General features: G+C 64.4%; 368 protein-coding genes and 46 pseudogenes (2 of these 414 cut by a window edge). 188 read left to right on the top strand and 226 right to left on the bottom strand.

What is annotated here, in order from left to right; genetic code table 11:
- On the top strand, positions 1–244 hold the end of the coding sequence (locus ACQ86E_RS25375) for a GNAT family N-acetyltransferase (protein WP_431202312.1). It extends 335 nt beyond the left edge of the window; 244 of the gene's 579 nt are visible here — the last part of the coding sequence; its start codon lies beyond the left edge, outside the window; it ends in the stop codon at positions 242–244.
- 3 nt (positions 245–247) lie between these two features.
- On the opposite strand, the gene ACQ86E_RS25370 is transcribed toward ACQ86E_RS25375, so the two are convergent.
- Entirely contained in the window at positions 248–460 is a 213-nt protein-coding gene (locus ACQ86E_RS25370) for a hypothetical protein (protein ID WP_431202311.1), read from the bottom strand.
- A 163-nt stretch (positions 461–623) separates the two neighbouring features.
- Between ACQ86E_RS25370 and ACQ86E_RS25365 the strand changes: the two genes are divergently transcribed.
- Positions 624–1,565 carry an ornithine cyclodeaminase family protein gene (locus tag ACQ86E_RS25365; RefSeq protein ID WP_431202310.1) on the top strand — a complete coding sequence of 314 codons (942 nt, stop codon included), beginning with the start codon at positions 624–626 and terminating at the stop codon, positions 1,563–1,565.
- A gap of 19 nt (positions 1,566–1,584) precedes the next feature.
- Here the strand turns inward: ACQ86E_RS25365 and ACQ86E_RS25360 are convergent, their stop codons facing one another.
- The gene (locus ACQ86E_RS25360) at positions 1,585–2,034 is read right to left on the bottom strand and encodes a flagellar basal body rod protein FlgC (RefSeq protein WP_431202309.1); all 450 of its coding nucleotides are present in this window, start codon (positions 2,032–2,034) and stop codon (positions 1,585–1,587) included.
- 118 nt (positions 2,035–2,152) lie between these two features.
- A complete protein-coding gene (locus ACQ86E_RS25355) occupies positions 2,153–3,202 on the bottom strand; it encodes a hydroxyacid dehydrogenase (protein ID WP_431202308.1) in 1,050 nt (349 codons plus the stop codon).
- Positions 3,203–3,446: 244 nt separating this feature from the next.
- On the opposite strand from ACQ86E_RS25355, the gene ACQ86E_RS25350 reads away from it, so the two are divergent.
- From ACQ86E_RS25350 to ACQ86E_RS25340, 3 genes are all read left to right on the top strand, one after another.
- On the top strand, positions 3,447–4,013 hold the full coding sequence (locus ACQ86E_RS25350; RefSeq protein ID WP_431202307.1) for a thiamine pyrophosphate-binding protein: 567 nt from the start codon (positions 3,447–3,449) through the stop codon (positions 4,011–4,013).
- A gap of 22 nt (positions 4,014–4,035) precedes the next feature.
- Complete coding sequence (locus ACQ86E_RS25345; protein ID WP_431202306.1) at positions 4,036–4,632, top strand: thiamine pyrophosphate-dependent enzyme; 597 nt, start codon at positions 4,036–4,038, stop codon at positions 4,630–4,632.
- A 77-nt stretch (positions 4,633–4,709) separates the two neighbouring features.
- Positions 4,710–5,087, top strand: a complete 378-nt coding sequence (locus ACQ86E_RS25340; RefSeq protein ID WP_431202305.1) for a VanZ family protein — start codon at positions 4,710–4,712, stop codon at positions 5,085–5,087.
- A 45-nt stretch (positions 5,088–5,132) separates the two neighbouring features.
- On the opposite strand, the gene ACQ86E_RS25335 is transcribed toward ACQ86E_RS25340, so the two are convergent.
- From ACQ86E_RS25335 to ACQ86E_RS25305, 7 genes are all read right to left on the bottom strand, one after another.
- Positions 5,133–5,516 carry a DUF1236 domain-containing protein gene (locus ACQ86E_RS25335; RefSeq protein WP_431202304.1) on the bottom strand — a complete coding sequence of 128 codons (384 nt, stop codon included), beginning with the start codon at positions 5,514–5,516 and terminating at the stop codon, positions 5,133–5,135.
- Positions 5,517–5,647: 131 nt separating this feature from the next.
- On the bottom strand, positions 5,648–7,450 hold the full coding sequence (locus ACQ86E_RS25330; protein WP_431202303.1) for an adenine deaminase C-terminal domain-containing protein: 1,803 nt from the start codon (positions 7,448–7,450) through the stop codon (positions 5,648–5,650).
- A gap of 85 nt (positions 7,451–7,535) precedes the next feature.
- A complete protein-coding gene (locus ACQ86E_RS25325) occupies positions 7,536–8,336 on the bottom strand; it encodes an NYN domain-containing protein (protein ID WP_431202302.1) in 801 nt (266 codons plus the stop codon).
- A 53-nt stretch (positions 8,337–8,389) separates the two neighbouring features.
- Positions 8,390–9,889 (bottom strand): tripartite tricarboxylate transporter permease, encoded by a 1,500-nt coding sequence (locus tag ACQ86E_RS25320; RefSeq protein WP_431202301.1) that lies wholly within the window; start codon positions 9,887–9,889, stop codon positions 8,390–8,392.
- Entirely contained in the window at positions 9,889–10,374 is a 486-nt protein-coding gene (locus tag ACQ86E_RS25315; RefSeq protein WP_431202300.1) for a tripartite tricarboxylate transporter TctB family protein, read from the bottom strand. Before ACQ86E_RS25315 ends, ACQ86E_RS25320 begins: the two co-directional genes overlap by 1 nt.
- On the bottom strand, positions 10,371–11,339 hold the full coding sequence (locus ACQ86E_RS25310; RefSeq protein WP_431202299.1) for a Bug family tripartite tricarboxylate transporter substrate binding protein: 969 nt from the start codon (positions 11,337–11,339) through the stop codon (positions 10,371–10,373). The genes ACQ86E_RS25315 and ACQ86E_RS25310 overlap by 4 nt, the downstream gene beginning before the upstream one ends.
- A gap of 210 nt (positions 11,340–11,549) precedes the next feature.
- Positions 11,550–13,679 carry an acetate--CoA ligase family protein gene (locus ACQ86E_RS25305; protein ID WP_431202298.1) on the bottom strand — a complete coding sequence of 710 codons (2,130 nt, stop codon included), beginning with the start codon at positions 13,677–13,679 and terminating at the stop codon, positions 11,550–11,552.
- A gap of 349 nt (positions 13,680–14,028) precedes the next feature.
- Here ACQ86E_RS25305 and ACQ86E_RS25300 point away from each other — a divergent pair, with 349 nt between their 5' ends.
- The 4 genes from ACQ86E_RS25300 to ACQ86E_RS25285 all read left to right on the top strand — a co-directional run bounded on the left by ACQ86E_RS25300 (position 14,029) and on the right by ACQ86E_RS25285 (position 18,338).
- Positions 14,029–14,721 carry a GntR family transcriptional regulator gene (locus ACQ86E_RS25300; protein ID WP_431206558.1) on the top strand — a complete coding sequence of 231 codons (693 nt, stop codon included), beginning with the start codon at positions 14,029–14,031 and terminating at the stop codon, positions 14,719–14,721.
- Positions 14,722–14,796: 75 nt separating this feature from the next.
- On the top strand, positions 14,797–16,530 hold the full coding sequence (gene oxc / locus ACQ86E_RS25295) for an oxalyl-CoA decarboxylase (RefSeq protein ID WP_431202297.1): 1,734 nt from the start codon (positions 14,797–14,799) through the stop codon (positions 16,528–16,530).
- A 63-nt stretch (positions 16,531–16,593) separates the two neighbouring features.
- The gene (gene frc / locus ACQ86E_RS25290; RefSeq protein ID WP_431202296.1) at positions 16,594–17,871 is read left to right on the top strand and encodes a formyl-CoA transferase; all 1,278 of its coding nucleotides are present in this window, start codon (positions 16,594–16,596) and stop codon (positions 17,869–17,871) included.
- 284 nt (positions 17,872–18,155) lie between these two features.
- On the top strand, positions 18,156–18,338 hold the full coding sequence (locus ACQ86E_RS25285) for a hypothetical protein (protein WP_431202295.1): 183 nt from the start codon (positions 18,156–18,158) through the stop codon (positions 18,336–18,338).
- A 34-nt stretch (positions 18,339–18,372) separates the two neighbouring features.
- On the opposite strand, the pseudogene ACQ86E_RS25280 reads toward ACQ86E_RS25285, so the two are convergent.
- The 3 genes and pseudogenes from ACQ86E_RS25280 to ACQ86E_RS25270 all read right to left on the bottom strand — a co-directional run bounded on the left by ACQ86E_RS25280 (position 18,373) and on the right by ACQ86E_RS25270 (position 19,204).
- A pseudogene (locus ACQ86E_RS25280) lies at positions 18,373–18,598 on the bottom strand (hypothetical protein).
- A 54-nt stretch (positions 18,599–18,652) separates the two neighbouring features.
- Positions 18,653–18,895 carry a transcriptional regulator gene (locus tag ACQ86E_RS25275; protein ID WP_431206557.1) on the bottom strand — a complete coding sequence of 81 codons (243 nt, stop codon included), beginning with the start codon at positions 18,893–18,895 and terminating at the stop codon, positions 18,653–18,655.
- 99 nt (positions 18,896–18,994) lie between these two features.
- Positions 18,995–19,204, bottom strand: a complete 210-nt coding sequence (locus tag ACQ86E_RS25270) for a cold-shock protein (RefSeq protein WP_008134109.1) — start codon at positions 19,202–19,204, stop codon at positions 18,995–18,997.
- A gap of 380 nt (positions 19,205–19,584) precedes the next feature.
- On the opposite strand from ACQ86E_RS25270, the gene ACQ86E_RS25265 reads away from it, so the two are divergent.
- On the top strand, positions 19,585–19,782 hold the full coding sequence (locus ACQ86E_RS25265) for a hypothetical protein (RefSeq protein ID WP_431202294.1): 198 nt from the start codon (positions 19,585–19,587) through the stop codon (positions 19,780–19,782).
- 119 nt (positions 19,783–19,901) lie between these two features.
- Entirely contained in the window at positions 19,902–20,345 is a 444-nt protein-coding gene (locus ACQ86E_RS25260; protein ID WP_431202293.1) for an SRPBCC family protein, read from the top strand.
- 33 nt (positions 20,346–20,378) lie between these two features.
- Here the strand turns inward: ACQ86E_RS25260 and ACQ86E_RS25255 are convergent, their stop codons facing one another.
- Entirely contained in the window at positions 20,379–21,710 is a 1,332-nt protein-coding gene (locus tag ACQ86E_RS25255) for an Hsp70 family protein (RefSeq protein ID WP_431202292.1), read from the bottom strand.
- Positions 21,711–21,989: 279 nt separating this feature from the next.
- On the opposite strand from ACQ86E_RS25255, the gene ACQ86E_RS25250 reads away from it, so the two are divergent.
- The 11 genes from ACQ86E_RS25250 (at position 21,990) to ACQ86E_RS25200 (ending at position 35,041) form a co-directional block, all read left to right on the top strand.
- Positions 21,990–22,127, top strand: a complete 138-nt coding sequence (locus tag ACQ86E_RS25250; RefSeq protein WP_431202291.1) for a hypothetical protein — start codon at positions 21,990–21,992, stop codon at positions 22,125–22,127.
- A gap of 242 nt (positions 22,128–22,369) precedes the next feature.
- Complete coding sequence (gene oxlT / locus ACQ86E_RS25245) at positions 22,370–23,656, top strand: oxalate/formate MFS antiporter (protein WP_431202290.1); 1,287 nt, start codon at positions 22,370–22,372, stop codon at positions 23,654–23,656.
- Positions 23,657–23,922: 266 nt separating this feature from the next.
- Positions 23,923–25,239, top strand: a complete 1,317-nt coding sequence (gene oxlT / locus ACQ86E_RS25240; protein ID WP_431202289.1) for an oxalate/formate MFS antiporter — start codon at positions 23,923–23,925, stop codon at positions 25,237–25,239.
- Positions 25,240–25,418: 179 nt separating this feature from the next.
- Positions 25,419–25,847 carry a CBS domain-containing protein gene (locus ACQ86E_RS25235; RefSeq protein ID WP_431206556.1) on the top strand — a complete coding sequence of 143 codons (429 nt, stop codon included), beginning with the start codon at positions 25,419–25,421 and terminating at the stop codon, positions 25,845–25,847.
- Positions 25,848–26,167: 320 nt separating this feature from the next.
- On the top strand, positions 26,168–27,574 hold the full coding sequence (locus tag ACQ86E_RS25230) for a hypothetical protein (RefSeq protein WP_431202288.1): 1,407 nt from the start codon (positions 26,168–26,170) through the stop codon (positions 27,572–27,574).
- A gap of 183 nt (positions 27,575–27,757) precedes the next feature.
- A complete protein-coding gene (locus ACQ86E_RS25225) occupies positions 27,758–27,958 on the top strand; it encodes a hypothetical protein (RefSeq protein WP_431202287.1) in 201 nt (66 codons plus the stop codon).
- Positions 27,959–28,009: 51 nt separating this feature from the next.
- Positions 28,010–28,660 carry a hypothetical protein gene (locus ACQ86E_RS25220; RefSeq protein ID WP_431202286.1) on the top strand — a complete coding sequence of 217 codons (651 nt, stop codon included), beginning with the start codon at positions 28,010–28,012 and terminating at the stop codon, positions 28,658–28,660.
- 313 nt (positions 28,661–28,973) lie between these two features.
- Positions 28,974–29,969, top strand: a complete 996-nt coding sequence (locus ACQ86E_RS25215; RefSeq protein WP_431202285.1) for an NAD(P)H-dependent flavin oxidoreductase — start codon at positions 28,974–28,976, stop codon at positions 29,967–29,969.
- 25 nt (positions 29,970–29,994) lie between these two features.
- Positions 29,995–30,963, top strand: coding sequence for a quinone oxidoreductase family protein (locus ACQ86E_RS25210; RefSeq protein ID WP_431202284.1), 969 nt, complete (start codon positions 29,995–29,997; stop codon positions 30,961–30,963).
- A gap of 150 nt (positions 30,964–31,113) precedes the next feature.
- On the top strand, positions 31,114–32,487 hold the full coding sequence (locus ACQ86E_RS25205) for a cation-efflux pump (RefSeq protein ID WP_431202283.1): 1,374 nt from the start codon (positions 31,114–31,116) through the stop codon (positions 32,485–32,487).
- 223 nt (positions 32,488–32,710) lie between these two features.
- A complete protein-coding gene (locus ACQ86E_RS25200) occupies positions 32,711–35,041 on the top strand; it encodes a PAS domain-containing sensor histidine kinase (protein ID WP_431202282.1) in 2,331 nt (776 codons plus the stop codon).
- Positions 35,042–35,044: 3 nt separating this feature from the next.
- On the opposite strand, the gene ACQ86E_RS25195 is transcribed toward ACQ86E_RS25200, so the two are convergent.
- Positions 35,045–35,938, bottom strand: a complete 894-nt coding sequence (locus ACQ86E_RS25195) for a LysR family transcriptional regulator (protein WP_431202281.1) — start codon at positions 35,936–35,938, stop codon at positions 35,045–35,047.
- Between the two features lie 224 nt (positions 35,939–36,162).
- On the opposite strand from ACQ86E_RS25195, the gene ACQ86E_RS25190 reads away from it, so the two are divergent.
- The 5 genes and pseudogenes from ACQ86E_RS25190 (at position 36,163) to ACQ86E_RS25170 (ending at position 42,159) form a co-directional block, all read left to right on the top strand.
- Positions 36,163–36,663, top strand: a complete 501-nt coding sequence (locus tag ACQ86E_RS25190; protein WP_431202280.1) for a formate dehydrogenase subunit gamma — start codon at positions 36,163–36,165, stop codon at positions 36,661–36,663.
- The gene (locus ACQ86E_RS25185; protein ID WP_431202279.1) at positions 36,660–38,216 is read left to right on the top strand and encodes a formate dehydrogenase beta subunit; all 1,557 of its coding nucleotides are present in this window, start codon (positions 36,660–36,662) and stop codon (positions 38,214–38,216) included. Before ACQ86E_RS25190 ends, ACQ86E_RS25185 begins: the two co-directional genes overlap by 4 nt.
- Positions 38,217–38,226: 10 nt before the next feature.
- A complete protein-coding gene (gene fdhF, locus ACQ86E_RS25180; RefSeq protein ID WP_431202278.1) occupies positions 38,227–41,100 on the top strand; it encodes a formate dehydrogenase subunit alpha in 2,874 nt (957 codons plus the stop codon).
- Positions 41,101–41,104: 4 nt separating this feature from the next.
- Positions 41,105–41,936 (top strand): annotated as a pseudogene (gene fdhD / locus ACQ86E_RS25175) (formate dehydrogenase accessory sulfurtransferase FdhD).
- Positions 41,923–42,159, top strand: coding sequence for a formate dehydrogenase subunit delta (locus ACQ86E_RS25170; protein WP_431202277.1), 237 nt, complete (start codon positions 41,923–41,925; stop codon positions 42,157–42,159). Before fdhD ends, ACQ86E_RS25170 begins: the two are co-directional and overlap by 14 nt.
- On the opposite strand, the gene ACQ86E_RS25165 is transcribed toward ACQ86E_RS25170, so the two are convergent.
- The 14 genes and pseudogenes from ACQ86E_RS25165 to ACQ86E_RS25100 form a co-directional block, all read right to left on the bottom strand.
- On the bottom strand, positions 42,125–45,103 hold the full coding sequence (locus ACQ86E_RS25165; protein WP_431202276.1) for a bifunctional [glutamine synthetase] adenylyltransferase/[glutamine synthetase]-adenylyl-L-tyrosine phosphorylase: 2,979 nt from the start codon (positions 45,101–45,103) through the stop codon (positions 42,125–42,127). The two genes, ACQ86E_RS25170 and ACQ86E_RS25165, sit on opposite strands and share 35 nt — an antisense overlap.
- Positions 45,100–46,560, bottom strand: a complete 1,461-nt coding sequence (locus ACQ86E_RS25160) for a sensor histidine kinase (protein WP_431202275.1) — start codon at positions 46,558–46,560, stop codon at positions 45,100–45,102. The genes ACQ86E_RS25165 and ACQ86E_RS25160 overlap by 4 nt, the downstream gene beginning before the upstream one ends.
- The gene (locus ACQ86E_RS25155; RefSeq protein ID WP_431202274.1) at positions 46,544–47,224 is read right to left on the bottom strand and encodes a winged helix-turn-helix domain-containing protein; all 681 of its coding nucleotides are present in this window, start codon (positions 47,222–47,224) and stop codon (positions 46,544–46,546) included. Before ACQ86E_RS25155 ends, ACQ86E_RS25160 begins: the two co-directional genes overlap by 17 nt.
- 295 nt (positions 47,225–47,519) lie before the next feature.
- Positions 47,520–49,103, bottom strand: a complete 1,584-nt coding sequence (locus ACQ86E_RS25150) for a Do family serine endopeptidase (protein WP_431202273.1) — start codon at positions 49,101–49,103, stop codon at positions 47,520–47,522.
- A 221-nt stretch (positions 49,104–49,324) separates the two neighbouring features.
- Positions 49,325–50,668, bottom strand: coding sequence for a methyl-accepting chemotaxis protein (locus tag ACQ86E_RS25145; RefSeq protein WP_431202272.1), 1,344 nt, complete (start codon positions 50,666–50,668; stop codon positions 49,325–49,327).
- A 125-nt stretch (positions 50,669–50,793) separates the two neighbouring features.
- Complete coding sequence (locus ACQ86E_RS25140; protein WP_431202271.1) at positions 50,794–51,276, bottom strand: cytochrome c-type biogenesis protein; 483 nt, start codon at positions 51,274–51,276, stop codon at positions 50,794–50,796.
- Between the two features lie 4 nt (positions 51,277–51,280).
- Entirely contained in the window at positions 51,281–53,263 is a 1,983-nt protein-coding gene (locus ACQ86E_RS25135) for a heme lyase CcmF/NrfE family subunit (RefSeq protein WP_431202270.1), read from the bottom strand.
- Entirely contained in the window at positions 53,260–53,769 is a 510-nt protein-coding gene (ccmE, locus tag ACQ86E_RS25130; RefSeq protein WP_431202269.1) for a cytochrome c maturation protein CcmE, read from the bottom strand. Before ccmE ends, ACQ86E_RS25135 begins: the two co-directional genes overlap by 4 nt.
- A 37-nt stretch (positions 53,770–53,806) precedes the next feature.
- Positions 53,807–54,916 carry a c-type cytochrome biogenesis protein CcmI gene (gene ccmI / locus ACQ86E_RS25125; RefSeq protein WP_431202268.1) on the bottom strand — a complete coding sequence of 370 codons (1,110 nt, stop codon included), beginning with the start codon at positions 54,914–54,916 and terminating at the stop codon, positions 53,807–53,809.
- Positions 54,917–55,047: 131 nt separating this feature from the next.
- Positions 55,048–55,317: a hypothetical protein gene (locus ACQ86E_RS25120; protein ID WP_431202267.1), complete on the bottom strand. Its 270-nt coding sequence runs from the start codon at positions 55,315–55,317 to the stop codon at positions 55,048–55,050.
- A 99-nt stretch (positions 55,318–55,416) separates the two neighbouring features.
- Positions 55,417–56,820: a hypothetical protein gene (locus ACQ86E_RS25115; protein WP_431202266.1), complete on the bottom strand. Its 1,404-nt coding sequence runs from the start codon at positions 56,818–56,820 to the stop codon at positions 55,417–55,419.
- A 159-nt stretch (positions 56,821–56,979) separates the two neighbouring features.
- Positions 56,980–58,357: pseudogene (locus ACQ86E_RS25110) on the bottom strand (ATP-binding protein).
- 91 nt (positions 58,358–58,448) lie between these two features.
- Positions 58,449–59,123 (bottom strand): response regulator transcription factor, encoded by a 675-nt coding sequence (locus ACQ86E_RS25105; protein ID WP_431202265.1) that lies wholly within the window; start codon positions 59,121–59,123, stop codon positions 58,449–58,451.
- A 222-nt stretch (positions 59,124–59,345) separates the two neighbouring features.
- Entirely contained in the window at positions 59,346–59,501 is a 156-nt protein-coding gene (locus tag ACQ86E_RS25100; RefSeq protein WP_015687353.1) for a hypothetical protein, read from the bottom strand.
- Positions 59,502–59,700: 199 nt separating this feature from the next.
- Between ACQ86E_RS25100 and ACQ86E_RS25095 the strand changes: the two genes are divergently transcribed.
- The 10 genes and pseudogenes from ACQ86E_RS25095 to ACQ86E_RS25050 form a co-directional block, all read left to right on the top strand.
- Complete coding sequence (locus ACQ86E_RS25095; RefSeq protein WP_431202264.1) at positions 59,701–60,687, top strand: Ku protein; 987 nt, start codon at positions 59,701–59,703, stop codon at positions 60,685–60,687.
- Positions 60,688–60,745: 58 nt separating this feature from the next.
- Positions 60,746–60,988 carry a hypothetical protein gene (locus ACQ86E_RS25090; RefSeq protein WP_431202263.1) on the top strand — a complete coding sequence of 81 codons (243 nt, stop codon included), beginning with the start codon at positions 60,746–60,748 and terminating at the stop codon, positions 60,986–60,988.
- A gap of 119 nt (positions 60,989–61,107) precedes the next feature.
- Positions 61,108–61,287 carry a hypothetical protein gene (locus tag ACQ86E_RS25085; protein ID WP_431202262.1) on the top strand — a complete coding sequence of 60 codons (180 nt, stop codon included), beginning with the start codon at positions 61,108–61,110 and terminating at the stop codon, positions 61,285–61,287.
- A 224-nt stretch (positions 61,288–61,511) separates the two neighbouring features.
- Positions 61,512–61,676, top strand: coding sequence for a Flp family type IVb pilin (locus ACQ86E_RS25080; protein WP_431206555.1), 165 nt, complete (start codon positions 61,512–61,514; stop codon positions 61,674–61,676).
- A 135-nt stretch (positions 61,677–61,811) separates the two neighbouring features.
- On the top strand, positions 61,812–63,350 hold the full coding sequence (locus ACQ86E_RS25075) for a thymidine phosphorylase family protein (protein ID WP_431202261.1): 1,539 nt from the start codon (positions 61,812–61,814) through the stop codon (positions 63,348–63,350).
- Positions 63,347–64,267, top strand: coding sequence for a ribose-phosphate diphosphokinase (locus tag ACQ86E_RS25070; RefSeq protein WP_431202260.1), 921 nt, complete (start codon positions 63,347–63,349; stop codon positions 64,265–64,267). The genes ACQ86E_RS25075 and ACQ86E_RS25070 overlap by 4 nt, the downstream gene beginning before the upstream one ends.
- A complete protein-coding gene (locus ACQ86E_RS25065; protein WP_431202259.1) occupies positions 64,264–65,859 on the top strand; it encodes an MBL fold metallo-hydrolase in 1,596 nt (531 codons plus the stop codon). Before ACQ86E_RS25070 ends, ACQ86E_RS25065 begins: the two co-directional genes overlap by 4 nt.
- A gap of 1,104 nt (positions 65,860–66,963) precedes the next feature.
- A complete protein-coding gene (locus tag ACQ86E_RS25060; RefSeq protein WP_431202258.1) occupies positions 66,964–68,913 on the top strand; it encodes a site-specific DNA-methyltransferase in 1,950 nt (649 codons plus the stop codon).
- Between the two features lie 2 nt (positions 68,914–68,915).
- On the top strand, positions 68,916–71,621 hold the full coding sequence (locus ACQ86E_RS25055; RefSeq protein WP_431202257.1) for a DEAD/DEAH box helicase family protein: 2,706 nt from the start codon (positions 68,916–68,918) through the stop codon (positions 71,619–71,621).
- A 588-nt stretch (positions 71,622–72,209) separates the two neighbouring features.
- A pseudogene (locus tag ACQ86E_RS25050) lies at positions 72,210–73,856 on the top strand (thiamine pyrophosphate-requiring protein); the annotation flags it as partial.
- A 13-nt stretch (positions 73,857–73,869) separates the two neighbouring features.
- Here ACQ86E_RS25050 and ACQ86E_RS25045 read toward each other — a convergent pair.
- Together ACQ86E_RS25045 and ACQ86E_RS25040 are read right to left on the bottom strand one after the other, a co-directional pair.
- Positions 73,870–75,455 (bottom strand): annotated as a pseudogene (locus tag ACQ86E_RS25045) (MDR family MFS transporter).
- Between the two features lie 156 nt (positions 75,456–75,611).
- Positions 75,612–76,127 carry a YcgN family cysteine cluster protein gene (locus tag ACQ86E_RS25040; protein ID WP_431202256.1) on the bottom strand — a complete coding sequence of 172 codons (516 nt, stop codon included), beginning with the start codon at positions 76,125–76,127 and terminating at the stop codon, positions 75,612–75,614.
- A 293-nt stretch (positions 76,128–76,420) separates the two neighbouring features.
- Between ACQ86E_RS25040 and ACQ86E_RS25035 the strand changes: the two genes are divergently transcribed.
- From ACQ86E_RS25035 to ACQ86E_RS25025, 3 genes are read left to right on the top strand one after another with little or no spacing between them, the layout of a single operon-like run.
- Entirely contained in the window at positions 76,421–78,709 is a 2,289-nt protein-coding gene (locus tag ACQ86E_RS25035; RefSeq protein WP_431202255.1) for a transglycosylase domain-containing protein, read from the top strand.
- Positions 78,710–78,718: 9 nt separating this feature from the next.
- Entirely contained in the window at positions 78,719–79,297 is a 579-nt protein-coding gene (locus ACQ86E_RS25030) for a DUF1214 domain-containing protein (RefSeq protein ID WP_143844217.1), read from the top strand.
- Positions 79,294–79,878, top strand: a complete 585-nt coding sequence (locus ACQ86E_RS25025) for a DUF1254 domain-containing protein (protein ID WP_431202254.1) — start codon at positions 79,294–79,296, stop codon at positions 79,876–79,878. Before ACQ86E_RS25030 ends, ACQ86E_RS25025 begins: the two co-directional genes overlap by 4 nt.
- A gap of 388 nt (positions 79,879–80,266) precedes the next feature.
- Here the strand turns inward: ACQ86E_RS25025 and ACQ86E_RS25020 are convergent, their stop codons facing one another.
- Complete coding sequence (locus tag ACQ86E_RS25020) at positions 80,267–80,848, bottom strand: TetR/AcrR family transcriptional regulator (protein WP_431202253.1); 582 nt, start codon at positions 80,846–80,848, stop codon at positions 80,267–80,269.
- Between the two features lie 418 nt (positions 80,849–81,266).
- Here ACQ86E_RS25020 and ACQ86E_RS25015 point away from each other — a divergent pair, with 418 nt between their 5' ends.
- From ACQ86E_RS25015 to ACQ86E_RS24995, 5 genes and pseudogenes are all read left to right on the top strand, one after another.
- Positions 81,267–81,842: an alpha/beta fold hydrolase gene (locus ACQ86E_RS25015; protein ID WP_431202252.1), complete on the top strand. Its 576-nt coding sequence runs from the start codon at positions 81,267–81,269 to the stop codon at positions 81,840–81,842.
- On the top strand, positions 81,839–82,066 hold the full coding sequence (locus tag ACQ86E_RS25010; protein WP_431202251.1) for an alpha/beta fold hydrolase: 228 nt from the start codon (positions 81,839–81,841) through the stop codon (positions 82,064–82,066). Before ACQ86E_RS25015 ends, ACQ86E_RS25010 begins: the two co-directional genes overlap by 4 nt.
- A 119-nt stretch (positions 82,067–82,185) precedes the next feature.
- A complete protein-coding gene (locus tag ACQ86E_RS25005; RefSeq protein ID WP_431202250.1) occupies positions 82,186–82,569 on the top strand; it encodes a DUF2946 family protein in 384 nt (127 codons plus the stop codon).
- A 180-nt stretch (positions 82,570–82,749) separates the two neighbouring features.
- Positions 82,750–85,040, top strand: a pseudogene (locus ACQ86E_RS25000) (TonB-dependent receptor).
- 222 nt (positions 85,041–85,262) lie between these two features.
- Positions 85,263–86,513 (top strand): helix-turn-helix transcriptional regulator, encoded by a 1,251-nt coding sequence (locus tag ACQ86E_RS24995; protein WP_431202249.1) that lies wholly within the window; start codon positions 85,263–85,265, stop codon positions 86,511–86,513.
- A gap of 14 nt (positions 86,514–86,527) precedes the next feature.
- Here the strand turns inward: ACQ86E_RS24995 and ACQ86E_RS24990 are convergent, their stop codons facing one another.
- Positions 86,528–87,013, bottom strand: coding sequence for a hypothetical protein (locus ACQ86E_RS24990; protein WP_431202248.1), 486 nt, complete (start codon positions 87,011–87,013; stop codon positions 86,528–86,530).
- Between the two features lie 360 nt (positions 87,014–87,373).
- On the opposite strand from ACQ86E_RS24990, the gene ACQ86E_RS24985 reads away from it, so the two are divergent.
- Positions 87,374–90,436, top strand: coding sequence for a hypothetical protein (locus ACQ86E_RS24985; protein WP_431202247.1), 3,063 nt, complete (start codon positions 87,374–87,376; stop codon positions 90,434–90,436).
- Positions 90,433–91,098: a hypothetical protein gene (locus tag ACQ86E_RS24980; protein WP_431202246.1), complete on the top strand. Its 666-nt coding sequence runs from the start codon at positions 90,433–90,435 to the stop codon at positions 91,096–91,098. Before ACQ86E_RS24985 ends, ACQ86E_RS24980 begins: the two co-directional genes overlap by 4 nt.
- 134 nt (positions 91,099–91,232) lie before the next feature.
- Here the strand turns inward: ACQ86E_RS24980 and ACQ86E_RS24975 are convergent, their stop codons facing one another.
- The 4 genes from ACQ86E_RS24975 to ACQ86E_RS24960 are packed head-to-tail and all read right to left on the bottom strand — an operon-like array spanning position 91,233 to position 95,409.
- Positions 91,233–92,423: an MFS transporter gene (locus tag ACQ86E_RS24975; RefSeq protein ID WP_431202245.1), complete on the bottom strand. Its 1,191-nt coding sequence runs from the start codon at positions 92,421–92,423 to the stop codon at positions 91,233–91,235.
- Between the two features lie 28 nt (positions 92,424–92,451).
- Positions 92,452–93,630 carry an MFS transporter gene (locus tag ACQ86E_RS24970; protein ID WP_431206554.1) on the bottom strand — a complete coding sequence of 393 codons (1,179 nt, stop codon included), beginning with the start codon at positions 93,628–93,630 and terminating at the stop codon, positions 92,452–92,454.
- Between the two features lie 40 nt (positions 93,631–93,670).
- Positions 93,671–95,041, bottom strand: coding sequence for an NAD(P)-binding domain-containing protein (locus ACQ86E_RS24965; protein WP_431202244.1), 1,371 nt, complete (start codon positions 95,039–95,041; stop codon positions 93,671–93,673).
- A gap of 50 nt (positions 95,042–95,091) precedes the next feature.
- The gene (locus ACQ86E_RS24960; protein WP_431202243.1) at positions 95,092–95,409 is read right to left on the bottom strand and encodes an ArsR/SmtB family transcription factor; all 318 of its coding nucleotides are present in this window, start codon (positions 95,407–95,409) and stop codon (positions 95,092–95,094) included.
- A 124-nt stretch (positions 95,410–95,533) separates the two neighbouring features.
- Between ACQ86E_RS24960 and ACQ86E_RS24955 the strand changes: the two genes are divergently transcribed.
- From ACQ86E_RS24955 to ACQ86E_RS24935, 5 genes and pseudogenes are all read left to right on the top strand, one after another.
- On the top strand, positions 95,534–95,896 hold the full coding sequence (locus tag ACQ86E_RS24955) for an ArsR/SmtB family transcription factor (RefSeq protein WP_431202242.1): 363 nt from the start codon (positions 95,534–95,536) through the stop codon (positions 95,894–95,896).
- Complete coding sequence (locus ACQ86E_RS24950; protein WP_431202241.1) at positions 95,889–96,416, top strand: arsenate reductase ArsC; 528 nt, start codon at positions 95,889–95,891, stop codon at positions 96,414–96,416. The genes ACQ86E_RS24955 and ACQ86E_RS24950 overlap by 8 nt, the downstream gene beginning before the upstream one ends.
- 3 nt (positions 96,417–96,419) lie before the next feature.
- Positions 96,420–97,473: pseudogene (gene arsB, locus ACQ86E_RS24945) on the top strand (ACR3 family arsenite efflux transporter).
- A gap of 51 nt (positions 97,474–97,524) precedes the next feature.
- Positions 97,525–97,926 carry an arsenate reductase (glutaredoxin) gene (gene arsC / locus ACQ86E_RS24940; RefSeq protein ID WP_431202240.1) on the top strand — a complete coding sequence of 134 codons (402 nt, stop codon included), beginning with the start codon at positions 97,525–97,527 and terminating at the stop codon, positions 97,924–97,926.
- Between the two features lie 28 nt (positions 97,927–97,954).
- Positions 97,955–98,413: a GFA family protein gene (locus ACQ86E_RS24935; RefSeq protein WP_431202239.1), complete on the top strand. Its 459-nt coding sequence runs from the start codon at positions 97,955–97,957 to the stop codon at positions 98,411–98,413.
- Here the strand turns inward: ACQ86E_RS24935 and ACQ86E_RS24930 are convergent.
- From ACQ86E_RS24930 to ACQ86E_RS24920, 3 genes are all read right to left on the bottom strand, one after another.
- The gene (locus ACQ86E_RS24930) at positions 98,410–100,386 is read right to left on the bottom strand and encodes a TonB-dependent siderophore receptor (RefSeq protein ID WP_431202238.1); all 1,977 of its coding nucleotides are present in this window, start codon (positions 100,384–100,386) and stop codon (positions 98,410–98,412) included. The genes ACQ86E_RS24935 and ACQ86E_RS24930 overlap by 4 nt on opposite strands.
- Before the next feature lie 569 nt (positions 100,387–100,955).
- Entirely contained in the window at positions 100,956–101,717 is a 762-nt protein-coding gene (locus tag ACQ86E_RS24925) for a hypothetical protein (RefSeq protein ID WP_431202237.1), read from the bottom strand.
- A gap of 15 nt (positions 101,718–101,732) precedes the next feature.
- Entirely contained in the window at positions 101,733–101,921 is a 189-nt protein-coding gene (locus tag ACQ86E_RS24920; protein ID WP_015687392.1) for a hypothetical protein, read from the bottom strand.
- A gap of 255 nt (positions 101,922–102,176) precedes the next feature.
- On the opposite strand from ACQ86E_RS24920, the gene ACQ86E_RS24915 reads away from it, so the two are divergent.
- On the top strand, positions 102,177–103,154 hold the full coding sequence (locus ACQ86E_RS24915; RefSeq protein WP_431202236.1) for a DUF2336 domain-containing protein: 978 nt from the start codon (positions 102,177–102,179) through the stop codon (positions 103,152–103,154).
- Here ACQ86E_RS24915 and ACQ86E_RS24910 read toward each other — a convergent pair.
- The 4 genes from ACQ86E_RS24910 to ACQ86E_RS24895 form a co-directional block, all read right to left on the bottom strand.
- The gene (locus tag ACQ86E_RS24910) at positions 103,151–103,495 is read right to left on the bottom strand and encodes a DUF1491 family protein (protein WP_143844198.1); all 345 of its coding nucleotides are present in this window, start codon (positions 103,493–103,495) and stop codon (positions 103,151–103,153) included. The genes ACQ86E_RS24915 and ACQ86E_RS24910 overlap by 4 nt on opposite strands.
- A 52-nt stretch (positions 103,496–103,547) precedes the next feature.
- Complete coding sequence (locus ACQ86E_RS24905) at positions 103,548–103,760, bottom strand: hypothetical protein (protein WP_431202235.1); 213 nt, start codon at positions 103,758–103,760, stop codon at positions 103,548–103,550.
- A 155-nt stretch (positions 103,761–103,915) separates the two neighbouring features.
- A complete protein-coding gene (locus ACQ86E_RS24900; protein ID WP_431202234.1) occupies positions 103,916–104,608 on the bottom strand; it encodes a peptidoglycan-binding protein in 693 nt (230 codons plus the stop codon).
- Positions 104,601–106,478 (bottom strand): PAS domain-containing sensor histidine kinase, encoded by a 1,878-nt coding sequence (locus ACQ86E_RS24895; protein WP_431202233.1) that lies wholly within the window; start codon positions 106,476–106,478, stop codon positions 104,601–104,603. The genes ACQ86E_RS24900 and ACQ86E_RS24895 overlap by 8 nt, the downstream gene beginning before the upstream one ends.
- Positions 106,479–106,866: 388 nt before the next feature.
- Here ACQ86E_RS24895 and ACQ86E_RS24890 point away from each other — a divergent pair.
- Positions 106,867–107,287, top strand: a pseudogene (locus ACQ86E_RS24890) (DUF5330 domain-containing protein).
- Between the two features lie 69 nt (positions 107,288–107,356).
- Complete coding sequence (locus ACQ86E_RS24885; RefSeq protein ID WP_431202232.1) at positions 107,357–107,785, top strand: SufE family protein; 429 nt, start codon at positions 107,357–107,359, stop codon at positions 107,783–107,785.
- A 4-nt stretch (positions 107,786–107,789) separates the two neighbouring features.
- Here the strand turns inward: ACQ86E_RS24885 and ACQ86E_RS24880 are convergent, their stop codons facing one another.
- Both ACQ86E_RS24880 and ACQ86E_RS24875 read right to left on the bottom strand, forming a co-directional pair.
- Positions 107,790–108,206: a MucR family transcriptional regulator gene (locus tag ACQ86E_RS24880; RefSeq protein WP_015687400.1), complete on the bottom strand. Its 417-nt coding sequence runs from the start codon at positions 108,204–108,206 to the stop codon at positions 107,790–107,792.
- Positions 108,207–108,376: 170 nt separating this feature from the next.
- On the bottom strand, positions 108,377–109,243 hold the full coding sequence (locus ACQ86E_RS24875; RefSeq protein ID WP_431202231.1) for a DUF308 domain-containing protein: 867 nt from the start codon (positions 109,241–109,243) through the stop codon (positions 108,377–108,379).
- Positions 109,244–109,555: 312 nt separating this feature from the next.
- Here ACQ86E_RS24875 and ACQ86E_RS24870 point away from each other — a divergent pair, with 312 nt between their 5' ends.
- Both ACQ86E_RS24870 and ACQ86E_RS24865 read left to right on the top strand, forming a co-directional pair.
- Positions 109,556–111,205 carry a glycosyltransferase family 39 protein gene (locus ACQ86E_RS24870; RefSeq protein WP_431202230.1) on the top strand — a complete coding sequence of 550 codons (1,650 nt, stop codon included), beginning with the start codon at positions 109,556–109,558 and terminating at the stop codon, positions 111,203–111,205.
- A gap of 185 nt (positions 111,206–111,390) precedes the next feature.
- Positions 111,391–112,170 (top strand): class II aldolase/adducin family protein, encoded by a 780-nt coding sequence (locus ACQ86E_RS24865; protein ID WP_015687403.1) that lies wholly within the window; start codon positions 111,391–111,393, stop codon positions 112,168–112,170.
- 240 nt (positions 112,171–112,410) lie between these two features.
- Here ACQ86E_RS24865 and ACQ86E_RS24860 read toward each other — a convergent pair whose 3' ends face one another.
- The 3 genes from ACQ86E_RS24860 to ACQ86E_RS24850 all read right to left on the bottom strand — a co-directional run bounded on the left by ACQ86E_RS24860 (position 112,411) and on the right by ACQ86E_RS24850 (position 116,929).
- Positions 112,411–113,805 (bottom strand): M20/M25/M40 family metallo-hydrolase, encoded by a 1,395-nt coding sequence (locus ACQ86E_RS24860; RefSeq protein ID WP_431202229.1) that lies wholly within the window; start codon positions 113,803–113,805, stop codon positions 112,411–112,413.
- Positions 113,806–113,829: 24 nt separating this feature from the next.
- Entirely contained in the window at positions 113,830–115,158 is a 1,329-nt protein-coding gene (locus ACQ86E_RS24855) for a glycosyltransferase family 87 protein (RefSeq protein ID WP_431202228.1), read from the bottom strand.
- Positions 115,159–115,306: 148 nt separating this feature from the next.
- The gene (locus ACQ86E_RS24850) at positions 115,307–116,929 is read right to left on the bottom strand and encodes a helicase HerA-like domain-containing protein (RefSeq protein WP_431202227.1); all 1,623 of its coding nucleotides are present in this window, start codon (positions 116,927–116,929) and stop codon (positions 115,307–115,309) included.
- 347 nt (positions 116,930–117,276) lie between these two features.
- Between ACQ86E_RS24850 and ACQ86E_RS24845 the strand changes: the two genes are divergently transcribed.
- From ACQ86E_RS24845 to ACQ86E_RS24775, 15 genes and pseudogenes are all read left to right on the top strand, one after another.
- Positions 117,277–117,642, top strand: a complete 366-nt coding sequence (locus tag ACQ86E_RS24845; RefSeq protein ID WP_431202226.1) for a DUF2267 domain-containing protein — start codon at positions 117,277–117,279, stop codon at positions 117,640–117,642.
- Positions 117,643–117,666: 24 nt separating this feature from the next.
- A complete protein-coding gene (locus ACQ86E_RS24840; protein WP_431202225.1) occupies positions 117,667–118,074 on the top strand; it encodes a DUF4332 domain-containing protein in 408 nt (135 codons plus the stop codon).
- Between the two features lie 189 nt (positions 118,075–118,263).
- Positions 118,264–119,136: a dihydropteroate synthase gene (gene folP / locus ACQ86E_RS24835; RefSeq protein ID WP_431202224.1), complete on the top strand. Its 873-nt coding sequence runs from the start codon at positions 118,264–118,266 to the stop codon at positions 119,134–119,136.
- Positions 119,133–119,501, top strand: a complete 369-nt coding sequence (gene folB, locus ACQ86E_RS24830; RefSeq protein WP_431202223.1) for a dihydroneopterin aldolase — start codon at positions 119,133–119,135, stop codon at positions 119,499–119,501. The genes folP and folB overlap by 4 nt, the downstream gene beginning before the upstream one ends.
- 1 nt (position 119,502) lies before the next feature.
- Positions 119,503–119,994, top strand: a complete 492-nt coding sequence (folK, locus tag ACQ86E_RS24825) for a 2-amino-4-hydroxy-6-hydroxymethyldihydropteridine diphosphokinase (RefSeq protein WP_431202222.1) — start codon at positions 119,503–119,505, stop codon at positions 119,992–119,994.
- Between the two features lie 82 nt (positions 119,995–120,076).
- A pseudogene (locus tag ACQ86E_RS24820) lies at positions 120,077–121,949 on the top strand (methylmalonyl-CoA mutase family protein).
- Positions 121,946–122,409: pseudogene (locus ACQ86E_RS24815) on the top strand (GFA family protein). Before ACQ86E_RS24820 ends, ACQ86E_RS24815 begins: the two co-directional pseudogenes overlap by 4 nt.
- A gap of 36 nt (positions 122,410–122,445) precedes the next feature.
- Positions 122,446–124,601: pseudogene (gene scpA, locus ACQ86E_RS24810) on the top strand (methylmalonyl-CoA mutase).
- A gap of 50 nt (positions 124,602–124,651) precedes the next feature.
- Positions 124,652–125,428, top strand: a complete 777-nt coding sequence (locus tag ACQ86E_RS24805) for an RsiV family protein (RefSeq protein WP_431206553.1) — start codon at positions 124,652–124,654, stop codon at positions 125,426–125,428.
- Between the two features lie 128 nt (positions 125,429–125,556).
- Positions 125,557–126,549: a tripartite tricarboxylate transporter substrate binding protein gene (locus ACQ86E_RS24800; RefSeq protein ID WP_431202221.1), complete on the top strand. Its 993-nt coding sequence runs from the start codon at positions 125,557–125,559 to the stop codon at positions 126,547–126,549.
- 179 nt (positions 126,550–126,728) lie between these two features.
- Positions 126,729–127,223 (top strand): tripartite tricarboxylate transporter TctB family protein, encoded by a 495-nt coding sequence (locus ACQ86E_RS24795; RefSeq protein WP_431202220.1) that lies wholly within the window; start codon positions 126,729–126,731, stop codon positions 127,221–127,223.
- 4 nt (positions 127,224–127,227) lie between these two features.
- Positions 127,228–128,739 (top strand): tripartite tricarboxylate transporter permease, encoded by a 1,512-nt coding sequence (locus ACQ86E_RS24790; protein WP_431202219.1) that lies wholly within the window; start codon positions 127,228–127,230, stop codon positions 128,737–128,739.
- 51 nt (positions 128,740–128,790) lie between these two features.
- Positions 128,791–129,780, top strand: a complete 990-nt coding sequence (gene meaB / locus ACQ86E_RS24785; RefSeq protein WP_431202218.1) for a methylmalonyl Co-A mutase-associated GTPase MeaB — start codon at positions 128,791–128,793, stop codon at positions 129,778–129,780.
- Positions 129,777–130,433 (top strand): pyroglutamyl-peptidase I, encoded by a 657-nt coding sequence (locus tag ACQ86E_RS24780; RefSeq protein ID WP_431202217.1) that lies wholly within the window; start codon positions 129,777–129,779, stop codon positions 130,431–130,433. Before meaB ends, ACQ86E_RS24780 begins: the two co-directional genes overlap by 4 nt.
- A gap of 215 nt (positions 130,434–130,648) precedes the next feature.
- A complete protein-coding gene (locus ACQ86E_RS24775; RefSeq protein WP_431202216.1) occupies positions 130,649–132,019 on the top strand; it encodes a TIGR03808 family TAT-translocated repetitive protein in 1,371 nt (456 codons plus the stop codon).
- On the opposite strand, the gene ACQ86E_RS24770 is transcribed toward ACQ86E_RS24775, so the two are convergent.
- From ACQ86E_RS24770 to ACQ86E_RS24755, 4 genes and pseudogenes are all read right to left on the bottom strand, one after another.
- Positions 132,016–132,738, bottom strand: a complete 723-nt coding sequence (locus ACQ86E_RS24770) for a TIGR03809 family protein (protein WP_431202215.1) — start codon at positions 132,736–132,738, stop codon at positions 132,016–132,018. The two genes, ACQ86E_RS24775 and ACQ86E_RS24770, sit on opposite strands and share 4 nt — an antisense overlap.
- Positions 132,739–133,218: 480 nt before the next feature.
- A pseudogene (locus ACQ86E_RS24765) lies at positions 133,219–134,932 on the bottom strand (S8 family serine peptidase).
- Positions 134,933–134,947: 15 nt separating this feature from the next.
- Entirely contained in the window at positions 134,948–135,643 is a 696-nt protein-coding gene (locus ACQ86E_RS24760; protein WP_431202214.1) for a hypothetical protein, read from the bottom strand.
- Complete coding sequence (locus tag ACQ86E_RS24755; RefSeq protein WP_015687426.1) at positions 135,640–136,209, bottom strand: sigma-70 family RNA polymerase sigma factor; 570 nt, start codon at positions 136,207–136,209, stop codon at positions 135,640–135,642. Before ACQ86E_RS24755 ends, ACQ86E_RS24760 begins: the two co-directional genes overlap by 4 nt.
- A gap of 440 nt (positions 136,210–136,649) precedes the next feature.
- Here ACQ86E_RS24755 and ACQ86E_RS24750 point away from each other — a divergent pair, with 440 nt between their 5' ends.
- Both ACQ86E_RS24750 and ACQ86E_RS24745 read left to right on the top strand, forming a co-directional pair.
- Positions 136,650–137,807: a GGDEF domain-containing protein gene (locus tag ACQ86E_RS24750; RefSeq protein ID WP_431202213.1), complete on the top strand. Its 1,158-nt coding sequence runs from the start codon at positions 136,650–136,652 to the stop codon at positions 137,805–137,807.
- Positions 137,808–137,870: 63 nt separating this feature from the next.
- Positions 137,871–138,971: a DUF2336 domain-containing protein gene (locus tag ACQ86E_RS24745; protein WP_431202212.1), complete on the top strand. Its 1,101-nt coding sequence runs from the start codon at positions 137,871–137,873 to the stop codon at positions 138,969–138,971.
- A gap of 22 nt (positions 138,972–138,993) precedes the next feature.
- On the opposite strand, the gene paoC is transcribed toward ACQ86E_RS24745, so the two are convergent.
- From paoC to ACQ86E_RS24720, 5 genes are all read right to left on the bottom strand, one after another.
- Entirely contained in the window at positions 138,994–141,198 is a 2,205-nt protein-coding gene (gene paoC / locus ACQ86E_RS24740; RefSeq protein ID WP_431202211.1) for an aldehyde oxidoreductase molybdenum-binding subunit PaoC, read from the bottom strand.
- A 3-nt stretch (positions 141,199–141,201) separates the two neighbouring features.
- Entirely contained in the window at positions 141,202–142,152 is a 951-nt protein-coding gene (locus ACQ86E_RS24735) for an FAD binding domain-containing protein (RefSeq protein WP_431202210.1), read from the bottom strand.
- Positions 142,149–142,811: an aldehyde dehydrogenase iron-sulfur subunit PaoA gene (gene paoA / locus ACQ86E_RS24730; RefSeq protein WP_431202209.1), complete on the bottom strand. Its 663-nt coding sequence runs from the start codon at positions 142,809–142,811 to the stop codon at positions 142,149–142,151. Before paoA ends, ACQ86E_RS24735 begins: the two co-directional genes overlap by 4 nt.
- A 209-nt stretch (positions 142,812–143,020) precedes the next feature.
- Complete coding sequence (locus ACQ86E_RS24725; RefSeq protein ID WP_431202208.1) at positions 143,021–143,659, bottom strand: NrsF family protein; 639 nt, start codon at positions 143,657–143,659, stop codon at positions 143,021–143,023.
- 1 nt (position 143,660) lies between these two features.
- A complete protein-coding gene (locus tag ACQ86E_RS24720; protein WP_431202207.1) occupies positions 143,661–144,206 on the bottom strand; it encodes a sigma-70 family RNA polymerase sigma factor in 546 nt (181 codons plus the stop codon).
- Between the two features lie 291 nt (positions 144,207–144,497).
- Between ACQ86E_RS24720 and ACQ86E_RS24715 the strand changes: the two genes are divergently transcribed.
- The 5 genes and pseudogenes from ACQ86E_RS24715 to ACQ86E_RS24695 form a co-directional block, all read left to right on the top strand.
- Positions 144,498–145,175, top strand: coding sequence for a hypothetical protein (locus tag ACQ86E_RS24715; RefSeq protein WP_431202206.1), 678 nt, complete (start codon positions 144,498–144,500; stop codon positions 145,173–145,175).
- 152 nt (positions 145,176–145,327) lie between these two features.
- Entirely contained in the window at positions 145,328–146,107 is a 780-nt protein-coding gene (locus tag ACQ86E_RS24710; RefSeq protein WP_431202205.1) for an enoyl-CoA hydratase, read from the top strand.
- Positions 146,108–146,293: 186 nt separating this feature from the next.
- Complete coding sequence (locus tag ACQ86E_RS24705) at positions 146,294–147,724, top strand: TolC family outer membrane protein (RefSeq protein ID WP_431202204.1); 1,431 nt, start codon at positions 146,294–146,296, stop codon at positions 147,722–147,724.
- 59 nt (positions 147,725–147,783) lie between these two features.
- Positions 147,784–148,695: an amidohydrolase family protein gene (locus tag ACQ86E_RS24700; RefSeq protein ID WP_431202203.1), complete on the top strand. Its 912-nt coding sequence runs from the start codon at positions 147,784–147,786 to the stop codon at positions 148,693–148,695.
- A gap of 199 nt (positions 148,696–148,894) precedes the next feature.
- Positions 148,895–149,440, top strand: a pseudogene (locus ACQ86E_RS24695) (LysE family translocator); the annotation flags it as partial.
- 92 nt (positions 149,441–149,532) lie between these two features.
- Here the strand turns inward: ACQ86E_RS24695 and ACQ86E_RS24690 are convergent.
- The 3 genes from ACQ86E_RS24690 to ACQ86E_RS24680 form a co-directional block, all read right to left on the bottom strand.
- Entirely contained in the window at positions 149,533–152,649 is a 3,117-nt protein-coding gene (locus ACQ86E_RS24690; RefSeq protein ID WP_431202202.1) for an efflux RND transporter permease subunit, read from the bottom strand.
- 37 nt (positions 152,650–152,686) lie between these two features.
- On the bottom strand, positions 152,687–153,931 hold the full coding sequence (locus ACQ86E_RS24685; RefSeq protein WP_431202201.1) for an efflux RND transporter periplasmic adaptor subunit: 1,245 nt from the start codon (positions 153,929–153,931) through the stop codon (positions 152,687–152,689).
- A gap of 145 nt (positions 153,932–154,076) precedes the next feature.
- Entirely contained in the window at positions 154,077–155,477 is a 1,401-nt protein-coding gene (locus ACQ86E_RS24680; RefSeq protein WP_431202200.1) for a CoA transferase, read from the bottom strand.
- 56 nt (positions 155,478–155,533) lie between these two features.
- Here ACQ86E_RS24680 and ACQ86E_RS24675 point away from each other — a divergent pair, with 56 nt between their 5' ends.
- A complete protein-coding gene (locus ACQ86E_RS24675) occupies positions 155,534–155,821 on the top strand; it encodes a hypothetical protein (RefSeq protein WP_008136644.1) in 288 nt (95 codons plus the stop codon).
- A 67-nt stretch (positions 155,822–155,888) separates the two neighbouring features.
- The gene (locus ACQ86E_RS24670) at positions 155,889–156,659 is read left to right on the top strand and encodes an SDR family NAD(P)-dependent oxidoreductase (protein WP_431202199.1); all 771 of its coding nucleotides are present in this window, start codon (positions 155,889–155,891) and stop codon (positions 156,657–156,659) included.
- A gap of 165 nt (positions 156,660–156,824) precedes the next feature.
- On the opposite strand, the pseudogene ACQ86E_RS24665 reads toward ACQ86E_RS24670, so the two are convergent.
- The 3 genes and pseudogenes from ACQ86E_RS24665 to ACQ86E_RS24655 form a co-directional block, all read right to left on the bottom strand.
- A pseudogene (locus tag ACQ86E_RS24665) lies at positions 156,825–160,361 on the bottom strand (error-prone DNA polymerase).
- Positions 160,358–161,949: pseudogene (locus tag ACQ86E_RS24660) on the bottom strand (Y-family DNA polymerase). Before ACQ86E_RS24660 ends, ACQ86E_RS24665 begins: the two co-directional pseudogenes overlap by 4 nt.
- Positions 161,846–162,634 carry an ImuA family protein gene (locus ACQ86E_RS24655; protein ID WP_431206552.1) on the bottom strand — a complete coding sequence of 263 codons (789 nt, stop codon included), beginning with the start codon at positions 162,632–162,634 and terminating at the stop codon, positions 161,846–161,848. The pseudogene ACQ86E_RS24660 and the gene ACQ86E_RS24655 overlap by 104 nt, the downstream one beginning before the upstream one ends.
- A gap of 162 nt (positions 162,635–162,796) precedes the next feature.
- On the opposite strand from ACQ86E_RS24655, the gene ACQ86E_RS24650 reads away from it, so the two are divergent.
- From ACQ86E_RS24650 to ACQ86E_RS24640, 3 genes are all read left to right on the top strand, one after another.
- Positions 162,797–164,032, top strand: a complete 1,236-nt coding sequence (locus ACQ86E_RS24650; RefSeq protein ID WP_431202198.1) for a putative DNA modification/repair radical SAM protein — start codon at positions 162,797–162,799, stop codon at positions 164,030–164,032.
- A complete protein-coding gene (locus tag ACQ86E_RS24645) occupies positions 164,032–165,474 on the top strand; it encodes a UdgX family uracil-DNA binding protein (protein WP_431202197.1) in 1,443 nt (480 codons plus the stop codon). Before ACQ86E_RS24650 ends, ACQ86E_RS24645 begins: the two co-directional genes overlap by 1 nt.
- 98 nt (positions 165,475–165,572) lie before the next feature.
- Positions 165,573–167,201 (top strand): inorganic phosphate transporter, encoded by a 1,629-nt coding sequence (locus ACQ86E_RS24640; RefSeq protein WP_431202196.1) that lies wholly within the window; start codon positions 165,573–165,575, stop codon positions 167,199–167,201.
- Positions 167,202–167,358: 157 nt separating this feature from the next.
- Here the strand turns inward: ACQ86E_RS24640 and ACQ86E_RS24635 are convergent, their stop codons facing one another.
- Positions 167,359–168,531 carry a M20 aminoacylase family protein gene (locus ACQ86E_RS24635; protein ID WP_431202195.1) on the bottom strand — a complete coding sequence of 391 codons (1,173 nt, stop codon included), beginning with the start codon at positions 168,529–168,531 and terminating at the stop codon, positions 167,359–167,361.
- 174 nt (positions 168,532–168,705) lie between these two features.
- Here ACQ86E_RS24635 and ACQ86E_RS24630 point away from each other — a divergent pair, with 174 nt between their 5' ends.
- From ACQ86E_RS24630 to ACQ86E_RS24605, 6 genes are all read left to right on the top strand, one after another.
- Positions 168,706–170,325: a GMC family oxidoreductase gene (locus ACQ86E_RS24630; protein WP_431202194.1), complete on the top strand. Its 1,620-nt coding sequence runs from the start codon at positions 168,706–168,708 to the stop codon at positions 170,323–170,325.
- Between the two features lie 12 nt (positions 170,326–170,337).
- Positions 170,338–171,219 carry an alpha/beta fold hydrolase gene (locus ACQ86E_RS24625; protein ID WP_431202193.1) on the top strand — a complete coding sequence of 294 codons (882 nt, stop codon included), beginning with the start codon at positions 170,338–170,340 and terminating at the stop codon, positions 171,217–171,219.
- Between the two features lie 168 nt (positions 171,220–171,387).
- Positions 171,388–172,332, top strand: a complete 945-nt coding sequence (locus ACQ86E_RS24620; RefSeq protein WP_431202192.1) for a metallophosphoesterase family protein — start codon at positions 171,388–171,390, stop codon at positions 172,330–172,332.
- A gap of 28 nt (positions 172,333–172,360) precedes the next feature.
- A complete protein-coding gene (locus ACQ86E_RS24615) occupies positions 172,361–172,684 on the top strand; it encodes a cupredoxin domain-containing protein (protein ID WP_431202191.1) in 324 nt (107 codons plus the stop codon).
- A gap of 142 nt (positions 172,685–172,826) precedes the next feature.
- Positions 172,827–173,375 (top strand): sigma-70 family RNA polymerase sigma factor, encoded by a 549-nt coding sequence (locus ACQ86E_RS24610; protein ID WP_431202190.1) that lies wholly within the window; start codon positions 172,827–172,829, stop codon positions 173,373–173,375.
- Positions 173,372–174,139 (top strand): anti-sigma factor family protein, encoded by a 768-nt coding sequence (locus tag ACQ86E_RS24605; protein ID WP_431202189.1) that lies wholly within the window; start codon positions 173,372–173,374, stop codon positions 174,137–174,139. The genes ACQ86E_RS24610 and ACQ86E_RS24605 overlap by 4 nt, the downstream gene beginning before the upstream one ends.
- 33 nt (positions 174,140–174,172) lie before the next feature.
- Here ACQ86E_RS24605 and hpnO read toward each other — a convergent pair whose 3' ends face one another.
- Complete coding sequence (gene hpnO, locus ACQ86E_RS24600; protein ID WP_431202188.1) at positions 174,173–175,564, bottom strand: aminobacteriohopanetriol synthase HpnO; 1,392 nt, start codon at positions 175,562–175,564, stop codon at positions 174,173–174,175.
- 141 nt (positions 175,565–175,705) lie between these two features.
- On the opposite strand from hpnO, the gene ACQ86E_RS24595 reads away from it, so the two are divergent.
- Complete coding sequence (locus tag ACQ86E_RS24595) at positions 175,706–176,332, top strand: DUF2147 domain-containing protein (RefSeq protein ID WP_431202187.1); 627 nt, start codon at positions 175,706–175,708, stop codon at positions 176,330–176,332.
- Here ACQ86E_RS24595 and ACQ86E_RS24590 read toward each other — a convergent pair.
- Complete coding sequence (locus ACQ86E_RS24590) at positions 176,300–178,888, bottom strand: MMPL family transporter (protein ID WP_431202186.1); 2,589 nt, start codon at positions 178,886–178,888, stop codon at positions 176,300–176,302. The two genes, ACQ86E_RS24595 and ACQ86E_RS24590, sit on opposite strands and share 33 nt — an antisense overlap.
- 464 nt (positions 178,889–179,352) lie before the next feature.
- On the opposite strand from ACQ86E_RS24590, the gene ispH reads away from it, so the two are divergent.
- The 3 genes from ispH to ACQ86E_RS24575 all read left to right on the top strand — a co-directional run bounded on the left by ispH (position 179,353) and on the right by ACQ86E_RS24575 (position 182,986).
- Positions 179,353–180,279 carry a 4-hydroxy-3-methylbut-2-enyl diphosphate reductase gene (ispH, locus tag ACQ86E_RS24585; RefSeq protein ID WP_015687459.1) on the top strand — a complete coding sequence of 309 codons (927 nt, stop codon included), beginning with the start codon at positions 179,353–179,355 and terminating at the stop codon, positions 180,277–180,279.
- 36 nt (positions 180,280–180,315) lie between these two features.
- Positions 180,316–181,476, top strand: coding sequence for an adenosyl-hopene transferase HpnH (gene hpnH / locus ACQ86E_RS24580; protein WP_431202185.1), 1,161 nt, complete (start codon positions 180,316–180,318; stop codon positions 181,474–181,476).
- Between the two features lie 679 nt (positions 181,477–182,155).
- On the top strand, positions 182,156–182,986 hold the full coding sequence (locus tag ACQ86E_RS24575; RefSeq protein WP_431202184.1) for an outer membrane protein: 831 nt from the start codon (positions 182,156–182,158) through the stop codon (positions 182,984–182,986).
- A 143-nt stretch (positions 182,987–183,129) separates the two neighbouring features.
- Here ACQ86E_RS24575 and ACQ86E_RS24570 read toward each other — a convergent pair whose 3' ends face one another.
- The 3 genes from ACQ86E_RS24570 to ACQ86E_RS24560 all read right to left on the bottom strand — a co-directional run bounded on the left by ACQ86E_RS24570 (position 183,130) and on the right by ACQ86E_RS24560 (position 185,950).
- The gene (locus ACQ86E_RS24570) at positions 183,130–183,684 is read right to left on the bottom strand and encodes a hypothetical protein (protein ID WP_431202183.1); all 555 of its coding nucleotides are present in this window, start codon (positions 183,682–183,684) and stop codon (positions 183,130–183,132) included.
- A gap of 197 nt (positions 183,685–183,881) precedes the next feature.
- Positions 183,882–185,201: a sensor histidine kinase gene (locus tag ACQ86E_RS24565; RefSeq protein ID WP_431202182.1), complete on the bottom strand. Its 1,320-nt coding sequence runs from the start codon at positions 185,199–185,201 to the stop codon at positions 183,882–183,884.
- Positions 185,202–185,233: 32 nt separating this feature from the next.
- Complete coding sequence (locus tag ACQ86E_RS24560) at positions 185,234–185,950, bottom strand: response regulator (RefSeq protein ID WP_431202181.1); 717 nt, start codon at positions 185,948–185,950, stop codon at positions 185,234–185,236.
- A 278-nt stretch (positions 185,951–186,228) separates the two neighbouring features.
- Here ACQ86E_RS24560 and ACQ86E_RS24555 point away from each other — a divergent pair, with 278 nt between their 5' ends.
- The 8 genes and pseudogenes from ACQ86E_RS24555 (at position 186,229) to ACQ86E_RS24520 (ending at position 190,902) form a co-directional block, all read left to right on the top strand.
- The gene (locus ACQ86E_RS24555) at positions 186,229–186,546 is read left to right on the top strand and encodes a cysteine rich repeat-containing protein (RefSeq protein WP_431202180.1); all 318 of its coding nucleotides are present in this window, start codon (positions 186,229–186,231) and stop codon (positions 186,544–186,546) included.
- Between the two features lie 19 nt (positions 186,547–186,565).
- Positions 186,566–186,838 carry a hypothetical protein gene (locus ACQ86E_RS24550; protein ID WP_431202179.1) on the top strand — a complete coding sequence of 91 codons (273 nt, stop codon included), beginning with the start codon at positions 186,566–186,568 and terminating at the stop codon, positions 186,836–186,838.
- Between the two features lie 83 nt (positions 186,839–186,921).
- A complete protein-coding gene (locus ACQ86E_RS24545; RefSeq protein ID WP_431202178.1) occupies positions 186,922–188,040 on the top strand; it encodes an efflux RND transporter periplasmic adaptor subunit in 1,119 nt (372 codons plus the stop codon).
- Positions 188,037–189,200, top strand: coding sequence for an ABC transporter permease (locus tag ACQ86E_RS24540; RefSeq protein WP_431202177.1), 1,164 nt, complete (start codon positions 188,037–188,039; stop codon positions 189,198–189,200). The genes ACQ86E_RS24545 and ACQ86E_RS24540 overlap by 4 nt, the downstream gene beginning before the upstream one ends.
- A pseudogene (locus ACQ86E_RS24535) lies at positions 189,197–189,663 on the top strand (ABC transporter ATP-binding protein); the annotation flags it as partial. The gene ACQ86E_RS24540 and the pseudogene ACQ86E_RS24535, both read left to right, overlap by 4 nt.
- Positions 189,664–189,924 carry a hypothetical protein gene (locus ACQ86E_RS24530; protein WP_431206652.1) on the top strand — a complete coding sequence of 87 codons (261 nt, stop codon included), beginning with the start codon at positions 189,664–189,666 and terminating at the stop codon, positions 189,922–189,924. It begins immediately after the preceding pseudogene.
- Positions 189,925–190,135: 211 nt separating this feature from the next.
- Positions 190,136–190,528, top strand: a complete 393-nt coding sequence (locus ACQ86E_RS24525; RefSeq protein ID WP_431202176.1) for a hypothetical protein — start codon at positions 190,136–190,138, stop codon at positions 190,526–190,528.
- Positions 190,525–190,902: an outer membrane protein gene (locus tag ACQ86E_RS24520; RefSeq protein WP_431202175.1), complete on the top strand. Its 378-nt coding sequence runs from the start codon at positions 190,525–190,527 to the stop codon at positions 190,900–190,902. Before ACQ86E_RS24525 ends, ACQ86E_RS24520 begins: the two co-directional genes overlap by 4 nt.
- 353 nt (positions 190,903–191,255) lie before the next feature.
- Here the strand turns inward: ACQ86E_RS24520 and ACQ86E_RS24515 are convergent, their stop codons facing one another.
- From ACQ86E_RS24515 to ACQ86E_RS24480, 8 genes and pseudogenes are all read right to left on the bottom strand, one after another.
- Positions 191,256–192,659: a tetratricopeptide repeat protein gene (locus tag ACQ86E_RS24515; RefSeq protein WP_431202174.1), complete on the bottom strand. Its 1,404-nt coding sequence runs from the start codon at positions 192,657–192,659 to the stop codon at positions 191,256–191,258.
- Complete coding sequence (locus ACQ86E_RS24510; protein WP_431202173.1) at positions 192,656–194,026, bottom strand: tetratricopeptide repeat protein; 1,371 nt, start codon at positions 194,024–194,026, stop codon at positions 192,656–192,658. The genes ACQ86E_RS24515 and ACQ86E_RS24510 overlap by 4 nt, the downstream gene beginning before the upstream one ends.
- Positions 194,027–194,453: 427 nt before the next feature.
- A complete protein-coding gene (locus ACQ86E_RS24505) occupies positions 194,454–195,203 on the bottom strand; it encodes a phosphorylase (protein WP_431202172.1) in 750 nt (249 codons plus the stop codon).
- Positions 195,200–197,182 carry a squalene--hopene cyclase gene (gene shc, locus ACQ86E_RS24500; RefSeq protein WP_431202171.1) on the bottom strand — a complete coding sequence of 661 codons (1,983 nt, stop codon included), beginning with the start codon at positions 197,180–197,182 and terminating at the stop codon, positions 195,200–195,202. The genes ACQ86E_RS24505 and shc overlap by 4 nt, the downstream gene beginning before the upstream one ends.
- 65 nt (positions 197,183–197,247) lie before the next feature.
- A pseudogene (hpnE, locus tag ACQ86E_RS24495) lies at positions 197,248–198,515 on the bottom strand (hydroxysqualene dehydroxylase HpnE).
- On the bottom strand, positions 198,515–199,354 hold the full coding sequence (gene hpnD / locus ACQ86E_RS24490) for a presqualene diphosphate synthase HpnD (RefSeq protein WP_431202170.1): 840 nt from the start codon (positions 199,352–199,354) through the stop codon (positions 198,515–198,517). The pseudogene hpnE and the gene hpnD overlap by 1 nt, the downstream one beginning before the upstream one ends.
- On the bottom strand, positions 199,344–200,228 hold the full coding sequence (gene hpnC, locus ACQ86E_RS24485; protein WP_431202169.1) for a squalene synthase HpnC: 885 nt from the start codon (positions 200,226–200,228) through the stop codon (positions 199,344–199,346). The genes hpnD and hpnC overlap by 11 nt, the downstream gene beginning before the upstream one ends.
- A gap of 192 nt (positions 200,229–200,420) precedes the next feature.
- The gene (locus ACQ86E_RS24480; RefSeq protein ID WP_015687467.1) at positions 200,421–200,654 is read right to left on the bottom strand and encodes a hypothetical protein; all 234 of its coding nucleotides are present in this window, start codon (positions 200,652–200,654) and stop codon (positions 200,421–200,423) included.
- 462 nt (positions 200,655–201,116) lie between these two features.
- On the opposite strand from ACQ86E_RS24480, the gene ACQ86E_RS24475 reads away from it, so the two are divergent.
- Positions 201,117–201,614, top strand: a complete 498-nt coding sequence (locus ACQ86E_RS24475; RefSeq protein ID WP_431202168.1) for a hypothetical protein — start codon at positions 201,117–201,119, stop codon at positions 201,612–201,614.
- Between the two features lie 97 nt (positions 201,615–201,711).
- Here ACQ86E_RS24475 and ACQ86E_RS24470 read toward each other — a convergent pair whose 3' ends face one another.
- The 4 genes from ACQ86E_RS24470 to ACQ86E_RS24455 form a co-directional block, all read right to left on the bottom strand.
- Positions 201,712–204,078: an efflux RND transporter permease subunit gene (locus ACQ86E_RS24470; protein ID WP_431202167.1), complete on the bottom strand. Its 2,367-nt coding sequence runs from the start codon at positions 204,076–204,078 to the stop codon at positions 201,712–201,714.
- A 205-nt stretch (positions 204,079–204,283) separates the two neighbouring features.
- Positions 204,284–205,069 carry an ethanolamine ammonia-lyase subunit EutC gene (gene eutC, locus ACQ86E_RS24465; protein ID WP_431202166.1) on the bottom strand — a complete coding sequence of 262 codons (786 nt, stop codon included), beginning with the start codon at positions 205,067–205,069 and terminating at the stop codon, positions 204,284–204,286.
- 6 nt (positions 205,070–205,075) lie between these two features.
- Positions 205,076–206,662, bottom strand: coding sequence for a B12-binding domain-containing radical SAM protein (locus tag ACQ86E_RS24460; protein ID WP_431202165.1), 1,587 nt, complete (start codon positions 206,660–206,662; stop codon positions 205,076–205,078).
- Between the two features lie 150 nt (positions 206,663–206,812).
- A complete protein-coding gene (locus tag ACQ86E_RS24455; protein WP_431202164.1) occupies positions 206,813–208,195 on the bottom strand; it encodes an ethanolamine ammonia-lyase subunit EutB in 1,383 nt (460 codons plus the stop codon).
- 288 nt (positions 208,196–208,483) lie between these two features.
- Here ACQ86E_RS24455 and ACQ86E_RS24450 point away from each other — a divergent pair, with 288 nt between their 5' ends.
- The 3 genes from ACQ86E_RS24450 to ACQ86E_RS24440 all read left to right on the top strand — a co-directional run bounded on the left by ACQ86E_RS24450 (position 208,484) and on the right by ACQ86E_RS24440 (position 212,302).
- Positions 208,484–210,223 (top strand): methyl-accepting chemotaxis protein, encoded by a 1,740-nt coding sequence (locus tag ACQ86E_RS24450; RefSeq protein WP_431202163.1) that lies wholly within the window; start codon positions 208,484–208,486, stop codon positions 210,221–210,223.
- Positions 210,224–210,443: 220 nt separating this feature from the next.
- Complete coding sequence (locus ACQ86E_RS24445) at positions 210,444–211,961, top strand: M81 family metallopeptidase (protein WP_431202162.1); 1,518 nt, start codon at positions 210,444–210,446, stop codon at positions 211,959–211,961.
- Positions 211,962–212,122: 161 nt separating this feature from the next.
- Positions 212,123–212,302, top strand: a complete 180-nt coding sequence (locus ACQ86E_RS24440) for a hypothetical protein (RefSeq protein WP_431202161.1) — start codon at positions 212,123–212,125, stop codon at positions 212,300–212,302.
- A 3-nt stretch (positions 212,303–212,305) separates the two neighbouring features.
- On the opposite strand, the gene ACQ86E_RS24435 is transcribed toward ACQ86E_RS24440, so the two are convergent.
- The 8 genes and pseudogenes from ACQ86E_RS24435 to ACQ86E_RS24400 form a co-directional block, all read right to left on the bottom strand.
- Positions 212,306–212,746, bottom strand: coding sequence for a septal ring lytic transglycosylase RlpA family protein (locus ACQ86E_RS24435; RefSeq protein ID WP_431202160.1), 441 nt, complete (start codon positions 212,744–212,746; stop codon positions 212,306–212,308).
- Between the two features lie 227 nt (positions 212,747–212,973).
- Positions 212,974–213,258 (bottom strand): hypothetical protein, encoded by a 285-nt coding sequence (locus ACQ86E_RS24430; protein ID WP_431202159.1) that lies wholly within the window; start codon positions 213,256–213,258, stop codon positions 212,974–212,976.
- A gap of 46 nt (positions 213,259–213,304) precedes the next feature.
- Positions 213,305–214,267 (bottom strand): alpha/beta fold hydrolase, encoded by a 963-nt coding sequence (locus ACQ86E_RS24425; RefSeq protein ID WP_431202158.1) that lies wholly within the window; start codon positions 214,265–214,267, stop codon positions 213,305–213,307.
- A gap of 141 nt (positions 214,268–214,408) precedes the next feature.
- Positions 214,409–215,623: an acyl-CoA dehydrogenase family protein gene (locus ACQ86E_RS24420; protein WP_431202157.1), complete on the bottom strand. Its 1,215-nt coding sequence runs from the start codon at positions 215,621–215,623 to the stop codon at positions 214,409–214,411.
- Between the two features lie 200 nt (positions 215,624–215,823).
- The gene (locus ACQ86E_RS24415) at positions 215,824–217,035 is read right to left on the bottom strand and encodes an ABC transporter substrate-binding protein (RefSeq protein ID WP_431202156.1); all 1,212 of its coding nucleotides are present in this window, start codon (positions 217,033–217,035) and stop codon (positions 215,824–215,826) included.
- A gap of 114 nt (positions 217,036–217,149) precedes the next feature.
- Entirely contained in the window at positions 217,150–217,725 is a 576-nt protein-coding gene (locus tag ACQ86E_RS24410; protein ID WP_431202155.1) for an HdeD family acid-resistance protein, read from the bottom strand.
- 153 nt (positions 217,726–217,878) lie between these two features.
- A pseudogene (locus ACQ86E_RS24405) lies at positions 217,879–218,776 on the bottom strand (alpha/beta fold hydrolase).
- A 75-nt stretch (positions 218,777–218,851) separates the two neighbouring features.
- Positions 218,852–220,935: pseudogene (locus ACQ86E_RS24400) on the bottom strand (putative bifunctional diguanylate cyclase/phosphodiesterase).
- A gap of 457 nt (positions 220,936–221,392) precedes the next feature.
- Here ACQ86E_RS24400 and ACQ86E_RS24395 point away from each other — a divergent pair.
- The 4 genes and pseudogenes from ACQ86E_RS24395 to ACQ86E_RS24380 all read left to right on the top strand — a co-directional run bounded on the left by ACQ86E_RS24395 (position 221,393) and on the right by ACQ86E_RS24380 (position 223,284).
- Positions 221,393–221,938 carry a sigma-70 family RNA polymerase sigma factor gene (locus tag ACQ86E_RS24395; protein ID WP_431206551.1) on the top strand — a complete coding sequence of 182 codons (546 nt, stop codon included), beginning with the start codon at positions 221,393–221,395 and terminating at the stop codon, positions 221,936–221,938.
- Positions 221,935–222,009, top strand: a pseudogene (locus ACQ86E_RS24390) (ChrR family anti-sigma-E factor); the annotation flags it as partial. The gene ACQ86E_RS24395 and the pseudogene ACQ86E_RS24390, both read left to right, overlap by 4 nt.
- Positions 221,975–222,583: a ChrR family anti-sigma-E factor gene (locus tag ACQ86E_RS24385; RefSeq protein WP_431206550.1), complete on the top strand. Its 609-nt coding sequence runs from the start codon at positions 221,975–221,977 to the stop codon at positions 222,581–222,583. The pseudogene ACQ86E_RS24390 and the gene ACQ86E_RS24385, both read left to right, overlap by 35 nt.
- A 77-nt stretch (positions 222,584–222,660) precedes the next feature.
- Positions 222,661–223,284, top strand: a complete 624-nt coding sequence (locus tag ACQ86E_RS24380; RefSeq protein ID WP_431202154.1) for an RNA polymerase sigma factor — start codon at positions 222,661–222,663, stop codon at positions 223,282–223,284.
- A 13-nt stretch (positions 223,285–223,297) separates the two neighbouring features.
- Here the strand turns inward: ACQ86E_RS24380 and ACQ86E_RS24375 are convergent, their stop codons facing one another.
- The 4 genes from ACQ86E_RS24375 to ACQ86E_RS24360 form a co-directional block, all read right to left on the bottom strand.
- Entirely contained in the window at positions 223,298–223,750 is a 453-nt protein-coding gene (locus ACQ86E_RS24375; RefSeq protein WP_431202153.1) for a TspO/MBR family protein, read from the bottom strand.
- A 104-nt stretch (positions 223,751–223,854) separates the two neighbouring features.
- Entirely contained in the window at positions 223,855–224,682 is an 828-nt protein-coding gene (locus ACQ86E_RS24370; RefSeq protein WP_431202152.1) for a metal-dependent phosphohydrolase, read from the bottom strand.
- 221 nt (positions 224,683–224,903) lie between these two features.
- The gene (locus tag ACQ86E_RS24365; protein ID WP_431202151.1) at positions 224,904–225,497 is read right to left on the bottom strand and encodes a LysR family transcriptional regulator substrate-binding protein; all 594 of its coding nucleotides are present in this window, start codon (positions 225,495–225,497) and stop codon (positions 224,904–224,906) included.
- Positions 225,479–225,802, bottom strand: coding sequence for a LysR family transcriptional regulator (locus ACQ86E_RS24360; protein WP_431202150.1), 324 nt, complete (start codon positions 225,800–225,802; stop codon positions 225,479–225,481). Before ACQ86E_RS24360 ends, ACQ86E_RS24365 begins: the two co-directional genes overlap by 19 nt.
- A gap of 152 nt (positions 225,803–225,954) precedes the next feature.
- Between ACQ86E_RS24360 and ACQ86E_RS24355 the strand changes: the two genes are divergently transcribed.
- The 5 genes from ACQ86E_RS24355 (at position 225,955) to ACQ86E_RS24335 (ending at position 231,079) form a co-directional block, all read left to right on the top strand.
- Positions 225,955–227,106 (top strand): ABC transporter ATP-binding protein, encoded by a 1,152-nt coding sequence (locus ACQ86E_RS24355; protein WP_431202149.1) that lies wholly within the window; start codon positions 225,955–225,957, stop codon positions 227,104–227,106.
- Positions 227,099–228,046 (top strand): carbohydrate ABC transporter permease, encoded by a 948-nt coding sequence (locus tag ACQ86E_RS24350; RefSeq protein ID WP_431202148.1) that lies wholly within the window; start codon positions 227,099–227,101, stop codon positions 228,044–228,046. The genes ACQ86E_RS24355 and ACQ86E_RS24350 overlap by 8 nt, the downstream gene beginning before the upstream one ends.
- On the top strand, positions 228,043–228,879 hold the full coding sequence (locus ACQ86E_RS24345) for a carbohydrate ABC transporter permease (protein ID WP_431202147.1): 837 nt from the start codon (positions 228,043–228,045) through the stop codon (positions 228,877–228,879). The genes ACQ86E_RS24350 and ACQ86E_RS24345 overlap by 4 nt, the downstream gene beginning before the upstream one ends.
- A gap of 29 nt (positions 228,880–228,908) precedes the next feature.
- Positions 228,909–230,189 carry an ABC transporter substrate-binding protein gene (locus ACQ86E_RS24340; RefSeq protein WP_431202146.1) on the top strand — a complete coding sequence of 427 codons (1,281 nt, stop codon included), beginning with the start codon at positions 228,909–228,911 and terminating at the stop codon, positions 230,187–230,189.
- Positions 230,190–230,254: 65 nt separating this feature from the next.
- Positions 230,255–231,079, top strand: a complete 825-nt coding sequence (locus ACQ86E_RS24335) for a phosphodiesterase (RefSeq protein WP_431202145.1) — start codon at positions 230,255–230,257, stop codon at positions 231,077–231,079.
- A gap of 21 nt (positions 231,080–231,100) precedes the next feature.
- On the opposite strand, the gene ACQ86E_RS24330 is transcribed toward ACQ86E_RS24335, so the two are convergent.
- The 12 genes from ACQ86E_RS24330 to hpaR form a co-directional block, all read right to left on the bottom strand.
- Positions 231,101–231,979 (bottom strand): transglutaminase family protein, encoded by an 879-nt coding sequence (locus tag ACQ86E_RS24330; RefSeq protein WP_431202144.1) that lies wholly within the window; start codon positions 231,977–231,979, stop codon positions 231,101–231,103.
- Positions 231,976–234,513: a circularly permuted type 2 ATP-grasp protein gene (locus ACQ86E_RS24325; RefSeq protein WP_431202143.1), complete on the bottom strand. Its 2,538-nt coding sequence runs from the start codon at positions 234,511–234,513 to the stop codon at positions 231,976–231,978. Before ACQ86E_RS24325 ends, ACQ86E_RS24330 begins: the two co-directional genes overlap by 4 nt.
- Before the next feature lie 27 nt (positions 234,514–234,540).
- Positions 234,541–237,810, bottom strand: a complete 3,270-nt coding sequence (locus ACQ86E_RS24320) for a DUF2126 domain-containing protein (RefSeq protein ID WP_431202142.1) — start codon at positions 237,808–237,810, stop codon at positions 234,541–234,543.
- 136 nt (positions 237,811–237,946) lie between these two features.
- Positions 237,947–239,251 carry a methyl-accepting chemotaxis protein gene (locus ACQ86E_RS24315; protein WP_431202141.1) on the bottom strand — a complete coding sequence of 435 codons (1,305 nt, stop codon included), beginning with the start codon at positions 239,249–239,251 and terminating at the stop codon, positions 237,947–237,949.
- On the bottom strand, positions 239,229–239,750 hold the full coding sequence (locus ACQ86E_RS24310; protein ID WP_431202140.1) for a PAS domain-containing protein: 522 nt from the start codon (positions 239,748–239,750) through the stop codon (positions 239,229–239,231). Before ACQ86E_RS24310 ends, ACQ86E_RS24315 begins: the two co-directional genes overlap by 23 nt.
- A gap of 188 nt (positions 239,751–239,938) precedes the next feature.
- Positions 239,939–241,462 (bottom strand): UxaA family hydrolase, encoded by a 1,524-nt coding sequence (locus ACQ86E_RS24305; protein ID WP_431202139.1) that lies wholly within the window; start codon positions 241,460–241,462, stop codon positions 239,939–239,941.
- Positions 241,463–241,559: 97 nt separating this feature from the next.
- The gene (locus ACQ86E_RS24300; protein ID WP_015687505.1) at positions 241,560–242,336 is read right to left on the bottom strand and encodes an HpcH/HpaI aldolase family protein; all 777 of its coding nucleotides are present in this window, start codon (positions 242,334–242,336) and stop codon (positions 241,560–241,562) included.
- A 228-nt stretch (positions 242,337–242,564) separates the two neighbouring features.
- Positions 242,565–243,293 (bottom strand): ABC transporter ATP-binding protein, encoded by a 729-nt coding sequence (locus ACQ86E_RS24295; RefSeq protein ID WP_431206549.1) that lies wholly within the window; start codon positions 243,291–243,293, stop codon positions 242,565–242,567.
- Entirely contained in the window at positions 243,293–245,071 is a 1,779-nt protein-coding gene (locus ACQ86E_RS24290; RefSeq protein ID WP_431202138.1) for an ABC transporter permease subunit, read from the bottom strand. Before ACQ86E_RS24290 ends, ACQ86E_RS24295 begins: the two co-directional genes overlap by 1 nt.
- Complete coding sequence (locus ACQ86E_RS24285; RefSeq protein WP_431202137.1) at positions 245,068–245,940, bottom strand: branched-chain amino acid ABC transporter permease; 873 nt, start codon at positions 245,938–245,940, stop codon at positions 245,068–245,070. Before ACQ86E_RS24285 ends, ACQ86E_RS24290 begins: the two co-directional genes overlap by 4 nt.
- Positions 245,941–246,169: 229 nt before the next feature.
- Positions 246,170–247,315 carry an ABC transporter substrate-binding protein gene (locus ACQ86E_RS24280; RefSeq protein WP_431202136.1) on the bottom strand — a complete coding sequence of 382 codons (1,146 nt, stop codon included), beginning with the start codon at positions 247,313–247,315 and terminating at the stop codon, positions 246,170–246,172.
- Positions 247,316–247,588: 273 nt separating this feature from the next.
- Entirely contained in the window at positions 247,589–248,107 is a 519-nt protein-coding gene (gene hpaR, locus ACQ86E_RS24275; RefSeq protein WP_431202135.1) for a homoprotocatechuate degradation operon regulator HpaR, read from the bottom strand.
- Positions 248,108–248,218: 111 nt separating this feature from the next.
- On the opposite strand from hpaR, the gene hpaH reads away from it, so the two are divergent.
- The 6 genes and pseudogenes from hpaH to ACQ86E_RS24245 all read left to right on the top strand — a co-directional run bounded on the left by hpaH (position 248,219) and on the right by ACQ86E_RS24245 (position 254,521).
- The gene (gene hpaH / locus ACQ86E_RS24270) at positions 248,219–249,025 is read left to right on the top strand and encodes a 2-oxo-hept-4-ene-1,7-dioate hydratase (protein ID WP_431202134.1); all 807 of its coding nucleotides are present in this window, start codon (positions 248,219–248,221) and stop codon (positions 249,023–249,025) included.
- A 31-nt stretch (positions 249,026–249,056) separates the two neighbouring features.
- Complete coding sequence (locus ACQ86E_RS24265) at positions 249,057–249,455, top strand: 5-carboxymethyl-2-hydroxymuconate Delta-isomerase (RefSeq protein WP_431202133.1); 399 nt, start codon at positions 249,057–249,059, stop codon at positions 249,453–249,455.
- Positions 249,448–250,986, top strand: a pseudogene (gene hpaE, locus ACQ86E_RS24260) (5-carboxymethyl-2-hydroxymuconate semialdehyde dehydrogenase). Before ACQ86E_RS24265 ends, hpaE begins: the two are co-directional and overlap by 8 nt.
- Before the next feature lie 25 nt (positions 250,987–251,011).
- Positions 251,012–251,995: a 3,4-dihydroxyphenylacetate 2,3-dioxygenase gene (hpaD, locus tag ACQ86E_RS24255; RefSeq protein WP_431202132.1), complete on the top strand. Its 984-nt coding sequence runs from the start codon at positions 251,012–251,014 to the stop codon at positions 251,993–251,995.
- 2 nt (positions 251,996–251,997) lie between these two features.
- Positions 251,998–252,867, top strand: a complete 870-nt coding sequence (locus ACQ86E_RS24250; protein ID WP_431202131.1) for a fumarylacetoacetate hydrolase family protein — start codon at positions 251,998–252,000, stop codon at positions 252,865–252,867.
- Positions 252,868–252,892: 25 nt separating this feature from the next.
- Positions 252,893–254,521 carry a thiamine pyrophosphate-dependent enzyme gene (locus ACQ86E_RS24245; RefSeq protein WP_431202130.1) on the top strand — a complete coding sequence of 543 codons (1,629 nt, stop codon included), beginning with the start codon at positions 252,893–252,895 and terminating at the stop codon, positions 254,519–254,521.
- On the opposite strand, the gene ACQ86E_RS24240 is transcribed toward ACQ86E_RS24245, so the two are convergent.
- The 5 genes from ACQ86E_RS24240 to ACQ86E_RS24220 form a co-directional block, all read right to left on the bottom strand.
- The gene (locus tag ACQ86E_RS24240; protein WP_431202129.1) at positions 254,499–255,740 is read right to left on the bottom strand and encodes an MFS transporter; all 1,242 of its coding nucleotides are present in this window, start codon (positions 255,738–255,740) and stop codon (positions 254,499–254,501) included. The genes ACQ86E_RS24245 and ACQ86E_RS24240 overlap by 23 nt on opposite strands.
- A 54-nt stretch (positions 255,741–255,794) precedes the next feature.
- The gene (gene alkB, locus ACQ86E_RS24235; RefSeq protein WP_431202128.1) at positions 255,795–256,448 is read right to left on the bottom strand and encodes a DNA oxidative demethylase AlkB; all 654 of its coding nucleotides are present in this window, start codon (positions 256,446–256,448) and stop codon (positions 255,795–255,797) included.
- A 9-nt stretch (positions 256,449–256,457) separates the two neighbouring features.
- The gene (locus tag ACQ86E_RS24230) at positions 256,458–257,204 is read right to left on the bottom strand and encodes a 2OG-Fe(II) oxygenase (protein WP_431202127.1); all 747 of its coding nucleotides are present in this window, start codon (positions 257,202–257,204) and stop codon (positions 256,458–256,460) included.
- A gap of 161 nt (positions 257,205–257,365) precedes the next feature.
- On the bottom strand, positions 257,366–258,052 hold the full coding sequence (locus ACQ86E_RS24225) for a DUF2848 domain-containing protein (RefSeq protein WP_431202126.1): 687 nt from the start codon (positions 258,050–258,052) through the stop codon (positions 257,366–257,368).
- On the bottom strand, positions 258,045–259,394 hold the full coding sequence (locus ACQ86E_RS24220; RefSeq protein ID WP_431202125.1) for an amidase: 1,350 nt from the start codon (positions 259,392–259,394) through the stop codon (positions 258,045–258,047). Before ACQ86E_RS24220 ends, ACQ86E_RS24225 begins: the two co-directional genes overlap by 8 nt.
- 180 nt (positions 259,395–259,574) lie before the next feature.
- Here ACQ86E_RS24220 and ACQ86E_RS24215 point away from each other — a divergent pair, with 180 nt between their 5' ends.
- From ACQ86E_RS24215 to ACQ86E_RS24205, 3 genes and pseudogenes are all read left to right on the top strand, one after another.
- Entirely contained in the window at positions 259,575–259,988 is a 414-nt protein-coding gene (locus tag ACQ86E_RS24215; RefSeq protein ID WP_431202124.1) for a Zn-ribbon domain-containing OB-fold protein, read from the top strand.
- 3 nt (positions 259,989–259,991) lie between these two features.
- Positions 259,992–261,131, top strand: a complete 1,140-nt coding sequence (locus ACQ86E_RS24210; protein WP_431202123.1) for a thiolase C-terminal domain-containing protein — start codon at positions 259,992–259,994, stop codon at positions 261,129–261,131.
- Positions 261,132–261,135: 4 nt separating this feature from the next.
- Positions 261,136–262,049: pseudogene (locus ACQ86E_RS24205) on the top strand (SDR family oxidoreductase).
- Between the two features lie 134 nt (positions 262,050–262,183).
- Here the strand turns inward: ACQ86E_RS24205 and ppc are convergent.
- Both ppc and ACQ86E_RS24195 read right to left on the bottom strand, forming a co-directional pair.
- On the bottom strand, positions 262,184–264,976 hold the full coding sequence (gene ppc, locus ACQ86E_RS24200; RefSeq protein WP_431202122.1) for a phosphoenolpyruvate carboxylase: 2,793 nt from the start codon (positions 264,974–264,976) through the stop codon (positions 262,184–262,186).
- 1,146 nt (positions 264,977–266,122) lie between these two features.
- The gene (locus ACQ86E_RS24195) at positions 266,123–266,527 is read right to left on the bottom strand and encodes a YccF domain-containing protein (RefSeq protein ID WP_431202121.1); all 405 of its coding nucleotides are present in this window, start codon (positions 266,525–266,527) and stop codon (positions 266,123–266,125) included.
- A 195-nt stretch (positions 266,528–266,722) separates the two neighbouring features.
- On the opposite strand from ACQ86E_RS24195, the gene glgX reads away from it, so the two are divergent.
- A complete protein-coding gene (glgX, locus tag ACQ86E_RS24190) occupies positions 266,723–268,840 on the top strand; it encodes a glycogen debranching protein GlgX (RefSeq protein ID WP_431202120.1) in 2,118 nt (705 codons plus the stop codon).
- An 8-nt stretch (positions 268,841–268,848) separates the two neighbouring features.
- Here glgX and ACQ86E_RS24185 read toward each other — a convergent pair whose 3' ends face one another.
- The 5 genes and pseudogenes from ACQ86E_RS24185 to ACQ86E_RS24165 form a co-directional block, all read right to left on the bottom strand.
- Positions 268,849–270,156: a caspase family protein gene (locus ACQ86E_RS24185; protein WP_431202119.1), complete on the bottom strand. Its 1,308-nt coding sequence runs from the start codon at positions 270,154–270,156 to the stop codon at positions 268,849–268,851.
- 16 nt (positions 270,157–270,172) lie between these two features.
- Positions 270,173–270,649 (bottom strand): annotated as a pseudogene (locus ACQ86E_RS24180) (tetratricopeptide repeat protein); the annotation flags it as partial.
- 332 nt (positions 270,650–270,981) lie between these two features.
- The gene (locus tag ACQ86E_RS24175; RefSeq protein WP_431202118.1) at positions 270,982–271,776 is read right to left on the bottom strand and encodes an enoyl-CoA hydratase/isomerase family protein; all 795 of its coding nucleotides are present in this window, start codon (positions 271,774–271,776) and stop codon (positions 270,982–270,984) included.
- 113 nt (positions 271,777–271,889) lie between these two features.
- Entirely contained in the window at positions 271,890–273,434 is a 1,545-nt protein-coding gene (locus tag ACQ86E_RS24170) for an acyl-CoA synthetase (protein WP_431202117.1), read from the bottom strand.
- Positions 273,435–273,570: 136 nt separating this feature from the next.
- On the bottom strand, positions 273,571–274,380 hold the full coding sequence (locus ACQ86E_RS24165; protein ID WP_431202116.1) for a crotonase/enoyl-CoA hydratase family protein: 810 nt from the start codon (positions 274,378–274,380) through the stop codon (positions 273,571–273,573).
- Between the two features lie 115 nt (positions 274,381–274,495).
- Between ACQ86E_RS24165 and ACQ86E_RS24160 the strand changes: the two genes are divergently transcribed.
- The gene (locus ACQ86E_RS24160) at positions 274,496–275,368 is read left to right on the top strand and encodes an SDR family oxidoreductase (protein ID WP_431202115.1); all 873 of its coding nucleotides are present in this window, start codon (positions 274,496–274,498) and stop codon (positions 275,366–275,368) included.
- A 78-nt stretch (positions 275,369–275,446) separates the two neighbouring features.
- Positions 275,447–277,027, top strand: a complete 1,581-nt coding sequence (locus ACQ86E_RS24155; RefSeq protein ID WP_431202114.1) for a fatty acid--CoA ligase — start codon at positions 275,447–275,449, stop codon at positions 277,025–277,027.
- A gap of 185 nt (positions 277,028–277,212) precedes the next feature.
- On the opposite strand, the pseudogene ACQ86E_RS24150 reads toward ACQ86E_RS24155, so the two are convergent.
- Positions 277,213–278,486: pseudogene (locus ACQ86E_RS24150) on the bottom strand (acyl-CoA dehydrogenase family protein).
- A 210-nt stretch (positions 278,487–278,696) separates the two neighbouring features.
- On the opposite strand from ACQ86E_RS24150, the gene ACQ86E_RS24145 reads away from it, so the two are divergent.
- Entirely contained in the window at positions 278,697–279,476 is a 780-nt protein-coding gene (locus tag ACQ86E_RS24145; RefSeq protein WP_431202113.1) for an enoyl-CoA hydratase-related protein, read from the top strand.
- 227 nt (positions 279,477–279,703) lie between these two features.
- Here ACQ86E_RS24145 and ACQ86E_RS24140 read toward each other — a convergent pair whose 3' ends face one another.
- Genes ACQ86E_RS24140 through ACQ86E_RS24125 form a run of 4 tightly spaced genes read right to left on the bottom strand, consistent with a single transcriptional unit; the run spans position 279,704 to position 282,062 of the window.
- Positions 279,704–280,081, bottom strand: a complete 378-nt coding sequence (locus ACQ86E_RS24140; RefSeq protein ID WP_431202112.1) for a DUF6285 domain-containing protein — start codon at positions 280,079–280,081, stop codon at positions 279,704–279,706.
- 2 nt (positions 280,082–280,083) lie between these two features.
- Positions 280,084–281,070, bottom strand: a complete 987-nt coding sequence (locus tag ACQ86E_RS24135; protein WP_431202111.1) for a phosphotransferase family protein — start codon at positions 281,068–281,070, stop codon at positions 280,084–280,086.
- A gap of 10 nt (positions 281,071–281,080) precedes the next feature.
- Entirely contained in the window at positions 281,081–281,869 is a 789-nt protein-coding gene (locus ACQ86E_RS24130) for an enoyl-CoA hydratase/isomerase (RefSeq protein WP_431202110.1), read from the bottom strand.
- 10 nt (positions 281,870–281,879) lie between these two features.
- The gene (locus tag ACQ86E_RS24125) at positions 281,880–282,062 is read right to left on the bottom strand and encodes a hypothetical protein (RefSeq protein WP_431202109.1); all 183 of its coding nucleotides are present in this window, start codon (positions 282,060–282,062) and stop codon (positions 281,880–281,882) included.
- Between ACQ86E_RS24125 and ACQ86E_RS24120 the strand changes: the two genes are divergently transcribed.
- The 4 genes and pseudogenes from ACQ86E_RS24120 to ACQ86E_RS24105 all read left to right on the top strand — a co-directional run bounded on the left by ACQ86E_RS24120 (position 282,061) and on the right by ACQ86E_RS24105 (position 285,696).
- Positions 282,061–282,840 (top strand): SDR family NAD(P)-dependent oxidoreductase, encoded by a 780-nt coding sequence (locus tag ACQ86E_RS24120; protein WP_431202108.1) that lies wholly within the window; start codon positions 282,061–282,063, stop codon positions 282,838–282,840. The genes ACQ86E_RS24125 and ACQ86E_RS24120 overlap by 2 nt on opposite strands.
- Before the next feature lie 121 nt (positions 282,841–282,961).
- Positions 282,962–283,342: a VOC family protein gene (locus ACQ86E_RS24115; protein ID WP_431202107.1), complete on the top strand. Its 381-nt coding sequence runs from the start codon at positions 282,962–282,964 to the stop codon at positions 283,340–283,342.
- A 298-nt stretch (positions 283,343–283,640) separates the two neighbouring features.
- Positions 283,641–284,918: an acyl-CoA dehydrogenase family protein gene (locus ACQ86E_RS24110; protein ID WP_431202106.1), complete on the top strand. Its 1,278-nt coding sequence runs from the start codon at positions 283,641–283,643 to the stop codon at positions 284,916–284,918.
- Positions 284,919–285,079: 161 nt separating this feature from the next.
- Positions 285,080–285,696 (top strand): annotated as a pseudogene (locus tag ACQ86E_RS24105) (flavin reductase family protein).
- 79 nt (positions 285,697–285,775) lie between these two features.
- Here the strand turns inward: ACQ86E_RS24105 and yghU are convergent.
- Positions 285,776–286,651 carry a glutathione-dependent disulfide-bond oxidoreductase gene (gene yghU, locus ACQ86E_RS24100; RefSeq protein ID WP_431202105.1) on the bottom strand — a complete coding sequence of 292 codons (876 nt, stop codon included), beginning with the start codon at positions 286,649–286,651 and terminating at the stop codon, positions 285,776–285,778.
- 266 nt (positions 286,652–286,917) lie between these two features.
- On the opposite strand from yghU, the gene ACQ86E_RS24095 reads away from it, so the two are divergent.
- Together ACQ86E_RS24095 and ACQ86E_RS24090 are read left to right on the top strand one after the other, a co-directional pair.
- Positions 286,918–288,051 (top strand): nitronate monooxygenase, encoded by a 1,134-nt coding sequence (locus ACQ86E_RS24095; protein WP_431202104.1) that lies wholly within the window; start codon positions 286,918–286,920, stop codon positions 288,049–288,051.
- Between the two features lie 118 nt (positions 288,052–288,169).
- Positions 288,170–289,687, top strand: a complete 1,518-nt coding sequence (locus ACQ86E_RS24090; RefSeq protein WP_431202103.1) for an acetyl-CoA acetyltransferase — start codon at positions 288,170–288,172, stop codon at positions 289,685–289,687.
- 143 nt (positions 289,688–289,830) lie between these two features.
- Here ACQ86E_RS24090 and ACQ86E_RS24085 read toward each other — a convergent pair whose 3' ends face one another.
- From ACQ86E_RS24085 to ltnD, 8 genes and pseudogenes are all read right to left on the bottom strand, one after another.
- Positions 289,831–291,027 carry an efflux RND transporter periplasmic adaptor subunit gene (locus tag ACQ86E_RS24085; protein ID WP_431202102.1) on the bottom strand — a complete coding sequence of 399 codons (1,197 nt, stop codon included), beginning with the start codon at positions 291,025–291,027 and terminating at the stop codon, positions 289,831–289,833.
- The gene (locus ACQ86E_RS24080; protein ID WP_431202101.1) at positions 291,014–294,193 is read right to left on the bottom strand and encodes an efflux RND transporter permease subunit; all 3,180 of its coding nucleotides are present in this window, start codon (positions 294,191–294,193) and stop codon (positions 291,014–291,016) included. Before ACQ86E_RS24080 ends, ACQ86E_RS24085 begins: the two co-directional genes overlap by 14 nt.
- Before the next feature lie 235 nt (positions 294,194–294,428).
- Positions 294,429–296,124: pseudogene (locus tag ACQ86E_RS24075) on the bottom strand (methyl-accepting chemotaxis protein).
- Between the two features lie 258 nt (positions 296,125–296,382).
- On the bottom strand, positions 296,383–298,071 hold the full coding sequence (locus ACQ86E_RS24070; RefSeq protein WP_431202100.1) for a methyl-accepting chemotaxis protein: 1,689 nt from the start codon (positions 298,069–298,071) through the stop codon (positions 296,383–296,385).
- A gap of 286 nt (positions 298,072–298,357) precedes the next feature.
- Entirely contained in the window at positions 298,358–300,049 is a 1,692-nt protein-coding gene (locus ACQ86E_RS24065) for a methyl-accepting chemotaxis protein (RefSeq protein WP_431202099.1), read from the bottom strand.
- A 166-nt stretch (positions 300,050–300,215) separates the two neighbouring features.
- A complete protein-coding gene (otnK, locus tag ACQ86E_RS24060; RefSeq protein ID WP_431202098.1) occupies positions 300,216–301,493 on the bottom strand; it encodes a 3-oxo-tetronate kinase in 1,278 nt (425 codons plus the stop codon).
- A pseudogene (otnI, locus tag ACQ86E_RS24055) lies at positions 301,490–302,274 on the bottom strand (2-oxo-tetronate isomerase). The gene otnK and the pseudogene otnI overlap by 4 nt, the downstream one beginning before the upstream one ends.
- A gap of 14 nt (positions 302,275–302,288) precedes the next feature.
- Entirely contained in the window at positions 302,289–303,206 is a 918-nt protein-coding gene (gene ltnD, locus ACQ86E_RS24050; protein ID WP_431202097.1) for an L-threonate dehydrogenase, read from the bottom strand.
- Between the two features lie 104 nt (positions 303,207–303,310).
- On the opposite strand from ltnD, the gene ACQ86E_RS24045 reads away from it, so the two are divergent.
- The gene (locus tag ACQ86E_RS24045; protein WP_431202096.1) at positions 303,311–303,982 is read left to right on the top strand and encodes an aldolase; all 672 of its coding nucleotides are present in this window, start codon (positions 303,311–303,313) and stop codon (positions 303,980–303,982) included.
- Between the two features lie 152 nt (positions 303,983–304,134).
- On the opposite strand, the gene ACQ86E_RS24040 is transcribed toward ACQ86E_RS24045, so the two are convergent.
- From ACQ86E_RS24040 to ACQ86E_RS24015, 6 genes are all read right to left on the bottom strand, one after another.
- Positions 304,135–304,839, bottom strand: a complete 705-nt coding sequence (locus ACQ86E_RS24040; protein WP_143844069.1) for an ABC transporter ATP-binding protein — start codon at positions 304,837–304,839, stop codon at positions 304,135–304,137.
- Positions 304,823–305,554 (bottom strand): ABC transporter ATP-binding protein, encoded by a 732-nt coding sequence (locus tag ACQ86E_RS24035; RefSeq protein WP_431202095.1) that lies wholly within the window; start codon positions 305,552–305,554, stop codon positions 304,823–304,825. Before ACQ86E_RS24035 ends, ACQ86E_RS24040 begins: the two co-directional genes overlap by 17 nt.
- Positions 305,551–306,534 carry a branched-chain amino acid ABC transporter permease gene (locus ACQ86E_RS24030; RefSeq protein WP_431202094.1) on the bottom strand — a complete coding sequence of 328 codons (984 nt, stop codon included), beginning with the start codon at positions 306,532–306,534 and terminating at the stop codon, positions 305,551–305,553. Before ACQ86E_RS24030 ends, ACQ86E_RS24035 begins: the two co-directional genes overlap by 4 nt.
- Complete coding sequence (locus ACQ86E_RS24025) at positions 306,534–307,412, bottom strand: branched-chain amino acid ABC transporter permease (RefSeq protein WP_431202093.1); 879 nt, start codon at positions 307,410–307,412, stop codon at positions 306,534–306,536. The genes ACQ86E_RS24030 and ACQ86E_RS24025 overlap by 1 nt, the downstream gene beginning before the upstream one ends.
- Positions 307,413–307,577: 165 nt before the next feature.
- On the bottom strand, positions 307,578–308,822 hold the full coding sequence (locus ACQ86E_RS24020; protein WP_431202092.1) for an ABC transporter substrate-binding protein: 1,245 nt from the start codon (positions 308,820–308,822) through the stop codon (positions 307,578–307,580).
- An 89-nt stretch (positions 308,823–308,911) separates the two neighbouring features.
- Positions 308,912–309,727 carry a putative hydro-lyase gene (locus ACQ86E_RS24015; RefSeq protein WP_431202091.1) on the bottom strand — a complete coding sequence of 272 codons (816 nt, stop codon included), beginning with the start codon at positions 309,725–309,727 and terminating at the stop codon, positions 308,912–308,914.
- Positions 309,728–309,847: 120 nt separating this feature from the next.
- Here ACQ86E_RS24015 and ACQ86E_RS24010 point away from each other — a divergent pair, with 120 nt between their 5' ends.
- From ACQ86E_RS24010 to ACQ86E_RS23995, 4 genes are read left to right on the top strand one after another with little or no spacing between them, the layout of a single operon-like run.
- On the top strand, positions 309,848–310,765 hold the full coding sequence (locus tag ACQ86E_RS24010) for a LysR family transcriptional regulator (protein ID WP_431202090.1): 918 nt from the start codon (positions 309,848–309,850) through the stop codon (positions 310,763–310,765).
- Positions 310,766–310,797: 32 nt separating this feature from the next.
- Positions 310,798–312,048 (top strand): Zn-dependent hydrolase, encoded by a 1,251-nt coding sequence (locus ACQ86E_RS24005; RefSeq protein ID WP_431202089.1) that lies wholly within the window; start codon positions 310,798–310,800, stop codon positions 312,046–312,048.
- 12 nt (positions 312,049–312,060) lie between these two features.
- Positions 312,061–312,972 carry an NAD(P)-dependent oxidoreductase gene (locus ACQ86E_RS24000; RefSeq protein WP_431202088.1) on the top strand — a complete coding sequence of 304 codons (912 nt, stop codon included), beginning with the start codon at positions 312,061–312,063 and terminating at the stop codon, positions 312,970–312,972.
- 10 nt (positions 312,973–312,982) lie between these two features.
- Positions 312,983–314,056: a malate/lactate/ureidoglycolate dehydrogenase gene (locus ACQ86E_RS23995; RefSeq protein WP_431202087.1), complete on the top strand. Its 1,074-nt coding sequence runs from the start codon at positions 312,983–312,985 to the stop codon at positions 314,054–314,056.
- A gap of 61 nt (positions 314,057–314,117) precedes the next feature.
- Here ACQ86E_RS23995 and ACQ86E_RS23990 read toward each other — a convergent pair whose 3' ends face one another.
- A complete protein-coding gene (locus ACQ86E_RS23990; protein ID WP_431202086.1) occupies positions 314,118–315,191 on the bottom strand; it encodes a tartrate dehydrogenase in 1,074 nt (357 codons plus the stop codon).
- 155 nt (positions 315,192–315,346) lie between these two features.
- Here ACQ86E_RS23990 and ACQ86E_RS23985 point away from each other — a divergent pair, with 155 nt between their 5' ends.
- On the top strand, positions 315,347–316,123 hold the full coding sequence (locus tag ACQ86E_RS23985) for an SDR family oxidoreductase (RefSeq protein ID WP_431202085.1): 777 nt from the start codon (positions 315,347–315,349) through the stop codon (positions 316,121–316,123).
- A gap of 70 nt (positions 316,124–316,193) precedes the next feature.
- Positions 316,194–317,612 carry an amidase gene (locus ACQ86E_RS23980; RefSeq protein ID WP_431202084.1) on the top strand — a complete coding sequence of 473 codons (1,419 nt, stop codon included), beginning with the start codon at positions 316,194–316,196 and terminating at the stop codon, positions 317,610–317,612.
- A 65-nt stretch (positions 317,613–317,677) separates the two neighbouring features.
- On the opposite strand, the gene ACQ86E_RS23975 is transcribed toward ACQ86E_RS23980, so the two are convergent.
- Together ACQ86E_RS23975 and ACQ86E_RS23970 are read right to left on the bottom strand one after the other, a co-directional pair.
- Positions 317,678–318,784 (bottom strand): amino acid ABC transporter permease, encoded by a 1,107-nt coding sequence (locus ACQ86E_RS23975; RefSeq protein WP_431202083.1) that lies wholly within the window; start codon positions 318,782–318,784, stop codon positions 317,678–317,680.
- 2 nt (positions 318,785–318,786) lie between these two features.
- Positions 318,787–319,974, bottom strand: coding sequence for an amino acid ABC transporter permease (locus tag ACQ86E_RS23970; protein ID WP_431202082.1), 1,188 nt, complete (start codon positions 319,972–319,974; stop codon positions 318,787–318,789).
- Between the two features lie 87 nt (positions 319,975–320,061).
- Between ACQ86E_RS23970 and ACQ86E_RS23965 the strand changes: the two are divergent.
- The 4 genes and pseudogenes from ACQ86E_RS23965 (at position 320,062) to ACQ86E_RS23950 (ending at position 324,104) form a co-directional block, all read left to right on the top strand.
- A pseudogene (locus ACQ86E_RS23965) lies at positions 320,062–320,933 on the top strand (MurR/RpiR family transcriptional regulator).
- Positions 320,934–320,936: 3 nt separating this feature from the next.
- Positions 320,937–322,286 (top strand): aspartate aminotransferase family protein, encoded by a 1,350-nt coding sequence (locus ACQ86E_RS23960; RefSeq protein WP_431202081.1) that lies wholly within the window; start codon positions 320,937–320,939, stop codon positions 322,284–322,286.
- 13 nt (positions 322,287–322,299) lie between these two features.
- Positions 322,300–323,310, top strand: coding sequence for an amino acid ABC transporter substrate-binding protein (locus ACQ86E_RS23955; protein WP_431202080.1), 1,011 nt, complete (start codon positions 322,300–322,302; stop codon positions 323,308–323,310).
- 155 nt (positions 323,311–323,465) lie between these two features.
- Positions 323,466–324,104 (top strand): aspartate/glutamate racemase family protein, encoded by a 639-nt coding sequence (locus tag ACQ86E_RS23950; protein ID WP_431202079.1) that lies wholly within the window; start codon positions 323,466–323,468, stop codon positions 324,102–324,104.
- Here ACQ86E_RS23950 and ACQ86E_RS23945 read toward each other — a convergent pair.
- Entirely contained in the window at positions 324,101–324,748 is a 648-nt protein-coding gene (locus ACQ86E_RS23945; RefSeq protein WP_431202078.1) for a TetR/AcrR family transcriptional regulator, read from the bottom strand. The genes ACQ86E_RS23950 and ACQ86E_RS23945 overlap by 4 nt on opposite strands.
- Positions 324,749–324,882: 134 nt before the next feature.
- Here ACQ86E_RS23945 and ACQ86E_RS23940 point away from each other — a divergent pair, with 134 nt between their 5' ends.
- From ACQ86E_RS23940 to ACQ86E_RS23920, 5 genes are read left to right on the top strand one after another with little or no spacing between them, the layout of a single operon-like run.
- Positions 324,883–325,092: a ferredoxin gene (locus ACQ86E_RS23940; protein WP_015687579.1), complete on the top strand. Its 210-nt coding sequence runs from the start codon at positions 324,883–324,885 to the stop codon at positions 325,090–325,092.
- Between the two features lie 60 nt (positions 325,093–325,152).
- On the top strand, positions 325,153–326,373 hold the full coding sequence (locus tag ACQ86E_RS23935; protein WP_431202077.1) for a cytochrome P450: 1,221 nt from the start codon (positions 325,153–325,155) through the stop codon (positions 326,371–326,373).
- 33 nt (positions 326,374–326,406) lie between these two features.
- Positions 326,407–327,729, top strand: coding sequence for an MFS transporter (locus tag ACQ86E_RS23930; RefSeq protein ID WP_431202076.1), 1,323 nt, complete (start codon positions 326,407–326,409; stop codon positions 327,727–327,729).
- A gap of 18 nt (positions 327,730–327,747) precedes the next feature.
- On the top strand, positions 327,748–328,410 hold the full coding sequence (locus ACQ86E_RS23925; protein ID WP_431202075.1) for a sulfite oxidase-like oxidoreductase: 663 nt from the start codon (positions 327,748–327,750) through the stop codon (positions 328,408–328,410).
- A 25-nt stretch (positions 328,411–328,435) separates the two neighbouring features.
- A complete protein-coding gene (locus tag ACQ86E_RS23920) occupies positions 328,436–329,656 on the top strand; it encodes a bifunctional alpha/beta hydrolase/OsmC family protein (protein WP_431202074.1) in 1,221 nt (406 codons plus the stop codon).
- A gap of 9 nt (positions 329,657–329,665) precedes the next feature.
- Here the strand turns inward: ACQ86E_RS23920 and ACQ86E_RS23915 are convergent, their stop codons facing one another.
- The gene (locus ACQ86E_RS23915; RefSeq protein WP_431202073.1) at positions 329,666–331,114 is read right to left on the bottom strand and encodes a PLP-dependent aminotransferase family protein; all 1,449 of its coding nucleotides are present in this window, start codon (positions 331,112–331,114) and stop codon (positions 329,666–329,668) included.
- Positions 331,115–331,196: 82 nt separating this feature from the next.
- On the opposite strand from ACQ86E_RS23915, the gene ACQ86E_RS23910 reads away from it, so the two are divergent.
- Positions 331,197–332,111: a DMT family transporter gene (locus tag ACQ86E_RS23910; protein WP_431202072.1), complete on the top strand. Its 915-nt coding sequence runs from the start codon at positions 331,197–331,199 to the stop codon at positions 332,109–332,111.
- Here ACQ86E_RS23910 and ACQ86E_RS23905 read toward each other — a convergent pair.
- From ACQ86E_RS23905 to ACQ86E_RS23830, 16 genes and pseudogenes are all read right to left on the bottom strand, one after another.
- Entirely contained in the window at positions 332,090–333,145 is a 1,056-nt protein-coding gene (locus ACQ86E_RS23905; protein WP_431202071.1) for a YeeE/YedE family protein, read from the bottom strand. The genes ACQ86E_RS23910 and ACQ86E_RS23905 overlap by 22 nt on opposite strands.
- A 115-nt stretch (positions 333,146–333,260) precedes the next feature.
- On the bottom strand, positions 333,261–334,265 hold the full coding sequence (locus ACQ86E_RS23900) for a quinone oxidoreductase family protein (RefSeq protein WP_431202070.1): 1,005 nt from the start codon (positions 334,263–334,265) through the stop codon (positions 333,261–333,263).
- Positions 334,266–334,329: 64 nt separating this feature from the next.
- Complete coding sequence (gene paaK / locus ACQ86E_RS23895) at positions 334,330–335,661, bottom strand: phenylacetate--CoA ligase PaaK (protein ID WP_431202069.1); 1,332 nt, start codon at positions 335,659–335,661, stop codon at positions 334,330–334,332.
- A 46-nt stretch (positions 335,662–335,707) separates the two neighbouring features.
- Complete coding sequence (paaI, locus tag ACQ86E_RS23890; RefSeq protein ID WP_431202068.1) at positions 335,708–336,157, bottom strand: hydroxyphenylacetyl-CoA thioesterase PaaI; 450 nt, start codon at positions 336,155–336,157, stop codon at positions 335,708–335,710.
- 101 nt (positions 336,158–336,258) lie between these two features.
- Positions 336,259–337,339: pseudogene (gene paaE, locus ACQ86E_RS23885) on the bottom strand (1,2-phenylacetyl-CoA epoxidase subunit PaaE).
- Between the two features lie 126 nt (positions 337,340–337,465).
- Positions 337,466–337,951 (bottom strand): annotated as a pseudogene (gene paaD / locus ACQ86E_RS23880) (1,2-phenylacetyl-CoA epoxidase subunit PaaD); the annotation flags it as partial.
- 12 nt (positions 337,952–337,963) lie between these two features.
- Complete coding sequence (gene paaC, locus ACQ86E_RS23875; RefSeq protein ID WP_431202067.1) at positions 337,964–338,740, bottom strand: 1,2-phenylacetyl-CoA epoxidase subunit PaaC; 777 nt, start codon at positions 338,738–338,740, stop codon at positions 337,964–337,966.
- On the bottom strand, positions 338,740–339,027 hold the full coding sequence (gene paaB, locus ACQ86E_RS23870; protein WP_015687593.1) for a 1,2-phenylacetyl-CoA epoxidase subunit PaaB: 288 nt from the start codon (positions 339,025–339,027) through the stop codon (positions 338,740–338,742). Before paaB ends, paaC begins: the two co-directional genes overlap by 1 nt.
- 10 nt (positions 339,028–339,037) lie before the next feature.
- Positions 339,038–340,030, bottom strand: a complete 993-nt coding sequence (gene paaA, locus ACQ86E_RS23865; protein WP_431202066.1) for a 1,2-phenylacetyl-CoA epoxidase subunit PaaA — start codon at positions 340,028–340,030, stop codon at positions 339,038–339,040.
- Between the two features lie 76 nt (positions 340,031–340,106).
- Positions 340,107–340,973, bottom strand: a complete 867-nt coding sequence (gene paaX, locus ACQ86E_RS23860) for a phenylacetic acid degradation operon negative regulatory protein PaaX (protein ID WP_431202065.1) — start codon at positions 340,971–340,973, stop codon at positions 340,107–340,109.
- Positions 340,974–341,186: 213 nt separating this feature from the next.
- Positions 341,187–341,957, bottom strand: a complete 771-nt coding sequence (locus ACQ86E_RS23855) for a lipase family alpha/beta hydrolase (RefSeq protein ID WP_431202064.1) — start codon at positions 341,955–341,957, stop codon at positions 341,187–341,189.
- Positions 341,958–342,144: 187 nt separating this feature from the next.
- Complete coding sequence (locus ACQ86E_RS23850; protein ID WP_431202063.1) at positions 342,145–343,431, bottom strand: DUF445 domain-containing protein; 1,287 nt, start codon at positions 343,429–343,431, stop codon at positions 342,145–342,147.
- A 172-nt stretch (positions 343,432–343,603) separates the two neighbouring features.
- Positions 343,604–344,059, bottom strand: coding sequence for a phasin (locus tag ACQ86E_RS23845; protein WP_375310213.1), 456 nt, complete (start codon positions 344,057–344,059; stop codon positions 343,604–343,606).
- Between the two features lie 188 nt (positions 344,060–344,247).
- A complete protein-coding gene (locus tag ACQ86E_RS23840) occupies positions 344,248–344,841 on the bottom strand; it encodes a GNAT family N-acetyltransferase (protein WP_431202062.1) in 594 nt (197 codons plus the stop codon).
- Positions 344,838–345,920 carry a PHA/PHB synthase family protein gene (locus ACQ86E_RS23835; RefSeq protein ID WP_431202061.1) on the bottom strand — a complete coding sequence of 361 codons (1,083 nt, stop codon included), beginning with the start codon at positions 345,918–345,920 and terminating at the stop codon, positions 344,838–344,840. Before ACQ86E_RS23835 ends, ACQ86E_RS23840 begins: the two co-directional genes overlap by 4 nt.
- Entirely contained in the window at positions 345,917–346,300 is a 384-nt protein-coding gene (locus ACQ86E_RS23830; RefSeq protein ID WP_431202060.1) for a hypothetical protein, read from the bottom strand. Before ACQ86E_RS23830 ends, ACQ86E_RS23835 begins: the two co-directional genes overlap by 4 nt.
- Before the next feature lie 158 nt (positions 346,301–346,458).
- On the opposite strand from ACQ86E_RS23830, the gene ACQ86E_RS23825 reads away from it, so the two are divergent.
- The gene (locus tag ACQ86E_RS23825) at positions 346,459–347,373 is read left to right on the top strand and encodes an alpha/beta fold hydrolase (RefSeq protein ID WP_431202059.1); all 915 of its coding nucleotides are present in this window, start codon (positions 346,459–346,461) and stop codon (positions 347,371–347,373) included.
- Here ACQ86E_RS23825 and ACQ86E_RS23820 read toward each other — a convergent pair.
- The 6 genes and pseudogenes from ACQ86E_RS23820 to ACQ86E_RS23795 form a co-directional block, all read right to left on the bottom strand.
- Positions 347,370–348,044, bottom strand: coding sequence for a spermidine synthase (locus tag ACQ86E_RS23820; RefSeq protein ID WP_431202058.1), 675 nt, complete (start codon positions 348,042–348,044; stop codon positions 347,370–347,372). The genes ACQ86E_RS23825 and ACQ86E_RS23820 overlap by 4 nt on opposite strands.
- 122 nt (positions 348,045–348,166) lie before the next feature.
- Positions 348,167–351,401, bottom strand: a pseudogene (locus ACQ86E_RS23815) (bifunctional cytochrome P450/NADPH--P450 reductase).
- Positions 351,402–351,517: 116 nt separating this feature from the next.
- Positions 351,518–352,513, bottom strand: a complete 996-nt coding sequence (locus ACQ86E_RS23810) for an alpha/beta fold hydrolase (RefSeq protein ID WP_431206548.1) — start codon at positions 352,511–352,513, stop codon at positions 351,518–351,520.
- 21 nt (positions 352,514–352,534) lie between these two features.
- A complete protein-coding gene (locus tag ACQ86E_RS23805; protein ID WP_431202057.1) occupies positions 352,535–354,085 on the bottom strand; it encodes a WS/DGAT/MGAT family O-acyltransferase in 1,551 nt (516 codons plus the stop codon).
- A gap of 45 nt (positions 354,086–354,130) precedes the next feature.
- Positions 354,131–354,931 (bottom strand): esterase/lipase family protein, encoded by an 801-nt coding sequence (locus ACQ86E_RS23800; RefSeq protein ID WP_431202056.1) that lies wholly within the window; start codon positions 354,929–354,931, stop codon positions 354,131–354,133.
- Positions 354,931–355,187: pseudogene (locus ACQ86E_RS23795) on the bottom strand (DUF6489 family protein). The gene ACQ86E_RS23800 and the pseudogene ACQ86E_RS23795 overlap by 1 nt, the downstream one beginning before the upstream one ends.
- Before the next feature lie 344 nt (positions 355,188–355,531).
- Between ACQ86E_RS23795 and ACQ86E_RS23790 the strand changes: the two are divergent.
- The 11 genes and pseudogenes from ACQ86E_RS23790 to ACQ86E_RS23740 all read left to right on the top strand — a co-directional run bounded on the left by ACQ86E_RS23790 (position 355,532) and on the right by ACQ86E_RS23740 (position 368,577).
- Positions 355,532–357,130, top strand: coding sequence for an ABC transporter substrate-binding protein (locus tag ACQ86E_RS23790; RefSeq protein WP_431202055.1), 1,599 nt, complete (start codon positions 355,532–355,534; stop codon positions 357,128–357,130).
- A gap of 117 nt (positions 357,131–357,247) precedes the next feature.
- A complete protein-coding gene (locus ACQ86E_RS23785) occupies positions 357,248–358,228 on the top strand; it encodes an ABC transporter permease (RefSeq protein ID WP_431202054.1) in 981 nt (326 codons plus the stop codon).
- 1 nt (position 358,229) lies between these two features.
- Positions 358,230–359,192 carry an ABC transporter permease gene (locus tag ACQ86E_RS23780; RefSeq protein WP_431202053.1) on the top strand — a complete coding sequence of 321 codons (963 nt, stop codon included), beginning with the start codon at positions 358,230–358,232 and terminating at the stop codon, positions 359,190–359,192.
- 13 nt (positions 359,193–359,205) lie between these two features.
- Positions 359,206–360,192, top strand: a complete 987-nt coding sequence (locus ACQ86E_RS23775) for an ABC transporter ATP-binding protein (protein WP_431202052.1) — start codon at positions 359,206–359,208, stop codon at positions 360,190–360,192.
- Positions 360,189–361,177: pseudogene (locus ACQ86E_RS23770) on the top strand (ABC transporter ATP-binding protein). Before ACQ86E_RS23775 ends, ACQ86E_RS23770 begins: the two are co-directional and overlap by 4 nt.
- An 87-nt stretch (positions 361,178–361,264) precedes the next feature.
- A complete protein-coding gene (locus ACQ86E_RS23765; protein ID WP_431202051.1) occupies positions 361,265–363,067 on the top strand; it encodes a gamma-glutamyltransferase family protein in 1,803 nt (600 codons plus the stop codon).
- A gap of 9 nt (positions 363,068–363,076) precedes the next feature.
- Entirely contained in the window at positions 363,077–364,066 is a 990-nt protein-coding gene (locus tag ACQ86E_RS23760; RefSeq protein WP_431202050.1) for an ABC transporter ATP-binding protein, read from the top strand.
- Complete coding sequence (locus ACQ86E_RS23755) at positions 364,066–365,166, top strand: ABC transporter ATP-binding protein (protein WP_431202049.1); 1,101 nt, start codon at positions 364,066–364,068, stop codon at positions 365,164–365,166. Before ACQ86E_RS23760 ends, ACQ86E_RS23755 begins: the two co-directional genes overlap by 1 nt.
- 23 nt (positions 365,167–365,189) lie before the next feature.
- On the top strand, positions 365,190–366,713 hold the full coding sequence (locus ACQ86E_RS23750) for an ABC transporter substrate-binding protein (RefSeq protein ID WP_431202048.1): 1,524 nt from the start codon (positions 365,190–365,192) through the stop codon (positions 366,711–366,713).
- Positions 366,714–366,744: 31 nt separating this feature from the next.
- On the top strand, positions 366,745–367,686 hold the full coding sequence (locus ACQ86E_RS23745) for an ABC transporter permease (protein WP_431202047.1): 942 nt from the start codon (positions 366,745–366,747) through the stop codon (positions 367,684–367,686).
- A 3-nt stretch (positions 367,687–367,689) separates the two neighbouring features.
- A complete protein-coding gene (locus ACQ86E_RS23740) occupies positions 367,690–368,577 on the top strand; it encodes an ABC transporter permease (RefSeq protein WP_431202046.1) in 888 nt (295 codons plus the stop codon).
- Between the two features lie 217 nt (positions 368,578–368,794).
- Here the strand turns inward: ACQ86E_RS23740 and cnbZ are convergent, their stop codons facing one another.
- The 6 genes and pseudogenes from cnbZ to ACQ86E_RS23710 form a co-directional block, all read right to left on the bottom strand.
- Complete coding sequence (gene cnbZ / locus ACQ86E_RS23735) at positions 368,795–369,538, bottom strand: 2-amino-5-chloromuconate deaminase CnbZ (protein ID WP_431202045.1); 744 nt, start codon at positions 369,536–369,538, stop codon at positions 368,795–368,797.
- A 124-nt stretch (positions 369,539–369,662) separates the two neighbouring features.
- Positions 369,663–372,758: a MexW/MexI family multidrug efflux RND transporter permease subunit gene (locus ACQ86E_RS23730; RefSeq protein ID WP_431202044.1), complete on the bottom strand. Its 3,096-nt coding sequence runs from the start codon at positions 372,756–372,758 to the stop codon at positions 369,663–369,665.
- A gap of 67 nt (positions 372,759–372,825) precedes the next feature.
- A pseudogene (locus tag ACQ86E_RS23725) lies at positions 372,826–374,018 on the bottom strand (efflux RND transporter periplasmic adaptor subunit).
- A 2-nt stretch (positions 374,019–374,020) separates the two neighbouring features.
- Positions 374,021–374,722, bottom strand: coding sequence for a TetR/AcrR family transcriptional regulator (locus tag ACQ86E_RS23720; protein WP_431206547.1), 702 nt, complete (start codon positions 374,720–374,722; stop codon positions 374,021–374,023).
- Positions 374,723–374,809: 87 nt separating this feature from the next.
- Positions 374,810–375,400, bottom strand: coding sequence for a thiamine pyrophosphate-dependent enzyme (locus ACQ86E_RS23715; RefSeq protein WP_431202043.1), 591 nt, complete (start codon positions 375,398–375,400; stop codon positions 374,810–374,812).
- A complete protein-coding gene (locus ACQ86E_RS23710) occupies positions 375,397–375,939 on the bottom strand; it encodes a phosphonopyruvate decarboxylase (RefSeq protein WP_431202042.1) in 543 nt (180 codons plus the stop codon). The genes ACQ86E_RS23715 and ACQ86E_RS23710 overlap by 4 nt, the downstream gene beginning before the upstream one ends.
- Before the next feature lie 106 nt (positions 375,940–376,045).
- Here ACQ86E_RS23710 and ACQ86E_RS23705 point away from each other — a divergent pair, with 106 nt between their 5' ends.
- Positions 376,046–377,266 (top strand): cytochrome P450, encoded by a 1,221-nt coding sequence (locus tag ACQ86E_RS23705; protein WP_431202041.1) that lies wholly within the window; start codon positions 376,046–376,048, stop codon positions 377,264–377,266.
- A 143-nt stretch (positions 377,267–377,409) separates the two neighbouring features.
- Here the strand turns inward: ACQ86E_RS23705 and ACQ86E_RS23700 are convergent, their stop codons facing one another.
- The 10 genes and pseudogenes from ACQ86E_RS23700 to ACQ86E_RS23655 all read right to left on the bottom strand — a co-directional run bounded on the left by ACQ86E_RS23700 (position 377,410) and on the right by ACQ86E_RS23655 (position 388,489).
- Positions 377,410–378,567 (bottom strand): diphosphate--fructose-6-phosphate 1-phosphotransferase, encoded by a 1,158-nt coding sequence (locus ACQ86E_RS23700; RefSeq protein ID WP_431202040.1) that lies wholly within the window; start codon positions 378,565–378,567, stop codon positions 377,410–377,412.
- Positions 378,568–378,696: 129 nt separating this feature from the next.
- The gene (locus ACQ86E_RS23695; RefSeq protein ID WP_431202039.1) at positions 378,697–379,560 is read right to left on the bottom strand and encodes a sugar phosphate isomerase/epimerase family protein; all 864 of its coding nucleotides are present in this window, start codon (positions 379,558–379,560) and stop codon (positions 378,697–378,699) included.
- Entirely contained in the window at positions 379,560–380,765 is a 1,206-nt protein-coding gene (locus tag ACQ86E_RS23690) for a dihydrodipicolinate synthase family protein (RefSeq protein WP_431202038.1), read from the bottom strand. The genes ACQ86E_RS23695 and ACQ86E_RS23690 overlap by 1 nt, the downstream gene beginning before the upstream one ends.
- 136 nt (positions 380,766–380,901) lie before the next feature.
- Entirely contained in the window at positions 380,902–382,053 is a 1,152-nt protein-coding gene (locus ACQ86E_RS23685) for a Gfo/Idh/MocA family protein (RefSeq protein WP_375310243.1), read from the bottom strand.
- A 5-nt stretch (positions 382,054–382,058) separates the two neighbouring features.
- Positions 382,059–383,447: a hypothetical protein gene (locus ACQ86E_RS23680; RefSeq protein ID WP_431202037.1), complete on the bottom strand. Its 1,389-nt coding sequence runs from the start codon at positions 383,445–383,447 to the stop codon at positions 382,059–382,061.
- A 216-nt stretch (positions 383,448–383,663) separates the two neighbouring features.
- A pseudogene (locus ACQ86E_RS23675) lies at positions 383,664–384,508 on the bottom strand (ABC transporter ATP-binding protein).
- 120 nt (positions 384,509–384,628) lie between these two features.
- The gene (locus tag ACQ86E_RS23670) at positions 384,629–385,621 is read right to left on the bottom strand and encodes an ABC transporter substrate-binding protein (RefSeq protein ID WP_431202036.1); all 993 of its coding nucleotides are present in this window, start codon (positions 385,619–385,621) and stop codon (positions 384,629–384,631) included.
- A gap of 51 nt (positions 385,622–385,672) precedes the next feature.
- Positions 385,673–386,482, bottom strand: coding sequence for an ABC transporter permease (locus ACQ86E_RS23665; protein ID WP_431202035.1), 810 nt, complete (start codon positions 386,480–386,482; stop codon positions 385,673–385,675).
- 292 nt (positions 386,483–386,774) lie between these two features.
- Complete coding sequence (locus ACQ86E_RS23660) at positions 386,775–387,434, bottom strand: TetR/AcrR family transcriptional regulator (RefSeq protein ID WP_431206546.1); 660 nt, start codon at positions 387,432–387,434, stop codon at positions 386,775–386,777.
- Between the two features lie 206 nt (positions 387,435–387,640).
- Positions 387,641–388,489 (bottom strand): VOC family protein, encoded by an 849-nt coding sequence (locus ACQ86E_RS23655; RefSeq protein ID WP_431202034.1) that lies wholly within the window; start codon positions 388,487–388,489, stop codon positions 387,641–387,643.
- Between the two features lie 226 nt (positions 388,490–388,715).
- On the opposite strand from ACQ86E_RS23655, the gene ACQ86E_RS23650 reads away from it, so the two are divergent.
- Both ACQ86E_RS23650 and rbsK read left to right on the top strand, forming a co-directional pair.
- Complete coding sequence (locus tag ACQ86E_RS23650) at positions 388,716–389,609, top strand: sugar kinase (protein WP_431202033.1); 894 nt, start codon at positions 388,716–388,718, stop codon at positions 389,607–389,609.
- An 18-nt stretch (positions 389,610–389,627) separates the two neighbouring features.
- Complete coding sequence (rbsK, locus tag ACQ86E_RS23645) at positions 389,628–390,545, top strand: ribokinase (protein ID WP_431202032.1); 918 nt, start codon at positions 389,628–389,630, stop codon at positions 390,543–390,545.
- Here the strand turns inward: rbsK and ACQ86E_RS23640 are convergent, their stop codons facing one another.
- Positions 390,546–391,766, bottom strand: a complete 1,221-nt coding sequence (locus tag ACQ86E_RS23640; RefSeq protein ID WP_431202031.1) for an NAD(P)/FAD-dependent oxidoreductase — start codon at positions 391,764–391,766, stop codon at positions 390,546–390,548.
- Between the two features lie 255 nt (positions 391,767–392,021).
- Here ACQ86E_RS23640 and ACQ86E_RS23635 point away from each other — a divergent pair, with 255 nt between their 5' ends.
- The 3 genes and pseudogenes from ACQ86E_RS23635 (at position 392,022) to ACQ86E_RS23625 (ending at position 393,395) form a co-directional block, all read left to right on the top strand.
- On the top strand, positions 392,022–392,816 hold the full coding sequence (locus ACQ86E_RS23635; protein WP_431202030.1) for an enoyl-CoA hydratase/isomerase family protein: 795 nt from the start codon (positions 392,022–392,024) through the stop codon (positions 392,814–392,816).
- Positions 392,813–393,007 (top strand): annotated as a pseudogene (locus ACQ86E_RS23630) (histidine phosphatase family protein); the annotation flags it as partial. The gene ACQ86E_RS23635 and the pseudogene ACQ86E_RS23630, both read left to right, overlap by 4 nt.
- A 52-nt stretch (positions 393,008–393,059) precedes the next feature.
- Positions 393,060–393,395 carry a histidine phosphatase family protein gene (locus tag ACQ86E_RS23625; protein WP_431202029.1) on the top strand — a complete coding sequence of 112 codons (336 nt, stop codon included), beginning with the start codon at positions 393,060–393,062 and terminating at the stop codon, positions 393,393–393,395.
- Positions 393,396–393,428: 33 nt separating this feature from the next.
- Here the strand turns inward: ACQ86E_RS23625 and ACQ86E_RS23620 are convergent, their stop codons facing one another.
- From ACQ86E_RS23620 to ACQ86E_RS23605, 4 genes are all read right to left on the bottom strand, one after another.
- A complete protein-coding gene (locus tag ACQ86E_RS23620; protein WP_431202028.1) occupies positions 393,429–394,769 on the bottom strand; it encodes a TRAP transporter large permease in 1,341 nt (446 codons plus the stop codon).
- Positions 394,766–395,344: a TRAP transporter small permease gene (locus ACQ86E_RS23615; protein ID WP_431202027.1), complete on the bottom strand. Its 579-nt coding sequence runs from the start codon at positions 395,342–395,344 to the stop codon at positions 394,766–394,768. Before ACQ86E_RS23615 ends, ACQ86E_RS23620 begins: the two co-directional genes overlap by 4 nt.
- A gap of 174 nt (positions 395,345–395,518) precedes the next feature.
- The gene (locus ACQ86E_RS23610; RefSeq protein ID WP_431202026.1) at positions 395,519–396,514 is read right to left on the bottom strand and encodes a TRAP transporter substrate-binding protein; all 996 of its coding nucleotides are present in this window, start codon (positions 396,512–396,514) and stop codon (positions 395,519–395,521) included.
- A 60-nt stretch (positions 396,515–396,574) separates the two neighbouring features.
- Positions 396,575–398,293, bottom strand: a complete 1,719-nt coding sequence (locus ACQ86E_RS23605; RefSeq protein WP_431206545.1) for an IlvD/Edd family dehydratase — start codon at positions 398,291–398,293, stop codon at positions 396,575–396,577.
- A gap of 170 nt (positions 398,294–398,463) precedes the next feature.
- Between ACQ86E_RS23605 and ACQ86E_RS23600 the strand changes: the two genes are divergently transcribed.
- Positions 398,464–399,162 (top strand): GntR family transcriptional regulator, encoded by a 699-nt coding sequence (locus tag ACQ86E_RS23600; RefSeq protein WP_431202025.1) that lies wholly within the window; start codon positions 398,464–398,466, stop codon positions 399,160–399,162.
- A 199-nt stretch (positions 399,163–399,361) separates the two neighbouring features.
- Complete coding sequence (locus ACQ86E_RS23595; RefSeq protein ID WP_431206544.1) at positions 399,362–400,345, top strand: hypothetical protein; 984 nt, start codon at positions 399,362–399,364, stop codon at positions 400,343–400,345.
- 84 nt (positions 400,346–400,429) lie between these two features.
- Here the strand turns inward: ACQ86E_RS23595 and ACQ86E_RS23590 are convergent, their stop codons facing one another.
- The gene (locus ACQ86E_RS23590; protein WP_431202024.1) at positions 400,430–401,254 is read right to left on the bottom strand and encodes an NAD-dependent epimerase/dehydratase family protein; all 825 of its coding nucleotides are present in this window, start codon (positions 401,252–401,254) and stop codon (positions 400,430–400,432) included.
- 89 nt (positions 401,255–401,343) lie between these two features.
- Here ACQ86E_RS23590 and ACQ86E_RS23585 point away from each other — a divergent pair.
- Positions 401,344–402,314, top strand: a pseudogene (locus ACQ86E_RS23585) (SMP-30/gluconolactonase/LRE family protein); the annotation flags it as partial.
- 148 nt (positions 402,315–402,462) lie between these two features.
- Here ACQ86E_RS23585 and ACQ86E_RS23580 read toward each other — a convergent pair.
- Both ACQ86E_RS23580 and ACQ86E_RS23575 read right to left on the bottom strand, forming a co-directional pair.
- On the bottom strand, positions 402,463–403,893 hold the full coding sequence (locus tag ACQ86E_RS23580) for an aldehyde dehydrogenase family protein (RefSeq protein WP_431202023.1): 1,431 nt from the start codon (positions 403,891–403,893) through the stop codon (positions 402,463–402,465).
- Positions 403,894–404,102: 209 nt separating this feature from the next.
- A complete protein-coding gene (locus ACQ86E_RS23575) occupies positions 404,103–406,466 on the bottom strand; it encodes a transketolase (RefSeq protein ID WP_431202022.1) in 2,364 nt (787 codons plus the stop codon).
- 133 nt (positions 406,467–406,599) lie between these two features.
- Between ACQ86E_RS23575 and ACQ86E_RS23570 the strand changes: the two genes are divergently transcribed.
- Positions 406,600–407,061 carry an Lrp/AsnC family transcriptional regulator gene (locus ACQ86E_RS23570; RefSeq protein WP_375310263.1) on the top strand — a complete coding sequence of 154 codons (462 nt, stop codon included), beginning with the start codon at positions 406,600–406,602 and terminating at the stop codon, positions 407,059–407,061.
- Between the two features lie 89 nt (positions 407,062–407,150).
- Positions 407,151–408,071 (top strand): polyphosphate kinase 2, encoded by a 921-nt coding sequence (gene ppk2 / locus ACQ86E_RS23565; RefSeq protein WP_431202021.1) that lies wholly within the window; start codon positions 407,151–407,153, stop codon positions 408,069–408,071.
- Positions 408,072–408,167: 96 nt separating this feature from the next.
- Here ppk2 and ACQ86E_RS23560 read toward each other — a convergent pair whose 3' ends face one another.
- The 12 genes and pseudogenes from ACQ86E_RS23560 to ACQ86E_RS23505 all read right to left on the bottom strand — a co-directional run bounded on the left by ACQ86E_RS23560 (position 408,168) and on the right by ACQ86E_RS23505 (position 421,465).
- Positions 408,168–409,247 carry a zinc-binding dehydrogenase gene (locus tag ACQ86E_RS23560; protein ID WP_431202020.1) on the bottom strand — a complete coding sequence of 360 codons (1,080 nt, stop codon included), beginning with the start codon at positions 409,245–409,247 and terminating at the stop codon, positions 408,168–408,170.
- A gap of 196 nt (positions 409,248–409,443) precedes the next feature.
- Entirely contained in the window at positions 409,444–410,388 is a 945-nt protein-coding gene (locus ACQ86E_RS23555; protein WP_431202019.1) for a DMT family transporter, read from the bottom strand.
- Positions 410,389–410,586: 198 nt separating this feature from the next.
- Positions 410,587–411,426 carry an aldo/keto reductase gene (locus ACQ86E_RS23550; RefSeq protein WP_431202018.1) on the bottom strand — a complete coding sequence of 280 codons (840 nt, stop codon included), beginning with the start codon at positions 411,424–411,426 and terminating at the stop codon, positions 410,587–410,589.
- A 7-nt stretch (positions 411,427–411,433) separates the two neighbouring features.
- Positions 411,434–412,330, bottom strand: coding sequence for an SMP-30/gluconolactonase/LRE family protein (locus ACQ86E_RS23545; protein ID WP_431206543.1), 897 nt, complete (start codon positions 412,328–412,330; stop codon positions 411,434–411,436).
- A 232-nt stretch (positions 412,331–412,562) separates the two neighbouring features.
- A pseudogene (locus tag ACQ86E_RS23540) lies at positions 412,563–415,269 on the bottom strand (molybdopterin-dependent oxidoreductase).
- Between the two features lies 1 nt (position 415,270).
- Complete coding sequence (locus tag ACQ86E_RS23535) at positions 415,271–416,488, bottom strand: NAD(P)/FAD-dependent oxidoreductase (RefSeq protein ID WP_431202017.1); 1,218 nt, start codon at positions 416,486–416,488, stop codon at positions 415,271–415,273.
- A 10-nt stretch (positions 416,489–416,498) separates the two neighbouring features.
- Positions 416,499–416,927 carry a globin family protein gene (locus ACQ86E_RS23530; RefSeq protein WP_431202016.1) on the bottom strand — a complete coding sequence of 143 codons (429 nt, stop codon included), beginning with the start codon at positions 416,925–416,927 and terminating at the stop codon, positions 416,499–416,501.
- Positions 416,928–417,116: 189 nt separating this feature from the next.
- Entirely contained in the window at positions 417,117–417,449 is a 333-nt protein-coding gene (locus ACQ86E_RS23525) for a hypothetical protein (RefSeq protein ID WP_431202015.1), read from the bottom strand.
- Between the two features lie 63 nt (positions 417,450–417,512).
- Positions 417,513–417,686, bottom strand: a pseudogene (locus tag ACQ86E_RS23520) (ABC transporter ATP-binding protein); the annotation flags it as partial.
- Positions 417,687–417,808: 122 nt separating this feature from the next.
- A pseudogene (locus ACQ86E_RS23515) lies at positions 417,809–418,834 on the bottom strand (nitrate ABC transporter ATP-binding protein); the annotation flags it as partial.
- A gap of 8 nt (positions 418,835–418,842) precedes the next feature.
- Entirely contained in the window at positions 418,843–419,931 is a 1,089-nt protein-coding gene (locus tag ACQ86E_RS23510) for an ABC transporter permease (protein WP_431202014.1), read from the bottom strand.
- Between the two features lie 79 nt (positions 419,932–420,010).
- Positions 420,011–421,465: a CmpA/NrtA family ABC transporter substrate-binding protein gene (locus ACQ86E_RS23505; protein WP_431202013.1), complete on the bottom strand. Its 1,455-nt coding sequence runs from the start codon at positions 421,463–421,465 to the stop codon at positions 420,011–420,013.
- A gap of 679 nt (positions 421,466–422,144) precedes the next feature.
- Between ACQ86E_RS23505 and ACQ86E_RS23500 the strand changes: the two genes are divergently transcribed.
- Together ACQ86E_RS23500 and ACQ86E_RS23495 are read left to right on the top strand one after the other, a co-directional pair.
- Positions 422,145–422,984 (top strand): formate/nitrite transporter family protein, encoded by an 840-nt coding sequence (locus ACQ86E_RS23500; protein WP_431202012.1) that lies wholly within the window; start codon positions 422,145–422,147, stop codon positions 422,982–422,984.
- A gap of 58 nt (positions 422,985–423,042) precedes the next feature.
- Positions 423,043–424,779 (top strand): protein kinase domain-containing protein, encoded by a 1,737-nt coding sequence (locus tag ACQ86E_RS23495; RefSeq protein WP_431202011.1) that lies wholly within the window; start codon positions 423,043–423,045, stop codon positions 424,777–424,779.
- A gap of 25 nt (positions 424,780–424,804) precedes the next feature.
- Here the strand turns inward: ACQ86E_RS23495 and ACQ86E_RS23490 are convergent, their stop codons facing one another.
- Complete coding sequence (locus ACQ86E_RS23490) at positions 424,805–425,473, bottom strand: NAD(P)-dependent oxidoreductase (RefSeq protein ID WP_431202010.1); 669 nt, start codon at positions 425,471–425,473, stop codon at positions 424,805–424,807.
- Positions 425,474–425,562: 89 nt separating this feature from the next.
- Entirely contained in the window at positions 425,563–426,432 is an 870-nt protein-coding gene (locus ACQ86E_RS23485) for an SDR family oxidoreductase (RefSeq protein ID WP_431202009.1), read from the bottom strand.
- A gap of 102 nt (positions 426,433–426,534) precedes the next feature.
- On the opposite strand from ACQ86E_RS23485, the gene ACQ86E_RS23480 reads away from it, so the two are divergent.
- Positions 426,535–427,428 (top strand): LysR family transcriptional regulator, encoded by an 894-nt coding sequence (locus tag ACQ86E_RS23480; RefSeq protein WP_431202008.1) that lies wholly within the window; start codon positions 426,535–426,537, stop codon positions 427,426–427,428.
- Between the two features lie 24 nt (positions 427,429–427,452).
- Here the strand turns inward: ACQ86E_RS23480 and ACQ86E_RS23475 are convergent, their stop codons facing one another.
- Positions 427,453–428,370, bottom strand: a complete 918-nt coding sequence (locus ACQ86E_RS23475; RefSeq protein ID WP_431202007.1) for an intradiol ring-cleavage dioxygenase — start codon at positions 428,368–428,370, stop codon at positions 427,453–427,455.
- A 164-nt stretch (positions 428,371–428,534) separates the two neighbouring features.
- On the opposite strand from ACQ86E_RS23475, the gene ACQ86E_RS23470 reads away from it, so the two are divergent.
- Both ACQ86E_RS23470 and ACQ86E_RS23465 read left to right on the top strand, forming a co-directional pair.
- Entirely contained in the window at positions 428,535–429,809 is a 1,275-nt protein-coding gene (locus ACQ86E_RS23470) for a serine hydrolase domain-containing protein (protein ID WP_431202006.1), read from the top strand.
- A 185-nt stretch (positions 429,810–429,994) separates the two neighbouring features.
- Positions 429,995–431,452 carry a sensor histidine kinase gene (locus ACQ86E_RS23465; RefSeq protein ID WP_431206542.1) on the top strand — a complete coding sequence of 486 codons (1,458 nt, stop codon included), beginning with the start codon at positions 429,995–429,997 and terminating at the stop codon, positions 431,450–431,452.
- Between the two features lie 240 nt (positions 431,453–431,692).
- On the opposite strand, the gene ACQ86E_RS23460 is transcribed toward ACQ86E_RS23465, so the two are convergent.
- The 4 genes and pseudogenes from ACQ86E_RS23460 to ACQ86E_RS23445 all read right to left on the bottom strand — a co-directional run bounded on the left by ACQ86E_RS23460 (position 431,693) and on the right by ACQ86E_RS23445 (position 435,181).
- Complete coding sequence (locus ACQ86E_RS23460; protein WP_431202005.1) at positions 431,693–433,273, bottom strand: peroxidase family protein; 1,581 nt, start codon at positions 433,271–433,273, stop codon at positions 431,693–431,695.
- A gap of 194 nt (positions 433,274–433,467) precedes the next feature.
- Complete coding sequence (locus ACQ86E_RS23455; protein ID WP_431202004.1) at positions 433,468–433,821, bottom strand: hypothetical protein; 354 nt, start codon at positions 433,819–433,821, stop codon at positions 433,468–433,470.
- Positions 433,822–433,896: 75 nt separating this feature from the next.
- Positions 433,897–434,627 (bottom strand): annotated as a pseudogene (locus tag ACQ86E_RS23450) (cytochrome c biogenesis CcdA family protein).
- 206 nt (positions 434,628–434,833) lie between these two features.
- A complete protein-coding gene (locus ACQ86E_RS23445; RefSeq protein WP_431202003.1) occupies positions 434,834–435,181 on the bottom strand; it encodes a hypothetical protein in 348 nt (115 codons plus the stop codon).
- A gap of 404 nt (positions 435,182–435,585) precedes the next feature.
- Between ACQ86E_RS23445 and ACQ86E_RS23440 the strand changes: the two are divergent.
- From ACQ86E_RS23440 to fusA, 5 genes and pseudogenes are all read left to right on the top strand, one after another.
- Positions 435,586–436,613, top strand: a pseudogene (locus ACQ86E_RS23440) (LysR family transcriptional regulator); the annotation flags it as partial.
- Between the two features lie 46 nt (positions 436,614–436,659).
- Entirely contained in the window at positions 436,660–437,031 is a 372-nt protein-coding gene (locus tag ACQ86E_RS23435; protein WP_014497036.1) for a helix-turn-helix domain-containing protein, read from the top strand.
- Between the two features lie 269 nt (positions 437,032–437,300).
- Positions 437,301–438,122: an enoyl-CoA hydratase gene (locus tag ACQ86E_RS23430; protein WP_431202002.1), complete on the top strand. Its 822-nt coding sequence runs from the start codon at positions 437,301–437,303 to the stop codon at positions 438,120–438,122.
- Between the two features lie 59 nt (positions 438,123–438,181).
- Positions 438,182–438,925 (top strand): acyl carrier protein, encoded by a 744-nt coding sequence (locus tag ACQ86E_RS23425; protein WP_431202001.1) that lies wholly within the window; start codon positions 438,182–438,184, stop codon positions 438,923–438,925.
- A gap of 247 nt (positions 438,926–439,172) precedes the next feature.
- Positions 439,173–440,043 (top strand): annotated as a pseudogene (gene fusA, locus ACQ86E_RS23420) (elongation factor G); the annotation flags it as partial.
- Between the two features lie 161 nt (positions 440,044–440,204).
- Here fusA and ACQ86E_RS23415 read toward each other — a convergent pair.
- The 4 genes and pseudogenes from ACQ86E_RS23415 to ACQ86E_RS23400 all read right to left on the bottom strand — a co-directional run.
- Positions 440,205–440,387: pseudogene (locus ACQ86E_RS23415) on the bottom strand (ASCH domain-containing protein); the annotation flags it as partial.
- Between the two features lie 85 nt (positions 440,388–440,472).
- A complete protein-coding gene (locus tag ACQ86E_RS23410) occupies positions 440,473–441,591 on the bottom strand; it encodes an isocitrate/isopropylmalate dehydrogenase family protein (protein WP_431202000.1) in 1,119 nt (372 codons plus the stop codon).
- Between the two features lie 132 nt (positions 441,592–441,723).
- Positions 441,724–442,791: an alcohol dehydrogenase gene (locus ACQ86E_RS23405; RefSeq protein ID WP_431201999.1), complete on the bottom strand. Its 1,068-nt coding sequence runs from the start codon at positions 442,789–442,791 to the stop codon at positions 441,724–441,726.
- A 138-nt stretch (positions 442,792–442,929) separates the two neighbouring features.
- Positions 442,930–444,125, bottom strand: a pseudogene (locus ACQ86E_RS23400) (CaiB/BaiF CoA transferase family protein).
- A gap of 181 nt (positions 444,126–444,306) precedes the next feature.
- Here ACQ86E_RS23400 and glgA point away from each other — a divergent pair.
- A pseudogene (glgA, locus tag ACQ86E_RS23395) lies at positions 444,307–445,725 on the top strand (glycogen synthase GlgA); the annotation flags it as partial.
- Between the two features lie 21 nt (positions 445,726–445,746).
- Here the strand turns inward: glgA and ACQ86E_RS23390 are convergent.
- Both ACQ86E_RS23390 and ACQ86E_RS23385 read right to left on the bottom strand, forming a co-directional pair.
- Positions 445,747–446,889, bottom strand: a complete 1,143-nt coding sequence (locus ACQ86E_RS23390) for a patatin-like phospholipase family protein (RefSeq protein ID WP_431201998.1) — start codon at positions 446,887–446,889, stop codon at positions 445,747–445,749.
- Between the two features lie 70 nt (positions 446,890–446,959).
- Entirely contained in the window at positions 446,960–447,784 is an 825-nt protein-coding gene (locus ACQ86E_RS23385; protein ID WP_431201997.1) for a 3-hydroxybutyrate dehydrogenase, read from the bottom strand.
- A gap of 186 nt (positions 447,785–447,970) precedes the next feature.
- Between ACQ86E_RS23385 and ACQ86E_RS23380 the strand changes: the two genes are divergently transcribed.
- A complete protein-coding gene (locus ACQ86E_RS23380) occupies positions 447,971–448,858 on the top strand; it encodes a LysR family transcriptional regulator (RefSeq protein WP_431201996.1) in 888 nt (295 codons plus the stop codon).
- 18 nt (positions 448,859–448,876) lie between these two features.
- Here ACQ86E_RS23380 and ACQ86E_RS23375 read toward each other — a convergent pair whose 3' ends face one another.
- Together ACQ86E_RS23375 and ACQ86E_RS23370 are read right to left on the bottom strand one after the other, a co-directional pair.
- On the bottom strand, positions 448,877–449,593 hold the full coding sequence (locus tag ACQ86E_RS23375; protein ID WP_431201995.1) for a peroxiredoxin-like family protein: 717 nt from the start codon (positions 449,591–449,593) through the stop codon (positions 448,877–448,879).
- A gap of 81 nt (positions 449,594–449,674) precedes the next feature.
- On the bottom strand, positions 449,675–449,959 hold the full coding sequence (locus tag ACQ86E_RS23370) for a hypothetical protein (protein ID WP_431201994.1): 285 nt from the start codon (positions 449,957–449,959) through the stop codon (positions 449,675–449,677).
- 243 nt (positions 449,960–450,202) lie between these two features.
- Between ACQ86E_RS23370 and ACQ86E_RS23365 the strand changes: the two genes are divergently transcribed.
- Together ACQ86E_RS23365 and ACQ86E_RS23360 are read left to right on the top strand one after the other, a co-directional pair.
- Positions 450,203–450,682, top strand: coding sequence for a cupin domain-containing protein (locus ACQ86E_RS23365; RefSeq protein ID WP_431201993.1), 480 nt, complete (start codon positions 450,203–450,205; stop codon positions 450,680–450,682).
- A gap of 100 nt (positions 450,683–450,782) precedes the next feature.
- A complete protein-coding gene (locus ACQ86E_RS23360) occupies positions 450,783–451,985 on the top strand; it encodes an MFS transporter (protein ID WP_431201992.1) in 1,203 nt (400 codons plus the stop codon).
- Here ACQ86E_RS23360 and ccoS read toward each other — a convergent pair.
- The 10 genes from ccoS to ACQ86E_RS23310 form a co-directional block, all read right to left on the bottom strand.
- Entirely contained in the window at positions 451,982–452,149 is a 168-nt protein-coding gene (ccoS, locus tag ACQ86E_RS23355; RefSeq protein ID WP_015687698.1) for a cbb3-type cytochrome oxidase assembly protein CcoS, read from the bottom strand. The genes ACQ86E_RS23360 and ccoS overlap by 4 nt on opposite strands.
- Positions 452,149–454,338: a cation-translocating P-type ATPase gene (locus tag ACQ86E_RS23350; protein ID WP_431201991.1), complete on the bottom strand. Its 2,190-nt coding sequence runs from the start codon at positions 454,336–454,338 to the stop codon at positions 452,149–452,151. Before ACQ86E_RS23350 ends, ccoS begins: the two co-directional genes overlap by 1 nt.
- Before the next feature lie 11 nt (positions 454,339–454,349).
- Positions 454,350–454,835, bottom strand: a complete 486-nt coding sequence (locus ACQ86E_RS23345) for a FixH family protein (protein ID WP_431201990.1) — start codon at positions 454,833–454,835, stop codon at positions 454,350–454,352.
- 15 nt (positions 454,836–454,850) lie between these two features.
- On the bottom strand, positions 454,851–456,317 hold the full coding sequence (ccoG, locus tag ACQ86E_RS23340) for a cytochrome c oxidase accessory protein CcoG (RefSeq protein ID WP_431201989.1): 1,467 nt from the start codon (positions 456,315–456,317) through the stop codon (positions 454,851–454,853).
- A 111-nt stretch (positions 456,318–456,428) separates the two neighbouring features.
- Positions 456,429–457,304 (bottom strand): cytochrome-c oxidase, cbb3-type subunit III, encoded by an 876-nt coding sequence (ccoP, locus tag ACQ86E_RS23335; protein WP_431201988.1) that lies wholly within the window; start codon positions 457,302–457,304, stop codon positions 456,429–456,431.
- A gap of 5 nt (positions 457,305–457,309) precedes the next feature.
- Positions 457,310–457,474, bottom strand: a complete 165-nt coding sequence (locus ACQ86E_RS23330) for a CcoQ/FixQ family Cbb3-type cytochrome c oxidase assembly chaperone (protein ID WP_015687703.1) — start codon at positions 457,472–457,474, stop codon at positions 457,310–457,312.
- 13 nt (positions 457,475–457,487) lie between these two features.
- A complete protein-coding gene (gene ccoO / locus ACQ86E_RS23325; RefSeq protein ID WP_431201987.1) occupies positions 457,488–458,222 on the bottom strand; it encodes a cytochrome-c oxidase, cbb3-type subunit II in 735 nt (244 codons plus the stop codon).
- Between the two features lie 11 nt (positions 458,223–458,233).
- A complete protein-coding gene (gene ccoN, locus ACQ86E_RS23320; RefSeq protein WP_431201986.1) occupies positions 458,234–459,883 on the bottom strand; it encodes a cytochrome-c oxidase, cbb3-type subunit I in 1,650 nt (549 codons plus the stop codon).
- 210 nt (positions 459,884–460,093) lie between these two features.
- On the bottom strand, positions 460,094–460,519 hold the full coding sequence (locus tag ACQ86E_RS23315) for a CBS domain-containing protein (protein ID WP_431201985.1): 426 nt from the start codon (positions 460,517–460,519) through the stop codon (positions 460,094–460,096).
- A gap of 34 nt (positions 460,520–460,553) precedes the next feature.
- Positions 460,554–461,373 carry the 3' portion of a universal stress protein gene (locus tag ACQ86E_RS23310; protein WP_431201984.1) on the bottom strand. The gene runs 14 nt beyond the window's last position, so the window shows 820 of its 834 coding nt (coding positions 15–834); its start codon lies off the right edge, out of view; the stop codon is at positions 460,554–460,556.

The following is a 461,373-nucleotide window of genomic DNA, read 5'->3' as shown; positions in this document are numbered from 1 at the left end:
ACGTTTGCTGCTTCAGGAATTGATCGATGCCTGTGCCGCGGCCGGCTTCCGCCAGATGATCGGCTATATCGATGCCGACAACGCCCCCTCTCTGGCGCTGCAAGAGAAATTCGGCTTCGCGCGCGCCGGCTTGCTTTGCGGTGTCGCCTATCGCCATGGTCGCTGGTCCGACACCGTCATGGTGCAGCGGTCGCTCGGAACCGGCGCGACCGCGCCGCCGCCGGGAACCGTGCCGGGACGATAGGCCTCAGGACGGAAAGTCGGCCGGCTTCACATGGATCCGGTCGGCATGCAGCGACCAGTGATGCAACGCCTGGTCCTGGCAGAACTTTGCCTTGGCCCGCTCCTTGGCCTCGTCCTCGTCGGCCGCGTCGATCTCCAGCGTACCCTGGCAAATCTCGCTCTGCCGACCGTACTCCCCGAGCACGTCCTTCATGAACCTGACGACATAGATGGACATGGGACCTCCTGCTGCCCCGGCAGCCAATCTAATCTCATTTGGACCAAACAGGGGAAGGAGATTTTGACGCGGATCAAGGCTGATGATCCCTGGCGCAAGATTTCTTGCGGAACTTTCCGCGCGGGTTTAAGGGCAATTGCCGGCCGCCGATGAGGATCTTGTCTTGCACTTTGTCACCGATACCGAAGTCACGAATGCCCTGACGTTTCCCGTCCTCATCGCGGCCCTGGAAGACGCGCACCGCCGGCCGAAGATGGAGGTTCTGGACGCCTTCCTCGGCGACGAGAAAGGGCAATACGTCATCCGCAGCGCCGTCGATCCCGGCCGGTACATGGCGAGCAAGATGTTCACCAGCTTTCCGGCCAATCTGGCGGAAGGAAAGATGCCGGCGGTGCAGGCCGTCTGCGTGCTGTTCGACGGCACCAACGGGCGGCCGCTGGCAGCGATGGACGGCACCGAGATCACGCATTGGCGCACCGCCGCCGACTCCGCGCTGGGCACAAAACTGCTCGCACCGCCCAATCCCGAGACGCTGCTTTGCGTCGGGGCCGGTGAGATGTCGGAATGGCTGATCCGGGGGCATCGAACGGCGCGGCCGTCGCTGCAACGCGTGCTGATCTGGAACAGGAGCGCGGAACGCGCCGATGATCTCGCCAGGCGACTGGCCGCGGACGGCGTGAAGGCGGAGACGATCACGGACCTCGACGCCGCGACGCGTGAAGCCAACGTCATCACCACCTGCACCCGCGCGCATCAACCGCTGATCAAGGGCCGCAACCTGCGGCCGGGTACGCATCTGGACCTCGTCGGTGGCTATACACCGCAAACCCGTGAGGCCGATAACGAGGCAGCAAGGATGTCGCGTGTCTTCGTGGACCGGCGAGAATCCGCATTTCATGGCGTCGGCGACATCCTGCAGCCGATCGCGAGCGGCGCGATCAGCGAAAAGGATGTTCTCGGCGATCTCTACGATCTCGCCAGCGGCCGCGTGCAGGGGCGCGTGTCACCCTCCGACATCACGTTCTTCAAGAACGCAGGCGGCGGCCATCTCGACCTCATGACTTGCGAGGCCGTGTTCAAGCAGCTCGGCGCAAAGCTTGGGTAGACGACCTACCCCGGCATCGTCACGTCGTGATGTCGAGGAGCGAATCCGTCGTTTCGGCGTAAGCCTGAATGACCTTCGCATTGGCGATGAAGCTGTACTTTGCGGCCGCCAGCTGAGCGAATTCGTTGGCGAGATCGACATTCGGCGCTGCGACCAGGCCGTCCTGGTTGGCGAAGGGTGCGGTTGGGTCAGATTGCGCGGTGTAGCTCGGCGACACCGTCGACACGGTCGCGGAGGTCCCACCGGGGGTCGAGCCGCTCGATTGGGAGACCTGATCGACGCGCAGCGGCACATAGGCCGCGGGAAACGTCGGAGCGATGTTCGAACTGCCCGCGGCAGCCGATGTGTCCGATTTGCCTGATGCAGGTAGTGGGCCGGTCGTTTGAACGTTGGCGATATTGCTCGCAGCCACGCTCACGCGCAAACTCGCCGCAGACAGTCCGGATGCCGCAATCGAATAGATGCTCATGGCCTCCGATTTAAAGGACAGGTCATACGCGTTCGTTCACGCCATCGGTAAAATCCGAGGCTTTCTAATGTCATCCCAGTAACCAACGATCAGAGCGCGGTCAGACTTTCCGCGCGCCCTACCCCGGCGCCACTCCGAAGGCCTGCTGGAAGCGCTCGGCATAGCGCGGCCAGACCTCGGGATTGATGATGCGCGGCGGGCGCTTGCCGTCGAGCGTGTCCAGCACCTGCTCGGCGGCGATGCGGCCCATGTTCTGGCGCGCCTCGATGGTGACACCGGCGGTGTGCGGGCTGGCCAGCACGTTGTCGAACTGGAGCAACGGATGCTCCGGCGGCGGCGGCTCCTTGGACCAGACGTCGAGGCCGGCACCGGCAATGCGCTTGTCGCGCAATGCCTGGAGCAACGCGTCCTCGTCGTGGATAAAGCCGCGCGCGGTGGTAATGAAATAGGCATGCGGCTGCATCAGCGCGAACTCGCGCGTGCTGATCATGTTGCGGCTCTTTTTGTCGAGTGGACAGGAGATCGACACGAAATCGGCGCGGCGCAAGAGCTCGTCGAGTTCGACCTTCTCGCCGCCCCGTTCGGCCATCACCTCGGCCGTAAGGTACGGATCGTAGGCCAGCACCTTCATGCCGAACAGGCCCTTGCAGAGTGCCGCGATCCTGCGGCCGACATTGCCGAGACCGATGATGCCGACGGTCTTGTGCTCGACCTCGTTGCCGACGAGCTCGTTGCGGTTGACGTTGGACTCCCTGCGGAGCTTGCGGTCGGACTGGATGATGCGCTTGGACAGAGTCAGCATCATCGCCAGCGCGTGTTCGGCAACCGAATGGGCGTTGCCGCCGGACTGGTTGACGACCAGCACGCCCGCATCGGTACAGGCCTCGACGTCAACAGGATCAAAGCCAGCGCCGTTGCTCGACACGAGCAGCAGGTTCGGCGTTCGCTTCAGGAAGCCGGCATCGACATGGAAATGCGGCGCGAGCTCGTCGCGGGCGGCGCCGATCTGGTAGACATGGGCGGCACTGATGATCGGCGCATAGAAGTCCTCGGGGCTCTCGTTCTCGATACGATCGAGCCGGACGTCGGGCCGCGCCTTCAGGATGTCGATATAGATCGGGTTGGCCAGGTATTTGACGTAGAAGACGCGCTTGCTGTTGACGGACATCAGGACCCTTCCGGCTCTCTCGCGGAGACCCGCAAGGCCAGCGCGATGCGCGCCCCGTCCATGCGTCCCTCCCGTTTTCTCGTTGTCGCCGCTTATGACATGGCGATGCCGGCCACGGCAGGCCGTCTGGCGCAGATCACGGTGCCGGCCCGGACATGTTGACAATCTCGCTGCCTGCGTCAAGTTCGGGAGGTCGCCGCGACGGCCAGAACCAAGAAGCATGCGCGGCTCAAGGGAGAGCGCGATGGCGATTGCGGAGCAGCGGACCTCGCCCCAGGTGACGCAGGGGTCCGGCGACAAGAGCTGGCATGGCATCGTCCTGCAAACCCTGAAGCGGAACGAGATCAGCCTCATCCCCTACGTGCCCGACCGCGTGCTGACGCCGCTGATCCAGAACCTGCACGTCGACCCCTTCTTCACCACCTTTGCCACCGCCCGCGAGGAAGAGGCCGTCGGCATCGTCTCGGGCGCCTGGATGGGCGGACGGCGTGGCGCCGTGCTGATGCAGACGTCGGGCTTTGCAACGCTTGCCAACGTGCTGGCCTCGCTGGCAGTGCCCTACCAGATCCCGCTGATCATGTTCGTGTCCGAGCGCGGCACGCTCGGCGAGTTCAACTACGGCCAGTCGCGGGTCTGCCGCACCATGCGCCCGGTGCTGGACTCGCTGGCGCTGGAGCATCACACCATCACCCGGCTCGACGAGCTCGAATTCATCGCCGACCGCTCGATCAAGCAAGCCGTCACGACACAGGCGCCGGTGGCGCTGATCCTCAACCCGCTGCTCACCGGCGGCAAGACGTTCGACAAGTGAGCGCCGCCAAATGACTTCAAAAATGAACACGCGCAATACCAAGGTGATGAACCGGTTCGACGTGACCTCGCGCCTGATCGCAAAACTCAAGCACGAAGAAGCCGTGATCGGCGGCATCGGCAACACCAATTTCGACCTCTGGGCCGCGGGCCACCGCCCGCAGAATTTCTACATGCTGGGCAGCATGGGCCTCGCCTTCCCGATCGCACTGGGTGTCGCACTCGCGCAGCCAGACCGCCGCGTCTTCGCACTCGAAGGCGACGGCTCGCTGCTGATGCAGCTCGGCGCCCTCTCGACAATCGCGACGTTGAAGCCGAAGAACCTCATCATGATCGTGATGGACAACGGCATCTACCAGATCACCGGCGCACAGCCGACGCCGGCCGCGAGTGTGGCCGACATCGTCGGCATCGCCACCGCTTCGGGGCTCGCCAACAGCGCCTGGGCCGCAGACGAGGAGGATTTCGAGCGCCTCGTCGACACAGCGATGTCAGCTTCCGAACCGAGCTTGATTGCCGTCCGCATCGACGACAAGCCGGGCGTCGGCACCACCCGGCGCGATCCCGTGCAGATCCGGGAACGCTTCATGCACGGACTCGGCGTGCGCGAGCCACTTTAACGTTTCGTCATTAACTACACGACGATCTGATCCCGGCCGCGTAGCAGGCTGCTGCAGATCCGTGCTATCCGCACCGGATGTCCATTTTTGTTCGCTTCATTGCCTGGCTGCTGGCAGCCGCCGTCACCTTCGCAACTCTCGGCCCGCCCGGCCTGCGGCCCCACTCCGACCTCGGTCAGGATGGCGAGCATGCACTCGCCTTCGTCCTGGTAGGGTTGGCCTTCGGCCTCGCCTACCGAAATCGCCGCTGGGTCGTCGCCGCCGTCGCGGTGGTCCTGATCGGCGCGCTCGAACTGATGCAATTCTGGGCGCCAGGACGCCACGCGCGCCTGGAAGATTTTCTCGTCGATGCAGCCACGGCCTGCGCGGGCTTTGTGCTCGCGGCCGCCGCTGACTGGGCCGTGGCACGCCTTCGTGCCAGTCCTGCAGTCACAAGCGAAGGCCCCGCGGAGTGACGCTCCGCAGGGCCTGTTTTCTCCAAACGCCTGTGCTCTTTCGCGTCAGTCGATGATCTTGACGACCCTGCGCGTGCGCGGTTCGACGATCACACGGCGATCGTTCACGACCGCATAGCGATACTCGGTGTAGTTCGGCACGGGACGCAGCACCACGGCCGGGGGCAGCGGCTCGCCGACCACGACGCGCTCCTCGACGACGACCGACTCGGAACGCGGAAGTCCGCCCAGGATTGCATTCGGGATTTCCAGGCCAGCGCCCACGGCCGCACCTACGGTGCCGCCGACCATCGCGCCGATCGGCCCGCCGATGTCACCGCCCGCGCGTGCGCCGTTCCGGGCACCCTGCTCGGTCGTCGACTGGGCAAAGGCTGCGCTCGAGGCCAGCAGCGATACGGCAGCCAGCGTAATTGCAAGACGGGTCTTCATGTCCACACTCTCCAGTGTTTGTTTGTGCGCCTTCAACCGCGGGGCCGGACCATTGTTCCAGTTCCCCCAAAACCAAAAATGCACAACCGGAGATGTGTTACGGAGTAACAGTCAGGCTGCCGTCGAAGCGCTCATTCGAACAGCGGCGCCAGTTCCATCTGCGGCACCAGCACAAGGCCTTTGTCGGTGATGCGGATTTCCGGAATGACCGACAGCGGAATCAAGTTAAAGCCCATATAGGGGATGGTGCAGCCGGCTTCCGCCCATTCCTTCTTCAGCACCTTGACCTCTTCGGCGACCTCGGTCACGCGCTTGTCGGAGAGCAGGCCAGCAATCGGCAGCGGCACCAGCGCCCTCACCTTGCCGTCCGCGACGACGCAAACGGCGCCCTGCTGCGCCTTGATTGCGGCGATCGCGACCTGCATGTCGGCCTCGTTGGTGCCGGCGACGATGATGTTGTGGCTGTCGTGCCCGACGCTGGAGGCGACCGCGCCGCGCTTCAGGCCGAAATCCTTCAGCAGGCCATAGGCGACGTTGCCAGTCGATTTGCCGTGGCGCTCGACGACTGTGACGAAGCACAGGCCGTAGCGCGCAAACAGCGACGGCCAGTCTTTCGCTGGTTCGATCGCGACCTTCTCATGGATCAGCTTGATGCCCGGCAGCGCAGTCCTGATCGCGTTGACCGTGCAGGCCCTCGCCGGCAACTCGGGCGTCAGCTTCAATTTTTCCGGCAGCTTCACCGTCGCATAGGCCGCCTTCGGATATTGATAGCGCTGCGACAGCGCCTGATCGAGGCGCGGCGTGATCCTGCCGTGCTCGACCACCAGCTCGCCGCCATACCAGGTGCATTGCGGCTTGAGCTGATCGTCCATCAGCACAAGATCGGCGCGGCGGCCGCCGCCGAGCCCGCCGATATCGCCATCCATGCCGAAGCGGGTGGCACCATGCAGCGAGCCCATCGACCAGGCCTGCTCCGGGGACATCCCAGCCTTCACCGCCTCGCGCACCACCCAGTCGAGCCCGAACAGCAGGAGGTCGTCGGCATCGCGGTCATCGGTGCAGACGGCGGTGCGCTTGTGCGAGGCGCCGAGCTCGGTAATGGTGCGGATCGCCTGCGGCAGCGAGTGCCAGGGCGTGGTCGGCGGTCCCCCGCGCAGGAACACCCAGACGCCGGCATCGAGCAGATCGTCGGCGATGTCGCGGTCGATCGCCTCATGCGTGTCGGTGACGCCTGATGCCGCATACGCCGCGACGAATTCGCGGCCATAGACATGACCGGAGACCGGACGGCCCCGCTTCAAGGCGGCCGCGAGGATCGCGTGACTGCGCTCGTCACCCATCGTGACGGGCACGAAATCCATCTTCTCTCCGAGTGCCACCGCTTCAGGCCAGCGGTCGAACAGTCCGGCGATCTTGTCCGGCGTGAGGTCGCCGCCCGCAGTCTCCAGTTCGGCCGAGGTCGCAGGCACCGTCGACGGCACCGTCAGGAAGATCGAGAGCGGTGCCTCGCGCGCGTCCTCCAGCATCGCCTCGACGCCGGCGACGTCCATGACGTTGCCGATCTCGTGGCTGTCGCAGAAGATCGTGGTTGTGCCGTTGAGAAGAGCAGCCTCCGCATAGGCGCAGGCGGTCACCATCGAGGACTCGATGTGGATGTGCGGGTCGACCAGACCCGGCGCGATGATGCCGCCAGCCGCATCATAGAGCGGAACATCGTTCCAGAGCTTCTTCGCCGTCCCGGCCGGCTTCACCGCGGCGATACGGCCGCCGGTGATCCAGACCTCGCGATTGGCGTGGATGCGCTCCGAATAGGTCGAGAGCACTCGGGCCCCCGTGACGACGAGATCCGGCGTGACACGCGCGGACGCGACATCGGCGAGGCGCCGGGTCATCTCGTGCAGCGGTGCAACGGCGAAGCGGGTAAGTCTGGTCATCAGAACCCTCGCGTGGCATTACGGCCGAGCGATGGTTACCTCCCGCGCCGAACCGGGCAAGCGCAAATATAACGGCACGCTCTGCTCACGCCTTAGGCGCCGCACCGCCTGCCGTGACCGACTTCGCAGGTCGGCGCGGGTTCCGCCGTCTTGGTGATGGTGCGGCAGCGGGCTTGACCCGGATCCGCATCGAACGCCCCTTCGACTCGTCGATCTCGAACGCATTCGTCTTGCGCACGAGATCGCTCAGCTTGCGGGAGCCGTAGGTTCTCGAATCGAAATCGGGGGCGAGGTTGGTCAGTCCTTTTCCGACTTCCCCGAGCGAAACCCATCCGTCTTCGCTCTCCATCTGGGCGATGACTTTCTTGATCATGGGGATGGCTGCGTCAGGGGGTTGAAGCAGCGGCGACCGCGAGGCCGGATCCTGGGTGTTCACCGGGGCGGCAAGCAAATTCTCGGTATAGACGGATCTTCGGCAGGCCTGACGGAAGCTTTCCGGTGTCTTCTGCTCCCCGAACCCGAAGACATCGACGCCCTGCTCCCGGATGCGGGCGGCAAGCCGGGTGAAGTCGCTGTCGGACGACACCAGGCAGAAGCCATCGAAGCGGCCGCTGTGAAGCAGGTCCATGGCGTCGATGACCAGGGTGATGTCGGACGCATTCTTTCCCGTCGTGTAGGCGAACTGCTGCTGCGGGATGATGGCGTGTTTCGACAGGATGTCGGCCCAGCCCCTCGATCGCGCATTGGAGAAGTCGCCGTAGATGCGGCGAACGCTGGCCTCGCCGATCTTGGCGATCTCCTCGAACAATCCATCGGCGATCTTCGCGGAGGCATTGTCGGCATCGATCAGGACGGCGAGACGGGGCGAGCGAAGTTCCGACGGCATGGCGTTTCCCCAGGAGATGGACGCAGCATTAAATGACGCGAGCGCCGGGACGGCTAGTCCTCGTTCGCCCTGAAACGTCCCATCCCCTTCAGCACGAATGGGGCCAGCAGCGCAATCAGCGCAAGGCCGAGCAGCGTCGCCGAGATCGGGCTCTGGAGCAGCGTCATGGGATCTCCGAGGCTGATCGCGAGCGCGCGGCGCAACTGACTCTCGGCGATCGGGCCGAGGATCAGGCCGACGACGACGGGCGCGATCGGAAAATCGAACCGGCGCATCAGGAAGCCGAGCACGCCGAAGCCGGCCAGCATCGACAATTCGACGACCGACGGCTTGGCGGCGATGGTCCCCATGGTCGCGAACACGAGGATCCCGGCATAGAGCCACGGCTGTGGGATCGCAAGGAGCCGTACCCACAGTCCGACCAGCGGCAGGTTGAGCACGAGCAGCATGCAATTGGCGATGAAGAGACTGGCGATCAGCCCCCAGACCAGGTCCGGCCGCTCGGCGAACAGCAGCGGTCCCGGGTTGAGACCATATTGCTGGAAGCCCGCCAACATCATCGCGGCTGTCGCCGAGGTCGGCAGTCCCAGCGTCAAGAGCGGCACCAGCGTGCCGGCGGCCGAGGCATTGTTGGCGGCTTCCGGTCCAGCGACACCTTCGATCGCGCCCTTGCCGAATTCTTCCGGATGCTTGGTCAGCCGTCTCTCGCACGAATAAGACAGGAAGGTCGGGATCTCCGCGCCGCCCGCCGGCAGCGCGCCGATCGGGAAGCCGAACATCGTGCCGCGCAGCCATGGCTTCCACGACCGTTTCCAGTCGTCCCTGGTCATCCACAGCGAGCCGCGCACCGGTTCGAGCTTCTCCTCGGTATGATGCCGGCGCGATGCGACATAGAGCGCCTCGCCCAACGCGAACAGGCCGACCGCAAGCGTCGTCACCTCGACGCCGTCGAGCAGTTCAGGGACGCCGAAAGCAAGCCGCGCCTGACCGGTCAGCTTGTCGATGCCGACGAGGCCGAGCGTCAAGCCGATGAACAGGCTGGTGAGGCCGCGGACCGGGGAATCGCCGAAGGTCGCCGACACCGTGACGAAGGCGACGCACATCAGCGCGAAATAGTCTTCAGGTCCGAAGCGCACGGCGAAATCGACCAGCCACGGCGCGAGAAAGGCCAGGCCAATCGTGGCAATGGTGCCGGCGACGAAGGAGCCGATCGCGGAGGTCGCAAGCGCCGGCCCGCCCCGGCCGGCCTTGGCCATCTTGTTGCCTTCGAGCGCGGTCGCCATCGAGGCGCTCTCGCCCGGCGTGTTGATCAGGATCGCGGTGGTCGAGCCGCCATACATGCCGCCGTAATAGATGCCGGCGAACATGATCAGCGAGCCGCCGGGGTCGAGCTTGTAAGTGACAGGCAGCAGCAGCGCGACCGTCAACGCCGGGCCGATGCCGGGCAGCACGCCCACGGCCGTGCCGAGGAACACGCCGATCAGCGCATAAAGCAGGTTCATCGGCTGGACGGCGACCGCCATGCCATGCGCCAGCGCCGCAAAAGTGTCCATCACAGCAGTCGCTCCAGCGGACCGGTCGGAAGGCTCAGCGTCAACAGCCGGTCGAACGCAAGATAGATGAGGATCGACATCACCAGGGCAATGACGCTGTCGACCAGGATCGCGCGGCGCCCAAACGCCGCCGACGTCGTCACGAACAATGCCGACGTCGCCAGGATGAAGCCGCCGCCGAAGCCGATGATGCCGATCAGCAGCGCAAGGCCCATGAGGATCAGCACCACCGGCACGGGATCGGCGCTCTCGCGCGCCGGCAAATTGCCGCGCAATGCGTCGACGAGATTGCCGATCGCGAGCAGCGCGAGGCCGCAGGCGACCACGACCGGCATCGCCTCCGGCCCCATCCCGTACATCGTCGTGACTTGCAGACCGCGCGCATCCCACACCAGTACCGCGGCAAGGCCTGCGAGTAACGCGGCGATGACGATGCCGGCGCGATCGACGCGCCGTGGCGGCTGGGCCGGATCGCTCGTCGTCATGACTTGACCAGGCCGACCGATTTCAGCACGTCGGTGACGCGCACCGTTTCCTTCTTCAGAAAGTCGACGAAGGCGTCGCCGCCGAGATAGGCGTCCTCCCAGCCCTTCTGCTTGAGGATCTCCTTCCAGGCGTCCGACTTCACCATCTTCTCGACCGCTTCGCTCAAGGTCTTGCGCTGCTCCGGCGTGATGCCGGGAGGCGCGACCACCGAGCGCCAATTGGCGATCACCAGATCAATGCCCTGCTCCTTGAAGGTCGGGATGTCGCTGCCGGGGATGCGCTTCTCCGAGGTCACGCCGATCGCGCGCAGCTTGCCGGACTTGATCTGCCCGTCATATTCGCTCAGCCCCGAAATACCCGCGGTGACCTTGCCACCAAGGATCGCGGCGAGCGACTCGCCGCCGCCGGAGAACGGAATGTAGTTGATCTTCTTGGCGTCGGCGCCCACGGCGCCGGCGAACAACGCCGCCATCACGTGGTCGACGCCGCCAGCCGAGCCGCCCGCGAAGGTCACCTTGGCGATGTCGGCCTTCACCGCTGCGGCCAGATCCTGTGCGGTCTTGATCGGCGAACTCGCGGGGACCACGATCACCTGGATTTCCTCGGTCAGGCGCGCGATCGGCGTCACCTGTTCGAGGGTGACAGGCGACTTGTTCATGGCGAGCGCGCCCACCATGACGAAGCCGTTGACCATCAGCTGGTTGCCGTCACCCTTGGCGCCGTTGACAAACTGCGCGATGCCGACGCTGCCGCCCGCACCGGGAACGTTGATGACCTGCACGCTGCGCGCGACACCCGCGGCAACCAGCGCCTGCTGCATCGAGCGCGCAGTCTGGTCCCAGCCACCGCCCGGTGCCGCCGGCGCCATCAGCTTGAGCTCGAGCGGTTGGGCAAAGGCAGGCGTCGCTGCCGCAAGGGTCAGCGCGACGGCTGCGCCGACAAGGCGCGCGGGAAATTGGAACATGAGGGCATCTCCAGGCTCATGCGGACATTTGCCGCATTGTGGTGTTTGGCCGCATATCAGCCAAAACGACCGCGCCTGTCCAGCGACCACCCCCGGATTCGCGCGCGCCATCGAAGCTGCCGCGGCGCAGCGCCACTTTGAGCCGGCCGGGCCGATGCATGATGATCGCATCGGCCCGGCGGGATTATGTTCGACGCCCCGAGCAGCCGTTCAGAGCAGCCCTGCCCCGCGGGCCCATTTGTACTTGGCGCCGAGCACCTCGACCGGCAGCTCGGTCGAATAGGCGTAGGCCGGGATGCCGTTCTGGTAGAGATATTCGGCGGCCTCCTCGACCTCGACATCGCCGGCAAGCGAGGCGACGATCGGCTTCACGAAGCCCTTGGCCTCCATCTCCTTCTTCACCTCGACCATGTTGCGGGCGAACACCATTGGCGGAGTGACGATGGTGTGCCAGTAGCCGAGGATCAGCGAATGGATGCGCTCGTCCGAGAGGCCAAGCTTCACCGTGTTGACGTAGGTGATCGGCGGCTCGCCGCCGGTGATGTCCACAGGATTTCCGGCCGCGCCGAACGGCGGGATGAACTTGCGGAAGGCAGCATCCAGATCCGGCGGCATCGACATCAGCGACAGGCCGTTGTCGACGCAGGAGTCCGACAGCAGCACGCCCGAGCCGCCCGCACCGGTGATGATCAGGACGTTCTCGCCCTTCGGCGTCGGCAGCACCGGCACGCCGCGGGCGAATTCGAGCAGTTGCCGCAGGCTGCGGGCGCGGATCACGCCGGACTGCGCCAGCACGTCCTCGTAGATCTTGTCGTTACCGGCGAGCGCGCCGGTGTGCGAGGACGCCGCCTTTGCGCCAGCCGATGTGCGGCCGGCCTTCAGCACCACGACGGGCTTCTTCTTGGAGACGCGCTTGGCCGCTTCCGCGAACGCGCGGCCGTCCTTGAGGTCTTCGCAGTGCTGCGCGATCAGATTGGTGTTCGGGTCCTGCTCGAAGAAGGCGAGCAGATCGTCCTCGTCGATATCGGACTTGTTGCCGAGGCCGACGATCGCGGAGACACCCATCTTGGCCGAGCGCGAGAAGCCGATGATGGCCATGCCGATGCCGCCCGACTGCGACGACAGCGCCGCGTGACCCTTGACGTCATAGGCCGTGCAGAACGTCGCGCAGAGATTGGCCGGGGTATAGTAGAAGCCGTAGATGTTCGGACCCATCAGGCGGATGTCGTACTTCTTTCCGATCTCGACGATCTCGGCCTGCAGCTCCGGCGCGCCGGCTTCGGCGAAGCCCGACGGAATCAGAACGGCGCCCGGAATTTTCTTCTCGCCGCATTCGACGAGCGCACCAGCAACGAACTTCGCGGGAATCGCGAACACCGCGGTGTCGATCACGCCCGGCACGTCCTTGACACTCTTGTAGGCCTTGTAGCCGAGAATTTCCGGCGCCTTCGGGTGGATCGGATAGATCTCGCCCTTGTAGCCGCCGTTGATGAGGTTCTTCATCACGGAGTTGCCGATCTTGCCGTCCTCGGCGGAGGCGCCGATCACGGCGACGCCCTTCGGCTGCATGATGCGGCTCATCGCCGCGACGATCTCTTCGGTCGGGCGCGGCTTCGGCTTCGGCACGTAGGCGAAGTCGACGACGATGCGCACGTCGGCGGCGATCGCATTGTTGGCCGTGGCGAACACCGGATTGAGGTCGAGTTCGACGATCTCGGGGAAGTCTGTCACGAGCTGAGAGACCTTGACGATGACATCTGCAAGCGCCGTGCGGTTCACCGGTTCGCCGCCGCGAACGCCCTTGAGAATCTCGTGCGCCTGGATGCCGTCGAGCATCGACAGCGCGTCTTCCTTGGTCGCGGGCGCAAGGCGGAAAGTGATGTCCTTCAGGACTTCGACCAGCACGCCGCCGAGGCCGAAGGCGACCAGCTTGCCGAACGAACCATCGGTGATCGAGCCGACGATGACTTCGGTGCCGCCGGCCAGCATCTGCTGTACCTGGACGCCCTCGATCTTGGCATCAGCCTTATACTTCCTGGCGTTGGAGAGAATGGTCTCGTAAGCCTTCTCGGCATCCTCGGCCGTCTTGAGACCGACGATGACGCCGCCGGCTTCGGTCTTGTGCAGAATGTCCGGCGAGACGATCTTCATGACCACCGGGAAGCCCATCGCGGAGGCCATCTTGCCGGCCTCGCCCGCCGACCTCGCCACGCCCTCCTTCGGCACCGGAATGCCGTAGGCGTCGCAGACCAACTTGCCTTCCGGCGCCGTCAGGCTGGTGCGATTGTCCGCCTTGACCTGGTCAAGCACCTTGCGGACGGCATCTTTGGAATTGGACATGTGGCTTCTCCCTTGACCTCAGTTCGTTCTTTTCAAAGCGCGCGCGTGTTGCGGCCGCCCGTCATGCTTGCCATTCGCCGCGCTCTGTTCCATGTCGCGGAGCAGAAGTGGCATAAAGCCAAGGCACCTCCGCCGCTTTGGATCAAAAATGGCGAACGATGGCATTTGGTATGCCAGAAGCCAATTTGTCAAGCTGATGCACTGCTTGGAATACCGTAAAAAATAGGCAGCTTGACATTCTGGCATTTGGTATGCCAAAAACTTTCCCGTTAATATTCCTGTAAAAGACGACTCCCACTGGAGGAGATTCGTCGTGTCACTGCGGAAACCAACCAAGGCGTTGCCGAACATGGCCGAGGCAGATATCGCAATCGTTCGTATTGCCCCGGAGAGCAGCTTCAAGAACAAGGCGTATGATGCCTTGAAGGAAGCCATCCTCAAGATGGACATCTACTCGACGCCCGAGCCGGTCATGCTCGACGAGCGCGCGTTGTCCGAACGCCTGGGTGTCAGCCGTACCCCGATCCGCGAAGCCATCGCGATGCTCGAGCAGGACGGTTTCGTGAAGACCGTTCCGCGACGCGGCATCATGGTGGTGCGCCGGACCAAGAGCGAGATCGTCGACATGATCCGCGCCTGGGCTGCGCTGGAGAGCATGGCGGCACGCCTCATCACCACCACCGCGCGCAAGAAGGACATCACGGCGCTGCGCGATTACTTCAAGGACTTCGACAAGGACCGCCTGCCCGAGGATCACGTCGAGGAATATTCGCGCGCCAACATCGCCTTCCATCAGGCGCTGATCTCGCTGTCGGAATCGCCTGTGCTGGTCGATCTCACCAACGATCTGCTGCTGCACGTGCGCGGCTATCGCCAACTGACCATCGGCCGCAAGGACCGCACCGCGACCTCCCTGCCCGAGCATCTCGGCATGATCGAAGCGCTGGAAGCGCGCGACACCGAACTCGCCGAGAAGCGCGCCCGCGACCACACCCTTGGACTTGCCGCTTACGTCGAAGCGCACGGCCAGGAACTCTTCTGACAACGTCCGCCAGAAGGGCGAAACATTCGCCCAAGAAGCCTGAAACAGCGCATTGAGACCAGGGAGACAAGGCCCATGCTGAACACCGCGACCAAGTCCGAAGCACCGGGCACCGAGCAGGAACTGACGGATGGTTTTCATCTCGTCATCGACGCGCTCAAGCTGAACGGCATCAACACCATCTATAATGTGCCGGGCATCCCGATCACGGATTTGGGCCGCATGGCGCAGGCCGCCGGCATTCGTGTGATCTCCTTCCGCCACGAGCAGAACGCCGGTTACGCCGCCGGCATTGCCGGCTATCTCACCAAGAAGCCCGGCGTCTGCCTCACGGTGTCCGCGCCCGGCTTCCTCAACGGTCTCACCGCGCTCGCGCACGCCACCACCAATTGCTACCCGATGATCCTGGTCTCGGGCTCGTCCGAGCGCGAGGTCGTCGACCTCCAGCAGGGCGACTACGAGGAAATGGACCAGCTCGCGATCGCGAAGCCCCTGTGCAAGGCGGCTTATCGCGTGCTGCACGCCCAGGATATCGGCATCGGCTTCGCCCGCGCCATCCGCGCCGCCGTCTCGGGCCGTCCGGGCGGCGTCTATCTCGACCTGCCGGCCAAGCTGTTCGGCCAGGTGATGAACGCCGAGGCCGGCCGGAAATCGCTGGTCAAGGTGATCGATGCGGCGCCCGCGCAGATCCCCTCGCCCGCTTCGGTCAAGCGCGCACTTGATGTCTTGAAAGCCGCAAAACGTCCGCTGATCATTCTCGGCAAGGGTGCCGCCTACGCGCAGGCCGACGAGGAGATCAAGACCTTCGTCGAAAAGAGCGGCGTGCCGTTCCTTCCCATGAGCATGGCCAAAGGCCTCCTCCCCGACACGCATCCGCAATGCGCCGGTGCGGCCCGCTCGACCGTGCTGAAAGAATCCGACGTCGTGATGCTGATCGGCGCGCGGCTGAACTGGCTGCTCTCGCACGGCAAGGGCAAGAGCTGGGGCGAAGCGCCCAAGAAGTTCATCCAGGTCGACATCGAACCGCGTGAGATGGATTCCAACGTCGAGATCGTCGCGCCCGTGGTCGGCGACATCGGCTCGGTCGTCTCCGCCTTCAACCAGTCGATCGCGACGGGTTGGACCGCGCCGCCGGCTGAATGGACCAAGGCGATCGTGTCAAAACGCGACGAGAACGTCGCCAAGATGGCGCCGAAGCTCATGAACAACAAGTCGCCGATGGACTATCACGGCGCGCTCGGCGTGTTGAAGAATGTGATCAAGGATCATCCCGAAGCGATCCTCGTCAACGAGGGCGCCAACACGCTCGATCTCGCCCGCGGCGTCATCGACATGTACCGCCCGCGCAAGCGTCTCGACGTCGGAACCTGGGGTGTGATGGGCATCGGCATGGGTCAGGCGATCGCGGCCGCGCTCGAGACCGGACATCCCGTGCTCGCGGTGGAAGGCGACAGCGCGTTCGGCTTCTCCGGCATGGAGGTCGAGACCATCTGCCGCTACAATCTGCCGATCTGCGTCGTCATCTTCAACAATGACGGCATCTATCGCGGTACCGACGTCAACAGCGTCAACGCCGATCCGGCGACGACGGTGTTCGTCAAGGGTGCGCGCTACGACAAGATGATGGAGGCCTTCGGCGGCGTCGGCGTGAACGCGACCTCGCCCGACGAGCTCAAGCGCGCCGTCAACGAAGCGATGGCCTCGGGCAAGCCGACGCTCATCAACGCGGTGATCGATCCGGCCGCTGGCTCGGAGAGCGGCCGCATCGGCAATCTCAATCCGCAGAGCGTTCTGCAGAAGAAGAAGTAAGTCCTCCCCTTCAACCTATATTCCCTGCCGGGTGCAGGGGCAGACAGAGTACGGAGCAACACGATGACCAAGGCGCTCGAGGGCGTTCGCATTCTCGATTTCACCCATGTCCAGTCAGGACCGACCTGCACGCAGCTGCTCGCCTGGTTCGGCGCCGACGTGATCAAGGTGGAACGTCCGGGTGTGGGTGACATCACCCGCGGCCAGTTGCAGGACATCCCGAACGTGGACAGCCTGTATTTCACCATGCTCAACCACAACAAGCGTTCGATCACGCTCGACACCAAGAACCCCAAGGGCAAGGAAGTCCTCACCGAGCTCATCAAGAAGTGCGACGTGCTGGTCGAGAATTTCGGCCCCGGCGTGCTCGACCGCATGGGCTTCCCCTGGGAGAAGATCCAGGCGATCAATCCGAAGATGATCGTCGCCTCGATCAAGGGTTTTGGCCCCGGCCCCTACGAGGACTGCAAGGTCTACGAGAACGTCGCGCAGTGCACAGGCGGCGCCGCCTCCACCACCGGCTTCCGCGACGGTCTTCCGCTCGTCACCGGCGCGCAGATCGGCGACAGCGGCACCGGCCTGCATCTGGCGCTCGGCATCGTCACCGCGCTCTATCATCGCACCCACTCGGGCAAGGGCCAGCGCGTCACGGCGGCGATGCAGGACGGCGTGCTCAACCTCTCGCGCGTCAAGCTGCGCGACCAGCAGCGCCTCGAGCGCGGTCCGCTCAAAGAGTACAGCCAGTTCGGCGAAGGCATTCCGTTTGGCGATGCCGTGCCGCGCGCCGGCAACGATTCCGGCGGTGGCCAGCCCGGCCGCATCCTCAAGTGCAAGGGTTTTGAGACCGATCCCAACGCCTACATCTACTTCATCACCCAGGCCCCGGTCTGGGAGAAGATCTGCGACGTGATCGGCGAGCCGACCTGGAAGACCGATCCGAACTACGCCAAGCCGGCGGCCCGCCTGCCGCGCCTGAACGAGATCTTCGGCCGCATCGAGCAGTGGACGATGACGAAGACCAAGTTCGAGGCGATGGAAATCCTCAACAAGGACGACATCCCCTGCGGCCCGATCCTGTCGATGAAGGAGCTTGCCGAGGACCAGTCGCTGCGCGCGACCGGCACGGTGGTCGAGGTCGACCACCCCACCCGCGGCAAGTATCTCTCGGTCGGTAACCCGATCAAGCTGTCGGATTCCCCAAGCGACGTCGAACGCTCCCCGCTGCTCGGCGAGCACACCGACGAGATCTTGCGCAGCGTGCTCGGCTTCAGCGACAACCAGGTCGCCGAGATCCACAAGTCCGGTGCACTCGACCCGCCGCAGAAGCAGGCCGCCGAGTAAGCGGATCGACCATCGACACGAAGGGCCGCCGGTTTCGGCGGCCCTTTTGTTGGACCAAGACGGCCAGCACTTCTCGATAGAGCAACGCCAGCCCAAGCCTCGGCTTTAGGAACTAAAACTGCTACAGGTCGTTGTCCGTTCGCCGGTGCGCTCTCGGAAATGTCAGCCGCACAGTGAGCGACTCAGACTCGCAAAACGCCTGCCCAGCCATCAAGAAGTGATCGCCCGAGAGGAGCGGCCCGGCGAAAGCTGCGGCGCCGCCCGTCGATCAAGTCGAGGACGACATGTCGAAAGATCAATCCGCCGATCGCGCCAAGCGCGAAGCCGACAAGGTGTTCAAACCTGTCGAGACGCATAAGCCGATCAACGACTATGCGAGGGATCAGAACTCGTTCAACGAGAACCGCGAGCGCCTGAAGGCAGAGCGATTGGCCCGCGAGGCCAAGCCGGAAAGCGGCTCCGAATAGACGCGTTCCGAAGGCGTTGCCTTGGGACCGAGGCCTAGAGCATCGAAAGCACGACGATCCCGTCCTCGAGCTCGCCTGACGCGAGCCGTATCCGCGCAATACGCTCGAACTCCGTCCGGTATTTCTGGAGATAGCTGAAGGCCTGCTTCTGGGTCCGAAAATTGGTGGCCAGCCGGCACGTTCTGTCGACCCGCACCCAGTGCGAGAAAAAAGATGATCGTGCCGCCGCCATCCGGCTTGATCCTAGGCACGATCTGCAATCTCTGGCATCCGACCGGCCCTTCTGGATTGATCGTCAGCGCTATCGAGCGCGACTATTGCGGCGATTTCTTCGCGCGTTTCTTTGGCACGGCAGCCGGCAACGATGCGCGAGCAGCAGCATCGGCAATTTCCTTGGCCTCACGCAACTCGCGAAGCCGCGCCATGTTTTTGCGGACGTCGAAAGACTGCCGCTCGGCATCCGCCATCGCCTTCGCCCCCTCTTCGGCCGCAGCGCGTTGACGCTCGGAACGCGCGATGCCTTCGGGTGACGGGCCGGCCGATCTCTTGGTGCTCATCATCCACCCTGTTCGGCAACGGACAAAACCCGCTCAATCCTTACGATCGAGCGGGTCGCATGGCCGCTTCAGTACATCCGTGAAACGGCACTGGAGAGCTTAAGCCAGCGAGAGATTCTCAGCGCTGACCTTGCCCCGCATCTTGTCGGTCTTGGCCTCGAAGTTGACCTTCTGGCCCTCGGCGAGACCCGCAAGACCAGCCCGCTCGACTGCGCTGATGTGAACGAACACATCGTTGCCGCCGTCGTCGGGCTGAATGAATCCAAAGCCCTTCTGGCCGTTAAACCACTTCACTGTACCTGTCGGCATTTCTCTTCTCCAAAGCGCACATGCGCGCATTCCGCATGACTCTCTCGCGGAATCGATTCAATTCGTCGATGTCGATGGAAAAGGAGCCCGCGGGCGCATTCAACAAGGCACAGCGGCTGAACGAACACCCATAAAGTATACCTCCCCGGCGTTACTTGCAAGGCTTGCCGAGACTTAATTGCCGCGGGGTCTCGGCCGAGCAGGTTCAAGACAGACTTGCCGAGCGGCATCTGCGCCCCGGTCGGGCTGGCAACGTATCCTTTTGGACAGACCTGACGCCGGTTTCACGTTAGGATTTGTCATCACCGCCCGGCATGTGGCTTTTATCGGTGATGAGAACGCCAATTGCGCTCCCGCCTCATCAGTAAGGGAGATGCGCCATGGAACGGCGTCGTTTCACGCAGACTGAAACCCTCAACCAGATGCTCACGCAGGAAGTCGAACGTTTACGCCAGGAGATGCGCACGCTTCCGCCAGGTCGTCGTCGCGAGTTGCTGCTGCGAAGGGTCCGACAGGACGAGACCGCCATCCGGATCGATGCATGGATCGACTCCCCGGGGCTGAGAGCGCCGACCTGACGCAGCCTTTCGCATAACTTGAGACGCCCTGTCGGATCGGCAGCGCCTCGATCGTCCTAGGGACATGAACGGGCCGTCGACGCCAATGTCGTGCCCATCAAGCCACAGGGATGATCACCATGCCGAACACTGTCCGCCTGCACCGCGTTCTCTCGACCAGCCCGGAGAAACTCTATCGCGCCTTCGTCGAAGCGGACGCGCTGTCGAAATGGCTGCCGCCGAACGGCTTCACCTGCACCGTGCATCATCTTGAGCCGAAGGTCGGCGGCACGTTCAAGATGTCGTTCCGCAACTTCACGACAGGGGCCGGCCATTCATTCGGCGGTGAATATCTCGAGCTCGTTCCCGGCGAGCGGCTGCGCTACACCGACAGGTTCGACGATCCCAACCTGCCCGGCGAGATCCAGGTGACCGTGATCCTGAAGAGGGTCTCCGTGGGCACCGAGCTTGATATCACCCAGGCCGGCATCCCGGACGTCATTCCCGTCGAAGCCTGCTATCTCGGCTGGCAGGAATCGCTGCGGAATCTGGCAAGGCTCGTCGAGCCCGAGATCAATCAATAATGTCCAGACGGCGCGGGCGTCGGACCGCCGAGGTTACGCGCCCGCGCTCGACCCGGTCCCTCCGCCTGCGGTCCAGCGATCGGGATCGGAACTGTGCCCGATCAGCGCGAGACCGTAGGCGATCGATTCGAACTGGTCGCCCGACATCAATCGTTCGTTGCCGAACCGGTCGGCGAACAGTTTTCGGACGGCGGGCACGAACGAGGTCCCGCCGGTCAGGAACACTTTCTCGATTTCGCGTGCGGTGATGCCGGCCTCGGCCAACACCTTGTCGACGGTGGCGCCGAGCCGCGCGACGTCGTCGGCAATCCAGGAATCGAAGTCCTTCCGCGTGATGGTGGAACCGATGTCGACGCCGCCGCCCTTGAAGCGGAAGTCGACTTCGTCCTTTGCCGAAAGCGCGACCTTGGCATCCGACACAGCTCGATAAAGTGAAAAGCCGAGATCGAGATCGACGATGGTGATGAAATCCTCGAGCAGCTCCGGTTTCAGCGCGCTGCGCGCGAGGTCCCGAAGCTCGCGCAGATCGCCATTGCTCTTCATCATCGCGAGCTGATGCCAGCGTGCAAGGTTGGTGTAGTGGCCGCTGGGAACCGGCAGCACCTTGTCGAACGAACGGAAGCTGGAGCCCTTGCCCAGCCGCGGCGAGACGACGTGGTCGACGATGCGGTAGTCGAACGTGTCGCCCGCAATGCCGATGCCGGCATGGCCGAGGGGCTCGGCGCGCAAATTCCCGCCCGTGCGCGAGAAACGCATCACCGAGAAATCGCTGGTGCCACCGCCGAAATCCGCGACCAGCACGGTTGCGTCGCGCTCCAGCCGGCGCGCGAAGGAGAATGCCGCGCCGACGGGCTCGTAGACATAGCGCGCGTGGCCGGCGCCAAGACGCTCGAACGCGGCCCGGTAGCGCTGCATCGCCAGCGCCTCGTCGGGATTGCCGCCGGCAAAGCGCACGGGCCGGCCGACCGTGATGGTGGAGGCCTCGAAGCCGAATTTGTCGCCGCCATGTCGCACCAGTGTCCGCAGGAACGCCGCCAGAATGTCCTCGAACTTGAAGCGCTGCCGGAACACCTGCGTTGTGTTGAAGCTGCTGCTCGCGGCAAAGGTCTTGAAGGACTGGAGGAAGCGGTAGACATGGCGTCCTTCCAGGAAAGTTTCGATCGCCCACGGGCCGCCTTCGGCCTGGGCGCCGGCTCCCGGCCGGTCCTCCCAGAAGCACAGGGCCGAGACATAGGTGCTGTGCCGCTGGCCGCCATGGTCGAAGCGGATGGCCTCGACCCGGCGGTCATCCGCCGCGATCGCAACGACCGTATTGCTGGTCCCGAAATCGATGCCGATCGAGACAGCGGACGAAGCGCTCGACATGAACCACTCTGACGCTTGATTGGAAAAGGGGGCAGACCACTAACGGCTTTGAGCTGCCCTGCCAAGGTCGGATTGTGCACCGCGGCCGTCAACCCGCGGGGATTCGACGGCGTTTGGGCTATTTATAATAGGAGCGGCCACTTTAACGCATCATTATGCTGCAATGCGGGAGCGCGTATGCTGCCATGCGATGGCATGCATGGACACTGGCATCTGGCATACGTACATTGCCCTTCGAAATGAGACAGCAATACTGACTGTCTTGAGAAAGGAATTCCGATGTCCAAAACCGCTTCCGTCGCCCTCGACCCATCCTCCTCGCTGTTCGCCCGCTTCATGGCCGCGGTGGACCGCTTCCTGATGGCGAGTGCCGAGATCTCCAATCACAACGGCGACCTGCCCCGCTTCGGTCTGTAAGCTGCGCCTCCCGCGTCACGAGCCCGACGCAGCGGTTTCAGAACCGTTGATATGCTACTTTTGATGAATGGCCCCGTATGACGGGGCCATTTCTATTTGCGTTGTCCGATTCACGCCGGGGCTGAAAAGGTCCTGCGGCATTTGCGCACGGTGGGCGGACCAGCGCTTGAACGTTGGCATAATGAATACAAGAATGCCCCTCCAGCGCTCGCAGAACAATGAGAGGCGCTACGGGAGGCTTTATGACGGACATGGTGCAGGCAACGGCCCCTACAGCCGCGCGCGTGAGCGATGCTTATCGCTGGGCGCAATTGGCGGTCGGCGTCGCCGCAATGGTGATGATCGCCAATTATCAATACGGCTGGACGTTCTTCGTCCCCGACATCCAGAAGAAATTCGGCTGGGATCGCGCCTCGATCCAGTGGGCCTTCACGCTGTTTGTGCTGTTCGAGACCTGGCTGGTGCCGGTCGAAGGCTGGTTCGTCGATAAATACGGCCCGCGCCTCGTCGTGCTCATCGGGGGCATTCTCTGCGCCATCGGCTGGGCGATCAACGCGCAAGCCACCACGCTCAACGGCTATTATCTCGGCATGATCGTCGCGGGCATCGGTGCCGGCGGCGTTTATGGCACCTGCGTCGGCAATGCGCTGAAATGGTTTCCGGACAAGCGCGGTCTCGCCGCGGGCATCACCGCCGCGGGCTTCGGTGCAGGCTCTGCGCTGACTGTCGCGCCGATCCAGGCCATGATCAAGGACAGTGGCTTCCAGACTACCTTCCTCTATTTCGGTCTCGGGCAAGGCATCATCATCTGCATCCTCGCCTTCTTCCTGCTGGCGCCGAAAGCAGGTCAGGTGCCGAACGTCGTGGCGAATGCCAAGCTGCTGCAGACTCGCCGCAACTATCAACCGACCGAGGTGCTGCGTCAGCCGATCTTCTGGCTGATGTACTTCATGTTCGTGATCGTCGGCGCCGGCGGCCTGATGGTGACGGCGAATTTGAAGCCGATCGCCGCCGACTGGAAGGTCGACAACGTGCCGGTCACGTTGATGGCGGTGACCATGACGGCGGTGACCTTCGCGGCCACGATCGACCGCGTGCTCAACGGCCTGACGCGGCCGTTCTTCGGCTGGATCTCCGACATGATCGGCCGCGAGAACACGATGTTCATCGCCTTCGGCATGGAGGGATTCGGCATCTGGATGCTCTATCTCTGGGGCCACGATCCCATCTGGTTCGTGCTGCTCTCGGGCTTCGTGTTCTTTGCCTGGGGTGAAATCTACTCGCTGTTCCCCTCGACCTGCACCGACACGTTCGGCGCCAAGTTCGCGACCACCAATGCGGGCCTGCTCTACACCGCAAAGGGCACCGCCGCGCTGCTGGTCCCGATCGCCAACTACATGCAGCAATCGTCGGGCACCTGGGACAGCGTGTTCATCATCGCGGCCGGCGCCAACATCCTGGCTTCGCTGCTGGCGATTGCGGTGCTGAAACCCTGGCGCAAGATCGTGGTCGCGAAATCGACGATCTGACGCGCGCGACCCCGCTCCAACGTCACGCGAAGACGCCCGGCCTCACGGCCGGGCGTTTTCGTTGGCCTGAGGCTTTTCCGAGTCCGGCCAATCCGAACGGACCCTGGCATTTTTGCTGCGTCGCGGCGCGAGATAGGGCTTGCCTTCTGGAATATGGTATACCAATCTGCCAGCAGCGCTTGCGACGATAAGCCACAACATTTGCGACACCGGGTCATCTTGTAAATCCCACGTCGCAGCTAACCAGGCGCGTTGGGAGGTTGTCGATGATTTCCAGCACGGATGGCGCCGTGACCGCTGCGCCGCTTCGCACAGGTTTCCGTTGGCTGCAGCTCGCCATGGGCATCGTCTGCATGGCGATGATCGCCAATCTGCAATACGGCTGGACGCTGTTCGTCGATCCGATCAACGCGGCCCACCATTGGGGACGCGCCGCGATCCAGCTCGCCTTCACCGTCTTCGTCGTCACAGAGACCTGGCTGGTGCCGGTCGAAGCCTGGTTCGTCGACAAATACGGTCCGCGCCTCGTCATCATGTTCGGCGGTATCATGATCGCGCTGTCCTGGGTGCTTAACTCCTACGCTGACTCGCTCACCCTGCTCTACATCGCGGCCGTCATCGGCGGCATCGGCGCGGGCGCGGTGTACGGCACCTGCGTCGGCAACGCGCTGAAGTGGTTTCCAGACCGCCGCGGCCTCGCCGCCGGCGCGACTGCCGCAGGCTTCGGCGCGGGCGCAGCCCTCACCGTCGTGCCGATCGCGACCATGATCGCAACGAGCGGCTATCAGCACGCGTTCCTCACCTTCGGCATCGGCCAGGGCGTGATCGTGTTCGTGCTCGCCTTCTTCATCCAGCCGCCGCGGATCTCGATCCCGCCGAAGAAGAAGCAGCTCAATCTGCCGCAGACCAGGATCGACTTCACACCGCCGCAGGTGCTGCGCGCCCCTATTTTCTGGGTGATGTACCTCGTCTTCGTCATGGTCGCGTCCGGCGGCCTGATGACCGCGGCGCAGATCGCGCCGATCGCGCACGACTTCAAGATCGCCGACACGCCGGTGACCCTCGCCGGCTTCCAGATGGCGGCCTTGACCTTCGCGATCTCGCTCGACCGCATCTTCGACGGCTTCGGCCGCCCGTTCTTCGGCTTCGTCTCCGACAATATCGGCCGCGAGAACACCATGTTCATCGCCTTCGGCACGGCGGCACTGATGCTGCTGACGCTATCGGCCTACGGTCACGTCCCCGTTGTCTTCGTGCTCGCGACCGCGGTTTATTTCGGCGTGTTCGGCGAGATCTACTCGCTGTTCCCCGCAACCTGCGGCGACACTTTCGGCTCGAAATACGCGACCACCAACAACGGCATGCTCTACACCGCGAAGGGCACGGCATCCCTGCTCGTCCCGCTCGCGAGCGTGATCTCGGCCGCCTATGGCTGGAAGGCCGTATTCGTGGTCGCGGTGGCACTGAACGCGACGGCGGCATTGATGGCGCTGTTCGTGATCAAGCCGCTGCGCCGCTCCTTCATCCTCGGCAAGGAAGCCGAGAGCGCCACCTCCGCAACCGGCAACGCCAAGACGGCGTAAGTCGCCGCACGACAATGCACGATCGCGAAAGGGGCGCAGCGATGCGCCCCTTCTTTTCGTCCCGACGAGAAATGTCAGCAGTCCTGCCGCAAGATTCTTCGGATCAGCCAAATCGACCGCTTGACGCTTGGTATTATGTATACCAAACTCGGTCCATCATTCACCCCACGGAGGTTGCAATGCTGGTCGGAGACATTCTGCGCAAGAAGACACCGCGCGTTGTCACGGTGCGAATGAACGAAACGGTGGGGATCGCCGCCAAGCTGATGCGCGCCAACAATATCAGCGCGCTGGTGGTCAAGGATGTGGTCCGCTCCGAGGGCAACACCGCCGTCGGCATGTTCACCGAGCGCGACGTGGTGCGCGCCATCGCCGAACACGGCGCGAACGGCATCAACGTCAAGGTCTCCCAGCTCGTTTCCGTGCAGCAGCTTGTCTCCTGCACCTCCTCGGACACGATCGAGCACGTCCGTCACCTGATGAACCGCAATCACATCCGGCACCTGCCCGTGATCGACGATTACAGCCTCGTCTCCGTCATCAGCATGCGCGACATCGCCGCTGCCGTTGACGAAGCCATCAATGGTGCGCCGCAAGCGGCAGCCTGAAGCCGCGTCGCGCTGAACTACAGCTCCGGAAAGTCGCGCCCCTCTCCCGCTTGCTTGCGGGAGAGGCCGCATCGAGGGTGCCCGCAAGGACGGCGCACCGAGGACGATCCACGGCATCGGCGCTGAACCAACGCGGTGCCGTAAGGCGCGCCAAAACGCCCGGAAAATCCGGCAGGGACCGCCGGGCCATCAACTGATCGACTGACGCAGCCTGTCGCAGAGGCCGCCCCGGGAAACACCGCGCGACCCACCCCTTGATCTCGGTTCCGCTCTCCAATAGCAACTATGGCGATAATGTGTGCCGGCGTGAGGAATTCACGATGTGGCTTTTCTTCCTGGTTGCCTGGTTTGTCCTGCTGGCCGCCATCGCGTTCCTCGCCCAGCAGGCATTTGGTTACGACGTTGCCCACCTGCCCGCCCTGTTTGCGGGCCTGCCAATGCCACAGCGCATCGCGACAGGCGCGATCCTGGCCGTGGCCCTGGCGCTGATTGGCGCCTCCGTCTGGCGGCTGTCGCGCCAGGACCGCCGCCTCAGCACGCTGCGCGACCGCCTCAGGAAGACCCGGGAAGACGTCGTCGTCGCCCACGCCCTGCAAAATCACCTCGATGCCACCGTCCAGCACCTGATCGAGAGCGACCCCCGCGAGGCGGTTTCCGCCCTTCACGACAAGCTGGGCGAGATCGAGCAGCGGGCACTGCTCCAGCAGGGCCGCAATGAATCCACCGACATGCAGGACCAACTCGCCGAAATCCGCCGCCGCCAGCAGGCGCTGCGGGAGACGGTCGGCAAGGTCGCCGATCAGCGCCGCGCGGTCGAGCCTGTCTTCACCGAGATCCGCGACCGCCAGAACCAGCTCGAACGCGCACTGCTCGACCTCGAGACCGACGACCGCAAAAACAATCTCGCCGACCGTCTCAAGGACATCACGCGCGACATGACCACGCTGCTATCGCGGGTAAACGCGGTCCAGGAGACGTTTGCCACCCTGAATCAGTACAAGGAAGATCTGGCGAAATCCCACGCCGAGCTGGTGCCGCTGCGCGCGACGGACACCGGCATCAACGCCCTGATCGGCGAGCTCGGGCTCAGCCACGATCGCTTGGCGAAGAACATCGACGATCTCGAGACCGGCGGCGAAGCGCCGCTCGGCACCCGCGTCGAGACGCTGTCGAAGAACAAGATCGAGATCGAGCAGCGCCTTGCGCGCATCGATGATAGCTTCAACATCCTCAAGGCTGTCAGCCTCGACTTCGAGGAGCTGGCCCAGCGCCGGGCCCAGCTCGAACGCTCGCTCGCCGATGTCGAAACCGATTCCGACGGCAGATCCCTTGCGGATCGCCAGAACGCGCTGAGCGATTTCGTCGTCCAGTCGCGCCAGCGTCTCGGCGCGTTGCAGCAGACGCTCGTCACGCTGAACGCCTTCAAGGCGGAGCTGTCGAAATCGCAGGCCGACCTCGTCCCGCTGAAGGCCCCGGTGTTCGGCATCGAGGCCATGATCGCCGAGGTCAGCGCCACCCGCGACCTCCTCGCCAGGACCGTCGGCGAGATCGAGGCGAACGGCGATGTCACCCTCACCTCACGCCTCGACGCGTTGACCAGGAGCAAGCGCGAGGTCGAGGACCGGCTTACCCGCATCTTCGACAATTTCAACGCGCTCGATGCCTTGCGCAAAGACATCGGTGGCATCTTCTCGACGATCCGCAACAGCCTGAACCGGATCGGGTGAATTTGCTGCGAGGATGAGTAGAGCGCATTTCCGAAACATCCGGACACATCACATTTTCGCGCACCCGACAGATGCCGCCAACAGGTCGCGCCGATGCCGCAACTTGGACGCATTCCGCCGCCCTTCTGTGAGGCGTGTCTGGGGGCACGGCGCTGCCGTGTTTGGACCAAACCTTCTAGGGGTATGACTGTGAAGAAGATTGTATTTGTTCTGGGTGCCACCTTTGCTCTGGTGACGGTTGCGAACGCTGCGGATCTACCGCGCCGGCAGCCCGTGCCGGTCTATGGAGAGCAGGCACCGATCGGCAAGATGCCGATTGGCAAGAGCCCGGTCGGAAAGGCCCCGATCGGCAAGGCGCCCGGCCCGGTCGTCTCGCGCTACTGATCAGCGGAATCGCTGCATCCGTTTGAACGGCCGACCATCGAGGGGCATCGCGTGACGAACAAAACTGATCGATCGGGACCTTGCATCCTTGCAGGGTTTGCTCTTGCGGCAATGCTCGCATGCACGACGCCCCCGGCCTCGGCCCATGAAGCGAACAAGCGCGTTGCCGATGCCAACGCGCTTGCCACGACCGACACCGCGTCACGCTCCGCACCGCCATCGACGCGGCGGGCGATGGCGCGCACGGAGAAAGGCCCCTACTACGTCGACTTCCGCGCGCGGACGGCGGCGAGCTGGGGCCACGCTTTCGTCTGGTACGGCAAGACCAGCGAACGCGCCGTCGAAGTGGCGGGCCTCACGCCCGCCGGCGACACCTGGGCCTACGTGCTCGGCCACCTCACCTGGGTGCCCTCCGAGACCGGCGCGAGCTACGGCGATCTCGATCCGGACTATCTCACCGCGAGCTACCGGGTTTATCTGAACGAAGCCGACGCCAAACGCGTGTTCGCATATATCAGGAAATTGCAGGCGAGCTCGCCGGTCTGGAACGCCGAGACCACCAACTGCACCGGCTTCATCGGCGACATCGCCGAATACATGGGATTGAAGGTCCCTTACCGCTGGCAACGCCCGGAAAACTTCGTCAACAGCCTGAAAGACATGAACGGTGGCCGCCAGATGGTGCGGCTGTCGGCGGAGTAGCCAAGGCCTTGTAGCCCGGATGGAGCGAAGCGAAATCCGGGACGGACTCGTTTGTTGCACGACCTACCCGGATTGCGCTTCGCTCCATCCGGGCTACGAGACCTCACCATCACCTCCACCGTCATTGCGAAGCAATGACAGCGCCCTAGCGATGGCCTCGCCCCCCAATTATCCGCCCCGCGGAATCTCCTCGCTCTCCGCATGACACCCCGCCCCTACCGCGCACCCCCGCAATAGACTTTTCCCGACCCGGGCGGCATCCTGCCGCCATCAACCGACAATAGAGCCTGCGGGCCACCCAGGGGGAAACATCATGTTGCAGACACGGTTCACCAGGCTCGTCGGCGTCGAGCACCCCATCGTCCAGGGCGGCATGCAATGGGTCGGGCGGGCCGAGCTGGTCGCCGCCGTTGCCAATGCCGGCGCGCTCGGCTTCATCACGGCACTGACCCAGCCGACGCCTGAGGACCTGAGGAAAGAAATCGCGCGCTGCCGCGACCTCACCGACAAGCCGTTCGGCGTCAACCTCACCATCCTGCCGGCGATCAAGCCGCCGCCCTACGCCGAATACCGTGCCGCCATCATCGAGAGCGGCATCACGGTGGTCGAGACCGCCGGCAACAAGCCGCAGGAACATGTCGACGAGTTCAAAAAGCACGGCGTCAAGGTCGTGCACAAATGCACCAGCGTCCGCCACGCGCTCTCGGCCGAGCGCATGGGCGTCGACGCCATCTCGATCGACGGGTTCGAATGCGCCGGCCATCCCGGCGAGGACGACACCCCCGGCCTGATCCTGATCCCGGCGGCGGCCAACAAGATCAAGATTCCGATGATCGCCTCGGGCGGCTTTGCCGACGCCCGCGGCCTGGTCGCCGCACTGGCGCTGGGAGCCGAGGGCATCAACATGGGCACCCGCTTCATGGCCACCAAAGAGAGCCCGATCCACCAGCTCATCAAGGAGAAGATCGTCGCCAACGACGAGCGCGAGACCGAGCTGATCTTCCGCACCATGCGCAACACCTCGCGCGTCGCCAGGAACGCGATCTCGACCAAGGTCGTTGCAATGGAGAAGGAAGGCGCCAGGTTCGAGGACATCCGCGAGCTCGTTGCGGGTGCCCGCGGCAAGATGGTCTATGCCACCGGCGATTCCGACGAAGGCATCTGGTCGGCCGGCCAGGTGCAGGGCCTGATCCAGGACATCCCGAGCTGCGCCGAGCTCGTCTCCCGCATCGTGCGTGAGGCGGAGGCCATCATCCGCAGCCGCCTCGAGAGCATGATCGTTCATCCGACAGCACAAGCTGCGGAATAATCACTGCAAGAAGCGAGAGTCATTCATGAAGGCTTACGTCTACGGCGCTGACGGCGCTCGGATTTCCGACATCGCTCAACCAAAACCTTTGGGCACGCAGGTGCTGGTGCGCGTCCGCGCCTGCGGACTGAACCGCGCCGACACCGGCATGCGCAAGGGCCACGCCCACGGCGCGGCCGGCGGCGCCGGCACCGTCCTCGGCATGGAATGGGCCGGCGAAGTTGCCGAGCTTGGACCCGATGCGAAAGGCGTGAAGGTCGGCGACCGCATCATGGGCTCGGGCGGCGCGGCGTTCGCCGAATACACGCTGGCCGATCACGGCCGGCTGTTCCGCGCACCCTCGAACATGAATTTCGAAGAGGCCGCCACCCTCCCCGTCGCGCTCGCGACCATGCACAATGCCGTCGTCACCGTCGGCGGCGTGCAGCCGGGCCAGAGCGTGCTGATCCAGGGCGCCAGCTCCGGCGTCGGCCTGATGGCGATGCAAATCGCCAGGCTCAAGGGCGCCAGGCTCGTGATCGGCTCGTCGACCGATGCCTATCGCCGCGGCCGGCTGAAGGACTACGGCGCCGACCTCGCGATCGACTCCTCCGACCCCAAATGGGTCGACGAGGTCCTGAAGGCGAGCGGCGGCGAAGGCGTCGATCTCATCGTCGACCAGGTCTCCGGCCCGGTCGCCAACCAGAACCTGGCCGCGACGAAGGTCCTCGGCCGGATCGTCAATGTCGGCCGGCTCGGCGGCACCCATGCCGACTTCAACTTCGACCTGCATGCCGCCCGCCGCATCAGCTATATCGGCGTCACCTTCCGCACCCGCACCATCGAGGAGGTCCGCGAGATCTTCGACGAAGTCCGCAAGGACATCTGGGGCGCGGTGGAGTCGCGCAAGCTGCAACTCCCGATCGACAAGGTGTACGCGTTCGACGACATCGACCAGGCCTTCGCACACATGGAGGCGAACAAGCACCTGGGGAAGATTGTCGTGACGATGTGAGGGAGCGGAGGAAGAATAGCATAGCCCCCACTCCCTCCCCTCGTCATGGCCGGGCATGACGGAGCCGATAAAACCGCTCCTGCAACTCACTAGCGACTACGACTGGGATCGTCGCTTGATGTTCGGCCATGGACTGCTAAATCCCCCGCCATGACATCCCAGCACAGCAAGACCTCGGTCGCCGCGATCTCGATCTTCGTGAGCGGCGGCATGGCGGCGGCCAAGTTCGCGGTCGGAATCGCGATCGGCTCGCTCGCGCTGATCTCCGAAGCCCTGCACTCCTCGGTCGACCTGATCGCGACCATCATCACCTGGGCAGTGGTGCGGGTCTCCGACAAGCCGGCGGACGACGAGCACCATTACGGCCACGGCAAGCTGGAGAGCATTTCCGCGCTCGGCGTCACCGCCCTGCTCTACGTGCTGGCCGGCGGCATCCTGGTGGAGTCCTATAGCCGGCTGCGCGAGGGAACCCCGCCGCCGACCATTTCGGCCGTGCCGTTCGTGGTGCTGGTGATCGACATCGTCGTCAATTTCTGGCGCGCCCGCGCGCTGCACCGTGCCGCGCGCGAGACCGGGAGCCAGGCGCTCGCGGCCGATGCGCTCCACTTCGCCTCGGATGTCATGGGCTCGTTCGCTGTGATCGCGGGCCTTATCCTCGCCGCCCTCGGTTTCTGGTGGGGCGACGCGGCGGCTGCCGCCGCGGTTGCCGTGATGATCGCCCTGCTCGGCCTGCGCATGGCCGGCTCGACCGTGCAGACGCTGGTCGACCGTGCGCCGGAAGGCGCGCAGGAGAAGGCCACGGCCGCGATCCGCAGCGTCCCCGGCGTGATCGACGTCGAGCGGCTGCGGGTGCGCATGGTCGGGGCGACCACCTTCATCGACACCATCGCCAAGGTGCCGCGGACCTATCCGATCGACCGCGTCGAGGAGATCAAGCGCAAGGCGCAGGCGGCCGTCGACACGGCCTTCGGCGATACAGACCTCACCTTCACCGCGGTCCCCGTTGCGCGCGACAACGAAACCGTGCGCGACCGCATCATGGTGATCGCGCACAATTCGGGCCTGGCCGTCCACCACGTCACGGTCCACGACCTGAGCGGCAAGCTGATCGTCAGCATCGACCTGGAGGTCGACGCCCGGATGCAGCTCGACGCCGCCCATGACGTCGCCAACACACTGGAGCGGAACATCCAGGAGGAGTTCGGCGCTGACGTCGAGGTCGACGTCCATATCGAGCCGCTGGAACCGGAACTACCGTTCGGCGTCGATGCCGCGCCGGAACGAGTGCAGACCATTGCCGCCGCGCTCACCGAATATGCCGCCGGCGGCGAGATCCACGACATTCATAACGTGCGCGTGCGCGACACCGAGGGCGGCGAGATCGTCAACTTCCACTGCCGCGCCACCCCGTCGATGAGCGTGATCAGGGTGCACGAGCATGTCGACGCGATCGAGCGCAAGCTGCGCCGCGCCTTCCCAAGCGTGAAGCGGGTCATCAGCCACGCCGAGCCGCCGCGCGCGTGATGCGGAAAGATCGAGAGTCACACGTTCTCGTTTCGGACTCACCGCGCACGTCGATTTACGGACGCAGGACGCGCGAACTCTCCGTTGGATAAGAATAATTTCGCGTTAACGTTTCGTTGACTCTCGACAGCCTGCGGAAAGTGGATTCAAATCGCCTTGATTCGAAAGTGATGTGGGGCTGCTTTCAGATCGAGTCGCAGCAAGTTTCCCGGGGGCTAAAGGCATGGCGCGTGCAGACGCCGCGAACGCGTGCGTCCAATCCGATTCGATCAAGGGATTGGCGCAATCGATCGCGAAACCTGCCTATCATCGGCTCCTGATCGCGGAGCCGGCGCTGCGCCGCGCCGTGCCGACGCTCATCATCGCGTTCCTGATCACGATCTGCCTCGGTGCATTCGTGCAGGTCGTCGATCAGACGCGCCAGAAGCGGCTGGTGATCCGCCACGACATCTCGGCCCTGGCCGACCTGCTCGCTGAGCGCCTCGACCGCCTGACGTCGTCCCGGCAAGAGCGGCTGAAGAACATCGACAATCTGCCGGCGCTGCTGCCCGATCTCATCCCGACCTGGGGCACGGCCTCCGGCCGCCATGTCATCGTCACCTCGGCCGGCATCGACCGCCGCATCCTCGCCCGCATTCCCGCCGACAACGATCCTTCGGGCAACGACCGCCTGCTCGACGCGATCACGACGGCGCAAATGCTGGCGGCACCGCCGCGCGACAACACCATCTCCGACATGACGTTGCCGAACGGCAGCGCCGCGATGGCGACCTCGCGGCAGATCAAGTCGCTGCCGGGCCTCGTCACCGTGATCCAGGAGCGCAACGAGCCGATCTGGGGCTCGGACGCCGCGCTCTCGGTGACGCTGTCGGCAACTACCGGTTTCGTCGTGCTGATCCTCGGCTTCGCCTTCCACTGGCAGTCGACCCGCGCCCGCGAGGGCGACCTCATCAACGACGCCGTGCGCGGCCGCATCGACACCGCGCTCAACCGCGGCCGCTGCGGCCTGTGGGACTGGGACCTGTCGCGCGGTCGTATCTTCTGGTCACAATCGATGTTCTCGATGCTCGGCCTCGACGGCCGCAACGAGCTCCTGACCTTCGGTGAGGTCAATGCGCTGGTGAAGTCCGACGACATCGACCTGTTCGAGATCGCTGATCAGTTGATCTCCGAGAAGATCGACCATATCGACCAGACCTTCCGCATGCAGCATGTCGACGGCCACTGGATCTGGCTCCGCGTCCGCTGCGAGAAGACGCGCGGAGCGAATGATTCCAGCGTGCACCTGATCGGGATCGCGGTCGACATCACCGAGCAGAAGAGCCTCGCCGAGCGGACCGTCGAAGCCGACCTGCGGCTGCGCGACGCCATCGAGACCATTCCGGAAGCGTTCGTGCTTTGGGATGCGAGCGATCGCCTGGTGCTCTGCAACTCGCACTTCCAGCGCCTGCACAAGCTGCCCGACTCGGCCGTCATCCCCGGCACCTCCTACGAGACCGTGCTCGAAGTCGGCCGCATGCCGGAGGTGCGCACCCGCCACAACGAGACCGGCGTCCAAGGTCCGGGCGCGCGCACCTTCGAGGCGCAGCTCGACGACAGCAGCTGGCTGCACATCAGCGAGCGCCGCACCAAGGACGGTGGCTACGTCTCGGTCGGTACCGACATCACCCGGATCAAGGAGCACGAGCAGAAGCTGGTCGACAACGATCTGCGCCTGCGTGCCACCGTCATCGACCTGAAACGTTCGCAGGCGGCCCTCGAGCGCCAGACCAACGAGCTGGCCGATCTCGCCGAGAAATACCAGCGCGAGAAGACCCGCGCCGAGGAAGCCAACCAGACCAAATCGAAGTTCCTCGCCAATATGAGCCACGAGCTGCGCACGCCGCTCAACGCCATCATCGGCTTCTCCGAGATCATGGGAAGCGGCATGTTCGGCGAGCTCGGCAGCGAGAAGTACCAGGAATATTGCCACGACATCCTGACCAGCGGCCACTACCTGCTCGAGGTCATCAACGACATCCTCGACATGTCCAAGATCGAAGCCGGCCGCATGAAGCTCGACATGGAAGAGCTCGACCTAGCACAGACGCTGGCGGAATCCCTGCGGGTCGTCACCGGCCGTGCCCAGGACAAGAATCTGACGCTCGACGCAGATATCGAGACATCCATCTCGGTCGTCGCCGACCGCCGCGCCACCAAGCAGATCATCGTCAATCTGCTCTCCAACGCGGTGAAGTTCACCCCCGACGGCGGCCGCATCGTGGTGCGCAGCCGGCAGCTCGACGACAGGATCGTGCTGATGATCGCCGATACCGGAATCGGAATCGCGCAGCATTCGCTGGCCCGGCTCGGCCGCCCGTTCGAGCAGGTCGAGAGCCAGCTCACCAAGACCTATCACGGCTCCGGCCTGGGACTCGCGATCGCCCGTTCGCTGGCGCAGCTCCACGGCGGCTCGATGCGGCTGCGGTCCAAGCTCGAGGTTGGCACCGTCGTGCGCGTGACCCTGCCGCGCGATGCCAAGAAGGCGGCGACGGGGGTCTCGGTCGCGGCCTGAACCCTACGATTGCAGCGACGGCGCAACTTCACGCGCGACATTGACCAGCGCGGCGATCAGCGGCGTCATCGGATCGCGCTGCGGGATCACCATGCCGATGCTGTAATTGACGTCGGGATCGGTGATCGGGATCGAACGCACCGTGTCGGACAGGCCGAGCGTCTCGGCCAGCTTGGCCGGCATCACGCTCGCCCAGCGTCCGGTCTTCACATGCGTGAACAGCACGAGCAGCGAGTTCGACGTCAAGGTCGGCGTCGCCTCCGCGCCGACCGAGCGCAATGCGCGGTCGATGATGCGGCGGTTCTGCATGTCGGGCGTGAGCAGGCACAGCGGCACCTGCCCGACTTCCTTCCACGTCACTGTCTCGCGATCACCGAACATCCCGTCCGGCGCGGTCAGGAGGCGATAACTCTCGTTGTAGAGCGGGATGGTGCGCACCTTCCCGATCGGCTCGTTCTCGATATAGGTCAGCCCCGCATCGACCTCGAGATTTTCGAGCAGCCCCAGCACCTCCGATGAGGTGGTGGACTGGATGCGGAAGCGCACCTCGGGGTGGCGGGCGCGGAACGGCGTCGTCAGCGCGGCGACCATGCCAAGCACGGTCGGGATCGCGGCGATACGGATCTCGCCGGAGAGCTGGTGCTTCAGCCCGTTGATCTCGTCACGCATCGCGCGGGCATCGCCCACGATCCGCCGCGCCCAGTCCAGCGCCCGCTCACCTTCAGGCGTAAAGCCCTGAAAGCGTGAGCCGCGCTGGACCAGCATCACGCCGAGGATCTCCTCGAGCTGCTTCAGCCCGGTCGACATGGTCGGCTGCGTCACGCCGCAGACCTCGGCCGCGCGTCCGAAATGCCGCTCTTTCGCCAGCGCCAGCAGCAGTTCAAGCTTGTCGATCAACCGGACGTCCCCTCGGGTTTTGTCGTGGCATGCAAGCTAGCACGACCTATCCCGGCCAACACGCGAAAACCGCCCCGCAGAACGGTGTCGATTGCAATTTCGTATCGTTCGATTGTGATCGCAAATCGATCTGAATTCGCAATCGCCGCATGAGACAGCTTTATTGATCTTCGAACGATTCCAAATAGTTTGTGAGGAAGGGACGCTCAATCTGAGAACGAAGAATGACAACGGTTTACGAGCCTTCGCACGAGCCTTGGAACGAGCCTTGGGACGAAACGCGCGGCGCCGAGATCATCGCCGAACATTCCAAACAGGAAGGCGCAACGCTGGTCGTTCTGCACGCCCTTCAGGAGGCGTTCGGCTATGTGCCGGAGGCCGCCATTCCCATGGTCGCGCAGGCGCTGAATCTGTCGCGCGCCGAGGTGCATGGCGTGGTCACGTTCTATCATGATTTCAGGCACAAGCCGGCCGGCCGCCACGTGCTGAAACTGTGCCGCGCAGAGGCCTGTCAGGCCGCGGGCGGGGATGCGCTGGCGGCGCGCGCGGAAGCAAAGCTCGGCGTGCCGCTCGGCAACACGACCGCCGACGATCGCGTCACGCTGGAGCCGATCTACTGCCTCGGCCTGTGCGCGACCGCGCCATCGGCGATGCTCGACGGCCGCCTCGTTGGCCGGCTCGACGAGAAGCGCCTCGATGCGCTGGTTGCGGAGGCCCAGCGATGAGCATGCGTCTATTCGTCTCACGCGATGCCGGTGCGATTGCCGTCGGAGCCGACGAGGTTGCGATTGCGCTGCAGCAGGCCGCGGCCAAGCGCGGCGTTGCGGTCGAGATCGTCAGAACCGGCTCGCGCGGGCTGTACTGGCTGGAGCCGCTGGTCGAGATTGCGACACCGCAGGGCCGGATCGCCTTCGGCCCCGTGACCGAGGCCGATGTCCCCTCGCTGCTCGACGCGCTCGCGAGCAATACCCCGCATCTGCTGCGGCTCGGCGCAACCGACGAGATTCCCTGGCTGAAGCGCCAGACCCGCCTCACCTTCGCCCGCTGCGGCGTGATCGACCCACGCTCGCTCGACGACTACCGAGACCATGGCGGCTACAAGGGCCTGGAGCGCGCCCTGTCGCTTGGCTCCGACGCGATCCTCAACGAAGTGACGGCGTCCGGCCTGCGCGGCCGCGGCGGCGCGGGCTTCCCAACCGGCATCAAGTGGAAGACGGTCGCGCAAGCCAAGGCCGACCGCAAATTCATCGTCTGCAATGCCGACGAGGGCGACAGCGGCACTTTCGCCGACCGCATGATCATGGAGGGCGATCCCTTCCTGGTCATCGAGGGCATGACGATCGCAGGCATCACCGTCGGCGCAACCAAAGGCTACATCTACACCCGCAGCGAATATCCGCATGCGATCGAGGCGATGAAGGCCGCCATCACGGCGGCCCGGCGCGGCGGTTATCTCGGCAGCAAGATCGGCGGGTCCACCTACGATTTCGATCTCGAAGTGCGCGTCGGCGCCGGCGCCTATGTCTGCGGCGAGGAGACGTCGCTGCTTGAGAGCCTCGAAGGCCGCCGCGGCATCGTGCGCGCCAAGCCGCCGCTCCCGGCCCATCACGGCCTGTTCGGCAAGCCGACCGCGATCAACAACATCCTGTCGCTGGCCGCGATCCCCTTCATCCTCGCCGAGGGCGCCAAGGCCTACGCCGATTACGGCATGGGCTGTTCGCGCGGCACGATGCCGATCCAACTCGCCGGCAATCTCCGCTACGGCGGGCTGTTCGAGACGGCGTTCGGCGTCACGCTTGGCGAACTCGTCGACGATATCGGCGGCGGCACGTTCACGGGCCGTCCGGTTCGCGCGGTGCAAGTCGGCGGCCCGCTCGGCGCCTATTTCCCTCGCGCCCTGTTTGACACGCCGTTCGACTACGAAGCCTTCGCCGCACGCGACGGCCTGATCGGCCATGGCGGCATCGTCGTGTTCGACGACAGCGTCGACATGCGCAAGCAGGCGCGCTTCGCGATGGAATTCTGCGCCATCGAATCCTGCGGCAAGTGCACGCCCTGCCGGATCGGCTCGACCCGCGGTGTCGAGACGATCGAGAAGATCATCCGCGGCGAGCGCGTCAGCGAGAACCTCGCGCTGGTCGAGGACCTCTGCAACACCATGAAATTCGGCTCGCTCTGCGCGCTCGGCGGTTTCACGCCCTACCCCGTGCTCAGCGCGTTGAGGCACTTCCGGGAGGATTTCGTCCCGGCGCCAACCACGCTTCAGGCCGCGGAATAGGAGAGCAACGATGTCTCTGATCGAAGAAATCGACTACGGCACGCCGCGCTCCAGATCAACGACGATGGTCACGCTGACCATCGACGGCAACGAGATCACGGTGCCGGAATGCACCTCGATCATGCGGGCCGCGATGGACGCGGGCCACCAGATCCCGAAACTCTGCGCGACCGACATGGTCGACGCCTTCGGCTCCTGCCGGCTCTGCGTGGTCGAGATCGAGGGGCGCGCCGGTACGCCGGCCTCGTGCACCACGCCCGTCATGCCCGGCCTCGTCGTGCATACCCAGAGCGAGCGGCTGAAGAAGCTGCGCAAGGGCGTCATGGAGCTCTACATCTCCGACCATCCGCTCGACTGTCTGACCTGCGGCGCCAATGGCGACTGCGAATTGCAGGACATGGCCGGCGCCGTGGGCCTGCGCGAGGTGCGCTACGGCTATGAGGGCGAGAATCATGTGTTCGCCAAATCCCACGGCGAGATCAACGCCGCCTGGATGCCGAAGGACGAGTCCAACCCCTATTTCACCTACGATCCCTCCAAGTGCATCGTCTGTTCGCGCTGCGTCCGCGCCTGTGAGGAGGTGCAAGGCACTTTTGCGCTGACCATCTCCGGCCGCGGCTTCGACAGCCGCGTTTCGCCCGGCATGAATGAAAGTTTTCTGGGCTCCGAATGCGTCTCCTGCGGAGCCTGCGTGCAGGCCTGTCCGACCGCAACGCTGACGGAAAAGTCCGTGATCGAGATCGGCCAGCCCGAACACTCCGTCGTCACCACCTGCGCCTATTGCGGCGTCGGCTGCGCCTTCAAGGCGGAGATGCGCGGCGAGGAAGTCGTGCGCATGGTGCCGTATAAGGACGGCAAGGCCAACCGCGGCCATTCCTGCGTCAAGGGCCGCTTCGCCTGGGGCTATACCAATCACAAGGAACGCATCCTCAAGCCGATGATCCGCGAGCGGATCGAGGATCCCTGGCGCGAAGTGTCGTGGGACGAGGCGTTCTCGTTTGCAGCCGCCAGGATGCGCGGCATCCAGAAGAAGTACGGCCGCGACGCCATCGGCGGAATCACCTCGTCCCGCTGCACCAATGAAGAAACCTATCTGGTGCAGAAGCTGATCCGCGCCGGCTTCGGCAACAACAATGTCGACACCTGCGCCCGCGTCTGCCACTCGCCGACCGGCTATGGCCTGTCTCAGACCTTCGGCACGTCGGCGGGCACGCAGGACTTCGACTCGGTGGAGGACACCGACGTCGCCGTGATCATCGGCGCCAATCCCGCCTCCGCCCATCCGGTGTTCGCCTCGCGCCTGAAGAAGCGGCTGCGCCAGGGTGCAAAACTGATCGTGATCGATCCTCGCCGCACCGAGATGGTGGAATCGCCGCATGTGAAAGCGCTGCATCTGCCGCTGATGCCCGGCACCAACGTTGCCGTGGTGACCGCGCTGGCGCATGTCATCGTCACGGAAGGACTCGTCAACGAGGCTTTCGTGCGTGAGCGCTGCGACTGGAGCGAGTTCGAGGAATGGGCCGCTTTCGTCGCCCAGCCGAAGCACAGCCCGGAAGCGACCGCGATCCTCACCGGTGTCGATCCGAAGGATCTGCGCGAGGCCGCCCGCCTCTACGCCACGGGCGGCAACGGCGCGATCTATTACGGCCTCGGCGTCACCGAGCACAGCCAGGGCTCGACCACCGTGATCGCGATCGCCAACCTCGCGATGGCAACCGGCAATATCGGCCGTTCCGGCGTCGGCGTGAACCCGCTGCGCGGCCAGAACAACGTACAGGGCTCGTGCGACATGGGTTCGTTCCCGCACGAACTGCCGGGCTATCGCCACATCTCGGGCGATGCCGTGCGTGACCAGTTCGAAGCGCTGTGGAATGTCAAGCTCAATCCGGAACCGGGCCTGCGCATTCCCAACATGTTCGACGCCGCGATCGAAGGCTCGTTCATGGGCCTCTACGTGCAGGGCGAGGACATCCTTCAGTCCGACCCCAACACCAAGCATGTCGTGGCGGCGCTCTCCGCCATGGAATGCGTCATCGTGCACGACCTGTTCCTGAACGAGACGGCGAACTACGCCCACGTCTTCCTGCCCGGCTCGAGCTTCCTCGAAAAGGACGGCACCTTCACCAACGCCGAGCGTCGCATCCAGCGCGTGCGCAAGGTGATGTCGCCCAAGAACGGCATGGCCGACTGGGAGGTCACCATCGGCCTCGCCAGGGCGATGGGCTTCGAGATGAACTACAACCATCCGTCCGAGATCATGGACGAGATCGCGGCGCTGACGCCAACCTTCGCCGGCGTCTCCTACGCCAAGCTCGACGAGCTTGGCTCGCTGCAGTGGCCTTGCAACGAGAAGGCGCCGGAGGGCACGCCGGTGATGCATATCGACGGCTTCGTCCGCGGCAAGGGCAAGTTCATCGTGACCGAATATGTCGCGACCGACGAGCGGACCGGTCCCCGTTTCCCGCTGCTGCTCACCACCGGCCGCATCCTCAGCCAATATAATGTCGGCGCGCAGACGAGGCGCACCGAGAACGTGGTCTGGCATGCCGAGGACCGGCTGGAGATCCACCCCCACGACGCCGAGCTGCGCGGGGTGCGCGACGGTGACTGGGTGCGGCTGACGAGCCGCGCGGGCGAGACCACGCTACGCGCGGAGATCACCGACCGCGTGTCGCCGGGTGTCGTCTACACCACCTTCCATCACCCGGACACGCAGGCCAACGTGATCACTACGGACTATTCGGACTGGGCGACCAACTGTCCCGAATACAAGGTGACGGCGGTGCAAATCTCGCCCTCGAACGGCCCGTCCGACTGGCAGAAGTCCTATGATGCGCAGGCGCGGCACTCCCGCCGTATCGCCCCGGCCGAGGCGGCGGAGTAACGGCATGCACGTGCCGGTCCAGGCGATCGATCGGGAAATCTGGCGCAACGATGTTGCCTCCGAAGGAACGCGCCTGATCCCGGAGGAGACGCCGCTGGCGCTGACCTACAATGGCGGCACCTACGCCGTCATGATGGGGACGCCGCAGAACCTTGAGGACTTCGCCGTCGGCTTCAGTCTGGATGAGGGCATCGTCAAGTCCGTCGACGACATCAGGTCGCTCGAAATGGTCCGCCTCGACGACGGCATCGAGCTGCGGATGTGAGCTCGAGCCGGAAGTCGCCGCGCGCATCAACGAGCGTCGGCGGCATATTGCCGGTCCGACCGGCTGCGGCATCTGCGGCATCGACTCGATTGCCGAGGCCGTGCGGCCCGCGGCCGTCGTGCCACCGGGACAGACCTTCACGCCCGAACAGATCATGACGGCGATGCAGACCATCGCGCCCCTGCAGTCGATCAATATCCAGACCCGCGCGGTCCACGCCGCGGCCTTCTGGTCGCCGTCAAAGGGGATCGTCGCCCTGCGCGAGGATGTCGGCCGTCACAACGCACTCGACAAGCTCGCGGGAGCACTGGCGCGCAGCCGGACGGAGGCGAGCGATGGCCTGGTGCTGCTGACGAGCCGCGTCTCGGTCGAGATGGTGCAGAAGACGGCCGCCATTGGCGCGCCCGTGCTGGTCGCGGTCTCCGCACCCACCGCGCTCGCGGTACGCACGGCGGAAGCCGCCGGCATCACGCTGATTGCGATTGCCCGCAGCGACGGATTTGAAGTGTTTACGCACCAGGGCCGTGTCACGGCTCGTCGTGCTCAGGAGATCATCGATGTCGTCGCCTGACCGCCTCGTCTACATGGCCAACCAGATCGGCACGTTCTTCCGCAGCCAGGGCCACGACAAGGCCGTGCCTGGGATTGCCGAGCACATCAAGAAGTTCTGGGACCCCCGGATGAAGCGCGCGATCTTCGCGCATCTCGACGCGGGCGGCGCGGGCCTGGAGCCGAACGTGCGCGAGGCCCTCGCCTCGCTCAAGCAGGCTGTTTCCCTTCCAGAAGCGCGCTGAACACGCGCCGCACATCGCTCTGCGTTTCCTTCACGCGGGCCTCGAGCGAGGAGAAATCCGGCGCGTCGCCGGCCCGCGCCATCACGCGCTGTAGGTCGGTGCCGGCAGTCTCGGGCTTGGATCGATCGCTGACGCAGAGCCGCAGGATCTGCGTCAGGTCATGATAGAGCCTTGCGGCGGCACGCAAGATCTCCGCCTCCGGCTGCGGGAGCACGCCGAGCCTGGCGGCGTTGTCCAGAACCTGCATCGTACCGACGTCGAGAATATCCGGCTTGTCGTGGGCGTGCACGAGCTGGAGATATTGCGCGATGAAGTCGATATCGACCATGCCGCCGGCGGCGTATTTGAGATCCCAATGGTCGCTCTCGCCCTTTTCCTGCGCGATGGCGCGCCGCATGTCGGCGACGTCGTTGGCGACGACGGCAGGGTCGCGGCGGCGCGTCAGGACATCGCGGATGATGCGCTCGATCCGCTCACGGAAAGCATCCGATGAAGACACCACGCGCGCGCGGGTCAGCGCCATATGCTCCCACGTCCAGGCCTCGTTGGCCTGGTAGTCCGCAAACGAGGCAAGACTCGACGCCACCGGGCCGGCGCGCCCGGAGGGACGCAGCCGCATATCGATCTCGTAGAGCACGCCGTAGTTGGTGCGCGTGGTGAAGGCGCTGATCAGGCGCTGGGTGAAGCGCGCGAAGTAGTGCGCGCCGTGCAGCGATTTTGGCCCGTCCGAGTCCGGGGCCTCGCTGTCGAAATCGTAGAGCAAAATCAGGTCGAGATCGGACGACGCCGTCATCTCGCGGCTGCCGAGCCGGCCCATCGCGATGATCGCGGTCTCCTGCCCCTTGATGCGGCCGTGCTGGGCGGCAAAGCGCTCGGCGACGAGACCATGCACGGTATGGACGGTGCCCTCGGCGACGTCCGCAAAGGCCGTGCTTGCTTGTTGCGCCGAGACGGTGCCGGAGAGGATGCGCGTGCCGATCAGGAACAGGCTCTCCTGCCCGAACAGGCGCAGGCGATCGAGGAATTCCTCATAGGAGCTGGCATCGCGCACCGTCGCGGCCAATCGCTCCGACAATTCCTGCTTGTCCGGCATCGCGCCGAAGAAGCGCGGATCGATCAGGCCGTCCATGAGCTGCGGCTTCCGCGCCAGCATCTCGCCGAGCCGTGGCGCCGCGCCGAGCACCAGCGCCACCAGCGCGACGAGATCGCGGTTCTGGGCGAGGAGCGTGATCAGCCGGCCGCCAAGCTGGAGCGCCCCGAGGAAATGATCGAACGTCACGACGGCGCGATCCGGCTCCTCGGCATGCGCGAGGCCGTCGATCAGGGCCGGCACGAAGTCGACGAAGGCGCTTCGCGTCGCCTCGTTGCGGAACGCCCGGTAGTCGCCGGTGATCCAGTCGCGCAGGGTCTGGGCCACCGCGGCCGGCTTCTTGAAGCCGAGCGTCGTCAGATATTGCAGCAGGCGCGGATCATCCGGGCCTGCACTGTAGTCGAGCGCCGGCAGCTTTGCCGTACCGGTCGGATCATCGCCCTCGAACAGCTTCTCATAATGGCTCTGGACGATCTCGAGTTGCCGCAACAGATCGCGCGCGAAGGCTTCGCGATCCGGATAGCCGAAGAAACGCGCAAAACGCTCGACCGCTTCCTTGTCATCGGGCAGCGCATGGGTCTGCTCGTCCGCGATCATCTGGAGACGATGCTCGACCCGGCGCAGGAATTCATACGCAATGGTCAATTCATCGCGCGCGGCGAACGTGATCCAGTTGTTGGCCGCAAGCACATTGAGCGCGGCGAGCGTCGGACGCACCCGCAATTCCGGATGGCGGCCTCCGGCAATCAGCTGCTGCGTCTGGGCGAAAAACTCGATCTCGCGGATGCCGCCGCGGCCGACCTTGACGTTGTGGCCCTCCACCGCGATCTCGCTCTGGCCGCGATAAGTCTGCATCTGCCGCTTCATGTCGTGCACGTCGGCGAGCGCGGCGAAGTCGAGATGCTTGCGCCAGACGAAGGGAGCGATTTCGGCAAGCAGCGCCTCGCCCGCTTTGGGATCGCCGGCGCAGGCGCGTGCCTTGATCATCGCGGCGCGCTCCCAGGTGCGGCCTTCCCGCTCGTAATAGTGTAGCGCCGCGTCGCGGGAAATCGCCACCTGGGTCGAGGACGGATCGGGACGCAGCCGCAGATCGACGCGGAAGACGTAACCGTCATAGGTGCGCTGCTGGAGGATGCGCGCCATGCCCTGCGTCACCCGGACGAAGAACGGCTGCGGCTCGATATCCGGGGCGAGCGTCGTGTTGTCAGGATCGAAGAACACGATGAGGTCGATGTCGCTGGAATAGTTCAGCTCGCCGGCGCCCATCTTGCCCATTGCGAGCACGATCAGGCCGCATCCCGTTTCCGGCGCCTCGGGGTCAGGCGGCAGGATTTTTCCACGTGCGGCTTCCTGCCGCAGTTGGTACCGCAGCGCCGCCTGCACCGAGGACACCGCGACATCGGTCAGCGCCGCTGTCACCCGTATCACCGGCCAGACGCCGCCGATGTCGCACAGCGCGATCAGCAGCGCCGCTTCGGCCTTCATGCGGCGGAGCAACCGCATCACCTCGGCTTCATCCGTCGCCGCCAGCACCCCGCCCCTCGCCTCCGCGATCAGCGTGGCGAGATACTCATCCGGATCGCATGCGAGCAGCCGGATGAGGCGCGGCGCATCCGCGCGCACCAGATCAAACAGATATGGCGAGAATTCCGCGATGCCCGCCAGAATATCCCGCGCGAGGGGATGCACCAGCAGCGCGTCCAGACGCGCCGACGGCGCCGGCTCGAGGTCGGCAAGCCAAGTATCAAAGCGTCGTTCGTCGGTTGTGGAAGCGGCAATATGGGGAGCCTCCGCGAAACGCGCGGCCAGGCCCTCACCATGCTTGTCCGCGTTTCCCGGCGCGGAGTGGTTCATGCCACCTTCTGTGGCACATCCGGTATTGGAGGAGCAACCCTGTCGCCGGCGCCGGCGCGCGCCGGCAGCACCAGCGTGGCGACGAGACCAGGATGGGCATCGCCCAACCGCAATTCTCCGCCATGCAGCGTGGCAACTGCGGAAGCGAGGCTGAGGCCGAGGCCGGAGCCCGGCAGCGTGCGGCTGGCCTCCAGCCGCACGAATCGCTCGACGGCATGCTTGCGGTCGCCTTCGGGGATGCCGGGGCCGCGATCGGTGACGCTGAGCAGCACTTGATCGCCCTCGCGCCTGGCCTCGATCGTGATCTGCCTGCTGTCCATGCTGACCACGGTTCCCGCCGGCTGCGCAGCCGGCTTGCCGTATTTGATCGCGTTCTCGACCAGATTGGCGAGCGCCTGGCTGACCAGTTCACGGTTGGCATGAACCGGCGTCGGATCGGCCTTGACCTTGAGTGTCATGCCGTCGTCTTCGGCGAGCGGCTCGTAGAGCTCGTGGATGCCGGCCGCAACATCAGCGGCGTCGAAATCGTCCATGTTGCCGCGCGCCTGGCCGGACTCCGCACGCGCGATCATCAACAGCGCGTTGAAGGTGCGGATCAGGCCGTCGGATTCCTCGATGGTCCGCTCCAGCGCGGCACGGTAGTCGGCTTCGCTGCCCGATTTCGCCAGCGCCTCCTCGGCGCGGTTGCGCAGGCGCGTCAGCGGCGTCTTGAGGTCGTGCGCGATATTGTCGGAAACCTCCTTCAATCCCGCCATCAGCGCCTCGATCCGCTCCAGCATGGCGTTGAGGTTTTCCGCGAGACGATCGAGCTCGTCGCCACTGCGCCCCACCGGCAGGCGTCCGCTGAGATCGCCGGTCATGATGCGCTGCGCAGTGCCGGTCATGGCATCGATGCGCGTCAGCACCCTGCGCGCGACGAAGACGCCGCCGCCGAGACCGAGCACCACGACGATCAGGATCGACCATTGCGCGGCCTTGGCCACGATGCCGAACAGCCGCCGCCGCTCGTCGAGATCGCGGCCGATCAGGAGCCGGAAACCGTTTTCGAGCTCGGTGACGCGCACCAACGCGCGGTGGTTGCGATCGTCCGCGTCCTCGATTCGCCGGTAGGCCGTCTCCGTCCAGCCGCGCGTCGCCATCACGCCCGGTGCCAGCGAGCCGACATTGCCTGCAACCGCCTGCCCGGTCGGCGTGGTCACGAGATAGAGGTTGGCGCCCGGCCGCAGCGCGCGATATTCGATCGCGCGCACGAGGCCGAACAGGCCACGGCGCCCGTAGATCTCGTTGATCTCCGAGGTCTCGGAATTGACCGTCTGCGTGATCTCCTCAGTGATGAGCCGCCGCGTATTCCAGGCGAAATAGCCGAGCAAGGAGGCCGCGAAGATCGCAAACAGGAACAGGTAGGCCAGCGTCAGCCGGAACGCCGTGGTGCGGACGAGTTTACCGAATGCCGTCACGGATCATGTACCCGGCGCCGCGGATCGTGTGCAGCAGCGGCCGCTCAAAACCCTTGTCGATCTTGGAGCGCAGCCGCGAAATGTGCACGTCGATGACGTTGGTCTGCGGATCGAAATGATAGTCCCAGACGTTCTCCAGCAGCATGGTGCGTGTCACCACCTGGCCGGCGTGCTTCATCAGATATTCGAGCAGACGGAATTCGCGCGGCTGCAGTGTCAACTCGTCCTTGCCGCGGGCGACGCGGTGGGACAGCCGGTCGAGCTCGAGGTCGCCGACGCGATAGAGCGTCTCCTCAGCCGGGCCGCCGCGGCGGCGCGACAGTACCTCGACGCGGGCGAGCAGTTCGGCGAAGGAATAGGGCTTCGGCAGATAGTCGTCGCCGCCGGCGCGCAGGCCCTTGATGCGGTCGTCGACCTGGCCGAGCGCCGAGAGAATCAGCACCGGCGTGGTGTTGCCCTTGTCGCGGAGCAGACCGATCAGCGATAGGCCGTCGCGCTTGGGCAGCATGCGGTCGACCACCAACACGTCGTAATCGCCGTTTTCGGCCATGGCGAGGCCTTCCTCGCCGTCTGCGGCGTGGTCGGCAATATGTCCGACCTCGCGAAACGCCTTCACGAGATAGTCGGCGGATTCGCGGTCGTCTTCAATGATGAGGAGGCGCATCGTGCGTTCGGCGGCGGTCAAGGGGGTAACCTTCTCTGAACATGGCGCGAGCGGCAATCGCATGCAAGCCAAGCAAATGGGACTTGTACGAAAACCTGGGTAAGCAAAAAGGCGGGCGGTGAAGCTGGGGGGACCTCACCGCCCTAGGCCTTCCGACGGAGGGGGGCGTATTCCACCGGAAGGTAGACTGGGGAAGCGAACGTTACGCTGCTCCCCCGAAGGGCGTCGGCGGCGGGGGCGACTGATGCCGGCGACACCCCTCATCTCGTAAGCCTCCTGAAGGCTCAGCCCTTGGCTAACCTTTGGCGATGGGCACGGCGACGAAGCGCGACTGACCGCCGCTCTTCACACGCATCAGGACGCTGTTCTTGTTGTCGGTCCGCGCCGTGTTGATGGCGTCGCGGACGTCGCCGGCGGTGCTCACACTCTTGCCGCCGACTTCCAAAATCACGTCGCCTTCCTTGAAGCCGCGTTCGGCCGCGGCACTCTTCGGATCGACTTCGGTGACCACGACGCCTTCCTTGCCGGCGCCGGCCACGGAGTCGGCGGGCGCAACGGTCATGCCGAGCTTGGGCACGTCGGTGCCGCGGCTCGCACCCTTGCCGCTATCCCTGTCGGTGTCGGCCTTGGCCTCGACCGTGTTGGGCAGCTGACCGAGCGTGAGGTTCACGACCTTGTCCTGGCCCTTGTGCAACACGTTGAGCTTCACGGTCGCGCCGGGCGACAGGCCGCCGATGGTGCGGGCAAGCTCGCGGGCGTCCTTGACGGCTTCGCCGTTGACCGAGGTGATCACGTCGCCGGACTCGATGCCGGCCTTGGCAGCCGGACCGTTCGCCTGCGGCTCCGCCACCAGCGCGCCTTCGGCCTTCTTCATGCCGAGGCTGTCGGCGATGTCGGACGTCACCGGCTGGATTTGCACGCCGATCCAGCCGCGGCTGACGGAACCCTTGTCCTTGAGCTGGGCAACCACCGTCTTCACGGTGGAGGCCGGGATCGAGAACGCGATGCCGACGCTGCCGCCGGAGGGCGAGTAGATCGCGGTGTTGACGCCCATCACTTCACCGTTGGTGTCGAAAGCCGGACCGCCGGAATTGCCCTTGTTTACGGGCGCGTCGATCTGGATGAAATCATCATAGGGGCCGTTGCCGATATCGCGACCGCTGGCCGAGACGATACCCGCGGTCACGGTGCCGCCGAGGCCGAACGGATTGCCAACCGCGAGCACCCAGTCGCCGATTCGCGGCTTGCCGTCGGCAAGCTTGGCGAACGGGAAGTTGGAGCTGCCCTCGACCTTGATCAGGGCAAGGTCGGTGCGCTGGTCGGTTCCGATCACCTTGGCTTTGTAGGTCTTGCCGTCGTCGGTGGTGACCTCGACCTTGTCGGCGCCGTCAACCACATGGTTGTTCGTCACGGCATAGCCGTCAGCCGAGATGAAGAAACCGGAGCCCTGGCCCTGCACGACGCGACCACGACCACCGCCACCCCTCTGGCCCGGGAAACCATCCGGACCGCCGAAGCGGCGGAAGAAGCGCTCCATCGGCGAGCCCGGCTGGAACGGCGACTGCGCGTCGTCACCATCGTCGTTGCTCGCGGTCTTTTCCTTGATGTTGACCTTCACCGAAATCACCGAGGGCTTCACGCGCTCGACGATGTCGGCGAAGCCGATCGGACGCTCGACCTTGCGGACCTCGTTGTTGACCTGCGCATGCGCCGGGCTCGAGAACAGGTCGCCCGGCGAGGTCGACGGGCTAAAGCCGTGGACGGCGATGCCGAGGCCTGCGACGACCGAGGCCATCAGCGCGATCCTGCGCGCGGAGAAAACCGAGCGGCGCGGCTGCCGATAGGACGGAAGGTTGGTGAGGTCGGGACGGTCGGTCATGCAGAGATCTCCAGGGCCTTGAAATCCATTTGGTGCCGGATGGCAGCACCTTACGGTCCTGAAGATGGGGGCTCCCGCCTTACCGCGCGCTGGCGGCGGGGTTAAACTTTTGTAATGAACGGGGACTCGGATGCGTCCGTTTATCGCAGCCCGAAAATCGTGGTGTGACAGGAACTTAATCGTGTTCCCGAGATCGGCGCATACAAGCGTATTTTGCGGCCTCAGCTCGCCCTGACGCTGACGATGAATTCGTCCACTTCGCGCTTCAAGGTCTCGGCCTGCCGCGACAGGTCGACGGCGGAATCGCGCGCTTCGGCGGCCATGCGCCCGGTCTCCGCCGAGGTCGAGGTGATCTGGACGATGTGATTGGAGACGTCGAGCGTACCGTGTGCGGCGTCCTGCGCGCTGCTCGTGATGTCCTGTGTGGCATTGCGCTGCTGGGCAGTGTCAACCTCGATGCCAGACATGATCGACGAGATTTCCGACAGGGTCTTCGAGATCCCGTCGATCGCGCCGCGCGTCTCCGCGGTGATGCCCTGGATGCTGGCGACGTGCGAAGTGATCTCTTCCGTCGCCTTGCTGGTCTGGTGCGCGAGGTTCTTCACCTCGGATGCGACCACGGCAAAACCCTTGCCGGCCTCCCCTGCCCGCGCCGCCTCGATGGTTGCGTTGAGCGCCAGCAAATTGGTCTGCGAGGCGATGGCCTGCACGAGCTGCACCACCTCGCCGATCTTGTCGGCGGCGTCCGACAACGTATGGATGGTGTCGCGGCTCTTCTCGGCCTGGGACGCCGCGCCTTCGGCGCGCTGTGTCGCGTCGGTGACGCGGCGGCTGATCGTGCCGATCGAATTCGTCATCGCCTCGGCCGAGCCCGCGACCGTCTGGACGCTGACGCTGGCCTGGCTCGCTGCGCTCGCGACCGCACTGGCCTTCGTGCTGGTGTCGTTGGCCGTCCGCGACAATGTCTCGGCGTTGCTCTTCAGATGCACGGCCGACGACGCCACGCTGTCGACGACACCGGCGACGAGATCGTTGAAGCGCTTGATGCGGTCGTCGAGAAATTGCGAGCGCTCGGACTGATGCTGCGCTTCGCGCAGCTGCTGCTCGGTGAGCCGGCGCCGCTCGATCCCGTTGGTCTTGAACACCTCCAGCGCCCCGGCGAGCAGGCCGATCTCGTTGGTGCCGCCGAGGCCCGGAACGGATGTCTCGAACTTCTGGTCGGCGACCTCGCGCATGGCATGCACGATCGCCGCCAGCGGGCTGAGGATGCCGTTGCGCACGGCGAACCAGGTGGTGAGGCAGATCGCGACGGCGACGACCGCGATCACGCCGCAGGCCATCAGGAAATAGGAGAACGCCGCCTGCGCCTGCTGGTAGATCTGCATCGCGTGATCGCGCGCGGGACCGCTCAGCGCGGCGAAATCCGACGACAGGCTGGTGATCTCGTTGTTGAGATAGAGCACCGCGACGAAGCCGGTGCCGCCGCCGATGCCCAGCAGGAACAATAATGCTGCGACGACGGCGCCGACCAGGAAGCGGATCGTCAGATTGCTGTTCGTGAACATCGGGGAGACTCAGAGTCAGGAATCGAATCTTCCGCCAAGCTTCCAGATAAAGGTCAACATAGCGTGAAACAGGCCATCGCAGGCGGTCTACGTACCACTACGTAGACGCGGACGGCGTCACGCAGCTAGGAAGATTTGGCTTCGTCCGACATCAACGCGGCGAGCCGCGTCTCCTCTTCGGGCGAAAGCGGCGGCGCTGGTACGTCTGCACCGCTTCTCGAACGGCGACGGATCTGCAGCCAGAGCGCCAGGCCGCCGCCGATCAGCAGCAGGGGCGCGAGCAGCCACAGCAGCACCGTCTGGCGCTCGAAGCGCGGCTTGAGCAGTACGAACTGGCCATAGCGCGCGACAAGGAAGTCGAGCACCTGCGAATTGCTGTCGCCGGCCGCGATGCGCTCGCGCACCAGCAGGCGCAGATCGCGCGCGAGCGGCGCGTCGGAATCGTCGATCGACTGGTTCTGGCAAACCATGCAGCGCAGCTCGCGCGACAGGTCGCGCGCGCGGACTTCCTTGGCGGGATCCGACATGATCTCGTCGGGCTGCACGGCGTACGCCACCGGCATGGCCAGAAGCATCAGCGCGACGATCGCAAGCATCATCCGCCGCATCGGCTCACTCCGCCGGCTGGAGGCGTTGCTTGCCCCGCGCCGGCTTCGGCGCGCCGACCCGCAAGCGCCGGTCGGACAGCGACAGCACGCCGCCGAACGCCATCAGCACCGGTCCCCACCAGATCAGCAGCACCAGCGGCTTGTGATAGATGCGCACCGCAATGGCGCCCTCCGCGTTTGCGTCGCCGAGCGAGACGTAGAGCTGGCTTGCGCCGCGCGTCAGCAGCGCGGCCTCGGTCGTCGAGGAGCCGCGCGTGGTGAAACTGCGCTTGGAGGGCGTCATGACGCTGACCGTCTCGCCGTCGCGACTGACATTGAACTCGGCGATCATCTCGCGGAAGTTTGGCCCCTGACGCTGAAACAGGCCGTCCAGCTTGAGATCGTAGCCGGCGACATGGGCGACGTCGTTCTGCTTCATCGTCGCGATATATTCGCTGTTCCAGGTGGTCTCGCAGACGATCCCGATCAGCGCGACGCCGAGGCCGGCATGCGCGAACGCCGTGCCCCAGGCCGAGCGCGGCAGGCCGCGGGCGCGGTGCAGCGCCGTTCCGAACGGAAGCCGCACGAGACCGGTCCGCTCGACGAGATCGGTGACGGCACCGGCGATGACGAAGACGCCAAGCCCGATTGCGAGCGGCGCGAGCGCGCTGCCGCCGCGCGTCCAGGCCCAGACAATGGCGATTACAACGAGGCCGGCAACGCCAGCCGCGAGCAGGCGCTGGGTGACGCCAAGCAGATCGCCGCGCTTCCACGCCAGCATCGGCCCGAACGGCACCGCCAGCAGCAGCAGCGTGAACAGCGGGGCGAAAGTGAGATTGTAGAAGGGCGCGCCGACCGACATCTTGAAATCGGCCAGCAGTTCCATCGCCAACGGATAGAGCGTGCCGAACAGCACGACCGCGCAGGCCACCGTGAGCAGCAGATTGTTCAGCACCAGCGCGCCTTCGCGCGAGATCGGCGCGAACAGGCCGCCCTGCTTCAACGAGGTCGCACGGGCCGCGAACAGCGACAGGCTGCCGCCGATGAACAGGCACAGGATCAACAGGATGAACACGCCGCGAGTCGGATCGGTGGCGAAGGCGTGCACGGACGTGATGACACCCGAGCGCACCAGGAAAGTGCCGAGCAGCGACAGCGAGAAGGTCAGGATCGACAGCAGGTTGGTCCAGACCTTCAGCGCGTTGCGCTTCTCCATCACCAGCGCCGAGTGCAGCAGCGCGGTGCCGGCCAGCCACGGCATCAGCGAGGCGTTCTCGACCGGATCCCAGAACCACCAGCCGCCCCAGCCGAGTTCGTAATAGGCCCAGTAGGAGCCCATCGCGATGCCGAGGGTGAGGAATATCCAGGCCACCAGCGTCCACGGCCGCACCCAGCGCGCCCAGGCCGCGTCGATGCGGCCTTCCATCAGCGCCGCGATGGCGAAGGAGAACGAGATCGAGAAGCCGACATAACCGAGATAGAGCATCGGCGGATGCACCGCGAGGCCGATGTCCTGGAGCACCGGATTGAGATCGCGTCCCTCGATCGGCGGGTTGACGATGCGCAGGAACGGATTGGAGGTCACCAGGATGAAGAGATAGAAGGCGCTGGCGATCCAGGCCTGCACGGCCAGCACATGCGCACGCAGCGACAGCGGCAGATTGTTGCCGAAGGCCGCAACCAGGCCTCCGAAGAGCGCCAGGATCGCCACCCACAGCAGCATCGAGCCTTCATGGTTTCCCCACACGCCGGTGATCTTGTAGAGCAGCGGCTTCATCGAGTGGGAGTTCTCGTAGACGTTGGCGACGGAGAAATCCGAGTTCACGTGCAACGTCACGAGCGCGATGAACGAGGCGCCGACGAACAGCAGTTGCGCCAGTGCGGTCGAGCGCGCCACGTTCATCAGCGCGGCATCGCGCAAGCGGGCGCCGATCAGCGGCACGACCGACTGGATCAGCGCCAGGGCAAGCGCCAGCACCAGCGCGTAATGTCCGGATTCAGCGATCACCGCACTGCTCCCTGCGAATTGCCCTGCGCCGTCGTTGCCGCCGGCTTGACGTTATCAGAAGCCTTGGCGCCGTAGTCGTCCTTCCAGTGCCCCTGCTTCTTCAGGGCGTCGGCGACGTCCTTGGGCATGTAGGTTTCGTCATGCTTGGCGAGCACGGTATCGGCCTTGAACACGCCGTTGGCATCGAGCGCGCCTTCGGCGACCACGCCCTGCCCTTCGCGGAACAGATCCGGCAGGATGCCCTTGTAGGCGACGGGCAGCTTTGCGCCGCCATCGGCGACCTCGAATGTCACCGCAAGATTGTCGCCGCGCTGGAGCGAGCCGGGCTGCACCAGCCCGCCGAGGCGAAAGCGCTTGCCGGGCTCGACGTGCTTCTCGGCCACCATGGTCGGGGTCGAGAAGAACACGATGGAGTCGCGCAACGCGTTGAGCACCAGCGCGGCCGCGAGGGCGAGCACGGCGAGCGAGCCGCCGATGATGGTCATCCGTCGCTGCTTGCGCGTCATGGCGTATCCGTTCCCTGCTGGTCTCGTCGCAGCATCGTCATCCGTCGAGCCCGAGCGTCTTGAGGCCTTCGTTGAGCTGGCGCAGTCGCGCGGCGTCATTGGCAACAGCCTGGCGGGCATCGCTCGACGCGACCGATGCCTTGTCGCGATCTCCCATCACGAGATAGGCGCGCACAAGGCGCAGCCAACCCTCGACATCGTCGCCGTTCTGCTTGAGGCGCGTGGCGAGGCGCTCGACCATGCCGCGGACCATCGCGTTCCGATCGCCCTCGTTCATGTCCTTCGAAGCGGCAACGGTCTCATCCGACAGCGCCGGCATCGCGCCGCCCCCGACCCGCACCAGCGAGGACTGCACCAGGGAACGCCACGGCGCATCCTCCGGCGCCTTCGCCAGCAGCGCGCGCCAGATGTTGGCGGCATCGTCCTTGCGGCCGTCCTGCTCGGCGGCAAGGCCGAGGAAATAGTTCGCCTTGGGATCGTCGGCGTTGAGCGCATGTGCACGCTCGAATTCGCCCTTGGCTTCGGCGGTCACCACACCGTTTGCGGCGGCTGCGATGGCTTCGCCGAGATCGGAGCGGCGCTCGGCGCTCTCGCCATTGTAGGTGAGCGAGTTGCGATAGGCGCGCACCGCATCGTCGAAGCGGCCGAGCCGTTGCAGCACCGGCGCGAGCACGTTCCAGCCGCGTCCGTCGGTCGGATTCTTTTCCAGATGTTGCTCGACCTGCACGACGAGGTTCTCGAGCGACTGCGCCATGCCCGACCCTGATCCGCGCTCCCGCTGCGCCAGCGGAAAGTCCTGAAGCCTGGGCGAGCCGAGCGGCATGTAGACGCCGACCGCGACGAGCGGCAGGCCGGCGAGCGCCAGCACGGCCGCCGCACGGCGCCATTTGAGACTCGACGTCGGCGCCTGCGCAGCCTCTGTGCCGGCCGCGGCAAGCAGCCTGCGGCTGATCTCGACGCGCGCGGCCTCCGCTTCGGGCGCGGCGATCAACCCGGCAGCAAGATCACGCTCTACCTCGGCCAGTTGGTCCTTGTAGACCGCAACCTCGCTGCCCTGATTTTGCGCGCGGCCGCTGCGGCCGAGCGGCAAGAGCACGGCGAAAATCGCCGCGACCGTCATCAGCGCGAACACGAACCATAGCGTCATCTGGCAAGCTTCCGGTAGCGCGCCACCCGCGCCCACAGGTGGCTTTACACCACGGCCGGATGATGCGGCAATTGACAATTGTCAATTCGCCGCGACCAAACGCAGTCCCGAAACGGTGATAATCCAACGGCTTAGCCGATCTCGAAGTCCACACTTTGCGCGGCGTCCTCGCCGTGACCGTTGATGGCCTTCAGGAAGTACGTTCCCGGCGCAATTGCGTCCGGCAATCTGATGCGCAGCGCCCCGACGGGAACGGGGGATGCAACCCTGGTAATCGTCTCAGGTAATTGCCGACCGCTTGCCTTCTCGACCAGCACCACCTTCGCCCCGGTCATCAGCCGTTGATATTTGGCAACAATGACGCGGTTTTCAATTTCGATGGAGCTGATAAGGGGTTTCATGCGCCCACAGATAGAAATTCCAGAACTTGCACGGAGACCGTAGGGCCAGCCACCGGTATGGTCAACCAGAAATTGTGATCACGAAAATATGCGCTTAAATCAACCTGCCCGCGACGATTTGCGCTCGACTGTCGCCGCGTTCTCCGCGGCGCGGCTCATCAGCGAGGCGTAATCATCGCCGAACAGCACCTGGCAGAAGCGGATCGCGGCCTGCACCTGCTGCTGCCGATAGGTGCGGATCTTGAGATCGGCGGCGCGCAGCGACTGCACCAGCTGCTCGGTCGACCTTTCTACATATTGCTGGAGGTCGGAATAGGTGCGCAGCGTTACCTCGTTGATCGCAAGCTCGCTCGCGTAGTTGCGGCAAGTCGCGACGAAATCGATCAGCGCGACGGTTTCCTCGACCTCGGTGCTGTCGATCCGCGCCCCCGGCGGAATCTCCTTCTCGGGGCGCTGGCGCAGGAGACGGCGCACACGGCCGGGAACACTGTCGATCTCCGACTGCAGCGCGTTGGAAATGTCGGCCCGGATCGAGGTCAACTGCTTGCCCCAAGGGGAATCGTTGCGCAGGTCGAGTTCCGTGCGCAGGCCGCGCACACCGTCGTGCAGCGTCTTGAGGTTGTCGGCAACGTTGTCGAAATGGCCGCGTTTGATGTCCATGCGCAGGATCGCGGCCACGCAGGACAGATCGTGCAGGGCGATCGTGACAGCGGCGCCATAGGGCGTTGCCGCGACGCGGATCTCGTCGTCGGACGCCGCAATCTTGATGGCGAGGCGGATGATCTGCCACGGCGCGGTCATGCGCTGCACCACCATCGACAGCGCGAATGGCAGCATCTGCGGCGTCTGGAGCACGGGAATATTGAGCGTGGCCGTCACCGACGCGATCTGGGCATCGCCGAAGGCGCGCAGCGAGCGTGGCAGCTTCTCGTTCAGGGTGGCGATGGCTTCCCGGACCTGAAGGACCTCGCCGATCGAATAGAGGTCCTCGATCACATTGGGCGGACCGACACGGGCGAGCGCGCGCGACTTGTCGCCGCCGCCCGGTCCCGTCAGTTGGAAGATGGCGTCGGCGGCCACCGCCTGGAGTTTCAGCGTCAGGGCCTCGACCTGGCCGGCACTGTCGGCAACCGGCATGCGCGCCAGCGCCGCCTCGAATTCGCTGACCTTGTCCGGCGCGCCGTCGCGGCCGAGCCATTGCCAGATCGGGTGCAGCGATGAGCGGCGGATCTGGCCGACCCGGATCGGTGCGCCTGCCTCGACCAGGAACGGTTCCAGCACCTGGAACAGCAGCCGCGACAAATCGTCCGTACGCGGCGGCGGGGCTTCCTCGGCTTCCGTCTTGCGGACGATCTTGCGCAATTGCTCGAGTACGAGGGTCGCAACAGCCGTGTCCTGGCCGCGTTCGAGCGCGCGCTCGAACTCCCGCAGCAGCAGCGCCTGCGCCTGCGGCGGGAGCTGCGCGAGATATTCCCTCAGCCGCTCGGTCGATGTCTGGCTCATGCGCCCGGATAATGCATGGTAAAATGGCAGACGTAGGTGCGTCCGGCGCGATCATAGGTGGGACCCACTTAAGAAGCCGTTTAGGAAGTTGCTGCGAATGCCTCCGGTTTCCCGCCGATCGGACTCGCGCAAGCGAAATAGTCACGTCGGAACAAAGGATTATATTCCAGGCAGCACCAGCTCCGCCCGCAGTCCCCCGATTGGCGCGCCACTGAGCGAGAGGCTGCCGCCATAGAGCGCGGCAAGGTCGGTTACGATCGACAGCCCCAGCCCCGAGCCGGGCTTCGACTCGTCGAGCCGCTGGCCGCGCCGCGACACCTGGGCCCGTTCCGCCTCCGACAGGCCGCGCCCATCGTCGTCGACGATGATCCGCAGGCGCGGGCCGGCCCCCGCCTGCTGCGTCGCCTCTACCAAAACCTCGATGAAGACCCGCGTGGCGGCCCATTTGCAGGCGTTGTCGACGAGATTGCCGACCATCTCCTCCAGATCCTGCCGCTCGCCGCGGAATTTGGCGGACGGATCGGCCCTGGCCTCGACCGCGATGCCGCGATCGCGATGGATCTTCTCCATGGTCCGCCGCAGGGCCTCGATGGCGGGCGCAACCTCCGTCACGGTTCCGACCACCGAGACGCGCGCCGCAATACGGGCGCGGCTCGAGATGATGGGCGAGCTGGCTGCGCATCACGTCCGCCTGCTCCATGACCTTGGCCGCGAAGGGATCGGCGCCGTGTGCGCCGGCCTCGTTGACGATCACCGAGAGCGGCGTCTTGATCGCATGGGCGAGATTGCCGACATGGGTACGAGCACGCTCGACGATCTCGCGATTGGCGTCGATCAACGCATTTGTCTCGCGCGCCAGCGGCGCGATTTCGACCGGGAATTCGCCTTCGAGCCGCTCCGCCCGCCCGGAGCGGATGTCGGCGATGGATTCCGAGATGCGCTTGAGCGGCGCAAGGCCGAAGCGGACCTGGAACACCGTGGTCAGCAGCAGCACGATGCCGAGCGCCGTGAAGGTGCCGCCGAGATAGTAATCGAAACTCCGCGTCTCGTCGAAGATCTCGGTGTCATCACCGGCGACGCTGACCAGATATTTGCCGTCCGCGCCGAGATCGACAGGACGCTCGACCATGCGCAGGTTTTGCCCCTCGGGCCCGTCGACATAGGCGAGGCGAATGCCGGCGGCGGTGAGCTCGGTGCCCTGCTCCTCCAGTTTCGGCAGCTTCTTGTCCCAGAGCGAGCGCGAGGAGCGTACCTCCGGCTTCTCGGTATCGGTGCGGGTGATCTGCCAGTACCAGCCTGAGAGCGGCAGCTCGAACAGGGGCTCGCCGAGCGACTGGAACTGGCGGTCCGGCGGCTCGTCGGGGGTCGCGACCTCGGCGATGAGCGTGCGCAGATAGAGATTGAGCCGGCGGTCGAACGCGCGCTCGGTGGCGTTCTTGTAGACCGACGACAACACCACCCCCGTGATGGCCAGGATCACCACGAGCCAGGCCGTCGCCGACAGGAACAGGCGATTGGCGAGCGAGCTGGCGGGCATCGGAATGATCCCGGAAGCGCGAGGTGGCAGGGCGTCGGTGGTCATGACGCGACCAAGGCCCCTGTTCGATCGCCCGTCAAGTCCGGACGCTTCAGGCGCCCGGCGCGGCCGGCGGGGTCAGGAGATAGCCGAGACCACGGACGGTCTGGATGATATCGACATCGAGCTTCTTGCGGATGCGGCCGACGAAGACCTCAATCGTATTGGAGTCGCGGTCGAAATCCTGGTCGTAGAGATGCTCGACCAGCTCGGTGCGGGACACGACGCGGCCCGAATGGTGCATCAAATAGGCCAGAAGCCGATATTCATGCGAGGTCATCTTGACGGGATTGCCGGAGACGCTGACGCGGCCCGTCCTGGTGTCGAGGGTAACAGGGCCGCAGCTGAGCTCGCTCTGGGCATGGCCGGCCGAGCGGCGCAGCAGGGCGCGGATGCGCGCCAGCACCTCCTCCAGGTGGAACGGCTTTGCGACGTAATCGTCGGCGCCGGCGTCGAAGCCCTGCACCTTGTCGCTCCAGCGGTCGCGCGCGGTGAGGATCAGGACCGGCATGGTGCGGCCATTGCGGCGCCAGGCCTCCAGCACCGAGATGCCGTCCTTCTTGGGCAGGCCGATGTCGAGCACGACTGCATCGTAGGGCTCGTTGTCGCCGAGAAAATGCCCCTCCTCCCCGTCGAAGGCACGATCGACGACGTAACCGGCGTCGCTCAGCGCCTTGGTGAGCTGGCGATTGAGATCGGGGTCATCCTCAACGACGAGCAGGCGCACGCTTCTCTCCAGAAATAGGCCGCATGAACACCGCCAGAGATGAGCAATTCCGGCGTGAACTGAATATGAACGATGGGAACCGGCCGCGTTACTTTTTGGTTATATAAGACTCTCAACGCGACTACGCCCGCCAGGCCGGCGGACGAACCGGCGGCATGGCGGGCGCAGAGTGCCGCTTACCGCGGCGAGTTGGAAGGTCCGCCCTTCCCGTCGATGCGGCCGTCAGGTTCGAAAGAACACGAACCAGATGACGGCGAGGATCAGGATGGCGAGCCCGGTCGAGATGGCGAGCAGGGCTGCCACCGACGGCCCGGGTTCGCCCGCGCGCGCTTCGGTCGCAGTCTCGACGATCTGATGCTGGTCTCGCGTGGTTGCCATGGTGACCTCAATTTCTGGCGATTACGGTGGCAACGCATGATGGGATGCGATGTTCCGGCTCTCATTCGGCGATCAGACAGCAACCATGCGCCCGGCGGCCGGTTAACGCAGTTGCAAGATTCCGCACCGTGCCGTGTATGCTTCGGTGTTCCACGATGGTATTCTCGTAAGTCTGTCCCTGTTGCGTTTGGAGTAGCCCATGGCCCCCCGCGCCAATTGGAAGGGTTTTCTGCGTCTGTCGCTCGTGACCTGCCCGGTCGCGCTGTATCCGGCCACTTCGGATACGGAGAAGGTGTCGTTCAACCAGATCAACCGCAAGACCGGCCACCGGATCAAATACCTCAAGGTCGACGCCGAGACCGGCGACGAGGTGACCTCCGAGGACATCGTCAAGGGCTACAAGGTCGACACCGACACCTATATCGAAGTCACCAAGGACGAGCTCGACGACATCGCGCTGGACTCGACGCACACGATCGAGATCGACGAATTCGTGCCGAAGACCGACATCGACAGCCGTTACCTGATCCGTCCCTATTATCTCGTACCGGACGGCAAGGTCGGCCACGACGCCTTCGCGGTGATCCGCGAGACCATCCGCAGCATGGACAAGGTCGCGATCGGCCGCGTGGTGCTGACCAACCGCGAGCACATCATCGCGCTGGAGCCGCTGGAGAGCGGCCTGATGGGCACCCTGCTGCGCTATCCCTACGAAGTCCGCAGCGAGAAGGACTATTTCGACGACATCCAGGACGTGAAGCTGACCAAGGACATGCTCGACCTTGCCAAGCACATCGTCGAGAAGAAGTCCGGCACGTTCGAGCCCGAGCTGTTCGAGGACCATTACGAGACCGCGCTGATCGATCTCATCAACAAGAAGCGCGCGGGCGCACCGATCGCAGCAAAGGCGGCGCCGAAGAGCAGCGGCAACGTCATCAACCTGATGGACGCGCTGAAGAAGAGCCTCGCGAGCGAGAAGGACGTCGCGCCCGCGGCCAAGGTCGCCAAGGAGGCCGCCAAGGGCAAGACGCCGAAGAAGCGCGTCGAGGGCCAGCGCGAGATGCTGCTGCCGATCGCCGGCAAGGGCGGCAAGACAGCAGCAGCCAAGGACGCGACGCCCAAGGAAGCTTCCAGGAAGGCCGACAAGCCGGCGCGCACGACGGCGCGGGCGAAGAAGGCCGGGTAGACGCATCGCGGCTGCCAGCGCGCCGTGATGTCTCCCCTCGCCGATCGGCCGGCCTGACATGCCCTGGTCGACGGCATTCGACGATCCCGTTCAGATCGGCGGCAAGCGCAGACTGCTGACGCTGCAGCAGGCGGCGGACTACATCATGCATCTGCCCGAGGACGCGCAGCACGAAGCCCACTGGCAGACCGCGATCGAGACCCTGATCCGTGCGGCCGAGACCGGTGGCGGCTGGCTGATGTTCGCCCGCATTGCGATGTTGCGGGCCCTGAATGCGGACGGACGGCACGGTGGTCAATAGGCTCAACAATCGGTTAAGCGGGCCGGACAAGGGTATTCCTACGGGAAACAAAATTAACCGCCGATTGCCGTTGCGCAGAACATGGTCGAACTCGCCGATCGAACCAGGATTTGCACTCCGTGCAGCAGGACGTCAGAAAGAACTACATCAGCATCGTGAACGACGCGCCGGCGAACGAGCAGGCCGCGGACATTGTGGCGCGGTCGCGGCCGGGCACGGTGAAGGATCTGGTCGATCGCCTCGCAGGCGCGCTGAAGCGACGTCTCCATGGCGCGGCGAGCCCCACGGTCCGTCGCTGACGGGCTTAGAAAGCACGTCATCATGCCCGTTCCGCGATGGCCGGCCAATTTGAATCCATTTGGATCGTTCGATGGAACTCAAATTTAATGAGTGCCATCGTATGAGGCGAAGGCGCGCATCTGCGGGCTCGATTGTTTTGGCGCGCCGTAAAACTCTATTCGATCAATTTACCGGTTCGAAAACGACGCGGCCATGGATTGGGCCGGATGAACAGGAGTGGGCAATGCGTTTGATGAGGTCTTTCCTTGCCGATGAGACTGGCGCCACCGCCATCGAGTACGGCCTGATCGCCGCCGGCATTGCGCTTGCCATCGTGACCGTCGTGAACAACACGGGCAGCGCGCTCCTCAACAACAAATTCAACTCGATCAGTACGTCGCTGAAGTAGCGGCAGCCGGGATTTGAGCGAGCCTGGGAGTTCGCTTCGCGGCGGCCCCGCGGACCGCGGAATCATGATCTGCGTCAAGCGTTTCGCGACGGAGGCGGTCTAGCATCGACTCAGCCCTCCTCGTCGGCGCGGTCCATGCATCCAGATCCCCATCGTCCCCAATTGAAGATTCGCCGCGTTCGCCTCGACACCGGCCGCGAGAACGTCGTCGTCATTTCGAGGCGATCGAAGGCGCTGCGCGCCGAGATCTTTCGCGGCTTCAGCCGCGTCGAGCTCCGCCTCAACGGCAAGGTGCTGCTGGCGACGCTGCTGATCACCGATGACGACACGCTGACGGCCCATGACGAGATCGGGCTCTCCGAACCCGCGTTCCACCGTTTCGCCGAACCGGTCGGCACGCTGGTCGCGGTCACACCCGCCTCTTCTCCCGAGAGCCTCGAAGCGGTGCGCGCCAAAATCCGCGGCCGCACATTGAGCGAGGCCGAGATCGGCGCGATCATCAACGACCTCGCACATTATCGCTACTCCGACATGGAGATCGCCGCCTTCCTGATCGGATCGGCGAGCTTCATTACCAGCGACGAGCTCCTGGCCCTCACCGGCGCGATGGCGCAGGTCGGCACGCAATTGACGTGGCCGGATCCGATCGTCGTCGACAAGCACTGCATTGGCGGCATCCCGGGCAATCGCACCTCGATGGTGGTGGTGCCGATCGTCGCCGCGCATGGCCTGCCGATCCCCAAGACTTCCTCGCGCGCCATCACCTCGCCCGCCGGCACCGCCGACACGATGGAGGTTCTGGCGCGCGTCAATGTCGGCGTCGAGGAGATGAAGGCGATCGTCTCGGCGTGCAACGGCTGCCTGATCTGGGGCGGGCACGTGAATTTGTCGCCGGCCGACGACGTCCTGATCTCGGTCGAGCGTCCCCTGAGCCTCGATACCCGCGAGCAGATGGTCGCCTCCATCATGTCGAAGAAGATCGCGGCGGGCTCGACGCATTTGTTGATCGACATTCCGGTCGGGCCGACCGCGAAGGTCACCAGCGCCGTCGACGCGATGCGGCTGCGCAAGCTGTTCGAATTCGTCGGCGACCGGTTCGGCCGCACGGTCGAGGTGATCACGACCGACGGCCGCCAGCCGATCGGCAACGGCATCGGGCCCGTGCTTGAGGCCAATGACGTCATGGCGGTGCTCGGCAACGATCCGGACGCACCGCGCGATCTGCGCGAGAAATCGCTGCGGCTCGCCGCCCATCTGCTGGAATACGATCCGAAACTGCGCGGCGGCGCCGGCTATGCGCGGGCGCGCGAACTGCTGGACAGCGGCGCGGCGCTGAAGCAGATGCAGAAGATCATCGACGCGCAGGGTCCCTCGACATGCAGCACCGAACTGGGCTCGCTCAGCTTCGACGTCAAGGCTGCGAGCGACGGCGTGGTGACTGCAATCGACTGCCTGCGCCTCAATCGCCTCGCCCGGACCGCCGGCGCGCCGCTCGACAAGGGCGCGGGCATCCGCCTGTTCAAGAAGATCGGCGACCGGGTCGAGCAAGGCGAGCCGCTCTATCGTGTCTACACCTTCGATCGCCCCGAGCATGATCTGGCTGCCTCTGCCGCCGCAGAGCAGACCGGCTACATCGTCAACGGTCACGAGGCCCTCCAGGGCACAGCGCCGTGAGCACGATCTCGTTTCAGACCCTTCCTTTCGGGACCGATGCGGCCAGGCGCCTCGCGGCGCGGCTTGGCCTTACCTGCGATGAGATCGCGCTGCACCGCTTTCCGGATGGCGAGCTGCGCGTCGCGGTCGCCCCAGTTGCAGACACCACCATCCTCTACGCCTCGCTCGATCACCCCAACGACAAGCTGATCGCCCTGTTGTTCGCCGCGGAGGCACTGCGCCGCGGCGGCGCGAAGCGGCTGGTGCTGGTCGCGCCCTATCTCTGCTATATGCGCCAGGACATCGCGTTTCATGCAGGCGAGGCCATCAGCCAGCACGCCATCGGCTCGCTGCTTGCGACGATCGTGGACCGCATCGTCACCGTGGATGCCCACCTGCATCGCACCCCCGACATCAGCGCTGTCTTTCCCGGCATCGAGGCCGCGAACCTGTCCGCAATGCCGGCGATTGCCGACACGCTGGCCGCGGCCGGCATCGACCCCGCAACAATCGTCATCGGCCCCGATGCCGAGTCCGAGCCATGGGTGAAGGACCTCGCGGGGCGGCTGGGCCTGCAGCATACGGTCGCGCGGAAGTTGCGGCGCGGTGATCGCTCCGTCGATATCCATTTTGCCGATGCCGCCCTGCTGGCAGCGCGGCCGGCGCTGATGACCGACGACATCGTCTCCTCCGGAACCACCCTGATGGTCGCGGCGAAGGCGCTCAAAGCGTTGGGCGCGACCAGCGTCGACGCGGTCATAACCCACGCGCTGTTTCCGCCTCCGATGGTCGCAGCCTTCGCCGACGCCGGCATCCGCTCCATTCGTTCGACCGACAGCGTGCCGCATCCCATCAACGCGATCGCGCTCGACGAAACCCTCGCGGCCGCCCTGCGGTCCGAGTTGAGCAAAACACATTCGCCGGAGGCGACGACATGAGCATCACCGTCCGATTTTGCGGCGCCGCCCGCACCGTGACCGGCTCGAGCTATCTGTTCCAGACAACAAACGGCCGCTTCCTGGTCGATTGCGGCCTGTTCCAGGGACAGAAGACGCTCAAGGAGCTCAACTACGGCGCCTTCCCGTTCCGCCCCGCCGACATCGACGCCGTGTTGCTGACGCACGCACACATCGACCACAGCGGATTGCTGCCGAAGCTCGTGCGCGCGGGATTCGAGGGACCGATCCTGGCCACGCGGGGCACCATCGACCTCTGCTCCTATATGCTGCCCGATGCCGGCGGCATCCAGGAGTCGGAAGTCGCGCAACTCAACCGGCGCAACACGGCGCGCGGCCGCAAGGAAGTGCAGCCGATCTACACGCAGGCCGACGCGATCGCCACGCTGCAATCGTTCCGTCCCGTCGACTACGAACGCTGGACCGACGTGATCCCGGGCGTCCGCGCCCGCTACTGGAATGCCGGCCACCTGCTCGGCTCCGCCTCGATCGAGCTCGAAATCGCCGAGCCGGGGTCGCCGCGTCCGTTGCGCGTGCTGCTGTCCGGCGACGTCGGGCCGGAGGCCAAGCTGCTCCAGCCCGATCCCGAAGCCCCCTCCGACCTCGACTATGTCATCTCGGAATCGACCTATGGCGACCGGCTGCGTGCCGCCACGACACCCGCTCTCCGCAGGCAGCACCTCGCTGCCGAGGTGCGCGATGCGGCGGCCGCCGGCGGCGCCCTGCTAATGCCCGCCTTCGCGGTCGAGCGCACCCAGGAGCTGATCGTCGATCTGGTCGAGCTGATGGAGCACGGCCAGATTCCGACGGCGCCGATCTTCCTCGACTCTCCGCTCGCGATCCGCGCCACCGAAGTGTTCCGCCGGAATGCGGCGAGCCTCGACCCGACCGTCGATGCCGAACGCCTGCTCAATTCGCCGCATCTCAAATTCACCGAGACGCCGGAGGAGAGCAAGGCGATCATGCGGCTGTCCGGATTTCACATCATCATCGCGGCGAGCGGCATGTGCGACGCCGGCCGCATCCGCCATCATCTGAAGCGCTGGCTATGGAACGCGCATGCGACGGTGTTGCTTGCGGGCTTCCAGGCCAATGGCACGCTCGGCCGCTTCCTTCAGAACGGCACCAAGGCGGTGCGGATCCAGGGCGAGGAAATCAAGGTCGCGGCGCGGATCCGCATGATCGACGAATATTCCGGCCATGCCGACGGCGCCGGAATGGCAGGCTGGATCGCGGCACGGCGCCCGATCGCCCGGGGGCTGTTCCTGGTCCACGGCGAGGAGGACGCCATCGCCGGGCTCGCCGAGCGCGTCGCCGAACGCATCATTCCTGCGGCCAAGATCTACCAACCGGTTCTCGATGACATCTACGAACTCACCGCAGCCGAACCACGCCTGCTCGATGTCGATCACCGACGGCGGCTCGCACCGGAGGCCGTGACCCATCTCGACTGGCACAATGACATGTCGCAACTGGTGCTCGACATCAACGACAAGGTTGGCGCGGCGGCCGACGACCGCGCCCGCGGCGTCATCATCCGGAGGCTGCGGCGCGCGCTGGAGGAGAAGGCATAGTGGACGCTGGACGGCATTTGGCGGCCTAGCCTCTCCCGATCTCGTCATTGCGAGCGCAGCGAAGCAATCCAGAATCCCTCCGCGGAAACACTCTGGATTGCGTCGCTGCGCTCGCAATGACGGAGGTTGGGACGACATCGCTCACTAAAACGCGTTTTCACTTGCAGACGCACCTTCGCGACCTCGCGGCTTGTTTCGCCCGAGCTTTGATTCGTTACGTCGCCCTCGTGAAAACAAGGGCGCAGGGAAGGCCGGGCGCCGGTGGCACCCGCAGTCCCGCGTGTGCTGGAGAACGCGCACGGGGTGGACGACAGGTGTGCCGGTCGCCCGGCCTTCCCTGCGCGGATGGTTTTAACGGTGTCCTTCGTGCTCTCCTCGGGGAGCGATGCACTATTGCCCCCGTCGCCCTTGCGGATGACTGATGCGCGCACCGGTTGGCCGCCACATCACCGCAGGACTTGACGCACAGACCCCGGGCGTCAGGACCACACGACTTCTCCGTCCGCGCACGTTCCCGCCCGCATCCTCGACGACTGGCGTGCGCTCGCCGTCGAGGCCGAACAGGAACGCTGTCAGCGCCGTGTCGTACCGCGCAGGCGGCTGCTCACGGGATCTCCGCCCTGCAACCAACCTCGCGCGCCGACGCCGTCGCGGCCACCGCCTCCCTGCCCGCGTCTCGTGACGATCGCGAAACGCCCCTTGTGGCGGGCTGGGATGCGTCAATTTATACGGCAAACCAGAATTTCTGTAAATACGAATCTTTTGGCGACAGCCCGTTGACCTAGCATTCGTTGTTTTGCCTCTCGGGCACCCCAAGGGATCGTAGATGGATGGAGCGGGAGCGAAATCCGGGAGGCATGTGAACAGATGGAATGTTCCTTGATTCGCTTCGCCTAATCTGGGACTTGCGAATAACCTACATCTTCGGCAAGCAGACCATGCCTCCGCGCGTCAAAATCGCCAACGCATCAGTGAGTTGAACCTCGCCCACCCAGACGTCCGATCTAGCTTTGATAGCCGCCCGCGCGTAGAAAACGCTGAGAACAACCTCTTCCGCCCCCCACAGTGTTGCCCCACTTAGGCGTCATCTGCCAGGAAACTCCGATGAGCGAAGCAGAACGAATCGACGATACCTCACCCGATATGAAGGCCGATTTGCTAGCGCGCCTAAAAAGCGTAGTACCTGAGGTATTTTCCGACGGCGAGCTAGATGTCGAGCGCCTTGCAGAGCTAGCAGGCAACGCAGTAGCCACCGGGCCAGAGCGATACGGACTGGCTTGGCCAGGCAAGCGCGACGCTATCGCGATGCTACAAGCACCATCGCGGGCAACCTTGGTTCCGGAACGCGACCAAAGCGTGAATTTTGATGACGCACAACACGTTTTCATCGAAGGCGAGAACCTTGAGGTCCTGAAACTCATCTATAGGTCCTACTTTGGTCGCGTGAAGCTGATCTATATCGACCCTCCCTACAACACCCGCAACGACTTCATATATCGCGACAATTTTGCGGATCCGCTCGCCTCTTACCTCCGTCAAACCGGTCAGATGACTGAAACTGGCGACATGACGACGAGTGCCCCTGAACGATCCGGACGACTTCATTCCAATTGGCTATCAATGATGTATCCGCGCCTATCGATGGCGCGACAGATGCTTCGAGAGGATGGATTCATTGTTGTCAGCATAGACGATGCCGAACAACCAAATTTACGTCGATTGATGGATGATGCATTCGGAGAAGAGAATTTCATTGCAACACTCGTCTACGACAGAAATCGAAAGAACGATGCCAAGCTCTTTTCGATTGGCCACGAATATATGTTGGTCTATGCGCGGAATGCGGCCTTTCTTAAAGAAATCCGCGCACAGCTTAGAGCGCCGAAGGAAGGCGTTGAGGAGGTTCGTGCGGAATTTGATAGACTTCGAAAAGAATACAACGATGATTGGGGCAAAGTGCGCGATGGCATATTAGCCTTCTATAAGACATTTGGCGAAGATGATCCTCGGCAACCACTCGCACGTTTCCGAAAAGTGGATGAAGCAGGACCTTACCGAACGGACGGCGATATCAGCTGGCCAGGCGGCGGCGGTCCACGCTACGACGTACCACATCCCTATACAAAGAAGCCGTGCAAGGTGCCTAAACGCGGCTGGGTTTATGCCACCTACGATCGCATGGAGCAGGAGATCGCCAAAGACTTAGTTGTCTTTGGCGAAGATGAGACCAGCATCCCAAGCCTTCGTCGAAACCTGTTCGAGAAAGACGATCAGGTCATGAAGAGCGTCATCTTCAGCTACGCGCAGACTGCATCTCAACAGTTCGACGCGCTATTCGGCGACAAGAAGGTATTTGATAATCCGAAGAGCTACTCTGACTTAGAACGACTCGTTTCCTATTTGTCCGAACCTGGCGATTACGTCATGGATTTCTTTGCGGGGAGCAACACATCGTTTCACGGTCTAATTAGAGCAGACAAGGAAGCATGCCCAAATAGACGAATGATCTCCGTTCAATTTCCCGAGCCCATACGGCCGGGCTCTGAGGTGAGCAATACCGCTCTGGCCATGGGCTTCAAGACGATTGCAGACATATCGCGTGAGCGAGCACGCTTAGCTATCCAGAACGAAGCTACAGAAGACAAAGCGTTAGGCTTCCGAGCCTTCCGACTTACTTCAACAAACATTCGCCGCTGGCCCGGAATCAAAAACACGGTTCTAGAAGAATACCTCCAACAGATCGATGCCTTCTCTGACACGTTGATCCCCGGCTGGAAGGCGGAAGACGTGGTTTGGGAAGTCGCACTGCGCGAGGGATTCCCGCTGACGGCGGCCATCACTCAAATCGCAGACGCGAAGTTGCCCTTGTTGTGGCGCGTGCGCGACGACGAACGAGGCAAGTCGTTTACGATCTGCCTAGCCGATCATTTAGACCTTGAGATGATGACGGCGCTCAACCTGTCCAAGTCCGATATATTCGTATGCCGCGACATAGCAATTAGCGACACCGTTGCGGCTAACTTGGCGCTTCAATGCACATTGAAGGTACTTTAAGGATGGAGTTCCGTTTCGACGCTACGCAGCAATTCCAACTTGATGCCATTGCGGCCGTTGTCGGCTTACTTGACGGGCAAGGGCATATCGGCGCGACATTGCTGCCCGCCGCAGGCTTCACTGTCGTACCTAACCGCCTTGACCTTGGCGATGATGCGCTGCTCGAAAATCTGCACAAAGTGCAGAATGAGAACCGCCTCGCGTCCGACGCCTCACTTAGCGTGATCAATCAGGCGATCGAACTATATGAAGGTGACGGGTTCGCTCGATTCCCAAATTTTTCAATTGAGATGGAGACCGGGACCGGGAAGACCTACGTTTATCTCCGCACGATCCTTTCACTGGCCTGCAAATATGGACTGACCAAGTTCATTATCGTAGTCCCATCAGTCGCCGTGCGCGAAGGCGTATTGAAGACCATCCAGCAAACAAAGAATCACTTCGCCACGCTACCCAGCTTGCCGCCCTTTCACCATTCCGTCTATGCGGCCCAGCCGGGGCAGATTCGAAACTTCGCCGGGTCGAACGCGGTAGAAATTATGATTATGACCATCGATGCGTTCTCGCGGGAGCAAAACGTTATCCGCAAGCCGCTCGAAGGCAACGCGCCGGTCATCCATCTGTTGCAAGCTGTGAGGCCAGTACTAATCTTGGACGAACCGCAGAACATGGAGAGCGAAGGCCGCATTGCGGCGCTCGCGGCACTGAACCCGCTTTTCGCGTTGCGCTACAGCGCAACTCACCGCAACCGCCATAACCTAGTTTATCGCCTCACACCTTACGACGCCTACCGTCAGAACTTGGTCAAACAAATTGAGGTCGGCGCGGCTATCGAAGAGGAGAACGCCAATCTTCCTTATCTGCGGCTTGATCGAATCGAGACAACTAAAAGTATTCTTACTGCTCAAGTCACGGCCGATGTTCAGGCCAAATCCGGTAAGATTGATCGCAAGGCGATCAAACTCAAGCAAGGCGACAAGCTCTGGGAGAAAGCCAAGCGCGTCGAATACGACGGATATGAGGTTTCCGAAATCAACTTCCAAACGGGCTTTGTTCGCTTCACTAACAATGTCGAAGTCGCGACGGGCGGAGAAATTGGAAGTCAGAAGGACGCCATCCTGGAAGCGCAAATTCGCTTCACGGTGGAACGCCATTTGCAAAAGCAAAGGCGCATCAGGGACATGGGCTTCAATGTCAAGGTTCTGTCGTTGTTTTTCGTAGATCGCGTCGAAAGCTTCCGAGACGAGAACGGAGTGGCGCGGCGACTCTTCGTCAAAGCATTCGATGACGCAAAGAAGACCTACCCCGAGTGGCGTGACAAGACTGCCGAAGAAGTTCAAGCATCCTACTTTGCATCAACAACGAACAAGAAGGGCATTGTTACCGTCGTCGACAAGCACACGCCTACGAATGAAAAGGACAAGGCTGCACAGGCACGCGAATTCGACCTGATTATGCGCAGTAAAGAGCAATTGTTATCTTTCGATGAGCCTGTGGCGTTTATTTTTTCGCACTCGGCTCTGAAGGAGGGATGGGATAATCCGAATGTATTTCAAATTTGCACACTTCGCGAGGTGGGTAGCGAGACCGAACGTCGACAGCAAGTTGGCCGCGGCGTACGACTTCCCGTCGATGCCGCGACCGGCGAACGTATCCATGATCACCGCGTCAACATTCTCACCGTAAGCGCCAGCGAGAGCTACGAGCGCTTCGTCAGTGGCCTTCAGGCCGAAATTGAAAAAGAATATGGGAAGGATGGCATGCCGCCAAAGCCGGGCAATGCCAGAGCAAAAGTTAACCTCCGGCTTCGCAAGGCTTATTTGCTAAAGCCTGAATTCCAAGAGCTCTGGGATAAAATCAAGCATCGTACGCGCTATGCCGTTACCATCGACAGCGCAAAACTCATCGCAGATGTTGTGGGTGACATGGGAGACATCAGGGTCCGGCGCCCGCGCGTCGTGGTTCAGCTTGCTGGCGTCAACGCCAAGAAGGGCGAGGACTTGTTCGAAGCTATCCGACTTGCCGATGCGAGCGTAGCCATCGATCTTGAGGGCCGCTATCCTATCCCAAACATCGTTTCCATCATCGAGAACTTGATGGAATCTACCTCCCCACCCATGCGCATTGGCCGAAAGACTGTCCTTTCCATCCTTAGGAACGCTCCTGAGCCTAGGGCAATGCTGGACAATCCTCATGAATTCGCCAGCGCTTTGACCCGGGTTATCAAAACAAGGCTTGCCGATCAGCTTGTTGGTGGCATCAAATATCAGCGCGACGGCACTTGGTATGAGCAAACGCAATTCGATGACCTCATCGAGGCCTTTGAGGCCAACGTCGTCAGAAGTGATCCAAACTCGTTTGCTGGCGGAACGCATATCTACGACGGCGTGGAGGTCGATTCGGAGACAATCGAACGTCCCTTCGCCGAAGCGCTGGAGAAGGATGCTCGAGTAAAGCTCTATGTGAAACTTCCCGGTTGGTTTTCGGTTCCAACACCGATCGGCGGTTACACTCCTGATTGGGCTATCGTCATGGAAACAACCGAGGGGCAAGACCGACTCTATCTTGTCCGCGAAACAAAGGGATCCACTGATCCCGACCAATTGAGGCCGGATGAACGGCGCAAGATCGAATGCGGGAAGAAGCATTTCAATGACGCGTTGGGGGTCAATTACGACGTGATCACTTCCGTAGCGGAACTCCCCTAAGATGACTCATGCACAGATCAGCTTCACCCCGGAGAGAGTGCTGCTATCATCCGTTGAGCCAAATTGGTTGGAAGGAAGCAGATGAGAAGTGCAGCGCTCTTGGCTCTCAGCCTCATGATTGTTGGCGCCTGGTCCTTGGATGGCGCAAGAGGGCAGACTGCCACTCCACCGGTGTCGCTTGCTCCGCCCAAAGCATCGCCACAAGCCGGCGCCAGAACTTCCCCGACCGCGTCCAACAGGGTGGCGTCTCCATCGGCGACCACGGGACTTCCGTCAGCGCCGAATCCAGCCGTCGACTACGATGGATCGAGCATTGTCGAAGACAATGACACGCCCAATCAGTCGACCCGCCCCACGAGATCACGCACCCAACCCGGTCTGGACGCAAGTGGTACGGCGTCGCAGCAATTGATCGATCAAGAAGATGAGGCTTTGAAACGCAAGCTGACCATCTGCCAAAGCTGCAAGTAGCGGCTGAACGTTCGCAGTGCATAGCTGACCAACGGCCGCCCTCACGTGCCCGCGCTTTACGCCTCTCCAATTTCCTGATCCTCTCTCCCCAACCGCCGGACCAACCGGCCTCGCCAGGAGAGAGACGCCATGAAGCTCGGCACCGCCATTGCGGAAATCATGAAGCGTGAGGGGATCGAGATCCTCTGCGGCTATCCCGTCAATCATCTGATCGAGCACGCGGCGAAGGCCGATATCCGCCCCGTCATGGTGCGGCAGGAGCGCGTCGGCGTGCACATGGCGGACGCGATCTCGCGGGTGACGTCGGGGCGCACGATCGGCGCGTTCTGCATGCAGCATGGACCCGGCGCGGAGAATGCGATGGGCGGTGTCGCGCAGTGCTTCGGCGAATCCGTGCCCGTGCTGGTGCTGCCGATGGGCTATCAGCGAAGGCTGGCGCATATCGAGCCGAACTTCAATTCCAGCGAGGCGATGAAGCCGTTCTCGAAATCGTCCGAGCCGATCATCCTCGCCGCCGAAGTCACCAACATCTTCCGCCGCGCCTTCACCAAGTTGAAGAACGGCCGCGGCGGGCCCGTCATCGTCGAGATTCCCGCCGACATGTGGAACGAGGAGGTGCCGGAGCCGCTGAACTACACGCCGGTGCTGCGCACCCGCTACGGCGCCGACCCTGTTCATGTGAAGGAGGCCGCCAACCTGCTGGTCAACGCCAGGCGGCCGGTGATCTATGCCGGTCAGGGCGTGCATTACGCGCAGGCCTGGCCGCAATTGAAACGGCTGGCGGAGCGGCTGGCTATCCCCGTCACCACCAGTCTCGGCGGCAAATCGTCGTTCCCGGAAACGCATCCGCTCTCGCTCGGCTCCGGTGGCCTCGCGGTGCCGCGCGCGGTGCCGAAATTCCTCGCCGATGCCGACGTCATCTTCGGCATCGGCTGCTCCTTCACCGAGACGAGCTTCGGCATCGCGATGCCGAAGGGCAAGACGATCATCCATTCCACGCTCGATCCGAACCATCTCAACAAGGATGTCGAGGCGCAGATCGGCCTCGTCGGCGACGCCGGCCTCGTGCTGGATGCGCTGCTGGAGGAGATCGGCAAGACCGTCACCGCGGACCGCGACGCCTCGGCGGTTGCGGCGGAGATCGCCGCCTCGCACGAGGAATGGCTGGCGAAATGGATGCCCAAGCTGACCAGCAACGACGCGCCGCTCAGCCCCTATCGCGTGCTGTGGGACCTGCAACAGACCGTGGACGTCGAGAACACCATCATCACCCATGATGCCGGCAGCCCGCGCGACCAGCTCTCGCCGTTCTGGAAGGCGGTCGCTCCACTTTCCTATCTCGGCTGGGGCAAGACCACGCAATTGGGTTACGGCCTTGGACTCGCGATGGGCGCAAAGCTGGCCAAACCCGACAAGCTCTGCATCAATGTCTGGGGCGATGCGGCGATCGGCTTCACGGGCATGGATTTCGAGACGGCGGTGCGCGAGCGCATCCCGATCATGTCGATCCTGCTCAACAATTTCTCGATGGCGATCGAGTTGAAGGTGATGCCGATCTCGACCGAAAAATATCGCTCGACCGACATCTCCGGCGACTATGCCGCGATGGCGCTCGCCTTCGGCGGCTATGGCGAGCGCGTGACCAGGCCCGAGGACATCATCCCCGCGATCAAGCGCGGCATCCAGAAGACCAGGGAAGGCGTACCGGTGCTGCTGGAGTTCATCACCAGCAAGGAGACCGAGGTATCGCGCCCGGGCACGTGAGCCGGAGCGTCCCCTACTCCGCCATCTCAACCGGAGGCGTCGCTGCGGCGGGACCGGCGAGCGGCCGTTCCTCCATCATGATCAGGCAGAGCGAGGCGGTGGCCATCAGCGCCGTGGCGGCACCGAAGACGTAGCGGAAGGCGTGCCGCATGTCGTCGGCGGGAATCGCGACGCTGCCTGCGGCGTGATGCTCGCCGGCGAGCGGAACGTCGGCGCCGAGCGCGATCAACAGGATCGCCGCGAAGGCCGCCACCGTGAACGAGGACATCAGGGAGCGGAAGAAGTTCATCGCGCCGGTGATGGTGCCGACCTGCGGACGCGCGACGGAGTTCTGCAGCGAGACCACGCAGACCGGGAAGGTCGTGCCGAGGCCGAGCGCGAACGCGGCCATCAGCGTCAGCAGCCCCACAGCGGCAAGGTGGTGAGCGTCAGGCCGAGCGCGCAGAGCGCAGCCCACGACGTGCCGACGATGGCGACGCGCTTGTAGTGTTTGGCACGGGCCATGGTGCGGCCGGCGACGGCCGCGCCGATGGTCGAGACCGCCGCGAGCGGGATCAGCGCAAGGCCCGCCTCGCTTGCACTCAGATGGTAGACCGACTCGTAATAGAGCGGCAGCTGCACGGTGAGGCCCGTGATTGCACCGAGGCCGCAGCCGCCGGCGGTCAGTGCGAACGGCGCGACCTTTCCGGTCAGCAGCTTCAAGGGCAGGAACGGCTCGTCGGCGCGACGCGCGTGCCAGACGAAGCTGACCGCGAGCGCGACGGCACCGCCGACCATCGCAAGCACGGTCGGCGAGAGCCACGGATAGCGCGTGCCGCCCCAAGTCAGCACCAGCATGAAGACGACGGCGGAGGCCATCAGCAGGACGCCGCCGACCCAGTCGACCTTGCGCTTGCGGTGGAACACCGGGATCTTCTTCATCTTTGGCAGCAACATCACGATCGCTGCGGCAGCGAGCGGCAGGTTGATCCAGAAGATCATCGACCAGTGCAGATGCTCGGCGAAGACGCCGCCGATCACAGGGCCGAGGATGCCGCCGACCATCCAGACGCTGGAGAAATAGGCCTGGTACTGGCCGCGCTCACGCGGGCTCACGACGTCGGAGATCACGGTCTGCACCACCGGCATGATGCCGCCGCCGCCAAGACCCTGCAGGCCGCGCGCCAGGATCAGCATCGGCATGTTCGGCGCGATCGCGCACAGCACCGAGCCCGCCACGAACAGGCTGAGCGAGATGATGATCATGGCCTTGCGGCCATAGATGTCGCTGAGCGTCCCGAACACCGGCGCGACCGCGGTCGAGGCGAGCAGATAGGCGGTGATCACCCAGGAAAGATTGGAGACGTCGTTGAACTGGCGGCCGATGGTCGGCAGCGCGGTCGCGACGATGGTCTGGTCGAGGGCGGCCAGGAACATCGTCAGCATCAGGCTGATGACGATGGTGCGGACCTCGTCCTGCGACAGCGGCGCCGGCGGCGCGAGCGAGGGAGCGTCGTCGATGCGCAGCACCTCGCCTGGAAGGCGGGACAGCTCTTCGGCGATCTCGTCCGGCAATGTCTGGAGGTCGGCAGAACTGCTCTGCCGGTCGAACTTGTTCATCTCGATCGGAAGCCGTGAGGCGGCGCAACGCCGCGAAGGATTCGTTCTATCGAGACAATGTAGACAGCAAAGTTCTTCTCAGGCAGGCACCGCGGCGCATGGGAGCATCCCACCCCCGGGCCATCCCGAACAAGTGATCCCAGGCGGCGCGGCGGATCAGTCCTGCGGGCGTCGCTTCAGGCGTGCGCGTTTCGGCAGCTGCGCCGGCCATTGCACGATGTGGTTCTCGAGATCCGCATCCGGGATCTCCTCCTCGCTGCCCTCGACCCTTCCGCGGACGGAGACGCCGGCCTCATGCACGGTGCCGGGATCGCCCGAGACCAGCGGGTGCCACCAATAGAGATCGCGCCCCTCGGCGACGAGTTTGTAGCCGCAGCTCGGCGGCAGCCAATTCAAGGTGCGGACATTGGCGGGGGTCAGGCGGACACAGTCCGGAACCTTGTCGGAACGATTCGGATAGTCCTTGCAGCCGCAGGTGCCAGCATCGAGCAGCTTGCAGCCGACATGGGTGTAATAGATCTCCCCGGTGTCCTCCTCTTCAAGCTTGTTCAGGCAGCAGCGGCCGCAGCCGTCGCACAGGCTTTCCCATTCGGGCCCCGACATCTCTTCCAACGTCTTGGTTTTCCAGAAGAATCCTTCTTGGGGTGAAGGTCGTTTGGGAGCTGCGGTCATGCGCCTCAACAAATTCGAAAGAGCTACGGCTGGCGCTATCTAGGGCGAGCGGCCGGGATGCTGCAAGCAACGCCGCCGTGAAGCCCGTAATGAACCGGGGTTCAATTAGGTCTGTTGTTCAAAATCGCGAGCCTGACCATTGGTTTATGGACACTGCTCGGCTAGAAGGAACGGCAAGTCCCCTCGGACGCGAACCGGGCGCCTTGGGTTTGCCGCAACATTCCCGCAAGACGTCTCGCTGCCGCCCCGGCCGGGTGCTTGAACGCTGACGCAGCGAGCCTCAAGGGTTCCAGGTGGTCCAGAACACACCATCCAATTGGAAGAGCCGCATCCGGAATTTCTTTCTGGACCTCGACGCGCGCATCGACTCCTCGCTGTTCTCCTCGGCCAAGGGCATCCGCGAGCTCTATGAGCGCTACTCGACCTTCATGGACCGGTTCTATGTCGGGCGGTGGAAGCGCTGGGTGTTCATCGAGCCACTGTCGGAGGCCGCGACCCTCGGGCTCGGCGGCCTCGTCCTGATGCTCACGCTCGCCATCCCGGCCTTCCGCGAGACCGCGGACGAGGACTGGCTGAAGAAGTCGGATCTCGCGGTGAGCTTCCTCGACCGCTACGGCAACCCGATCGGCAGCCGCGGCATCAAGCACAACGATTCGATCCCGCTGGAAGATTTTCCGGACGTCCTGATCAAGGCGACGCTGGCGACCGAAGACCGCCGCTTCTACGAGCATTTCGGCATCGACATCGCCGGCACCGCGCGCGCGCTCGTCACCAACGCCCAGGCCGGCGGCGTCCGCCAGGGCGGCTCCTCGATCACCCAGCAACTCGCCAAGAACCTGTTCCTGAGCAACGAGCGCACCATCGAGCGCAAGGTCAACGAGGCCTTCCTCGCGGTCTGGCTGGAATGGCGCCTGACCAAGAACGAGATCCTCAAGCTGTATCTTGACCGCGCCTATATGGGCGGCGGCACTTTCGGCGTCGACGGCGCGGCGCATTTCTACTTCAACAAGTCGGCGCGCGACGTGACGCTGGCTGAGGCCGCGATGCTCGCCGGCCTGTTCAAGGCGCCGACGAAATACGCGCCCCACATCAACCTGCCCGCCGCCCGCGCCCGCGCCAACGTCGTGCTCGACAACCTCGTCGATGCCGGCTTCATGACCGAAGGCCAGGTGTTCGGCGCCCGCCGCAACCCGGCCTTCGCGGTCGACCGCCGCGACGAGGCGTCGCCGAACTACTATCTCGACTACGCCTTCGACGAGATGCGCAAGCTGGTCGACACCTTCCCGAAATCCTACACCGAGCGCGTCTTCGTGGTGCGCCTCGCGATCGACACCAACGTGCAGAAGGCGGCGGAAGACGCGATCGAGAACCAGCTGCGCCAGTTCGGCCGCGACTATCACGCGACGCAGGCGGCAACGGTCGTCTCCGATCTCGACGGCGGCATCCGCGCCATGGTCGGCGGCCGCGACTATGGCGCCAGCCAGTTCAACCGCGCCGTCGACGCCTATCGCCAGCCCGGCTCGTCGTTCAAGCCCTACGTCTACACCACCGCGCTGCTGAACGGCTTCACGCCGAACTCGATCGTGGTCGACGGCCCGGTCTGCATCGGCAATTGGTGTCCGCAGAATTATGGTCATTCCTATTCCGGCGCGGTGACGCTGACGCAGGCGATCACGCGCTCGATCAACGTGGTGCCGGTCAAGCTGTCGATCGCCATCGGCCAGAAGAACGAGCCCAAGGCGCCGAACCCGGCCAAGGTCGGCCGCGCCAAGATCGTCGAGGTCGCGCGCCGCTTCGGCCTCAAGGCGCCGCTGCCCGACACGCCGTCGATGCCGATCGGTTCGGACGAAGTCACCGTGCTCGAGCACGCGGTCGCCTATGCGACCTTCCCCAACCGGGGCAAGTCGGTGACGCCGCATTCCGTGCTGGAAGTGCGCACCGGCGCCGGCGATCTCGTTTGGCGCTGGGACCGCGACGGGCCGAAGCCGCGGCAGGCCATTCCGCCGAACATCGCCGCCGACATGGCGGGCATGATGAGCCACGTCGTCAGCGAAGGCACCGCGCGCCGCGCCGCGCTCGACGGCATTCCGACCGCGGGCAAGACCGGCACGACCAACGCGTATCGCGACGCCTGGTTCGTCGGCTACACCGGCAATTTCAGCTGCGCGGTCTGGTACGGCAACGACGACTACTCGCCGACCAACCGCATGACCGGCGGCTCGCTGCCGGCGCAGACCTGGCACGACATCATGCTCGCGGCGCACCAGGGCATCGAGGTCCGGGAGATTCCCGGCGTCGGCATGGGCCAGAAGCTGCCGCCGGAACGAATTGCCAACGCGCAGGCCAATGCGGCGCCGAAGGTGCTGGAGACCAAGCCCGGCCCGCCGCCGGTGCTGACCAAGCGCGGCGCCGACATCCTGGTGCGCGTCGAGAAGCTGCTCGACGACGCCGCCAGGACCGCGAACAAATCCACGGCCGACGACGGCAAGCAGAACAAGCCGGCTGCATCGACCAGCGCGCTCGCCTTCCCGCAGAACTATGCGGAAGAGAATGCGAACGCATCCGCCCCGCGCAAGAACTGATCGAAACAAGTGCGGCTGATCCTGACCACATTGACGGCCCTCCTGCTCGCGACCGCGGTCGGCGTCGGCGCGACCTGGATGACGACGACGCGCGGCACCGAGATCGGCGCGCTGACCATCGGCCCCTGGACCGCCCGCCCGCGCACCGGCACCGCCGACGTCGATCCCTATTCGCGCGCCACCATCGTGCGCAACGGCGAGCTGCCGATCGGCACCGGCGACGGCGTCGCCTTCACCGCGACCGCGGATGACAAGAAGAAGGCGCTCGACGGCCGCTGCGACGTCGTCGTCTCCGGCGTGACGCCGCCGGCGCGGTTCTGGACACTGACGCTGTACGACCGCAAGGGCCACCTCGTCGCCAATTCGCTGCAGCGCTACGGCTTCACCAGCCAGGAGATCGTGCGGCAGTCCGACGGCTCGTTCGAGATCCGCATCGCCTCGCGCTCGCGCGCCGGCAACTGGCTGCCGACCGGCGGCATCGAGCGCTACGCCTTGATGCTGCGCCTCTACGACACGCCGGTCGGGGTCGCGACCCGCACCCAGCGCGATGCGCCGATGCCGACGATTTCGACGGTGGGCTGCTCATGATCCGCCTGCTGTTCACGATTCTCGCGGGCGTGGTGCTGGGCCTCGTGGTCCATCTCGTCAGCGTGCTGGCGTTGCCGCGGATCGCGACGCAGGACGCCTATTCGCGGCTGACGCCGATGACGAAGCTCAACGGCGTCACCCAGCTTCCGCTCGCCGATCCCAACACGTCACCGATGCCGTTCATGGACCCGGCCTTCGCGCTGGCGATCTGCCGCTACGACCTGTCGAACGGGCCGATCAAGCTGATGGTGCCGGTGAGCCAGTCCTACACCTCGGTGTCGTTCTATACCCGCAACGAGATCGCCTATTACGCCATCAACGACCGCTCCGCGGGCCGCAAGGTGATCGAGCTCGACCTGATGACGGAAGCGCAGCACAGCGAGCTGCCCGAGGACGAAGAGGTCACCGCCGCCGACCGCCTGATCATCGATTCCCCGACCGCGACGGGCCTGATCGTGATGAAGGCGCTCGCCGCCGAGCCCGGCCTGATGCAGCAGGCGCAAGCCTCGCTTCAGGCTGCGACCTGCGCGCCGCAGACCGAAGTGCCCGCCAAGGCCGAGGCGCCACGCGGACGGCGGTAACGCGCCGTCGTTTGTCTGCTCAAGACAAGACCGCGAAAACAACCCCATGCACAGTAGCAGGGGCGTTGGGATCATTCGCGTTTTCCTGAGCTCGCCCCAGGCGGGCATTTCGCCGGACCAAGGCCGCCCTGCCCGACGCGTCGTTCGGCTTTGACACGTCGGGCAAAACACTGGCAGAATGGCATCATCGAAGTTCGTCACACCCGCGCGGAGAATTCCGCCGCGGGTTTTTTGATGGCTGACCAACAGTTGTCCCAATCACCGGATTGCTATCGTTCCCGCAGCACGCAATGGCCGCAGACGGCCGGTGACAACAATTGCAGCGGGGAAAGAATATCCAGCAGGCGCTGCGACCATCCGCGCCGCCCTTTGCCAATACTGATCTGTATCACCCCTTGGGCTCGGCCCAGCCCCGGACGCTGACATCCGCCAGCGCCTGAAAGACCGCCGGCGTGCGTTCCAGGCGGGCGATGGTTCGTGCGCCTTCGACGGCGGCAACCAACGCTGCCGCGCTCGAGGATGCGCGCGCGGATGCGAAACCGCAGCCTCTGAAATGCTCCGCAACGATCTCGGTCGAATCGACAAATCCGCGCGCGACCCGCTTGGTCAGCTCAGCGTCGAGCGCGGGCAGCTCATTCGCCAGATTTTGCATCAGACATCCATACTGGAAATCGGAGGCGACCATTTCGGCCGCGAATGCCGCAAAGATCTGACGAACGAAATTGAGCGCATCACCCGCCGTGTTCGCGGAGATGGTCCGCAACAGAGAGATTCTGCTCGCGACGTAGTGGTCGATGGCTTCTTCGGCGAGCTGAGCCTTGCCGCGCGGAAAGTGAAAATAGAACGATCCTTTCGGGGCACCGCTCTCTGCGATGATCTCAGTCAATCCAGTCGCCGTGTAGCCCTGGATGCGAAACAGTCGTTCGGCAGCGGCAATCGCGCGGGCGCGGGCGTCGGTCTTACGGGGCATCCTGCAAACCTAGCACAGTTCGCTTGACAGTTCTATGGTGATCGCCATAGTATGGTGATCGCCATAGAACGCGCATTCTCGTCGTGCTGGCCGACCCCTAAGGTTGCTCAAATTGATCAACTCCCTCCCAGATTGTTGCAGGAAATTCAAATGAATTCGAGCGATTCCGATCTCGTCAAATGTTCTGGCGAAAGGGACCACTGAGATGGCCCTCAGAGCCCGCTCGATGGTGCTTTCAGGAGCCGTCATGTTCAGTGCGATATTCACCCAAACTGCCAGCGGGGAGACGTCAGCCGATGCCGTCTGGCACAATAAGATCCCGCCCGCGCTGAGCGAGCCTGCCGCCGATATCGACAAGAATCCGAACCTCCTGCACAGATATGCGGACAATGCCGGGACGAAGATCCACTACGTCACCATGGGCTCCGACAAGAATCCGCTCATGGTGTTCGTGCATGGATTTCCGGACTTCTGGTACTCCTGGCGAAACCAGCTCCAGGTCTTTTCGGCGGACCATCAAGTGGTCGCTCTCGATCTGCGCGGATACGATCTGAGCGATCGGCCTGATGGTGTCGAGAACTACAAGACGCCGGTTCTCCTCGATGACATCCGCGCCGTGATCGAGGCGGAGAGAAAGGGCCGAAAGGTCATCCTGATCGGGCACGACTGGGGCGCCGCTTTGTCCTGGCTCTTCACCGGACAAAATCCGGACCTGATCGAAAGACTTGTCGTCCTCAGCGTCCCTCATCCCGGCGCCATCACGAAGGAATTGCTTCCCTGGAACCATCCCGTCGCGCAGTCCAGCGCCAGCGCATACGCAACGAAATTCTTCGCGCGCGGCAAAGGCGACAATTTGACTGCGGACGATCTGGCCTACTGGGTCGTCAAACCCGAGGTCAAACGCCGTTACATCGAGGCCTTCTCGAAATCGTCCATCCCGGCCATGATGAATTACTCCCCCAGTTTGCGCTCAACCTCTTCGATCCCACGATGAAGACGATCTACGGCGCCACGATCAACTGCCCCGTCCTGCATCTGCACGGAATCGAGGAGAGCCATGCCTTGCTGAGCACGCTCGATCTGGAAAAATCCTGGATGAAAAATCCGCGCGATCTCACGATCAAGATCGTTCCTGGCGTTGGCCACTTCATTCAGCATGAAGTGCCCGATGACCTCAACCAGACGATGTCCTCCTGGTTGAAGGATTCAGGAAACTGAGTTCTGAAATGAAGGATCAATGGCCGTTTGAGACCCTTGCATACGGTCGACTAAATGCGCCCCTGCGCATTTGACTCGGTCTCTCGCTATGGTAGTCCTGCCGTGGGGAACAGAGTGGAATGACGGGGTTCGCTTTCAAGCGACGGATCGGCTGGGGCGCTGCATTTATTGCGGCCTACGCCCTCGTGTTCAACGTCATCCTCTCCAGCCTCCTGATTGCCAGCATCTCCCCTCTCGCCGCGGCGGCGGCACATGAGCTCTGCATCAGCAGCGACAACGGGGATTCTGCGCGAACCGACGCGGACAAGAACCGCGGAAAGGCCGCCGTGCATTGCCCGTTGTGCGTGGGGCACCACGTCGCTGGCGGTCTGCCGCCCGTCGAGCCGGCATTCACCGATCGCGTTCCGATCCCGGCGAGCGCGGTCTATTCGTTCCGGCAGCGGATCGTCGCCTATGCGCGATCCTACGATCACCAGTCCCGCGGACCACCTGCCCTGACCTGATGCTGCGCTGACCGGCGCAGACATTCGCGCGAAAGCTCCCCGTGAACTCCCGCCCCGGGACACGCATGCGGAGCCTGAGCTGCTTTTGCTTCACCCATTCCGCATCACCGGCAGGGGCCGCCCTCGCGCGCCCCGCCTCCGTCATGCGCCAGTGCACTCTGGCCCGAAGAAGAAAAACACATGTCAAACACATCCATCAGCCTGCGCCGGTCGATACGGATCGCGACGACGGTGCTCGTCCCACCCGCCCTGCTCGCCACCGTCGCCCTGCTTCCACCCTTCGCCACATCGGCATTCGCGCAAGCGCAGCAGAAACTTTCGCCCGTGACCGTGGATGCCCCGCAACAGCGCAAGCGGAAGCCGCGTGGCATTGTCACCGCCGCGCCGGCTGCCGCAACACCGCAGCGAGTGAGGGCCGCGGCAGATGAACCTCGGAATTCAGTGCCAGCGTCCGCCGAACTGCCGCCAAACGCCGGCTTCGACCGCGGCCTGTCGTCGAGCGACTCCGCCTCGCTCGTCACCGACCTGCCGGGCGGCGCGGCATGGGGCGCCGGCGGCGTGTCCAGCCTGCCGGCGATCAACGGATTCGGCGCCGACCGGCTGCAGGTCGCGGTCAACTCGATGTTGATCAGCCCGGCCTGTCCAAACGAAATGAATCCGCCGCTGTCGTTCGTCAATCCGGCGATGATCGCGAAGATGCGGGCCTATCTCGGCGTCGGCCCGGTGTCGGTCGGCGGCGACTACATCGGCAGCCGCATCGACGTGACCACGGCCCCGCCGGCCTTCGTGCCGGAGCAGGCCGGCTGGGTGACCAGCACACAGCTGTCGAGCTTCTTCCGCAGCAACGGCAATGCGTACGGGGTCGATGCCACCGCGACGGTCGCCAACCGCGACACCAGCGTCACCTACACCGGTGGCTGGGTCCGTGCGAGCGATTACAAGGCGGGCGACGGCTCGACGATCAAGTCGACGCTCTACGAGACCCAGAACCACGCCATCAGCGTCTCGAAGCAGACGTTCGGCAATCTCTTCACGTTCCAGATCGGCGGGCAGTTCATTCCGTTCCAGGGCTATGTCAACCAGTACATGGACATGGTCTACAACCGTGGCCTGTATGCCAACGGCCGCTACGAAGGCGTGTTCGACTGGGGCAAGCTCGAAGCCAGCGCCTTCGTGCACCAGATCCGGCACACCATGGGGTTCATCGCGCCCGACAAGGTCAGCGACATGCCGATGGACACCAAAGGTCTCGACGGCGGCTACGCGGTGAAGGCGACGGTGCCTCTCTCCGGTCACGACCTGCTTCGAATCGGCAATGAGCTGGCGGTCAACCGGCTGGACGATTGGTGGAGCCCGGTGGCGGGATCGATGATGATGGCGCCGAACACCTTCATCAACATCAACGGCGGCACGCGCGACCGCGTCGGCACATTCGTCGAGTGGGAACGCCACTGGGACCGGCAGTGGACGTCGATCGTCGGCCTGCGCAACGACGTCGTCTGGATGAACACCGGCAACGTGCAGGGCTACAACGACATGGACTACGGCGCCGATGCGGCCGCGTTCAACGCCGTCAACCACGCCCGCACCGACGTTCATGTCGACGGCTCCGCCCTGCTCCGCTACGAGCCGAACGATGTCAGCCAGTATGAGCTCGGCTTTGCCCGCAAGACGCGATCGCCCAATCTCTACGAGCGCTACGCCTGGTCCACCAATGCGATGGCGATGCAGATGATTGGCTGGTTCGGCGACGGCAACGGCTATGTCGGCAATCTCGACCTCAAGCCCGAGAAGGCCCACACCGTCAGCTTCACCGCCGGATGGCATGATCCCGCGCAACGGATCTGGGATGTGAAAGTGACGCCCTATGCGAGCTACGTGCAGGACTATATCGACGTCGACCGCTGCGCAACCGCAAGCTGCCTCGCCAGCAATCCGGCCAATCTGACCACCAGCACCGGCTTCGTCTACCTGCAGTTCGCCAATCACGACGCGACGCTCTACGGCGTCAATCTCGAGGGCGGCTGAGCGTGTGGGACAATCCGGTCTATGGCCAGGGCCAGCTGCGCGGCCTGATCGGCTATGTCCGCGGCAAGCGCACCGACGGCGTGGACCTCTACCACATGATGCCCGTCAACGCGAAGCTCGCGCTCGACCATCGCCTCGGCGGCTGGACCAGCAGCGTCGAGCTCCAGCTCGTCGGCTCCAAGGACGAGGTCAACCAGACCCGCAACGAGCTGACGACACCATCCTATGCGCTGGTCAATCTGCGCACGGGCTATCAGTGGCAGCACGTGCGGCTGGATCTCGGCATCGACAATCTGTTCAACCAGAACTACTTCCTGCCGCTCGGCGGCGCAGATCTGGTCGACTACAAGGTCGTCTCGATGATGGGATCGTCGGCGGCGTATGGCTACAACGTGAAGGGACCGGGCCGCTCGTTCAATGCGCGGCTGGGTATCAGCTTCTGACGATGTCAAACGTCACGCGGCGACCCGTTTGCGTTTGCCGCGTGGCGTCCGGCTGACGGCCGCTTATCGTCTCACGTCGCGTTCAATCCCGACAGATGCTTTGGGGCATCAGCCCTCCGCGCCAAGAACAGAGTTCCGCGGCACTCGACAAGGTTTGTTTTTCTTGCAACGATTATCGACGTAACCGCTTGGGCGGAGCGGCAGGTTGGGGGGCACAACCACTTGGAATCCTTGCAATCCTGGGAATCTGAACTGGTCGACCGGATCTACGAGTGTAGCTTCGTGCCCGAGCTCTGGCCTGAAGTGCTCAAGAACACGTCGAAAATATCCGAATCTGCCGGCGCCTCGCTGTTCGTCACCCACCCCCAGGTCACAGCCTGGACAGCTTCGAAGAATTCCCGCGATATCACCGGGCGCTTCGTCGCCGAAGGCTGGTATTGGCAGGGCAAGCTGATGTCGCTGGTTCACAAGAGCCGGCATCCTGGCTTCCTGCGCGACGTCGACCTGTGTTCGCAGGATGAACTGGAGGCCGAGCCGATCTATCGCGACAACTGGCGCAAGATGGGTCTCGGATGGGGAGCCGCGACGGCTTTTTCGCTGCCGACCGGCGAAGCGCTTTCGATCGTGCTGTCACGTACCGTCGCGCAAGGCCCTGCCGACGCCGCCGTCATCAGGAAGCTCGATACGCTGCGCCCGCATCTCGCCCGCGCCGCGGTGCTTGCGACGCGGCTGCACCTCGAACGCGCCGAGGCCGCCAGCCAGACCCTGGCGGCACTCGGCCTGGCCGCGCTGGTGCTGAATGAAGCCGGCTGTGTGCTCAGTGCCAACGCCTTGATCGAGGGCATGGGCCACCTCGTGCATTGGCGGGCAGGCGACCGCGTGGCGCTGAAGGACAGGAGCGCGGACGACATGCTGGTCGACGCACTCGCCCGGGTGAAGCTCGGGGATCACAATGGTGTTCAGTCGTTTCCCGTGCGCGACCCGGTCAATGACTCGCCGATGGTTGGCCATGTCGTGCCGGTCCGCTTTTCTGCCCGCGATATCTTTGCCCGCAGCACGGCCGTTTTCATCATGATGCCGGTCGCCGCGCCGAACTCGCCGCCGGTGGAATTGGTGATGTCGCTGTTCGACCTGACGCCTGCCGAAGCCCGCGTTGCGCGCGGCCTTGCCGCCGGAAAGACCGTAGACGATCTCGCCGGCGACAACGGCGTTTCGCCGAACACCGTTCGCGTTCAGGTCAGGGCTGTCCTCGAGAAGACCGGCTGCCAGCGCCAAACCGACGTTGTCGCCCTGCTGGGGGTATCTCCGCGGTACGCGGCGGAGACCCGCAGGCGAGCTGACGCCGCCCAGCCTGCTTCAAACTGTCGCATAATTAGAACTGATCATGCGTGCGCGAAAACCGCCTTGTTAACTCGCGGCGGGATGCAACGCGGTTACGCGGCCATATTGCGGCTGCGCGCGCCCATTTTTTGAGGTGTGCATTAATGTCACTGTCTTTGCCTCGTTCTTTTTCGAAAGCCGTTTTTTCCGCATTGATCATCACCGCAGCAACGCTGTCTTCCGTATCGCTGGGCGTGGCTCAGGCGTTGGATTGCAGCGCCGAGGCCAGCCTGAAATCGGCGCAGCCCGGCAGCCCCGTCGAATTGTCGTTCCGCAACGCTTCGACCGAACGCCGGCGCATCTACTGGATCGATCCGAGCGGCGATCGCAAATTCGTCGGCCTCGTGGAAGCCGGCAACCAGTTCAAGCAGCCGACGTCGAGCGGCCATTCCTGGGTCGTGACCGACGACGCGGAAAAATGCCTCTATGCCGTCACGGCCACTGCCGATCCGATGACGATCGACGTCGGCGGTGTCGCGACCGTGCAGTTGACGCCGCCAGTGCCCGGTGCGCAGCAACCGCTCGCGCCGGCTGCGCCCGCAGCACCGCCGCCGGCTGTTGTTCAAGCCCCGCCACCAGCCGCGGTCGTTCAATCGCCGCCGGCACTCCCTCCTGTCGCCGCAGCACCGCCGGAGCCGGCCCCGCAAGATGCAATGGCGCAGCTGCCGCAGGTTTCGCCGGTCGAGCAATTCCAGTTGCGCGGGGCCTACAGGCTGGTCGCGCGTCTCGACAATTCCAAGGCGCTCAACATAGAGGCCTCCGGAACGGTCGATGTCATCGCGGTGCCGCCCGAATGGGACAGCGGGCAATGGACATTCGAAAGCGTGCCGAATACGCCCTTCGTGCGGATCAAGAATGGGTGGAAGAAAACCTATCTCGCCGACGTCAATGGCAAGCCAAGAGCTATTCCGGCCTCTCCTAACGCGACCGAGGCGCATTGGTCGTTCGAGCCGGTGGACGGCACCAACTTCGTCCAATTCCGCAACCGCGAGACCGATCGTTTCCTGCTTTCGGTCAATGGTGCGGCAGCCTTGGTCGACGATTTCCGGCAGGACCAGGATAACAACAGCCAGTGGCGACAGATCGCAGTGGCGCCCGGTGGACGTCCAATTGCCGCGGCGCCGGTTGCGCCCCGCAACCCGGCCTATGACCTTGCGCTGGCCGATTGTCGCGAAATCGGGGGCTACTGGACCGGCTCCACGTGCCGGCGTCCGGCCTACATCACCCAGCCTTTGTTGTGCCGACGCGGCTTCCAATGGTCGGAAGCGACCGGCGAATGCGAATGGATCGGCGGCGGTAACTGCCCACCCTGGCAAATGGGCCCCGGAGGCGCCTGCCGCCGGGATCTGGTCTGTCGCGGCGGCGAGGTCGGAATTTCCGGCAACGGCTATCAGGCCTGCTACTGCCCCCGCGGCACGGTCGTCTGGGGCGACTATCCCTACTTCTCCTGCGTGGCCTCGATTTCGCGCGTGGCGCCGTATCTGGTGCCGGCCGTCGTTGGCGGCGTGGTGCTGGGGATCATCAACGGCGGCAAGGACCGCCCGCAGGTCGGGACGGTGTTTGGCAACAACAAGTTCTGCGGCAGCGGACAAACCGGCACGCCGCCCAATTGTGTGGTGGCCGCGACGTGTCAGCCGCCGCTGGTCGGCACTCCGCCGAATTGCTACCGCCAGATGCCGCGGCCTGCGCCAACGCCGGCTGTCACACCGGTTGTCGCGCCGACCACGACCCCCGTGGTCACGCCGACGACGACGCCAGTGGTCACGCCGACCACCACCCCGGGTGTCATCGAGAGACCTACGCCTGCACCTTCGCCCACGCCGACACCAACAGGTGCGGCGCCGGTCTGCAGCAACAATGCCTTTCTCAACAGCGGTTGCAAATGTGAATTGCCAATGCGCCCAACGGCGGATGGGCGGTGCTTCGCCATGCCCAGTGCCGGTCAGGCCTGTCTGGATGGGCAGAACATGTCCGGGGGCTGCGTTTGCCTGCTTCAGAAGTTCGAGGTCGCCGGCGCAGGATCCGTTTGTGCCACGAGCGCGCCCCGTGCCGGGACGGTTTGCCAGATCGGGCAGACCAAGGACGCCAACGGCAATTGCGTCAGCCTCAACGCGAGTATCACCTGTACCGGCGGAAGGATCGAGCAGGGTGTGTGCGGATGCCCGCCCGGAACGACGCTCCAAGGCAGCGGGATCAATTTCCAGTGCGTTGCGGGTGCGGCTGGCGGTAACAACAAGGTCTGCCAGATCGGCGAAACCAAGGACGCCGCTGGCAACTGCGTGAAGTTGAACGCCAGCGTCACCTGCACCGGCGGCCGGATCGAGCAGGGCGTTTGCGGTTGCCCGACCGGAACGACGCTGCAAGGGAGTGGCAGCAATTTTCAGTGCGTAGCTGGCACAGGGACGACGTTGGTAAAGCCGGACACCAATCCACGGCAGTGCAATGCGGGCGAGAACCCGCAGGCGGCGAAATGCCTGTGTCCGAACAGCATGACCATCGTCAACAACGTCTGCACCGCGCCGACGACGATCAAGCCGGACACAAATCCACGGCAATGCAACGCGGGCGAGAACCCGCAGGCGGCGAAATGCCTGTGTCCGAACAGCATGACCATCGTCAACAACGTCTGCACCGCGCCGACGACGATCAAGCCGGACACAAATCCACGGCAATGCAACGCGGGCGAGAACCCGCAGGCAGCGAAATGCCTGTGCCCGAACAGCATGACCATCGTCAACAACGTCTGCACGGCGCCGACGACGATCAAGCCGGATACAAATCCACGGCAGTGCAATGCGGGCGAGAACCCGCAGGCGGCGAAATGCCTGTGCCCGAACAGCATGACCATCGTCAACAACGTCTGCATCGCGCCGACGACGATCAAGCCGGATACAAATCCACGGCAGTGCAATGCGGGCGAGAACCCGCGGGCGGCAAACTGCCTGTGCCCGAACAGCATGACCATCGTCAACAACGTCTGCACGGCGTCGACGACGGTCAAGCCGGACACAAATCCACGGCAGTGCAATGCGGGCGAGAACCCGCGGGCGGCAAACTGCCTGTGCCCGAACAGCATGACCATCGTCAACAACGTCTGCACGGCGCCGACGACGGTCAAGCCGGACACAAATCCACGGCAGTGCAATGCGGGCGAGAACCCGCGGGCGGCAAACTGCCTGTGTCCGAACAGCATGACCATCGTCAACAACGTCTGCACCGCGCGGACGACGATCAAGCCGGACACAAATCCACGGCAGTGCAATGCGGGCGAGAACCCGCAGGCGGCGAACTGCCTGTGCCCGAACAACATGAGAATTGTCGGGGGCATCTGCACCATCCCATCAAACATCATGCTGGCCCCGAAGCCGCCCGGAGACGTGTCCCCCGGCCAGGTCGGGACGCCCCCGAACTGCAAGCTGGCAGCTCCGCCTACGCCAGCACCGACGGCCTTGCCCAAGCCGGTGGCGACGCCCGCACCGCTCCCTACGGCTGCGCCCAAGCCGGTGGCAACGCCATCACCTAATCCGACCGCTGCCCCTAAGCCGGTGGTCACACCGTCACCGATTCCGAAGCCTGAGATCGCGCCGCCGCCGAAGCCGGTGATTGCGCCACCGCCTGCGCCCAAGCCGGTGACGCCACCACCACCTCCGCCGCCCAAGCCTCGTGACCGCGCCGCCGCCGCCACCCAAGCCGGTGACAGCACCGCCGCCTGCGCCCAAGCCGGTGACACCACCGCCGCCGCCACCGAAGCCGGTGACCGCGCCTCCGCCTCCACCCAAGCCGGCGACACCGCCGCCGCCACCACCGAAGCCGGTGACAGCGCCCCCGCCACCGCCGCCACCGGCATGCGCGCCGCCGAAGAAACTGAACCCACAGGGTCAGTGTTTGTAACGACAAGTCCTTTGATCCCGCGGCGTGCAGTCACGCCACGGGATCGCAATCCCGCCGCTTCAGATCTTCACGGCCGCCATGACGCTTTTTGCAATGGCCGGCTCCAGTTCGAGTGTCGTCGATGATCAAGACGCTTGCCGCCATTTTGGCTCTGATGTTGTCCGCGGGCGTTGCCGGTGCACAAACCCGCACCTATTCCTGCGCCAAGGGCAACGCCATCACGCTCACGGTGATCGCTCCGAACGCGATCAAGGCCGGACCGATCGAAGGCGGCACGATGCGACTGAAACAGGAAGCAGGTAATCCCCTGCGCTTCTCCGAAGGCGATTACGCCATCCAGATCTCCCCGGACCAGAGCCGGATCACGGTCGAAATTCCGGATTGGGGATCCGCCAAATGCAGCTTCAGACCGGAGGTCGCCGCGCAGGAGGGCCGGTCCGGGCTCGGCAATGCAGACCCGTGCGGGCCCGGCTTCCATCAGGCGCCGCAGACCGACCGATGCGTTCCCAACGATGCGCATCCCGGTCGACGCCCCATCGCCAACCAGCCGGCGCTGCCGATGGCCGGCATGTCACTCGGCGGTATCATGCGGGCCGAGCCGTCGATGTCGGCGTCGAAGCTGGCGAGCCTGAGCGAGAAAAGCGGCATCACGCTGCTGGAGCGGGCCGGCAACATGGATGGTTACGACTGGTTCAAAATCGAATTCCACGGCCGCATCGGTTATCAATGGGGAGGCATCATGTGCTCGGCCGAAGCAATTTCAGGAATCTACCAGAAATGCGAATGAGTACGGCGATACGCAGTTGGCGAGGCGATGACGGAACCGACTTGGTACGAGCGCGCCGGCTGTCCCATCTCTTCGTTGCCCGGGTGAAGCCAATCGTCGAATCACAGGAGCGAACTAAATGGCGGCTGGCCGGTTCAAGTCAGATCGCGGCTTCCCGGGCTCCCGGGCTGCCCTCTCCGCGCCCACAGCAACGCCACCGGCCCCAGCGCGATCCCCGCCGCGAGCACGATGAACACCAGCAGCCAGCCCCTCGCGCTCTGCGGGCCGCCGGCTGCGTCGAGCGCGGCGCCGGTGCCCCAGGCGCCGAGCGCCGACAGGCCGAAACCGACCGTCGAATGCAGCGCCAGCGTCGCGCCGCGATGTTCGGACATTGCGGCGGCCGACATGCCCGCGGTCAACGCGCCGGAATCGGCCGGCACGGTCAGGCCGTAGAGGAGGAGCAGCAGCGCGAGCACCCATGCGGGCGCCGTGGCGTTGAGGCCGATGACCAGCGCGACGCAGGCGGATGCGATCATCACCACCGTGATCGCGCGATGGCGGCCGAATTTCAGCGCGGCCTCGTTGCCGAGGATGCTGGCGGGCATCGAGATCACCGCAAAGCAGAAGCTCATCAAAACGGGGCTCAGCCATGACGGCGCGCCCTGATGGACGACGACGAAGGTCCAGAACCCGACCAGCCAGGTGCGGATGCCGTAAAGCTCGAAGCAGTGGGCGCCGTAGCCGAAGATGTAGCCGAGCGCCTCGCGGTTGGCGAAGACGGGTGCGAAGTTCAGCATGCGCCCCGCCTTCGGCGCGGGCCGCTGCCCCTGCATGAGGAGGCATGCGACGACCATGGCGATCGGTCCGAAGCCAGTGATGAGGAAAGCGGTGCGCCATCCCCAATGGTCGGCGATGAGCTGCGCCGCCAGGAACGAGAGGCCGACACCGACCGAGAAGCTCGACGTGTACAGCGTGACGGCGCGCGAGGTGTCGCCGGCGGGAAGCCGGTCCGTCAGCGCCTTCAGGCCCGGCATGTAGGCGCCGGCAAATCCGAGGCCCGCAAGCGACCAGATCGCCGTTCCCGACCAGAAGCCTTGCGCGAAGATACCGAACGCCGCGGTCGCGAGCCCGCTGACGATCGAGCCCCAGAGCAGGACGAGCCGCGCGTCGATCCGGTCGGTCAACGTCGTCAGCACCGGCACCGCGAGCATGTAGCCGAATGCATAGCCGCTTGCCATCAGGCCGCCTTCGGCGGCGGAGAGGCCCCACGCCGGCATCAGATGCTGCGCAAGGTTGGCCGACAGCGTCACATGCGGCAGCAGATTGCCGACCTGGCCGATGCACATCACCGCGATCAGCGAGCGGCCGCCGAGCTTACGAATTTTGTCCTCCCGCCTGAAGCGGCGCCGATGTTGCCTGCTGCGTGCGAAGCAGCAAGAGCGCAAGGAAGGCCGAGACCGAGACGAGCGCGCTGATCCACAGCGCATTGCTGCCGATGTGCTCCACCATCAGCCCCAGTGCGAGCGGCGCGGCGGCCCCCGTGACCCTCGACGGCAGCGAGATCATGCCGACGCGCCTGCCGAATCCCGCCGGCCCGAACAGCGCCAGGGGAAGCGTGCCGCGGGCAATGGTGATGATGCCGTTGCCCGCGCCGTAGAGCACCGTGAAGGTCGACGCAAGCAAGGGGCCGCCCATAACCAGCGCAACGACACCGATCGGATTCATGAGCATGGCCAGCCTCGCCGAGAGCAGCGGATGAAACCGGCCGAGCCACCCTGCCTCCAGAAGGCGCGCGCCGACCTGCGCGGGCCCGACCAACGCGCCCGCGAGCAAGGCCTGTGCCGGCGTCGCGCCGAACGCAACCAGCATGGTCGGCAGAATGGCCGAGATGCCCGAACTGACGAAGCTTGCCGCCGCGAACATGTAAGCCAGCAGCACCATGGCGAAGGTCTCGCTCTGGGCTCCCGGTTGTGGACCTGCCCGCACGGCCGGTTGAGGCATCTGATCCAATGGGACCGCGCGTGGCAGCGACAGATTGAGCGGCAACGCCAGAACGATGTGGATTGCCGCCCAGACCTGACAGGCGACGCGCCAGCCGTACTCGGAGTCCAGCCAGGTCGTGAGCGGCCAGCCGAGCGTGCTGGCAAAACCCGCGATCAGCGTGATGCCGGTGATGGTTCGTCGCGCATGGGTGCCGTAGATGCGCGTCAGCGTCGCGAAGGCCGCCTCATAGAGCCCCATGCCCATGCCGATCCCGAGCAATGCCCAGGCGGCGATCAGCACCGCCGCGCCATGAGCTACGGACAGCAGGAGCAGGCCTGCCACGAACACCATGTTCGAGATCGCAAGCAGGCCCCGCCCTCCGAACGTATCGATGGCATGGCCGACGCGCGGGCCGAGCAGACCGGAGATGACGAGCGCGCCCGACAGCGCAGCAAAAACCCAGGTCGGCGAAAGACCGAGATCGCGCGCGATCGGCGCCGCCAGGATGGCCGGGAGATAGTAGCTCGACGCCCACGCGATGGTCTGCGCGGTGCCGAGCGCGAACACGATAGCGAACGGACCTCGAGCTTCTGGCCCGCAGGAACTTGCGTCATGAACAACCGCACCCCGACGCACCGGCTTTCTTCGCGACTTCATCGGCGGCGCAGCAGGCCGACGCCTCTTCCTTCGCCGGACCGCCGCAACATCCTGACGCCGCCTCGGCGGACTCGACACCGCCGCGCGTGCAGACGCCGGTCTCCGGCAGCACCAGCTCGACCCTCGCCGCGGCCTCCTTGTCGCCGGCAAGGTCGGCCGCGATCGAGCGGACCTGCTCATAGCCGGTCATCATCAGGAAGGTCGGCGCGCGGCCGTACGACTTCATGCCGGCGAGATAGAATCCCGGCTCGTCATGCGCGAGCTCGCGCGCGCCGTGCGGGCGGACCGTGCCGCAGCTGTGCTCGTTGGGATCGATGAGCGGCGCCAAAGCGGACGGTGCCTCGATGGCGGGATCGAGCCGCAGGCGCAATTCGGACAGGAATGACAGATCGGGACGAAAGCCGGTCGACACGATCAATTCGTCCGCGATCACGCTTCGCGCGCCGCAGCAGGCGCCGGCAGAGATTTTGAGGAGGCCTCCGGCTTCGGACAGATGCGTGACGCCGAATTCGGTCTCGACCTTGATCCTGCCTGCGGCAACGAGCGCGGCGAAGGTGCTGCCGAGTTCGCCGCGCGCGGCGAGCTTGTCGTTGCGGCCGCCGCCAAAGGCCTTGGCCGGATCGGCGCCGCGCAACAGCCAGACGGCTTGCGTCCCCGGCACTTCGTCCGCGAGGTGCACGAGATCGATCAGCGTGCCCACCGCGGAGTGACCGGCGCCCAGCACGGCAACCGTCTTGCCGGCATATCTGGCGCGAGCGGCGCCGCGGACATCGGGCATGCCGTAGGCGATGTGGCTGGCGCATTCGGGTTCGCCGATCGCCGGCAAGCCGTTTCGGCCGGCCGGATTGGGCGAGAACCATGAGCCCGACGTATCGATCACGGCATCGGCGCGCAGCACCTCGGGGCCCTTGCCGTTCTGGTAGCGGATCTCGAACGGCGCCTGTTCTCTGCCTTTGGTCTTCGCCTTGTCGAAACCGACGCGGCTGATGGCCGTGGCGCGGCTGGACGTGCGGATCACATCGCGCAGCGGCGTCCTCGTCGCAAGCGGCGTCAGATATCGATCGAGCAGCTCGCCGCCGGTTGGATAGGACTGGGGATCCGGTGAATTCCATCCGGTCGGTGCAAGCAGCCGCGCGGCGGCCTTGTCGACGTTATATTCCCACGGCGAGAACAGCTGGACCTGTTGCCACTGGCGAACCGCATGCCCCGCTTCGGGCCCGGCCTCCAGCACAATGGGCGACATGCCGCGCTCGAGCACATGGGCTGCCGCGGCCAGCCCGACCGGCCCTGCCCCGATGATGGCAACTGTCTTTGCGTCGCTCATGCCGCTACTCCCATCATTCTAGAATCATCGAATAATTCGATAACGAAAATTCACGCCGCCGTTTGCACATCCTTGCATCCGACTTCGTCCGCACAGCACTCCGCCGCCAGGAAATCCACCAGCCCGCGCATCGCATCGAAGTTGGCGTGGCAGACGAGCGTCGTGGACTCGCGAACCTGACTGACGAGCCCGACCGCGACCAGAGACTTGATGTGATGCGACAGCGTCGATGCCGGAATCTTCAGCTTGTCCTGCAAGCGGCCGACGGGCATGCCCGCGTGCCCCGCCCGAACCAGGGCGCGATAGATCTGCAGGCGGGTTTGATTGCCCAGGGCTTCCAGACGTGCGGCTGCGTCAGCGATCTTCATGGCGGCAGGATGCGCCGGTTCGATCTCGCCGTCAACCGTATTTCTAGAATATTCGAAATATAGCGCGGAGCGGCGACCGACTTTCCGATTGACGACGACGTTATATTTCCATAAGTCTGGATATATGGAAGCCGAAGAAGCCGTTCTCGCCCTCGCCGCCTTGTCGCAATCGACCCGGCTGGAGGCGTTCCGGACGCTGGTCCGGCATGAGCCCGACGGCCTTGCGGCCGGCGATCTCGCGCGCCTGCTGGAAGTGCCGCAGAACACGCTGTCGGCTCATTTGTCGATCCTGGCGCGCGCGCGCCTCGTAACTTCCGAGCGGCACAGCCGCTCGATCGTCTACCGCGCCAACCTCGCCGAATTCCGTGACGTCGCGGTTTTTCTGCTCCGGGATTGCTGCGGCGGGCGGCCTGAAGTGTGCGAGCCGGTGGTCGACAGCCTGCAAGCCTGCTGCACTCCAAAGCGAAAGGGACGAGTCCGTGCCTGACCATATCTACAATGTCCTGTTCCTGTGCACCGGCAATTCGGCGCGCTCGATCCTCGCCGAGTCGATCCTGCGCAAGGACGGCGCCGGCCGCTTCCAGTCGTTCTCCGCCGGCAGCACGCCGAAAGGCGCGATCCACCCGCTGGCGCTGCGCACGCTGGAAAGCATGGACTATCCTGCCGACGGAATGCGCTCGAAGAGCTGGCTGGAGTTCGCCGCGCCCGATGCGCCGGTGATGGATTTCGTCTTCACCGTCTGCGACAACGCCGCCGGTGAGGCCTGCCCGATCTGGCCGGGACAGCCCATGACCGCGCACTGGGGCATCGAGGACCCAGCTGCCGCCGAAGGCACGGAGCTGCAGAAGCAGGCGGCGTTCGTCACGGCGTTCCGCTATCTGAAGAACCGGATCGATACCTTCGTGAACCTCCCGCTGAGGAGCATCGACAAGCTCTCGCTCGGCACCAGGCTGCGCGAGATCGGCCGCTCCAAGGGCGCAACCCTTTCCAACGACGACGTGGCATAGCCGATGGGACTGTTCGAACGATACCTCACGCTCTGGGTCGCGCTTTGCATCGTGGCCGGCGTCGCGCTGGGACATGTCATGCCCGGCTTCTTTGCAGGGGTTGCGACCGCCGAGATTGCCAGGGTCAACCTGCCGGTCGCGGCGCTGATCTGGCTCATGATCGTGCCGATGTTGCTGAAGATCGACTTCGGCTCGCTGGGCCAGGTCCGCGAGCACTGGCGCGGCGTGGGCGTCACCCTCTTCATCAATTGGGCCGTCAAGCCGTTCTCGATGGCGCTGCTGGGCACGTTCTTCATTGGCCATGTGTTCGCGCCGATGCTGCCGGCGGGCCAGATCCCGTCCTACATCGCGGGCCTGATCCTGCTGGCCGCCGCGCCCTGCACCGCGATGGTGTTCGTCTGGTCCAATCTGTGCGAGGGGAGCCCCACTATACGCTGAGCCAGGTCGCGCTCAACGACGTGATCATGGTCTTCCTGTTTGCACCGCTCGTCGGGCTGCTGCTCGGGGTCGCCTCGATCAGCGTTCCCTGGGGCACGCTGATGCTTTCGGTCTTGCTCTACATCGTGGTTCCCGTGATCGTCGCGCAGGCGTGGCGAAGGATGCTGCTGCAAAGGGCGGGGATGCCTTCGACCGCATCCTGCGGACACTGCAGCCTCTGTCGCTCGTTGCGCTTCTGGCGACACTGGTTCTGCTGTTCGGCTTTCAGGGAGAGCAGATCGTCAGGCAGCCGGGCGTCATCGCGATCCTCGCCGTCCCGATCCTCGTCCAGGTCTATTTCAATGCGGGCCTGGCATACTGGCTCAGCCGGCGATTTGGCGTTGCCTGGTGCGTCGCCGCTCCGGCCGCCCTCATCGGCGCGAGCAACTTCTTCGAGCTGGCGGTCGCCGCCGCGATCAGCCTGTTCGGCCTCGACTCCGGCGCGGCGCTTGCGACTGTCGTCGGCGTTCTCGTCGAGGTCCCGGTGATGTTATCCGTCGTCCGCATCGTGAAGGCGACCAAAGGCTGGTATGAAGCCGGTGCCAAAGCCCCACCAAGGGCCACCGAGGCGCGCCAGTGAAGCAACGACGATGATCATCCACGGCCCGGTCCCGATCGCGGAGACATTCTCATGAGCGTCACGATCTATCACAACCCCGATTGCGGTACCTCGCGCAACACGCTGGCGATGATCCGGCAGAGCGGCGTCGAGCCCACCGTGATCGAATACCTCAAGACGCCGCCCTCGCGCGAGAGGCTCAAGCAGCTGATCGCGGCGATGGGCGTCCCGGTCCGCGCAGTGCTGCGCGAGAAGGGAACGCCCTACAAGGAGCTCGGTCTTGCCGATCCCAAATGGACGGACGACGAACTGCTCGGCTTCATGATGGCACATCCCATCCTGATCAACCGGCCGATCGTGGTGACGGACAGAGGCACGCTATTGTGCCGCCCTTCCGAAGCCGTTATCGGTCTGCTGGACGCACCCGTCGGCCGGTTCGTGAAGGAGGACGGCGAAGTGGTCGAGGCGCGTTAGGTTCGCGAATTGACGGAGATGCCGCACCATGAACGACACGACCGTTCGGGCGGGCCAGTGCCATTGCGGCGCGGTGCGTTTCGAGGTGACGCTCAGCGACGGCTTCAAGTCGATCCGCCGCTGCACCTGCTCCTACTGCCGCATGCGCGGCGCCGTCGTGGCGATGGCGGAGATGGGCGGGATCAGGTTCCTGAAGGGAGAAGATACGCTGACGACGTACCGCTTCCATACCGGATCGGCACAGCACTTCTTCTGCTCGGTCTGTGGAATCTACACCCATCATCAGCGGCGATCGGACACGTCGCTCTATGCCGTCAACGTCGCCTGCCTCGACGGGATCAGCCCGTTCGATTTCCACGAGGTTCCGGTCATGGACGGCGTCAATCACACCAACGACACCGGCAAGCCGACACGTCGTGCCGGCACGCTCCGCTTCATCCCCGCCGACGATATTTCGCGGCGATCAAAGCCTGACGGTTCAGCCTAGAACCGGGCGGTCGCCGTTCCCAGGATGGTCCGCCCCTGTCCGTAATAGCAATCGCCGCGCGCGTAGCAGGCTGCCACGTAACGTTCGTCACCGACATTGTTGACGTTGAGCTGCAGCCTGTACTTGCCGGGATCGTAGGCGATCATCATGTCGAACAGCGTGTAGGACGGAATGGTGTAGGTGTTGGTCTCCTCGTAGGATTCGCCTATGTAGCGCACCCCGGCACCGACCGTGACGTCGCGCAGGCCGAGCGCGCTCAGGCGGTACTTGCCCCACAGCGACGCCTGGTTGGCGGGCACGCCCTCGACGGTCTTGCCGACATTGTCGCCTTTTTCGACCTTGGCGTTGATGTAGGAATAGCTGCCGATGATATCGAGATCGGGAGTGACCTTGCCGATGACCTCGATCTCCGCGCCGCGGATGCGGACTTGACCGATCTGGCTCGATAGCGCCGGATCTGGCGACGTCGCCAGCCGGTTCCTTTCCACGGTGTCGTAGATCGCGCCGTTGATCGCCAGACCCTGCATCGGCGTATACTTGAAACCGACCTCATAGATCTCGCCACGCTGGTCCTTGCAGGGGCCGCCATAACAGCCGGCGCCGCCATAGGTCGGGCTGAACCACACCGGGTTGAACGACTGCGCCCAGACCACGTAGGGATTGAAGCCGAACGGCGTTTCATACATCAGGCTTGCGCGCCCCGTCGTCGCCGACCTGTCGCTGTCCGATCCGGGATAGCGCGTGCTGGCATAATCCTGCCGGACGCCGAGCGTCGCGAGCCAAGGGCCGTAACGCATCTGGTCCTGGGCGTAGAGACCGGTCTGGTTCTGGCGCGCGTTTGCAAGCCGCTCCAGATCAGGCAGTGCAACGCTGGTGTAGACCGGCGCATAGAGGTCGAACGGCGTCGCGTCGGAGGCGAAGGGGGCGACGGACGAACGCGCATAGAAGTCGCGATAATCGACGCCGAACAGCACCTTGTGCTCGAGCGCACCGGTGAGCGCCTTGATCTGCAGATTGTTGTCGGCGGTGAAGTTGTCATTGGAGACGGCCTGGCTGCTGGCGTAGCGGCTCACCGTGCGCCTGGAGGCATCGAGGAACGGGTCGCCGTAGAAATTCGCATAGACGCTCTTATAGACGCCGTCGACATGAGCATAGCGCAGGTTCTGCGTGAACTTCACCGCGTCGTTGAAATTGTGCTCCAGCAGGCTGCTGATCGCGCCGGTTTCGGTCTGGTAGACGTCGTTGTTGGGATCGCCGACGAACCGGTTGCGCGGGATGTAGCCGTTGATGCCGGGCGTGAGCGTGCCCTCACGCGGCAGGAAGCCGTTGGTGGTGCCGGTCTTGTCCTTCTGGTAGACGCCGAGCACGGTCCAGCTCGTGTTCGTGGTCGGGCGCCACGTCAGCGACGGCGCCAGCAGCATGCGGTTGTCGGGGACGAAATCGACCTGGGTGCCGCTGTCGCGGAACAGGCCGACGAAGCGATACAGCCATTCGCCGTCCTTGGTCACCTTGCCGGTCGAGTCCATCTGGACCTGCTTGCGGCCGAAATTGTCGAAGGACACGCCGATCTCGCTGGCCTGCTCCGCACGCGGACGTTTCGAGATCAGGTTGACGAGGCCCGCCGTCGACGTGTCGCCATAGAGCACCGATGCGGGCCCGCGGAAAACCTCGATGCGTTCGAGCATGTAGGGATCGACGCGCCATTCGTTGAAGTTGTTGCGGTTGTTCACCCGCGTGCCGTCGAGATAGACGTTCGGGTCCTGGCCGCGGACCTTGAAATAGTCGTTGCGTGAATCGACGCCGCCCGGCTCGGCAAACACGCCGGGCACGTAGCGCAGGGTCTCCTGGACGCTGCTGACGCCCTGGTCGCGGACGCGCTCGGCGCTGACGACGGAGATGGACTGCGCGGTCAGGTTCAGCGGTGTGTCGGTCTTGGTGCCCGTGCCGCTCGTCGTCGCGAGATAGCCCTGCACGGGACCCGTTGCGGTCTCCCGCCCCGGCGAGGACGCACCCGCGACCGGAGCCGCAGGTTGAGCATTGGCGGCGCGTGCCGCGTTGCGTCGCGCAGCCGTTCGTGCGGCTTGAGAAGGTTTTGGACGGGCTGCAGGTCGCGCTTCTGCGGATTCGACAACGACAGGAGCGAGTTGCGTGGCCGGCTGACCGAAGGCAGAAACGTCGAACGTCAAGGTCGCCAACGCGATCGTCGAAACCGAAAACAGAAACTTCGCGTTCTTCATTCCCAACACGCCTCGCATTTCAACCGATATTGCGAGAGCACTCGTAACAATCACGCGGATGTGCCGGAAGCGGTTTCAGGTCTTATTCCATAGGTCCAAGCTAGAACCTCTCTCATCTAGAACGAGTCTGATCTGGAACGACTCCAGATCAAAATATCTGGACATGATTCCGAGACGAAGCTCCGGTATCCGACGCGTCATCGCGCCGCAGTTCGCCGCGATCGATGCGCTCCGCCGTGTCGATCTGTGCGTGATGGAAATCAGCCAACATCGCCGACCGCGCCGGCGTGCTGCGCGCGAGAGGTCTAACCCTTCGACACAACCGCGCGGCCGTAGGGCGGCTGGGCTGCGACCGGCGGGTTGGCGGTCTGTGCGGCGAGCTCGCCGATCAGGCGGTCGGCGTCGGCGGCCATGCCGTCGGGGGCCTGGATCACCAGGCGCTCCAGCGCCCAGCGGTAAGACGAGACGCGCTGTTCGAGAGAGAGCTGCACCCACTGGATGATCAGCGAATTCTCCTGCATGCGCTCGACCGCGTCGGCCTTCTCCGCCGGCGAAAGCCCGGAGACGCGCGCCATGCTGGCGTTGCGCTTCTTGTCGAGGTCGATGACGCGGATCGCGCAGCCGAAGAACGGCTCGAAGCGGCTGATGTCGTTGCGCACGTCCTCGATCAATTGCGCATAGCGCGAGGAATGCGAGCGGTGCGGCTCGTCGATCAGCGTGCGCCCGTACATGGTGCGGTCGAACACGATCTTCTGCCGCCAAGGCGACGGCAAGGCCTTGTAGTCGCCGAACACGCTCTTCCATGCAGGGCGCGACAGCGGCGGCTCGATCATGGGATAGGCGAGGTCGCGAAGCTGGCGCTCTTCGTCGGTGAGCTGGAAACGCGACGGCTTCAGACCGACGCTGGAAGTGACCTCGGCGCCGAGCCAGGCATGCATGTCGTCGCTGCGCATGTCGGCGCGGGTGCGGCCGAAATCGCCGCCGCTGCAGGCTGCGAGCGTCGCGCCCGTGAATGCGAGAAGGATGGCGGCTCCGACGGTGCGGATCTGGCGGATGACGTCCGGCATTGCAAAGGCCGGATGCTAGCGGCGACGACGACGGCGCCCCGGCGCTGTGCCCGCTTCCGGCCCACGACCGTCGCTGGTTTCGTCCGTCTCGCGCTCGATGCGGATCACCGGGAGGATCAGAATCGTTCCCGTTTCCGTGCGCGGTGCGGCATCCCCCGACGAGCCTGCCCGGCGACCGGCCGGAAATTCGATGATGGTCCCCATATCAGCTCTCTATCAATTGCCGCGCGACCGAGCGCGCTCGTGCAATGTGCATTCATTAAGATCAGGACATGGTTAACGGGATGTAAACGCGCCGGCCGGACCGTAGCCGCACGGGCCGCCTGCCCGCGTCCCGTTGCGGCACGGCGACGCCGTAATTTGCGGTGCGAACTTCACGCCTCGTTTTCCTTAACGAGCCTTTAAAGGAACCTGCGATAGGCTGGCGGCCGAGTATCTTTTCAGGTCGCGTATCTCTCCATGACCAAATCGCTGTTTCCCGGATTCGACGGGCTCATGAGCCTCTCCCGTCGCGAAGGCGTCGATGTCCGCCCGACGCTGCTGCGCGTGCTGACCGACCTCTATGTCCAGACGCGCGTCCACAGCGAGGACGAACAGCGGCAATTCGTCGAACTCGCCACGCGATTGATCGACCAGGTCGACGATGCGACGCGCGCGGCCGTCAAGGCGCGACTTGCGATTTATCCCTCCACGCCCGTCCCGGTGCTGCAGAAGCTCGGGCTGGTCGCGGCCCAGGAAGGCCGCAGGGTTCCGCTGGCGCGCGCAATCCCCGCACCCGCATCCGTCCCCTCGCCGGCCCGTACGCCGACCGACGCGGAATTGCGGATGGCTTCGAATATGGCGATGCAGCCGAAGGACGCCGCCGAGATCCACGACATGTTCTTCCGCGCCGATGCGTCCCAGCGGGCACTGATCCTGCAAAATCTGGCGCAGACCCCGCTCAAGGCCGCGCCGCGGATTCCGACCGTGCGCGCCAAGCGTGCGATCCAGATCCTGGAGATGGCGGCGATCGCGGGCGACATCGAGAACTTCACATTCGAGCTCGGCGACAGCCTGATCCTGCCCTCGCGCGTCGCGGCGCAGATCGTCGACGATTCCGGCGGCGAGGCGCTTGCGATCGCCGCGCGCGCGCTCGACATGCCGAGCGCCAACTTCCAGCGCATCCTGCTGTTCTTCAAGCCGGAGATCGGCAATTCGGTGGATGCGGTCTACCGGCTGTCGCGGCTGTACGATCGCCTCAGCGACCGTTCCGCGCTGGTGATGCTGGCGGCCTGGCGCGGCTCCACGCTCGCCGTCACGCGGGCGAAGTATCAGTCGTCGCTGCACGACAGCGAACGCCAGCGCGCGCGTGCCGGCGCAGGCCAGACGCGACCGGCCGTGCAGCCGGGCTCAGCGCCCGGTGTACGGACAGGCACCGACGGATCGTCGGATCGCTAGGTCTTCGCAAGGTCGAGGAAGTGACGCCCCGCGCGGTCTTCGGTCTCGACGATCCAGGCGTCGGGATCGAAGCGGACCTCTTTGGTCAGACGCTCCTCGACCTCGGGCTCCGGCATCGGCTGCGGGGTCAGCGGCACGAAGAAGCGATCGATCGGACGGCCGTCGTCATAGGAGGTCTGCGGCGCCGGCACGTAGAGCATCGCACTGCCGTCGAGCAGCGCCACCTTCACGAACACCGCACCCGCCTCCTCTGCGCCGCGACGGCGCACGGCACCGTAAACGCCCTCGGTCTGGCACCGGCGCAGATAGGCTGAGACCCAGATGTTTGACTTCAAACGCATGATCGCACGATAGGCCAGCATGACGTGCCGCGCCAGCCTCAGCTCGTGCTTCTCACACCTCGCGTACACCTCCCCGTCCGCCACCGATCTGGCGTGCGACGAGGTATGACAGTGGCATCGCAAGCGCAAATCCCGCGGCCACGGCATAGGGAATATTCCTGATGGCATCTGCCGCGAGGCCCGGCACCATCAGCACCACGATCATGCTGATGCCCGCCAACGTGGTGCCCAGCATGATCCACACCAGAATCGAAACCTTGAACATGACGACCTCTCTTCCTCGATGAGGATGAGTGATCGTCCTCCCTGAAGCCATCGGCAGTCATTGATCCCGGACAAATAGCGCCCGCGACGACGCGACCTCAGTTTGTCGGCCTTCGGCGCGGAATTGATGCGCGTCAATGACGGCGGGAACCGCAGCTATTCGACCGGATGGCCGATCGCGGCGCCGAGTTCGCGCAGCAGGCGATCGGACACCTGCCCGGTGACCTGCATCCTGTGCTCGCGCTCGAACTTCTGGATGGCGGCCTGGGTCTCGCCGCTCATCGCGCCCGTGACCTTCAAATTGCCATAGCCGTACTCGGACAATGCACGCTGCACGCCGGCGATGCGCCGCGCGGCCGGGCTCTGCGGCACCGGGATCGGCGCCGGCGGACGCACGATGGCGGAAGGCGACGTCGTAGCCTTCACCAGGTTGGTCATCGGATCGCTTGAACGCGGCGTCGACGCGGTCGCCTCGACGGGCTTTTCAGGCGCCCTCTCGGCCGGTTTCGGCTCGACGCGAAACTCGGTCGCCTTCGGCTCGAGCGGCGAGGTATCGGCACCGACGGGGCGCGGACGCGGCAAGGGGTTCGAGAGCGGCACAGCCGACGGCGCGGGAAGATTGATCACGGTGCCAAACATCGGCGCGGGATGGCGGCCAGTCTGGAGGAACAGCGCATTCGCAACGATCGCGCTGATCGCGGCAACCGCGACAAGGCCCGCCAGCGTGTCCTTGGGACTGTGCAGGAGCACCCGCATCGCAAGATTGCGCTCGGTCTCGACATCGACAACCGCGGCCTTGGCGCCACGACGGCGCGGAGCAGCTTGGTCCTTGGCAGACTTCTTAGGCACTTTTCTTCACCAGAGCAGGTTGGTCGTGAAGTTGTTCCAGAGTTTCCTGACGCAGCGTCGGCGTCAGCGTCGCGATCTTGCTCTCTGCCGGCACTCCATCGGCAGGTTTGGCCTGCGGCGGTGTGTAGACGAGCGGCAACTTGACGGTGACGGCGGTGCCCTCGCCGAACCTGCTTTGTACCGTCAATTCGCCGAGATGCAACGCCACGAGACTCTTCACGATCGACAATCCGAGGCCCGTGCCTTCGTGACGGCGCTGGTAGGTCTTGCCGGCCTGGAAGAACGGCGCGCCGATGCGCGTCAGATCGTCCGGCGCGATGCCGACGCCGGTGTCGCTGATGCGCAGCGTGAGCTGCGAACCGGACACCGCGGCCACAACGGAGACCTGGCCGCCGCGCTCGGTGAACTTGATGGCGTTGGCGACGAGGTTGAGCACGATCTGCTTGAAGGCGCGCGGATCGCCCGTCATGACGGGCAGGTCCTGCGGCGCATCGGTGACGAGATCGACGCCGTTCTCGCGCGCTTTCAGCGCCAGCAGGTTGCAGCAATGCATCAGCGAGGCACGCGGCGCGAACGGCTCGGACGCAATCTCGAAATTACCCGATTCCATCTTGGACATATCGAGAATGCCGTTGACGACCGACAGCAGATGCTGGCCGGAATCGTTGATCAGCTGGGCGTATTCCTTGCGCTGGGCCGCGCTCAGCATCAAGGTCTGCTCCTGCGCGATCATCTCGGAGAAGCCGATGATGGCGTTGAGCGGCGTGCGCAGCTCGTGGCTCATGGTGGCGAGGAAGCGCGTCTTGGCGGCGTCGGCCGCCTCCGCGGCGCTACGCGCCTGATCGAACGCCTGCTCGGACAATTTGCGATCGGTGATGTCGCGTATCACGCCGACGACCTCGGCCTCTTGCGCGGCATCACGGCCCGGATTCTGCTCGAGCGGGCGGCAGCGCATCTCGACCCAGATGAAATCGACCTGACCGCGCTCGGAGCCATCAGGCTCCCGCCGCAGCCGGAACTCGACGCTGCGCACGTCGCCGCGCGCGGCATCCGACAAGGCTGTGAGATAGGCGGGGCGATCGGCGACATGGACGCGATCGAACAGGCCATGCCCGAGCAGTTGCGCGACCGGCATGCCGAGCATGGCTTCCACCGCCGGCGAGATGAACTGCACCGCGCCGTTGCGCCGATGCCGGGAAATGACGTCGCTCATGTTACGCGCCAGCAGGCGATAACGCTCCTCCTCGCGCGACAGCAGCGTGACGCTGGTGCGCGCGAGCGACTCCGCGCCGAAGGCGAGACCCGCGGCATAGAGCGTCGCAGAGGCGACGCCGAGCGCCATCAGCACGCCGCGTTCTGCGGCGCTGGGGTCTGCGTGCGGCAGCCAGCCGAACTGGCCGAAGAGGATCAGTATCCCCACGCAGGACAATGCCAGCAACGACGCAAAGGCCGCAACGCGGCGCGAGGCCGAGAGCGCGGCTTCGAGGGGAACCACGACCAGCCAGACCGCAGCAAATGATTCGATGCCGCCGGTGGTGGCCGCAATCGCCATGATCAGGCCGGCGAGCGCCAGCGACGACAGCACATGCGCGCCTTCATAACGGCCGGTGCGCGACAGGAACCACGACAGCATGATCGGCGCGATCAGCCAGGCGAATGCGGCGACCTCGATCGCATTCGGCGCGCCGCGCATGGCAAGATAAACGGGAAATGCGGCAAAGGCGGCCAGGCTTCCCAGAAGCCGAGGCGCCATGAAGGCACGATGGCGCGCTCGCGTCAGCGCATCGTAGCGCGCGGAGGGATGCAGCAACGCATCGAGACAATCGCGGATGATACTCAAAACTGTCACGGGTCTCGCGCTTCGGCTCATTCGTCGAGAAGACGCGCCGGAACGCCTCCTTATCGTTGAGCCACCGTGTCAGAGCGACCTTAAACGAGTGCTAAGGCATACCGGTCTGCCGCCGGACACCGTGTCATCGCGGAGATTTTTAGACGATTTGACGACGTCATCATCGGGGATGGTGAACACAGGGTTTCACCCTCCGCCTCATGGTTTCGAATTGGTGGATGAGCGACCCCGGCACAATCGCGGCCGCCGGCGTCAACCGAAAATTTACGAGAGCGGCATTTCCAAGATTTCTGCGTCAATTTTCCGCGAATTAAGCGGAAGGCAATCACTTGCGATTTATCGAGAGTTGCTAGGTCCGATGCGCTCTGCGGGGATCGCCGCGGCGGGATCTAACATACAGGTCGACAAGATGCGCTTTCTGCTCCGCATCACATTCTGGCTCGGGCTGGTGCTGGTGCTCCTGCCGCGGGACAAGACACCCGAGATCGGAGAAGCTGCCGCAGATCGGCGCAGCCGACGCGGTGCAGGCTGCGACCGCGGCCGTTTCCGACATGACCCAGTTCTGCAAGCGCCAGCCGGCGGCCTGCGAGGTCGGCGGACAGGCGGCAACCATCATCGGACAGCGTGCGCAGGACGGCGCGAAAAAGATCTACCAGATCATCAACGACAAGAAAGACCAGTTCGAGAAGACCGACAAGAAGGCCCCCGACCACACCGGCTCGATCGCGCTGACCGGCGAAGACGATGCCGCATCGACCGAGATGCAGCACGAGACCCTGACCCAGGACGATCTCGCGCTGGAATGGCGCGGCCCGCAGCCCGCGAATTAGGCTTCAAACCCTATCGATTTCGCAGCATTGCGTCCCTATATTGCCGGGACGTGGGAACCTTGGGCCAGCATGACGACGATTGACGAAATCAGGGACAATTTCGAGATCCTGGACGAGTGGGACGACCGTTACCGGTACGTCATCGAGCTCGGCCGCACCTTGGAACCGATGCCCGAGGCGGAACATTCCGCCGCCAACAAGGTCAATGGCTGCGTCAGCCAGGTCTGGCTGCAGAAGCTGGTCGATCGCGGCAATGGCGCGCCGATTCTGAAGTATCGCGGCGACAGCGATGCCCATATCGTGCGCGGCCTGGTCGCGATCGTGCTCTCGCTCTATTCGGGCCGCACGCCGCAGGAAATTCTCGCGACCGATGCAATCGCCGTGTTCGACGAGTTCGGCTTTCGCGATCATCTGACGCCGCAGCGCTCCAACGGCCTGCGCTCGATGGTCGAACGCATCAAGACCGACGCCAAAGAGGCGCTCGCGGAAGCTTCCTAGGAATTTACTTCCGCTTCCGCTGCTGCTGTCCCAAACCCATCTGCTTCGCCAGTTGCGAGCGCGCCACCGCGTAGTTCGGCGCGACCATGGGATAGTCGGCCGGCAAGCCCCATTTCTCGCGATATTGCTCCGGCGTCATGTTGTACTGGGTGCGCAGATGGCGCTTCAGCGACTTGAAGCGCTTGCCGTCTTCGAGGCAGACCAGATAGTCCGGCGCGATCGACTTCTTCAGCGAGACCGCGGGCTTTGCCGGCTCGAGCGGCACGGTCTCGGCGCGGCCTGTCGAGACCCGCACCAAGGCGCCGTGCACCTGGCTGATCAGGTTCGGAATCTCGGCGGCCGGCGTCGGATTGTTGCCGAGATAGGCCGAGACGATGCTCGCCGTCAGCTCGATGAAATTCTTAGCCCCGGCATCCGACATGGGCCCGACCTTTCCTTAAACGCTGCGTCTCATCCGTGAGTCTCCTGGCAAAGACGCCACCAAAGCATTTTGTGTCGACGAGAGGCTCGGCTGAAACAGGACGACTGACGAATATGAGCTGATGACCGACCGTGTGACAAGAACGCTGGCGGCTTGATCGAGCGCAGGCTTCAGCCGCCCCGCTGGTCGAGATGGGCGCGCAGCTCGTCGATCGAGGCAAAGCGCATCATGCCTTCCGGCATCTGCGCTTCGATCGAGCCGTCGGAATAGAGCGAATAGGCCATGCCGTCGACGATGCCGGATTTGAGCACCGTCACGGGGGGCTGTTCGCCCCCAGGCGCCGGCTCGGGTGCCGGCGGCGGGGCAGCTGCTTCCGTAAAGGTCGACGGCGAGCGCTGAGGCGGGCGGCGCGAAGCTATCGGCGGCTCCGGTGGACGCATGCGATCCGGCTTCGGCCAGGCATCTTCGAAGCTCGCCGGCGGCATCTCCGGGACGGCCGCGGCCGCGGCTTCTTCAGCAGGCGTCGGCGAATCATCGGGCGCCTTCGACTCCGCGCGCTCGCGCTCCTTGCGCGACGTCGAGGCAAACATCAGGTTGCGGCGGCGTGGCGGCTCCGGAGCCGCAGGGGGAGTTGGAGCTTCCGGCTCCGGCGGCGCCTCGACGCGCGGACGCTCGCGCGCGGTGACCTCGCCCTGCCAGGGCGGCGGACCCGCGGCGGGTGGTTGCGGCGGGGCCGATGGCTCGATCCTCCCGGCGAGCGCCGGCTCGGGCGCACTGGGCACCCCGAGGCCCGGCAGCACCGGCCTGACCCGCACCTCGGGCGCCGCGGCGGATCCGGCCAGCCGGCGGGCGATGCCCTTCAGTTCCACGACGACGGTATAGAGGCCGGCCAGTAACATTCCGGAGCAGACGGCAATGGTGCCGGAGATTATGAGGGTGCTGCCAACGCTGAAATCCCTGTTGGCGTAGCCAAGCAGGATCGCAAGGAGGCCCGCCACAACGGCGAAAATCCCAGCGATCAACAATGCCAAGGTCATCGAACTCACCCCCGGCCGCGCATCCACACGCGACACCCGTCGCCGCACGATACCGTCATACGGTGTTCCTCGCCAACGGCGAATTGTACCCTGCGTTCCTAAAGGGAAGGAAATCAGGGACTTATTCACATTCCCTTCAGCTACGGCTCGCTACTGCTCGTGCACCCCGAGTTGCAAGGATTTGCTGCGTCGCATCAGGAATTTAGCCATTATGCCCAATTACTTGGTAATGGAACTGCGCTATAGGGATTCCGGGGAAGTGGCCCGCGCGCACTGGCAGGGCCAAGAGGGGATTCCGGGTCACCAATAGCCATGACATCCATCACGACTTCGGCGATCGACACGCCTCTGCGGCGCTCGGTCGAGCGGACTTGCGACGATCTCGCCATGCTGGTGCTGGCTGCGGTCGCCATTACCGCAGGTTTGACCTTCCGCGACTACGGGCTCGGATGGGACGACTACACCCACGCTGAATATGCCGACCTGTTGCTGCGCATGTTCGGTTCCGGCTTCAGGGACACGGCGGCGCTCTCCTTCGCCAATCTCTATATGTACGGCGGCGGCTTCGACATGGTCGCGGCCCTGCTGCACAAGGTCATTCCGCTCGAGCTGTTCGAGACGCGACGCCTGCTCGGCGCGATCGTCGGCGTGATCGGACTTGCGGTGACGTGGCGGCTCGGCCGCCGCATCGGCGGACCGCTTGCAGGGCTCGCGGCGCTGCTGTTGCTCGCGCTCTGCCCGATCTTCTACGGCCACATGTTCATGAATCCGAAGGACGCGCCCTTCGCGGTGGCAATGATCATCCTGATGCTTGGCCTGGTCCGGCTTGCCGAGGAATATCCAAAGCCCTCGCCGCGCACGATCCTGATCGTCGGCCTGGGTGCGGGCCTGTCGATCGGCTGCCGCATCCTCGGCGGGCTCGCGCTGGTCTACGCCATGGTCGGCTTCATCCCGCTGTTCCTGGAAGAACTGCGCACCGAAGGCGTGCGCGAGGCGGCCCGCCGCTTCGCCCATGTCGTCTACGTGCTGCTGCCCGGCCTCGTGTTCGGTTATCTCGTGATGGGCCTGATCTGGCCATGGTCGATCATGAAGCCCGCCAATCCCTTCGAGGCGCTGACCTACTTCTCGCACTTCTTCGAGAAGCCCTGGAAGGAGATGTTCGACGGCGCGATCGTCTCCGTGCCCGACATGCCCTGGTCCTATCTGCCGACGCTGTTCGCGCTGCAATTGCCCGAGGTGATGCTGATCCTGATGGGCGGCGCCGTCTTCAGCACCTTTGCCATGCTGACGCGCCGCGAGGTTCCAGCGCGCCGCAAGACCGTCATGCTGATGCTGACGCTGGCGGCCATGCTGCCGCTCGCGATCGCGATGGTGAAGCGGCCCGCGCTGTACAACGGCATTCGCCATTTCGTGTTCGTGATCCCGCCGATGGCGGTTCTCGGCGGCGTCGCCTTCGCCTGGACCATGGAGCGCCTTCGCACCAATCGCCGCACCTGGCAGCCGGTCGTGCTCGCCACCTTCTGCTTTGGCCTGGCGCTCCCGCTCGCCGAGATGATCCGGCTGCATCCCTACCAATACACGCACTTCAACCACATCGCCGGCACCGTGCGCGGCGCCGACAGCCGCTTCATGCTCGACTATTGGGGCCTCGCGCTGAAACAGGCCTCGGACGAGCTGCGTGAACAACTGGTCGAGCGCCAGGAAGTGCCGCCGGCCAATCGCAAGTGGAAGGTCGCGGTGTGCGGCCCGCAGCGCCCGGCGCAGGTCGCGCTCGGCCCCGATTTCACCATCGGATGGGATTCCAACGCCGCTGATTTCGCCATGACGCTCGGCGAGTTCTATTGCAAGGGCCTCACCGCGCCCGTGATGGTCGAGATCAAGCGCGACGACGTCGTGTTCGCCCGCGTCTACGACATCCGCGGCCGCAGCATTTCCAGCCTGCTGTCGATCCCGGCGCCTTAGTATTCTTCCCGTAAGCCGTCCTGTAGCCCGGATGGAGCGCAAGCGAAATCCGGGACTTGGCTGCCCCGCATTGCGCTTCGCTCCATGCGGGCTACGCTGAACTGCCGCGCTCTGGGCGCCTTGCCGCCGACCACCGCCAAGACTAGGCTCTCGCTCCGAAACAACTGGGTTCGGAGAGATCAGCCATGTCACCAGCAGAAGCGCGCCTGAGGGAAGTGCCCTCCAACATGACGGAGGCCGAGTGGCAGCAACGGGTCAATCTCGCCGCCTGCTACCGCCTCGTCTCGTTGTACGGCTGGGATGACCTCGTCGACACCCACATCTCCGCCCGCGTGCCCGGCCCCGAGCATCACTTCCTGATCAACCCCTATGGGCTGATGTTCGACGAGATCACGGCCTCCAGCCTCGTCAAGGTCGACTTGCACGGCAACCAGCTCTCCGAGAGCGAGTACAGCATCAACCCGGCAGGCTTCACCATCCATTCGGCGATCCACGAGGTCCGCGAAGACGCGATCTGCGTGCTGCATCTCCACACCCTCGACGGCACCGCGGTGTCGAGCAGCGCCGAAGGCCTGCTGCCGCTGAACCAGACCGCCCAGCTCGTCACCCACGACCTCGCCTATCACGACTATGAAGGAATCGCGCTCGATCACGACGAGCGGCCGCGGCTGCAGAAGGACCTCGGCGACCACAACCACATGCTGCTGCGCAATCACGGCACGCTGACTGTCGGCCGCTCCGTCGCCTCCGCCTTCGAGCGCATGTACCATCTGGAGCGGGCCTGCTCGATGCAGGTGCGCACGCGTGCGCTGGGCACGCCGGTCTATCCGGTCGACCACGTCGCGATCGACAAGAACACCGAGCTGCTCGCCAACCGCGACCGCGCCGAGCTGCGCGCCACCAACCTGGTGTGGCCGCCGCTGCTGCGCAAGCTCGACCGCGAGCTGCCGGGCTACCGGTCTTGAGAATTTCAGGATTTCGTGTAGAGTAGTTGCCAACACCCTCTACACGTTTCGGAATCAAACGCCGCCCAATTCCGGGCGGCGTTTTTGTTTGAGGGCGGTCCCTCCGCTTGTCATTGCGAGGAGCGAAGCGACGAAGTTTCGTAGGGTGGATTAGCGAAGCGTAATCCACCACGCATCTGCGCATGCCGAACGAAGTTGGTGGATTACGCCTGCGGCTAATCCACCCTACGGCAGCTCGCCCTACTTCACCTCCGCCAGCGCGGCGAGAATCCTTGCCCAGGAGCGGATGCCCTTCTGGAAGCTGCGGAGGTCGTACTTCTCGTTCGGCGAGTGGATGTTGTCGTCGTCCAATCCAAAACCGACCAGCAGCGAGTCCAGCCCCAGCGTGCGCTTGAAATCGGCGACGATCGGGATCGAAGCGCCCGAGCCCATCAGCACGGTCTCTTTGCCCCATTCCTCCGTCAGCGCCTTGCTGGCTGCCGCAAGCGGCTTCATGTTCCAGTCGAGCGCGACTGCGGGCGCGGCGGAATGGTCGCCGAATTCGACCTTGCAGTCGCCAGGAAGCCGCGCCGTCACGTAGTCGCGAAACGCCTTGCGGATTGTCTGGGGGTCCTGCCCCTCGACCAGACGGAACGAGACTTTTGCCGAGGCATGCGACGGGATCACCGTCTTGGAGCCCTCGCCGATATAGCCGCCCCAGATGCCGTTGACGTCGCAGGTCGGGCGCGACGAGGCCTGCTCGATGAGGAGACGCCCCTTCTCGCCGGCCGGGATCGAGAGGCCGATCGGCTTGAGGAACATGTCCGGCGTGAGATTGAGCTTCTTCCACTGCTCCAGGATATCGGGCGGCAGATCCTTCACGCCGTCATAGAAGCCCGGAATGGTGATACGGTTGTCGTCGTCGAACAGGCCGCCGAGAATTTTCGTGAGCACGCGGATCGGGTTCATGGCGCTGCCGCCGAACACGCCGGAATGCAGGTCGCGGTTGGCGGCGGTGATCTTCAGCTCTTCGTACAGCAGGCCGCGCAGCGAGGTCGTGATCGCGGGCGTGTTGCGGTCCCACATGCCGGTGTCGCAGACCAGCACGTAATCGGCCTTGAACTCGTCCTTGTTGGCCTCGATGAACGGCACGAAATTCTTCGAGCCGACCTCCTCCTCGCCTTCGATCAGGAAGGTGACATCGATCGGCAGCGATCCCGTCACCGTCTTCCAGGCGCGGCAGGCCTCGACAAAGGTCATCACCTGGCCCTTGTCGTCCTCGGCACCGCGCGCGACGATGATCTTGCGGCCGTCGGCATGGTCGGTCACCACGGGCTCGAACGGCGGACGGTTCCATAGATTTTCCGGATCGACCGGCTGCACATCATAATGACCGTAGAAGATCACGTGCGGACGGCCGCCTGCCTTGGTCTTGCCGACGATGGCGGGATGGCCGGCGGTCGGCCTCACTTCGGTGGCGACGCCCAGGCTTGCGATATCCCTGGCGAGGTGCTCGGCCGCGGCCTTGCAGTCGTTGGCGAAGGCCGGATCCGCGGAGATCGACTTGATCCGCAACAGCGCGAACAGGCGCTCCAGGCTGTTGTCGGAATCCTTGTCGATGTGGTCGAGCACGGATTGAAGCTGTGCATTGGCCATGGTCGTATTCCCTGCTTTTGAGTCTTAGGAGGTACCGGGTTTTAGCGCCGCGTCGGCGTCGGAGCCAGCCGCAACCGGTGGATGCCGGATGTGCCACGCGAGGGTCCCCGCGAGAACGGCGGTCGCGGCGAGATTGTTGCCCCAGGCCTGGAGCACATTGGGAAACCACGGCAGCGCCAGCAGCATGAGGATTCCGGCAGCGCCCAGCGCGAGCCAGGTCCCCAGCCGCACATTCGCCCGCTCGTCGAAGGCGGCGCGATGCATCAGCACCGTCATCGGAAAGAACAGCCACATGAAGTAGTATTGCCGCGCCAGCGGCGAGGCTACCGTCATCAGGCAGAACAGAATGCCGAGCTCTTCGGCGTCCGAGCGCGCCGTTCGCCGCGCTTGCGGAGGCATGACCGCGACGAAGCCAAGCCCGAGCAGCGCCGACAGCGCCAGCACGATCCAGTTCGCCGTCTTGTAGTCGACGTCGATGACGTTCATCGTGCGCGGGGGCTTCCTGGAGTCTTCCTGATTGTAATTGATCGGCCGGACCAGGCGGTGCGTGACCGCAATCAGGGACTGGTTGACCCACGACCAGTTCTGCTCGTCACGCTGGCCAAAACCCTTTTCCGAGCTCGAGCCGACCATGCCCTGATACCAGGTCTTGAGTTCGGCCGCGTTGCGCTCGAAGCCGCGGATCGGCGCCGGCGCGACATAAAGAAGGATGCCGGTGAAGACGACCGTCGCGGCGGCGGCAGTCCACTTCCGCCGCCAGACCAGATAGGGCAGCACCGCGATCGGAAACACCTTGATCGCGGTGGCGAGCGCGAACACGAAGCCCGCAAGCCAGGAACGCTGATGCTGCAAGCACCAGAAGCCCCAGAGCATCATCGCCAGCAGCACGAGGTTCGGCTGACCGAGGTCGAACATGTCGAACACGAAGGTCACGGTAACGAAGGCAGGCAGCGCTTCCAGCCAGGGGCCGGCGCTGCGGCCAGATCCCGTCATGGAATTGGAGAGGATACCGGTGTACCACCACGCCGCCGCGTTCAGGATCGACAGCACGACATAGAGCGGGATCTTGCCGAACCAGCTCGGGATCGCCAGCAGGATCGCCGGCAGCGGTGGATAGATGAACTCGAAATACTCGCGGACATCGCCCGGATAGAGCGGCCCGCCGTGAAGGACCTGCTGTCCGGCCCAGTACCACAGCCCGTAGTCCTTGGTCTTGCCGTGGCCGAATATCTCGGGAACGAGCACGTCGGCAGTCAGCAGGACGCAGCAGAACAGAAAAAGCAGGTCGAGCGGCGCGCGCAGCGAGAGCCTTCTGAGCGCGCCGGATTTGGGGTACGGGTCGGTTGAGGTCACAATGGGGTCCAGTCAGGGAACACAGGACCTAGCAGACCGACAGACGCTTGGAGAGCCCCCTCACCTGAATTTGTAACGGCTGCCCGCTCGACCTCTTCGCGGAAGCGGCCGGGGTCGCGGGCGAATTGCCTCAAACAGGGCTTCCTGCCTACCTCCGCAGCAAACCGCCGAGCGCGCCGCGGACCAGCGTGCGGCCGATCGTCCCGCCGAGCTGTCCGCCGACCGACTTGCCGAGATTGGCGGCCATGCCTCCGATCACCTGGTTGGTCACCGATCGCGTCACGTCCCGCGCGATGACCTGGCCCGCCGACAGGCGGCCGCGCTTGACGTTGGTGCCGAAGATGGAGCCGACGATCGAGCCGATCTGGCCGAGGATGCCGCCGCCGCTTGCGCCCGCAGGAGCATCCGCCGTCGCCGCGGTGCCGGCGATGCGCTTCTGGATCATCTCGTAAGCGGACTCTGCATCGACGGCGGTGTCGTATTTGCCCTTCACCGGACTCGCATCCATGATCACCTTGCGCTCTTCCGGCGTGATCGGACCGATGCGAGCCGATGGCGGCCGGATCATCACCCGCTCGACCATGGTCGGCGTGCCGTTGCCTTCGAGGAAGGACACCAGCGCCTCGCCCTTGCCGAGCTCGGTGATCACCTTGGCGGTATCGAGCTTCGGGTTGGGCCGGAAGGTCTGCGCCGCGGCGGCGACCGCCTTCTGGTCGCGCGGGGTGAAGGCACGCAGCGCATGCTGCACGCGGTTACCCAACTGCCCGAGCACGCGATCGGGGACGTCGATCGGGTTTTGCGTGACGAAATAGACGCCGACGCCCTTGGACCGGATCAATCGCACCACCTGCTCGATCTTGTCCAACAGCGCCTTCGGCGCATCGTTGAACAACAGATGCGCCTCGTCGAAGAAGAACACCAGCTTGGGCTTCGGCAGGTCGCCGGCCTCGGGCAGCTCCTCGAACAATTCCGACAGCATCCACAGCAGGAATGTCGCGTAAAGCCGTGGGCTCTGGAGCAGCTTGTCGGCGACGAGGATGTTGACCATGCCGCGGCCGTCGCGGTCGGTCTTCATGAAGTCCTTGAGCGACAGCGCCGGCTCGCCGAAGAATTTGGTGCCGCCCTGGTTCTCCAGCACCAGAAGCTGGCGCTGGATGGTGCCGACGGTGGCCTTGGTGACGTTGCCAAATCCCTGCGCCGCCTTCTTGATGGCGGCAAGCGGGCTTTCCTCTGCATCCGCTGCCTTCTTGCCGGAATCCGGCACGATGGCATCGAGCAGCGCGCGCAGATCCTTCATGTCGATGAGGGTCAGCCCGTTGTCGTCGGCAACGCGAAAGGCGACGTTGAGCACGCCTTCCTGCACATCGTTCAGGTCGAGCATCCGCGCGAGCAAAAGCGGTCCCATCTCCGTGACAGTCGCCCGCACCGGATGGCCCTGCTCGCCGAACACGTCCCAGAACACCGTCGAGAACTGGTCGGGCTGGAACGTCAGCCCCATCCCGGTGGCGCGCTTGACGATGAAATCCGTGGCCACGCCGACCTCGGAGATACCGGAGAGGTCTCCCTTGATGTCGGACGCGAAGACCGGAACACCGGCGCGCGCAAATCCTTCCGCCATGACTTGCAGCGATACCGTCTTGCCGGTTCCGGTTGCACCGGTGACGAGGCCGTGGCGATTGGCGAGCGCCAGCGTCAGCCACGCCTGCTCGTCTCCCTTGCCGACGAAGATCTTGTCGCCGGTGTCGCCGAGCTTGCTGTCCTGAGCCGTCATTATTCTCTCTGATCTCTCTGCCGTGTTTCGCATATTGAAACGCGAATGCACCTGTTCCGTAGTTTAACGCATCTCGCGTGCCGATTGAAACCGTTCAACGTGCCCCAGCATGCGACATTGCCGGAAACATCGGCAAGGCATCCGCCGAAAGTAGGAACGATGCATTCGCACCGCGGCAATTTTTCGCCGATTCCATCTCCGCTCTTGCATCGTTGCAACACCTTTCGCGTCTTCGAGAATGAATCGGAACGTTGGTTGCGTTCATCGCTTGTATTTCAGATCACACCGGCTCAAGATCATTTTTGAAAGCAATATTCCGGGTGCAAACCGGCTGAGGGGCGGGCCTTATGGACGAACTGATCGGGCGGCTGGCGTCAAACGCCAGCATAGATAGTGCTGTCGCTGAAAAGACCGTCGGCATTATCCTGGGCTTCCTCCGCAACGAGGGACCTTCCGACAGCGTGCAGACCCTGATCGATCAGATCCCCGGTGCTGAAGCTGCGATCGAGGCGTCCAGGAGCGGCGGTGGATTGTCGCGCCTGATGGGCGGCGGCCTGATGGCCGTCGGCACGCGCCTGATGGGCCTCGGACTTGGCATGTCCGAGATTCAGACCATTGCCCGTGAACTTTTCCGCTACGGCCGAGACAAAATCGGAGCGGATCAGATGGGCAAGATCATCGCCGGCACGCCGGGCCTCAGCCAGTTCGCCTGAGCGACGCTTTTCATATCGAGTATCATGACATATCCGATCTCCGAGATTGAGGGCCTGTCGGCCTTTGCCGCCAACAAGTTGAAGGCGCAGGGAATCCGCACGACCGACGCGCTGCTCGAGGCAGCCTCGACCGTGAAAGGCCGCAAGGCGCTTTCCGCCAGGACCGGCATCAGCGAGCAGCAGTTGCTCGAATGGGCCAACGTCTCCGACTACATGCGCATCCCCGGCATGGGCCGTGCCAAGGTCGGCCTGGTTCGTGCTGCCGGCGTTACCACCGTGCGCGAGCTCGCCTATCGAAATCCGGCAAGGCTCGCCCAGAGCATGCGCGAAGCCAACGAGAAGAAGAAGCTGGTTCGCATTCTGCCTTCCGAGAAGTCGGTCTGCGACATCATCGCCAAGGCGAAGAAGCTGCCGCCGAAGATCACGTATTAGGCGTCTCTCGGCATTCAACCTGCAGCGTAAGCTCTCGCTGTCGTACCCTGCGAAAGCGGGGTATCCAGTACGCTGCGGCCTCTCCGTGTCACCTCGCTGCCTCGGAATACGGGATTGCCCGCTTTCGCGCGCAATGACAGCGGCAGTGTTGGCCTTGAATCCCCCTCCTCGACCGCTAAAGCGGGCGGCATGAACGCCTCGCCATCCCCATCCGTCCCCCAGGCTGGCTCGGCCGGCCCTGACGTGCTGCGGACATTGCTGGAACGGCCGATCCCGGCAGTGATGGGCGTGCTCAACGTCACCCCGGACTCCTTCTCCGACGGCGGCGAGTTCATCGCGCCTGCGCTGGCGCTGCAGCGGGCACGGGCGATGATCGATGCCGGCGTCGACATCATCGACATCGGCGCGGAATCGACCCGGCCCTACACGGGCGCCCGGCCGGTCACGGCGGCGGACGAGATCGCACGGCTGAAGCCGGTGCTGGCCGAATTGGTGGCGCTCGGCGTGCCGGTGTCGATCGACAGCATGAAGGCGGAGGTCGTGGCTTTCGCACTCGACCAGGGCGTTGCGATCGCCAACGACGTCTGGGGCCTGCAACGCGACGCGGCCATGGCGCAGCTGGTCGCCGCCAGGAGCGTTCCCGTCATCGTCATGCACAACCGCGACAACGTCGATTCCGCCATCGACATCATCGCGGACATGAAGACGTTCTTCCTCCGCTCGCTGGATATCGCCGCCAAAGCCGGCATTGCGCGCGAGAAGATCGTGCTCGATCCCGGAATCGGCTTTGGCAAGACCGCCGAGCAGAGCATGATCGCGCTGGCGCGGTTGCGCGAATTCGACGTGTTCGGCCTGCCGATCCTGGTCGGCGCCTCGCGCAAGCGCTTCATCGCCTCGGTGTCGCCGTCGGAGCCGAAAGAAAGGCTCGCCGGCTCGATCGCCGCGCACCTGATCGCCGCGCAGCGCGGCGCCAGGATCATCCGGACCCACGACGTCGCCGAGACCTTGCAGGCCATGCGGGTGGCGCACGCAATCGAAAGCAAGCCAGAGAGCAAGCCATGACCGATACGATCTTCGTGACCGGCCTGTCGATCCACGCCCGCCACGGCGTGATGGAGCACGAGACCGAAGTCGGCCAGCGTTTCGTCATCGATCTCGAGCTCTATACCGACCTGTCGGAGCCGTCGCGCAGCGACCGGCTTTCCGATACGGTGTCCTACGCCGAGGTGGTGGCGACGACGACGGCCGCATTCAAGAACACCAACTACAAGCTCCTGGAGCGTGCGGCCGGCGCGGTCGCGGACGCCATCCTGTCGCACTTCCCGCGCATCCGCGCCGTGAAGATCACCGTGCACAAGCCGCATGCGCCGATCGCCGCGATCTTCGACGACGTCGGCATCATGCTGACGCGCTCGCGGCACCCTTGAGATGGCGAGCGTCCTCATTGCGCTCGGCGGCAATGTCGGCGATGTCCGCGCGACGTTCGGAAAGGCGATCGCGCATGTCTGCGGCATGACGCAAGGCGTGCTGGTCGCGCGCTCCTCGGACTATACGACGCCGCCCTGGGGCGACGAGGACCAGGATCCCTTCATCAACGCCAGCGTCGAGATCGAAACCGGCCTCGATCCGCACGCGCTGCTGTTCGTGCTGCAGAAGGTCGAACAGAAATTCGGCCGCACGCGCACCAAGGAGCGGCGCTGGGGTCCGCGCACGCTCGATCTCGACATGATCGCCTATGACGATGTGTCCATGCAGAAGCCAGATCTGACCTTGCCGCATCCGCGCCTGTTCGAGCGCGCCTTCGTGCTGGTGCCGCTCGCCGAAATCGCGCCCGACCGTATGATCTCGGGTATTCGTGTCCGCGACGGGCTCGCCGGCGTCTCGACGCAAGGCATTGAGCGGCTTCCGGATACCGGTTAACCAAAAACAACCGTTTGCAGCGACGCCCGGCCGTGGCAATTTCGCCCGCGAATAACAAAGCCGTTTGGGAGCCCTTGGCCGTATGACCTCCGTGACTGACGACCTGCCGCTGGCGGCCGATTTTCCCAAGGCGACCGTCGAAGACTGGCGCAAGCTGGTCGATGGCGTGCTGAAGGGCGCGCCGTTCGAGAAGCTGGTCGGCAAGACCTATGACGGGTTGAAGATCGATCCGCTCTATCCGCGCGCCAAGGGCGTTGCCCCCGTCGTCGGACGGGCCGCGGCGGCGCCGTGGCAGATCGTGCAGTGGATCGACCATCCCGATGCGGCAGCGGCGAATGCGCAAGCCTTGCAGGATCTGGAGAATGGCGCGACGGGACTTGCGCTGGTGTTCGCCGGGGGCACTGGCAGCCATGGCTTCGGCCTGGAACCGACGGCGGATGCCGTCGCAAAGGTCTTGAAGGACGTTCATCTCGACGCCGGTATCGGCATAGAAGCTCGAGATCGGGCCGCAGTCGCGGATGGCTGCGATCCATGTCGCGGAATATGTGAAGAGCAAGGGTCTCGATCCCGCCGCCTGCAACATCCGCTTCGGGCTCGATCCGCTCGCGGCCTGCGCGGTCTGGGGCCACAGTCCTTATACCTGGGACGAAATCGTTCCTGCCGTCACCGGTGGTATCAAGGGTCTCGCCGCGCTCGGGTTCAAGGGACCGTTTGCCTCCGCCGACGGCCGCGTGATCCACGATGCCGGCGGCTCCGAGGTGCAGGAGCTTGCCTTCGTGCTCGCCTGCGGTGTCGCCTATCTACGCGCGATCGAAGGTGCGGGCGTTCCGCTGGAGCAGGCGCAGGGCATGATCTATGTGCGGCTCTCTGCGGATGCGGACCAGTTCCTGACCATGGCGAAATTCCGCGCGCTGCGGCTGCTCTGGGCTCGGATCGAAACCGCGTGCGGACTCACGCCGAAGCCGCTGTTCATTGCGGCCGACACGGCCTGGCGCATGCTGACGCAGCGCGACCCCTATGTGAACATGCTGCGCGCGACCATCGCGACATTCGCGGCGGGTCTTGCCGGCGCCAATGCGATCACGGTGCTACCGCATACGCTCGCGCTCGGGCTGCCCGATCCGTTCGCGCGGCGGGTGGCGCGCAACACCCAGCTTCTGCTGCTGGAAGAAAGCAACCTTGCCAAGGTCAGCGATCCCGCCGCGGGTGCCGGCGGCATCGAGACGCTGACCGCACAGCTCTGCGACGCCGCCTGGGCGCTGTTCCAGGACAGCGAGAAGGCCGGCGGCGCCTTCGCCGCGCTTCAGCAAGGCGTGTTCCAGAGCAAGATCGCCGCCACACGGAAAGCGCGTGACGCCAACATCGCAAAGCGCCGGGACGTTCTGACCGGGGCCAGCGAGTTTCCCAACCTGCATGAGCGCGAGACGGCCGTGCTCAAGATGGCGCCGGTTGCGCTCGCACCTTACGGCGAGCAGAAGTACAAGTTCGATCCGCTGCCGGCGATCCGGCTGGCGCAGCCGTTCGAGGCGCTGCGCGACAAGTCGGATGCAGCGTTGAAGGCGCGCGGCGCGCGGCCAAAAGTGTTTCTGGCCAATCTTGGCACGCCCGCCGATTTCACGGCCCGTGCAACCTTTGCCAAGAGCTTCTTCGAGGCCGGCGGCATCCAGGCCGTCGACAGCGAGGGTTTTGCCGATCAGGCCAAGCTGGCGGCCGCCTTCAAGGCCTCGGGCGCGGAGCTTGCCTGCCTTTGTTCCAGCGACAAGGTCTATGCGGAACACGCCGAAGCCGCGGCGAAGGCCCTGCAAACCGCAGGCGGCCGACATATCTATCTGGCAGGCCGTCCCGCCGATGCTGAGGCGGCCCTCCGTGCCTCCGGCGTCATGGGCTTCGTGTTCGCCGGCGGCGATGCCCTGGCGACGTTGCAGGACGCTTATGTTCGGATGGAGCAGGCATGACCGAAGCCGGTAAACCCGTTCTCACCGGCGGCTGCCAATGCGGCGCCGTGCGCTTTGCCCTGACGGCAGCACCGGACAAGGTTTCGATCTGCCATTGCCGGATGTGCCAGAAGGCCAGCGGCGCGCCATTCGCCTCGTTCGCCGACATCAACCGGACCGACTTCGCCTGGACCAAGGGACAGCCGTCGTTCTTCCGCTCGTCATCGATTGCCGAGCGCGGCTTTGCGCCGCATGCGGCACGCCGCTCAGCTTCGGCCGCATCGACGGCGACCGGATCGAGGTCATGACCGGTACCTTCGACCGGCCCGACCGGGTGATCCCGACGCGGCAATATGGAACGGAATCCCGGCTCGGCTGGGTGGTGGGAATCTCGAACCTGCCGAGCCAGACCACGCAGCAGAATTACGGGCCGGAGAAGATGGCGACCATCGTCAGCCATCAGCATCCGGACCATGATTGAGCGCCCGATGCGCCACCCCATGATATGGTTGAGACCATGAGCCGCATTCCGAACTTTGCAGACGTCGCTTTCGAGAGAGCTGTCACCGCCGCACCGACCGGCAGCGCCGAGCCGTGGCTGACGCCCGAGGGCATTCTGGTGAAGCCCGCCTATGGCGAGGCTGATCTGGCCGGGCTCGATTTCCTCGAGACCTATCCGGGCATCGCGCCGTTCCTGCGCGGGCCCTACCCGACCATGTATGTCAACCAGCCCTGGACCGTCCGGCAATATGCCGGCTTCTCCACGGCGGAGGATTCCAACGCGTTCTACCGCCGCAACCTTGCTGCTGGTCAGAAGGGCCTTTCGGTCGCCTTCGATCTCGCCACCCATCGCGGTTATGACAGCGACCATCCGCGCGTCGGCGGCGACGTCGGCATGGCCGGCGTGGCCATCGATTCCATCTACGACATGCGCACGCTGTTCGCGGAATCCCGCTCGACCAGATGAGCGTGTCCATGACCATGAACGGCGCGGTGCTGCCGATCCTCGCGCTCTATGTCGCCGCCGCAGGCGAACAGGGCGTGCCGCCGGAAAAACTGTCGGGCACCATTCAGAACGATATTCTGAAAGAGTTCATGGTGCGCAACACCTACATCTATCCGCCCGCGCCCTCGATGCGGATCATCTCGGACATCTTCGCCTACACCTCGCAGAAGATGCCGAAATACAATTCGATCTCGATCTCCGGCTACCACATGCAGGAGGCCGGCGCGACGCAGGACCTCGAGCTCGCCTATACGCTCGCCGACGGTGTCGAATATCTGCGTGCGGGCATTGCCGCGGGTCTCGACGTCGACCGCTTCGCACCGCGCCTGTCGTTCTTCTGGGCGATCGGCATGAACTTCTTCATGGAAGTCGCCAAGCTCCGCGCCGCGCGGCTCTTGTGGGCGAAGCTGCTGAAGCCGTTCAACCCGAAGGACCCACGCTCGCTGTCGCTGCGCACGCATAGCCAGACCTCGGGCTGGTCGCTGACCGCGCAGGACGTCTTCAACAACGTGATGCGCACGACGGTCGAGGCGATGGCGGCGACGCAAGGCCACACCCAGTCGCTGCACACCAATGCGCTCGACGAAGCGCTGGCGCTGCCGACCGATTTCTCGGCGCGCATCGCCCGCAACACCCAGCTGTTCCTGCAGCAGGAGAGCGGCACCACCCGCATCATCGATCCCTGGGGCGGCTCGTATTACGTCGAGCGCCTGACGCGCGATCTCGCCGCCAAGGCATGGGGCCATATCCAGGAGGTCGAGGAACTCGGCGGCATGGCGAAGGCCATCGAGGCCGGCGTACCCAAGCTGCGCATCGAGGAGGCCTCGGCCAAGACCCAGGCCCGCATCGATGCCGGCCGGCAGGCGGTGATCGGCGTCAACAAGTACAAGCCGACCGACGAGGCCCCCATCGACATCCTCAAGGTGGACAACACCAATGTCCGGCGCCTGCAGATCGACAAGCTGGCGAGGCTGAAAGCCGAGCGCAGCCAGAAGGACGTCGACGCCGCGCTCGCGGCGCTGACGCGTTCGGCCGGCGAAGGCAACGGCAATCTGCTCGCGCTCGCGATCGACGCGGCGCGGGCGAAGGCGACCGTCGGCGAGATTTCGGACGCGATGGAAAAGGTATTCGGCCGGCACCGCGCCGAGATCAAATCCATCACCGGCGTCTACAAGCGGGAGGCGTCCAGCATGGGCAACCGGGTCGAGAAGATTCAGGCGCTGATCGACGCCTTCGAGGAGGCCGAGGGCCGCCGTCCGCGCATCCTGGTCGCCAAGATCGGCCAGGACGGCCATGACCGTGGCCAGAAGGTGATTGCGTCCGCGTTCGCCGACATCGGCTTCGACGTCGACATCGGGCCGCTGTTCGCCACCGCTGATGAGGCCGCGCGACAGGCGGTCGAGAACGACGTCCACATCCTCGGCGTCTCCTCGCTCGCCGCCGCCCATCTCACCGCGGTGCCGGAGCTGAAGGCCGCGCTGAAGAAGCAGGGCCGCGACGACATCATGATCATCGTCGGCGGCGTGGTGCCGCCGCAGGATTACGACGCGCTCTATGCGGCCGGCGCGGAGGCGATCTTCCCGCCGGGCACCGTGATCGCGGACGCGGCCGAGGAGCTGATCCACAAGCTGAACGCGCGGCTCGGGCATAGCGAGGCGGCCGAGTAGCGCCGCCAATCTTCCAACAACAAGGATTTTGCGTGATGTCTCTCGCGCCAATGTTCATGCGCGCGCTCACCCCGGTCGTCGTTTGCAGCGCGTTGTTCGGTGCCGCCTTCGCCGCAGACCCAAAACCCGATGCCGCCCTCAAGACCAAAAGCATCGAAGCCCGCGTCTTCCTCGACGACCGGATCAAGGCCGATGCGGCACTGGCGGCGGATTGCCTGGCCGAAGGCAAGAAGTGGCTGGACAAGAACGCCGCCGAGGCTGCCGCCTCACGCAAGGAGGATCCGCAGTTCTTCAAGGACGGCGGCTGGGATTTCGAGCGCAAATATGCGATCCGCTCCGTCGTCGCCGACCGCTATGTCAGCGTGCTGCGTAACGAGTACATGAACACCCGCGGGGCCCATCCCAATTCGGATGTGAACACGATTCTGTGGGACAAGGCCGAGAACAAGCGCATCTCGATTCGTCCATTCTTCACCGAGACCGTCGACAAGGGCCCGACCATTAAGGCGATGGTGAAGGCCGTGATCGCCTCGCTGACAATCGAGAAGAAGAAGCGCGGCACCAGCGAGACCGCGACCGACGAATGGTTCAAGGGCGTGGCGCCGACCCTGCTCAAGATCGGCGCGGTGACGCTCGCGCCGTCGACCGAACCGGGCAAGAGCTCCGGCCTCACCTTCCATTATCCGCCCTACGCCGTCGGCCCCTACGCCGAGGGCGAATATGTCGCATTCGTGCCGTGGGAAACGCTGAAGCCCTACCTCACCCCGGAGGGCACACGCATCTTCGGCGGCGCGCGGCCGAAGGGGGACGGGGACGAGCCGCAATGATCATGTCCTGAGCAGCGACAGGTTGCTCACAACGCTGTGGTAGCGCTACCTTGCAGCGGCCCGGCAAAGCCGACTACAATGCCGCCATTAAGAGCGCCCGGTTTCACGGGCGCCGCTGGGAGGCATTCATGTCCAAGATTACGCGCCGCGCCTTTGCGGCCTCTTCCGCTGCGGTTGCAGCATCCGCCGCATTCGGCCTCACACCCGCGCGCGCACAGGCCTACCCGGCGCGGCCGGTCACCGTGATCGTGCCATGGGGCGCGGGCGGCGGCACCGATGCGACCGCGCGTATTGTCGCAGCGTTGCTGGAAAAGGATCTCGGCCAGCCCTTCAACGTGGTCAACCGCACCGGCGGCTCCGGCGTGGTCGGCCACAGCGCAATCGCGAGCGCGCAGCCCGACGGCTACACCATCGGCATGCTCACCGTCGAAATCTCGATGATGCACTGGCAGGGCCTCACCGAGCTGACGCCGAAGAGCTATACGCCGCTGGCGCTGATGAACGAGGATCCGCCCGGCATCCAGGTCTCCTCCTCCTCGCCCTACAAGACGGTGAAGGAGCTCGCCGACGCCATCAAGGCTGCGCCTCCCGGCAAGTTCAAGGCTTCGGGCACCGGCCAGGGCGGCATCTGGCATCTGGCACTGGTCGGCTGGATGCAGGCGATGGGCCTGCCCGCCAACCAGGTCGCCTGGGTGCCGTCGAACGGCGCGGCGCCCGCGATGCAGGATCTCGCCGCCGGGGGCCTCGACCTTACCACCTGCTCGGTGCCGGAGGCACGCGCGATTATCGAGGCCGGCAAGGCCAAGAGCCTTGCGATCATGGCGCCGGCGCGCAACCCGATCTTCAAGGACGTGCCGACGCTGAAGGAGGCGATGGGCATCGATTACGCGACCGGCGCCTGGCGCGGCATCGGCGCGCCCAAGAACCTGCCGCCGGAGCTCGCAACGAAACTCACCGCGGCGCTGAAGAAGGTCTACGACTCCGCCGAGTTCAAGGACTTCATGAGTAATCGCGGCTTCGGCACCGTGTGGGGCGATGCCGGCCAGTTCGGCAGCTTCATGGACAAGGGCGACGCCCAGATGGGCGAAGCGATGAAGGCCGCGGGCCTGAGCAAGGCGTGATTTTTACCTCGCCCCGCTTGCGGGGAGAGGTCGGATCGCATCGCAGATGCGATCCGGGTGAGGGGAGTCTCCGCGAATGCAGCTTTCACCGTCTCCGCGGAGAGCCTCCCTCACCCCACCCTCTCCCCGCACGCGGGGAGAGGGAGCGCACCTCCCGGAATTCTGACAGGACTTCTCCCATGCGTCTTCCCGACTCCGTCACGGGATCGTTTCTCGTCGCGCTCGGTGCGGCTTCCGCCTATGGCGGCTATATCCTGCCGCCGGTACCGGGGCAGCCGGTCGGCCCCAACGTGTTTCCGCTGGTGATCGGCATCGGGCTCGCGCTGTGCGGGCTCGCGATCGTGTTCGGCATCGGCCATTCCTTCGAAGAGGAGGAAGAGCTGATCCCGCTTGAGGACGGCCAGACTGCCGCGGCCCCGCCGCCGCAAGGCAAGCTCTACAGCCTGCGCGCGCTGCTGCCGCCGGCGCTGCTGCTGTTCTACGTGATCGCGGCCGACCGGCTCGGCTTCATCATCACCGCCGCGCTCATGGTTTATGTGACCTCGACCGCACTTGGGGCCAAGTGGAAGCTGGCGCTGCCGCTCGCGGCGCTCTCCCCGTTCGCCATCCACCTCATCTTCGGCAAGCTCCTGCGCGTGCCGCTGCCTGCCGGCCTGCTGCCGACGCCCTGGTGATCCCATGCTGAAGACCCTGATTGAAGCGTTCGCCCTGATCTCCACCTGGGAAGTCATCATCGCGATGTTCGCGGCCTCCGTGTATGGGCTCGTGATCGGCTCGCTGCCCGGCCTGTCGGCGACGATGGCGACCGCCCTGCTCGTCCCCGTCACCTTCTACCTGTCGCCGATCGCGGCGATCGCGACCATCGTCGCGGCGTCCTCGATGGCGATCTTCTCCGGCGACATCCCCGGCGCGCTGCTGCGCATTCCCGGCACGCCCGCCTCCGCCGCCTATGCGGACGAGGCCTATGCCATGACCCGCAAGGGCCAGGCCGAGCTGGCGCTCGGGGCCGGCGTCTGGTTCTCCGCCGTCGGCGGCATCGCCGGCGTGCTGTCGCTGATGATCCTGGCGCCGCCGCTCGCCGAGATCGCGCTGTCGTTCTCGACCTACGAATATTTCTGGCTGGCGCTGCTGGGCCTGATGTGCGCCACCTTGGTCGCACGCTCCTCGCCAGTGAAGGCGATCGCCGGCATGTTCCTCGGCCTCTTGGTGTCCTGCATCGGCATCGAGAATCCTGGCGGCGTGCCGCGCTTCACCTTCGGCCTCACCGACCTGTTCGGCGGCATCGAGCCGATCCCGGCGCTGGTCGGCGTGTTCGCGGTGGCGCAGGTGATGCGCGCGATGCTGACGCCGGAACCGCCACCGCTGCCGCGGCGCAAATTCGGAAGCATCATGGCCGGTCAGTGGAAGCTGACCAAGAAATATCACTGGCAGATGACGCGCGGGAACATCGTCGGCATCATCATCGGCGTGCTGCCCGGCGCCGGCGCCGACATGGCCGCCTGGGTCTCCTACGCGATGTCGAAGCGCTTCTCCAAGGAGCCGGAGAAATTCGGCACCGGCCATGTCGAGGGCCTGGTCGAGGCCGGCGCCAGCAACAATGCCAGCATCGCCTCGGGCTGGGTGCCGTCGTTGCTGTTCGGCATTCCCGGCGACACTATCGCCGCGATCGCGATCGGCGTGCTCTACATGAAGGGGCTCAATCCCGGCCCGACGCTGTTCACCGAGAAGGCGTCGAGCATGTATGCGATCTACCTGATGTTCATCATCGCGAACATCATGATGATCCCGCTCGGTATCGCCATGATCCGGATCGCCGCTTACATCCTGCTGGCGCCGCGCTCCGCCATCATGCCGATCATCATGCTGTGCTGCGCGGTCGGCTCGTTCGCGATCGGCAACAACATGTTCGGGGTCGTCACCGTCGCCGCCTTCGGCGTGATCGGCTACGTGATGGAGGCGAACGGCTATCCCGTGGCCGCAATGGTGCTCGGCATCGTCATGGGCACCATGGTCGAGCAGGCCTTCGTCACCTCGCTGATCAAGTCGGACGGCAGCATCCTGCCGTTCTTCGAGCGCCCGGTCGCCGCCATCCTCGCCGCCATGGCGATCGGCGCGCTGCTCTGGCCGGTGATGGTGTGGGTCTGGGGCAAGGTGAAACCGGTGCGGACGGCGGCGGCAACAAGCAGGTGAAATGCAGCGGGCGGCTCTCGCCTGCCCTGCCGGAGCGTTGTAAAGCAGGGCATGACTGAGAAGAAGGCCCCGCTCGATATCAAATCCCTCGCCCGCGACTTGCGCGCCGGCAGCCGCGCGGCTCTCGCCCGGGGCATCACGCTCGTGGAGAGCCGCCGTAGCGACCATCAGGCGCTCGCGCGCGAGCTGGTGCAGATGCTGCTGCCCGACACCGGCAAGGCATTTCGCGTCGGCATCACGGGATCGCCGGGCGTCGGCAAATCCACCACCATCGACGCGCTCGGCACCTATCTGATCGAACAGGGCAACAAGGTCGCCGTGCTCGCGGTCGATCCGTCCTCGGCGCGCAGCGGCGGCTCGATCCTCGGCGACAAGACGCGGATGGCGCGGCTATCGGCCTCCGACGACGCCTTCATCCGCCCCTCACCCTCGTCGGGCACGCTCGGCGGCGTCGCAGCCAAGACCCGCGAGGCGATGCTGCTCTGCGAGGCCGCCGGCTTCGACGTCGTGCTGGTGGAGACCGTCGGCATCGGCCAGTCCGAGACGGCGGTCTGCGACATGACCGACTTCTTCCTCGCCCTGATGCTGCCGGGCGGCGGCGACGAGTTGCAGGGCATCAAGAAGGGCCTGGTCGAGCTCGCCGACATGATCGCCATCAACAAGGCCGACGGCGACAACCTCAAGCGCGCCAACGTCACCGCCGCCGATTATCGCGGTGCGCTGCACATCCTGACGCCCCGCTCCGAACACTGGCATCCACCGGTCGAGACCTATTCGGCGCTGACCGGCGACGGCATCGCAAAAATCTGGCAGAAGGTTCTGGATCACCGCAAGGCGATGAACGCGTCCGGCGATTTCGCCGCGCGGCGGCGCGAGCAGCAGGTGAAATGGATGTGGTCGATGCTGGAGCAGCGCATGCTGGCGCGGTTGCGGAGCGAGGCATCGGTACGGACGAAGGTGAAGAAGATCGAGGCCGAGGTCGCCGAAGGCCATCTCACGCCGGCCATCGCAGCCGAGCAGATTCTGGAGTTGCTGCAATGAGCCAAAAACTCCGCATTCTCCTCACCGGCTTCGGACCGTTTCCCGGCGCTCCCTATAATCCGACCCAGCCGCTGGTCGCGCGGCTGGCGCAATTGCGCCGTCCGGCGCTCGACGATGTCGCGATCGCGAGCCATATCTTTCCGGTGACCTATGCCGCGGTCGATCGGCAATTGCCGGAAGTGCTTGCAAAGGAGAAGCCGGATGCGCTGCTGATGTTCGGACTCGCCTCCCGCACGCCCTATTTGCGCGTCGAGACCCGTGCCCGCAACGCCGTCACCATGCTCTGGCCCGATGCCGCCAACACCCGCTCGAGCAAGCGCGGCATTGCCGGCCACGCAGATGCAATGATGTTCGGTCCGCACACGGCAAGGCTGCTGCGCGCTGCGCGCCTCACCGGCATCGACGCGCGGTCCTCGCGCGATGCCGGCGCCTATCTCTGTAATTATCTGAGCTGGCGCGCGATCGAGAATATCAAAGCGGGCGGGCCGCAGCTTGCGGCCTTCATCCATATTCCGTTGCTTGCGCGGAGTGGTGCAGTCCGGCGCAAGGGGGCGCCGCGGATCACGCTGGACGAGCTGGTGGATGCCGGCGAGGCCATGCTGATGGAGCTGGTGGGACTGGCAAGGAAGACGCGGAACATGCCGGCTTCGTAGGGTGGATTAGCGGAGCGTAATCCACCTCTTCTTGCATCGACAGGTTCCGTGCTCGCGGTGACATGGTGGGTTACGCCTGCGGCTACTAACCGACCCTGCGGCACCTCGTCTTGCGGTAAACATTTAACCCTACTGCCAACTATCCCGACGTCCACCGCCGCCCTGCGCTACCTAACCATCGCGGACACGCCCCCGCGTCCGCGGAAGGACGCGTCATGGACCTCAACCGCCGTCATCTCATCGGAGCCTCGACCGCCGGCATCGCCGGTGCGCTCGCCATGCCGGCCGACGCCGCGCGAGCCGCGCCGCTGACGTCCCTGCTCGGGCGCGATGCGACGCAATATGGCGTACGTCCCGGCAGCAGCGAGGACCAGACGCGCGCGCTGCAGCGCGCGATCGACGAGGCCGCGCGCGCGCAGGTGCCGCTGGCGCTGCCGCCCGGCGTCTATCGCAGCGGATTACTGCGGCTGCCGAATGGCGCGCAGCTGCTCGGCGTACGCGGCGCGACGAAGTTCATCTTCACCGGCGGGGCCTCCGCGATCCAAAGCGATGGTTCGGACTCGATCGGCCTCACCGGCATCACCTTCGACGGCGGCGGCATTGCGCTGCCGACACGGCGTGGGCTGGTCCACGTGCTCGGCGGCCGCGACGTCCGCATCACCGATTGCGAGATCACCGGTTCAGGCGGCAGCGGCATCTGGCTCGAGCAGGTCTCCGGCGACGTCTCCGGCAACATCTTTACCAACATCGCGGTGACGGCCGTGGTCTCGTTCGACGCCAGGGGCCTCAGCGTCTGCCGCAACACCATCACCGGCACCAACGACAACGGCATCGAGATCCTGCGTACCGCGATCGGCGACGACGGCACGCTGGTTGCCGACAACCGCATCGAGGACATCAAGGCCGGTCCCGGCGGCTCGGGTCAGTACGGCAACGCCATCAACGCCTTTCGCGCAGGCAACGTGATCGTGCGCGGCAACCGCATCAGGAATTGCGATTACTCGGCCGTGCGCGGCAACTCGGCCTCGAACATCCACATATCAGGCAACAGCGTCAGCGACGTGCGCGAGGTCGCGCTCTATTCGGAGTTCGCGTTCGAGGCCGCGGTGATCGCCAACAACATCGTGGACGGTGCTGCCGTCGGAGTCTCGGTCTGCAATTTCAACGAAGGCGGCCGTATTGCGGTCGTTCAAGGCAATATCATCCGCAATCTGATCCCGAAGCGCCCCATAGGCACCGCGCCCGACGACGATGCCGGCGTCGGCATCTACATCGAGGCTGATTCATCGGTGACCGGCAACGTGATCGAGAACGCGCCGTCCTACGGTATCGTCGCCGGCTGGGGCAAATATCTGCGCGACGTCGCGATCACGGGCAACGTGATCCGCAAGGCGCTGGCCGGAATCGGCGTCTCGGTGGTGCCGGGCGCCGGCACCGCGCTCGTCAACAACAACATGATCTCGGAAACCCCGCGCGGCGCCGTGGTCGGGCTCGATCACGCGCGGGCGGTAACGTCGGACCTGTCAGCGGACGGCGCGCGGCGGTTCGCGCAGATCGTGGTCGGCGGCAACGCAGTGCGGCGTTAGAACGCGTTCCGCAGCAGCGGGTACTTCGCTTCCAGGCCGTCGAGGCTGAAGGTGAATTCGACGACGCACTCGGGTTCCGTGACGATTTCGGCGGCCGGCGGGGCGAACTGAGGCAGCAGCGTCGCCATTGCGGCGGGCCTGGTGGCCGGGGGCTTCACGGCCGGCGCAGTGAAAGGCGCGCTGGCAGCGTGTGCAGCGACCGGCGGCCTTACGACGGGTGCGGTGAGAGGTGCCCTCGCAGCGGGTGCCCTGAGCGGTGCGACAGCATCAGGTGCCGTGAACAAGGCCACCGCAGCAGGAGCCGCAAGCGGCGCGGTCGGGACGAGCGGAGCTTCGGTGATTTCGGCCAATACGTCCGGCCTGGGATCGAGCCTGACCGGCACGGCGGTCTCGGGGGCGATGTGCACGGCCTTCGGCTGCATGGTCTGCGCGGGCTGCTCGCGCGCCGCCGCGCGGGGCATTGCCGCCGGCGACCAGCCAAAGGCGGGCTTAACCTGCGCAGCTGCCGCGGCGACGTCGTCGCCGGTTACGAGCGCGCGCCAGGCATGGACGGCACGCTTGGCTTCCTGGATGTTTTCGAGGAATGCGATCTCGGAGTGATAGCGGCGCCAGCGTCCCGTCTCGAACATTTCGGACAGATGCTCCAGCCGCTGTTCGGCGAGAGCGCACCAGCGTGCTGCAACGTCACGGCCAACTGCCGCGTTTTGGCGATGTGTCATGAACCAGCCCGTCGAGGACAAAATACGGACGCGACGCAACGCAAACGAATCAATCTAGACGCGACATGAATATTTTGTGGAAAAGTTTTGACTTGTCCAGCAACGACACGACTTTCGTCGTGAAACTCCGTAGTCCTGCGGGGATTTGGCGGGTTTTCGAGTCAAGCTCCGCGCAAGCATGACGGACGTGCACCGCGCCGTCCGAGCAAAGGCGATGAACACGGGCACGATCCTTCAACCGGAAGCTGAACGATCGAAGAGCCGTGAAGAAACAGACCCCCAAAAGAAAAGACCCGTCCGGGGGGACAACCGGACGGGTCGAGCCATATGGGCGCTTGGGGTGGATGGGCGCTCGCGCCTAATATGACTGATGGGGAGGGATGACCGCTCCCACATAATTTGGTCGTGGCAGCGGGCAGGACGTTCAATGCAGCGTTCGATTTTTTAACCTGCGCAGCGCGCGCAATCTTGTCGCAGCCGCTATCGTGTCGCCGGCCTATCCGCCTGAGAAACCGTAGATTTATCGTCGGCGCTCGACAGCGAGGGTTGCTCGATGGCGCGTACGCCGGGCTCCATGCGACGCCTCTCGGCATCTTCACGTTTTGTTGTACCGGACGCCGCCGCGACCGGCGTCGCGCTGTTGGCGGGAACAGCCATGACCGCGGCAAAAGCGTCGGCCTCGCCGTCGCCGAACAGATCATCGCGCCCGGGTGAACCGAGGTCGCGCGCCGTCTTCGCCAGCGTCATGCGCAACGCTTCCGGCTTCAGCGCGTAATTGCGGCTCGAGCAGCAGCGCGGCGACGCCGGAGACATAGGCCGCCGAGAACGAGGTTCCCGAGGTCATCTGGTACTTTCCATCAGGCGCCGGCAGGAAGATGTCGACGCCGGGCGCCGCCAGCGCGACGTAATTGCCGCGGTTGGACGCAGTGAACAGCTTGTCCTGCTGGTCGGTCGCGCTGACCGCGATCACGTTGGGATTGGCGGCGGGATAGAGCGGCGGAGATTTGGCGCCAGCGTTGCCGGCCGCCGCGATCAGCACGAGCCCGCGCGCGGCGGTCTCGGCGATGGCGCGTTCGATCACCGCGTCCTTGGGGCCCGCAAAGCTCATATTGACGATCTGCGCGCCGTGCTCGGCGGCGTAATTGAGCGAGCGCAGGATGACCCAGGACGAACTCTGGGCCCCGCCCGTGGTGCCGCCGAAGGCGCGGATGGCGATGATACGCGCCTCGGGCGCGCTGCCCATCAGCTTGGCATGCGCCACGATGGCGCCGGCGATGCCGGTGCCGTGGACATGCGGGCCCTCGGTGCTGCCCAGCGCATCGAAATTGTCGGCGACGGAATGGGCGAGCTCGGGATGTCCGGCGTCGATGCCGGAGTCGATCACAGCAACCGTCACGTTGGCGCCGTGCGCCAGGGTATGCGCCTGCGGCAGACGAAGCTTGGCCAGCGCATATTGCGCGGGGTCGCCTTCGATCGGCACGGACGATTTCTGGTCCTGGAGCACATAGCGGAAGTTCGGCTGGACCGAGCGCACGCTGCCGTCGGCGGCGAACTCGCGCCGCACCGTCTCGGAGGGCCGGCCGTCGGTGATGCGGAACAGGCCGATGGTGGCCCCGATCAACGGAAAATTCTCGGATGAGACGCGCATCAGGCCGTGACGGCGCGCCAGCTCGTCGGCCTCGGTCAGCGACAGCGCGCTGTCGATCTCGGCGACGAATTCGCCTGCGAAGGTCCGCAGGTTCACGGCAACCGGCGTGTTGTTGCGGCGGCCGTTGCCGGCGCTCTTCTTGCCGGACTTTCCAGTGCCGGCGCCATCTGCATCCGGCTGCGCCAGGCACTCGCCGGCGGCGTCTCGATAGGGCGCGGTGCAGGCGGGATAGAGGTTCGGCGAATAGCGCGCATAGGGCAGCACCGGCGTCGGGGCCATCCGCGCCGAGATCCGGGGCGTCGTGGCGGGGATCCTGGGCGGACCGCGGTCGACGGCCACCGCTCTGGCGGCCACAGCGGGACTGGCGCGTGCAGCGATGCTGGGAGAAATGGTCGGCGTGCGTGTAGGAACGCTGATCGTGGGCGTGCGCATGATCGCCTGCGCCTGCGCGACCTCGACGCCAAGACAGGCAGCAAGCAGCAGTCCGGCTCCGACCGACGAAGCATAGGCCCCGGATCTTGCCCCACTCTCGGACTTGCGCGTCATCGGTTCAGCGCCGCCCTACGGCGACGCGACGGCGAGGTTGACGAACTTCTCGCGCGACATCCTGCCAAGCAGCGAGGCAAGTTCGTCCTGGCTCATCGCCCTGTCGAACTGGAGACGGAACATGCCGCCCTTGGCATCGCCGATGATCGAAGCCTGGTAGCTGTCGAGCAGCGCGGTAATGTCGCCGACGCGCGCCTCGGGCGTGAAGCGCACCAGCGCGCGCGCCGGTGCAGCGGCAGCCCCGAGTTCGCGCGTGATCGACGAGCTGGTCGAGAGCGAGGCGGTCTGGAAGGTCGCGGTCTGGGTCTTCATCAGCACCGCGCCGATGATGCCGGCCTGCAGCAGCAGCGCGATGGCGCCGAGGCCAGCCGACCAGGCCAGCACGCGCGGCGACAGGCTCGCAAAGAAAGTCGAGATTCGCGCCGACAGCGGCAGCGACGTGATCGCCCGCGCCGGCTCGGCGTCGATCGCGGCGAACAGCTTCTGCATCGCGCGCGCCGACGGAGCCCCCAGGCTCTCGTTCAGATGGATGGTCTCTTCGTACTCGCCGCGGATCGCGGCATATTGCTTCGCAAGCGCCGGATCATTCGCCAGCGCTTCCTCGACGCGGCGGGCGTCGCGCGGGTTCAGCGTGCCGGCCGCGTGCCACGGCAGCAGCATCTCAATTTCACTGGGCTCTTGCTCCAGCATCTTCTTGCTCAATGCCATCATGGCCAGCCTCGCTCAACGCCGGCTGCCTTGAGCAGTTCGGCCAGTTTCTTGCGCGCATAGAAGAGGCGCGTCTTCACGGTGTTCTCCGGTATCCCGACGATTTCGGCCACCTCTTCCACGGATTTCTCGTGGTAGTAGACGAGATCGACGATTTCCCGATGGTCCGGCGAGAGGCCCGTCAGACACTCCCGCAACGCTTCACTCGTATCCTTTTTCTGCACCGCGACTTCAGGATCGTCGGACGAATCCTCGATCGCGTTGGCAGCTTCGTCGTCCAACCCAACGTCCTTCCTGCGCCTGAGCGCAGACAGGGCCTTGAATCGGGTAATTGCCAGCAGCCAGGTGGAAACGGCGGATCGGCCCTCGAACTTGCCGGCTTGACGCCAAACGTCGAGAAACACCTCGCTGATGAGGTCTTCCGCCGCCTGCTCGTCCCGCACGAGCCTCAGCCCGAAGCGATACACCCTGACATGATGCCGCCCGTACAGCACCTGCATGGCGAGCCGGTCACCTTGAGCGATCCTGGCGATGAGGACCTCGTCCGAAGCCGCCTGTGTCACGCTCAATGCCCGTCTCGCAAAGTTGGTCGGGTCGGCGCAGCGGACGGTTCGACCAGAGGTGCAAAATTGTTCACCCTACCGCGTTCATACGGGGTCCTGTGTGATCTACCCCACATACGCGCGTTTTTCTCGCTCCACGCGCGGTGGTTGGCGGTCTGGATACAAATCGGTAACATAATACTGCAGTACTTTCCTGCGGAGTGCCCGCCGGGCACGAGCGGAGCGACCAAGTTCGGTTCCATAGCAGCCTTGCACGACATATGTCTCTCGTAGCCCTGCTTTGGCTCGACCGCATCGCAAACGATGCCTAATCGCCAGCAAAATTCCCTTCGCCGCCCGGTGGCATCCTGTCCTGCGCTGCACGGTTCGGATTCGATTTCCAAGGATACCAAACCTAAAGGCTTGCCGCGTAGATTTTCGGGCTGACATCCACCACCGGCGAGACCATGAGCACGGCCGCGACGTCCCTTCCGGAGAGGAATGCCGCCGAGGCCGCGGATCTCGAGCTCGCGCCCGCGGTGGCCGCGCCCGAGGTGCGGGCACGCCGGGCACGGCAGCGCCGCCAGATGTATGTCGGCCAGGTCGCGAGCTACTCGCTCGGCGCCTTCGTCCTGCTGCTCTACGGCTTCGACGGCGTCGTTGCGATGCACGTGCCGTCGCTGTTCTGGGTCGGCGGCCTCTCGATCATCGGCATCTTCGTCGTGATGTCGGAGGCCGGCGTCGGCGACAGGTCGACCGACCACTATCTCACGGTGTTCCAGATCTCGGCGCACATGGCGCTGCAGTTCGTCTTCCTGGTGTCGGAGCCTACGATCGGCATCTCTTTCATCAGCGTTCTGTTCCTGATCTTCGCGTTCGGCACGCTGCGGATGACCTCCGCTCAGGCCGTGCTCACCTGGGCATTCGCGGCCACCGGTCTCGCCGCCGTCTTCCTCGCCTCCGACCTGCCCATCGGCATGCCCGTAGCGACGAGGCTGCAGCGGACCGCCTCGATGCTGTGCTTCGTGCTGGTAATCGGCCAATGCGCCTTCCTCGGCCTGTTCGGCGCCACGCTGCGCAAGATCCTGTACCGGCGCAGCATCGAGCTGAAGGCCGCCTACAAACGCATCGAGGAGCTTGCCGAGCTCGACGAGCTCACCGGCTCCTACAACCGCGGCTGCATCATGCGTCTCCTCGACGCAGGGATCGAAAAATCGCGGCGGGACGCCACACCCTGTGCGATCGCGCTGATCGACCTCGACTGGTTCAAGCGCATCAACGACGCCCATGGCCACCCTACCGGCGACGAAGTGCTGCGCACCTTTGCAATCACCATCTTCGCCAACATCCGCCCGACCGACAGCTTTGGCCGCTACGGCGGCGAGGAATTCCTGCTGCTGCTGCCGGACACCACGCGCGACGCTGCACAACGCATCCTCGAACGGCTCCGCGGGATCGTCGCCGATCTCGACTGGAGCGCATTTTCTCCGAGCATGCACGTCACCATTTCCGCCGGCGTCGCCACGCTACGCGACAATGATACTGCCGACACGTTTCTCGCGCGCGTCGACAGCGCGCTCTATTCCGCCAAGGCGCAAGGGCGCAACCGAATTGCAACGAGCTGACCTATTCATTTTCTCCCGGCGCGTCAGAAGCCGCTGCCGGACCGAACGCTCCAGGACAGGGCCATGAGATCGAAATCCGCCAAACCATCCGGAAACCTGCTGGAGGAATTGCAGGAAGCGCTCTCGCACGGCACCGTCGCGCGCCGGGTCGAGACGTTGCGCCGCGTCACCGATCTCTTCATTGGCAACGCGGTAGACTATTCCGACGAGCACACCGGCGTGTTCGACGACGTATTTCACTGCCTGGTCGAGCAGATCGAGACGTCGGCCAGAGCGCTGCTCGCCGACCGTCTCGCGCCGATCGCAGCAGCGCCGCCGAGAATCATCCGCACGCTCGCGCTCGACGAGATCATCGAGGTCGCCGGCCCCGTGCTGTCGACATCGGAACGGCTGGACGAGACGACCCTGATGGAGATCGCGCGCACCCGCGGCCAGGCGCATCTCAAGGCGATCTCGCTGCGGCGAGTGCTGTCGGAAGCGCTGACCGACGTGCTGGTGACCCGCGGCAACGAAGACGTGGTGCAATCGACGGTCAGCAACCCGGGCGCACAACTCTCCGAGGGAAGTCTCACCGATCTCGTCACACGCGCTGAACGCGACGACGACCTCGCCGCCTGCATCGGCCTGCGGCCCGACTTGCCGCGCCATCATTACCTGAAACTGGTTGCGAAGGCCTCCTTGAGCGTGCGCAGGAAGCTGGAGGCCGCGCATCCGGAGCTCGCTGACGAAATATCGAGCGCGGTCCAGCAGGCAGCCCAGCGCGCCCGCGCCGCCGCCATGACCCGGCAAACCGAGATGGCGCGCGCGCTGGTGAGGTCGCTGCACGAAGACGGCCGTCTCGACGAATTGCAGGTCACGACATTTGCCGAGCAGGGCAAGTTCGACGAGACCAATGCGGGGCTCGCGGCGCTCGCAGGCGTCGCGGTCGAGACCGCGGAGAACATGATGATCCAGAGCCGCACCGAGGGCGTGATGATTCTGGCCAAGGTCGCCGGTATGCAATGGTCGAGCGTGCGCGCAATCGTCGCCATGCGCGAGAAGCTCTCCGGCGGCTCGCAGACCGACATGCTGAAGCTGCGCGATACCTACGCGGCCCTGCGCGCATCGACCGCGCAGCAGGTGCTGCGTTTCCACCGCATGCAGAGCACGACGCCGGCGGCCTGAGCCGGCGGCACCGCTCGGGGGATCAAACGTCGGGCATATGATGCAGCAGCTTGTCGAGCGTGATCGGATAGTCGCGGACCCGTATGCCGGTCGCGTTGTAGATCGCGTTGGCCAACGCCGCTGCGACACCGCATAACCCGAGTTCGCCGATCCCCTTCGCCTTCATCGGCGACGACATCGGGTCTGTTTCGTCCAGGAAGATCGTGTCCTGGTGCGGAATGTCGGCGTGAACCGGGACTTCGTAGCCGGCCAGATCATGGTTGACGAAGAAGCCGGCGCGCTTGTCCACCGCGAGCTCTTCCATGAGCGCTGCGCCGACGCCCATCGTCATGGCGCCGATCACCTGGCTGCGCGCCGTCTTCGGATTGAGGACCCGGCCTGCGGCACAGACGGCGAGCATCCGGCGTACGCGGATCTCGGCCGTCGCAACGTCGACACCGACCTCGACGAAATGTGCGCCGAACGTCGATTGCTGATGCGTCTTGGCGAGATCGCCGTACTCGATCGAATCCTCAGCGGTGAGCTCACTCTCCGATGCCGCCTGTCCCAGCGGAACGCTTCGATTGCCCGACGACACCCGCCCTTCTGAAAAAACAACATCAGCCGAGTTGAAGCCGAGCTTTTGCGCCACCGCTTCGCGCAGCTTGACGCAGGCGGCATAGACGCCCGAGGTCGAGTTGTTGGCACCGAACTGCCCGCCCGAGCCGGCGGAGACCGGGAAGCTGGAATCGCCGAGGCGCACGACGACCTTCTCGAGCGGCACCCCCATCATCTCCGCCGCAGTCTGCGCGATGATGGTGTAGCTGCCCGTTCCGATATCGGTCATGTCGGTTTCGACGGTCACGGTCCCGCTGCTGTCGAGACGGACGCGCGCGCCCGACTTCATCAGGAGATTGTTGCGGAACGCAGCCGCCATACCCATGCCCACCAGCCAGCGCCCGTCACGCTGCCTGCCTGGCTCGGCATTTCGCTTGCTCCAGCCGAAGCGCTCCGCGCCGATCCGCATGCATTCGACGAGTTGGCGCTGCGAGAATGGACGGTTGGGATGTTCGGGATCGACCTGAGTATCGTTGCGTGCGCGGAATTCGACGGGATCGAGCTTCAACCGCTCCGCCATCTCGTCCATGGCGATCTCCAGCGCCATCATGCCGGGGGCCTCACCGGGCGCGCGCATGGCATTGCCCTCGGGCAGATCCAGCATCGCCAGGCGCAGCGCCGTCATGCGGTTCGCGCCGGCATAGAGCAGACGGGTCTGCTGGACCGCCGTCTCCGGCCTGCCCTCCGGCAAATTGCCCGACCAGCTCTCGTGTCCGATCGCGGTGATCTTGCCGTCCCGCGTCGCGCCGATCTGGATGCGCTGGATCGTCGCCGGGCGATGCGTCGTGTTGTTAAACATCAGGGGACGCTGCATCGCGATCTTGACCGGCCGGTTGGCCGCACGTGCGCCCAGCGCTGCGAGGACCGCGTCAGACCGGAGAAAGAGCTTCCCGCCGAAGCCTCCTCCGATAAAGGGCGAAATCAGCCGAACGTTCTCCTTCGGCAAACCCAGCGTCTTCGCGACGTCGCCGGTCGTCCAGGCGATCATCTGGTTGGATGTCCAGAGCGTGAGCTTGTCGCCATCCCAGGCCGCCATCGACGCATGCGGTTCCATCATGGCATGGGCTTGATCCGGCGTGGTGTAGGTCGCATCGAGTTGCACCGGTGCGGCGGCGTAGGTGCCGGAAAAATCTCCGACGTTCGTATCCGGTTGCTCGTCGCCATCGCCGGGAGGCTTTGCGGCGCCGTCCCGTCCGGCCGACAGATCGAACGAGCCCTTCGCCGCGATGTAATCGACCCGGACGAGCTGAGCCGCCGCACGGGCCTGTTCGAAGGTTTCGGCGACAACGACAGCGACGGCCTGGTGATAGTGATCAATTTCGGGGCCGCCGAGCAACTTCGCCGTGTTGTATTTGCCCTTGCCGAGCTTGCCGGCGTTCTCGGCCGTAACGATCGCGATGACGCCCGGCCCGGCCTTGGCGCGGGACAGATCGATCGATGCAATCCGGCCCTTGGCGATGGCCGAGCCGACAATGTAGCCATAGGCCGGACGTGCGGTGGCGTCGTGCCATTCGTAGGCGTAGGTCGCCCTGCCGGTCGCCTTGAGAGGACCATCGACCCGGCTTGTCGCATGCCCGATGATCTTGAGCTGGTCGATCGGATTGGTCGTTGCAGGCGTATCGAACTTCATGGCTCAACCCTTCGCTTCGGTGAGCACGGCGGCGAGCGTACGCTCGACCAATGCCAGCTTGAATGAATTGTCCCGGGTCGGCCTCGCACCATCGAGCAGACGCGTGGCGACGGCCTTGGCACCGCGTGGCATCTCGACCTCCGCCGCCTCGACCCGCCACGGCTTATGGGCGACGCCTCCGACGGCGACCCTTCCCGTCCCGTCCCGCTGGACGATCGCTCCGACCGAGACCAGCGCGAACGCATAGGATGCGCGATCACGCACCTTCCGGTAGATGTGCGTTCCGCCGACGGGCTTCGGCAGCGTCACGGACGTGATCAACTCGCCGGCCGCAAGCGTCGTCTCGATATGCGGCGTGTTCCCCGGCAGGCGGTGGAATTCGGCGATCGGGATATCCCGCGTCGTGCCATCAGGGCCAACCGTCTGGACGGTCGCATCGAGCGCGCGCATCGCGATCGCCATGTCGCTCGGATGGGTTGCGATGCAGGCGTCGCTGGAGCCGATCACCGCATGCTGGCGGGTCACGCCGCCGATGGCCGCGCAACCGCTGCCGGGGCTGCGTTTGTTGCACGGCTGATTGGTATCGTAGAAGTAAGGACAACGCGTCCGCTGCAGCAGATTGCCGGCCGTGGTCGCCTTGTTGCGCAACTGCCCGGACGCGCCGGCAAGCAGCGCGCGCGACAGCAGGCTATAGTCACGCCGGATCCGCTCGTCGGCCGCAAGGGCCGTGTTGCGAACCAGCGCGCCGATGCGCAGGCCACCTTCCGGTGTCGGTTCGATCTTGTCGAAGGCCAGTCCGTTGACATCGATCAGATGCGCCGGCGTCTCGATTTCCAGCTTCATCAGGTCGAGCAGATTGGTGCCGCCGGCGATGAATTTTGCATTCGTGTTCCGGACGGACGCAGAAGCCGCCGCCGCAGGCGAGTGCGCCTTCTCATAGGTGAAAGACTTCATGCGGGCCTCCCGGCGACCTCGGTGATGGCCTCGGCGATGTTGGAATAGGCGCCGCAACGGCAGATGTTGCCGCTCATGCGCTCGCGCAGCTCGGCGTTCGTCAGTTCGGGAGCGACATTCAGATCGCCCGTGACGTGGCTGGGAACGCCGGCCTTGATCTCGTCGAGCACGGCAACGGCCGAACAGATTTGTCCCGGCGTGCAATAGCCGCACTGAAAACCGTCATGCTTGACGAAGGCAGCCTGCATCGGATGCATGCGTTCCGGCGTGCCGAGCCCCTCGATCGTGGTGACGCTGTCGCCCTCATGCATCACCGCGAGCGTCAGGCACGAATTGATGCGCTGGCCGCCGACAATGACGGTGCATGCGCCGCACTGTCCGTGATCGCAGCCCTTCTTGGTGCCGGTGAGATGGAGATGCTCGCGCAACACGTCCAGCAATGTGGTCCGGGTGTCCAGCTTCAGAGCACGGACCTCGCCATTGACGTTGAAGGACACCGTCGCCATGGCGGGCCCCTCCGTCGCAGTTGCAGCCGTCAGAGGCGCCGCGGCAGAATTCTGAGACTCGGCGGCGCGTGACGCGGCGCCGAGCGCAACCGACGTGGCGGTTCCAATCAAAAGGTTCCGCCGCGACATTTCAAATGCGCCTGGTATTCGCATGGTTGGGCATATCCCTCACGACAGCAGCGTCCATCGACGCTCTGGATAGAAGGATAGAAGTCGTCCAACCGAAGTTAGTTTCTCGCCGCAAGCTGGATCAGCCATTCACAATGGCATGAGCCTGTGAGAGTCGCTCGTAAATGCAGGAGCGATGATTGCCCGGCAGATCGCGGATGTATGGCGCGGCGTCAATTTGACGCGGAACACCGTCAGTAGCGCAGAACCCTCGAGCCCACGAGCGCGCCGATCGCGGTCACGAGCGCGGTCGCAAGCGTGTACCAGGTCGCCACGAACAACGGCGAGTCGTCGGTGCAATGCGAGGCGTAGAGCGTCGCGGCAAGGCCGGCCGACACCAGGCCGGCGAGTGCACCGGCGAGCGCGGGGCGCGACGGTGCGCCGTGGCGCAGGCCGAACAGCGCGCCGGCAAGCAGCGGCAACGACATCGCCGGGATCGCGAGCAGGCACACCCTGGAGTTCTTGCCCATCAGCCGCATCGTCATCGGCATCGCCGGCGCCATCATCGTCTCGCCGCCGATCGCGACCGCAAGCAGGCCGACGGGTAGCAACAGCAGCCAGCCCCAACCGCGCATCAAGGCTTCCGGGCGCGACAGATGCAGGCTGACGATGATCGCGGGGATCGCGAGCGACAGCGTGACGGCGAACTTCATGTCGAAGAACGGATTGTGCATCGCGCTCATTACGTCGGGGCGCACGCCGAGGAAGGTCGCGAAGATCAGGATCGACAAGGGCGCGGCCACCAGCAGCGCCATGGTCAGCATGGCGCCCACGCGCGGTGCGCGATGGGCGTTGTCGGCCGCGAGGCTGCGAATGAGTTGATCGGTATCCATGCTAGTGGTCCCGCAGTTTGGCGGTCAGCGCCGCAAGTCCGCGGTGCAGCGCGACGCGCACCGCACCTTCGCTCATCGAAAACTTCGCAGCCGTGTCCTTGATCGAAGCAGCCTCCACCGCGATCGACTGCAACACGTCGCGCTGGCGCTGCGGCAGCGTGCCGAGCTGCGCTGCGACCTCGGCCGCCGAGGCCGTCTCCTCGGGCATCTCGCCCGGCAGCGTCTCGGAGAAATCGTCGATGTCGACGAAGATCCGCCTGCCCCGCCGCCTGAGCGTATCGATCAGCTTGTTGCGGCCGATCGCGAACAGCCACGGGGCGAAGGGGGCTTCGCTGTCCCAGGTGTGTCGCTTCAGATGCACCGCCAACAGAATCTCCTGCACGATATCCTCGGCCTGGTCGGGAGGCTGCCCGGCCCGCGCCAGGCCCCGCCTCGCGGCAGCGCGCAGCACCGGCGTGACCGCCTTCAACAGGCGATGATAGGCCGCATCATCGCCTGCCATGGCCGACCGCATCAGGTCGGTCCACTCGTCCTCACGTCCGCGCACGCGCGCCCCTTACCTTGCAATTCGGCCGCTTGTTCAATTTGTTACGCTGGCGCCCGCATTATCACGAATTCGTGATTAACGCGCGGCACCTGCGTTCCGAGGCGGCCGCAATAACCCGCGACGGCTCATAACATCGATCGGCCTCGTCTGCACCCGGCGGCCGACCGCTCGAGGCTGACTGCCCCGTTTTCGCCAAGTGTAGCCCGAAGATTCCCATTTTTCGCCGCGCTGTCGTCATGCACCGAGGTCTCTGTTCGCTCCCGGGATGGCGTAATCGGGGAGATCGTCGACATGTTGAAAGCCAGCAGGCGTGCGGCATTGCTTCTTTTGGCCGCTGTATTCGTGCTGTTCGGGGCCGCCGCACAGGCTGCGCCGGCTTCGGCCACAGGCTCCAAAACGGACGGTGCGAGCAAATCGGCCGACGTCGCCAAATCCGGCAAGCAGCGGCGCTCCTATGCGCACCGCCGCAGCGGGAGCAAGACGGCTGCGAAATCCTCCGACGACAAGGCCGACAGGAAGGACGCCGAGACCAAGCCCAACGACAAGACTGAGGCCGAAAACAAGGCGAGTAACGACGTGCCGGCGTCCAGCCAGATATCGCCGGACGTCGCCAACGCCAATGCACAGCTCGCCGCCGTCGACTCGCCGACCGCAGCCGCGGCCTCCGCGCTGACCGGCCGAGCCAACGACAATCTGCAGGCGGCAGCCGATAATACCTCCGCCCCCAATGCCGAAACCCAGGTGGTGGCCCCCGATCAGCTCAACGACATCGACCGCGCCCTGCAAGAGGACACCCCGCCGCCGCAGAAGGCGGTGATTGCCGCAACCGACGCGCAGCCGCGGCCCGCCCCGGTCATGGCCAGCAGCCAGAGTTCGGCCTGGGACCAGAGTTCGCTGATCGGCAAGATCTTCATCGGCGTGGGCACGCTGCTGACGCTGGCCTCCGCCGCGCGCATGTTCATGGCCTAGTTTCTGGCCTAGTTTCTGGCCTAGTTCTTGACCTAGTTCTTGGCCTGATTCCGGAACGCGCAGCTCGTCCCGCGTTCCGGCGGCTGTTGGCCCCTTGAAGCCCACCGCGCCAGCGGGCACATTGCCCGCTCAATCAAAAGCGTGGGTGGAGCATGAGCACGTTCGAACATATCATCGTCGAAAGCATCGGTGCGGTCGGCATCATCAAGCTGAACCGGCCGAAGATGCTCAACGCGCTCTCCTTTGGCGTCTTCCGCGAGATTGCGGCGGCCGTCGACGATCTCGAGGGCGATGACGCGATCGGCTGCATCGTCGTGACCGGCAGCGAGAAGGCCTTCGCCGCCGGCGCCGACATCAAGGAGATGCAGCCGAAGGGCTTCATCGACATGTTCTCGGAGGATTTCGCCGCGATCGGCGGCGATCGCGTCGCGCGCTGCCGCAAGCCGACCATCGCCGCGGTCGCGGGCTACGCGCTCGGCGGCGGCTGCGAGCTCGCCATGATGTGCGACTTCATCATCGCCGCCGACACCGCCAAGTTCGGCCAGCCCGAGATCACGCTCGGCACCATTCCCGGCATCGGCGGCACCCAGCGCCTGACCCGCGCGATCGGCAAGGCCAAGGCGATGGACCTCTGCCTCACCGGCCGCATGATGGATGCGGCAGAAGCCGAGCGCAGCGGCCTCGTCAGCCGCCTTGTGCCTGCTGACAAGCTCATGGACGAAGTCATGGCCGCCGCGGAGAAGATCGCGTCGATGTCGCGGCCCGCGGTCGCGATGGCCAAGGAGGCGGTGAACCGCGCCTTCGAGACCACGCTCGCCGAGGGCATGAGCGTCGAGCGCAACCTGTTCCACGCGACCTTTGCGCTGGAAGACCGCTCCGAGGGCATGGCCGCCTTCATCGAGAAGCGCAAGCCGGTGAACAAGAACCGGTAATACCGCTGAGAGGTCAGGCTGGTGTAAGGCTCCGGCGTCTCCCGCAAAAATGTTGTGACGCGCCTGCAACAAGCACGGAATAGATGGGGGTTTCCCCGCGGCAGTTTGCCTGCGGGACCTCGGCTGGTTAAACAGCTAAGAGGCCACCGTCGGCGGGGGCGGACAGCCGGGGTTTTGCGGGATTACATGATTGGGCGTGCCGCCAGAGCTGGTCGCGTGATGACGCGGCGTCAATCGGGCGTGAGTCCTGTGCTTGCGACATGGACCGCGCTGGCGCTCTGTTGCGCCCTGCCCGCGGCTGCACGGGCGGAAGCCCTGCCGGAGGCGCTCGCCAAGGCCTACCAGACCAATCCGCAGCTCAATGCCGAACGCGCGCGGCAGCGCGCCACGGATGAGAACGTGCCGCAGGCGCTCGCCGGCTACCGACCGCAGATCGTGGCGAGCCTCAGCGCCGGCCTGCAATCGGTTCGCAATCTGCTGCCCGACAACACCATCCAGACCGCGAACTTGAAGCCGTGGGTGATCGGCGTCACCGTGACGCAGACCCTGTTCAACGGCTTCCGTACCGCCAACAACGTGCGCGCCGCGGAGCTCCAGGTGCAGTCCGGCCGCGAGGCGCTGCGCAATGTCGGCCAGGGCGTGCTGCTCGATGCGGTCACCGCCTACACCAACGTGCTGGCCAACCAGTCGCTGGTCGAAGCGCAACGCTCCAACGTCGCATTCCTGCGCGAGACGCTCTCGGTGACCCAGCGCCGCCTCAACGCCGGCGATGTCACGCCGACTGACAGCGCGCAGGCCGAGGCCCGTCTCAACCGTGGCCTCTCCGATCTCAATGCTGCGGAAGTGGCGCTCGCGGTGAGCCAGGCGATCTACGCTCAGGTCATCGGCAACGCGCCGTCGCAGCTTCGGGCCGCCGAAGTCGTCGATCGCTATCTGCCGAAGAGCCGCGAGGACGCGCTGACCATGGCGATCCGCCAGCACCCGGCGGTGATGGCGGCGGGCTTCGACGTCGATGTCGCCTCGACCAACATCCGCCTCGCCGAGGGCACACTGCTGCCGAGCGCGACCATTCAGGGCAGCGCCAGCAAAAGCCGCAACAACGATCCGACGCTCGGCACCTTTGCCGAGGACCAGGCCTCGGTCGTCGCCAATGTCACCGTGCCGATCTACGACGGCGGCCAGGCCGCCGCGCAGACCCGGCAGGCCAAGGAAATCACGGCGCAGAGCCGGCTCGTGCTCGACCAGGTGCGCAACCAGGCGCGCACGGCCGCGACCAGCGCGTGGGTTGCCAATGAAGGCGCCAAGATCGCGGTCTCGGCCTCGGAGTCCGAGGTGAAGGCCGCGACCGTCGCGCTGCAGGGCGTGCAGCGCGAGGCCGCCGGCGGCCAGCGCACCACGGTCGACGTGCTGAACTCGCAGGCCGATCTGATCCAGGCCAAGGCCCGCCTGATCAGCGCACTGCGCGACCGCGTCATCGCCTCCTACTCGCTGCTCAGCGCGGTTGGCCATCTCGACGTCAAGACCCTGAGCCTGAACACGCCGGACTACCTGCCCGAGGTGCACTACCAGCAGGTCCGCGATGCCTGGCACGGCCTGCGCACGCCGTCGGGGCAGTGATATCCTGACGTAGCGCTCAGGCGCACAACACAATTCGCTCCCTCGCCGCCGGAGATCCCATGGCCAGCTACGCCCAAAAGCGCGCATCACAGCCCGCGACGCCGATCAACTTCGATGTCCCGGCGCATGCCTGCGATTGCCACACGCACATTCACGGCGATGTCGAAAAGTTTCCGTTCTTTGCTGGACGCGTCTACACGCCGGGGCCGGCTTCGCCGGAAGAAATGGCCGCCCTGCACAAGGCACTGCATATCGAGCGCGTCGTGATCGTGACGCCGAGCGTCTATGGCACCGACAACTCCACCACTTCGTTCGGCATCAAGGCGCGCGGCGCGACTGCGCGCGGGGTCGCTGTGATCGACGACAACACGACGGAGGCGCAGCTCGATGCGATGCAGGCCGACGGCTTCCGCGGCATCCGTATCAATCTTGCGACCGACGGCATCAACAATCCCGATGTCGGACGCGCTCGCTTCACCGCCGCGGTCGAACGCATGAAGGCGCGGGGCTGGCACGTGCAGCTCTACGCCACGCTGCCGATGATCTCGGCGATCAAGGATCTGGTGCTGGCTTCGCCAGTGCCTGCCGTGTTCGATCACTTTGGAGGTGTCGAGGCATCACTCGGACTGGAGCAACCGGGCTTCGCCGATCTCGTCGCGCTGGTGAAGTCCGGCAAGGCCTATGTGAAGATCTCCGGCGCCTACCGCTCGTCGAAGCTCGCACCGGATTACCAGGACATGGTGCCTTATGCGCATGCGCTGATCGCGGCCAACGCCGACCGCATCGTCTGGGGCACCGACTGGCCACATCCGGACTCCGTTCCGGTACCCGGGCGCAAGCCCACCGATCTCGCGCCATTCTATCCGATCGACGACGGACGCCTGCTCAACCAGCTTCCGGTGTGGGCGCCGAATGCGGACGTGCGCAAGAAGATCCTGGTCGACAATCCCGCACGACTCTACGGGTTCTGAGTCGCGACACGCGCAATTAGGTTCAACGGCACGCGATGTAATTCCAATTCGAGTCATGGAACTGTTGTCGCGAGAGCACAACGACATCTGACTCACACGAACGTGTTTGAGTTTCCTTTCGCTCTTCACCCTTTCGGTTGAGGCGAGGATTCCGTTTCATCGGTACGCACGCACAGATTTCATTTGTTCGTGCGGAACCATGCCTTTATCGCATTATCTCGCCGCGCTTTTCTCCGGTATTGGAATTGGCTTCACTGTCGCCGCTCCGATCGGGCCAATGGGCATGTTGTGCATCCAGCGCACATTGGCATCGGGCATGGCCACCGGCCTCGCAACCGGCTTCGGTGCGGCCACCGTGCATCTTGCCTACAGCGCCTTCGCGGTCCTGGGCCTCGGCGCGCTGGCACAGCCCTGGGTCGAGGCCAATGCGGTTGGCTTCGGTATCGTTTCTGCACTCACCCTGCTGTGGTTCGCGATCCGGACGCATCGCGGTTCCGTCACGCTTCAGGAGACGGGTGAATTCGACAAGGTGCGTCTGGCGCGCGCCTATCTCAGCGCCATCGCGCTCGGGTTCACCAATCCGCTCACGGTGATCCTGTTTCTGGCCGCGCTGAACGCGTTCTCCACGCAATCCGCAGCAGCGCCGCTGATCGCGGGCGTATTCGTCGGCTCCGCGGTGTGGTGGACGATGCTCAGCACGACGGTGGCAACCGCGCGGTCACGGCTGACGCCGCAGATGCTGTCACTGAGCCGCCGGTTCGCCAGCCTGATTCTGCTCGGGCTCGGCACCACGATGCTGATACAGAATCGCGCAGCGGATGTTGTGACGGGCGGCGGTCAGCGCGCGCGGCGGGAGAAGAAGGAGATCAGGACCGGCAGGGTCACAAGGATCACGATCGGGGCCAGCATCATGCCGGTGACGACGACGACCGCGAGCGGCTTCTGCACCTGCGAGCCGATGCCTTCCGACAAGGCCGCGGGCAGCAGGCCGATGCCTGCGACGACGCAGGTCATCAGCACGGGCCGGAGCTGCAATTCGCCGGTCCGTATCACCGCACTCATGCGGTCCATGCCCTCTTCAATGAGCTGGTTGTACTGTGACAGGATGATGATGCCGTCCATCACGGCGATCCCGAACAGCGCGATGAAGCCGATCGCGGCCGACACGCTGAACGCGGTGCCCGTGATCAACAGTCCGAGCACACCGCCGAAGATCGCCATCGGGATCACGCTCATCGCGAGCAGCGTATCGACCATCGAGCCGAAGTTGAACCAGAGCAGCACGCCGATCAGCGCCAGCGAAATCGGCACCACGATCGACAGCCGCCGGATCGCGTCCTGGAGATTGCCGAATTCTCCGACCCATTCCATATGCGAGCCCGGCGGCAACTGCACCTGCTCGGCGATCTTGTCCTGGGCCTCGCGGATCGCGCTGCCGAGGTCGCGCTCGCGCACCGAGAACTTGATCGGCAGGTAGCGCTCCTGCTGCTCGCGATAGATGTAGGCCGCGCCCGACACGAGGCTGATGGTGGCGACCTCGCTCAGCGGGATCTGCGTGACGGTGCCGTTCGGGCCCGGCGCACCGATCCGCAGATTCTGGATCGCCTCGGCGCTCCGGCGGTATTCCGGCGCGAGGCGGACGATGATCGGGAAGTGACGGTCGCTTCCCGGCTCGTAGAGATCGCCCGCAGTATCGCCGCCGATCGCGACCTTGATCGTGGCGTTGATGTCGCCGGGTGCGAGCCCATAGCGCGCGGCCTTGGCACGATCGATGTCGATCTGGACGGTCGGCTGGCCGAGCGAGGTGAACACCGCCAGATCGGTCACGCCTTGCACCGTCGACAGCACCTGCTTGATCTTGTTGGCGGTGTCCGTGAGGGCCTGGAGATCGCTGCCGAACAGCTTGATCGAGTTCTCGCCCTTCACGCCCGACACGGCTTCGGAGACGTTGTCCTGCAGATATTGCGAGAAGTTGAACTCGACGCCGGGGAAGCGGTCGTCGAGCTGCTTGAGCAACTGCGCGGTCAACTCTTCCTTGTCGCGGGTGCCGGGCCACTGGCTGACGGGTTTCAACGGTGCAAAGAACTCGGCGTTGAAGAAGCCGGCGGCGTCGGTGCCGTCGTCGGGGCGTCCGTGCTGCGACACCACGGATTCGACCTCGGGCCGCGCACGAATCACCTTGCGCATCTCGTTGACGTAGGAGTTGCCTTCCTGGAGCGAGATGGTCGGCGGCAGCGTGGCGCGGATCCAGAGATTGCCTTCTTCCAGCTTCGGCAGGAATTCGAGACCGAGCAGCCGGCTGAGCGCCACCGTCATCAGCACGAGGCCGACCGCTCCGCCGAGCACGATGTTGCGATTAGCGACGGCCCAACGCAGCAAAGGCGAGTACAGCCGGTGCAGGATCAGCATGATCCTGGTCTCGGTTTCCTCGACATGCGCGGGCAGGATGATCGCGGACAGTGCCGGCGTCACCGTGAACGTCGCAAGCAGGCCGCCGGCGAGCGCGTAGGCATAGGTGCGCGCCATCGGTCCGAAGATGTTGCCCTCGACGCCGGACAGCGTGAACAACGGCAGGAACGCCGCGATGATGATCGCCGCCGCAAAGAAGATCGAGCGCGAGACGTCGGCCGCGGCGCTGAGGATCGCATGGCTCTTCATCCCGAACAGCGTCTCGTGCGACATGTGCTCGGCGTCAGACATCGGTGTCGTCTGCGTCAGGCGCCGGAAGATCGCCTCCACCATGATGACGGTGGCGTCGACGATCAGGCCGAAATCGATGGCGCCGACCGACAGCAGGTTTGCCGACTCTCCGCGCAGCACGAGGATGATCACGGCGAAGAACAGCGCGAACGGAATGGTGGCGCCGACGATCAGCGCGCTACGGAGATCGCCGAGGAAGATCCACTGCAACAGCACGATCAGCAAGATGCCAACCACCATGTTGTGCAACACGGTGTGGGTGGTGAGTGCGATCAGGTCCCCGCGGTCGTAGATGCGCTCGATGTGCACGCCGGGCGGCAGGATGCTGGAGTCGTTGATGGTCTGAACGAGCTGGTGGACGCGCTTGATGGTCGGCGAACTCTGCTCGCCGCGGCGCATCAGGACGATGCCCTGCACGATGTCGTCGGACTCGTCGAGGCCGGCAATGCCGAGACGGGGTTTCTGGCCGACAGTGACGGTGGCGACGTCCTTGACCAGCACCGGGTTGCCGCCTGTCTGCGAGACCATCGTATTGGCGATATCGTCGATCGAACGGATCAGGCCGACGCCGCGCACCACGGCGGATTGCTGGCCGATGTTGACCGTGTTGCCGCCGACATTGACGTTCGCATTGCCGACCGCCTGGAGCACTTGCGGCAGTGTCAGGCCATTGGCGACGAGCTTGTTGAAATCGACCTGGATCTCGTAGGTCTTGCTCTTGCCGCCCCAGCCGGTGACGTCGATTACGCCAGGCACGGCACGGAAACGGCGCTGCAGGATCCAGTCCTGGATGGTCTTGAGATCGAGCACGCTGTAATTGGGCGGACCGACGAGGCGATAGCGGAAGATTTCGCCGATCGGGCTGAGCGGCGAGATCTGCGGCTGCACGTTGCCCGGCAACGGCGCGAGCTGCGCCAGGCGGTTCAACACCTGCTGCAACGCCTCGTCATAGGTGTAGGCGAAGGAGAACTGGATTTTGACGTCGGACAGACCATAGAGCGAGATGGTGCGGATGGTCGTGATGTTCTTCAGACCCGCGACCTGGGTCTCGATCGGGATCGTGATGTAACGCTCGATCTCTTCGGCCGAGAGGCCCGGGCTTTGCGTCACGATGTCGACCATCGGCGGGGTCGGATCGGGATAGGCCTCGATGTTGAGCTGGTTGAAGGCGATCAGGCCGCCGATGAGCACGGCGACGAACATACCCACCATCAGGAAGCGCCGGTTGACGGCAAGGGCGACGAGACGATCCATTCAGGTCTTCGCAGTCTTCAGTTTCTTGGGTCGTCGATCAGCTACCGGACGCCGCGCGGTCGATGAAGAGGCTGCCCTTGACGACGATTTGCTCGCCGGGTTTCAGGTTGTTGGTGACTTCGACGAGATTGCCGTTGATGAGGCCAATCTTGATCTGGCGCAGCTCGACCGACTTGTCCTCGCGCGCAACCCAGATCCGGACATGGTCGCCCTCGTAGATCAGCGCCTGCTTCGGCACCGCGGGCGCGGCACGGTCGCCAGCCGAATAGATCGTGACGTTGGCGAACATTTCCGGCTTGAGCAGTCCGTCCTTGTTGTCGATGGTGGCGCGAACCAGGAGGCGACGCGTGCTGGGGTCGATCGCGGCGGCGACATAGTTGATTTTCGCGGTGAGTGGACGGCCCGGCAGCGCCATCACGTTGACGCTGATGTCCTGTCCGATGCACACCGCGGCCGCATCGCTCTCGCGCACGAAGGCGGTGAGCCAGACCGTGGAGAGATCACCGATCACGAAGACCGGATCGCTGGCGCCGGAATTGACGTACTGGCCCGGACCGATCTTGCGCTGCACGACCGTGCCGGAGATCGGCGAGTAGATCGTGACCTCCGGATTGATCGCGCCCTTGTCCTGAAACGCCTTGATGGTCTCGTCGGTGAAGCCGAGGATGCGCAGCTTGTTGCGCGCGGCTTCCAGCGCCGTCCCCGAGGAGCGCACATCGTTCTGTGCCTGGACCTGGGTCGCTTCCGCCTGCTGATAGTCCTTCAACGGAATGGCATGACCCTCATAGAGGTCCTTGGCGCGCTTGAACTGGATGTCGGCGAGATCGACCGCCGACTTCGCCTTGTTCTGCGAGGTCATCGCGGCGATGAAATCGTTCTGGGCCTGCACGGTGTCGGCGGCCTCGATCGTGAACAGCGGTTGACCTTGCTTCAGCATCTCGCCGGGCTTTGCAAGCAGCTTGGTGACACGGCCTGCGTAAGGCGAGAACACCGGCGTCGAGCGGTCCTCGTCGACCGCGACCTTGCCCTCGGTGACATACTCGGCCCGGAAGGTCCTGGCCTTGACCGGCTCGATCGTCAGCGTCGCCCATTCGGACGGCGACGGCGTGAAGTTCTGCGCATTCCTGCGCGACTGGCTGGAGATCTCGGAATGCTTCTTGGCCTTGGGCCCCGCATAGAGAAAGCCGTAGGCCCCGGCACCGGCAAGAGCTAGTAAAACTACGGATGAGATCACCCGCCGTTTCGTAACCACATGCAATCGCTTGGTATTTTCAACTACCATGGGGCCCGGTCGTATCTGCGACGATCTTGGCAGACGCCTGCCTTATCGGTCGCGCTAATAGTGCCGAATTGGGATTTCAAACAACCTTAAAAACGCTTGCCGCCTTTCGGTTGGCGTTAAAATTTCGCTTCACGTCAGCTTCATGTCAGCTTCGCGCCGCCCACTGTGCCGGATGACTTCCGAGCGGCATCGCCGGACGACTCCATTGCGCCGGCGTCTTCGACAGCAGCGCAGAATGGCGCACTGCTTTCAGCATGCCAAAGCCAGATGGCATGGGCTCGATGAACGCAGCATGTACGGCCTCGCCCGTGAGATCAGGGGTGTTCAAGCCGCCGTCGAGCCGACCGAGATTCCACAGCCAGCGCCCGGTCTGCGCCAGCGACACGCGCACGTGCCAGCTGCCGCCTTCGCGGGCCTGGCGCGCCTTGGCCATCATCGCACCGAACGCCATCAGATAGCCGGTGGCGTGGTCGAGCATCTGCGCGGGCAATTCCTTGGGACCATCGATGCCGGCGGCCTGCTCCTCGGCATGGTTAAATCCCGTCGTGGTCTGCACCAGCGAATCGAAACCGCGCCGCTCGGCCCACGGGCCGGTGTGGCCATAGGCCGACAGCGTGACGTAGACGATGCCGGGATTGATGCTTGCCGCCTCCTCCGGCGCAAAGCCGAGAGCGGCAAGCGCGCACGGGCGATAGCCTTGCGAGAAGATGTCGGCGTCCTTTACTAGCGCGCGCATCTGTGCCCTGCCCGCTTCGCTCTTCAATTCGATGAAGGTGGTGAGCTTGCCGCGACCGGTATCGATCGTGAGCCAGGGAATGGCGGGCAACTCCGGGCCAGAGACCAGCAGCACATCGGCGCCGTGAGCGGCGAGCGTGCGGCCGGCGACGGGGCCCGCGATGACGCGGGAGAGATCGAGCACATGCAGGCCTGAAAGCGGACGATCGCCCTTCGGCCACGGCTTCGGCGATGCTTCGCCGATCTTCTCGATCGAGATCAGCGGCAGTTCGGCAAGCGCGTGCGCTTGTGGCAGCGCGGACCATTCGTCGTAACTCCGCATCAAGGCAACGACGCCGCCCGCAGCGTAAGCGGCAGTTTCAAAATCCTCGCCCTTCCATTGCATCAATGCGGCCTGCACTTTCTCGCGCTCGGGTTCGCAGCCGAGCACCTTGCAGACGGCGTCGCGGTGATGCGGGAAGTTGGTGTGGCAGCGGACGAAGCGGCCGTCGCCGGTCTTGTAGACGCCGGCGATGGCGTCCCAGGCCGGTGGCGGCGGCTTGTCGTCGAGGCGCAAATAGCGCTCGGAGCGGCATTCGGCGACGGCGTGGCGGATGTCGACGAAGACGTCCTGTGCCTGCCCGCTGCGCTGCCGCCAGATTTCGGCAGCGGCGAGACCTGCGGCGGCGATCGCGGTCTGTCCGGCGACGGCGACGCGAAACGAGGACGGAATTTGCGGCTCTTCGCCGGTCAGCCGGACACGAGCAAGCGCGGCCGGCTCCCCACCCGCAGAGGTCCAGATATCGCCAAGAATGTCGGCGGGGCTTTGCATACCGCGTCTCTCCCTCTACTTTTCGCGACCATGTCATGACCCCAGAAAGGATTGCAATGGCCGCGATCGATCCCCTCACCGCAGGCGCCGTATTCATCGCAACGGCAGCCACCGACGCGGTCTATGTCATGTTCACCTCGGCCGTGATCGCGCGCAAGCGCGTGCCGGCGGCGAACTGGAGCGCGGTGTGGTATCTGCTCTCCTCCTACGCAGTGATCAGCTATACCGAAAACGCCTTCTATGTCGCCTTCGCGGCGATCGGCTCCTGGGCCGGCGCCTACGCGTCGCTGACCTTCCTGCACCGCCCGCCCGGCGGCCCGCCTGTGGGGGCGGCGCCGGAGTGAGGCAGGCTTCTGCGGATCACTTGAAACAGCTACACTCCTCACGACCAACAACAAGGAAAACCAAACAATGGATCTCGGTCTCAAAGGCAAGAACGCCATCGTGCTCGGCGGCACGCGCGGCATCGGGCGGGCGATTGCGGCGACGGTGGCCGGTGAAGGCGGCAATGTGGCGGTCTGCGCGCGCAATGCCGATCAGGTCGCGGCTACTGTTGCCGAATTGAAGGCGAGCGGTATCAACGCCACCGGCGGTGCGGTCGACGTCACCGACGGCGCGGCGCTGAAATCCTGGATCGAGAGTTCAGCAAACGAGCTCGGCGGCATCGACATGCTGTTCTCCAACGCCGGCGCGATGGCGCAAGGCCACGATGCGGCGTCCTGGGAGCAGAACTTCCGGCTCGACCTGCTAGGCGCCGTGCATGCGTTCGATTCCGCGCGGCCGTTCCTCGAAGCCAGCGGCGAGAAGGGCGGCGATGCGGCATTCGTCATCATCTCCTCGATCTCGGCGGCGCAGGCCGATCTCGCCAGCTCCTACGGCCCGATCAAGGCGGCGCTGATCCACATGGCGAAGGGACTGGCGCGGCAATACGCGAAGAAGAAGATCCGCGTGAATGTCGTGTCGCCCGGCACCGTCTACTTCAAGGGCGGCGTCTGGAACATGATCGAGCAGAACATGCCGGAGCGCTACAATGATGCGATGAAGCGCAACCCCACCGGCCGCATGGCAACGCCGCAGGAGATCGCGAGCGCGGCAGTGTTTCTGGCGAGTCCGGTGTCGGGGTTCACGACCGGATCTAATCTCGTCGTGGACGGCGCGATCTCGAACCGGGTGAATTTCTAGGGAAGGTAACGACCGGGAGTCCAGCGCCCGATCGTCTCAGCAAACTCGTCATTGCGAGCGTAGCGAAGCAATCCAGAATCTATCCACGGCGACAGTCTGGATTGCTTCGTCGCAAGGGCTCCTCGCAATGACGCCGCAACAGCTGCGGTTGTTGTTCGCGCGCGCTCAATGAAAATCCCGCGACGGCGGCAGGATGCGGACGTTGCGGGGTGGCGGATTTTTGCGCGGGGGTATCCGCGTGGTCGCGGCGGTCGTCGTTGAGCGGTTCGAGCACCGTCGCGCCGGCCGGCACGGGATGCTTGCGGCTGAGCGCGTCGTTGGCAAGGCCGACCAGGTCGTGCGAGCGGTCGATCATCCGCTGGGCGATGAGATGCGTCACCTTTTCGGGGCTGCTCTGGATATAGCCCTCGACCAGGATGAGGCGCGCGCCCATCACCTCCTTGCGGTACTGCTCCATGATCTTGGGCCACACCACGACATTGGCGATGCCGGTTTCGTCCTCGAGCCGTCATGAACACGACGCCGCTGGCGCTGCCGGGCCGCTGCCGGACCAGCACCACGCCGGCGCAGCGAACGCGGCGCCGCTCGTTCTCGTGACTGATTTGCCTGCACGCCACCACCCGCTCGCGCAAAAACATCTCGCGCAAGAACTCCATCGGATGGCCCTTCAGCGACAGCCGGATGGTCTGGTAGTCCGCGACCACCTGCTCGGCACGCGGCATCAGCGGCAGCGGCTGTGCGTGCTCGTCGGGCTGCTCGCGCGCGGTCGCCGCTTCGAACAGCGGCAACGGGACATCGTCAGGCAGCCGCCGCACCTGCCACAACGCCTCGCGGCGATCGAGCCCGAGCGAGCGGAACGCGTCGGCATCCGCCAGCAGGATCAACGCGCGTTTGGGCAGGCCGGTATCCCGAGCAAAATCCTCGAGCCGAGGTGAAGGGACCGCGATTGCGCGCGGCGACGATGCGGTCGGCCCAGTCTTGCTCCACCCCGTTCAAGGCGACACGCGAGGTGAGAGGGCTCTCTCCCCCTTGTGTGGGAGAGTTGGAGAGAGGGGTAAGCCACGAGCACCGTCCGCGCGGCTTATCCCTCTCCCTAGCCCTCCCCCACAAGGGGGAGGGAACCCATCCGCAGGTGCGTCCCTGACTCCAGTTCATTCAGGCTGCGCTTGCGCCGGTGCGCCTGATCCCTCTTCAATGTTTCCTCATCCTGATCGATCCAGTGGAAGCCGTCGATCTGGCGGAAGCCGAGGCGCACGGCGCAGTATTTGCCGCTCCCCTCCTCCAGCGTGTTCTGCGCAAAGCTGCGGGACACGTCGATGTCGCGCACCTCGACGCCGTTCTTGCGGGCGTCGCTGACGATCTGCGCCGGCGCGTAGAAGCCCATCGGCTGCGAATTGAGGAGCCCGCAGCAGAACGCATCGGGGTGGTGATACTTCAACCATGAAGAGACGTAGACGAGCTGGGCGAAGCTGGCCGCGTGGCTCTCGGGGAAACCGTAGGAGCCAAACCCCTTGATCTGGTCGAAGCAATTTCTGGCGAATTGGGGATCGTAACCTCGGCGGATCATGTTGCCGATCATTTTTCTTCGAAGTTGCCGATGGTCCCGACGTTGCGAAATGTTGCCATGGCACGTCGCAATCCGTTGGCCTCTTCCGAGGTAAACTCCGCGGCCACGATCGCAATCCGCATGGCCTGCTCCTGAAATAGCGGTACGCCGAGCGTCTTGTGCAGGACCTCACGCAGCTCGTTCTTGTTGCCGCCCTTGGGGTAAGGATACTCGATGTCCTCGGGCTTCATTTTCCGCCGCCGCAAGTAAGGATGCACCATGTCGCCCTGGATCGGCCCCGGCCTCACGATCGCAACCTCGATGACGAGGTCGTAGAAGGTCCGTGGTTTTAGCCGCGGCAGCATGTTCATCTGGGCGCGGCTCTCGACCTGGAACACGCCGAGTGATTCCCCGAGACACAGCATGTCGTAGACTTTGGGATCGTCCTGCGGGACGCTCGCCAGAACCCAGCGTTCACCCTTGTGGTCCGCGACCAGATCAAAGCACTTGCGGATGCAGGTCAGCATGCCGAGCGCGAGCACGTCGACCTTCATCATGTTGAGCGCGTCGACGTCGTCCTTGTCCCATTCGATGAAGGTGCGATCGTCCATCGCGGCGTTGCCGATCGGCACATAGGTGTCGAGCCGGTCCTGGGTGAGCACATAGCCGCCGACATGCTGGGAGAGATGGCGCGGGAATTCGATCAGCTCGGTCGCAAGCTCGACCGCGAGATTGATCGTTGGATTTTGCGGATCGAGCCCGGCCTGCCTGACCTGCATGTCGTTGAGGCCACGGCCCCAGCTTCCCCACACGGTGTCGGCGAGCGCGGCGGTGACGTCCTCGGTCAGGCCCAGCGCCTTGCCGACGTCGCGGATGGCGCTGCGCGGACGGTAATGGATCACGGTGGCGATGATCGCGGCGCGGTGGCGGCCGTAGCGGCGATAGACGTATTGCATCACCTCCTCGCGCCGCGAATGTTCGAAATCGACGTCGATGTCGGGCGGCTCCAGCCGCTCCTTGGAGATGAAGCGCTCGAACAGGAGATCGACCTTGGTCGGATCGACCGAGGTGACGCCAAGCACGTAGCAGACGGCCGAATTCGCCGCCGATCCGCGCCCCTGGCACAGAATGTTCTGGCTGCGCGCGTACTGGACGATGTCGTGCACGGTGAGGAAATAGTGCGCGTATTTCAGCTCGGCGATCAGGGCGAGCTCTTTCTTCAGGGTCGCGCGAAGCTTGTCGTCGATATCGCCGCCGAAATATGTCTGCACCCCCGCCCAGGTCAAATCCTCCAGATGCCCCTGCGCGGTCTTGCCCGGCGGCACCGGCTCATCCGGATACTGGTATTTGAGCTGGTCGAGCGAGAAAACGATCTTGTTCGCAAAGCGCATGGTCTCCGCGATGGCTTCAGGGAAGTCGCGGAACAGCCGCGACATTTCGCGCGGCGTCTTCAGAAAGCGCTCGGCGTTGGCTTCCAGCTTCCGCCCGATCGCCTCGATCGTGGTCTTTTCCCGGATGCAGGTCAGCACATCCTGAAGCGGACGACGGCCGGCATCGTGATAGAGCACCTCGTTGGTCGCGAGCAGCGGCACCTTTGCTGTCGCCGCGAGATCATCGAGCCGCGCCAGACGGCGGCGGTCGTCGCCACGATAGATCAGGCTCGCCGCCAGCCACACGCCATCGGCGCGGCTTGCTTTCAGCCTTGCAAGAATATCCAGCGCCTGCGCCGCATCGAAGCGATGCGGCAACGTCAGGACCAGGAGCTGGCCTTCGGAAAACTCCAGGAGATCGGCGAAGGTGAGACGACACTCGCCCTTCTCGATCCGCGTGATGTCGTCGCCGCGCTTGCCCCGGGTGAGGAGCTGGCAGAGCCGGCCATAGGCGGCGCGGTCGCGCGGGTAGACAAAGATGTCGGGAGTGCCGTCGATGAAGACGATGCGCGCGCCGATCAGCAGCTTCGGCTTGTTCAGCACCTCGGCATTGTCGAGCTCCTTCCAGGCTCGCACCACACCGGCGAGCGTGTTGTGATCGGCGATGCCGATTGCGGGAATGCCAAGCTTGCTCGCCTGATGCACATAGGCGCGCGGATCCGAGCCGCCGCGCAGGAAGGAGAAATTCGTGGTGATGCCGATCTCGGCATAAGCGGGCGTAGTCATGCGAAAAGACCGTGGACATACCAGCCGGGAGAAGCGGGCTTGCCATCGCCGTCGAACACTTCTCCCTCATAGAGACCATCGCGGAAAATCCAGAAGCGCAGGCCTTCGGCATCCTCAATGCGGAAATAATCCCGCGTCAGCTGCCTGCCGTCCTGCCGCCACCATTCCATGGCGATGCGCTCGGGTCCTTCCACCCGCACCACCGCATGCAGCGCGCGGCGCCAGGTGAACTGATGCGGCGGGCCGTCGGGCACGGTCGCGAACGGCACATTGATCGGCTCCGGTCTGTCGAACAGCCGCAAGGGACGCAGCGGCGGCTCGCTCTCGGTGCGCGCCGGCCATTCGGCCTGCATGGCGACGGCGAGATGGTGCTGCGCCGGCGCGGCCACCACCGCACATTCGGGGATATGCGTATCCTGCGGGAGGTGGACGACGACGCGCTTTCCGCCGATGTGGGCGGCGATGCGGTCGATCAGTGCGGCGAGTTCGTCATTGTCATGGACATGGGCGTCGAGATCGCGCTGCTCCTGCACCACGATCTCGGTGCGGCTCGCCGACAGCCGCACCATGTCGAAACCGAAGCCGGGATCGAGCGGGTCGGCGAGCGCATCGAGACGCTCGCGGAACAGACGGTCGATAACCGCGCTTTTCGTCACCGGCCGCCCGGTCTCGACCATGATCGCACGCACCACGCCGTCGGTACGGAAAAAGCCGCTTCCAGCCGGCGCGCGCCCTTGCCCTGCTTCTCCATGGACGCGATCAGCGTGTCGGCCAGCCGCGACAGCGTCATCGCGATCATGGTGTCGGTCGCGATCGGCTCGGCGAAGCGCTTCTCCACGATGTAATCGGGCAGCGGCTTGCGTGGATTGATCGGCGCATCGCCCTGTCCCAGCGCATGCGCAAGCAGCGTGGAGAATCGCGCGCCGAACCGTGCCGTGATCTCGCTCGGCGCGCGCGCAGCGACATCGCCGATGGTTTTCAGGCCCGCACGACGCAAACCGGTGGTGATGGCCTCGCCGGCACCGAGCGCGGACACCGGAAACCGGTTGATCGCCGCGGCTTCCCCGCCATCGGCAACAATGGTGCCTGAGGTCTGCCGCGTTAGCGTCCGCGCGCAGACCGAGGTGCCGGCAATCGCCGCGCTGACGGCAAAACCCTGGCGGGCGAGCGCACGGACCAGCGTCTGCAGCAACGCCGCCTCGCCGCCGAACAGATGCGCGCAGCCGGTGATGTCAAGGAACAGCCCGTGCGGCGGATCGAGCGCCACCAGCGGCGTGAAACGGTCGCACCAGTCGGCGATGTCACTGAGCGTCTTCGCGTCGGCCACGACATCGGCGTCGAACACTTTCAAGTCCGGACACATCGCCCGCGCATTGGCCAGCGGCTGGCCGATATACAGCCCCAAACGCGACGCCGCATCGTCAAGCGCATGGATCACCAGCGCGTTGTTGTCCTTGATGACGACGATGCTGGGCTCATTGTTCTCATGCAGTCCGACGTTGCCGAAGAACCGCTGGATCCGGTCGATGGGCAGGCGCGGCAGCCACAGGCTGAGGATGCGCCGACGGTTCACTGAACTGGCACTCATCACATTTCCATTCCATGATCCACCGGCCGCACGGGCCATGACGATTGCGCAACAGCTCGGCATCGAAGCGCGGCGCGCCCCATGCACTCCACATCGCACCCGGCGGCGAATGCGCCGCGCGCAGCATCCACCGCGTCTCGGCGGTCGAAGGCAGCGGCTGTGCCGCCATCCGCAGCATCAAGCCGGTGACACCGGACGATTGTGCAGCCAGCGTCAGCTTGCGGCTCGCCACCAGATCGAACTGCCGCGTCTCGCCCCAGAGCTCGAGCACGACGGCGCCGAGCGCATCGCAGGCGAGCGCGTCGGCCGAGCTGCGCAGCGCGCTCTCGACATCGGCGGCGCGCACCATCACCACGCGGCGCGGATCGAGGCCGAGCTCGGCGAGCCCGCTCATCGACAGCGCGCCTGTTTCCAGTTCCGAAAAATCCTGCCGCACCCATAGCAGCGGCCGGCGCGCCGAGACGCGCCCCGCGAGACCCATGACGAAACCCGTCGCGGCTGTCCCCTGCCGGCCCTCGCAAAACACCTCGTGGATCACCGCGCGCGCGAGCCCGCCCTTCAGCGCGCCGTCGACCTCGCCATGGCCAAGCGCGACGCGACCATGTTGATGCACGACCTCCGCCGTCTCGATGCGCTCGATCTGGCCGCGCAAGGTCGCAAGCGCGCTGCTGCGTGCGCCGCTCATCATCGCCGCTCCTTCAGGGATCATTGCCGGGCTCTCAAAAATAAGAACCTGCGGCTGGCTCATTTGTTCATGATATGTTCTAATATAAAGCTAACGGCGGCCCGGGAGTCAATCGAATTGGCGTTCGGTCTGATTCGTGAGCTGAATCAAAGGGATTCCTTGATGGATGTACAACGCAAGCTGGAGATCCTGGCGGATGCCGCGAAGTACGATGCCTCCTGTGCCTCCAGCGGTACCGAGAAGCGGGATTCCAGCGACGGCAAGGGCATGGGCTCGACCGCGCCGGGCATGGGCATCTGCCACTCCTACGCACCGGACGGACGCTGCATCTCCCTGCTCAAGGTGCTGCTGACCAACGCCTGCAATTACGATTGCCTCTATTGCGTCAACCGCGCCTCCAGCAACGTGCAGCGCGCCCGCTTCACCATCGACGAGGTGGTCAAGCTGACGCTCGACTTCTACCGGCGCAACTACATCGAAGGACTGTTCCTCTCCTCCGGCATCATCCGCAGCCCCGACTACACGATGGAGCAGGTGGTCGGCGTCGCGCGCAAACTGCGCGAGGAGCATCACTTCCGCGGCTACATCCACCTCAAGACCATTCCCGAGGCCGACGACACGCTGATCGCGGAAGCCGGCAAATATGCCGATCGTCTCTCCATCAACATCGAGATGCCCGAGGAGACGAGCCTGCAGCAATTCGCGCCGGAGAAGGACGTGCGCGCGATCCGCCGCACCATGGGCCGGCTGCGGCTGAAGCTGGACGAGGCCGAGGACAGCCGCAGCGCCAAGACGAAGGCCAGGCCGCAACGCTTCGCGCCCGCCGGCCAAAGCACGCAGATGATCGTCGGCGCAGACAGCGCCTCCGACCACACCATCCTGCACACAAGCGCCAATCTCTACGGCTCATACCGGCTGAGGCGCGTCTACTACTCCGCCTTCAGCCCGATCCCCGATGCCAGCCGGGCCTTGCCTCTGGTGCAGCCGCCGCTGCTGCGCGAGCATCGTCTCTACCAGGCCGACTGGTTGATGCGGTTCTACGGGTTCGACGTTGCGGAGATCGTCGACGACAGCGCCATGCTGCCGCTCGACATCGACCCCAAGCTCGCCTGGGCGCTGCGTCACCGCGACCGCTTCCCGCTCGACATCAACCGCGCCAGCCGCGAGGAGCTGCTGCGCGTGCCCGGCTTCGGCACCAAGGCGGTCGAACGCATCATCGCGACGCGGCGCACCGTCACCATCCGCGTCGCCGATCTGGCGCGGCTGCATGTTCCCCAGAAAAAGGCGCTGCCGTTCATTGTCCTCAGCGATCACCGGCCCGCCCCGCATAGGCTCGATGCGGCCGGGCTCATCGAGCGGTTCAAGCCGAAAGCAACGCAACTGGGATTTGGCTTCTGATGCAGTACATCACCCTCGATACCGAAACCGATTTCGACGGCTGGCGCAAAGCCGCGCGCAGCCTCGTGCTTCATCATGTGCAGCCAACCGACGTCATCTGGACGGTGCAAGGTGGCGAAGCCGAGTTGTTCGCGCCGCCCGCACCGTCTCCGATCCTCGCGGTGAATGACGGCACCTTCAACGTATCGGCCAAATTCGTCGAGCTGGCCAAGGCCGCGATCCTGCACCGCGATATCAAGCGCTTCGCGATCCTCTATCGCCTGCTCTGGCGATTGAAGGACAATCACGACCTCACCGAGGTCGCAACCGATCCTGATGTCGCGCAGGTCATTGCGATGGCAAGAGCGGTCCATCGCGACGAGCACAAGATGCATGCCTTCGTGCGCTTCCGCGAGATCGGCAGGGAGCGGCAGGCGCATTACGCCGCCTGGTTCGAGCCGGAGCACCACATCGTCGAGCTCGCCGCGCCGTTCTTTGCCAGGCGCTTTGCCGACATGCCCTGGTCGATCCTGACGCCGGACCTCTGCGCGCATTGGGACGGCCACGCGCTCTCCTTCACGCCGGGCGTCAGCAAGAGCGAGGCTCCGAGCGAAGACCGGCTGGAAGAAACCTGGCGGCGCTACTATGCCAGCATCTTCAATCCCGCGCGGTTGAAGGTGAAGGCGATGCAGGCGGAGATGCCGAAAAAGTACTGGAGGAACCTGCCTGAAGCCTCGATCATTAAACCCTTGATCGAGGACGCCGAGCGCATGACCGGCGCCATGATCGCCAGTGCCGCAACCGACCCGCATAAGCCACAAAAGCGATCGGAGGTTCCGATGACACGCAAGCTTGCTGCCGACGATCTCGAAGCGCTCCGCGAGGAAGCCGCCCATTGCCGCGCCTGCCCGCTCTACAAGGACGCGACGCAGACCGTGTTCGGCGAGGGCCCGAAAGACGCCAGCATCATGCTGGTCGGCGAGCAGCCCGGCGACAAGGAAGACCTCGCCGGCCATCCCTTCGTCGGCCCGGCCGGCCAGATGCTCGACCGCGCGCTGGCGGAGGCCGGCGTCGACCGCAAGAAAGTCTATGTCACCAACGCGGTGAAGCACTTCAAATTCGTGCCGCGTGGAAAAATCCGCCTGCACCAGAAGCCGGCGACGCCAGAGATCAAGGCGTGCCAGCAATGGTATGAGCGCGAGCTGGCGGTCGTTCAACCAGACCTCGTCGTCGCGATGGGCGCGACCGCCACGCAAAGCGTGTTCGGAAAGATCACGCCGGTCGGCAAGACCCGCGGCCGGCTGATCGATCTTCCCGATGGCCGCAAGGCGCTCGTGACGGTGCATCCGTCCTATCTGCTACGGCTGCCTGATCCGGAAGCGAAGGCGCTGGAATATCAGCGCTTCGTCGAAGATTTGAAGATCGCAGCCCGCTTGCAGAAGAAGGCCGCACGCGCCGCCTAGATATCAGTGAGAAGGCGACTTCAAGACGCCACTTGTCATCCAGCCTTCAAATCCATCACGGACAATGGCCCTTCAAAAAAGCCAAAGGGCGTCCAAAAATGACAGATGTTGCATTCGACCGTGCGGCAGGCGATCCGACGCCTGTCCAGCCGGCTTCCCGGCCCAATCTCGACAAGGGTTTCAACCCGCTGACGATGATCCTGTTCTTCGGCATCCTCGCCGCGGGCCTGCTGTTCGTCGCCTACAGCATCTATGTCGACGTCACCGCGACCGGCACAAAGGTTACGACCTACCTGCCCTACATCCTGCTGTTCGTCGCGCTCCTGATCGCGCTCGGCTTCGAATTCGTCAACGGCTTTCACGACACCGCCAATGCGGTCGCGACCGTGATCTACACCCATTCGCTGCCGGCCGAAGTTGCGGTGATGTGGTCGGGCTTCTTCAATTTCCTCGGCGTGCTGCTGTCCTCCGGCGCGGTCGCCTTCGGCATCGTCTCGCTGCTGCCGGTGGAGCTGATCCTCCAGGTCGGCTCCAGCGCCGGCTTCGCAATGGTGTTCGCGCTGCTGATCGCCGCGATCCTGTGGAATCTCGGCACCTGGTATTTCGGCCTGCCTGCCTCCTCCTCGCACACACTGATCGGCTCGATCATCGGCGTCGGCATTGCCAACGCCGTGATGCGCGGCCGCGACGGCACCTCGGGCGTCGACTGGAGCAAGGCCACCGAAATCGGCTATGCGCTACTGCTGTCGCCGCTGTTCGGCTTCGTCTGCGCGGCCGCGCTGCTGTTGCTGCTCAAGTTCGTGGTGCGCAACCCGGCCCTGTATGCGGCACCCGAAGGCAACAAGGCGCCGCCGCTGTGGATCCGCGGCCTGCTGATCGCGACCTGCACCGGGGTCAGCTTTGCCCATGGCTCCAACGACGGCCAGAAGGGCATGGGCCTGATCATGCTGATCCTGATCGGCACCGTGCCGACCGCCTACGCGCTCAACCGCGCGCTGCCGGACTCCCAGGTCGCCCAGTTCCAGAAGACTTCGGAAGCCGCCGCCAAGGTGATTGCGGCCAAGGGTGCCGGCCACAGCCTCATCGGCGATCCCCGTCCGGCGGTGACGCAATACATCGCGCTGCATAAGCTCAACGAGGGAACCTATCCTTCGCTCGCCGTGCTGGTGAAGGACGTCGGCGACCAGGTTGCCAAATATGGCTCGCTCAACAAGGTGCCGGCCGAAGCCGTCGGCAACACCCGCAACGACATGTACCTGACCTCGGAAGCCATCCGTTTCCTGATGAAGGACAAGGAAAACGACCTCAGCAAAGACGATGTCGCGGTGCTCAACACCTACAAGGGCTCGCTCGATGCCGCCACGAAGTTCATCCCGAACTGGGTGAAGATCGCGGTCGCCATCGCGCTCGGCCTCGGCACCATGATCGGCTGGAAGCAGATCGTGGTCACGGTCGGCGAGAAGATCGGCAAGACTCATCTCACCTATGCGCAGGGCGCCTCCGCCGAGCTCGTCGCCGCCGCCACGATCGGCGCGGCCGACGTGTTCGGCCTGCCGGTCTCGACCACCCACGTGCTGTCGTCCGGCGTCGCCGGCACCATGGCCGCGAACGGTTCGGGCCTGCAAATGGCAACCATTCGCAACCTGCTGATGGCCTGGGTGCTGACGCTGCCCTGCGCGATTGCGCTGTCGGCGACGCTCTACGTGATCTTCTCGAAGATCTTCTGAACTTCCTTCCCTCTCCCCGTTCTTACGGGGAGAGGGTCAGAGGCTGCATCCGCGATCACGGTGAGAGACGGACTCGCGGAGAGTCCTCCTCACCCAAATTCGATCCTCGATCTAATTTGACCTCTCCCCGCAAGCGGGGCGAGGGAAACAACAAGCCTTACGACGCCGCGAGCTGTTCCTCGACCAGCTTGACCCAATAGGACGTGCCGAACACGATCGCCTCGTCGTCGAAATTGTAGGCGGGGTGATGCAGGCCGGCGCTGTCGCCGTTGCCGCAGAAGATGAAGGCGCCGGGGCGCGCTTCAAGCATATAGGCGAAATCTTCGGCGCCCATCAGCGGCGGCATCTCGTGCACATTGGCATCGCCCGCGACTTGCTTCGCGATGCGCTTGGCGACCTCGGTCTCCGCGGCGTGATTGATCACGACGGGATAGTTGTTCTTGTAGTGTAGATCGATCCTGGCGCCGGTGATCTGCGCCACGCCCGCCACCACTTCGCGCACGCGCTTCTCGACCAGCTTGCGCACCTCCGGCGACAGCGTACGGATGGTGCCCCTCAACGTCGCGGTCTGCGGAATGACGTTGCGGGCGTTACCGGCATGGAATTCGCAAATCGAGATCACGGCCGATTCCAGCGGATCGACGCTACGCGCGACGATCGACTGCAAGGCGGTGATGACCTGCGCGCCGACCAGCACGGAATCGACGCATTTGTGCGGACGCGCGGCATGGCCGCCAAGACCTTCGATGTTGATGTCGACCTCGTCGGTCGCCGCCATGATGGCGCCCGGCCGGATCGCAAACGAGCCGACCGGAATACCGGGACCATTGTGCATGCCGTAGACCTGCTCGATGCCAAAGCGCTCCATCAGGCCGTCCTTGACCATGGCCGCGCCGCCGGCGCCGCCCTCCTCGGCCGGCTGGAAGATCACCACCGCGTCGCCGGCGAAATTGCGGGTCTCGGCGAGGTAGCGGGCTGCGCCGAGCAGCATCGCGGTATGGCCGTCGTGGCCGCAGGCGTGCATCTTGCCCGGCGTCTTGGAGGCGTAAGGCAGGTTGGTCTGCTCATCGATCGGCAGCGCGTCCATGTCGGCACGCATGCCGATCACCTTGAGCCCCGCGCCGGCCGGCTTGCTGCCCTTGATCACGCCAACCACGCCGGTCTGGCCGAGTCCGGTCACGACCTGATCGCAGCCGAACTCGCGCAGCCGATCTGCCACGAATGCTGCGGTGCGGTGGACGTCATAAAGCAGCTCCGGATGCTCGTGGATGTCCCGGCGCCAGGCCTGAATATCGGGTTGAAGGTCGGCGACGCGGTTCACGATGGGCATGGAGGATCTCAAGCTCTGTTGGAAATGCAGGACTGTCTACCATGCAAGCGCCAGTCCACCCAACCGGCCCAGGTGAGGCCTAGCCCTGCCCGCCCGGCATGGCCGGACTTGTCCCGACCCGCCGCGTCTGCCTATTAGGATGGAACGTTAAGTGACCATCCGGGTGGAAACAGAATGCCAAGGCGGCTCGAAGGTGAGTTTGACTATATCGTCGTCGGAGCCGGCACGGCCGGCTGTATCCTCGCCAACCGGCTCTCTGCCGTAGCAGGAACCCGCGTCCTCATCCTCGAAGCCGGCGGCGATGACAACTGGATCTGGTTTCACATCCCGGTCGGCTATCTCTTCGCGATCGGCAATCCCCGCTCGGACTGGATGTTCAAGACCGAGGCCGAGCCGGGCCTGAACGGGCGCGCGCTGGCCTATCCCCGCGGCAAGGTGATCGGCGGCTCTTCGGCGATCAACGCCATGATTTCGATGCGCGGACAGGCGGCAGACTATGATCACTGGCGCCAGCTCGGCATGACCGGCTGGGGTTATGACGACGTCCTGCCGCTGTTCAAGCGGCTGGAAGATCATTTCCTCGGTGCGAGCGAGCATCATGGCAGCGGCGGCGGCTGGCGCATCGAGGCGCCGCGGCTGTCGTGGGACGTCCTTGATGCCGTTGGGGACGCCGCAGAAGAAATGGGCATCAAGCGCATTCCGGATTTCAACACCGGCGACAACGAAGGCACCAGCTATTTCCACGTCAACCAGAAGCGCGGCCGGCGCTGGTCGTCGGCGCGCGGCTTCCTCAAGCCGGCGCTGAACCGTCCGAACCTGCGGCTCGAAAAGCACGTGCTGGTCGACCGCCTCATCATCGAGCAGGGCCGCGCCGTCGGCGTGCGCTTCATCCAGAACGGCGAGATCATCGAGGCGCGCGCCAAACGCGAAGTGGTGCTCTCGGCAGGCTCGATCGGCTCGGTGCAGGTGCTGCATCGCTCCGGCATCGGGCCAGCCGACTGGCTTTCGCCGCTCGGCATCGACATCGTCATGGACAAGCCCGGCGTCGGACGCAATCTGCAGGACCATCTCCAGCAACGCGCGATCTACAAGGTCGAGGGCGTGCGTACGCTGAACGAGACCTATTACAATCTGTTCCGCCGCGGCATGATGGGGCTCGACTATGCGTTCCGCCGCCGTGGGCCGCTGACGATGGCGCCGTCGCAGCTCGGCATCTTCACACGCTCCGATGCAACGCGCGCGCGCGCCAATATCCAGTTCCATGTGCAGCCGCTGTCGCTCGACAAGTTCGGCGATCCGCTGCACCGCTTCCCCGCGATCACGGTGAGCGCCTGCAATCTCCAGCCAACCTCGCGCGGCACCGTGCGGCTGCGTTCGGCGAGCCCTGATGAAAAGCCGATCATCGCGCCGAACTATCTGTCGACCGATGACGACCGCCAGGTCGGCGCAGACGCCATCCGCACCACCCGCCGCCTGATGCAGCAGCAGGCGCTGGCAAAATATCGCCCGAGCGAATATCTGCCCGGCCCCACCGTCGGCGACGACGACGCCTCGCTCGCCAAGGCCGCCGGCGATATCGGCACCACCATCTTCCATCCCGTCGGCACCGCGAAGATGGGCACGGCGAACGATCCGATGGCGGTGGTCGACGAGCGCCTCCGCTTCTACGGCCTCGGCGGCCTTCGCATCGTCGATGCGTCCATCATGCCGACGATCACCTCGGGCAACACCAACACACCGACCGCAATGATCGCCGAGAAAGGCGCGGCGATGATTCTGGATGACGCGAAGTAGCGCCCGGCCGCCATGATCAATCCGCACCGCTTTTCAATCGGCCCGGCGGACGCAGAGATCGCCATGCTGCAATGGGGCGAGAGTGGCAAACCACCCGCGCTCCTGGTGCACGGCACCGGCTTCGTCGCCGATGTCTGGGACGAGGTCGCGCGCGATCTCGCCTCGACCTACACCGTCTATGCGCTGGACCGCCGCGGCCATGGCGCCAGCCACAAGCCCGGCGCCTATCATTTCTTCGACTATGCCGAGGATGTCTGCCGGGTGATCGATACGCTCGAGCTGCGCGACGTCTACGGCATCGGCCACAGCGCCGGTGCAACCGATCTTCTGCTTGCGGCACAACTTCTGCCGGGACATTTCACGCGCCTGTTCGTGATGGAGCCGACGGTGATGGACCCGCGCTCCGCGCGCGCGGGAGGATTGGACGAGGACTCCCTCGCCCGCGTCGAAGGCACGCTGCGCCGGCGCGCCGAGTTCGACAGCACCGACGCCGCGTTCGAGCGCTACCGCACCGCGCCGGCGTTTGCGGATTGGACAGAGACCTCGCTCCGCGCTTATGTGCGCCACGGCTTCACGACGCTCGACGATGGCCGGGTCCGGCTCCGCTGCACACCCGAAATCGAGTCGGCGATCCTGCGTCCGATCTACGAGGCAATGACGCAGGTTTATGTGGGCGATGCCCGCGGCAATCCGTTCGGAGCATTCGCCGAGATCGACTGCCCGGTCCGCGTCACGACCGCTGAGAAGTCAGGGCCGATCTACAAGGAGATGGCATCGCGCGCGGTGACGCTGATTCCGCACGTCAGCACGCTGGTCTTCGAGGATGCCGGTCACTGTGTGGCGCAGGAAGCGCCAGCAGCCGTCGTGAAGGCCGTGCGGGAGTTCGCGGAGTAAACCTCGTGCCCCGGGAGCGCCGCCGCGTGCAACGCTGTTGCGCATCGCAGCGCTTCCGGGACGCGAGCTCCACCATCTCACGAAAACGTCATCGCGACCGGGAATAAGTCCCCTGCTCCCCCAATCATCTCTCCGAAGCCCAATTCCGGGCGGAGTGGAGACGTTGCGATGAGCGGACACGATCACGGCGAGGACGGCGTCAGCCGCCGCAAGGTGCTGGAGTGCATGACCTGGGCCGGCACCGGGGTGCTCTGGACCATCACCGGCGGCGTACCGCGCTCGCTCGGCATCATCGATTCCGCGCAAGCCGCGACCGCGGCCGCATCAGGCATGACCTTCCTCCAGATCAGCGACAGCCATGTCGGCTTCGACAAGCCGGCCAATCCCAACGCGCTCGGCACGCTGGAGGAAGCCGTCAACAAGATCAACGCGATGCCAGCCAAGCCGTCCTTCATGATCCACACCGGCGACATCACGCACCTGTCGAAGGCCGCCGAGTTCGACAATGCCGAGCGCATCATCTCGCAGAGCAAGCTCGACGTGCACTACGTGCCCGGCGAACATGACTTCCTCGACGAGGACGTGAAGTTCTATCGCGAGCGCTACGGTCGCGGCACCAAGGGTGCAGGCTGGTATTCCTTCGACGCCGGCGGCGTGCACTTTATCGGCCTCGTCAACGTCGTCGATCTCAAGGCCGGTGGCCTCGGCAATCTCGGCGCCGAGCAGCTCGCCTGGCTTGAGGACGATCTGCGCGGGAAGTCGAAATCGACACCCATTGTGCTCTTTGCGCACATTCCGCTCTGGACCGTCTATCCCGAATGGGGCTGGGGCACCGAAGACGGCGGCCGCGCGCTGGAATACGTCAAGGGTTTCGGCTCGGTCACCGTGCTCAACGGCCACATCCACCAGGTGATGCAGAAGGTCGAGGGCAACGTCACCTTCCACACTGCGCGCTCGACCGCCTTCCCGCAGCCGGCTCCGGGGACGGCGCCCTCGCCCGGACCGATGAAGGTCGAGGACGCCAGGCTCCGCTCCATGCTCGGCGTCGCCAGCATCAACTTCAAACAGAACGAGCAGCGGCTCGCGATCATCGACACGCCGCTGCAAGGCTGAAACGGAAAAAGCTGAACGGAAATTGACAATGAAGACACTCAATCGCCGTGACTTCGGTGTCGCTGTGGCCGCGGCCATCCTGTTGCCCGCAACACATGCCCGCGCCGACGACATGGACGTGCATATCGACAATTTCGTTTTCAAGCCGGCCGAGCTCACGGTCAAGGTCGGCACCACCGTGACCTGGACCAACCGGGACGACATTCCGCACACCGTGGTGTCGGCCGGCAAGTTCAGGTCCAAGACCCTGGACACCGACGACAAGTTCTCGTTCACCTTCACCAATGCGGGCGACTACAAATATTTTTGTTCGTTGCACCCGCACATGACGGGGATGATCAAGGTTGAGTAACGTCTCCAACCAAGGCATCAACGTCCTGCCCGGCCGGTGGTCCCACGCCGGCCGGGCTCGTGTGCCTTCGGTCACACACGCCGACACGACGAACAGGGACGACACAGCGCAACGCGCGGACCAAGAGGCAAAGCGAGGAGCGATGCCCGTGAGCGACGATTTGCAGAAGGCGCAGCGCTTCCGCGAGGCGGCGCTGCCCTATCTCGACGACGTCTACACGCTTGCGCGCTATTTGCTGCGTGATGCCTCCGACGCCGAGGATGCGGTGCAGGAGTGCTATTTGCGGGCGCTGAAGCATTTCGACAGTTATCGCGGGCCTGCGATGAAGCCGTGGCTGTTCGCGATCCTGCGCAACGTCTGCAACGCCGAATATGCGCGGCGCGCGCACAGGCACAGCGCGATCGAGGACACGCCCGGCGCCGCCGAGCAGACGCCGATATGGCAGGAGAGCGAGGCGAGCCCGGAAATCGAGGTGCTGCGCAGTCGCGATGCCGGCGCCATCCGCAAGCTGATCGACGCGCTCGCCGAGCCGTTCAAGGAAACCTTCGTGCTGCGGGAGATCAACAACCTGTCCTATCGTGAAATCGCAGAGGCCGCCGGCGTGCCCGTCGGCACGGTGATGTCCCGCCTCGCCCGGGCCCGCGCCATGCTGCGCGCGGCCTGGACGGCGGAAGAGGAGCAAGCAAGATGAATTGCGACGAAGCAAAGATCCTGCTTCACGCGCTGCTCGACAACGAGCTCGATGCCGGCCATGCGCGCGAGGTCGAAGCGCATCTCGCGAGCTGCCCGGACTGCGCCGCAGAGTTTGCCGCGCAGCGCGAGATGCAGCGCGTGCTCACTGAGACCAACCTGCGGTACGCCGCACCGGCGAGCCTCCGCTCGCGGATCGAGGCATCGCTGCCCGGGCCGCAGCGCCAGCAACCGACCCGTCGCTCCGTATTGCGCGGCTTCGCGATGGGCTCGGCGGTCTCAGCGCTCGCGGCGTCCGGCGTCGTCGCATTGGTGCTGCGCCAGGACGACCAGCAGCGCATCCTGTCGGAGGTCGTCTCCGCGCATCTGCGTTCGCTCCAGGCCGGCCATCTCATCGACGTGGTGTCCACCGACCAGCACACCGTCAAGCCGTGGTTCAACGGCAAGCTCGACGTCGCTCCGCCCGTGATCGATCTCACCGCGCAGGGCTTTACGCTGGTCGGCGGCCGGCTCGACTATATCGACGCCCGCGCCATCGGCGCGGTCGTCTACAAGCGCCGGCAGCACGTGATCAACCTGTTCGTATCGCAGACCACGAGCACCGAACACCGGCCACCGAAAACGCAGACCATGCAAGGCTTCAACTGTCGCCGCTGGGGCGAGCGCGGCCTGAACTTCTGGGCCGTCAGCGATATCGGCGGCGACGAGCTCGCCGAGTTCGTCGACAAGTTCGAGGCGGCGATGAAGGCGAATGTGGAGGGGTAGCGGTCTCGGCTGTCGTTGAAATAGGTCGGCGCCTTACGCCGACCGCCGCACCGCGTTGTCCACCAGCGTCTTGCCAAGCGACCAGATCGCGCCGGGGACCTTGTGGCTGCCGGCGATGACGTCGTCGAAAGCGCGCTCGATCCAGCCGCAATCTTCTTCGGTGATGGTGAGCGGCGGCAGCAGCTTGATGGTGTGGCTGCCGTGGCCGGCCACCTGGGTCAGGATCTTGTGATCCTTGAACAGCGGCACGGTGATGAGCTGGCAGAACAGGCCCTTGTTGGCCGTTTCCAGCACGTTCCAGGACGCGCGCAGCCGCAACGACTTCGGCGGGCCGAACTCGACACCGATCATCAGGCCCTTGCCGCGCACTTCCTTCATCAGCTCGTAGCCGGGCACCATGCGCGTCAGCGCGAGGCGCAGCTCGGCGCCGCGCTTCGCGGCGGACTCGATCAGCTTCTCGGACTCCATGACGTCGAGCGTGGCAATGCCCGCGGCCATGGCCAGATCGTTCTTGGAGAAGGTCGAACCATGGACCACGGCGCGGTCCATCTGATTAAAAATCTTGTCGAAGATGGCTTTGCGCGTCAGCACCGCGCCGACCGGCACGTGGCCGCCGGACAGCGACTTCGACAGCAGCACCATGTCGGGCTCGACGTTCCAGTGCTCGACCGCGAGGAAGCGGCCGGTGCGGCCCATGCCGGTCTGGATCTCGTCAGCGACGAACAGGGTGCCGTATTTCTTGCAGAGCGCGGCCGCGCCGGGCAGGAACTCGTCCGTGGGCATGTTGACGCCCTTGCCCTGGATCGGCTCGACGACGAAGGCCGCGACCTCGCGCGAGGCCAGCGCCTTTTCGAGCGCAGCCAGATCGTTGAACGGAATCGAGGTGCAGCCGGGCAGCAGCGGCTCGAAGCCGGTGCGGAAGTTCGAATCACCCGTCAGCGACAACGCGCCGTAGGTCAGGCCGTGATAGCCGTGGGCGCAATAGACGATACCGGGGCGGCCGGTCGCGCCTCGCGCAAACTTGATCGCGGCTTCGACGCATTCGGCGCCGGAATTGGCGAAAAACACCTTGTCGAGATAAGGGACGTACTTCAGAAGCCGCTCGGCGAGCACGCCGGCGAGCACCGAGACGTCGAACTGGACGAGATTGGGCAGGTCCGCATCGAGCACGCTCTTGAGCGCGTCGCGCATGACGGGATGGTTGCGCCCGATCGCAAACACACCAAAGCCGGACAGCAGATCGAGATAGCGCGCGCCGTCGCGATCGTAGAGATACTGCCCCTGCCCCTTCTGGAAGCCGACATCGTAACCGATGGTCTTGAGAACACGAACGAACTGCTCGTTCAGATACCGGTTATGCAGGGCGCTGCGCTGGGCCTGACGGTCCGCGAATAGCTGAGACATGTCTGGATTTTGGCTTTGCATCCGCTACATACTTCGATTGAGGACCGTCTCGTCAACTGAAAACGGTGAGTAACTGAAAACGGTCTGTGCGGCCTTTTGCCCTTTTTCGGACCATCTTCGCAAGCACAGCTTTAGACCATGTTGCACTGCCGAGGAACTATCATGCGTTTGGCCCTTTACACCGGAATATTACTGGCAGGCGGTTACACCTGCCTGACACCTGCGCTTGCCGCCGATCCCACCGGCGACTGGCGGGTCGCCGACGGCGTCGCCAACATCCGCGTTGCCCAATGCAATGGCAGCATGTGGGGCGCGGTTTCCTGGGAAAAGCAGCCCGGCGGACGCGACGAATACAATCCGGATGCATCAAAAAAGACCAGGCCGACGCTCGGCATGGCAACCCTGATCGACATGAAGAAGAAACCCGGCATCGATCAGTGGGAGGGGCAGGTCTACAATGCGAAAGATGGCCAGCTCTACAGCGCGACCATCACGCCGGCCGGAGCCGACCAGCTCGAAATCAAGGGCTGCGTGATGGGCTTTCTCTGCGGCGGCGAGACCTGGACCCGGGTCGGTCCGCCGATTCCCTCAAGCCCCTCGAACGCGATGGCCAAGGGCGCGCCCAAGCCCGGCACAGCTCCAAAAGCTGCAGGCACGACGGTTGCCGCAGCGGCGCCCGCCCCCGCAGCCCCGAAGGCCGCCACTGCGGCCAAGCCCGGTCAGAAGAGCGCCGCCGACCCGGTCGGCGACATCTGCCTACTCCCTGAGATTGCGGGGTTTGCCCATTAGGGCCGGCTGAAACAGCAGCACCGCGGCAAGCGTCGTCACCAGCGAGAGAGCGAGCAGCTTGCCCATGCTGGATGTGCCGGGATGGCTCGACAGCCACAGGCTGCCGAACGCCGTCGCCGTCGTCAGTGCGCTGAAAAAGATCGCACGTGTCAGGCTGGTCTGAAGCAGGTTTGTCCTGCCCGAGCGCCACGCCACGACATAGTAGATCTTGAAGGCGACGCCGACGCCGAGCAGCAGCGGGAACGCGACGATATTGGCGAAGTTGAGCGGCAGGCCGATCAACACGCAGATCTCGAGCGTCACCGCGCCCGCAACCAGCAGCGGCACCAGCGTCATCAGCACGTCGACGAACCGCCGCAGCGTGACCCACAGCAGAAGGCCGATCACCAGCAGCGCGTAGATGCCAGCGTGGATGAACGCCTTCACCACGGTGTCGCCGGATTTCAGGATCGAGACCGGCCCGCCGATCGCGGTCGGCTCGGCAACGAGCACTGCCGCCGCAAATTTGCGCAGCGTGTCGTTGTCGTTGGGATCGCCCTTCGGCTGCGCCTCGACGCGAATGATGCCGTCCTTGCTCTTCCAGGCGCTGACGAGTTCGGGGGGCAGGGAGTTTAGAGTGACCGGCCCCGCCTGCATCGCGTTCCTGAGCTGGTCGAACACGATCTTCAGCGGCGTGACGAACACGTCCTGCGCCTTGTTGCGCGTGGCCTCGTCGCCATCGGCGAGCTTCTGAAGCGCATCCGCCAGCCGGCGCGAGGCGACCGCGCCAGGGCCCTTGTCGTCACCCGCGGTCCGGCGCAGATTGTCGACCGAGGACTTCAGCGAATCGACGTTTTCCTTGTCCGTCGGCGCTGCGTCGACCTGGTCAGGATTGAGCGCTGGGTTCAGCACCTTGGCGCCCTGCGCGATCAGCTTCAGCTTCGGCTGCTGGTCTTCAGGCACGAAGCTGTTGAGCGACATCACCCGCAGCACCTCCGGCACCTTCTCCAGCTTCGCCTCGACCTGCCTCGCCTGGTCCTCCGACGTGGTCATCACGTTGATGGCATTGGCGCCGGTGTTGGGATCCTTGCGCAGGTCGAGGAAGGTCGCGATCGATTCCGCCTTCGGGTTGCGCAGGTTCATCGGGTTGAAGTCGAACTTCAGGAAGTAGAGCAGCGGCAGGCCGGCGACCGCCAGCAGCAGCGTGCCACCGACAACAAGCACGCGGTGATTTTCCAGGAAGTGATCGAGCGGCGCCAGGAACGCGTAGCCGACCGGCTCCTGCTCACCGGGCGGGTTCAACAGCTTCAGCATCGCGGGCAGTACCGTGATGCTGGAGAGGAACGCTACCAGCATGCCGACGCCGGCGATCTGGCCGAGCTCCGAGATGCCCTTGTAGTCGGTCGGCAGGAAACAGAGGAAACCGGCCGCGGTCGCCATCGCCGCCAGCGACAGCGGCACCGCGGAGCGCTTGGCGGCAATCACCAGCGCGCCGGAGAGATCGTTGTGCTTGTAGCGCTCCGAGCGGTAGCGGACGCTGTACTGGATACCGAAATCGACGCCCAGTCCCACGAACAGCACGGCGAACGCGATCGACAGCAAGTTGAACGAGCCGACCATCATCAGGCCGGCAGCGGTCGTCAGCGCAAGGCCGACGAAGAGATTGACGAAGACCGCGAAGATGATCTTCGACGAATGCAGCGCCATCCACAGGATCAGCAGCACGACGAGAACAGTGCCGACGCCGTTGACGACGGCGCCTTCCTGCACGGTGGCATACTCCTCGTTGGCAATCGGGACCGGGCCCGTCAGCCGCACCCGCGCCTGATATTTGGTCGCGAAATCGAGATCGACCGCAGCCTTGCGAATCGCATCCGTGGCGCCCTTGCCGGGCTCCAGCGCGTTGTAGTCGAGGATCGGCTTGAACTCGATGAAAGCGCGCTTGTCGGAATCCGACAGCGGCTCGTCGCTGACGAGCTCGCGCCAGGAGAAGCTCGCATTGCCCTTGTTGAGCACCGTCTCCACCGTCTGCGCGATCTGGTTGAAGGGCCGCGCGGTGTTGTCGAGCTTGACCTGGCCGCGCTTGACGCCGGCAAGTCCCGTTTCCAGCGCGCCGGTCAGGCCGCGGATCGAGGGGTCGCCCGCCATGATCTCGATCAGTGGCGCCGCGGACTCGAACTGGCTGGTGGTCTTGGCAACCTCGTCAGTCGGCAGGAAAAGCAGACCGTTCTTCTCGAAGAACTCGCCGGTGCCGAGTTGTTGCATCGACTGGAAGTCGGTCTTGTTGTCCTTCAGCTTGGCGAACAGCGCATCCGACGCCGCGGTCGCCATTTCGGGCGTCCTTGCCTCGACCACCGCGAGAATCGTCGCGTCGCGGTCGAAGGCGCGGTCGAATTGCTGGTCGCGCTGTCGCCAGTCCAGATTTTGGGCAATCAGCGAATTGATGTCGGTGTTGATGGCGAAGTGCTGCGACGTGTAATAGCCGGCCCCCACCGACAGCAGTAGACCGAGAACGACGACGAGGGAGGCAAACCGGGTGCAGGCCCTGACGATGGCAACGACGACGCTTTGCAGCACTTCTTTTCTTTCTGCTGTTAACAGCTTGCCGGAAACGCCCGCTGTTTATCGGAGTTCCCGGGCGAAACCTATTGCTGTTTTGATTGGCACTCGCCGGAACGAGGTTCCAGGTAAACGGCGGGAAGCCATGAAAAATCATTGCGGGGTGGTCGGTATAGCCGGGAAGTTGAGGCGGCAAAGTGGCGAAGGGGTAAGCAGCAATGTCGTCATTTTGACCACGGCAAGGTCTGTACTATAACACCACAAAATTGAGCCGGAGCGGAACCCGGGTTTCATCCCACCTTTCCTTTCTGCCGATTTTTTGACACAAATTGCTGTGCCTCCATGCGCTGAGGCCCAGTTGGGGTGGGCGGCTACCGTGTGTGCGAACCCAATGGTGCGGTTATTGCAGCTCGTTAGGCAGTATCGGGGTGCCGCCAGGGACCCGAAAAGCGGATTGGTGCAACTTGCGTGATGGACGTCCTATGGAAGTTTATCTGGCGCAGCCGCGCGGCTTTTGCGCAGGCGTGGTGCGCGCGATCGAGATCGTGGAACGGGCGCTGGAGAAGTACGGCCCGCCCGTCTACGTGCGCCATGAGATCGTGCACAATAAATACGTGGTCGAGAGCCTGAAGAACAAAGGCGCGATCTTCGTCGAGGAGCTGTCCGAGGTTCCGCCGAAGGCTGTGACCGTTTTCAGCGCCCACGGCGTCGCCCGCAGCGTCGAGGAAGAGGCCGCCGCGCGCGACCTTCCGGTGCTCAATGCCACCTGCCCCCTGGTCACGAAAGTTCACAATCAGGGGAAGCGCTACATCGCCCGGGGCCGCACCCTGATCCTGATCGGGCATGCCGGCCACCCCGAGGTGGAGGGCACAATGGGTCAGGTTCCCGCCCCCGTGCTGCTGGTTCAGAGCGTCGAAGAGGTTAACGCCCTGACCCTGCCGGCAGATACGCCAGTGGCCTACATCACCCAGACCACCCTGTCGGTGGACGACACCAAGGACATTATTGCAGCCCTCCAGGCCCGCTTTACAGATATTCAAGGCCCCGATATCCGGGATATCTGCTATGCGACACAGAACCGCCAATCTGCGGTAAGGGACTTGAGCAAGCTGGTCGACGTGATCCTGGTGGTGGGCGCTGCCAACAGCTCGAACTCGAACCGGCTCCGCGAAATCGGCACTGAGGCCGGCGTCGCGAGTTATTTGATTGCCGACGGCAGCAAGCTCAATCCGGAATGGTTGAAAGATGCCCGGACCGTCGGCGTCACGGCCGGCGCTTCGGCGCCCGAGGTGCTCGTGGATGACGTGATCGAAGCGATGCGGCGGATCGGACCGGTCAAGGTTTCGGTCCTGCCGGGTCGCGAGGAAAACATCGAATTCCGGCTTCCGGCCCAATTGGCTGCGAGCTGACCCACCCGAATTCCAAGCCCAGAAAGAAACTTTGTAATGGCTATCCCCTTCTTCAAGGAAATGCGTATCGGCGCCTATCTGCTCAAGCAGAAAATGCTCGGCCGCAAACGCTATCCGCTCGTGCTGATGCTGGAGCCGCTGTTTCGCTGCAACCTCGCCTGCGTCGGCTGCGGCAAGATCGATTATCCGGATGCGATCCTCAACCGCCGCATGACGGCGCAGGAGTGCTGGGACGCGGCCGACGAGTGCGGCGCGCCGATGGTCGCCATTCCCGGCGGCGAGCCGCTGATCCACAAGGAGATCGGCGAAATCGTGCGCGGCCTCGTGGCGCGCAAGAAGTTCGTCTCGCTCTGCACCAACGCGCTGCTGCTCGAGAAGAAGCTCGACCTGTTCGAGCCCTCCCCGTATCTGTTCTTCTCCGTGCATCTGGATGGCCTGAAGGACCATCACGACAAGGCGGTGTCGCAGAAGGGCGTGTTCGACCGCGCCGTTTCAGCAATCAAGGCAGCCAAGGCGCGCGGCTTCACCGTCAACGTCAACGCCACCATCTTCGACGGCCACCCGGCCGAGGAGATCGCGAAATTCCTCGACCTCACCGTCGAGCTCGGTGTCGGCGTCTCGATGTCGCCGGGCTACGCCTATGAGCGTGCGCCGGACCAGGAGCACTTCCTCAACCGCACCAAGACCAAGAAGCTGTTCCGCGACGTCTTTGCGATGGGCAAGGGCAAGAAGTGGAATTTCATGCATTCCGGCCTGTTCCTCGACTTCCTCGCCGGCAACCAGGAATACGAGTGCACCCCGTGGGGCATGCCCGCGCGCAACATCTTCGGCTGGCAGAAGCCGTGCTACCTGCTCGGTGAAGGCTACGCCAAGACCTTCAAGGAGCTGATGGACACCACCGACTGGGAGACCTACGGCACCGGCCGTTACGAGAAGTGCGCCGACTGTATGGCCCATTGCGGCTACGAGCCGACGGCGGCGACCGCGGCTCTCAACAACCCGATCAAGGCGATGTGGGTGTCGTTGCGCGGCATCCGGACCACGGGTCCGATGGCGCCCGAGATCGACATGAGCAAGCAGCGCCCGGCGCAGTACATCTTCTCATCTGAAGTGCAGAAGCGCCTGTCGGAGATCCGCAAGGACGAAGCCGAGGCCGCGCAGCAGAAGGCCGCGCGGAAGGCTTCGACCGCCGCTTAAGCGCGCTCGCGAAGTCGCGAACAAGAAAGGCCCGGTCGCCATCGCGACCGGGCCTTTGCTTTTCGGCGCAAGCGCCTTCGAGAGGCCGGCGTCATCGCGGAGGCTACGCTCCCTGTCCTCCTTGCTTGGCCAGCCCGGGAGCCCTCCTGCAAAAAGTGAAAAACAACCCCATGCACAGTAGAGCCACGATCGCTGGCCGCCATAGGACCAGCTCCGTCAAGCCATTGCGGCATCAATCAAATCAGCCGCAAACCGCCGAGCATCACAGCACGGGTTATTTTCGCAGCCAGACAGGCCGCCAGCCACCGCGACTCAAAGCTCGCGCGAATTCGAATTTCACGAAATCTATTTGACGCGTCGGGCAAAACAGTGGCACTATGCCATCCTGCCAGCATCATCTTCGCCTCCTCGCGGTCAGAAGCGATTCGTTGATTGCGAACTCACTTGAGCTCCACCACCCCGCGGTCGCGGGAGCCGGCTGGATGATCTCTAGTGCAGGACTGCATTGGTCATATCGCAATACGTCGCCGTAGTCCCATCCGATGGGCGAACCTGACGCCAGCGACCAACCACAGGCTGCGAGGACTGCGCGCCTGTGGCTCAGCAGTGACAGCATTTTTTCATCTGCGGTGGTCTACTCTCGGCGACCACCCCCGCCAGCTAACCTCAGGATACTCAATTGAAAAGAATTGCTTTCGCCGCGCTCGCAGCGCTGGCGGCCACGTCCGCGTCGGCTGCCGACATGGCTGCTTCCACCTATACGAAAGCGCCTGCGATGGTCGCTGTCGCAAGTTGGACTGGCTTCTATGCCGGCCTCAACGTTGGCTATGGGTTCAATGATCCCGTTGCGACCTTTACGGCGAATGACGTCGTCTCCAATTCGATCATTGGAAACGTCGGTACGGCCGCAGCGCCGGTCGCCTACGATGTCAAGGGTGTTCTCGGTGGCGCGCAGGCTGGTTACAATTGGCAGGTATCGCCGAACTGGTTGATCGGCTTTGAGGCGGATTTTCAGGGCAGCGACATCAAGGGATCAGCGGCGTCCCCTTACGCGGTCATTGGGCGACCGGGTCAGATCGAAGCGCAACAGAATGTCGAATGGTTCGGAACGCTCCGCGCGCGCGCTGGATTGCTCGCGACCAACAAGCTGCTCGTCTACGGCACCGGCGGCTTCGCTTACGGATCGGTCCGCGAAGATTCCATTCTCAGCAACACAATTGGCTTCACCGCCACGAGCGGGGGCGTGAGCGCTGTCTGCGCGGCTGCGGCAGCCTGCTACACAGGACCAACGACCAAAATCCTGACCGGATACGCGGTGGGTGGCGGATTTGAGTACGCCGCCTGGCGAAATGTTTCCTTGAAGGCCGAGTATCTCTACGTCAATCTCGGAAGCAGCAACATCACGTCAACGGCGCCTGCGACTGCTGGTACGACGGCTTCGACCATCGGCACGCACTTCAGTGATCTGGACTTTCATGTTGTTCGCGTCGGCGCGAATTATCACTTCTGATGTCTTCATCGATGAATTCAAAGCCCGGCCTCAGCGCCGGGCTTTTTTGTTGGCAGCGCTATTAGCTACGCGCTGTTTGAGCCATCCGAGGCGGACGTGCGTCCGAGCCCGCTTGATTTGTCGGAGTGGAGCAAGGGTCCTGCTTATCGCCAATAGTAGGTTCGTGGGGCATGGTAGTAAGCCCAGCGTGCATGGTACCAAGGTGCGTAGTAAAAGGGGCGCGGGCCATAGACAAACGGGCGGGCCGCATAAACGATCGGACCGGGTGGGTAGACAGTGACCGGCGCAACGTATGCCGGGGCGGCGGCAGCCGCGCCGACGGCACTCCCCACCGCGAAGCCGGCTACGGCAGCAGCACCCGGACCATAGTGACGCGGAGCGCCGGCGGATCCCCAGCGGGACACCGTGCCCTCACGGGTGACGGAATTGCCATTAGGCCCGGTGGTGGTGCGGCTGCCGGTGCAGACCCCACCGCTGCAGGACACCGTCCCTTGGCGGCTTACGCTGTTGCCGTAGGGACCGGTGCGCGTGATCTGCCGTGAGCAGGTTCCGTTGGCGCAGCTGCCCGAGGCGTTGACGGACGCCGTACCGCGCCAGCCGGACACCGAGCGGCTCCTCGTCCAAGCATTGGCGTCGGCGACGACGGCGACCGACAGCACTCCCGCAAGCGCGGACATGGTCAGGAGCTTCTTCATCATGGCATTCTCCGTGAACGAGTTGACGGCCATGCGCTGCGGCAGGTCCGTGTCACTGAGAATGCAGGAGCAATGTCAGCGCTTTTTGATCCTGATTCATCGTTGCTTGGAGTTTGGTCAACGGCAGGTAACGTTCTGTAAGAATCCGGCCCGATGAACCGCCGCTCTTGGTCCGGCAAGCGCGCGCGGTGGTGCAGTCTTCAGCCTGCAGCAAACACCGGAAGCCGGACAGAGAAGCGCGCCCCGCCAGAGGGTGCGTCGCCAATCGCAATGGTCCCGCCGCAGACCTCGACCAGACTGCGAACAACGGCGAGGCCAAGGCCCGCCCCGCCCGTGAATCGATTGCGAGACTGCTCCAGGCGCACGAAGGGTTCGAGCAGGATATCGCGTTGACTGAGCGGAACGCCGGGGCCCTCGTCGTCAACCATCAAGAGGACGCAATGCGCCTCTCGTTCCATAGCAAGATGTGCAACGTGACCGTACTTCAGCGCATTGTCTGCAAGGTTAGCGACGATCCGCCGGCACGCGAGGCGATCACCAAGGATATTGGAACCCTCCACGCCCGGACCGATGCGCAGGTCGATCTCGGCTCCCGCCTCTCGCCTGTCCAGAACTTCGGAGCGAACAATCTCGTCAAACTCCAACAGCTCCTCTTCGAGTTCGCCGGCTCCCGCGCGACTGGCAAGGAGCGAGTCGTCCAGCAGACGGATCATATCCGCGATTCCGTTGACTGCCCGGTCGCGCTCCGTCGCTTCCGGAATGCAATCGACGCTGAGGCGTAATCGCGTCGCGAAGGATCGAACGTCGTGCGAGATGCCCCCGAGCAACGCCATCCGGGCACGCAGGAGCAGAGCGAGACGTGTCTGCAGCCGATTGAAGGCCGTGATGACGGCCCGTATTTCGGGCGCGCTGGCCCGTGCCTGTGGCAGGTATACTGGAGCGCCTGTGAGGTCCATTCTGTCGACGGCCGCGGCAAGCTTCGACAAAGGCCGCGTCTCTCGTAGAGTGACGACGAGCGCGACCAGAGCAATCAAGGTCCCAAGCAGGCCCGCACCGAACCCTATCGGGAGGCCGATCCGGCTGACGGCCAACGGGCTTGCCGAAGCGACGATGAGCGTGTCCCCCGCCGTGAGCCCTATACGGATTTCGAGCGCCTTCCTGGCTGCTGGAGGCAACCAGTAATGGCGAGTGTTCTCGGCAACGTTTTGGCTCAACCTGATCGCAAATGGCCGGCTGCCGATTGCGTCGGCGTATGCCTGGTGCAAGTTCGCGTCAACGTCGAGGGCCTTGTCGGATTCCCCAACGGCCTCACCGGCTTCCAACCGCGCGGTCAGAGTGCTCGACGTGGCTACGTCGAGTATATCAGGTACCTGCTCGCGCGGCGCCCGTTCGAGGAGATTCACCAATGCAGAGAGCTGTCGTGCCGACGGACGGACATTCAGCGCGCTCCAGTCCCCCGAACGGTAGAACGTGGCTATGGAGACGAGCCAGACGGCCATCAGGGCGGTGACGACGATCATCGTGACGCGGGCCGCGAGACTCACACGAAGCATCACATCACCGCCTTCACCTGAGCGGTGAACAGATAACCGCCGTTACGCACCGTGCTGATAAGGCTTGAACCGGGGCTTTTCGCCTGGAATTTCTTGCGAACGCGCGAGACCAGCATGTCGATGGTACGATCGAACGGGTCAGCCGCGCGTCCGCGAGTCCAATCGAGAATCTGGTCCCGCGTCAACACCCGACGCGGCCTCTGCACGAAACAGGCGAGAAGATCGAACTCCGCGGTGGTAAACGTCACTTCGTCCCCGCCGTCGTCGACGAGCTGCCGCGCGTCCAGATCGATGATGAATCGGTCGAAAGCAAAACGCCTCGTCGTCGAAGCGACGGGCTTTATGTTCGCGCGCCGCAGCAGGGCCCGCACACGAGCGAGCAACTCGCGTGGCGCAAACGGCTTTACGAGATAGTCGTCGGCGCCCATTTCGAGCCCGATGACCTTGTCGATCTCGTCGCTCTTGGCCGTCAGCATCATGATCGGCGTGACGTCCTTCGTTCGTATCCTGCGGCAGATCGACAACCCGTCTTCGCCAGGAAGCATCAGGTCGAGGATGATGAGATCCGGCGGCGTGCGAGCAAGTACTGCGCCGGCTGCAGTGGCATCCTCCGCTTCCTCGACGCAAAATCCCTCGTTGCGCAGCAGCTTACTGACCTGCCTTCGGATTTCCGGATCGTCCTCAACAATCAGGATCGTGGTGTCAATCGCGCCCATCCAGAACTTTATGAACATCTGACAAGGAGAAACAAGGGCACAGGCCGGATTTTACAAACCGTTACAACCGCTGACCAAACTCCAAGAATCTAGGCGTCCGGATCAAACGGCGCTGACATTGCTCCAGCATTCTCCTCACGACGGTTCGCCGTCTTTGGAGTCCGGCGCGATTTCGGAGGTAGCGCGATGGGAGAGCTCTATCCATGTCCATCCTCCTGACCGCGAGAGCAACAGGCCGACAGCCGGCCGAACGACGTCCCCGCACCGATCATCGGAGAATGAAGACCATGGCTACAAGTGCATATCGCTATCGCATCGCTGCCCTCTCGCTGGTCGCGGCTGCCGCAACGGCCGCTTGCTCGACGACGGCTCGGGCCCAAGCCTCATCTCAGATGCAGGCTCAGGTCATGGCCATGGCTCAGGCCTGTCGCGCCGACATCGGTCAGCACTGCGCAACCGTACAACGCGGCGGCGGCCGCATTCTGGCCTGCCTGCAAAGCCATTCCGGTGAACTGACGCCGTCATGCCGCGACGCCATGCCGAAGGCCGAGTCGCTCAGATCGCAGGCTGCCGGGGCCGGCACGTTGCCCAAGTGAGCACTGGCGGGACATGTCAATGTCGGTGAAGGCTGCGCGAAAGAGGCCGGTAAGGACGGTTACCAGCGGATCCGCCCCGGCAACGCGCTTCGAACCGCTGGACGCAGTTCCTTTCCGGCTGCGTAGCCTGATCGCCGCCATGGTGCGGAGCATCTGCGACGCGCCTTTGCTCCATGTCGGCGGTCGGCGACGTTCGTTTCCCGCCGAGGATACGGAAGCCGACACGAGGATCCGGATGTTCGTCTCGGGCTTCAATATTGCCAATTCTCGCGTGCCGCCCTTCAAATCATGAACATTCAGCAACCGGTCAGTTCTCTCCTGGCAGTGAACCGTCCACAGCCGCGACCCAGACGCACGTCGCCCGCGGTCTGGCTGATGGCCGTGCTCGGCGTCGGCGCAGCCGGTCTCTTCGCGTTCCGATACCTATACCCACATGCCGTTGAGGGAACGGCGGTCGTTCGGTCGACCTTGGCGCTGAGCGTCAATGGGCCGGGTACGCTCGACGCAATCAACAAGATCGTCGTCAGCAGCCGTAGCCAGGGCCGCCTTACCGAAATCACCGTCGACCGCAACGATACCATAACGGCCGGACAGATTCTGGCCCGCATCGAGTCATATGATCTGCGCCACCAGCTCGCAGCAGCACAAGCCAGCGAGCAGGCCGCTATCCGTGCAATCGAGGTTGCCAAGGCCAGTCGAACACGCGCCGATGCGACATTGGTCAACGCCAGGACCAACTACGAGCGTCAGGCCGCGCTCATTGATAAGGGATTCACCAGCCAGCAGAACTTCGATGCGGCGGAAGCCACCCTTCGGCAGGCGGCCGCCGACCTTGCACATGACGATCAGGTGATCGAGCAGACCCGGTCCCAGGCACAAAGTGCGGCGGCCAATGTCGGTGTCGTGCAGGCGCAGATCGACGATACGATCGTACGCGCGCCCTTTCCCGGCATTGTGGTCTCGCGCGACAGGAACATCGGCGACACCCTGACAATCGGTGCGTCGATCCTGCAGCTCGTCGATCCGGCCACGATTGTGCTGACTGCAAGGTTCGACGAAAGCACGATGCAGTCGATGAAGCCGGGGCAACCCGTGTGCATCTCATTTGCCTCGCAGCCCGGCAAGAACTTGTCGGGTCACGTGCTGCGCCTTGGCCGTATCGTCGACACCGAGACGCGTGAATTCACGCTCGACGTCAAGCTTGACACGCTGCCGGAGAATTGGGCGCTAGGCCAGCGCGGTCTCGCGAGTATTACCGTCGCCACCCTTGCCCAGGTTCCGACCCTGCCGAAATCATTCCTGGTGCGCAGGCATGGACGGGTGGGCGTATGGGTCGTCGAGGGCGGCAGAGCCTACTGGCGGACCGTCGAGCCCGGCGCCGCGGGCGTAGATCGCGTGGAGATTCGCCAAGGACTGGCGCCGGGCGAGATCACCCTCGTACCGGACGGCGTCTACCGTTTCATGAAAGTTCAGGTGCGGGGTGCCCCCACATGAATCTCGGCTGGAAGGATATCCGGCATAGCCCCACGCGCTTCGGTTTGACCGCCGTCGGCGTCGCATTTCTGATGACGGCGGCAATCGGGATGACGGGGCTTTATCGCGGCATCGTCGCGGATGCTCTTCTGATCGTCGATACGATCGGAGCTGACCTCTGGGTCGTCCAGGGTGATCGCTCTGGCCCCTTCGCCGAGAGTTCGGCACTTTCCTCGACAATGGACCGCCGCGTCGAGGGCGTCCCGGGCGTCGCCGCCGTCCGCCGCTTCGTGCAGTTCAGCCAGCAATACAGCTTCGAGCAACAATCGCGCCGCGCCACGATCACCGGTCTCGATTTTCCGCAAGACAGGGGCAACTGGATCCACCTGATCGCGGGTCGTTGTCTCGCGTCAGGCCACTACGAAGCGATTGCCGACGAGAGCACGGGGCTCGCGATTGGCGACCATGTCCGGCTCGGCCTCGATCTTTACGAGATCGTCGGCGCTACGCGGCAAATGGTGGATTCGGGCGGCGACGGGCTGATATTCGTGAGCATCAACGATGCCGTCACGATCGCCCAGCGGCGTACCAGTGAGGAAGTGCTTCTGGCCAGAGCCGCCAAGGGAGGCCAGACACCGCAGGCAGGCGACAACAGTTCGGTGACGCAGGATAGCAAGATCTCTGCCGTCCTGGTCACGCTCGATTCCGCCGCGGACCCTGCCAAGGTCGCCGCCGCGATCAAACTCTGGGGCGATGCGGGCGTCCTGAGCGGCGCGGATCAGCGCGATCTTCTTCTCAACGCGCGACTGTGGAAGCTGCGCATTCAGATCCTTGCCTTCACGGTTCTGATCTTGCTGATCACCTGCATCGTCGTCTCGCTCATCATCTACACCATGACGATCGAGAAACTCCATCAGATTGCGATGCTGAAGTTGATCGGCGCGCGCAATTCCGTGATCGTGAAGATGATCGGCCAACAGGCCGGGCTGATCGGCGTAGCCGGCTTTGCACTGGCGCTGCTCATGTCCATGGTGATTTTCCCGCTTTTTCCGCGACGAATCGTCATCGATATCGCGGATGCCAGCATGCTGGCTGCCGTTCTGGCTGCAATTTGCGTCATCGCGAGCGGTATCGGCATTGCCCGCGCCCTCAAGGTCAACGCTCGGGAGGTGCTCTCGTGAGAACCGACGTCGTCCTTTCCGTCCGGAACGCGCGAAAATATTATCCGAGCGGAGATTCCGTCACGCGCGCGCTCGACGGCGTTTCCCTGGATGTCCGCGCGGGCGAGCTGGTCGGCATCTTCGGCCCGAGCGGTTCCGGCAAGAGCACATTTCTCCTGATTGCCGGACTTCTGGAACGACCGACCGGCGGCGAGGTGATCGTGGCCGGCGAGCACGTATCGGATCCCACCGCCGAACTCGATCGACTGCGTGATTTTCGGCGACGAAATATCGGCTTCGTCTTCCAGAAGGCCAATCTGATCCCGTTCCTGACGGCCGTCGAGAATGTCGCGCTGGCATTGGAGATCGACGACGTCCCCGCGAGGCCGTCGCGTGAATACGCTATCGAGCTTCTGCGCACGCTTGACCTCGCCCACCGAGCCGACAACCGGCCGACCCAGCTCTCTGGGGAGAGCAGCAACGCGTGGCGGTGGCCCGTGCGCTGGCCAACGATCCGCCGCTGATCCTCGCCGACGAACCGTCCGCCGCGCTCGACAGCGTGCGCGGACGTCAGGTCATGCAGCTCTTCCGTCGGATTGCGACCGAGCGCAGAGCCGGCGTCGCCGTGGTCACGCACGATCCACGTTCGCTCGATCTGTTCGATCGCATCGTCGAATTCGAGGATGGACGAATTTCGGCGATCAAGGCCGAGCAAGCTCAGCTCTCGTCCTTCGATCATCGGTGACGGAGACTTTCGGGCGACCAGTTCTCCACACCAAGAGCGCCCGGTCCGGCGACGTGTTACGTACCAATACAAAATCCCACAAACTTCCGCATCAGCGCGAAACGGCATTGACAGTCGTCCGGCACCCTTCGTCACGGATTCGAACGATTGGAGATATCAGATGCGTCGGACTATTGTTTCGGCTTTCACCGCTGTCCTTGCCGGCCCCGCGATGGCGGCTGACCTTGGCGCCGCGGCGCCGTCCTACAAGGCACCTTCCTACCTGACGGCCGAACAGACTGCCTTCAACTGGACCGGCAACTATTTCGGTGTCCATATCGCCGGCGCGAGGGGTGATTTCAGCTTCAGCCCGATCGCATCGCCGGCGCTTGGCGGTGCCGCCACATCTTTCGGCGATATGTCATCAAACGACAATGATGCCTTCGTCGGCGGATTTCAGGTCGGCCGCAACTGGCAGTTTGGCCGTTGGGTGCTTGGATTCGAGCACGATGCACAATTCACCAAACTGAACGGCAGCATCACGTCCGGATCGGGTGTCGCGGCACCTTTGCCGAGGGAGACAGCTTCAACGCCAAGGTCAGTTATCTCAGCGCGACGCGCGTGAAGGTCGGCTACGCCCGGGACCGCGTCATGGCCTATCTCGTCGGCGGCCTGGAGATGGGTCGAGTGGACGTTACCGCCAACTATGCGTCACGAACCGGCATCGGTGCCGGCGCGCCGCTGAGCTTCGACGACACCCACAAGCTCCAGTTCGGCTATACGGTCGGGGCCGGCGCCGAATACGCCTTCACCAACAACATCTCATTCGGCGTCGAGTACCGTTACCTGACCCTCAACAAGGCGACCTACAATCTCGGCACAGTCACATCTGCGGTCGGCGACGTCAGCAACGTCACCGCCGATGTCGGTCTGAAATCATCGCAAGTGCTGGTTCGGATGAACGTAAAGTTCGATGGCCTTGCCTTGTCGGGCTTCTGATCGAAACTGGAACACCGATCCGCAAGGCTATGGGTGCATCAGCGACTGGCAGTCCGCGCGCGCTGCCGGCACGCACTCAGAGTGCCCGGCGCGGACGGCTCGACGGTTGCCGCTACGCGAGGGGATAAGGCTCACGGGTCCTTCCGCCCCTCGCGCCCCGATCTGCACGATCGACGATCGGGGCATCGGCGGAACCGGAAGTTCTGCGCGCGGCAGAACCACGTGATCTAGTCTAGGGTCAGCGTAATCTGCCCAGGCAAACCGCGATTGATGAAGAGCTATCGCCCAAGGTCGGCGACGGCGGGAATTGGAAAGGCGCTTGTTACGTTGTTAGGGTGACAGTGCTCCGGCACCTATCTCTTCCGAAATATCATGAAGGCGCCCTCGATCGGATGTCGCATTTCAAGCCGAAGCGTCGCCGTCGTTGATTCCAGTTTTTCGAAATGGTCGGATGCCAATGTTTCGACATAGGTGACGGAATGCGCGAAACGTCCGGACGGTCGCAGTTCAAAATTCGCGGCGGCCGTCGTTTCGATACTGAGCGCCAGGATGCCATCCTTTACGATGGCGTCGGCAACTGCACTGAAGAATGCGCTGAGGTCGCCAACATAGACCAGGACATCGGCCGCGAAGATGAGATCGAAGCTCACCGGCCTCGTCGCCAGGAACTGGACTGCCTCGGCTTTCCTCAACTCGCTGTAGAAGCGGCGCTCCTCCGCCTGGAGCAGCATCGATCCCGAGAGGTCGACGCCAATCGCGATGCCGCCAAACCGAGAGAGGGGCTTTGCTGCCAAGCCGGTACCGCAGCCAAGATCGAGAATACGATCGAAACCACCACGGTGCAGCGCGATCATCTGCGCCATGATCTCGGGCGCGCGATATTGCAGCGACTCGGTGAGCTTCCTGTCGAAACTGGGCGCCAAGCGGTCGAAATGTGTTTCGACATAGTCCACTGGCGCCGTAGGCAGCTGTTCACCGGCCACCGCGCTGTTCATGTAGCGCTGGACCACGTCATTGGGATGATGTCTCAGCCGAAATTGGCCAACCAGGCGGGCGGCATCCCGGTACCCGTGCACGTTGAGCAGCGCAAATGCTTCCTGCGAAATGTCGACGGGTCCATCACCCGGGTCGGCGAGCCGGCTGTAATTTGCCAGAGCCTCCTCGAGCTTGCCCTCGATGATTGCCTGGAAGGTCATTGCCTTGAGGCGGACCAATGCGCTGTCCGGATCCAGCGGGCCGAACTCGATCGCGGCATCGAATGACTTCGCGGTACCGGCAAAATCACCGGTCGCGTAACAGGCATGACCAAGACAAAGATGCGCGATTGCGTTCTTCGGATCATGCAGGACGGCCTGCTGCAGGCATTGCAGGGCCTGCGCCGGTTTGCCACTCCTGAGGTGGATGATGCCGAGACCGAAATGGGCGCTCGCAATCGTCTCGTCGAGCACGATCGTCTTCCTGTAGGCCGATGCCGCCAGATCCTGATCCTTCATGCGGTCGAGGACCGTTGCCAGCATCAGCCAGGATTGAGGGCGCTGCTCGTCGACCGCGATCGATCTTCCGATTGAGGCCAGCGCCCTCTCGCTGTTGTTGGAAGCCAGCTGCACCCCGCACAGGTCCTCCCAGATCAAGGCGTTGTCCGGCTCCAGGACCAGTGCGGACTCAAACGACAGGATCGCCAGTTCCAGTTCACCCGATTTCCATCGCACGAGACCGAGTTTCCGGAGTTCATCGGCTCCGAGGCCCTGCTCGTTCATGAGGTTGCGAAGCCGGCCGGCAGCACGATGAGGGTGGACCTGTCATGACCGAGAAGGAAATCCACAACCGACCCTGCCTCGACGGGCATTGGCTTCGGCAAGACATGAAGCACCTGGAGCCAGCCGCCATCGTGATAGCCGTCCGGATGGTTGGTGAAGACGATATCGTCAATAAGGTCGACCTGCATCCATTGCACGACGCCGACGGCGGTTCCTGAGGTAATCACAGGGATCGATACGGCCCGCAGCTCCGGTTCATGTGCAGCCGATGTCAAATCCAGCGACGCGATTTCAAAATCGTTCGAAAGCCTCGACCATTCGGTCATCGTACCATGGATGGGCAAACGCAGCGGCGCCAGACTGTTGAACCGCGCAACGTTGAATCCGGACGCCATCCTCACGTGGCTGTAGGCAGCGAGCGTTTCGCTCGCCACGAGGCAGCCCATGGCAGATGCCGCCTTTGGAATGACGATCGCGTCCTCGGCAATCAGCCGACGCCGCGCATCTTCGAATGTGCTCAACACATCCTCGGCCAGGAGATCGCTGGACAGGATTTCGGAGATCATGATGTCGGCTTTCGCCGGGATATCCCTGCCGACGGAAAGCGCCGTCGAGGATTTGCCGATGACCTTGATCTGTTCGCCATATCCGTTTTCGGCGACGATCTCTTGCGCTACACGCGCTATGGTCGGAACCGTCTCGCAACTGACGATGTTGGTGGCGCCTTCACGCGCGGCCATCATCGACAGCAAGCCACTGCCCGTGCCGATGTCGAGGATTTGCGCGCTCGAGCCGCGGGTTGCCAGCGCCCGCCGGATCGCCCGTTCGAAACAGTCGTTGCGGCGCGTGTCGTTCATCATGGGGATGTGCCAGAAGGGAACGATCGCGGACGACAACCGGCGCATCTGGTGGTAGGCGTTGACGTTGTCGGGCTGAAGCCGAAGGACGTGGCCGAACTCGATGATCGCTTCATCCTTTCGCCCGCTATCGGCCAGTGCCACGGCGAGATTATTGCGGATGAGCGCATCGTCGGGAGCGAGACCTGTCGCGATCTCAAAACAGCTCAGGGCTTCCGTCAAACGCCCGGTCTTGTAGAGCAGCCCACCCTTGGCAGCCAGGGCATTGAGGTGAAACGGCTGGATCGAAAGCAGCCTGTCCCAATAGTGAACGGCGAGGTCGATATCTCCGCGTTTCGCAACAACGCTTGCAAGGAGCGGGAGAACATCCGTGCTGCGATAATCTTCCAGCAATACCTGCAGATAATGCTGTTCGGCGCATTCCCAATGCCCGTCGACATGCAATTGCATTGCCCTCTCAAGTGAGAGCCTTGCCGAATTCACGTGCTCTCCAGTGGCCTGCTTGTTCATCCCAACTCCCATGCAGTCTAAATGGACCAGGAAGCGGACTGAACCCGACCGGTCTCGCTGGGAGCGAGAGCATTGCTCAGGTGCAATTCCAGATACGCGAGACGGGCATTCCCAAAGATCTCTACGGCAGCCATGCGGGGGACGTTACGGCCGCTGGAAATTATTTGCCGTGATTCGTCGATCACGTCGATGTCCATGCCCGTCCTCGGGGTGCCTGCGCTGCTCTCGCCCGTCCAACGCGGCCGGAGTTGCGGCCTACCGCTCAAACCGCCGGCGGAAACAACCATATTCGCTTCGCGCTACGCGATGTGCGCCATATGGATCGGCCAATGCGGCTGTGGCGGCTTCGCTCCATCCGGCCACGCATCAAAGAAAAGGCCCGGTGCCAGTGGCAACCGGGCCGTTTCCTTGCCGGACAGGAAACCGCTCAGGCCGCCTTGGACACCAGCGTCTCGCTCTCGATCAGCTCGGTGCCGATCAGATAATCCCGACAGCCGCGAAGCGACCGCAGCGCGCGGTTGAAGTCGATACCGGTCGAGACCAGGCCATGCAGCGCGGCGGGATTGCGGACGATGCCGCGCAGCACCGCGGCGAGATCGATCTGGCCGTTCGGCTTGATCGCGGCGCGGGCGAGCGCCGGCAGCGCGCGATGGGCGGGATCGCTGATGACGCGGACCGCGGCGAACGGCAAGCCGGCCTCGGCGGCGTAGGCGGCCGCGATGTGGCTTTCCATGTCGACGGCGGAGGCCCCGGTCTCCGAATGCAGCGCCGCCTTGCCGGAGCGCCCGGTGACCACTTCCTCGGCGCCGGCGAGGCTGCCGCGCACCACGCGGCGGCGGCCCGACGTCAGGCGGTCGATCAGGTCGTTACCGAGCGACAGGCCGGCAGCCCAGCGGGTATCGCCGGAGAGCACTTCGGTCGCCAGCACGACGTCGCCGGAGCGCAAGCTCGGGTCGAGGCCGCCAGCCACACCGAACGAGATCACACCGCGAATCGTATTGGGATCCAGCACCGTCAGGAGCGCCCGCAACTGGGTTGGGCTACTCGACGAGCAAATGACCGCCATTCCAGGCCCGGCCGCGATGCGGGCCTCCTGAACCAGACCGGTCACAATGAGTATCGGTCGCGGGTCGATCGCCTGGCCCGCGGCAACGTAGTCCCCCATCCCCAAAGTCACATTCCGACCCCTACCACCCTGCTGTTGGTGTTCCGCAAGTTCCGATACCGCGCCAACGCCCACAGCGGGAAGAACTTCGGGTAACCATGATAACGTAGATAGAATACACGGGGAAAGCCCGTGGCGGTGTACCGCTGCTCGTCCCACAGTCCTTTTTTGTTCTGTGTTGCAATCAGGTACTCCACCCCGCGGGCGACGGCCGGGTGATCAACCTCGCCAGCTGCCATAAGAGCAAGCAAGGCCCATGCCGTTTGCGAGGCAGTCGAGGGGGCGGCCTCCCATCCCCGGTAATCGAGCCGGTAGCTGACGGCATCCTCACCCCAGCCGCCGTCCTTGTTCTGGATCGAGGCCAGCCAGGCGGCGGCCTTGCGCATCATGGGGTCGTCGTGGCGGATTCCGGCCATGTTGAGGGCGCAGAGCACCGACCAGGTTCCGTAGATGAAGTTCATGCCCCAGCGGCCGTACCAGGACCCCTCGGGGTGCTGGGTCTTCCGGAGATAGGCGACCCCGTCGGCCACATGCTTGCTGGTCTGCGCGGTCTCGCCGAGCTGGGCCAGCATCGAGATGCAGCGGGCGGTGACGTCCTCGGTCGGCGGGTCGAGCAGCGCACCGTGATCCGAGAACGGGATGTTGTTCAGGTAATATTCGAGATTGTTGACGTCGAAGGCGGCCCAGCCGCCGTCGTCGCTCTGCATGCCCTCGATCCACTCCCGGCCGCGGTCGATCGCGGCGTCATAGCCGGCCACACCGTGCTCCCGGCGCATGCGGTCCATCGACATCACCACCACGGCGGTGTCGTCGAGATCGGGGTAATGGGCGTTGTTGTACTGGAAGGCCCAGCCGCCGGGGCGCACATCGGGCCGCTTCACCGCCCAGTCGCCCTTGACCTCGAGCTCCTGCTTGGGGATCAGCCAGTCGAGGCCTTGCTTCGCCGCGGGCACCGCCTTGTCACCGCCGGCTTCCAGCAATGCGTGGGCGGTCAGCGTCGTGTCCCACACCGGCGAGACGCAGGGCTGGCAGTAAGCCTCGTCGTCGTTGATCACCAGCAGCTTGTCGATGCCCCGGCGCGTGACCGCGCGCGGCGGGTAGTTCTCGTCCTTGCCCAGCGCGTCGTACATCATGACGATGTTGGCCATGGGCGGATAGATCGCGCCCATGCCGTCCTCGCCGTTGAGGCGCTCCTCGGTGAAGGCAAGCGCCGCATCGATCGCGCGCTTGCGCAGGCGCTTCGGAAACATCGGCTCGACCACGCGCAAAATCCCGTCGAGCGCGCGGAACAGCACGAACCAGGCCATGCTCTGGTGCGGCGCCTTCGCGGTCATGCCGATCGAACGCGGATCCTGGAGGAACAATTCGTCGATGCCGACGCCCTTCGGATTCTTCGCGCGCGGCTTGAGCGCGGCGAGAACCATCAGCGGCACCATCGTGGTGCGCGCCCAGTAGGAGATCTTGTTGAGGTGGAACGGCGACCAGAACGGCAGCAGCACGATCTCGATCGGCAGCACCGGCACCGCGCGCCAGGTCACGACGCCGAACATCGCCAGCATGAAGCGCGTGAAGACGTTGCTGTTTATCGCGCCGCCGCGCGCGTGCATCGCCTCGCGCGCGCGCACCATGTGCGGCGCATCGACGGAATCGCCGATCATCTTCAGCGCAAAATAGGCCTTCACGCTGGCGCTCATGTCGAACTCGCCGTCATGCACCAGCGGCCAGCCGCCATGGGCACCCTGGACGCGGCGCAGATAGTTGCCGATCTTGGCTTCGAGCACGGTGTCGACGGGTTCGGCGAGGTAATGGCGCAGCAGGATGTACTCGGCCGGAATCGTGCAGTCGGCCTCGAGCTCGAACACCCAATGGCCGTCCGGCTGCTGGAAGCCGATGACGCCTTGCGTCGCCGACGCAATGCTCGATTCCAGGACCTTCGATTCCAAGATCCTCGATTCTTGTGCTTCGCGGCTGGTCGCGTTCACGGAATCCATCTCGCTCGATTGCTCCGATAGTCGATTGAAATTGACCGGGACGTTTTGCCCGTCAGGGCCGCCTCTCAAGATCCTTTGGCGGCCAGAACCAGATCGGCGGCGCGATCACCGGACCGGACCGATCCCTCGATGGTTGCAGGCAATCCCGTAGCAGTCCAGTCGCCGGCGAGGAACAGGTTTTTCAGCGCGGTGACCGGCCCCGGACGCAGGGCATTCTGGGCCGGCGTGGCGGCGAAAGTGGCCCGGCGCTCGCGCACGATCTGCCAGGGGGCAACGGCGGCGGCACGTCGCCGGAAATCCCGCCCGCCTTGCAGACGTCGTTCCAGATCGCCTGCGCGAGTTCCTCGCGCGGCATATCGACCAGCCGATCGCCGTTGCTGATAGTGACGGAGAGGCGGTTCGGGAAGGCGAACAGCCATTCGACGATGCTGCCGATGACGCCGAGGATCGGCGGCGAACCCTGCGGCGGCTCAAAGCGGAAATGGGCATTCACGATGGCGCGGAATTCGGTCGGCGTCTTCAGGCCCGGCAGCAGGCTGGAGGCGGCGCGCGGCGGCACCGCCATCACGACGACGTCGCCCTCACCGACCTCAATCACATCCTCGCCGCCAAAGTTCAGCGCGCCGACCTTGCCGTCAGTGGTCGCGAACGAACGCAGCTCATGGCCGAGCTGAACGGTGTGGCCACGCTCAGCCAGGAACTTCACGGCGGGTTCGATCAGCACGGCGCTGAGGCCGTCGCGTGCGATCAGCGGGCGGCAGGCCTGTCCGCCGGCCAGCAATGTCTCGCGCACGATCGCGCCGGCAAGCCCCGCCGACCCCTCGGGCGGATCGACGTTGAGCGCCGCCAGCAGCAGCGGCTGCACCAGGCGCTGATAGAGCACGCCTTCGGTCGGAATCGACTTGCCGACCAGCGTCTGCTCCGACGCCCAGATCAGCGGCGCCAGTTTCAGATAGTCAGTGAGACCCGTATCAGGGACGCGGCGGCTCTCGTCGAGCACCCAGGTCGGCAGCCGGCCTTTGCCGAGATCTATCTGCCAACGCTGCCCGGTCGTGAGGTCGACAAAGGGAAACTGCGCGCTTTCGGGACCGACGAGGCCGGCCTCGGTGCCGATCGAACGGGCATAGGCCCGCGCGTGGCTGTTGCCCGACAGCAGCAGATGATTGCCGTTGTCGATGGTGAGGCCGGTTGCGCCGTCGAAATAGGAACGGCAGCGGCCGCCGGCCTGCTGCGTCGCCTCGTGCACGGCGACCTTGAAGCCGGCATTGGCAAGCCGCACGGCGGCGGAGAGGCCGGAAATTCCGGCACCGATGATGTGAGCTGTGTGTTGCATCAGATGAAAGCGTAACGAAGCAGGATCAGCATGCGTGTGACCTTCGACACACGCACCGGCTCGCGCGGCGCGTTGAAGCCGCGCGCGATCAGCAGGTCCAGAATGGCGTGATAGTATTTCGACATGATCCGCGGCGCGCGCACCGCGCGGCGCTTGTTGCGGTTCATGATCTCGTCGGACTGCTCGAAATGCGACTTGGCGCGCTGTGCCAGCGGCAGGCAGACCTTCGCCAGCGCGCGCTCGACGATCACGCGGTTCGGATCATCGGAGGTGATGCCGGCATGCAGCAGCGCCTCACGCGGCAGATAGAGCCGGCCGAGGCCGGCGTCCTCGTCGATGTCGCGCAGGATATTGGTGAGTTGGAGCGCGCGGCCGAGATGATGGGCGAGCAGGATGCCGTCCTCTTCAGGCAGGCCGAACACCCGCACCGACAATCGTCCCACGGCGCTGGCGACGCGATCGCAGTAAAGATCCAGCGTCGCCATGTCGGGCGCGCGGATGTCCTGCGGCACGTCCATCTCCATGCCGTCGACGATGGCGAGGAAATCCTCCCGCTTCAGCCCGAACGTCTTCACCGAGCCGACGTAGTCGGCAAGGCGCGGCGGCGGATGGCCCTGATAGAGCGCATCGATGTCGTTCCGCCACTCCTGAAGCGCGGCGAGCCGCTCGTCGCGCGGACCGTCGGAATCGGCGATGTCGTCGACCTGCCGGCAGAAGCTGTAGATCTGGAACATCGCCTCGCGCTGGTCGCGCGGCAGGATGCGCATCGCAGCGTAGAAGGAGCTGTTCGATGCGGTCGAGCCATAACTGGCGCCGGGCGAGGTCGCCTCAAGCGTCATGTGCAGTCCCCGGTCTGGAAATGGCCTTGCGTCCGACCGCACGGCGGCCGACTTCGCCGATCATCCCGGCAAGGCTGAAGGTGAGAAGCTCGAACTTGTTCAGATGCACGCGCTCACGCAGGGGATCACGCACCTTCAACAGGCGCACGATACGGCCGGCATAGGCCTGGATCACCGCGACGTCGATGCCGAGGCGGACATCCCGGATCTCCGCAGCCAGCGACCTGCCCTCGTCGAGCAGCGCTTCGTTGCGTAACGCGAGCGACTGAAGACAGGCCAGCATCGCCGGCGGCGACTGCGTCAGGCCAAGCTGCTCGACCGAGGCGCCGCTTGCGGCCAGCGCATCGCGCGGCAGGTAGACGCGGTTGAGTTCGCGGAAATCCTTGCCGCAATCCTGCAGATGGTTGTTGATCTGGAGGCCTGCGCAGAGTGCGTCCGACGCGGCCCAGGTCGAGGTGCTCTCGCCATGGACGTCGAGCATGAAGCGGCCGACGGGCATCGCGGAATAGCGGCAATAGTGGATGACCTCGTCCCAGTTCTCGTAGCGCAGCTTGGTCACGTCCATGCGGAACGCGATCAGCACGTCGAGCGCATGGCGCGGCGCCATGCCTCGCTCGGCCAGTGCGCGGCGCAGGATGACGGCTTCGGCCTGGGTGTCGCCGTTGCCGAGCAGCTCCGCCTCGAACAGATCGAGCAAGCGCAACTTCTCATCGGCCGGCAGGGTGGCGTGATCGGCGATATCGTCGGCGGTACGGACGAAATTGTAATACGCCAGGATCAGCGCGCGATGACGCGGATGAATGATCCAGGACGCGACGGGAAAATTCTCGTCGCGGTCACCTTTGCCGGATCGCAATTCGCTCGCAGAGGTCATCGAGGGCTGGTCAACAATCGTTTGGACAGGAAGGGCTTTTTCGCTCGCGCGGGCTCATGCCGGCGATGCCGCCGCGGCCCCCATATAGGGGAATACGGCCGCAAAACCAATCCTGTCTGTCGATGGCGGCCTGCGCCGATCGGACCCGGAAAGGCGGCCCGGGGTCCGCCTTTTGTGGGCCAGCGGCCGAGCTTACTGGTTGTGGCTCTTCAGGACCTGGTCGCAGGCCTGCGAGATCTTGGGCCGGTTTTCCTTGAGGCAGGCCAGGATGGTGAAATCGCCCTGGTCGATGACCGGACGGCAGAACTTCTGCACATCGCGCGTGCAGGCCTTCTGTTCGGCGTCCGTGCCGCGGCCTGCCTGGGCGAATGCCGCCGTGGAAAGGGATGCCGACAGCAGGGTGAGAGCGACGAGTAGCTTACGCATTGTATTCCTTCGATCTGACGGCAGAATCGTACCGATCCCGGTCAGCACAGGGCGGACGGCCGGAACGGATCGTTCTGGTGGCAAGTTCGCCGCGGAAAGCACGGCATTCGGAGAAGGCACAAGCGCTGGTAAATGCGGCCAAATTGGCGCCGCGGCCACCAAACCAGGCCTTCTCCCGAGTTTCATTGGCAGATGTAAGAGATTGATACTACGTCATAATTCCGGAGAGCCGCGTTTTGGTGCGCACCTGTTGCAGCGCTGCATCTCTGGACCGGCCTTTTTTGGCGGAAACACATCGAAACACCGGGCGTTGCAGGATCGGAGCCTGTTGCAGGGGCGTGGTGAACCGCCATCTCTGGCGGTCAGGCTTTGAACCTGACACAGGCTCGGAACACTAAACTTTCGATGTGGCGAGACGTTCTTCATCGTCGATGAACGTCATTCGAAAACGGGATATTCAAAATGCAATTCTTTGGGCGATCTGGACAGGCGATCAAGGCGGCCGGCCTTGGGGCGGCGCTGCTCTTCTCAGTTTCTGCAAGCCACGCTCAGTCGTCCGGACCGTTCGCCGGTTTCGACGGCGCGTGGACCGGCACCGGCACAGTGTCGCTGTCCGATGGGTCCACCGAGCGCATCCGCTGCAAGGCCGACTACAAGGTCGCCAGCACCGGTCTCGGCCTCAAGCAGGCGCTGCACTGTGCCAGCGACAGCTACAAGTTCGACCTCACCAGCGACGTGACGAGCCAGGGCGAGCGGATCTCCGGCAACTGGAGCGAGACCAACCGCAATATCTTCGGCAATCTGCAGGGCACCGCCGGTGGCGGTCAGATCGAGGTGTTCGTCGAGGCCAACGGCTTCGCCGCCAATTTGTCGCTGCGCACGAACGGCAGCAAGCAGACGGTGCAGATCTCCTCCAAGGGCGAGATCCGCGGCGTCAACATCACGATGACGAAGAGCTGATCGCCCGTCGTCCTTCAGATATCCACATCAAGACAAACCCCCGGATCTCGCGAACCGGGGGTTTTTCCATGCGGACCGTGGCGTCGGTCTCGAATTGTCAGATCGCCGGCTTGTCCGGTCCCTGAAGCTTGCCGTGCAGGTTGATCAGCCACATCGCCGTCGGCCGCAGGATGAAGAGATCGGCGACGAGGGCCATTACCATCGAGAAGGCACTGAGCCAGCCGAACAGCCGCAGCGACGGCAGGTCGGAGAACACGGTGACGACGAGGCCGCACGCCAGCACCAGCGTGGTCAGGATCAGCGCCGGGCCGACCAGTACGGTCGCCCGCTCCACGGCGAGCGCCGAACCGACGCCGGGCTTGCTCTCCAGCCTGAGGCGATTGAGGAAGTGGATGGTGGCGCTCAAGCCCAGGCCGAACGAGACGGTGAGCGCGACGACGCTGGCAAATTGGAGTCCCTCACCCATCGCCCACAGCACCGTTCCGGACATCACCACCGGGAAGATACCCGGCAGGATGCAGGCGAGCATCACGACCCATGATCGGAACGCCAGGCCGATGAACATCGCGACCAGCGCGAATTCGATGGTGAGCCCGTGGTTGAGTTTCTCGATCATGCCGGCCGAATTACGCGCGGCGATGGCGGCAAGACCCGTCACGGCCACTTCGTAGCCCGGGTGCTTCTTTCGGACGGCGTCTAGCTCGGAATCGAGCTTGTCGACGATCGGCAGAAGCTGGCTGGAATCCTTGTCCGGCACGCGGCCTGCGACCACGACGGCGTCCTGCTGGGCATCGATGAAGCGCCGCACCAGATGCTCGGGAATGACGCTGACATATTCCTTGAGTGTCGCGACGTCGGAGCCGCCGGCCTTTTCCGCGAGCCAGCGGCGCGGCGTCTCGAGCGACCAGACGTTGCCGACACCCGCGGTCTTCTCGACGATTGCGTGCACGTCCGCGATGGTCTGCAGCGTCTCCGGCGAGTAGAGCGATTCACCCTTGGGGAACTGGATCAGCACGTTGACCGGGTTGGCGCCGGTGAGCTTGGCATCGAGCCGGTCGCTGGCGGCAACCGCCTGGCGCTTGTCCGGCACCTGGTCGGCGAGCCGGTAGCGCGGCTCCAGGTTGGCGTAGATGACGCCGAGGCCGGCGACGAACACCACCGCGATCAGGCTGAACAGACCGGGACGGCCGACCATGCGCACCGCGATCCAGTAGCAGAAATTGCGCAGCGCCTGGACGCCGGCATCGGCGCTCTGGAACTTGGTCGCGAAGACTTTCTCGTTTCGCACCAGCAGCACGCCGAACACCGGCACCAGCGACAGCACCGCGACCAGCGCGATGATGGTGGCGGCCAGGCCCGCCTCGCCGAACTTGCGGATCAGGTCGGAGTCGGAGAACTGGAGCGCGATGAAGGAAATGCCGGCGGTCCCGTGCGTCAGCACGCAGGCCGGGCCCACCACCAGCACCGCGTTCTTGAACGCGGTGAACTTGTCCTGTCCTGCGATCAGCCGGTCGCGCGCGGCGAATGTGAGCTGCATCGAGTCCGAGAAGCTGATCACCATGATGAGCGGCGTCATCACGTTCAGGAACATGTTGAGATTGAAATTGGCCCAGCCGAGCGCGCCGAGCGCCAGCAGGATCGCGATCATCGGCGGGAACGCCGCCGCCACCATGAAGGAGACCTTGCGGAAGAAGATGATGGCGATGACGCAACCGGCGAGGATGCCGAGGATATTGTAGGTGAGCCCGTCACGCTCGACCGCGTTGCGGATCTCGAGCTGCATCACCGGGACGCCGGAGAGCTGCACGTTGAGCCCGGTATCGCCGAGGTCTTCCTTCATCAGCGCGCGGATGTCGCCGACGGTCTTGGTCAGCTTGTTGGAAGCGACCACCTCCGGATCGAGCGAGAGCACGATCAGCGCCAGCGTGCCGTCCTCGGACAACAGCTTGCCGCGGATGATCTCGTTGTTTTTGACGGTCTCGATGAACTTGTCATAGGCCGCGCCCTCGGGCAGCTCGGACGGGAATAGCGCCGCCGGCAACTTGCCAGGCGCCGGCGCCTGGCGCGCCGAGAACAGCGAGACCAGGCCGCGCGTGCCTTCGACGAGCTGCAGGTCGGTGACGAAGTCGCGCAGCTTCTCTAGGTTGTTCCGCGCCAGCAGGGTCTTACCCTCGACCACCACGAGCACGTCGAATTCCTCGGCCGGGAACTTCTTCGTCACCTCTTCGTACTGGCGGAATTCGCGGGTGTCGGAGCGGAACAGCTGCGACAGCGAATCGTCGATCTTGATCCGGTGGATACCGAACACGGCGCCGACGATCAGCACGAGCAGGACGATGCAGGAAACGATCGGCGCCCGGACGGCGATCAGCCCGATGCGCTCAAGCCCGAAGGCGATCGAGGACGCAGGTCCCTGCTCGACCTTCTCGACATGAACCTCACTCTCGCTGTGCTTTTCGAGCATGCCTTGTCCAGTTCCTAAATCGGCTCGGTCTGTGAGCTTGTTGCGCCCCGCGAACGGCTTGAAAATGCCATACCAATGGGGGTCTTGCCCGTTGAAAATGCGCGGAAAATCGCCGGAAGGGGTTTAGCAGGTCAATCACTCTTCTCGCAAGCAGGCGAAGGGTGGCCCAACCGATCAAGATGCGGCGATTTTGCCGGAATGCCCGTCATTCGGGCAAAGCCGTGCCAATTCGACGCGGCGCCCGGTCCGCGCTCTCGTCTTTCAGCGCCACGCCGGTTGCTTCCCGCGCCAGCCCCTCGCGCACGAGCCAGGCGATCTTGAACGCCGCCTCGTCATAGCTCAACCCGGCCTTGTGGATGTTCGACACGCAATTGCGCTCGGCATCGGTGCGGGCGGGCCTCGGCGCGAAAGTCAGATAGGCGCCGAGACTGTCCGGTGCGGACAGGCCCGGCCGCTCGCCGATCAGCGTCACCACCATCTGCGCGCCGAGAATCGCGCCGATCTCGTCGCCGAGCGCGACGCGCGCGCCTGAGGCGACGACGACATTGCCGATCGCGACGCCATCGGCTTCTGCGAGCAGCGGCAGCAGGTGCTTCACTAGCTCGACCGCATGGGCATGGACCGCCGCCGCCGACAGGCCGTCGCCGATCACGACCGCGAGCCGACACGGCTGCGAGGCACCTCGCGCCAGAAGCTGCGCCGAATCGGCATCGAGCTGTCGTCCAAGATCAGGCCGCCGCAGATAGTCCCTGCGGTCGGACGCCTGGCTCCGCGCCTCGGTGACGACGAGGCCAAGCGCGCGGAGATCGGATACCAGTCGCGGCGCATCGAACGCCGCATGCACGGCGTCGCGGGCACGGGCATGGTCCAGTGTGAAATCGAGCAGCGCGCGCGTCGGCACGCTCGCGCCGTTGCGTCCGAGCGCGACGCGCGCGGGCGTGAGCGACCGCAGATCGAGGGTCGGGCGGCGGGGGACGGCCGGATCAGACATGTCGCATCATTCGGCGGGAACGGAGGCCTCGCGCAGCCGGATCGAATAGTTCGATGCGTTCTGCTTGCCGCTGGAGGCCGCGCGCGCAAAGGTGATGAGGTGATGCGCGATCAGGGTGCAGCCGATCAGGCCTTCGAGGTCGCCGCGCTTGATCCGTCCCAGCGCAAACTTCCAGAACACGCGCTTGTAGTCGCCGAGCACACCGACTTTCCAGAAGATGTTACGCAGCATGACGAGGCCGCGCCTGATGTTGCGCCATGTCTTCATTTCGTCCGAAACCGGCATCTTCAACCGGTGGGGATAGGTGTGGTCGCATTGATACTGGAAGCGCGCAAAGACCTTCTCGGGCTCGTAGGCGACGCCCATGCAGTGCTTCCACGACGCGACGACGTCGTCATAGGGCAGCAGGAAATCGACGTTGGAATCGCGGCCGTCGTCCTCGATCAGACGCCCTTCCCGCTCCAGCCGGTCCCACAGCGGCGTCTTCGGCAGCGCCTGGAGCAGGTTGATGGTGAGCAACGGAATCTGGGATTCCTCGACGAAAGCCAGCAGCGCATCGGAGGTCTTCGGCTTGTCGGTGTCGAGCCCCATGATGATGCCGGACACCACCTCCATGCCGTAGGAGTTGATGGTGCGCACGCCCTCCAGGATCGGGACCATCATGTTGTGATCCTTCTGCATCGCCTTCAAGGCGTCGGGATCCGGCGTCTCGATGCCGCAGAAGATGGTGATGAAATAGGCCTCGCGCATCTTCTCGAGGATCTCGGGCCGCTTGGCGATGTTGAGCGTCGCTTCGCAGGCGAGCCGCACTACGTAGCCGGTCCGCTTCTGCCATTCGATCAGATGCGGCAACAGATCCATCGCCGCCTTGCGGTTGCCGATGAAATTGTCGTCGACGAAATAGACCGTGTCGGTCATGCCGCATTCGCGCAGGCGGTCGAGCTCGGCGATGATCTGCTCCGGCGACTTGAGGCGCGGATTGCGGCCGTAGAGGCCCGGGATATCGCAGAACTCGCACTGATAAGGGCAGCCGCTGGAATACTGGATGCTGCCGAGCATGTATTTCTTCACGTCGGCAAGCTCGTAGGCCGGGATCGGAAACTCCGTCATCGGCACCCGGTCTTTGGTCGTGAGGACGACCTGCTGTTCGGGGCGCGAGGTGTCGCGCGACAGGATCTCGATGAGCTGGTTGGTGGCGTCGCCGAGCTCGCCGACATGGAGATAGTCGAACGACGGATAATAATCCGGGCAGGCGCTGACGGAGGGCCCGCCGAGCGCGACCGGGAGGTCGAACGCATGGGCGCGGCGGCAGATGTCGTTCATCTGCTGGCGCTGGATGTGCATGCCGCTGACGAAGACGGCCTCGGCCCAGTCGAATTCGTCCCTGGTCGCGAGGCGGAGGTTCTCGTCGACGAATTTAACCTGCCACTCCTCGGGCAGGTAGGCTGCGAGCAGCAAAAGCCCCTGCGGCGGCATGAAGGCGCTGACGCCGTCGGTGAGCGGATAGGAGTGCTCGAACGTTCCGAACGATGAGGTATACCGCGGGAACACGCATAGAATCCGCCGGGTCGTACCGTTACTTTCAGCTCGCATTAAAGCTCCCCCGCCACGCCCACATAGCTGCGGAAATTGCCAGCCATACGCATAGCGTAATGCTGTCGCCGGAATTTCTCAATATTGTGGCAAGAGCTTAATTCCGAAAGCGACCAATGGTTTCCCTCAGGGTCAGTTGCTGCCGCCACGTCACGCGATGAGCCGCGAGGCAAAATCGGGCAGCAGGCCTGCATCGCCGGCGAGCCGGAAATCGGCGCCCGCCAGGCCCGCCTGCACCATCCAGTCGTCGAATTCCGGCGCGCGGCGCAGGCCGAAGACGTCGCGGACATAGAGCGCGTCGTGAAACGACGTCGATTGATAGTTCAGCATGACGTCGTCCGCGCCCGGCACCCCCATGATGAAGGTGACGCCGGCAGCCGCCAGCAGCGTCAGCAGATTGTCCATGTCGTCCTGGTCCGCCTCGGCATGGTTGGTGTAGCAGATGTCGGTCCCGAGCGGCAGACCGAGCAATTTGCCGCAGAAATGATCCTCCAGCCCTGCCCGGATGATCTCCTTGCCGTCGTAGAGATATTCCGGGCCGATGAAGCCGACTACGCTGTTGACCAGCAGGGGCGCAAAGGCCCGTGCAACGGCATAGGCGCGCGCCTCGCAGGTCTGCTGGTCGACGCCATGGTGAGCGTTGGCCGAAAGCGCCGAGCCCTGCCCGGTCTCGAAATACATCACGTTCTGGCCGACCGTGCCGCGCTTCTGCGACAGCCCGGCCTCCTGCCCTTCCTTCAGAAGCGCCAGGTCGATGCCAAAGCTGCGGTTGGCGGCCTCGGTGCCGGCGACCGACTGGAAGACGAGGTCGACCGGCACGCCTTGGCCGATCAGCGACAGCGTCGTCGTGACGTGGGTCAGCACGCAAGCCTGGGTCGGGATCTTCAGCCGTGCGATGATCTCGTCCAGCAGCCGCAGCAATTGAGCGATCACGGCCGGGTCGTCGCTGGCGGGGTTGATACCGATGCAGGCATCACCCGCACCGAGCAAAAGGCCGTCGAGGATCGAGGCGGTGATGCCCCTGGCATCGTCGAAGGGATGATTGGGCTGGAGCCGCGTGCTCATCCGCCCCTTCAGGCCGATGGTGTTGCGGAAGGCGGTGGTGACCTCGCATTTCCGCGCGGCGAGGATCAAATCCTGGTTGCGCATCAACTTGGAGACCGCGGCGGCCATCTCCGGGGTGACGCCGGGCGCCAGCTTGCGCAGGATCTCGGGCGTGGCGGCATCCGACAACAGCCAGTCGCGGAAGCTGCCGACCGTGAGCGAGGCCACGGGCGCGAAGGCTTCTGCGTCATGGCTGTCGATCACGAGGCGCGTGACCTCGTCGGCTTCGTAGGGAATAACGGCTTCCTGCAGGAACTGCCCAAGCGGAACATCGGCAAGCGCCATCCGTGCCGCGATCATCTGCTCGGCGCTCCCTGCGGCAACCCCGGCCAGCCGGTCGCCCGAGCGCGGCGGCGTGGCCTTGGCGAGGAGGTCGCGCATATCAGGGAATGTATAGATCGTGGCGTCGATGGTGTGGCGGTAGACCAAAGGCCCCTCCGGAGTTCGTCGGCCAGTGACCGACCTGGAATCGAATACGCGCTTGACGGCCGGTGCGCACGCCGAAATTCGGGGCACTCCGGGCCATTCCCGGGCGGGCCTGCCGGAAATCGATACGAGGGAGCCAAGACACTGAAATAACTTACCTTTCTTTGGACCAAAGACGAGGGGCCAGGCCGCCGCGTTAACGCCGTGTCCACCTTCGTTCTGCATAGTTCTGCAGCATTTCTCACCATCGCGCTTTCCGGCCGCTCACGGCCATTCGGGTCCCAGGACACCATGACATCAGACCGATCTGGGAATGCCACTCGCCTGGCAGGCCGCTTCACGCTCGCGACCAAGCTCTACGCGATCTTCGCGTTGTTCGCGCTGCTCACCGCCGCGATCGCGCTGCTGTCCGACACCAACAGCCGCCGCAACGCCGAGCTGACGAGCGCGATCGAGACGGCGAACGCCGCGGCGCTGAACGTCGAGCGGGTCAACTCGCTGGTCTATGCCGTCGTGATGGAATCGCGCGGCGTCTACATGTCGGCCGAACCGGCCGTGGTGAAGAAATACGGCGAGGGCCTGCTCAAGTTCAACGCGCAGATCCTGAACGTCGTGAAAGGCTGGGAGGGCATCGTCAAAGCCGACGACGCCGAACAGTTCGCCACCTTCAAAAAGCGCATCGAGCAGTTCGTCGACTTCCGCAAGGAGCTGGTGCGCCGCGGCGTCGAAATCAACGCGGCCGCGGGCCGCGAATGGGGCGACAACGACGCCAACCGCGCCGTGCGCTCGGCGCTGAACAAGGATCTCGAGGCGCTGTCCAAGGTCTACGCCGAGCGCGCCAGACAGATCGCGCAGCAGACCGAGACCAATCGCACGCTGTCCTTCGTGCTGACCTGCCTCGGCGGCGTGGCGCTGGCGCTGGTCGTGATCGGCATCGTCATCATCGCCCGCTCGATCGCCCGCCCCCTTTCCGCCATCACGGCGACCATCAAGCGGGTCGCGGACGGCGCCGATGATGTCGTGGTGCCATACGCCGACCGCGCCGACGAGATCGGCGCGCTGGCAAGCGCCATCCAGATCTTCCAGGACGCGATGGGCCGCAACCGCAATCTGGCTTCGCAGGTGTCGCAGGACTCGGCCGCGCGCGAGCAGCGCGCGCGCCATATCGAGCAATCCGTCGAAGAGTTCCGCGAGGCGATCGGCGCGATCATGCGCGGCCTCAGCGACAACGCCTCGGTCATGCGCGAGACCGCGCAGACCATCACCCGCGTCACCGCGGATGCGAGCAGCCGCGCCGGCACGGCGGCGAACGCGACCGAGCAGGCCTCCCACAACGTCACCGCAGTGGCGGGCGCGGCCGAAGAGCTGTCGGCCTCCGTCGAGGAGATCGGCCGTCAGGTCCGGCAGAGCGCCGGCGCGGTCGAGCAGACCGGCCAGCGCACCGAGAAATCGATCGCCGAGATCGAGAGTCTTGCCGCCGCCACGCAGCGCATCGACGGCGTGCTCAGCCTGATCCAGGCGATCGCCGAGCAGACCAACCTGCTCGCGCTCAACGCCACCATCGAGGCCGCGCGCGCCGGTGACGCCGGCCGCGGCTTTGCCGTCGTCGCGCACGAGGTCAAGGCGCTGGCGGGACAGACCGCGAAGGCGACCGCCGACATCAGCGAGAACGTCGCGATGATCCAGGTCTCCACCCGAAACGCGGTCGATGCCGTCCGCGAGATCGGCGGCGCGGTCCACGAGATCAACGAGGTCACGACAGCCATCGCCGGCGCCGTCAGCCAGCAGGACCAGGCAACCCGCGAGATCTCTTCCAATGCGCAATCGGCGGCCCAGGGCAATGAGACGCTTGTGGCCAACATCACCTCGCTCCGCGACGCCATCGGCGAGACCGACACGGCGGCAGCATCCGTGTTGACCGCGGCGAGCAGCCTGACGACGACGGCGGACACGCTGTCGCGCGAGGTGGAGAAGTTCTTCCAGAACCTGCGGTCGGGCGCGGCGGATGGACGTCGCGCCAAGGCGGGGTAGCGCCACGTCCGCCGCTGCTGCTCAGCCTCATCCTGTGAGGATACCGCGAAGCGCGTCTTTTCGAAGGACGAGGCAACTGCGGACATAGCAGCCACGCACTTCATCCTCATTGGCGTTTTTCCCCGTCCCGCGATACTGATCCATCGCGGCAAGAGATCAACGTGCGCCGGCGCGACTGAGCTTTCGTCAAACTGTAAAAGCAAGACCAAGAAGGAATCCCATGAGCCAGACGCGGCGCGTTCTCTCGGCGCAGATTGCCCACGAGACCAACACTTTCTCGATCGTTCCGACCACGCTCGAGGACTATCGCAAGCGGCTATTTCTGCTGGACGGCGAGATCGCCGCGGCGCTGGCCGACACCAGGATGGAGATCGCCGCGCATCTGGCCGCGGCCAAGCGTTTCGGCTGGACCCTGGTGCAGCCGATCGCCGCCGCGGCGACCCCATCCGGGAAGACGACAGCCGAGTGCTGGGACGAGCTGCAGCGCCTGGTCTACGAGGCCTGCGAAGCGGGACCGTTCGACGGCGTCATCCTCGCATTGCACGGCGCGATGGTGACCGAGACCGACGACGACGCCGAGGGGGCGCTGCTGGAAGGCCTGCGCAAGCGTCTCGGCGACACGATCCCGATCGCGGTGACGCTCGATCTGCATGCCAACGTCACCGAACGCATGGGCCGGCTCGCCAGCATCATGCTGCCCTATCGCACCTATCCACATATCGACCAATATGAGACGGCGTTCCGCGCCGCCGAACTGCTGCAATCGGCGATGGACGGCAAGACCCGCCCAAAGGTGTTCCGCCTGCAGGGACCTCTGCTCGACGGCTGCAATCACGGCCGCACCCAGGGCGGCGTGATGAGCGACCTGCTGGCGCGCGCAGCGGACATGCAGGCGCAAACGCCCGGCCTGCTGTCCGTCGATGTCTGCGCGGGCTTCAGCCGCTCGGACATTGCCGAGGTCGGCCCCAGCGTCCAGGTCACCTATGATGCCTCCCACAACGCCGCCGAGGCGGCCGCGCGGCAGGCCGCGACCGCGCTCAACGACGAGATGGTCCGCCGGCGCGCCGAAGTCACCGTCACGGCACTCGATCTGCCGGCCGCAACGAGGCTTGCCGTCGCAGCCGCAACGGACGACGCGGATACCCGTCCGCTCGTGATCGCCGACTTCAGCGACAACCCGGGCTCGGGCGCCTATGGCGATGGCGTCCGCCTGCTGGAGGCGCTGCTGCACGCCGAGGTCGAAGGCGTGCTGTTCGGCGTCCTAGGCGATCCCGAAGCCGCCGCCCGCTGCCACGAAGCAGGCCTTGGTGCCAGCCTGGATGTCGTCGTCGGCGCCAAGCGCCATCCCGCCAGCTACGGACCTCCGCTCACGCTGACCGGGCGGGTGACCGGCCTTTCGGACGGCGCCTTCGTCTGCGAGGGCCCGATGAATGCCGGCCAGCCCATGACGCTCGGGCCCGCGGCCCTGCTCGAGGTCAACGGCATCTCCATCGCGATTTCGACCAACACGCTGCAGACCTACGATCAGGAAATGTTCCGCATTCTCGGCGCGGAGCCGGCTCAATTCCGGATCGTCGTGGTCAAGTCCGCGCACCACTTCCGCGCCGGCTTCGGGCCGATGGCCAAGGAGGTGATCCTGGCCGACAGCGGCGGCCTCGCCACCTTCGACAACAACAAGCTGACCTACCGAAAAGTCCGCCGGCCGATCTGGCCGCTCGACGAGATCCCGGCGGGTTGAACTTCCTCGTTTGGCATTGCGGCTCATCCCGCAATGCCAAACGAGAAACCCCAGCAAAGATGCCGGGGCTTGCGATGTGGCCCGCGTACATCCGGCGAACCAATCGTCACGTGGGAAACTAGCAACGGAATTTGAATGGATGATGACGGGAGCGAGTCGACATGATGTCGCGATGGCAGCGGCAAATCCGGGCCGGCGAACTCGTCATCGTGCTCGACGACTGGTCGCCGAAGTTCGATGGCCATTATATCTATTATCCGACCGCGCGGCAGAACTCAGCGGCGTTCAAGGTGACCGTCGATGCGCTACGCCATCACGCGCCGCGCCGGAAACGCGGCTGAGTTTCAGCCGATCGGCCCGGGCGTCCAATCGTCGCCGGAGAGCGGCTTGACCGTGACGTCAGGAATGACGCCGAGCTCCATGCCCGGATCGAAATGGCGCATCGTCCGTTCGTTGAGGTCGATGATTCGGCCGGGCTTGAGCGGCCCCACGTCGTTGATCTTGACGATGACTTTCTTGCCGACCGCCTCGACGAGGGCAAATGTCGGTCGCGCCCCGAACTGGACCCCGCCGAATTTCTGACGCAGGCTCGTCTTGATTGCAGCCGTCCAGACCTCGGGATCGTAACGCTCCCCGGACGCCGTGGTCGGGCCGCCCTCCTCTTTGCCGGGCTTGAACGGATTATACGTGGATGCTGCGCCAACGACCGCATCTCCGGAGGCGGCATCGACCACGGCACTGGAACGAACCTCGGTTGCTTCACTGCGAGCAACGGGCACGGTCACGACAAGCACAACAAGGGCGCCGCAAAATGCGGCGCTCGAGCCGGAACACCATCATATCTCCTTTGATTTTTTCGATCGTCCGGTTCCCGACGCTGCAGACCTGGCCAAGCGAACGCGGAAGCGTATCGAACTTGCGCCAGTCGTTTGCAGATTCTGAGCCAACCCCTTGGCTGCGGAACCGTCGTGGGAACCAGAGCGGCTCCGCACGGTGTTTTCGTTGCCGCTGTCTAAGACAGGGAATGAGTCAGCAGCATGACTCCTGGCGCCACGTCCGGAGTCTTACGTGCCGGCGGCAAAAGCGCGCTGCGCCGACATCCGCGAAAACCGCAATCGCGCGCGACAGCGGGCACGTCGATGATCGTTGCTGGGCAAAGGAAGCCTGACGCGCCGCGCTTGATCAGCGCCTTGCCCGTCACCACGCAATCAGCATTTGTTTCGCGCGGCGTTGAACCATCGCCCTGGTTGCATTCGAAGCGATGGTCGAAGTGTTGCGGTTTCGCGAGGGCCGCCAAGGACGAGCCTTGACATGCTATTGGGAAAAGCCGAGCGGCCTGCCCGTCATTTCCCGTCGAGGAAAGCGCGCACCTTGCTCACGGTCTGCGCCGGCTGCTCTTCCATGATCCAATGCCCGGAGCCGGTGATGATGCCGCCGTCGACCTTGGTGCCGACGTCGCGCATGATCGCAGCTTGCTGATTGCCAAAGGACTTTTCGGCGCCAAGGGCAAGGATCGGCATGTTCAGCTTGGTTCCGGCAAAGACCTTGTTGTCGGCGGCGTCCTTCCCGAACGCGGCGAATTGCTCGAAGGCGTAATGCATGTTGCCGGGCCGGGCGTACAGCTTCGCATAATGGTTGCGCGTCGCCTCGTCGATGGCCTTGGGATCAGCCGACAGCTCGTTGTAGAACCGGTCGAGATAGATGCGTTCGCGGCCCTTGACCAGGCGATCGACGTCAGGCCCGCGAAAATTGAAGTGCCACAGCATGGGGCTCTTCAGGATTTCGTCCCAGGGACCGATACCAGGCAGCGGCGCGTCGATGACGACCCATTTGGTGATGCGATCGGAATATTGCGCCGCCAGCGCATAGCCCACCATGTTGCCGATGTCGTGAGTCACCAGATCGGCCTTCTGGACGTTGAGCTTGTCCATGACCATGGCGATGTCGACGCCCTGGTTTTTCTTGTCGTAGCCGCCTGCGGCTTGCGACGACAGCCCCATCCCGCGCAGGTCCGGAACGATCACGGTGTGGTCCTTGTAGAGCGCCTTGGCGAGCGGCGCCCACATGTCGCCGGTGTCGGCAAAGCCGTGCAGGAGCACGACCGCCGGTCCCTTTCCGCCAATGCGGACATGCAGGGTGACGCCGTTGACCGAAATACGCTCGATTCTGAAATCCGCAGGAAACGGCTCGACTGCCGCAAGGGCGGATCGGCCGCTCCAGACGATCAGAATCGTCAGGATGGAGGCGAAAATGGCCGCGATGGACCGCGTGCCGGAGGTCCGGCTGCCCGAGACAAAACTGTACATTGTTGACCTGCCGCTGATGTGCCGAGCGCAACAACGTCGGCAGTGACGCACCTAAGAATCCGGTGCATCAAAGCATACCATGCTACCTTGCGGCTAGATGCGAGCCCCGATTTTTGCGCGAACGCCCAGAAAGCTGTCTGCCTACGCCATCACACCGCCGCGCTTGATCAGCGCCTTGCCCACGGCGGCGAGATGCACCTGATCCGGTCCGTCGCCGATGCGGATGAAACGTGCGTAGACATAGGCGCGGGCCAGGAACGTATCCTGCGAGACACCGGCGGCGCCGTGGATCTGGATGGCGCGATCGATGACACGGGCGGCCATGCTGGGGACCACGATCTTGGCCGCGGCGATCAGGTCGCGCGCGGCCTTGTTGCCTTCGCGGTCCATCCTGTCGGCGGCTTGCAAGGTCAACAGCCGGGCCTGCGCGATCTCGCAGAACGAATTTGCGATGTCCTCCTTGACCGAGCCCTGCTCGGCGAGCGGCTTGCCGAAAGCAACGCGCGAGACCGCGCGCTGGCACATCAATTCCAGCGCGCGCTGGGCGCAGCCGATCAGGCGCATGCAGTGATGGATGCGCCCAGGCCCGAGCCTGCCCTGCGCGATCTCGAAGCCGCGGCCTTCGCCGAGCAGGATGTTGTCGGCGGGCACACGCACGTTCTCGTAGACGATCTCGGGGTGGCCGACCGGCGCGTCGTCGTAGCCGTAGGTGAGCATGTCGCGAACGATGCGCACGCCCGGCGTTTTTCTGGGCACCAGGATCATGGACTGCTGGCGATGGCGGTCGGGATCGTCAGGCGCGGTCTTGCCCATCACGATCAGGATCTCGCAATCCTCGTTCATCGCGCCCGAGGTGAACCATTTTCGTCCGTTGATGACGTAGCTGTCTCCGTCGCGCTTGATCTCGCACTGGATGTTGGTGGCATCGCTGGAGGCGACCTGTGGCTCGGTCATCGAGAAGCCGGAGCGGATGCGCCCGTCCAGGAGCGGCTTCAGCCAGCGCTCCTGCTGCGCGGGCGTGCCGTAGTTCGCCAGCACCTCCATGTTGCCGACATCGGGCGCCGAGCAGTTGAATACTTCGGGTGCCCAAAGGATGCGGCCCATGATCTCCTTCATAGGCGCGTAGTCGAGATTGGTCAGCCCGGGACCGTGTTCTCCTGACAGGAACAGGTTCCAGAGCCCCTGCTCCCGCGCCAGCCGCTTCAGGTCCTGAAGAACCTGCGGCGTCCTGTAGCGCGTCGCTTCCGGCTTCACCTGCTCGTAATAGAGCTCCTCGACCGGCTCGACATGCGTCCGCATGAAATGGCGAACGCGCTCCTGAAGCTCTAGCGATCGTGCGGAGTGTTGAAAGTCCATGGTGTTCTCCTCTTCCCTTCTCCCCTTGTGGGACAAGGTGGCGCGAAGCGCCGGATGAGGGGTTGTATCCGCGAGTTCAAATGTAGAGACGACGCGCGGAGAGAGACCCCTCACCCGGCTCGCCGCTTTGCGGCGATCCACCCTCTCCCACAAGGGGAGAGGGTTAATCGTCTCTGCGGCCGCTCGCCACTCACAGTGCCTCACGTCCCCCGCAGCAGTTCGCTCGCCACGACCCAGTCGTTGCCGTCGAATTGAAGCATATAGCCGTCCTTGATCGGGCGAAAATCCTGCGGCGTGGTGTTGAGCGTGATGCCCGGCAGCAGCAGCGACAGCGGCACTTTCTTCAGGTTTGCCGCCTGCGCCATGATGTTCTCGCGCGTCAGATTGTCCTTGCACTGCTTCAGCACCACCACCAGCGCCTCGGCAACCGTGTAGCCGTAGAGCGCGGCGACGTTGTTGATGTCGGCATTGGGCAGCCGCCTCTTCACGAAGTCGATATAGGCCGACATCGCCGGATCGTCCTTCGGCTGCTCGACGAACGGCTTCAGCGAGCCGAGCGACAGCACGCCCTTGCCGGCATCGAGCCCGGCCGGCACCATCACGGTCGCCTTGTTGGCGCAGCCCGAAGCGAGGAAGCGCGTCGCCTGCCAGCCGACCTCATGCGCTTTGCGAATGGCCTGCGCGCAGGCGCGCGGCGTCACGGAATAGATCATGAAGACGTCGGCCTTGGTGCTCGCCAGCGTCAGCACCTGGGAATCGACGGTGGGATCGGTGACCTCGAAGCTCGAAGCCATCGCGATCGCCTTGTCTGCATCCGCACCAAGCGCTTCCTTGACGCCGCGAAGATATTCCTTGCCGGCGTCGTCGTTCTGGTAGAGCACCGCGAAGCGCGCATTCGGGTTCTTGGCGCGGGCATAGGCGACGTCGATCGCGGCCTCGCTGGTGTAGTTCGGCGCCCAGGGCAGCGCCATCGACCACGGCATGTTGGCCGGGTCGTTCCATTTCGAGGCCGAGCTGATCAGGAACAGTTGCGGCACCTTGTTGCTATTGAGGTACTTGGCGATCGCCGAGCTCGGCGCGGTGCCCATGGTGGCGAAGATGAAGGCGACGCCATCGCCCTCGACCAGACGCCGCGCGGCTTCCATGGTCTTGGGCGGCGAGAACGCGTCGTCGAGCGACATGAGATTGAGCTTGCGGCCGTTGACCCCGCCCTTCTCGTTGACCTCGTCGAAATAGGCCGAGATCACCCGGCCGGTGATGCCGAGCGGCGATGCCGGGCCGCTATAGGGCATGGTGTTGCCGATCTTGATCTCGGTGTCGCTGACACCGGGTCCGTAGGATTTTTGCGCAGAAGCGGATGTCGACAAGCAGGCGGCAGCCAGCGCTGCAGCCAGGGCCAAAGCGGCTCTCATGGTTTCTCCCCGGTGATTTTCGCCGCGCGGCGAAGCGACGGCGCGACGCGCTGCTTTTTGTCAGCGCGTCAGATCAGCGGAGTTCTGCAAGATGGTCTTGCGTCGAGTTGCTGGTTAGTGCCGCTGCTTCAGGCTGAAGCCGAGGCTGATCCAGCCCGCGCCGGCCATGATCAGGTCGATGCCGAGGAACAGGCCGAGGATGTAGACGCTGTTGACAGGCCAGCGCGCCACGATCAGCAATCCAAGCAGCAGCGTGATGGCGCCCGAGAGCGCCACCCAGACCCACGGGCTTTCGCGCTTCATGCTGAAGGCGAGGAACAGCCGCACCGCGCCCGAGGCGATCAGCGATGCGCCGAGGAAGAACGTCAGCAGCACTGCCGCGAACAGCGGGTTCTCGAAGGTCAGGAAGCCCGCGACCACATAGAGCACGCCGAGCAAGGCCCAGATCAGGAACTTGCCCCAGCTCTTCATCTGAAATGCGCCGATGATCTCGGCCGCGCCGGCGACGATCATCATGGCGCCGACCACGATCACGCTCGCCGCCGTCGCCATCACCACGCTGCCGAGCGCGACGAAGCCGGCGATGAGATAAACGACACCGAGCGCGACGATCCAGCCCCATTTGGCACGCAGCACCGCAATGCCGGAGCCGAGGCTTGAATGATGAGATGTATCCGAAGCACTTGTCATGACGCCACTCCTGCATGCGAAGCCCGGGGGCACACTTCAGGATAGCATGAACCGGACCGGGACGACAGGCAGCAGAGCAGCCCTCACCGATAGCAACATTGACGCAAATCAAGATCGAATGCGGCGGTTCAGGCGCGGCGTTTCTTAGGAAACTCAGCCGCGCTCCGCCGCCTCGCGCACATCCAGCACAGCCTGCGCCCATTCGGCGGGCCGTTCCTGCGGCAGGTTATGGCCGGCCCCGGCGAACACGCGCCGCTCGAAGAAGCCCTCGAATTTCTTCGCATGGTGCGCGGTGCCCGGATTGACACCGTCGCTGTCGCCGTCGATCGCAATGGTCGGCACGCGCATCGGCGGCTGCGCGGCGAGCTTTGCCTCGATCGCGGCATAGGCGGGATCCCCCGCCACCAGCGCGTAGCGGTGGCGGTAGGAATGGATCACGACGTCGACGAAGTCGGGATTGTCGAACGACGCCGCGCTCTTGTCGAAGGTCGCGTCGTCGAAGGCCCAGGTCGGCGACCACATCGCCCAGAGCTGGCGGGCGAAACCGCGGCGGTTGCGGCTCGAGCGCGCGGCGGCCGCGCTCGTTGTGGAAGAGATATTGATACCAGAGCGCGGCTTCCTCCGGCGGCGAGGCCGGCTCCATCGCACGGGCGATGTTCTGGATGTTGTAGGAATTGCCGGTGACGAGTCCGATCACGCGCTCGGGATGCAGCACCGAGACGACGCAGGCCGCGCGTCCACCCCAGTCATAGCCGCCGAGGACCGCACGTTCGATGCCGAGCGCGTCCATGAAGGCGAGCAGATCGGCGCCCAGCGCCGCCTGCTCGCCGGAGCGCAGCGTCGAAGTTGAACGAAACCGCGTCGGACCGTAGCCGCGCAGCCAGGGCACCAGCACCCGCGCGCCTGATAGCGCGAGGATCGGAGCGGCCTCCGCATAGGCATTCACGTCATAGGGAAAGCCGTGGCCCATGATACAGGGCCAGCCGTCGGGTGTGCCGTAGTCGAGATAGGCGATCTCAAGCACATCGGTGGTGACGGATTTGTGTTGCATGCGACATTTTCCGGAGGGGATGCGAGGTCGCAGCTTAGGCCTTCAAGACGATGGCACTCAAGTGCCGGCGAGAGTTCAGGCCGCAGCGACCGGCCTGCGTATGGCCTGCGCGTGCTGCGCTTCAGCAGGTTCCAGGATCTTCTGGTCGTCGATCATGCGATTCACGACATCAACCGGCATCGGCTTGCCGAACAGATAGCCCTGCACGCTGTCACAGCCCTCCTCGCGCAGGAAATCGAGATGACGCGTGGTCTCGACACCCTCGGCCAGCACGGGGATGTTGAGACTGCGCCCGAGCAGCAGCGTCGCCTTGACGATCGCGGCCGCATGCACGCTGGTCTCGACCGCCTGGACGAAGCTCTTGTCGACCTTGATCTTGTCGAACGGGAAGGCCTGGAGCGTCGACAGCGAGGAATAGCCGGTGCCGAAATCATCCATGGCGACGGTCACGCCGATCCTCTTCAGGGCGAGCACCACCTGCAGCGCATGCTGGCGGTCGGCGATGATACCACTCTCGGTCAGCTCGATCTCCAGCCGCGCCGGCGGCAGCCCGGTCTCCTTCAGAATTTCCGCGACCCGCCGCGACAAATCGTGGTTGAGCTGCATCGGGGCCACGTTCACCGCGACCCTGTACGGCAGGCGCCAACGCGCGGCGGTCTGGCAGGCCGTCCGCATCACCCAGTCGCCTATCTCGATGATCAGGCCGGTCTCTTCCGCGATCGGAATGAAGGCATCCGGCGGGATGCGCCCCTTCTGCGGGTGGTTCCAGCGGATCAAGGCTTCGAAACCGACGATCCCTCCGGTCTGCGTATCGTTCTGGACCTGATAGTACAGCTCCAGCTCGTTGCCGATCAATGCGCGCTTGAGATCGATCGCAAGCTCGGCGCGGGCGCGGCTGGCCTCGTCCATCGACGGCTCATAGGTGCAGATCTTGCCGCGGCCGAGGCTCTTAGCGCGATACATCGCAAGATCGGCGCGCTGGGTGAGACACTCGCTCGTCTGCCCGTGCTCGGGAAACAGGGCAACGCCGATGCTGCAACCGACCGCAAGGGTCTGATGCTGCCACTCGACCGGCTCGAGCACGACCTTGCGCAGCCGCTCGGCGAACTTCACCGCCTCGCCGCGCGCGAAGATCTCGCTCTTGACGACGACGAATTCGTCACCGCCGATCCGGGCCAGGAACTCCCCTGCTGCAACTCGGCCGAGATACGCCGGGCGACCTGACGTAGCAGATGATCACCGCCGACATGGCCATGCACGTCATTGATGTCCTTGAAGCGGTCGAGATCGATCGCCAGCACGACGACGCGCGCGGTGTCGTCGACGCGGCCGGACAGCAGATCAGTCAACCGCTGCGCCAGCCCGTTGCGGTTCGGCAGTCCGGTCAGCGGATCATGCATCGCCTGATGCTTGTAGCTCTCGGTCGCCTCATTGGCGGCCTGCAGGTCGATCGCATACGCCGACGCCCCCATCGCCATGATCAGGCTGACGCCGACGATGACGCTGGTGATCATGAAGGTGTCGGACAGGGTCTGCAGCGGCACGGCGATGTCGAAGACCGGGTATATCGTCACGGCAGCCATACCGGTGAAATGCAGCGAGACGATCGCCAGGATCATCGCGAGCGTGCCTCCATATTTGCAGAAGCGCGTGATCGGCCGCGCAATGCGGTTGGCGGCCACAGCGCCAAAGCCCGCCGCGAACACGACAGACAATGCAACGAGCGGGTAGTTCCAGCCGAGCACACCTGGAATCTCGAACCCCGCCATCCCGGTGTAGTGCATTGCGGCGATGCCGAGACCGAAGATCGCGCCGCCGCCCTCGACCGCGGGCCCGAGCCGGGTGCGGGTCGTCATGAAGAACCCCATCCAGGCCAGGATCACGGCAATCATCAGCGAAGCAAACGACAGCGCCGGCTCAAAGGCACGCGCGACCGGCGCGTTGTAGCCGAGCATGGCCGCAAAATGGGTGGTCCAGACGGTGCCGCCCGCAACCAGTCCGGACAGGAACAGCAGGTGCAGCCGCCGCATGCCGGTATTGCGGCGAACCCGTGCCAACAACCGCATCGACAGCAGCGAGCCCAGCACACAGACGAGCGCCGCAGCCAAGACGTAGCTGAGGTCATGCTCCGCAGGCAGACAGGTCAGGGCTTGCCACATCGAATGATTTCTCCCGAATGCGAGAAACGGGCTTGGCGTGAGAACGGATCAGGGTGGGTCAATTGTTGGTTAGAAAAGTACGAATGGCGGCCCGGAGCATGAAGCGCAGGCGGGAGATCGAGCCACAGCGGCCCTTAAGTGCCGGTTAGGACGCCGCTCTGGTCCCGGCTTCAAAGGGAATAAACCGGAAGCAGGATGAAGAAGAGGTGAGCGGCCGCCGCGTCACCGACGGCAACCGGAACCCCGCTTGTCGCAGGCCGGGCGAACGCCTAAGACATGACCACCCGGCAGGTGATCCAAACGGCGGCGTCCATCGTTTCCGAGCGGATACACCAACCGAGGCTTCATGAACGCCGGTCTTCCAGCCCTGAGCAGGTTCGTACGGAGCAGGCCCTCCGTGCCCGCTCGTCGCTGGATCCGGTTGCAACGGACACCATTGGAAAGGCCCAAGGCGACGGTGGAATGGGCTGAATTGATCGGACGTGTCGCGGCCCATGGCGATCGCGATGCCTTCAAGCTTCTGTTCGAGCATTTTGCTCCTCGCGTGAAGGGCCTCCTGATGAAGATCGGGACGGACGCCGACACCGCGGAGGAAATTGCGCAGAGCACGCTGCTTGTCGTCTGGCGCAAGGCGGCTCAATTCGATCCGTCGTCCGGCGGCGCGGCCGCGTGGATCTTCACCATCGCGCGGAATCTGCGCATCGACGCGGCCCGGCGCGCGGTGCGACAGGCGCGTGCCGACCAGCCCGGCCTGATCGATGACGCCGACGACATCGCGGACTCGCCGGAGATCCTCATGACCCGGGGCGAGGACGTGTCGCGCGTCGCGGCAGCGCTGCTTCGCCTGTCGGAGGAGCAATCCAGGGTGGTCCGGATGTCGTTCATCGAGGAGCGCCCACATGCCGAGATTGCCGAGAGTCTCGGCATTCCCCTGGGAACCGTGAAATCACGCATCCGACTGGCCATGAGCCGCCTTCGAGACCTGCTGGACGAATCCACATGACGATCAGCCACCACCCACCGGATGAACTGCTTGCCGATTTCGCAACGGGCCGGCTCGACGAGGCTGATCATCTCGTTGTCGCCGTACACGTCGCGCAGTGCCCGGCGTGCCGCCGCTTTGCCGGGGCGATGGAGCATCTGGCCGGCGCCGCGGCTCGAGGAGACCGCACCGGTTGCGATGAAGGCCGATGCGTTCGCGGCGATCATGGCGAAGCTCGACGAGCCGCAGCCGGCGCCGCGCGCCGATGTCCCGCTCCCCGCCGGGCTTCCGGACGAGGATTTGCCGGAGATCTTGCGCCGCTGCCGCTTCGGCAAGCAGCGCCGCGTGGCACCCGGCCTCAAGCTTCAACCGATCATTCTGCCGAGCGCGAAACAATCGCGCGCGTTCCTGCTGTGGTCTGCGCCGGGCGCTCGCATGCTGCAACACTCGCACTCGGGAACGGAGCTGACCTGCGTGCTGAAGGGCAGCTTCAGTCACGAAGCCGGCCGCTACGGCCCCGGCGATTTCGACTTCGGTGACGGCGACGTCGATCATCAGCCGGTCGTGGGACCGGAAGAGCCTTGCCTGTGCCTGGTCGCCATGACCGGAGACCTGGAACTGCATGGACTGCTTGGCCGGCTGATTTCACCTTTCGTCCGGCTTTGAGCGCGACCTCCGGTCGCGGAGGTGATCCAGCGCCGCGCAACGATCGTTTCCTTGCTGACTGATGCGGGAGACGAAGTATGAGCTGCGGCCGCGCCGTTCAAAGGGATGCAAGCATCGAGCGGTTGAGCGTCCTGCTTCGGCGCGCCGGAAGCGGCGACCAGCAGGCCTTCGCGGAATTGCATGCGTCGACACGGAACAGGCTGCGGAAAACCGCGCTGTCGGTGTCACCGTCGATCGTCGATCTCGACGACCTGCTTCAGGAAGCCTATCTCAAGATCTGGAAAAACGCCGCGAGTTTTGATTCCCAGCGCGCTTCGCCGATCACGTGGATGTGCACGATCATGCGCAACACCACGATCGACGCGCTTCGGCTCAAGCAGGTGGCAACCGCCGATCTGGACGAAGCCTTGTTCGTGCCCGACGCCGGAGGGCGGGATGCCGATCCGTTCGACTACGATCTTGTTCAGCCGATCGCGGCTGGTGTTCTCGACAGACTTCCACGGGATCGCCGGCATCTGCTTTCGCTTGCCTATCTCGAGGGTGAAAGCCGGCTGAGCCTGTCGCGGCGCTTTGGCGTGCCCGTCGGCACGATCAAGACCTGGCTGCATCGGACGCTTGCCTCGGTCCGCGCCGATTGCCTGGCTTGTGCGTCGGGCGCGGCCGCGCCTCATCCGATCGCCTCGCCGCCGACGGCCGGATAACCCGAGCCGCGGCTCAGTTGAGCAAGAAAATGCTGGCGTTGAGCAGGGTGGCAAATGCCACCCAGGCGAGGTAGGGCACGAACAGCGCCGCGGCCACGCGATCCGCCCGCCAGCGCTCGACGATGAATCCGATGATCGCCAGCAGCATCGCGACAATCACGGCCAGCGCGACGCCGGTTCGATGCCACGTGAAGAAGACCGGCGACCAGGTGAAATTGAGCAGCATCTGCGCGGTCCAGAGCAGCATGCCCGCGCCGCGCGGCGCCCGCTCCCAGGTCCGCGCGCCGGCGAGCGCGATGAGCAGGTAGATCACGGACCAGGCCGGCGCAAAAATCCAGTTCGGCGGGTTGAAGGGCGGCTTGGTCAGCCCGGCATACCAGCCCCCGGGCAGGTTCGTGCTGCCGATGGCAAAGCCGATCCCGAACACGACCAGGACGAACAGAGCCGCTCTTGCATAGGTTACCATCAGCCAACGCCGCGCGTGATCAAGACAGGGGTCATCCCTTCAACGCTGCAGCGGCAGGATTGGATCACCTGGGGGACACGAACCGACGTCGCTCCGCCCGCCCTTTATTTCTGAGGTCCTGACAGCGAGATCTCGCGTTCAGCGCGGAAGACGTTGCTGTAGAGGTTGGCGATCCACTGCCGGCCGATCTCGGTCTTGTTGAGATAGCCGATCTCGGTCTGGATGTGCGGTGCGACGCTGTTCCAGTAGAACTGTGGATAGCGGTTCACGATGTCTGCGGGCGAGTCGTAGCCGAGCTGCCGGTTCATGCCGACCTCCTCGAACTCGTAATAGAGGGCATTGGCCTTGCGCAGATAGTTGGGATCGCCGAGCTGACCGATGAAATCGGCGGCGCGCAGGATCGAGGCGTCCTCGTCGTAATCCTGACCCTCGCGGGCCGGAAAACGCGTGCCCTCGATGGCGCGGGCAATGCGCTCGCTGTCGAGACCCTCGACCGGCCGCAGCCGCTGCTCCACGTATAGCTTCGATCGGTCGACATGATACATCATCAGACTGGCATCCGATGCACCCCGCGGCAGAGAGACCTTGTTGCCCGCCGCGTCGATCACGAAGCCGTCCTCGTCGTCGTCCTCGAACAGGCCACGGACGTAGCCGATGTCGTGGGCGAGGCAGGCGACGAGGATGTGGGTGTAATCCTCCGCCGAGAGGTGTCCATGCAGATGGCGGCCCTGGAGGATCGCCTGGCCCGCCAGCGTCACCAGCATGGTATGCTCGATATTGTGGTAGAGCGCATCGCTGTTGCCGATGCACTCCAGTGCCGTGCGCGTCGCCCCCTCTACGATCCTGGCAGAGTGCTCGTCGTAGCGCCGACGCATGAACGTGCCCAGCAACTTCTCCAGGGATTCGGCCGCCAGTCTTGGCAACGTGATCATGGATTCAGCCCCGTTTGTCGGTGGTGTCCCACGCGTTCTCCCGACGCCCCGCTCTTGTCCTCGACGCAGGGGCCAGCATAGCCCATCTTGGGCCGCCTGACCAAATCCCGGGAACCCAAATTTGGCAATATGTTACAATCCCGCTGCGCAACATCCCGGTTGAGGTCACATTTCGTCACACCTTGAGGGTGGGCAGGAACGGTCCCGGTCCGACCGCCCCTTCAAGGCGCAGCCAGGATGTCGGCCGCGTCGGCCGAGCGCGACAGACTTCTGGCCAGATAGAACAATTCGACCAGCTTGCCGCGTCTACCGGCCAACGAGAAGATGTATTCAGGCGACTCCGCCTTGATTTCCGCGATCGCCACCTTGGCGATGCGATCGACGCGGCTCGAGCCGTGCTCCCAGACAAACCCGACACCGAGCCGATTGGCGACCGCCTCCAGCATGCCCTCCCGCGTGTTGACGATGATCGCTGGACTTGCGCGCAGATTGACGGCGCGAAACGCCCTGTCCACGGCACGCTGGGTCGACGAATCCCGGGTGCGAAAGACCAGCGGATACTGCATCAGGCTGGCGACCGACACGCGCGATTCACGGCTCAGGTCGTGAACGGGATGGCAGATCGCGACGACGCGCTGCTGCACGCAGGGTTCGCGACGGAAGCGATTGTCCTGCGGCACCTCCGGCAGCACAGCGACGTCGACACGCTGGTCGACCACGGCCGCCATGATCGCCGACCAGCTTCCGATCTCGATGTTGATCTGAATCTTCGGATACAGATTGCGAAAGGCCGCGATCAGCGCCATGCCCGGCATGGCGTTGCCGAGCCCGATCCGAAGCTCTCCCCCGTCAGCTCATCGCGCTGCTCCAGGATGGCCAGCGCGTCCGCCTCGATCGCCTGCATGCGGTTTGTCGAGGCATAGAGCCGTCGGCACAGCGACGTCGCGACCAGGTTCTGGCCGTGCCGATCGAACAGCGCAACGGCGAATTCGGCCTCCAGGTCGCGCACAAGCTGCGCAACCGCCGGCTGCGACACGCCCAGTCGCCTGGCTGCGGCCGCAAAGCTGCCGGTCTCGAACACCGCATTGACCGCTCTGACGCGCGACGACGTCAGCGCCACGACAAACATCCCAAGGCCGATATCCCCCGCTCAGGACCACACGAAAGCAAAACCTGGGATACCCATAAGCAGGGCCATTGACCGTTATGTGAATGTCGCATGCGCTCCCTACTGCTCCGTGCGCCGCAACAGGCAGCAGGGGACCAGCGCGAATGGCGCAAATCGAGCTTTCCGCAATCCGCAAATCCTTTGACGGTACCGACGTCCTGAAGGGCATCGATTTCCGCATCGAGGACGGCGAGTTCATCTCCCTGGTCGGTCCTTCCGGCTGCGGGAAATCGACCCTGCTGCGCATCATTGCCGGGCTGGAGCCGCAGAATTCCGGTCAGATTCACATCGACGGCGTGACTGTGGACGGCATTCGCCCGAGCGCGCGTAACCTCGCGATGGTCTTCCAGTCCTACGCGCTCTATCCGCATTTGAGTACCTTCGACAACATCGCGGTGCCGTTGCGGATGCGGCGCCTCTCCGCGATCGAACGGCTGCCGCTCCTGGGCGCGCTGCTGCCGAGCCGGCGCGCCAAGGAACGGCTCATCAGTGCCGACATTGCGGGGATCGCCGAGCAACTCGACATCGCTCCGCTGCTGCGGCGCAAGCCCGGGCAATTGTCCGGCGGACAGCGGCAACGCGTCGCGGTCGGACGCGCCATGGTGCGCGAGCCCCGGGCGTTCCTGTTCGATGAACCGCTCTCCAATCTCGACGCGAAACTGCGCGTCCACATGCGCGCAGAGCTCGCCGAACTGCACCGCCGTCTCAACGCAACGTTCGTCTATGTCACGCACGACCAGGCCGAGGCGATGACCATGTCGAGCCGGATCGCCGTCATGATGGCGGGTGAATTGATCCAGGCCGGAACGCCCGCAGAGATCTACAACGACCCCGGCGATATTCGTGTGGCCGAGTTCATCGGCAGCCCCAAGATCAACATTTTCCCCGGCCGGATCCGGAAGGACGGCGGCATCGACGTGCTGGGGACGGCCCTCAAGCTTGCGTGCGGCGCGACGACCGGCGACTGCCGCGTCGGCGTGCGTCCGGAGCGGATCGAGCTCGGCACAGGGCCATTCTCCGGAACGGTCGTCCATCTGGAAAACCTCGGCGCGGAAGCATTCGTCCATCTCGCGATCGAAGGCGCCGCCTTGCGTCTGATCGCGCGGCTCGCGGATGTCAGGCACATGCCCGCGATGGGCAGTCGTGTGGCCTTTGGCTTTGCCCCCGACGCAGTGCGGGTTTTCGATCCCGCTGGACAGCGGATCGAGCTCAGGCTGGAGCAGCCCGAGCGCATCCGTGAGCCCGCCCATGTCTGACGGCTCCATGACGATTGATGCGGCCGTCGTCTCCACCACTGCGCCAAGGCGGGCGCTGCAAGCTCACGGCAGCCGGCGCACCTACGCTGCCTACGCCCTGGTGACGCCGGCCGTCACGCTCATGCTGGCGATGCTGCTTGGTCCGCTCGCCGGCGTGATCGCCCTCTCCTTCACCGACTATCAGCTCGGCGCGCCGCATTTCTCATGGATCGGGCTGGCCAATTACCAGGACCTGTTCGCCGACAGGGTGTTCTGGATCGCACTGCGCAACACGCTGACCTATGTCGTGATCGTTGTGCCCGGCGCCGTGATCGCCGGCCTTGCGATCGCGCTGCTGATCCAGAGCGGCACGAGTCTGCGCAGCCTCTATCGGACGATCTACTTTCTGCCTGTCATGGCGACGCTGATCGCCATGGCGGTGGTGTGGGAGTTCATGCTGCATCCGCAATTCGGCCTGGTGAACGGGCTGCTGCGCAGCGCGGGCCTGCCCGCCTTCGCCTGGCTGCAGGACCGCAGCACCGCCCTCTACGCACTGTGCGCGATCGGTATCTGGCAGGCGGTCGGATTCAACATGGTGCTGTTTCTCGCCGGCCTCGTCTCCATCCCCAAGCAGCTCTACGAAGCGGCCGAGATCGACGGCGCATCGAGCGGCTGGGCCCGCTTCCGCCTCGTGACCTGGCCGATGCTCGGGCCGATCACGACCTTCGTCGTGGTGATCTCCGGCATCCGCTCCTTCCAGGTGTTCGACACCGTGCACGTGCTGACCAAGGGCGGCCCGTCGAAATCCACCGAGGTGCTGATCCACACCATGTACACGGAAGGCTTCGAGTTCTTCCGCTCAGGTTACGCCGCGGCAATCACCGTGGTTTTCCTGGTCTTCGTTCTCGCCCTCACGCTCGTCAAATCGAGGCTCGCCGATCGCGGCGTGCATTACACATGAGCCATTCGCATCCCATCCCGTACCGGGCGATACTCCGCCATGGACTCCTGATCGCGGGCGCCGCGATCATGCTGGCGCCGTTCATCTGGATGATCTCGACCGCATCCAAGCCGCAGACCGAGGTCTTTTCCAGCGAGCTGCATCTGATCCCGCACCAGTTCGCGCTGTGGGACAATCTGCGCGAGGCCTTCGCCAAGGCCAATCTCCTGCGCTTCCTGGTGAACGGCGTCATTGTCACGGTCTCGATCTTCGTGCTGCAGATCATGGTGGCGCTGCCGGCAGCCTATGCGCTGGCGAAACTTCGCTTCGTCGGCCGCGAGACGCTGTTCGCACTCGTGCTGTTCGGGATCCTGATCCCGCCGCAGGCGACCGCGATCCCGATCTTCCTGTTGCTGCACAAGCTCGGCCTGCTCGACAGCTATGCCGCGCTCGTCCTGCCTTTCACGATCTCCGTGTTCGGCATCTTCCTGATGCGCCAATTCTTCAAGACCGTTCCGGACGATCTGGTCGATGCCGCGCGGATGGACGGCATCTCCGAGTTCGGCATCGTCTGGCGGGTGATGCTGCCGGCCGCGATCCCGGCCGTCACCGCCTTCGGCATCTTCTCGGTGGTCGCGCATTGGAACGACTATTTCTGGCCGTTGATCGTGCTCAACAGCGAACAACTGCGTACGCCGCCGCTTGCCGTGGCGCATTTCCGCAACAACGAGGCCGGCACCAGCTACGGCCCGCTGATGGCCGCCGCGATGGTGATCATCGCGCCGCTCGTCATCGCGTTCCTCTTCGCCCAGCGCCGCTTCATCGAGGGCATCACCCTCACCGGGATCAAGTGACCACGTTACCTCAACCAGGGAGACTATCCATGCTGAAGTCCTTCATCGCCGCCGCGGCTCTGTCGCTTGCGGCCGGCTCTGCGCTCGCGCAGACCCAGACCGAGATCGTGATGCAGTATCCCTATCCGGAGCTGTTCACCGAGACCCACAAGCGCATTGCCGACGAGTTCGCCAAGGTGCACCCGGAGATCAAGGTCACCATGCGTGCGCCTTATGAATCCTACGAGGACGCCACCCAGAAGGTGCTGCGTGAAGCGGTGACCAACCAGATGCCCGACGTGTCCTTCCAGGGACTGAACCGCATCCGCGTCCTGGTCGACAAGAATATCCCGGCCGAGCTCGGCGGCTACATCGCCGCCGAAAAGGATTTCGACAAGCAAGGCTTCCACCAGGCGATGTATGACATCGGCACCGCCGGCGGCAAGGTCTACGCCCTGCCCTTCGCGATCTCCCTGCCCATCGTCTACGTCAATCTCGACCTGGTGAAGCAGGCCGGCGGCGACGTCAACAACCTGCCGAAGAGCTGGGATGATCTGCTGGCGCTGGCGAAAAAGGTCAAGGCACTGGGCAATGACACCAACGGCGTCACTTATGCCTGGGACATCACCGGCAACTGGTTGTGGCAAGCGCCGGTGTTCGCGCGCGGCGGCACCATGCTCAACGCCGACGAGACCAAGGTCGCGTTCGACGGACCGGAAGGCAAGTTCGCAATCAACATGATTGCACGGCTCGTCAATGAGGGCGGCATGCCCAATCTCGACCAGCCGTCGATGCGCGCGGCTTTCGCGGCCGGCAAGACCGGCTTTCACATCACCTCGACCTCGGACCTCAACAAGGTCACGCAGATGATCGGCGGCAAGTTCGCGCTCAAGACGATCCCCTTCCCCGACGTCGCCCCCTCCACCGGCCGGCTGCCGGCCGGCGGAAATGTCGTGCTGATCCTCGCCAAGGACAAGGCCAAGCGCGATGCGGCGTGGGAAGCGGTGAAATTCTGGACCGGTCCCAAGGGCGCTGCGATCATGGCTGAAACCACCGGCTACATGCCGCCCAACAAGGTCGCCAACGACGTCTATCTGAAGGACTTCTATGTCAAGAACCCCAACAACTTCACCGCCGTCGGCCAGCTCGCGCTGCTCACGAAATGGTACGCCTTCCCCGGCGACAACGGCCTGAAGATCACCGACGTGATCAAGGATCACTTGAACTCGATCGTCTCCGGCGCTCGTGCGAAGGAGCCCGAAGCAGTCCTCTCCGACATGGCGGCGGACGTGCAGAAGCTGCTGCCGAAGACCACCGGCGCGGCCCGCTGAGCGTCCTGACATCCGACAACACAGGGCGCCACCGGCGCCCTGTGCCTCGACAACCGGAGATGACGATGAAGCTGCTTCATCTGAGCGACATCCACCTGACCGCACCGGGCGCCACCATCGGCGGCCGCGATCCGCGCGCCAATTTCGAACGGGCGCTAACACATGCCCTGCGAGATCATCCCGACGCCGAGCTGATGGTCATCACCGGTGACCTCTCGGACTGGGGCGATCTTGCCGACTATCAATGGCTCAAGCAGCGCCTTGACGAATATCCGCTGCCGGTCCGGCTGTGCATCGGCAACCACGACCGCCGTGCCGCCTTCCTGAGCGTCTTCCCCGATCTCGCCGACGAGAACGGCTTTGTCCAGGGCATTCACGATACGGCCCCGGGCCGCTGCCTGTTCCTCGACACCGCCCACCCCGAGACGCATGCCGGGCGCTACTGCGAGGACCGTCTCGGCTGGCTCGACGCGCGGCTGACGGAACATGACGGACCGTTTCTTCTGTTCATGCACCACAATCCGATGCCGGTGCATATGGTGCCATTCGACCAGATACGGCTGCTCGACGACGCGGCTTTTCGCCAGCTTGTCGCCCGCCATCGCAGCAAAATCCGTCACGTCTTCTTCGGGCACTGTCATTTGCCGCTTGCCGGTTCGGTGGCAGGAATTCCCGCGTCCTCGCTGCGCGGCACCAACCATGCAAGTTTCCCGCTGTTCTCCGAGACCCGGCTGCTGAGCGCGTCCGACCTGCCGCAAGCCTATGGCGTCGTCTTTTTCGGGGACGACTACGTGACCGTGCACATGGTGGAATTCGGCTACGACGGTGCCATCCGCGTCGAAGGTTCGCCCGACTACCAGGCCTGGGATCGCGAAACCATGGTGCGATGATCGGCGGGCGCCGACCACCCGCTACTCCACCAGCAGCACATCCACGGCGACGCCGAGCTTCTGCTTCGGCGAGCCGACGATGATGCCGTCGACCGGCGAGACGTCGGAAAAGTCGCGGGCGACCGCGAGCACGATATGGTCGTTTGCGGCCAGGAGATCGTTGGTCGGATCGAAATCGACCCAGCCAAGTTCCGCTCCACACCACAGCGACACCCAGGCGTGGGTGGCGTCGGCGCCCTGCAAACGCGGCTGGCCCGCCGGCGGAATGGTGCGCAAATATCCGCTGACATAGGCGGCGGGCAGACCGAGCCCGCGCAGGCCCGCGATCATCACATGGGCGAAATCCTGGCAGACGCCATGGCGCTTGTCGAACACCTCGTCGAGCGGCGTCGAGATCACCGTCGCCTTGGGGTCGTAGCGAAACTCGGTGCGGATGCGATGCATGAGATCGGCGGCGCCGGCGAGGATTCCCGCGCCGGGCGCGAAGCTCAATGCGGCATAGGCGCTGACCGGGCGCAGCACCGGCACCAGCGGGCTTGCAAAGACATAGCCGACCGGCGATGACGGCCCGAGGCTGGTCGCCTCAAACGCGAGGTCGCGGATGCTCTCCCAGGCCGGGCTCGCGGCATCGCGCGCCGGCGGCTTGCGCGAGACCGACACGCGCGAGCGCGAGTCGATGCGCAGATTGCGATGCGCCGTCTCGATCACGATGCTCTCGGTCAGGGTGCCGAAGAAATCGCGACGGACATGCCGCTCGGCGGGCCGCGGACGGATCTCGACGCGGTGCGAGATCAGTTCCTGGCCGTCTCCGTTCTTCGGCTCCAGCCGCAGCGTGCAGCGGGCGAAGCTGACCGCGCTCTCATATTCGTAGGTGGTGACGTGCCGGATGTCGTAGATCACGCCAGCCCCGTCAGCTTTTCCGGCCGGCTGGCATTCGGGCCATGCGGGAAGTAATGCAGCCCGATCGCCTCGGCGAGGCTGAGCAGATCCTGCTCCAGCGAGAACAGCGACTTGACCTCGAGCTTCTCGGCTTCAGCCGTGGTCAGCATCGCCTGCACGGCAAGCGCCAGCCGCTGCGGCCGCTCGATCAGGCCGTGCTCCTTCAGGCTCGGCAGCGCGGCGATGTGCTCGTTCAGGGTCGCAACCTGGAACGCCACCGACCGCGGATTGTAGCTGTCGAGCACGGCGAGGTCCCGCACCGGGGCCAGGATCGGCGCCAGCAGATAGCGCGAGCGGTAGGTGATCTGGGAATCCACCAGCGTCAGCAGGATGTCGAGATCCTCGTCACCGGCCTCGTCATAGGCGAACTGGCGCGCGAAGCGCGCGGTGTTGATGGCGCGCTCGGTGCGGCGGCCGACATCGAGGAAGCGCCAGCCGGCGGCGCGATTCATGTTCTCCTGGGCAAGGCCGGCAAAGCTCGCAAGCTCCTGCAGGGTCAGCTCGGCCGCGCTCAGCACGCTGTCGTCGTCCTCGACCTCGACGGCGAGCCGCTCGGCCATCTCGGTGATGACCTGCCAGGCATCGGGCGACAGCCGCTCGCGCAAGGACGTCGCCGTGCGCTGCGCCGCGCGCACCAGCGACAACGCCGAGCCGAAACGCTCGGCGTTCTGCAGCGCTTCGGCGGTGACGCGTCCCGGCGTCGCGCGCGAGGCTTGCGAGATCGCGCCCCAGGCCACCAGCAGTCGCTGGATGCGCTCCGCCGATTGCAGCGAGGCCGCGGTGCCCTTGTTGGGCCCGCTCGGCGAGCCCAGCGCCCGCACCAGCCGCAACGTCGCTTCGGCGCGCTCGAGATAGCGGCCGAGCCAGAACAGGTTGTCGGCGGCGCGGCTCGGCAGCACGCCGGCAATGCGGCGGATGCGCACCTTGTCGGTCGCCGGCAGCAGCGTCGCGGTGGCGACCTTCTTCTCCGAGACGACCCAGACGTCGGCGGCGCGGGCGCCGTCGCCCATCGAGACCGCACGCGCGTCGGCCTGCTCGGCGATGCGGCAGAAGCCGCCGGGCATGATGGCCCAGCCGTCGGGAGTCGCGGCCGCGAACACACGCAGCACGAAGGGGCGCGGCGTGATCTGGCCCTGCTCCCACACCGGCATGGTCGAAAGCCGCACCACCTCCTGGCCGACATAGTCCATGCCGCGCGCGCTGATGGAATCGATCAGGCGCTGGCGTCCGGCCGCGTCGAGTTCGCTCGCGAGCACCGGGCCGTTGCTGTCGAACCCGGGAACGCCGCGCCCATAGGCGCCTTCGATCGCGACCTCGTCGAGCCGCGACAGCACCTCGTCGCGCGCGATGCGCTGGCCGCACCACCAGGTCGCGATATGCGGCATCTTCAGCTCTTCGCCGAGCAGACGGCGGCTCAGCGCCGGCAGGAAGCCAAGCATCGCGCGCGCCTCCAGCACGCCGGAGCCCGGCATGTTGGCGACGACGACGCCATCCTTGCGCAACACGTCGATCAGACCGGGCACGCCGAGATGCGAGGACGCATCGAGCTCGAGCGGATCGAGCGAGTTGGAATCGACACGGCGGAGTAGCACATCGAGCCGCTTCAGGCCGGCGACGGTGCGGATGTGAACGCGGTCGTCGCTGACGGCGAGATCGTCGCCCTCGACCAGCAGGAAGCCGAGATAGCGCGCCAGCGTCGCATGCTCGAAATAGGTCTCGCTGAAGCTGCCGGGCGTGAGCACGCCGATCCGCGGTTCGTCGCGGTCGGCGCGCGCGCGCAGGCTGTCGCGGAACGCCTCGAAGAACGGCGCGACGCGCGGCACGTTCATCGACTTGTAGAGATCGGAGAAGGCGCGCGAGAGCACCAGGCGGTTCTCCAGCGCGTAGCCCGCGCCCGACGGCGCCTGGGTGCGGTCGCCGAGCACCCACCAGCGGCCGTCGGGACCGCGGCCGACATCGGCGGCGTAGAGCGAGAGGTAGCGACCGCCCGGCGGCGGCACGCCGCAGACGGGACGCAGATATTCGGGACTGCCGGCGATCGCGGCCGCCGGCAGCGCGCCGTCCGCGACCAGCCGGCCCTCGCCATAGATGTCACGCAAGACGAGCTCGAGCAGCTCGGCGCGCTGGGTGATGCCGGCGGATAGCTGCTTCCAGTCGGCCTCGTCGATCAGCAGCGGCAGGTGGCTGAGCGACCAGGGCCGGTCGGCGCCGTCGCCGGGGGCACGGTAGGTGACGCCGGCCTCGCGGAGGTGGCGGTCAGCCATGCCAAACCGCCGCTCGATCTCGTCGGGCGCAAGCGCGCCGAAGGCGTCGAAAAAGCGGCCCCAGACCGCGCGCGGGGCGCCGTCGGGCCCCAAAAACTCGTCGGGGATGCCGGGCAGGCGGCGATAGTCGCGGACCCATTGCGCGAAGCGGCGCTGGCCTTCGCGCTGACTCTCACGTTGTGTTGGCGCCTTACCCGCCCTGTCGTCCTCTTCGGCTGCGCCCTCGCCCATGCGCCTCTCCCTGCCCCGCCCTCATACTCATTGCAGGAGCGGGGTCCGCAAGTCGAGGGTCAGCGGAAACTCATTTGTGCGTTCCTCGGGCGGCGGCTGCATCGGGCCCGGCGTATGGCCGTGGTCCTGGAAGCGCGCCAGCCGCCGCGCCTCGGCCTCGTAGGTGTTGACCGGCTTGGTGTCGTAGCTGCGCCCGCCGGGATGGGCGACGTGATAGACGCAGCCGCCGAGCGAGCGGCCGTTCCAGGTGTCGATCAGGTCAAACGTCAGGGGCGCGTGAACGGGAATGGTCGGATGCAGGCCTGAGGCCGGCTGCCAGGCCTTGAAACGGACACCGGCCACGGCTTCCCCGGAGCGGCCGGTCGAGGTCATCGGCAGGCGGCGACCGTTGCAGGTGACGATGTGGCGCCCCTCGATGAAGCCCTCGGCCTTGACCTGGAGCCGTTCCACCGAGCTGTCGACATAGCGCACCGTTCCGCCGGCCGACCCTTCCTCGCCCAGCACGTGCCAGGGCTCCAGCGCCTGCCGCAGCTCCAGCGTGACGCCGCCATGATGGATACGGCCGAAGGCGGGGAAGCGGAATTCGAGCTGGGCCAGATACCATTCCGCCTCGAACGGATAGCCGGACTGCTTCAGTTCGGACAACACGTCCTGAAAATCTTCCCAGATGAAATGGGGCAGCATGTAGCGGTCATGCAGCGCCGTGCCCCAGCGCACGAACTTGCCGGATTGCGGCTCGCGCCAGAATTTTGCGATCAGCGCGCGGATCAGCAGCTGCTGCGCCAGCGACATGCGCGGATCGGGCGGCATCTCGAGCGCGCGGAATTCGACGAGGCCGAGCCGCCCCGTGGTCCCGTCCGGCGAATACAGCTTGTCGATGCAGATCTCGGCGCGATGGGTGTTGCCGGTGATGTCGACGAGCAGGTGCCGGAACAGGCGGTCCACCAGCCATAGCGGGGCCTGGTAGCCCGGCGGCGGCACGTGGGAAAGCGCGATCTCGAGCTCGTAGATGCTGTCGTGCCGGGCCTCGTCGATGCGCGGCGCCTGGCTGGTCGGGCCGATGAACAGGCCGGAGAAGAAGTAGGACAGCGACGGATGCCGCTGCCAGTACAGGACCAGGCTCTTGAGCAGATCGGGACGGCGCAGGAACGGCGAGTCCTCTGGGCTGGAGCCGCCGATCACGACGTGATTGCCGCCGCCGGTGCCGGTGTGGCGGCCGTCGACCAGGAAGCGGTTGGCGCCGAGGCGCGTCTTGCCGGCGTCCTCATAGAGCCCGACCGTGATATCGACCGCCTCGTGCCAATTCTTTGCCGGCTGGACGTTGACCTCGATCACGCCGGGATCTGGCGTCACCTTGATCACCTCGATGCGCGGGTCGAACGGCGGCGAATAGCCCTCGACATGGACCTGGATCTGCATCTCCTCGGCGGTGGCTTCGAGCGCCGCGACCATTTCGAGATAATCCTCGATTTGCTCGACCGGTGGCATGAACGCGCAGAGCACGCCGTCGCGGACTTCGACCGACAGCGCGGTGCGGACCGGAACGGATGTGTTGAGTTGCTCGGGCGCGACCCGCGGCGGCGCCTCCGGGCGCGCTGCGAGGGTGAACACGGGCAACTTGCCGCGCGGCTCCATCGGATCGCGCTCGACGATGTAGGGATATTGATCGGGTGGGACGTAGCCGAGCGACCCGATCGGCAGGCGCAGGCCCAGCGGTGAATCACCGGGCATCAGGAACAGATGATTGCGCCGGAGCTGCCAGCGCTCGCTGCGCCAGCGCGGCGGCGCGTTCCAGCGCTGCACCGGCAGTACGAAGCCGCGCGGCGTGTTGAGGCCCTGCTCGAACACGCGCGCCATGCGCGCGCGATCCTCCGGATTGGCCAATTTGGAGTCGGACGGATCGACGTTGACGGGAAGCTCGGCTTCCTTCTGGAGCCAGAGCGCGGTGTCCTCATAGGCCGGCATGATGTAGCCGGGGTCGAGCCCGAGCCGCAGCGCCGCGCCCTCCATGAAGGCCTCGGCATCCTTTGCCTCGGCGCGGCGCGGATTTTCGATCTTCGCGATGAGATCGGCGTTCTTCCAGATCGGCACGCCGTCTTTGCGCCAGTAGAGGCCGAAAGCCCAGCGCGGCAGGCTCTCGCCCGGATACCATTTGCCCTGGCCGTAATGCAGAAGGCCGCCCGGCGCGAAGCGCGTGCGCAGGCGGCGGATCAGATCGTCGCCAAGCGCGCGCTTGGTCGGGCCGACCGCCTCCGTATTCCACTCCGCCGCTTCGAGATCGTCGACCGAGACGAAGGTCGGTTCGCCGCCCATCGTCAGCCGCACGTCATCGGCGGCGAGATCGCCGTCGACCTGCTCGCCGAGATCGTTGAGCCGAGCCCAGGCTTCGTCGGAGAACGGCTTGGTGATGCGCGGCGCCTCACGGATGCGCTTGACGCTCATGTCGAAGGCGAACTCGACTTCCGCAAAGCCCGCGCCGCCGGAGATCGGCGCCGCCGAGCGATAATGCGGCGTGGCGGCGACAGGAATGTGCCCCTCGCCCGCGAGCATGCCCGAGGTCGCGTCGAACCCGATCCAGCCCGCGCCCGGCAGATAGACCTCGGCCCAGGCGTGCAGGTCGGTGAAGTCGTTCTCCACCTCCGGCGGTCCCTCGATCGGATCGATGTCGGGACGAATCTGGATCAGATAGCCGGAGACGAAACGCGCGGCGAGACCGAGATGACGGAAGGTCTGGATCAGGAGCCAGGCGGAGTCACGGCAGGATCCGGCGCAGGAGGTGAGCGTTTCCTCCGGCGTCTGCACGCCCGGCTCCATCCGGATGATGTAGCTGATCTTCTTCTGCAGCTCCCTGTTCACGTCGACCAGGAAATTGACCGTGTTCGGGGCCTCGTGCGGAATCGTGTCGAGGTATTTCGCGAACTGGCGATCGGGCTTGATGGTCTCCAGATACGGAGCCAGCTCCGTCTTCAAGTCCTTCGGATATTCGAACGGAAAACTGTCGGCGTAGGGCTCGACGAAAAAGTCGAACGGATTGACCACGGTCATCTGCGCCGTGAAATCGACCTCGAATTTCAGCTCGGTCGCCTTTTCCGGAAAGACGTAACGCGCCAGCCAGTTGCCTTGCGGATCCTGCTGCCAGTTCACGAAATGGTTGGCCGGAGTGACCTTGAGCGAATAGCTCAGGATCGGCGTGCGCGTGTGTGGCGCCGGCCGCAACCGGATGGTCTGCGGACCGAGATCGATCGGGCGGTCGTATTTGTAGTGGGTGACGTGGTGTAACGCGACGTAGATCGACACAGGATGCGATGCTCCAGCAGCTTTTTTGAGCAGAACACCTGAGGTCGGTGCGATCAAGCACTAACAACGGGCAGACCGTGCCTAAGCAAGGTGCGGGCCGACCGTTTGCGTGTCGTTATCCTGGACGCCGGGCGCCTTACGCTGCCGATGTCAGCCGCTGCAGGAACTGGTTCACTTCGCGCCGGAGCGTCTCGACCTCGCCATGGACCCGTTCGGAGGCGCTGTTGACGCGGCTGGCGACGCGCCCCGTGTCGGCGGCGGCCTCGCTGATGCCGGTGACGTTGGTCGAGACCTGCGACGTGCCGGACGAGGCCTCGTGAACGTTGCGGGCGATCTCGCGGGTCGCCAAGCCCTGCTGCTCGATCGAGGTCGCGATCGCGGCGGTGATGCCGTTGATCTCGGTGATGGTCTGCGCGATCGCCTCGACGGCCGCGACCGAATTGGTGGTCGATTGCTGCATCTCGCCGACCTTGGCGCTGATCTCCTCGGTCGCCTTCGCGGTCTGGTTGGCGAGACTCTTGACCTCGGAGGCCACGACCGCAAAGCCGCGGCCGGCTTCCCCGGCGCGCGCGGCCTCGATGGTGGCGTTGAGCGCCAGCAGGTTGGTCTGCTCGGCGATCTCGCTGATCAGCTTGACGACGTCGCCGATCCGGAGCGCCGCATCGGCAAGCGCGCGGATCTCGCTGCCGGCACGATTGGCTTCGTTCACCGCGCGCCCTGTGCTCGTGGTCGAGCCGGCCACCTGGCGCCCGATATCGGCAATCGAGGATGCGAGTTGCTCGGCCGCGCTCGCGACCGTCGCGACATTGCGCGAGGCCTGGTCGGAGGCGCTGAGCACGCCGGAGGTCTGCCGGCTGGTCTTCTCGGCCGCCGCAGCCATCTGGCCGGCGTCGGATTCGAGATCGGTCGCGGCGCCCATGAGCCTGCCCGCGACCTGGTCGAGATGCGTGCCGAACTGCTTCGCGAGGTCCGCGATCTCGACCACGCGACGGCCGAGGCTGTCAGTGCCGGAATTGATCACGATCGCCGAACGTCGGAACGAGCCGGGCAGACCCCGTGCCAGGATCTTGCGGAAATACTTGCCGCGGCTGGCATAGTCCATCGACGCGGAAGCCTCGCGCTGGAAGGCGTCGGTGATGTCGAGCATGTCGTTGACCGACTTCTGGATCGCCCCGATCCGCCCGGCCTGCCGGTTGCTGAGAATGCGCGCCTCGAGATCGCCGCGCGCCGCCTTGCGGCAGACGTCAGCGACCTCATCGACGGCCACCGCCGTGCGTTGCTGGCACCAGACGGCGTAGCCGAGCAACGCGACTATCGCGCCCGCCAATGCCGCGCCGGCGATGCCGGTCACGCCGAGCAGCGAAACGGCGAATGCAACGACGGCAAGAACACACGCGAGCGCGGTCGCTCCCTGCGCCTTAGAGAGAGAGCACAAATTCATCGTAACCGACACCCTGTTGCTTGAGCAGTCCGACCATCGCATCGAAGCTGGCATGCATGCCCTCCTTGGCATTGGCATGCCGCGCCTCTTCGGCGCACAGCGTCTTGTAGATCGGCTTGATGCGTTCGATCTGCGCCGGATCCGGCTTGCGGCGGTTGGAGTGATAGCCGACGATGTTACCGTGCTCGTCGAAGGTCGGCGTGACGTGGGCGAACACCCAGTAATGGCTGCCGTCCCCGGCAAGATTGACGACGTAGGCGAAGATCTCCTGCCTGGACTGCAGCGTGTCCCACAGCAGCTTGAAGACAGAGCGCGGCATGTCGGGATGGCGGATCATGCTGTGGGGCGCGCCCATCAGCTCCGCATAGGAGTATTTCGCCATGCGAATGAAGACGTCGTTGGCGTAGGTGATGCGGCCCTTGAGATCGGTCTTCGACACGATCAACTCTTCCTCGCCGAGGAAATTTTCCACGCCGGTCGGACGTATCGTGCGCGTCATTGGTGACCAATCCTCACGAGGGGCAGCGTCCTCGCAAGAAGCGGCCCGCATCACCGTTCAGGATTACGACGGGAACCATTAATCATAGGTGAGCGCGGGAACCCGTGCGGCTACTGTCATCTCCGTAGATTTACGGGACGGGCGCCGCTCGTCCTGCATATTTCCGCAAAGAGTTGCGCGGGACGCAGCTACATCGTCGCGCCGAGCACCCAGGGCGCGAACTCGGCGCCGCCGAAATCGAAGCTCTCGCTCTTGGTCGGCTGGCCGGAGGCGGTCTTCAAAATCAGCTCGAAGATGCGCTGGCCACATTGCTCGACCGTCTCCTCGCCTTCGAGGATGGTGCCGCAATTGACGTCCATGTCGTCTTCCATGCGCTTGTACATGGGCGTGTTGGTGGCGAGCTTGATCGACGGCGCCGGCTTGCAGCCGAACACGCTACCGCGGCCGGTGGTGAAACAGACCAGATTGGCGCCGCCGGCGACCTGCCCCGTGGCTGCGACGGGATCGTAGCCGGGCGTATCCATGAACACGAAACCGCGCTTGGTCACGGGTTCGGCATAGCGCAGCACGTCGACGAGATTGGTGGTGCCGGCCTTGGCCATTGCGCCGAGCGATTTCTCCAGGATGGTGGTGAGGCCGCCGGCCTTGTTGCCGGGGCTCGGATTGGCGTTCATCTCGGCGCCTTCGCGCGCCGTGTATTCGTCCCACCAGCGCATGAGATCGACCAGCTTCTCGCCGACCTCGCGGCTGACGGCGCGGCGGGTGAGCAGGTGCTCGGCGCCGTAGGTCTCCGGCGTCTCCGACAGGATCACGGTGCCGCCGTGGCGCACGATCAGATCGCTCGCCGCACCCAGCGCAGGGTTGGCCGATACGCCGGAATAGCCGTCGGAGCCGCCGCATTGCAGCGCCACGGTCAATTCGCTCACCGGCACGGACTCGCGCTTCACCTTGTTGGAGTCAGCGAGGGCCTCGCGCACGAAGGCGATGCCGGCTTCAACCGTCTTGCGGGTGCCGCCGACCTCCTGGATGTCCATCGCGCGCAGACGGCCGGCGAGCTTCTGCTCTTCCATCAGGCCGCCGATCTGGTTCACCTCGCAGCCGAGACCGAGCACGATGACGTGGGAGAAATTGACGTGCCGCGCATAACCGCCGAGCGTGCGGCGAAGCAGCGCGAGCGGCTCGTTCTGCGTCATGCCGCAACCGGTCTTGTGGGTCAGCGCGACCACGCCGTCGACATTGGGGAATTCGGCCAGCGGATTGTCGCCGGTGAAGGGATTCTTCTTGAAGACGTCGGCGACGAGGCTCGCGACATGCGCGCTGCAGTTCACCGAGGTGAGGATACCGATATAGTTGCGCGTGGCGACACGGCCGTCCGGGCGGCGAATGCCCTCGAAGGTCGCCGGCAGGTCGAAGTTCGGCGTCGGCTTGACGTCGACGCAATAGGCGTAGTCCTTGGCGAAGTCACCCATGCCGCAGTTCTGCACGTGCACGTGCTGGCCCGGTGCGATCGGAATGGTCGCGAATCCGATGATCTGGCCGTAGCGCTTGACGGGTTCGCCTACCGCGATCGGCTTGATCGCAACCTTGTGGCCGGAGGGAATGCGCTCGACCGTCGTCACGCCGTCAGCCACTAATGTGCCCGGCGGCAGGCTCGCGCGCGCAATCAGCACGCCGTCATCGGGATGCAGGCGAATGACGGGGCTGATGGTCATGGGTATCTCCTTCGGAGGCGAATAGCGAGTGGTGAGAGGCGAATGGAAAAAGGGGAATAGCCCTATTCGCTACTCCCCATTCGCCATTCGCGAAGTTTTAGGCCTTGCCGCCGGAATCCTTGCGGGTCGCGTTGACCTGCATCTTGGCGTAGGTCGCCATCAGGCCGACCTCGTTCGAGAGCGTCACCAGCTTGAAGCCCATGTTGATGGCGCGCGCCGCGCCTTCGGCGCCGCTGCAATGGATGCCCGGGTTGAGGCCGCGCTTGCCGCATTCCTTGATGATCTTGTCGTAGATCGCGAGGATCTCGGGCTCGGTGCGGTCGAGCTTCGGCTCGAGGCCGTAGGAGAAGCCGAGGTCGGACGGGCCGATATAGACGCCGTCGATGCCCTCGACGTCGAGGATCGCTTCCATGTTCTCGACCGCGGTCCGGGTCTCCATCATCGGAAGCAGCACGATATCGTCGTTCGCCGTCTTCTGGTAGGAGCCCGCGGTGCCGTACATGCCGGCGCGGATCGGACCGTTGGAGCGCACGCCCTTCGGCGGATATTTGGAATAGGAGACGAGGTTCCTGGCCTCCTGCGGCGTGTTGACCATCGGGCAGATCACGCCATAGGCGCCGCCGTCGAGCACCTTGCCGATGATGCCGGGCTCGTTCCAGGGCACGCGGACCATCGGCGTGACCGGATGCTTGTCCATCGCCTGGAAGCACTGCACCATCGACAGATAGTCCTGCACGCCATGCTGCATGTCGACGGTGACGCTGTCGAAGCCGCATTGCGCGACCATCTCGGCCGAGAAGCCGGAGGGAATCGCCAGCCATGCGTTGACCACGGCCTTGCCCGACTTCCAGATTTCCTTGACCTTGTTCGCCACGTTGCCTTCCTTCTTTGTTGTTGGGGTCTTCGGCACCACGCCGAACGCCGCGACAGCACGACCCTGTTGTTAGCGCCAACCTGACCGCCGCGCTACGCTCGCAATGACGCAAGACCTATGCGCTCGCCCACCGGGTGCGGACCTCGAGGGCGGCGACAGTATCGCCGCCGGGGTTGATCCGGCAAGGGGATGCCAACCCGGATTGTGACCCCGGACGGCCCCCTCCGGTTACGCACTCACCTTGGCATGGCCGCCGAGATAGGCGGCGCGGATGGCTTCGTTGCCCCAGAGCTCGTCGGGCTTGCCCCCGAGCACGATGCGGCCGGTCTCCAGCACATAGCCGTAATCGGCGACCGACAGGCCCATGCGTGCATTCTGCTCGACCAGCAGGACCGTCGTGTTGCGCCGGATCTCGGAGATGATCTTGAACACGGCCTGCACGATGACAGGCGCAAGGCCGAGTGACGGCTCGTCCAATAGCAGCAGCCGCGGCTTGGCCATCAGTCCGCGCGCCACCGCCACCATCTGCAGCTGGCCGCCGGACAGGGTCCAGCCGAGCGCGTCGGTGAACTTGCGGATGTCGGGGAACAAATCGAACATCGCATCGGCCTCGCGCGAAATCTCGGAGGTCGAAGCCCGGCGATTGGACGCGCCGAGCATGATGTTCTCTTTCACCGTCAGCCCCGGAAAGACGCGGCGGCCTTCGGGCACGTGGCTGATGCCCATGCGGACGATCGCTTCCGGGCCAAGGCCCGCGATCGACTTGCCGTCGAACAGGATCTCGCCCGAGGTCGGCTTGGCAAGGCCGGAGATCGCGCGCAGCGTCGTCGACTTGCCGGCGCCGTTGGCGCCGAGCAAGGTCACGACCTGTCCCTCCTCCACGGCGCAGGTGACGCCGCGCAGTGCTTCGATCTCGCCGTAGCGCACCACCAGATTGCGGATTTCGAGCAACGGCATCATTCGCTCCCGAGATAGGCGGAGACGACGTCGGGATGACGCAGCACGGCCATGGATTCGCCGTCCGCGATGCGGCGTCCGAAGTTGAGCACGGTGATATGCTGGGCGGCTTCCGAGACCAGCGTCATGTCGTGATCGATGATCAGGATGGTCAGGCCCTGCGCCGCGATGCGCTTGAGCAGCTCGTGCAGTTCGAGCTTTTCGGTCGAGTTCAGGCCGGCCGCGGGCTCGTCGAGCAGCAGCAGCGTCGGGTTCGAGGCCAATGCACGCGCGATCTCGATCAGCCGCTGATGGCCGTAGGAGAAGCTCGAGATCAGCTCGTTGGCGCGGCTGCCGAGGCCGACGAAGGTCAGCGCCTCCATCGCGCGTTCGGTCAGGGCGTCGTCGCCCTTTCCGACCATGGTGTTGCCGGGCCGCTCCGCACCGATCTCGACGTTCTCCAGCGCCGTCATCGAACGGAACAGGCGGATGTTCTGGAAGGTACGGCCGAGGCCCGCAGCCGTGCGCTGATGCGGCGGCATGTGAGTGATGTCGGTACCGTCGAGCACAATCCTGCCCGACGTCGCGACGTACAGGCCCGAGAGCACGTTGAGCGTCGTGGTCTTGCCCGAGCCGTTCGGCCCGATCAGCGCATGCACGCCGCCGCGCTTCACCGCGATATCGACGCCGTCGACGGCCTTGAGGCCGCCGAAGTGCTTCGACAGGCCGGTGACCTCCAGCACGATGTCGCCGCCAATCGTCGCCGGCTTCAGATGCAAGGCGCCCGCCACCGGAGGCGCTGCGCTCTTGGCGCGCCAGCGCGCAAACGCGTCCGCGACGAAGCCCCAGATGCCGTCGGGCATGAAGCGGATGATCAGGATCACGAACAGGCCGTAGATCGCGAGGTACAGGCCCGGCACGCTCTTGAGAAAGCGCAGCCATTCCGGGATCAGGATCAAGAGACCCGTGCCGATCGCCGAGCCGATCGGCGAGGCCACGCCGCCGAGCAGCGACATGGTCAGGAACACGATCGATTCCGCGAAGGAGAACTGATCGGGGCTGACATAAGCGAATCCGCCCGCGAAAAGTCCGCCCGCGAGACCGCCGAGCAACGCGCAAAGCGCGAAGGCATAGATCTTGGTGCGGAAGACGTCGATGCCGTTGACCCCGGCCGCGAGTTCGTTGTCCCGCACCGCCCGCATGGCCCGGCCGAGCTTGGTGTCGGAGAGATGCCAGACCAGATAGCCGACGATCGCCAGCATCGCCACGCAGAAGGCGAGATAGCTCTGCGAGGTCTGGAACAGGTCGGGCCGCTTGATGTTGGAGACGCCGTCGGGGCCGTGCGTCAGCCAGATCGCGTTGATCATCACCAGCGTGACGATCTGCTGGAACGAGATCGTCACCATCGCAAGGTAATGACCGCCAAGCCGCAAGGTCGACATGCCCAGCAAGGCACCGGCGAGCAGCGAGATCACGCAGCCGCCGACCAGGCACAGCCAGAAGCTGACATTGAGATCCGTGGTGCCGATACCGACCGCATAGGCGCCGAGCCCGAAGAACGCAGCCTGTGCCAGATTGATCTGGCCGCACAGGCCGAGCACGACGGAGAGTCCGAACACGGCGATCGCGAACGTCGTGGCCTGCAGCAGGATGTTGTGGATGTAACCGTCGAAGCGCATGTTGGCCGCGAGCACGACCAGGATCGCCGCGCCGATGAAGTACGGCAGGTGCCGGACCACGAGCGGTTTCGAACGGATGGCGGGTGCCGGAATCGGCATGTTGTCGCTGGGTGCGCTCATGCCTTTTCCGCCACGCGTTCGCCGAAGATGCCCTGCGGCCGGAAGATCAGGAAAGCGATCAGAACCAGGAAGGCAAAGCCGTCCTTGTAGGGCACCGAGATATACGCCGCGCCAAAGGTCTCGATCACGCCGAGCGCGAGACCGCCGATGATGGCACCGGCGACGTCGCCGAAGCCGCCGATGATGGTCGCGGCGAACGCCTTCAGCGCGATGGTCGAACCCATCTGGATCGAGACGAACAGCACTGGTGCGACCAGGATGCCGGCGAGGCCGCCGAGCACGGCCGAATAGATGAAGGTGATCATGATCATGGTCGAGACGGAAATGCCGAGCAGCGAGGCCATCTCCTTGTCCTGCGAGGTCGCCTGCAGCTTCTTGCCGAGCAGGGTCTTCTCGAAGAACCAGAAATTGAAGATCACGAGGCAGATGGTGACGCCGATGATCAGGAGATACTGGCTGTCGAGATAGACCGGGCCGACTTGAATACCGGGCGTTTCAAACCAGCCTTCCAGCACCTGCGGCTGCGGGCCATAGATCGCGAGCACGGAATTGGCGAGCAGGATCGAGGCGCCGATGGTGGCGATGATCACGGGCAGATAGGTGCGGTGACGCAGCGGATAATAGACACCGAGATTAAAGACAACGCCAAGCAGCGCCATGCCGAGCAGCGCGACGATGAAGGCCGCCCAATAGGGCAGACCGGCTTCGATCGCGACCACCATCAGATAGGCCGCGACCATGGAGAATTCGCCCTGGGCGAAGTTCACCACGTTGGTGGCACGGAAGATCAGCACGAAGCCGAGCGCGACGAGCGCGTAGACGGCGCCGATCCCGATGCCGGTAAAAAGGAGCTGTAGGGCGAGATCCATGACAAGCTTCTGTTGGAGAGAATATTTCGGTGCCAGCGGGAGCTGAGTGGCTGTCGTGTTCACTGCCTCTCGTCGCAGGCCGCACGGGAGGTGGCAGGGCTCTCTCCCCCTTGTGGGGGAGAGTTGGAGAGAGCGGTAAGCCACAAATACCGCCCGTGCGGTTTGCCCCTCTCCCTAACCCTCCCCCACAAGGGGGAGGGAACCTAACCGTTCGTGCGTCCCTGCCCGGTCAGTCGTTGAACTCGATGTGCTTGTCGAAGACGATTTTGCCCTTCTCGTTCTTCACGATGTTGTAGCCGTGGAGACCGTCGCCGTTCTGGTCGAAATTGTATTCGCCCTCGGCGCCCGGGAACTTCTTGATCGCGAGGATGGATTCGCGAATCTTGCCGGGATCGGTGGAGCCGGCCTTGTTGATCGCCGCCGCCAGGACGGTCACGGCGTCATAGGTCCATGAGCTCTGGTTGTCGGGCGCGACCTTGACCGCGTCGCGGTAGAGCTTGCCGAACGCCTTCGAGCCTTCGCTGGAATCCTCGGCGTAATCGGCCACACCGTAGGTGTTGTACAGCGCCGGTCCCGCAAGCTTCAGCGCGGTGATGTTGACGATCGAGGGCGAGCCGACCCACGGAATGTTCACGCCGAGCTGGCGCAACTGGCGGGCAAAGATGCCGAGATCGTTCTCGAAGGTGAAGTAGGAGCCGAGGATATCCGCGCCCGACTGCTTGATGGCGAGCACGACCGGAGTGAAGTCCTGGCTCTGGTTGGCGTAGCCCTGGTCGAGCACCGGCGGAGCGCCGAGCTTTTCGAGCGCGCCGGTCAACGCCTTGCCGCCCGCGGTACCGAACGCATCGGTCGAGTGCAACACCGCCCATTTCTTCTTGCCCAGCGTGCTGACGCCGTATTCCGCGATGACGCGGCCGGAATAGCTGTCATTGGGCCGGAAGCGGAACAGCCATTGATTGCCCATATGCGTCAGGTTCGGATCGGTACCGCCGATCATCACCGGCTTGCCGAGCTTGATGACGTCGGGCGCCATCGCGTGCACCTGGGTCGAACGAATCGAACCAAGGAACCCGACGATGTCGGATTGCGCTGCGAGCTTGGAGAACGCGAGCACGATGCCGGGATTGGTGGTCTGATCGTCCTCGACGATCAACTCGCCCTGCTTGCCAAGGATGCCGCCCGCCTTGTTGACGGCTTCGAGCGCGAGTTTGGCGCCCTTGATGGCATAGCCGCCGGACTCGGCGGCGGGACCCGTGACCGGCGCACACATGCCGATCTTGATGGTGGCGCCTTGCGCGTTCGCGCTCCTGATGAGGTAGGGCGCGGCAATGCCGGCAGCAATTCCGGCCGCGAAGTCGCGTCTCGTCAGTCTCATTCATTCCTCCCTGGGGCCGGGCATCCTTGTCGGCCCTTCTTTGTCTTGGCTCTATCGCTGAATGCAGATCGCGATGCTAGTTACGAATTCTGCCGATACGAGTAAATTGATATTGCGACAACATCGACTAAATGCGCAGAGCACGCACCCAATAGTGATCAACACCCGCCACGGCAGTCTATTCTCAGTGGTTTTCGCGGCAATGACGCTGCTCGCGCGTTATGCAATGACGACAGTCATGCGTCGTGGGAAAGCGATCATGCAAATTTGCCGTTACGCTTCATCCGTGACTTCATCACTCGCGCCGGTGGAGGCGAGGCACAACTCCAGCTGCCCGAGCATCTCCTGCAACTCGGCGAGCTCGCGCGCGCCGAAGCGCTGTGTGATCTCGGCGTAGATCGCTTCCGAGGACGGCGCGACCGCAGCCATCAGCTTCACGCCCTCTTTTGAGATCGACACCATTGTGCGGCGCTGGTCAGCCTTCGCGGTCTTGCGCTCGATCAAATTGCGCGCTTCGAGATCGCGCAGGATACGCGACAGGCTCGGCCCGAGGAGGAACGCGGTGCGCGCGAGTTCCGTAACTTCCGCGGCCTCAATGGACGCCAGCGCACGGAGGATGCGCCATTGCTGCTCGGTGAGGCCATGTTCACGCAGCTTGGGGCGGAACTGCCGCATCACGGCCTCGCGCGCCCGCAGCAGCGACATCGGCAGCGACCGCGAGAAGTCGCGCATCGGCACCTGCCGCGCGGACGGCGCATCTGCGTTTGCGGGATCAGCCGGTCTCTTCGCCATATCGCCCCTTCAAGCCGCAAAACGTTTGCAGCGCAGCAATCTCAATTTGCGTTTGACGCATTCACTTAACATGTTAAGTATCTTTCGGCACCACGAATAGTAAGATCACTGATGGCGCTTTCCAGCGACGATATCCAGGCTTGCGCACGGCGTCTGCATCAGGCGGAGAAGACTCGCACGCAGATCCGGCAGCTCTCGCAGGACTTCCCCGGCATCACCATCGCCGATGCCTACGCGATTCAGAAGGCCTGGGTCGACGTCAAGATTGCCGAGGGGCTCGTCGTCAAGGGCCACAAGATCGGCCTGACCTCGAAGGCGATGCAGAGCGCGCTCAATATCAATGAGCCGGATTCCGGCGTGCTGCTGGACGACATGTTCTTCGCCGATGGCGGGATCATTCCGACCGAGCGCTTCATCGCCACGCGCGTCGAGGCCGAGCTCGCCTTCGTCATGAGCAAGCGTCTTGCCGGACCCGACTGCACGATGTTCGACGTGCTCAATGCCACCGACTTCGTCGTACCCGCGCTGGAGATTCTGGATACGCGCATCGAGCGCGTCGATCCCAGCACCAAGGCGACGCGGAAAATCTACGACACCATCGCCGACAACGCCGCGAATGCCGGCATCGTGCTCGGCGGCCGGCCGATCCGCCCGCTCGACGCAGACCTGCGCTGGATCGGCGCGCTCTGCTTCAGGAACGGCCAGCTCGAGGAAACCGGCCTTGCCGCCGGCGTGCTCAATCATCCCGCGACATCAGTGGCGTGGCTTGCGAACAAGATCGCGCCGCTCGGCCTTGCGGTTGAACCCGGGCAGGTCGTGCTCGCCGGCTCCTTCATCCGTCCGATCGAGACCCGCAAGGGCGACACAATTCAGGCCGATTATGGCGTCTACGGCTCGGTGAGCTGCTACTTCGCCTAGGCGACCAAAAAAGACAGGGAGTGAAACCGGGATGCCGCATTTCACCATCGAATATTCGGCCAACCTCGATGGCCGCTTCGACATCGGCGTCGTCTGCGAAGTCGTGCGCAAAGCCGCCGTCGAGACCGGCATCTTCCCGCTCGGCGGCATCCGCGTGCGCGCCGTCAGGTGCGAGCATTACGCGATCGCGGACGCGCGCAACGATTACGGCTTTCTCGACATGGTGCTGCGCATCGGCGAGGGCCGCGATCTTCCGACGCGTCAGAAAGCCGGCGAGCATGTCTTCCAGGCGCTTTCCAGGCATCTGGATCCCGTCTTCGCCGCCAGCAGGTTCGCCTTGTCGTTCGACATGCAGATCAACGACAAGGACACCAGCTGGAAGCGCAACAACATCCACGACGCCCTGAAAGTGGAGGCCGCCCATGGATAAGCCCACGCCGAAAGCCGATGTGTTTCAGGCCAACCGCGACCGCGTCGCGCCGCTGCTGAAAAACTCCGCGCCGACGGCATCGGCCACATGATTGACGGCAAGATCGTTCCGTCCATATCCGGCGAGACCTTTGAGACGAAGTCACCGGTCGACGGCGCGGTGCTTGCAAGCGTCGCCCGTGGCAACGCCGAGGACATCGACGCCGCGGCCACGGCTGCCGCCCTCGCCTTCAGGTCCTGGCGTGACATGGGACCGGCGATGCGGAAGAAGCTGCTGCATCGCGTGGCCGACGCCATCGAGGACAATGCCGAGGACATCGCGGTGCTCGAATGCATCGACACCGGCCAGGCCTATCGCTTCATGGCCAAGGCCGCGGTCCGGGCCGCCGAGAATTTCCGCTTCTTCGCCGACAAATGCGCGGAGGCGCGCGACGGCCAGAATACGCCGAGCGACGAGCACTGGAATATTTCCACCCGCGTGCCGATCGGTCCGGTCGGCGTGATCACGCCGTGGAACACGCCGTTCATGCTATCGACCTGGAAGATCGCCCCTGCCCTCGCGGCGGGCTGCACCGTCGTGCACAAGCCCGCAGAGTGGTCGCCGGTGACGGCGGCTATTCTTGCAAGGCTCGTCAAGGAGGCCGGCGTGCCCGACGGCGTGCTCAATACCGTCCACGGCTTTGGCGAAGAGGCCGGCAAGGCGCTGACCGAGCATCCCGCCATCAAGGCGATCGGCTTCGTCGGCGAGAGCGCTACGGGCTCCGCGATCATGATTCAAGGTGCGCCGACGCTGAAGCGGGTGCATTTCGAGCTCGGCGGCAAGAACCCCGTGATCGTGTTCGACGACGCGGATCTCGACCGCGCGCTCGATGCGGTCGTGTTCATGATCTACTCGCTCAATGGCGAGCGCTGCACGTCCTCCAGCCGCCTGCTGATCCAGACCAGCATCGCAGACAAATTCATCGAGAAGCTGACCGCACGCGTGGAGGCGTTGAAGGTCGGCCACCCCCTCGATCCCGTCACCGAGATCGGGCCACTCATCCACGAACGGCATCTCGCCAAGGTCTGCTCCTATTTCGACGTCGCACGCCAGGATGGCGCTGTGATCGCGGTCGGCGGCAAGGCTTATGACGGACCCGGCGGCGGACATTATGTCGAGCCCACGCTGGTGACCGGCGCGAGCGGCAAGATGCGGGTGGCGCAGGAGGAAGTGTTCGGCCCCTTCCTCACCGTACTGCCCTTCAAGGACGAGACGGATGCGATCGAAATTGCCAACGACATCCGCTATGGCCTGACCGGCTACGTCTGGACCAACGACGTCGGCCGCGCCTTGCGCGTCGCCGATGCGCTGGAGGCCGGCATGATCTGGCTCAACTCGGAGAACGTCCGCCACCTGCCGACGCCGTTCGGCGGCATGAAGGCCTCCGGCATCGGCCGCGACGGCGGCGACTACTCGTTCGACTTCTACATGGAGACCAAGCATGCTCTCGCTGGCGCGGGGCACGCACAAAATTCAGAAACTGGGAATGTAGGACTCTTCATTCCGGGGGAAACACCATGCCGGTACCGCAACACGTCTTCGAACCGCCCTTCGACATCATCCGCTCCAGCCACGTCGTGCTCGACGTAACCGATCTGAAGCTCAGCCGCGCGTTCTACGAGACCACCGTCGGCCTGCATGTCGAGGATGCCGACGACAAGGTCGTGTACCTGCGCGCTGCCGAGGAGCACCAGCATCACTCGCTGGTGCTGCGCAAGGCGGCGGCGCCCGCCTGCGCCCGGCTCGGCTTCAAGGTCGGCAACGACGGGGATCTCGACAAGGCCGCGGCCTTCCTCTCCGAGAATGGCCTCAACTACGCCTTCGTCGACCAGCCCTTCCAGGGCCGCACGCTGCAATTCACCGATCCCTTCGGTTTCCAGATCGAACTCTATGCGTCGATGGACAAACGTCCGCACCTGCTCCGCCGCTTCGACCTCTACAAGGGCTGCCATCCGCAGCGGCTCGACCATTTCAACGTCTTCGCCGCTGAGGTGCAGGACACGGTCGAATTCTATGCGCGGCTCGGCTTCCGCCTCAGCGAATATGCCGAGGAGGACGGACCGAACGGCCGCATCGCCGCGGCCTGGATGCATCGCAAGGGCAATGTCCACGACTTCGCTTTCACCAACGGCAAAGGCCCTCGCCTGCACCACTTTGCCTATTGGACACCGACGGCGATGAACATCATCCATCTCTGTGACGTGATGGCCTCCTCCGGCTACGTGAAGAACATCGAGCGCGGGCCCGGGCGCCACGGCATCTCCAATGCGTTCTTCCTCTACGTCCGCGATCCTGATGGACACCGGCTGGAGCTCTATACCAGCGATTACTTTACCGGGGATCACGACCACGAACCGCTGCGCTGGTCGCTGCGCGATCCGCGCCGCCAGACGCTGTGGGGCGCACCGGCGCCGCGCTCCTGGTTCGAGCAGGGCTCGCCCTTCACAGGGCAGGCCGTCCGAGAACCCAGGTTTGTGGCCGACGTGCTGGTGGCGGATTGACGATGAGACTTCCTCGCCTCGCCACCTACTCCGTCAAGGGTGAAACCCGCTACGGCGCCGTCCTGGAGGGAGGCATCGTCAATCTCTCGCCACATCACGGCAAGGATTATCCGACGCTGCGCGAGGTGATCGCCGCAGGAAGGCTCGCGAGCCTCGCCGAAGAGGCAGCCGGCCGCACGCCGGACCATGCGCTCGCCGACATCACCTGGCTGCAGCCGGTGCCCGCACCGGAAAAGATCATCTGCATCGGCGTCAACTATCCCGACCGTAACGCCGAATACAAGGACGGTCAGGACGCGCCGAAATATCCGAGCATGTTCATGCGCTCGCCACGGTCATTCGTCGGTCACGACACCCCGCTGGTGCGCCCACGTGCCTCTGCGCAGCTCGACTATGAGGGCGAGATCGTTCTGGTGATCGGCAAGGCCGGCCGGCACATTCCAGAAAGCACCGCGCTCGACCACATCGCCGCACTCACGCTCTGCAACGAAGGCTCGGTGCGCGACTGGCTGCGCCATGGCAAGTTCAATGTCACGCAGGGCAAGAACTTCGATTCCAGCGGCAGTCTCGGCCCATGGCTGGTGCCCTACACCAGGGAAGCGCAGATCGCCGATATCCGCCTGACCACACACGTCAATGGTGAACTGCGGCAGGATGACCGTACCAGCCGGCTGATGTTTCCGTTCCGCACCCTCATCAGCTATATCTCAACCTTCGCAACGCTGGTCCCGGGTGACATCATCGTGACGGGCACACCGACCGGAGCCGGTGCACGGTTCGATCCGCCGCGCTATTTGAAGCCCGGCGATGTCGTCGAGATCGCGGCCGAGGGGATCGGAAGCTTGCGCAACGGCGTCGTCGACGAAGCCTGATCAATAATTGAAGTGGAATGATGCAATGACCACCCTCACCGGCGGCGAAGCGATCGTAAGCGGCCTCGTCGCCCATGGCGTCGACACCGTGTTCGGCCTGCCCGGCGCGCAGGTCTACGGCCTGTTCGATGCCTTCCACCAGGCTCAGCTCAAGGTGATCGGCGCGCGGCACGAGCAGGCCTGCGGCTACATGGCGTTCGGCTATGCACGCTCCAGCGGCAGGCCCGGCGTGTTCAGCGTGGTGCCCGGCCCCGGCGTGCTCAACGCCAGCGCAGCACTGCTCACCGCGTTCGGATGCAACGAGCCGGTGCTCTGCGTCACCGGCCAGGTGCCGACGCAGTTCCTGGGCAAGGGCCGCGGCCATCTCCACGAGATGCCGGACCAGCTCGCGACCCTGCGAACCTATGTGAAATGGGCCGAGCGGATCGAGCATCCCGGATACGCCCCGACGGTGGTCGCACGTGCCTTCCAGGAGATGAATTCGGGCCGCCGCGGCCCCGCCTCCGTCGAGATGCCCTGGGATGTCTTCACCCAGCGCGCGGACACCGCGGCAGCGCAGGTGCTGGCGCCGCTGCCTTCGCCTCGGCCCGACCCCGATATGATCAAGCAGGCCGCCAGGCTGATCAAGGACAGCAAGGCGCCGATGATCTTCGTCGGCAGCGGCGCGATCGAGGCCGGCGAGGAGATCCTCGCGCTCGCCGAGATGATCGATGCGCCCGTGGTCGCCTTCCGCAGCGGGCGCGGCATCGTCTCCAATGCGCACGAACTCGGGCTGACCATGGCGGCCGCCTACAAGCTGTGGGCGACGACCGACTTGATGATCGCCATCGGGACCCGCGCGGAGCTGCCGGTATCGGGCTTCCGCTGGCCCTATCAACCGCCTGGCTTGAAGTCGGTTCGCATCGATATCGATCCCGCCGAAATGCGCCGTGTTGTCTGCGACACCGCCATCGTCGCCGATGCCAAAGCCGCGACCGCCGACCTCGCCGCCGCCGTCAGCAAGACCGGCTACAGCAGGACCGCCGGACGTCGTGCCGCGATCCGCGAGGCAACCGCGACCGCGTTGGCAGAGATCCAGCGCATCCAGCCGCAGATGGCGTATCTCAACATCCTGCGCGAGGTGCTGCCGGCAAACGCGATCGTGACCGACGAACTCTCGCAGTTCGGCTTTGCCTCCTGGTACGGCTTCCCGGTCTACGAGCCGCGCACCTTCATTACGTCAGGCTATCAGGGCACGCTCGGCTCGGGCTTCCCGACCGCGCTTGGCGCCAAGGTCGCCAATCCCGACAAGCCTGTGGTGGCAATCACCGGCGATGGCGGGTTCATGTTCGGCGTGCAGGAGCTTGCCACCGCCGTGCAGTTCAACATCGGCGTGGTGACGCTGGTGTTCAACAACAACGCCTATGGTAACGTCCGCCGCGACCAGCGCGAACGGTTCGACGGCCGCGTGGTCGCGTCGGACCTCGTCAACCCGGATTTCGTCAAGCTGGCGGAATCGTTCGGCGTCGCGGCTGCGCGCGTCACCGCGCCGGATCAGTTCAAGGCGGCGATGGAGAAGGCGCTGGCGCATGGCGGGCCGTACCTGATTTCGGTCGAAGTGACGCGCGATTCCGAGGTGAGCCCGTGGGCGTTCATCCACCCGCCGAAGCCTTGAGGGGAACACCACCCTGGAGCCGCGCCGCGGCGATCACCAGCAGGCCGGCGCCTGCGACCGACCAGCAGGCGACCGGCGCCCAATGCAGCAGGGGTGCGTAGTCCGGCATCTTCTGCAAGCCGCCGGCGACCGCCGCCATGCGCGCGAAGGTGCCGAGCGCCAGTGCCGAGAAGACGAGGCCAGTGACCTTGCCTTCCGCACCGGTCGAGCCGATCGCCAGCGCAGCCGAGACCGCGCTCATCAGCATGCAGCCCCAGGCAGCTCCTGCAAGAAACTGCGCCACAATCAGCGCGTTGAGGCTGCCGGCAAATTCGGCCGCCGCGATTGCCACGGCTCCAAGCAAGCCGGCAGCGCCCATCACGATGAGGCCGCCGCGATGTTTGACGACGAGGCTTGCCGGAAACATCGCGATGTTGAAGCCGATCCAGAACACCGGCATCAGCCATGGCAGCTCGTCGGGCCTCGCAAAGCGCAGATAGGACGGCGCACTGTTCATGGCAAAGTGCAACTGAAAGCCGAGTGCCAGCGCCACCATCGCGACGATGAAGATGATCGGCACCAGACCCAGCGGCCTTGCCGCCTCGGCCGGTGTCGGCGGCGACGTGTCGCGCGCGACATCGTGCTCGATCCGCGACAGCCCCAACGCCGTGAGCAGCAGCACGACGCTGGAGATCACGAACGGCAGCCGCGCGTCATGCTCGCGCATCAGCACGCCGAGATAGGGCGAGACCGCGCCGGCGAGGCCATAGCCCAGCATCGCCAGCGCGGCGAGGAACGGCACCTGCGGCCGGGCACGGTATTTGCCAAGCAGGGTCAGCGGCGGCGCGCGCAAGGCGGACGAGGTGATCGACCAAACCACGATCAGCGCAATGAACCAGACCTGCGCGGCCGCGCCGACACCGGCCACGAATGGCATTGCAACGAACGCGCCGCAGGAGATCGCGGCCACGAGCCCGACGAACAGGCCAAGCCGGCCGACATGGGGCGCCAGCTTGTCGGCGGCGATCCCCATCGCTGTGTCGGCGATGGTGAAGATCGCCTGGTCCAGCATCAGGATGAGGATGACGGCGGACGGCGCGATGCCGACTTCGGCGGCGAGCTTCGGCAGATAGATGACGTAGGTGGTCCAGCCCAACGTAAACGCCAGTTGCAGCACGGCCAGATAAAGGCCGGTCCGATTGGCCGTCGCAGTCCCGGCCGAGAGTTGTGTCGTCGCCATGTCGCCTTTTCCCCCACCGGAACCTTAGACGAGCGAGGGCTGCGAGGAAACGTGTCAGCGGACCTTTCGGAACGTCAAATTGATCCGCTTGCGCCCGAGCAGCGGGTGCTCGCCGTCGGCGAGGGGCGCCACGCCATGATAGGCGAGCCTGCTCGCCCCGCCCCAAACTACGACGTCGCCATGGACCAGCCTGAAGCGGCGCGGCTTGTCGTTGCGCGCCAGGCCGCCGAACAGGAATGTCGCGGGCAACCCGAGCGAGACCGAGACGATCGGCGCCGAAAAGTCCAGCTCGTCCTTGTCCTGATGCAGCGACAACCGCGTGCCGGGCTCGTAGCGATTGACGAGGCAGGCATCGGGCGCGAAGCCCGTGAAACCGCCCTGCTCTGCCACGCGCCGGGCGAGATCGCAGAGCACGAGCGGCATCGCCGGCCACGGCGCGCCGGTTTTCGGATCGATCGGGTCGTAGCGATAGCCGGTGTGATCCGTGATCCAGCCGCGCTCGCCGCAATTGGTCATGGCTACCGACATCAGATGGCCGCCGGGCGTGGTCATGCGCCGGAACGGCGACTGCCCGACGATGGCACGCACGGCTTCGATCAGCTCGCTCTCGATCGGCTTGACGAATCCGCGCAGCAGAATGGCGCCGTCGGCGATCTCCTCGCGCGACGGCTGGGCTTCGGCGACGGTGTCGAACAAATCAGCCGTCAATCGCAGCGCTCATTTGGCATCGTGAAAAATCACACCCAAGGTGTGGCGCTGGCCGGATCTGATACGGCTGACGCCATGGCGGAGGTTAACGCGGTAGGTGCCGCGTGTCCCCTGCACCGGGCGGTGATGCACAGCGAAGGCGACTGCATCGCCCTGCGCCAGCGGAACCACTTCAGCGCGGGACTGCATGCGCGGGCGCTGCTCGGTCAGCACGAACTCGCCGCCGGTGAAATCCCGACCGGGCTCGGAGAGCAGGATCGCGACCTGGAGCGGGAATACGTGCTCGCCATAGAGGTCCTGATGCAGGCAATTGAAGTCGCCGGCTTCGTATTGCAGCAGCAGCGGCGTTGGGCGTGCCTGGCCCGCGTCGTGGCAGCGCCTGAGGAAGGCCGCGTGCGCGGCGGGATAGCGAATGTCGATCCCCATCGCCTCGTTCCAGCGGTTCGCGACGGCCTGCAGATGCGCATAGAGCGCCGGGCGCAATTGCGCGATCAGGTCGGGGAGCGGATAGGAGAAATATTTGTACTCGCCGCGGCCAAAGCCATGGCGACCCATGACGATGCGGCTGCGGAAGCCTGTGTCGTTGGGGTAGAGTTCGGCGATGGCGCGGCATTGGTCCGGCGTCAGCAGGCTCTTGAGGACGGCGCAGCCCTGGGTTTCGAGCTCGCCGGTGATCTGGGGCCAGTCGAGGGTGTCGACGTGGGAGGCGAGGTCGGTGTGGGGCGAAGGAGGCGATTTGCGCGCTGTTGCTGTCATGGCGATCACTTTCTCAGGTCCGGCACGCCCAACGCCACCCGATTTCCGATGACTACCTCCCCGTCATTGCGAGCGAAGCGAAACCATTCAGAGTCCCTCCGCGGAACAAGCCTGGATTGCTTCGTCGCAAGTGCTCCTCGCAATGACGGTGCGGAGGCAGATTAGCCCCGCACCGGCAACATCACCACATCATAGCCGTGCCTGATCGTTCGCTTCAGCACGGGGTCTTCCAGCTCAAAATCGAAGCGGTCGGCGGGGCGGATGCCGCCTTTGGCCGCAAAGGTGCCGCCGAACATGGCGCAGCCGTCGGGGAATTTCGCGCCATCGAAACCGCGCGCGATGAGGTCGGCGACCGGCAGCATCGCGTCGAGCGTGCCCTCCTGATAGAGCACGCGCTCGCCCTTGATGGTGGCCCAGGAGCGCAGTATCATCCTGTCCCAGTGGCCGATGACGTCCTCGAGCTCCCACAGCGTCGATGCGATCGGCTTGTCGCACATCTGCTTGGACACGGTGACATTGTAGGCCTCGACCTTGCGGTCGGTATGGTCCGAGCCGCAGCCGACGAAGATGCGGCCCTGCCAGCCGACCAGCACGAACTCGACTTCGCCGGAGGAATCTCCACCGGTGCACTCGATGCTATCTTCCTGGGTCAGCCGTCGCGCCGCGCCACGATAGTAGATCGGCGTCGAGGCCGGCGGGGCGATGCCCATCTCCTGCAGCTCTTTGATGTGCTTGTCGCGCGCGACCGGATCGCGGCCGGTCCAGCCGGCGATGACCATCTGGTCGATCGCCAGCGTTAGCGGCGTGGTGGTGTCCTGGGCGTCGACGGTGAAAGTCAGGTCAAACACGAATGACGGCCTCCATGCCGGCAGCAAGTTCAAAGATGCGACGGTCCGAGCCGCCCGCCCCCGCCAGCATCAGGCCGACGGGAATTTCGCCGTCACGATGTGCGGGCAGCGAGATAGCGCAGCCGTCGATCATGTTGATCAGAGTACAATTGCGTAGAGCGCGCAGGTTCTGCGTGGTGAACGCCTTGTCGTCGGCGAGATCCGCGATCTTCGGCGGCGTGTTGGCGGTGGTCGGAAGCACCAGGGCGTCATAGGGCGCGATGCGGGCGTTGACGCGGGCGATCAGCGAGCGGCGCTCGTTGAGGAGATCGATATAGTCGGCCGCGCTCTGTGCCTCGCCGCGCAGGATTCGCACGGAGACGCGAGGATCATAGACGTCTCCCTTCGAGGTGAGGAGGTAGCGATGCCAGGCATAGCTTTCGGAGGCGGCAAAGCCGCCCTTGGCATTCATCGGGCCGATGTCGTGGAATTCGGCCATCTCGATCCGCTCGATGATGGCGCCGTGGTCGGCGAGTGATTTCAGGGCGCGCTCGAACGTCGCTGAGACCTCTGCATCGAGGTCGTCGAGCGCGATCGTGGTCGGCACTGCCAGCCGCATGCCCTTCGCGGGACGCGGCTTCAGCGCGATGATCGGTTCGTTCGCGAGCACCGCGTCCAGAATGGCACAGCAGCTGACCGATCGTGCCAGCGGCCCGATGCTGTCAAGCGAGAACGACAGCGGCACGGCGCCATCGAGCGGCACGCGGCGCTGGGTCGGCTTGTAGCCGACGATGCCGTTATAGGCGGCGGGAATGCGGCAGGAGCCGCCGGTGTCGGTGCCGAGCGCGCCGTGCGCCATGCCGTCGAGCACGGAGACCGCGGCACCGGACGACGAGCCGCCGGGCACATGTCCCTCGGCCCGGTTCCAGGCTCCTTTCGGCGTGCCGTAATGCGGATTGATGCCGATGCCGGAATAGGCGAACTCGGTCATGTTGGTGCGCCCGATCACGACGAAGCCGGCCTTGCGCAGCCGCGCCACCGTCGCGGCGTCCTGCTCGGCCGCCGGGGAATCATCGAGCGCACGAGAGCCGGCGCGCGTCACCTGACCCCTGATGTCGAACAGATCCTTGATCGAAACCGGGATCCCGGCATAGCGCGACGGCGCGGCTTTCGCCTTGCGCAAGCCGTCCATGGCGTCCGCAGCGGCAAGCGCAGCGTCCTTGTCGACGTGGATGAAGGTGCGCTGGCCCTCGCCGGCGGGATCGGCGATCCTGGCGATGCAGGCCTCGACCAGCTTGCGGGAGGTGGTGCGGCCGCTTTCGAGGTCGTCGGCGAGCTTCGCCAGTGTCGGAAAATCGGTCATGTCTGTCTCACGGAATATTGCGCGCGCAATCTATAGCGCCGGCTCGGTTCGACACAAGCATTGTGCGCATGATGGCATGCATGCGCATTGCTGGACCGTTGACGCGCCATGGTCGATTGTCGCATCAAGAGTGGAACAGGCAGGTCTGAAACCTGAGCCTTTTTGGGAGGAGCTGCCGACATGGCCGAACCGCAGCGCGCGCGACCGAAACCGACGCCGGAGACCCAGCATTTCTGGGAGGGCGCCAAGGCGGGCGAACTGCGCCTGCAGCGCTGCGACGCCTGCGCGCATGTCTATTTCCCGCCGCGCCCGTTCTGCCCGTCCTGCGCCTCGCGCAAGGTCAGCATCTTCAAGGCGAGCGGCAAGGGCTTCCTCTACAGCTACGTGATCAACCACCGCCCCGCGGCACCCGGCTTCACGCCGCCTTACGCGATCGCGGTGGTCGAGTTGGCCGAGGGGCCGCGGATGATGAGCAACATCATCGACTGCCCGCAGACCCCGGAGGCGCTCGAACTCGACATGAAGCTCGAAGTGGCCTTCGAGGCGCTCGACGACAAGATCACCCTCCCCGTCTTCCGTCCGGCGAAGGGATAGACCATGCGCAGCAACCAGGTTGCCGTCGTCGGCGCGGCCGAGACCACCGAACTCGGCGTCATTCCCAACGCCTCGCAGCTGCAGCTTCACGCGGACGCGGCGCTCAACGCCATTGCCGATGCAGGGCTGAAGCTCTCCGACATCGACGGCTTTGCCACCGCGGTCGAGACGCCGCAGCAGGTCTGCCACTATCTCGGCATCAAGCCGACCTGGGTCGACGGGACCTCGGTCGGCGGTTGCTCGTTCATGCTGCATGTTCGCCATGCCGCCGCGGCAATCGAGGCAGGTCTGTGCAAGACCGTGCTGATCACGCATGCCGAGAGCGGCAAGTCGATGATCGGCAAGGCGCCGCGCTCGATCCCCGCCGACAGCCTGCAAGGCCAGTTCGAGGCGCCTTACGGCGTCTACGGACCGCCCAGCATGTTCCCGATCCCCGTGCTGCGCTTCATGAAGACCCACGGCATCACGCATGAACAGCTCGCGTCGGTGGCCGTGGTGCAGCGGGAATGGGCGGCGAAGAATCCGCGCGCGATGATGAAGGACCCGATCACGGTCGCCGATGTCCTCAACTCGCGCATGATCGCCTATCCGTTCCGCCTGCTGCAGTGCTGCCTCGTCACCGACGGCGGCGGCGCGCTGATCCTGACCTCGGCCGACCGCGCCAAGGACTTTCCGCGCAAGCCGGTCTACATCATGGGCACCGGCGAGAGCGTGGAGACGCCGATGGTCAGCCAGATGGAGACGTTCAACTCCTCGCGCGCCTTCACGACCGCCGGTCCGCTGGCGTTCAGGGAGGCCGGCATCGCGCACAAGGACGTCGATCATCTCATGATCTACGACGCGTTTGCGCATCTGCCGCTGTTCGGCCTCGGCGATCTCGGCTTCATGCCGCATGAGGAGACCGGCAAGTTCATCGCGGACGGCAACACCCGCCCCGGCGGCAAACTGCCGCTCAACACCAATGGCGGCGGATTGAGCTACATGCATTCGGGCATGTACGGCATGTACGCACTGCAGGAGAGCGTGCGGCAGATGCGCGGCATCGCGCCGGCGCAGGTGCCGAACGCGAAGATTTCGGTGTGCCACGGCGTCGGCGGCATGTTCGCCGCCAGTGGCACGATCGTATTTACGAACGAGAGGTAACCACATGAGCAAATCACTGAACGACAAGGTCATCATCGTCACCGGCGCGGGCCGCGGCATCGGACGCGAGATCGCGCTGCTGTGCGCGGCGGAAGGCGCCAAGGTCGTCGTCAACGATCCCGGCGTGGCCGCCGACGGCGCCGGCACCAGCGCCGCGCCGGCCGAGGAAGTGGTCGAGGAGATCAAAAGCGCGGCGGCACCGCCATTGCCAATTTCGAGTCGGTGGCGGAGGCGATCCCCGCCAGCAAGATCGTGAAGGCCGCGACCGACCATTTCGGCCGGCTCGACGGTGTCGTCAACAATGCCGGCATCCTGCGCGACATGATCTTCCACAAGATGAGCGTGGAAGCCTTCGAGGCCGTCATCAAGGTTCATCTGATGGGCTCGTTCTATGTCAGCCACGCCGCCGCGCGCATCTTCCGCGAGCAGGAATCCGGCTCCTTCGTGCACTTCACCTCGACCTCGGGCCTGATCGGCAATTTCGGCCAGGCCAACTACGCCGCCGCCAAGCTCGGCATCGTCGGGCTCTCCAAATCCATCGCACTCGACATGGGCCGCTTCAACGTCCGCTCGAACTGCGTCTCGCCGTTCGCCTGGACCCGGATGATCGGCACCATCCCGACCGAGACCGACGCCGAGAAGGCGCGGGTCGAGAAGATCAAGCAGATGGGCCCGGAGAAGATCGCGCCGATCTGCGCCTATTTGCTCTCCGATGCCGCCAAGGATGTCACCGGGCAGATCTTCGGCGCGCGCATGAACGAGCTGTTCCTGTTCAGCCAGAACCGCCCGCTGCGCTCGGTGCACCGGAGCGAAGGCTGGACGCCGCAGTCGATCGCCGAACACGGCATGCCGGCGCTGAAGGGCTCGTTCTACAAGCTCGACCGGTCCGCGGATATTTTCCCGTGGGATCCGGTTTAAAGAGCGAACTCTCTCCGTCATGGCCGGGCTTGTCCCGGCCATCCACGCCTTGACGCACGGCACGAAGAACGTGGATGCCCGGGACAAGCCCGGGCATGACGACTGAATGCGGAGCGGCGACGTCGCTCTTGAAATTACCCCGTATTCCGCAGCCCCGCCGAAATCCCGTTGATCGTGAGCTGAATCCCGCGCAGCACCTGCTCGTCCGGGTTCTGCGCGCGGTGCTCTTTCAGCAGCTCGACCTGCACGTGGTTGAGCGGATCGAGATAGGGGAAGCGGTGGCGCACGGAGCGCTCCAGCAGCGGGTTGCCTTGCAGCAGGCGGTCCTGGCCCATGATGTCGAGCAGCGTTTCGATGCAAGAATGCCATTCGCGGCGGATGCGGCCGAAGATTTTTTCACGCAATGCCTCGTCCGGGACGAGCTCGGCATAGCGCGAGGCGATCGCGATCGAGCTCTTGGCGAGCACCATGTCCATGTTCGAGAGCAGCATGCGGAAGAACGGCCATTCCTTGTAGAGTTCTTTGAGGAACGGCATGCCCTTGTCGGGATGCGCCGCGATCCACTGTTCGACCGCGCTTCCGAAGCCGTACCAGCCCGGCAGCATCAGGCGGCACTGCGCCCACGAGAACACCCAGGGAATGGCGCGCAAATCCTCGATCGCGCGGGTCTTCTTGCGCGAAGCCGGACGGCTGCCGATGTTGAGCGTCGCGATCTCGTTGATCACGGTCGAGGCCCAGAAATAGTCGACGAAGCCTTCTGTCTCGTAGACGAGACCGCGATAGGCCTTGAAGGCGAGGCCCGACAGTTCGTCCATCGTGGTGAGATATTCACGGCGCGGCGCGCTCTGGCGCGGATGCAGCAGGCTCGCCTCCAGCGTCGCGGCCGCGAGAACCTCCAGATTGCTGCGGCCGACCTCGGCGTTGGAATATTTCGACGAGATGATCTCGCCTTGCTCGGTGATGCGGATCTGGCCGTTCACCGCGCCGCCGGGCTGCGCGATGATGGCGTCGTAGCTGGGGCCACCGCCGCGGCCGACCGAGCCGCCGCGGCCATGGAACAGGCGCAGGCGCACGTGATGCCGCTCGAACACCTCGACGAGACCGATCTCGGCCTTGTAGAGCTCCCAGCCCGAGGTGACGAAGCCGCCATCCTTGTTGCTGTCGGAATAGCCGAGCATGACCTCCTGCACCCCGCCACAGCTATCGACGAGGCGACGGTAATCATGCAGCGACAGCATCCGATCCATGATGACGGATGAGGCCTGCAAATCCTCGATGGTCTCGAACAGCGGCACGATGTTGATGGCGCTGCGCCCGGAGGGATGAACGAGGCCGACCTCCTTCAGGAGCACGGCGACCTCGAGCATGTCGGACATGCTCTTGCACATCGAGATGATGCATTGGGGAATGGCGTCCGAGCCGAACTTCGCATGCGCCTCCGCGGCGCCATGGAAGACGTTGAGCTCGCCCATGGTCTCGTCGCTGTACTTGACGAATGGCGACACCAGCGCACGCGGGCTGCGCAACTCGTTGGTCAGCAGCGAGATGCGTGCGTCCTCGCCGAGCGCGAGATAGGACATGCCGGGGTTGGCGGCGTCCATCAGCTCGGCGATGGTGCGCTCGTGCACGGCGGAATTCTGGCGGATGTCGAGCCGCGCCAGATGGAATCCGAAGCAGTCCACCGCGCGCCGCAGCAGCCGCAGCCTGCCGCGCGCGATGACGCCGGCGTTGTTGGCGATCAAGGAACGATGCAGCACGTCGAGATCGGCCTGGAACTCCCTGACGCTGCCATAGGGCGCGCCCTTGCCGACCGGCCGGCGGGTGATCTCGACCTGGAGCTTTTCGGCCGTCGCGGTCAGGCGGGCATAGATGCCGGAGACCGCGAGACGATAGGGCTCGCCGATCCGGTGCGGCGAGGTGTCGGGCGAACGCTCCGCCAGGGTGCGCAACTCCTCGGAGATGTCGGCCAGATGCGCCGCGATCGACAGCTCGGAGCCGAGCACGTGCAGCTCTTCCAGATAGAACTGCATCACCCGGCTCGACTGCAGCCGCAGCGTGCCGCGCATCACGTCGGCGGTAACGAACGGATTGCCGTCGCGGTCGCCGCCGATCCAGCTTCCCATGCGCAGGAACGAGGCGAGTTCGCCCGCGGCCTGCTCGCCGCCCTCCTCCAGCCGGTCCTCCAGCTTATTGACCAGCCGCGGAACCTCGCGAAGAAATGTGTAATCGTAGAACGACAGCCCGTTGGCGACCTCGTCGAGCACGGTGAGCTTGGTGCGGCGGAGCAGATTGGTCTGCCACAGCGTCAGCACCTCGCGGCGAAGCTGCTCGTCGGAGGCCGCGACCTCGTCCGCGGTCAGCGCGACGCGCTCGCGGCGGTCGAGCAGGCTGGCCACCTCCATCTCGCGGTCCATCGTGCTCTTGCGGCGGACCTCGGTCGGGTGCGCGGTCAGGACCGGGCTGACCAGCGCGGTCTTGAAGAAACTCCGCAGCGCATCCGCATCGATCCCAGCGGCTTTGGCATGGGCCAGCGTTTCCGCCAGCACGCCGGAGCCACTGGCGGCACTGCGGGCGCGCATCTGGCGGATGTTGTTCTGGTCCTCGGCGATGTTGGCGAGGTGGGAGAAATAGCTGAAGGCGCGGACGATCCGCACCGTCTCGGAGGTCGACATGCTGTCGAGGATCTGCTCGAGCTCGCGGCGGGCGAGCCGGTCCTCGTCGCGGTGGAACCGGATCGAGGTCTGGCGGATGCGCTCGACCAGGTCGAACACATCGGCACCCTCCTGGTCGCGCACCGTGTCGCCCAGAATACGCCCGAGCAGGCGGATGTCGTCCCGCAGCCGCGCATCCGCGTCCAGCGCCTGGACGTCTTCGGGCCGGTTGGGGCGTTGCTCGCTGGCATCGGATGATACGGTTTGGAGGGACATCGGCGCGCGCTCCTTCTAGAGCTCCCTATGGCTCCCCGGCCCGTTCGAGTGTGCAAGTTTTTTGCCGCAGCGCAAGATGAGTTTGGGGGCGACGCACATTCGAGCCACGCCTTCGCGGTCTCGCGGCATAGTCTGCCCGAGTTTTGCTGTCCGTTTCGCCCTCGTCGAGAACAAAGGGCGCAGGGAAGGCCGGGCACCGGCTGGCACCCGAGATCCGCATACGCAAGACGCACGCGGGGTGACCACAGGTGTTGCCGGTCGCCCGGCCTTCCCTGCGCAATGGTTTTACGGCTTATGGCGCGCTCTCCTCGGGGAGCGATGCACTATTGCCCCCGTCGCCTTGCGGATGATCGATGCGCGCGCCGGTCGGCCGCCACACCACCGCAAGCCTTGACGCCAGCCTGCGGGCGTCAGGACCACACGCTTTTGCCGTCCGCGGACGTCCCGCCCCGATCATCCGGAAGCTCGCGCGTGCTCGCCCCCGAAGCCGAAAGGAAACGCTGTGACCACGCCGTGTCGATCCCGCGGATCGCGATGGCTCACGGGATTGACCCGCCCTGCCATCCCGTCACGCGCCGGCGCTGCCGCGTCCATCGCATCCCGGCCTCACGTATCGTGACGATCGCGAAACGCCCCTTTGGCGGGCCGGGATGGAATACGGTTTAGCCGAAGTCACCAATTCGGTCAATCGGAATATTTTGAGGCGGGCCGCTTGACCCGCATGTAGGGTGTTTTGCCCGTCAGGCAGCGCGAGGGATGGTGGAGAGAGAGTAACTAAGGTTTCGAAGATGATCGACGTCGGCGGACGACGAGCCAGATCGCGAGCGACGTGACGATCCACCAAAAGCCGATGAGGCACAGCCCGAACCAAAGGTGATGTGAGCCCTGGCTAACCGATCCCATAGCGCATCTCACGCCTGCTGGCGGACATAGCTCGTCCGATAGCCGAACCAGCCAGATCGCCGGCATCCAAACGGCTTTGAATACGGGCTCAATTGTTCCGTGGCTCGAAACACCTATCGCAATCACGCCCAGCGCGCAGATCAAGCCACCGAACAGATGCAGTATCAAACGCATTGTGTCCGTAAACAATCGCGAAGTGTGTCGGGTTGCAACCAGAAAGGCCAACCATCCCGCTTTTCGGCCCTACGCCGGCACGATCACCTTGCCGATCGGCCACAGCGCGATGCCGGCGAGCTTCAGATGGGCCCAGGCGAAGGGAATGCCGACGATGGTCACGGCCAGCACCAGCGCGGTCACGAGATGGCCGAGCGCGAGCCACCAGCCGGCCAGCACGAACCAGATGATGTTGCCGATCACCCCGAGCGGGCCGGTGCCGATATCGCTCATGCCGGTGACGTCGTAGCGGTTGACCGCCTTCGAGCCGAACGGCAGCAGCGTATAGACGGCGATGTTGAACGCCGCCCGCGCCCAGGGCAGGCCGATGATGGTGACGGCCATGATGACCGCAGCGATCAGCCAGCCGGCCGCCATCCAGGCGCCGCCGATGAGGATCCAGAGCAGGTTGAGCAGGATGGAAACGGGGGTCATGGGATTATCCGCGATCAATGATGCTGCTTATATAGGCGCGAATATCGTCGTTGCGAAGACAGCTCCCCCGACGAGACACGGAGTCCCGTCGCTTCATTTAATTGACGCACGCGACGACCAGAATGGCAGGGCGATTGAAACAATCGGGACGCCGTGGCGTTGCTGTCGCGGCCAATGGGGCCCTGGGGGATTTACATGTCCGATTTCGTCATCGAGGAAGGCCTGCCCTATCCGCTGGGTGCCCATTGGAGCGGCAAGGGCACGAATTTTGCGGTGTTTTCAGCCAACGCCACCAAGGTGGAGGTCTGCCTGTTCGACGGCGACCGCGAAACGCACCGTTTCGAGCTGCCGGAATACACCGACCAGGTCTTCCACGGCTACATCGCCGGCGTCGGGCCCGGCACATTTTACGGCCTCCGCGTCCACGGCCCCTACCAGCCCGAGGCCGGCCATCGCTTCAACCCGAACAAGCTGCTGCTCGATCCCTATGCGCGCGCCCATGCCGGCACCCTGACATGGGACCCGGCGGTGTTCGGCTACAAGATGGAGACCGGCGACGACACCACCTTCGACGAGCGCGACAGCGCGCCGTTCATGCCGAAATGCGTCGTGGTCGATCCGGATTTCGACTGGCAGGCGGAGGCCGCGCGGCAGAACGTCCATTGGGACGAGACGATCGTCTACGAGACACACGTCAAGGGGTTTACGAAGAAGCATCCTGCCGTGCCCGAGCACCTCCGCGGCACCTATGCGGGCTTCGCCGCGCCCGAGATGATCGGACACCTGACATCGCTCGGCGTCACCTCGGTCGAGCTGCTGCCGGTGCATTCGTTCATCAATGACGACTATCTGCTGAAGAAGGATCTGGTCAATTACTGGGGCTACAACTCGATCGGCTTCTTCGCGCCAGACCCGCGCTACGCCTCCGACGTGCCGAACAGTCTTCGCGAATTCAAGGAGATGGTGTCGAAGCTGCACGGCGCCGGGCTCGAGGTGATCCTCGACGTCGTCTACAACCACACCGCGGAAGGCAACGAGCTCGGGCCGACCCTGTCGTTCAAGGGCATCGACAACGCCAGCTACTACCGCCTGCTGCCGGACAGGAAGCGCTACTACATCAACGACACCGGCACCGGAAACACGGTCAACCTGTCGCATCCGCGCGTGATCCAGATGGTGATGGACAGCTTGCGCTATTGGGCCGGCCACATGCATATCGACGGCTTCCGCTTCGACCTCGGCACCATCCTCGCCCGCGAAGTCTACGGCTTCGACGAGCAGAGCGGATTCCTGAAGGCGATGGACCAGGATCCATTGCTGGCAACCGTCAAGCTGATTGCCGAGCCCTGGGATTGCGGCCCCGGCGGCTATCAGGTCGGGGGCTTCCCGCCGGGCTGGGCCGAGTGGAACGACAAATATCGCGACATCGTGCGCGACTTCTGGCGCGGAGAGGCCTCGCCCTCGGCGCTCGCCGCCCGGCTACTCGGCTCACCCGACATCTTCAACCGCTGGGGCGGCCGGCGCTCATGGGCCAGCGTCAACTTCGTCACCGCGCACGACGGTTTCACGCTGAACGACTGGGCGAGCTACAACGACAAGCACAACGACGCCAATGGCGAAAACAACAAGGACGGCAATTCGAACAATCTGTCCTGGAATTGCGGCGTCGAAGGCCCGACCGACGACAAGGAGATCATTGCGCTGCGCGAACGGCAGAAGCGCAACATGCTGGCGACGCTGCTGCTCTCGCAGGGCACGCCGATGCTGCTCGGCGGCGACGAGTTCGGCCGAACCCAGCAGGGCAACAACAACGCCTATTGCCAGGACAGCGACATTTCCTGGTTCGACTGGACCTTGGGCGAGGATGCACAGGCGCTGCTCGCCTTCACCAAGCGCGTGATCCAGCTCCGCCGCGACTATCCGATCCTGCGCCGCAGCCGCTTCCTCACCGGCGCGCACGACACGCAGCTCGACATCCGCGATGTCGTCTGGGTCAACGCCACCGGCGGCGAGATGACGAGCGCCGACTGGGAGAATGGCTGGCAGAAGTGCTTCGGCGTCGTGCTCGACGGCCGCGCGCGCAAGACCGCGATCGCACGCCATGGCGAGGACGACAGCGTGCTGATCATCCTCAACAGCTACGAGGGCGAGGTCGATTTCAAGCTGCCGCACACGACAGCAGGGCCGTGCTGGTCGCTGCTGCTCGACACGACGATCGCCGACGGAGCGTCCGGCGATCGTTTCGAGTTCGACAGCATTTACAAGGTGCCGGGCCGGTCGTTCCTGCTGTTCGTCGGTGGCGAGCTGGCGTAGAGCGCGGATCAGTTCGACGCGACGAAAAAGAGATCTTCACCCGGCAACGAGCCGTAGGTATACGGCTCCTGCCGACCCGCCGTTGCCTCCATCACATCGTCGCGGACGAGGCGAAACAGCTTGTTGATCTCGACGCCGGGCGTGGCGATCCGTTGAATCATCGCGACCGCAAAGGGCGAATTGCCGCCCTCGCCGTCGAGCGCGACCTGGCCATGCTTGGCGGCGAACACGACCAGTGAGGCGCCTGATACGCGGACCTCGCCAAGCCCGCGCCCGATCGAGCGCGTCGCGGCCCTGTCGCCCGCTGCAGATCGCCCGGACGCTTCCACGACTGGAACCGTCGTTTTGCGCATCTGCGGGGCGAACGGGTTGTCCCGGCAGGCATCGAGCACAATCAGGCGGAGCTTTCGCGCGCCTTCGAGCGCGGCCATGACCTGATCGGTCGGAATGGCCTCGAACTGGACATCGCGGTCCGCCGCGAGTCTCGCATCGACCGGGATCAGATAGTTCTGCCCGTTCACCTCGATGCCGTGGCCCGCATAGTACACCATGGCCCAATCGGATTTCTCCGCGCGATCGGCAAAGCTGCGCAGCGCTTCGAGCAGCTTCTCGCGGGACAGATCCACCGCAAGCACGACGTCGTCGAACCCGATCCGGCGCAGCGAACTGGCAATGCCTTCCGCATCCTTTTGCGGATTGGCCAGCGCGCCGACGTTACGATAGGCGGAATTGCCGATGACCAGCGCAATCCGCCGACCCGGGCTCGCACTCGCTTTCGGCCTTGGTTTCTCCGCCTGCACGGTCTTTTGCGGAGGTGAAGGCGGCGCGGCGGGTGTGGAGACGACGTCCGGCGTCGGGATCGAATACTGGTTCACGGCCTTCTTGGGCGCGGGCGGAATGACGGGCTGAGGCGCCCCGGAATCGAGGGCGGCAAGTCGCGCCCTTGCCGTTCGCAGCGCGCCGGCGCTGGTGTCGTATTGATAGGGATTGAGGCCGGTGACCTTCTCGAAATCCTGGCGCGCCTGCTCGATATGGCCGAGCTTCTCGTGAGCAAGGCCGCGTCCGACGAAAGCGAGCGGGAAATCGGGGCGCGCGGCGAGAGCGGCATTGTAATCGACGATGGCGCGGTCGAGCTCGCCGACATACCGCCGGGCATCGGCGCGATAGACCAGCGCCAGCGCAGCACCGGGATTGATCTCGATCGCCCGGTTGAAATCGATGATCGCGGCTTCCAGATCGCCCTTCAGTCGATTGGTCTCTCCGCGCCCGGTATAAGCCGTCGCGTTCTTCGAGATCGAACCGGATGGCGCTGTCATAGTTCTCGATCGCCGCAGCATAGTCACCCCTGTGCCTGTGGATCAGGCCGAGATTGATATAGGCGTTGGAGGATTTGGGATTGAGCTCGAGCACCTTGGCCAGATCAGCTGACGCGAGGTCGATCTCCTCCATCGTGATGAACGCGACCGCCCTGCTGTTGTAGGCCTCCGCGATGCGAACCTTGTCGCCGGACGCCACACGGATCCGGATGACCTCGTCATGGTCCTTGCGCGCCAACTCGAACTGTCCGCTGCGCTCGAAGGCGCGCGCGCGGTTCCTCAGAGGTATGGTTCGGTCGCTCGATCCGGCCCCCAGCGAAAGGTTGAAATCCTCGATGGCGCCCGAGAAGTCCCCCTGCTCGATCCTGATATTGCCCCGCGTGTTGAGCAAGGCACTTCGCGCCTGCGGGTTCTTCGTCAGCGCGATGGCCTGCTGAACATCTGCCATCGCGAGATCGAGCTTACCCTGCCCCAGGTAGGCCACGGCGCGCATGAACAGGGCAGATGCCTTCGGTTCCCCGGGCGGATTGGTCGACAGGAACACGCCGCACGCAGAGATGCGGAGCTCGTTGGTGGGTGCCTGAAGGCACTGCGCCCCCGACTGCTTCTGGACGGCGGTGGCGGCGAACGCGGTGGAGCTGAACGTCGCCGCGCAGGCAGCAAGGATCAGCCCAAGCAATTGGCTCTTCGAGAATACGGACAATGACATTCCAGACTGACAATCAGAATCGGATGTCAGGAGCGTAGCCTGGATCACGCATGGCGCAATCTAGGATCTCCGTTGGAACCCGAGACCAAGCCGGATCTCGCCGTGACCATCCAGACCTACTTCCCCTCGAACTTCGCCTCGCGCTTCTCCATGAAGGCCTTCATGCCTTCTGCCATGTCCTGCGTCTTGAACAACGGCAGGAGCTGGAGATAGACGTGGTGGACGTGGTCCGAGAAGTTCTCGTTGAGGCCCATCCGCATCATGCGCTTGGAGGCCTGCACCGCGAGCGGCGCGTTCGCCGCTATCTCGCGGGCGATCGCGGTGGCGCGGGTCATCAACTCGGTATCCGGCACGACCTCGTTGGCGAGACCCCAGTCGAGGCATTCGCGCGCGCTCAGCGTCCGGCCGGTGAAGATCAGCTCGGAGGCCTTGGCCCAGCCGAGCATGCGCGGCAGCAGCCAGGTGCCACCGGATTCCGGCACGACACCGCGCTTGACGAAGGCGGCGGCGAGCTTCGAGGATTCCGCCATGATGCGGATGTCGCAGCCGAGCGCGGTATCCATGCCGTAGCCGGCCGCGCCGCCATTGACGGCGCAGATGGTCGGCTTGTCCATCGCCTGCAACACCGTCGGCGGCGTGTTGCGCAAATTGATCGTGGTCGGTGACGACGCCGCGCTGAGACCGTTGCCGTCGCGCTCCTTGCGCAGGTCGAGACCGGCGCAGAACGCCCGCCCCTTGCCGGTGAGGATGACGACGCGGACGTTCTTGTCCTCGTTGGCCTCTGTCAACAGCCGCGCCAGATCGTTCAGCATCGGCCCGGAGATCGTGTTCATGCGCTCCGGCGCGTTCAGCGTGATGGTCGCGATGTGGTCGGCGACGGTGTAGAGGACTTCGTTGGTTGTGTCGCTCATATGAATGTTTCCCCTTGGTAGGGTGGGGCAAAGGCGCGCTTGCGCCGTGCCCACCATCAATACCTCGATCGTCATGGTGGGCACGCTTTCGCTTTGCCCACCCTACACGTTCGTCAGATCTTCCGTCCCGCCTGCTCCCAATAGGGATCGCGCAGGCGGCGCTTGAAGATCTTGCCTGAGTCTTCGCGCGGCAAACCGTTGCGGATCTCGATATGCTTGGGCACCTTGTAGTCGGCCAGCGAAGTCTTCAACCGCGCACGGACATCGGCGGCATCGAGCGTGACGCCTGGCTGCGGCTCGACCACGGCCATCAGCGCCTCGCCGAACTCGGCATCGGGGATGCCGAACACGGCGCAATCATGCACGCCGGGAACGGCGTGCAGCACGGATTCGATCTCGACCGGATAGATGTTGACGCCGCCCGAGATCACCATGTCGCGCTTGCGGTCGCAGATGAAGACATAGCCGTCCGCGTCGATGTAACCGACATCACCTGAGGTGATGAAACCGTCGCGGTCGATCTCGGCACGCTTCTCCGGCTTGTTGTGATAGGTGAAGTCCGCCATCCCGGCCATGCGGGAATAGATCTCGCCGATCTCTCCGACGCCTAACAAGCCTCCGTCCTCGCCGACGAAGCGCAGCTCGGCGCCGGGCGAAATCCTGCCGACCGTGCCGGGCTTCCTCAACGCGTCCTCGGAGGTCGCGAAGGTGACCGCGCTGGATTCAGTCGAACCGTAGAACTCGTAGATCACCGGCCCCCACCACTCGATCATGGCGCGCTTGACGTCCGCCGGGCACGGTGCCGCGGCATGGATGATGTGGCGGAGCGAGGAGACGTCGTATGTCCTGCGCACCGCCTCCGGCAGCTTCATCAGGCGAATGAACATGGTCGGCACCATGAAGATGGTGTCGATCTTGTATCGCTCGATCAGTTCAAGAAATTCTTCGGGCTCGAAACGCGGCATCAGCACCAGGACGCCGCCGAGCTTTCCGGCGCGGATGCCGAACGAGTTCGGCGCAGAATGATAGAGCGGCCCCGGCAGGATCGCGCGAGCGCCGGGTTTCAGCCCGTAGATCATCGCGCGCATGCGCTCGCCGGCCGCCTGCTGGTCCGGCGTCGGCGCATTGCGGCGCACGCCCTTGGGATGGCCGGTCGTACCCGACGTGTAGATCATGTTCATCGGCTGCGGCACGACAGGACCGTCATAGGGCTGGAGTTGCGCAAGCCAGGATTCGAAATCGATCGCGAAATCCGGCGTCATCAGATGATCGGGATCGATCTTGTAGCTGGGCAGGATCTCCGGCGGCGTCGGCACGCTCAGCACGGTGACGCCGTTCGGAATCACGTCGCGCAAGGCGTGCAGCATGTCGGCATGTCCGATCAGCACGGAGGTGCCGGTGTCGCCGAGGATGTAATTGATCTCCTCCGGCTTGAAGTGCCAGTTGATCGGCACGCCATAGGCCCCGAGCCGCATCGCGGCGAAGGCGGCTTCGAGGAAGGCGATGTCGTTGCGCATCAGCATGCAGACGCAGTCACCCTGCTTGACGCCGATTTTGGCGAGGCCGGAGGCGATGCGGTCGGCGCGGGTGGCGACTTCCGCATGGGAACGGCGGCGCTGGCCGGAGACGATGCCGAGGAATTGGGGCGTTTCGCTCATTTTGTTTTTCTTTGTTGTTGTGTTTGTCATTCCGGGGCGATGCGAAGCATCGAACCCGGAATCCATTTAACAGCGTACGATGAGGCTCGATGGATTCCGGGCCCGCGCCTACGGCGCATCCCGGAATGACGGAAGATTAATCCACATACTTCGCCGCACGCTTCTCCAGATTGGAGCGCACCGCTTCGGTCTGGTTGGCGCTGCCGATCAGCTTCTGCTGCTCGACGGATTCGGCCAGCAATGCGGGACCGGGATCGACCGAGAGATTGTTGAGCAGGCGCTTGGCGGCGCGGATCGCATCCGGGCTCTTGCCGGCGATCTCGCGCGCGACTTCGAGCGCGGTGGCGCGCGGGTCGTCGCAGATGCGCGTGGCAAGACCGTAACTCATCGCCTCCTGCGCGGAGAAGATTCGCCCCGTATAGGTGAGATCGCGCAGGATGTCGTCGCGCACGAGCGAGGCCAGGATCGGCGTGCCCGCCATGTCAGGGACGAGGCCCCATTTGATTTCCATCACCGACATCCGCGCATCCGGCGTGAGGAAACGCATGTCGGCGCCGAGCGCGAGCTGGAAGCCGCCGCCGAAGGCGACGCCCTGGATCGCCGCGATCACCGGCACGGGGAGCTGGCGCCAGCCCCACACCGCCTGTTGTGGAAAGTTTGCCTGGCCATGCGTGCGCTTGGTGAGGTCGCGATTTTCGCCACCCGGAATTCCGTTGCCGCCGCCTTCCTTCATGGCGGCAAAACGCCCCATGTCGAGACCGGCGCAGAAGGCGCGGCCCTCGCCGGAGAGCACGACGGCGCGCACGCCTTTTTCCTTCGAAAGCCGCTCGGTTGCGGCGACGAGGGCCTCGAACATCGCCTGATCCAGCGCATTCATCTTGTCCGCGCGCACCAGACGCACGTCGGCGACCCCTTCCGAGATCGAAATCGAGACGCGCTCTTCCATGGATCAATTCTCCCCTGTTCTTGCCTATTCTTGTTCGGCGCCGCTTTACAAAAAGACGGCGGCCGAGTTTAGTCAATCGACCAATTAACTGACAATCCGTACGGGAGAAACGGCGATGTTCAAGGAAAATCTTCTGGCCGGCAGGAACATCCTCGTCACCGGCGGCGGGACCGGGCTCGGCAAGTCGATGGCGGCACGCTTCCTCCAGCTCGGCGCCGAGGTGCATATCTGCGGCCGGCGCAAGGTCGTCTGCGACGAGACCGCGAACGAGCTGATGGCCGAGTACGGCGGCCGCGTCACCAGCCACGGCGTCGACATCCGCAACGCGCTCGCGGTCGAGGAGATGGTCGAGGCCATCTTTCGCGATGCGCCCCTCACCGACCTCATCAACAACGCGGCCGGCAATTTCATCTCGCGCAGCGAGGAGCTGTCGCCGAGGGGTTTCGACGCGGTCGCCAACATCGTCATGCACGGGACGTTCTACGTGACGCAGGCGATCGGCAAGCGCTGGATCGCGCTGAAGCAACCCGGCAACGTCGTCTCGATCACCGTGACCTGGGTCCGCAACGGCTCGCCCTACGTGGTGCCGTCGGCGATGAGCAAGTCGGCGATCCACGCCATGACGATGTCGCTCGCCACCGAATGGGGCCGCTACGGCATTCGGCTGAACACCATCGCGCCGGGCGAGATTCCGACCGAGGGCATGAGCAAGCGCATCAAGCCGGGCGACGAGGCCGGCGCGCGCACCAAGGCGATGAACCCGATGGGCCGCGTCGGCACCATGGAGGAGTTGCAGAACCTCGCAGTGTTCCTGATCTCCGGCGGCTGCAACTGGATCAATGGCGAGACCATCGCCATGGACGGCGCGCAGGCGCTCGCGATGGGCGGCAATTTCTATCAGCTCCGCGACTGGAGCGACGACGACTGGAAGACCGCCCGCGAAAGCATCATGGCGCAGAACGAAAAGGACCGGGCGAAGCGGGGGTAGCTCGCTCTCTCCCGTATTGTTTTTAGGCGCGGATGACGCCACACTTCGCGTCATAAAAACATAAGCCACGGGAGAAACATGTCCACCACACAGCCATTAGCGAATCTCGCCGACATGGTGCGCGAGCGCGCCAGGAACCGCGGCAGCGCCACGGCCTACGAGTTCGAGGGCCGCGTCACCAGCTTTGCCGCGTTCGACGTCAACACCAACAAGGTCGCGAACGCGCTCCTCGCGATGGGCGTGAAAAAGGGCGACCGCATCGCCTATCTCGGCAAGAACAGCGACCTCTATTTCGAATTGCTGATGGGCGCGATGAAGGCCGGCGTCGTGATGGCGCCGGTGAACTGGCGGCTCGCGGGGCCCGAGGTCGCCTTCATCGTGGGCGACTGCAAGGCGCCGGTGCTCTTTGTCGGGCCGGAATTCATCACGCAGGTCCGCCAGATCAAGGATCAGCTGCCGAGCGTGCGCACGATCATCACCGCCGAGGGCGGCGCGCCGGAATGGCAGGATTTCACGGCCTGGCGCGATGCGCAGAGCGGCGATGATCCGAAGGTGCCGATCGACACAAGAGACATCGCGATCCAGCTCTACACGTCCGGCACCACCGGCAAGCCAAAGGGCGCGATGCTGAGCCACGCGAACTTCCTCAACCTCGTGCAGACCGGCAACGCCGCGGACAAGCCGGAGTGGAACCGGTGGTCGACCGAGGACGTGTCGCTGGTCGCGATGCCGATCTTCCATATCGGCGGCTCCGGCTGGGGCGTGATGGGCCTCTATCACGGCGCCCGCGGCGTCATCGCGCGCGAATTCGATCCGACCAAGGTGCTGGGTTTCTTCGAGCAATCCGGCATCACTAAACTGTTCATGGTGCCCGCGGCGATGCAGTTCGTGGTGCGGCAGCCGCGCGCCAGGACGGTCGATTTCTCGCGATTGAAATACATGCTCTACGGCGCCTCACCTATCCCGGCAGCACTGCTCAAGGAGTGCATCGAGGTCTTCAAATGCGGCTTCGTGCAGATGTACGGCATGACTGAAACGACGGGCACCATCGTCGCGTTGCCGCCGGAGGACCACGTCGAGGGGCTGGAGCGGATGCGCTCGGCCGGCAAGGCGCTGCCGGGCGTCGAGATCGCGATCCTCGATATCGACGGCAAACCGCTGCCGCCGCGACAGGTCGGCGAGATCGCGACGCGCTCGGGCTCGAACATGGCCGGCTACTGGAATTTGCCTGAAGCGACCGCCTCGACGCTGCGCGGCGATGGCTGGCTGCGCACGGGCGATGCCGGCTACGTGGACGAGGATGGCTATCTCTACATCCACGACCGCATCAAGGACATGATCATCTCCGGAGGCGAGAACATCTATCCCGCCGAGGTCGAGAGCGCGCTGTGCGATCATCCTGATGTCGCCGAGGCCGCCGTGATCGGCATTCCCGACGAGAAATGGGGCGAAGCGGTCAAAGCCGTGGTGGTGATGAAGCCCGGCAAGCAGGCGACCGCCACCGACATCATCAACTTCACCCGCGAGCGTATCGCCGGATTCAAGACGCCGAAGAGCGTTGAGTTTCTGCCGGCGTTGCCGAGGAATCCGTCAGGTAAGATCCTGCGGCGGCAGTTGCGCGAGCCGTATTGGGCGGGGAAGGATCGAAGGGTGAATTGATCGCGAGGCGACCGAGCAATCCAGACTAGCTCCGTGGAAAGATTCTGGATTGCTTCGCTTCGCTCGCAATGACGCTGTAGAGGCAGAGGCGTGGCTCTCTCCCCGTCATTGCGAGGAGCCCTTGCGACGAAGCAATCCAGACTGTCTACTCGGAAAGGCCGCGATTGCTTCGTCGCGCGCGACGATCAATGCATCCCCGGCCCCATATACCCGAACAGAAACCCCGCCACCTTCCGGATCTGGATCTCCTCGCTGCCTTCCGTGATGCGGTAGCGGCGGTGGTGGCGGTAGATGTGCTCGAACGGCTTGTGGCGTGAGTAGCCCATGCCGCCGTGAACCTGCATGGCCCGGTCGGCGGACTCGCAGCAGAGGCGATTTGCCCAATAGTTGCACATCGAGACGCGATCGGAGAGCGTCCGCTCGATCTGTTCCTCGGTGAGCTTGTCCATCTCCCAGGCGGTCTTGCGGATCAGGAGGCGGAGCATCTCGGCTTGCGTCGCGAGTTCCACCAGGGGAACTGGATCGCCTGGTTCTCCGCGAGCGCCTTGCCGAACGGCTTCCGCTCCCGCGCATATTTGACGCTTTCGTTGATGCAGTAGACGGCGGCCCCCAGCGAACTCGCCGCCTGGCGGATGCGGTTCTGGTGCACGAAGCACTGCGCCAGCGAGAGGCCGCGGCCGACCTCGCCGAACAGCGCGTCGTCAGGCACGAACACGTCGGTAAAACTGACGCGAGGATGGTCGGTCGGCATGTTGAACGTCCACATATACTCCTCGACCTTGACGCCGTGGCTCTTGGCCGGCACCAGGAAGCAGGTGATGCCGCGGGCGTCGCCGTCGTTGCCGGACGTGCGCGCGAACAGCGCGCAATGCGTGGCGACGTGCATGCCCGTGGTCCACATCTTCTCGCCTTTGATGATCCAGCCTTTGACGTTATCGCGGGTCGCGGGCACCGCGCGCGTCTCCATGTGGGTGGCGTCCGAGCCGTGATTAGGCTCGGTCAGACCGAACGTGATGCGGTACTTGCCCTTGATCGAGCCGTCGATCATCTCTTTCTGGTCGTCGCGGCCGTAGCGGTCGAGCATGGTGGCGACGGGGAAATTTCCGACGATGGAGTGTTCGTTCTGAAGATCGTTGTGCAAGCCGAGACCCTTGGCGGCAAAATGCTCGCGGATCACCGCCATCCAGAGGTTGGAGCCGTCCTTGCCGCCATATTGCTTCGACACCGCAAAGCGCAAATGGCCCGCCGCATCGGCGAGATCCTTTGCCTTCCGCAGCAACGCCTCCCATTCATGGCGCGGCAGGCCGCCGTTGTCGAAATCGGTGCGCGCCCATTCGCGGCGATGATCGAAGAAACGGATGTTGTCGTCTGCCGCTTCCAGCGGCTTGATCTCGCGTTCGATGAAACGATCGAGCTCTCCGAGATAGGCGACGAGATCGGCTGGCAGTGAAAAATCCACGGTTCTCTCCCGGATGATCTTATCGTTTTGCGTTAAGGCGCTAGGCCCGTTTCTGCTTCGCGCGATTAAGCTGAGAAGAGCGCGGACAAGTCAAGCAACGCGAGACGTTCCAGATGCGCAAGGCGTGCCCGCGCAATTCGATGGTCTCGCAGCGCCGGTGCGCGCTAGTATGACGGCAATAGTCCTTCACGAAACAATGCCGGAGCGATCATGGAGCTGAAGTTTTCAAAGGTGGAACGCAAGGGGCCGATCACGATCGTCACGCTGTCGCGGCCCGAGGTCTACAACGCGTTGCACACCGACGCGCATTTCGAGCTGCAAAAGGTGTTCGATGATTTCTCTGGTGATCCCGAGCAATGGGTCGCCATCGTTACCGGCGCCGGCGACAAGGCATTCTGCGCCGGCAACGATCTGAAGTGGCAGGCGGCGGGCGGCAAGCGAGGCTGGGACAAGGGCGGCTTTGCCGGCCTCACGGCACGCTTCGACTGCGACAAGCCGATCATTGCCGCGGTGAACGGCGTCGCCATGGGCGGCGGCTTCGAGATCGCGCTCGCCTGCGACCTGATCATCGCCTCGGAGAATGCGACCTTCGCCCTGCCCGAGCCGCGCGTCGGCCTTGCCGCCCTCGCGGGCGGCCTGCACAGGCTACCGCGGCAGATCGGGCTCAAGCGCGCCATGGGCATGATCCTCACCGCGCGCCATGTCGGCGCCAAGGAAGGTTATGAGCTCGGTTTCGTCAACGAGGTGGTGCCCCAGGGCGAGTCGCTCAAGGGCGCGCTGCGCTGGGCCGAGATGATCACCAAGAACTCGCCGATGTCGATCCGCGCCTCGATACAGACGATCCGGAAGGGGCTCGGCGTGTCGCTGGAGCAGGCGATCGAGGAGCAGCGCGAATATCCGGCGGTGAAGGCGATGGTGGCCTCGCAGGACTACATCGAGGGCCCGAAGGCGTTTTCCGAGAAGCGGCCGCCGAAATGGGTGGGGAAGTAGGTATCTTCGGCCTCCGTCATGGCCGGGCTTGTCCCGGCCATCCACGTCTCGACGCGCGGTATGAAGAACGTGGATGCCCGGGACGAGCCCGGGCATGACGAAGCGGAGAGATTGGCGCAGCCGTCTCAACAGCGTCATTGCGAGCGCAGCGAAGCAATCCAGACTGTCTCTGCGGAAACGGCCTGGATTGCTTCGTCGCAAGGGCTCCTCGCAATGACGGGGGAGGTCTACCCTCCTCTCGATAGCTCGCGCTTGTAGGACGCATAGTTCGGCTGATCGACCGCGAGCTTATCCATCGTGGTCGCCCAAAGATGCTCGGCTAACCCCGGCGTCGCGAGGTCGACCTCGCCCTTCGCGATGCGCTCGGCAAGCGCGCGGTTGAGGTCGGCGACCGAGCCATCCATGCCAAGCAACGCACGCAACCGTTCCACTTCCGCGGCGTCGCTCGCCTCCTCCCGCGTCAACTGCCGCGCGACGAGATCGAGGATGTTGATCGCGACCCGCAGCTTGAACGCCTGGTGGCCGGAGATCAGCGGCGTGATGTCGCTGCGGAGGAAATCGGCGACCGCCGTGGTCAGCTCGATCGGCGTCGGCTCGTCCTGCATGGTCAACTCCCCCGGGGCGACAGCAGCCGCAACAGATCGATTTCGGTCTCGGAGGCGCGGCGGCCGATCATGCCGCGCTCCATGGAATGGTCAGGGCCTTCGCGGAACCGCTGCATCATGCCGCCGCACATGATGCCCCAGCGCAGCGTCCCCATCACTTCCCAGAACTTGACGCGCGCCGGATCGCATGTGCGCCCCGCGGCCTCATAGCCCGCGAACAGCTCCTCGCGCGCGCCAAAGCCGCCAACGGGCTTGTCGATCTCGCCGAAGCGCCAGGAGTTGACGCAGACCCAGCCGAGATCCTCCATGGGATCGCCGAGATGTGCGAGCTCCCAGTCGAGTACGGCGCGGACGCCGTCGGCGCCGATGATGAGATTTCCGTTGCGGAAATCGCCGTGCACCAGCGTCGTTTCGGCGGAAGGACCAGGATCGTGGTCGCGCAGCCAGCGCAGCGCCAGCTCGAATACGGGTTTGGGCCAGTTCAGGCTGCGATAATCGCGCTCGAACTCGTCAATCTCCTGCGTCGCGCCACGGCTGCGCAGCTCGGGCAGCTTGTCCAGCGGCAATCTGTGCAGCCCGGCGAGCACGCCGCCGATCTGCCGCGCGAGCTGCGGCCGCGCCGATGCGTACTCCTCATCGCGCAGAATCTTGCGGGCGATGGTTTCGCCTTCGACCCGCTGCATGATGAAGCCTGTGCCGAGCTCTTCATCCGGCGTCAGCACGTGCATCACGCGCGGCGACGGCACGCCGGCCTCATAGGCGAGCTGCATCAGCTGCGCCTCGGCGGCAAGACCTGCCGCGCGCGTCGGCGCGGCGCCATAGCCTTTCGGCGAGCGCCGCAGGATCGCACCGATCGGTCCATCGGGATGCACGATGTCGAAGCGCCAGGTCTCCTGACTGGCGCCGCCCGACAACTTGGCCGCGTCGGTGACGCCGGTTGCGCCCGGACACCAGCGCTGGACGCTGCGCGAAAGCTCGGCCTCGATCATTTGCCTTTGTTCATTTGCCGGTGAATTTGGCCGGGCGCTTCTCCAGAAAGGCGCCGACGCCTTCACGGAAATCATCCGTGTCGCCGGCGCGGAGCTGGCACTGGAACTCGAGATTGAGCTGGTCCTCGAAGGAGTTTTCCGGGCTGTCCCAATAGAGTTTGCGGATCAACGAGAGCGCGATCGTCGGCCCGCTGGCGAGGTCACGTGCGAGCTTCATCGCCTCCTCCATCAGCACGCCGTCATCATGGACGCGGTTGACGAGGCCCCATTCCAGCGCCTTCTCGGCCGGCAGGCGCTCGCCCATCAGCGACAATTCGACCGAGCGCGCCTTGCCGATCAGGCGCGGCAGCAGCCAGGTCGAACCGCAATCCGGCACGAGGCCGATGCGCCGGAACGCTTGCAGAAAGTAGGAGGACCGCGCGCACAGGATCATGTCACCGAGCAGCGCGAAGCTCATGCCGGCGCCGGCGGCCGGACCGTTCACTGCGGTGACGATCGGGCAATGCAGGTTGCGGATCCGGCGCAGGAACGGATGGAAACCGGTCTCAAGCGTCATGCCGGCCTTGGTCTTTTTCGCCTGGTTGTTGCGGCCCTGGAGATTGGCCCCGGTGCAGAACGCCCGCCCGGCGCCGGTCAGCACGACGCAGCGCACCTCGTCCTTCTTCTCCTCGATCGCGTCGAGCGCGTCGGAAAGACCGCCCAGCATGTCCACGGAAACCGCGTTCATCACCTCCTGATGGTCGAGCTTGAGGATCGCGACCGAACCATCGAAATCGAGTGTGACGTGTTTGAACTGCATGGTTTCCTCGTCAGTTGCGGGCGGCGATGTTTCGCAGGCCGGAATTGGTTTTGTCCGGCGCATATTTGATTTTTGTCGCGGCCTTGTCCATGGTGGTCCGAACATACCTTGTCGTCGTATCGCACAATCTTGCGCGCACTGGCTGGCGCGCGGCCGTGCCAATAACCGGACTGAATAACAGGAAACGCCCCATGAGCATCTTCGACCTCTCCGGCCGCGTGGCCGTGATCACCGGCGGCAATGGCGGTATAGGGCTCGGAATCGCGCAGGCGCTTGCCGGCCAGGGCTGTAACGTCTCGATCTGGGGCCGCAATGCCGACAAGAACAAGGCTGCTGCCGCGAGCATGGCGGGGCTATCGGGCAAGGTCGACAGCCGCGTCTGCGACGTCACCGATCCGGCCTCCGTCAATGCTGCAATGAAGGCGACGCTCGACATTTTCGGCCGGGTCGACGGGTGCTTTGCCAATGCCGGCATCGGCGGCGGCGGAAGGCGCTCCTTCATCGAGCGCACCGAGGAGGAATGGCGCACGATGTTTGCGACCAATCTCGACGGCGTTTTCCACGCGTTCCAGGCTGCCGCCAGGCACATGACCGACCGCGCCAATGCCGGCGACCCCTTCGGTCGGCTCGTTGCGACCTCCAGCCTCGCCTCGATCTTCGGCACCGCGCGCAACGAGCACTACGCGGCGACCAAGGCCGCGATCAACGCGCTGGTGCGCGCGCTCGGGGTCGAGCTCGCCCGCCACGGCGTCACCGCGAATGCGATCCTGCCCGGCTGGATCAAGAGCGACATGACCGCGGGTCTCATGGCCAACGAGAAATTCGTCGCCAACGTGATGCCGCGCATCCCGATGCGACGCTTCGGCGAGGCCAGCGATTTCGGCGGCATCGCGGTGTATCTGATGAGCAAGGCGTCGTCGTATCACACCGCGGACACGTTCGTGATCGACGGCGGCTATACGGCGTATTGAGTCTCGTAGGGTGGGTTAGCCGAAGGCGTAACCCACCATTCATCCGGGAAACGAAGTCGGTGGGTTACGCTTCGCTAACCCACCCTACGGTCCTACACATCAAACTGAGGGGAAACAGCAGATGTTCTCGCACATCATGATCGGCACCAACGACCTCGACAAGGCCAAGACGTTCTACGACAATCTGCTCAGCACGCTCGAAGTGCGGCCGGCCAGGGTCGACGGCCATCGCATCTTCTACATCACCAAGACCGGCGTGTTCTCGGTGTCGAAGCCGATCAACGGCGAGCCCGCAACCTGCGCGAACGGCGGCACCATCGGCTTTGCCTGCGCTTCGCCCGAGCAGGTCGATGCCTGGCACGCGGCCGGCCTCGCCGCCGGCGGCGCCTCGATCGAGGATCCACCCGGCGTGCGCCAGGGCCCGGGCGGCAAGCTCTATCTCGCTTACTTGCGCGACCTCGACGGCAACAAGATCTGCGCGATGCACCGGATGCCGAACTAGGGCTACATCCACCGCTATGTCATGCCCCGGCTTGACCGGGGCATCCAGTACGCCGAGACGTTTCCGTTCAAGCACTGCCGCCGGTGGAATACTGGATCGCCCGATTAAATCGGGCGATGACAGCGGAGATTGGCGCACAGCGTCCCGAACTCGCGGCCCCATTCAAACAACATTTCAAACGCCCTCGCGATATTCCATCGTATGGCATGGTTCGCGTGAAAAAATTACGCGCTCGCGCTTTGGCCGCGCTGCGACTATTCTTGCGGCCAACATGATCTCATCGCCCCCGGGAGGAACAATGACAAAACACGCCTACATACCCCGCACCACCAACTACACTCTCAACCCCGGCGACGAGCTCAACGACCTGCGCATGTCGGACCAGGTCCGGCCGCTCTACGATCACGTCAGGAAGTTCATCCGCGACACCGTCGAGCCGATGTCGATCGAGTTTGCCAAGGCCGGCGAAGGCAAGGAGGATCGCTGGAGCTTCACGCCGAAGCAGCTCGAGGTGCTTGAGGTCGCCAAGAACAAGGCCAAGAAGGAAGGCCTTTGGAACTTCTTCCTGCCCGATGACGAGACCGGCCAGGGCCTGAAGAACCTCGACTACGCCTATATCGCCTCCGAGCTCGGCAAGAGCCCGCTCGCCTCCGAGAGCATGAACTGCTCGGCGCCTGATACCGGCAACATGGAAGTGCTGGAGCGCGTCGGCACCAAGGAGCAGAAGGAGAAGTGGCTGAAGCCGCTGATGAACGGCGAGATCCGCTCGGCCTACGTCATGACCGAACCGAATGTCGCCTCCTCCGACGCCAAGAACATTTCGACGACCGCAAAACTCGTCGGCGACGAGTGGGTCATCAACGGCGAGAAATATTACATCTCCGGCGTCGGCGATCCCCGCTGCAAGATTCTCATCGTGATGGTGAAGACCAATCCGGATGCGGCACCGAGCAAGCAGCAGTCGCAGATCCTGGTGCCGCGCGACACGCCCGGCGTCGAGGTGCTCGGGCCCATGTACGTGTTCGGCCAGGATCACGCCCCGCGCGGCCACATGCATATGCGCTTCAACAACGTGCGCGTGCCGAAGGAGAACATCCTGCTCGGCGAAGGCCGCGGCTTCGAGATCTCGCAGCTCCGGCTTGGACCCGGCCGCATCCATCACTGCATGCGCACCATCGGCAAGGCCGAGAAGGCGCTCGACCTGATGGTGCAGCGTGGCCTCACCCGCGAAGCCTTCGGCAAGAAGATCGCCCATCTCGGCGGCAACATGCAGATCATCGCGCAGGCGCGTTGCGAAATCGAGGCGATGCGGCTGATGGTGCTGAAGGCCGCCAAGGCCATGGACGTGCTCGGCAACAAGGAGGCCCGCGTCTGGGTCTCCATGGTCAAGGCCATGGTGCCGGAGCGCGCCTGCAAGATCATCGACCAGTCGATCCAGATGCACGGCGCCACCGGCATCTCGCACTGGACCCCGCTCGCCGAAATGTACCAGGACGTCCGTCACCTGCGCTTCGCCGATGGTCCGGACGAGGTGCACTGGATGGTGGTGGGACGTCACGAGCTGAGCATGGCGTGAACCTTGGCTCCCTCTTTCCCCTCTCCCCGCTTGCGGGGAGAGCAGTAGGGTGGGCAAAGGCGCGCTCTTCGCGCGCCGTGCCCACCATCACGGCATCGCAAGAAATGGTGGGCACGCTTCGCTTTGCCCACCCTACGAAATGCACCTCCCCCGGAGCCGCCATGGACTACGCCGCCAGCGACCTCACGCCACGCGAGCGCTACAAGGTGCTGACATCGTTCATCCTGCCGCGGCCGATCGCGTGGGTGACGACGGTTGGGCCGACCGGCGTGGTCAACGCCGCCCCGTTCAGTTTCTTCAACGCCTTCTGCGAGGATCCGCCGCTATGCATGTTCGCGGCGAACCGCAAGCCTGATGGCCAGGACAAGGACACGTTCCTCAACATCCAGCGCACCGGCGAATTCGTGGTCAACATCGCCGACGAACCCTTGGCGGAGGCCATGCACGAGAGCAGCGGCGATTTTCCCCTGATATCGGCGAGCCCGACTTTCTCGGACTGAAGCTCGCGGCCTCGAAGACGGTCGCGGTGCCGCGACTGGCCGACACGCCCTGGGCGATGGAGTGCAAGCTCTGGAAGATGATCGACGTCAACGACGATCGCCGCCTGATCATGGGCGAAGGCCTGCACTTCTACATCCGCGACGAGCTCTGGGACGACAAGGCGATGCGGGTACACATGGACCGCTATCACCCGATCGGGCGCATGTTCGCGGATCGCTATTGCCGCACGGACGACCGCGTGGTGTTTCCAGCGGCGGAGGGTGTGAAACGGAAGTAGGGCGGATCAGTTGCAGCGTAATCCGCCGAACGCTTGCGAAGATGGTGGATTACGCCTTCGGCTAATCCACCCTACCCAGCTACGTCGCGGGCGCGACCTTGTCCTGCGTCTTCGTGTCGAAATCGCCGGCGTCGTGGCGTTCGTGGAGCTGGCTGGCGGGATCGCCGGAGATGCGGTTGACCATGCGGCCGCGCTTCACGGCCGGACGCTGCGCGATCTGGTCGGTCCAGCGCTGCACGTTCTTGTAGTCCTGCACGGACAGGAATTCGCCGGCCCCGTAGACCAGACCCTTGGCAAGCGCACCGTACCAGGGCCACACCGCCATATCGGCGATGGTGTAGTCCTTGCCCGCGAGATACTCGTTGTCGGCGAGGCGACGGTCGAGCACATCGAGCTGGCGCTTGACCTCCATCGCGAACCGATCGATGGCGTACTCGATCTTGAACGGCGCATAGGCGTAGAAATGGCCAAAGCCGCCGCCGAGATAAGGCGCGCTGCCCATCTGCCAGAAAAGCCACGACATGGCATCGGTGCGGGCCTTGATCTCCTTTGGCAGGAAGGCGCCGAACTTCTCGGCGAGGTAGAACAGGATCGAACCCGATTCGAACACCCTGATCGGCTCCGGGCCCGAGCGATCCATCAGCGCCGGGATTTTCGAGTTCGGATTGATGTCGACAAAGCCGCTGCCGAACTGGTCGCCATTGCCGATCTTGATCAGCCAGGCGTCGTATTCGGCACCCTTGTGACCGAGCGCCAGGAGCTCCTCCAGCATCACGGTGACCTTCACACCGTTCGGCGTCGCCAGCGAATACAGCTGAAGCGGATGCTTGCCGACCGGCAGCTCCTTGTCGTGGGTCGCGCCCGCAATCGGGCGGTTGATGCTGGCGAACTGCCCGCCATTCTCCTTGTTCCAGGTCCAGACTTTGGGCGGCACGTAGGCGGGGGCGTCGGTCATGCTGGGGCTCCGGCGGAAAGATGCGCCTGCATTAATTAGCCCACGAACGGCCGATGGCAAGCCCTGCCGGCCCTGCGTCCGGCGCGGGCCTCGCGGCCGCGTCATGCGTCCGGCCTGTGACCAGGCTGCGCCCTGGAATGGTTCGCCCGGGAGCAACGCCTCCGCGCAAGATGCGCGCTCAAATCCAGCGTGGCATCGCCGACGATGAGGGGCTAGCGTGGACGGCCCTCGCGCGGCAAAACAGACGCGACAGCCGGGAGAGAGCCATGAAATCGCCGATCTGCGACATGCTGGGGGTAGAGTTCCCGCTGCTCGCTTTCAGCCATTGCCGCGATGTGGTGGCCGCCGTCAGCCGCGCCGGCGGTTTTGGCGTGCTGGGTGCGACGGTGCACACACCCGACACGCTCGAACGCGAGCTGAAATGGATCGACGCGCACGTCGACGGCAAGCCCTACGGCATCGACGTTCTGATCCCCGAAAACATCTCGACCGCTGGCGAGAAGGACGTCACCTGGAAGAGCCTGGAAGCTCGCGTGCCGCAAGAGCATCGCAAGTACACGCGCGATCTCCTGAAGAAATACGACATCGAGCTGACGACGACTGATGTGGCCGACAACCAGCCGCAACCGTTCGACGCGAAGACGGCACTTCAGCTGCTCGAAGTCTCGTTCGATCATCCGATCCGCCTGATCGCCAATGCGCTCGGCGTGCCGCCGAAGGCGATGATCGAGATGGGCAAGACGCACGGCGTACCGGTTGCGGCGCTCGTCGGTGCGAAGGAGCATGCGCTGCGCCAGGTCGCGGCCGGTGTCGACATCCTCGTGGTGCAGGGCACCGAGGCCGGCGGCCATTGCGGCGAGGTCTCGACCCTGGTGCTGGTGCCGGAGGTGATCAAGGCGATCAAGCCGATCCGCGACGTGCCGGTGCTCGCAGCGGGCGGCATCATGACAGGACGGCAGATGGCGGCCTGCATGGCGATGGGCGCGGCCGGCGCCTGGACCGGCTCGGTGTGGCTTGCCACCGTCGAGGCAGAGACCTCGGAGATCTTTCGCGAAAAGATGATCGCGGCCTCCTCGCGCGATGCGATCCGCTCGAAGGGCCGCACCGGAAAGCCTGCGCGTCAGCTCCGCTCGGTCTGGACCGATGCCTGGGACCGCGCGCCGGAAAGCCCGGGCGCACTGCCGATGCCGCTGCAGAGCATCATCAGCCGCGACGCCTTCAACTCGATCGACCGTGCGGCCGCAGGCGGCAACGCCAGAGCGCGGGATCTCGTCAGCTATTTCGTCGGCCAGGGTGTCGGGCTGATCGACAGCGTCAAGTCGGCGGGCGCCGTGGTGCAGGAGTTCAAGGAAGACTTTGCCGAAGCCGTCGAGCACATGAATGCGCTGGTGGCGGAGTAGGTGCAACCACCGTCATTGCGAGCGCAGCGAAGCAATCCAGACTGCCTCCCCGGAAAGATTCTAGATTGCTTCGCTGCGCTCGCAATGACGAAAACAAGTAGTACCGTGAATTGAGGCCATGACCGACAAGACCAATATCCCCGAAGATCTTATCCCCGTCATCGTCGGCATCGGCGAGATCGTCGACCGTCCCAAGGAGATCACCGCGGGCCTCGAACCGCTCGATCTGCTGGAGCAGGCGTTGCGGCGCGCCGAGGACGATGCCGGGGCAAAGCTGCTTGGCGAAGTGCAATCGCTCGACGTCGTCAATTTCCTGAGCTGGCGCTATCGCGATCCGGAGAAGCTGCTGGCACAGCGGCTCGGGATCACGCCCGCGCATTGCTATTACGGCCCGGTCGGGGGCGAGAGTCCGATCCGCTACATCCATGAAGCTGCCAAGCGCATCGCGCGCGGCGAATGCACCGTCGCGGCGGTCTGCGGCGCGGAGGCGCAGTCGACCGCGACCAAGGCCGAGCGCGCCGGAGCGAAGCTGCCATGGACGCCGTTCGCCCACGACGTCGAAGAGCCCAAGCGCGGCGCGGCGTTCCAGAAGCCGCTGGCGGTGACGCTCGGCGTATTCCGTCCCGTTACCGTCTATCCGTTCTACGAGGCAGCCTCGTCGGCGCATTGGGGCCAGACACCACGCGAGGCGATGGCGGAGTCAGGCACGCTGTGGTCGCGATACTCCGAGGCTGCCGCGCAAAATCCCAACGCCTGGCTGAAGCGGCGCTATGCACCCGACGAGATCACGACGCCGACGGCGGACAACCGCCTGATCGCCTGGCCCTACAACAAGCTCATGGTCGCCAATCCCAGCGTCAACATGGGCGGCGCGCTGCTGCTCACCAGCCTCGCCAAGGCGCGTTCAGCCGGGATTCCCGAGGACAAGCTTGTCTATCCGCTCGGCGGCGCCTCCGCGGAGGAGCCGCGCGACTATCTGTTGCGCGACCAGTTCTACGAGAGCCATCCGCAGAACGCGGTGCTGAAGGCCGTGATGGACCTCGCCGGCGGCGACGGCAGGAAGTTCGATGCGATCGAGCTTTACAGCTGTTTCCCCTGCGTGCCGAAGATGGCGCGGCGGACGCTGGGCCTGGGCGCCGACGTGCAACCGACCGTGACCGGCGGCCTCACCTTCTTCGGCGCGCCTCTCAACACCTACATGACGCATGCGGCTTGCGCGATGGTGCGGCGGGTGCGCGAAGGCGCCAGGCTCGGACTGCTCTATGGACAAGGCGGTTTCGTCACCAAGCATCATGCCCTGGTGGTGTCGACGGCCCCGCCACGCGAGGCGCTGGCACAGGACACCAGCGTGCAGGCCGAAGCCGATCGCAACAAGCGGGCGGTGCCGGAGTTCGTCACGGACGTTTCAGGCAAGGGCAAAGTGGAAAGCTTCACGGTGCTCTACGGCCGCGGCGCCGATGTCGAGCACGGCGTGGTCATGCTGCGGACGCAAGACGACCGGCGCACGCTGGCGCGGATTCCCGCGGGCGATCGCGCGACATTGGCGCATCTGCTCAACATGGACCGCACGCCGGTGGGTTCGCTCGGCGAGATCTCGATGGCCGCGGATGGTGTGCCGGAGTGGCGGGTGGCGTAATTGTCTCCCTCTCCCCGCTTGCGGGGAAAGGGGCAGTCTCCACAAAGACGGTGAGAATTGGACTCGCGGAGAGTCCCCCTCACCCGGATCGCATCTTCGATGCAATGCGACCTCTCCCGCAAGCGGGGAGAGGTCAAGAAAACCTAGCTCTTCGGCGGCTGCTTCTCCGATGCCGTTGCCGGCTTGCCGCCGGCGCCGACCACACGCACCGCATCACCGTCGGAGAGGCCGTCCGGCGGGGCGGTGATGACGCGGTCATCCGCGGCGATTCCCGAGGCGAGCTCGATCTCGCGGCCAAGGTCGCGGGCAATCGTCACCGGCTTGAACAGCACCTTGTCGTCGGCACCGACGGTGGCGACACGCAAGCCGCTGCCGTTGAAGATCAAGGCGCTGGCGGGAATGCTGAGCGGCGCGCTGTCGCGCTGCAAGTTGAGTTTCACGCTGGCATAGCCGCCGGGCATCAGCTCGCCGCCGGAATTGTCGAGCCCGAGCTGCATGCGCGTGGTGCCCGAGGCGACATCGACCGACTGGGAGGAGGCTTCCACGGTCGCCTGAAATGTCTTATTCGGGTAATCCGGCATCACAAGGGTCGCCTTCGCGCCAATCTTGATGGCCGGCACGTAGTTCTGAGGAACGTTGACATAGACGCGCAGCTTGGTGATGTCGGAGACCACGAACATCGCCGGACCCGAGCCGCCGCCGGCATTGATGAGCGCGCCGACGTCGGTGTCACGCGCCGTGACCACGCCGTCGAACGGCACGGTGATCTTCTTGTAGCCAGCGAGCGCCTCAAGCCGCTCGACATTGGCTTGGCCGGAATGAACGGCGGCGTTCTTGTTGGAGAGATCGGCGGTTCGCTCGTCGATCTCCTGCGCCGAGACGAAATTCGAGGCGACCAGCGTCTTGCGCCGGTTCAGCGTGGCTTCCGACAGCCTGGCGCTGGCCTGCTGGCTGGCGAGGTCGGCGCGGGCCTGCAGGAGTTGCTGGTCGAGGTCCGGCGCCTCGATTTCGGCGATCACCTGCCCCGCCTTGACCCGGGCGCCGATGTCGGCGCTCCAGCTCTTCAGGTAACCGGAGACGCGGGCGAAGATCGGCGCGCGATAATAGGCTTCGAGCCGGCCCGGCAGATCGATAGTGGCGCTTCGGGCCTTGGCATTGGGCAGCGCCACAGCGACGCTGGGAACAGCCTGATCGTCGGTCCATTCCTTCAGCCTGGAGCCCTGCTCCTCGCGGGCGCGGATGCCGGTGCCGACGACGAGGCCCGCCGCAATCAGCGCCACCACGCCGACGATGCCCAGTTTCCGGTGCGACACCGGGGAGCGGGGTTCAGTGGGCGACATGCGGAGACTCCAATGGGGCGGCGGCTTTGGCGCCTTGTTTCTTGTGGACCATACTGAACACCACGGGAACAAACATCAGCGTGGCGAAGGTTGCAAAGATCAGGCCGCCGATCACCGCCCGGCCAAGCGGGGCGTTCTGCTCGCCGCCCTCGCCCAGCCCCAGCGCCATCGGCGCCATGCCGATGATCATGGCGAGCGCGGTCATCAGCACCGGGCGGAACCGGACGAAACCGGCTTCCAGCGCAGCTGCGATAGGATCGCCGAGCTCCGCGTAGCGCTCGCGGGCGAAGGAGATCACGAGCACGCTGTTGGCGGTGGCGACGCCCATGCACATGATGGCGCCGGTCAGTGCCGGGACCGACAGCGTGGTCTGCGTCGTGAACAGCATCCAGACGATGCCGGCAAGTGCAGCCGGTAACGCGCTGATGATCACGAACGGATCGGACCATGACTGGAAGTTCACGACGATCAGCAGGTAGATCAGCACGACCGCCCCCAGCAGGCCGAACAGCAGGCCAGTGAAGGCGCTATTCATGGTCTGCACCTGACCGAGCAGCACGACGGAAGAACCCTTCGGCACCTCCTTGGCAGTGTCGGCGATGACCTGGCGAATATCATTGGCAACCGCGCCGAGATCACGGCCCGAGGTCGTCGCAAAAATCTGCACCATCGACTGGATGTCGTATTGCGACACCACCGCGCTCGACGTCGAGCGCTTGATGTCGGCAATGCCACCGAGTATCGGCGACTGCGCATTGCCGGCCGCAGTGATCGGTAGCGTCTGGAGCGCGCTGAGGGAATCCATCTGGTATTGCGGCGTTTGCATCACGATGGAATAGGACACCCCGTTGTCGGGGTTGAGGTAGTAGGTCGGCGCCACCTGCGAGGAGCCGGCGAGATTGACCACGAGGCTGTTCGTGACGTCGCGCTCGGTCAGGCCGACATATTGCGCGCGGGTGCGATCGACATCGATGTTGAAGGTCGGGTTGTTCGGTGACTGCTGGATGCGCGCATCGGCGACGCCGGGAATCTTGCGGACCCTGGCCAGCAGATTGTTGGCGTAGGCGAAGTTGGCGGCGACATTGGCGCCGCGGATCTGCAGATCGATCGGCGCCGGCGCGCCGAAATTCAGGATCTGGCTGACGATGTCGGCCGGCAGGAACGAGAAGCTGACGCCAGGGAATAGCCGCGGCAACTGCTCACGCAGCACCTTCACGTGTTCCTCGGTCGGCTTGTGGCCTTCCCTAAGCTTGATCTGGATGTCGCCGTCCTGCGGGCCGATCACGCCGGTGTTGTTGTAGGTCATATTGATGCCGGAGATCGGCATCCCGATGTTGTCGGCCAGCGTCTCGATTTCGCCGGGGATCAGCTTGCGGATCGCCTTCTGCACGTCTGCGAGCTGGTTGGCCGTCTCTTCCACGCGCGTTCCGACCTGGGTGCGGACATGCATCAGGATATTGCCGGCATCGACCGAGGGGAAGAAGTTGCGCCCGAGGAACGGCACCAGCGCAAACGACGCGCCGACCACGCAGAGGAAGCCGATCACGAACACGGCGCGATGCGCCAGCGCGAGCCCGAGGAAGCCATGGTAGCCGCCGCGGATGCGTTCGAACCGCGCCTCGAAGCCGCGCTGGAACAAGACCAGAGGATTGTGCGATTTTGGCGGTTCGCCCTCGTGATGCACATGTGGTTGCAACAGATAATTGGCCATGGTCGGCACCAGAGTGCGCGACAGGATGAACGACCACATCATCGCGAACATCACCGCTTCCGCCATCGGCACGAACAGGAAGCGCGCGACGCCAGTGAGGAAGAACATCGGCACGAACACGATGCAGATGCAGAGCAGCGAGACGAAGGCCGGCGTCACGATCTGGTTGGCGCCGTCGAGGATCGACTGCTCGACCGGCTTGCCCTGCTCCAGATGGTAGTTGATGTTCTCGATGGTGACCGTGGCGTCGTCGACCAGGATGCCGACCGCGAGCGCAAGGCCGCCGAGCGTCATGATGTTCAGCGTCTCACCGATCGCCGACAGCATGATGATGGCGCCGAGCACGGAGAGCGGGATCGAGACTGCGATGATGACGGTCGAGCGCCAGCTGCCGAGGAACAGGAGGATCATGACGCTGGTCAGCAGCGCGGCGATCACGCCCTCGAACGCGACGCCCTGGATCGCGCCGCGGACGAACACCGACTGGTCGCCGATGAAACCGATCTTCAACGCGTCCGGCAGTTGGTCCTTGACGTCGATCACTTTCTGCTTGATGCCCGCGATGATGTCGAGCGTCGAGGTCGCGCCCGCCTTCAGCACCATCATCAGCACCGAGCGGTTGCCGTCGACATGGACGATGTTGGTCTGCGGCGGATTGCCGTCGCGAACGGTCGCGACATTACGCACGTAAACCATGGCGCCGTTGACGGTCTTGATCGGCAGATTGCCGAGTTCGTCGATCTTGAGCGGCGAGTTGTTGAGCTGGATGTTGTATTCAAACTGGCCGATCTTCTGGGTACCAACCGGCGTGATCAGATTTTGCGCGGCCAACGCATTGGCGACATCCTGACCGGACAGGCCGCGGGCCTGGAGCGCGGTCGGGTCGAGGTCGATCTGGACCTGGCGCTGCTTGCCGCCGAACGGATACGGGATAGCGGCTCCAGGCACGGTGACCAGCGGCGTACGGAGCTGGTTGATACCGATATCGGCGAGGTTCTGCTCGGTCAGTCCGTCGCCGGACAGCGCCACCTGGAGGATCGGCACGGTCGAGGCGGAGTAATTCAGGATCAAGGGCGGCGTCGCGCCGGGCGGCATCTGCTTGATCAGCGTCTGCGAAATCGCGGTGACCTGGGCATTGGCGGTGCGGATGTCGACATTGGGCTGGAAGAAGATTTTGATGATGCCAAAGCCGTTATAGGAGTTGGCGGTGATGTGCTCGATGTCGTTGACGGTGGTGGTGAGCGCGCGCTGGAATGGCGTCGTGATACGGCCGGACATCTGGTCCGGCGGCAGCCCGGTGTACTGCCAGACGACGCCGATCACGGGGATGCGGATGTCCGGAAAGATATCGGTCGGCGTCCGCAGTGCCGCCAGCGGTCCAATGATGAGGAGCAGGAGCGCGAGCACGACAAACGTGTAGGGTCGGCTCAGGGCGATACGAACCAGAGCAATCATTCGTCGGGTAATTCCAGATCTGGGGACAGGGAACACGCCCCCGCGGGTTCCCCTGTTGATTTACCCGAACACCGCTGAAATGGCCAACGGCAGCGCGTCACAGGCAGTCACTTCCCTGCTATCGCACAGCGAAATCGCATTCCAGATATGCAGCGTCTGCGCCAGAGGATAGGCCGGCACGTCAAAACGGCGCCCGAGTGGCGCCGCTTTCAGAACTGGTGGTCTGATTGATTGGCTAGGCTGCGCGGACCGAGCCCAGGAACTTGCTGACCTCGAGCCTCAGCCGGTTCGAGATCGCGCGACAGCATCTGCGCGGCCGACAGCACCTGCGTGGAGGCCGAGCCGGTCTCGACAGCGCCGCGCTGGACTTCACCGACGTTGGACGAGACCTCCTGGGTGCCTTGGGCGGCCTGCTGCACGTTGCGGGCGATCTCCTGCGTCGCGGCGCCCTGCTGCTCTACAGCCGCGGCGATCGCCGACGAAATTTCGGAGAGGCGTGCAATGGTGCCGCTGATCCCGCTGATGGCGCTGACCGACTCCTGAGTTGCGGCCTGGATGCCGCCGATCTGCTGACCGATGTCACCGGTTGCCTTCGCGGTCTGCTCGGCCAGTGCCTTCACCTCGGATGCCACCACGGCGAAGCCGCGGCCGGCCTCGCCGGCTCGCGCCGCCTCGATCGTGGCATTCAGCGCCAGCAGGTTGGTCTGGCCGGCTATGGCGTTGATGAGCTCGACGACATCGCCGATCCGCGACGCCGCCCGCGACAGTTCGCCGACGCGCTCGGTGGTGGCCTGGGCCTGGCTGACCGCCTCGCCGGCGATCCTGGAGGAGTCCTGCACCTGCCGGCTGATCTCCCGGACCGACGACGACATCTCTTCGGCGGCAGATGCCACCGAATGAACGTTGGCGGAAGCTTCCTCGGAACCGCCCGCGACGACCGTCGCCAATTCCTGGGCCCGGCCAGCGGTCGAGGACAACGTGGAGGCCGAGGCCTCGAGCTCGGTCGCAGCCGACGATACGGTCTCGACGATCTCGCCGATCGCAGCCTCGAAGCCATCGGCGAGCTTCGTCATGTCGGTCTTGCGCTGCGCCTCGGCGCGGCGCTGTACCGCCTGCACCTCGTCACGGCTGAAGCGGATGATGGTCTGCACCGTCTGGAGGTTGCGCAGGGCCTCGCCGATCTCGTCGTCGCGGTCGATCACGATACGGTTGTCGAGCTTGTCCTGCACGAGATTGAGCATGGTGTCGTTGAGTTGCTGCATCGGCCCGCGGATCGCACGCATGGTTGCAACGCCGAAGAAGCCGCCGAGCGCTGCGCCGACGACGGCGAGCAGCACCAGAACCACGCTGGTCGAACCGCCGGTCGCGAGCGCACCGCCGATACCGAGTGCGAGCATGAACAACAGCTGCACAGCCATCATCGTGACGAGGCGCGCCTTCAGCGTGCGCGTGAAGATCGCGAAGCGGTCAAGCAGCGAACGGCGGCGGATGATGCCGGCGTCGATGCGATAGCCGTGCGGCTTCTTCTCGCGGATCGCGGCGTAGACCTCTTCGGCGAGCTTGCGCTGATCAGCCGGCAGCTTGGTGCGGATCGAGGTGAAGCCCGTGACCTGGCCGTTCTGACGGATCGGCGAGGCCGTCGCCAGCACCCAGTAATAGTCGCCGTTCTTGCGGCGATTCTTCACCGCACCAAGCCATGGCTTGCCGGCTTTAAGCGTGTCCCAAAGGTTCTGGAAGGCTTCCGGCGGCATGTCCGGATGACGGATCATGTTGTGCGGCTGCCCCATCAGCTCTTCGGAGGTGAAACCCGCCGCGGCAACGAAGTCCTCGTTGAAATAGGCAATCTTGCCCTTGAGATCCGTCCTGGAGACGATCAGCGTCTCGTCACTGACGGGATATTCGATTTCGGTGATCGGAAAATTCTTGCGCATCAAAGCCCCCCAAAATGAAACGCGATGCGGTCAATCCCATCCGGACTGCGCTGTTCAAAACGTCCTTAGCAATTCTGATCAAGCGAATTTAACTATCGATGAAATCCTCTTCCCGTACGACTACGGGTAATTATGCACGATACCACCCATAGGACATATCAAGCTGCCGGCGGCAGAAAGCGGGCGGCGCTTCCTGCGCCGCCCGTTGCCAGATCGTCGGATGTCGTCGACAGGTCGTATCGACAATTCTTGCGAAGCCTACGCCGCGCGAACGTTGGTCAGGAACTTGTCGACCTCGGTCTTCAGCCGGGTCGAGTCGTTCGAGAGCATCTGCGCCGCCGACAGCACCTGCGAGGAGGCCGTGCCGGTCTCGGTGGCACCGCGCTGCACGTCGGTGATGTTGGAGGAGACCTGCTGGGTGCCCTGGGCGGCCTGCTGCACGTTGCGGGAGATCTCCTGGGTCGCAGCGCCCTGCTCTTCCACCGCGGCCGCGATGGCCGAGGAGATTTCCGACAGGCGCTCGATGGTGGACGAGATCTCCTTGATGGCGCCGACCGAGTCGTTGGTCGCCGCCTGGATGCCCGAGATCTGCTGGCCGATCTCGCCGGTCGCTTTCGCCGTCTGCTCGGCGAGGGCCTTCACCTCGGAAGCAACCACCGCGAAGCCGCGGCCCGCTTCGCCAGCGCGCGCCGCCTCGATGGTGGCGTTCAGCGCCAGCAGATTGGTCTGGCCGGCGATGGTGTTGATCAGCTCGACGACGTCGCCGATGCGGGCGGCTGCCTTGGAGAGCTCGCTGACGCGCTCGGTGGTGGTCCGGGCCTGGCTGACGGCATCGCCTGCCATCCGCGCCGATTCCTGCACCTGACGGCTGATTTCGCCGACTGACGAAGCCATCTCCTCGGTGGCCGAGGCCACCGACTGCACGTTGGTCGAGGCTTCCTCCGAAGCGCCGGCAACCGTGGTCGCCAGCCGCTGCGAGCGGTCGGCGGTCGAAGTCAGCGTCGAGGCGGAGGACTCGAGCTGGGTCGAGGCCGACGATACCGTCTGGATGATTTCGCCGACCGCGCCTTCGAATTCGTTGGCGAGTCGAAGCATGTCGGCCTTGCGCTGTTCCGCGTTGCGACGTTCGACTTCAACCTGTTCAGCCTTCAACCGCTCGACCTCGATCGCGTTGGTCTTGAACACCTGGACTGCTCCGGCCATCTGGCCGATCTCGTCCTTGCGCTCGGTGCCCGATATGGCCACCGACGTATCGCCCTTGGCGAGGACGCCCATCTCGGTGGTAATGCGCTGGATCGGGCGAGTGACAACGACTGCGACGCCGAGAGCACCCAGCAGCGAAAGCAGTAGCGTGACAATGCCACCGATCGCCATCGCAAGCGTCGCATTGGCGGACGCGGCGTCGGAGGCCACGGCCCGGACCGTCAGCAGCGAACGCTCTTCCGCATCCATCTCCTGCACCACGGCACGCAGACCGTCCATGGACTTCTTGCCGGCACCGGATGCCTCGAGCTCACGCGCCTTCGCCTGCGTTGCGGGCTCCTTCATCAGCGCGATTTCGCGCTGTGCGACATTGGTCATCCAGTCGCTCGCGAGCGCCTTGACACGTTCGAGGCGTTTCTGCTGAGCCGCGTTGTCGGAGGTCAGGCTGCCGACCTTGGCCGTTGCCGCCTGAAACTGCTTTTGGCCTGCCTCGTAGGGAGCGAGAAAGCCGGTATCCGCCGACACAAGGTAGCCGCGCACGCCGGTTTCGGAATTGACCATGGCGCTGACGACCTCGGCCAGTTGCTCCAGCACCTGATAGGTATGAACCGTCATTTTCGCCGTCGAGTTCATCACGCTCAGCGAATTGTAGATCGCCCCTGTGCTGATGGCGACGACGAGACAGATCGCGGCGAACACCGCAGAAATTTTGGCAGAGACGCGAATATTATTGATCCAAGACATCTAATTCCCCAGAAGTGACCGGCACACCGATTGCACATCAATTTTAACAGCTTGCCCGGTCGCGGGCTGAATTCGGCTCCATCTTCATACAATCGGCGCATGATTGAATGGGTAACGACGCTCCGCACTACTACTGAGGTAACGGATGACAAGGCCCCGCATTTTTACCGGGATGTCGCAGACTGGCAGCGGGCAGGAGGGACATCGGAATCATATTCGTGCCGCAAAACGTAAAGAGCGGCGCCAACGGCGCCGCTCTTGTGCAAAGAGTCACTTGTAACTGAAATCAGGCCGCGCGAACGTTGGTCAGGAACTTGCTGACCTCAGTCTTCAGCCGGGTCGAGTCGTTCGACAGCATCTGCGCCGCCGACAGCACCTGCGAGGAGGCTGTGCCGGTCTCGGTCGCGCCGCGCTGCACGTCGGTGATGTTCGACGAAACCTGCTGGGTGCCCTGGGCCGCCTGCTGCACGTTGCGGGAGATTTCCTGGGTCGCGGCGCCCTGCTCTTCCACCGCAGCGGCAATGGCCGAGGAGATTTCCGACAGGCGCTCGATGGTGGAGGAGATCTCCTTGATGGCACCGACCGAGTCGTTGGTCGCCGCCTGGATGCCGGAGATCTGCTGGCCGATCTCGCCGGTCGCCTTTGCCGTCTGCTCGGCGAGGGCCTTCACCTCGGAAGCAACCACCGCGAAGCCGCGGCCGGCTTCGCCGGCACGCGCCGCCTCGATGGTGGCATTCAGCGCCAGCAGGTTGGTCTGGCCGGCGATGGTGTTGATCAGCTCGACGACGTCGCCGATGCGGGCGGCTGCCTTGGAGAGCTCGCTGACGCGCTCGGTGGTGGTCCGGGCCTGGCTGACGGCGTCGCCCGCCATCCGCGCCGATTCCTGCACCTGACGGCTGATCTCGCCGACTGACGAGGCCATCTCCTCGGTCGCCGAGGCCACCGACTGCACGTTGGTCGAGGCTTCCTCCGAAGCGCCGGCAACCGTGGTCGCCAGCCGCTGCGAGCGGTCGGCGGTCGAGGTCAGCGTCGAGGCGGAGGCCTCTAACTGGGTCGAGGCCGACGACACGGTCTGGACGATCTCGCCGATCATCGATTCGAATTCGCGGGTGATGTTGTCGACGCGGCGGCCGCGCTCGATCTTGGCTTCGGCATCCGCCGCGGCAGCCTCGTCCGCGGCCTTCTTGGCGACCAGCGCCTCCTTGAAGACCTGAAGCACGTCGGCCATCGCGCCGATCTCGGTCTTCTCGCCGCGATGCGGGACCTCTGCGGAGAGATCGCCGCGGCCCAGCGCCTGCATCGGCTCGATGATGGAGTTGATGCCGCGCGAGACGTCCTGGACGAGATAGAAACCGACGCCGAGGCCGGCAATGACCGCAGCACCGAGGATGATCGCGACCAGCATGAAGGCGTAGTAGAAGGTATCGGCGGCATCGACGGCGGCCTGATCGCCGCCCTTGGTGTTGAGTTCGATGTCCCTGGTCAGGACCTCATCCGCCGCAAGACCGATCTTGTTGACCGTCTTGGAGTTCAGCTCCTGCGCGTCGTGCGGGACCTTGCCGACCTCCTTGCGGGACAGCGCGAACACCTCTTGGGTGCCCTTCTTGTAGTCTTCCCAGAGCTTCGACCATTCGTCGTAAAGCTTCCGCTCCTCCGCTGACGAGATCATCGCCTCGTATTTCGCACGAGTCTTGGCGAGCGCATCGATCACGGTCGCCGCAGTCTTTTCCGTCGCGAGCTTGTCCTCGAGGGTCTCGGCGAGCATGTGCTGGCGGACCACGTTACGGTAGGTGATGACGCTGGCGCGCAGGTCGCCGATCGTGCGGACGCTGGGCATCCAGTTGGTGGAGATGTCGACGGTGCTGGCGTTGATCGTCCGCATCTTCATGACGGCGAGCAGGCCCATACCGGTCATGGCGACCAGCAGGAACGCCACGACACTGATGATCTTGGCGCGGATGGAGATGGTGGCGAGCATAATAATGGGTCTCTTTGCGTTGGCGCAGGCGCGCGACTCAAATCGGAATCAACCAAAAGGCGCGGCGCCGATATCCAACAACAAAGCGACTGAGCAGTTGTTAACTACGACTCCGTACGAGTACGGAACCTTAAAAAATGAAGGAGCGACTAAAAACGCCCCGCGCTCAGCGCATGAGCCCAAGCGCATCGGCGAAAAACTCAGGGCCGCCGAAGTTTCCGGACTTCAGCGCGAGCAGCATGTCGCCTGCTTCGGCACCGATGGCGCGCAGCACCGGGACACCGGCGGCGATCTCCGCACCGACCAGAAAGCCGGGAATCCCGAGGCGGTCGATGACCGCGCCGGAGGTCTCGCCGCCAGCGACAATCAGGCGCCGGACGCCTGATTTCACTAGGTTTTCCGCAATGTCCGCCATCGCCTGCTCGATCGCATGACCGGCCGCGTCGCGGCCGTGGCGCGCCTGCAGTGCGGCGACCTGATCCGGCGTCGAGCTCGACGCGATCAGCACCGGACCGTCAGCGAGTCGGGGCCTCGCCCAGGCCAGCGCGCGCTCCACTTCGCCCTTGTCCGTAAGAATACGGTCCGGATCAAGACGGAGCACCGGCATGACGGCTTCCGCCTTGGCAATCTGCTGCAACGTCGCCTGCGAGCAGCTTCCGGCGAGACACCCCGCCGCACCGCCGACGGCGGTGCCCTGCGCGCTGCTCGCCGAGGCCGACCTGACCTTGCCCGTCGCGACCAGCGCGCGCGCCAGGCCAAGGCCCATGCCGGAGGCGCCGACCGACAGCCGGTGCCGGGCCGCAACAAGACCGATGGTTTCGAGGTTGCGGTCGAACACCGCGTCGATGACGGCGGCGCCGATGCCATCGCCGGCGAGTTCAGCCAGCCGCGTGCGCACGGCTTCCGCGCCGCGCGTGACGGTCGCCAGATCGACCAGCCCCACCTGCGTCCTGCTCTGGCGCGCCAGCACCCGCACCAGGTTGGAATCGTGCATCGGGTTGAGCGGGTGGTCCTTCAGCGGACTCTCGTTCAGCGGCACGGCGCCGACGAAGAGATTGCCCTGATAGACGGTGCGGCCGGTCTCCGGGAAGGCCGGCGTCACCAGCACGACGGCCTCGCCGCAATCGGCGCGCAGGGCGTCCATGACCGGGCCGATGTTGCCGGCGTCGGTGGAATCGAAGGTCGAGCAGATCTTGAACAGCACATGGCCTGCGCCGCGGCCACGCAGCCATTTCTCCGCCGCGCGCGAGCGCACTACGGCAAGCCCCGCCTCGATCGAGCGGCTCTTCAGCGACACGACGACGGCGTCGACCTCGGGCAGCGCGAGATCGTCCGCCGGCACGCCGATGGTCTGCACCGTGCGCAAGCCCGCGCGCGTCAGCGTGTTGGCGAGATCGGAGGCGCCGGTGTAGTCGTCGGCGATGCAGCCCAATGCGAGCGTCACGGCTTCACTCCCGCGTAAGGCTTGAACCAGGCGAGGCCATCAATGGTCTTGCCGCGCGGATTGTATTCGCAGCCGACGAAGCCGGCATAGCCGAGCCGGTCGAGCTCGGCGAACAGGAACGGATAGTTCAGCTCCTCGCCGTCGGGCTCGTTTCGCGAGGGAATGCTGGCGATCTGGATGTGGCCGATGATCGGCATCATCTCGCGCAGGCGCATGGTGACGTCGCCATGGATGATCTGGCAGTGATAGATGTCGAACTGCAGCTTCAGGTTCGGAAGCCGCAGCTCCTGGATCAGATCGCGCGCGAAGCCGAAATCGTTGAGGAAGTAGCCAGGCACGTTGCGCGCATTGATCGGCTCGAGCACGATGTCGATGCCGTGCGGTGCGAAGAACTCGGCGGCCCACGCCACCGATTTGTAAAATGCCTCGATCGCGACGCGCTCGCCGCGATTGGCGATGCCGGCCATCAGATGCAGCCGCTTCACTCCGGTCGCCTTGGCATAAGGCAGCGCCGTCTCCAGGCTCGCCTTGAGGTCGGAGAACCGCGCCGGCAACGACGCAAAGCCTTTTTCGCCGGCATTCCAGTCGCCCGGCGGCAGGTTGAACAGCGCCTGCGTCAGGCCGTTGCGGCTCGAGCTCGCTCGCCGACCGCCTCCGCCGGATGCTCATAGGGAAAGAGGAATTCGACCGCGGTGAAGCCGGCCTTCGCAGCGGCGTCGAAGCGATCGAGGAACGGCACCTCGGTGAACATCATCGAGAGGTTGGCGGCAAAACGGGGCATGGGAATCCTCTTCTCTACTTGTCGCCAGGCAGCTTTACGCCGGTGACCTGCGCATACATCCGCGCCACCGAGGCATCGTCGTCGCGTCCCATGCCGGCAGCCGACGTCATCAGAAACATCTGAAGAGCCGCGGCGGAGACCGGCACCGGGAATCGGGCGCTGCGCGCCATATCCTGGATGATGCCGAGATCCTTGACGAAGATCTCGACTGCACTGCGCGGCGTGTAGTCGCCATCGAGCACATGCGGCATGCGGTTCTCGAACATCCAGGAATTGCCGGCAGACGCGGTGATCACCTCATAGACCTTGCGGATGTCGAGGCCCTGCTTGGCGGCGAACGCGATCGCTTCCGAGGCCGCGGCGATGTGCACGCCGGCGAGCAACTGGTTGATCATCTTGAAGGCCGCGCCCTGCCCTGCGGCATCGCCGAGCTCGTAGAGCTTTGCGGCCATGGCATCGAGCGCCGGCCGCGCCTTCGCAAAGGATGCGGGACTGCCGGAGGCAAGGATCGTCAGCTCGCCTTGCGCGGCGCGCTGAGCACCCCCGGAAATCGGCGCATCCAGATAGTGCCGGCCGGTGGCCTCCAATTGTTTCGCGAGGCGACGGGCCACATCCGGGTCCATGGTGGCTGAGGAGACGAAGACGCTGTCCTTGGGCATCGTCTCGGCGACACCGTCCTTGCCGAACAGGATCGCCTCGGTCTGCGCGGCATTGACGACCACGCTCACGACGATGTCGGCGCCCTTGGCCGCCTCAGCCGGCGTCTTGGCGCCCGTGCCGCCATCCGTCACGAAGCGCGCCACGGTATCGGCCGAAACATCGCATCCGGTGACGGCATGGCCGGCCCGCTTCAGCGAGGTCGCCATGCCGAACCCCATCGAGCCGAGCCCGATGACGGCGATGCGCTGATTTGGTGACGTGGAGGCGGCCATGCAATTGATCCTTGCGAACGTTTCCCGGGCGGCCGGCTTTTACGGCGGCTCTCGTCTCGAATAACACGGCTTGGCCGCGCTGCCAAAGCGTGAGACAAGCAGGCATGACGGCCATGAGCGAGACACGGCTTCGCGAGGATATCTGCCGCTTCGGACGCTCCCTGTTCGAGCGCGGGCTGACGCCCGGATCTTCTGGCAACATCAGCGTCAGGATGCACGACGGCGGATGGCTGGTCACCCCCACCAACGCCTCGCTCGGTTTCCTCGACCCGGCGCGGCTGTCGCGGCTGGATGGACGGGGGCGCCTGCTGTCGGGCGACGCACCGACCAAGGAAGTTCCACTGCACGCCGCGCTTTATGACACACGCGAAAGCGCACGCGCGATCGTGCATCTGCACTCGACCCATTCGGTTGCGGTCTCGATGCTGCCGGAGATCGACCCGCGCGCCGCACTGCCGCCGATGACGGCCTATTATCTGATGAAATGCGGCGCCACCGCGCTCGTGCCCTATTACCGCCCCGGCGATCCCGCGGTCGCCGATGCGATCAAGGGGCTGGCCGGGAAATATTCATCCGTGCTGCTCGCCAATCACGGACCGGTGGTCGCCGGCGACACGCTGGAGGCGGCGGTGTTTGCGACCGAGGAGCTGGAGGAAACGGCGAAGCTCTATCTGCTGCTGCGCGGGATGAACCCGCGACATCTGTCGCCGGAGCAGGTGAAGGATCTGGTGAAGGTGTTCGGGGTGACGCTGCCGGAGCATGGGCACGAACACTAAGCCCGCGCACCGCTGTCATTCCCCGCGAAGGCGGGGAATCCAGTACGCTGCGGCCTTTCCGTATCTCTCTGACGTCTCGGAGTACTGGATCGCCCGATCAAGTCGGGCGATGACACCGAGTGTGTTGCGCGAGCGTGCCCAACACTTCTCAGCTACAGCCCCAGATACGCCTTGCGCACATCCGGATTGCCCCTGATCTCGGCCGCCGGGCCCTGCATCAGCACGCGGCCGGTTTGCAGGATGTAGGCGCGGTCGGCGATTTCGAGGCACTCGGCCATGCGCTGCTCGACGATCAGCACGGTCATGCCGGCGTCGCGGATGCGCAGCACCGCCTGGAAGATCTCGTCGACCAGCTTCGGCATGATGCCTTGCGACGGCTCGTCCAGCATCAAGAGCCGCGGGCGCGTCATCAGCGCGCGGCCGATCGCCAGCATCTGCTGCTCGCCGCCGGAGAGCGTTTCGGCGCGCTGATCGAGACGCTCGGAGAGGCGCGGGAACAGCGTAAAGACGAGATCAAGCGGGCTCTCGCGATCCGCCTCACCGCGGTAGAGATAACTGCCGAGGCGAAGGTTGTCGCGCACCGACAGGCGTGGGAACAGACGGCGGTTCTCCGGCACATAGGCGATGCCGGTGGCGGTGATGTGATGCTGCGCCATGCCGTCGAGGCGCTTGCCGTCGAAGGTCACGGTGCCCGAACGCGGGCGCTCGGCGCCGGCGATGGATTTGAGCAGCGTCGACTTGCCCGCGCCGTTGGCGCCGGCCACGCAAACGATTTCGCCCTTCTGGACCTCGATCGAGACCGCGGAGATCGCGACCAGGCCCTGATAGGCGGTCGTGACTTCATGCACTGACAGCATGACGATCTCCCAGATATGCGCTGATCACCTTGGGATCGCGGACGACATCGGCGGGTTTACCCTCGACCAGCACCTTGCCGAGGTCGAGCACGATGGCGCGGTCGACCAGCGGCATCACGATCTCCATGACATGCTCGACCATCAGCACGGTAATGCCGGTATCGCGCACCTTGCGCACCAGCGCGACACCAGTCTGCGCTTCCGTCGGCGTGAGGCCGGTGAGGACTTCGTCGAGCAGCAACAGTTTCGGTTCGGTCGCAAGCGCACGCGCGACTTCGAGGCGACGCTTTTCGGCCGGCACCAGGTCGCTCGCCAGCACGTCGGCGCGCGCGGCAAGGCCGGTGAACTCCAGCACCTCATGCGCCTTGCGGCGTGCCACGCGCATGACCGTGTTGCGCACGAGGGCACCGACGATGACGTTGTCGATGACAGTCATGGTCTCGAAGCTCTTGACCACCTGGAAGGTACGACCGACGCCGCGCTGGCAGCGCTCCGCCGCGGGCAAGGCCGTAACATCCTCGCCGTCGAACCAGATCGAGCCTTGCGTCGGCGGCAACACGCCAGCGATCAGATTGAACAGCGTCGACTTGCCGGCGCCATTGGGGCCGATCAGGCCGACGATCTCGCCGCGGCCGACCGAGATCGAGACGTCGCTGTTGGCGACGAGGCCGCCGAACCGCTGCCAGACGCCGCGGGTTTCGAGGAGCGCTGTCATCGCGTGGCCCCCTTTGCTTTTGAACGGGAGAACAGGCTCACCAGACCCTGCGGCAAGGCCAGCGAGATCGCCACGATCAGTGCACCATACACGATGAGATCGACGCCGCGGCCGGAGCCGCCGATGTAGGAGCGCGTCAGCTCCGTCATCGGGATCAGGATGGCCGCGCCCAGAACGGGACCCCAGAGGGTGCCAATGCCGCCGAGCACGGCCGGCAGCGCCATCAGGAGCGAGAACTGGAAGCCCATGACACTCTCGGGATCAATATAGGCAAGGAATTGCGCATAGAACGCGCCACCGAGGGCAACGAGGAAGGCGGAGACGGCGGCCGCACCCATCTTGGAGTTGAACACGACCACGCCGAGGCTTTCGGCGGCTTCCGGATTGTCCTTCACTGCACGCCACCAGAAACCCCATTTGGAATCTTCCAGCCACCAGGTGACGAACCAGGCGAGGCAGCAGAGCACCAGCGCGAAATAGAAGTACGGCAGCTTGCTGCGCATGAACTGAAATTTCAGCCAGCTATCGCCGCGCACGGGAATGGTGATGCCCATCGCGGCTCCCGCCCACTCCCAGTTCTGGAACAGCAGCAGCCCGATCTCGGCGATGACGATCGTCGCGATCACGAAGTAATGACCGCGCAGGCGGAAGAAGGGATAGCCGAGCCCCATCGCGATCACGGCCGCAATCACGCCGCCGGCCAGCATGCCGAACCAGGGCAACACGCCGAACTTCGTGAACAAGAGCTCGGTGGTGTAGGCGCCGATGCCGAAATAGAGCGCGTGTCCCAGCGAGATCTGTCCGCAATAGCCGGACAGGATGTTCCAGCTCTGCGACAGCGCGGCATACATCAAGGTCAGGATCAGGATGTTCTGGACGTAGACGTCCTTGATGACCAGCGGCGCGAGCGCGGCGAGCCCGGCCAGCACCGCGGCGATGATGAGGTCGCGGCGGCGCCGCGCGGCAAAGGTCTTGTCCATCACATCTGTCCGAACAGGCCGCGCGGGCGAATGAAGACGACCAGCAGATAGACGGCGTAGATGCCGACCGATTTCAGCGAGGGCGGCAGCACCAGCGCGGTGGTGGCTTCGACGAGGCCGACGATGATGCCGCCGGCGAAGGCGCCGAACACGCTGCCGAAGCCGCCGAGTGCCACGGTGACATAGGCGATCAAGGCAAAGGACGCGCCGACGTCGGGATAGATATAGAAGAACACCGCCATGATCGCGCCGGCGAGGCCGACCAGCGCGGCGCCGAGGCCCCAGCCGAATGCGAACACGCGGTTCTTGTCGATGCCGACCAGCGCAACCGCACCGGGATCCTCGCGGGTCGCTTCCAGCGCGCGGCCGAAATCGGTGCGGTGGATGAAGAAATACAGACCGCCAAAAGCTGCGATCGAGACCGCTGCGCCGATCAGTTGCGGCTCCGGCAGGAAGATGCCGGCGATCGAGACCGTCTTGCCGCCAACCCAGGACTGCGGAATGCTGCGATAGTCCGGTGTGAAGAAGAACTGCGCGAGGCCGCGCATGAGGATGGCAAGGCCGAAGGTGGTGAAGATCTGCACCATGCCAGCATTGGCCTTGGCCCGCATGGCGAAGCGTACAACGAGGAGATAGACCACCGCTCCGAACACGAACATGGCCGCGGCCACCAATGGCGCCGACAACAGGGGGTCGATCGCGAAGAACGCGAACAGAAAGAAGGACAGGTACATTGCGATCATCAGGAACTCGCCATGGGCGAAGTTCGTGACGTCCATCAGGCCGAAGATCAGCGCGAGGCCGACGGCAATCAGTCCGTAGAGCAGGCCCATGAGCAGGCCGCTCGCGAGACTCTGGATAATGGCTTGGGCTGTCAACTCTGGTCCCCCGTTCGAAACGTCATCGTTTGCTCCGTCATTGCGAGCGAAGCGAAGCAATCCAGAATCTCACCATGGAGACGCCCTGGATTGCTTCGTCGCTTCGCTCCTCGCAATGACGAGGCTCGCGCGTCGATCTCGATTTACTCCCTGCTCCCGCAGCGCTTACTTCATCGGCCAGGTCGCTTCGGCGATCGCGGCCTGCGGCGGGAAGATGGTGACGAACTTGCCGCCGATATATTGCAGCAGCACCGGGTCGGCATCGTTGTTCTGGCCCATCTCGTCGAACTTGACGCGCTTCCAGGGCATGATGGTCTGTTCGCCCGGGATGTCGGTCGCGGCCAGCGCGTCGCGGATCTTCTCACCGTCGGCCGACTTGGCGCGGTTGATGGCGTCAGCGAGGATGATCAGACCCATGAACTGGCGCGATGTGAGGTCGTTGAAGTCCTTGCCCGAGCGCGCCTTGAACATCTCGTTGATCTTGCCGACCATCGGACGCTTCTGCGCGAGGTCGAGCGAGAAGGTGCCGCGCGAGATCACGCCTTCGAGCTTGTCGCCGACGGCGTCATAGAGCGCCTTCTCGGAGAAGCCTGCGTCTTGCGCCACGATCGCATTCGGCTTGTAACCGAGCTCGCCCATGGTCTTGACCAGCAGGATGCCGTCTGTGGTGTAGCTCGAGGGCATCAGCACGTCGGCATTCGCCGTCTTGAGCTGCTGCACCTCGGCCGAGAGCGAGGGCGAGTTGGCGCGGTACTTGATGTCGGTGACGATCTTGTAGCCGCGCTCGCCGGCGATCTTGGCCTGGGCGTTGCCGGAGTCCGTGCCGAAGATGGTGTCTTCGTGGAACAGCGACAGCGTCTCGATCTTGGTGCCCTTCTTCTTCATGGCGTCGAAGAAGTCGAACATCGCGGCCGAGTACATCTCGTCATGCGGCGAAGCGCGGAAGTAATATTTGAGTCCGCGGCGATGCAGGCTCGGCGAGGAGTTATCAGCCGAGACGAACGGGATCTGGTAGCGTTCGCAGATCTGGCTGACGGTGACGGCAACCGCACTCTGATAAGTTCCGATGATGGCGGAGACCTTCTCCTGCGTGATCAGACGCTCGGCTTCGGCGCGGCCCTTCTGCGGATCAGCCTGATGGTCGGCGAACACGAGGCGGATTTTGGCGCCGCCGAGACCCGGCAGGCCCTCGCCCTTCGCCAGCGGCAGGTCGAAATCGGTTTTCTTGTTGATGACTTCGAGCGCAGTCTCATAGGCCTTCTGCGCGTCGACACCCTGCTGGGCGCTGCCGCCGGAGAACGGATAGATGACGCCGATCACGACTTCCGTGGTCTGGGCGCGTGCAGCTAGCGGCACCAGCGCAGCCGTGGCTGTTGCACCAAGCAGCACGTCGCGGCGAGAGATCGTCATGGCAAAGTCCTCTGTTACTGAATTTCGGTTGATCGAATGAAGCGATTGACGGATGCGGTAAAGCCCGAAGAAGCAGCAGAAGCTGCCTACTAAATCACGGCCATGGTCTTGTTCTTCAGATCCGTCACCAGCATGAGGCCGGGCGAATGCGTGATCGCGAACGGCAATTTGGCGGCATTGATGACCGATTGCGGTGTCACTCCGCAGGCCCAGAATACCGGGATCTCGTCATCGGCGATGGTGACGGGATCACCGTAATCGGGCTTGGCGATATCCTTGATGCCGATCAGGTGCGGATGGCCGAGATGCACGGGCGCGCCGTGCACGGCGGGATAGCGCGATGTGATCTGCACCGCACGGATCGCATCGGCCGGCTTGAACGGACGCATCGACACCACCATGGGGCCGGCGAACGGACCTGCCTCGCCGCAGGCGATGTTGGTGCGATACATCGGCACCCGCACGTTCTGCTCGATATGGCGGATCGGCATGCCCTCGTCGAGCAGCGCCTCCTCGAACGAGAACGAGCAGCCGAGCACGAAGGTGACGAGGTCGTCGCGCCAGTATTTGTTGACGTCGGTCGGCTCCTCGACCACCTCGCCGTCGCGCCAGACGCGGTAGCGCGGCACGTCGGTACGGATGTCCAGATCGGCGCCAAGCGCCGGGATGTGCGGGCTGCCGACGTCGGACATGCCGATGATCGGGCACGGCTTGGGATTGAGCTGACAGAAGCGGTGAAAGGCGCTGGCATATTCCGCGGGCAGGATCGCCAGATTGCCCTGGACGAAGCCGGGAGCGACACCGGCCGTGGAACCAACCTGGCCGCCGCGATAGGCGAGCCGGGCCTGGCGGCTCGGGAGGGTGTCGGGTGTTTCAGTTTGCTGCGTTGCCACCAAAACAGTCATTTGATCGACCTGCCTATAAACTCGACAAAGACAGCCAACACCAAGCGTGCTATAAAGTCTAATCTTCCTTTCTAATGGATATCGATAAATCTAATTTATCGGTCGGGAAAAATCCCTCCAATGCTGGACTTCAGGTCGATCGAGACATTCCTCTGGGTTGTGAAGCTCGGCAGCTTTCGCGGCGCTGCAGCACGGCTCAACACCACTCAGCCGGCGATTTCCCAGCGCATCGCCCAGCTCGAACGCGAGATGGGCGTCAAGCTTCTCAACCGCGACCATCGCGTGGCCTCGCCGACGCCGAGCGGCCGGCAGATGATGGTCTATGCGGAGAAGCTGATCGGCCTGCGCGCCCAGATGATGGCCGAGGTCGGCGACCGCTCCGCAATGCGCGGCGTGATGCGACTCGGCGTCGCCGAGACAATCGTGCACACTTGGCTGCCGCGGCTGGTGAAGAGCATGAACGAGGTCTACCCGAACCTGTCGCTGGAGATCGAGGTCGACATCACGCCCAACCTCACCGCACGCCTGCTTGCGCAGGAGATCGAGCTGGCTTTCGTGGTCGGACCGCTGTCGGCCTCCGGCGTGCACAACCGCGTGCTCGCCGATTATCCGATCGGCTTTCTCGCAAGCCCCTCGCTCGGGCTCGGCAAGGGCCGGGTCACGCCGGCGGAGCTCGCGCGGTTTCCGATCATCACCTTTCCGCGCAAGACCAAGCCCTATGAGGTCGTGCGCGAGGTGTTCGACCGGCCGGAGCTGCCACCGATCCGTCTACACGCCTCGGCGTCGCTCGCCACCGTCATCCACATGGCCGTCGAAGGGCTCGGCATCGCCGTGATCCCCGACGCCATCGTCGAGAACGAGCTCGCCGACGGGCGGCTGCAACTGCTCGACACGGATCTCGCAATCGCACCGCTGACATTCACCGCAAGCTGGCTCGCCTCGCCCGACGTCGTTGCGGTAGAGCGGGTCGCCGAACTCGCACGGCAGATTGCGCAGAGCAGCCTCGCGGTTGACGAGCCCGCGCTGGCGCGTCATTGAAAAAGGCGCCGGATAATCGAGAGACCGACCGCATGAGCCGAGCCGCCACCAACCTGCAAATCGATTCCGCCCGCCTCTGGGGCTCCATCCACGAGACCGCGCAGTTCGGCGGGACGGCCAAGGGCGGCGTGCGGCGGCTGACGCTGAGCAGCGAAGACAAGCAGGTGCGCGACTGGTTCCGCAAGGCCTGTGAGGACGCCGGGCTCGAAGTGCATGTCGACGCGCTCGGCTCGCAGTTCGGCCTGCGCAAGGGCCGCGACATGTCGAAGCTGCCCGTCGGCATCGGCTCGCATCTCGACACGCAGCCGACCGGCGGCAAGTATGACGGCATCCTGGGAACGCTCGGCGCGCTGGAAGTGATCCGCACGCTCAACGATGCCGGCATCGAGACCGACGCGCCGATCTGCATCGTCAACTGGACCAACGAGGAAGGCTCGCGCTTCGCGCCGGCCATGATGGCATCCGCGGCTTACGTCGGCGACTTCACCACCGACGATATACTTTCGCGCAAGGACGTCGAGGGCACGACCGTCGGCCAGGCGCTCGACAGCATCGGCTATCGTGGCGAGAAGCCGGTCGGCTTCCAGAAGCTCGGCTGCTTCGTCGAGCTGCACATCGAGCAAGGCCCGATCCTGGAGGCCGAAGGCAAGACCATCGGCGTGGTCGATTCCGGACAGGGTGTGCTCTGGTACGACGGCAAGATTTCCGGCTTCGAGAGCCACGCGGGTTCGACCCCGATGCCGCTGCGGCGCGATGCGCTGGCAACCCTGTCGGAGATCGTGCTGGCGATGGAAGCCATCGCCAGCAAGCACGGACCCAAGGCGGTCGGCACCATCGGCGAGGCGGTGATCGCAAACCCCTCGCGCAACGTCATTCCCGGCGAGATCGCCTTCACCATGGATTGCCGCAGCGCGGATGGCGCCATCATGGATGCGCTCGATCGTGATCTTCGTGCGGCAATCGCCGAGATCGCCGCGCGCCGCAAGGTCGAGGTGAAGATCGATCTGGTCTGGCGCAAGCCGCCGACGCATTTCGATCCCAAGCTGATCGCGGCGGTCGAGAACGCGGCGAAGACGCTGGGCTATTCCTCTCGCCGCATCACCTCCGGCGCCGGCCACGACGCCTGCAATCTCAACACGATCATGCCGGCGGCGATGGTGTTCGTGCCCTGCAAGGACGGCATCAGCCACAACGAGCTGGAAGACGCCACGCAGCCCGACTGTGCCGCGGGCACCAACGTCCTCATGCACACCGTGCTGGCAATCGCCGGCGTGGCATCCTGACCGGAGAGAGCCATGCGCGGAGTTTTCGTCGACGCCAACGAAGCCCTCGCCGTGATCATGGAGCGGCTGGAGATATCAGGCGATCCCAAGGTGCGGATCCACCGGGATCCCGACATCAAGCCCGAGCAATATCCCGAGATCCTGGGCGGTGCCGAGATTGCGATCGTCGACCACACCGCGCTGCCGACCGAGGTTGCGAAGACATGCACGGGCCTCAAGCACGTCGTGTTCCTCGGCACTGGCGCGCGCAGCTACATGAACCCGGAGGAGCTCGCCGAGCTCGGCATCTCCGTGCATCTGATCAAGGGCTATGGCGACACGGCCGTCGCGGAATCCGCGATCGCGCTGATGTGGGCCTCGGCCCGCGTCATCGCGATGATGGACCGCGAGATGCGCGCCGGCAACTGGCTGCGCGAGGACGGCATGCAGCTCACCGGCAAGACGCTCGGCCTGATCGGCTTCGGGGGCATCGCCGCTGAAGTTGCGCGGATCGCGTCCGGCAGCGGCATGAAGGTGATCGCCTGGAACCGTTCGCCGAAGAGCCATCCGGGCGTCACGTTCACCGATCTCGATACGGTACTTGCGACGAGCGACGTCGTGTCGCTGCATCTGCTGCTCAACGACGAGACGCGCGGCATGATCACGCGCGAGAAGATCTTTGCGATGAAACCGGGCGTCATCCTCATCAACACGGCGCGTGCCGCAGTGGTCGACGAGCAGGCGATGATCGACGCGCTGAAGTCGGGCCACATCCGCCATGCCGGGCTCGACGTCTTCAACACCGAGCCCCTGCCCGGCGATCATCCGCTGACGAAGCTGCCGAACGTGACGCTGTCGGCGCATTCCGCCTTCCGCACGCCGGAAGCCAGCGAGAACCTCATTCATGCGGCGTGGGAGCATTGCCGCCGGATTGTGAAAGGATAAGAGCAAAAAAATGGCTGACTATCGCACCATCAAGGCTGAGCCGCTCACCAACGCCATCCGCGCCATCGTCAAGGCCGGCGGCTCCTCGGACCGCGAAGCCGAACTCGTCTCCACCAATCTGGTGGAAGCGAACCTCAAGGGGCACGACTCGCACGGCGTCGGCATGATGCCGCGCTATGTCCAGAGCGTCGTCAACGGCGGCCTCGCCGTGAACGCGCACGTCAAGACTGTGCTCGACACCGGTCCGCTTCTCACGCTCGACGGCCTCACCGGCTACGGCCAGGTGATCGGTCATGAGGCGATGGAGTTGGCGGCAGAGCGCGCCAAGCGCAACGGCGTGTGCCTCGTCGGCCTCTCCAATTCGCACCACATCGGTCGCATCGGCCACTGGGCCGAGCAGTGCATCGACCACGGGCTGGTCTCGATCCACTTCGTCAACGTGATCTCGCGCCCGATCGTGGCGCCCTGGGGCGGCAGCGATGCGCGCCACGGCACCAACCCGTTCTGTGTCGGCATCCCGCGCAAGGGCAAGGACCCCATCGTGCTCGACTTCGCCACCAGCAGGATCGCGCAGGGCAAGACCCGCGTCGCCCACAACAAGGGCGTCGAACTCGAGCCCGGCACCATCATCGACAACGAAGGCAAACCCACGGTCAATCCGCGCTACACGGTGATCCCGCCGCACGGCGCCATCCTGCCTTTCGGCGAGCACAAGGGCTCGGGACTGGCGCTGGTGTGCGAAATCCTCGGCGGCGCGCTCTCCGGCGGGCAGGCGGTCAAGGGCCCATCCGACGGCAAGCACAACGTCCTCAACGGCATGCTCTCGATCGTCATCGACCCGGACAAGCTCGGCACCGGTGAAAACCTGGCGCGCGAGGTCGAAGGCTTCGTTGCCTGGCACACCGGCTCGCCGCCCGCCGCCGGCGTCGACAGGGTCAAGATCGCCGGCGAGCCCGAGCGCGAGACCAAGAAGAGGCGCCTGGCCGAAGGCATTCCGGTCGACCCGACCACCTGGCAGGAAATTCTGGAGGCCGGGAAGAAGTTCGGGCTGGATCAGGCTGCGATCGAGAAGATCGCGGGGTAGGCAGCCACTCTCTGCGTCGCCCCGGCGTAAGGCCGGGACGACCATTGGTTAGCAGCTCAGCTTAGTCCACCATGTCCGCAACCGCCTTGCCGCAAGCGGTCGTGTCGGCGTTACCGCCGAGATCCTTGGTGCGAAGCGTGCGCTCTGCCAGCGTGCGCTCGATCGCGTCGACGATCGATCTGCCGGCGACCTTCTCGCCGAGATGTTCGAGCATCATCGCGCCCGACCAGATCGCACCGATCGGGTTGGCGATCCCCTGCCCAGCGATATCGGGCGCCGAACCGTGCACCGGCTCGAACACCGAGGGGAAATCGCCTTCGGGGTTGATGTTGCCTGACGGCGCAATGCCGATGGTGCCGGTGCAGGCCGGGCCGAGATCGGAGAGGATGTCGCCGAACAGGTTCGAGCCGACCACGACGTCGAACCAGTCCGGATGCAGCACGAAGTTCGCAGTCAGAATGTCGATGTGGTACTTGTCCCACTTCACGCCCGGGAATTTCTTGGCCATCGCCTCCACGCGCTCGTCCCAATAGGGCATGGTGATGGAGATGCCGTTCGACTTGGTCGCCGAGGTCAGGTGCTTCTTCGGCCGCGACTGCGCGAGATCGAAGGCAAACTTCAGGATGCGGTCGACGCCGACGCGGGTCATCACCGTCTGCTGCGTCACAAACTCGCGATCAGTATCCGGGAACATGCGGCCGCCGACGGAGGAGTATTCACCTTCGGTGTTCTCACGCACCACCCAGAAGTCGATGTCACCGGGCTTGCGGTTGGCCAGAGGGCAAGGCACGCCGGGCATCAGCCGCACCGGGCGCAAATTCACGTACTGATCGAACTCGCGGCGGAATTTGATCAACGAGCCCCAGAGCGAGATGTGATCCGGGATTTTCGCCGGCCAGCCGACCGCGCCGAAATAGATCGCATCGTGCTTGCCGATCTGGTCCTTCCAGTCGTCCGGCATCATCTGGCCGTGCTTCTCGTAATAGTCCCAGGACGAGAAGTCGAAATGGTCGAAATGCAGGGACACCCCATGCTTCTTGGCCGCCGCCTCCAAAACGCGCAGGCCTTCCGGCATCACTTCCTTGCCGATGCCGTCGCCGGGAATGACTGCGATCCGGTATTGTTTCTTGCTCATCGAGAACGTCCCTGGTTGGTCGGCAGCCGCCGCCTTTTTGACCGCAATGCAATGGACCAAAGTCGCCGACGGTGCAACGCTGCACTGCAATGTTGACCGTGGCGCGGCCGAGCGCCTACTGATTTCATCCTGTTCCCACCAAGCGAGTACCCCTCATGGATCTGCATCTGCGTGGCAAGCGCGTCCTGATCACGGGTGCGTCCAAAGGCATTGGCGCAGCCGCCGCCGAGGCTTTCGCCGAGGAAGGCGCTCATCTCCTGCTTGCCGCTCGCAGCGGCGACGCGCTCAAGGCCCTGGCCGACAGCTTGCGCTCGGCACACCAGATCGATGCCGCGACGAGTGTCGTGGACTTGCGCAAGCCTGAGGACGTGACCCGGCTCGCCAAGGAGGCCGCCGACATCGACGTGCTCGTCAACAACGCCGGCGACATCCCCGGCGGCTCCATCGACAAGATCGACGAGGAGGCCTGGCGGCACGCTTGGGAATTGAAGGTGTTCGGCTATATCAACCTCACACGGCACATCTACGCGCAGATGAAGGCCAAGGGCGGCGGCGTGATCGTCAACGACATCGGGGCAGCCGGCGAGAAATTCGACGCCAACTACATCTGCGGCAGCGCCGGCAATGCCGCGCTGATGGCCTTCACCCGCGCCCTCGGCGGCAAGAGCCTTGCCGACAACATTCGCGTGGTCGGCATCAATCCCGGCCCTGTCGGTACCGACCGCCACGTCACCCTGCTCAAGACGCGGGCAAAACACCAGTTCGGCGACGAGAGCCGCTACAAGGAATTCCAGAAGAGCCTGCCGCTCGGCCGCCCCGCGCATGCGCGCGAGATCGGCGACCTGATGGCATTCCTGGCGTCGGATCGCGCCGGGTACACGTCCGGGGTCATCTACACGGTCGATGGCGGCATCAGCGCAGGCTGGGGTTAACTCGCCGCGCTGATTTGACCACACCACGCGCCACACATACCGGCATTTTGCAAGAGTAGGAGTAAGATCGTTGTCTCAAGACCTGATCCGCGAAACGGCCTGCACCGTCGTCGACAAGCTGCGCTCCGGCGACGTCTCGCCGCTCGAGCTCCTGGATGCGCTGGAGAAGCGCATCGGTGAGGTCGACGGCAAGGTCAATGCGCTGCCGACGCTGTGCTTCGATCGCGCGCGGGATAGCGCCAAGGCATTGATGCAAAAGCCGGCCGGCGCGCGCGGGCTGCTCGCGGGCCTGCCGGTGCCGATCAAGGACCTGACCGACGTTGCGGGCGTGCTGACCACGCAGGGCTCGCCGATCTTCAAGGACAGCATCGCTGCGACCTCCGACATCGTGGTCGAGAACCTCGAGGCCAACGGCGCGGTCGTCTACGCAAAATCCAACACGCCGGAATTTGGCGCCGGCGCCAACACTTTCAACGAAGTGTTCGGCGCGACGCTCAATCCTTGGGACACTTCCAAATCAGCGGCGGGCTCCTCCGGTGGCGCGGCGGTCGCGCTGGCCACCGGCATGGCCTGGCTCGCGCAGGGTTCGGACATGGGCGGCAGCTTGCGCAGCCCGGCGGCCTTCTGCGGCATCGCCGGCATGCGGCCGAGCATCGGCCGCGTCGCACATACGCCGAAAGCGGCCGTCGACCGCAATCTCGGCGTCCTCGGCCCGATGGCGCGCAACGTCGAAGATCTCGCACTGCTGCTGGATGCCATGAGCGGCGACTACGCGGCCGATCCGCTGTCGCTGCCGGCGCCAGCGACCTCGTTCCTGTCGGCGGCACGAACGGCGAAGAAGCCCAAGCGCATCGCCTATTCGCCGGATCTCGGCATCACGCCTGTTGATCCCGAGGTGAAGGCGATCACGCGCAAGGCCGCCGAACGCTTCGCGGAGGCCGGCGCCATCGTCGAGGAGGCACATCCGGACTGGCGCGAGGCGCATGAATGCTTCCACGTGCTGCGCGCCTTCGATTTCGCGATGACCAAGGCGAATCTGCTGCGCACCAAGCGCGATCTGCTCAAGCCCGAGGTGATCTGGAATATCGAAGAGGGCCTCAAGCTCACGGTCGAGCAACTCACGCGCGCCGAAGCCCAGCGCGTCGACATGACCGCGCGCGCGGTCGAGTTCTTCAAGACCTACGATCTGTTGCTGGTGCCGACGACGATCGTGCCGCCCTTCCCGATCGAGCACCGCTACGTCGCCGAATGCGCCGGCAAGCGGTTCGACAATTACGTCGAGTGGCTCGGCATCGTCTACGCCATTACCCTTGCCTGTTGCCCCGCGCTGTCGCTGCCCTGCGGTTTCACCGCCTCGGGCCTGCCGGTCGGCATGCAGGTGGTCGGCGCGCCCCGCGCGGACGCGCAGGTCATAGCCGGCGCGAAGGTGCTGGAGGACATTCTAGGCGTGCGCGGGACAACGCCGATCGATCCGCGGGTGAAGAAGTAAGGAGAGCTGCTCGCCCTACGCACACTACGCTGCCTCTCCCCGCACGCGGGGAGAGGCAAAGAAATTCACCTGCCGCTCGTCGCTTCCAGGCTCCGGCTGTAGCGCGACATCGCAAAGCAAAAGACGAAGTAGATCGCGGCAACGAAGATGTAGACCTCGACCGAGAATTGCTGCCAAGCGGGATCGATGATCGCGGTCTTGGCCGTCGTCAGCAGATCGAAGATGCCGATGATCAGCACGAGGCTGGTGTCCTTGAAAAAGGCGATGAAGGTGTTGACCAGCGGCGGGATGACGTGGCGGATGGCCTGCGGCAGGACGATCAGCCGGTGCTTGCGCCAATAGGACAACCCCAACGCATCGGCGGCCTCATATTGCCCGCGGGGCACGGCCTGCAGCCCGCCGCGGATGACTTCCGCCAGATAGGCCCCCGCGAACAGGATGATCGCGACCTGCGCACGCAAGAGCTTGTCGATGTTGAAGCCGTTGGGCATGAACAGCGGAAACATCACGCTCGCCATGAACAACAGGCTCACCAGCGGCACACCGCGGATCAGTTCGACATAGAGCACGCTGACGGAACGGATCGCCGGCAGTTTCGAGCGACGGCCAAGCGCAACGAGGATGCCGAGCGGGAAACCGAATGCCAATCCTGACGTCGCCAGCATCAGCGTCACCGGTAATCCGCCCCAGCGGTCCTGCGAGACGAAGCTCAGGTCGAACACGCCGCCCCACATCAGCACGCTGATCAGCGCCAGGGCGCCGATCCAGAGATAGGCCAGTTCGCGCCGCCACAGGGCGCGTCGGGTCGAGAGATAGAACAGCGCGATGAAAACCAGCACCGACAGCGCCGGACGCCACTGCTCGTCGAACGGATAAGTGCCGAACAGGATGAAGCGATATTTCTCGGGAATGATCGCCCAGCAGGCGCCGACGCCGCGCACCGCCTTGCAGGCACTGGAATCGTTGGCCGGCGTCAACCAGACCGCGTTGGCAATACCCCACTGCACGAAACTGAAGATGCCTTTCCCAAGCACCGCCAGCAGCACCACCGAGAGGATGCCGTTCGGGATCGACGAGAACAAATTGGTGCGGAGCCAACGCAGCACCGGGTTGCCGATCTGGGGACGGCGGGCCGCACGCGGTGCGTCCGGAATGTCGGTGATCCCAGTCATGATCAGCGCTCCACCAGCGCGATGCGCGAATTGTACCAGTTCATGAAGAAGCTGATCGAGAGGCTGATGGTCAGGAATACCGCCATGATGAGTGCGATCGCCTCGATGGCCTGACCGGTCTGGTTCAGCGTGGTGTTGGCGATCGAGACCACGTCCTGGTAGCCGATCGCGACAGCGAGCGAGGAGTTCTTGGTCAGGTTGAGATACTGGCTCGTCATAGGCGGCACGATGACACGCAAGGCCTGCGGCAGGATGATCTGCCGCAGCATGAAGCTGCGGCGCAGGCCGAGCGCTTTGGCCGCGTCCCATTGCCCGCGCGGCACCGACTGAATACCGCTGCGCACGATCTCGGCGATGAAGGCCGATGTGTAGGTGACGAGCGCGATCACCAGCGCGAAATATTCCGGCGCGAGTGTCAGCCCGCCGACGAAGTTGAAGCCGCGCAACGCAGGCCACTCGATCGTCCAGGACACACCGAGCAGCACGGACACCAGCACCGGCAGTGCAACGATCAGGCCGACCGCAAACGGCCAGGCCGGCCGCGGCTTGCCGTCACTTATCTGCTGCGCGATCTGCCAGCGCCGGATGAGATAGAACACGGCAAGCCCGAGCACCGCCGTTCCAATCACACAGAGCTGCGGCGAGCCGACCGGGATCGCGGGCAGGATCAGGCCGCGATTTGACAGGAATACGCCCTCGACCGGTCGCCACGCCGCACGCGCGGCCGGTAGTGCCTGCATCAGCACGTACCAGAACAGGAGCTGGAGCAGCAGCGGGATGTCGCGCAGTGTTTCGACATAGACCGCGGCAAGTCGCGACAGCAGCCAATTGGCCGACAGCCGCGAGATGCCGATCAGCGTGCCGAGAATGCTCGCGAGCACGATGCCGATCACGGCGACGCGCAAAGTATTGGCGATGCCGACGACGAAGGCCCAAAGATAGCTGTCCCTCGGATTGTACGCGAGCAGGCTGTCGGCGATCGGCATGCCGGCCTCACGGCCGAGGAACGCAAAGCCGGTCGTGATGCGGCGCGCCGAGAGGTTGGTGACGGTGTTGGACCAGAGGAATGCGATGACCGCGACTGCGATCCCGACCACCAGCACCTGCCAGAAAAGGCCCATCAACGCGTTCGGCCCGAGCGCAGCGAAGAGGCGACGGCGCGGCGGCGGCCTCGGATCATCTGATCTCACAGCACAAAAATCCTTCTTGAAAACAGCGATTTCCGGCGGCGCACGTCAACTGTTGCACCAAATATTATTCCATGCAACAAATGTTTCATGGCTGAACCTGCGAAATCCTCCCCGTTGAGCGAACTGCGCATTGCTCTGCCGTCGCTCCCGCTGCGCTTGCAGGAGGTCGGCCGCTTCGTTGCCGCCAACGATTACGATGCCACCACCCGTTCGATGCGCGATCTCGCCGCCGTTGCCGGCGCCGACCCGGCTGCATTCACGCGCCTCGCGAAAGCGATCGGCTATTCCGGCTGGGACGAATTGCGCGCCGCGCTGACCGAGGCGCGGCGGCCGTCGCAGATCTCCCCGTTCTCCGGCCGCACCAAGGGCCGCCGCAACGGGCCGCACGCCGATGTCGCACTCGTCACCGACAAGCTCGCGGCCGAAGCCGCCGGGCTTCCGCGCATCCCGGCCCAACCGATCGTGGAGGCTGCCCGCGCGTTGCACGATGCCAAACGGATCTGGATCACCGGCTATCGAAGCTGCCGCAGCGTCGCGGAGCTGCTGAACTACGAACTGCGGCTTTTCCGTCCCGAACAGGTGCAGCTCGTCGGCGCGTCCGGCCCTGACGATCTTGATCTCGGCGCTTTCAGGCCCGGCGAAGCCGTCATCGTCATCGGCTTCGTGCCCTACACGCATGCGAGCGTCCGCGCGGCACAAGCCGCCTATCGGGCCGGCGCGACGCTGATCGCAATCGCCGACAGCCTCTCGGCGCCGATGGCCGAAGGCGCCGACCACGTGCTGCTGTTCGAAGCAGCCTCCTCCCCGGCTTCTTCCCCAGCCTCACCGGCGCCATCGCGATCGCGCAATCGCTGGCCGCTGTGACGTTCTCGCTCGGCGGCACAGCCGCAAAGAAGCGCCTGGAGAATACCGAGGCGCGGCTCGCTGCAGCCTCCACCTACGTCTCAGAGAAAGGTTGACCCATGAGCACTCGCACCAGCCGCGTGCTGCACCGCTCCCTGCGCGAAACGCCGCCCAAGGCGATCGGCGGCGAAGGAATCTATCTCTTCGCCGAGGACGGCCGGCGTGTGATCGACGCCTCAGGCGGCGCGGCGGTCTCCTGCCTCGGCCACCAGCATCCGCGCGTGATCGCGGCGATGGCGAAGCAGGCCTCGACGCTGGCCTATGCGCACACCGCCTTCTTCTCGTCCGAGCCGGCCGAGGCACTGGCCGAAACGCTGGTCGGCCATGAGCCCGGCGGTCTCGCTTACGCCTATTTCGTCAGTGGCGGATCGGAAGCGATCGAGGCCAGCATCAAGCTCGCGCGGCAATATTTCATCGAGCGCGGCGAACCGCAGCGGCAGCATTTCATCGCGCGGCGGCAAAGCTATCACGGCAACACGCTCGGCGCGCTCGCCGCCGGCGGCAATGCCTGGCGCCGCGCGCCCTATGCGCCGCTGCTCTCGGACGCCTTCAGTCACGTGACGCCGGCCTTTGCCTACCACGAGAAGCACGAGGGCGAGTCGGACGCGCAGTTCGTGGCGCGGCTCGCGGCCGAGCTCGAAGCCGAATTTCAGCGCCTTGGCCCGGACACCGTCGCAGCGCTACTCGCCGAGCCCGTGGTCGGCGCGACCGCCGGCGCCGTGACCGCTCCGGACGGTTACTTCAAGGCGATGCGCGAGATCTGCGACCGTCATGGAGCGCTGCTCATTCTCGACGAGGTCATGTGCGGCATGGGCCGCACCGGCACCACGCATGCCTGGGAGCAGGAAGGCGTTGCCCCTGATATCCAGGCGATCGCAAAAGGGCTTGGCGGCGGCTATCAGCCGATTGGCGCGATGCTCGCGAGCGGCAGGATCATCGACGCGATCCGCGCCGGTTCGGGTGCCTTCCAGCACGGCCATACCTATCTCGCGCATCCTCTCGCCTGCGCGGCCGCGCTCGCGGTGCAGGATGTGATCCGTGAGGACGGCCTGCTCGATCGGGTCAAGGAGCGCGGCAGGCAGCTCGAGCAGCGGCTGACCGAGCGCTTCGGCAACCACCGCCACATCGGCGATATCAGGGGGCGCGGGCTGTTCTGGGCGATCGAGCTCGTCGCCGATCGCGCCAGTCGCACCTCGTTCGATCCGGCGCTCAAGCTGAACCAGAAGATCAAGGCGGAGGCATTCGCCAACGGGCTCGGCTGTTATCCCGGCGGCGGCACCGTGGATGGCGTGCGCGGCGACCACGTCTTGCTGGCGCCGCCCTATATCGTCTCCACGGAGGAGATCGACCTGATCGTCGACAAGCTCGGCACGGCCGTCGACAATGTATTGCGTAGTGTCAATCACTGAGGGGAGTATCACGATGAGGAAAGTGGTTATCGCGGCAGGCGTGTTCGCCGCATCGACGGTTGCAGCGTCGGCGGCGACGCTCGACACGGTCAAGAGCCGCGGCACGCTGGTGTGCGGCGTGAGCGCCGGCTTTGCCGGTTTCTCGGCACCGGACTCGCAAGGCAATTACAAGGGACTCGACGTCGATTATTGCCGCGCACTTGCGGCCGGAGTGCTCGGCGATGCGACGAAGGTAAAGTACGTCTCGCTGACCGCGCAGAACCGCTTCACCGCGCTGCAATCCGGCGAGATCGACGTGCTCTACCGCAACTCGACACAGACCTATCTGCGCGGTGTCACGCTGGGCCTGCGGCAGGGCCCGGTCAACTTCTACGATGGCCAGGGCTTTGTCGTGAAGAAGGACCTTGGCGTGAAGGAGATCAAGGATCTCAAGGGCGCCACCGTCTGCGTCGCGCAGGGCACCACACATGAAGTCACGCTCGGCGATTACGGCCGCGCCAATGGCATCGACTGGAAGCCGCTGGTGTTCGACCGCATCGACACCATGTACCAGACCTTCTTCGGCGGCCGCTGCGATGCCATGACCCAGGACGCCTCCGCGCTCGCAGGTGCGGTGACGACTGCGGCGCCGAACGCGGCCGACTATGTCGTGCTGCCGCAGACCATCAGCAAGGAACCGCTCGGACCCTTCACTCGCAACGGTGACGAAGTCTGGAGCGATATCATCACCTGGCTACATTACGGCCTGATCGAAGCCGAAGAGCTCGGCGTCACTCAAGCCAATGTCGACGAGATGGCGAAGTCGCAGACGCCGGCGATCCAGCGGCTGTTAGGGGCCTCCGGCGATCTCGGCTCGCGGCTCGGGCTGGACAACAAATGGCTGGTGACGGCGATCAAGGCAGGCGGCAATTATGGCGAGATCTTCGAACGCAATGTCGGCAAGGCAAGCCCGCTCAAGCTCGAGCGCGGCCTCAACGGGCTCTGGAGCAAGGGCGGCTTGATGTACGCGGTGCCGTTCAAGTAAAAGGTGCTTTCACCTCTCTTCGCTTGCGGGGAGAGGTCGACCGCGCAGCGGTCGGGTGAGGGGACTCTCCGCGAATCCACTCTCACCGTCCTCGCGGACACTCCCCTCACCCCGCCCCTCTCCCCGCAAGCGGGGCGAGGGAGAAGAGACGTCCCATGCGCATCGCCCTGATCCACGCCCTCAGACATTCCATCGCCCCCATCGAGGCGGCGTTCGCAAAGGCGTGGCCGGCGGCGCGGCTGATGAACCTGCTCGACGACAGTCTCTCGGCGGATCTGGCGCGCGACAGCGTGCTCAACGACGCCATGACCGGGCGCTTCCTTGCGCTCGGCGACTATGCGGCAGCGACAGGCGCGGATGGAATCCTGTTCACCTGCTCGGCCTTCGGCCCCTGTATCGAAGCTGTCTCGCGCGCACACGCGCCGATGCCGGTGCTCAAGCCGAACGAGGCCATGATCGAGCGTGCCGTGACGATGGGCAAGAGAATCGGCTTGCTCTCGACGTTCCCGCCGACGCTGGCCTCGATGCCGCCGGAGTTTCCGACCTCTGTCCAGGTGGTACCAAAGCTTGCCGAGGGCGCTCTGGCGGCACTCGACCGCGGCGACCGCGCCACGCACGACCGGCTGATCGTCGAAGCGTCGAAGGATTTGCGAAACTGCGACGTCATTGCGCTCGCGCAGTTCAGCATCGCGTCGACGGCGTCGCTGGTCGCGGAGGCGACCGGACGCCCCGTTGTGACGACCCCGGATAGTGCGGTCGACAAGCTGATGAAACTGTTGAAAGCGAAAGCTTAAGCGCCGATCTTCTTCTGACGCCGCGCGTCCTTGATCGCAACCGCGAGAGCAGCCTTCGTCTCGTTGACGAAATCCTCGACCAGTTCCTCGCGCGTGGCATGTGCGGCCTCGCCGGTGAACAGGCCCTGCTCGGCGAGCATCACGACGCCGTGCAACGCCGCCCAGATCTTCAGCGCCTGCCGCTCGCGCAAGAGGCCGACTGCCGGCGCCTCCAAGGCTTCGATCACGAGCCCAAACGTCTCGCGCGTGGCCTCGTGCAGTTCGCTGCCCTTGGCCGCGCATGACACGGTGCGGGACGCAAACATCAGGCGATAGATGCCGTTGCGGCGCAGGCCGAAATCGAGCGTTGCCTGAGCCAGCCGTGATAGTTTCGATTGCTTCGACGGCTTCGCCATCGCCTCGCGCAGAAGTGCACTCAACTGCCGGAACGCCTCCGCCGTCACCGCCGTTAGCAGCGCTTCACGATCGGCAAAATGCCGATACGGCGCCGGCTGCGACACTCCGAGCTGTTTGGCCAACGCCTTGATGCTGATAGCTTCCGCGCCGCCCTGCTCGGCTTCGCGCAGCGCGGCCTTGATCAGGGCGTCGCGAAGATCGCCGTGGTGGTAGGTGTTGAGGGGCTTGCGAGCAGGTTGTGAACGCATGTTGCGCCAAGCCTATAAGTTTGCGCTTGACAGGGGAAGCCTGCCGCGAATGTAATAGGATATAACTTAGAATATAACCCAAATGAGGAACGCGCCGCGCCTTCGGGTCCGCGCGATACGCCGAGGAAGCCGCCATGACCGAGCGACTGAGGGTTCACGTCGATCCCGACAAATGCCAGGGCCATGCCCGCTGCAAGGCGCTCGCGCCGGAGCTGTTCGAGCTCGACGAATATGGCAACGCCCATGAGGCCGGGGACGGCATCGTTCCTCCGGGCCTTGAAGACAAGGCCTGGCTTGCCAAATCGAACTGTCCGGAAATCGCAATCGATGTGATCGAGGAGTAGCGCGACCTGCGCCCGCTTGCACGCCGTCAGCGAACACGAGCCCCAAGGGATTTTCCTGATATGTCCGACGTCAGCCAGCCCGCCGCCCATCCGCCCGTGACCGACTGGGTTCATGATTTCGACCACACCGATCCGCAGTGGACGGAAGATCCCTTCCCGATCTGGGACGAGCTGCGCGCCGCGAGCCCGGTCGTGCATACCGAGCGTTTCCTCGGCTGCTACATGCCGACAACCTACGAGGCGGTGCGCGAGATCGCCAACGACACCGAGCATTTCTCCTCGCGGCGGATCATCGTCCGCGACGTGCGGCCGGAGGTCGCCAGGAACGCGGCGCCGCCGATCACCTCCGATCCGCCCGTGCACAAGCCGGCCAAGCAATTGCTGCTGCCGCCGTTCACGCCCGATGCGATGAAGAAGCTGGAACCGCGGATGCGCGCGATCTGCAACGAGTTGATCGACGGCTTCCTCGCCGACGGCAAGGTCGACGCAGCGGCGCGCTACGCCAAATACATCCCGGTCCGGGCCATCGCCCATATGCTCGGCATTCCCGAGTCCGACAGCGATCTCTTCATCAACTGGATCCACATGATCCTGGAGCTCGGCATCAAGGACGAGAGCAAGCTGCTCCAGGCCGTGCAGGAGATGAGCGCCTATTTTAGGACGCATATCGAGGAGCGCAGATCCAAGCCGACCGACGATCTCATCTCCTATCTGATGAATGCCAAGGACAAGGAAGGCCAGCCGCTGGAAGAGTCCCACGTGCTCGGCTCCTTGCGGCTGCTGCTGATCGCCGGCATCGACACCACCTGGAGCGCGATCGGATCCTCGCTCTGGCATCTCGCCCGGACGCCGGCCGACCGCGAGCGCCTGATCGCCGAGCCCGGATTGATTCCGAACGCGGTGGAGGAACTGCTGCGGGCCTATTCGCCAGTGACGATGGCGCGCGAGGTGGTCAAGGAGACCACGATCTCGGGATGCCCCGTCAAGGCGGGCAACATGGTTCTGCTGTCGTTCCCGGCCGCGAACCGCGATCCCCAGGTGTTCCCGGACGCTGACAAAGTCGTGATCGACCGCCGCGAGAATCGCCACGCCGCTTTCGGCCTTGGCATCCACAGATGCGTCGGTTCCAACCTGGCGCGGATGGAGATGCAGGTCGCGCTGGAGGAATGGCTGAAGCGGATTCCCGACTTCCGGCTCGATCCGGCAGGCACCGTGACCTGGTCGCAGGGCACGGTGAGAGGCCCCCGCCAGTTGCCATTTCTGTTGGGAAAGGCGATGTAGGCCTTTCCAAACAGCGATACGGAAAGGCCGGACGTGACTGAGCAAGCTACCAAACCGGCCTCCGACCACATCGACATCGCCGACGCCCGGCGCCGGATCAAAGCGATCTTCATCGGCTCGATCGGCAATCTGGTCGAATGGTACGACTTCTACGCCTACACGGCGTTCGCGCTCTACTTCGCGCCTGCCTTCTTCCCCGGCAACGACCCCGTCGTGCAGCAATTGAACGTCGCCGTGGTGTTCGCTGCGACCTTCCTGATGCGCCCGCTGGGCGGCTGGCTGTTCGGCTATATCGCCGATCATTACGGACGGCGGATCTCGCTGACCCTGTCGGTCGTCTTCATGTGCTTCGGATCGCTGATCATCGCGCTGACGCCGACCTATGCCACGATCGGCTTCGCCGCACCGGTGATCCTGGCGCTCGCCCGCGTCATCGAGGGCCTCAGCCTCGGCGGCGAATATGGCGCCAGCGCCACCTATCTCAGCGAAGTCGCCGATCCCAAGCACCGCGGTTTCTATTCGAGCTTCCAGTACGTTACGCTGATCGGCGGCCAGCTCACCGCGATCATCGTGCTACTGCTCCTGCAAAAGGTCTTCCTGACTCCAGAGGAATTGAAGGCCTGGGGCTGGCGCATCCCGTTTGCAATCGGTGCGGGGCTCGCGATCTTTGCCGCGGTGATGCGGCGCAATCTGCATGAGACTGAAGCCTTCGAGGAAGCCAAGAAGGTCGTCAAGCCGACCGGCTCGATCACCAATCTGCTGAAATATCCGCGGGAGCTTTTGCTCGTGGTCGGCCTCACCGCCGGCGGCACCGCAGCGTTCTACACCTTCACCACCTACATGCAGACCTTCGTCAAGCTCTCGGTGGGCCTGACCGAGGACCAGACCACATTCGTGATCTTCGGCACCTTGATCTTCGCGACCATTCTCCAGCCTATCTACGGCGCGCTCTCCGACAAGATCGGCCGCAAGCCGCTGCTGATCTTCTTCGGCGTCGCCGGCACGCTCGCGACCGTACCGCTGCTGATGACGCTGAAGGAGACGAAGTCGCCGTTGATAGCGTTCATCCTGATCTGCTGCGCCTGGCTGTTCGTCGCCGGCTACACCTCGATCAACGCGGTGGTAAAGGCCGAATTGTTCCCGACCAATGTCCGCGCCCTCGGCGTCGGCCTGCCCTATGCGATCACAGTCTCGGTTTTCGGCGGCACGGCGCCGGCCATTGCGCTCTATTTCAAGAGCATCGGGCACGAGGAGTGGTTCTACTATTACCTTGCCAGCATTATCTTCCTGTCGCTGATCATCTATTCCACTATGCGCGACACCAAGCACGCCTCTGCGATGCATCGCCACGAGTAGCCCATTCACGAGCAGGTCATGGCCAACGACAACGAACCAACCGACAGCAAGCTGACGCGCACCAAGGAGAAATGGGCGCGCGAAGGCCGCTTTCTTACGGGCAAGATCACGCGCCCGGAGGACCAACGCCTGCCGCCCGGCCAGCACCTCACCAAGGACTGGCCGGTGCTCGATCTCGGCGTCATGCCCCCGGTGTCCCGCGAGCGCTGGCGGCTCGATGTCTATGGTGCGATCGAGAATCCCGTGTTCTGGACCTTCGCCGAGTTCACCGCGCAGAAGCAGGAGCAGTTCGTCTCCGACATCCACTGCGTGACGACGTGGTCGCGCTACGACAATCTTTGGGAAGGTCTCGCCACGCGCGAATTGCTGGCGGCCTGTCAGCCGCGCGAAGATGCCCGCTTCGTCGTGCTGCATTCTTCTGACGGCTACACCACCAATCTCGCTCTGGAAGACTTCGCCGCCGAGGACGCGCTGCTGGCGCATAGCTGGTCGGGAGAGCCGCTGACCAAGGAGCATGGCGGGCCGGTGCGGCTCGTCGTGCCGCATCTGTATTTCTGGAAGAGCGCGAAGTGGCTTCAGGCGATCGAATTCGTCACCGACGACAAGCCGGGCTTCTGGGAAGTCCGCGGTTATCATAACCGCGGCGATCCCTGGGCCGAGCAGCGTTATTCAGGCGACTAGATCAGGCAAACACGAGGGGGAGCCCATGCCGACGGAACGCTTCCAATTCACCGGTGAAGGCGGCCATCAACTTTCGGCCGCGCTGGAGTTGCCGGATGGCGAGCCCGGGGCCTACGCGCTGTTCGCGCACTGCTTCACCTGCGGCAAGGACACGCTGGCGGCCAAGCGCATCTCGGTCGCGCTCGCCGCCAAGGGCATCGCGGTGCTGCGCTTCGACTTCACCGGGCTCGGCTCCAGTGAAGGCGAGTTCGCCAATTCGACGTTCTCCTCCAACGTTGCCGATCTCGTGCGCGCCGCCGATCACCTGCGTTCGACACGCAAGGCGCCTTCGATCCTGATTGGCCACAGCCTCGGCGGCGCCGCGATCCTTGCCGCAGCCGGAAAAATCCCGGAGGCCAGGGCGGTCGCGACCATTGCGGCGCCGTCCGATCCGGCTCACGTCACCGGCCTTTTCAGTGAGCAAGTCGACAATATCCGCGCCCAGGGCGAGGTCGAAGTGTCCCTCGCGGGACGTCCATTCCGGATCAAGCGCGAGTTCCTCGACGACATCGCCGAGCAGGAGCTGATGAAGGACGTCACCGGCCTGCACAAGGCGCTGCTGGTGATGCAGTCGCCAGTCGACGACACCGTCGGCATCGACAACGCGACGCGGATTTTCGTGGCGGCAAAGCATCCCAAGAGCTTCGTCTCGCTCGACCATGCCGACCATCTCCTGAGCAAGCCGGCTGATGCGCTCTACGCGGCCGATGTGATCGCCGCCTGGGCGAGCCGCTACATCGACGCCGCAAAGCCCGCGAAACCGATCGATCTCGCCGAACCGCGAAAGGTCATCGTGCAGGAGACCCGCAAGAGCAAGTTCAACCAGACAATCACCGTCGGTCCACATCGTCTGGTGGCGGACGAGCCGGTTGCAGCCGGCGGCGAGGATGCCGGCCCTGGCCCCTACGACTACCTGCTCGCCGGTCTCGGCGCCTGCACTTCCATGACCATGCGGCTCTATGCCGACCGGAAGTCGCTGCCGCTCGACCGCGTCACGGTCACGCTGAAGCACTCCAAGATCTACGCCAAAGACTGCGAGGAGTGCGAGACCCGCGAAGGCATGCTCGACCAGATCGAGCGCGACATCGCGATCGACGGCGCGCTCGATGCCGAGCAGCGCAAGAAGCTGATGGAGATCGCGGACAAGTGCCCGGTGCACCGGACGCTGACATCTGAAATCCGGATCGTGACGAAGGCCGTGGACTAGCAAGCTAAGCTAGAAGCACGACGCCATCGTCCGCAATGCGGCGCTGATTTCGCTCTCGCGCCACGCCGCAAAGCCGAGCAGCAGGCCGTGATCGCGCGGCCGGTCCAGCGCCAGGCTGGACAGGGCACGGGTCACGACTCCGGCCGCGCCCAGCCGCTTCACCGCCGCCTGATCCGTGCGACTACGCCTGAGACGGGCGACGAGCTGGATGCCGCCCGAGGGAACCTCGACCGAAAGCACCTCACCGAGATGGCGCTCCAGTCCCTCGGCGAGGTGATCGCGGCGCGCGTGATAAAGCCGGCGAACCCGGCGCAGATGCGCCAGGAAGTGTCCGTCGGCAATGAATTCGGCCAGCGCCTCCTGAATGTGGCTGGCGGCGATCAGCCCGATATGCCGCTGCGCGATCTCGAACATGCCGACCAGTGCCGGCGGCACGACGAGATAGCCGAGCCGGATGTCCGACGTCATCGCCTTCGAAAAGGTACCGACATAGAACACGCGGCCATGGGTATCGAGGCCCTGCAGCGCGGGCACCGGCCGGCTGTCATAATGGAATTCACCATCGTAATCGTCCTCCACGATCCAGGTCTTGCCGGGCCTGCTCAGCCTGAGAAGTTCGGTGCGGCGGGCCAGCGACATCAACCGCCCGGTTGGATGCTGGTGCGATGGCGTCATGAAGATCAACGTTGGAGCGCCGAGGCCCGGCATCCGCTGCATGCCCTGCTCGTCCAGCGCGATGCCGGTGAGCCGCGCCCCGGACGCGCGGAAAGCGGCTGCTGCGCCGGGATAGCCGGGGTCCTCGACCCAGACCTCGTCGCCGGGGATGATGACGGCAGCCGCAACCAGGGTCAGCGCGGCCTGTGCGCTCGGCAAGATCATGATCTGCTCCGCCGTCGCGCGGACGCCTCTGCTGGTCGCGAGGTAGTGGGCCAGCGCCTCGCGCAGGCGGGACCGGTTGACCGACCCGAGTTCGCGCTTCACCGCCTGCACTGCGCTGCGGCGGAGGCAACGCGCCCAGACCTCGTTCGGAAATTCCCTGACGTCGCCGTGCCCCGGACGCAGCGGCTTGAACGGAGCCTGATAGGACATCGGCCAATCGGCCTGCTTGAGCTTTGAGGCCCAGGGCGAAAGCCTCAGCTTGCGCGAGCGCGCGCCGGACGCGGCGGCGCCGGCCCCGTCGACACGTGCGCCGCCGTCGACCGTGACCACGGGACGACGACCGTGCGACGCCTCGAGATATCCCTCGGCGGCAAGCTGCTCGAAGGCATAGGTAACGGTGTTGCGCGAGACGCCGAGATCGCTCGCGAGCCGGCGGCTCGACGGCAGTGCCCGACCCTTGCCGAGACGGCCGCTCGCGATCAGGCGCCGGAGCTGGCTTGTCAGTTGAGCCACCAGCCCCTCGTCGTCGGTCCGCTTCAGCTCGATCAGGGCGGAGATCACACCTTCCGAAACTGGCACCTTATTCCTTTCTGATCTGGCCCTTTTTCAGGTGCCAATTCGAATGCTATCCGCCTGATAAGACTGCTTCAAGGATTTTGCGATGAACTCCCTCTCACCCCGCGCGGCCATCGGCTTGTTTCTGATCGTCGTGCTGGCCTGGGGCGTGAACTGGTCGGTCACGAAGCAGCTCGTCCAGTTCCTTCCGCCGCTGTGGGCTTCGGCGATCCGGAGTTGGATCGCGCTGGCCGGATTGTTCGTGATCCTCGGACTGAGCAACAATCTGATGATCCCGGAGCGGCGCGACATTCCAGTGGTTCTCAGCGTTGCTCTGCTGCACATGACGATATTCTCGGTGCTGGTTGCGGCCGGTGTACGCTTTCTGCCCGCGAGCAAGGCCATCGTGCTCGGCTACACCACGCCGCTCTGGGTCGCGATCGCGGCGCCCCTGCTCGGACAGGACACGCTGACCGCGCCGAAGCTTGCCGGTGCGCTGCTCGGATTGATCGGCCTTGCCGTCATTCTGAACCCGGCCTCGATCGACTGGACCAATTCCAACGTCGTGCTCGGCGCCGGCATGGTCGTTCTGGCCGCGATCTCCTGGGCCGCGAACATCATCTATATCCGCGCACATCGCTGGATCGCCTCCCCACTCCAGTTGCTGATCTGGCAAGTGCTGGTCGCAACGATCGTGCTGACGGCATCAGCGGCAATCACCGATGGTCTTCCGCACGCCGAGTGGTCGTGGAAGCTCATCCTGCTCTTCCTGTATTCCGGCCTGATCGGAACGGCGCTGGCCTATTGGGCGATGTCGATGGTCAACAAGAGCATCTCGGCGCTGACGACATCGCTCGGTACCACCGGGACGCCGCTCGTCGGAATCGCCAGCGCGGCCATCCTGCTCGGTGAACCGATCGACAAGAGCCTCGTCATCGCGGCTGCGCTGATCGTCGCCGGCATCGGCCTTGCGACGCTGGGAGATCGCCTGCTGCGCAGTCAGGCCACCGCGAGGGGCTGAACGCGCAAGCTGCCGCGCAGGCCGGCCGTGGTGCCGAGCAGGATGCCGGCGAGCGCGACGAACGAACCCAGCGCCAGCGTCGATACGCCGGTGAGCCCCTGCCCGATCGAGCAGCCGAACGCCATCACGCCGCCGATTCCCATCAGCGCGGCGCCGCCGGCCGAACGCAGCATGTGGCGCGGTGAGGAATAACCTTCGAGATGGAAGCGGCCCGTGGCGAGTGCGGTGACCAGACTCCCGGCGAAGACGCCGGCGACCGTCGCGATGCCGAAGTTCAGCGTCAGACCGGTCGAGAGCATGGCGTATTGCAGGGCGTCCGCAATCGGCGCGATGAAGGTCAGCGAGGTCACCGGAACCGGATTGAAGTCATCGGCACCGAGATAGCCGCTGACGAACCATCCGCCCGCAACCAGCAGACCGATGACGACGCCCGCCACGATCTGGCCCGGTGAGCGACGGAACGCCGGATGCGCGAATGCGAACAGGATCAGCGCAACGACGATTGCGGCAGCAGCCAGCGCACGCGAGACCGCATCGCCGAGACCAACCATCGCCAGCAAGGACGGCAGCGAGTTGGTGTTCACCGTAGCCTGCGAAGCTTGAACCAGCGCAATGCGCGCCGGCGCAATCAGGCCCTTGAGCGTCATCTGCGCCGCGATGCCAAGCACGATCACGACGACGAACGAGCGCAGATTGCCGCGGCCCAGCAGCACCAGCGCACGCGAGCCGCAGCCGTTCGATAGCACCATGCCGTAGCCGAACAGCAGGCCGCCGAGGAACAGCACAGGCGCCGAAAACGATTGTTGCAGATAGATCGACTTGCCGAGATCGACGATTCCGCTGCCGGCGAGGAACTGACTGGCTGCGATCGCAACGGCAATCGCCAGCGCATAAGTCCGCACCAGGCGTCCGTCTCCCCCTGCGAGCCAGCCCCGCATGCTGTTCATCAGGCAGAAGCCGCTGAGCAGGCCGACGGCACCGTAAATCAGACCGATGAGGCCGGCAAGAATGACGAGTTGAGTGGACGATTCCATCGATTGTTCTCAGACCTCTCGCCGCTCTCCGTCATTGCGAGCGCAGCGAAACAATCCAGACTGTCTCCGCAGATGCATTTCTGGATTGCTTCGCTGCGCTAGCAATGACGGTGTGTTACGGCTTCAGGATAACCCGATCGCGGGACGAGCTAGCAACAGCGGCATAAGCCTCCCTGGCGCGCTCCAGCGGATAGACGGCGCTCGCCTTGATCGGAAACGGCTTCAGGTGCCCGCTCACGAAACCGGTGCCAAGGTCGCGCAGCACCGCGCCCGTCGCGGCCGAGGACAGGCCCAGCGTATCGATGCCGACATAGGTGTGCTGCCCCCGGTAGAATTCGAGAATGTTGAACTGCACGATGCGATCGATCGCAGCGATCAGGATCTGGCGGCCACGAAGTGCGAGCGACTTGTGCGCAGCCTGGAAGTAGGGATCGCCCACCGTGTTGAAGACGATGTCGGCGCCCTTGCCCCCGGCCAATTCGCGCACGCGCATGGCGACGTCGGTTGTAGAGGAGTCAATCACCTCTATCGGTGCGTTGGCGTGGCCCTCATAGGCCTCCGCCTTGCGCACCACGCCGATGACGCGCGCGCCTTGCCAGGTCGCGATCTGCACCGCGGCCTGACCGACCTTGCCGTTGACGCCGAACACCAGAACGGTCTCGCCGCTCTTCGGCACGCCGGCGCGGCGAAAGCCTTCCATCGCGGTGACGAAGGGCACGCCGATGCCGGCGGCCTCGTCCCACGACACGGTCTTGGGCTTCTCGACGACGGCATCGGCTTCGACGACGAGATGGCTGGCATGGGTGCCGTCACGGCGAATGCCGAGATCGCCGGAGGAGCCGAACACCTCGTTTCCGACCGTGCCGGCCGGACCGTCGATCACCAGCCCCGCATAGTCGCGGCCGGGTGTGCGCGGGAACACGGCGTAGGGCATCAGCCCGGTCGCGGCCTTCACGTCGGATGGATTGACGGCCGCGGCCTTGACTTCGATCAGGAGAGCGTCGGGACCGCGCGACAGCGTATGACGCTCGACATCAGGCGCAATCGCCGCCGCGTTCTCGGCCTTGGCATTGAGACGCACACAGCGCGCCTCGACGGTTTTGGTATCGGTGGCTGACATCGAATGACCCGCGATTGATCGCGGGCCTTGTCGCCCTTGCAGGGGATCAAGTCAATCCGTCAAGTCAGTCCTTGGGCCGCTTGTCGTAGAGCCGCCTGGCCTTGCCGAGCGAGCGCTCCAGCGTGTCGGGGGGAACGATCTGAACCTTGGAACTGATCCCGATCGTGTTCTTGATGTGGGTCGAAACCCGGTCGGCATGGTCGACCAGCCCCCGGCCGTCCCAGCTTTCCGACCGCGCCTCGGCGATGATGGTCAGCTCGTCCATGCGCCCCTCGCGGGTGAGCTCCAGGATGAAGTGCCCGCCGCACCAGTCGGTCGCGAGCAACACTTCCTCGATCTGGGTGGGGAATAGATTGACGCCGCGCAGGATGATCATGTCGTCCGAGCGGCCCGTCACCTTCTCCATCCGCCGCATGCCTGGCCGCGCCGTGCCCGGCAGCAGCCGCGTCAGGTCGCGGGTGCGATAGCGGATCACCGGAAAGGCTTCCTTGGTGAGCGAGGTGAACACCAGTTCGCCCTTCTCGCCATCCGGCAGCACCGCGCCGGTCTCGGGGTCGATCACTTCGGGATAGAAATGATCTTCCCAGATGTGCAGGCCGTCCTTGGTCTCGATGCATTCCTGCGCAACGCCGGGGCCGATCACCTCCGACAGGCCGTAGATGTCGGTCGCGTCCATATCGAAGGCGTCCTCGATCTCGCCGCGCATCGCGTTGGTCCAGGGTTCGGCGCCGAAGATGCCGACCTTGAGAGAGCACTGGCGCGGGTCGAGCTTCTGACGCTTGAACTCGTCGAGGATCGCCAGCATGTAGCTCGGGGTCACCGTGATGATATCAGGCCGGAAATCGTTGATGAGTTGCACCTGTCGCTCGGTCATGCCGCCGGAGATCGGAACCACGGTGCAGCCGAGTTTCTCGGCGCCATAATGCACCCCTAACCCGCCGGTGAAGAGGCCGTAGCCATAGGCGTTGTGGATGATCATGCCGGTGCGGCCGCCGGCAGCACGGATCGAACGCGCCATGACGTCCGACCATGTGTCGATATCGGCTTGGGTGTACCCGACCACAATCGGCTTACCCGTCGTGCCGGAGGAGGCATGCACACGCACCAGCTTTTCGCGCGGCACGGCGAACATGTTGAAGGGATAGTTGTCGCGAAGGTCCGTCTTCACCGTGAACGGAAATTTGGCAAGATCGGAGAGCTCGCGAAAGTCGGACGGATGTACGCCGGCCTTGTCGAAGGCCTTGCGGTAATGCGCGACGTTGTCGTAGGCGTGCTTCAGCGACCAGGCGAGCCGCTGCGTCTGCAGCGCCATGATCTCGTCGCGGGAGGCGCGCTCATGCGCATCCATCTCGGCACGATAGCTGCCACCGCCTTCCCTGAGCCTCGTCTGAGCCATCCCTCGTTTCCCCATACCCTTGGTTCGTTCTTTTTGATTGGTCGTCTTATTGATCTTGCGCCGGCAACCATGCGCCGGGAATGACACGCGAATGCCCGCGGAACTCCGCGATAACGGCATCTCCTGCGGTGACGCGCACGTCGTAAATGCCGGAGCGGCCGCCGCGGGTGACCTCCCGTGCCGTTGCGACGAGGCGGTCGCCAAGCTTGCCCGGTTTGATGAACGTGATCTGGCCTTGTGCCGCGACCACGCGTTCATTGTGCGAGTTGCAGGCAAACGCAAAAGCTGAATCAGCCAGCGTGAAGATGAAGCCACCATGGGCGATGCGCTGGCCGTTGACCATGTCCGGCCGCACCGTCATTGCAAGCGTTGCAAAGCCTGGGCCGATCTCGACGATCTCCATCCCGAGACCCTTGGAAGCATCGTCCTCGGCCCACATCGCATCGGCGCAGGCGCGAGCAATATCTTCAGGCGACAAGACGGCCTTGACGTTCACGCGCTTCCTCCGGCCACATGTTTGCTCAGGATGTTCTGCTGGTTAGTTCAAGCTGTCAAATAATGCGACGCATTCGCATTGCCGGGCCCTGATACGTCCGCTCAGACATGGTCATAATCGACCACGACCCGTTCCGACGATGGCTTGGCCTGACAAGTCAGAACGAAGCCGGCCTTCAGTTCCCAGGGCTCCAGCGAATAATTGATGTCCATCGGCGCCTCCCCTCGACCAATTTGGCGCGGCAGGTCGAGCACATGCCCCCTTGCAGGCGAAGGGCAGATCGACGCCGGCGCGCAGCGCAGCATCGAGGATCGCCTCGTCCTCGGCGACCGGCACGTCGCGGCGCTTGCCGTCGATGATCAGCGAGGCGATCGCCTTCGGCGGCGTGTTGGGCGCAACGGCCTTCTTCGGTCGCGGCTTGCCGCCGAATTCGGAGACGAAGCGTTCGACATGAATACGCTCGTCCGCGATGCCGAGATCGCGGCAGGTTGCCTCGATCTCCTCGCTCATGCCCAAGGGACCGCAGATGAAGACATGATCGACGCTTGCGGCCGGCACCAGCGAGCGCAGCAGCACCCTCACCTTGTCACCGTCGAGCCGGCCATGCAGGATCGGGATGTCCTGTTCCTCGCCGGAAATGACGTGGAAGATCGAGAGACGATCGATGAAGCGGTCCTTCAGTTCCACGAGCGCTTCGAGGAACATGATGTTGTCGGTCGACCGGTTTCCATAGAAGAGGAAGAAGCGGCTATGCGGCTCGCGCGCCAGCACGCCCTTCACGATCGACAGGATCGGCGTGATGCCGGAGCCGGCGGCAAAGCCGACATGGACGCGCCCGATATCGGCCAGCGCGACCACGCCGAAGCGTCCGGTCGGCGTCATCACGTCGAGCTCGTCGCCGCATTTCAGCTCCTCCGCGGCCCAGCTCGAAAACGCGCCTCCATCGACCTTCTTCACGGCGATGCGAATCTCGCCGTCGTCAGGGCCGGAGCAGATGGAATAGGAGCGGCGCACTTCCTCGCCGTCGAGCATGGTTCGCAGCGTGAGATACTGGCCGGGCGTGAAGGCGTAGTCCCGGACGAGTTCGCCGGGGATGGCGAAGGTCATGGAGACGGCATCCGACGCCTCGCGGCGGAGGTCGTTGACGGCGAGGCGATGAAAGCGCGGTGCGGCTGCGGACATCGGGATTGCTCTAGAAGCTCGTCATTGCGAGGAGCGAAGCGACGAAGCAGTCCAGACCGTCTCCACGGAACGGTTCTGGATTGCTTCGCTTCGCTCGCAATGACGATGGGGTTGGCATTCTGGCACTCAATGACACTTGAAATAATCGAAGGGCTCGCGGCAGGCCTTGCAGCGCCAGAGCGCCTTGCAGGAGGTCGAGCCGAACTCGGACAACAGTTCGGTCTTCTCCGAGCCGCATTGCGGGCAGACGACGACCTGATCGCCGAACAGCGCGCGGCGCGAGCTCGACGCTTGCGGCGGCGCGATGCCGTAGGCGCGCAGCTTCTCGCGGCCCTCCTCGCTCATCCAATCGGTCGTCCAGGCCGGCGACAGCACGGTGCGGACCTTTGGATGATGGAATCCGGCGCGCTCCAGCGCGACCTCGATCTCGAGTGCGATCATGTTCATAGCCGGGCAGCCGGAATATGTCGGCGTGATCGCGACCTCCACAACATCGCCGGCGAAAGCGACATCGCGGAGCACACCGAGATCGGCGATCGTCAGCACTGGAATTTCAGGATCGACCACGCTCGCAGCCGCATCCCAGGCGCGCTGGCGTAGCTCTGCGTCGCCCTCGAGCCGCTATCACCATGTCAGCCCCGGAAAAGTCCGCTGCATCGATTGCAGCTCGGACAGGAGATGGCCGAGATGCTCGCTGTGTCGGCCGGAGCGGCCGCCCTGCTGCATCCAGTCATTCTGCGGCAGCACCAGCGTTGCCTCGCTGACGACATCGGAGAGCGTGGTCAGCCAGCGGCCGCGCAGGGTCCCGGGATCGATGGCGATACCGGCATGGATCAGGGCGCGCTCGCCATCATCGACCGCGAACATCTCACCGGTGAAGGCCCAGAGATGATCGATCGCGGCTTGCACACGGCTGTGACTCTCCTCAGTTCCGTCACCGAGCCGGATGATCCATTCCGAGGCGTGGCGCAGATGATAGCCGCTCTCCTTCTCCGACTTGGCGGCAATCGCGGCAAGAGTCGCATCGCGCGAATGCATCATCGCGCGCCAATACAGATCGGCGAAAGCGGAATAGAAGAACTGCCGCACCAGCGTCTGGGCGAAGTCGCCGTTCGGCTGCTCGACCAGCAGCAGATTGCGGTACTGCCGCACGTCGCGCATGTAAGCGAGCTTATCCTCGTCATTGCCCTTGCCTTCGGATTTGGCTGCGTAGGTGTAGAGTTCCCGGGCCTGGCCAATGAGATCGAGCGCGATGTTGGAGAGTGCCATGTCCTCTTCCAGCATCGGCGCATGCCCGCACCATTCCGACAGCCGATGTCCGAGGATCAGCGCATCGTCGGCCCGGCGCAGCGCATAGAGCACAAGCGGCGTTTCGGAGATCTCAGTATTGGCGCACCCCATCACATGTGCCCCACTTCTTCCGGCACCTCATAGAAGGTCGGGTGCCGGTAGATCTTCGATTCCGCCGGCTCGAACATCATGCCCTTCTCGGCGGGATCGCTCGCGGTGATCGCGCTTGATGGCACGACCCAGATCGACAGACCCTCACCGCGGCGGGTGTAGATGTCGCGTGCGGCTTGCAGGGCCATGGTGGCGTCGCTGGCGTGCAGCGAGCCGACGTGCTTGTGCGCAAGCCCGTTGCGGCTGCGAATGAAGACCTCCCACAGCGGCGTGTTCGGCGTGGCCATCGTGATCTCCTTATTCTGCTGCCTGCGCGGTCGGGCGACGCGCGCGCTTTGCGGCATAGGCGGCTGCCGCCTCGCGCACCCAGGCGCCCTCGTCATGCGCCTTGCGGCGCGCGGCCATACGGTCGCGGTTGCAGGGGCCGTTGCCCGCGAGCACCTGCTTGAATTCGGTCCAGTCGATCTCGCTGTAGCGCCAGTGTCCGTCGGCATCCTGAACCATGCCGGGATCGGGAATGGTAAGGCCGAGATACTGCGCCTGCGGCACGGTCGCATCGACGAACTTCTGGCGCAGCTCGTCATTCGAGAAGCGCTTGATTTTCCACTTCGTCGAGGTGTCGCTGTGCTGGCTCGTGGCATCGGGCGGCCCGAACATCATCAGCACCGGCCACCACCAGCGATTCAGCGCATCCTGAGCCATCGCCTTCTGCTCATCCGAGCCGCGGCACAGCGTCACCATGATCTCGTAGCCTTGGCGCTGGTGAAACGATTCTTCCTTGCAGACGCGGATCATCGCGCGCGCATAGGGACCGTAGGAGCAGCGGCACAGCGGAATCTGGTTCATGATCGCGGCGCCGTCGACCAGCCAGCCGATGGTCCCGATATCGGCCCAGGTCAGCGTCGGATAGTTGAAGATCGAGGAATATTTGGCCTTTCCCGCGAGCATGGCGTCGACCAGCTCCTCGCGTGATGTGCCGAGCGTCTCGGCGGCGGCATAGAGATAGAGCCCGTGGCCGCACTCGTCCTGCACTTTGGCCAGCAGCGCGGCCTTGCGGCGCAAGGTCGGCGCGCGCGTGATCCAGTTGCCTTCGGGTAGCATGCCCACGATTTCGGAATGCGCATGCTGGGAGATCTGGCGCGTGAGCGTCTTGCGATAGGCCGCCGGCATCCAGTCGTTCGGCTCGATACGTTCCTCCGCATCGATGCGCGCCTGGAACTGCGCAGCCTTGCCCGCGTCCTCGAGACCGCGATCGTCGGTCTCGGCCGTGTTCAGCGCCTGAGTGTACATGCGCATCCTCCCGTTTTATTGGGGGACAATATATAACAGAAATTACGTCATGCAAGATATTTCTGTAACATATACCTCAGGCCTCGAACCTCCGTTCCAGGAGCTTCCGCGCCGGCGGCAGCGGGCCTTTTTCGTTCGTTCCGTGGCCATCAAGCCATTGTTCCGACGGCGCGAGCAACGCCCGATAGATCTCGCCGCAGAGCTCGCGGGCGGCCCTGCCCGGCCAGTCTGCCGGCAGCAGGCTATCCGGCAGCAGCGGATCGCGCAGCACGACGCGGCGATAATGGTGGATCAGGAGAATGCGTGCGGTGAAGGCGTCGGCCTCGGACAGATCCGTGCCGCGCGCGAGTGCGGCGCGCAGCGGCTCGAACGTCTTCATGAACTTCAGATAGGCATCCGCGGTACGCTTCAGCGGCCAGCTCGCACTGAGAAGACGGCGGCCACTGTCATCCTCGGCCGAGACTTCGAGGCGGATCGCACCCGCGGCTTCGTCGGGCACCGGCACGCCTGACGGCGCGACCCACACGCCCGGCAGCGGGCTGCCGAAGCCGGCATTGCGCAGCGCCTCGCGCGAGGCGTCGCGATCCTCGCCATTGCCTATCAGCAGGAGTTCAAAACGGCCGGTCCAATCCGATGGCGGCGGATCATAGATGTGGCGTGTCGCTGCTTCAAAGGTCTGGCGGCCCTTGTCGGCCAGCCGATAAAAGCTGTTGCGGCCGACCTTTTCACGCGTCAACCAGCCATCGGCGGCAAGGCGCGACATCGCGGTACGCACGACGCCGCTGTCGATATCAAGGCTTGCGAAGAATTCCAGCAGCGTACCGAGCCACACCACACCGCCACGCGGCACGATGGCGTCGCCGAACACGGTGATGACGATGGAGCCGGTGCGCGACGGTTCGCGCTTGAGCTGGTCGACGATGCGGGAGAGCGGATGCGCCATGCGTGAGGCATAGCGCGTTTGGTGCGGGCGCGACAATGGACGGGAACGACGGCTCTTCTCCTTCTCCCCGCTTGCGGGGAGAAGGTCGGGATGAGGTGGAGTCTCCGCAGGGTCGGTGAGAGTTGGACGCGTGGAGAGTCCCCCTCACCCGGAATTTGCTATCGCAAATTCCGGCCTCTCCCCGCAGGCGGGGAGAGGCGAAGAAAGAGTACCCTACCTGTGCGGATCGGGATACGCGAGGCTCCGCCAACCGCTGCGGTCGAACGGCCGCCACTGGCCTTCCTTCTGCGCGAGCCGATCGGCCACCGCGTAGACGACGGCGGGGTGGTGACCCATGCCGCAATGGCTGCTGTCGACCTCGATGCTCTCGGTTTCAGCTCCCGTCTTCTCCATGCAGCCTTGCCAGGCGCAGACGCCGTCGGTGCGGCTGAAGATGGCGGTGGTCGGCACCGGCGGCGGGACAGCCAGTTCGCCGCCGAACTGCGGATCGGCCTGATCGGCACGTTGTCCACTTGCCCATTCGTAGACGCGCCAGGCATTGGTCGATTTGGGATCGCCCGCGAAAGGACTGCCGAGCGTGATCACCTGACGCACGCGCTCGGGCATCATCTTGGCGAGCTGGCGCGCATAGAGACCGCCGAGGCTCCAGCCCACCAGGCTTATTTTGCGGCCATGGGTGTCGCTGAGTTCCTCGATCAGATCCAGCATCGCGTGCTGAACGCCCTCGCGCAGGCCGTAATTGCGGCCCTGGCGCCAGCCGCTCACCGCGTAGCCCTTGCTCAATAGAAAGGTGCGCAGCGCGCGTGTGGATTCATCCGAGGCCACAAGGCCGGGCAGCACCAGTACCGGATGCCCGTCGCCGCGCGGCGCGAGGCTCAGCAGCGGCAGCGCGCCGAGGAATGCGCCGAACTCGTGGATCGCGCGCCCTTCCAGAAACATCAGAGTACGTGACGGCGGGCGGAGCGTCTGAGCGGTAGCGGTCATCAATGAACCCCTGGAAAGAGGCCGGCAGCGATGCCGGCAAATCGGTATGAATTCCAATACGCCGGCATCTCGAACGTTCCGCAGCGCAGCATGAATCAGCCGGGCGGCCGGTTCCAGTCATTCAAGCCGGTGGAACGCGGGGCGACAATAGGCCCCGGGGCTTATGCTCACGGCCGTGACGCAAAAGTCACAACAATCGGACCAGGAATTCTACGGAGTAGAGCGCAAGTCCGGCGAGGCCGCCGATCAGCGAGCCGTTGAAACGGATGTATTGCAGGTCGCGCCCGATGTTAATCTCGATCAGCGAAATCAGCTGCGCCATGTCCCACGCCTTGACCTGATCGGAGATGAAGGTCGAGACGCCGCTCTTCTGGTCCGCGACGAAGCTGCGCAGCACCGCCACCAGCCCCTTGTTGATCTCGCGGCGCAGCTCGGCATCCCCCGCGAGCGCTTCGCCGGCAGCGACGAACATGCCGGCAAGATGATGCTGCAGCACCTGCGTCTCACCACTCGCGCTGCGCTCGATGAAGGAGCGCGTATTGGTCCAGACGGTGCGGGCGAGATCGGCAAGCTCGGGCCGTGCCAGCAGTTCGCGTTTGAGGCCGTTGATGCGATCGACATAGGCCTGATCCGTGCCCAGCCGGTCGACGAAGCCCAGCACCATGCGGTCGAACTCGCCGCGGAACGGATGCCTGGGATCGGCGCGCACTTCATCGAAGAAGGCGGTGGCGGACGCTACGATCTTGTTCACCAGAAATTTGTCGGCGCGGTAGAGCCGCAGCAGGGTCGGCAACTCCGCGCGCACCTTCTCGCGGATCATCGCCATCGTGTCTTTCTGATTGAGCGTCTCGTGCATCACGCCCAGGAGATCGTCGAACAGGATCTGGTGCCGCCCCTCCGCCACGAAGCCGCGCAGCGTTCCGGCGGCAAGCGGCGCAAGGTCGATCGCCTGGAGCTGCGAGGACATGCGGCGGATGATGAAGGTCATCAGGCCCGAGCTCTCGGTCGCGGAGACGGCCTCCGGCAACAGACGTAGCGCGAAGCGCGCGAGGTCATCGCTGCGCTTGCGGTCACGCAGCCAGTCGGCGACGAAGGAGCCGAAATCGATCTCGTTCAGCTTGGCCTCGACGGGGCCTGAATCGAGGAAATGCACCTGGATGAACTCGCCGAGCTTGTCGGCGATGCGGGCCTGGTTGCTTTGGATGATCGCGGTGTGCGGGATCGGCAGGCCGAGCGGCCGCTTGAACAGCGCGACCACGGCATACCAGTCGGCGAGCCCGCCGATGGTCGCGGCTTCCGCGAATGCCGCGATGAAGCCGAACACGGGATGCACGGGCAGCAGCCATTTCGCAACCACGAACAGCGCGAGCGTCGAGGCCAGCACCAGCGTCGCCATTGCTTTCACGCGCCGCAACTCGGCCGCGCGTTCGGCGTCGCCCGGAGTATCGAAGGAGAAGGTGGCCAGTGGAGTCATCGCCGCATCACCCTACTCGTCATTGCGAGCGAAGCGAAGCAATCCAGACTGCCTCCGCGGAAAGACTCTGGATTGCTTCGTCGCTTCGCTCCTCGCAATGACGGCTGTGGCAACAAAAACAAAAGGCCCGCCGAAGCGGGCCTCAAATTCAGTTTGGTCTAAAGGCGCCGGATCAGGCGGTCTTGTTGTAGACCTTGGCAAAATTGTCCTGAGCGGACTTCGCTCCGTTGGCGGCGAGCTTGCCGAGATAGTCGGTGGTCGCCTTGGCGCGCGAGACGAACGCTTCGCCGCGGGCGCGGAGCAGGCTCGACTGGATCTCGACGGCTTCGCTGAACGACTTGGCCGACGCCAGCTTATCGATACCCGAGAAGAAGGCCTCGGCGTCCTCGTAGATCGCCTGCTGGATGTTGCGGCTGATCTTGCCGGCTTCAGTGACGGACTCGGTCACCGCGTTCTCGACGGCAGCGGTCACCCGCTCGGAGCCGGCGAAAGCCTCGGCGGCACGATCCTTGGCGGTGCTGGCGGTCTTCTTGACGAACTCGCGGGCAGCCTCGGGAACTTCCAGGTTCTGGATGTTCTTGAAAGCGTCCTTGAAGCCTTCGAAAGCGGTGTTGGTTTCGGTGGTCATGGGGTTCTCTCCATCCTCATTGGGCTGAGCTATGGGCTCACCCCGTCCTTGTTGACCCGGGGCACTCCCTATATGGCATAGTTAATGGTGCACTGCAATATTCATATTGCAGTGCGATATCACGAATCCGTGAACAGCCTTAATTGGAGGCATCATGGTGCCTCTGTGACCAGCCCGATCCTTCGAGCCTAGTGCTGGACGGCTCCTGGCAGGCCATAGGCCTCCATCTGGGCCTGGACCTGTGCGACGTTGTGGCCGAGCACGACGATGTCATGGGTCTTGCCGTCAATGTCGCGGACATGATCGCGCAGCAGCGCCTCGGCCTTGAAGCCGAGGCTTTCGAACAGCGCGATCGCCGCCTGCTGGTCGACCGTCATCTGAACTGAAAGCTTCTCGAGGCCGGCGCCGAGCGCGAGCGTAAAGGTCTCCTGCGACAGCACCCGCCCCACGCCCTTCCCGCGCACGTCGAGGGAGACCACCATCCGGATCTCGCCGACATGGGGCGACCAGGAATGCGGATCGCGCACCAGCGTGCCGCAGCCGACGACCCTTCCGTCCTTCACCGCGAGCAGGCTGGTGATCGCGCCTCGCTCGATCTCCTTGACCCAGGCCGACAGCACCTTCGGTTCACTGATATTGCGAGGCAGGAACAGCAGGTCGTGCGTTGGCAGGCCCTTGCCGAAGGCAAGCACAGCAGCCTCGTCCGCAGGCGACATCAGGCGGATCTCGATATCGCCGGCGTCTGTCTTGATGTGACGCGGATAGCAACGCTGCTCGCTCATGTCGATCTCTTCCCCAGCCAGGAATCAAGTTTGGGCCACAACCGCTTCACTGCGTTGGCGCCCGCGACGAGCGAGACGTGACCGCCCTTCAGCATCACCTCTTCCTTGTCCTCGGACCCGATCTTCGCAATCAGATGCTTTGCGGCATCATAGGGCACGATGTGATCGTGCTCGGCGACCGCATGGAGGAACGGCACCTTGATGTCTTCGAGCTTCGCCGCGCGGCCGCCGACCGACATGGTGTCGTTGTAGAGCTTGTTGTCCCACATCAGATCCTTGGTGATACCGCGGAAATATTCGCCCGCCAGCGGCAGCGTGTCGGTCGCCCAGCGGTCGAACATGCGATACGACTTCACGAATTCGTCGTTCCAGATGTTCTCCCAGAGCTGGATCTGGCTCGCCGCGCGCGAGGCCGGGCGCAGCATCTCGAACGAGGAGAGGATCATCTCCGGGGGCACGTTGCCGACGCTGTCGACGAGACGGTCGACGTCGAAATAGCGGCGGTCGGAGAAGTTCGAAAACAGCTTCATCTCGCGGAAATCGATCGGCGTGGTGAAGCAGATCAGATTCTTCATCGGCCCGTCGTTGTGGATCGCGCCGTAAAGCAGCGACAGCACGCCGCCGAAGCAATAGCCGATCACGGAGACGTCCTGCTCGCCGGAATCGGCTCGCACGCGGCGCACACAATCCGGGATGAAGTCGAGGACGTAGTCCTCCATCCGCAGGCTCTTCTCCTCCGGTCGCGGCGCGCTCCAGTCGAGCATGTAGACATCGTATCCGCGCTTCAGGAGGAACTCGATGAAGCTCTGTCCGGGCACGAGGTCGAGAATGTAGCCGCGGTTGGTGGTCGCCATCACGATCAACACCGGCACGCGGTAGATCTCGTCCGACATCGGCCGGTAGTGATACAGGCTCATCGTGCCGCGCGAATGCATCACGTCCTTCGGAGTCGCGCCGAGCGTCGGGCCCGAGGTCGAGAAATACTCGACGCCCTTGATGCTGCGCTGGATGGCGCGCTGCACCTCGGACTGAATGCGCTCCGGGATCCCCGCGAGATCGAGTCCGGCGGGAGCATTCATGCCTGCTCTCCGCCTTCGGATGGCGGGCGCTTGGTGCGCGGCGGCCGCAATGCGGTATCGGAGCCTTGGGATACGCCCGCACTTGCCGCCATCTGGTTCAGCATCGATTTGATCTCGCCGATCTGGCCCTCGATCGCCTGCAACCGTTCGGCAAGGCCGGTGACCTGCTCGCGGCTCGGCAGGTTCATCGTGACCAGATATTTCTCCATGAGTTCGCCGAGCTGCTTCTGTGCACCTGCAGCAACGCCGCCGGCCCGGTTCACGACTTGCGAAAACTCGGGCGAGGCCATGGCCTGATTGGCAAAGGAGTTGAACCCCTTTTCCATCTCGCCAACCATCTTCTGCCACATGGCGACGGGGTCATGGGTCTTGTCGGTCATCGGCGTCCTCCTGTGATCGAGAGCTGCGATGCCCTTCTTTTTCGCCATACCACACCGTTGCGAGGTGCCGGTCAACCGGCAAGGCGCAGGCGTGCGCGGCTTCATTGCGACGGCAAACCGTGCGATACAGCGGGGGTCAAAGCAGAGGGAACGCAGCCGTGACCACTCATCAGCCGCCCCAGACCGTCCGCGCCAACGGCATCGACATCTGCTACGAGATCTTCGGCGGCGACAATGCCGAGCCGCTGCTGCTGATCATGGGGCTCGGCGCGCAGATGATCCATTGGGACGATGCGTTCTGCGAACAGCTCGCCGTGCACGGCTTTCGCGTGATCCGCTTCGACAATCGTGACATCGGCAAGTCGAGCCATCTGACCGGCGGCAAGCGCCTGACGCCGCTCGAGCTGCTGAAGCTGCGCTTCCTCAGGATTCCCGTCGCGGCAACCTACAAGCTGATCGACATGGCAAAGGACACGGTCGGACTGATGGATGCGCTCGGCATCAAGTCGGCTCATCTGGTCGGCGCGTCCATGGGCGGCATGATCGCGCAGGAGGTGGCGCTGTCGTTTCCGCAGCGCGTGCGCTCGCTGACCTCGATCATGTCGACGACAGGCAATCCACGCGTCCCGCCGCCGACACGCGAGGCCGCAGCGATGCTGATGGCGCCGCCGCCGCGCAGCAAGGAGGAGTTCATCGCCCGCTTCGGCCAGACCTGGAAGGTGTTGCGCGCCGGTTCCTTTCCGGAAGAGGAAGCGCTCGATCTGGATCGGGCCGAACGCGTGTTCGCACGCGGGCTCAATCCGGCCGGCGTCGGCCGGCAGCTCCGCGCCGTGCTCGCATCCGGCAGCCGCAAGGAGCGGTTGCATCATTTGAAGACGCCGACGCTCGTCATTCACGGCACCGTCGATCCGCTGGTGCGACCCGAAGGCGGCAAGGATACTGCGGAGTCAATTCCGGGCGCAAAGCTGCTGATGATCGACGGCATGGGGCACGCGCTGTCCATGCGTTTCTGGCCCGATATCATCGGGGCCATCGACAAGCATGCGCACGGCGCGGTGGCCAACGCAGCTTAAGCCTTCGTCGCCATCCAGATCACGTGGCGCGCACCGCCGCCTCTGCCGGTGGCGCGGACAGCGACTTCGTTGACGTCGAAGCCGGCGCGCTTGAGACGCTTGGTGAAGGCGGGGTTGGGCCCCGACGACCAGACCGCCAGCACGCCGCCCGGCCGCAGCGCCGTCTTCGCCGCCGTCAGCCCGCTCGCACTGTAGAGCGCGTCGTTGCCCTTCCGGGTCAGCCCCTCCGGCCCATTGTCGACGTCGAGGAGAATGGCGTCGTAGGCTGCGCTCTTCGCCCGGATGATTTCGCCGACGTCGATCTCGCGGATCTTCACTCTTTCATCGTCGAGGCTGTCGCCGAACACCTCGGCCATCGGGCCGCGCGCCCAGGCGACCACCGCCGGCACCAGCTCGGACACCACGATCTTCGCCTTGCTTCCGAGCACGGTGAGCGCGGCGCGCAGCGTAAAGCCCATGCCGAGGCCACCGATGAGGACGACGGGTCTTGCGACCTTTTCGATCCGCTTCGCCGCCAGCGTCGCGAGTGCGGCCTCCGACCCCGACAGGCGGTTGTTCATCAGCTCGTTGGTGCCGAGCTTGATGGAAAACTCCTTGCCCCGCCGCATCAGGCGAAGCTCCTCATCGGAGCCGGGGATCTTGGCGGTGTCGAGTTTTTCCCAGGGAATCATGGCAGAGCTTTAGCACGATTTGCCTGGTAGCCCGGATGAAGCGCAGCGCAATCCGGGAAACCCTAGCCTGAGGAAATACCGCCCCGGATTTCGCTTCGCTCCATCCGGGCTACAAGCTGCGGCTACCCGCCCGCCCAGACGTCCAGCACATACCGATTCTTCGCGCCCATCTCCTCGATCCAGCGCGCACCAGCGGCGGCATCGCTGCCGCTCTTCTCGCGGTGGATCGCGACGAGGGCCGCCTTCACGTCGGGCTCCATCTTGCCGCCGTCACCGCAGACATAGATGATCGCGCCCTGCTCGATCAACGGCCAGACCTTGTCCATCTGCGCGGCGAGGACGTGCTGCACATAGGTCTTCGGTCCTTCCCCACGCGAGAAGGCGGTGAACAGCTCGGCGATGCCGCTCGCGGCCAGCGCCTTCAGCTCGTCCCTGTAGAGAAAATCCTGATCCGGATGGCGGCAGCCGAAGAACAGCATGGCCGGGCCGAGGGCGGCGCCCTTCGCCTTCCGCGCGGCGCGCTCTTGAAGGAAGCCACGGAACGGGGCCAGTCCCGTGCCAGGCCCGATCATGATGATCGGCACGGCGGGATCATCGGGCAGCCGGAAGCCGGCCTTGGTCTCGCGCACCGTGGCGTAGATCGCATCGCCCGCCCGCCGATTGGCGAGATAGTTCGAGCAGACGCCCTTGTAGGTGCCGCGCCCGGAAGCGGCCGGCCCCTCGACCACACCGACCGTGATGCTGCAACGTGTTGGATCCACCGACGGCGACGACGAGATCGAGTAGTAACGCGGCGCCAGCAGCGAGAGCATTTCCAGGTAGACGTGGAACGGCAATTCGCAGGCCGGATATTCGAGCAGCAGGTCGAACACCGATTTGCGCCTGGCCAGAATCCCGGAGCGGTAACGCTCGAGCCGGCTCCGCCTCCTCGCCGACGAAGGCCAGCAGCTTCGGTTTGGTCACCGGACAGCGGGTATGCTCAGCCATGATCTGGATCTGCTTCCGCGTCGCCACCTGCTGCAGCTCGACGAACTCGCTGAGCAGGCGGCCGACCGACACGGCATCGCCGACCGGCAATTGCGCGCGGCGGCCCTCGGCGACCTGAAGCCTGATCTGGTCGGCGGGCAGAAAGCCGAAACGGCGGGCAACCGAATCCACCAGCGTCGGATCGTTGCGCGGGACGACGCTCAAGTGATCGCCGACGCGATAGCTGATGTTGGCCGGCAACTGCACCTCGATATGGCGCGTCGAACGCTCCGACGGATTTGACCCGGTCTTGTTCTGGAGCTCGTCATTGACCAGCACCTTCATCGCCACCGCGCCACCCTGCGCCACGATGGTGTTGATGGCCGTTACCGCCACCGGCTCGATCGCGTAGAGCGGATCGTCCTCCGCAGTGCGGGTGAAATTCCAGTCGATGCCGAATTCCTTGGTCGCGACCTGGGCGGCCGCCGGGAACCATTTCTGGAACTGGCCATCGAGATCGCTGCGCGCATCTCCTTCGCCGCGCGGATAGACCGCACGTGCGCCGTGCTTCGACAATTGCTCGTCGATGAAGCGCGGCACCGATTGATACGTCGCGGCCCAGTCGCTGTTACCGCAGCCGAACACGGCGTAGCGCACATTTGCAAAGGCATCCTTCGGCAGATCGTCGCCGAGCCATTTGACGAACTGCGTCGCGTTATCCGGCGGCGCGCCATTGTAGGAGGCACAGATGATCAGCACGCCGCCTTCCTGCGGCAGCTTGCCGACGTAATCGTCGAGTGCCCCGAGATGCACGGCGAAGCCGTTGATCTCGGCAAGGTCGGCCATCCGCGTTGCCAGCTCCTCTGCGGTGCCGAGATTGGAGCCGTAGAGCACCAGCATCGGCGTGTTGTGGCCAGGCCGCGCCGTCGGCTGCCGCGGCGCCTTCGGCGCTGCGGACGCCGCCACCGGTCCACCGTAGGCGCCTCGCTCGCGATCGGCGCGCGGGCGCACCTTGATCTTGAAGCCCTCGGGCTTCATCGTCAGGGTTTCCTTCAGATGCATCTGATAGCGCTGATGGTCGATCAGCTTGAAGCGCTGCAGGATCATGCCAAGCGCAAGCGCGGCCTCGTGCATGGCAAAACCGCGGCCGATACAGGCGCGCTGGCCGTTGCCGAACGGCTTCCAGGCGTTGATCGGCCGTTTCGCCTCGGCCTCGCGGCTGAAATTCTCGGGGTCGAAGGCGTCGGGACTGGGTCCCCAAACAGAGGGGTCGCGATGCAAGGCCGTCACCAGGATGGTGGTGAAGGTGCCCTTCCTGAGCTTGTACTTGCCGCCGCCGATGGTCTCATCCTTCAGCGGGGAGATGCCATAGGCGGGTGCCGGCGGCCACAGCCGCAGCGCCTCCTTCAGGACCTGCGTGATGTAGGTGAGCTGCGTTACCTGCTGATAGGTCGGCTTCGCATTGACGTCGGGGCCGAAGACGCGGTCGACCTCGTCATAGGCTTTCTTGAGGATATCGGGGTGTTTGAGCAGCGCATAGATCGTGCAGGACAGCAGGCCGCTGGTGGTCTCGTGCCCGGCGATCAGGAATGTGTTGATCTGGTAGCGGATGTTGACGTCGTCGAGCTGCTCGCCGGTCGCGCGGTCGACGCCGGTCATCATGGCGGCGAGCATGTCCTTCTTGTCGTCGATACCCTCAGCGCTCTTGCGGCGCTCGGCGATGATCTCGTCGACCATCCTATTCATGAAGGCGACGTCTTCGGCGAGCGTCTTGCGCCGCTTCTGCATCCAGAGCTGCTCGAACGGCAGGCCCCGCGTCATCATGATGGTTTCGAGCGATCGCACCAGAGACTCGACGAAAGGATGATAGTCGCGCCGGTAGAACGAATTGAATCGATACTCGAACCCGCACAGACCGATCGTGTCCAGCGTCAGCGCGGTCATATCGTGGACGACGTCGATCTCGTCGTCGGCGTTGAGCCGCTCCCATTTGTTGACGAGTTGCTCGGCAATGTCGACCATGTTCGGATGGTAGGACTGCATGGCGCGGTTGCCGAAGGGCTGAAGCAGGATGTTGTGCGCCTTGCTCCAGTTCGGTTCGCGTGTGTCGGCCGTGAACAGGCCGTCGCCGCCGACCGCGCGCACGCGCCGCAGCGCGCCGCGCACCGTCTTGTCAAAGCGTTTCTCGTCGGACAGCTCGTCGACGAGATCGTGGCCGGAGACGACGACGATCGGCGAGCCCATCATGTCGAGCCAGAAGATCGGGCCCAGCTCTTTGGCAAGCCGCGTCAGGTGCTGCACCGGAGCGGCTGAGTCCAGCGACAGCATGTTGCCCACCACCGGCTTGGTCGGCGGCTGCGGGATCGGGTCCAGTCGGTTCTTGGATGACATTGAAATGTAGTCCCCCTGCCTCACTGTCGTCATTGCGAGCGAAGCGAAGCAATCCAGAAACACATCCGCGGAGACAGTCTGGATTGCTTCGTCGCTTCGCTCCTCGCAATGACGAATTAGCCAAACCGCCTTCTACGCCATTCGATCAGCTTGGCGCTGACCTCCTCCGGCTTCTCCTGCTGCGTCCAATGGCCACTGTCCTTGACCAGATACTTTTCGAGGTCGCTCACGAGCTTCTCCATGCCGTCCGCCGCCGACGGCGGCAGCACCGCGTCGTTTTCCGCCATGATCATCAATGACGGCACGCTGATGTGGTGGTCGAGCCCCTTCGCGCGCTCCCAATTGCGCGTGAAATTGCGATACCAGTTGATGCCGCCGGTGAAGCCGGTTTTCGTAAAGGCGTCGACGAACACCTTCTTCTCGTCGGCCGACAGGATCGGCGTCCGCGGATCGTGCCGGGCGTCGTAGGCCGCAATCATCTGCGGAAACGCAAGATTGGTCTTCGACGAAGCGCCGACGCCCGCTACGGGAGGTTCGGTCGGCTTTGCATCGGGCCGGGCGAGCGGCTTGCGCATGAAAGCATCGAATGTCTGCTCGACCCGGCTGCCAAAAATCCGGTCCGGCTCGCGCGCGGGATCCTGGAACTGGACGATGTACATCTGGTCGCCGAAACGCTGGCGGAACAGTGCGATCGGATCGATCGGCGCGCGGTCCCAATGCGGGGTGTTGACGCCGACGACGCCGGCGACCCGCGCAGGATGGCGCAGCGGCATCTGCCAGACGACGAAGCCACCCCAGTCGTGACCGACGAAGATCGCCTTGTCGATCCCGAGATGATCGAGCAGCCCGACGAGGTCGCCGGTCAGATGCTCCATGTCATAGGCTTCGACCGGTTCCGGCCTGTCGGTCGCGCCATAGCCGCGCTGGTCGGGCGCGATCACGCGGATGCCGGCCTCGCTCAGCGCCTTGATCTGGTGACGCCAGGAAAAGGCCAGCTCGGGCCAGCCGTGACACAGCACGACCGGCGGCGTGTCCGTGACCGGACCCGCCTCGTAATAGCCCATGCGGATTCCATTCGTCTGCGCGAATTTGAGCGGCGGCATTTCAATCATCATGAGATTCCTGGCAAAGTCCTATTCTGCTGCGCCCTTGATGTCGGCCGCAGGCGGGGCGTAGGCCCCTTCGAGCGCGGCAAACTCCGCCGGCAGCATGTCGCACATCACCTGCACATGCGGAATGATGTTGGCGCCAACAATGAAGCCGAAATCGAGCTGGTCGCGATAGCTCTGCACCGTGATGTTGAGCGCCTGCCCGTGGGTGGAGATCGATACCGGGAAGATGTGCAGCAGCTCGGCGCCCGCGGCATAAAGCGTCTGCCGCGGCCCCGGCACGTTGGACACCGTGATATTGGCGGCCGGGGGCAGCACGTCGGACAGATTCGAGCGGCTGTAGAGCAACGCCAGAATCTGCACCATCATCGGCGCACCGAGCATCGAGATGTTGGAGACCTGCGGCATCAGCGCGCGCAGCGGGTGCGACATCTCCTTGGACTTGGTCGACTGTGCGATGATCGCTTCCAGCCGTGCCTTGGGATCCTCGATATTGGTCGCGATCGAGCAGATCATGCCGAACACCTGGTTGTTGGCCTCGGTGTTGCCCTCCTCGCGGAGCGAGATCGGCACGGCCGCCGTCAGGGATTTCGCCGGCAGCGTACCGTATTGCTGGAGGTAGCGCCGGACCACGCCTGATGCGAGCGCAAGCACGACGTCGTTGAGCTTGCCGCCGGCCTGTTTGGCCAGCGCCTTCGCCCGCGACAACGAGATCGAGACGCCGGCAAAACTCCGCTCCGACGAGATCGTCTTGTTGAGCATGGTCGGCGGCGACACCATGCTGGCAAGGCTCTCGCGCGATTTGGGATCGGAGATCTTGCCGAGCACGTCGGAGACGCTCTTGACCATGGTCGGGATGTTGCCCGCGAAGCGCACCGCGCTCTCGATCTGGTACATCGCGTTGTCGAACAGGATCGAGCCGATGTCGCTCTTGCCGGTGCGCGGCAGTTGCAGGTTCTTGGCGGCCGCCGAGGCGTCGAGCGGCTGGGTGAAGAGTAGCTGGTAGGAATCGAGCAGGTTCGCCGCGATGTCGCGCGGCTCCTGCCCGGGCCTGGCTCCTGCCGCCGGCGGATCGACCTGCCGCGGGATCGGCGAGATGTCGTAGATCATGTTGGTGAGCGCCGCGCCGGCCCCGCCGTCGATCGCGGCATGGTGCATCTTGGAATAGAGCCCGACCTCGTTGTCCTTCATGCCCTCGAACACGTAGAACTCCCACAGCGGGCGGGCGCGGTTCAGGAGCTTGGCGTGCATCCAGCCAACGATGCGCTCGAGCGTGGCGCGGTCGTGCGGCGCCGGCAGGCTGGCGCGGAAAATGTGACGGTCGATGTCGAACTGGTCGTCCTCGACCCAGGAGGGATGGTCGATGTCGAGCGGCGCCTTCTCCAGCCGCGCTTTCAGGATCGGCGCGATGTGCAGGCGCGAGACGATCATCGCCTTGAAGTCTTCGAAGAAATCGCCCTTGTAGTCGTCGGGCAGGCGAAAGATCGCCATGCTGCCGACATGCATCGGCATTTCCGGCGTTTCCAGATACAGAAACGATGCGTCCAGCGACGACAGCTTCTTACCGTCAGCCATAATTCCCTCCCACGCATAGCGACGGGCGCCTTAGGGCGCTTCTCGTCAGGCCGATATTGCCTGTTCCGGCGGGGCATATGCAATGGCAAACGGCCCGGCCCGGTCAAATGGGGAGAACTCCCCCTCCGGTTGCGCCAGGCGGTCCGCCACGGCCCACAGCGCCGCGGGGTTCACGCCGAGCCCGATATGGCTCGCCAGGCGCACCTCGATGTTCTCGGCGCGGTCGGAGGGCCGCAACAGACAGGTGCGCCAGTTCACGATGCCGTCGGCACGCGAATAGATCGACGTCGCAGGCACCGGGAGATCGCCGGCGATCGCCTCGCGCGCTTCCGCAAAATCCTCGACACGCTCGCCGGACATCATCTCGTAAAGCCGCGTCGCATTGGTGGCCCGCACGTCATTGGCAAACGGACTGCCGAGCGTGACGACGCAGCGGACCATCTCGGGCGCCTGAAGCGCGAGATCGCGGGCATAGACGCCGCCGAGGCTCCAGCCGACCAGGCTGACCTTGCGGCCGCTCGCGGCATAGATCTCGGCGAGACGGGCCTGCAAGGCCTGGCGCATCCGCCCCAGCCCACCCAGATTGCGGCCCATCCGCCAGGCATGCGCGTCATAGCCTAGTTCGCTGAGATAGCGCCGCATCGGTGCCATCGAGAGGTCGCTGGCGAGAAAGCCCGGCAACGCCAGAACCGGATGGCCGTCGCCTCTGGGCGCGCGCATCAGGACTGGTGACAGCAACAGGCTGGCGTTGAACTCGAACAGGCCACGGGCCTCGGCAAGCAGCAGAGCGAGGCCCGGCGGACGAAGCCGGCCTGACGTCTGCGGCCCTTCCGGCCCGCGCGGCATTATTTCTTCTTGTCGCCGGTGCGCGTGCCGCCGAGGCCGGCCATCGTCACGAACATGTCCTGAAACCGCTCTGCAATCTTGGGATCGAAGGTGAACCAGCTCTGGATCAGGGATTCGGGCGAGACCTTGTCGATGTTGGACATCATCTGCTGTTGCAGCTTGTCCATCACCGCGGTCTGCATCGGCATCACGTCGGGCAATCCGAAGAACTGGCGGGCTTCGAGGGGGTGCAGTCGATTTCGATGTTAACTTTCATGTCCCCTCCGGATGAGATTCGAGCGGCGTCACACAGTATCGCCGCGACATGGTGTGCGACGCAAGCGACCTGACACCGGGCCTGGACACCGGCCTCCGCATTCGGCGGACATGGTCAATCAAATCGGCCTTTCCTCTTTATTCCCTCCGCCGGTCGAAAGTCGAATGTCGTCCATGAGCCTCTCGCCACTAAATTGTTGATCAGCATTGCTGCACAGCGGTGCAAACTGGCGCGTTCCTTGCTGGAATGGCGCTTGCACGGGTCGAGAACTCTGGGCAACATGGATCGATCGGCCCCGCCGAACAATCAAGAATGACGGCGCGGGCGAGTGGAGAGGGTCAAGAATGTCAGTCGGACGAAGTCTCTTTGCGGCGACGCTCGCCGGTGTGGTTGCGATGGCGGTCTCGCCGGCGTCGAGCCAGACGCTGCGCTACGCCAACCAGGGTGAGCTGAAGTCGCTCGACCCCTACACGCTGAACGAGTCGACCACCAGTGCGCATCTCGGCCATGTCTATGAAGGCCTGGTCGCCCGGGACAAGGACCTGAAGATCATCCCGGCTCTCGCCGAAAGCTGGGAAACGCCGGAGCCGACACGCTGGCGCTTTCACCTGCGCAAGGGCGTGAAGTTCCACAACGGCGACCCCTTCACCGCCGACGACGTGGTGTTCTCCGCCGAGCGCGTGCGGGCAAAGGGCTCGAACTTCCAGAGCCGCGTTCCCGCGGACGCCAAGGCCGTCAAGATCGACGATTACACCGTCGATTTCATCCTCACATCGCCCAATCCCATCCTGACGGCGCTGTGGGCGACCTGGTACATCATGGACAAGAAATGGGCAGAGGCGAACGATGCGGTAGCACCGACGCCCGCTGCCGCGACCACTCCGAGCTACGCCTCGCTTCATGAAAACGGCACCGGTCCCTTCATGATCGAGAGCCACCAGCCCGGCGTGAAGACCGTCTTCAAGGCCAATCCGAACTGGTGGCGCAAACCGGAACATAATCTGAAGGAGATCGTCTTCACGCCGATCGCCAACCCCGCCACGCGTGTCGCGGCCCTGTTGTCGGGCGAGGTCGACGTCATCGAGCCGGTTCCGGTGCAGGACATCGAGCGCGTCAAGGCGAGCCCGAACGCCACCGTGCTGACGGGACCTGAACTCCGCACCATCTTCGTCGGCATGGATCAGGCGCGCGACGAGCTCCTGTACTCCAACATCAAGGGCAAGAACCCGTTCAAGGACGTTCGCGTCCGCGAAGCCGTCTACAGGGCGATCGACGTCGACCTGATCAAGAATCGCGTGATGCGCGGCCTTTCCACGCCGTCCGCGTTGATGGTCGCACCGGAGATCTTTTCCGCGAAGGACCTCATCCGCCCGAAGTTCGACCCCGACGCCGCCAAGAAGCTCCTCGCCGACGCGGGCTATGCCGGCGGTTTCGAAGTGACGATGGACTGCCCGAACGATCGCTACGTCAATGACGCCGCGATCTGCCAGGCGATCGTGGGCATGCTCGCCCGCATCAACATCAAGGTGGACCTGCTGGCCCAGCCCAAGGCTCAGTATTTCGCCAAGGTGCTGAAACCCGGCGGCTACAAGACTTCGCTATACATGCTGGGCTGGACCCCGGATACACTCGACTCCCAGAACGTGCTGCACGACATCATGGGCTGCCGGGATGATCCCAAGGACCCCAACCGCGGCGAAGCCAATCTCGCCGGCTATTGCAACAAGCAGTTCGACGAGCTCGCCGACAAGGTTCTCGTCGAATCCGATACGGCCAAGCGCGATCTCCTGATCAAGCAGGCGTTCGAGATTTCGATGAAGGACTGGGGCTATATCCCCTTGCACCAGCAGGCGCTCGCCTGGGGCGTGTCGAAGAAGGTGAAGCTGACCCAGCGCGCGGACAACATGGTGATGCTCTACTGGGCGACCAAGCAAGAAGAGTAGGTGTAGACAAGTTGTGAAGTCCCGGAAGCCATGACTTGCGGATTTGGCTTCCGGGACTTGCTGTTTCGGGCTAACGCGATGCTGCGTGCTGCTGAAGAAGAGATGTGAAAGGAACAGATGCTCGCTTTCACACTGCGCCGGGCCATCCAGGCCATCGGTGTCATGATCGCCGTCGGGATCATCTCGTTCTCGATGTTCCGTTTCGCCGGCGATCCCGTGAACCAAATGGTGGGGATGGATACATCGGGCGCGGAGCGCGCCGCGATCCGCAAATCACTCGGTCTCGACGATCCCGTGATCGTGCAATTCGGCCGTTATCTCGGCAACGCCGCCCAGTTCAAATTCGGCGTGTCTTACCAGTTCCGACTTCCCGTCACCAATCTGCTGATGGAGCGGATGCCGGCGACGCTGGAGCTGGCCGTCGTTGCCACGATCTTCGCCATGGTCAGCGGCATCCTGATGGGTGTCTATTCCGCGCTTCGCCGAGACAGCTGGCTCACGCATGTCTTCCAGGCCGTCTCGCTGATCGGCATTTCGCTGCCGACCTTCCTGATCGGCATTCTCATGATCTACCTGTTCTCGGTGACGCTGGGCTGGCTGCCCTCGTTCGGCCGCGGCGACGTCGTGCATATCGGCTGGTGGACGACAGGCCTCCTGACGCTGTCCGGTTTGAAAGCGCTGATCATGCCGTCGATCACGCTCGGCCTTTTCCAGATGACGCTGATCATGCGCCTCGTTCGCGCGGAGATGCTGGAAGTCATGCGCACCGACTACATCCGCTTCGCCCGCGCCCGTGGGCTCACCACGCGGGCGATCCATTTCGGCCACGCGCTGCGCAACACGCTGATTCCCGTCATCACCGTCGCGGGCCTGCAGTTTGGCTCGGTCATTGCCTTTGCGATCATTACCGAGACCGTGTTCCAGTGGCCGGGCATGGGGCTCCTGTTCGTGCAGGCCGTCCAGAACGTCGATATCCCGATCATGGCGGCCTATTTGATGATGGTGTCGCTGATCTTCGTCACCATCAATCTCGTGGTTGATATCCTCTACACCATCGTCGATCCGCGGCTGCGCTCGACGGTCAGCCGGGCGCATTGAAATGAGCGAGGCCGTCGTTCCGCACGAGATCGAGAAGCGCGCAGCGGCCGCACCTGGCTGGTTCAGGCGCGCGCTGCACAGCGACCTGTTCTATTCGTTCCGCCGCTCCAGGATCACCATGATCGCGGCAGCCGTGACGCTGCTGTTCTTCCTGATCGCGATCTTCGCCTCGGTGCTGTCGGTGCAAAATCCGTTCGATCCGGCACAGCTCCAGCTGATGAATTCGCGCATCTCGCCGCTCTGGACCGCCGACGGTCAGAGCCCGTTCCTGCTCGGCACCGACGAGCAGGGGCGCGACGTGCTGTCCGCGATCCTCTATGGCTTGCGCATCTCGCTTCTCGTCGGCGTCCTCGGAGTCGTCCTGTCCGGCGCGCTCGGCATCATGCTCGGGCTGACGGCCGGTTATTTCGGGGGCGCCGTCGACGGGCTGATCATGCGCATCGCCGACGTGCAGCTCTCCTTCCCGGCGATCCTGATCGCACTGCTGATCAACGGCATTGCCAAATCGGTATTCGGCAACAAGCTCGACGAGATGAGCATGCTGGCCGTGCTTGTCTTCGCCATCGGCCTGAGCTTCTGGGTGCAGTACGCGCGCACGGTGCGCGGCTCGGTCCTGGTCGAGAAGAACAAGGACTATGTCGCGGCCGCGCAATTGATCGGCCTTCCTGCCCCGGTGATCATGCTGCGCCATGTATTGCCGAACACGACGGGACCGATCCTCGTGATCGCCACCATCAACCTCGCGCTCGCCATCATCACCGAGGCGACACTATCGTTCCTCGGCTCGGGCATGCCCGAGACGATGCCGTCGCTCGGCACGTTGATCCGCATCGGCAACGGCTATCTGTTCGCAGGCGAATGGTGGATCGTCGCATTTCCAGGCATCGCACTGGCGGCGCTCATCCTGTCGATCAACCTGCTCGGCGACTGGCTGCGTGACGCCCTCAACCCCAAGCTTCGATGAGCATGCAGCGTTCATGACCGAACCCGTTCTCTCCGTCCGCAATCTCCAGGTCGAGTTCGCCTCCCGCCGCGGCACGCTGCGCGCCATCGACGGCGTCTCCTTCGACATCGCCAAGGGCGAGGTGCTGGGCGTGGTCGGAGAATCCGGCGCCGGCAAGTCCGTCACCGGGCTTGCGGTGATCGGCCTGATCGATCCGCCCGGCCGCATCTCCGGCGGCGAGATTCGCCTGTCGGGCCTGCGGATCGACAATCTGCCGCCGGAGGAGCTGCGCCGCGTCCGCGGCAAGCGTATCGGCATGATCTTCCAGGATCCGCTCACCTCGCTCAATCCGCTGTACAAGGTCGGCGATCAGATCGTGGAGACGATCCGCACCCATCTCAACCTGTCCGAGACGGCCGCCCGCCGCCGCGCCATCGACCTGCTCGCCGAGGTCGGCATTCCCGCGCCGGACAAGCGCATCGACGGCTATCCGCACGAGTTCTCCGGCGGCATGCGCCAGCGCGTCGTCATTGCGCTCGCGATCTGCGCCGAGCCGGAGTTGATCATCGCGGACGAGCCGACCACCGCGCTCGACGTCTCCGTGCAGGCGCAGATCATCTCGCTGATCAAGCGGCTCGGCCGGGACCACGGCACCGCCGTGATGCTGGTGACGCACGACATGGGCGTGATCGCGGAGACGTCCGACCGCGTCGCGGTGATGTATGCCGGCCGCGTCGCCGAAATCGGCCCGGTGCAGGACGTCGTCAGGAGCCCGCTGCACCCCTATGCCAAGGGCCTGATGGGCGCGATCCCGACGCTTGCCGGCGAGGACAAGCGCCTGGTGCAGATCCCGGGCTCGATGCCGCGGTTGTCGGCGATCCCGCGCGGCTGCTCGTTCAATCCGCGCTGCGAGTCCGCGTTCGATCGCTGCCGGGTCGACCGGCCCGAGCCGCTGGCGCGCGGCACGCAATCGGTCGCTTGCCATCTCTATGACAGCGCGCCGGCGGAGAGCGCGGCATGAGCGTTCCCTTCGTCCAGGCGACAAATCTGCGCCGCGTGTTCGACGTCTCCAAGCCGTGGCTCAACCGCGTGCTCGAGGGCGGGCAGCTCGAATACCTCAAGGCCGTCGACGGCGTCAGCTTCGACATCAGGAAGGGCGAGACCTTTGCGCTGGTCGGCGAATCCGGCTCCGGCAAGACCACGGTGGCGCGGATGGTGGTCGGCCTGTTGCCGCCGAGTTCCGGCAACGTGCTGATCGACGGCGTCTCGATGACCGATCCGCGGCAGGCCCAGGCGCGGCGCAAACTGCGCCGCCGCATCCAGATGATCTTCCAGGATCCCTATGCGAGCCTGAACCCGCGCTTCCGCGTCGATGCCATCATCGCCGAGCCGATCCGCGCCTTCGACCTGATCCAGGGCGAGCGCGACATCCAGGCGCGCGTCGGCGAGCTGCTCAGCCTCGTCGGCCTGCATCCCGACGACCGGCTGAAGTTTCCGCACGAATTCTCCGGCGGCCAGCGCCAGCGCATCGCGATTGCGCGAGCGCTCGCCTCCGACGCGGAGTTCATCGTCTGCGACGAGCCGACCTCGGCGCTCGACGTCTCCGTGCAAGCGCAGATCCTCAACCTGATGCGCGACCTCCAGGACAAGTTCGGCCTGACCTACATGTTCATCAGCCACAACCTCGCCGTTGTCAGGCACATGGCGAGCCGTGTCGGCGTGATGTATCTCGGCCGCATCGTCGAGATCGCAGAGGGCAAGGAATTGTTCTCCCGTCCGCGCATGCCCTACACCAAAATGCTGCTCGGCGCCGTGCCTGATCTGGCCATGAGCGGCCGCCAGCGCATTCCGGTGAAAGGCGAGATCCCCAACCCGATCAATCCACCCCCGGCTGCGCCTTCAATCCGCGCTGCCCGCTGGCGTTCGATCTCTGCCGCAAGCAAGCACCTGACCTGATCGACGGCGTCGCCTGCCACGCGGTAAACACCACGCCGGTCCCGGCGTGACGCGCGCGTGCCATGCGGCCCGCGCATTGGCGGCACGGCATCGCCTGTGATCAATTGCGCGCGCGACACATAAGGTAACGAACTCCCATGTCCAACATCAATCCCGATCCGTTCACGACGCGTCCCGAAATCGAGGGCACGTTCGGGGTCGTCGCCACCACGCACTGGATCGCGACCGCCGTCGGCATGGCCATGCTGGAAAAGGGCGGCAATGCCTTCGACGCCGGCGTCGCCACCGCCTTCACGCTGCAGGTGGTCGAGCCGCATTTGAATGGCCCCGGCGGCGACGTGCCCGTCATCGTCCATGACGTCAAGCGCGGCCGCACCGAAGTGATCTGCGGCCAGGGTCCGGCGCCGGCGCGCGCCACCATCGCACATTACAAGAGCGAAGGCCTCGACATGGTGCCCGGCACCGGCCTGCTCGCGGCCTGCGTTCCCGGCACCTTCGAATCCTGGATGATGCTGCTGCGCGACTACGGCACGATGCGCGTCCGCGACGTGCTGGAGCCCGCGATCGCCTACGCGCGCGACGGCTATCCACTGGTCGAGCGCGCCTGCGCCACCATCCAGACCGTGGAGCAATTGTTCCGCAAGCACTGGCCGACCTCGGCCGCGGTCTATCTTCCGAATGGCGAAGTGCCGAGGCCCGGCACGCTTTTCACCAACACGACGCTGGCCGCGACCTACGCCCGCATTCTCAGCGAAGCCGAGAGCGGCGGCGGCGGCCGCGACGCCGAGATCGAGCGCGCGCGAAAGGCCTGGTCGCAGGGCTTCGTCGCGGAAGCCATCGACAAGTTCTGCCGGACGCAAGAGGTGATGGACGTCAGCGGCTCGCCGCATCGCGGCGTGCTCTCCGCCGACGACGTGGCGCGCTGGCAGCCGACCATTGAAGCGCCGCTGACTTATGACTACGGCCGCTACACCGTCTGCAAGGCCGGTGTCTGGAGCCAGGGCCCGGTGACGCTGCAACAGCTCGCTTTGCTGAAGGGCTTTGCGCTCGACGGGCTCGACCCGACCGGGCCTGAGTTCATCCATCTCCAGATCGAATGCGCCAAACTTGCCTTCGCCGACCGCGAGAAATTCTACGGCGATCCCAAATTCAGCGAGATCCCGATCGGAACGCTGCTGTCGGATGCCTACAACGACGAGCGCCGCAAGCTCGTCACCGACAAGGCCTCGCTCGACCTCCGGCCCGGCGCGGTCGAGGGCCTTGGCGGCGTGGTCAAGCTGCGCCGTGCCGAGGGACAGCGCGAGGCTGTTGGCGCGCTCGGCGCCGGTGAACCGACGGTGGGCCGCTTCGGCGAAGTGCGCGGCGACACCGTGCATTTCGACATCATCGACAAGGCCGGCAACATGGTGTCGTCGACACCATCAGGCGGCTGGTTGCAATCCTCGCCTGTCATTCCCGAGCTCGGTTTCTGCCTCGGCAGCCGCGCGCAGATGTTCGATCTGGAGGAGAACCAACCAAGCTCGCTGGCGCCCGGCAAGCGGCCGCGCACCACGCTGTCGCCCACCATGGCACTGCGCGACGGCGAGCCATATCTGGCCTGGGGTTCGCCCGGCGGCGACCAGCAGGACCAATGGATCACGCAATTCTTCCTGCGCCACGTCCATTGCAACCTCAATCTCCAGGAAGCCATCGACGCACCGGCCTGGCATTCCGAGCATTTCCCGATCTCGTTCTGGCCGCGCACCGCGCGCCCTGGCGTGCTCGTGGTCGAGAACCGCGTGCCGAAGGCAACGATCGAGAACCTCAGGGAGCGAGGGCATATCGTGGAAGTCGGTCCCGACTGGTCCGAAGGCCGCCTCACCGCGGCCTCGCGCGTCGGTGTCCGCCGCCGCGCCGCCGCCAATCCGCGCGGCATGCAGGGTTACGCTGCGGGACGCTGAAGGCAGCACATGAGTGCGACTCCCCTCATCGAGATCAAGGACCTGCGCATCCGCTTTCACGGCGACGACGGCCGCGTCACCCACGCGGTCGACAGCGTCGATCTCAGCGTCGCCAATGGCGCCACGCTCGGCCTCGTCGGGGAATCCGGCTGCGGCAAGAGCGTGACGTCGCTGGCGATCATGGGATTGCTGCCGAAACAAAGCGCGGAAATATACGGCGCGATCCGTTTCGACGGCTTCGACCTGCTGAAGACCTCGGACCAGACTTTGCGCGATCTGCGCGGCAACCGGCTCGCAATGATCTTCCAGGAGCCGATGACGTCGCTCAATCCGAGCCTCACCATCGGCGACCAGATCACCGAGACCATCCTGCGCCACCGCGGCGGATCGCGCCGGAGCGCACGTGAGCGGGCCATCGAACTGCTGCGCCGCGTCCACATCCCCTCGCCCGAGCGGCGCATCGACGACTATCCGCACAAGCTGTCCGGCGGCATGCGCCAGCGTGTCATGATCGCGATGGCGCTGGCCTGCGACCCGCGGCTGCTGATCGCGGACGAGCCCACCACTGCGCTCGACGTCACCTTGCAGGCCCAGATCCTGGAGCTGATGCGCGAGCTGAAAGCCGCAAGCGGCGCCGCGATCATCCTGATCACCCACGATCTCGGCGTGGTCGCGGAAGTCTGCGACGAGGTCGCGGTGATGTATGCCGGCGAGATCGTCGAACGCGCGCCGGTCGATGAATTGTTCGCCGCACCCCAGCATCCCTACACGGTCGGCCTGCTCGGCTCGATCCCGCGGCTCGACCATCGCGCCGAGCAGCTGGCGACGATCGAAGGCATGGTCCCGAACATGGCGCAGCCGCCCGCCGGCTGCCGCTTTGCAGCACGCTGCCCGTTCGTGCTGGACGCCTGCACCGAGGCGCCACCGCCCTTGGTCGAGCTCAGCCCCAGCCACCTCTCGCGCTGCATCCGCGCACCACTCGAACTGCTGGTGTCGTGATGGCGCTGCTCGAGGTCGAAGGGCTGGTCAAGCATTTCGTCGCGGAGCGCTCGCTGTTCGGCCGCCCGCTGGCCCATGTCAAAGCAGTCGACGGCGTCAGCTTCTCTCTCGAAGCCGGCAAGACGCTCGCCCTCGTCGGCGAATCCGGTTGCGGCAAATCCACCGTCAGCCGGCTGGTGCTGCGGCTGATCGAGCCAGACGCGGGCTCCGTTCGCTTTGACGGCCGCGATCTGCTCTCGCTCGATGCCAATGCGCTGCGCGCCTTCCGCCGCGAGGCACAGATCATCTTCCAGGACCCCTACGCCTCACTCAATCCGCGCATGACGGTCGGCCAGATCCTGACCGAGCCTCTGGCGTTGCACGATCTCGTACCACCGGCGCGGCGGCGCGAGCGTGTCGAGGAGATCCTGCGGCTGGTCGGCCTGGAGCCGCGGCTGGCACGGCGCTACCCGCACGAGTTTTCGGGCGGCCAGCGCCAGCGTATCGCCATCGCCCGCGCGCTCGCGGTCGAACCGAAGCTGATCATCTGCGACGAGCCGGTCTCGGCGCTGGACGTCTCGATCCGCTCGCAGATCCTCAATCTGCTGCGCGAGCTTCAGGACCGGCTCGGCCTCGCCTACATCTTCGTCTCGCATGACCTCGCCGTGGTCAAGCACATCGCCGACCACGTGGCGGTGATGAATCTCGGCCAGATCGTCGAAACGGCCGAGGCGGACACGCTGTTCGCAGCACCAAGCCACCCCTATAGCCGGGCACTCTTGTCCGCCATCCCTGTGCCTAAACCGCGGGCAAAGCGCAGCCGGATTGTGCTGCAGGGAGAGATCCCCAGCGCGCTCAATCCGCCGTCGGGATGCCGCTTCCACACCCGCTGCCCCTACGTGATCGAGCGCTGCCGCAGCGAAATGCCCGAGCTCGTCGCGGATGGCATCGGACATGCAACGGCCTGCCACAGAACGTCGGAACTGCCGTCCTCCGCGGCGATCGTCCCGTCCGACGGCGGCTTTTCGCCGGTCCTTGAAAAATTGGTCGCAGCCTTCAGCTGCGGCCCGGAAGCAGTCCGCGGCGGTGGGGTTAGTTCATTGGGAACGGACCCGGCCTGACCGCAAAACAGAGGTTGAGAGCGATGAGTTACATGCGTTTGGCAATCCTGGCGTCGGCTTTGCTGACGTCGCTCGTGGGCGGCGCCCAAACCCAAGTTCAGGCCCAGACCACCCTTCGCATCGGCATCGCCGAAGACCCTGACATCCTCGATCCCAGCATCGGCCGCACCTATGTCGGCCGCATCGTGTTCTCCGCCTTCTGCGACAAGCTGTTCGACATCGACGAGAAGCTCAACATCGTGCCGCAGCTTGCGCTGTCCCACGAGACCTCGGCCGACGGCAAGGAGATGACGATCAAGCTCCGGCCGGGCGTCAAATTCCACGACGGCGAACCCTTCAACGCGGAAGCGGCAAAGTTTTCGATCGAGCGTCACATGACGCTGCCGACCTCGTTCCGCAAGTCGGAGCTTGCCAGCGTCGATCATGTCGAGGTGGTCGATCCCCTCACCATCAAGCTGGTGCTGAAAACGCCCTACTCGCCGCTGATCGCCCAGCTCACCGACCGCTCAGGCATGATGGTCTCGCCGAAGGCGGCGAAGGAGGCCGGCGACAAGTTCGGCCTGCATCCGGTCTGCGCTGGCCCCTACAAATTCGTCGAGCGCGTCCAGCAGGACCGCATGGTGTTCGAGAAATTTGCCGACTACTGGAACAAGGACAATATCCATATCGATCGCGTGGTGTTCCTGCCGATCGTCGACGCGACGGTGCGGCTCGCCAACCTGAAGTCAGGCGGTCTCGATCTAATCGAGCGCGTGCTCGCCACCGACATCAAGGACGTGCGCGCCGATTCCCGCCTCGTGCTGTCGACCGCGCCGGAGCTCGGCTATCTCGGCCTGACCGTCAATATCGGAAACGACAAGAACAAGGGCCCGCTGAGCCAGTCGGCGAAGGTGCGCCAGGCGCTCGACCTGTCGATCGATCGCGAAGCCCTCAACCAGGTGGTCTTCAACGGCGAATTCACGCCCGGCAATCAATGGGTCAGCCCGACGCATCCCTATTATCAGAAGGCCTTCCCGGTCCACGGCCGCGACATCGCCAAGGCGAAGGCGCTGTTGAAGGAGGCCGGCGTCACCACACCGGTAACCGTCGACTACATGATCCCCAAGGGCGCGGAGAACGAGGCCGTGGCCCAGGTGATCCAGTCGATGGCCGCCGAAGCGGGCTTCGACATCAAGATCCGCGCGGTCGAATTCGCGACGACCTTCAAGCAGGCCCAGGCCGGCGAGTTCCAGATCTTCCAGATCAACTGGAGCGGCCGCATCGATCCTGACGGCAATTCCTACATCTTCATGCGCAGCAAGGCGCCACAGAACGACGGCGGCTACGCCAACCCCGATGCCGACAAGCTGATGGAAGATGGACGGGCAACGTCCAATGTCGCCGAGCGCAAGGCGATCTATGAAAAGCTGACCAAGATCCTGCTCGACGATCTGCCGATCATCTACATCTATCACCGCACGCTCCTGATCGCCCACACGACCAAGCTGCAGGGCTACAAGCAGATGCCCGACGGGCTCGTGCGCGTGGTCGGGCTGAAGTTCAAGTGATCGCGTCAACGCCCGGGTCGGGCGTAGCAAAATGCTGAACTTCCTCGCCCGCCGGATTGCGCAGATCGTGCCGACACTGTTCTTCGTGTCGGTGCTGATCTTCTCGCTCCAGCAATTGCTGCCGGGCGATCCCGCGCTGGTGATGGCCGGCGAGGAACGCGATCCCGCCGTGATCGAGCAGATCCGCCAGCAGTACAAGCTCGATCAGCCGATCCCGGTTCAGTACGTCTATTGGCTCAAGGGCGTCCTGACCGGAGACTTCGGCGAGTCGCTGCGCAACAAGATGCCGGTTCGCGAGCTGATCGCGCAGAAGCTGCCTGTGACGCTCCAGCTCGGCTCGATGGCCATCGTGATCGCGTTTTGCATCGGCATTCCCGCCGGCATCATCTCCGCGGTCAAAAAAGGCACGGCCTGGGACTACGGCGCCAATCTGTTCGCGCTGTGGGGCATCTCGACGCCGAATTTCTGGCTCGGGATTCTCCTCATCTTCCTGTTTTCGATCAAGCTGGGCTGGTTGCCGGCCTCGGGCTACGTGCCACTCACCGAGAACTGGCGCGCGAGCCTGGCTGCGACCATCATGCCCGCCTTCGTGCTCGGCAACGCGATTTCCGCGATCCTGATGCGGCACACCCGCAGCGCCATGCTTCAGGTGCTGGAGAGCGACTATGTGCGCACCGCGCGCGCGAAGGGATTGTCGGAGCGCTCCGTGATCCTCAAGCATGCCATGCGCAATGCGCTGACGCCGATCATTACCCTCGGCGCGCTCGAGCTCGGCACGCTGCTCTCGGGCGCGGTGCTGACCGAGCAGATCTTCTCCATTCCCGGCTTCGGCAAGCTGATCGTGGACGCCGTGTTCAACCGTGACTACGCCGTGGTGCAGGGCGTGGTGCTGGTGACGGCCACGGTCTACATCACGCTCAACCTGGTTGCCGACGTCGCCTATGTCCTCGTCAATCCGCGGCTAAGGGGCTAGGCGATGACCGATGCCGCATTGCCAGCCAGTCCCGCAACCCGCGCTGACGAGCTCGACAGCCCGGCACGCCGCGCCCGTCGGCGGCTGTTCAAGCGCAAAGCGGCCGTGTTCGGGCTCGTCGTGATCACGGCCTTCATCATCCTTGCGGCCCTTGCGCCGCTCGTCGTGCCCTATGACCCCATCGCGACGAGCTGGAGCCTGGTGCGCAAGCCGCCGACCGCAGCGCACTGGTTCGGCACCGACGATCTCGGCCGCGACATCCTGAGCCGCGTCGTCTATGGCGCGAGGGCCTCCCTGATGGCGGGCCTGATTTCGGTCGTGATCGCGCTCGGGATCGGCGTGCCGCTCGGCCTGCTCGCCGGCTATCGCGGCGGTTTCACCGATGCGCTGATCAGCCGGATCACGGATGCGATGCTGGCCTGCCCGTTCCTGATCCTGGCGATCGCACTCGCCGCATTCCTCGGCCCGAGCCTCGGCAACGCCATGATCGCGATCGGCATCTCGGCCACCCCGATCTTCATCCGCCTGACCCGCGGCCAGGTGCTGGTCGTCAAGGCCGAAGACTATGTCGAAGCCGCCCGCGCGCTCGGCAATCCGCCCTGGCGGATCGCATTCTCGCACATCCTGCCGAACATCCTGCCGTCGCTTCTGGTGCAGGCGACGCTCTCGATCGCCGCGGCCATCATCGCCGAAGCGGCGCTGTCCTTTCTCGGCCTCGGCCAGCAGCCGCCGGCGCCGTCCTGGGGCAGCATGCTCAACGCGGCGCAGCGCTTCCTGACCCAGGCACCCTGGATGGCGATCTGGCCGGGGTTTGCGATCTTCCTCGTGGTGCTATCGCTGAACCTGCTCGGCGACGGCCTGCGCGACGCGCTCGACCCGAGGCAGCGTTAGAGTCTGCGGAACGAGACTTCGCTGGCGCCGAGACGGAGGTGCGTTCCCTCCCCCTTGTGCGGGAGGGGCAGGGAGAGGGGTAGCCAAGCAAATGGTACCCGTTGTTGATGATGCGCCGAGAGCCGGTGCACAATGGATGGAATCCCCGGGTGGCACCCCCTCCCTGCCCCTCCCGCACAAGGGGGAGGGAACGGAGAGAGCGGTCCTGTCGAGGACCTCAGATCACCACCTCGCGGATCACCCGGCGGCAATCCATCTCGTATTCGAGGTCGACCACCGGGGGCCGCGCGAAATGCCAGGTCAGGCCGGAGCGCAACGCGCCGCGACGGACCAGCTCGTCCGCCAAAACAGGGTGGAAGTCGCGGATCGAATAGGCCTGCACACCCGTGGTGTCCTGCCAGCCGAAGCCGAACTCCGCCATGCGCTTTTCCATGTGCGACGTGGTCATGCGCACCTTCTCCTGCAACGCGTCAGGTCCGAGCTCGCGATAGCGCACAATGCGCTCGGGATAGGTGCCACTGCCTTCGCGCGCTTCCGCGCCGCCCGCGATCACGAACGTCGGCGTCTTCGCGCGCGTGGGGCGCGTGAAGCAGAACGCATAGAAAGACGGCTCGGACGGCGGATCGACCTCGGGACAGACATTGCTGCGCGCCACCGGATTTGTGGTGCCGTCGAAGATGCCCCATTCGGACAGCGTCTTGACGTAGTGCAGGTTGAAGGCGCGAAAGCCTTCCTCGCTGAAGGCCGCCGGCGACCGCAATTCGCAGGCACAGAACGCGGTCAGCGGACGCCCCGCCTCCTGGATGAACTTCGCCGCCAGCGCAAAGCCCTCGGCAAGCGGCACCAGGCGATCGAACCTGACACGCTCGACCTCGTAGCCGTCGTCCGCGGCCGCACCCGATGAATACTGGAACACGGCCGGGATGAAACGATAATTGCCGGCCGAAAATTCTCGCGTCATGTCCAGCCCCTCATTCCCATTGCATGTCGACGCCCCTGGCGCCTGGGAGAGACTAGCATGAGACAACAAAAAGGCGGCAACAGCTATCGCTGTTGCCGCCTCCCGGCCGGGATTGAATGCGTTCTCAGGTCGGCCGCAGCGCCTTGGCGTTGAGGTCGAACTCGTTGACCTGCTTGTTCCGCTCGGAATCGGCCGCCTTGCGATGGTCGGTTGCCAGCACGACATAGACCGCCGGTAGCACGAACAGCGTGAACAGCGTGCCGATCGACATGCCGGCCACGACGACCAGGCCGATCGAGAAGCGGCTGGCCGCGCCGGCGCCGGTTGCCGTCAAGAGCGGGATCAGGCCGGTCACCATCGCAGCCGTGGTCATCAGGATCGGACGAAGACGAATGCGGGCCGACATCTCGATGGCCGAACGGCGATCGAGCCGCTCGTTGACCTGGAGCTCGTTGGCGAACTCCACCATCAGGATGCCGTGCTTGGTGATCAGGCCGACCAGGGTGAGCAGACCGACCTGGGTATAGATGTTCATCGTCGCCATGCCGAAGAACAGCGGGATCATCGCACCGACGATCGCCATCGGCACCGAGATCATGATCACCAGAGGATCACGCAAGCTCTCGAACTGCGCGGCCAGCACCAGGAAGATGATGATCAGCGCAAAGCCGAAGGTGATCGCGAGCTGATTGCCTTCCTGCACGTATTGCCTGCTATCCGCCAGATAGTCGTGACTGAAGCCCGCCGGCAGCTTCTTGGCCTCGCCCTCGAGGAAGTCCACCGCCGCACCGACGGTCACGCCTGGCATCGGCACGGCCGAGAACGTCGCCGAATTGAGCTGGTTGTAGTGTGTCAGCGAATTCGGAGCGGTCTTGGTCCTGACCGAGACCACGGTCGACAGCGGAAGCTGCTGGCCCGTATTGGTCGTCACGTAATAGCCGCCGAGCGATTCGGGCGACAGCCGGTTGGTGCGCGGCACCTGCGGTATCACCTGGTAGGAACGGCCCTCGAGATTGAAGCGGTTGATATAGTTGCCGCCCAGAAGAACCGCGAGCGTGCTGCCGAGGTTCTGCATGTTGACGCCGAGATCCTGCGCCTTGGTGCGATCGATCGTGACCTCGACGTTCGGCTGGTTGTAGGCGAGGTCGCTGTCGGAGACGATGAACATGCCGCTCTTGCGTGCAGCGTCCTTCAGCTTCTCCATCTGCTCAAAGACCGTCTGGAAGCCAGCGGTGGAATTGATCACCATCTGCACGGGCAGGCCGCCCGGACCGCCCGGCAACGGCGGCAGGTTGAAAGCGAAGGCTTGCACGCCCTCGATCTTCGAAAGCTCGGCCTGCACCAGCGGCTTCAACTGGATCGCCGACCGCTTGCGCTCATCCCACGGCTTCAGCAACATGCCGGCGATGCCGCCCTGCGGACCGTTGATGCCGTTCAGCACGAAGCGCAGATCGGTCTCCGGGAATTTCTGGAATTCCTTGTCCAGCTTCTCGCCGTAAAAATCGACATAGTCGATGTTGGCGTATTTCGGCGCCTTGGTCACCGCGAACACGATGCCCTGGTCCTCCTCCGGCGCCAGCTCCTTCGAGGTGTGCATATAGAGGAAGCCGACGAGCCCGAGGATCGTGATCGCGAACAGGCCGGTAATCGCCTTGTAATCCAGCGAACGGTCGAGCCTGCGTCCATACCACCGCGTCAGCGCGCCGAACACGCGGTTCACGAGCTTGGCGAAGCGGCCCTCTTCGGTGTTCTTGAGCAGCACCGAGCACATCATCGGTGACAGCGTCAGCGCGATCACGCCCGACACGATCACCGAGCCCGCAAGCGTAAAGGCGAACTCGCGGAACAGCGAGCCGGTGAGACCGCCAAGGAAGCCGATCGGCGCATACACCGCGGCGAGCGTGATGGTCATGGAGATGACGGGACCGACGATTTCGCGCGCGCCCTCCACCGCCGCCTGGACGGGCGTTTTACCCTCCTCCAGATGTCGATGGATGTTCTCCACCACGACGATGGCGTCGTCGACCACAAGGCCGATCGCGAGCACCATCGCCAGCAGCGTCAGCAGATTGAAGCTGAAGCCCAGCGACAGCATCAGGGTGCAGACGCCGATCATCGACAACGGAATCGTGACGACCGGAATGATGACCGAGCGGAGCGAGGCCAGGAACAGGAAGATGACCACGATCACGATGATCACGGCTTCGCCCAGCGTCTTCTCCACTTCGTCGATCGAGGATTGGATGAACTTGGTCGAGTCGTAGGCGACCTTCATCTTCATCGACGGCGGCAGGTTACGCTCGAGCTCCGGGAACAGCGCGCGCACGCCCTTGACCAGCGTCAGCGGGTTGCCTTGCGGCGTCGCGTTCACACCGATGAAGATCGCATGCTCGCCGTTGAAGGCGACGCTCGCATCCGTGCTTTGCGCGGCAAGCTCGACGGTGGCGATGTCCTCCATCCGCACGAAGCCGCCGTCCTTGGCCTTGACGATCATCTTCCGGAACTGGTTGACGTCGGTCAGGCTGGTGTTCGTCGAGATGTTCGAAACGATCAGATAGCCCTTGGTCTGGCCCGCCGCCGACTGGAAGTTGTTGGCCTGGATCGCCGCGGCAACGTCCGCCGACGAGACGTTACGGCCGGCCATCTTCATCGGATCGAGCCACAGCCGCATCGCAAAGGTCTGGCCGCCCAGAATGTCGGCCGAGGCGACGCCGTCGACAGTCGACAGCACCGGCTGCACCACGCGCGTCAGATAATCCGATATTGCAGAGCCCGACAGTTCCTCGGAGGAGAAGCCGAGATACATCACGGCCGTGGTCTGGCCCGTCGTCTTGGTAACGATCGGGTCGTTGGATTCCTTCGGGATCAGGTATTTGACCGAATTCGTCTTGGCGAGCACCTCGGTGAGCGCCTGGTTCGGATCGAAGTTCAGCTTGATGTAGACCTGGATCGTCGAGGTGCCGAGCACCGATGACGAGGTCATGTAGTCGACGCCTTCGGCCGAGGCGACCGCCTGCTCGATCGGCGTCGTGATGAAGCCCTGGATCAGGTCCGCGGACGCGCCGGGATACACCGTCGTGATGTTGATGACCGTGTTCGACAGCTTCGGGTATTGCCGGATCGGCAGCACCATCGCGGCGCGCAGGCCGATCAGCAGGATCAACAGGCTGACGACGACCGACAGCACCGGTCGTTTGATGAAAATGTCGGTAAAGCGCATCGCGGCGATCTCGATTCTATGTCTCGACAGACGTGATCCGGCCGAGCCGGATCACGCGCGTGTAGTGTCAGTAGCGCGGCGGCTGCGCCGGGATTTGCGGGCCCGGGTCTGACGAAATCGCAACTGCGGCGCCCGATTGCAGCTTGAGCTGACCGACCGCGACGACCTTGTCGCCGGCCTTCACGCCCTTGATGATCTCGACACGGCCGTCGACCCGGCTGCCGGTCTGCACGAAAGTGCGCACGGCGGAGAGGCTGGTCTTGCCGTCTTCCTCCTTCTTCTCGGTGATCACGAACACCGAGTCGCCGTACAGCGTGTAGTCGACAGCCGTCTCGGGCACGGTGATCACGGCCGGCTTGTCCGGCAGCACCACCGTGGTGGTCACGAACATGCCGGGCTTGAGGATCTTTTCCGGATTGGCGATCGTCGCCTGCACGCGGATGTTGCGGGTATCGGTCGAGATTTGCGGCTCGATCGTGGTGATCTTGCCTTCGAAGGTACGGCCCGGATAGGCGTCGACCTTGAGCCGGACCGTCTGGCCGACCTTGAGGTTGCCCGAGTCCTTTTCCGTCACGGTGAAGTTGGCCCACAGCTGCGACAGATCGGTCAGCGAGACGATCGCCGTGCCTGCCGTCAGATACTGGCCGACCTCGACCTTGCGGACGCCGAGATCGCCGGCGAACGGCGCGCGCACCAGCTTCTGCGAGATCAGCGCCTCGGTCTTGGCGATGCCGGCCTGCGCCTGGTCGTAGGCGGCCTGCGCGGTATCGACGGTCGCCTGCGGACCGAACTGGCGCGATGCCAGCTGCTTGGCGCGGTCGAGCGAAAGCTGCGCGACGGTCGACTGGGCCTTGTAGTTGGCAAGGTCGCCCTGCTCGGGCGCGTCGAACAATTGCACCAGCGGCATTCCCGCCTCGACGCGGGTGCCCGGCTGGAACTTGATCTCAGTGACGCGACCGTTGACGTCGGCGCTGACGTCGACCTGGTGCACGGCGACGAGACTGCCGACGGCGGTCAGAAGGTTCGGCACCACCTCGGACTTCGCCTCGGCGGCGGTGACCGCGGTCGGCGGCGGCTTGTTGTTGGCGAAGAACTGCTTGATCATCTGGCCGCGGAAAAATTGAACCAGACGAGGCCACCGACGAGCGCGGCCAGCAGCGCGCCGACGATGATGAACCACAGCACCGGCCGGACCGGACGCTTGGGAGCCTTGGTGTCGATCGGTTCGCCCGAAATCTTGTGTTCGGTGACGATGTTCATTGTCATGCGCTTTCTGCAATCGCCGTCTTGTCCGCACGAGCGGCCTGATCGTGGCCCAAATGCGAAGCAATTGCGGCGTCGTTAAGTCCGATACCCCTCAAGAGAAACTCACACAGCTGCCGCTCGAGGTCGTCAGCCTTGCCGTAAGCGAGGCAGGGCGTAGCCGGCAGCCTGGTCAGTGCAGCGGTCATCACCGTGTGATGCGCAAACCAGAACAGGTTGAGCGGATCGCCGCTGAACGGCCGCGCGTCCCCGGCCGCGACCGCCCGCTCGAGCGAGGCGAGGAAGACCGCGCCGATCAGCTTCTCGATCTTGGCATATAGCAAACGGGCGAACTCGCCGTCATCCAAATGGCTGGTGGCCATCAGTCGCAGGCGCTGGGCCTCTTCCTGATCGGGACCATCGGCGATGTGGAGGTAATGCCCGACCATGCCGCGGAGGACTTCAACCAGGGTGGCGGTCGAGGGCTCCCGCTCCAGCAGGTCCATCAACGCCGGGTCTGCCTCGCACTCGTCGCTGAGGATTTCGGCATAGAGCGCCGCCTTGGACGGGAAATGCTTGAACAGCAGCGCTTCGGAAATGGCAGCGGCGGCCGCCACGCTCTTCGTCGTGGTGCCGGTATAGCCGTGTCGGGCAAAGCAGCGCTTTGCGGCGCCGAGGATCAATTGACGCCTCAGGTCGCTCGTCATTCGCAATGAGCTCATGTTAGTGAGTAAGCACTCACCCACGCAAAAGTCAAGCCGAATGGTGCGATGCAACCTGCAAGGCGCGCTCCCAAATCGGCCAGTAATCTAGATCGGCTGGAAGCCGAGATCGCCGCGGATCCGGTTGACGATGTAAGTCCCGTCCCGGGTGGGCAGTATCCGCTCGACGCTGCCGCTGTCGATCTTCACATTGGCAAAGCGCGGCCCCGCCGAAACGTCATGGACGGCTTTGGCGAAGGCCTCGACCTCGGCCATGGTCGAGATCGCGCGGGCATCCGCGATGCCGCAGGCTTTGGCGATGCCGACGAGGTCGGCGGCGGCCGAGGTGTGACTGGTCTGGCCGCCGGTCTCGCCATAGGCCTCGTTGTCGAGCACTGCGATCGAGAGGTTGGACGGCTTCTGCAGCCCGATGGTGGCAAGGCTCCCCAGGCCCATCAGCATCTCCCCGTCGCCGGTGATGACCAGCACCGGCAGCTTCGGCTGCGCCAGCGCCAAGCCCAGCCCGATCATCGCGGCGCCGCCCATGCCACCCCAGAGATAGAAATTGCGGGCATGGTCGCCTGCTGCGCACATATCGTTGGTGGAGGCACCAAGGCCGCCGATCGCGACGACGTCCTTGCGGTTCGCAAGCAGTGTGGAAACCACCTGACGGCGGTCGAGGAGATTGGCCTTGCTCATTTGGTGAAAACCTTGGCGCCGATCAGGCGCTGCGACAGAAGGACGGCGGTCGGCGTGAGCGCGTTGTAGGCCTGGGCCGCAGCCGCCTCCAGGACGGCCGGCACCTCGGCCGCGTTCGAAGCGCGCAGCACCTGGACGCCGGAGAGCTCGAACACGCCTTGGGTGGTCGACCCCATGGGCACCTGCCACGGATTGAACTCGCCCCATTCGCCGCGCATCGTCACCAATGTCAGAAACGGAAAGCGCAGGATCGGGATCAGCGACAGCATGTTGATGCAATTGCCGACGCCGCTCGACTGCATCAGCAGCACGCCGCGCTGTCCGCCGGTCCAGGCGCCGGCGAGCAAAGCCACGCCCTCCTCCTCCGTCGTCAGCGGAATGCCACGCATGGTGGACGAGCCGAGCACGCGCTGGATCAGCTTCGAATGGCCGGCGTCAGGGACGTAAGGCACCTGCCGGACGTCGAAGCGTTGCAAGGTCGCGAAAATATCGTCGGGCCAATTGAGGGCCGTGTCGGCTGCGTCAGTGCGATCGTGCATTTTCCCGTCCGGTCGGCTTGCAAATCACGGTACGACTGTAGACGGTGACCCGCACTGCTCGATAGAGCGAAAACGGCATATCGGTCTCAACCGGCGAGTATGGCGGATGAACGCAAGTGCGAAGGAATTGGCGGCCAAGTTCGATCTAACGAGGCTGACGGCGGAATTCTACGACGACCCCTACTCGACCTATCGTGCACTGCGGGAGAACGAGCCGGTCAAGCGCCTGCCGAACGGCACCGTGTTCCTGACCCGTTATGACGACCTCGTCACCACCTACAAGAACACGAAGTCCTTCAGCTCGGACAAGAAGCGCGAGTTCGCGCCGAAATACGGCGACACGCCGCTCTTTGAGCATCACACAACCAGCCTCGTGTTCAACGATCCGCCTTCGCACACCCGCGTGCGCCGCCTGATCATGGGCGCGCTGTCGCCGCGCGCGATCGCAGGCATGGAGCCTGATATCGTCAGGCTGGTCGACGGCCTGCTCGACGCCATCGCCGCCAAGGGCGCTTGCGAGCTGATCGAGGATTTCGCGGCTTCCATTCCCATCGAGGTGATCGGCAATCTGCTCGATGTCCCCCACGATGCGCGCGGACCGCTGCGCGACTGGTCGCTGGCGATCCTCGGCGCGCTCGAGCCTGTTGTATCGCCCGAGGTTGCGGCGCGCGGCAACACGGCGGTGACTGACTTCCTCGCCTACCTCCAGACGCTGGTGGCGCGCCGGCGCGAGAAGCCGGGCAATCCTGAGCGCGACGTACTCACGCGCCTGATCCAGGGCGAGGAAAATGGCGAACGACTGACCGAGAAGGAACTGCTGCACAACTGCATCTTCCTGCTCAATGCCGGCCACGAAACCACGACCAATTTGATCGGAAACGGCCTCGTCGCGCTCGACCGAAACCCGGACCAGAAGCAGCGGCTGATCGACAATCCCGACATGATCAAGACCGCCGTCGAGGAGATACTGCGCTACGAGAGCTCGAACCAGCTCGGCAACCGCATGACCACCGAAGCCGTCGAGCTCGGCGGCGTGATGCTCGATGCCGGCACGTCGGTGACGCTGTGCATCGGCGCCGCCAACCGCGACCCCGCGCAGTTTCCGGATCCCGAACGCTTCGACATCGCGCGCACGCCGAACCGACATCTCGCCTTCGCCACCGGCGCGCACCAATGCGCCGGCATGGCGCTGGCGCGGCTGGAAGGCGCGATCGCGATCTCACGCTTCCTCGCGCGCTTTCCGAACTATGCCGTGAGGGACAAGCCGGTGCGCGGCGGGCGGGTACGGTTTCGCGGGTTTTCGAGCGTGCCCTGCGCGATTGGCTGATCGTCCAAGACAAAAATGTCGAAAACAACCCCATGCACAGTAGCGGAGGGGTTGGTCGAAATTGCCCGGTGGATCCGCACAACCCTTTGATACGCGGGGCAAATCGGCAGCGCGCGATCAGGGCCGGCGACTTCCAGGCAAATTCACACGAACGGCAGGAAGATATCGGGCCGCTTGGGTAGCAACCGCCCAAAATAGCGCCGCCCTTCGTCCGAAACGGCATTGCTGCCGACAAGGAAATCGTCGGGCATATGGCGTGTCTTGCCAGCCACGCGATCGAGCGGCGCGAGCCGAGGTTCGATACGCTCGCCGTCATAATGCAGCACCACCGAGCCGCTGCCGGTCAGGGCGCTTTGCGCGGCAAACACGCCGGCGTCGAAAGCCTCCTTGCGGTCGGTTTCGTCGATCACACCGATATATCCGCGTGGCAGATAGCCCAGCGTGTCGACACGCGACCTTGCCTTGGGAAAACGCGATTTCAGCGCTTTCTGAATCTCGATGCCGAGATCACCGCCCGTCAGCTGTAGATTTCCATGGGCGTCGCGCTCGACCGCCTCGCCCGCCAGCGCCTCGGCGAGAGGCCGGCCGGCTTCGTCCTGCACGCCCTCGGACATCGAGACGATACAGCGGCCCAGCCGCGTGTACACCGCATCGACGTCGTGGAGGAACTGGACAACCGAGAACGGTCTTTCCGGCGTATAGATCAGATGCGGAGCATCGTCGGGCGATTGTTGCCAGCCTGCGGCAGCAGCCGAGAGGAAACCGGCATGGCGGCCCATGACGATGGCCACATAGATGCCGGGCATGGCGCGAAAATCGAGATCGATGCTGACAAGGGCATTGGCGACGAAGGTGGCTGCCGAGATGAAGCCGGGAACATGATCGTTCTCCATCAGGTCGTTATCAATGGTCTTGGGGGCATGCACGAAATGGCAGGGGCCACTCGACCTCTGCCGCAGCAGTTCGAGCGTTCCGGCGGTATCGTTGCCTCCAATATAGACAAAGGCGCGGGCGCCTAGCCGGTCCAGAGCCGCGAGGATATCAGAGCACGCGCCAGAATCCGGCTTGTCGCGGGTCGATCCGAGCGCCGAATTGGGCGTGTTGCCGAGGCGGCGGAGTTCGGCCTCGGGCAAGGTGGAGAGGTCGACGACGTTCCCCTGCGTCAGGCCTCGCACACCATAGCGCGCGCCCAGAATGCGCAAGGACGGATCATGCCTGCGCGCGGCAAGGATGGCGCCACACAAGGTCTGATTGATCACGGCGGTGGGGCCGCCACCCTGGGCGATGACGATTGATGGCATGGATCCTCAATGACTGGTTTCTGGCTATGACGCCAGCAGAGTGTGAGGGACGATTGAAGCGAAGATTGGCCAATGCTGCAACGGGCGGCCTGCCCTGCAGTGAGATCCCGCGATAGCCGCGCTCCCGGCCTACACCACCGTCCTGTGCCGTTCGATACAGGTGCGCAGCACCTCGTCCATCGGCTGACCCCACCAGTCGTTGGAGAAAATCTCGATCTCCGAATAGCCGGCAAAGCCCTGTGCTTCGACTGCAGCACGCACCGATTTGATATCGATGATGCCGTCGCCCATCATGCCGCGGTCGTTGAGGATGTCCCTGGTCGGCACCAGCCAGTCGCAGACATGGAACGCCAGCAGGCGCTCTCGGCCGGCCCGCGCGATCTGGTCCATCAACTCCGGGTCCCACCAGATGTGATAGACGTCGAGCGCGACGCCAAGCATGCCGGTACGATCTGGATCGAGCCGGTCGCAGATGTCGAGCGCCTGCTTCGTGGTGTTCACGCAGGCGCGGTCGGCCGCGTAAGCCGGATGCAAGGGCTCGATGGCCAGCGGCAATTTTGCCTGCCTGGCGTAATCGAGCATCTCGGCCAATGCTTCCTCGACTTGCATTCGCGCGGCGGCGATGTCCTTCGACGCTTCGCTGCCGGGGCGCGAATATTGCGGCAGGCCGCCGGCGACCAGCACGATGCAGGACGCGCCCAACGCCTTGGCTTCGTCCACACAGCGCCGGTTGTCGTCACGCACCTCGCCCCGGCGCGATGCGTCCGAGGTGAACATGCCGCCGCGGCAATAGCCGGAGAGATCGAGGCCGGCGTCGCGAACTGCGCGCACGGCGCGGTCGATCCCGACCGCAGCAACCTGATCCCGCCAGGGATCGATGGCGCGGATGCCGTGACGCGCGCAGGCGTCGATGATCTCGATGAGATCGCCCTGCTTGCGCACCGTCGCCGTGTTCAGCGATAGCCAGCGATGATCAGACGAGAAGTCGCGCATCAGGATTCGATCCCGTGCGAGGCCAGTACCGTCTTCATCCGTCGCGTCGCCAGTTCCGGATTGGCCAGCAGACCGGCCTGATCGGCGAGGCGAAACAGTTCGGCCAGATGCAGCATCGAGCGTGTGCTCTCCTGGCCGCCGACCATGGTGAAATGATCCTGGTGGCCGTTGAGGTATGCCATGAACACGACGCCTGTCTTGTAGAAGCGCGTCGGCGCCTTGAAGATGTGGCGCGACAGCGGCACGGTCGGCCCCAGCACGTCGTGGAAGCCGGCTTCATCGCCGGCCGCCAGCCGCGACAGCGCGTAGGACGCCGCAGGCGCGATGGCATCGAAGATGCCGAGCAGCGCGTGCGAGAAGCCTTCGCTGTCGCCGGCAATCAGCTCCGCGTAGTTAAAATCGTCCCCGGTGTACATCTTGATGCGCTTGTCGAGACGACGGCGCATGTCGATCTCGCGCTGCTTGTCGAGCAGCGAGACCTTGACGCCGTCGACCTTGGCGGCGTTGCCGTTGATGATGGCAACCGCAATGTCCATCGCCTTGTCGAGGTCTTTGCTGCCCCAATAGCCCGTCAAGGCAGGATCGAACATGTCGCCGAGCCAATGAATGATCACGGGCTCGCGGACCTGCGAGAGCACGCGGTCATAGACCTTGGCGTAGTCGTCCGCATTGCGGCCGAGTTTTGCGAGAGCGCGCGATGCCATCAGGATGATGCGGCCGCCGACCTTTTCGACCGCCGAGATCTGTTCCTCATAGGCGCGGATCACGTCGTCGAGGCTCCTGGCGTCCTCGACCGCGAGATGGTCCGTGCCCGCGCCGGAGAACACCAACGCGTTGCGACGCTTGGCGGCGCCGACCGAGCGCGTGATCAGCTCCAGCGAAGTCGGCCAGTCCAGCCCCATGCCGCGCTGCGCGGTGTCCATGGCTTCGGCAACGCCGAGGCCGAGGTCCCAGACGTGCTCACGGAAGGCGATGGTCTTGTCCCAGTCGACGGCGGCGGAGAGCCAGGGATCGTTATCGGCGAAGGGATCGACAACCGTGTGCACAGCGGAGAATGCGATGCGGTTCAGCGGGCCTTCGAGCCTGGCCGGAAAAGTGCGCGACGCAGCGAGCCGGTAGGTCTCGATCGAGCGATCGACCTTCGGCAGCTTGAGCGACAAGGAGGACATCGAAGGAACGGGCTTGGGCAGGACGGGTTTGTTCATGATTTCGAACCTCTTCCCGTCATTGCGAGGAGCGAAGCGACGAAGCAATCCAGACCGTCGCCGCGGAGGGACGCTGGATTGCTTCGCTTCGCTCGCAATGACGATTTGATAAACATCGCGACTTATCCAATTGACCTCAGACCTTGATCGGGGCGACGTCGATCCAGCGCCGCTCCTTCCAGCTCTTCAGCGCGCATTCGGCGAGCTGCACGCCCTTGACGCCTTCGAGCAGCGTGAACTTGTAGGGCGCATCCTCGTAGACGTGCCGGATGAACATCTCCCATTGCTCCTTAAAGCCGTTGTCGTAGGTGACGTTGTCAGGCAGCTTCTGCCAGTCACCGTAAAAGTCATGCAGCCGCTTCTCGTCCGGATTCCACACCGGCCGGGGCGTCGCCTGCCGCGCCTGGATCATGCAGTCCGACAGGCCTGCGACCGCCGAGCCGTGGGTGCCATCGACCTGGAAGGTGACGAGGTCGTCGCGATAGACGCGGGTGACCCAGGACATGTTGATGTGGGCGATGACGCCACCTTCGAGCTGGAAGGTCGCATAGGCGGAATCGTCAGCGGTCGCCTTGTACTTCTTGCCCTGCTCGTCGAAGCGCTCGGGGATGTCGGTGTTGCCGATGCAGACCACGCTCTGGACGTTACCGAACAGGTTGTCGAGCACGTAGCGCCAGTGGCAGACCATGTCGAGGATGATGCCGCCGCCATCCTCGTCGCGATAATTCCAGGACGGCCGCTGCGCCTCCTGCCAGCCGCCCTCGAACACCCAATAGCCGAATTCGCCGCGCACCGAGAGGATGCGTCCGAAGAAGCCGGAGTCGCGCAGGAAGGCGATCTTCTTCAGGCCGGGCAGAAACAGCTTGTCCTGCACCGTGCCGTGCTTGACGCCCTTGGCATTCGCAAGCTTGACGACTTCGAGCGCTTCTTCGAAGTTCGTCGCGATCGGCTTCTCGCAATAGACGTGCTTACCGGCATTGATGGCCTGGGTCAGCAGGCCGGGGCGAGCTTGCGTGGTCGCGGCGTCGAAGAACATGGTGTCGTTTTTGTCGGCGAGCGCGGCGTCGAGATCGGTGGTCCAGCGCGTGATGTTGTAGCGCTTGGCGAGCGCCTCGACCTTCTCGGCGCTGCGGCCGACCAGGATCGGATCGGGCATCACACGGTCGCCGTTCTTCAGGCGGACGCCGCCCTGCTCGCGGATCGCGACGATCGAGCGGATCAGATGCTGGTTGAGCCCCATGCGGCCGGTGACGCCGTTCATGATGAGGCCGAGGCGTTGCGTGGTCATGCCAATTACTCCCAAAGTGATGTTGGCTGTTCGAGCGGGCGCAATGCCGACCAGTCCGGATGGACAGACGTCGCAAAGCCCGCAGCGTAAAGCGATCCCGTCAGGAGATCGCCGTTGTGAATGGAGAGGCGGATGCCCTGCCCCGCATCGGCATAGAGATCGGGATGCGCGGCCGCGAAGGCCTGCGCCTCGGCGGCGGGCGTCTCGCCGAAACCGTCGACATAGTGATGGCCGTTCCGTTCAGCGTGGGTGATGCCGATGAAGGCGCCGAGCGCGAGATCCTGCTGTACGGCAAGGCCGGCCTGGCAGGTCAGGTCCTCGCCGGTGACGAAGAACCGCGCGCCGCCCGCGCTCCATTTCGCCGCCCGCGTCGCGTTGACGATGGACTTGTAGAGCCCTTTGCACGACTTCGAGGAGATACCGTGATAGCCAAGCGCCCGCGCCGCCGGGAACGCATCGTAGGAGTCGTCGGCTTCGTCGATGATGAAGCCGCGCGCAGCCAGCGAGCCGAGCGGGGATTGCCGGGTGATGTCGCGCGGCATCGGCTGCTCGACATAGAGCAGACGTGATGAGATTGGTTGCAGCGCGGAATCACGGTCGAGCCGATCCATCAGAGCTTGCAGAGCGGCAAGATCGGCGTACTGCTCGTTCGCATCGAGCGTCACCTGGGTGTCGCGTCCGAGCCTATCGAGCTCCTTGCCGATGCGCGCCAGCCGTGCAGCGTCGGCGGCCGGATCGCCCGAAAGCTTCAGCTTGAAATAATTCGCACCGGCGTTCTCACGCGCATCTGCAACACCGCCCTCGCCTTCGACGGTATCGTCGAGGCCGACCGTATGCCTGATCGCAACGCGCGACAGCGGCCTTCGATCGGCCAGAAACTGCGCGATGTCCGCGTCCTTCAGATCGGGCGACAGCCGGGCATCGATGCCGGCGACATTCCCGGCCATGCCGTCGAAGAAGCTGGTCTCGGTTGCTCGCAGCAACGCGTCCAGGATCGCCTTGTCGATCTCGGCCGGACCGTAAGCCGCGGCAAGCGCCGGAATATTCTTCTTCGCGCAGGTCGCGACCTGAGCGCCGATACACGACGCATGCAAATCAAACGCCGTCAGGAACCCGGTCCGCGCCAGATAGAGCCCGCGCGCGATCTCAAGCGACCGCCGCAACCCGTCGACCGTCTGGGCCGGCGACAATTCTGGTCGTTTGTCGAACCATTTCGGCACCAGCAACTCGGCGCTGGCGCCGACCACAAGTCCTCTGCCCTCCACCTCGATCTCGACCCGCACGAACAGTTGCGGCGTCGCGTTGATGGTGACGGCGCCAAAGCGGAACGGCCGCGCGAACTGCACGGGCCGTTCGAAGAAGGCAATGTCTCGCAGCTTCAGGCGGGGCGGCATGGTGCTACAACAACACGAGCTAAATTTGATGCGACCGGTATGGCCGCGGGCGACTCGCCTCTCCCGCTTGCGGGAGAGGTCGGCGCGTAGCGCCGGGTGAGGGTTTTCTCCTCTTGGGGGTTCTCGCGAGTGGAGACACCCTCTCCCCAACCCTCCCCGCAAGCGGGGGAGGGAGCGCACCAGCTTGGTGGTCGCGAGAAACGTATCCCATCGCCTCTAGTCCAGTGCCCCTTGCGAGAAGAAGTGCTTGCGGATGCGTTGCACGAGCTCGGTGAAGATGGGATCGGCCATGACGTCGAGCGAACGCGGGCGTGGCAGCGGCACGTCGTAGATCGCTGCGACCGCACCGGGACGCTCGGTCATGACCAGCACGCGGTCGGCGAGGAACACAGCCTCGGGAATCGAATGCGTGATCAGGAGCACGGTCTTCTTCGTTTCGCGCTGGATCCGCATCAGCTCGACATTCATGCGCTCGCGCGTCAGCGCGTCGAGCGCGCCGAACGGCTCGTCCATCAGCATGATCCTGGGATCATGCACCAGCGCGCGGCAGATCGAGGCGCGCTGCTGCATGCCGCCGGAGAGCTGCCAGGGCAGCTTCTTCTCGAAGCCTTCGAGCCCGACCATCTTCAACAGCGCCTTGGCGCGTTCGAGATATGTCTGCCGCGGCAGCCGCTTCATATCGATCGGCAGCATGACATTGGACAGAATGTTGCGCCAAGGCAGCAGCAATGCGTTCTGGAACACGATGCCGACATTGCCGTGCGGCGTCGTCACCTTCTCGCCCTCGACCAAAATTTCACCGGCGGTCGGCGGCAACAACCCGAGATCAGCTTGAGCAGGGTTGACTTGCCGCAGCCGCTTGGGCCGACCACGACGAAGAACTCGCCGTCGTTGATGTGAAAATCCAGCGGCCGCAGCGACGGCACATCGCCGTCGCGCGTCCTGTAGGTCTTCGACACGCCGGATAGCTTGATGCCCGACGCATCGCCAGCAGCCCGGTCGCTCACCAGTCGCAGATGCGCGGCGGACTGTTCTTCTGGATTGGCCTTCTTCGGAATCATTCAGTCACATCCAATCGAACTCAGATGGTCCGCACCGTCATTGCGAGGAGCGAAGCGACGAAGCCTCTTTCCGCAGAAGCAGCCTGGATTGCTTCGCTTCGCTCGCAATGACGGAGACGCTCACGAGCCACTCTTGGGCAGATAGTCGTTGGTATAGAACGCCTTCGGGTCGGCCTTGGCCTTGGCGTCCAGCCCGCCATATTCGACCATCAGATTGACGCTGTCGGTCATGTTCTGGTCGGTGACCTGGAACGGCCGCTTCCCCTTGGTCTCGGGCGTCCGGTACAGCGGAATGGTCAGCTCAAAGCCCTGCGTCAGCGTGTCGATCTTGCCTCCCTTGGGATTGGCATCGAGGATCGACTGCGCCGCCGCCTTCGGCTCCTTCTCGGCGGCTTCGACCGCTTTGGTCGTCGCCGACATGAAGCGGCGGACGAGGTCGGCGTTGGCCTTCACATAGTCGGTATTGGCGATGATGCCCGAGGAGACCATGTTGATGCCGTAGTCGGCGAACTTGATCGGGAACACGTCCTTGCCGGTGGCGTCCTTGATCTTCATCGACTGGTCCATGACGTAGCCGAGCAGGAGATCGGCCTGGCCATTGATGACCGCGTTGAGCTTGGTCTGGCCATCACCGGCGACGGTCTGGAAATCACTTTCCTTCAGTCCGGTCTTCTTCAGGAACAGCGGCCAGATCTGTGTCATGGAGTCCGCAGGCGTGATCGCCACCGTCTTGCCCTTGATGTCCTCCGGCTTCCTGATGTTCTTGTCGGCAAAGCCCATCGCGGACATCGGGCTGGTCTGCAGCAGCACGCCGGTCGCGACCACGGGCGCACCCTTGATCGCGGCGCGCATCATGGTGGGAACGTCGACATAGCCGAAATCGGCGGTCTTGGCGGCGACGGCCTGCGTGGTCGCAGCCGAGCCGCGGCCTTCCTGTATCTCGAGGTCGATGCCTTCGGCTGCATAAATGCCCTTGGCCTTGCCGTAGTAGAACGGCGCGTGCTCGCCATAGACGTACCAGTTCAGCATCAACACGACCTTGTCGGCCGCCTGCGTCGGCATGGCCGCAAACACCAGCAGTGCCGCTGCGACAGCTCCAATCAATCGCTTCATCGTTTCTCTCCCTTGCCCTTGTTGCGTCGGCCGTTGGTGGCCGTTCGTTCGTTAAGAGGCGAAAATCACGTCTTCACGCTGGCTGACGTGCCAGGGAATGACCAGCTTCTCGATCCGGTCCACGATCCAGAACAGGATCACGCCGAGCAGCGCCAGGATCACCAGCGCTGCGAACATTGTCGGCAGATCAAAAGTTCCGATCGAGCGCTGCATCACATAGCCGATGCCGGAATTGGAGCCGACGAACTCGCCGACGACGGCGCCGACCACGGCGAGCGTCACCGACACCTTGAGGCCGGAGAAGATCGCGGGCAGCGCATGCGGCAGGTTCACCGCACAAAACACCTGGAAGCGGCTGCCCTGCATGGCGCGGGCGAGATCGACCATATCGGGGTCAACGGACTTGAAGCCCTGCACGGCCGAGACCACCACCGGGAAGAAGCCGAGCAGGAACGCCGAAATCACCTTTGGAATGATGCCGAAGCCGAACCAGACCACGAACAACGGTGCGATCGCGATCTTCGGCACCGATTGGGAAAACACCAGCAGCGGATAGACATAGCTCTCCACTGTCCTCGACCCCGCGATCAGCATGGCGACGGGAATGCCGAACAGCGCGGAGAGCGCGAAGCCGCAGACGGTCGCATAGGTCGTCGGCCAGGACTGGCGCAGCAGTTCCGGCCAGTCGGTCCACAGCACCGCGACGACGTCGGCCGGCGCCGGGATCTGGTAGGCGGGAATTTTGAACAGCCGGATCGCGAGATCCCAGGCCACGACGATGAAGACCAGGAACAAAAACGGCCGGATCCATGCCGCATTCAGCATCCTGGATACCGCACCTTGCGGCTTCACTTCAGCCACGTCTCACTCCCGGCATTCTTGTTCTTCGGGAGAGAAATTAACCCGTTGGATAAATACTGTCTAGTGGTTTCCCTGTGACGTTTTGTGCCGGTTCCAGAGAGTTCCGGGTGATGGTGATGAATTGCACTACTCGTCCTCACAATCGGTGTCGTCCTGGCGAACGCCAGGACCCATCACCCCAGGGAGGAGTTTGGCGAAGGCTGGTCGTTCGGGACTAGCGCCGCGGACAATCGATGGATCACGCGGTATGGGTCCCGGCGTTCGCCGGGACGACGATGGGAAATATCTCGCCCTAGACCGTCTGCGCCACCGCGCTGCGCGACTTGGGCAGCTTCGCGATCTCCAGCAGCGCCGCCGACCGCCCCGTCAACGCAGCCAGCACCAGGCCGGCCATGTGCGCCAGACGCTCGTCCTTGGCTTTCTTATCCAGGAGGTCGCGGCCGAAGATCACGCTGAGCGTGGCCGAGTTGGACAGGTAGAAGAAGCTGAGCGCCGCGATCGAGATGTAGAGCTGGACCGGATCGACCGCGACCTGGAAGTCGCCGCTCTCGACGCCGCGTCGTACCACGGCGCGGATCATCTCGACGAAGGGCGAGTGCATCGACTTGACCTTGGTCGAGCGCTTCAAATGCTTTGCGCGCACGAGATTCTCGGTCTGGAGCAGCGACAGGAATTCCGGGTTGCGAAGAAAGTAGCCCCAGGTGAACTCGATCAGCCGGCGGATCGCCTCGGGCGGATCGAGATGCTCGAGGTCGAGCCCCCGCTCCTCGCTGCGGATCTTGTCGTAGGCGCCTTCGAGCACGGCGAGATAGAGTTCGTCCTTGTTGCCGACGTGATAATACAGCATGCGCTTGTTGGCGCCGGCCTTGGCGGCGATGCGATCGACCCGCGCGCCCGCGAGCCCGTGGGTCGAAAACTCCTGCTTGGCGGCTTCGAGAATCCGCAGCCGCATCCCCTCGGGGTCACGCTGCCATTTCAGAGTTCGCTTTGCCGTTGCCTTTGCCAATCGAGCGCTCGCTGGGTGCTGGTAACAAGCATCTATCACGCGGGCGCTGTCATTGCGAGGAGCCCTTGCGACGAAGCAATCCAGTCTGCCACCGCGGAAAAGACCCTGGATTGCTTCGCTGTGCTCGCAATGACGGGTGGAGGGACTTGCGTTTAATCCACCGGCTTCGGCGAGCGCTCCAGCAGCACGGTCTGGATGCCGCAGGTGCCGCTCCGCACCGTCATGATCCGCGTGCCCGGCTTGCGGCCGTTGCGTACCTCGGTGACGTCGAGGCCTGCGGCGATCAGGCGGGCACGGGTGGCGTCGATGTCCGCGACGCGCCAGCTCAGGCCCCAGAGGCGGTCATGCAGGGAATCGCCGCCTGCCACCGGACGGCGCACCACCTCGACGATGAGGTCGCCGCAGCGGAAGAACATCAGCTGGCCCCAGTCATGGTGGGAGCGGTCGAGCGCGAGATCGAGCCCGAGCCGCGCGCCATAGAGCGCGGCGGCGCGATCGGAATCCTCGGTGGTGATCACGACGTGATCGAGCGCGTCGATCGGCGCGATGTCGGTTACGGCCGACTTGGGGCGCTCGTCGGCAAGTTCGAGGAAGAACATGCGCACGCCGCGCGTCAGCTCGGTGGCAGCACGCGTGCGCTTCCAGTGGAGCACCGCGCCGGATTCGGCATCGCTGCTTTCGACCTCGGTGACCGGGTCCGGCTTCAAGGCCACCCGGTCCAGGCGCCGGTGCATCCTGCCCATGTCCGCGACACGAAAGCACAGGCTCGCGAGCACGCCTTCCTGGTCGTCGAGCAGCGCGCGCATGCGGTCGGCGGTGACGCTGAAGCCGCTCGGCGCCATCAACTCGATCGTCGTGTTCTCGAGGGTGAACAGCACGCGGTCGGCGCCCTCGCCGGAATTCTGCCATGCGGGCGCGCGCCCAAGCAGCGTCTGATAGGCCGCCCTGGCCGCACCGATATCCCTGACCAGAGCGACGACGTGATCGAGGCCGGTGATCATGTTCCCCTCCATCCAAAGGGCCGGAACCGAAACGCCCTTGAAAAACTCTAGGGGTCGCTGGCTCCCCCAGGGCGCAACGCTGGCCCAGCCACGGTCGTATTCCGGCCCCTGATCGACCTCAAGCGCCTATCGTCATGGGATCGCGAATATTTTTGGCGTTCCTCCTGCCGAAGCGGTGCTAAGGTAAGTGGCCGGCCGGGACCACCCAGCGCATCACGGACAACCAATGCAGGCTCTCTTTATCGGACAGACCTATATCGACGTCGTCTTCATCACCGACCACATGCCGAGCGGCGACGAGAAGCACGTGGCGACCGACTACGCGGTCTCTTTCGGAGGCAATGCGGTTACGGCGGCGTTCTGCTGCGCCAAGCTCGGGATCGTGCCCGACCTGATCGCCACGGCGGCCAATGACTGGCTGGGACGCATGTTCATGGACATGTGCGCGAAGTACGGAATCTCGCTGCATGGGCGGAAGGTGAATCAGTCGTCGCTGTCCTTCATCATGCCCAAGGACGGCAAGCGGGCCATCGTCCGCTGCCGCGACGACGATCACATTCACCCCTTCCCGATGCTCAATCTCGGCGGCTGCCGCGTGCTGCATGTCGACGGCCATCAGCCGGATGCCGCGCTCCACTATGCCAAGGTCTGCCGCGAGGCCGGCATTTTGACTTCGCTCGACGGCGGCGGCCTCCGCACCAACACGCATGAGCTGCTTGAATTCATCGACGTTGCCATCGTCGCCGAGCGGCTGTGCGAGCAGATGGACCTGACGCCGGAGAAGATGCTCGACTATCTCAAGGGCCGCGGCTGCAAGATCGGCGGCATCACCATGGGGGAGAAGGGCCTGCTCTGGTACAACGAAACCGGCGCGGTCGAGACCATGCCGGCGATGCCGATCCCGCGCGAGCGCGTGATCGACACCAACGGCGCCGGCGACGTCTTCCACGGCGCCTATGTCTATTCCTACCTCGCCCATCCCGGCAAAAGCTGGCGTGAGCATTTTGATTTCGCCCGCGCCGCCTCGACCTTCAAGATCCAGCGGCTTGGCAACGAGGCCGGCCTGCCGACCCTTGTGGACATCGCCAAAGTCAGGCACGAGTTCGAAGTCAGGGTCTAGGCTTCGCAAGGGTGGGTCATGGGGCGCGTCTTCGTCGCCGGCAGCATCAACATGGATGTGGTGGCGACCGCCGATCGCCACCCGAAAGTCGGCGAGACCGTCGCAGGCAAGCAGGTGCTGTATTTTCCGGGCGGCAAGGGAGCGAACCAGGCCGTGGCCGCGTCGCGACTCGGCGCGCAGACCACGCTGATCGGCCGGCTGGGCAAGGATTCGCTCGGCGCTGAACTGAAAGCCTTCCTTGGCGATCAGGGCATCGATCTCGGCTATCTCCAGGAGACGGCCGAGGCGCATACCGGGACCGCCATCATTACGGTGGCCGCCTCCGACAACACCATCGTCGTCATTCCCGGCAGCAATGCGCTGGTCAGCGCCGACGACGTCCGTGTCGTCCCGCTGCTGAAGGGCGACGTTGCGGTCAGCCAGTTCGAAATTCCGCTGCCGACGATTGCCGCGTTCTTCCAGCGGGCGCGCGAGGCGGGCGCCACCACGTTGCTCAATCCGGCACCGGCGCAGACAATGTCGCGCGAGATGCTCGCGCTCGTCGACGTCCTCGTGCTGAACGAGACCGAACTCGGCTTCCTCGCCGGTGTGGAGCTTTCGGAGGACGATAGCGCTGCGCGTATCATCGAGGTGGCGCGACAGCTTCGGGCGCGCGCGGACCAGACCCTCTGCATCACGCTCGGCAAGCGCGGGGTGCTGGCGCTGGCTGCCAGCGAGGAATTTGCCGTGCCCGGCCGCGCGGTGAAGGCGGTCGATACCACCGGCGCCGGCGATTGTTTCGTCGGCGCGCTCGCGGCGCAGCTGGCTGATGGAGTTGCCTTGCGCGCTGCCCTCGCCTTCGCCAATGCCGCCGCCTCGATCTCGGTGCAGCGGATGGGCGCGGGGCCGTCGATGCCGACGGCTGCGGAAGTGGCGGCGGTTCTCAACGCAGGCTGATCACGCCAGCGCGCTCTTCAGGTCGAAGCTTTCGTCCGCGGCCTGCTCCGGCGTGATCGAGCGGTCCATGGCCTGCAACCGGCGGCCGAACATGTGCTCGCCGGCACGGTTGACGGACTCGATGCCGAGCAACTTGTCGCCCTTGTAGCAGAACGCCGAGAACGCCTTTTTGGCCGGATCGCCGCGCAGCACGACGCGGTCGTAGCCGGTGGTGAGGCCTGCCATCTGGAGCTTGTCGTCGCCCTGGTCGCTCCAGAACCAGGGATGGCCGTCATAGGGCTTCTTGTCGCCCGTCAGCCGCGCCGCGAGGCACCGGGCGTGGTCGGTGGCGTTCTGCACCGATTCCAACCGCAGCGATCCGCCGAAGCGCGGGCTGGCGAACAGCGCGCAATCGCCGATCGCGGAAATGTCGGGATCAGCCGTCGCAAGATATTCGTCGACGATGATGCCGGCCGCGACGGCAAGCCCCGCCTCGGCCGCAAGCTCGATGTTCGGCAGCACGCCGACCCCGACCACGACGAGATCGGCGGGCAGATGCCGGCCGTCGCTCAGGGAGACGCCGGTGACTTTTTCACCTTCGGCCTCGATGGAGGTCGCCTGCACGCCGAGGTGGATGCGGATGCCGGCTTCGCGATGCCGTTGCTGGAAGTATTCCGAGACCTCCGCCGTCACCGCGCGCGCCATCACGCGCGGGGCGAGCTCGAGCACGTCGACCTCGAGCCCCTTGATGCGCGCGGTGGCGGCGAATTCGAGGCCGATGAAACCGGCGCCGATCACCACCACCCGGGTCTTCGACGGCATGATCTGGCGCAGCGCCTCGCTCTCGTCGAGAATGCGTAAGTATTTCACGTCGGGCAGATTGGCGTTGGGCAGGTCCAGCAGCCGGTTGCGCGCGCCCGTCGCCAGGATCAGGTGGCCGTAGGGCAGCGCCTCGCCCGAGGCGAGCAGCACCTTGCGCGCCGAACGGTCAATCGACACGGCACGGCCCGCGATCAGCTCGATGGCCTGGTCGTGGTAGAATTTCTCCGGCCGGAACATCAGGCTCTCAGGCCCGGCCGAGCCCTTGATGTAAGCCTTGGACAGCGGCGGCCGTTGATACGGCAGATGCGCCTCGTCGTTGATCAGGCAGATGCGCTCCGAAAAACCTGCCTGGCGCAGCGATGCAGCGACCTGGTAGCCACCATGGCCGGCACCGACAATGATCACCGGACTGTCCGTCATCGGAACAGCCCACTTCTGGAGACACGAGCGTGACCCATGTCGTCTCCTCTCGTACTGATTTCGGCTTGCTTGCCCAAGAGGAGCCGGCGCTCGTGTCCGTCCCTTGGCGAAGGCGTGCTATTTGAGCCCATCGTTCCGCCCTGCGCAAGAGTGGTGCGCGGGGCACCGGCGGCCAGGGCACTGTCGGCCGGGGATTGTCACCCCTCGCCATCTGCGATTTAGTTGCAGCAACGACCTCATGCCGGGGATTCCAGAATGACTGCTCCCGTTTCCCAACCCGATGATCCCGCCCTGCTCCGGATCGAGGGGCTGATCGCGACCATCACCCTCAACCGCCCCGCGGCGTTCAACTCGATCAACCTGGACATCGCGCAGAAACTCGAGCAACTCGCGGCCTATATCGAAGGCGACGACGCCATCAGGGTCGTCATCATCGAGGGCGAGGGCCGCGCCTTCTCGGCCGGCGGCGATCTGCAGACGATCGGCGCTGCCGCCGAAGCCAATACGGTGACGCCGGTGGTCGGCGAGCTCTTGAAGCACTATCATGCCTTCATCGAGATCATCCGGCGCATGCCGAAGATCTCCTTGTCGAGCGTGCACGGTTCGGCGGCCGGCGCCGGCATGGGCCTCGCCTTCGTCACCGATCTCTGCATCGCCGCGGAAGATGCCAGATTCACGCCGGCCTATGCCAAGATCGGCGTGTCACCGGATGGCGGCTCCACCGTCGGCATCGTGAGCACGGTCGGCTCCCGCCGCGCGCTGCATATCTTTCTGGCCGAGGACAATTTTACCGCGCAGCAGGCCCATGAATGGGGACTGGTCGCGAAGATCGTTCCCGCGACCGAATTGAAGGCGGCCACGCGAAAACTCGCCGAGCGGCTGGCGCAGAATCCGCCGGCGGCGATCGCCGGCACCAAGTCGCTGGTCTATGCGGCCGCCACGACGCCGGTAAAGCAGCAGCTCGACGCGGAGGAGCACAAGATCATCATGGCGATGAACACGGAGGAATTTCGCGTCGCCGTGAAGAAGTTCACGAGCAAGGGCAAGTGAACGCGATCGCGCCCTCGCGCTCGTTCTGCGGCCTGCGCCACGGAGCGACCGACTGGAATCGCGAGGGGCGCTTCCAGGGCCGGACCGACAACCCGCTGAACGCGGACGGTTTGAGGCAAGCGCGCGAGGCCGCGGAGGCATTGCGCGGGACCGGCATCAGCCGGATCGTCTCAAGCCCGCTGATGCGCGCTGCGCGAACGGCAGAGATCATCGCGGACGCGATATCGGTGCCGCTCACGATCGATGAGCAGAATCATCGAGTTCGATTTCGGCAGCTTCGAGGGTCTTCCCGTCCACGACCTCATGATCCAGCACGGCGTCAAATCGGCGACGGGCCTCGTCTCGATCCTGCCCGCCGATGGCGAGAACTGGGGCGCCATGACCGAGCGGTCGCTGGCTTGCGTCTCCAACTGGCTCGACCGTCATCCTGACGACGAGGTCCTGTTCGTCTGCCACGACGCCGTGATGCAGGGGATGGCGAACGCGCTGTGCGGCAGCTATTTCAAGAACAGCCACGGAACCCCGTTTCGCTACACCCGCGAAGATGCGCAATGGCGCGTCGAGCAGCTCGTCACTTGAGACGATCACTCGATCGAGATCACTTGATCAAGATCATTTGGGACAGATGTAGCCCGTTCCCGCCGGCGACTTGAAGCAACCGACCGATTCCGGAAGCACTTTCTGCGGCAGCCACAGCACCACGCTCGGGAAGTATATTGCGAACGCGATCGTCCCAAGGAATACCAGATAGATCGGCAACGCCGCGCGTAGCGCCTTGGCAAAACTGACGCCGACGAATTTCGAGGCCATCAGCAGCACCAGGCCGTAAGGCGGCGTGATCAGACCGAAGGCGAGCGTCGCGATCAGCACGACGCCCATGTGCACGGCGTTGATGTCCCCGGCCTCGGTGAGCGTATTCACCAGCGGCATGAAGATGATGATGGTCGGCACCGGTTCGATGAAGTCGCCGACCACGGTGAACAGCAGCACCATCAGCAGCATGATCAGATGCGGATCGTTGCCGGCCATCGAAGTGATCACATCGGCGATGTAACTGGCGCCGCGCAGATAAGCGAGCATCCAGCCGAACGCATTGGCGGCGCCAATCGTGATCAGGGGCAGCGAGAAGATCAGCCCGGCGAGGCAGAAGTCGTACGGGATTTTCCTGATATGCCCCCGGTTGAGCGCGGGGATCACCACCAGGATGATCCAGACCACGGCGACGACGCCGGCTTCCGTCGGCGTGAACCAGCCGGTCAGAATGCCGCCGAGCAGGATCACGGGGATCATCAGCGGCAGGGCGGCATCGCCCGCGGCGAACACCACCTGCCGCAGCGGCGCGCGCGGCTTGCGCAGTCCAGAGGGGCCGAAGAAGTAACAGTAGATCATCAGGCCGAAGCCGATCATCAGGCCCGGCACCACGCCGGCCATGAACAGGCCGGCGATCGAGACGTTGCCGACGGCGCCATAGACCACAGCCGTGATGCTGGGCGGCACAAGCGCCGCGATGGTCGAGGCCGATGCGATGATGGCGGCGATGAAGGCGGGCTCATAGCCCTCCCGCTTCATCGGGCCGCCGAGCGCGCGGCTCATCACGGCGACGTCGGCCGTGGTCGAGCCGGACATCTCCGAGAAGAACATGCTGAAGACGACGACGACCTGCGACAGCCCGCCCCTGATGTGTCCAACCAGCGACACCGACAGATTGGCTATTCGCACCACCACATTGGCCGAGCTCATCAGCTCTCCGACCAGCAGGAAGAACGGGATCGCCAGCAGCGCCTCGGAATCGACGCCGTCAAAAATTTTCTGGATGATGGCGGCCAGCGAGACATCGGACAGAAGGGCGCCGATGAACACGCCGGCCATCAGCGAGAACGGCACGGGCACGCCGAGATAGCCGAACGACAGGAAGCAGATCGTCATCAGTGTCAGGACAACGGGTGCACTCACGGCTGCGCCCTCAACTGTGCTTCGGTGACGACCGGCGCGTCGTCCACTTCCGGCGGCTCGGGATGGTCAAAACCGTTGCGCAGGCCGTTGACGAGCTGCTCGATGGTGAAGAGGCCAACCAGCACGCCCGACAGCGGGATGATTGCGTAGAGCGAGGCGATCGGCGTGCCCGACGGCAGGCGGAAACTGCCGAAGCCGCGCAGATAGTTCTGGTAGCCATACCAGATCAGGCAGAAGGCGACGCCGAGGACCACGAGGCGGATGATCATTTCGACGATCAGCCGCGGCGTGCCATGCATCGCCTCGGAGATCGCAGTGAGGTAGAGATGATCGTTGCGCCGGGTTGCAGCCGCCGTTCCGACGAAGATCGCATAGATGAACAGCGTCGAGGTGACCTCCTGCAGCCACAGCCAGGGATGGCCGATGGTGCGGGTGACGATGTCAGCGGCCACCGACAGCGAGAAGCCGAAGCAGAGCACGCCGCACAGGATCATCAGCGCAACCTCGAGCCAGTCGAGCCAGCGCCATTTCAGGTGCCGCTGGCGCTGAACGAGCAGTTTGTCGGCGATCGGCATTGTTGCTCCCAGCTGCGAGTTGGCTTCACCTCTCCCGCTTGCGGGAGAGGTCGCGGAGCGAAGCGACGCGGGTGAGGGTTCTTTCCTTTGGGGCAATGTCCCATTGCGGAGACACCCACTCCCCACCCCTCTCCCGCAGGCGGGAGAGGGAGCGCACCGCCGTCCCGTCTCACATCAATTGATCGACCGGATCAGGTTCTTGATCTTCTCGGCGTGCGGGCCGAGCTCCTTGGCGAGCTTGTCGAGATAGGGATCGGCGACGGCCGCAAAACTCTTCTTGTCGACGTTGTCGACGACCTTGACGCCCATCTTCTTCAGCTTCTCGGCCGCGGCCCGCTCCAGGTCGAACGCCTTCGCCGGTTCCTTCGTGCTGATCTCGTTGGCCGCGGTCTGCACCCAGCCCTTCTGCTCGGCCGAGAGACTCTGCCAGAGCTTGTCGGAAATAAACACCAGCGCGTTGTTGGCTTCGTGCTCGGTGATGTTCAGGACCGGGGCAACCTCGTAGTGCTTGTTGACGAGGTAGACGTTGATGCTGTTCTCGGCGACGTCGACGACGCCGGTTTGCAGTGACGTGTAGACGCTGCCGAACGGCATGTGCACGGTCTGGGCGCCATAGGCCGGGAACATGGTGTCCTCCGTCGCGGTCGCCTGCACGCGGATCTTCAGGCCCTTGATGTCGCCGACATTGTGGATCTCGCGCTTGGAGTACATGTGGCGCACGCCCTGCGAGCCCGTCGCGATCACATGCAGGCCCTGCGTCGTCTCGTCGATCATGGTCTTGAGTGCTTCGAACACTTTGGGATCGGCGAGGCCCTTGACCACGTGATTTTCGTCGCGGAACAGATAATGCAGCGACATCACGCCGGCCTGCGGCGAGATCGTCGCGGTATTGGCCGAGGAGATGATCGAGAACTCGACGTCACCGGCCTTGACGAGCTGGAGCACCTGCGGCTCCTGCCCGAGCTGCGCGCCGGGATATTGGTCGATGATCATGGTGCCTTTGCTCAATTCCTTGAGCTTGTCGGCAAAGAGGTCACCCGCGATGGAATAGCCGGTGTTGCGCGGCTGGTCATAGGCGAAGCGATAATGCTTCACCTCCTGTGCCCCGGCTCCCGTGACGAAAAGTACGGCGGCAACAGCCACCAACCCACGCATGGATCGTGCAATCATCGTTTCCCCCTGTTTTATCGCCGGCCGCTTGTGCGGTCTCGGCGCTCGTTCGCGCGTTGATCAGCCCGTTTCGGTCTTCTTCCCAGTTCTCTGCATGAAATCGAAATCGCAGCCCTCGTCGGCCTGCATGATGGTCTCATTGAACAGCCAGGCGTAGCCGCGACGCGCCTCGTCGGGCGCGGCGGCCGGCTTCAAGGCGGCGCGGCGCCGTTCGAGCTCGGCAGCATCGACCAGAAGCTCGATACTGCGCCTGGCAACGTCGAGCTGAATCATGTCGCCGTTCTTCACCAGCGCCAGCGGCCCGCCAACGGCGGATTCCGGGGTGATGTGCAGAACGATGGTGCCGAACGCGGTGCCGCTCATGCGCGCATCGGAAATGCGCACCATGTCCTTGGTGCCGCCGCGCGCGAGCTTCTTCGGGATCGGCAGATAGCCCGCCTCGGGCATGCCCGGCGCGCCCTTTGGGCCGGCATTGCGCAGCACCAGCACGTCGTCGGCGGTGACGTCGAGATCGGGATCGTCGACCCGCAAGGTCATGTCCTCGACGGATTCGAACACCACGGCCCGGCCGGTGTGGTTCAGCAGCTTCGGGCTCGCGGCGGATTGCTTGATGACCGCGCCGCGCGGCGCGAGGTTGCCGTGCAGGACGGCAAGGCCGCCCTCCTTCTTGATCGGATTGTCGCGCGGGCGAATCGCGTCCTGGCCAGGCACATCTTCTGCGTTGGCGACGACATCGCGCAGCGTTTGGCCTGAAATGGTTTTCGCATCGAGATCGACGAGATCGCCGAGCTGTGCCAGCAATTTCGGCACGCCGCCAGCGTGGTGGAAGTGCTCCATGTAATGTTCGCCGGACGGCTTCAGATCGACCAGCACCGGCACTTCGCGGCCGATATGATCGAACACGCCGAGATCGAGCCGGTGGGGCGAGCGATGCGCCATCGCCGTCAAATGGATCAGGCCGTTGGTCGAGCCACCGATCGCCTGCAGCACGACCTGCGCATTTTTGAAGGAGGCCGGCGTCAGCACCTCACTCGGCTTCGGCCCCTTGGTCTTGGCCATCTCGGCCGCGACCCGGCCGCTTGCCTCGGCGAGGCGGAAGCGTTCGGCATGCGGCGCCGGGATCGTCGCGCTCATCGGCAGCGACAGGCCCATGGCTTCGATCATGCAGGCCATGGTCGAGGCCGTGCCCATCACCATGCAGGTGCCGACCGACGGCGCAAGACGGCCGTTCACCGCTTCGATCTCGGTATCGTCCATTTCGCCGGCGCGGTACTTGCCCCAGAGACGACGGCAATCGGTGCAGGCGCCCAGCACCTCGCCCTTGTGATGGCCGACCACCATGGGACCCACGGGGATGACCACGGTCGGCAAATCGGCGCTGATCGCGGCCATGACTTGCGCAGGAAGCGTCTTGTCGCAGCCGCCGATCACGATCACCGAATCCATCGGCTGCGCCCGGATCATCTCCTCGGTGTCCATCGCCATGAGATTGCGCAGATACATCGAGGTCGGATGCGCAAAGCTCTCGGCGATCGAGATGGTCGGGAACACGAACGGCATCGCGCCCGACAGCATCACGCCGCGCTTGGCGGCTTCGATGATCTGCGGGACGTTGCCGTGACAGGGATTGTAATCGCTATAGGTGTTGGTGATGCCGACGATCGGGCGCTCCAGCGCGTCGTCGGAATAGCCCATGGCCTTGATGAACGCCTTGCGCAGGAACAGCGAGAAGCCGGCATCGCCATAGCTCGTCAGACCCTTGCGCAAACCACTCGTCATCATGCCACTCCTTGCTTGCCATTGTGGTACAGCCTGCCCCTCGATTGTCAATAAGATTGGACCATATTGTCGCGGCTGGCGCTCACAGGCCCGCCGGCGCCATGAATTATTGACAATCCGTCCCTTCCCTGCTCCACAGGAGGGACCGGCCGAAGCCGGAGGCTGAGGGCATGTCGGACATTCGCACCGCTGAGGCAATGCCGGTCCGGCGCGATGATCCGGACGACGTCGTCGCGCGGCTGGAAGAAGACATCATCTTCGGCCGCCTCGCGCCGGGCGCGCGCCTGACCGAGGACGCGCTGATGTCGGCTTACGGCACCTCGCGCCATTTCGTGCGGCAGGCGCTGGTGGACGCCGAGCGCCGCGGCATCGTCCGCCGCGAGAAGAACGTCGGCGCCACGGTGCGGTTCTACTCGGCCGATGAGGTCCGGCAGATCTACGAGGTCCGCGAGATGTTGACCCGGCAGGCTGCGCTGATGGTCCCCCTGCCCGCACCGCAAGCCTTGATCGACGAGCTGACCGCTCTTCAGTCGCAGTATTGCGCGAAGGCGGATGTGCGAGACCTGCGCGGCATTCACGAGACCAACGACGCTTTCCACGTCGCGCTGTTCGCCGCCTGCGGCAATCCCTATCTGGTGCGCTCGCTGCAGGACTACATGAACCTGACACTGCCGATGCGCGCCAAGAACCTCGCCGACCGCGATGGGCTCGCGCAATCGCGACGCCAGCATGGACTGATGATCGAGCTGTTGAAGGGCCGCGACAGCTGGGCGCTGGCGCAGCTGTGTGTGGACCACATGCAGTTCAGCAAGAAGGACTATCTGGCGCGGATAGCGGGTGATGAGGCGGAGCGCCAGTCAGTCCCTTAGACCGCCGGCGGGTTGGCGCGAGCGAACATCTGCCGTTCCAGCCGGCCCCCTCGGTATGGGGTTCCCCCCGCGACATTAGAACGCAACTAAGAATGACTAGCAACAATTGCAGCCCTTGAAGTTCCATGGGATCATTTTGCGAATGACTTGCAGTCGCACTTTAGTCCACCGTCTTCAGAAGGTGTCTCGATTCGTGCTCATGGATTTGTTCGAGTCCGGAAAATGGCGTTTCTCGCGTGCCGCGGTGGCGGTAACGATCGCGGCCGGTCATTTGGCGGGCTGCGTCTCGGCCTTCGCCGGCGACAAGCCAAGGGGGTCGGCATACGCCCCCTCCCGGACCGTGTTGAGCCCCGGCATCTCCAAGCCACCGCTTGGGCTGCCGGCGGATCACGCCGACATCGACACAGAGCACATTTTTGGTTTCAGCATGGGCTCCGACATCGGCAAGCCCGGTGAAATCGAGGTCGAGTTCGAGAATGTCGGCGCGTTCGGCAAGCGCTCCGGCAGCTACGCAGCCTTGGCCAATCTCAATCAGGTCAAGTACACGGTCTCGGACAATTTCCGGATCGCGCCTGGATTTTCGTTGAGCGGACAGCGCATTCGAGGCGTCCCCGGACTTGCGGATCATCAGGACGTCGCGTTCAGCGGCGCTGCACTTGAACTGCGCTACAAGCTGGTTGACCGCGCCGTCGCCCCGTTCGGGCTGACCCTCCACGCGCAGCCCGGCTGGAGCCGGATCGACGACGCCAGTGGGATGCCTATCGCGCAATATGGCGCAGAGTTTGCCGCGCTGTTCGATCGTGAGTTGATCAAGGACAGGCTGTTTGCGGCCTTCAACGTCTGGTACGGGACCGGCGGAACGCGCGAGGTCGCGACCGATCTGTGGCGACACGATTCCGAGATGCAGTTGCAGGCAGCGCTCTCATATGCCGTCCGGCCTGAGCTCGTGTTCGGCCTCGGCGTTCGCTACGCGCGGGCCTATGACGGTGGCGCGCTCAACCGCTTTGCAGGCGACGCGATCTTCGCCGGGCCGACCTTCTCTTACGCCATCTCAAAAGAGATCGGCATCTCCGGCACCTGGCAGATGCAGGTTGCGGGCAGCGCCGTCGGAGACAACCGAAGCCTCAACCTCGACCAGTTCGAACGCCACCAGGCTCTGCTGCGCCTCAACCTGCATTTTTGATGTCGGGCCCCGTTGCGGCTCGGGCTGGCGGCCACGTTGTTTGTGGCGCGACAAAATCATGAATGGCCGCCATGACGGCAAACGCTACCGCTTGGTCCAGTCGATAATCCGGCTCGCATCACCATCGAACTCGAGGCTGGCGAACGAGCCGCCCTGGTAGTGATCGCCGATCGGATCCGGCTTCAGCTTGGCCTGCTCGGCCATCGCATGCGCGACGTGATCCTCGGAGCGGCCCGTCGGGCGATAACCGAACGCGTAGGCGCGACTGTTGTCCCACCAGGCGCGCTCGTTCAGGGACACGCCGTAGAACACCTCGAAATGAATGTCGGGATGCTCGAGGCCGATCTGGCAGAGCTGCACCAGATCTTCCGGCTTCAGCCACATCGCGATGCGGCGGTGATCGAGCGGACGCTCGTCGCAATTGCCGATGCGGATGCAGGTGACCTTCAGCCCGTGCTTGTCGGCATAGAGCGAACCGACCGCTTCGCCGAACACCTTGCTGACGCCGTAGCGCCCGTCGGGGCGCACGGTGACGTCGGTGCCGATCTTGTGGTGGCGCGGATAGAAGCCGACGACGTGATTGGACGACGCGAACACCACGCGCTTGACGCCCTTGCGGTAGGCGGCCTCGAACAGATTGTAGCCGCCGATGATGTTGGCCTGGAGGATGTCGTCCCACGGGCCTTCGACCGAATAGCCGCCGAAATGCAGGATACCGTCGACGCCCTCGCAGAGGGCTTCGCACTGCGCGAGGTCGGACAGGTCCGCCGCCTTGAACTGCTCTTTGGGGCCGAGGTCCTTGGGCTCGCGGATGTCGGAGAGGAGCAGGTCGGGATAAATCGGCGGCAGCAATTTGCGCAGGCGCGTTCCGATTCCGCCCGAAGCTCCCGTCATCAAGATGCGCGGCATGTCTTCCCTCGTCGCTGGTGACCGATTTGCCGTCACGTGTCTCTAATGATAGCAGCATTGTCCAGAGGGAACGAAACGAGAGAACCGACATGAATGAGGCATCGTCCCACACCCAGGAGCCGTCAGGCTGGCGGCCGGCGAGCTACTATCCCGATCCAGCCATTCACGCGCTCGATCCCCGCTTCGAAAGATACTGGCTGAAACTGTCGGCGGTGGAGCGACTGACCACCGGCCTGCGCTGGGCCGAGGGTCCTGTGTGGTTCGGCGACGGGCGCTATCTCTTGTGCAGCGACATCCCGAACCAGCGCATCATCAAATGGGAGGAGGAGACCGGCGCGGTCTCGGTGTTCCGCAAGCCCTCCAATTTCGCCAATGGCAACACGCGCGATCGGCAGGGCCGTCTCGTCACCTGCGAGCATGGCGGGCGCTGCGTGACCCGCACCGAATATGACGGCAGCATCACCGTGCTGATGGACTCCTTCGGCGGCAAGAAGCTCAACTCACCGAACGACGTCGTGGTGAAATCCGACGGCACGATCTGGTTCACCGATCCGACCTTCGGCCTGCTCGGCAATTACGAGGGCTACAAGGCCGAATCCGAGATCGAGCCGAACGTCTACCGGTTCGATCCCGCGACCGGCAAGGCGAGCATCGTCGCCGAAGGCGTGCTCGGTCCCAACGGGCTGTGCTTCTCACCCGATGAAAAATTCTGTACGTCGTGGAATCCCGCGGCGTGCCGAACCGGAAAATCCTCGCCTATGACGTTTCGCCTGACGGCACCACGATCTCCAACAAGCGCGTCCACATCGACGCCGGCCCCGGCACGCCGGACGGCATGCGCTGCGACATCGACGGCAATCTCTGGTGCGGCTGGGGCATGGGCGATCCCGAGCTCGACGGCGTCGTGGTATTCGCGCCCGACGGCGTCATGATCGGCCGCATCGCGCTGCCCGAACGCTGCGCCAATCTCTGCTTCGGCGGCGTCAAGCGCAACCGCCTGTTCATGGCGGCGAGCCAGTCGATCTACGCGCTGTATGTGAACACGCAGGGCGCGGTGGGGGATAGTTTCTCCGCGCCGGCCCGTAGCCCGGATGGAGCGAAGCGTAATCCGGGGTCCGGTCCCGCATTCCGCTGCGCTCCATGCGGGCTACAAGAAAAAGCCGGAGCGGTTTCCCGCTCCGGCGTCATGTTCACTCAATCGCTAAAGCTTACGCGGCGTTGAAGCCCGCGACGGCCTTCACTTCGAGGAAATCCTCAAGGCCGTACTTGCCCCACTCGCGGCCGTTGCCCGACTGCTTGTAGCCGCCGAACGGCGCGGTGCGATCGTTGGGAACGCCCTGGAGGTTGACGTTGCCCGCGCGGATCTGCCGGCCGACGCGCTTGGCGTCCTCGACGGAAGCGCCCGTGACATAGCCGGCGAGACCATAGGGCGTGTCGTTGGCGATGTGCACGGCTTCGGCCTCGTCCTTGGCGCCGATGATGGTCAGCACCGGTCCGAAGATTTCCTCGCGGGCGATCGTCATGTCGGGGGTGACGTCGGCGAAGATGGTCGGACGGACATAGAAGCCCTTGTTGACGCCTTCGGGCAGGCCCGGGCCACCCGACACGAGCGTTGCGCCCTCGTCGATACCCTTCTTGATCAAGCCCTGGATCTTGTCCCACTGGCCGCGGTTGACGACCGGGCCGATGGTGGTGCCTTCGGCGCGCGGATCGCCCGCCTTGGTCTTGTCGGCGACGGCCTTCGCGATCGCGGCGACTTCCTTCATCTTGGACAGCGGCACGATCATGCGCGAGGGCGCGTTGCAGGACTGGCCGGAGTTGTTGAACATGTGCATCACGCCGCCAGTCACGGCCTTCGTGAGGTCGGCGCCTTCGAGGATGACGTTCGGCGACTTGCCGCCCAGCTCCTGGCTGACGCGCTTGACGGTCGGCGCCGCGCGCTTGGCAACGTCGATTCCGGCGCGGGTCGAGCCGGTGAACGAGATCATGTCGATATCGGGGTGCTCGCTCATGGCGGCGCCGACCTCGGGGCCGAGACCGTTGACGAGGTTGAACACGCCCTTCGGCACGCCGGCTTCATGGAGGATTTCCGCAAAGATCAAAGCCGAGGTCGGGGTGAACTCGCTGGGCTTCAGGATCATGGTGCAGCCGGCGGCGAGCGCCGGCGCGACCTTGCAGGCGATCTGGTTGAGCGGCCAGTTCCAGGGCGTGATCATGCCGACCACGCCGATCGGCTCGCGCAGCACCATGGCGGTGCCGACGGGCTCCTCGAAATGATAGTTCTTGAGCACGTCCAGCGTGGTCATGAGATGGCCGAGGCCAGCGCCGGCCTGGAGCTTTTCGGCCATCGGCAGCGGGGCGCCCATCTCGTCGGAGACGGCGGCACCGATTTCCTTGAGACGGCCCTTGTAGACCTCGATGACCTTGGTGAGCAGCGCGACGCGCTCGTCACGGCTGGTCTGGGAGAACGTTGCAAAGGCGCGCTTGGCGGCGGCGACGGCCTTGTCCACGTCAGCCTTGGAGCCCAGCGCAACCTCGTACATCGCCTCTTCCGTCGCGGGGTTCACCACGGCGGTGGACTTCTTGACGGCGGGATCGACCCAGGCGCCGTCGATGTAGAATTGCATGCGATTGACCATCGTTAACCTCTTCTTGGGGGTATGGTGGGGGCGTTTCGGCAGGCATCCTTGCACGAAAGCGCCAGCAATTGAACCCGCCATATGCGGGGCCAGCGTTGCGGCGGACGGGGCTTATATGAGCCGATGGCGGGAGCGAGGCAAGGCTCCCCCAGCCGTCATTCCGGGGCGCGACAAAGTCGCGAGCCCGGAATGAATGGCGGTTACCTCAGCTAGACCGCCATCTTGCGATGCACGATCGGCGCGCCGGCGGTGAGGCTTTCCGCCGCATCGATGATCGCGTTGGCGTCGATGCCGTAGTGGCGATAAAGGTCGGCAATGGTGCCGGTCTGGCCGAACTGCTCGACGCCGAGTGCCTCGACGCGATGGCCGCGGACGCTGCCGAGCCAGCCCAGCGCGGACGGATGGCCGTCGATCACGGTCACGATGCCGCAGTCGCGCGGCAAGGGCGCCAGCAGTTTTTCGATATGGCTGAGATGCTGCACGCCTCGACGATCGCGCCGCAATTTTCGCGCGGCGGTCCAGCCCGCATGCAGGCGGTCGGCCGAGGTGATCGCGAGCAGGCCTATGTCGCGGCGGCTCTCGCCGATGAAGCCGGTCGCCTCGATCGCTTCGGGCGCGACCGCGCCGGTATAGGCGATCACGAGTTCGGCATTCGGGCCCGGCTTGCGCAGCCAGTAGGCGCCGTCGGTAATGCCCTGCACCAGTTCCGGCGTCATGATACGCTGCGCCTGCTCGATGCTGCGCGTCGACAGACGAAGGTACACGGAACCGCCCTCGCCCGGATCTCGCTGCATGTGCTCAAAGCCCCAGCCCATGATCACGGCGAGTTCGTCGACGAAGGCCGGCTCGAACGAGGCGAGCCCGTCCTGCGCCATGCCGATCAGCGGCGTTGCGATCGACTGATGCGCTCCGCCTTCGGGCGCAAGCGTGATGCCGGACGGCGTCGCCGCCACCATGAACCGGGCGTCCTGGTAACAGGCATAGTTCAGCGCATCGAGCCCGCGCTCGATGAAGGGATCATAGAGCGTGCCGACCGGCAGCAGCCGCTCGCCGTTGATCTGGTGCGACAGGCCGAGCGCCGAGAGCATGATGAACAGGTTCATCTCGGCAATGCCGAGCTCGAGATGCTGGCCCTTGGGCGAGAAGTCCCAGTTGAACGTGGACGGAATTTTCTCGCTGCGGAATAAATCCGCCTTCTCGCCGCGGGCAAACAGGCCGCGCCGGTTCACCCAGGGACCGAGATTGGTCGACACGGTGACGTCGGGCGACGTCGTGACGATGCGCTGCGCAAGCTCGCTGTCGCCGCGCGCGATCTCGTTCAGCACGAGACCGAAGCCCTGCTGGGTCGACATCTGCGGCGAAGGCTTGAAGGCGAGTTGCGAGGGCACCTCGACCACCGGTGCAGTGAGCCGGCGGCCATCCTGATTGAAAGGCACACGCGCGAGGAAGGCATCAAGTTCGGCGGCATCCTGCGCGAGGCCCTCGTATCTGTCCCATTCGTGGCCGGGGCGGATGTTCTGGCTCTCGCGATATTTTTCCATCTGCGCGACCGTCATCAGGCCGGCATGGTTGTCCTTGTGGCCCTGGAACGGCAGGCCGACACCCTTGATGGTGTAAGCGATGAAGCAGACCGGGCGATCGTGATCGATGGACTCGAAGGCGTCCAGCATGCTCGCCATGTCGTGGCCGCCGAGGTTCGACATCAGCGCCAGCAACTCCTCGTCGCTGCGCTTGTCGATCAGTTTCGTGATCGGTCCCTGGTCGCCGATCTCGTCGTGCAGATATTTGCGGAAGGCCGCTCCGCCCTGGAAGCACAGCGCCGCGTAGAGCGCGTTCGGGCAATTGTCGATCCAGCGCTTCAGCGCGTCGCCGCCGGGTTCGGCGAACGCTTCGCGCATTAGGCGGCCGTATTTCACGATGACCACGTCCCAGCCGAAATTACGGAACATGGTCTCGAACTTTTCCCAGAGGCCTTCGCGCACGACGGCGTCGAGCGACTGGCGGTTATAGTCCACCACCCACCAGGTGTTGCGCAGGCCGTGCTTCCAACCTTCGGCCAGCGCCTCCCAGATGTTGCCCTCGTCCATCTCGGCGTCGCCGACCAGCGCGATCATCCGCCCCTCGCGGCGATCCTTCATCCAGCCATGCGCCTTGACGTAGTCCTGCACCAGCGAGGCGAACAGCGTCTGCGCGACGCCGAGGCCGACCGAGCCGGTCGAGAAATCGACGTCATCGACGTCCTTGGTGCGCGAGGGATAGGACTGCGCGCCCTTGAAGCCGCGAAAGTTCTCCAGTTTCTCGCGGCTCTGCCGGCCGAACAGATATTGGATGGCGTGAAACACCGGGCTCGCATGCGGCTTCACGGCGACGCGATCTTCAGGCCGCAGGACGTGGAAATACAGCGCCGACATGATTGTCGCGAGCGAGGCCGACGAGGCTTGGTGGCCGCCGACCTTCAGGCCGTCCGTGCTCGGGCGGATGTGGTTGGCGTGGTGGATGGTCCATGACGACAGCCACAGTGCCTTGCGGCTGAGGGCGGTCAGGGTTTCGAGGCGGGCGGACTCGACGGGCATGGCGATGCTCCGGAAAAAATATGGCCAATCATACCCCTGCGGGTTGCGCCAGATTTCTCAATTTTTCGCGTCATACCCTCAGATATTGGGATATCATACCAAGGAAGTCCCTAATAAGGGAGGTTCCGTCCCAATGCCCGAACTCGACGCCATCGACCGCAAGATTCTTGCTTTGCTCCAGAACGACAGCCGGCTGACCATGCAGGAGCTTGCCGACAAGGTCGGGCTTTCGGTCTCGCCCTGCCACCGCCGGGTCAAGCTGCTGGAACAGCGTGGTGTCATCTCGCGCTACATCGCGACCGTCGACCAGAAAGCGCTGGGGCTGCATGTCAGTGTCTTCATCTCGATCAAGCTGGCGCGGCAGAAGGAGGAGGATCTCAACCGCTTCGCCCGCGCGATCTCGAAATGGGACGAAGTGCTGGAATGCTATCTGATGACCGGCAACCGCGATTATCTGTTGCGCGTCGTCGCGGCCGACCTCGCCTCCTACGAGACCTTCCTGAAGACCAAGCTGACCCGGCTCGACGGCATCGCCTCGATCGAGTCGAGCTTTGCGCTCAGTCAGGTCAAATACTCGATCGCCCTTCCGGTGTGATGGCCTGCCGGACGCCCGGTGTCACATGGACGCAATAAACCCCGTCAATGGTCATGAGCGACAGGCATATCAGCGTGAGAGAAGGACCCATGACCGCATCCAATCGCACCCCTGAAATGGCCGAGCGCGAGCGCATCATCCGGGAAATGACCGACGATCTCGACGAAGAACTGGAGATGGAGTTCGACGACAGCAGGCTCGACGAGTTGCTGGACGAATGCGGCACGCTGGGCCCGACGGTCGACCGAAAACTCTATTTCCGGGAACTGCTCCGGCTCCAGGGCGAATTGGTGAAACTCCAGGACTGGGTGCAGAGCGAGAAGAAGAAGGTCGTCGTGCTGTTCGAGGGGCGCGACTCCGCCGGCAAGGGCGGCGTCATCAAGCGCATCACCCAGCGGCTCAATCCCCGCATCTGCCGCGTCGCCGCACTTCCGGCGCCGAGCGAGCGCGAGCGCACGCAATGGTATTTCCAGCGCTACGTCTCGCACCTGCCGGCCGGCGGCGAGATCGTGTTGTTCGACCGCAGCTGGTACAACCGCGCCGGCGTCGAGCGGGTGATGGGTTTCTGCTCGGAGGACGAGTATCAGGAATTCTTCAAGACGGTGCCGGAGTTCGAGCGGATGCTGATCCGCTCCGGCATCATCCTGGTCAAATACTGGTTCTCGATCACGGACGACGAGCAGCAGTTCCGCTTCAGCATGCGCATCAGGGACCCGCTCAAGCAATGGAAGCTGAGCCCGATGGACGTCGAGTCGCGCAGCCGATGGGAGGCGTACACCAAGGCCAAGGAGACGATGCTGGAGCACACCCACCTGCCGGACTCGCCGTGGTGGATCGTCGACGCCGTGGACAAGAAGCGCGCCCGGCTCAATTGCATCGCGCATCTCTTGACCCAGATGCCGTACCAGGAGGTCGCCCGCGTGCCGGTGGTGCTGCCGCCGCGCGTCCGCAATCCCGACTATCACCGCGGCCCGATCCCGCCGGAGATGTACGTGCCGTCGAAATATTGAAAGGTCTCGTAAGGTGGGCAAAGCGTGGCGTGCCCACAAGCGTTGCGTTGGATGGTGGGCATGGCGCTGTGCGCCTTTGCCTACCCTACGAGACCGTCATCGCCACGGCTGCACGATGATCTTGGTGTGCGCCTCGGGATTGACGAGGTCGGCAAAGGCTTTTGCGACGCCGTCGAGACCGACCTCGGCGGTGACCATCGCGGCCGCATCCACCTGCCCTTCCGCGATCAGGCGCAGCGACGCTGCGAACTCGTCCGGCGTGTAGCCGAGCACGTACTGGACGTTGAGCTCCTTCATGATGCCGAGCATGGGCTCGCTTCTGTCGGTCTCCATGCAGACGCCGACCACGACGATCCTGGCATCGCGCGGCGCGCCCTCGAACACCTGCTGCAACAGGCCAGGCACGCCGACGCATTCGAAGATGATCGCAGGCTTGAGCGCCGGCAACATCGCCTGCAACGGAGGCCGCGCCGCCTTCTCCGCCTCCGACATCTGCGCGTGCTCGGCCCAGGTCGCATAGGGCTGCGACAACCTGGGATCGACGACGATGTCGGCGCCGAGCTTTGCCGCGAGCGCGCGCCGCGCCGGCGAATAGTCGGCGGCGACGATCGGATGCAGCCCCCTCAGCTTCAGCGCAGCGATGACAGCAAGCCCGACCGGCCCGCAACCGATGACAAGCGGCACCTCGCCGCCCCGGATGTCGGCCTTGGCCACGGCATGAACGCCGACCGCCAGCGGCTCGGTCAACGCGGCGTGGTCGGGCGCCAGACCATTGGGCACTTCCAGCAGCAGCGGCTCGCTCAGCAGCATCGCTTCGGCGTAGCCGCCGAGATTCTCGTTGGAATAGCCGATGCCCTCGATGCCCTGCGGTGTCAGCAGCGCCGGCAGCGAGCAGACGCGGGTGCGGGGCTTGAGCTTGCGCACCGTGCCCGGGCCGTAATCGACGATCTCGCAGCAGAACTCGTGGCCGAACACGACATCACGGGCGAGGTCCATCGGCTTGCGTCCGACCTTCTTCGACATCTCCGCCATGCGTTGGGCGTGCTGGCGCGCGTGCAGGTCGGAGCCGCAGATGCCGCAGGCGAGCGTCCTAACCATTACCTGGCCGGGGCCCGGCTTCGGCTCGACGATCCGGTCGACGACGATCTCACCGTTCCTGAAGATTGCGGCGCGCATCGGGAGTTTCCTCGGGATTGTTCTTGTGGGGGTCACGTGACGCTACCAAGCGTAGCGCATCAAACCCTTGCCGGCATAGGACTTCGTCACGTCCGAGAACTGCCCCTCGAAGGTCACTGCCGTGGACCATCCGTTCATCCAGTTCATCTCCGCCGAGGCAGCCGCAGCACCGCAAACGCGTCGGTCGCGGATTCCGTCAGGCGTTGGGCGAAGGCTCGCCGGCCGTCGCCAGCAATTGCGAGCGGCGCACGCGCTCGCGATGGGCGATGTAGAGACCGCTGGCGACGATGAAGGCCGCGCCGGTGATGGTCCAGACGTCAGGCACTTCGCCAAAGATGAAGAAACCCAAAATGCTGACCCACAGCAATTGGGTGTAGGAGAACGGCGCCAGCACCGAAGCATCGCCGTAGCGATAGGCCAGCACGACGATCCACTGGCCGACGGTGGAGAAGACACCGATCAGGATGCCGAAGCCGATCGCGCTCCAGCTCGGCGTCACCCAGACGAACGGCACCATCAGGCTGAGGATCACAACGCCCGTCAGCGCCGAATAGGCCATGGTCGTGACCACGGCTTCGCGCCCGCTCATCATGCGCGTCAGGATCAGCGCGGCGGCCCAGCAGAACGCGGAGATGATCGGGAAGAACGCGGCGGCGTGGAACGCGCTCGAGCCCGGGCGCAAAATGATCATCACGCCCGTCAGGCCAATTGCGGTGGCGATCCAGCGGCGCATACCCACCTTCTCGCTCAGGAAGACGATCGACAGCGCGGTGACGAACAGCGGCGAGACGAAGCCCGTGGCGGAGGCTTCCGCGATCGGCAGGAAGCTCAGGCCGGTGATGAAGAACAGTGACGAACCGAGGAGCGCCGCGCCGCGCATCAGTTGCAGACCAAGTCGCTCGGTGCGCATCGCATAGATCGGAGAAACCGGCAGCATCACCGGCGTGAACATTAGCGCGAAGGTGACGAAGCGGATCCAGGTGATCTCGATCGAGGGCAGGCTCGACGAGAGGTATTTCGCGGTCGTGTCGGAGCAGCCGAGGAACACCGTCGACAGCAGCACCAGCGCGATGCCCTTGAAAGGATGATCGACGCGCGCGGGGGCACGGCGAACTTCGTGCTTTTTCTCCGGAACGGGCATGGGAATACTGTCGAGCCTTGCGGCTGCAGCGGGCGGCGGTGTCACGGCTGGAACCTGGGAAAAGTCGATTCGGGAACGGTCGTAAAAAACGACAAATGTGCCGCTTTCACAACTTCCGAAAACAGGATGCCGATATGCGCCGATCGCCGCGTGCGTCAATGTTTCATTAAGAATGCGAGCAGCACGCGCTTTGCTGCACTACAGCATGGGCAAACCGCGCGGTTTCGGACCGCGCGGAAACGCCGCATCGAGCGTCGAAATCTCATCCTTCGTCAGCACGAGATCGCCGGCCGCGGCATTCTCGCCGGCATGTTCCGCCGACGACGCCTTCGGGATCGCAAACACCGTAGTCGCCCGGGTGAGGAAGCTCAGCGCGACCTGACGCGGCGTCGCACGACGTGCCTCCGCAATGCGCGCAAGCACGGCGCCGCCCTTGCTGTTGCTTGCTGGAAAATCGTCGTGACCGAACGGCGAATAGGCGACGACGGCGACACCATGCGTCTCGCACCACGGGATCACCGCATGCTCGATCGCGCGCTCCTTCAGATGGTAGAGCACCTGATTGCAGGCGATGCGGCCCTCGCCCGCGGCATCGAGAACTTCGTCGAGATCGTCAGCATCGAAATTCGAAACGCCCCAGGATTTGATCTTGCCCGCCTTCACCAACTCCTCGAATGCAGCGACGGTATCTTCCAGCGGATAGGAGCCGCGCCAGTGCAGCAGATAGCAATCGAGGCGATCGGTCTTCAGCCGCCTCAGCGAGCGTTCGCAGGCCGCGATGGTGCCGCGACGCGACGCATTGCTCGGCAGCACCTTCGAGACGAGGAACACTTGGTCGCGACGTCCCGCAATCGCATCCGCGATGACCAGCTCGGCGTCGCCGTACATTTCAGCGGTGTCGATGTGCGTCATGCCGACGTCCAGCCCGCGCTGAAGCGCCGCGACCGCGCGGTTGCGATCGCCGTGGTCGAGATACCAAGTGCCCTGCCCGATGACGGAAACGCTGGCGCCGGTTTGGCCGAAGGGGTTTGATTTCATATCAAGCTCACAATCCGCTGATGTCCGCGACCAGCACGCTGCCGGTCCCGGACTCCGTGATGTAGAGCCGGTCCTTCTTCGCGCCACCAATCGCGACATTGGTGCAGCTCGGTCCGGTGCACGACTTGACCCGCGCGATCAGTTCGCCATTCGGCGCGAACACGAAGACGTGGCCGAGCGAGGCGTGGCCGACGAACAGGCGGCCGGCCGCATCCATCGTCATGCCATCGGGGCCACTGGTGCCGAACAGCGAGCAGAAGCGCCCGACCTTCGACACGCTGCCGTCCTGCATGAACGGCAGCCGCCACACCGAATTGTCGCGTGTCATGGCGACGAACAGCACGGTTTCGCCGGGATCGAGCACCAGGCCGTTCGGGCTGATGCCGGTATTGATCAGGCAATCGAGCCGGCCACCAGGCGTCAGCCGATAAACCCGCCCGCTGGGATCATGCAGGCCGGTCTGGCCCTGATCGGTGAAAAAGATGTCGCCGTTGGAGGCGAGATGCAGGTCATTGCAGCCGCGGAACGATTCCGAATTGCGCGCGGTCAGGATCGGCTTGATGCGACCGGCTTTGGCGTCGAGCTCCATGATGCCGTGCATGTAGTCGGCGACCAGGATGCGGCCGTCGGCCGCGATCTTCAGCCCGTTCGGCCAGCCCTCGTATTCAATCACCAGCGACCATTCGCCGTCGGGCGCGATGCGAAAGATCCGGCCAAAGGGAATATCGACGACGTAGAGATGGCCATCCTTGTCGAATGACGGCCCCTCGATGAAGCTGTCGGTCGGCACACCCGGACGGTTCGCATCGGCCCAATCCGTCCGCTCGCTCTTGCGGCGGAACTTGTCGGGCATGGCGGAGAAGATTTTTGTTTCGATCAGGCGCGGCGGCGTTTCCAGGTACATCATTTTTGTTTTTGTGGCTGTTGATGGAGAGTGCGCGGCACCATAGGGCACAATGAAGGGGGCGTCGATGGGCTGAGGCATGGCGCCCCGCCCTCGCTGTCATTCCCCGCGAAAGCGGGGAATCCAGTACGCCGTGGCTCACCGTTTGATCACAGATGCCTCGGCGTACTGGATCGCCCGGTCAAGCCGGGCGATGACGGCGGAGCACGAGGCGACGACCGAGAAAGTCGCCCTACCCCGCCGCGCTCGCGACCTTCACCTGCTTTGCCGGCGCCACGTCCGTCGTCGCGATGAGCCGCTTCAGCTCGGGGATACAGGAGCCGCAATTGGTCCCCGCCTTGAGCTTGGTGCCGATCTCGGCGGCCGTGCGCGCGCCGGCTGCGATGGTGTCGCAGATGGTGCCGCGGCCGACGCCGAAGCAGGCGCAGACGACGGGGCCGGTCGAGGCCAAGCCATCGCTGGACTTGCCCGACAGCAGCATGCGGCGCTGGTCGTCGGTGACGCGATCGGCCACGAACAGGCTCTTCACCACCTCCCAGTCGCCGGCGTCATGGGCGGGGCCGACGAACAGACAGGTCTCGATGCGGTCGCCCCCAAACGAGGCTGCGCGATAAACCCCGCCGCCAAAGTCGCGATAGTCGGCAACGTCTTCGCCGGCAACGCTCTCGAGCTCAGGCCGGCCAGCGCGACAGATCGGCATTGTCGGCGAAGAGATAACCAAAGCCGCCTGCGACCGTGACACGCGTCCACAGCAGACTGGGTGGCAGCTCCAGCTCCCTTCGCGACAGCGCAAAGCCGCGGAAGACGTATTCATACGGCGCAATCGCAACCGGCGTCGCCTTGGCCTCTGGCTGCCCCGAGAACGGATCGGTGAACGGTGCAACCAGTGCACCGACGCGGCCATGCGAGGCGTTCGTCGCGCTCCAGTGGATGGGCGCGAACAACGTGCCGCGCTGCTGCCGATCGCTGACGACGACCTTCAGGATGCACTGGCCGTAGTCGGTGGTGATGCGGGCGTAGCCGTCGTGGGCGATGTTGTACTTGTTGGCATCATCAGGGTGGATCTCGACGAACGGCTCGGGCATGTGAGCGCCCAGCCGCGGGCTGAGACCGGTGCGCGTCATGGTGTGCCACTGATCGCGGATGCGCCCGGTGTTGAGCCGCAGGGGCCGCGACGGCCCGGTCTCGCCGCGCAGCGACGGCACCTCGGGCGCGACGAAGCGACCCTTGCCGTCATTGGTGAAGAAGCCGCCGGCTGCGAAGAAGCGCTCGCCGGGCACTTCGCCTTCGCGCGCCGGCCATTGCACCGGCTTCAAGGCATCGAAGGCGTCGTCGGACAGTGAGGTCAGCGAACCGATGTCGAAATCGCGACTGCCATTATTCTCGAACGCCGAGAGTGCAGCGTGCTCGCGGAAGATGTCGGCAGCGGATCTGTAATTGAAGCTGTCGCCGAAGCCTAGACGCTTTGCGGTCTCGCTCAGGATCCACCAATCCGGCCGTGCCTCGCCCGGCGCCGGCAGGAACGAGCGCTGGCGCGAGATGCGGCGTTCGGAATTGGTGACGGTGCCCGACTTCTCGCCCCAGGCCAGCGCGGGCAGCAGCACATGCGGGCCGGCCTCGACGGTGTCGTTGGAGAGGACGTTCTCGGAGACCACGAAAAGCTCGAGCTTCTTCAGGGCCTCGCGCACGACGTCGGCATCGGGCAGCGACACCGCGGGGTTGGTGCCCATCACCCACAGCGCCTTGACCTCGCCGCGGCTGATGGCCTCGAACAGCTGCACCGCCTTCAGCCCTTCGTGGGTGGCGATGCGCGGCGCCTTCCAGAACCGTCGCACGCGATCGATGTCCGGCGGCGTGAAGTTCATGTGCGCGGCGAGCTGGTTGGCAAGGCCGCCGACCTCCCGGCCGCCCATCGCATTGGGCTGGCCGGTGAGCGAGAACGGCGAGGCGCCCGGCTTGCCGATGCGCCCGGTGGCGAGATGGCAGTTCAGGATCGCGTTGACCTTGTCCGTGCCTTGCGCCGACTGGTTGACGCCCTGCGAATAGAGCGTGACGACACGCTCGGTATCGCGGAACATCTTGAAGAAGGCCGCAACGTCCTGTTCGGAGAGACCCGTCGCGAGCGCGGTCGCGGCAACGCTGCCGGCCATGTTCCGCGCCCGTGCCAGCGCGTCGTCGAAGCCCGACGTGTTTTGCGCAATGTAGTCCTTGTCCAGCGCGCCATTGTCGGCGAGGTGAACGAACAGGCCGGAGAACAGCGCCGTGTCGGTGCCGGGCTTAAGTCCGAGGAACAGATCGACATCGCTGGCGGTGTCGGTGCGGCGCGGATCGATCACGATCATGCGCGCGCCGCGCTCCTGCCGATTCCTGAGCATGCGCTGGAACAACACGGGGTGGCACCAGGCGGCGTTCGAGCCGACGAAGACGAGTAAATCGGCCTGGTCGAGATCCTCGTAACAGCCGGGCACGGTATCGGCGCCGAAGGCGCGGCGGTGGCCGGCGACCGAGGACGACATGCAGAGCCGCGAATTGGTGTCGACATTGGCGGTGCCGACAAAGCCCTTCATCAGCTTGTTGGCGACGTAGTAATCCTCGGTGAGAAGCTGGCCGGAGAGATAGAACGCGACCGCATCGGCGCCGTCGCGCGCGATGATGTGCTGCATGCGGTGGGCGACGTGATCGAGCGCATCGCTCCAGGCCACGCGCTCCAGCACGCCCTTGCAGCGGATCATCGGATAGAGCAGCCGGCTTTCCAGCCCGACAGTCTCGCCGAGCGCCGAGCCCTTCGAGCACAGCCGGCCGAAATTGGCGGGATGATCGGGATCGCCCGCGATCGCTGCCCCGCCCTTGCCGTCGGGTGTTGCGAGCATGCCGCAGCCGACGCCGCAATAGGGGCAGGTCGTCCTGGTGGCGCGGAACGAGGGATCGATCACCGTCATATCAAGCGGCCTTTGGCGGCAGCGCAAGCGCGCGACCGAACATCATGTCGCTACGGATCGCGGTGACCTTGTCGCGATTGCGGATCAGCTCGAGATACCAGAGCGCGTCGGCGGTATCGCCGATCAGCACCGCGCCGGTGAGCCGGCCGTCGGCGATGACGAGCTTCTTGTAGGTGCCGCGCCGGCGATCGGTGAGCACGAGGCTCTCGCTGCCGTCCCCGCCTATGAAGTCCCCGGCGGAGAACACGCTGACGCCGGACACTTTCAGATTGGTCGAGACCACGCTGCCCTGATAGGCGACGGGACGGCCGGCGAGATGCCGCGCCAGCACGCGCGCCTGCTCGTAGGCCGGCTCGACCAGGCCATAGCAGGTGCCGCGATGCTCGGCGCATTCGCCGAGCGCGTAGATTCCGGGCGACGCCGTCTGCATCTCGTCGTCGACGACGATGCCGCGATTGACCGCGATGCCGGCGTCCCTGGCCAGCGCGATATTGGGACGGATGCCGGCAGCGAAGATCACCGCATCTGCCTCGATGCGGCTGCCGTCGGCGAGTTCGACGGCTTCGACATGACCATCGCCATGAATGCATTTCGTGCTGGCATTGAGCAGGATACGGATGCCCTTGCGCTCGACCAGCGTCTTGAGCAGATCGGCTGCCGGCAGATCGAGCTGGCGCTCCATCAGCCGGTCCATCAAGTGCAGCAGCGTGACGGGCGCGCCGGCCTTGGCGAGGCCGTAGGCCGCTTCGAGCCCGAGCAGGCCGCCGCCAACCACCACGACGCGCTTCCTGCCGGCGGCGAGCGCCAGCAGCAAATCGACGTCGCGGGTGTCGCGGAAAGTATGGACGCCGGTGAGATCGGCGCCGGGTACACTGAGCCGCAACGGTATCGAGCCAGTGGCGAGCACGAGCTTGGAATATTGCATGCTCTCTTCGCCCTCGATCTTGAGCTCGCGGCGGCCGGTGTCGATCTCGGTGACGCGGTAGCCATAGCGGACGGTGACGCCGCGATGGCGCCACCAGTCCGCCGGCCGAAGCTCGATCTCGTGCGAGCCGGTCTCACCAGCGAGCACGGAGGAGAGCAGCACGCGATTGTAAGCGAGCCGCGGTTCTTCGCCGATCACCGCGACCGCATAGCGGCCGAGCGCGGCCTTGGCGAGCTCGTCGACCAGACGTGCGGCCGCCATACCATTACCGACGATGATGAGCGGTTCACTCACAAGGCACCTCCTATTCAGCGGCCTGCGGCTGCGCGCCATACGCCTCGGAAATCATGAATCCCGACAGCACGCCGTAGGCGTCGGTCCAGGCCGTGGCAAGTTCGGGCGTCCAGGCTTCGCCAAGGCCCTTCTCCAGGGTCCACAGCAAGGTCGCCCCGACCACGGGATAGTGCTCGGCCTTGGCGCCGTAGGCGACATGACGCTTGGCGAGCGCGGAGGCCGCGGGAAGAATCGTCTCGAGGTTCGACAGGCCGCTGACGACCGCGGCGAGCATGCCCATCAGCTTCTTGCGCTGCTCGGTCATGTCCTCGGGAAACATCGCGCGCACCGACGGCGCCACCTCGAACAGGCGGTCGTAGAACAACACGGAAGCCGCTTCGGAAATCGGCGCGACCTTGGAAAAGCTCTGCTGGACGAGGGTGATCTGTTCGGGCGTCATGATGTGATCCTGTCTGTTTCGGTTTGCCTTGGTGCGCGCCGTTGCGAACAAGGTTCATGGGTCAAACGTCATCAGCGGGACTTCTCCCCGCATACGGGGAGAAGCGACAATCATGCCAAACTCGGACGCGCGCCCCAGCCAGGCTTGGCGCGCCATCAGTCCGGCGGGAGGCGCAGTCCCGAAGGTCGCTCAAGCGGCTTCCGGACTGACCGCGGCGGATGCTGCGGGCACCTTGGGCGCGGCGCCATGCTCGTAGGCTTCGAGGAAATCGAGCAGCTCGCGACGATAGCGGTAGTAATTGGGATGCTCGAGCAGAGCCTTTCGCGTGCGCGGCCGCGGAATGTCGACCTCCATGATATGGCCGATCCGGGCGTTGGGTCCGTTGGTCATCATCACCACCCGATCGGCGAGCAGGATTGCCTCGTCGACGTCGTGGGTCACGCACATCGCCGTCACCTGCGTTCGCTTCCAGACCTCCATCAGCACCTCCTGGAGGTCCCAGCGGGTGAGGCTATCGAGCATGCCGAACGGCTCGTCCAGCAAGAGCAATTTCGGCGACAGTGCAAAGGCGCGCGCGATGCCGACCCGCTGGCGCATGCCGTTCGACATCGCCGCGGCCTGCTTATCGAACGAGTCCGCAAGCCCGACCCGCTCGAGGTAATAGTCAACGATTTCGTCGCGCTGCCGCCGGGTGGCGTGCGGGTAGACACGATCGACACCGAGCGCAACGTTCTCGCGTGCCGTGAGCCAGGGAAACAGCGAAGGTGCCTGGAATACGACTGCGCGATCCGGACCGGCGCCCGTGACCTCGCGGCCATCGAGGATGATTCCCCAAGCGAGACCTCATTGAGACCCGCGGTCATCGACAGGACCGTCGATTTCCCGCAGCCGGAATGACCGATCACCGAGATGAACTCGCCCTTGCGAACCTTGAGATCGAAGTTCTCCACGATGGTCAGCGGTCCCGTCGGCGTGGGGTAGACCTTCGAGAGCTGGGAGAACTCGAGATAGCGGTCCGTGTTGAAAGTGACGGCAGCGGCCGCCTTCTGATAGGCCGCCGGCGGCTTTTCCATTTGCGTGATGGACACCACGTTGGGCAGCGTGCGAACCGTCACGTCCGTGCGAGCCGAACGCTTGTTCACCACGTCCAGGAGATAGCCGGTAACGGCCTGCCGCAACTGCATGAAATGCGGATCCTCGTTGATCATGGAGCGGTCACGCGGACGCGGGATGTCGACCTCGAACTGCTGGCCCAGCGTCGCATCCGGGCCGGGCAAAAGCGGAATGATGCGATCGGCGAGCAGGATCGCCTCGTCGACATCGTTGGTGATCAGTACCACGGTGCGCTTGTCGCGCGACCAGATGTCCACGATCTCGTCCTGGAGCTTGGCGCGGGTCAACGCGTCGAGTGCCGACAGCGGCTCGTCGAGCAGCAATATCTCCGGGCTGGTTGCAAGTGCACGGGCAACGGCAACGCGCTGGCGCATGCCGCCGGACAATTCGGCCGGCAGACGCGTCGCCGCGTGCGATAACCCGACCATGTCGATGTAGCGATCGACGCGGCTGGCGCGCTGAGCTCTGCTTTCACTGGCAAACACCTGATCGACTGCCAGGGCAACGTTGCCGCGTACCGTAAGCCAAGGCATCAGGGAATATGACTGAAACACGATGCCACGGTCCGGCCCGGGGCCCACGACCGGCTTGCCCTTGAGCGTGATGTCGCCGGCATCCGGCTGCACCAGCCCGGCGATCGCCGAAATCAGCGTCGTCTTGCCGCTGCCGGAAAAGCCCACGATGGCGATGAACTCGCCCTCCGCGACCTCCAGATTGACGTTCGACAGCACGTTGGTGCGCTTGGCCCCGGCCCCGTAACTCTTGCTTATTCCCTTCAGCGACAGGAAAGACATCGGGCTCCTCAACGCTGGCTGGAGAAGGTGAAGGCTGACTGCAGCGCATACATCACGCGATCGAGCAGGAAGCCGATGATACCGATGGTCAGCACGGCCACGATGATCCTGGCCAGCGACTGAGACGAGCCGTTCTGAAACTCATCCCAGACGAATTTTCCGAGGCCCGGATTCTGCGCCAGCATCTCGGCTGCGATCAGCACCATCCAGCCGACACCGAGGGACAGCCGCAGTCCAGTGAAGATCAGCGGCAGCGAACTCGGCAGAACCAGTTTGGTGATGGTGCGCCATGTCGGCAGTTGCAGCACGCGTCCGACATTGAGCAGGTCCTTGTCGATCGAGGCCACACCCAGCGCCGTATTTATCAGCGTCGGCCACAGCGAGCACAGCGTCACCGTAATGGCGGAGATGACCAGCGACTTCGGCAGCAATTCCGACGGATTCACATAGAGCGCAGACACCACCATGGTCACGATCGGCAACCACGCCAGCGGCGACACCGGCTTGAATATCTGGATCAGCGGATTGAGAGCACCGTTCATGGTCCGGGAGAGGCCACAGAGGATACCGAGCGGCACAGCAGCGAGTGTCGCCACGAAGAAGCCGAGCGCGACCGTCATGAGACTGGTCAGGATCTGGTCGAAATATGTCGGCTTGCCGGCATAGCCGCGATGCCGGACATCCTCGGGATGACCGTCGGCTGTCACCTTGGCGTTGCGCGCGTCCTGCCGCTCATAGAAGGCAGCCTGCTTGGCCCGTTCGGCGACATGGTCTGCGTACAGGTTTCCGGCCTGGGTCCAGACTTCGGCCGGACCGGGGATGGCGCCGAGCGACGTCTTGACCCGCGGCGCGGCCCAGGCCCACGCCAGCAGGAAAACGCCGATGCCGATCAGCGGCACCAGCAATCCCTGGCGTAGCTCCTTCAGCTGCGGCTTGACGCTGTCGCCGGCTGCGATGCGGGCCAGCGGCGCAAGCCAGCCCAGTCCAAGGATGTTGAGATAGATCGCCGCTCCGTTGATGCGCGCGAACACACGCTCCCGGAGGGCACGCTTGCGGTCTTCCGCGCTGAGGTCGATGTAGTCGGTAACCACTGCCATAACCTTGTTCCTTGGCGTTCATCGCCCCGCTTCGAGGAAGGAGGCCGGGCCAGCCTCACGGCGGCCCGGCGCGTGCGCGTCAGCCGTCGACGACCTTGGCCCCGTCGATCTTCTGCTTGCCTTTCAGGCCGATCTTCAGGCTGTCGATGTAGGCGTTGGGTTTGCGGCCGTCGTACGTGATGCCGTCGATGAATTCGGACGTCGGCGCGCGGTAGCCGTCGGTCTCCCAGGGGAAGTCTTCCTTCTTCGCCTTGCCGTCGGCTATCAAGAGCTTGGCTGCGGAGAGATAGATGTCCGGACGGTACACGCTCTTGGCGGTTGCTTCGTACCAAGCGTCGTCCCTGGCCTCCCCGATCTGCCCCCAGCGGCGCATCTGCGTCAGATACCAGACGGCGTCGGAATAGTAGGGATAGGTCGCGAAGTAGCGGAAGAAGACGTTAAAGTCGGGAATGGAGCGCTTGTCGCCCTTCTCGTACTCGAAAGTGCCGGTCATCGAGTTGGCGATGACCGCCTTGTCGGCGCCGACATATTCGGGTTTCGACAATAGATCAACCGCCTTGGCGCGGTTGGCGTTGGCGTTCTCGTCCAGCCACATCGCAGCGCGGATCAGCGCCTTGGTCAGCGCGAGCACCGTGTTCGGATTCTTCTCCGCGAAAGCTGCGGTGACGCCGAACACCTTCTCCGGATTGTTCTTCCAGATTTCGTAGTCCGTGATCACGGGCACGCCGATGCCCTTGAACACGGCGGCCTGGTTCCAAGGCTCGCCGACGCAGTAGCCGTTGATGGTGCCCGCTTCGAGCGTCGACGGCATCTGCGGCGGCGGCGTCACCGACAGCAGCGCTTCGGCGGCAACCGTCCCACTCACGTCGCCGGACGAATAATAGCCGGGGTTGATGCCTCCCGACGCGAGCCAGTAGCGCAGCTCGTAATTGTGGGTCGAGACCGGGAAGACCATGCCCATCTTGAAGGACTTGCCGTCGGCCTTCAGCTTCTCGATCGCCGGACGCAAAGTATCGGCCTTGATCGGATGCACGAGCTTGCCACTCGCATCCTTCGGGATGTTCGGCTTCATCATCGCGAAGATCTCGTTCGAGACCGTGATGGCGTTGCCGTTCAAGTCCATCGAAAACGGCGTGATGATATGCGCCTTGGTGCCGAAGCCGATCGTCGCTGCGAGCGGCTGGCCGGCAAGCATGTGCGCGCCATCGAGCTCACCGCTGATGACTCGGTCCAGCAGAACCTTCCAGTTGGCCTGCGCCTCCAGCGTGACGAACAGACCTTCGTCCTCGAAGTACCCGTTCTCCTTGGCGACTGCGAGCGGCGCCATGTCGGTGAGCTTGATGAAGCCGAACTTCAACTCTTCCTTCTCGGGCTTGAGTGCGGCGGCGCGGAGGTGCCCGGGAGCGAGCGCCAGCGCCGCAGCGGCGGTGCCTGCAGCGAGGAACGTGCGGCGATCGAAGCGCATAAGCGCATTTGCACTGACGCCGTCGGAGTGCCGGCCGTTGCGCGAGGACTGATCAGTTGGTTTCGTCATTGGATGTGATGATCCTTTGTGACCGGAGCATCCATCCGCGCATGCCGACCACACCACGCGCATGGCGGCGTGTCTCCGGGGAGGTCCCCGGATGGCGGAAGGCACAATTCGGATGGAGGTCTGCGAGGGACGGCGTCGATGGCGTCAGCCCTTCTCAAACAAGAACCGTGCCAGAACGTCGATTTCCATAATGCGCCGCAAAAACATGGCATTAGGCCAAAGCGGCATTTTGCGGTGAAGCCGAGACCGCTGCCAAATTTGGCGAGCCGCCCAGTCCTTGTGCGTCGCACAACAATTAGGCAGAGCCACTTCCGTTATGCCGAATACCTCATCTGTGAGGATCCGCAAGCGCGCCAGATGCGGCTCCGATCATGCCGCAAGATGCTCGCGAGGCCTTCCTGAACGTCTGGCACATGGATTGCTTCCAGATTTATCACTCAGTCAACGACGACTGCGGTCCGCCGCCATGTTGAGGCTTCCAAAGGCCGAAACTCGGGGAGAGCCTGACAGCTTTGCTGAGCCCATCGGGCGCAGTCGTCGTTATGCAATCCCACGCGAGATTTCGAAATCCTTTGATCCGCAGGTCCCGGTTCGCCCGGCACGTGCGGAGGCAGTGTCCTGACAACGGCTACCGTCCGAAACAAACGCGCTGTCTTTCACACGAGCAAAAGGAAACGTGATGTCGTATCTCGCACCTTCGGAATTCGTCACCAAGATGGTGGACGCGGGTGAATCAAAGATTTTCATGTCCACCAGGGATACGATCATCCGCGCATACATGGCGGGAGCCATCCTCGCGCTCGCAGCCTGGTTCGCCATCACCATCAACGTGAATACCGGCCAGCCGCTCATCGGCGCATTGCTGTTCCCGGTCGGATTCTCCATGCTCTATTTGTTGGGGTTCGACCTCTTGACGGGCGTGTTCGTGCTGGCGCCGCTGGCTCTGATCGACAAGCGCCCGGGCGTGACCATCGGCGGCGTGTTGCGCAACTGGGGCCTCGTCTTCATCGGCAATTTCGCGGGCGCTCTTACAGTGGCGTTCATGATGGCCTTCGTCACGACTTTCGGCTTCACGCAGGCGCCGGACAAGGTGGGCGCAGCCATCGGCAATATCGGCGAAGGCCGCACGTTGGGCTACGCCGCGCATGGAGCGGCCGGCATGGCGACACTGTTCTTTCGCGGCATGCTTTGCAACTGGATGGTCTCGACCGGTGTCGTCGGCGCCATGATCTCGACCTCGGTGCCCGGCAAGGTCATCGCGATGTGGATGCCGATCCTGGTGTTCTTCTACATGGTGTTCGAGCATTCCGTCGTGAACATGTTCCTGTTCCCGTCGGGACTGATGCTGCATGCCAAGTTCTCGATCATGGACTACTTCATCTGGAACGAGATCCCGACCGTGCTGGGCAACCTCGTGGGCGGCCTCGCCTTCACCGGCATGACCCTCTACACGACGCATGTGCTGACGAAGCCGAAGCGCCAGGTGGCCAAGGCTGCCCCGACCCGCGTCGCAGCCTGATCGAATCCGTCTCGACAGGGGAGCCTCGCCCGATCAGGGTGAGGCTCCCCTCCTGGTGATGACCATGACTCGCGGACTCCAGATCTCGGTCGGCCAGCATTCCGACAAGGGTCGCAAGCCAATCAACCAGGATTTTCACGGCGTCCTGATTCCGGAGGAGCCTCAGCTCAGCCTGAAGGGGATCGCGGCCGTTCTGGCCGACGGTATCTCGAGCAGCACGGTAAGCCAGATCGCCAGCGAGTCGGCGGTAAAGAGCTTCCTGATGGACTATTACTGCACGTCGGAATCCTGGACGGTGAAGACCTCCGCCCGCCGCGTGCTGGATGCGACCAATTCCTGGCTCTACGCCCAAACGCGGAAGAGCCAGTATGCCTATGACCGCGACAAGGGCTATGTCTGCACGCTCAGCGCCATGGTCATCAAGGCGACCACCGCGCACATCTTCCACGTTGGCGACTGCCGCATTTACCGCGTCGCCGGCAAGGCGCTCGAGCAGCTGACCGACGATCACCGGATCATCGTGTCGTCCGAGCAGACCTATCTCGGGCGCGCGCTCGGCATCAATCCGCAGCTCGAGATCGACTACCAGACCGTCGAGATCGAAGCCGGCGACACCTTCCTGCTCGCCACCGACGGCGCCTACGAATTCGTCGACCATCGCTTCATCACCAGCACCATCAACGAACATGCCGCCGAGCTCGACGGCGCGGCGAAGGCGATCGTCGAAGAGGCCTACCGGCGCGGCAGCGACGACAACATCACGGTGCAGATCCTACGCATCGAAACGGTGCCGCAGCGCGAGCCGGCCGGCATCGTCAATCAGACCGCCGAATTGCCGCTGCCTCCGCTGCCGGAGCCGCGCGCGATCCTCGACGGCTACAGGATCGTCAGGGAGATCCACGCCAGCAGCCGCAGCCACATCTATCTCGCCGTCGATGTGGAGACCGACGCGCCGGTCGTGCTCAAGCTGCCGTCGATCGATCTGCGCGACAACGCCGCCTATCTCAAGCGGTTCCTGATGGAGGAATGGATCGCGCGCCGGATCGACAGCCCGCACGTGCTCAAACCGCTGTCACAGTCGCGGCGGCGCGGCTACCTCTACGTCGCGACCGAATTCATCGAAGGACAGACGCTGCGGCAGTGGATGACGGACAATCCCCGGCCCAACCTCGAAACCGTCCGTGGACTGATCGAGCAGATCGCCGCGGGCCTGCGCGCCTTCCACCGCATGGAGATGCTGCATCAGGATCTGCGGCCCGACAACATCATGATCGACAAGACCGGCACCGCGAAGATCATCGACTTCGGGTCGGTCAGGGTGGCCGGCGTCACCGAGGCCGCGCCACAGGACGAGTCCGGCGACATCCTGGGGACGGTCCAATACACGGCGCCGGAGTATTTTCTCGGGCAAGGCGGCTCGCCGCGCTCCGACATGTTTTCGCTGGCGGTGATTTGCTACCAGATGCTCACGGGCAAGCTTCCCTATGGCGCCCAGGTCGCGAAGATCCGGCGCAAGGCAGACGTGCGGAGGCTGCAGTACCGCCCGGCCGACGACGACCGCAACGTGCCCGCCTGGGTCGATGGCGCGCTCCGGCGCGCGCTGCATCCAGACCCCACCAAGCGGCATGAGGATCTCTCCGAATTCGTCTTCGAGCTTCGCTCGCCCAATCCGGCCTATCTCGACACGCGGATCACGCCGCTCTTGGAGCGCAGCCCGCTAATGTTCTGGAAGCTGACCTCGGCGGCGCTCGCCTGCATCGTTGTCGTGCTGCTGGCGCTGCTGCACGCGCGGTAGGACGTGAGATCATGTGGTGCAGGCGTCACCACGTGATCAATGGCGACCGATGCAGCCAGGCATCGTCACGCACTTGATCCAGAACGAACCGCGCCACGTCGTCGCGCGAGATGCTGCCGCCATGAAAGCCGGAGAGCTCCGTCAGTGCCCGGATTGTGCCGCGCCCTGGTTTGTTGCTGAGGACGGAGGGGCGGACCAGAACCCAGTCGAGCCCGCTGTTCCTGACGATCGTCTCCTGCTGGTCCTTGTCGGCGTACACCTTGCGCAGCAGAAGCGGGAAGATCAGCTTGTCGAACAGGAAGCCGCCGTGCCCGGCGCTGTCACCGGCGCCCATTCCTGTGATGCAAACCAGGCGAGAGACCTGCTCGGCCTTCATCGCGCTCACGAGCGAGCGTGTGGCGGTCGACAGCAGCGTCACCTCGTGGAACGGGCTCGCCGCTGTGCCGAGCGCACTGACGACGGCATCCCGGCCCCTAAGCGCTTCACGTAGCGCGGTCGCGTCGCGCGCATCTCCGGTGATGAGCTTCGCTCCCTCGAGATCGCGCGCCTTGCCTGTGGAGCGCACCAGCGCTGTAACGTCATAGCCGCGCGCCAGGGCCTGGCTGACGATGAGGCGGCCGGTGGCGCCGGTCGCGCCAAGAACCAGTATTTTCGGTTGGACGGCCTGGAAATCATGGCCTTCAGAATTCTGCATGGAGCACCGGGGAAAGCGGGACGCCTCGCAAGATGGCGTCCCTTGATTGATGTGGGTTGACGGAGTTGCTTTGAGCATGGCCGCTGCCGTCAGGCTGCGGCCGTGATCTCGGCGACGAAGTCGCGATAGGAGCGCAGGGGACGGCCGAGGAGATCGGTAAGGCGCTTGACGTCGCCTGACTCGGGAATCATGCCCTCCGTGAGAAAGCGCTCGCTCATCACGCGCATGTCGAAGGCCATCCAGCCGGGCATGAACTGCCTGAGGTTCTTCTCGAAACCTGCGGTGTCATCGCCGGGATAGGCAATTGTGCGCCCAAGCACCTCCGACCAGATCGCGGCGGCCATTGCGCCGGTCAGCGTATCGGGACCAACGAGGTTGATTCGGTCGAGCGGAAGCGGCGTAGCGGACGTCTCGCGGCGGATCAGCTCGATGGCTCCGATCTCGCCGATGTCACGTGCATCGATCATCGCGAGCCCCTTGCTGCCGATCGGCATGGGATAGACGCCGAATCCGGTCACCACGTCCTTGATCGTGAGCTCGTTGTTCATGAAGTACGCCGGGCGCAGGATGGTGGCCTTGAAGCCCATCTGCTCGATCATGCGCTCGACACCGTACTTGCCCGCGAAGTGCGGCACATTCACATAGAGATCGCTGTGGATCACCGACAGATAGACGAACCGCTCGATGCCGGCCTCGCGAGCAAGGTTGAGCACCGTCAGTGCCTGGGTGAATTCATCCGGCACCACGGCATTGAGCAGGAACACCGTTGAAACGCCGGAAAGCGCGTTGCGCAACGAGTCGACATCGAGCAGGTCACCCTGGACGACGGCAACGCCCGCAGGAAAGCTGGCCTTCGCCGGATCGCGGACGAGCGCGCGCACATCGGCGCCACGCCTGACGAGCTGTTCGACGACTTGGCGGCCGACTGTGCCGGTTGCGCCGGTAACGAGGATGGTCATGGGGATCACTCCGGGTTGGATCTAACGACACCCCGAAATTAGTGATCCACATGCGAGCCGATAGACGCTATATTTGGACATACCGTCTCACTGGTGGAACAGATGGATTTGCTTGCCCTCGCCGACTTCAATCTGGTCGCCCGCCACGGAGGGTTCGGGAAGGCCGCGCGCGCCGCGGGACGACCGAAAGCGACCTTGTCCCGGCGGGTTGCCGAACTGGAGAGTGGCCTCAACCTGCGCCTCTTCGAGCGCGGCGGGCGCACGCTCAAGCTCACCCAGGAAGGGCGGGCGCTCTACGAGCGGACAGGGGCGCTGCTCACCGAGCTCGACGAAACAGCCGCGGCGATTGCCTCGGGCGGCGACAAGCCGCGAGGCAGGTTGCGGATCAGCGCGCCTCTGCTGTTCTCGCAAACGGCGATGGGCAGGCTCGCAGCCGGCTTTGCGCTCAGACATCCGCAAGTCCGGCTCGAGGTCACCACGGAAGATCGGCCCGTCGACATGATCGAGGAAGGATTTGACCTCGTGATCCGGGTCAATCCAAATCCGGATGAAAGCCTCGTCGGACGCATCTTTCTGCGCGACCGAATGGTCGTCGTGGCCAGCCCTGATCTGAAACGGCCGAAGGGCCAATTCACCGTTCCGGCTATCGTGCGCGGAACGGCCGACGAGGCTGTGGCGTGGGACGTCAGGCGACCAGGCGGCACATCGCGTATCGCCGTCGATCCCGTGCTTCGCCTGTCATCGCTGGTGATGGTTCGCGACGCAGCACGAGCCGGCGTCGGCGCCGCACGTCTTCCCGTGTCGCTCGTCAGTCACGATCTGGCCGCCGGCAGGCTGGTGCGTTGGGGCGATGTCGCCGGACCCGACATTGCCCTGTGGACGCTCTATCCATCGCGGCGACTGCTGAGCGCGCGCGTGTCCGCCTTCCTCGATTATCTGAAGGAAGCCTTTCCGAAGGGCACGCCTGACGAGCTGGCGGCCTATATCGAAGGATGAACGTACGTTCGGAGACGGCGGCCCTCACGCCGGCTCCGACGCCTTCGTCCCGAGCGGTTTCGGCGCCATGCCGCCACCGGGCTTGAGGTGGAATTCGTAGGTCATCAGGTGCCACGGACCGTTCGCCTTGGTGCCGTCTGGCATCGCCGCATCGTTGCGCGGCTCGACCTTGGCGATGAGGTCGTCCTTGACGCCGAACACGACGTCGGAATCCAGATATTTGTCGCCGTCCATGAAGACGTGGGTGATCAGCGGCTCGTAGCCCTTGGCATTGACCAGGAAGTGCACATGCGCGGGGCGCATCGGATGCCGTTTGGTCTGCACGATCATCTCGCCGACCGGGCCATCGGTCGGAATCGGATAGCTGCACGGCAGAATGGTGCGGAAGAAGAAGCGGCCGTCGCTGTCGGTGATGAAACGCGCCCGCGCCGAGGCGCCGACCTCGTCGTAATTCGGCTTCTGGGAATCGTAGAAGCCGTCATCGTCGGCATGCCAGACGTCGACCGGGACACCGGCGAGGGGCTTGCCCTTGAGGTCGGTGACGCGGCTCTGCACGAACATCCGATCGCCGGTCTGGTTGTTCGGCGAGATATCGGTGCCGTGAGCCGTGACCTTATGCTCGCCGACATAGAACGGGCCGAGCACCGTGGTCTGGGTGGCTCCCTCACGCTCGCGATGGTTGACCGCGTCGACCAGCATGGAGACACCGAGCACGTCCGACAGCAGGATGAATTCCTGGCGGGTATCCGTGCATTTGTGGCCGGTGCGGGTCAGGAAATCGATGGCGTATTCCCATTCCTCGAAGGTGAGACCGGTCTTGCTCACGTAATCGTGCAGCGACTTCACCAATTCCTGGAGCAGGAACTTGGCCCGCGGGTCCGGCGTGTTGTCGAAGCTCTGGACGACGGCTTTGGTGAGTTCGGTCTCGTTGAACTGGGTCATATGCGTTTGCCCTCGCGTTTTTCTCGTTGGCCCGGATGGGCTCCCTGGAGGCGTTCCAGGCTGGAGCCTACACCAGTCGGCGGGGCCGCGTTAAGCGCAACCGGCTTGGAATGCGGCCGCCATTTCGGTATCAACTTTCCGGCAAAACGCCCCGGAGGAAACCGATGCTCGCCCCTACCCCCGCCTCGCCCGAATCCGTGGGCATGTCCAAGGCCGCGCTCGAGCGCGTTGATGCGCATCTGAAGAACCGGTACATCGATGCCGGCCGTTTTCCGGGCACGCATCTGCTGGTCTACCGTCGCGGCAAGATCGCCCACAGCTCGGTGCAGGGCTTTGCGGACATCGAACGCAAGGCGCCGGTCAAGGACGACACCATCTACCGCATCTATTCCATGACCAAGCCGCTCACCAGCGTTGCCTTCATGATGCTGGTCGAGCAAGGCCTCGTTGCGATCGACGAGCCCGTCGCCAAGTACATTCCGGAATGGAAGGATCTCGGCGTGTTCGTCGCCGGCACCGCGCCGGCCTTTCTGACCCGGCCGCCGACCCGGCCGATGCTGATCGTCGACCTGCTCCGCCACACCTCCGGGCTGACTTACGGCTTCCAGCAGCGCTCCAACGTCGATGCGGCCTATCGCGCCGAGAAGATCGGCGAGGTCGAGAAGTCAGGCACGCTCCAGACAATGATCGAGAGTCTCGCGAAGATCCCGCTGGAGTTCTCGCCGGGCGAGGCCTGGAACTACTCGGTGTCGACCGACGTGCTCGGATATCTCGTCGGCAAGATTTCGGGCATGCCGTTCGAGCAGTTCTTGAAGCAGCGGATACTCGATCCGCTCGGCATGACCGACACCGATTTCCACGTGCCGGCTTCTAAGGCGCATCGTTTCGCGGCCTGCTATTCCGCGGACCCCGGCGGCGGATTGACCTTCCACGCCGGCCAGCGCCGCGAGGGCCTGACGCTGCAGGACGACCCGACCAAGAGCTCGTTCCTCGTCCCGCCCTCGCTCATCTCCGGCGGCGGCGGGCTGTGCTCGACCATGGCCGACTATCTCACCTTCTGCCGCGCGCTGCTCAATGGCGGCGAGCTCGGCGGCGTCAGGCTGCTTGGCCCGAAGACGCTGGCGCTGATGACGAGCAACCACATTCCGGGCGGACGCGCGCTCCCCGAAGTGTCGCGCTCGATGTTCGCGGAAGCCGCCTATAACGGTATCGGCTTCGGTCTCGGCTTCGCCGTGACCATGCGCCCGGCTGAGACGCTGGTCGCAGGCAGCTCCGGCGAATACAATTGGGGCGGCGCGGCCACGACCTCGTTCTGGATCGATCCGGCCGAGGAACTCGTCACCATCTTCATGACGCAGGTGCTGCCGTCGAACGCCTACCCGATCCGGCGTGAGCTGCGCAGCATGGTCTACGCCGCCATCACCGAGAGCAATGTGTAAGCGCTGATGCACCGCACCTCGCGTGCCGGCACGGAACCGGCACGCAGCATCCCAAAAGCGCAGTGGCGCAATCGGCGCGCTGCTTTATGCTTCACAGCGCCGGCGGCGCCGCGCCGGAACAGGGGCATTCGCGTTTGTCAAAACTAACCCTGCCGGTCCGGCTCGCACTCTTGGTCGCGGGGACGATGCTGCCGCTGATCGTCTTCGCGGTCGGCCTCGCTTTTGCCAACTACCGACAGGATCGGGCCGATGCGACGCGCCGGGTGCTGGAAACTGTCCGCAGCATGCGCCTCGTCCTCGATGCCGAAGTGCAGCGGATGACGGGCGGTTTGCAGGTGCTTGCGCTCAGCGAGTCCTTGCGCCGTAGCGATTTCGACAGCTTCCGGCGCTCCGCGGCCGGCTTCATCAACCAATATGGCGAGGACAGCATTCTGCTGCTCGCCGACAGGTCCGGGCGTCAGCTCTTTTCGACAGTAACGACCGACACGGCCAGCCTGCCGCCGCGCAACAATCGCGAGATCGTCGAGCGGGTCTTTGCGACCAAGACGCCGCAATATTCCGATCTGTTCACCGGGTCGACCAAGAAACGCCCGATCGTGACGGTCGAGGTCCCCGTGTTGCGCGACGGCGAGGTCGTCTACACGCTTTCCTTCAGCCCTCCGCTCGACATCTTCCAACGTCTGGTCGATCGGCAACGGCCCGACGAGCAATGGACAGTTTCCCTGCTGGACAGCAAAGCGATCGTGTTCGCGCGCGCCCCCAATCCGGACGTCACCTTCGGGAAGCAGGCGTCTCCCTCACTGTACAGCGCGATGTTCCGAGCGCCCGAAGCCGCCCTGCCCACCGTGTCGCTCGAAGGCGTTGCCTTGAGCTCGGCCTATGCAAAGTCAACCGTGACCGGCTGGACCGTCGCAGCCGGTGTCGCCGAGAGCTCACTGATCGCACCGCTCTGGCGGAACATTGCGATCACCAGCCTGATCGGCGGCGTGCTGCTGCTGGTCGGCCTGACCTTTGCGGTCAGGATGGCCACCACGATCGCGCGCGGCGAGATGCTGCACACCCTGCTGATCGACGAGCTCAATCATCGCGTCAAGAACACGCTGGCCCTGATGCAGGCGATCGCGGTGCAGACCTTCCGCAGCTCGAGCCGCGACGAGCGCGCCAAGTTCGAGGGACGGCTCGGCGCGCTCGCCGAGGCGCACAATCTGCTCAGCCAGGAGAAATGGCAGGGCTCCGAGCTGAAGGACGTGATCGAGCGGGCGCTCCGGCCATTCCTGATCCCGGGCCCCGATCGCATCCGCATGACCGGCCCTGCGGTGCCGCTGTCGCCGCGGCTCGCTGTCGTGCTGTCGATGATCGTGCACGAGATCGCCACCAACGCTGCGAAATATGGCGCGCTCTCCAACGAGACCGGCCGGGTCACGCTTGAATGGGATGTCATCGCGGATACGCCAAAACCGCGGCTGCGGCTGATCTGGACCGAGACCGGCGGCCCGCCAGTGACGGCTCCGGTACAACGCGGCTTCGGTTCGCGCCTGATCGAGCGCAGCGCGCGCGACCAGCTCGGCGGCGAGGCGACGGTGGATTTTCTGCCGCGCGGCGTGGTCTGCACGGTCATCTGCGCGCTGGACGAGGCCCGGTGAACGAAGGACATCGGCGAGGAAGATCACCAGGGTTCGTACCCGCATCCGGGCGGCCTGGCTTCACGACAGGTCCCTTTCACGACAGGTCCCTGCCGCCGGACGCATGCGACTGGACGCTGAATCGACGCCGAACCGGCGCGCGTATTCGTGGCGTCGGCGAGCGCGCGCGCCGCTTCAATATTTCGCAATCACCGGGACGCTGCAGCCAAACACGGGCTGGGCCACTTCGCGGGCCCAGCCTCATTTGTGCAGCCGGCAGATCGTCAGGCAACTAGACCGTCGAGATGCCGTCGATCGGGCTGATGTCTCCGACAAAGCGCAGCAGGTCGGCCATCGTGAACTCACCCGGCACTTGCGAAGGCAGCGTTGGCTTCCAGCGCTTCCCCTTGAGCCAGAGGTACGACTGGTGATCGCCATGGACGAGACCGACGAAGACCTCGGCAAGAAGCGTCGCCCCCACCGGTCCGAGCTTTTCACCGCCCCCCGTTGCTCCGCCTCCTTGAGGATGTAGTACCAGAGCGGGGTGTGCTCGTGCAGACCATGCTTCTTCGCCACGGCGCCGTCGGTCCCCTTCGATATCTCGGCTGGCGTCAGCGGATTCTTGATCTTCATGGCCTTCGCAACGTCCTGCCCGGACGGCAACCCCAATAGTACGCCGCGCTTGAGATTGCGGAACGGCAGGCTGCTGCCGTCACCAGGCAGAGTGTGGAGCTGCGGCACGACAAACGGGTCGAGCTTGCGCGACGGGTTGAACGCGACTCCCGGCGGATTGGACGGCAGTATCTCATGGAAGCGGCGCCAGTCGATGATCCAGTTGCTTGAAAGCACCGGAAGCGGGAGCGGCGGCTGGATCGGATTAGGCGCGAGATCTCCGATGATGCCTCCCGAAAGCCCGGTAAACTGGAACAGCAGGTCGAGCGTCCCAGGAACGACGCCGCCCGGCGTGAAGATCCTGTTGTGGCTGTAGACCTCGCGAACCATGCTGTGGCCGAGACGATAGACCGCGGCGGAGAACTCGACCGGCATGTAGGGAATCTTCTTGAAGCGGTAGAAGCGCCGTCCCTGTTCGAGGATCTTCGCCACCAGTCCTTTTTCGGTGATCCTCTCCACGAAATCGTGCAGAACCATCCATTGGTAATGCCACGTCACGATCCGGCGTGCTTCCTCGAAGATCTCGCCCGGCGGCTTGCCCGACGCCGCGAGCTGGTCGCAAACCCTGTTGTGAAACTTGAGCATCGCAAGGTGGGTTTGCGCGACGAGCAGGTTCTCGTCGTTGCGATGATCTCCGATCAGGGCAAACCCCTCGGGACTGCGCGGAAGATCATTGCGGTGATCTCCCGTGACGTTGCCGAGCGGAACGTTGACCGTCTTGCCGATCAGCAGCTTGGGGCCCGGGGTCTTGCCGTTGTCGCCCGCGGAATTGCGCGCGTACAAGTGGCGGCTTCCGTCCGGACCCAGACCATAGATGCTGTCCAGATCGAGCGCCGGCGTGCGAAAGTTCTGCACGGCCATCGGATCGGCTTCCTTGTCGCCGAAGGACGTCAGATCCAGAGTGATGTCATGATCGACGAATTGTCCGAGATAAGTGAACCCGGCGGGCACTTTGGTATTGTTTCCCGCCGCGTCGCCCGGAGCGGGATCCTTCATTGCATTGGCGAGATCATGAAGCGGACCGTCGTCGACGGCCAGCGGTTCGAGTGTCGGAAACATCCGACCGAACATGCCGGGATCGTCATGTCCGGAAAGCGTATCGAGAAATTGTCGCGTCGGATGACGGCCGGCTTTGCCATGACCGGGCTGAACGTTTACGTCGGTTCCCATCGCTTGCTCCTGCGCAAAATGCTGTAAGGGAGAGGGGCGCCGGGTTGGTCGATTGGTGCAAATACTCGCTTCAGTATAGGTTTTTGAAAATTGCCCCTCTGGGTGCAGTAGGATGAAATATTACCTCAGATTGCATCCGAAGTGTGTCTGAACGGGCGAGGCGTTTTGCCCCACCCGGCCTGTGCGATAGATCACTAGCGCTTCGCGGCGAACCGCGCCCAGATCTCGGCGTCCGTGTAGAAGTCGATGCCGCCGTCCAGATCTCTCACCAGCCACTCGCCGAGATAGACAATCTGCGTGCCGCTGCGCCGTTCGTGCCGAAGCTCGAACTTTCCCTCGGCATCCCTCTGAAGCGAGCAGGTTGACTGGACCCAACTCGGCCACTCCTGCAACGGTTGCCCCACGAATTGCCAGGCAACCAGAGCCGCGTTGTTCGACAAGGGTTCTAGGAACAGTGTCTTCGTCACGAGATCTCCACCACGCGGTTGTGCTGCTGCAACGTTCCGGGATCGGAAAAGTTTGATGCTGCGGTTCTGCAGTTCGAGCATGAACGGAGAACCTCAACGGTTCCTTTCGGGTTCCATCCGTGAAAACCCGGTTTTGGCCGTCGCGATCGTTCCGCACTACCCGATCGTCTGCAGTGCCGGGAACGTCTCCAGCAGCCAGATACTCACATTAGAGACTGCGCCGGTGAGGAAGCCGATGCCGGTGATCACCATCAACACGCCCATGGCGCGCTCGACATTGACGAGATGGCCCTTCATGCGCGCGAACAGGCTCGAGAACTGCTCGATCATCAGCGCCGCGATCAGGAAGGGAATGCCGAGGCCGGCCGAATAGACCGCGAGCAACCCCGCGCCTTTCGTCACCGTCGCTTCGGCTGCGGCGATCGAGAGGATCGCGGCGAGGATCGGGCCGATGCACGGAGTCCAGCCGAAGGCAAAGGCGAGCCCCATGAGATAGGCGCCCCAGAGGCCCACGGGTTTGGGAATCGGCAGCCGTCCCTCGCGCATCAGCAGGCCGATACGCGTCAGTCCAAGAAAATGCAGGCCCATGATAATGATGACGATGCCGGCAAGGATCGACAGCTCTGCCGACCAGGCGCGGATCAATCCGCCGACCAGTGAGGCGCTGGCGCCGAGTGCCACGAACACCGTTGAAAAGCCGAGCACGAACAAGAGCGCCGACATCATGATGGCGCGCTTGGAGGCCGAGGCCGGCTCGTCGCTCTCGACATGCTCGATCGTCGCGCCCGTCAGATAGATCAGATAGGGCGGAACGAGAGGCAGGACGCAGGGGAGAGGAAGCTGACGAGGCCGGCAATCAGAGCCGCCGGGATCGAAACATTTTGCATGATGAAGTCGGAGCCATCTCAGGCTCTTTGGACGCGCACGGGGAGAGTGCGCACACCGGAGCCGAACCGGCTCTGGTGTAGCCGATGCCGGAAAATGCGCAACAGAGGCGCACAAAACCAGGGCTCCTCCCGATGCCGCCTGCGATCACAGATGCGGCATCGGGACGCGCACAAATCTCGCCAAAAAGCGAGATTTGGCGGCGTGGCTACTTCACCACGCGGAGCAGCGGACGCCGGGGCTGGTCCTGCGTCTGCTTGGAAGGGGACTGCGGTTCGCTGACAGCGCTCCGCAGCATTTCGTCGCACAATGCCTTGAGATCGGCACCGTCAATTCCTTTGAGCTTCATCCGCACGTCGAGAATGACGACGGACAGCAATTCGGCCGACTCACGGCTGTTGATCTCGTTGAGGACCTTGCGGCATTCCTCAAGCGTTTCCAGCACCGACTGCAACTGTTCGTCTGAATGCGACACCGGCGTTCTTTCCGTTAGCTCGGCCTGCGAGATATAGTCGTGGCGATCCCCTCGGCCCCCATGGAGCAGTGAGGATAGCATGAGGCGTCTGCGCCTCCGAACATGATTTCGAAGTGTGTCTGCGGACTTCCAGCTGACATAGCCCCGCCGCGCGGTTGGCGATCATCATGAGTGTCAGGGGAACAACGCCTGGAGAGATGCGATTGATCCATCGCGCAAATCCGAAGCGCGCGCATCAGAGGTACTCGGGCGCGGACGCCCGTCATCGACGACGCCGACAATCCCGTAGCCATTTCAAGGCTCGCAACGGAACTCACGCGACACCCCTCACCCGGACGATAGCTTGCCCGATTCCCAGCCGCTGGCAGCACCCAGATACCGCCAACGAGGTAGTAAGGATGGCGTTCAAAACTCGCCGATCCCCAACCCGTCGTGGTTGTGGTTTGCCCCAGATTCTGCCAGTTTAGCGACCCGAAGGGACTTGTATGCACTCCTTGGCGGAAAGGGGCGTTCCACTGGAGGAACGCCCAAAGATAAATATCAGCGGCCTCTCTGATTGGGATGCGGCTCGCATCTTCTTGGAAGTCGTTCGATGCGGCAGTTTCCGCTCGGCGGCCGAGCGCCTGTCTCTATCGATCAACGCCGTCCGCCGCCGGATCGACGATTTCGAGCGCCAGACCGGCACCACCCTGTTCACCCGCGACGTCCATGGCACCCATCTGACCGATGAGGGGCCCTGGTGGTGTCAGCCGTGGAACGCATGGAGGCCGCGGCCTTCGACGTCCTGCGCGCCAGCGATTCGACGGCCAATGCCCTGTCCGGCGAGGTCCGCGTCGCCGTGACCGAGGGACTTGGTACGTTCTGGCTTGCCCCGCGGCTGGTCGAATTCCAGCAAGCCTATCCGAAAATCCTGGTCGACCTGCATTGCGCGATGCGCTCGGCCGACGTCTCCCGCCACGAGGCCGACGTCGCCATCCACCTGTCGCGGCCTTCGGCGCTCGACGTCAAGCTGGTGCGGCTCGGCCGCATGCATCTGATGTTCTGGGCCTCCAGGGGTTACGTCGAGAAACATGGCGCGCCGCGCTCCGCGGCGGAGTTGATCAAGCACCGCCTGGTGCTGCAATTCGCCGACCAGATCGCCGCCAAGGAAACCTTCGAGAGCTTCTTCCCGGGCGTCCCGGAACGTGACCTTCTGGTCATGAAGACCAACGTCTCAAGCGCCAACTACTGGGCTGTCGCGAATGGAGCCGGCATCGGCGTATTCCCGAGCTATGCCATTGCGCTTGGCGGGAAGTTGATTCCACTGGAGGTCGAGCTGAACCGACCGCTTGATATCTGGTTGTCCTACCATCCTGGTAGCGGCCGGATTCCGCGCGTGCGGCACATGATTGACTGGCTGATCGATGCTTTCAATCCGGCGCGCTTCCCGTGGTTTAAGGAAGAATTCGTGCACCCGCACGAATTCAAGGACTCGTATATGGGCGAACCCCTGACCCAGCTCTTCGGGGGTTTTCAACCGAAGAACGATGAGAAAAAGTATGAAGACAGCGGCGAAAAGAATGAAGCAGCGCAGTGCCGGCAAGCCGGACATTGAGCTTGGCAAGCGGATCCGTCTGCGGCGCGTCGAGATGAAGATCTCGCAGGCTGAGCTCGGCGAAAAGCTCGGCGTCAGCTTCCAGCAGGTCCAGAAATACGAGAAGGGCGTCAATCGCGTCGGCGCAGCTCGGCTTCAGCAGATCGCCACCGCCCTCGATGTGCCCGTGACCTTCTTCTATGACGGCGACAACAAGGCGCGCGAAGTCGAGAGCCTGCTGTTCCTCGACTCTGCGTTCAGCCTCCGCCTGCTGCGCGCCTACAGCAAGATCAAGGATCAGACGGTGCAGCGTCAGCTCGTCTCGCTGATGGAATCGATCGCGGCGAACGAAGCCTGATCGATCGACGGTCTGGCCTTCATGGCCGATCTTCAATCCGCCGCGTCAAGGGACGCGGCCGGATTGGACCAGTTGAGCCTGCGCGCCGCGCGCGCAGCCTCTGCTTCAGAGGGGCGGCCTGGCGGCCCTTTTCTTTGCCGCCCTTTTCTTGCCGATGTCCGGCCCATGCAATCGCGGCACGGGCGAATGCAGAGCTCATCGCTTGCCACGGTTGACCCCGCACGCGACCTGACAGCACATTGCGCTCGCCAACGACCAGCGAGCGCGCAATGTCAGACATTTCCAGCACGGCCGAAACACCCTACGCCCAAGGCAAGATCCTCAAGCATGTGGCCAGCGGCGTCGGTGTGATCACCTTCAACAATCCCGACAAGCGCAATGCGATGTCGCTGGAAATGTGGGAGGGATTTGGCGAGGCGCTGACGGCCTTACGCGATGACGATTCAGTGCGCGTCGTGATCCTGCGCGGCGCCGGCGGCAAGGCGTTCGTCTCGGGCGCCGACATCAGCCAGTTCGAGAAGACCCGCCACAACGCGGCGGCCTCCGAAGAATATGCCAAGCGCAGCGCCGCCCAGCGCGCGCTGCTCGCCGACTACCCGAAGCCGACGATTGCCTGCATCCAGGGCTTTTGTCTCGGCGGCGGCATGCAGGTCGCGATGCTCACCGACATCCGCATCGCTTCCCACGACAGCCAGTTCGGTATTCCCGCGGCCAGGCTCGGCATTGCCTATGGCTATGAGGGCCTGAAGCATCTGGTGTCGCTGGTCGGCCCATCCTGGGCGCGGCTCTTGATGTACACGGGCATGCGCATCGATGCGACGGAAGCGCTGCGCATCGGCCTTGTCGAGCGCCTGATCCCGGACGATCAGCTCTGGGGCGAGACCATGGCGATTGCCGAGACGATCTCGCAAAACGCCCCGCTCGCGATCAAGGCCGCCAAGATCACCATCGCAGAGGTGCTGAAGGACGAAAGCGCACGCGACATGGGCGCGATCAAGGCGATCGGCACGGCTTGCATGGACTCGGCTGATTTCCGCGAGGGCCGGCAAGCCTTCATGGAAAAGCGCAAGCCGCAGTTTCAGGGGAAGTAGCCTCTGGCATCAGGTCGCGGCAGTGCTACAATCAGGGTTACCCGTCAGTTGGCCAGATCATGAAAGACACACTGAACTTCGTCGGCGACGGCGATGATGTAGACGTCATCTTCGACGTCGAACGAACCTTTGGGATCAAACTGACCGACGCCGAAGCAGAGCAGACACGAACTGTCGGCCAGCTTTACGACCTGATCGAATTGAAGCGTTCGAACGCTGAAAGCAGGACAGAGGCATGCCTTTCTCAAATGGCATTTTACCGCCTGCGTCGGGCACTCAAGACCATGGGAATTGAGGGCGAGATCACACCTCAGACGCCCATTTCAGTTCTTGAGCAAATCGAGCCTCCTTCGAGGGCTGCTAAATGGCGACGGCTCGCGCAATGCTCAGGCCTTGATCTTCCGGGCCTGGAGACTTCTTACCTGATGTCAGGGAGATGGCCGAGACCTTCCCGTTGGGCGGTTGCAGTTGTATTGGGGCTGCTCGGGTGCCTGTGGCCCGCATTTGGAATCACGCTGGACTATCGGCTCGTGCTGCTTTTGGCGACTGCGCTCTACTTCGGATTTGTTCACGTGTGGTGGCTGATGTTCCGGACCGTTCCGCGTCGTATTCTCACGACAGGCGAGTTGGCCCGAGAAGCCGCAGGCGTCAGCTTTGTGAAACTGACTGCCGAGAACACGACATGCGCGCCGTCTGACCGGTGGTTTGCGCTGACAGCGATCTTGCGGCGGCATACTGGACACGAGACCGGGATCACGCGTCAGACAACGTTCTTTGCCGAGCACGCGAGGCCTGCGGCATAGGAGTCTGCGATAGGACCGATCGAGCGCAGCAATTAGTCAAATGACCGACTTGCCAGTTGAATCCTTCATTATCAGTCGCCTTCAAGAAGGCGGCTGGCGCGTCATTCAGCGCCGGGCTGACCTCACCGATCTGCCGATTGCCGACTTTGTTTCGTGCCGCGATGCTGAGGAATGGGTGAACTGGAAGTCCGGTATTCCCAGAACCAATCTGCATGTCGCAGCGAATGACATGTCCTCGCAGCCGAGGCTGGTCGAGATCGCAATCGAGCCGCAGTCGAAAGTCGATGCCGAGAAACTCGGTGGAGCGCTGGCAAAGCTCGCGGCGGAAGACCCTGCTTTCGACAGATCGATCGATCACGAGTCCGGACAGATCATCGTGAAGGGTGTGAGCGAATTTCATCTCGACACCAAGCTCGATCTCCTCAGACACACCTACAACATCGATCTCAGGGTCGGGGCGCCCCAGGTGGCGTTCCGTGAGCGCATCGCTTGGCCAGCCGAGGTAGAATATATCTACAAGAAACAGTCGGGCACTTCAGGCCAGTTCGCGGCGGTCAGGCTGCGCGTTGCGCCGAACGGGCCCGATGAGGAGCTCCGTGTTCGAGTCGAAGATCGCCAACGGCGCGATGCCAGCACAGTATATCTCCGGCGTCGCAAAGGGCATCGAGAGCGTGCTCCCCTCGGGAGTGGTCGCCGGCTTCCCGGTGGTCGACATCAAGGTCGAGCTGATCGATGGCAAGTATCACGACATCGATTCTTCGCCGCTGGCCTTCGAGATCGCCGCGCGTGCGGGATTCCGCGAAGCACTCCAGAAGGCGGGGCCGATGTTGCTCGAGCCGATCATGAAGGTGGAGGTGGTCACTCCGGAGAACTGTACCGGCTCCATCGTGGGAGACGTAAATTCGCGACGCGGGCAGATCCAGGGTCAGGACACGCGCGGCAAATTCAACATCGTCCAAGCCATGGTGCCGCTCGTGAACATGTTCGGTTACGAGAATGACCTGCGCTCGATGAGCCAAGGGCGCGCAACCTTCACGATGCAGTTCGATCACTATGCCCCAGCCCCCTCGCCCGAGAATGATCCACCATTCCGGCCTGCGATCGGGATGCGTGCTTGAACGAGCCGCGCGGAGGTCCCGCGAGCGGTCAATCGCCGAGCACCTCGATCAAACGAAAGCGTTCGCACATCAGCATCATGTCTTCGCCGAAGCGTCCGAGGTCGGCCGAAATAGGTGCGATGCGCATTGCGCCAATAGGCGAGGCTTCGATCGCCCTCACCCTCATCATAGGCAAAGGCGGCGTCGACTTCGTCGTAACGCCGGTACGAAATCTCGACGGTTTCGATGACGCAGCGTGGTTCTCCACGTCCGTCGAGCACGACCCAGCGCTCGCCGGGCGTCGACGTGTTGGGTTCGTCTTCCGTGCTGCACGTCGCGGTCTTGACGCCCTTGACGACGAGCATCCGAGCAATTCATCGGCAAGCGCGGGACTGTCGCCGAAGGCGAAGGTCCGGAGGTGTCGATAGTGTTCGGGGACAGGCTTGGTCATCAACGTCCAGCTCCTTCGACATCGACCGCCTGCGGCACCTGCAGCGCCGCCAGCACCGCCTTCGTGATATCCGCCGTGCCGTTGCTGCCGCCGAATTCCATCGGCTTGATACCGCCCGCGTAGATATGGTCCACCGCCCGCTCGATTTGCTCGCCGGCCTCGGCCGCACTCTCGACGCCATGCTTGTCGGCGAGCCAGTCCAGCATCATCGCAGCCGACAGGATCATGCCGGTGGGATTGGCCTTGCCTTGGCCCATGATATCGGGGGCGGTGCCGTGGCAGGGCTGGAACACGGCGTATTTGTCGCCGATGTCGGCCGACGGCGCCATGCCGAGACCGCCGATCAGGCTCGCGGTGATATCGGAGACGATGTCGCCGAACATGTTCTCCATCACCATCACGTCGAAATCCCAGGGCCGCTTGACCAGCATCGCCGAGCAGGCATCGACATAGAGCCGGTCGGTCTTCACGTCGGGATGCTTCTTCTCGATCTCGTCGAAGATGCCGCGGAAGAACGCAAAGGCCTTGAATACGTTCGCCTTGTCGACGCAGGTCAGCATCCCCGGCTTGCCGCGCGCCTTGCGCCGCTCGGCGAGGCGAAACGAGAACTCGAACAGGCGCTCGGAGGTCTTGCGCGTGATCACCAGCGTCTCGCGTGCGTCCTCATGCGTGACGACGCCCTTGCCCATCGAGGCGAACAGGCCTTCAGTGGACTCACGGATCACGACGAGATCGATGCCGCGCTGGTCCGCGCCGACGATCGGGCTCGGCACGCCCGGAATCAGCCGCGCCGGCCGCACGCCGGCATAGAGATCGAAAATGAAGCGCAGCTCGATCTGCGGCGCGATCTCGGTGTTGTCGGGGTAGCGCACCGACGGCAGGCCGCAGGCGCCGAGCAGGATCGCATCCGCCTCCTCGCACAGCTTGATGGTGCTGTCAGGCATCGACTTGCCGGTCGCGAGGTAATTGTTGGCGCCGGCCGGCGCCTCGGTGAAGCGGAAGCGCAAGTCCGACTTCGCCTCGATCTTGCGCAGCACTTCGATCGCCGGCGCCATGACCTCGGGGCCGATGCCGTCGCCACCGAGCACGGCAATGTGGAAGGCGTTGTTTGCGGACATTGAGGTTTCCTGCGCGTAGGACGAAGAGGCTCGTCATTGCGAGGAGCGAAGCGACGAAGTGATCCAGACTGTTTCCGCGGGGGACGTCTGGATAGCTTCGCTTCGCTCGCAATGACGGAGGAGAGAAAGTAACTACGGCGTCAGCACCGTGCGCCCGACCACCGCGCCCTGCTGCAACTGCACCAATGCATCGTTGGCCTTGGCAAGCGGTGCCGTCGTCACCGGGATCGGCGGCACCTTCTTGGTGCGGACGAGATCGAGCAGCTCCTGCGTCTCGCGCAGATTGCCGACGTAACTGCCCTGGATCGTCACCGCCTTGATCGGAATCAGCGGCAGTGCCCAGGTCGCACCGCCGCCGAACAGGCCGACGATGACGAGCTTGCCGCCCTTGGCGAGACAGTCGAAGCCGAGCTGCGTGGTGGCGGCGTTGCCGACGAGGTCGATCACGGCGCGGATCGGCCCGCCCGCTTTCATGGCGAGCTGCTCCAGCGCATCCGGCGCCTTGGGATCGACGGTGGCGAGCGCGCCGGCCTTCTCCGCCGCCTCGCGCTTCCTGGCGTCGATATCGAGCATGATCGCACCCTTGCCGCCCATGGCTTTCAGCAGCGACAGCGCCATCAGGCCGAGGCCGCCGGCGCCGAACATCACGATCGGCGTGTCGAAATGCTGCTCGACCTTCTTCAGCGCGCTGTAAGTGGTGACACCCGAGCAGGCGTAGGGCGCGGTCGTGGCAGGATCGAGGCCTTTGAGGTTGAGCAGATAGCGGGGATGCGGCACCAGCATGTGGTCGGAATAGCCGCCGTCGCAATAGACGCCGAGCGAGCGCGGCGTCGCGCACATGTTCTCGTCACCAGCCAGACAAACGGCGCATTTGCCGCAGCCGATCCAGGGATAGACGAGGCCGATGTCGCCAAGCTTCAGATCGCCCTGGTCAGCCGGCTTCACGTCGGGACCGAAGGCCAGGACTTCGCCCACGGTCTCATGGCCCATCGTCAACGGCAGGTTGATGCCGCGGTCCTTCAGCGACAACGGCTTGCGGCCGTGGCCGAGATCATACCCGCCTTCCCAGATGTGAAGGTCGCTATGGCAGACGCCGGCGGCCTTGACCTTGATCAGCACCTGCGTGCCCGACGGCTGCGGCGTCGCCTCGTCAAACTCCTGCAGCGGCGCCTTGAAATCGGCGACCTTGAAACTCTTCATCGGCGTCCTCCCGGCATATTTGTCGTTCTCGCCGCCACCATGCCATGGCCGGCGGGGCGAAACAAATTCGCACCTGTCTAGTTCACGTCGGCCGATGATTGCAAGCCGGCCGGGCGCAAGGCCGTACCGCGCCTTCGATCATCCTTGAGCAGCCGTCTTGTCTGACGGAATTGATGCATCGCCGCCAAGTCCGATCTCCTCGCGCAATTCGTCGGTATGCTCGCCGAGCACGGCCATCGTCTTGCCCGGCGTCGTGTCGGCGCCCGACATCCGGAATGGCAGATTGAGCACCTGAAACGAGCCGCCACCGTCCTGCACCGGCGAGAGCGCCTGCCGGTGCGCGAGCTGCGGATCGGCCAGCGCCTCGGACACGGTGCGATAGGCCGAAGCCGGCACGCCGGCAGCGCCCAATGCGACCAGACATGCGTCCGTCGGGTGCTGCCTCGACCAGGCTTCGACGCCGTCCATCAACTCGGCCCAGTTGTCGCGGCGTGCGGCATAGGTGGAGAAGCGCGCATCGGAGATCCATTCGGGACGTCCGATCACCCCCATCAATCCCTGAAACGTCTTCTCGCTGGCGACCGTGATCATGACATAGCCGCTCGCGGTCTCGGTCGGGCCGAACATCGGGCGCGGCGGCGGCTTCACCGCGAATTGCGAGTTCTGCACCTCAAGCACCGTCAAGGTCAGCATCGTCTCCAGCATGGAGACGTCGATGTGCTGGCCCCGCCCGGTCGAGGTGCGCTGATAGAGCGCAGACGCGATCGCGCCGAAACCGTAGGTGCCGGTGACGACGTCGGCATGATAGATGCCGCAATAGTCCGGGCGGTTGCGGCCGGGCTGGTAGGCGAGATGCGCCATGTCATAGCCGGAGGCGGCATGGATCACCGGCGCGTAGGCCGGCAGTTCGGCCGAGGGACCGCTCTGGCCATAGCCGGAGATCGAGCAGTAGATCAGCTTGGGATTGACCGGGCGCAGGCTGTCGTAGTCCAGCCGCAAGCGGCGCATCACACCGGGACGAAAGTTCTCGACCAGGATGTCCGCGGTGGCGACCAGCCGCCGCACCGCCTCCTTGCCGTCCTCGGACTTGAGGTCGAGCACCACGCTCTTCTTGCCGGCATTGAGCTGGCCGAACACGGTGCTGCAGCCGTTGCGCAGCGGTGGCCGGGTCCGCATCGTCTCGCCGCGTCGGTCTCGATCTTGATGACCTCGGCGCCCATGTCCGCCAGCATTCGCGCGCAATGGGGGCCTGCGATGGTGGTCGAAAAATCCAGCACCCTGAGACCGGCGAAGGCCTTTGTCGTCGTCTCTTCGTGCTTATCTGATAGCTGCATCCCCGGCGGTCCCTTAGGAACAATCGATATTGTCTTTCGTTGGTGCGGCGAGCCTAGAGGGCGGCGGCTGAGTAGGAAAGTCTTTACCGAACGGACGCGTCTTGCGGGTGACCTGGGAATTCCAGGGGCAACTGGACCCGTTCTTGCATAACAGCAAGCGGGATCGGAAGAGGAGCAGCAGTTCTTGAGGGTCTTGTTCGTTACAACCGAGATGGACGACTTCGTCCGCGTTGGCGGACTCGGTGCCGTTTCAGCCGCTCTTCCCAGAGCCCTTCGCCCCTTCGCCGATATACGGATCATGCTCCCCGGCTATCGCGACATCATCGAGCAACTCACGCACATACAGATCGTTGGCCGCTGCCCTGCGTTTGCAGAGATGCCGGCCTGCTCGCTCGGCCGGGCCGCGACCAAGGACGGGCTGCCGGTCTATGTGCTGTTGTGCTCACAACTCTACGACCGGCCCGGCAATCCCTATGGCGATGAGTCCGGGCGCGACTGGCCGGATAACGACATCCGCTTCGCACGCTTCGCCTCGGCAGCCGCTGAGCTTGCCATGGGCAAGCTGGACAAGAATTGGGCAGCGGACCTCGTCCATGCCAACGACTGGCAGGCATCGCTCGTGCCAGCGTACCTTGCCTGGCGCGGGGCCAAGGTCCCGTCGATCCTGACTATCCATAACCTCGCCTATCAGGGCCTCTTCCCGAGGGACTCGCTGCGGCGAATTGGCGTACCCGAGAGCTCTTTCCACATCGACGGCGTCGAGTTCTACGATCAGATGTCGTTCCTCAAGGCCGGACTGGTCTACGCCTCTCATCTCACCACCGTCAGCGGCACCTACGCGCGGGAAATCACCACCACCGAGTTCGGCTGCGGCCTCGAAGGCCTGTTGCAGCTGCGCTCCGACGCGGCCGAGCTGACCGGCATCCTCAACGGCATCGACGAGAGCTGGGACCCGCGCTCCTGCGCCCAGCTCGCCCAGCAGTTCGGCGCCGGCGACTGGGTCGGCAAGAAGGCCAATGCGGATTACGTGCGCAAGCAGTTCGGGCTGGCGGTATCGCGCGGCCCGATGTTCGGCATCGTCGCGCGCCTCGTGCATCAGAAAGGCATCGACCTCGTGCTGGCGGCGGCCGACGAGATCGTCGATGCCGGCGGGCAGATCGTAGTCACCGGCTCCGGCGAACCCGCGCTCGAGCAGGCTCTGGTCGATGCGCATCGCCGCCGCCCCGATGCGATCGGGGTCACGATCGGCTTCAACGATGCCCAGGCGCGGCGCATCTTTGCGGGCAGCGATTTCACATTGATGCCGTCGCGCTTCGAGCCCTGCGGGCTCAGCCAGATGTACGCCCAGCGGTTCGGCTCGCTGCCGATCGGCCACCAGACCGGCGGCCTCGCCGAGACCATCACCGACGGCGAGACCGGCTTCCTGTTCTCGAAGCCCTCGCACGATTCCTTCCTCGGCGGCGTGCGCCGCGCCTTCGAGGCCTTCATGGCGCAAGACCAGCTCGACACCATGCGCCGCAGCGCGATGGGACGCTCGTTCTCCTGGAGCATCTCCGCCGGCAGCTACAACGCGCTGTACCGGAAGCTGGCGTCCGTATAGGGGCGCCTCGCAGACGCAGCCCTATTCCGCGGCCATCGGCATCTCGTCCATATGCTCGTGCAGCACGACGCCTGCGAGCGGATCGAATTCGCCGATCCACGGTTTTCGCGCGAGCACCGACTTCGTGTGGACGTAGCCCGCATTCCAGCGCCGCGTGATCCCCGACGGACTGAAGTCGATGTCCTTGGTATGGGTCTCGCGGTCGAGCTGCGGCGCCAGCAGCCGCACGACGTGCATGCGGGTCGGACAGCCGTAGCTGATCAGCTCCCTCACCGCGGCATCGCTGCGCTCGCTCTCGGGCAGCCGCGCCGCGAGCTGGTTGATGACATGGCGCAGGCGATGGGCTTGCTGCTGGCGCGTGATCTGGCTCGCGATCCGGCTGGAGTACATCACGTCCTTGTGCCTGTTCAGCACCTCCGCCATCGTGGTCGGCTCGGCGCCGACGGGATTCCACAGATGCACGGAGAAGATCAGCGAATCCCTGCGCGGATTGTCGTCGAATACCGCCTCCGTCGGCGTATTCGAGAGAATGCCGCCGTCCCAATAGAGCTCGCCGTCGATGCGCACCGCCGGAAAGGCCGGCGGCAATGCGCCCGAGGCCATCACATGCTTCACCGTGAGTTCGCCGTCGCGGCTGTCGAAATAGCGCATTTCGCTGGTGCCGACGTGAGCCGCACCGACCGTCAGGCGCGGCGCGCAGCGATTGGCCAGGTCGAAATCGACCAGTTCGCTCAGCGTCTTCTCCAGCGGCGTGGTCGAATAGTAACCGGCGTGATCGGCACCCAGCGGATAGGAATCCCCGGCATGCGCGAGCGGATTGGGGCGGAAGAAACCGGGAATGCCGTGAGTCACGGCCGACCAATACGCAAGCTTTTCGTTGAAGCCGGGAAATGCGGCACGCCAATCCCAGGCCGGCTTCTGCTCCATCCGCTTCCAAAACTCCTTCAAGCGCGCGAGGCGGCGCTCCGGGGTGTTACCCGCGATCAGGCTGGCATTGATCGCACCGATCGAGGTGCCGATGATCCAGTCCGGCTCGATGCCGGCCTCGTGCAGCGCCTGGTAGACCCCGGCCTGATACGAGCCGAGCGCGCCGCCTCCCTGAAGCACGAGGACGACCTGACCCGGCAGGTCCCTGCCCTGCATGTTATTCTGCGTGCCGTTCATGGTTCGCTCCTGATCAGCCTGCACTGCCCAGATCTTCGCTGCTGGCAGCGACTTGTTACGCCGGCCCATGTTAATGCGCGGTCCAGCCGCCGTCGACCGGCAGCGCTGCTCCGGTGATCGAAGCTGCCGCATCCGTCGAGAGGAATACCGTGAGCGCGCCGAGTTCCTCGACCGTGGCAAAACGCTTGTTCGGCTGCTGTGCCAGCAGCACGTCACGGATCACCTGATCGCGCGAGATGCCGTGCGCCTTGGCTTGCCCATCGATTTGCGCCTCGACCAGCGGAGTATAGACATAGCCGGGGCAAATGGCGTTGCAGGTGATCCCCTCCTCCGCAGTCTCCAGCGCCGTCACCCTGGTCAAGCCGACGATGCCGTGTTTGGCGGCGACATAGGCCGCCTTGAACGGCGAACCGACGAGGCCGTGCGCCGAGGCAATATTGACGATCCGTCCAAAGCCGTTCTGGCGCATCGCGGGCAGCGCAAGGCGCGTGGTGTGAAACGCCGATGAGAGGTTGATCGCAAGGATCTGGTCCCATTTGTCGACCGGAAACTGGTCGAGCGGCGCAACGTGCTGAATGCCGGCATTGTTGACGAGAATGTCGAGCCGGCCGGATTGCGCCACGATCGCCGCAATCATTTCGGCGATCGATTTCGGCCTCGTCATGTTGGCCGGCGAATAGCCCGCCTTGATACCGAACTCGGCGGCGATCTGCTCACGCGTCCGGCCGATCTCGCTGGCGACGCCAAGGCCGTTCAGCACGATGTCGGCGCCGGACGCCGCGAGCGCGCGCGCGATGCCGAGGCCGATGCCGCTGGTCGATCCGGTGACGAGGGCCACTTTGCCGGCCAGCACGCTAGACGAGGCGGACGATTGCGTCTTGATCGGGATATTCATGATCCAACCCTCTGGGCAAATGGCCGGCGCGACGCCGCGCCGTTGCTGGAGCAAATGTGCGGGATCATCCAATCTTCCGGAAATGCCGGTTGGCTTCCGAGTCCATACGCCCGCGCTATCGCGGCCAGGATGTCATTTCCTGGCCGGATCGAATAAGGTCCCGCCGATCCTGCCGGGAGCCGAACCATGGAAATGCATCAGGTCCGCTATTTCCTCGCGGTCGCGCAGCTGCTCAATTTCACGCGCGCGGCCGAGGAGTGCAACGTAACACAGCCCTCGCTGACGCGAGCGATCAAGCAGCTCGAAGCCGAGCTCGGTGGCGATCTGTTCCGCCGCGAACGGCCGGCGGCGCAGCTGACCGAACTCGGCCAACGCATGCACCCATTGCTGAAACAATGCCATGACGCCGCCGCCGGAGCGCGATCGCTGGCGTCCTCGTTCAAGAGCGGCGAGATCGGCGCGCTGCGTATCGCGCTGACGCATTCGATCGACCTCGCTCTGCTCATTCCGCATCTCAACGAGATCAGGCGGCAGTTCAACCGGCTCGAGCTGCGCTTCCTGCGCGGCTCCAGCCGCGAGGTCGCGGAATTCCTGAAGAAGGGCGAAGCCGAACTCGGCATCGCCGCCGAGATCGACGAGGCCTGGGACCGCCTCGACGTCTGGCCGCTCTTCACCGAGGGTTTCGAGCTCGTCGTCAGCAACGGACATCGGCTTGCCGGCCGCAACTCGATCGAACTGGACGATCTGCGCGCAGAGCAACTGCTGGGCCGGACGTTCTGCGAGCACGCCGGACGCATCTCGGCGAGCCTGCGCGAGCACGGCATCGACGTCGAGCTTGGCCACGAAGTGTCCAGCGAGCACGATCTGATCGAGCTGGTCGAGGCCGATATCGGCGTCGCCATGGTGCCGCACACGTCACCCGTGCCGGAGAAGCTGACGCGCGCGGCGGTCGCCGGGCTGGACGCCCGCCGCACCGTCAGCCTCTACGGCGTGGCCGGCCGGCAACGCACGGCGGTCGCCAACGCGGTGATGCGGATGCTGCGCGGCGCGGACTGGCGGGCGATCGCCGGGTGATCCGAGGACGGCCTGCGGCTAGTTCTCCCTGCCGGCGCTGTCCAACGCGGCAAGCAGGTCGTCGATCTCCATGCGCTTGCGGAAATCAGGATCGACGAAGCGGGCTTTTACGATGCCGTCGCGGCCGACCACGAACACGGCCGGGATCGGCAGCATCCAGCCGTCATTGCCGTGGAATCTCGCCATGTCCTGGTAGGACAACAGGCTCTGGATTTCGGTGCCCAGCCAGATTGCGAGATTGAGCGACAGCGCATAGCCATTGTCGAGGTCGGTCAGGATCGGAAACGGCGCGCCGGAATCGGCCTTGATCTGCCTCGTATATTCCTGCGTCTCAGGCATGATCGCGACGACCCGCCCGCCCATCGCCGCGATGCGGTCCAACGCATGGACCACGGCACGGACATTCAGCCGGCAATAGGGGCACCAGTGACCGCGGAAGAACATCACCGCGACCGGACCGGTCTCGAGCAGCGCAGTCAGCGCGACGAGACGGCCGCTTTCGTCCGGCAGCATGAAGGGCGGCATCGCATCGCCCTGGCGCGGCGCGGTCTCGCCACCGCCGTTCCCGCCCAATCGCGCCACCAGGCGATCAACCGCCTCGCCATAGGCCGGGAAGACCTCGCGGCTGGCGTCGGCATAGGCACGGAGCTGTTCGTTCAGCGTGCCCTCCATGTCCCGGCAGCGCTGGAAGGCAGACCTGAGCCGCTCGGCGTCGGCTGGCGAGAGTGACGTCATCTTCCGCTCCGGCATTCTTGAGACGAATACTAGTTTCGCGGCTCGGCCGCCCGCAAGGGCGGCCACCAGGCCGGGACGCGCTCAGTTCACGTAGAAATTGCCGGTCGGATCGAGCCGCCCGGAAGTGGAGTACAGCGATCCGTTGTCCATGAAGAAGACGGTATTGTCAGGCACCTTCTTCGCGTTCTTCATCATGGCCTCGTGGTTCTTCTCGGCGGGGGCCATGGCCATCGCCGACATCTTGCCGGGGCCGCCATAGACATAGGCCATGCCGGCCTTGAAGTCCCAGGTCGCTTCCGAGAAAGCGGATGTCGCGATGACCGCGAACGCGGCGGTGGCAAGCAAGGTCCTGGACACTTTCGTCATGAGATGCTCCTCCGAATTGACGTGAACGCCCGCCAATCGGGCGCGCCCCGACATCGAGCATCGGAAATTGCCGATGAGGAAATGCCGATCCCCAATCGGTTCGATAGCCGCCGCCTATCGCGCCGCCATAGCATGGCGCTATCGCACCGAAAGCGAAACGGCATTTCAGCACGGGCGCGCTCTCGACGAAGCTCCTGCCATAGCCGGCGACCAGCGAGGTTGCGGCCAACAGAGGAGACTTCCATGTCTAGGCATCACACATTGTCGCGCGTGGTTTGGACGGGCCTTGCGGTTCTCGGCGGGCTGACATTCGCAACGCCGGTCTTCGCGGGCGAATGCCCGGCCGACAAGATCAAGTCGAACGCGCGGCAGATGGTGGATACCAAGCCTGTCGGCGTTACCGACACCACGCTCGGCGCGATCGACCTCGGCAAGCAGCCGGCGCATATCGAAGGCCGCGAGCTGCGCTTCCGCAAGCTGACCATCGAGCCCGGCGGCATCGTGCCCTGGCACAGCCATGACGACCGCCCGGCGCTGATCTTCGTGCAGCAGGGCGAGATCGTCGAATACGCCTCCAACTGCGTCGACCCGATCGTGCACAAGGCCGGCGACCTCCGTTCCGAAACGTTCGGCACTGCGCACTGGTGGAAGAACCTCGGCAAGGAAACGGTCATTCTCTATGTCGGCGACGTCCGCAAGGACCCCAACGACCACCACATGTGACGCGCGCACGTGGCCCCAGTGCACGCGTGACTGAATGTGGTGCCCGGGATCCCCATGCCGCCCGCATGCCGGGCGCCACATCTCACAGGAGAAGCACGCCATGACCGATCTATCCGCAATCGTCAGGCAGGGCGCGATGACGACGGACGGGCATTCCGCGGGAGTCGCGCGGCGCTCGCTCGTGATCGGCCTCACCGCATTCCTGACCGTCGTCGACCTGTTCGCGACGCAGGCGATCCTGCCTTCGCTGACGCGCCACTATGGCGTCACGCCTGCAGCTATGGGGTTTGCCGTCAACGCCAGCACCTTCGGCATGGCGACAGCCAGCCTCGTCGTCGGCTTCTTCAGCCCGCGCATCAACCGGCGGACCGGCATCCTGCTCAGCCTCACGCTTCTGGCGATCCCCACCAGCCTGCTGGCGTCGGCGCCGGACCTGGCGGTCTTCACCGCCTTGCGGGTGGCGCAGGGCCTGTGCATGGCGTCCGCCTTCGCGCTCACCCTCGCCTATCTCGGCGAGCAATGCAGCGCCATGGATGCAGGCGGCGCGTTTGCGGCCTATATCACCGGCAATGTCGCCAGCAACCTCGTCGGCCGCTTGGTCTCGGCGGCAGTTACCGACAGCCTTGGCCTCGCCTGGAATTTCTATGCATTTGCGGGCCTCAATCTGGCCGGCGCGGCACTGGTCTATGTCACCGTCAAGCGCGTGCCGCCGATGCATACGGTGATTCCGGCGGAATCGCCGCTGACCGACACGATCACGCACTGGCGCGATCCGCAGCTCTGCGCCGCCTTCGGCATCGGCTTCTGCATCCTGTTCGCCTTCATCGGCACCTTCACATTCGTTAATTTCGTGCTGGTCCGGCCGCCGCTGTCGCTCGGCATGATGGACCTCGGCCTTGTCTATTTCGTTTTCCTGCCGTCGGTGGTCACGACCTTGCTGGCCGGCAAGGTGGCCTCACGCCTCGGAACGCGGCCGACGATCTGGGGCTCGCTCGCTGTCGCTGGCCTCGGCCTGCCGCTGTTGCTGGCATCGCATCTCGGCGAGGTACTCATTGGCATGGTCCTGGTCGGTGTCGGGACTTTCTTCGCACAGGCCGCGGCCACGGGCTTCGTCGGACAGGCCGCCGCCGGAAACCGCGGCACCGCCAGCGGCATCTATCTCGCCTGCTATTTCTGTGGTGGGCTCGTCGGCACGGCCGTGCTCGGACGTCTGTTCGATGCCTTCGGCTGGTCCGTCTGCATCGCCGGCATCGGCGCAGCCCTCGCGGCCGCAGCCCTGCTCACGCTCAAATTGAAGCGTTAACGCTTGACCGGCGCTTCCTGCGGCGGCTCGTCGTCGGCGATGGCACGCCAGGCGGCGCCGTCGAGATCGTCGTACTGGCCGCTTCGCAACGACCAGAGGAAGGCGGCGAGGCCGGCGAGACCGAGCATCAGCGCGAGCGGAACCAGGATGACCAGGATCTCCATTACACGATCTCTCGCGTGCGGCTGCGAGCCCGCAGCGAATTCAACATGACCAGGATCGAGGATCCGCTCATCGCGGCCGCGGCGATCAGGGGCGTCACTACGCCGCTGATCGCGACCGGCACGGCGAGGACATTATAGCCGATCGCGAGCCAGAGATTCTGCCGCATCAGATGCAGCGCCTTGCGCGAAGCGTCGATGGCGGCGACGACAGGGGCCAGCGGCCGGCCGAGGAAGACCAGATCGGCGGTGGCCTGACTGAGATGAGCGGCCGAGATCGGCGACATCGAGACATGGGCCGCCGCCAGCGAAGGCGCGTCGTTCATGCCGTCTCCGACCATCAGCACCTTCGCGCCGCGCCGCTTCAACTCCTCGATCCGCGCAATCTTGTCGGCGGGCGTCACACCTGCGCGCCATTCGGGAACGCCGAGCGCATGCGCTGCCGCCTTCACCGCCGGCTCGCGGTCTCCGGAGAGAATCTCAATGCCGATGTTGCGCGCCTTCAGCGCCGCAATCACGGCCTGCGCGTCCGGCCGCAGGCCCTGACGCACCGACAGGATGAATTTTTCGGGCCCCTTGCTGAAGGCGACGATCGAGGCTTCGGGATCGAGATCGGCGCCGCCGACCAACGCTTCCGCGCCGCAGAAGGACGGCCGACCGAGACGGATCTCGACGCCGTCCAGAGTTGCGCGCACGCCTTGCCCGGCCTCTTCGACTGCACCGACAACAGGCGATTTCGCGCCGGCGGCCTTCGCGACCGCGGCGGCCACCGGATGATGGCTCGACAGCGCGAGCCGGCCGGCGAGATCGAAGATGCCGGCGGGAATGCCGGCCGCGTTCGTGACTTCGAGATTCGGCAGCGTCAGCGTGCCGGTCTTGTCGAAGATGACGTGATCGGCCTCGGCGAGGCGCTCGATGGCATCGCCCGAATTGAGCAGCACGCCGGACTTGAACATCGCGCCCGAGGCGATCGTCTGCACGGTCGGGATGGCAAGGCCGAGCGCGCAGGGACAGGTGATGATCAGCACGGCAACGCCGGTCACGATCGCATCGTGCCAGGACGCACCGGCGATCACCCAGCCCAGAATGGTGATGAGCGCGGTCGCATGCACCACCGGCGCGTAGAGCCGCGAAGCGCGGTCGGCGAGCCGCATGTAGCGCGAGCGCGCCTGCAGCGCATTGTCGAGCAGCCGCGTGATCTCGGCGAGCAGCGTTGCCTCCGACGCCGCTGAGACCCGCACCCGCAGCGTGCCGGAGATGTTCATCGATCCGGCATAGACCGGCGTGCCCTGCTCCGCGGTGACATAGAGCGTCTCGCCGGTGATCAGGCTCTGGTCGATCTCGGAACGCCCCTCGATCACGCTGCCGTCGACGGCGCAGCGCTCGCCGGGCCGCAGCAGAACGATGTCGCCGGGATGGATCGCGGCGACCGGGACCTGGGAGATCTCGTCAGGCCCGACGAACTTGGCCGCGGTCTCCGCCTTGAGCGCGGCGAGATTGCCGGCAACAGCCCGCGTCCGCCGCCGCATGTTCTGGTCGAGGAAGCGGCCGACCAGCAGGAACGTCAGCAGCATGATCGCCGCATCGAAATACGCATGCTCGGCATGGTGGATGGTCTCGACCACCGACATGCCGAGCGCGAGGATCACGCCGATCGAGATCGGCACGTCCATGTTGGTCGTCTTGGCCGACAGTGCGCGCCAGGCCGAACGGAAGAACGGCTGGCCGGCATAGGCCGCCGCCGGCAGCGCAATCAGCGCCGAGAGCCAGTGGAAGAAGTCGCGCTGCTCGGGAAGCATGTCCGAGACGTTGCCCGACCATACCGGGATCGACAGCATCATCACGTTCATGGTGGCGAAAGCGGCGACGCCGAGGCAGCGCAGCAGAAAGCGGGATTCGGCGACCTCGGCCACTTCCGCGCTTTCGGTCTCGTAGGGATAGGCCTTGTAGCCGAGCTCCTCGAGGCGGTCGATGAAGCGGGCCGGATCGAGCGTGCCCGCCTTCCATTCCAGCGCGACGCGGCGGTCGGTGAGGTTCACGCGCGCCAGCGTGACGTCGGGCATCGCCGACAGCCCGCGCTCGATCTTGGCCATGCAGCCGGCGCAGTGAACGCCCTCGACCGCGAGATCGATGTGCTGGACGCCCTCGCCCGCGGCGCGGACGTAATGCGAAAAATCCCGCGTGACGTGCATAACGATGTCCTTCAGTTCAGGATCACGCGATTGCGCGACATGAACACGCGCGTGCCGCGCGACTCGCCCTCGATCACCAGCTCCCACTGCCCTGGCGCGACGGCGGCGGCATTGCCGCGATAGATGCCGATGCCGGCTTCGGTGAGTTCGACCTGGAGATCGGCGCGCTTGTCGGTCGGTCGCTCGAGGCGTCCGCCGAATTTCAAGCCGGTCAGTGGCCGACCGCTGGCGTCACGCGCATCGATCCGAAGCGCGGCGCCGCCATCGGCGTGGCGCTCGATGTGAGCGTCGACCTGCCATTTGCGCGCGGCCTGGTCCTGCGCCGCCGAGATCTCGCGGTCGTAGGTGAGGCCCGCGGCATAGGGGCTGTCGACATCGGTGCCGGGCAGCGTCGCGATCGCGAGCTTCATCATGGTCACATTGACGCCGATCACGACGCCGAAGAAGGCGACCAGCATCAGGAACACCTTGGTTCCGGTCAGCGGCTTGGTTGCCATAGCAGTCTCCTGGTCCTACGGCGCGACGAAATTGTCGGTGGCGCTGGCAGCTTCGCCAAGGCCGATATCGGTAACGTGGAAGCGAACCGGAATCGACTTCTCCGGATTGCTCTCCGCCGGCGCGGTGATGAGCAGGCGCAGTTCGCTGGTGGAATCGCGGGGAATGACGATCATCGGCCGATCCGGCGTCACCGAATCGGCGCCGACGACGTGGATGGTCAAGTTGGCGGGACCGCTGGCGTCGATCGCGATGACGCGGTCGTAGCCGCTCTTGTTGAGCAGCCGCACCGTATAGGCGTTGCGGATCGAGCCGTCGCTGAGCTTGACCGCGACCGGGTTGCGGTCGTGCAGCACGTTGACGTCGAGCAGGCTGCGGGTTGCGAGCGTATAGATCATGAAACCGCCGACGGCCGCAATGATCGCGCTGTAGACCACGGTTCGAGCGCGCACGATCTTGTAGACCGGTGCCTTGCCTTCCTGGCGGCGGTGGATGTTGATGTCGTTGTCGTAGCCGATCAGTCGCTTCGGCCGGCCGATCTTCGTCATCACGTTGTCGCAGGCGTCGATGCAGAGCCCGCACTGGATGCATTCGAGCTGCGGCCCGTTGCGGATGTCGATGCCGGTCGGGCAGACCGCGACGCATTGATAGCAGTCGACGCAATCGCCGACCTGCTCGCCCCGGGCGCGCAGCTCGGCCGCCTTCTTGACCGAAGTGCGCTTCTCGCCGCGATCGTAGCGGTAGGTGACGTTGAGCGCCCATTCGTCGGTGAGCGCGGCCTGGATCCGCGGCCAGGGACACATGTAGGTGCAGACCTGCTCGCGCATGTAGCCGGCCAGCAGATAGGTCGTCGCGGTGAGGATGCCGATCCAGATATAGGCGATCATCGGCCCCTGGAAGGTGACGAGGTCCTTCACCAGCGTCGGCGCGTCGTAGAAATAGAGCACCCAGGCGCCGCCGGTCCACCAGGCGATCATGAGCCAGATCGAGTGCTTGAGCACGATCTCGGAGATCCGCTCGAGCTTCATCGGGTCGGACGACTTGTCCTTCTTCATCCGCTCGCGCCGGTCGCCTTCGATCAGGCGCTCGACCGCGTAGAACAAATCGGTCCACACCGTCTGCGGGCAGAGATAGCCGCACCAGATGCGGCCGCCGACCGAGTTCATCAGGAACAGCGCGATCGCCGCGACGATCAGCAGGCCGGTGAAGTAGTAGACCTCCTGCGGCCATAGCTCGATGAAGAAGAAGTAGAAGCGGCTGTTGGGAAGATCGATCAGCACGGCTTGGTCGGGAGCACCGAGGCCGCGGTTCCAGCGCACGAAGGGCAGGAAGTAGTAGATGCCGAGGCAGACCGCCATCAGGCCCCATTTGATCCGGCGGAAGGTCCCCGAGACGCTCTGGGGATAGACCTTCTTCTGGGCTACGTAGAGCGGCCCGTTGTCGTCGTCGGATGTGAGGTCTTTGGGGTTCACGGTCTTGTTCATCGCCAGGAACTTCTCGAAAAGGTGCGATTAAACCTAGACCCGACACCGCCGTGTCAGTTGATCCAGCGCAAACGAGGGCGATTTTGTTCGCCCCCGCTTTTGGTCAATCGGCTATTTTCCGCCGCCCAGCGAGTGGACGTAGACCGCCATCGCCTTGATCGTGGCGGGATCGAGCCGGCCTTCCCAGGCCGGCATGACGCCGGCGCGGCCCTGGCTGATGGTCTCGATCAGGGTTGCCTCGTCCGAGCCGTAGAGCCAGATCTTGTCGGTCAGGTTCGGTGCGCCCATCTCCTGGTTGCCCTTGCCGCCGTCGCCGTGGCAGGCGACGCAATTCTCCGCGAAGATCTTCTCGCCCTTGGCCGCGTCATAGCCCTTGCGGGTCGGAAGGCCCGACAAGGCGCGGACATAGTTGGCGACCGTGACGATCTCGTCCGGCTTCAGAACGCCGTCCTTGCCGAAGGCGAGCATCTGCCCCTCATGCGCCTTGGCGTGGCCCGAGCGCGCGCCGAACTGGATGGTCTGCATGATCTGGTCGAGCGTGCCGCCCCACAGCCAGTCGTCATCGTTCAGGTTCGGGTAGCCCTTGGCACCGGCGGCGCCGGAGCCGTGGCACGGTGCGCAATTGTCGCCGAACACGGTCTTGCCCTTGGCCCGGGCAAGCGCCAGCAAGGCCGGGTCCTTCTCGATGTCGGCGAGCGAAGCCGCACCGAGGGCCACCATCTTGTCGCCCCTGATCTTGTCGAGGTTGGCGAGCTCGACCGCAACGTCTGCGCGCGACGAATAGCCGAACAGGCCGGTGGTGTTGCTGGCGACCAGCGGCCAGGCCGGATAGACGATCCAGTAACCGATCGCCCAGACGATGGTGAGGTAGAAAGTGATGACCCACCAGCGCGGCAGCGGCGTGTTGAGCTCCTTGATGCCGTCCCACTCGTGCCCGGTCGTAGACCTGCCGGTGACGGAATCGACTTCACTATGATGATCGGTCATGTCTTTTACTCCTCCCGCAACGGCAGGTGCGCCGCTTCGTCGAACGCAGCCTTGTTACGGGGCCAGAATGCGTAGGCGATGATCGCGAGAAAGATCGCGACGAACACCGGCGTCCAGATCGTGGTCACGAGACCGGACGCGAGATTGTCGAGTGTCAGGATGGCTTTCATCGTTCGTGCCTTCTCAGCGAAGATTGGCTTTCTCGTTGTAGATCTTGAAGTCGACCAGCGTGCCGAGCATCTGCAGGTACGCGATCAGCGCATCCATCTCGGTCGGCGTCCCGGTCTTGCCGTCAAAGTTGCGCACGACGGCCTTGGCGTAGCGCTTGGTGAAGGCGTCGGAGCCGGCGTTGTCCGGATCGGCCTGGGCCTTCATGTCGGCGCCCGCGTTGGCGATCTGGTCGTCGGTATAGGGCACGCCGACCGTCCGCAGCGTCCGCATGTGATCGGCGATCGTATCCGGATCGACTTCCGTCTGAGCCAGGAAGGGATAGCCCGGCATCACCGATTGCGGCACGATCGCGCGCGGGTTGGTCAGATGGGTGACGTGCCAGTCGTCGGAATATTTGGCGCCGACGCGGGCAAGGTCGGGACCGGTGCGCTTCGAGCCCCACTGGAACGGGTGGTCGAACATGCTCTCGGCGGCGAGCGAGAAGTGGCCGTAGCGCTCGACCTCGTCGCGCAGCGGCCGGATCATCTGCGAATGGCAGAGATAGCAGCCCTCGCGGACGTAGACGTTGCGTCCGGCGAGTTCCAGCGGCGTGTAGGGCCTGACCCCGTCGACCACCTCGATCGTGCTCTTGAGATAGAACAGCGGGGTGATTTCGACGAGACCGCCGATCGCGACCACCAGCAGGATGCCGACGACCAGGATGATCGAGTTCTTTTCGAAGATTTGGTGGCGTGTCCAGAACGACATTGTGGAGCTCCTCATTCCGCCGGCTGAAGAGCGACGGGCATCTGGACTTCCGCTTCGCCGACGCGAACGGTCATCCAGAGATTATAGGCCATGATCAGCGCGCCGATCAGGAACAGCCCGCCGCCGGCGGCGCGGATGATGTAGAAGGGGTGCATCGCCTCGACGGTCTCGATGAAGGAATATTCGAGGAAGCCGAGCGAGGTATAGGCGCGCCACATCAGGCCCTGGAGGATGCCGGACACCCACATCGCCGAGATGTAGAGAACGATGCCGAGGGTGGCGATCCAGAAGTGCCAGTTGACGAGCTTGAGGCTGTAGAGCCCCTTGCGATTCCAGACCCACGGCACCAGGCAGTACAGCGCACCAAAGGAGACGAAGCCGACCCAGCCGAGCGCGCCGGAATGCACGTGGCCGATGGTCCAGTCGGTGTAGTGGCTGAGCGAGTTGACCACCTTGATCGACATCATCGGGCCTTCGAAGGTCGACATGCCGTAGAAGGCGACGGAGACGACCAGCATGCGCAGCACGGGGTCGGTGCGCAGCTTGTCCCAGGCGCCCGACAGCGTCATCAGGCCGTTGATCATGCCGCCCCAGGAGGGCATCCACAGCATGATCGAGAAAGTCATGCCGAGTGTCTGCGTCCAGTCAGGCAGCGCCGTGTAGTGCAGATGATGCGGACCTGCCCAGATGTAGAGGAAGATCAGCGCCCAGAAATGAATGATCGAAAGCCGGTAGGAATAGATCGGCCGCTCGGCGCGCTTGGGGATGAAGTAGTACATGATGGCGAGGAAGCCGGCGGTCAGGAAGAAACCCACCGCGTTGTGGCCGTACCACCACTGGAACATGGCGTCCTGGATGCCGCCCCAGGCGATGTAGGACTTCGAGCCGAACACCGAAACGGGAAGCGCCGGATTGTTGCCGAGATGCAGGACCGCGATCGTCACGATGAAGGCGAGATAGAACCAGTTCGCGACGAAGATGTGCGGTTCCTTGCGCTTGATGATGGTCGCAAGGAATACGAGCAGATAGGTCACCCAGACGATGGTCAGCCAGAGGTCGGCATACCATTCCGGCTCGGCATATTCCTTGGACTGCGTCACGCCGAGCAGATAGCCGGTGCCGGCGATCAGGATGAAGAAATTGTAGCCGAGCACGACGAACCAGGGTGCCAGATAGCCCGCCATCCGCACATGGCAGCTCTTCTGCACCACGTAGAAGGATGTCGCGATCAGGACGTTGCCGCCAAAGGCGAAGATCACCGCCGACGTGTGCAGCGGCCGCAACCGGCCGAACTGGATCCAGGGTAGATCGAAGTTCAGCGCGGGCCAGGCCAGCTGCGAGGCGATGATGAGGCCGACCAGGAAGCCGGCAATGCCCCAGAACATCGCCATGAAGGACGAAAACTTGATCGGCCCCATGTTGTAGTTGGGCCGGCCATTGATCTCCGCGGGCGGCAGCACCGCCGGGCGGTCGTAGTAATTATTGATGACGAAGAACACCGCAGCGATGCTTGCCGCCGCGCCGAGCGCGGCGTGGAAGGCGAAGGGCGCGTCCAGCGCCTTGGCTGCGGCGATCACGCAAAGGAAGGCGGTGACTGCGAACACGACAGCCAGGCCGCTTTCACCGATGGTCATGGATTTGGAGATGGAGGGCTGGCTCATGCGGATTCTCTCTGAAGAACACGGGGCCAGAAACCACATTCACCCTCGCGGGGAATTGATTGAAATCAAGACAGATGGATTTCTGTTAATGTGAGCGCGAGAAAAATCGGAAAACGATGTCAATTGCTTGCACCGCGCACCGCGCACGGCAAGGCGTCGCCTCCGTGGAAACACGGAGGCCCCGGTCGCGGGATCCATGGACGATTCTGTTCAGTCGCGCGCGGTCGCCTTGAGCGCCTTGATGACGTCCTCGCGGGCGATGATCCCGACCAGCTTCTGCGCGCCGTCGAGCACGATGATGCTCCTGATGCGGTGCTCGACCATGATCTGGAGCACCCGCGTCAACCTCGTGTCGGGGCTGACATAGATGAACTCCGGCGTCATGACGTCCCCGACCTTGCGGCTCATCAGGTCGGGATAGCGCGGCAGCATCTGGCTCGGCGTGAAGGCGAAGCACTTCAGGATGTCGAATTTGGTGACGATGCCGACCACCTGCCCGTCGTCTTCGACCGGGTAGCTGTTGAAATCGTCGTCCTCGAACATCTCGCTGAGCGCGAGCATATCGAGGTCGCGCTGAACCGTCTTGACGTTGTGCGTCATGTAACCGTCGACGGTCTGCTCGAGAAACTTGTACACGGCGCGTCCTCTTCGATCTGCTTCCAGCCGGCCGTCAGTGCGACAGCAGCACGCAGCGGGCGGATTGCGTGACCAGATATTGGGTAACACCGCCGAGAATCATTTCGCGGAAGCGCGAATGACCATAGGCACCGGCAACGATCAGGCTTGCGCCGACATCGCCGGCAACTTTCTCCAATTGCCCGGCGACGGTTTCGTTCCGGGCCGCCTCGCAAACGCGCGCGGTCGCGGTAACGCCGTGGCGGGCAAGCCAGGCCGTCACGTCGGTCACACCGGCGACGGCGACGGGACGGTCGTCGTCGCCCTCGGGAATCGCGACGACGGCGACATCCCTTGCCTTGCGCAGCATCGGCAGCGCGTCGGCGAGTGCCCGCCGCGCCTCCGGCGTATCCTTCCACGCCACGAGGGCGCTGCGCAGATCGAGCCAGTTGACTCCGTCGGGCACGACCAGGATCGGCCGGCCGGACTGCATCACCAGATCCTTGGGGCTTGCGAGCGCGAATGCGTCGGAGAAGGCCGGGCTCTGCCCGCCGCTGACGATGATGTCGGCGCAACGTGCCTGGGTGAGCGTAAACCGTTCCGGGAAATCCATGGCACTGCGCCATTCCACATGGCCGCCGCGATTTTTGATCGCGGCACGGAATTGCGCTTCCAGTTCGGCCAGGCGCCGCTTGATGGAGACTTCTTCCTGGTCGATCAGTCCCCGAGCCGCGGCACCATCGGTGAAATACAGCGGCGGCGCGAATTGCGCCGCGGCGACTCCGACGATGGCCGCCTCGAATCGCTCGGCAAGCTCGCCTGCGACCTGCAGACGCGAATCGTTGGGCTGATCGAGCGCCAGGCTGACCATCACG

Source organism: Bradyrhizobium betae (assembly GCF_050632175.1).
GTDB classification, from domain to species: domain Bacteria; phylum Pseudomonadota; class Alphaproteobacteria; order Rhizobiales; family Xanthobacteraceae; genus Bradyrhizobium; species Bradyrhizobium betae_B.
Note: the sequence above shows the minus strand (reverse complement) of the source record. Positions and strands in the feature narration are given on the sequence as shown.

Bases quoted from the DNA above. Each gene is read 5' to 3' on its own strand.
- ACQ86E_RS25370 (WP_431202311.1), bottom strand. From the start codon at position 460: ATGTCCATCTATGTCGTCAGGTTCATGAAGGACGTGCTCGGGGAGTAC.
- ACQ86E_RS25360 (WP_431202309.1), bottom strand. From the start codon at position 2,034: ATGAGCATCTATTCGATTGCGGCATCCGGACTGTCTGCGGCGAGTTTG.
- ACQ86E_RS25355 (WP_431202308.1), bottom strand. From the start codon at position 3,202: ATGTCCGTCAACAGCAAGCGCGTCTTCTACGTCAAATACCTGGCCAAC.
- ACQ86E_RS25350 (WP_431202307.1), top strand. From the start codon at position 3,447: ATGGCGATTGCGGAGCAGCGGACCTCGCCCCAGGTGACGCAGGGGTCC.
- ACQ86E_RS25345 (WP_431202306.1), top strand. From the start codon at position 4,036: ATGAACACGCGCAATACCAAGGTGATGAACCGGTTCGACGTGACCTCG.
- ACQ86E_RS25340 (WP_431202305.1), top strand. From the start codon at position 4,710: ATGTCCATTTTTGTTCGCTTCATTGCCTGGCTGCTGGCAGCCGCCGTC.
- ACQ86E_RS25335 (WP_431202304.1), bottom strand. From the start codon at position 5,516: ATGAAGACCCGTCTTGCAATTACGCTGGCTGCCGTATCGCTGCTGGCC.
- ACQ86E_RS25330 (WP_431202303.1), bottom strand. From the start codon at position 7,450: ATGACCAGACTTACCCGCTTCGCCGTTGCACCGCTGCACGAGATGACC.
- ACQ86E_RS25325 (WP_431202302.1), bottom strand. From the start codon at position 8,336: ATGCCGTCGGAACTTCGCTCGCCCCGTCTCGCCGTCCTGATCGATGCC.
- ACQ86E_RS25320 (WP_431202301.1), bottom strand. From the start codon at position 9,889: ATGGACACTTTTGCGGCGCTGGCGCATGGCATGGCGGTCGCCGTCCAG.
- ACQ86E_RS25315 (WP_431202300.1), bottom strand. From the start codon at position 10,374: ATGACGACGAGCGATCCGGCCCAGCCGCCACGGCGCGTCGATCGCGCC.
- ACQ86E_RS25310 (WP_431202299.1), bottom strand. From the start codon at position 11,339: ATGTTCCAATTTCCCGCGCGCCTTGTCGGCGCAGCCGTCGCGCTGACC.
- ACQ86E_RS25305 (WP_431202298.1), bottom strand. From the start codon at position 13,679: ATGTCCAATTCCAAAGATGCCGTCCGCAAGGTGCTTGACCAGGTCAAG.
- ACQ86E_RS25300 (WP_431206558.1), top strand. From the start codon at position 14,029: ATGGCCGAGGCAGATATCGCAATCGTTCGTATTGCCCCGGAGAGCAGC.
- oxc (WP_431202297.1), top strand. From the start codon at position 14,797: ATGCTGAACACCGCGACCAAGTCCGAAGCACCGGGCACCGAGCAGGAA.
- frc (WP_431202296.1), top strand. From the start codon at position 16,594: ATGACCAAGGCGCTCGAGGGCGTTCGCATTCTCGATTTCACCCATGTC.
- ACQ86E_RS25285 (WP_431202295.1), top strand. From the start codon at position 18,156: ATGTCGAAAGATCAATCCGCCGATCGCGCCAAGCGCGAAGCCGACAAG.
- ACQ86E_RS25275 (WP_431206557.1), bottom strand. From the start codon at position 18,895: ATGAGCACCAAGAGATCGGCCGGCCCGTCACCCGAAGGCATCGCGCGT.
- ACQ86E_RS25270 (WP_008134109.1), bottom strand. From the start codon at position 19,204: ATGCCGACAGGTACAGTGAAGTGGTTTAACGGCCAGAAGGGCTTTGGA.
- ACQ86E_RS25265 (WP_431202294.1), top strand. From the start codon at position 19,585: ATGGAACGGCGTCGTTTCACGCAGACTGAAACCCTCAACCAGATGCTC.
- ACQ86E_RS25260 (WP_431202293.1), top strand. From the start codon at position 19,902: ATGCCGAACACTGTCCGCCTGCACCGCGTTCTCTCGACCAGCCCGGAG.
- ACQ86E_RS25255 (WP_431202292.1), bottom strand. From the start codon at position 21,710: ATGTCGAGCGCTTCGTCCGCTGTCTCGATCGGCATCGATTTCGGGACC.
- ACQ86E_RS25250 (WP_431202291.1), top strand. From the start codon at position 21,990: ATGTCCAAAACCGCTTCCGTCGCCCTCGACCCATCCTCCTCGCTGTTC.
- oxlT (WP_431202290.1), top strand. From the start codon at position 22,370: ATGACGGACATGGTGCAGGCAACGGCCCCTACAGCCGCGCGCGTGAGC.
- oxlT (WP_431202289.1), top strand. From the start codon at position 23,923: ATGATTTCCAGCACGGATGGCGCCGTGACCGCTGCGCCGCTTCGCACA.
- ACQ86E_RS25235 (WP_431206556.1), top strand. From the start codon at position 25,419: ATGCTGGTCGGAGACATTCTGCGCAAGAAGACACCGCGCGTTGTCACG.
- ACQ86E_RS25230 (WP_431202288.1), top strand. From the start codon at position 26,168: ATGTGGCTTTTCTTCCTGGTTGCCTGGTTTGTCCTGCTGGCCGCCATC.
- ACQ86E_RS25225 (WP_431202287.1), top strand. From the start codon at position 27,758: ATGACTGTGAAGAAGATTGTATTTGTTCTGGGTGCCACCTTTGCTCTG.
- ACQ86E_RS25215 (WP_431202285.1), top strand. From the start codon at position 28,974: ATGTTGCAGACACGGTTCACCAGGCTCGTCGGCGTCGAGCACCCCATC.
- ACQ86E_RS25210 (WP_431202284.1), top strand. From the start codon at position 29,995: ATGAAGGCTTACGTCTACGGCGCTGACGGCGCTCGGATTTCCGACATC.
- ACQ86E_RS25205 (WP_431202283.1), top strand. From the start codon at position 31,114: ATGACATCCCAGCACAGCAAGACCTCGGTCGCCGCGATCTCGATCTTC.
- ACQ86E_RS25200 (WP_431202282.1), top strand. From the start codon at position 32,711: ATGGCGCGTGCAGACGCCGCGAACGCGTGCGTCCAATCCGATTCGATC.
- ACQ86E_RS25190 (WP_431202280.1), top strand. From the start codon at position 36,163: ATGACAACGGTTTACGAGCCTTCGCACGAGCCTTGGAACGAGCCTTGG.
- ACQ86E_RS25185 (WP_431202279.1), top strand. From the start codon at position 36,660: ATGAGCATGCGTCTATTCGTCTCACGCGATGCCGGTGCGATTGCCGTC.
- fdhF (WP_431202278.1), top strand. From the start codon at position 38,227: ATGTCTCTGATCGAAGAAATCGACTACGGCACGCCGCGCTCCAGATCA.
- ACQ86E_RS25170 (WP_431202277.1), top strand. From the start codon at position 41,923: ATGTCGTCGCCTGACCGCCTCGTCTACATGGCCAACCAGATCGGCACG.
- ACQ86E_RS25165 (WP_431202276.1), bottom strand. From the start codon at position 45,103: ATGAACCACTCCGCGCCGGGAAACGCGGACAAGCATGGTGAGGGCCTG.
- ACQ86E_RS25155 (WP_431202274.1), bottom strand. From the start codon at position 47,224: ATGCGCCTCCTCATCATTGAAGACGACCGCGAATCCGCCGACTATCTC.
- ACQ86E_RS25150 (WP_431202273.1), bottom strand. From the start codon at position 49,103: ATGACCGACCGTCCCGACCTCACCAACCTTCCGTCCTATCGGCAGCCG.
- ACQ86E_RS25145 (WP_431202272.1), bottom strand. From the start codon at position 50,668: ATGTTCACGAACAGCAATCTGACGATCCGCTTCCTGGTCGGCGCCGTC.
- ACQ86E_RS25140 (WP_431202271.1), bottom strand. From the start codon at position 51,276: ATGCGGCGGATGATGCTTGCGATCGTCGCGCTGATGCTTCTGGCCATG.
- ccmE (WP_431202269.1), bottom strand. From the start codon at position 53,769: ATGACGCGCAAGCAGCGACGGATGACCATCATCGGCGGCTCGCTCGCC.
- ccmI (WP_431202268.1), bottom strand. From the start codon at position 54,916: ATGACGCTATGGTTCGTGTTCGCGCTGATGACGGTCGCGGCGATTTTC.
- ACQ86E_RS25120 (WP_431202267.1), bottom strand. From the start codon at position 55,317: ATGAAACCCCTTATCAGCTCCATCGAAATTGAAAACCGCGTCATTGTT.
- ACQ86E_RS25115 (WP_431202266.1), bottom strand. From the start codon at position 56,820: ATGAGCCAGACATCGACCGAGCGGCTGAGGGAATATCTCGCGCAGCTC.
- ACQ86E_RS25100 (WP_015687353.1), bottom strand. From the start codon at position 59,501: ATGGCAACCACGCGAGACCAGCATCAGATCGTCGAGACTGCGACCGAA.
- ACQ86E_RS25095 (WP_431202264.1), top strand. From the start codon at position 59,701: ATGGCCCCCCGCGCCAATTGGAAGGGTTTTCTGCGTCTGTCGCTCGTG.
- ACQ86E_RS25090 (WP_431202263.1), top strand. From the start codon at position 60,746: ATGCCCTGGTCGACGGCATTCGACGATCCCGTTCAGATCGGCGGCAAG.
- ACQ86E_RS25080 (WP_431206555.1), top strand. From the start codon at position 61,512: ATGCGTTTGATGAGGTCTTTCCTTGCCGATGAGACTGGCGCCACCGCC.
- ACQ86E_RS25075 (WP_431202261.1), top strand. From the start codon at position 61,812: ATGCATCCAGATCCCCATCGTCCCCAATTGAAGATTCGCCGCGTTCGC.
- ACQ86E_RS25065 (WP_431202259.1), top strand. From the start codon at position 64,264: ATGAGCATCACCGTCCGATTTTGCGGCGCCGCCCGCACCGTGACCGGC.
- ACQ86E_RS25060 (WP_431202258.1), top strand. From the start codon at position 66,964: ATGAGCGAAGCAGAACGAATCGACGATACCTCACCCGATATGAAGGCC.
- ACQ86E_RS25055 (WP_431202257.1), top strand. From the start codon at position 68,916: ATGGAGTTCCGTTTCGACGCTACGCAGCAATTCCAACTTGATGCCATT.
- ACQ86E_RS25040 (WP_431202256.1), bottom strand. From the start codon at position 76,127: ATGACCGCAGCTCCCAAACGACCTTCACCCCAAGAAGGATTCTTCTGG.
- ACQ86E_RS25025 (WP_431202254.1), top strand. From the start codon at position 79,294: ATGATCCGCCTGCTGTTCACGATTCTCGCGGGCGTGGTGCTGGGCCTC.
- ACQ86E_RS25020 (WP_431202253.1), bottom strand. From the start codon at position 80,848: ATGCCCCGTAAGACCGACGCCCGCGCCCGCGCGATTGCCGCTGCCGAA.
- ACQ86E_RS25015 (WP_431202252.1), top strand. From the start codon at position 81,267: ATGGGCTCCGACAAGAATCCGCTCATGGTGTTCGTGCATGGATTTCCG.
- ACQ86E_RS25010 (WP_431202251.1), top strand. From the start codon at position 81,839: ATGAAGACGATCTACGGCGCCACGATCAACTGCCCCGTCCTGCATCTG.
- ACQ86E_RS25005 (WP_431202250.1), top strand. From the start codon at position 82,186: ATGACGGGGTTCGCTTTCAAGCGACGGATCGGCTGGGGCGCTGCATTT.
- ACQ86E_RS24980 (WP_431202246.1), top strand. From the start codon at position 90,433: ATGATCAAGACGCTTGCCGCCATTTTGGCTCTGATGTTGTCCGCGGGC.
- ACQ86E_RS24975 (WP_431202245.1), bottom strand. From the start codon at position 92,423: ATGTGCATCGGCCAGGTCGGCAATCTGCTGCCGCATGTGACGCTGTCG.
- ACQ86E_RS24965 (WP_431202244.1), bottom strand. From the start codon at position 95,041: ATGAGCGACGCAAAGACAGTTGCCATCATCGGGGCAGGGCCGGTCGGG.
- ACQ86E_RS24960 (WP_431202243.1), bottom strand. From the start codon at position 95,409: ATGAAGATCGCTGACGCAGCCGCACGTCTGGAAGCCCTGGGCAATCAA.
- ACQ86E_RS24955 (WP_431202242.1), top strand. From the start codon at position 95,534: ATGGAAGCCGAAGAAGCCGTTCTCGCCCTCGCCGCCTTGTCGCAATCG.
- arsC (WP_431202240.1), top strand. From the start codon at position 97,525: ATGAGCGTCACGATCTATCACAACCCCGATTGCGGTACCTCGCGCAAC.
- ACQ86E_RS24935 (WP_431202239.1), top strand. From the start codon at position 97,955: ATGAACGACACGACCGTTCGGGCGGGCCAGTGCCATTGCGGCGCGGTG.
- ACQ86E_RS24925 (WP_431202237.1), bottom strand. From the start codon at position 101,717: ATGCCGGACGTCATCCGCCAGATCCGCACCGTCGGAGCCGCCATCCTT.
- ACQ86E_RS24920 (WP_015687392.1), bottom strand. From the start codon at position 101,921: ATGGGGACCATCATCGAATTTCCGGCCGGTCGCCGGGCAGGCTCGTCG.
- ACQ86E_RS24915 (WP_431202236.1), top strand. From the start codon at position 102,177: ATGACCAAATCGCTGTTTCCCGGATTCGACGGGCTCATGAGCCTCTCC.
- ACQ86E_RS24910 (WP_143844198.1), bottom strand. From the start codon at position 103,495: ATGCGTTTGAAGTCAAACATCTGGGTCTCAGCCTATCTGCGCCGGTGC.
- ACQ86E_RS24905 (WP_431202235.1), bottom strand. From the start codon at position 103,760: ATGTTCAAGGTTTCGATTCTGGTGTGGATCATGCTGGGCACCACGTTG.
- ACQ86E_RS24895 (WP_431202233.1), bottom strand. From the start codon at position 106,478: ATGAGCCGAAGCGCGAGACCCGTGACAGTTTTGAGTATCATCCGCGAT.
- ACQ86E_RS24885 (WP_431202232.1), top strand. From the start codon at position 107,357: ATGACGACGATTGACGAAATCAGGGACAATTTCGAGATCCTGGACGAG.
- ACQ86E_RS24880 (WP_015687400.1), bottom strand. From the start codon at position 108,206: ATGTCGGATGCCGGGGCTAAGAATTTCATCGAGCTGACGGCGAGCATC.
- ACQ86E_RS24875 (WP_431202231.1), bottom strand. From the start codon at position 109,243: ATGACCTTGGCATTGTTGATCGCTGGGATTTTCGCCGTTGTGGCGGGC.
- ACQ86E_RS24870 (WP_431202230.1), top strand. From the start codon at position 109,556: ATGACATCCATCACGACTTCGGCGATCGACACGCCTCTGCGGCGCTCG.
- ACQ86E_RS24865 (WP_015687403.1), top strand. From the start codon at position 111,391: ATGTCACCAGCAGAAGCGCGCCTGAGGGAAGTGCCCTCCAACATGACG.
- ACQ86E_RS24860 (WP_431202229.1), bottom strand. From the start codon at position 113,805: ATGGCCAATGCACAGCTTCAATCCGTGCTCGACCACATCGACAAGGAT.
- ACQ86E_RS24850 (WP_431202227.1), bottom strand. From the start codon at position 116,929: ATGACGGCTCAGGACAGCAAGCTCGGCGACACCGGCGACAAGATCTTC.
- ACQ86E_RS24845 (WP_431202226.1), top strand. From the start codon at position 117,277: ATGGACGAACTGATCGGGCGGCTGGCGTCAAACGCCAGCATAGATAGT.
- ACQ86E_RS24840 (WP_431202225.1), top strand. From the start codon at position 117,667: ATGACATATCCGATCTCCGAGATTGAGGGCCTGTCGGCCTTTGCCGCC.
- folP (WP_431202224.1), top strand. From the start codon at position 118,264: ATGAACGCCTCGCCATCCCCATCCGTCCCCCAGGCTGGCTCGGCCGGC.
- folB (WP_431202223.1), top strand. From the start codon at position 119,133: ATGACCGATACGATCTTCGTGACCGGCCTGTCGATCCACGCCCGCCAC.
- folK (WP_431202222.1), top strand. From the start codon at position 119,503: ATGGCGAGCGTCCTCATTGCGCTCGGCGGCAATGTCGGCGATGTCCGC.
- ACQ86E_RS24805 (WP_431206553.1), top strand. From the start codon at position 124,652: ATGTTCATGCGCGCGCTCACCCCGGTCGTCGTTTGCAGCGCGTTGTTC.
- ACQ86E_RS24800 (WP_431202221.1), top strand. From the start codon at position 125,557: ATGTCCAAGATTACGCGCCGCGCCTTTGCGGCCTCTTCCGCTGCGGTT.
- ACQ86E_RS24795 (WP_431202220.1), top strand. From the start codon at position 126,729: ATGCGTCTTCCCGACTCCGTCACGGGATCGTTTCTCGTCGCGCTCGGT.
- ACQ86E_RS24790 (WP_431202219.1), top strand. From the start codon at position 127,228: ATGCTGAAGACCCTGATTGAAGCGTTCGCCCTGATCTCCACCTGGGAA.
- meaB (WP_431202218.1), top strand. From the start codon at position 128,791: ATGACTGAGAAGAAGGCCCCGCTCGATATCAAATCCCTCGCCCGCGAC.
- ACQ86E_RS24780 (WP_431202217.1), top strand. From the start codon at position 129,777: ATGAGCCAAAAACTCCGCATTCTCCTCACCGGCTTCGGACCGTTTCCC.
- ACQ86E_RS24775 (WP_431202216.1), top strand. From the start codon at position 130,649: ATGGACCTCAACCGCCGTCATCTCATCGGAGCCTCGACCGCCGGCATC.
- ACQ86E_RS24770 (WP_431202215.1), bottom strand. From the start codon at position 132,738: ATGACACATCGCCAAAACGCGGCAGTTGGCCGTGACGTTGCAGCACGC.
- ACQ86E_RS24760 (WP_431202214.1), bottom strand. From the start codon at position 135,643: ATGATGGCATTGAGCAAGAAGATGCTGGAGCAAGAGCCCAGTGAAATT.
- ACQ86E_RS24750 (WP_431202213.1), top strand. From the start codon at position 136,650: ATGAGCACGGCCGCGACGTCCCTTCCGGAGAGGAATGCCGCCGAGGCC.
- ACQ86E_RS24745 (WP_431202212.1), top strand. From the start codon at position 137,871: ATGAGATCGAAATCCGCCAAACCATCCGGAAACCTGCTGGAGGAATTG.
- paoC (WP_431202211.1), bottom strand. From the start codon at position 141,198: ATGAAGTTCGATACGCCTGCAACGACCAATCCGATCGACCAGCTCAAG.
- ACQ86E_RS24735 (WP_431202210.1), bottom strand. From the start codon at position 142,152: ATGAAGTCTTTCACCTATGAGAAGGCGCACTCGCCTGCGGCGGCGGCT.
- paoA (WP_431202209.1), bottom strand. From the start codon at position 142,811: ATGCGAATACCAGGCGCATTTGAAATGTCGCGGCGGAACCTTTTGATT.
- ACQ86E_RS24725 (WP_431202208.1), bottom strand. From the start codon at position 143,659: ATGGATACCGATCAACTCATTCGCAGCCTCGCGGCCGACAACGCCCAT.
- ACQ86E_RS24715 (WP_431202206.1), top strand. From the start codon at position 144,498: ATGTTGAAAGCCAGCAGGCGTGCGGCATTGCTTCTTTTGGCCGCTGTA.
- ACQ86E_RS24710 (WP_431202205.1), top strand. From the start codon at position 145,328: ATGAGCACGTTCGAACATATCATCGTCGAAAGCATCGGTGCGGTCGGC.
- ACQ86E_RS24705 (WP_431202204.1), top strand. From the start codon at position 146,294: ATGATTGGGCGTGCCGCCAGAGCTGGTCGCGTGATGACGCGGCGTCAA.
- ACQ86E_RS24700 (WP_431202203.1), top strand. From the start codon at position 147,784: ATGGCCAGCTACGCCCAAAAGCGCGCATCACAGCCCGCGACGCCGATC.
- ACQ86E_RS24690 (WP_431202202.1), bottom strand. From the start codon at position 152,649: ATGGATCGTCTCGTCGCCCTTGCCGTCAACCGGCGCTTCCTGATGGTG.
- ACQ86E_RS24685 (WP_431202201.1), bottom strand. From the start codon at position 153,931: ATGGTAGTTGAAAATACCAAGCGATTGCATGTGGTTACGAAACGGCGG.
- ACQ86E_RS24680 (WP_431202200.1), bottom strand. From the start codon at position 155,477: ATGCAAAGCCCCGCCGACATTCTTGGCGATATCTGGACCTCTGCGGGT.
- ACQ86E_RS24675 (WP_008136644.1), top strand. From the start codon at position 155,534: ATGGCCGCGATCGATCCCCTCACCGCAGGCGCCGTATTCATCGCAACG.
- ACQ86E_RS24670 (WP_431202199.1), top strand. From the start codon at position 155,889: ATGGATCTCGGTCTCAAAGGCAAGAACGCCATCGTGCTCGGCGGCACG.
- ACQ86E_RS24655 (WP_431206552.1), bottom strand. From the start codon at position 162,634: ATGAGCGGCGCACGCAGCAGCGCGCTTGCGACCTTGCGCGGCCAGATC.
- ACQ86E_RS24650 (WP_431202198.1), top strand. From the start codon at position 162,797: ATGGATGTACAACGCAAGCTGGAGATCCTGGCGGATGCCGCGAAGTAC.
- ACQ86E_RS24645 (WP_431202197.1), top strand. From the start codon at position 164,032: ATGCAGTACATCACCCTCGATACCGAAACCGATTTCGACGGCTGGCGC.
- ACQ86E_RS24640 (WP_431202196.1), top strand. From the start codon at position 165,573: ATGACAGATGTTGCATTCGACCGTGCGGCAGGCGATCCGACGCCTGTC.
- ACQ86E_RS24635 (WP_431202195.1), bottom strand. From the start codon at position 168,531: ATGCCCATCGTGAACCGCGTCGCCGACCTTCAACCCGATATTCAGGCC.
- ACQ86E_RS24630 (WP_431202194.1), top strand. From the start codon at position 168,706: ATGCCAAGGCGGCTCGAAGGTGAGTTTGACTATATCGTCGTCGGAGCC.
- ACQ86E_RS24625 (WP_431202193.1), top strand. From the start codon at position 170,338: ATGATCAATCCGCACCGCTTTTCAATCGGCCCGGCGGACGCAGAGATC.
- ACQ86E_RS24620 (WP_431202192.1), top strand. From the start codon at position 171,388: ATGAGCGGACACGATCACGGCGAGGACGGCGTCAGCCGCCGCAAGGTG.
- ACQ86E_RS24615 (WP_431202191.1), top strand. From the start codon at position 172,361: ATGAAGACACTCAATCGCCGTGACTTCGGTGTCGCTGTGGCCGCGGCC.
- ACQ86E_RS24610 (WP_431202190.1), top strand. From the start codon at position 172,827: ATGCCCGTGAGCGACGATTTGCAGAAGGCGCAGCGCTTCCGCGAGGCG.
- ACQ86E_RS24605 (WP_431202189.1), top strand. From the start codon at position 173,372: ATGAATTGCGACGAAGCAAAGATCCTGCTTCACGCGCTGCTCGACAAC.
- hpnO (WP_431202188.1), bottom strand. From the start codon at position 175,564: ATGCAAAGCCAAAATCCAGACATGTCTCAGCTATTCGCGGACCGTCAG.
- ACQ86E_RS24595 (WP_431202187.1), top strand. From the start codon at position 175,706: ATGCGTTTGGCCCTTTACACCGGAATATTACTGGCAGGCGGTTACACC.
- ispH (WP_015687459.1), top strand. From the start codon at position 179,353: ATGGAAGTTTATCTGGCGCAGCCGCGCGGCTTTTGCGCAGGCGTGGTG.
- hpnH (WP_431202185.1), top strand. From the start codon at position 180,316: ATGGCTATCCCCTTCTTCAAGGAAATGCGTATCGGCGCCTATCTGCTC.
- ACQ86E_RS24570 (WP_431202183.1), bottom strand. From the start codon at position 183,684: ATGATGAAGAAGCTCCTGACCATGTCCGCGCTTGCGGGAGTGCTGTCG.
- ACQ86E_RS24565 (WP_431202182.1), bottom strand. From the start codon at position 185,201: ATGATCGTCGTCACCGCCCTGATGGCCGTCTGGCTCGTCTCCATAGCC.
- ACQ86E_RS24560 (WP_431202181.1), bottom strand. From the start codon at position 185,950: ATGGGCGCGATTGACACCACGATCCTGATTGTTGAGGACGATCCGGAA.
- ACQ86E_RS24555 (WP_431202180.1), top strand. From the start codon at position 186,229: ATGAAGACCATGGCTACAAGTGCATATCGCTATCGCATCGCTGCCCTC.
- ACQ86E_RS24550 (WP_431202179.1), top strand. From the start codon at position 186,566: ATGTCGGTGAAGGCTGCGCGAAAGAGGCCGGTAAGGACGGTTACCAGC.
- ACQ86E_RS24545 (WP_431202178.1), top strand. From the start codon at position 186,922: ATGGCCGTGCTCGGCGTCGGCGCAGCCGGTCTCTTCGCGTTCCGATAC.
- ACQ86E_RS24540 (WP_431202177.1), top strand. From the start codon at position 188,037: ATGAATCTCGGCTGGAAGGATATCCGGCATAGCCCCACGCGCTTCGGT.
- ACQ86E_RS24525 (WP_431202176.1), top strand. From the start codon at position 190,136: ATGGCGGCTGACCTTGGCGCCGCGGCGCCGTCCTACAAGGCACCTTCC.
- ACQ86E_RS24515 (WP_431202174.1), bottom strand. From the start codon at position 192,659: ATGAACGAGCAGGGCCTCGGAGCCGATGAACTCCGGAAACTCGGTCTC.
- ACQ86E_RS24510 (WP_431202173.1), bottom strand. From the start codon at position 194,026: ATGAACAAGCAGGCCACTGGAGAGCACGTGAATTCGGCAAGGCTCTCA.
- shc (WP_431202171.1), bottom strand. From the start codon at position 197,182: ATGGATTCCGTGAACGCGACCAGCCGCGAAGCACAAGAATCGAGGATC.
- hpnD (WP_431202170.1), bottom strand. From the start codon at position 199,354: ATGACGCTTGAGGCGACCTCGCCCGGCGCCAGTTATGGCTCGACCGCA.
- hpnC (WP_431202169.1), bottom strand. From the start codon at position 200,228: ATGACCTCTGCGAGCGAATTGCGATCCGGCAAAGGTGACCGCGACGAG.
- ACQ86E_RS24480 (WP_015687467.1), bottom strand. From the start codon at position 200,654: ATGCGTAAGCTACTCGTCGCTCTCACCCTGCTGTCGGCATCCCTTTCC.
- ACQ86E_RS24475 (WP_431202168.1), top strand. From the start codon at position 201,117: ATGCAATTCTTTGGGCGATCTGGACAGGCGATCAAGGCGGCCGGCCTT.
- ACQ86E_RS24470 (WP_431202167.1), bottom strand. From the start codon at position 204,078: ATGCTCGAAAAGCACAGCGAGAGTGAGGTTCATGTCGAGAAGGTCGAG.
- eutC (WP_431202166.1), bottom strand. From the start codon at position 205,069: ATGTCTGATCCGGCCGTCCCCCGCCGCCCGACCCTCGATCTGCGGTCG.
- ACQ86E_RS24460 (WP_431202165.1), bottom strand. From the start codon at position 206,662: ATGCGAGCTGAAAGTAACGGTACGACCCGGCGGATTCTATGCGTGTTC.
- ACQ86E_RS24450 (WP_431202163.1), top strand. From the start codon at position 208,484: ATGACATCAGACCGATCTGGGAATGCCACTCGCCTGGCAGGCCGCTTC.
- ACQ86E_RS24445 (WP_431202162.1), top strand. From the start codon at position 210,444: ATGAGCCAGACGCGGCGCGTTCTCTCGGCGCAGATTGCCCACGAGACC.
- ACQ86E_RS24440 (WP_431202161.1), top strand. From the start codon at position 212,123: ATGATGTCGCGATGGCAGCGGCAAATCCGGGCCGGCGAACTCGTCATC.
- ACQ86E_RS24425 (WP_431202158.1), bottom strand. From the start codon at position 214,267: ATGTACAGTTTTGTCTCGGGCAGCCGGACCTCCGGCACGCGGTCCATC.
- ACQ86E_RS24420 (WP_431202157.1), bottom strand. From the start codon at position 215,623: ATGGACTTTCAACACTCCGCACGATCGCTAGAGCTTCAGGAGCGCGTT.
- ACQ86E_RS24415 (WP_431202156.1), bottom strand. From the start codon at position 217,035: ATGAGAGCCGCTTTGGCCCTGGCTGCAGCGCTGGCTGCCGCCTGCTTG.
- ACQ86E_RS24410 (WP_431202155.1), bottom strand. From the start codon at position 217,725: ATGACAAGTGCTTCGGATACATCTCATCATTCAAGCCTCGGCTCCGGC.
- ACQ86E_RS24380 (WP_431202154.1), top strand. From the start codon at position 222,661: ATGAGCTGCGGCCGCGCCGTTCAAAGGGATGCAAGCATCGAGCGGTTG.
- ACQ86E_RS24375 (WP_431202153.1), bottom strand. From the start codon at position 223,750: ATGGTAACCTATGCAAGAGCGGCTCTGTTCGTCCTGGTCGTGTTCGGG.
- ACQ86E_RS24370 (WP_431202152.1), bottom strand. From the start codon at position 224,682: ATGATCACGTTGCCAAGACTGGCGGCCGAATCCCTGGAGAAGTTGCTG.
- ACQ86E_RS24365 (WP_431202151.1), bottom strand. From the start codon at position 225,497: ATGCCGGGCATGGCGCTGATCGCGGCCTTTCGCAATCTGTATCCGAAG.
- ACQ86E_RS24355 (WP_431202149.1), top strand. From the start codon at position 225,955: ATGGCGCAAATCGAGCTTTCCGCAATCCGCAAATCCTTTGACGGTACC.
- ACQ86E_RS24350 (WP_431202148.1), top strand. From the start codon at position 227,099: ATGTCTGACGGCTCCATGACGATTGATGCGGCCGTCGTCTCCACCACT.
- ACQ86E_RS24345 (WP_431202147.1), top strand. From the start codon at position 228,043: ATGAGCCATTCGCATCCCATCCCGTACCGGGCGATACTCCGCCATGGA.
- ACQ86E_RS24340 (WP_431202146.1), top strand. From the start codon at position 228,909: ATGCTGAAGTCCTTCATCGCCGCCGCGGCTCTGTCGCTTGCGGCCGGC.
- ACQ86E_RS24335 (WP_431202145.1), top strand. From the start codon at position 230,255: ATGAAGCTGCTTCATCTGAGCGACATCCACCTGACCGCACCGGGCGCC.
- ACQ86E_RS24325 (WP_431202143.1), bottom strand. From the start codon at position 234,513: ATGGGCGAGGGCGCAGCCGAAGAGGACGACAGGGCGGGTAAGGCGCCA.
- ACQ86E_RS24315 (WP_431202141.1), bottom strand. From the start codon at position 239,251: ATGAATTTGTGCTCTCTCTCTAAGGCGCAGGGAGCGACCGCGCTCGCG.
- ACQ86E_RS24310 (WP_431202140.1), bottom strand. From the start codon at position 239,750: ATGACGCGCACGATACGTCCGACCGGCGTGGAAAATTTCCTCGGCGAG.
- ACQ86E_RS24305 (WP_431202139.1), bottom strand. From the start codon at position 241,462: ATGACCATCAGCCCCGTCATTCGCCTGCATCCCGATGACGGCGTGCTG.
- ACQ86E_RS24295 (WP_431206549.1), bottom strand. From the start codon at position 243,293: ATGCCGTTGCTCGAAATCCGCAATCTGGTGGTGCGCTACGGCGAGATC.
- ACQ86E_RS24290 (WP_431202138.1), bottom strand. From the start codon at position 245,071: ATGAGCGCACCCAGCGACAACATGCCGATTCCGGCACCCGCCATCCGT.
- ACQ86E_RS24285 (WP_431202137.1), bottom strand. From the start codon at position 245,940: ATGGATCTCGCCCTACAGCTCCTTTTTACCGGCATCGGGATCGGCGCC.
- ACQ86E_RS24280 (WP_431202136.1), bottom strand. From the start codon at position 247,315: ATGAGACTGACGAGACGCGACTTCGCGGCCGGAATTGCTGCCGGCATT.
- hpaR (WP_431202135.1), bottom strand. From the start codon at position 248,107: ATGGCGAAGAGACCGGCTGATCCCGCAAACGCAGATGCGCCGTCCGCG.
- hpaH (WP_431202134.1), top strand. From the start codon at position 248,219: ATGGCGCTTTCCAGCGACGATATCCAGGCTTGCGCACGGCGTCTGCAT.
- ACQ86E_RS24265 (WP_431202133.1), top strand. From the start codon at position 249,057: ATGCCGCATTTCACCATCGAATATTCGGCCAACCTCGATGGCCGCTTC.
- hpaD (WP_431202132.1), top strand. From the start codon at position 251,012: ATGCCGGTACCGCAACACGTCTTCGAACCGCCCTTCGACATCATCCGC.
- ACQ86E_RS24250 (WP_431202131.1), top strand. From the start codon at position 251,998: ATGAGACTTCCTCGCCTCGCCACCTACTCCGTCAAGGGTGAAACCCGC.
- ACQ86E_RS24245 (WP_431202130.1), top strand. From the start codon at position 252,893: ATGACCACCCTCACCGGCGGCGAAGCGATCGTAAGCGGCCTCGTCGCC.
- ACQ86E_RS24240 (WP_431202129.1), bottom strand. From the start codon at position 255,740: ATGGCGACGACACAACTCTCGGCCGGGACTGCGACGGCCAATCGGACC.
- ACQ86E_RS24230 (WP_431202127.1), bottom strand. From the start codon at position 257,204: ATGACAGCAACAGCGCGCAAATCGCCTCCTTCGCCCCACACCGACCTC.
- ACQ86E_RS24220 (WP_431202125.1), bottom strand. From the start codon at position 259,394: ATGACCGATTTTCCGACACTGGCGAAGCTCGCCGACGACCTCGAAAGC.
- ACQ86E_RS24215 (WP_431202124.1), top strand. From the start codon at position 259,575: ATGGCCGAACCGCAGCGCGCGCGACCGAAACCGACGCCGGAGACCCAG.
- ACQ86E_RS24210 (WP_431202123.1), top strand. From the start codon at position 259,992: ATGCGCAGCAACCAGGTTGCCGTCGTCGGCGCGGCCGAGACCACCGAA.
- ppc (WP_431202122.1), bottom strand. From the start codon at position 264,976: ATGTCCCTCCAAACCGTATCATCCGATGCCAGCGAGCAACGCCCCAAC.
- ACQ86E_RS24195 (WP_431202121.1), bottom strand. From the start codon at position 266,527: ATGACCCCCGTTTCCATCCTGCTCAACCTGCTCTGGATCCTCATCGGC.
- glgX (WP_431202120.1), top strand. From the start codon at position 266,723: ATGTCCGATTTCGTCATCGAGGAAGGCCTGCCCTATCCGCTGGGTGCC.
- ACQ86E_RS24185 (WP_431202119.1), bottom strand. From the start codon at position 270,156: ATGACAGCGCCATCCGGTTCGATCTCGAAGAACGCGACGGCTTATACC.
- ACQ86E_RS24175 (WP_431202118.1), bottom strand. From the start codon at position 271,776: ATGAGCGACACAACCAACGAAGTCCTCTACACCGTCGCCGACCACATC.
- ACQ86E_RS24170 (WP_431202117.1), bottom strand. From the start codon at position 273,434: ATGAGCGAAACGCCCCAATTCCTCGGCATCGTCTCCGGCCAGCGCCGC.
- ACQ86E_RS24165 (WP_431202116.1), bottom strand. From the start codon at position 274,380: ATGGAAGAGCGCGTCTCGATTTCGATCTCGGAAGGGGTCGCCGACGTG.
- ACQ86E_RS24160 (WP_431202115.1), top strand. From the start codon at position 274,496: ATGTTCAAGGAAAATCTTCTGGCCGGCAGGAACATCCTCGTCACCGGC.
- ACQ86E_RS24155 (WP_431202114.1), top strand. From the start codon at position 275,447: ATGTCCACCACACAGCCATTAGCGAATCTCGCCGACATGGTGCGCGAG.
- ACQ86E_RS24145 (WP_431202113.1), top strand. From the start codon at position 278,697: ATGGAGCTGAAGTTTTCAAAGGTGGAACGCAAGGGGCCGATCACGATC.
- ACQ86E_RS24140 (WP_431202112.1), bottom strand. From the start codon at position 280,081: ATGCAGGACGAGCCGACGCCGATCGAGCTGACCACGGCGGTCGCCGAT.
- ACQ86E_RS24135 (WP_431202111.1), bottom strand. From the start codon at position 281,070: ATGATCGAGGCCGAGCTTTCGCGCAGCGTCCAGCGCTGGTGTCCGGGC.
- ACQ86E_RS24130 (WP_431202110.1), bottom strand. From the start codon at position 281,869: ATGCAGTTCAAACACGTCACACTCGATTTCGATGGTTCGGTCGCGATC.
- ACQ86E_RS24120 (WP_431202108.1), top strand. From the start codon at position 282,061: ATGAGCATCTTCGACCTCTCCGGCCGCGTGGCCGTGATCACCGGCGGC.
- ACQ86E_RS24125 (WP_431202109.1), bottom strand. From the start codon at position 282,062: ATGGGGCGTTTCCTGTTATTCAGTCCGGTTATTGGCACGGCCGCGCGC.
- ACQ86E_RS24115 (WP_431202107.1), top strand. From the start codon at position 282,962: ATGTTCTCGCACATCATGATCGGCACCAACGACCTCGACAAGGCCAAG.
- ACQ86E_RS24110 (WP_431202106.1), top strand. From the start codon at position 283,641: ATGACAAAACACGCCTACATACCCCGCACCACCAACTACACTCTCAAC.
- yghU (WP_431202105.1), bottom strand. From the start codon at position 286,651: ATGACCGACGCCCCCGCCTACGTGCCGCCCAAAGTCTGGACCTGGAAC.
- ACQ86E_RS24095 (WP_431202104.1), top strand. From the start codon at position 286,918: ATGAAATCGCCGATCTGCGACATGCTGGGGGTAGAGTTCCCGCTGCTC.
- ACQ86E_RS24090 (WP_431202103.1), top strand. From the start codon at position 288,170: ATGACCGACAAGACCAATATCCCCGAAGATCTTATCCCCGTCATCGTC.
- ACQ86E_RS24085 (WP_431202102.1), bottom strand. From the start codon at position 291,027: ATGTCGCCCACTGAACCCCGCTCCCCGGTGTCGCACCGGAAACTGGGC.
- ACQ86E_RS24080 (WP_431202101.1), bottom strand. From the start codon at position 294,193: ATGATTGCTCTGGTTCGTATCGCCCTGAGCCGACCCTACACGTTTGTC.
- ACQ86E_RS24070 (WP_431202100.1), bottom strand. From the start codon at position 298,071: ATGTCTTGGATCAATAATATTCGCGTCTCTGCCAAAATTTCTGCGGTG.
- ACQ86E_RS24065 (WP_431202099.1), bottom strand. From the start codon at position 300,049: ATGCTCGCCACCATCTCCATCCGCGCCAAGATCATCAGTGTCGTGGCG.
- ltnD (WP_431202097.1), bottom strand. From the start codon at position 303,206: ATGGCCGCCTCCACGTCACCAAATCAGCGCATCGCCGTCATCGGGCTC.
- ACQ86E_RS24045 (WP_431202096.1), top strand. From the start codon at position 303,311: ATGACGGCCATGAGCGAGACACGGCTTCGCGAGGATATCTGCCGCTTC.
- ACQ86E_RS24040 (WP_143844069.1), bottom strand. From the start codon at position 304,839: ATGCTGTCAGTGCATGAAGTCACGACCGCCTATCAGGGCCTGGTCGCG.
- ACQ86E_RS24035 (WP_431202095.1), bottom strand. From the start codon at position 305,554: ATGACAGCGCTCCTCGAAACCCGCGGCGTCTGGCAGCGGTTCGGCGGC.
- ACQ86E_RS24030 (WP_431202094.1), bottom strand. From the start codon at position 306,534: ATGGACAAGACCTTTGCCGCGCGGCGCCGCCGCGACCTCATCATCGCC.
- ACQ86E_RS24020 (WP_431202092.1), bottom strand. From the start codon at position 308,822: ATGACGATCTCTCGCCGCGACGTGCTGCTTGGTGCAACAGCCACGGCT.
- ACQ86E_RS24015 (WP_431202091.1), bottom strand. From the start codon at position 309,727: ATGACTGTTTTGGTGGCAACGCAGCAAACTGAAACACCCGACACCCTC.
- ACQ86E_RS24010 (WP_431202090.1), top strand. From the start codon at position 309,848: ATGCTGGACTTCAGGTCGATCGAGACATTCCTCTGGGTTGTGAAGCTC.
- ACQ86E_RS24005 (WP_431202089.1), top strand. From the start codon at position 310,798: ATGAGCCGAGCCGCCACCAACCTGCAAATCGATTCCGCCCGCCTCTGG.
- ACQ86E_RS24000 (WP_431202088.1), top strand. From the start codon at position 312,061: ATGCGCGGAGTTTTCGTCGACGCCAACGAAGCCCTCGCCGTGATCATG.
- ACQ86E_RS23995 (WP_431202087.1), top strand. From the start codon at position 312,983: ATGGCTGACTATCGCACCATCAAGGCTGAGCCGCTCACCAACGCCATC.
- ACQ86E_RS23990 (WP_431202086.1), bottom strand. From the start codon at position 315,191: ATGAGCAAGAAACAATACCGGATCGCAGTCATTCCCGGCGACGGCATC.
- ACQ86E_RS23985 (WP_431202085.1), top strand. From the start codon at position 315,347: ATGGATCTGCATCTGCGTGGCAAGCGCGTCCTGATCACGGGTGCGTCC.
- ACQ86E_RS23975 (WP_431202083.1), bottom strand. From the start codon at position 318,784: ATGACTGGGATCACCGACATTCCGGACGCACCGCGTGCGGCCCGCCGT.
- ACQ86E_RS23960 (WP_431202081.1), top strand. From the start codon at position 320,937: ATGAGCACTCGCACCAGCCGCGTGCTGCACCGCTCCCTGCGCGAAACG.
- ACQ86E_RS23955 (WP_431202080.1), top strand. From the start codon at position 322,300: ATGAGGAAAGTGGTTATCGCGGCAGGCGTGTTCGCCGCATCGACGGTT.
- ACQ86E_RS23950 (WP_431202079.1), top strand. From the start codon at position 323,466: ATGCGCATCGCCCTGATCCACGCCCTCAGACATTCCATCGCCCCCATC.
- ACQ86E_RS23945 (WP_431202078.1), bottom strand. From the start codon at position 324,748: ATGCGTTCACAACCTGCTCGCAAGCCCCTCAACACCTACCACCACGGC.
- ACQ86E_RS23940 (WP_015687579.1), top strand. From the start codon at position 324,883: ATGACCGAGCGACTGAGGGTTCACGTCGATCCCGACAAATGCCAGGGC.
- ACQ86E_RS23935 (WP_431202077.1), top strand. From the start codon at position 325,153: ATGTCCGACGTCAGCCAGCCCGCCGCCCATCCGCCCGTGACCGACTGG.
- ACQ86E_RS23925 (WP_431202075.1), top strand. From the start codon at position 327,748: ATGGCCAACGACAACGAACCAACCGACAGCAAGCTGACGCGCACCAAG.
- ACQ86E_RS23920 (WP_431202074.1), top strand. From the start codon at position 328,436: ATGCCGACGGAACGCTTCCAATTCACCGGTGAAGGCGGCCATCAACTT.
- ACQ86E_RS23910 (WP_431202072.1), top strand. From the start codon at position 331,197: ATGAACTCCCTCTCACCCCGCGCGGCCATCGGCTTGTTTCTGATCGTC.
- ACQ86E_RS23905 (WP_431202071.1), bottom strand. From the start codon at position 333,145: ATGGAATCGTCCACTCAACTCGTCATTCTTGCCGGCCTCATCGGTCTG.
- ACQ86E_RS23900 (WP_431202070.1), bottom strand. From the start codon at position 334,265: ATGTCAGCCACCGATACCAAAACCGTCGAGGCGCGCTGTGTGCGTCTC.
- paaK (WP_431202069.1), bottom strand. From the start codon at position 335,661: ATGGCTCAGACGAGGCTCAGGGAAGGCGGTGGCAGCTATCGTGCCGAG.
- paaC (WP_431202067.1), bottom strand. From the start codon at position 338,740: ATGGGGTGCGCCAATACTGAGATCTCCGAAACGCCGCTTGTGCTCTAT.
- paaB (WP_015687593.1), bottom strand. From the start codon at position 339,027: ATGGCCACGCCGAACACGCCGCTGTGGGAGGTCTTCATTCGCAGCCGC.
- paaA (WP_431202066.1), bottom strand. From the start codon at position 340,030: ATGTACACTCAGGCGCTGAACACGGCCGAGACCGACGATCGCGGTCTC.
- paaX (WP_431202065.1), bottom strand. From the start codon at position 340,973: ATGGCGCATCCGCTCTCCCGCATCGTCGACCAGCTCAAGCGCGAACCG.
- ACQ86E_RS23855 (WP_431202064.1), bottom strand. From the start codon at position 341,957: ATGACCGCTACCGCTCAGACGCTCCGCCCGCCGTCACGTACTCTGATG.
- ACQ86E_RS23850 (WP_431202063.1), bottom strand. From the start codon at position 343,431: ATGACTCCACTGGCCACCTTCTCCTTCGATACTCCGGGCGACGCCGAA.
- ACQ86E_RS23845 (WP_375310213.1), bottom strand. From the start codon at position 344,059: ATGACCACCGAAACCAACACCGCTTTCGAAGGCTTCAAGGACGCTTTC.
- ACQ86E_RS23840 (WP_431202062.1), bottom strand. From the start codon at position 344,841: ATGAGCGAGCAGCGTTGCTATCCGCGTCACATCAAGACAGACGCCGGC.
- ACQ86E_RS23835 (WP_431202061.1), bottom strand. From the start codon at position 345,920: ATGAATGCTCCCGCCGGACTCGATCTCGCGGGGATCCCGGAGCGCATT.
- ACQ86E_RS23830 (WP_431202060.1), bottom strand. From the start codon at position 346,300: ATGACCGACAAGACCCATGACCCCGTCGCCATGTGGCAGAAGATGGTT.
- ACQ86E_RS23820 (WP_431202058.1), bottom strand. From the start codon at position 348,044: ATGATTCCCTGGGAAAAACTCGACACCGCCAAGATCCCCGGCTCCGAT.
- ACQ86E_RS23810 (WP_431206548.1), bottom strand. From the start codon at position 352,513: ATGATTGAAATGCCGCCGCTCAAATTCGCGCAGACGAATGGAATCCGC.
- ACQ86E_RS23805 (WP_431202057.1), bottom strand. From the start codon at position 354,085: ATGGCTGACGGTAAGAAGCTGTCGTCGCTGGACGCATCGTTTCTGTAT.
- ACQ86E_RS23800 (WP_431202056.1), bottom strand. From the start codon at position 354,931: ATGCCGCGCGGGCCGGAAGGGCCGCAGACGTCAGGCCGGCTTCGTCCG.
- ACQ86E_RS23790 (WP_431202055.1), top strand. From the start codon at position 355,532: ATGTCAGTCGGACGAAGTCTCTTTGCGGCGACGCTCGCCGGTGTGGTT.
- ACQ86E_RS23785 (WP_431202054.1), top strand. From the start codon at position 357,248: ATGCTCGCTTTCACACTGCGCCGGGCCATCCAGGCCATCGGTGTCATG.
- ACQ86E_RS23780 (WP_431202053.1), top strand. From the start codon at position 358,230: ATGAGCGAGGCCGTCGTTCCGCACGAGATCGAGAAGCGCGCAGCGGCC.
- ACQ86E_RS23775 (WP_431202052.1), top strand. From the start codon at position 359,206: ATGACCGAACCCGTTCTCTCCGTCCGCAATCTCCAGGTCGAGTTCGCC.
- ACQ86E_RS23765 (WP_431202051.1), top strand. From the start codon at position 361,265: ATGTCCAACATCAATCCCGATCCGTTCACGACGCGTCCCGAAATCGAG.
- ACQ86E_RS23760 (WP_431202050.1), top strand. From the start codon at position 363,077: ATGAGTGCGACTCCCCTCATCGAGATCAAGGACCTGCGCATCCGCTTT.
- ACQ86E_RS23755 (WP_431202049.1), top strand. From the start codon at position 364,066: ATGGCGCTGCTCGAGGTCGAAGGGCTGGTCAAGCATTTCGTCGCGGAG.
- ACQ86E_RS23750 (WP_431202048.1), top strand. From the start codon at position 365,190: ATGAGTTACATGCGTTTGGCAATCCTGGCGTCGGCTTTGCTGACGTCG.
- ACQ86E_RS23745 (WP_431202047.1), top strand. From the start codon at position 366,745: ATGCTGAACTTCCTCGCCCGCCGGATTGCGCAGATCGTGCCGACACTG.
- ACQ86E_RS23740 (WP_431202046.1), top strand. From the start codon at position 367,690: ATGACCGATGCCGCATTGCCAGCCAGTCCCGCAACCCGCGCTGACGAG.
- cnbZ (WP_431202045.1), bottom strand. From the start codon at position 369,538: ATGACGCGAGAATTTTCGGCCGGCAATTATCGTTTCATCCCGGCCGTG.
- ACQ86E_RS23730 (WP_431202044.1), bottom strand. From the start codon at position 372,758: ATGCGCTTTACCGACATTTTCATCAAACGACCGGTGCTGTCGGTCGTC.
- ACQ86E_RS23720 (WP_431206547.1), bottom strand. From the start codon at position 374,722: ATGAGCTCATTGCGAATGACGAGCGACCTGAGGCGTCAATTGATCCTC.
- ACQ86E_RS23715 (WP_431202043.1), bottom strand. From the start codon at position 375,400: ATGAGCAAGGCCAATCTCCTCGACCGCCGTCAGGTGGTTTCCACACTG.
- ACQ86E_RS23710 (WP_431202042.1), bottom strand. From the start codon at position 375,939: ATGCACGATCGCACTGACGCAGCCGACACGGCCCTCAATTGGCCCGAC.
- ACQ86E_RS23705 (WP_431202041.1), top strand. From the start codon at position 376,046: ATGAACGCAAGTGCGAAGGAATTGGCGGCCAAGTTCGATCTAACGAGG.
- ACQ86E_RS23700 (WP_431202040.1), bottom strand. From the start codon at position 378,567: ATGCCATCAATCGTCATCGCCCAGGGTGGCGGCCCCACCGCCGTGATC.
- ACQ86E_RS23695 (WP_431202039.1), bottom strand. From the start codon at position 379,560: ATGCGCGACTTCTCGTCTGATCATCGCTGGCTATCGCTGAACACGGCG.
- ACQ86E_RS23690 (WP_431202038.1), bottom strand. From the start codon at position 380,765: ATGAACAAACCCGTCCTGCCCAAGCCCGTTCCTTCGATGTCCTCCTTG.
- ACQ86E_RS23685 (WP_375310243.1), bottom strand. From the start codon at position 382,053: ATGACCACGCAACGCCTCGGCCTCATCATGAACGGCGTCACCGGCCGC.
- ACQ86E_RS23680 (WP_431202037.1), bottom strand. From the start codon at position 383,447: ATGCCGCCCCGCCTGAAGCTGCGAGACATTGCCTTCTTCGAACGGCCC.
- ACQ86E_RS23670 (WP_431202036.1), bottom strand. From the start codon at position 385,621: ATGAAGCGATTGATTGGAGCTGTCGCAGCGGCACTGCTGGTGTTTGCG.
- ACQ86E_RS23660 (WP_431206546.1), bottom strand. From the start codon at position 387,434: ATGCGGCTGCGGATTCTCGAAGCCGCCAAGCAGGAGTTTTCGACCCAC.
- ACQ86E_RS23655 (WP_431202034.1), bottom strand. From the start codon at position 388,489: ATGATCACCGGCCTCGATCACGTCGTCGCTCTGGTCAGGGATATCGGT.
- ACQ86E_RS23650 (WP_431202033.1), top strand. From the start codon at position 388,716: ATGCAGGCTCTCTTTATCGGACAGACCTATATCGACGTCGTCTTCATC.
- rbsK (WP_431202032.1), top strand. From the start codon at position 389,628: ATGGGGCGCGTCTTCGTCGCCGGCAGCATCAACATGGATGTGGTGGCG.
- ACQ86E_RS23640 (WP_431202031.1), bottom strand. From the start codon at position 391,766: ATGACGGACAGTCCGGTGATCATTGTCGGTGCCGGCCATGGTGGCTAC.
- ACQ86E_RS23635 (WP_431202030.1), top strand. From the start codon at position 392,022: ATGACTGCTCCCGTTTCCCAACCCGATGATCCCGCCCTGCTCCGGATC.
- ACQ86E_RS23625 (WP_431202029.1), top strand. From the start codon at position 393,060: ATGAGCAGAATCATCGAGTTCGATTTCGGCAGCTTCGAGGGTCTTCCC.
- ACQ86E_RS23615 (WP_431202027.1), bottom strand. From the start codon at position 395,344: ATGCCGATCGCCGACAAACTGCTCGTTCAGCGCCAGCGGCACCTGAAA.
- ACQ86E_RS23610 (WP_431202026.1), bottom strand. From the start codon at position 396,514: ATGATTGCACGATCCATGCGTGGGTTGGTGGCTGTTGCCGCCGTACTT.
- ACQ86E_RS23605 (WP_431206545.1), bottom strand. From the start codon at position 398,293: ATGACGAGTGGTTTGCGCAAGGGTCTGACGAGCTATGGCGATGCCGGC.
- ACQ86E_RS23600 (WP_431202025.1), top strand. From the start codon at position 398,464: ATGTCGGACATTCGCACCGCTGAGGCAATGCCGGTCCGGCGCGATGAT.
- ACQ86E_RS23595 (WP_431206544.1), top strand. From the start codon at position 399,362: ATGGATTTGTTCGAGTCCGGAAAATGGCGTTTCTCGCGTGCCGCGGTG.
- ACQ86E_RS23590 (WP_431202024.1), bottom strand. From the start codon at position 401,254: ATGCCGCGCATCTTGATGACGGGAGCTTCGGGCGGAATCGGAACGCGC.
- ACQ86E_RS23580 (WP_431202023.1), bottom strand. From the start codon at position 403,893: ATGGTCAATCGCATGCAATTCTACATCGACGGCGCCTGGGTCGATCCC.
- ACQ86E_RS23575 (WP_431202022.1), bottom strand. From the start codon at position 406,466: ATGCCCGTCGAGTCCGCCCGCCTCGAAACCCTGACCGCCCTCAGCCGC.
- ACQ86E_RS23570 (WP_375310263.1), top strand. From the start codon at position 406,600: ATGCCCGAACTCGACGCCATCGACCGCAAGATTCTTGCTTTGCTCCAG.
- ppk2 (WP_431202021.1), top strand. From the start codon at position 407,151: ATGACCGCATCCAATCGCACCCCTGAAATGGCCGAGCGCGAGCGCATC.
- ACQ86E_RS23560 (WP_431202020.1), bottom strand. From the start codon at position 409,247: ATGCGCGCCGCAATCTTCAGGAACGGTGAGATCGTCGTCGACCGGATC.
- ACQ86E_RS23555 (WP_431202019.1), bottom strand. From the start codon at position 410,388: ATGCCCGTTCCGGAGAAAAAGCACGAAGTTCGCCGTGCCCCCGCGCGC.
- ACQ86E_RS23550 (WP_431202018.1), bottom strand. From the start codon at position 411,426: ATGAAATCAAACCCCTTCGGCCAAACCGGCGCCAGCGTTTCCGTCATC.
- ACQ86E_RS23545 (WP_431206543.1), bottom strand. From the start codon at position 412,330: ATGTACCTGGAAACGCCGCCGCGCCTGATCGAAACAAAAATCTTCTCC.
- ACQ86E_RS23530 (WP_431202016.1), bottom strand. From the start codon at position 416,927: ATGACGCCCGAACAGATCACCCTCGTCCAGCAGAGCTTTTCCAAGGTC.
- ACQ86E_RS23525 (WP_431202015.1), bottom strand. From the start codon at position 417,449: ATGCTCGATAGCCTCACCCGCTGGGACCTCCAGGAGGTGCTGATGGAG.
- ACQ86E_RS23510 (WP_431202014.1), bottom strand. From the start codon at position 419,931: ATGGCAGTGGTTACCGACTACATCGACCTCAGCGCGGAAGACCGCAAG.
- ACQ86E_RS23505 (WP_431202013.1), bottom strand. From the start codon at position 421,465: ATGACGAAACCAACTGATCAGTCCTCGCGCAACGGCCGGCACTCCGAC.
- ACQ86E_RS23500 (WP_431202012.1), top strand. From the start codon at position 422,145: ATGTCGTATCTCGCACCTTCGGAATTCGTCACCAAGATGGTGGACGCG.
- ACQ86E_RS23495 (WP_431202011.1), top strand. From the start codon at position 423,043: ATGACCATGACTCGCGGACTCCAGATCTCGGTCGGCCAGCATTCCGAC.
- ACQ86E_RS23490 (WP_431202010.1), bottom strand. From the start codon at position 425,473: ATGCAGAATTCTGAAGGCCATGATTTCCAGGCCGTCCAACCGAAAATA.
- ACQ86E_RS23485 (WP_431202009.1), bottom strand. From the start codon at position 426,432: ATGACCATCCTCGTTACCGGCGCAACCGGCACAGTCGGCCGCCAAGTC.
- ACQ86E_RS23480 (WP_431202008.1), top strand. From the start codon at position 426,535: ATGGATTTGCTTGCCCTCGCCGACTTCAATCTGGTCGCCCGCCACGGA.
- ACQ86E_RS23475 (WP_431202007.1), bottom strand. From the start codon at position 428,370: ATGACCCAGTTCAACGAGACCGAACTCACCAAAGCCGTCGTCCAGAGC.
- ACQ86E_RS23470 (WP_431202006.1), top strand. From the start codon at position 428,535: ATGCTCGCCCCTACCCCCGCCTCGCCCGAATCCGTGGGCATGTCCAAG.
- ACQ86E_RS23465 (WP_431206542.1), top strand. From the start codon at position 429,995: ATGCTGCCGCTGATCGTCTTCGCGGTCGGCCTCGCTTTTGCCAACTAC.
- ACQ86E_RS23460 (WP_431202005.1), bottom strand. From the start codon at position 433,273: ATGGGAACCGACGTAAACGTTCAGCCCGGTCATGGCAAAGCCGGCCGT.
- ACQ86E_RS23455 (WP_431202004.1), bottom strand. From the start codon at position 433,821: ATGCTCGAACTGCAGAACCGCAGCATCAAACTTTTCCGATCCCGGAAC.
- ACQ86E_RS23445 (WP_431202003.1), bottom strand. From the start codon at position 435,181: ATGCTATCCTCACTGCTCCATGGGGGCCGAGGGGATCGCCACGACTAT.
- ACQ86E_RS23435 (WP_014497036.1), top strand. From the start codon at position 436,660: ATGAAGCAGCGCAGTGCCGGCAAGCCGGACATTGAGCTTGGCAAGCGG.
- ACQ86E_RS23430 (WP_431202002.1), top strand. From the start codon at position 437,301: ATGTCAGACATTTCCAGCACGGCCGAAACACCCTACGCCCAAGGCAAG.
- ACQ86E_RS23425 (WP_431202001.1), top strand. From the start codon at position 438,182: ATGAAAGACACACTGAACTTCGTCGGCGACGGCGATGATGTAGACGTC.
- ACQ86E_RS23410 (WP_431202000.1), bottom strand. From the start codon at position 441,591: ATGTCCGCAAACAACGCCTTCCACATTGCCGTGCTCGGTGGCGACGGC.
- ACQ86E_RS23405 (WP_431201999.1), bottom strand. From the start codon at position 442,791: ATGAAGAGTTTCAAGGTCGCCGATTTCAAGGCGCCGCTGCAGGAGTTT.
- ACQ86E_RS23390 (WP_431201998.1), bottom strand. From the start codon at position 446,889: ATGAACGGCACGCAGAATAACATGCAGGGCAGGGACCTGCCGGGTCAG.
- ACQ86E_RS23385 (WP_431201997.1), bottom strand. From the start codon at position 447,784: ATGAATATCCCGATCAAGACGCAATCGTCCGCCTCGTCTAGCGTGCTG.
- ACQ86E_RS23380 (WP_431201996.1), top strand. From the start codon at position 447,971: ATGGAAATGCATCAGGTCCGCTATTTCCTCGCGGTCGCGCAGCTGCTC.
- ACQ86E_RS23375 (WP_431201995.1), bottom strand. From the start codon at position 449,593: ATGACGTCACTCTCGCCAGCCGACGCCGAGCGGCTCAGGTCTGCCTTC.
- ACQ86E_RS23370 (WP_431201994.1), bottom strand. From the start codon at position 449,959: ATGACGAAAGTGTCCAGGACCTTGCTTGCCACCGCCGCGTTCGCGGTC.
- ACQ86E_RS23365 (WP_431201993.1), top strand. From the start codon at position 450,203: ATGTCTAGGCATCACACATTGTCGCGCGTGGTTTGGACGGGCCTTGCG.
- ACQ86E_RS23360 (WP_431201992.1), top strand. From the start codon at position 450,783: ATGACCGATCTATCCGCAATCGTCAGGCAGGGCGCGATGACGACGGAC.
- ccoS (WP_015687698.1), bottom strand. From the start codon at position 452,149: ATGGAGATCCTGGTCATCCTGGTTCCGCTCGCGCTGATGCTCGGTCTC.
- ACQ86E_RS23350 (WP_431201991.1), bottom strand. From the start codon at position 454,338: ATGCACGTCACGCGGGATTTTTCGCATTACGTCCGCGCCGCGGGCGAG.
- ACQ86E_RS23345 (WP_431201990.1), bottom strand. From the start codon at position 454,835: ATGGCAACCAAGCCGCTGACCGGAACCAAGGTGTTCCTGATGCTGGTC.
- ccoG (WP_431201989.1), bottom strand. From the start codon at position 456,317: ATGAACAAGACCGTGAACCCCAAAGACCTCACATCCGACGACGACAAC.
- ccoP (WP_431201988.1), bottom strand. From the start codon at position 457,304: ATGACCGATCATCATAGTGAAGTCGATTCCGTCACCGGCAGGTCTACG.
- ACQ86E_RS23330 (WP_015687703.1), bottom strand. From the start codon at position 457,474: ATGAAAGCCATCCTGACACTCGACAATCTCGCGTCCGGTCTCGTGACC.
- ccoO (WP_431201987.1), bottom strand. From the start codon at position 458,222: ATGTCGTTCTGGACACGCCACCAAATCTTCGAAAAGAACTCGATCATC.
- ccoN (WP_431201986.1), bottom strand. From the start codon at position 459,883: ATGAGCCAGCCCTCCATCTCCAAATCCATGACCATCGGTGAAAGCGGC.